We start from the raw sequence: 455,005 nt of genomic DNA, 5'->3' as shown, positions 1-455,005 counted from the left end.
ACGCGATCCGGTTCGAGGTGCTGCGGCTGCGCGCGACCGGGAAGCCGGTGATCGCGTCGATGGGCAGCGTGGCCGCGTCCGGCGGGTACTTCGTGGCGATGCCGGCCGAGGTGATCGTCGCCCAGCCCGGGACGATCACCGGCTCGATCGGCGTCCTGTCCGGCAAGGGCGTCGTACGGGACGCGCTCGGCCGGATCGGGATCACCCAGCAGGCCGTGTCGGAGGGCGAGAACGCGCGGATGTACTCCGCGCAGGAGGAGTTCTCCCCGGCCCAGTGGGAGCGGCTCGAGGAGACCCTCGACCGGATCTACACCGACTTCGTCGCCAAGGCAGCCGACGACCGCGGCCTCGCCGTCGACGCGTTGGAGGCCCTGGCCCGCGGTCGGGTCTGGACCGGTGCCGACGCCCACGAGCGCGGCCTCGTCGACGAGCTCGGCGGCTTCGAGCAGGCTCTCCAGATCGCCTGCTCACGAGCCGGCCTGGACCGCGATGAGATCGCGCTCGCGACCGTGCCCAGCCGATCGTTCCTCGACCGCCTCCGCCCGCCGACCTCCACCGACGACCTGGCAGTCACCACCCAGCCTCTGTCGGTCGACGGCGTGACCACCTCTGTTTTGACGGCCTTGGGGCTGCCGCCGGCCGGCGTACTGTCGATGCCTTTGACCTGGAAAATCGGTTGACCGACAGTACGACGACCAAGGCATTGCGCCGGCGGGAGCCGCTCTTCCACCGGCGCGATCTGGTCAGCTCAGCGGCTGACGCCGACCGGGAGATGGCGGTCGGCTACTGGGAGATCGGCGCCTCGGGACGACGCTACTCGCGCGAGTTCGTCCTGGCTACGTTGACAGAACGCTTCACTCAAGGGGCTGACGCGTACGACGCCGAGGACTGGGTCGTCACCGACTTCGTCGTACGGGAGATCGCGGAGCGGACGTATCTGGTCACGTACGTGCTGAACGAGCAGCCCCGGCTCACGGCGCGGGTCACTCTCTGGCAAGGCTCCGAGGCGGACGGCTGGAAGGTGCTCTACCACCAGGGCACGGTGATCAGGCCGGCGTGATCGGGAACGCCTCGTGGTCGAGCTTGGCGCCGGGTTTGAGGTGCAGCGGGTCGGTGACGGGGTGCGGCGCGCCGGTGTAGATGGTGTCGGCGTCCATGTAGATGTTGACGTGGGCGAAGCGGGCCTGGTCGGTGGTGTTCGGCAGGGCCATGTGGCCGGTGAAGCCGCTGTGGAACGTGCAGTCGCCGGCTTTGAGGGGGAGAGTGACGCGCGGGGCCCAGCGGAGTTCGGGGTCGCGGGTGAAGAGGTCCTCCTCGTTGCTGAGGTCCTGCGGCTCCAGGCCGGTGACGGTCTGGGTGCCGGGCAGGAAGGTCATGCAGCCGCGCTCGGGCGGTACGTCGACGAGCGCGATCCAGGCGGACAGCGGGAGCCGGTCGTTGACGTGCGGCCAGTAGGGGCGGTCCTGGTGGAAGTGGGTGGCGGCGTTGCTGTTGGGCTCCTTCACCAGCATCTGGTCGTGCCAGATCCTGAGCGGGAATCCGGCGAGCTGTTCGGCGGTGGCGGCGATCTTCGGATGGAGGGTGAGCTCCTTCAGCACGTCGTCGTGGCGCCAGACGTTGACGAGCTGGCTGAAGATCGCGTCCTGCTGGAGACGGTCGGCACGATGCTCCTCCAGATAGGCGGCCGCTCGGGTGCGGTAGCGCTCGACCTCGTCGGGGGTCAGCACCTGCGGCACTCGGACAAATCCGTTCGTACGGTATTCCGCGGTTAGGTCTGTCATACCACTAAGGTCCTTCAAGCAGCCTGCTGCAGGCCAGGCCGATCCCGACCACTCGTCGTACGATCCTGACATGCCGGAAACCCTGCACGAGGCGAACCTCTTCCAAGGTGGTCCCGTCTGGGGTGGCGTCCACCGCCTGACGTCGGGCGTCGACGCCCACGCGCACGACTTCCTCGAGATCGCCGTCATCGGTCCCGGTGCCGGCCGCCACCGCACAAGTCAGGGCGACCAGCCCGTACGCCGGGGGCAGGTGCTGGTCCTGCGGCCTGGCGCGTGGCACGCTTTCACCCACTGCCGGGACCTGGTCGTCGCCAACTGCTGCGTCTCGGCCCGAGGCCTGCGCGCCGAACTCTCAGCCCTGCAACAGATTCCGCTCCTCCGCGACCTCCTGTGGACCACCCCGTCCACCACTCTGTACGGCGTCGCCACCACGCAGGTCGACCCGGCGGCCGCGGACGCCGCGATCGCCCAGATCACCCACCTGACCGAGGATCTGGCGGCTGCGCCTACCGCCGGAATCCCAGGTCGCCTCCTGGGACACCTGGTCACCGTCCTGGGCCTCCTCGCCGATGGGCTGCCCTCAACTCCCGCGGCACCCGCCGTACATCCAGCCGTGGCCGCGGCCATCACCCGCCTCGAAACAGACCTTGCCGCCGAGTGGCGCCTGGAAGACCTGGCCGGCGCGGCCAACCTCGACCCGGCGTACCTCGGCCGCCTCTTCAAACATGACACCGGTCTCAGCCCGCTGGCCTACCTGGCCCGCCTCCGAGCCGAGCAGGCAGCCCTCCTCCTCACCGACTCCACCCTCCCCGCTTCCCGAGTAGGCGCCGCCGTAGGTTGGCCCGACCCGACCTACTTCGCCCGCCGCTTCCGCACGCTGGTGGGCCTCACCCCGACCGAGTACCGGGCCAGCCAGGCAAGCACCGGGTGAACTGAAGAGGAACCACGCAAGATGTGCTGTTGTCACCCCGCCAAACGTGCTCGGAATTGCAGCTTTTGACATTTCCTAGCCATACGCGGAGATGACTTCAGCCCACAGACTTGCAGGACAGCCGTCCGTTTCGTGTGGGGGATCACATGTCGTTCGTCCGTCGTTCCGTCCTGCTGTTCATCGGGATCAGCCTGCTCTTGTCCGGCCTGGCGGTCCCGGCGGTGGGCGTCGGTAGTGATCAGCCGATTCCGACTCCGAACCCGAGTTCGCGCCCTTCGACCCCGCAGTCATCGAGCAAGGTCCCTGAAGCCGTCCCGACCGGCAAGGGGACGAGTGACGACTACCGCTTCGCGGGCGTCGCGGGGGTTCGGCAGGCGGCGGTCCAGATCACCGCCGCCATTCCGGAGCGGGGCGTCTCCCGAGGTGAGGTGATCCTCGACAAGACGCTGACGATCAACCAGAACGCGTCGGAGACTCTGGCGATCTCTCGGGCCGCAACGGGCTACGGCGCCGTTCGGGTCGACGACGTCCTGACGGTAGAGGTGACCCACGCCGACGGATCCACGGTCAGCAAGACCCTCGACTTCAGCGACGGCTGCATCGGCTTCGTGACTCCTGCCGGCCCGTTGCACCTTTCCGGCGTACTAGAGCCCGGTGACAACACTGTCCGCTTCATCCTGCGCGACGGCTGTGGTGCCTACGCGAGCGCCGACCCGATGTACGTCGTACCGGTCACCACGAAGGTCTCCGACCTGGCGACGTTGGGCTCTGGCTGCGACCTGTGCTCGAAGAACCCGACCGTGTCGCGCGGTTACCCCGTCAACACGGCGACCGGGAACGAGACGAAGTCGATCACCGATCTGCAGCTGGCAGGGCAGGGGACAGCGTTCGTCCTGCTCCGCAGCTACAACTCGGCCAGCGATCACGTCGGCACGTTCGGGAAAGGGTGGAATCACGCCTACGAAGGGCGTCTCGAAATCGCTGGCAGTGGGGCCTCGGTCGTCTACATCGGCATCGACGGACAACAGGCGGGATACACCAGAGCAACTGACGGTACCTACACAAAGGGGACCGGTGTCGAGGCCGACCTGGTCAAGCTGGCTGACGGACGGTTCGAGATCCGGCAGCCGAATCACAGCGTCGCACGCTTCTCCTCGTCGGGACAGCTGGAAGCGTTGCTCGACAGATCCGGTGTCGGCCTGCAACTGACCCACTCCAGCGGAGTGCTGTCAACGGTGACTGATTCAGCCGGCCGCGTCGTCCGTTTCACGCACGACGCCGAGGGACGGCTGCAGAAGGTCGAGCTTCCTGATGGGCGCTTTGTCCAGTACGCCTACACGGCGGGTCTGCTGACCGGCGTCCGCGATGTGCGGGGTGGAAACACCACCTATGCGTACGACACGGCTGGGCGTCTCAATCGGGTGACCGACCCGCTCGGGCACAGCGTACTCAACGAGTACGACTCGACTGGGCGGGTCGTCAAACAAACCGACCCCCGCGGCAAGATCACCCAGTACGTGTACGATCCGCTGCTCGGCACGACCACGATCAGGCCCGACGGTGGCAAGTGGACTGATCACTACCTCGGCAACGTCCTGGTGGGCACGTCCGACGCACAGGGCGGTCACACGTCGTACGGGTACGACGCCAAGCTCAACATGACCTCGACGACGGATCCGCGCGGCAACACCACGACGATGACGTACGACGCCCGCGGCAACCTGCTGACGCGGACTGCTCCGGCGCCGGTCTCGACGGTGGAGAAGTGGACGTACGACTCGGCCGACAACGTGCTCACCTCCACGGACGGCCGCGGCAAGATCACGACGAACACGTACGACACCGCCAACCGGCTGACGAAACTGGTCGCACCTGACCAGGGGACGAAGAACTTCACCTACACGGCAACCGGTCAGCTGAAGACCAGGAGCACCGGACGTGGGTACATCTGGACGAACGCATACGACACTGACGGCAACCTGACCTCCGAGGCGTCGCCGGCCGGCCTCACCACCACGATGACGTACGACGGCAGCGGGCGGCTTCTGACGAGAACGGACCCGCGGGGGAGCGCCGGTGGCGCCCAGGCCGAACCGTTCACCACGAGGTTCACCTACGAACCAGGTGACAAGGTCGCGACCACCACGGCACCTGACGGAACGGTTGCGAGCAACACGTACGACGCGGTCGGCAACCTCACCACACTGCAGGTTGCCAACGCAGGCGGGACGGTCCTGAAGAACGAGACCTACACGTACGACGCAGAGAACCGCCCGCTGCAGACGAAGAACCGCGATCGGATCGTCGAGACCCTCACCTACGACGCGGCCGGCAACAAGGAGTCGTCCACCGACGCGACCGGCGCCAAGACCACCTTCAAGTACGACCGGGTCGGGCGGTTGACGGCGACGACGACTCCTCGCGGCAACGTCGCGGGTGCGACCGAGTCGTTGTACAAGTGGGAGTACCGCTACGACGCCAACGGCAACCGGGAGTACGAGTACCAGCCCGCGCCGAACGGCGGGTACACACAGTTCACCTACGACGTGCTCAACCGCGTCACCCGCAAGAGGACACCGCTCGGCAACACGACCGACTCCACGTACGACGGTAATGGAAACACTGTGACCTCGGTCGACGATGCGGGCAAGGTCACGACCTACACCCACGACGGCGCGAATCGTGTGCTCACCGAAGCGCTGCCGGGACTTCAGGCGACGCGGCACACCTATGACCCCGACGGCGCGCGACTCAGCACCACATCGCCGAGCGGCGGCTCCGTGACCCGCTGGACGTACGACGGCGACGGGCGACAGCTCACCCAGGTCAATCCGCGAGGCAATGTGTCCGGCGGCACGCCGACCGACCACACCACCACCTTCGGGTACGACGCGGCCGGTAACCAGACGACCGTGAAGGACCAGCTCGGCCGGATCACCACCAGCACCTTCGACGGCCGGAACAACCGGTTGAGCGAGCGCAACCCTCGGGGGTTCACGACGTCGTACGGGTACGACGGGCTGCAGCGACTGACGACCGTGACGTCGGCGGCGAGCGCGGCGACGGCGTACACCTACGACGCGTACGGCGATCTGGTGGAGCGCAAGAACGCCAAGGACGCGGTGACGAAGTACGGGTACAACGCCCGAGGTGACCTGGTGTCGACGATCGACCCGCTCGACAGGAAACAGACCTACGGCTACGACGAAGACGGGAACGTCTCCGAGATCATCAAGGCTCGGGGGTATGCGACGGGTGACCTTGCGGCGTGGACCATCAAGCAGTCGTACAACGGTCGCGGGCTGCGCACCGCGGTCACGACAGCGTCCGCTGCGTCCAGTTCGACCTTCACCTACGACAACGACGACCGCCTGACGTCGTACAAAGACGCAACCGGAACGACGACCCAAGCCTGGAACGGTCTGAACCAGCTGACCGGCGTCACTCAGCCGCAAGGCAACTACGTCTACACCTACACGGATTTCGGCGCCGTGAAGTCGCGGCTGTACCCGGGTGGAGGCCAGGCCGACTATGCGTTCGACGCTGACGGCCGGGTCTCGTCGATGACCGCCTTGGCGCAGACCACCAACTTCGCGTACGACGCGGACGACAACCTGACCAAGGTCACCTACCCGACCGCGAGCGGATACTCCGAAACCCGGAGCTACGACCGGAGCGGTGACATCTCGGCGGTGATCAATCAGAAGGCGGGCGTCTCGACGCCGCTGAGCCGGTACGACTACGTTCGCGATGCGGCGCGCAACCCGGCCGTCATCAAGCGGACGCGCGGAACGACGGTCTACAACGAGGCCTTGCAGTACGACCAGGTGAACAGACTCGCCAACTACTGCCTCGAGGCCACGACGTGCGCCGCCGCCACGAAGAAGATCGTGTACGCCTACGACGAGGTCGGCAACCGGCTGTCAGAGACCCGAACCGGCACTTCCGGCCCTGGCACGATCACCAGCACGTACGACGCGGCCGACCAGATGGTCACTCGAACGAACCAGTCGGGTGCCGTCGCCAATCTCACGTACAACGCGGACGGCCTGCTGCAGCTCGCCCGTGAGTGGGACGTCCTCGGTCGCCTGACCAAGATCAGCGGCACCACGTTCACCTACGATGCGCTCGACCTTCGGCGTACGGCGACCAGTGCGGCCGGCACCAAGCGGATGTCGTGGGACGTCAACAACGAGTTGCCGATGCTCAACATCATCACCCAGCCCGACAACAGCTACTGGCGTTACCGCTACACACCGGACGGCATGCCGATGTCGGTCGAGCACCCCGGCCAGTCCTACGCGAGCTCGATCATGATGCACGACGCGATGGGCTCGGTCGTCGACGTCACCGACGGCACCGGCGGCGCCCGCTGGCGCTATGCCTACGAGCCCTTCGGCGTCCGCACGGCGGCCGAGAAGCTCCAAACCGTCGCAGAGGTCCCCGAGTTCGCCTACACCGGCGCTCACCTCGAGTCCACCACGGGCGAGTACCACCTGCGAGCCCGCGACTACAACCTCTGGGGCATGTTCACAGCGCCGGATCCGATGCAGCCAGCAATCACGGATCCATACGTCTCGTCGTACGTGTATGCCGACCAGCGCCCGACGTTCTACACCGACCCGAGTGGGCTGTCGCCGAAGTTCCTGGACGACTTCATCAACTCCCTGGGCAAGGGCGAAACCTACAAGAACTTCGGGGTCGGCATCGTGGGCGGTGGCGTTCAGATACTGGAACAAATCCCGGTCAATCAGCAGGTCAACCTTCTGTACTCCCAGATCGGCTTGGACGCATCAACCTTGTTCTACGGAGGAACAGACCGCGCATTCGGTGTCGACGGTACCGAAACAAGCACCCGGGTTGGCGAGTTCTTCACACCTGTTCCCGGTGGCGTCGGCGTCGTGGCCTGCAAGATCGGTGGGAAAGCGATTCTGACCTTCCCGAAAGTCTTTGGTAGGGCTGGAAGTCAGCTGGGTGGTCACAGCATTGACGACCTTCTCACTGCTGCGACGAAACCGGATCGCAATGGGTTGACGAAGGCGGGGCGAGCACTGCAGAAGCATGGCGATCGGGAGAATCCGAAGCTTCCGAAGTCGACAGGCAAGGCAGCTGCCCGAAATGAGCAGGGGATCGGTGTGGTCGAGGAAATCCTGCGTAGTCCCGCTCAAGTGCAAGTCATTAATGGTAAACTGCGAATCTGGGATTCTTCCGGCCGGGGCGTGAGCTACGACATGAAAGGTAACTTCATTGGGTTCGTCGAACGATAGTCATGAAGGATATTCGATTGTCTTGGCAAGCGATGTAGCTGAAGGTCGGGACGGTCTAGGGGTAGAGTTGTACGACCGAGTTGAAAACCTGCTGGCCGTGATTTACCGAGACGACATTTCTCGTCACACGACGTTCATGTCGCAACGATCTTTCGATATCCCGATCGCTGTTCTGCGGGGGTTTTTAGCCAGAGCTGACGAGGTCTTGTGAGGGGAATGATCCCGGCGGGGTGCTGTGAATCGCCTACTGGCCTTCGCGGTCTCCGCCTGGGACCCAGAGGACATCCCCGCCGGACGACAGGTTGGCGACCCGGCCGAGGATGAAGAGGAGGTCGGAGAGGCGGTTCAGGTAGGTGATGGCGAGGAGGTTGACCGACGGGCCGTGGGCTTCTACGGCGACCCAGCCGGCTCGTTCGGCGCGGCGGACGACCGTGCGGGCGACGTTCAGGTACGCCGCGCCCGGAGTTCCCCCGGGGAGGATGAAGCTGCGGAGTTTGGTGAGGCGGGCGTTGTAGTCGTCGCACCAGGATTCGAGGCGGTCGATGTAGTCCTGGGTGATGCGCAGCGGCGGGTACTCGGGGTCGGGCTGGATCGGGTTGCACAGGTCGGCGCCGACGTCGAACAGGTCGTTCTGGATCCTGGTCAGCAGGACGACGATCGCCGAGTTCAGGTGGCCCGCGGCGATCGCGACCCCGATCGTCGAGTTCGCCTCGTCCACTTCGCCGTACGCCGCCAGCCGCGGGTCGGTCTTGGTCGTCGTACTCATGTCGCCCAGGCGGGTCTCGCCGGCGTCCCCGGTCCTGGTGTAGATCCGCGTCAAGTTCACAGCCATGTCACGGCACTCTACGCAAGCCCGGAACGCCGGGGCGCTACAGTCGGCGGGTGGAACGGTTTCGGATCTCGGGTGAGGCAAGGCTCGACGGCTCGGTCGAGGTGGCAGGCGCGAAGAACAGCGTGCTGAAGTTGATGGCGGCGGCGTTGCTGGCCGAGGGGACGACGACGCTGCGGCAGGTGCCGGGCATTCTCGACGTCACCTTCATGGCCCAGCTGCTGGACACGCTCGGCTGCGAGGTGAAGGTCGACGGCGACGCCGGTACGGCGACGATCGCGGTCCCCGCCGAGATCGGCCACCAGTGCGACTACGAGCTGGTCCGCAAGCTGCGCGCCTCGATCTCGGTGCTCGGCCCGCTGCTCGGCCGGTGCGGCCAGGCCGAGGTCGCGTTGCCGGGTGGGGACAACATCGGTTCGCGCGGGCTGAACATGCACGTGGCCGGGCTGGAGTCGATGGGCGCGAAGGTGCACATCGAGCACGGGTTCGTGATCGCCGAGGCGCCGCAGGGGCTGCACGGTGCGGAGGTCTGGCTGGACTTCCCGAGCGTCGGCGCGACCGAGACGATCATGATGGCCGCAGTCCTGGCCAAGGGCACGACCGTGATCGAGAACGCGGCCCGCGAGCCGGAGATCCAGGACATCGCCGAGCTGCTGGTCCAGATGGGCGCGCGGATCGAGGGCGCCGGGTCGCCCCGGATCGAGATCACCGGGGTGGACGGGCTGCTGCAGCCGGTCGACCACGTCGTCGTACCGGACCGGATCGTCACCGGGAGCTGGGCGTTCGCGGCCGCCATCACCAAGGGCGACGTGACGATCACGAACGGGCACGCCGAGCACCTCGAGCTGGTGCTCGACAAGCTGCACAAGGCCGGCGCGGAGATCAACGTGCTCGAGCAGGGCTTCCGCGTCCGGATGGCGGACCAGCCGAAGTCGGTCGACGTCGTCACGCTGCCGTACCCCGGCTTCCCGACCGACCTGCAGGCGTTCTGCATCGCGATGAACGCGGTCAGCTCGGGGTCCGCGATGGTGACCGAGAACCTGTTCGAGGGGCGCTTCACGTTCGCCCAGGAGCTGACCCGGCTCGGTGCGCAGGTGCAGACCGACGGGCACCACGCGGTGATTCGCGGCGTACCGCGGTTGTCCGGTGCGCCGGTCGTCGCGAGCGACATCCGCGCGGGCGCGGCGCTGGTGATCGCGGGGCTGGCGGCCGAGGGTGAGACGTTGGTCTCGGCGGCGCACCACGTGCACCGCGGCTACACGGACTTCGCGGGGAACCTCCGCCGGTTGGGTGCCGACGTCACCGTGGAGCCCGACGACGCAGAGCTGTACTGGAACTGAGTGGAGTCCACGCCCCCGAAGCGGCTCCGGCGGTGACCGGCGGGTAGCTGCTGGGGCAGGTTAGGGTCATCCGCATGACTGAGCGTGTGATCAAGCCTGTCGGCCGTGGGTTCCTGTTTCTCGACTCGCATCCCGCGGGGTGTGAGCAGGTGGTGCGCGACCTGGCTGCGCAGGTCGAGGCCCGTACGCCGGACAAGCGCCCGGTCGCGCTCGTGATCGGCGCCAGCTCCGGCTACGGCCTGGCCGCGACGATCGCCGGCCTGGTCCGGTACGGGATCGACGGTGTCGGCGTCTCGTTCGAGAAAGCGCCGGCTCGGCGTACTGCCACTGCCGGCTGGTACCGGACCGCAGCCACCGCCGCGTATGCCGAGCAGGCCGGTCGCAAGTTCCACTTCGTCAACGCCGACGCCTTCGCCGACACCACCAAGGACGAGGTGCTCGACCTGGTCGCCAAGGAGTTCGGCCCGGTCGACTACCTGATCTACAGCGTTGCCGCCCCGCGCCGCGTCGACCCGCGCACCGGTACGACGTACCAGTCGGCGCTGAAGACGATCGGCGCGCCGTACACGACCAAGAGCATCGCCTTCGAGGACGGCGCACCACTGCTGACCGAGGCGAGCCTCGACGTCGCGACCGACGAGGAGATCGCCGAGACCGTCCAGGTGATGGGCGGCGAGGACTGGACCCGCTGGGTCGACGCGCTGGCTGAGCGCAAGCTGCTGAACGACGGCTTCAGCACCGTCGCGCTGACCTACATCGGCAGCGAATTGACCGGCCCGATCTACCGCCAGGGCTCGATCGGCGCGGCCAAGGCGCATCTGGAGGAGACGGCCAGGACGCTGTCCGAGCGCGACGGCGTCCGCGCCCTCACCTCGGTCAACGGTGCCGCCGTCACGCAGGCCAGCTCGGCCATCCCCGGCATCGGCCTGTACGTGAGCCTGCTGCACAAGGTGCTCGGCGAGCAGATGCAGACGCCGATCCAGCAGTCGATCGCGCTGTGGGACCAGTTGACCGGCGAGAAGGCCCCTGACCTGGACGAGGACGGCCGCCTGCGCCTCGACCGCTGGGAGCTCGACCCGGCCGTCCAGGCCGCGGTGAAGGAGCAGTGGGACGCCGTCACCCAGGAGAACATCGCGACCGTGGCCGACGCGGCCTGGTTCTTCGCCGAGGTACGCCGCCTGTACGGCTTCGACGTCGACGGCGTGGACTACGAGGCCGAGACCGAGGTCGACGTGGAGTGGCCCAAGGCGTAGGCCGCGCGGATCAGCAGCCGCGGCTCTCCGCGGCCTTCTTGAGGTCGGCCAGCCAGGCCTCGAGCCCGTAGCCGAGGAACTGCGTCGAGGTCGGGACGTCGGCCTCGACCTGAGCGCCGGTCCAGGTCTCCTCGGTGCGGACGAGGACGCCGCCGCGGACCTGGGTGAAGTTCCAGACGTGGGTGCCGTTGTCGATCCGCAGTCCTTCGCCGACGGCAGGGCCGGACCAGCGCAGGCAGGACCGGTGTCCGACCTGGTGGACGGTCGAGGTGATGCTCAGCGTCGTCGCGGGCGTGGTCGCGGTCTCCGGGACAGGCGTCGTCCAGCGGAACTGCGACTTCCTGCGCAGCGGTCCGTGGTCGAGCCGCTTGCTGCTGGTGACGGCCGGCTGCCACGCGGGCCAGCGCTCGACGTCGGTCTGCAGCTTCCAGATCGTGCTCAGTGGTGCGTTGATCACGGCCTCGGTCCGGTACCGGATCTTGGCGGCGGCATCGACACCCTGTCCCTTGCAGGTAAGCGGAGCAGGCGCTGCTGCCTGCGCCGGTACGGCGGTGGCGCCGAGCAGTCCGGCGACGGCGAGCGGGAGGGCGAGCAGGGCGGTGCGGATCATCGGATTCTCCTCGGTGAGTTAGAGCATGTCGTTGTGGTTAGAACCTATAACCACAGCGCCGTGAAGGTCAATAGGTTTCGTGATAGGTTCTAACCACAGCGAAGGAGGACGATGCCGGAGACCAGCAGCCCGCGCGAGCGCTACCGCACGCAGGTCCGCGAGGAGATCAAGGACCGCGCCTGGGAGCAGATCGCCACCGCCGGCCCGTCCGCGCTGTCGCTCAACGCGATCGCCAAGCTGATGGGGATGAGCGGTCCGGCGCTCTACCGGTACTACGCCGGCCGCGACGACCTGATCACCGATCTGATCCGCGACGCGTACCGAAGCCTCGCCGACACCCTCAGCGCGGCCTCACGCCAGGGTGCGGACCTGGCCGACCTCGCGCTCGTCGTCCGGGAGTGGGCACTGGCCTACCCCCAGCGGTACTTCCTCATCTACGGCACCCCGGTGCCCGGCTACCACGCGCCGGACGACGTCACGGGCATCGCGGACGAGATCATGACGACCCTGCTCGCCGCCGCCCGCGCGCTCCCCAGCAGCGGCCCGGAGACGCCGTTCGACCGTCATCTCGACGACCACCGCGACTGGGTCGGCGACCGCTCCGCCCCCACCCCGGCCGTGCACCGCGCCCTGTCCTTCTGGACCCGCCTGCACGGCGTACTGTCCCTCGAGCTCGCCGGCCACTTCACCGGCATGGCCCTCGACCCGGCCCTGCTCTTCGCCGCCGAGGTCGACGACCTGCTCAAGCCCTAGAGCGGCTTGAAGGAGACCAGTTCCAGGACGAGTTCGCCGGCTTCGTCGGAGGCGCCGAGGTCGACTGTCGCGGTGACGCGCCAGTCGTGGTTGCCTTCGGGGTCGTCGATGATCTGCTGGACCTCCCAGTAGCCCGGGTGCTCCTCGACCATGAACAACGCGGGACCGCGCGCGGCCGGGCCGGTGCCCAGCGACGAGTGCTCGGCGTAGTACGTCGTACCGGCCTCCGCCCAGCGGCCCGCGTCCCAGCCCGACTCGTTGTCGAGCTGGCCCAGCTCGGCCCACCGGTGCAGGGCGACCAGCTCGACGCGGCGGAACATCGCGTTGCGGACCAGGACCCGGAAAGCCCTGGTGTTCAAGGTGATCCGGCGCGGACCGAGCGGGACCGGCGCGGCCACCACCTCCGACGTGGTCGGGTTGGTCAGCTCTTCCCACTCGTCGAGCAGGCTGGAGTCGGTCTGCCGGACGACCTCGCCGAGCCACTCGATGAGGTCGGTGAGGTCCTCGTTCACCTTGTCCGGCGGCACGGTCTGGCGCAGCGCCTTGTACGCGTCGCTGAGGTAGCGCAGCATGATGCCCTCGGAGCGCGCCAGCCCGTAGTACTGGACGAACTCGCCGAACGTCATCGCCCGCTCGAACATGTCCCGGACCACCGACTTCGGCGACAGCCCGGCCTCGGCGATCCACGGGTGGGTCTGCCGGTAGATCTCCAAAGTTGCCTGCAGCAACTCTTCGAGCGGCTTCGGCCAGCTCAGCTCGTCGAGCAGCTCCATCCGCTCCTCGTACTCGATGCCGTCGGCCTTCATCGACTGGACGGCCTCGCCCTTGGCGTGGTGCAGCTGCGCCATCAGGACGGCGCGCGGGTCCTCCAGGGTCGCCTCGACCACCGACACCACATCGAGCGCGTACAAGGGATCCTCAGGGTCGAGCAGGTCCAGCGCCGCGAGCGCGAACGTCGAGAGTGGCTGGTTCAGCGAGAAGTCCTTCTGCAGGTCGACGGTCAGCCGCAGCGTCCGCCCGAACTCGTCGGGCTCGTCCAGCCGCTCGACGACGCCGGCGGTGAGCAGCGTACGGTAGATCTGGATCGCGCGCCGGATCAGCCGGACCTGCGACTTGGCGTCCTCGTGGTTGTCCTGCAGCAGGTGCCGCATGCTCGCGAAGGCATCGCCGTCGCGGGCGATCACGTTCAGCAGCATCGCGTGGCTGACCCGCATCTTCGACAGCAACGGCTCGGGCTCGGCCGCGACCAGCCGGTCGAAGGTGTCCTCGCCCCAGGTGACGAACCCCTCCGGCGGCTTCTTGCGCTGCACCCGGCGCTGCTTCTTCGGGTCGTCGCCGGCCTTCGCCATCGCCTTGACGTTCTCGACGACGTGGTCCGGAGCCTGGACGACGACGGTGCCGGAGGTGTCGTACCCGGCCCGGCCCGCGCGGCCGGCGATCTGGTGGAACTCGCGCGCCTTGAGGATGCGCTGCCGACGGCCGTCGTACTTGCTCAGAGCGGTCAGTACGACGGTGCGGATCGGGACGTTGATCCCGACGCCGAGCGTGTCGGTGCCGCAGATCACCTTGAGCAGCCCGGCCTGGGCCAGCTGCTCGACCAGCCGCCGGTACTTCGGCAGCATGCCCGCGTGGTGCACGCCGATGCCGTGCATGACGAGCCGCTGCAGCGTCCGGCCGAACCCGGAGCTGAACCGGAAGTGCCCGATCAGCTCCTTGATCTTGTCCTTCTCCTCCTTCGTGCAGACGTTGATGCTGGTCAGCGCCTGCGCGCGCTCCAGCGCCGACGCCTGGGTGAAGTGCACGACGTACACCGGCGACTGGTGCGTGACGAGCAGCTCCTGGAGTGTCTCGTGCAGGGGAGTGGTGACGTACTTGTAGACCAGCGGGACCGGGCGCTCGGCCGACGAGACGATCGCGGTCGGCCGGTTCGTCCGGCGGCTCAGGTCGAGCTTGAACCGCTCGACGTCGCCGAGCGTCGCCGACATCAGGACGAACTGCGCGTTCGGCAGCTCGAGCAGCGGGACCTGCCAGGCCCAGCCGCGGTCGGGCTCGGCGTAGAAGTGGAACTCGTCCATCACGACCTGGCCGACGTCGGCCGCGGAGCCTTCGCGCAGGGCGACGTTGGCCAGCACCTCGGCGGTGCAGCAGATGATCGGGGCGCCGGCGTTGACCGAGGCGTCGCCGGTCAGCATGCCGACCTTGTCGGCGCCGAACACGTCGCACAGGGCGAAGAACTTCTCCGAGACCAGGGCCTTGATCGGCGCGGTGTAGAAAGTGCGCCTCCCGTTCGCGAGGGCGGCGAAGTGCGAGCCGGTGGCGACCAGGCTCTTGCCGGAGCCGGTCGGGGTGGACAGGATCACGTTCGACCCGGTCATCACCTCGATCAGGGCTTCCTCCTGCGCCGGGTACAAGGAGATGCCCTGCGTGCCCACCCAGGTGGCGAAGGCGTCGTACAGGGCGTCAGGTTCGGTGGAGTCCGGCAGCTTCTCGGTCAGCGTCATCGTTTCCATTGTCCCGCATCGATCCGGTCGCCGGGTCGAGGATGCCGGCCTCGAGGTCGGCCAGCTTGGTGACGAAGTCCGCGATCGTCTCCAGCTCGGCCGCCGTGTAGGTCTCCATCAGGGCCGCGAGCGCCCGCAGACGCGGGTTGTTCTCCTGGTCGAGCCACGCGGTGTTGAGCGAGATGGTGACCCGGCGCCGGTCCTCGACACAGCGTTCCCGGACGACGTACCCGGCCCGCTCCAGCCGGTCGATCACGCCGGTGATGGTGCCGGACGAGCTGAGCCCGGTCAGCTTGCCGAGCTCGCCCGGGCTGAGCGGACCGTGCAGCCGCAGCAGGTTGACGAAGCTCGACTCGTACGTGCTGAGCGGTAGCCCGGCCTGTACGCCGACCTCGTGGTCGAACCGCGCGGCCGCCGCGGCGTGGCGGACGGTCGCGGCCAGGAGCGTGCGGCACAGCGGAGACGGCTCGCTTGTCATCGGCGGATCCCTTCACTAGTCTGTCGCCCGAACGAGTGTGTCGTTCCAGCGACATACTCGGCACGGCGACCTTGTCGCTCACCTGTCAGTTTACGGCGCGACCCCCGGGAGTACGGCAGTGACCGCAGAGACCTCAGTCCCACCCGCCACCGGCCAGGCGCCGTACCCCCGTCGCTGGATCGCGATGGCCGTGCTGATCCTGGCCTTCATGCTCGACCTGGTGAACGTCACGATCGTGAACGTCGGCCTGCCGGCGATCCAGCGTGATCTCGGGGCGACCCCGGCCCAGCTGGAGTGGATCTCGGCCGCGTACCTGCTCGCGTTCGCGGCGGCGCTGATCACCTTCGCCCGGCTCGGTGACCTGGCCGGCCGCAAGCGGGTCTTCCTGGCCGGGATCGCGGTGTTCGCGGTCACCGGGGTGTGGTCCGGTCTGGCCGGGAGCGTGGAGGTGCTGATCGTGGCCCGGGCCGCGCAGGGACTGGCCGCCGCCGCGCTCGCCCCGCAGGTGCTGAGCATTCTCTACACGCTGTTCCAGGGCCGGGAGCGGGCCGCCGTCTTCGGTGTCTTCGGCATCATGGGCGGTCTGGCCCAGGCCGTCGGCCTGCTGCTCGGCGGTGTGGTCGTCACCGCGGACATCGCCGGGCTGGGGTGGCGGGCCATTTTCCTCGTCACCGTGCCGATGGCCGTCGTACTGCTGGCGGCGGGAGCGTGGCTGGTGCCCGAGAGCAGGCTCGTCGGCGGGCTCCGGCCGAAGTGGCTCGCTACCGCCGTCCTGACGGTGGGGCTGGTGGCGATCGTCTTCCCGCTCCTGGACGGCCGGACCTACGGCTGGCCGGTGTGGATCTGGTTCTGCCTGGTCGCCGGCATCGTGGCGCTCGCCGGCCTGGCTCTTGTCGAGCACCGGAAGAACCCAGCCGGTGCGCTGCTTCCGCTCGACCTGTTCAGGGTTCCTGTGGTCTCCCGCGGGCTGACCGTCCTGCTGCTGATCTTCGCGAGCTTCTCCGGGTTCCTGCTGATCCTCACCCTGTGGCTGCAAGGGAGTCAGGAGTACTCGCCGTTGGACGCCGGTCTCCTGATGGCTGCCTTCGCGGCAGGTGGCGTGGCCATGTCGCCGTTCACCGGGCGCCTTCTGGTCCGCTTCGGCCGGACGCTCATCCTGCTCGGGAGCTCGCTGGCGGGTGTGGGTGCGCTGGTCGTCCTGCTGGCGGCCCGGGCGGCGGACGGGCCGGTCGGCGCGTGGACGTTGGTGCCTGGGCTGTTCGTGATGGGCCTCAGCATGAACCTCGTCGTACCGACTCTGGCGACCTTGTTCCTGGCCGGAGTTCCCGTCGAGTTGGCTGGGGCCGGCTCGGGCATCTTCAACACCGGCCAGCAGTTCGGTGGGGCGCTCGGCGTGGCGGGGATCGGCGCGATCTACTTCGCCGCGCTGGACTCCGGTGGTCCTCGGGCGGCCGTCACCGCGGGCACGGTGGCGGTCGCGGTGGGCCTCGTCGTCAGCGGCGTCGTCGCGCTGACGATCCCGAGGATCTCCTTGAGCGAGAGCTAAACCCGTTGCAGGAGGCATCCGGGGCTCCGTACGGTGCGGCGCATGCTGACCGACCCGTACGGCGACGAACAACTGGTGGAGCTGTACGACGGCGACAACGAGCCGCGCGACGACCACGCGTACTACCGGGCGCTGGCGGACCGGGTCGCCGCCGCGACGGCCGCCGACCGGGGTGGGGCGACGACGATCGTCGACCTCGGCTGCGGCACCGGCCTGCTGACCCGGGCGCTGGCCGCCGTGCCCGGGCGCCGGGTGATCGGGGTCGATCCGAGCCCGACGATGCTCGGGTTCGCCCGCCGGCAGCCGGGCGCCGACGCCGTGACCTGGATCGACGGTGACGCGAGCGCGCTGGCCGCTGACGGTCAAGCGGATCTCGTGATCAGCAGCGGGAACGCGATGATGCACGTCGAGGACCTGCCGGCGACGCTGACCAGGCTTGCCGCGGCCCTGCGTCCGGGTGGGGTGATCAGCTTCGAGAGCCGCAATCCCGCCGTACGGGCGTGGGAGCAGTGGACCACCGGGGTGACCGAACGGGAGACGCCGTTCGGGCCGCTGCGCGAGTGGATGGAGGTCACCGCGGTCGATCAGGGCCGGGTGACGTTCGACGCGTACAACGTGTTCGAGGACGGGCGCCAGGAGGTCTACACCAGCGTCCTGTTCTTCAGGGATGCGGAGCAGCTTGCAGGGGCTTTGGAGGCGAGCGGATTCGGGGAGATCGAGCTGCTGGGCGGTTGGCACGACGAGCCGCTCACGGCGGAGTCGCGCCTGATCGTGGTCAGGGCGAGAACAGAGCCGCGATGAGCTCGGCAGGGTCCTGACCAGCCGGCCAGTCGCTGACCTGACCGTCGCCCAGCTCGACGACTCGCCAGGTGCCTGCAGCGGTCCGCGTGAGGTCGACCGTGACGAAGGGGAGGGCCAGCTCGGCGACGAGCGGTTCGACCTCGATCAGGTCGAGCCCGGTGGGTAGGTCGTCCGGGGTGTCCGGGTGCGGAGTCGTGAGGACGCAGCGGCCGCCGACCCACCAGGTGCGGGCCTCCGAGCCGGTGAAGTGCTCGAACCGCCGTACGACGAACCCGCCGGTGAACGCGTCCTCGCGCAGCTCCAGGAAGCGCGCGCCGATCCGCTCGACCGCCGCCTCGTCGGTGAGGTCGGGCAGGTAGCAGGCCTCGGTCCAGTAGTGCTTCATCGACTTCACGTAGTCCCGCAGGACACCGGCGCCGTCGCCCAGGGCGCGGGTCGCCTTCAACAGCGCGGTGAGGTCGCTGCCCTCGGTCCAGACGGACTCCGGGGTGACGGTGCGAAGGCCCTCGTACCAGCCGGGGAGTTCGTGGGCGGTCCGGTACTCGTCGGGGGAGGTCCGCAGCTGCACGTTGCGAGCCTCCAGCGCCTGGGCCAGAGCTGCGTACTGCGTCGAGGAGAGCATCCAGCCGCGATAGACGGCGTCGTCATCGGCCGGTACGCCGGTCACCGCCGCCGCGGACTCCTCGGCCGTCGCGGCACGCGCCAGAGCGTCATGGTCGATCCGGGCGACCCTGACCCCCAGGGCGCGCGCGGCTGCTGCTTGCGCGGCGAAGTGTGGATCGTCGCGCCGCGGATTGAGAGGGTCCCCCGGTACCAGCAGCATGCACTGCATTCTCCCTAACCCGGCGGGACTTCGCCTCTTCTTTCCGCGCGTTGCCCTGGGTCAGCGCAAGGCGTACGCGCGGACCACGCTCTGGTCCACCTTGTTGCCTGCGGCATCGGCCGCGACGGTCCTCAGGCTGCCGAAGCCCGGGCGGGAGGGCTTCGCGGACGGCGCGCGGATGGCCGGCGTACTGGATCAGGAGCGGGAGCGTGGGGCTCGCGGCGTCGTCGAGGCCGAGGTCGGCGAGCAGCGCGGCATCGAAGAGGCGTGGGCCGACGATGCCGGCGGCGATCAGCGGGACGGCGTCGACCGGGGCGACGTTCTGCTGGTTGCCGAGGGCCAATTTATGGAACAGGATGCCGGCCCGGCCGGTCCCGGGCGGACCTCGGTGCCGAGCGCGCCGTCCTGGGTCGTCCGGGTGATCACCTGGTCGCCGGTGATGAGCGTGACGGTGACGGGCTTCGGGCCGCTCGGTGTTGGAGTGGTGGGTTGGTCGCCGGCTGCGGGGACGACCCAGGCGGCGACGAGTACGACGGCGAGGGCCGGGGCCAGCAGCCGGGGGCGGAAGCGGGACAAGGTTCATCTCTCGGATGGGCGGTTGGAGGGCAGGGCGAAGCGTAGTTCCGACCGGATCGGTGGGAACTACTGAGAAGTGAAGTCAGCGAATGGCTTTGGAGGGCGGAGAAGGTTTCTCGTCGGTCCAGCCGGACTCGAGGACGACGCTGGCGCCGGTCTTCGGGCCGATGGACTCCGAGCTGAGCAGGCGGCCGGTGGTGGTGTCGACGACGTACCGGGTGCGGCCGTCGTTGAGCATCGTGGGCTCGGCGCCGGGCTTTGTGCCGGGCTTGGCGCCGAGGCGGTTCCAGTCGTAGCTGAACGCCGTACCGGTCCGGCCGATCGGGTCCTTCACGTTCACCTCGAGCTCCGTCCCGGGCAGCATCGACAGCACCCGCAGGGCGGCGCCGCGCAGCTTCGGCGGCGACGGCATCTCGAACAGCAGCCGCCCGGCCGCGCTGAACACCTGGTAGTCGATCTCGCTGTCGGTCGCTCCCGGCTGGGCGTCGGCGGCGAGCACCGCGCGCAGCTTCTCCGGATCGGTCGGCAGGGCCTGGATCTGCTGCGCGGTGACCGGCTTGATCCCGCTGAGGTAGTACCCCGGCGGTACGTCGTCGAAGGTCATCTCGTTCACGACCGGCTCACCCGGCGCCATCGTCACCGGGTCGACCTCGTACGACAGCTGCCACGACTTCGGGGACCCCTGCGCCTTCCACTGGGCGGTGTCCGCCGGAGTGGCCGGCCGAGCGCCCAGGTCGACCCAGCCGAACCAGGACTCGACGTCCTGCTTCATCGGCATCCAGCTCTCGGTGATGTTGCGCCGCTCGAGCTTGTACGCCGGTTTGCCGACCGTCGTCGTTCCACGCAGCTGCAGGCTCCGGACCCGGAAGTACTTGCCGGAGACCTTCTCGTTCAGCTCCTGCTTCACCGCGAGGTCCAGCAGCACCTGGCTGGCCGTCCGCAGCTGCGGCACCGACGTCGTACCGGGCACTGGTGCAGCGTCCGGGCCAGAGCCGGGGGAGAGCAGCACAGGCGTCGCCAGCGCAGCCAGGGCCACCGTGGCCGCAGTAGCGGTCAGCACGATGCCAACCCGCCCGGAGCGCGCCGCGGCGTACCAGCGGGTGGCCCTGCTCGGCGGAGTCGCCTCGGCCCTGACCAGCGCCTCCAGCTCACGCCGGGCCTTCGCCGTCGCCTCAGGCGTCGGACCGGGCGGCTCGGGGAAGGCCGAGCGGAGCTTGTCGAGGTCGTCCATCTCAGTCCTCCTCCAGCTTGGTCGGGTCGGTATCGCCGAGATGCTCCCGTACGACGCGTCGGGCGCGCGACAGTCGCGAGCAGACCGTGCCGTAGGCGATCCCCAGGGCGGCAGCGACCTCGTCGTAGCTCAGCCCGCCGAGGGCGACCAGCATCAGCACCTCACGATCCTTGCTGGACACCTTCGCGAGCCCAGCGGCCAGCTGGCGGCCGGCCTGCTCCGCAGTGACCTGCGCGGCCACCCGCTCCTCGTGCCCGCCGGTCGGTAGAGGCGGCGGCAGCTTGGCCGTCGCCCGCCAGGCCCGGACCTCGTCACGCCGGTGCCGGCGGATCAGGTTGGTGGCTATGCCGTACAGCCAGGCCCGGACAACGCCGCTGCGGCTGTCGAACCGGTCCCGCTGCCGGAACGCGATCAGGAAGGTCTCCGAGGACAGGTCGTCGGCCAGGTCCGGACCGAGCCGGCGGGCGACGTACGCGTGCACCTGGGGGAAGTACTTGTCGAAGATCAGCGTGAACCGATCGGGGCTGCGCACGGTCGACTCCAGGAGCCGTGCGTCCTCGTCGGGGACCACTGGGGCCCGGACGGCCGCCGGACGGCCTGGCAACGCGACGGTCGCCAGCGCGAGGTCGGGGGTCATCGAGCTCCTCACTCGACCGGCCTCGACACCCCCGGAGCGGGACGACGGGCACGGTCCACCCTGTTCTTGCCCGATGTCGTCAGCACCCTTCTCAGAAGACTTCTGCTAGTTGTTGAGGAAGCCTCGGGCGGGCCCCTCGTCCTTCGGCCAGACGTAGACCGTCCACCCGTCGTTGGTCCGGGCGGCGGTGGCCTTGATGCCGAGATCTCTCAGGGTGGAGACCGCGACTCTGGCCTCGTTGTACGAACCGGTGGTCTTCACGTCGACGAGAAGACCGAACTTGTCCTTTTCGGTCGCGGAGTAATCAGTACGGCGCACCAACGAGCCCCCTTTGGGCCGAGAGAAGGCCCAGCGGCACAACAGCACCATCACCCCGGTCAGCGCGATGGCCACCACCGGGAACAGGAAGTACTTGTCGGCGAACACGGACACCATTGTCGCGCGAATGAAAAGGTCCTGAGGTCTTGGCAACCTTCCGGGTCCCCGGGGAGTCTTTACCAACACACGCTGCAGTGCGGCCTCGGGGGCTGCCGGAAGAGCGGAGGGCACGGACATGCTCGCACCGACCCCAATCGCAGGTTCCGTCAACGACAACAACGTGGTCCGCCTCGCCGGGCTGCTCGACGTCCGCTCGGTGGGCGACGTCCGCCAGCTGCTCAACGACCTGATAGACCGCACCGACGGCGACGTGGTGGTCGACCTGGAGGCGGTCGAAGCGCTCGACGCCACCGGGCTCGGGCTGCTGGTCGCCACCCACCGCCGGACCCAGCTGCTCGGGCGGCGCCTCGTCCTGCGGCACCCGGTTCCCTCGGTGGTCCGGATCCTCGCGGTCACCCGGCTGCACCGGATCCTCGCGGTCGAGAGGACGCCACTCCCGATCTCCGCGTAGGCGGACGACCGGCGGTCCCGCGCGGAGATCACCCCAAGTCTTCCCCGCGTCGCGCAGCCCTGCCCAGAGCTCGTGCCTGTGATCTAAGCCCCTGGTGACACCCGTCACGAGCTGCGGACTCACAAGGGCACACAGTCCTACTCTCGGGTACATGACCGCGAAGGACCGACCCTGGGTGATGCGCACGTACGCCGGCCACTCGTCGGCGGCCGAGTCCAACGCGCTGTTCCGGCGCAACCTGGCCAAGGGCCAGACCGGGCTCTCGGTCGCCTTCGACCTGCCCACGCAGACCGGCTACGACCCGGACCACGTGCTGGCCAAGGGCGAGGTCGGCAAGGTCGGCGTACCGGTCGCGCACCTGGGCGACGTCCGGGCGCTGTTCGACGCGATCCCGCTCGCGCAGATGAACACCTCGATGACGATCAACGCGACCGCGATGTGGCTGCTCGCGCTCTACCAGGTCGCCGCGCAGGAGCAGGGCGCGACGCCGGACGAGCTGACCGGGACGACGCAGAACGACATCGTGAAGGAGTACCTGTCCCGCGGGACCTACGCGTTCCCGCCGGACGCGTCGCTGCGGCTGACCACGGACCTGATCGCGTACACGGTCACCAACGTCCCGCAGTGGAACCCGATCAACATCTGCAGCTACCACCTCCAGGAGGCCGGCGCGACGCCGGTGCAGGAGCTGGCGTTCGCGCTGTCGACGGCGGTCGCCGTACTGGATCGTGTCCGCGACGGCGGTCAGGTGCCGGCGGAGCGGTTCGGCGACGTGGTGCAGCGGATCTCGTTCTTCGTCAACGCCGGCGTCCGGTTCATCGAGGAGACCTGCAAGATGCGGGCCTTCGTGCGGCTGTGGGACGAGATCTGCCGGAACCGGTACGGCGTGACCGACGCCAAGGCCCGTCGGCTGCGGTACGGCGTTCAGGTGAACTCGCTCGGCCTGACCGAGGCGCAGCCGGAGAACAACGTGCAGCGGATCGTGCTGGAGATGCTCGGCGTGACGCTGTCGAAGAACGCGCGCGCCCGTGCGGTCCAGCTGCCGGCCTGGAACGAGGCGCTCGGCCTGCCGCGGCCGTGGGACCAGCAGTGGTCGCTGCGGATGCAGCAGGTGCTGGCGTACGAGTCGGACCTGCTGGAGTACGAGGACATCTTCGACGGCTCGCACGTGATCGAGGCGAAGGTCGCCGAGCTGGTCGAGGGCGCCCGCGAGGAGATCGACCGGATCCAGGCGATGGGCGGAGCGATCGCGGCGGTCGAGACCGGGTACCTGAAGCAGGCGCTGGTCGCGTCGCACGCCGAACGGCGGCAGCGGATCGAGTCCGGTGAGCACGTGGTGGTCGGGGTCAACAAGTTCGAGAACACCGAGCCGTCGCCGCTGACCGCCGACCTGGACACCGCGATCCAGACCGCGGACCCCGGCGCCGAGGCGGCCGCGCTGAAGTCGCTGGAGCAGTGGCGTTCTCTGCGCGACCCTTCGGCGGTCGAGGAGGCGTTGGCCTCGCTGCGGGAGGCGGCCAAGGGGACGGACAACCTGATGCCGGCGACGCTGACCTGTGTGCGGGCCGGGGTGACGACGGGCGAGTGGTCCGGCGTACTGCGGGAGATGTTCGGCGAGTACCGGGCGCCGACCGGAGTGTCGGGCTCGGTCGGGGTCTCCGGTGCGGGCGCCGAGATCGCCGCCGTACGGACCAAGGTCGCGGCGACCGCTGATGAGCTGGGCGGGCGGCTGCGGTTCCTGGTCGGCAAGCCCGGTCTGGACGGCCACTCGAACGGCGCCGAGCAGGTCGCCGTACGGGCTCGTGACGTCGGGTTCGAGGTGATCTACCAGGGGATCCGGCTGACGCCCGAGCAGATCGTCGCCGCCGCGGTCGCCGAGGACGTGCACTGCGTCGGCCTGTCGATCCTGTCCGGCTCCCACATGGAACTGGTCCCGCAGGTCGTCGCCGGCCTGCGCGACGCCGGACTGTCCGACGTACCGGTCGTGGTCGGCGGCATCGTGCCCGACGGCGACGCCCGCGCGCTGAAATCAGCAGGCGTCGCCGCCGTCTACACCCCGAAGGACTACGACCTGACCGGCATGATGTCCGACGTGGTCGACGTCATCCGCCGCGCGCACGGTCTCTAGCCCTGCTTGGCCCTGATCAGGTCCTCGACGTCCTTGGGGAGCGTGGTCTCGAAGTCGAGCAGTTTGACCCAGGTCGGGGTGATCGTGATCCGGGTCATCTCGTCGTACAGGTCCTTCACGCCCTGGGTCCAGCCGGCGTGCTGCTCGTCGGTCATCACCTTCTTGCCCGAGATGATGTACTCCTCGGGGACGCCCTGCTCGAGCTTCAGCTCGGTGGTGCCGCGGATCAGCAGGACCTTCGGCGGGAAGCCGTTGGTGTCCAGCGTCAGCGCGACCTTCGGGTTCTTGGCCAGCGCCTTGACCTTGGCGGACTTCGGGATGGTGAAGGTCTGCAGCTTCTCGCCGTCGAAGTGGAAGCCGATCGGGATCACCCGCGGCTCGCCGTTCAGGGCGACGTAGGAGAAGCGGGCGGGCTGGGCCGCGAACAGCAGGTCCTGCGCGTACGGCTTGGCCAGGATCTCGGCGATCTCGTGCTGGTTCATGGTGGTGAGTCCTTGTCCGTCGTTGAGTGCTTACATCAGGGGGACGAAGCCGCCCGACGGCTCTCGACATCGCTAGGTTGGGAAAATGCCGGAAACTTTCGCGGTCGGGGCCGGGCAGGTCGACGTGGGCGACGACGGGGCGGTCTCGGCCGTGCAGCACCCGGTGCGCGGGCACTCGATGCTGCTCTCGGACGGCGCCTGGCACGACCCGACGCACCACTGGGGCAAGGGGTTCGTGATCACATCGCGGGGGAGCTATCGGTTCGACGCTCCTGCTTTTACTCGCTGGCGGTCGAGTGGGATCGACCTGCTGTACCGCTTCGGGCCGTTGGAGCTGCGCGTGGGCAGGCGGTTCGGGGAGCGGTGGACGGAGACGTACGAGCTGCGCAACACCAGCGGGTCTTCGGTGGACGTCGGCTCGCTCGCGGTCAGTACGCCGTGGCGCGACCTCTACAGCTCCAGCCGCGAGAGCCTGCGCGGCGCCGTCCACGCGCACGTGTGGACCGGTGGCGCGGACTCCTGGGTCTGGGCGCAGCCGATGGACGGCAGCGGGCCCGGTCTGGGGCTGCGGCTGATCGAGGGCGAGCTGTGGGCGTACTCGGTCGAGTCGCGGGACACGGAGACCAGCAGCAACAGCCGTGGGCACCTCTACCTGCACGTCACGGACCATGCTCGGGCGCCGCACGCTCAGGGTGGTCAGGAGCCTGTGGTGCTGGCTCCTGGCGAGTCGTACCGGTGGACCTGGCAGCTGGAGTGGTTCGACTCGCTGGCCGACTTCCGGGGTAGCTGGCAGCCGCAGGTCTCTGCGCCTGTGCTGGCTGGGCTGGTCGGGTCGTCGCTGTCGCTGTCGCTTGCTGACGGGGTGACCGGGCCTTCAACGGTCACGTCTGCTGAGCCGGGCGTCCACTATGTCGAGGTCACCGACGGCAAGGTCCGATCGCGCGTGGGCCTGCTCTTCCACGAGCCGCTGCGCGACATCGTCGAGCGCCGCATCTCCTTTGCTTTGGAGCACCAGCGCCCGGTCGAGCTGAGCGACAGCCGGCGCTTCTCCTTCGTCCCGTACGACGCCCGCACAGGGCTGCGGCTGCTGTCCGGCGGCTGGCGGGACTGGTCCGACGCGCGGGAGCGGATCGGCACCGCGCTGCTCCTGCAGGAGGCGCGCGACCGCGGCTGGGGCTCTCGTGCTGAGCTCGACGAGGCCCTGGCCGGCTATCAGCAGTTCGTCATGGAGCACCTGGTCGCGGCGGACGGCACGGTCGCCGACGACAGCCTGCACGAGAGCCGGACCCGGCTCTACAACTTCCCGTGGTTCGCCCGCTTCCTGCTCGGCCAGGGCGACGTCGACGGCGCCGTACGCATCCTCGACCGGTACTACGCGCTGGGCGGCGATCAGTTCCTCGCCTTCGACCTAGGCCCGCTGCTGCGTGCGCTGGCTGCCGTGACCTCTGCGGAGACCGCCGCGCGGATGCGGGAACACCTGCGCCGGCACGCGGCCGCCTTCATCGAGTACGGCGACGACCTGCCGCCACACGAGGTCAACTACGAGCAGTCGATGGTCGCCCCGCTCCTGGAATTGCTACTGGCGGCGTACGAGGAGGGCATGGTGCCGCTGGAGGAGCTGACCCGTCGTCTGCCCTGGCTGACCGCGTTCGCCGCCGACCAGCCCGACGTGCGCCTGCGGCACGTCCCCATCCGCCACTGGGACGGCTACTGGTTCGGCCTGCTCCGACTGTGGGGCGACGTCTTCCCGCACTACTGGTCCGTGCTCAGCGCAGCGGTCTACCTGACCTGGCCGACCGACGAGCTACGCCCAGCAGGCGAGGCCATCCTCCGCGCCAACCTGGCCAACTTCCACCCGGACGGCTCGGCCACCTGCGCATTCGTCTACCCCAGCGCGGTCAACAACCTCCCCGCCCACATCGCCGACCCCCTGGCCAACGACCAGGACTGGGCCCTGGTCTACGCCCTGCGCCTAGGCCTCACCTGACGGCACCTTCGCGAAGGCCCGCACCGGAAAGGTGGCCAGCCCAGCGATCCGCGGGGGAGTGGCGGTGAAGGTCGCACCGGTCGGCGGCAGCTGCTCCAGACCGGTGAGGTGCTCGACGATCGGCATCCCGGCGCCCAGCAGCAGCGTGTGCGCCGGGCGGGTGCCATCGGTCATGTCGTCGATGTTCGCCGCGTCGATCCCGACCAGCACGGCGCCCGCGCCGATCAGGTGCTCGGCGCCGTCGCGCGTCAGGAAGTGCGCGTCCTCGACGTACTGCGGCGTGCCGAAGCGGGCGTCGTCGCCGGTGTGCAGCAGCACCGCCTTGCCCGCGACGTCGTACGCCGCGAGCATGGCCGCGTCGACACCGAACCGGCCGGCGTCCACCCGCACCAGGACCGCGGGCAGGTCGACGAGCCGGTCGAGCGGAAAGCCGGTGAGGTCATGCCCGTCGGGATAGCGGTGGTACGGGCTGTCCAGGTATGTCCCGGTGTTCGCGACCAGCGAGACGCGGCCGATCTCGAACTCGGTGCCCTGGGAGTACACCGCCCGGGATGCCTCCCGGGTCAGGTGCAGGCCGAGCTCGGGGCCGGGCAGGTTCGGCAGCGTGACCATGCCCTCGTGGATCACGTGGTTCAGTTCGACGTACATGGGTCCCATCCTCACCCATCCCTGCTGGTCGCGGTGCCGAAGCACTTCTCATGATCAGCAGACGACGCGTGCTCGTGGGTGGCTCCGCCTTGCTGGCCGGGCTGAGCGGGTGCTCGAATCCGTCCGCGCCTGCCGAGGGCGCGCAGCAGATTCGGTACGGCGACGACGAGTCGCAGGTTGCTGACCTCTTCCTCCCGCCGGGGTCTGAGAAGGTCCCGGCGGTCGTGGTGATCCACGGCGGGTTCTGGATGAGTGGGTACGGCAAGGAGTTGGCTACGCCGCTGGCCGAGGACCTGGCGAAGAACGGGGTCGCGGGGTACGCGATCGAGTACCGGCGCGTTGGCAACGGCGGTGGCTGGCCGGCGACGTTCGACGACGTCGGCGCGGCCATCGACGCGCTGGCCGATCAGCCGCGGATCGCTGTCGATCGGGTGGTCGCCGTAGGACACTCGGCCGGCGGCCATCTCGCCGTCTGGGCCGCCGCTCGGTCAGGCCGCGTGATGTTGAAGGGCGCGGTGTCCCAGGCCGGCGTGCTCGACCTCATCAACGCGTACGACGCGCAGGTCGGCGGTGACGCGGTCGTGCAGCTGATGGGGGCCACGCCGACCGAGGACAAGAAGCGGTACGCCGCCTCCTCGCCGTACGAGCAGCTGCCGTTGAAGGTCCCGGTCGCCCTGGTCCACGGCACTCGCGACGGCCAGGTGCCGCTCGACCAGAGCCAGCGCTACCTGGCCGCCGCGCAGAAGGCCGGCGGCGTGGTGACCCTGACCGAGCTGCCCGGCGTCGGGCACTTCGAGCTGATCGACCCGAAGCACGACGCCTGGGCCACCTGCCGCAAGGAGACCCTGCGACTGCTCAGCTGAGCTCGGGCAGCAGCTTCCGGAAGCTGTCCATCAGGTGGGTGTGCAAGCTGGTGCCGTACGAGATCCGGGTCGCGCCGGCTGCGACCAGCTGTGCGGCCGTCGGGCCGTTCGGTGCCGCGTGCGCATTGAGCGGCCCACCGACGCTGTCCTTGAGTTCGGCGAGCGACTCCACCGGCGCGAAGATCGGGTACACGCAGTCCGCACCGGCCCTCCGGTACGCCCGGCCGCGAGCGATCGCGTCGGCGACCGTCCCGCCGTGCAGGAACGAGTCGATCCGGGCGTTGACGACCAGGTCGGCCCCCGCGACCTCCCGTACGCCGGCCAAGTACTCCGCGTGCCGCTCCTGCTCAGTCAACCCGCTCCCGGTCGAGTCCTCCAGGTTGCACCCCGCGGCACCGGTCTCCAGCAGCCGCTCCGCGAACTCCCGCGGGCTCAGCCCGTACCCGGCCTCCATGTCCGCGGTCACCGGTACGTCGACCGCCCGGACCATCCGAGCGACCACAGCGAACATCTCGCCCGGCGGAGTGAGCTGGCCGTCGTCGTACCCGATCACCCGGGCGGCCGCGCCGCTGCTGGTCGCCACCGCCGGGTAGCCGGCTTCGGCGACGATCCGCGCGCTGACCGGGTCCCAGGCGTTCGGCAGCAGCAGTGGGATGTCGGCGTGGTGCAATGACCGCAGTGTTTCCGCTTGGCTCATCGCTGCCTCAGCTCGGGGAGTAGTGGCCGGGCTCGAGGCGGTTGGTGACGCCGATCCGGTTCCAGGCGTTGATGCAGACGATCAGGCTGATCAGCTGCGCCAGCTCCTTGTCGTCGAACTGCTCGGCGGCCAGGTCGTACACGGCGTCCGGCACGTGGTCGACGCTGATCAGCGTGATCGACTCGGTCAGCGCCAGCGCGGCCTGCTCCTTCGCGGTGAAGAACTTACCGGCCTCGCGCCACGCGGCGAGCAGGTGCAGCCGCTGCTCGGTCTCGCCCTCGTGCCGGGCGTCCAGGGTGTGCATGTCCAGGCAGTAGGCGCAGCCGTTCAGCTGCGAGGCACGGATCCGGACCAGGTGCGCCAGCAGAGGGTCCAGACCGGTCGCGGACTGCGCGTCCAGCGCGATCATCGCCTGGTAGAACTCGGGGGCCAGCGAGGCCACCTTGACCCGTCGCTTCGTCGTTGTGCTCATACCGCCACGCTAGCCGCGAACCGGCCCAGGAGTATGGTCCACTTCCATGACCGATGGAAGGGCCAATCCCGAGGCGGGTGCCGATCTGCACCTCGACCTGACGGGCAGCCGTGGCCGGGCCGATCTGGTCTCGGCCCTGCACACCTCGATCCGCAGCGGCCGGCTGGTCCCCGGCACCCGGCTGCCGTCGTCCCGGACGCTCGCCAAGGACCTGGGCATCGCCCGGAACACCGTCGCGGACGCCTACGGCCAGCTGGTCGCCGAGGGCTGGCTGACCGCGCGCCAAGGCTCCGGCACAGTGGTGGCAGGCCGTCCCGGCGTGACCCCGCCGCCTGCCCCGAGCGAGCCGACTCCCACGCGCCGGTTCCGCTACAACCTGCAGCCGGGCTCGCCCGACGTGTCCACCTTCCCGCGGACCGAGTGGCTCGCTGCCGCCCGTAAGGCGCTGTCGGCCGCCCCGAACGAGGCCTTCGGGTACGGCGACCCGCGCGGCCGCCCCGAGCTGCGCCGGATGCTCGCCGACTACCTGGCCCGGGCCCGCGGCGTCCACGCCGACCCGGAGCGCATCCTGATCTGCTCCGGCTACGTCCAGGCGCTCAACCTGCTCAGCGAGACGCTCCGCAACCAGGGGGCGACGACGATCGGCGTGGAGGAGTTCGGCTACAGCCTGCACTGGGACGTGATCCGCACCCGTGGCCTGACCGCGGCACCGGTCCCGGTCGACGAGTACGGCGTACTGCCGGACCAGCTGACCGGCCAGGCTGTGCTGCTCACGCCGGCGCACCAGATGCCGACCGGCGTACCGATGGTGGCCGAGCGACGTACGGCCGCCTTGGAGTGGGCCCGCAGAACCGGCGCGGTCCTGATCGAGGACGACTACGACGGCGAGTTTCGCTACGACCGGCAGACCGTAGGCGCGCTGCAGACGCTGGACCCGGAGCGAGTCGTCTACACCGGTACGGCGAGCAAGAGCCTCGCGCCCGGGCTGCGGCTGGCCTGGATGGTCGTGCCGCAGCAGCTGATGGAGCCGCTGCTCGCGGCGAAGCGTACGGCGGACCTGCAGACGGCCACGCTCGACCAGCTGATCCTGGCCGAGTACATCGAGTCGGGCCACTACGACCGGCACGTACGACGCTCCCGGCTGCACTACCGCCGTCGCCGCGACCGCCTGGTCGAGCTGCTCGGCGTACGGGCGCCCGGCGTACAGCTGGCTGGTATCTCGGCCGGGCTGCACGTGCTGCTCGACGTACCGGGTGATGCTCAGGACATGGTCGACCGGGCGGCCCGCCAGGGCCTCGGCATCGCCAATCTGAACGCGTACCACTTCCACGGCAACTCGACCCGCCAGGCGCTCGTCGTCGGGTACGGCACGCCGCCGGACCACTCGTACTCCGGAGCGCTGGACCTGCTCTGCCAGGTGTTAGGCGTTCTTGACTAGCGCCAGCACCTCGTCGGCGCAGCCCCACGACAGGGTGACGCCGGAGCCGCCGTGGCCGTAGCAGTGCACGACGGTCTGGTCGCCGACGCGCACGCTCTCGCAGCGGACCGCCGGACGAGCTGGGCGCAGACCGACGCGGTGCTTGATGATCTTGGCCTGCTTGAGCTGCGGGATGTGCACGGCTGCCCGGTCGAGGATCGCCTCGGCGGTGTCGGGCCGGACAGCCAGGTCCCAGCTGTCGGGCTGGCTGGTGCCACCGATGACGATGTCCTTGGACCGCGGTACGACGTACGTGAGGTCGGTCGGGCTCTCGTCGGCCAGCAGCCACTCGGTCAGGCCGAACTGCTCAACGGTCAGCACCTGCCCGCGGACGGGCGTGACGGTCGGGTCTCCAGCGGTGAGCCGGGAGCCGAGGCCCGCGCAGTTCACGACGACGTCAGCCGTGTTCGGCAGAGCTGAGAGCGCGGCACGGGTCAGCGACCCGCCGGCGGCCTCCAGCCGCTTGACCAGGTACTGCAGGTAGAGCGGCATCTCGACCACCGGAGTGGTGAACGACCAGCCGTCCTTGAACCCCTTCGGCGGCACTCCGACCCGCTCGAAGTCGGTGAGCACGTCCGCCCAGCCGGGGACCGGCGTCGACTGGGTCAGGTACTCCTGGCCGCGCCGCAGCTGCACCGACGGCTCGTTCCGGGCCAGTTCCACCAGCTCGCCGTACGTCGTCCGGGCCCACCCGGCGACCCGCTCCGCCGGAGCCGACAGGAACGGGTACCAGATCGCGGCCGCGACCGCCGATGTCGTCTCCAGCGGCAGGTCCCGCGCGAACACCCCGACGTCGTACCCGGCCTCAGCCAGCCGGACCGCCGAGCTCAGCCCGATCACGCCGGCACCCACCACGATCACGCGCATCCACAGATTGTCACCCGTTCACCACTGTCCCCGCCAGTCACAGGACTCAGTGCAGGTCGACGGCCAGCGAGTACAGCCGGGTGATCTGGGTCGCGCCGTCGTTGTCGTCCGACAGCAGGAAGAGCTGGCGGCGGCCCCCGGGCAGGTACCCGCCGAGCGCGAGGGCCTCGACGTTGTCCAGCAGCGGGTTCGGCTGCGGCTGCTTGGCGACCGCGCCGGACGGCGGGCAGTCGACCAGGTCGAACAGCAGCTTCTTCTGGACGAAGTCCTTGGCGGGCGCGGTCGCGATCGACTCGCGCTTGCTGACGTCCGGGGCGCGCTTGGTGGAGACGGAGAAGACCCGGATGGTGTTGCCGACGCCCGCGACGAACGTGCGCTCCATCGACACGAGTTGGTTGCGGCCGACCACAGCCAGCTCGACCAGGCTCAGGCCCGGGTCGGTCTTGTACGCGAGCTGGGCGACCGGCTTGTAGCCGTGGCCCGGCCAGCCGGCGTACCGGATGATGCGGTTGTTGTTGCGGCCGGCGGCGTCCGCGCCGTCGGGGCTGAGCGGGCCCTCCATCCCGGCGTACAGGGAGAAGCCGTCGGGGCTGACGGCGAGCGACTCGAGGGTCGCGTTGCCGGTCGCCTGACCGGCCGGCGCGACCTGGAAGCGCGCGGGGACCGGCAGCGACGCGGTCTCCTGGCCGTCCGACAGCCGGAAGCGCCGGATCGTGGGCTCGCGCTCCGACGTGGCCAGGATGGTCCGCGCGCCGCGCTCGACGACCAGGCCCTCGCCGTCGAAGTCGGCGCCCGTGTACGGCGTACCGTCGGGCCGCTTGAGGATCGTCATCCCGTCCACGGAGACGGTCGGCCTGCCACTGATCCGCAGGTCGAAGACCCGGGCCGGGCTGGTCTGCACGTTGTCCACCAGCGCGACCGCGTGGCCGGGGCGGGTCACGTTGAGCGCGGACAGGCCGGAGACCTTCTGCCCGGCGTACGTGGTCTTGTCGAGGCTGTCGGTGAACCCGAGGAAGCGCGCGTCCCGCGAGCAGTTGCCGCCGTGGCCCGGATGCCCGGTCGCCGTGGCGGCCGCGGTCAGCGGAGTGGCCAGGGACGCGAGTACGACGGCCGTGGACAGCGTGGACTTCCAGCGCATCAGGAACCTCCGGACCATGGACAGGGCTGCCGAAGAACCTACTCCAGGCAGGTTGATCACCCCGTAACGCGGGGGATCCGCACCGGAAACACCGGCCGGACAGGCTCTGGCCATGGACAACCTGTTTCGGTCGCTCGACACCGACCGCGCCAACGTGGTCTGGAAGTGGAAGCTGCTCGAGGAGCTGCGGCAGTCGGGACTGCGCGGCGACGACCCGCGGGTCGAGCGCGCGCTCGGGAACGCGCTGGCCGCGGGCGGCGCGTTCGAGCCCGGGCAGCCGGAGTGGCTCGACCGCGAGCAGTTCGCCGAGGTGACCCGGGAGCCGGTGGTCCGGCGGGCGCTGCAGGGCGACCTCGTGGTGCCGCGGACGGAGTTCCAGGAGTTCAGCCGCGCGGTCGAGGAGATCTACGCCGACCTGCTGCCGGACCGGTCGGGCGAAGTCGCGCAGTACATCCCCACGCTGAAGAACGCGCCGCCGGACCGGTTCGGGATCGCGGTCTGTACGGCGGACGGTCAGACCTTCCAGATCGGCGACGCAGGCGCCGGGTTCAGCATCCAGTCGACCTCCAAGCCGTTCAGCTACGCGATGGCGCTGGAGCAGTTCGGCGCGGGTGAGGTGCACACCTGGGTCGGCCAGGAGCAGAGCGGCGGGACCTTCAACGACCCGACGCTGTCCCTGGACGCGGCGGGCAAGCCGCAGAACCCGATGATCAACGCGGGAGCAATCGCGACGCTGGCCCTGGTCGAGCCGGACGTCGAGGTGTCCGAACGGTTCGCCCGGGTCGAGCAGACCTGGGCGCGGCTGATGGGCCGCCCGCCAGGCTTCGATCACCGCACCTTCCTGGCCGAACGCGACACCGGCCACGGGAACCGGGGCCTGGCCAACTTGATGGCGGCGCGGGACATGCTGAGGATGGACCCGAAGGACCGGGACGCCCCGCAGAAGGCCGCCGAGTTCTACTTCGCGGTCTGCTCGATGCAGGTGGACGCGGCCGGGCTGGCGGCGGCGGGCGCGACCTTGGCGAACGGCGGCGTCGCGCCGTACAGCGGTGAGCGGGTGTTCTCGCAGGAGACCGCCGGCCGGGTGCTGTCGGTGATGGGACACAGCGGGATGTACAACGACTCCGGCAAGTTCTCCGACCAGGTCGGGCTGCCGGCCAAGAGCGGCGTCTCGGGCAACGTGATGATGGTGTTGCCGGACAAGCGGATGGCGGTCGTGACGTTCTCACCGCGGCTGGACGAGGCCGGGAACTCCGTGCGCGGCGTGGAGGTCTGCCGGCAACTGGTCGAGAAGTTCGGACTGCATCCGTACAAGAGCCTCGGCGCCGGGCGTGAGCTCAGTAGCGCCGCTGAGGCTTCCCGGCGCGCTCTCGGGGGAATGCCGGCGGCCTCCTCGCGGAGCGCCGGCGTCGCGAGCTCGGCGCGGCCGCAGGTGCCGGCGGCCGCTGGTCCGCACCGCCCGGCCGGTCGGGAGCGCTGACTACTCGTCCATGTGGAAGACGTCGCGGGTGTACACCTTGTCCGCGACGTCCGACAGCTCCCCGGTCAGCCGATTGGCCACGATCACGTCCGTGCTGCGCTTGAACTCGTCCAGGTCGTTGATCACCCGCAGGTCCTCGAAAGTGTCGGCGTCGAGGGCGGGTTCGTGGATGACGATCTCGGCGCCGGCCTGCTTCAGCCTGCTGACGATGCCGAGGATGCTCGAGGACCGGAAGTTGTCCGAGCCCTCCTTCATCACCAGGCGGTAGATGCCGATCCGCTCGGGCTGCCCGGCGAGGATCTGGCCGGCGACGAAGTCCTTGCGGGTCGAGTTCGACTCGACGATCGCCTTCATCAGCCGCTGCGGGATGTTGTCGTAGCTGGCCAGCATCTGCCGGGTGTCCTTGGGCAGGCAGTAGCCGCCGTACCCGAAGGACGGGTTGTTGTAGCCGGCGCCGATCCGCGGCTCCAGGCTGACGCCGTCGATGATCGCCCGGGTGCTGAGGCCGTGCTGCGCGGCGAACGTGTCCAGCTCGTTGAAGTACGCGACCCGCATCGCCAGGTACGTGTTGGAGAACAGCTTGACCGCCTCGGCCTCCGTCGAGCGGATCGCGAGGACCGGGGTCTCCGGCTGGGCCGAGCCCGCCAGCAGCAGCTCCGCGAACTGCCGGGCCGCGGGAGTGTCGTCGCCGACGATGATCCGGCCGGGGTGGAGGTTGTCGTGCAGCGCGTGCCCCTCGCGGAGGAACTCCGGCGAGAACACCACCTGGCGGCCGTACTCGGCCGACATCCGCTCGCTGAACCCGACCGGGACCGTCGACTTGATCACCGGTACGGCGGTCGGCGAGAGCGCGACGACCTTGCGGATCACCGACTCCACCGACGAGGTGTCGAAGGTGAGCGTCGTCGGGTCGTAGTCGGTCGGGGTGGCGACGACGACGTAGTCGGCCGTGGCGTAGACCTCGTCGGCGTCGGTGGTGGCCCGCAGGTCCAGCGGCGCGGTGGCCAGGAACTTCGACAGGTCCTCGTCGACGAACGGACTCTCCTGGCGGTTGACCAGGTCCACGCGCTCCTGGGCGATGTCGACGGCGACGACCTCGTTGTGCTGCGCCAGGATGGCAGCGTTCGAGAGTCCGACGTACCCCAGGCCTGCGACGGCGATCTTCATGGGCAAGGAGGTTACCCGGCGACGGGCGGCTCCCGGGGAGCCGCCCGCCTGCGCGGCTACTCGACCGTGACCGACTTGGCCAGGTTGCGCGGCTTGTCGACGTCGTGGCCGAGTGCGACCGACGCGTGGTAGGCCAGCAGCTGCAGCGGGATGGTGAGCAGGATCGGGTCGAGCTCCGGCTCGTTCTTCGGGACCCGGATGACCGCGGCCGCACCGTCCGGTACGACGACGTCGGGGTGCGTCACGACGTACAGGGGACCGGAGCGGGCGGCGATCTCGTGCAGGGCGCCGATGTTGCGGTCCAGCAGCTCGTCGTCCGGCACGATCGCGACGGTCGGTACGTCGGGCGAGATCAGCGCCAGCGGGCCGTGCTTGAGCTCGGAGGTCTGGTACGCCTCGGCGTGCCGGTAGGAGATCTCCTTGAGCTTCTGCGCGCCTTCGCGGGCGACCGGGTAGCCACGGGTCCGGCCGACGAAGAACAGGCTCTCGTGCCTGGCCAGCCGGCCGGCGATCTCGGCCAGCTCGGTCTCGGTGTCGACGATCGCCTGGATCTGCTCCGGGATCTTCTTCAGGCCGTCGATCAGCCGGCGGCCGTCGGCGGGGGAGACGTCGCGGATCCGGCCCAGGTGGATGCCGAGCATCGCGAACCCGACCGCCATGTTGGTCAGCGCCTTGGTCGAGGCGACCGACACCTCCGGACCGGCGTGCAGGTACACACCGCCGTTGACCTCACGGGCGATGCTGGAGCCGACCGCGTTCACCAGGCCGATCACGCGGCCGCCCTTGCGCTTCAGCTCCTGGACGGCGACCAGCGTGTCCAGCGTCTCGCCGGACTGGCTGACCGCGACGTACAGGGTGTCCCGCTCGACCACCGGGTTGCGGTAGCGGAACTCCGAGGCCGGCTCGGCGTCGGCGGGGATCCGGGCGACCTCCTCGATGAACTGCGCCCCGAGCTGACCGGCGTAGTACGCCGAACCGCAGCCGAGGATCTTGACCCGCTTGATCTCGCGGGCCTCCCGGGCGTCCATGTTCAGGCCGCCCAGGTGGACGGCGTGGAAGCGCTCGTCGAGCCGGCCGCGGATCACCCGCTGGACCGCCTCGGGCTGCTCGTGGATCTCCTTGACCATGAAGTGCTCGTGCGCGCCGCGCTCGAACTCCTCGGCGTCCCACTCGACCGTCTTCTCGGTCTTGGTGGTGGTCCGCGAGTCCTGCGTGAAGGTGCGGTAGCCGTCGGCGCGGACGGTGGCCAGCTCGCCGTCGTCCAGGTAGACGACCTGGCGGGTGTAGCGGATCAGCGCGGCCGCGTCGGAGGCGACGTGCATCTCGCCGTCGCCGACGCCGAGGATCAGCGGGCTGCCGTTGCGGGCGACCACGATCCGGTCGGGGAAGTCCAGGTCGACCACGGCGATGCCGTAGGTGCCCTCGATCCGGCGCAGGGCGGCCAGCACCTTGTCCTCGAGGGTGTCGCCCTCGGCCTGCTCGATCAAGTGCGCGAGCACCTCGGTGTCGGTGTCGGAACGCAGCTTGACGCCGGCGTCCTCCAGCTGGGCGCGCAGTACGCCGGCGTTGTCGAAGATGCCGTTGTGCACGACCGCGATCCGCTCGTTGCCGCTGGCGTGCGGGTGGGCGTTGTCCTTGCTCGGGCCGCCGTGGGTGGCCCAGCGGGTGTGGCCGATGCCGATCTTGCCGCCGAAGCGCTTGGGCAGCGAGGCCTCCAGCTCACGGACCCGGCCGGCGTCCTTGTGCACCTTCAGCTCGCTGGAGCCGACCACCGCGACACCCGCCGAGTCGTACCCGCGGTACTCCAGCCGGGCCAGGCCGTCCACCAGGATGGGCGCGGCCGGCTTGGTGCCGACGTACCCGACGATTCCGCACATGGAAGGGGTTCCTTTCGTTGCTGGTCAGCCGTAGACGATCCGTCGTAGCTGCCGGGCAGACAGTTCGGGGGAGCGGACCGGCCAGTGCCGCAGCTCGTCGCCGAGCCGGGCGAAGATCTCGTCGTTGCGCGCGCCGTAGGTCTGCAGCTCGCGGTGACGGCGCCGGACGTACTCCTCGGTGGTCTCGGTGAAGTACGCGAGCACGTCGGCGACCACGCGCCGGGCGTCCTCGGTGGTCAGACCGGTGGTCCGGCTGACCTGATCGACCAGCTCGTCGCTGGGCTGCGTCACCTCACTCATCACCCGACAACTGTGCTGGTTGGACGCGTCGATACCAAGGATCTGCCCGAAATCGGGCAAATCCGGCTGTTTTCTCAGATTCTGACTGGACTAGAACAGTCGCAGGACGTCGGATTCCATGCCGCGGAGGGCGTCGTAGTCGACCGTCACGCAGTCCAGGCCACGGTCCGTGGCCAGGAACTGGGCCTGCGGCTTGATCAGCTGGGCGGCGAAGACGCCGCGGACCGGCGCGAGCAGGGGATCGCGGTTCAGCAGCTCGACGTACCGGGTGAGCTGCTCGACGCCGTCGATCTCGCCGCGGCGCTTGATCTCGACCGCGACGTGCCGGCCGTCGGCGTCGCGGCAGAGCAGGTCGACCGGCCCGATCGCGGTCGGGTACTCCCGGCGGACCAGGGTCCAGCCTTCGCCGAAGGTGGTCACGTGCTCGGCGAGCAGTTCCTGCAGGTGCGCCTCGACGCCGTCCTTGATCAGCCCGGGATCCAGGCCCAGCTCGTACGCCGTGTCGCTGAGCACCTCCTCGAAGGTGATCCGCAGTTCCTCGCCGGCCTTGTTGGTGACGCTCCAGACGCCGTCTTCCTCGGTCAGCTTGCACGGGGGAGACATCCAGTTCAGCGGCTTGTACGACCCGCCGTCGGCGTGGATCAGGACAGAGCCGTCCGCCTTCACCATCAGCAACCGCGGCGCCATCGGGAGATGGGCGGTCAGCCGGCCGGAGTAGTCCACGGAGCACTTTGCAATCACCAGGCGCACGAGGAGACACCGTAGTCCAAAGGGCCGGAAGAGTGCATGAAGAGTGCCGGTCGAGTTCCTGGTGCCGTCCGCCCCCAACTGCGAATCTGGACGCACGACGACTTCCTGGGGGACCAACCGATGAACCTGATGTGCCCTACCCGAATCCTGCTCCCACTGCCTGGCTCACCTCCGGCGATCTTCGAGAGCGAACGCATCACGGCGGTGTTCGCCGTCGCACCCACTCCCGGCGAGGAGTTGGCCGCCGCGCTCGGCGTGCCGTTCAGCACCGTCGACGACCCGCTCGACCGGCTGCAGGAGATCGCCGACCTCCACCGAGGTGAGACCGTCGTCCTCCTTGGCGCGGACCTTGGCGTCCGCCTGCCCGCGGTCGTCGAGCACACCGGGGACGGCTGGACGGCCGTCGTCGCCGACGGGTTGTTGCAGGCCGCGAACGCCGTCACCGTGCAGACCTACGAGCAACGCGCCGACAGTTTCCGTACGTCGATTCCCCGCGACCCGAACGACAACCTGATCCGGCTGGTCGACAAAGCGCTTCCCTCCGGCGGGATGGTGCTGGAGCTCGGCAGCGGCACCGGCCGCGACGCCGCGGAGTTGGAACGGCGAGGCCATCAGGTCCGGCGTACCGATGCCACGCTCGCGTTCGTCGAGATGATGCGCGCCGACGGCTTCAAGGCCGATCTGCTGGACGCACTGACCGATGACTACGGCGGTCCCTACGATCTCGTCTTCGCCGATGCGGTCTTCCTCCACTTCACCGCCGACCAGCTGGCCCACGTCCTCACCCGATCGGCCGTGGCCGCCCCACGGCTCGCCTTCACCACCCGAGAGGGCGAAGGCGTCGAATGGTCGAACCGCTACCTCGACCTTCCCCGCCAGTTCACCCTCTGGCAGGAAACCCCACTCCGCGCTCTCCTGACCTCGACCGGCTGGCGCATCCAGCACCTCGACCGTGGTGAGACCCGCGCGGGCAGCTGGTTCCACATCCTCGCCGACCGGGCCGCCGGATGATTCGCGCCGGCATCATCCTGCTCACCGACGACGGCGTCGCCGCCATCGAACGCGTCCGGTCCGGCCGCCGCTACCACACCCTCCCCGGCGGCGGCGTGGAACCAGGCGAGACCTCCGCCGAAGCCGCCGTCCGCGAATCACACGAAGAACTCGGCCTGATCGTCAAGCTGCACGGCCTCGCCGCCGTCGTGAACTTCCGGCTCACCACCCAGCACTACTACGTCGCAACCGCGCTCAGCGGCACCTTCGGCACGGGCACCGGCGCCGAGCTGACCTCCCCACCGACGTCCGACTCCGGCAGCTACCGCGCGGTCTGGCTCCCACCGACCGATCTCACCCACCAGAGCCTCCGCCCGACACCCATCGCCACCGCTCTCCAGCACGCCGCGAGTCCCCACCACCTACTGGAGACCTGGCTAGCCGAGCCCCCGACCTTCGACGAGGAGCCCACGTGACCGAGCGTGTGAGGTTGACCTCCCAGGTGACTCATCTCATGGGCAGACCAGCGGGCGACTGGCACACTGCGGCCATGGCGCGTGAACTGCAGACAGTCGGTGTGGTCGGGCTCGGCACGATGGGAGCCGGGATCGCGGAAGTGTTCGCCCGGCACGGCTTGACCGTGGTCGGGGTGGAGCGGGACGAGCAGGCGGTCGAGCGCGGCCGCGGGCACATCCAGCACTCCACCGACCGGGCGGTCAAGCGCGGCAAGCTGTCGGTCGAGGACCAGCAGGCGCTGTTCGACCGGGTGACGTTCGCCACCGAGATCGAGGCGCTGGCCGACTGCGACCTGGTGATCGAGGCGGTGATCGAGCGGCTCGAGCTGAAGCGCGAGATCTTCTCCGCGCTCGACAAGGTGGTCCGCGAGGACGCGATCCTGGCCACCAACACCTCGTCCCTGTCGGTCACCGAGATCTCCGTGGCCACCGAGCGCCCGCGCCGGGTCGTCGGCATGCACTTCTTCAACCCCGCCCCCGTGCAGGAGTTCGTCGAGGTGATCAAGACCGTCGTCACCGAGCCGGACGTCGTCGAGGACGTGCTCGCGCTGGCCCGCAGGCTCGACAAGGTCCCGGTCGTCGCGGCGGACCGGGCCGGCTTCATCGCCAACGCGCTCCTGTTCGGGTACCTGAACCACGCCGTCTCGATGGTCGAGTCGCGCTACGCCACCCGCGAGGACGTCGACGCGGCGATGCGGCTCGGCTGCGGGTACCCGATGGGCCCGCTCGCGCTGCTCGACCTGATCGGCCTCGACACGGCGTACGAGATCCTCGACACGATGTACAAGCAGGGCCGCAACCGGCTGCACGCGCCGGCGCCGATCCTCAAGCAGATGGTCACGGCGGGCCTGCTCGGCCGCAAGACCGGCCGCGGCTTCTACACGTACGAGTCGCCGGACTCGCCCGTCGCGGTGGACGACGACCTGACGCCGCGGGTCAACGGTGACGAGACCACGGTCCGCCCGATCAAGCAGGTCGGCGTGGTCGGCTCCGGCACGATGGCCGTCGGCATCATCGAGGTCCTCGCCAAGGCCGGGTACGACGTGCTGTACGTCGCCCGCGGCACCGAGAAGGTCGACCGGGTCCGCGCCGGCCTGGAACGCTCGCTGGAGAAGGGCGTTCAGCGCGGCAAGCTGTCGTCGGAGGAGCGCGACGCGGCGCTCACCCGCATCGTCGGGACGGCCAAGCTCGACGACCTCGCCACCGCCGACCTGGTGATCGAGGCGGTCGTCGAGGAGCTCAGCGTCAAGCAGGCGCTGTTCGAGACCTTCGACGAGATCTGCAAGCCCGGCGCCGTTCTCGCCACCACCACGTCGAGCCTTCCGGTCATCGACCTCGCCATGGCCACCAAGCGCCCGGCCGACGTGGTCGGCGTGCACTTCTTCAACCCGGCCCCGGTGATGAAGCTCGTCGAGGTCGTCAGCACCGTCAGCACCTCGCCCGAGGTCGCCGACACCGTCGCCGCCGTAGCCGTTGCCGCAGGCAAGCACCCCGTGCGCTGCGGGGACCGCGCCGGCTTCATCGTCAACGCGCTGCTCTTCCCGTACCTGAACGACGCCGTCCGCATGCTCGAAGCCCACTACGCCGGCGTCGACGACATCGACGCCGCCATGAAGCTCGGCTGCCGCCTCCCGATGGGCCCGTTCGAACTGCTGGACGTGGTCGGCCTGGACGTGTCGCTCGCAATCCAGCGCACGCTGTACCTCGAGTTCCGCGAGCCCGGCTTCGCTCCCGCGCCGCTGCTGGAACACCTGGTCACCGCTGGCTACCTGGGCCGCAAAACAGGCCGAGGCTTCCGCGACTACGCCAACTGAGCGCTGCGTCGTCGGCCCCGTCGCGGGCCCGGCGGCTCGTGGCCGTCAGCCCGCCTGCTCTTGGGCGTCGCCCGGCTGCTCGTCGCCGCCGGTCGGGCTGCGTGTGGTCGTCGGCCTGCTTCCCGTCGCGCCCGGCTGCTCTTTGCCGTGGGCCTGGCTGCCGTCAGCCCGGCTGCCCGCGGACGTCGGCTCGACCGCGTGAGTCCTAATCCAGATGCGGCCGTGCTGACGGGCGTCCTACTCTCCTGAGATGGAAGCCCGTCAGCCGCCGAAGCCCCGGTCGTTGCAGAAGGACGCCGAGGGTCAGTGGGTCCGCCGGTGGACCGGAGCGGACTGGTTCGCGCCCGCCGACGCGTGGGTGCGCGAGCAACTGGCCGCCGCCGGGATCGCTGTCACCGGTGAGCCGGTCCCGTACAAGATCCGCTTCTGGGCAGCCGTCTGGTGCTACCCGACCGACCGCGGTCTCTACTGGTTCAAGGAGAACAACCCCGGCCAGTCCTTCGAGGCCGCCCTCGTCGACGCGATGGCCCGAGAGCTCCCACAGCACGTGATCGCCCCACTCGCGATCGAACCCACCCACGGCTGGCTCCTCACAGCCGACCAAGGCGCGACCCTCGACGAACAACTCACCCAGGTCGACCCGCTACTCCTGTGGCGCCGCCTGGTCATCGAGTACGCCGGACTGCAACGCGACACCATCCCCGCCGAACAAGCCCTGCTCGCCACCGGCCTGACCCGCCTAGCCCCGGACCAACTCGCCGAAACCGTCCACGAAATCGCCGACTGGTTCGCCAACCTCAGCCCCACCCACCCCCTCGCCCTCCGCTCCGAGCCCGCCCCCTTCGCGCCCGCCGCTGCACCCGATGCCTTCGTGCCTGGCGCTACGCCCGATGCCCTCGCACCCGATACCCCCGCGCCGGGGGCTTTCGTGCGCGGCTCCGGGCCCGATGTCGTCGTGCCTGGTGCTGCGCCCGACGCTCTCGCACCCGGCGCCCCCGCCCCCGGCGCCACGGCCAGCCTGCGTTCGGCCGGTGCTGCGCCCGTTCACCGCTTCCGCGCCCCCGGTCCCCAGCTCGACCAGCTCCATCGGGCGGCTGACAACCTCGCTGGCTGGGGTGCGAAGTTCTCCGGTGCGATCCCCTTGGCGCTCGACCAGAACGATCTGCACGCCCACAACGTGTTCGCCGCGAGTCCCACCGCGCCGTTTCGGTTCTTCGACTTCGGTGACGCGCTCTGGGCCCACCCGTTCGTCACGCTCGCCTGCGTTCACGCCGCGCTGGTCGACCCCGATGACCCCAACAGCTGGGCCGAGGACGATCCACGCCTCGCCGAGATCACCGACGCCTACCTCCACCAGTGGACCGACCTCGCACCCCTCGACGTACTCCACGCCGAGCTCGAGGCAGCCCTGCCCCTCCACGTGGTACACCGCCTCGTCTCGTGGCACCGCCTGCTGGTTCACGCAGACGAGACCGAGGCAGCGGCCTGGGCGTTCTCGCCGGAGCACTGGATCGCCGAGGTCATCCGACTCTTCGGCCAGGACTGACAATCACCGCGCACCGACCCTTCACCTGCAAGACTCCGAGGCGTGACCACCCAGCCGTCCAGCCCCTCGCTGCGGTCCGAGGCGAGCGAGGTCGTGCAGACGATCGCCTTCCCGCTCATCCTCGTCATCACCGGGCTCGGCCTGATCCTCATGCCGAACGTCGTCGGAGCGGACTGGCCCGGCTGGTCCTCGACGATGGTCCTGGTCGTCCTGCTCGTCGTACCGGCTGCGTTCGTCCTCACCATGGTCGCCGGCGCCACGGGCCGAGTCGTCCGCTGGATCGCGGTGATCGCTGTTCTCGCCTGCGGAGCACGCGTCGTCTGGAGCCTGTACGACGCCCGCGACCGAGCAGCCTTCACCGCGATCGCCCTCGCGCCGTTCCTGCTCCTCCTCATCGCAGCCGTCCTGCTGATCGCCTACTCGTGGCCCCGAGCAACCACCCGCGCGCTGGTGGACACGGCCCGAGCCAACGGCTGGCACGCAAGCCGCGAACTACCCCAGGCCACCCGACAGCCCGCCCACCCGAGCACCAAGCAGCCGGCAGACCTCCCCGCCCACCCGAGCACCAAGCGTCCGGCAGACCTCCCCGCCCACCCGAGCACCAAGCGTCCGGCAGACCTCCCCGCCGCGCCGCTCCCGCTCCCGATCGGCCGGTTCCGCGTCGTCCGCAACGTCGTACAGGCTGAACACGCCCTGGCCTTTGAGGTCCGCTGGCTCGAAGGGCACGGAATCCTCTTCCGCCGTCGGCGGCTGTCGGTCTTCGTCGGCCGGCAGTTGCAGCAGGAGCTCCCCGCACTTGAAGTCCGCCCAGGCAGCGGCCTGACCCGTTCCGACCTGTCTTTGGAAAGCGCGGAGTTCAACCGCTCGTACGACGTGATCGGCGAGCAACCGCCGTACCTCATGGCAGTGCTGCACCCGCGAGTGATGCAAACCCTCTTGGACAACCGTCCGCTCGGCTTGGTGGTCGACCGCGACGTCCTGCTGACCTACCAAGAGACCGGCTTGAACAGCGACTCCCTGCAAAAAGGCATGGCAACCATCCACCGCCTGAACGAGCTGATGCCCCAGCACGTCTACGACCAGTGGGGCATCCGCCGTCCAGCACCTTCCAGCTCGAGCCTGCGATTCGCCGGGCGCGCCCACCAGATCTCCCTCGGCAAGCTCTACCTGCGCTGGCTGGCTCTCTCGACCGGTCTGCTCGGCGTGACGCTCGCGACCTGCCTGGCCGGTGCAGCAGCCGAGGCCCACGCCAACCAGACGGCCTTCACCCCCGCCAGATCCCTGACCTCATTGCTGATCGCGGCCGTCGTACTCGGTCTGGCTGCGACCATCAGCGGCCTGGCCTCCAGGCCGCGGCTGGCTCACGGCTCCGCGTCGGCGTAGTCGCCGCACGGCCCGCCGCCGATGGCCGCCGGGATGGAGACCGTACGCCGGTCCGGCCGCACCAGCGGGTCGTAGAACGTGGCGATCTCGGTGCTTGCTTCCGGCACGTAGTGGAAGATCAGCGAACGCCGGAAGCGATCGGTGCTGGAGTTCGGCCGCGACCCGTGCACGACGCTGCCGTGGAAGAACAGCACGTCCCCGGCCGCCATCTTGGTCTGCACCTTGCGCAGCCCGTCCGGCACCGGTACCTCGGCGTTGGTGAACGACTCGGCCAGATCCGCCGGCTCGGGACACACCAGCTCGGTGCGGTGCGAACCCGGTACGACGGCCAGCCCGCCGTTCTCCGCGTCCACGTCGTCGATCGCGATCCACGCGGCCAGGCAGGTCTCCGGGTCGGCCCGCAGGAACGTGTTGTCCTGGTGCAGCGCCTGCCCCCGCGCTCCCGGCGGCTTGAAGTAGAACATCGACTGGGCCCCCAGCGAGGGCCCGATCAGCGCGGTCACCACATCGAGGATTCGGCTGTCGAGCATCAGCTCCAGTGACAGCCGCCCGGCCTCGACATCGGTCCGGCGATGCGGGTGCACGAACCGTGGGTACCGCGCCAGCGGGTCGTCCGCCGGTACGCCGTCGTCGATCGCCAGCGAGTGGTCCGCCGCGACCTGGTCCATGAAAACAGTCCTGATCCGCTCGACCTCGGCGGGGCTGACCAGGCCGGGGACCTGGACCACACCTTCCCGCGCGTAGACGTCGGCGACGGTCTCGGACGCTGTGCTCGTCATACTCCGAGTCTGCGCGCCGCCGTCGCCGGAGTGGATAACCTATTGAGCTGTGAACCTTCGAGATCCTGCTAGACCCGACTCGTTCACGCCGACCGTACGGCGTCTGATGGCCGGTGAGTTCGACGAGGGACCCGATTACACGACGTACCGGCGTCGCGGCACCACCGACTGGCTGCTCTTTCACACCCTCAACGGCCGGGGACGCCTGGGCACGGCGTACTCCGACGTGGTGGCGGCCCCGGAGAGCCTCACGCTGGTGAAACCCGGGACCCTGCACGACTACGGGGTTGAGCCCACGCTGCGGCACTGGCATTTCCTCTACGCGCACTTCCACCCGAAGCCCGACTGGACGCCGCTGCTCGACTGGCCCGAGGTCGCGCCGGGCATCCTGCAGCTGCACCCGAGCGAGCAAGCCGCCGCCCGGATCGCCGGCCATCTTGCCGCCGTCGTCCGCCACCAGTCCAGCGTGCTGGCCCAGGGCGAGCTGCTCGCCGTCAACGCGCTGGAGGCGGCGCTGATCTGGGCCGACACCCAGAACCCGAGGGCAACCCCGATCGACGACCGGCTGCTCCGCGCGATCGAGCTGATCGACCGCGACCTCAAGGCCGATCTCGGCGTACCCCGGCTCGCGCGCGCCGCCAACCTGTCGCCGTCCCGGTTCGCGCACCTGTTCCGCGCCCAGCTCGGCATCGCGCCCCAGCAGTTCGTCGAACGCCGCCGGATCGAGGCCGCGCGCCGGCTGCTCGAGCTGACTGCTCGCCCGGTCTCCTCGGTCGCCGCGGAGGTCGGCTTCACCAACCCGCTGTACTTCTCGACCCGCTTCCGCCAGCACACCGGGGCCACGCCCACGGCGTACCGGAAGGGCTGAAAGCGTTCAGCCCTTCGGCGGGTTCACCCAGAGCCGACGCGGGCCGGTGCCGGTCGCGCCGAGCTTGTCGTCGCGGTTGCGCAACAGGCAGCGCTCCAGCGAGAGACAGCCGCAGCCGATGCAGTCGGTGAGCTTGTCGCGGAGCCGGACGAGCTGTTTGATCCGCAGATCGAGGTCGGCCTGCCAGGTTGTCGAGAGCTGCTCCCAGTCCTCCTGGGTCGGCGCCTGATCCGTCGGCAGCTCGCTCAGTGCCTCGCCGATCTCCCGCAGCGGGATGCCGACGCGCTGGGCCACCCGGACGAACGCGATCCTGCGCAGGGCGTGCCGCGGGAACCTGCGCTGGTTGCCGGCGGTCCGCCGGCTCTGGATCAGGCCGCGTTCCTCGTAGAAGTGCAGTGTTGTCACGGTGACGCCGGCGCGCTTGGCCAGCTGACCGATCGTGAGCTCGGCGTTCGGGTCCACCACGCGCACCAGCCTAGCTTGACCTCGGGTTAACCTGAGGTTTGAGGATGGCGTCATGACCACTGACACCACCGGATCCCGGCTGGCCGGACGGCGGGAGTGGGTCGGCCTGGCCGTCCTGGTCATCCCCGCCCTGCTGGCCTCGCTCGAGCTGACCATCACCCATCTGGCCCTGCCGGCGATCGGGCGCGACCTGGGTGCGTCCAGTACGCAGATGCTGTGGATCGTCGACGGGTACGCGTTCCTGCTGGCCGGCACGCTCGTGGTGATGGGGGCGCTGGGCGACCGGATCGGGCGGCGCCGCCTCCTGATCGGTGGCGCGATCAGCTTCAGCGTGCTGTCGGTGATCGCCGCCTACGCGCCGAATCCCGAGGTTCTCGTCGCGGTCCGGGCCCTGCTCGGCATCGCGGGAGCGACGCTCATGCCGTCGGTTCTCGCGCTCACCGTCGTACTGTTCACCGAGCCGCGCCAGCGGACCCAAGCGGTCGGCATCGTCGTCGCCGCGATCTCCGCCGGTACGGCGATCGGCCCGCTCCTCGGGGGCTGGCTGCTCGATCATTTCTGGTGGGGTTCGGCGTTCCTGCTGCCCATTCCGCTCATGCTGGCCCTCGTGGTCGTCGGGCCGCTGACACTGCCCGAGCACAAGGCGCCGGACGCGCGCAGCCTCGACCTCCGCAGCGCGGCTCTCTCGATCGCCGCCGTGCTCGTGATCGTCTACGGGCTCAAGCAGTTAGCCGCGGCCGGTCTGGAGCTGACGGCCTTCGCAGCGATCGCGGCCGGGCTGGCGTGCGCGACGGCGTTCGTCCGCCGTCAGCGCCGGCTGGCCGATCCGATGATCGATCTGCGGCTCTTCGCCGACCGCGCCTTCAGTACGGCGACGCTCACGCTGGTGTTCGGGATCTTCGTGCTCTGGGGGACGAACTACGCCGTCGCCCAGTACCTGCAGCTGGTGGCCGGGCTGGATCCGTTGACCGCCGGCCTGTGGACCGCGCCGCCCGCGCTCGGTGTGATCGCCGGCTCGCTCGGCGCGACCCGGCTGGCGCGGAAGGTGCCCGCCGGGCGGATCATCGGCAGCGGGCTGCTGCTGTCCAGCGCGGGGTTCGTGACGCTCGGCGGGATCGATCCGGGGACGCCGTTGGTCGTGCTCGTCGCGGCGATGACCGTCGTCTCAGCCGGTCTGGGACCGATGATGGCGCTCGCGACGGACATCGTGATCGGCAGCGCTCCCGCCGGCCGGGCCGGTGCGGCGTCGGCGATCGCCTCCACCGCACCGCAGCTGGGCGGCGGCCTGGGAATGGCGATCCTGGGCAGCGTCATCACGGTCGCCTACCGCGCGGACATGCACGACACCACAGGCCCGGCCGGCGAGAACCTGACCGCGGCGGTCGCTGCCGCGGCTCACCTTCCACCCGCCGAATCCGAGACGCTCCTGGCCTCCGCCCGCTCGGCCTTCACCAGCGGCTTCGGGATCAGCGCACTGGTGTCGGCCGCTCTCACGGTCATGGTCGCCGCGACCGTCCTGGTGGTCCTCGGTCGACGGCGACCGCCGGAACCGAACCGGCCCTCGCAGCGAACTGAACCGGCATTCTTCCTGCTGTTTCGGGCGAAAGCGTGGAATCGGGCGACCGGGGTCGGCGGTGGGCTCTAGTCTGCTGCCATGAATCTTCGGTCTGCCGTGGCGGTGCTGGCCACCCTCGTCGTTGTCGCAGTGTCCGCGTGCGCTCCGGAGGACGAGTCGTCCGGTACGCCGAGCCCGAGCGGGGCCGATGCCTGCAGCAAGGACAAGCTCGCACTGAAGACCGCGGGCGCGTTCACCGTCGGCACTGACAAGCCGGCGTACGCGCCGTGGTTCACCGACGACGACCCGGCCAACGGCAAGGGGTACGAGTCGGCGGTGACCTACGCGGTCGCGAAGAGCCTCGGGTTCGCGGAGACCGAGGTGAAGTGGCAGACCGTGCAGTTCAACGCGGCGTTCGCGCCGGGGCCGAAGAAGTTCGACCTGGACGTCAACCAGATCTCGATCTCCGAGGACCGGCGCAAGGCGGTCGACTTCTCGTCGGGGTACTACGACGTCCGGCAGACCGTGATCACCACGGCCGGCAGCAAGATCGCCGACGTCAAGTCGGTGGCCGAGCTGGCCGACGCCAAGCTCGGCGCCCAGGTCGGCACGACCAGCTACACGTCGCTGCGGGACGTGATCAAGCCCAAGCAGACCCCCGCGGTGTACGACACCAACGACCTGGCCGTGCAAGCCCTGAAGAACAAGCAGATCGACGGCATCGTGGTCGATCTGCCGACCGGCTTCTACATGACCGCGGCGCAGCTCGACAACGGCAAGATCGTCGGCCAGCTCCCGGCCGGTGGTCAGGCCGAGCAGTTCGGGTTCGTGCTGGAGAAGGGCTCGGCGCTGACCGCCTGCGTCTCCAAGGCCGTCGACGGGCTGAAGGCCGACGGCACGCTGGCCAAACTCCAGCAGCAGTACCTGACCGCGGAAGGCGCGCCGGAGCTCTCGTGATGACCTCACACGGCGTCAGCCGGGCGGCTCGGCGGGCGGTGCGCCTCGCCGGGCGAAGGTTCGGCCCGATCGTCCGGGGAGCGCTGTGAGCGACTGGCAACCGTCGGCGCTGCAGCTCGAGCGGCTGGCGTACCGGCGGCGACGGACCGTGCGGTCGGGCGTGATCGCGGCCGTCAGCACCGTCGTCCTGGTGGCGCTGCTCGCGGTCGGGATCGGTTCGACGCCGGGCTGGCCGCGGGTGCGGGAGACCTTCTTCAACGTCGAGCGCGGTTGGGAGGCGCTGCCGGTCGTTGCCCAGGGCCTCTGGTTGAACGTGCGGGTGATGCTGGTCTGCGCCGTGCTGATCGTCGTTCTCGGGCTGACGCTCGCGATCATGCGGACACTGCGCGGCCCGATCTTCTTTCCGCTGCGGATCTTCGCGGCGGCGTACACGGACGTGTTCCGTGGTCTGCCGTTGCTGCTGGTGATCTTCCTGCTCGGCTTCGGTGTTCCCGCGCTGCAGTTGCGTGGGCTGCCGAACGAAGCGGTGATCTGGGGTGGTGCCGCGCTGGTGCTGACCTACTCGTCGTACGTCGCCGAGGTCTTCCGCGCCGGGATCGAGTCGATCCACCCGTCCCAGCGCGCGGCCGCGCGATCGCTCGGGCTGTCCCACCGGCAGACGCTGCGCTTCGTCGTCCTCCCGCAGGCCGTTCGCCGGGTCATGCCGCCGCTGCTCAACGACTTCGTCTCGCTGCAGAAGGACTCCGGCCTGATCGCGGTCCTCGGCGTCATCGACGCGATCCGCGCCGCACAGCTCGAGACCGCGGAGGACTTCAACTTCACGCCGTACGTCGTGGCCGGGATCCTGTTCGTCGCGTTGACCATTCCGCTCACGCGGCTGACCGACTGGGTCGCCCGCCGGCAAGGCTGGTACGGCGGGGGAGGTGGTCCGGTATGACCCTGCTGTCGCTGCGCGGTGTCCGCAAGACCTACGGGACCAACGTGGTCCTCGACGACTTCGACCTCGACGTCGACGCCGGCCAGTGCGTCGTCCTGATCGGCGCGTCCGGCTCCGGCAAGTCGACGCTGCTGCGCTGCGTCAACCTCCTGGAGACCGTCGACGACGGCGTCATCGAGCTCGACGGCGAGGACATCACCGACCCCCGCGCCGACGCCGACCGGATCCGCTCCGGCATCGGCATCGTCTTCCAGTCCTACAACCTGTTCCCGCACCTGTCCGTCCTGGACAACGTCACCCTCGCTCCGATCCGGGTCCACGGCGTCGCCAAGCCCGCAGCGCGCGCCCGGGCGATGGAGATGCTCGACCGGGTAGGCCTGGCCGACAAGGCCACCGCCCGCCCGGACAACCTCTCCGGCGGCCAGCAGCAACGCGCCGCCATCGCGCGCGCCCTGGTCAACAACCCCAAGCTGATGCTCCTGGACGAGGTCACCTCAGCCCTCGACCCCGAGCTCGTCGGCGAGGTCCTCGACCTCCTCAAGGACCTCAAGTCCGACGGCATCACCATGCTGATCTGCACCCACGAAATGACCTTCGCCCGCGAGGTCGCCGACCAGATCTGCTTCCTCGACCAAGGCCGCCTCCTGGAATCGGGTCCACCCAGCCAGGTGCTGGGCACCCCGCGAGAGCCCCGCACCCAGGAGTTCCTCCGCCGCATCACCAACGCCGGGCGGCTGTAGAACCTCAGGCGGACGTCCCCTCCGCCGAGCGTCCACCGCGGGCGCTCTAGCACCGATCCGGTGCGGGCCCGGCGAATTCGGCTGTGGCCGAAGTAGGGCGAACAGTGCCGCGACCCGTTCTAGTTTCGAAGTCAGCGCCGCGCGCCGGCTCGATCGACGGGAGAACCGCGGTGACGTCCCAGCCCGGCACCACCGGCTTCAGTGAGTTCGTCGCGGCCCGGTACGACGGCCTGCTGCGGACGGCGTACTTCCTGGTCCCGGACCGAGGCCTGGCCGAGGACCTCGTGCAGACGACGCTCCTGAAGTGCTGGCTGGTGTGGGACACGATTCGGGCCGACGACCCCAGCGGCTACGTGCGCCAGGTCCTGGTGAACACCTGCCGCGCGTTGTGGCGGGTGAAGAAGGGCAAGCAGGAGTTCCCGACCGACCAGCTGCCGGTGGTCGCCACGCCGGCCGAAAGCGCTGAGCAGCTCGAACGGGACTTCGTTCTGGTGGCAGCAGTGGCCCGGCTGCCGCGATCGATGCGCCGGGCCGTCGTACTGCGTTTCCTGATGGACCTGACCGAGGTGCAGACCGCCGAGCTGGCGGGCTGCTCCGTCGGGACGATCAAGAGCCAGACCAGCCGGGCCCTGTCGCGGCTCCGGCTGGATCCGTCCCTGCACGACCTCCGGCGTACGGCGTAGCCGCGCCCTTCAGCCGAGCGGGTTGAGCTCCTGGTAGTCGGCCTCCTGCATGACCCGCCGTACGCCGATCGGCTGCTGCGTCGGCACCCCGCCGGGGCCAGGAACCTGCGAGACCAGCGCGGCGATCTCGATGGCCCGCTCCTCGGACTCGACGTCGATGACCTGGAAGCCGGCCAGCAGCTCCTTCGCCTCCAGGTACGGCCCGTCGGTGATCACCGGCGCCGACACCCCGTCCGACGTCACGGACTTCGCCAGCTCCGGCCCGGTCAGCGCCTCGCCACCGATCAGCTCGCCCGAGGCCAGCAGCTCGGCGTTGAGCTTCTCGTAGTAGTCCATGTGCGCCTTCACGTCCTCCGGCGCCCACTCGGTCATCGGCGTGTCGATCGCCCCACCGTTGTAGTCCACGATCAGCAGGAACTTCGTCATCCCGGTCTCCTCTGTTCAGCACCCCAGCGGCGCTCTCACCCAGGGGACGAACCCGACGCCAAGTCCTCGACATCCCCGTCAAAGAAAAAATCTAACGCGACGACAGGTACGTCAGAACCGCCATCACGCGGCGGTTGTCGTCTTCGGACGGGGGGAGGTCGAGCTTGGCGAAGATGTTGTTGGTGTGTTTGCTGACCGCCTTCTCGGTGACGAAGAGGGCGGCGGCGATGGCGGCGTTGGAGCGGCCTTCGGCCATCAGGCCGAGGACCTCGGACTCGCGGGGGGTCAGGCGGGTGACGGGGGAGTCGCGGGTGCTGCGGGCGAGGAGCTGGCCGATGACGTCGGGGTCCATCGCGGTGCCGCCGGCGGCGACGCGGCGGACCGAGTCGAGGAACTCGGCGACGTTGGAGACGCGGTCCTTGAGCAGGTAGCCGACCGCGCCGCCTCCGCCGGTGAGGAGCTCGCGGGCGTAGAGCTGCTCGACGTACTGCGACAGCACCAGGATCGGCAGGCCGGGGACCTGGCGGCGGGCCTCGATGGCGGCCTTGAGGCCCTCGTCGGTGAAGGTCGGGGGAAGCCGGACGTCGACGACGGCCACGTCCGGCCGGTGCTCGACGAGCGCCGGGACCAGCCGGGGGCCGTTGTCGACGGCTTCGACGACGGTGAAGTCGTGGGCTTCCAGCAGCCGGATCAGGCCGTCCCGGAGGAGGGCGTGATCTTCAGCGATGAGGACTCGCAAGGCAACTCCATGATCACGGTGGTCGGCCCGCCGGTCGGGCTGACCACCGTCAACGTACCGTCGAAGGCGGCCAGTCGCCGCTGGATTCCGTAGAGTCCACCGCCCACTGTGACCGTCGCCCCACCGACGCCGTCGTCGCCGACGATGATGTGCAGCCGCTCGTCCTCGTGGGTGATCTGGACCCAGGCGTTCGTCGCGGCGGAGTACTTGACCGCGTTGGCCAGTGCCTCGGCGACCGCGAAGTACGCGGCGGACTCGACGGGGGCCGGCGGACGACCCGGTACGTCGTACGTGACGTCGACCTTGAACGGGCAGGTCAGCGCCAGCGCGTTGACCGCGCCGTCCAGTCCCCGGTCGGCGAGTACCGGCGGATGGATGCCGCGGACCAGGTCGCGTAGCTCCGACAGCGCCGTACTGGCCGACTCGCGGGCCTCGGTGAGCAGCGCCGCGGCCTGCTCCGGGTCGCGGGCCACCATCTCCTCGGCCATCCCGAGGTTCATGCTCAGCGCGGCCAGCCGGGCCTGGGCCCCGTCGTGCAGGTCCCGCTCGATCCGGCGCAGCTCGGCGGCCTGGGTGTCGACGGTCTCGGCGCGGGACTCGGCCAGCTCCCGGACCCGGATCGCCAGCTGGGCGTTCTCGGTCGGGCCGAGCAGCGACTTGGCCAGGAACGCGTTGGCCCGCAGCAGCCGCTCACCGGCCGCCGACCAGATCAGGAACGCGACGAGCCCGAGCGGCACCATCATGAAGGCGGTCAGCGGGGTCAGCGTGGGCAGGATCGCCCCACCGAACGGCTCGTCGAACACGCCGGCCGGCGTCACCCAGACCAGGAACGGGTAGATCAGGTAGAACACCGACGCCACGAACAGGACGAAGGACAGCAGGTTCAGTGTGAAGCCGATCACGGCGTTGACCAGCAGCCAGGCGATGTCGCGCCAGGTGGCCGGGTCGGAGAGCGTCGTCCGCAGCCACATCAGCATGCCGGGCATCGGCGGCTTGCGGTAAGGACGCTGGATCCGTACGCCGAGGAAGCCCGACATGATCGTGCGGTGACAGTTGGCGAACCAGCGCACGCAGGGCACGAAGACCAGCAGCATCGGGATCCCGACCCAGACCGCGATCAGCGGCACCGAGACCACGTTGAGCACGAAGAACGCGATCCCGATCTCGGCCAGAACGGCCAGCCCGAGCGCGACGAAGGGCTGCGCCAGCCGCGGGAACCGCAGTGGCGGCGCCGAGGTGGCGTTCTGGAGGGTGGTCATCGTGTCTCCCGTGGTGAGGTCGAGCGAACTGCCTCCATCATGACCGAGTCCCGGGTCCGGCTCAGGGGTGCTAGACCCACCCTGACCAGGTGCTTAACCCCCAGATCGCCCGGGTGGTAGCACGCGTGTGCCGAGCGTGAATGGGCACCAGGCTGGATCACGTACCCTGGTCGTGGCTGTACGCCAAGGCCTCCACCGCTCAGAAACGAGGCACCAGATGGCACAGCCACTTGCGCTTGCCCATACCCCCGCACGGACGAAACAGGCGAAGGGCAGCGATTTCTCCCCCTTGCTGCGCGAGGTCCGCGAGGCCGGCCTGCTGGAACGCCGTACGGCGTCGTACGTGATCGCGATCGGGCTGAACATGGCGCTGATCGCGGCGACCTGGGCCGGCGTGGTCCTGCTGGGCAACTCGTGGCTGCAGCTGCTGCTGACGATCCCGCTCGCGATCTTCACCACCCGGGCCGCGTTCTTCGGGCACGACGCCGGGCACCAGCAGATCGGCAGCTCCCGCAAGGTGCACGACCTGATCGGGCAGCTGCACGGCAACCTGCTCTGCGGGATGAGCTACGGCTGGTGGAACGACAAGCACAACCGCCACCACGCCAACCCGAACCACACCGACAAGGACCCGGACGTCGGCGAGGGCGTGCTGGTCTGGACGCTCGAACAGGCCGAGGGCAGGACCGGTCTGCACGGCTGGCTGAGCCGGCACCAGGCGAAGATCTTCTTCCCGCTGCTCACCCTCGAGGGCCTCAACCTCAAGGTGTCGAGCGTGCTGTTCCTGGTCGGCCGACGCAAGCGTCACGAGGCCCGCGTCGAGCTGATGCTGATGGCCGCGCACCTGACGCTGTACTTCACCGCCCTGTTCCTGGTGATGTCGCCGGGCAAGGCGATCGCGTTCGCCGCGCTGCACCACGCGCTGTTCGGCCTGCACCTGGGCAGCGTCTTCGCGCCGAACCACAAGGGCATGGAGATGCCGGACGACGACAGCAACTGGGGCCACCTGGAGAAGCAGGTCCTCACTTCGCGCAACGTCGACGGCGACCTGGTCACCGACTGGATGATGGGCGGCCTGAACTACCAGATCGAGCACCACCTGTTCCCGAGCATGCCGCGGGCCAACCTGCGGTTCGCGCAACCGATCGTCCGTGCGTACTGCGAGAAGATCGGGATGCCGTACCTGAGTACGGGCCTGATCGAGTCGTACAGGATGGGTCTGGGACACATGCACGAGGTGGGCAGCGAGCTGCGCGCACAGCATTCGAAGTGAGCAACTCTCCGCGAGGTACGGCGCCCGGGGCCGGAATCGGTTAGGTTCCTGGTCTCGGGGCCGACCTTGTACGAGGGAGACCTGCATGACCGACACGTCCGGTTTGAGTCGTCGCGGCTTGCTCGGAGCCGTCGCCGGCGCGACCGCCGCCACCGCCCTGTCCACGCCTGCCTGGGCAGCGGACGACCAGCGACCGGGGGCGGTTCGCCCACCGGCGCTGGACAAGTACGACCGGCAGATCGTCAACGGGATCTCCTCGGACCGCGCGCTGCAGCACCTGAAGGTGCTGTCCGAGCAGATCGGCCCCCGGATCGGGGGCACGGTCAGCGAGAAGCGGGCCGCGGACTACCTGGCCGGCCAGCTGAACAGGTTCGGCTACCGGACCCGCCTCGAACCGTTCCCGGTCGCGGACAAGTTCACCGCCCAGATCGGTGACCTGCGCAACCTGTTGCCGGACGACATCTGCTGGCAGGCGGGCGCGGCACCGGGCGGCAAGCTCAACGTGACCGTCCAGGGTCCGGCGCGCGACGTCGGGCCCGCGACCGCGCCGGTCTGGCCGGCGGACGTCGCCGGCGCCGTCGTACTGGCCGATGACACCGCCGCGGCGCGGCCCGGGTTCGTCGCCGAGGCGGCCTCGCGGGGTGCGGTCGCGGTGATCCTGCTGCCGGCCGACCAGGTGTTTCCCCGCCGGGCCTCCGCGTTCTCGCCGAGCGGGCTGACCGACGCGCCGATCCCGGTGATCGGCGTGGCGCAGGTCCAGAAGCGGTTGCTGCGGGAGGCACTCGCCGTGGTGACCTCGTTGCCGCTGTCGATCGGTACGACGGCCCACCGCAGCCTGATCTCGAACAACGTGATCGGCGAACGCCGCGGCAAGGGCAGCAACGCGCCGATCGTGATGGTCTCCGGCCACTACGACACGGTGATCGGCGCGCCGGGCGCGAACGACGACGGCTCCGGCACGGTCCTCACGCTCGAGCTCGCGCGCGTCCTGGCGAAGCTGCCGACCGAGGCGACGCTGCGGTTCGCGCTGTGGGGCTCCGAGGAGCAGGGCCTGATCGGCTCGCGCTACCACGTGGCGCAGCTCGCGCAGGACCAGCGTGACCGCTACCGCGCCGTGTTCCAGAACGACATGGTCGCGACCAGCTGGGACCCGGCGATCGTCTACTGGCTGCTTTCCTTCGACGGACTCGCCAACACCGCGACGAACGCCGTACGGGCTTCCGGCCAGCGTCTCGGGTACGACGCGCAGCTGGTCGGCCCGGTCACCCGCGGAGCCAGCGACCACCAGTCCTTCCAGGAGGTCGGCATCGCGGCGGCGAACTTCTCCTGGCGCGGCGAGTCCTCCCCGGCGCTGCTCGAACCGCCGTACCACTCGCCCGAGGACACCATCGCCAAGAACGTCAGCCTGGAACGCCTCAAGGTCTCGATGGAACTGATCGGCACCGCCGCGTACGCCGTCGCCCGGCGCCGCTGAGCCAGTCCGTGCGTGGAGCCCGTGCGCGGAGGGCCTGCCGTCGGCGGATAGCCTTGAGGCGACATGTCACCTCGTCGGCGCAAGCCCTCCAAGCACACACGGCCGGTCAGTGACCGGCCGTTGCTCGGTGGTACCCAGGAACGCCAGAGCCGCGGCGACGGGGACTGGATCGTGCGGCGGGTCAGCGGTACGGCGTCGACCAAGGCGTACCGCTGCCCGGGCTGCGACCAGACGATCCTGCCGAACACGCCGCACGTGGTGGTCTGGCCGGAGAACCCGAGCCTGCTCGCGGCGATCGGCGGCGCCCAGTCCCTGGACGAGCGCCGCCACTGGCACACCACCTGCTGGCAACGCCGTCGCTAGAAAGGCCTCGTATGAAGCTTCCAGTCACGTCGTACGGCGAGAGCGGTACGCCGGTCGTGGTGATGCACGGACTGTTCGGCTCCGGCCGGAACTGGATGACCGCCGCCCGCCGGCTGGCCGCGTCGCACCGGGTCTTCGCCTTCGACCTGCGCAACCACGGCACCTCCGAGCACGTCCCGACGATGACGTACCCGGAGATGGCCGAGGACGTCCGCGAGACGATCGAGGCGCTCGGCGTCGGCCCGGTCGCGCTGGTCGGGCACTCGATGGGCGGCAAGACCGCGATGCTCACCGCGCTGACCCACCCCGAGGTGGTCGAGCGGCTGGTCGTCGTCGACGCGGCGCCGGTGGCGTACCCGCCGCAGTTCGAGCAGTACTCCCAGGCGATGCGTGGTGCGGACCTGTCGAACATCCAGCGCCGCGCGGAGGTCGACGCCCAGCTGCAGGACGCCGTGCCGACGCCTGGGACGCGGGCGTTCCTGCTGCAGAACCTGATCCTCGACGACCAGGGCGCTCGCTGGCGGCCGAACCTGGAGGTCATCGAGGCGTCCCTGTCGCAGATCTCGGGCTGGCCCGACGGCGTCACCGGCGCGTACGACGGCCCGACGCTCTTCGTCTACGGCGGCAAGTCCGACTACGTGCGGCAGGATCACCGGGCCGCGATCGAGGCGCTGTTCCCGCAGGTCCGGTACGAGGTGATCACCGAGGCCGGGCACTGGGTGCACGCCGAGCGGCTGGACGACTTCCTGGCGGTGCTGACGCCGTTCCTGGTGTGAATTGTTGCCCGTTCGCGTAGCATCTAGGTAACTTTCTACCACCACGCGAGCGGGAGGTGCCGGTGAACCGATCAGTGCTGGCCGTCGGCGGTCACATCGGGGACATGGACCTGTCGGCCGGGCCGACGCTGGCCAAGCTCGTGCTCGAGGGCGCGAACGCGACGATCGTGGCGCTGACGCCGGGGGAGCGCGGTCATCCCCGGCTCTCGCCGGCCGAGTACCGGCAGCAGAAGGTCGCCGAGGGCGAGGCGTTCGCGACCGCGATCGGCGCCGACTTCATCGTGCTCGGGTACAGCGAGGGCTTCCTGCCCGACACCGACGACGTCGCGCTGGAGCTGGCGACGATCATTCGCGACCAGCAGCCCGACACGGTGATCACGCACTGGCGGCACAGCTCGCAGCGCGATCACGAGCACACCGCGCGGATCACCGAGCGGGCGATCTACCTGGCCGACCTGCCGATGGACCACGAGCTGCCGCGGCACGCCGTACGGACGTTGCTGCACACCGAGCACGCCGAGGACCTGCGCGACTTCGCGCCGACGGCGTACGTGCCGATCCCGGACGACGCGTTCTACCGCTGGGTGAGCGCGATCCGGCACCAGGCCTTCGCGCGGGGGGAGACCGACGGGTTCCGGCACATCGACTACTACACGGCGCTGATGACGATGCGAGGGTGCCAGGCCGGCTACCCGCGGGCGTGCGCCGTGCTGGACCCTCGGGGTCCCGAGGTCAGCAAGCTGTCGGCCTAGAGCGGCAGCTGGAACCAGCCGCCGACGTCGATCCGGCCCGAGGACTTCGCGGCCTCGAGGGCGGATCGATTGTCGGCGTGGATGACGCCGAGCAGGATCGGCTTGTCGTCCGGGAGCGCTTGGGCGAGCAGGGCCGGGAGGTGGCGGCCGTACCCGCGGCCGCGGTACGCCGGGTCGAGGATGAACTCCTGGACCACGTACGCCGGCAGGCCGAGCGTCTCGTCGTTGACGTGGGCACCGACGTATCCGGCCCACTCGCCGTCGACCAGTACGTAGTACAGCAGCCCGGCCTCGATCGACTCGGCCAGGTCCTCGGCCGTCTCGATGCGTGCCTGGTCGGGGTGGTTCGGGTGTGCTTGGTCGATCGCTTCGTACGCCGCGACCGCCCGCGGATAGTTGCCGAGGTGGGTCGCCTGGGCGAAGGTCAACTCCGCCGGAACCTTCAAGTGGTCGCGGAGATCCCTGACCAAACCCGCTAGGAACCGCCGATCGACACGCGTCCCTTCGAACTGCCCAACCGCCGCAGCACTCCACAGCCGCAGGTACTTCGGCCTGAAGACCCCGTACGCCTGCCGCGCCGCTGCCGCCAACGGTTGCAGGTCCTCCGCCCGGATCGCCCGCGACAGGGGAGTGGCATCCACGAACGGCTTGGACGCGTCACCACCCTCGTACCGCATGCTCAGCATCGCGTGCAGCTCGCCGGCCGGCGTCCAGCGGTTGAGCAGCAGCTCCGGCGGATGCCCGGGCGCGAACCGCTCGGCCCGCTGGGTCGCGATCCCGAGATCGGTCGCCAGGACGACGTCCATCGCGTGCTGCTCGGCGAGCAACGCGAGACGGACGTCGTCGGCGACCCACGTGCGGGTGACCGGGTGCTGCGCGGTCAGGCTGTACGCCGCCAGTTCCGTTGCCGTGGGCACCTTCAGGACGCGTCGGCCTTCCGGACCCAGACCTCGCGGATGATCAGCAGCACCGCGGCCGCGGTCGGGATCGCCAGCAGCGCGCCGACGACACCGAGCAGCGCGCCACCGAGCAGCGCCGCGATCACCGTGACGGCGCCGGGGATGTCGACCGCGCGGCGCATGATCCGCGGCGCGACGACGTAGTTCTCGATCTGCTGGTAGATGATCCCGTACGCCAGGCAGGCGACGCCGACCCACAGGCCGTCGGTGAATCCGATCGCGGCGACCAGGACGACACCGATCAGCCCACCGACCATCGGGATGAACGCGGTGAACATCACCACGATCGCGAGCGCCACGGCGTACTGGTTGAGGCCGACGATCTCCAGGAACACGAACATGAAGAACCCGGCGCACAGCGCGACCAGGAACTGTCCGCTGACGTAGCCGCCGACCCGGCCGAGCACCTCGTCGCCGAGGATCGAGACCCGCTTGCGGCGGGTGGCCGGGACCAGGCTGTACGCCGCGCGCTTGACCGTGGGCAGCGACGCGAGGAAGTACAGGGTCAGGATCAGGACGGTGAAGGCGGAGAACAGGGCGTTCGCCACGACCTTGCCGACCCCGAGCACGCCGCCGAAGGCGCGCTGGGCGAGGGCGGGATCCTGGATGTAGTCCTTGGCCTTGTCGATGAACTGGTACCGCTTGTCCAGCTCGTCCAGGGTCTTGGAGTTGTTGAGCAGGTCGAGCCAGTCCGGGGCGTTCTTGATCAGGCCGTTGATCTGGTCGGTGACCACCGGCACGATCGCGAAGCCGACGCCGGAGACCGCGAGGATCATCAGCAGGAAGACCACGCCGACCGACAGTCCGCGCTTCAGGCCGCGGCGCATGAACCACTCGACCAGCGGGTTCAGGCCGACCGCGATGAACATCGAGACGACCAGCAGGATCAGGACGGACTTGGCCTGACCGAGTGCGTTCCACAGCCCCCAGGCGACCAAGACGCCGAGGGCCGCGAAGAAGCCGAACACGAACGGGTTGGAGCGCCTGAGCGGCGGCCCGGGCCGGCCCATGCCGTCGTCGGGGTGCCGCTCGTCCATCAGCAGCTGCCCGGCGATGTCGTCGTCGGACTCGGCGGCCCGCCGCGCGATACTGGCCGACTCCCGCGCCGCACCGGCCGCCACCTCGGCCTCGTCGGCGGACTCGTCGGCTTCGTCCGCCGACACATCAGCCTTCTGCGCCGCCCCGGTCGCGAGCTCCGCCGAGTCCTCGGCGGTGTCCGCGGATTTGTCCGCGTCCTTGGCCGCCCGCTCGGCCTCCGCGGCGGCCACCTTCGCCTCGCGCGCAGCCGCCTCCGCGGCGGCCACGCGCTCGTCGCCGGTCTGCTCCGGCGCCGCGCCCGGGCCCGCATCGGGCGAGCTTGCGCCGCCCGAGCCCGCCGCTCCGGCGCCCGCCGGGTCGGCGTCAGCGCCGGGCGAGCCCGTACCCGCCGAGGCCGCACCCGGGTCCGCGCCCGCCGGGTCCGGGGTGTTGCTGTCTTCTGTGGAGTTGTCGTCGCCGGCTGGCGTCACTTCTCATCCTTGTCGGCGGCGTCGTTCTTCTTGTCCTTCGGCGCGAACGGGCTGTCGCCGGTGATCCGCGTCTCCTCGGCCGTCAGGTCGTCGAGCCGGAACTCGTCGATCTTGGTCGAGTCCTTCGGCTCGTCGTCGGCCGGCTTGCCGCCCTTCGCGTCGTCGAGCAGCGCCGGGTCGACCCGCAGGGCGGTGTCGATCCGCGTCTCGTCGACCCGCGCCGTACCGGCGTCCGGCCCGGCGAACGGACTGCGCCCGGTGAACGAGGTCTCCGGCGCGTCGTCCTTCGCGTCCACCGGGTACGAGTTGTCCCCCGGGGCCTTGTACGACGACTCGACCGGATACGTGGCATCCCCGGCCGGCACCGCGAACGGGTTGCTCTTCGCGTCCGCGGCGAACGGGTTCGCCGCGAACGGGCTCCCCGCCTTGTCCGCCCCGAACTGGCTCGCCGAAGCGCCGCCCGAGGTGCCGGGCGCGAACGAGCCGCCCGAGGAGTCCGGCTTCTCGCCCGCGAACGGACTCGCCGGGGACTCCGCCTTGTCCGCCGCGAACGGCCGCGCCTGGGCGTCGGACTCGCCGCCGGTCGCGAACGGCCGCGCCGACGCGGTGTTGCCCGCAGCGTCGTTCGAGTTCGCCGAGGCGTCGTACGAGTTGGACGACGCGTCACCGCTCGCCTCCGCCGCGAACGGGCTGGCGGCCGGCGCGTCGTACGAGCTGTTCCCCGCCGAGCCGGCCGTCGAGGCGTCGTACGAGTTGCTCGACGCATCGCCACTCGGACCGTCGTACGAGCCGCCGCTCGAAGCGTTGTATGAATTGCCGGCCGCATCACCACTCGGGCCGTCGTACGAGCCGCTGGCCGCGTCACCACTCGGGCCGTCGTACGAGCCGCTGGCCGCGTCGCCGCTCGGGGCGTCGTACGTGGTCGCCGGCGGTGTGTACGAACTCGGCGTGGCGAACGACGCGCTCGCCGGGGGAGCGGAGAACGGGTTGTACGCCGTCGGCGCGGCCGTCTCCGAGTCGAGCTCGGCGGCCTGGCGGGCGATGTTGCTCGCGATGTCGTTGAGCCCGGCGATCTGCGCGAGGATCCCGTCGCGCCGCTTCGCGAGCCGCTCGGTCTCCCGGGCGACGATCGTGCGCGACCGCTCGGCCTCGTCGGCGGCGCTCGCCAGCTCGGCCTCGGCCCGTGTCCGCGCCGCGGTCAGCACCTGCTCGGCCTCGCGCCGGGCGCGGGTCAGTGTGCGCTCCGCCGACTCCTCCGCCTCGGCCCGCACCTTGCGCGCCTGCTCGGTCGCCTCCGCGACCCGGCGCTCGGAGGCCTCGGCGGCCTCCTTCATCTGGTCGGTCAGGTTCTCGGTGTCGGCCGCGATCTGCTGGTGCTTGTCGGCCAGCTCCTTGGCCTGCTGCTCCCGCTCGTCGGCCAGCCGCGCCCGCAGCGCCGCCGACTCCCGCTGGATCGCGGTCCGGATCTTCTCCGCCTCGTGCAGCGCGCCGTTCTTCAGCGTGCTCGACTGCGACTCGGCCGTCAGCTGCAGCTGCTCCGCCTTGCGGCGCGCGGCCTGCAGCACCTCCGACCCCTCGGTCTCGGCGGTCCGGCGAATCTCGGCCGCGTCGCCCTCGGCGGTCCGGCGCATGCTGTCGGCCTCGTTCAGCGCGACGGTCCGGATGTCCTGCGCCTCGCGCTCACCGGTCGCCCGGGAGGCCAAGGCCTCCTTGTTCGCCGTCGACCGCAGCTCCTCGGCCTCGCGCCGAGCCTCCTCGAGGGCCTCCGACGCCTGGTCCTGCGCCAGCCGCAGAATCTGCGCGGCCCGGTCACCGAGCCCGGCGTACGACGGGTTGGCGCTGGCCTCGAGCTGCCGCTTGGCCTCGTCGAGCTGCTTCTGCAAGGGCGCGGACCCGGCCTGCAGCTCCTCCGCCTTGCCCCGCGCTTCGCCCAGCTGCGCCTCGAGCGCGCGGACGTAGTCGTCCACCGCGTGTTTGTCGTACCCACGGCGTGCGACGGGGAATCCCCCGGCCGCGGTCGCCGTACGGTCGAAGAACGGCAGGCTCGACTCGTCGCCCATCCCTGAGTGTCCCTTCTGGCGGAGCGGATGAATCCCCCAGCGTAAGCCTGTCAGACCCCAGGCCCACAAACCTAACCGGCCGCCGGGACACCCCGGCCGGTAGCTCCCCCACGGCCGGCGGGTGCAGGGTGGCTGGCCCGGTTGGTAGCGCCCCCATGGCCGACCCGCTCAGCCTTGTCGAGCCCACCCGCCCCTTGAGTGGTGAGGTGGTGCCCGCGTCGTCGGGCCGAGGGGCTGGTGGGCGCTGCGGGCAGGTCACCTGGTGCTGGCGGCGGCTGGCCCGGCTGGCAGCGCCCCTCACGGCCGATCCGTGTGCTCCTTGTCGAGCCCACCCGCCCCCTGCGTGGAGGGGTGGTGCTCGCGGTGTCGGTCCGTGGGTGGCTGGCCCGGTCGGTAGCGCCCCCACGGCCGACCCCGGTCAGCCTTGTCGAGCCCACCCGCCCCCTGCGTGGTGAGGTGGTGCTCGCGGCGTCGGTCCGGGGATGTTGGTGGGAACCGCGGTCAGGTCGCAGGCGTGCCAGCGGCGGCTCACCCGGGTGGCAGCGCCCGGACGGTCGATCTGTGTGCTCCTTGTCGCGACCCGCGCGCCCCTGCGTGGAGCGTGGTGCACGCGGTGTCAGGCCCGTTGACGGCCGCTGCGCCGGCGCACGGCCGGTGACTACCTGGTCGACCGCGCTCCGACGGCCGGTGCCGCCCGGTGCCGCATCCGAGGTCGAGCACCGATTCAACGAGAGAGCCTGCCGTCAGGCGTCCGACAACTGGAGACAGTTCATCGGTGTCCCCGGCCAAACAGTCGTAGAGATCAGGGTGCCAGTACATCAGATTCGAGCTGCGGAGACGAGCTGCCAGAGTCATCAGGCCGAGCCTTCCGCACGAGTGGCAACTCCGGGGTCCACACGCGGGCTCGCGCTCGGCCAATCAGGCCAACAACCAGCACCTCTCGGCCGCCACTGGCATTCTGCTGGTACGGCGTGCCGCCTGCGGATTACAGAACTCGCTTCTCCTCCGGCCAGGCCTTCCACTCAATCGAGTCGGGCCGCTCGCCCCCGTCCTTCAGGAACCTCTTGACGGACTCGCGCACCTGATCCAAGGAGATCTCGGAATCGAGCGGGAAGTCCTCGGGATGACCGGAGTACTCGTACACGACATTCGTTGCCTGAGACGCCTCGCCGACGGCGTACCAGACGCCCTTGACCCCGTTGAAGGTACCGGCGAACTTCAGGCCTCCGACCTTCCGCTCGGGGTTGACGCCCACTCGGAAGTCATGATCCGGATAGCCCTGTTCTGTGGCTGGACGGTTGGTGACGTAGAGCGCTGCCAAGGTGTGATCGAACGACTCGGCCAGGAGCGCGTCGACCAGTCGATCGACGTCGTCGTCGGCTCGTAGGACGACCGGTTCGTCGTCATGCTCGTGCCGGTAATAGGCCTCGATGCTGTAGGTCATCCAACGGTTCCTTACTGGGGATAGGTTCGTTTGAAGTTGTCGGGGCCGTACACCGTCAGGCGTGCTCCGTCAGGAAGGAACTTCCAGAGGTTCCGGTGACAACCGTACGGTCCAGGGCACGGCCTGTTGTTGATGACGATTGTCTCGTCGGTGAGTCCTTCTCTGCGCATACGCATGGCGAACTTGACCTCGACGTGCGAGCCAAGGGTGTCGGCACCTGGCGCAATTCTGATCTGCAGGTCCTCCATCAGACGATCGACGTCGGAGGTGTATTCGTCGACTCCGCTGAGCAGATCGTGCTCATTGCCGGATGCATCGATCCAGATCCCCGACGTCTTGTCACCACGCTTCCGCAGCGGCAGTCGCTCGAGAACCTCTCGTGTGCTGGGGTCGAAAGGTTCAGCCTCGCCCAGCGGCGAGCGCTCGAGGACTGCAGGCGGTCGCCCCTCGTCGCCGGGACCGGTCGAGTCGTCCGCCGTGCTCGTTCCCGGAGTTCCTTGCGAACCTCGCCGGTCGCCTTCGGCCGGTGCACCCCTGGATTTCGGGGGTCCTCCCGTAGCACCCTCCGGTGTTCCAGTGCCGGAGACCATCTGCTCGGCCCAACCGCGGGCTCTCGGCGATGTCCGAGAGAGATGATGGGCGGCTTCTTCACAGCGACTGGAAGCCTCGTCCAGTTGCAGGGCTGCGCGTTGGGCTGCCGGGTTGTTAGACATACCGCCGACGTACGCCGCGTTGTTTCTGCAGCGACGTGCCATGTCCTGCAGAAAGCCGACCACTCGTGGCACATCGTCGAGTGCGGAGATCAGTCCGTGGGCGACTCGCTGAAGTTCGGAGGCCATGCGGCGGAGCGCTAGATCTGATCGGCGTAGCTGCGGCAGCCCTGCGCTGCGATCTGCAGCGAGTCCATTGCCTGTTGGAGAGACCGTGCAGCAGCGTCCAGCAGTTCCGAGATGTCCCGATCGGCGCCAGTGGCCGAACCGGCGATGAGCGCTTGGACGTGCGCGCTCGTCTGCCCGAACTTCTGCTTGAACCCGCCCAGACTACCGGCGCCTTGCTGGGCATCAGCCATCAATTGGTACAGCTCGACTTTCAAGCGCTGGACATCAGACACGACTACCTCACTTTCCGATCAAGTGGTCGCGACGTACGGGGTGTTGCGCGGCCGCGATGCTGGACCGGCCGGTGCGGAGTGACCTCGCATCACGCCGCACCGGCCGTGGATCAACCTTGGATGGCGGACCTCGGTACGGTGCGCAGCGGGAGAGCTGCGTACTTTTGTGCGCAGTGCGGGTGGCTCGGTGAGCTTGACTAGTAGCATCGAGGCCGCGAAGGGCAGGTCAGATGCACATCGGCGAACGAATCGGAGCGCACCGAAAGCGGCGCGGCATGTCCCAGGATGCGTTGGCCGGCCTCATCGGAATGTCACGATCCTGGCTGTCGCAGGTCGAGCGCGGGCTCCGGGGCGTTGACCGACTGTCGACCCTGAACGACCTAGCCACCGTTCTGCGTATCGACGTCGCCGACCTCATCGGTCGTGACTGGATCCTCGCACCGGATGCCTCGGAGCAGGTCAGGGCAGTGGATGCCGTCCGTAGCCAACTCGCCGGCTACCACCACCTGCTGGGGGACCAGACGACTCCTTGGCCGCTCCCGCAGCTCCGCAACGGTGCGGTACAGGTGAACCAGGCCTATCAGGCGGCGAGGTACCAGTCTGCGACGGCGATGCTCCCCGAGCTCATCCAGGCGGCCGATGCGTACGACTGCTACCAAGGCCGCGATGGCCGTGAGACCCACCTCGCGCGCTGCTCCGTCTACTCCGCAGCGGCGAAGCTTCTGACCAAGGTGGGGGAGCATCAGCTTGGCTGGCTCGCTGCGGACCGAGCGACTCACGCTGCCATGGCAGCCGAGTCGAAGACCGCGCAAGGGATGGCGGCCTACCAGGTCGTTTGCGCCCTCCTTCGCAGCCAGCGGACCGACGACGCCGAACGGATCGCGGTCCGATCGGCCGAGGGGCTCATGTCGATGACCGGTTCCGACGCGCCGGACGCGGTCTCGCTGGCTGGGTCGCTGTGGCTGATCTCGTCAGTCATCGCCGCCCGCCGCTCGGACCGAGCGACCTCAACTGAGCGTATGTCGACAGCCGACCAGCTCGCCGGCCTCCTCGCTCACGACGGCAACCACTGGTGGACCGCCTTCGGCCCGACCAACGTCATGATCCACCGAGCGTCCGTCGCTTCCGAGTTCGGTGACCCGTCGGGGGTCCTGCGCGTCGCGGCCGAGATCGACACCGATTCGCTCCCGGCAGGTCTGCAGGGCCGCCGATCGCGCCTCCATATCGATCTCGCCTGGGCGCAAGCGCAAGCCAAGAACGACATGGAAGCGATCCTGCACCTCAAGCAGGCCGAACGAGTCGCCCCTGAATCGATCCGCTATCACACCATCGCGCGCGAGCTGGTCCGGGAACTTCTGAAGCGTTCGCGTAGACCCACCCCAGCCCTGACCGCCGTCGCAACCCGCGCAGGAGTCCTCACGTGACCCATCGCACCCTGTACCTGGTCACCTGCGGGGCACCGCTGGCAAGTCGCATCGGAGACGGCGTGCGCGCTGCTCGCGAACAGGGGTGGGACCCCTATGTCATCCCGACCGATGCCGCCCTCCCATGGCTTGATGGACAAGATGTGGATGAGGTTCCGGTCCTTACCGGCAACCGTAAACCGGGCGATCCGAAGCGGACTCCCAAAGCTGACGCCGTTGCCGTTGTTCCGGCCACGTTCAACACCCTCAACGCTTGGGCGAACGGGAACGCGAACACCTACCCACTGACAACCTTGTGCTCCGCTTTGGGATCTCGGATTCCTGCCGTTGCTGTCCCTTTTGCCAAGCACGACCTAGCTGGACACCCAGCGTGGCTGGCATCCCTGGCCGTGCTCCGGTATGGCGGCGTCACAATCATTGATCCGCACACCGGATCAAATTCTTCGCTCAGCCCCGTGGAGTCCGGCACAGGGGAAGAAGTCTCTGCTGCGTTTCAGTGGGACTGGGTTATCCGCAATCTGGACAGTTGACCTACTTGTCCCGGAACCGGTTGATCGCCTCCAGGTGCTGCGCGCGCAGATCCTCGTCCCGCACACCCAGCCCCTCCGAAGGCGCCAGCGTCAGCACTCCGACCTTGCCCTGGTGCAGGTTCCGATGCACGTCGTACGCCGCCTGCGCGGTCTCCTCCAGCGCATACACCCGGCTCAGCGTCGGATGGACCATCCCCTTCGCGATCAGCCGGTTCGCCTCCCAGGCCTCGCGGTAGTTGGCGAAGTGGGAGCCGATGATGCGCTTCAGGTTCATCCACAGGTACCGGTTGTCGTACTCGTGCATGTAGCCCGAGGTCGACGCGCAGGTGACGATCGTGCCGCCGCGGCGGGCGACGTACGTCGACGCACCGAAGGTCTCGCGGCCGGGGTGCTCGAAGACGATGTCGGGATCGTCGCCGCCGGTCAGTTCCCGGATCCGGGCGCCGAACCGCTTCCACTCCTTCGGGTCCTGCGTCGTCGGGTCCGACCAGAAGCGGTACCCCTCGGCGTTGCGGTCGATGATCAGCTCCGCGCCCATCGCCCGGCAGATCTCCGCCTTCTCGGGCGACGACACCACGCACACCGGGATCGCCCCGCCATTCAGGGCGAACTGCGTGGCATAGGACCCGAGGCCACCCGAAGCACCCCAGACCAGGACGACGTCGCCCTGCTTCATGTTCGCGCCGTTGGCCGAGACGAGCTGCCGGTACGCCGTACTGTTCACCAGCCCCGGCGACGCAGCTTCTTCCCAGGTCAGGTGGGCGGGCTTCGGCATCAGCTGGTTCGACTTGACCAGCGCGATCTCCGCCAGCCCGCCGAAGTTCGTCTCGAAGCCCCAGATGCGTTGTTCCGAGTCGAGCATCGTGTCGTTGTGGCCGTCGGGGGACTCCAGCTCGACCGACAGGCAGTGCGCGACGACCTCGTCGCCGGGCTTCCAGGCGTTGACGCCGGGACCGGTGCGCAGGACGACGCCGGCCAGGTCGGAGCCGACCACGTGGTACGGCAGGTCGTGCCGCGCGGTCAGCGGCGAGAGCTTGCCGTACCGCTTGAGGAACGAGAACGTCGAGACCGGCTCGAAGATCGACGTCCAAACCGTGTTGTAGTTGATCGCGCTCGCCATCACCGCGACCAGCGCCTCACCGGGGCCGAGCTCCGGAGTCGGTACGTCGTCCAGGTGCAGGCTCTTGCGCGGGTCCTTCTCCTTCGTCTCCAGGCCCTCGAAGATGCCGGTCTCGTCGGCGTGCACGGTGATGCCCCGGTAGTGGTCCGGAACGTCCAGCCCACCAACGGCAGCACTGTCGCCGGCAAGGATCGCGTCGAGGATCTGCTTCACGTCATACCTCCTGGAGCGGCGGTCGGGTGAGCGGAACTTACCGTCGAGTATGCCCGGGTCGCTGTGCTGCGTGACACAGTTCGCGCCCGGTGAGACCACCATCACTTTTCCAGTCCACCGGTCGCAGTGGTCTTATCGACGCGCTGTCCTTCGATGTCAGGCCTTCGATGTCAAAGCCCGGTACGGCGTCAGTGGGCCCGCGTGTGCAGCCGGACCTGCGTGCCCGTCGCGCCCGACCGGACCTGGACCAGGTCGCACAGCTGGTTCGCCAGCCAGACCCCGCGCCCGCCGAGCCCGTCGACCGGCGGCAGCACCCTGCCGATCAGCAGGTCGTCGATCCGGCCGCCGTCGGCGACGTCGCAGACCAGATGACCGTCGGCGGTCCACCACGACAGCGTGCCGCGGCCGCCGCCGAAGCGGACGCTGTTCGTACAGATCTCGTGCAGCGCCAGTTCGAGATCGTCGATCCGGTCGTCGCTCAGCCCCAGCGACCGGGCCGCGGCGTTCACGCGACGCCGTACGGCGTTGAGGTCGCCCATGCCGAACTCCTGCCGCTCGGCATCCACCGGTACGGCGGGCAGCGGGCGCCGGAAGGTCGCGTCGGCATCGTCCTCCGGCTGGTCGGGGTGCAGGCCGGTGGGATCGACTCCGAGCTCGGCCGAGTACGGGCAGCGCAGCTGGAACCGGCCGGCGAACCCGGTGAAGGCCACGCCCAGCAGGTACTCGTGCAGCGCGGTCTCCTCCAGCTCGGCCCGTGACCGTCCGACGTACGCCGGTTCGCCGAGAGCGCGCAGCGGGAGGCCGGGCGCCTGGTCGAGCAGCCGGCGCCAGAGCGGGATGATCCGCGCCGGGTTACGGCCGACCTGGCGCATGTCGAGGAAGGTCACCTGGTCGGCGACGCCGTCCAACGCCTTGCGCAGCAGGCTGTTGCGGTCCTCCGGGAGTACGGCGACCACGGTCTCGCCGACGTGCAGTCCGTCGTCCACGAACGCGACGGTCTGCCGGACGAAGTCCTCCTCATCGGTGTAGACGAAGGCGTCGTGCCGGAACCCCGATGCGACGGGGTGATGACGATCCGGAGCGCTGTCCCTCAGCACGTCATCCAGATTAGCCCCGTACTCACGGGTTGTGACCGCGAGCCGCGCGTCTTGGACAGAACTTCACCCACAGTCAACAAACAGAAACGTTTGAGTCAGCGAACACGCAGCACTCAGTAAGCCACTGCGCGGGCAGGCGCTCCCGCGTGGAGGTCCGCCGTTCCGGCCCGCGGGGCGAGGTTGGTGAGTGATGGGCGTCCGCACCACTGATCAAGCCGCGCCGCGGGCAGGCGCTCTCGCCGGCAGGCTGCCGTTCCGGGCCGGGCGCGGCGGGTTGATCAGTGGTGCGCGTCGACAGGCTCGACCAGTTCGACGAGGATGCCGCCGGCGGACTTCGGGTGGATGAAGTTGACCCGGGAACCGGCGGTGCCGCGGCGGGGTTCGTCGTACAGGAGCTGGGCGCCGCGCTCGCGAAGGATCGCCGAGACCTCGTCCAGGTTGCCGACGCGGTAGGCCAGTTGCTGGATGCCAGGCCCGTTGCGGTCCAGGAACTTCGCGATCGGCGAGCTGTCCGACAGCGGTGCGAGCAACTGGATCGACGAACCGGAGTCGCCGACCGAGAGCATCGCCTCGCGCACGCCCTGCTCCTCGTTGATCTCCTCGTGCGCGACCGTCATGCCGAAGGTCTCGGCGTAGAACCGGACGGCCTCGTCGAAGTCGGCGACGGCGACGCCCACGTGGTCGATCGCGTCGAACAGAGTCTTGGTCACGGGCTCCATCTGACCAAGATGGCCTGCCGTGGCGCCGGATGCCAATGTCTGTGGCGGATGCGACACTGGACGACTCGATGAGTGTGACGCACGACATCTACCGGCTGGTGCTCGGCCCGTCCTGGTCCCGGGCCGCACCAGCTCGGCTCGAAGCCGCCGTCGACGGCCGCGTCGTGCTCGTCACCGGAGCCTCGTCAGGCATCGGAGCCCGTACGGCGGAACTGCTGGCCCGCGCCGGCGCGCACGTCCTGCTCACGGCCAGGCGCCTGGATCGCCTGCAGGAGTTGGCGGATCGGATCACCGCGACGGGCGGCCGCGCGACGCCGTACGGCGTGGACCTGACGGATCCCGACGCGGTCGACCGCCTGGTCGCGGAGGTGCTCGCCGATCACGGGCGGGTGGATGCGGTGATCAGCAACGCGGGCAAGTCGATCCGGCGCTCGCTGACCGCGACCGAGGGGCGCTTCCACGACGTGACGCGGACCGACGGGGTCAACTACCTCGGCCCAGCGCGCCTCCTGTCCGGCCTGCTGCCCGGGATGCGAGCGCGCGGAACCGGCCACATCGTCAACGTGAGCAGCCTGAACGTCGACCTGCCGGTCGCCCACTGGGCCGCGTACAGCGCGTCGAAGGCCGCTTTCGAAACCTGGCTGCGCTGCGTCGCGCCGGAGATCCGGCGGGACGGGGTGGTGGTCACGTCGATCCATTTCCCGTTGGTGCACACGCCGATGAGCGCGCCGACGTACAGCCCTCGCCTGCCCGGTCTCACCGCCGAGGCCGCCGCGGAGGTGATCGCCCGGGCGCTCGTCCATCGACCGCGCCTGCTCGTCCCCTGGTGGGTGCGCCCCGCCGCTGTCCTGACAACCCTTGCCCAAGGCCCCTATGAGGCCGTCCAATCCCAGGTGCTCCGATGGTCACGCTGAAAGGCCTGCTCCGCCTTCTGCGAGCCGTCCCATTCTGGCGCCCTCGGGTCCTCCGGACACTCTTCTCCGAGGGCCTCACTTTGAGCGCGCTGATCAGCATCGCCGCCCTCAAGAACCCTGATGGGACAGCCCTGATCGACGACGACGGCCCGCTCACGTACGCCGACCTGAACCACTTGATCGACGAAGCTACCGCCGACCTGCAGACCACTCGAGTAGACGTGCAGGAGCCCAACCACCGAAGCTTCGTAGTCGCCGTCGCCGCAGCTCTCCGCCAGAGCGCAGACGTAGTCCTCCACGAACCCTCCAAGTCCCCACCCCCGCAGAGCAGTCAACACTCGACGCCGAGCCGCCGACGAGGCCAGATCATCCTCCTGACCTCCGGCAGCACCGGCACCCCCAAAGAAGTCGAACGCGGCGGCGTCCGCATCACCCAAGCCCTCCCCATCGCGACTCTCCTCGGCGCACTGCCGATCCACGGCCCGATAGTCCTGACCGTCCCGATGTTCCACGGCTTCGGCCTGGGCTTCCTCGCCCTGGGCCTGGCCTTCGGCGTCCCGGTCGTTCTGTGGCGAAAGCTCAACCCACCAACAGTCGCCGAGTTCATCACCGACAACCCTGGCTGTCTCCTTGTCGGAGTCCCGCCCGTCCTGGCCCGGGTCGCCCGGGTACAAACCAGAGCCCACCCCGCGGCAGTGGTCAGCGGCGCAGGCCAACTCCACCCGTCCGTCGCCGATCGCCTCCGCACGACGTACGGCGACGTCGTTTTCAACCTCTACGGCTCCAGCGAAGAAGGCTGGTCCACCATCGCCGACCCAGCCGACCTCCGCGCGGCCCCAGGGACCATCGGCCGTCCCGCAGCAGGCGTCAAGGTCGCCGTCCTCGACGCCGACGGACGCCCGGTCGACGACGGCGAGATCGGCCATCTCTGCATCTCCGGCCGCCTCGAGTTCCAGCAGTACGGCGGGGGAGGGCGTCGCGCCCGCCTCGGCGGCATGAGCGACTCCGGCGACCTCGGCCACCGCGACCCGCAGGGCCGGTTCTTCGTCGACGGCCGCGCCGACGACATGGTCGTCACCGGCGGCGAGAACGTCTTCCCCGCCGAGGTCGAGAACGTCCTCCTGCAGCACCCGGCCGTCGCCGAGGCCCGCGTCGACGGCGTACCGGACGAGGAGTACGGCGCCCGCCTCGAGGCGACCGTCGTACGCCGAACTCCTTCGCACCCTGACGACGTACTCACGGAAGCCGAACTGATCGCCTGGGCCCGCACGCGACTCACCGGCGCGAAAGTCCCACGGACACTGCGATTCGCCGCCGTACTGCCGACGACGGCGAGCGGCAAGTACCGGCGTCGTGTGACCTGATCGACACAGGCGTACCAGTGCCGTCGCAGGTATCGTGACAAACATGTCTGACACCACCAGCTCGCAGAACGAAACCGTCATCGTCGCCGGAGCCCGGACCCCGATCGGGCGGCTGCTGGGCGGCCTCAAGGGCTTCACCGGAGCGGAGCTCGGTGGGTTCGCGATCAAGGGCGCGCTGGACAAGGCCGGCATCACCGGCGACCAGGTCGAGTACGTGATCATGGGCCAGGTGCTGCAGGCCGGCGCCGGCCAGATCGCCGCGCGCCAGGCCGCGGTCAAGGGCGGCATCCCGATGGACGTCCCCGCGATCACCATCAACAAGGTCTGTCTGTCCGGCCTGAACGCGATCGCCCTGGCCTCGCAACTGATCAAGGCCGGCGAGTACGACGTGGTGGTGGCCGGCGGGATGGAGTCGATGACGAACGCGCCGCACCTGCTGCCGAAGTCGCGCGAGGGCTTCAAGTACGGCGACACCACGCTGGTCGACTCGATGGCGTACGACGGACTGTGGGACGCGTTCACCGACCAGGCGATGGGTGCGCTGACCGACCAGGCCAACGACGAGGGCCTGAAGCTGACCCGCGAGGAGCAGGACCAGTTCAGCGCCCGGTCGCACCAGCTGGCCGCGGAGAGCTGGAAGAACGGCGTGTTCGCCGACGAGGTCGTCCCGGTCGAGGTCCCGCAGCGCAAGGGCGACCCGCTGGTCGTCGACACCGACGAAGGCATCCGCGGCGACACCACGGTCGACACGCTGGCCCGGCTGCGCCCGGCGTTCGGCAAGAACGGCACGATCACCGCCGGTTCGGCCTCGCAGATCTCCGACGGCGGCTGCGCGGTCGTCGTGATGAGCAAGAAGAAGGCCAAGGAGCTCGGCCTGACCTGGATCGCCGAGATCGGCGCCCACGGCTCGGTGGCCGGCCCGGACTCGTCGCTGCAGAGCCAGCCCGCCAACGCGATCGCCAAGGCCTGCACGAAGCAGGGCATCGACCCCGCAACGCTGGACCTGGTCGAGATCAACGAGGCGTTCGCCGCGGTCGGCATCGCCAGCGCCCGTGAGCTGAACGTCGACGTCGACAAGGTCAACGTCAACGGCGGCGCCATCGCCCTCGGCCACCCGATCGGCATGTCCGGCGCCCGCCTCGTCCTCCACCTGGCCCTGGAACTCCAGCGCCGCGGCGGCGGCACCGGCGCCGCCGCCCTCTGCGGCGGCGGCGGCCAGGGCGACGCCCTCATCCTCCGAGTCCCGGCAAAGAGCTGACCCGAGCCTGATGCCGACGCCGGCCCAGCCCCCACCCAGGCCGCTGCCCCCGGCGTCGGCTCGACGTTCGGCCTGCACACCAAGCCGAGCCGAGACTCCTTCGCTTGCCTGCACATCGGCTCCTGTGCCTACGCAGTTGACCTGGTCGCCGGTCATGGCGCCGACTCGACGTTCGGCCTGGGCACCCGTCCCGGCACTAGCAGCGGGTCCGACCCAGGCGCGGTTCGCCGTACCGGCTCGGGCCTCAACCTGCGCACCGGCACCGACCCAGGTCCCGTTCCCCGTACGAGCTCCGGCCTCGACGCAGGCACCGACTCACCCTCCGACGCGGGCGCGGATCCCCGTGCCGGCTCCGGCCTCGGCCTGGGCACCGGAACCGACCCAGGCGCGGATCCCCGCAATGGCTCCGGCCTCGGCCCGGGCGCCGATCCCCGCAATGGCTCCGGCCTCGGCCCGGGCGCCGATCCCGGCGTCGGCTTCGACCCGGATGCCGAGCCCGGTCCCGACTCAGCCGATACTGATCTGATGCCACGACGTACGCCGCCGGTCGCCGAACTGGTCGAACGTGCCCGCGCCGGTGAGTCCCGCGCGGTCGCGCGCCTCATCTCGCTGGTCGAGGACGAGTCGCCGTTGCTGCGCGAGGTGATGGCCGCGCTCGCGCCGCACGCGGGGCAGGCGCACATCGTCGGCATCACCGGGTCGCCCGGGGTCGGCAAGTCGACGTCCACCTCGGCGCTCGTTTCCGCGTACCGGGCGACCGGCAAAAGGGTCGGCGTACTGGCCGTCGACCCCTCATCGCCCTTCTCCGGCGGGGCTTTGCTCGGCGACCGGGTCCGCATGCAGGACCACGCGACGGACTCCGGCGTGTTCATCCGCTCGATGGCGTCGCGCGGGCACCTCGGCGGGCTGGCCTGGTCGACGCCGCAGGCCCTGCGCGTGCTCGACGCGGCCGGCTTCGACGTCGTGCTGGTCGAGACCGTCGGCGTGGGCCAGTCCGAGGTCGAGATCGCCGGCATGGCCGACACCACGCTGATCCTGCTCGCGCCCGGGATGGGCGACGGGATCCAGGCGGCGAAGGCCGGCATCCTCGAGGTCGGCGACATCTACGTCGTCAACAAGGCCGACCGCGACGGCGTACAGAACGTGACCCGCGACCTGCGCGCGATGCTCGCCCTGGCCGAGCGCGACGCCGACGCGTGGACACCGCCGATCCTGAAGACCGTCGCGAGCCGCAACGAGGGCGTCGACGAGGTGGTCGCGGCGATCGAGGACCGGCTGGTGTGGATGCGGGCGTCCGGCGTACTGGCGGAACGGCGGCGCAGCCGGGCCCGGGACGAGATCGAGGCGATCGCGATGACCGCGCTGCGCTCACGATTCGCGCACCTGCACGGCGACGCCCGGCTCGACGTCCTCGCCGCCAAGGTCGCGACCGGCGCGACCGACCCGTACACAGCAGCCGACGAACTGATCTCCGCCCTCTGACAAGCGCGAGCGCCGTACGCCGCTAGTCCCCGGGCCCGTACGCCGCCAGCCCCGCCCTCCTACGGCGGCCGACCTGTGGGCCTTATGTACGTCGCTGTCCGCGCCCTGCTCGGCGGTCGGCGAACTGACGCTCGGTAAGTGACTGCCCCCGCCCCTGGCACGCCGGGCCCGCTGACGCCCTGTTCGTCGCTGCCCCGGCTCGGCAGTCGACGAGTTGACATCCGCCCTCTGACCGCCGCCAGCGCCCACCCCCTGCTCCTTCCGTGTTGAGGGTACAAGCGGGCCCCCCGCAGCAGCCGAAGTTCTCCACAGGCAACCACCCCTGCGACAGTTGATGACGCTGTGTCACAGTGTCGGTGCCATGTGGTTGGATAGATCCGAATACGGGCAGGTAACCCGGTGCTTCCGTGCAGTGAGCGATCTGCGTCTCACGGCGGCGCGCCGGTGGCTGCCATGCCCCCCGATCCGTAACACAATGGGACTTGTTGCTGGTGAGCAGGATGCTGTGGGCTGTGTTCAGTCAGTGACAGATGGTGACTATCCGTGATAGAAACACAGTCGACCGAATTGGTTGCGAACGAGGAGTGGTGACATGCCGAAGAAGCTGCTGATCTGGCTGGTCATCGCCTTTGCGGCGTTCTACCTGTTCACCCAGCCAGAGGGTGCTGCGGACGCCGTAGGAGGTGCGTTCTCGGCCGTCGGTGATGCGTTCGGGAGCGTGATCACGTTCCTGTCCGCGCTGTTCAACTGATCCATCGCAGCCAAGTGTCCCGTCACGACCGATCGTGCGGGACACTTGGATGTAGGGATCGTGGCCGAACGGCCGACAGCGGGGTGGACAGGGGAGTGAGTGGATGGCCGGAATAGGCCTGTTCCGGATCTTCGACCCGAAGGTCCGGCGCCATCTCATCTCGGACGAGGGCGAAGTCGTCATCGACGAGGTGCGGCACCACTGGGTCGTGTTCGCGGTGCCGATGCTGGAGATCGCGCTCGCGACGGTGCTGCTGGTCGTCCTGCTGTGGAAAACGCCGGGCAACGCGTCGATCGCCTTGCTGGCGATCGTGCTGATCCTGCTCGCGCACGCCTTCTGGCGGTTCCTCACCGAGCACCGGGACCGGTTCGTGGTCACCAACATGCGCGTCATGCGGATCCGGGGCGTGTTCTCGCAGACCGTCGCGACCACCCCGATCGCCCGGATCCTCGACATCACCCTGCAGAAACCGATCGTCGGACGGTTCCTCGGCTACGGCCACTTCGTCTTCGAGTCGGCCGCGCAGGACCAGGGCTTCCGCGAGATCAGGTTCGTCAGCCGTCCCGACGACCGTGACCTCACCATCCAGCGCGTCATCCAGCGCACCGGCCTGCGCGCCTCCGCGAGCGTCGACGTCGTCCAGTCCGACGACGACGACACCGACGACGACGGCACCGGCCCGATCGGCATGGACTCCGCGCAGGAGGTCACCACCACCATCCCGCGCCAGGCGCCGGCTGCTTCCTCGTCCACCCGGGTGGCCAGCAGCAGCTCCAAGTCGATCTTCAACAGCGAGCAAGCCAACTGGACCGACCAGGAGCGCGAGGACTAGCCCGTACGGCGTACCGCTGCCGCTCCCGCAGGTCAAGATCCGTCGATCGGCTCCGACCTGATGGTGACGAACCCGAGTCCCATCACAGGAGGAACACGTGGCGCAGCTGCTGAAGGTCCAGAACTTCAACGTCTCGAGCGACGGTATCGCCGCCGGTCCCGACGAGCACCAGACCCTGGACAACCCGTTCGGCCTGCCCGGAGCGGAACGGCTGTTCAGCTGGGCCGGCGCGACCGCGAGCTGGCCCAACCGCACCGACCCCGGCGGCAGCCGGGGCCTCGACGACTACCTCACCCGCGACTTCACCCACAACATCGGCGCCGAGATCATGGGCCGCAACAAGTTCGGCCACCAACGCGGACCTTGGCTCGATCACCAGTGGCGCGGCTGGTGGGGCGACGAGCCGCCGTTCCGTACGCCGGTGTTCGTGATGACGCACCACCTGCGGCCGTCGTACAGCCTCGCCGACACCACGTTCCACTTCGTCGACGGCGATCCCGCCACGGTCCTCGCGCAGGCGCGCGAGGCCGCGCAGGGCAAGGACGTCCGGCTCGGCGGCGGCGTCAGCACCATCCGGCAGTTCCTCGACGCCGATCTCATCGACACGCTCCACGTCGCGGTCGCCCCGGTCGAGTTCGGCGCCGGCCGCAGTCTCTGGAAGTCCCCGGACGAGTTGCTCGACCGCTACCACCTGGACGTCGTACCGAGCCCCAGCGGCATCACCCACCACCTCTTCTGGCGCAGGTAGTCAGCTCTGGTGAGCCCCGGGGGCGGGGCTCACCAGGACAGGACCGTGGCGGCCCTTGCTCCTAGAGTCGTTCCCGTGGACACCATCGACGCGCAGATCACCGAGTACCTCACCCGGTACGCCGAGACGCTGACGGCTTTCGACGCCCGCGCCGCCGCCCAGCTGTGGGCGACGCCGGGCATGATCCTCGACGACCGGTACGCCGGCGTACTCGACTCCCGCGAGGCCATGGTCGAAGGACTCGAGCAGTCCTACCCGCTGTACCGGAAGCTCGGCCTGGCCTCCGTCGGCTACGAACTCCTGAACCAGGAGCAGCTGTCCGGCGCCATCACCATGGTCCGCGTTCGCTGGCTCTTCTACGATGCCGACGGCAACCAGTTGACCGACAGCAACGCCCACTACATCCTCCGGCAAGGCGACGACGGGCTGCAGGCGTGCGTCTGCGTCCAGACCGACGACCTCGAAAAGCTCCAGGCCTGGCGACCGAGCGCGGTATCGACCTGTCGGACCCGGCCTGATCAACGAGACCATTCGGCCGAAGCGTCGGGACCGCCCCGGCCGCGTGGGCTTTATCGGCTCGGTCGACGCCAAGCAATCGTCGGGTGGGCGGGATCCTCGTTGTCCACGACGACCTGCGCGCGCGACCGCGGCCGGATCTGGTCGACGTACAGGCGCTCGCCGGGGATGTACTTCGTGCGATAACGCTCCTCAGCGGCAGCAGCCGAGCTCATCCACGCCTGGTCGCGGGCGGCCCCGCGCCGAAGGACCTCGTCGAAGCTGACGTGCAGATAGATCAACAGATCCCAGTGCTCAACCAACGCCGACACCTGCAGAAACGCACCATCAGCAATCAGTACGGCGTCCGGCCGAGCCGTATGGACCGTCGCCTCAGCCAGCGGCTGCCCGTTCGGCTCCCGAATCGCAGTCGTGTACCGCCGGTCGCCGACCGGCCCGAGAGGCACCAGCAGGCGCCCACGGATCGCGTCGTGATCCCAGGAGTCGAGGTAGTAGCTCTCCGGCGACTCGACCGGGTACGCCGTCCGCAACTCCGGAGCCCGCTTGAAGTAGTCGATACCGGCCCGAACGACCTCCCGCCCGGTCCGCGCCCGCAGTACGTCGCCCAGCTCGTCCGCGAACGTCGTTTTCCCCGCCGCGGAACACCCGTCGATTCCCACCCGCACCGGATGCACCCGCTCAACAGCCAAGACCGCATCGGCCAACTCACCCAGTACGTCGCTACGCCGGCTCAATAGGTCTCCTTCGAAGAATTCCCGGCCAGAGCCTCACTGGCCAGGAAGTTGGCGATGGGCTGATTCAACCCGCCTGTTCCGGCTTTGGCGGGCGGCAGGATTGACCCGTTCGGGCGTTGGTCGACGCGGCGGTGATGATCTGGTCGAGTTTGTCGCGGGTGGTGAGGAGGTTGGCGGCCTGTTCGGTGATGCGGTCGCGTTCGGTCGACAGGCGGGTGAGGAGGGCGGGGGTGGCTCGGCCGTCGACTACGCAGGGGAGCAGGTCGAGGATCGACTTGCTGGACAGGCCGGCGGCGTACAGCTGCTGGATGAGTTGGACCCGGTCGACCGCGCTCTCGGGGTAGAGGCGCTGGCCGCTGGGGCTGCGGGTGGCGTCGAGGAGGTTGTGCTCCTCGTAGTACCGCAGGGCGCGGACGCTGACTCCTGCCCGGGTGGCGAGTTCGCCGATGCGCATGGTGACCTCCGTAACAGCTCTTGCCTCTGACGTCAGCGTCAGGTTTTAACGTGGTTCCATGATGACATCGAACGCCGGAACGACACCGGCAAGCCCCGTTGTTTCGGTCAAACCGGTCGAGCTGCGGCCGCCCGACCGCGGTACGGATCTGCTGGTGAAAGTCAGCGCGCCGGTGGGCGGACGAGACCTGCCGCTGATCGTCTTGTCGCACGGCTACGGGTCGTCGATGGACGGGTACGGGCCGCTCGCGGATTTCTGGGCCGCTCGTGGGTTCGTGGTGATTCAGCCGACGCATCTCGATTCGAGGACCGTCGGGCTGGCGCCGGAGGATCCCCGTACGGCGCGGTTGTGGCGGTACCGGGTCGACGACCTGAAGCGCGTCCTTGACCAACTGGATCTGATCGAGGACGCCGTGCCGGGGCTTGCCGGGCGGATCGACCGCGACCGGGTGGCCGTGGCTGGGCATTCGTTCGGCGGTCAGTCGGCGGGGGTGCTGCTGGGGTTGCGGGTTCTCGACCCGCGGGTCGGCGAGGACCTCTCCGACCCGCGGGTGAAGGCCGGCGTACTGATCGCCACCGCAGGCAAGGGCGGAGCCGATCTGACGCCGTACGCGGCCGAGCACTTCCCGTTCATGAACCCGGACTTCACCCACTTGACCGCGCCGGCCCTGGTCGTTGCCGGGGACAAGGATGACCTGCCGCTGTCGCATCGCGGGCCGGACTGGACGATGGATCCGTACCACCTCAGCCCTGGCGACAAGAGTCTGCTGACGGTGTTCGGGGGCGAGCACTCGCTGGGCGGGATCGCCGGGTACGAGGTCCGGGAGACGACGGACGAGGACCCGGATCGCGTGTCCCTGATTCAGCAGGCGACCTGGGCTTATCTCCGGCATGCGCTCGGGATCGAGAGCGCGAGCTGGGCCGCGGTACAAAAGGGGCTGTCGGCAACCAGCCGCGCTATCGGGAAGATCGAGTCCAAGCAGGTCTAGGGATGCCCCGCCTTCTGCGCGGCACAGGCCTAGGCGTGTCCCGTCAACTGCGGTGCCCGGCTCCGGCTCCGGCTCCGGCTCCCGGCTCCGGCCCAGGCCCAGGCCCAGGCCCAGGCCCAGGCCTGTCCCGCCTGCTGCGTGGCATTCGGGGCGGCGAGATCTGAGCGGCAGGCCCTAGCTGCGGGCCGTCCGGTCGAGGAAGAACGCGCGGACGTCCTCGGCGAGCAGGTCGGGGACCTCCATCGCGGCGAAGTGGCCGCCGCGAGGGAGCTCCGACCAGTGGACGATCTGGTAGCGCCGCTCGGCCAGGGGGCGTATCGACTGCGTGATGTCGTGCGGGAGGACCGCGACGCCGACCGGTACGAGGCACGGCTCGATGCGGCGTGGGGCGTCGTGGTGGAGACGGGCCGAGGACGCCGCCGTGGCGGTCAGCCAGTACAGGGAGATGTCGGTCAGCATCCGGTCGTCGTCGATCGGTGTGGCCGGATCCGTCCACTGGGCGAAGCGCTCGGCGATCCAGGCCAGCTGGCCAACCGGTGAATCGGTGAGTGCGTAGCCGATGGTCTGCGGGGCGGAGGCCAGAAGAGCCTGGTACGGAGGGCGATTGGCCATCAGGTGCTTGATCTTGGCGAGCCGGGCCTCGTCGGTCGCAGACAGCTCGGGAGTTACGTCGGGGTCCGGGCGAGTGGGGAGGTAGTTGACGTGTACGCCGACGACGCGGTCAGGGGCTACCGCGCCCAGGGCAAGGGAGATGCCTGCGCCGAAGTCGCCGCCGTGGGCGCCGTACTGGTGGTAGCCGAGGCGGTTCATCAGTTCGTCCCAGGCGGTGGCGATGCGGACCGTGTCCCAGCCGCGTTCGTGGGTCGGGCCGGAGAAGCCGTAGCCGGGAATGGAGGGGATGACCAGGTGGAAGTCCTGCGACAGCGGCTCGATCATGTCGAGGAACTCGAGGAACGAGCCGGGCCAGCCGTGGGTCAGGATCAGCGGGAGAGCATCCGGCTTGGGGGAGCGGAGGTGCAGGAAGTGGACGGTCTGGTGGTCGATCTCGGTGGTGAAGTGGGGGAGTTCGTTGAGCTCGGCCTCGTGTTTGCGCCAGTCGTACGTCGTGCGCCAGTGGTCGGCGAGTTCTTTGAGGCGGGCCAGGGGGAATCCGTAGTCCCAGCCGGCGTCGACGACCTCGTTCGGCCAACGCGTGCGGGCGAGGCGGTCGCTCAGGTCGTCAAGGTCGGCCTGAGGGATGGCGATGTAAAAGGGCTTGATCATGGGTCACCGGCTCTTGTTGATCGTTGGTTTGACTAACGTTAGAGTGACTAACGTTTAGAGTCCGAACGATAGCATGATCGTTAGGGAGACTAACGATTCGCTAGAGTGGAGAGATGGAGAACTCGTCCGAGAAGACGTCCCCCGCGTGGATGAAGCTGCCCAGCTGGCTGTTGTCGCAGACCGCGGCCCATTCGCAGCGGTTGCTGGCGGAGGGCTTCGCGTCGGTCGGCGCGCGCGGGTATCACTACCGGCTGATGGCGACGCTGGAGGAGTTCGGGCCGGCGAGCCAGGCCGAACTGGGACGACGGAGCGGGATCCATCTCAGCGACATGGTGGCAACGCTCAACGAGCTGGCCGAGGACTCTTTCGTCGAGCGATCCCCGGATCCGGGCGACCGGCGGCGCAACGTGATCTCTCTGACCACAGCGGGCGAGCGGCGATTGCGGGTCCTCGAGAAGCAATTGGCCAAGTGCCAGGATGAGCTACTGGCACCACTGTCCCCAGCAGACCGACGAAAGCTGAACGGGCTACTGACCAGGTTGGTCGCCCACCACGACCAGGGCGCAGGTACGCCCGAGGCACCTTGGCGCTGAGTGCTGACTGCCGTGTGCCGAGCGCCGAGTCGTCGCGAGGAACCACGACCGCGTCCATCGGGCGCCCAGTGCACCGGAGCTGGCCCGACCTCCGGATCACGTTCACCGAGTCGAGCGCCGAGCGCCAAGGACTCAGCGCCGAGTGCACCGGAGCCGACCCGACCTCCGGTTCATCTTCACCGGGTGGTGCACCGACGGCTGAGCGCCGAGCACACCGGAGCCGACCGACCTCCGGATCACGTTCACTGGGGCAAGCACCGAGCGCCGAGGACTCAGCACCGAGTGCACCGGAGCTGGCCCGACCTCCGGATCCCGTTCGCCGAGTCCAGCACCGAGCACCGAGCGCCGAGGGTCGAGCGTCGAGGACCCAACGCCGAGTGCTGGGCGCCGGGTGCTGGGCTGCTAGCCGCTGCTGACTTGGCCGATGCGCTGGCGCAGTGCACCTTGAGCGCAGAGTCGATCATCCGGAGGGAGAGCGATGAGTCAGACGCATCAGGTGGAGATCTTCGGTGAGGTTGTGACCAAGACGTACGTGGACTGGAGCCGGGACGAGCATCTGCGGGAGTGGGCTGCGCTGCAGGTGATCTCTGCTGCGAGGCCTGACCTGGTACCGGTGCCGATCGGCCTCGAGGAGCCGGAGCCGGAGCGGGAGCCGGAGCTGGAGGGGAAGCGCAGGCCCGGGCTGGAGGGGGAACTGGGGGCGGGGTCGGAGCGGGAGCTGGGCCGGGGACTGGGGTCAGGCCCAGAGCCGGGAGTCGCGTCGGGGCTGGGCCCGAGGCCGGAGCCGGGGCCGGAGTGGGAGCGGGCGGGTTCGGAGTCGGGACTGGAGTCGCAGCGGGAGCCGGGGGCGGCGGGGTTGGAGCGGGGGCGGGAGTTGAGGCAGCGGCCGGAGTCCGGGGTGGAGTTGGGGGCGAGGGCGTTGGGGAAGGTGAGGGCAGGGGCGGGGCGGCCGGTGGTGGTGATGAGTCGGCTTGCCGGCGTACCGATGGGTGGGTGTTTGTCGGCGGCGCAGCTGGATGGGCTTCGGGTGGCGCTTGATGCGTTGTGGTCGGTTCCTTCGGAGGGCGTCGAGTCGATTGATTGTGGGCGGTTTGTTGCTCGGGTCAGGCGGTCGGTCGTGTCCTGGGATGGGGGAGGGGTCATTGCCGAGGCGCATGAGGTGGCGCGGGAGTGGCTGGCGGGGGCGGACGCTGACGAACTGGTGGAGCCGCGGGTGCCTGTGATCGGGCACGGAGATCCGAATCTGGCGAACTATCTCTGGGACGGTGAGCGCGTACGGATCATCGACTTCGAGGACTCCGGGCGGAGCGACCTTGCTGTCGAGTTGGCCAACCTTGTTGAGCACCTCGCCTCTCGCGGCACCGACTGGCGGCCCTTTCTCAGCCGGTATGACGTGGATGCTGAGCGCCTCCGGGCCGCGCGGCGGTTGTTTGCGGCGTTCTGGCTCACGCTCATCCGCCCGGGCGGTCCATCGGCGCATCGCAACCCGCCGGGAACCGCCGAAGCACAGGCCGAACGGCTCCTCGGTCTGCTCCGGTAGGCGGCGCGGCGTACCACCGCGACCACGCGAGCCGGACGGCTCCTCAGTCTGTTCGGTAGGCGGCGCGGCGTACCACTGCCACCACGCGAGCCGAGCGGCTCCTCAGTCTGCTCCGGTAGGCGGCGCGGCGGTGTACCACTGCCACCACGCGAGCCCTCGTCTCCGCGCGCCACGGCTCAGCCCGGCCAGGGCGATCAGCGTCACCGCGAGCCCGCCGGTCATCATCCACTTCCCGCGACGCGCCGTGTGCTGGTCCGCGACCCACTCGCCGGCGTCGACCAAGGCCAGCGCCACCGACGGGTCCGACGGCCGGTAGACGATCGTCAAGGGCGCCGCGTATCGGGTCCCAGGTCGCGGCGTCTGCTGTCCGTCCGCCATGCCCTCGTCGCCGTTCACGTGGGCGTCGGCCAGTGCGGTCCTGATCTCCCGGCCGTCAGTAGTCCGAAAGACGACCTCCGGATTGCTGATGCCGCCGCGCCTCACGTCCACTTGCACCGACGATGCGACGGTCTCCGTCCCGTTGGTCAGCAGGTCCCGGCTGAACCCCTGCCGATGCGAAATCTCCGCCAGCCCCAACCCACCGACCACCGCCACCACCAGCGCGGGCACACCGAGCCATGTCGGCCCCCGGCCGGGCCAGTCCACGTCCTTTCCCACCTCAGCCTCCTTGGCCAGTCGACGCGATGAGCTTGGCCAACCGCGGGATACGCCGGCGTGGACGACCCGACGAGGCTGGTACCGCGGCCGAACGAGCCGGCCAGCGGCACCAGCAGCGCCGTACTCCGAGCCAGTCCACGTTCTCTCCCACTTCAGCCCTCTCGACCAGTCGACGCGATGAGCTTGGCCAACCCGTTGGACGGACTACCGATGAGGCGGACGTCGCCGCTTCGGTGCCGGCTTCGTGCAGGATCTGAGCAGCGCCGTCGAACAAGCCGTCCACCTCGACCACCCCCAGGCGAGCGAAGCCTGCGCGCTCCACGCCCGCCGGATCGGATCCCAGCGAACCCAGACCCGCCAACCGCACCATCGCCTCGGGGTGCGTTCGGCGTCGGTGCTTGCAAACCGTAGCGGCGCTGGTTGTGAGCGGCCAAGGCTGGTCGCGGAAAAATGTCCGAGGCGTGCGCCAGACTGCCGGTATGGCTGAGTTCTTGCGAAGTGAACAGTTTCGGGGTGGGCGGATTCATCTGTCGGACCTTGCCGGGCTCGAGATTCGTGACTGTGAGGTCGACGGGCTGAAGATCGTCGACTGCTACGGGAGTGACGTCTACGTCGGTGGGGCTTTCGAGCGGCTCGTGGTGAACGACGTCGACGTGACGGCGTACGTCGAGGGCGAGCTCGATCGGCAGCATCCGGCGCGGGTGGCGGCGCGGGAAGCGCGCAGCGTCGAGGACTACCGGGCGGTCTGGGACGTCGTCGAGGGGTTGTGGGCCGCGACGATCGAGCGCGCAAGGAAGTTGCCTGAAGCAACGCTTCAGGAGCGGGTCGACGGGGAGTGGTCGTTCGTCGAGACCCATCGGCACTTGCTGTTCGCGAGTGATGCCTGGCTCGGCAACGCGGTGCTCGAGGAAGCCGCCCCGTACAACTCACTGGGGTACCCGGCCGGTGGGACGCCGGACGAGGAGGCGGCCAACCTCGGGCTCAGCCTGGACGCCACGCCGACGCTCGACGAGGTGCTCGACGCCCGGCGCGCGCGGATGGCCGTGATGCGGCAGACCGTCGACGCACTGACCGACGCCGAGCTCGATCGGGTTTGCGGACGCAAGCCGGCCGACCCGTATCCGGACCAGGAGTACGTCGTACGGCGGTGCCTGAAGGTGATCCTGAAGGAGGAGGCCGAGCACCACCGGTACGCCGTACGGGATCTTGCGGTGCTGGAGGCTGTCAGATCCGGGCCGGTGCGTTCGTAGAGGGGGTGAACGCACCGTAGACAAGGAGCCTTTCATGACCGCGATCTACACCTTCGACGTCTTCTCCACTCTCGACGGGTTCGCCTCGTACGACGACGGCGACTGGGGTGGCTACTGGGGCAAGCAGGGGCCCGAGTTCCTCGAGCGCCGCCTCGCGCTGTACGGCGAGGAGCAGCGGATGGTGCTCGGCGCCAACACCTACCGGCAGATGGCGGAGATCCTCGGCTCGATCGAGCTCGACCCGGTGAATGCCCGGATGTACAACCTGCCGACGACGGTCGTGTCGGCGACGCTCGAGGGGCCGCTCAACTGGCCGGACGCGACGCTCGAGTATGGCGATGCCGTCGACGTCGTGGGCCGGTTGAAGGAGGAGTCGCCGGTTCCGTTGCGGTCGAACGGGAGCTTGCTGCTCAACCGATCGCTGTTGGACGCCGGGCTGGTCGATCGGGTGCTGCTGACCATCTTCCCGGTGATCACCGGTCAGACCGGGGCGGAGCCGATCTTCCTGGGGACCAAGGATTTCGACCTGGAGCTGCTCGAGAGCCGGACACTTGACGGCAGCATTCAGGAGCTCATCTATCGGCCGACGCTCCATGGTTGAGGGTCGGCTGGTAAGCGTCGTACCGCCGGAGCCAGTCGGCGTGGACCTCTGGTGGATGGGCGTTCTGGACGCAGAACTCGTTGCCCTCCGGATCGGCCATCACGACCCACGGGCGGTCGTCGCCCTGGCCGATGTCGACGCGGGTGGCGCCCAGTGCTTCCAGCCGGGCGACCTCCGCTGCCTGGTCCTCCGGGCGGAGGTCGAGATGTAGGCGGTTCTTGCCTGAGCGTGGTTCGGGCACTTTGATGAACAGCAGGTCGGCCACGACACAGTCCTCGCGGCTTCCCTCGGGCGGCTCGACGACCCACTCGGGATCGACGTCCCGGCTGATCACCCAGTCCAGCGCCTCCGCCCAGAACCTGGCGAGCCGCCCGGGGTCGGTGGAGTCGACGATCAGTGCACCGATACGCAGGCCCATGCGGCCACCGTACGGAGGGTGAGCGCGGGGCGTCGATAGGATTTCGGCGCAGGTGGTTGATGGCGTCGGCAGGGGGCGGCGCGAGTGCGCTGTGCTCGTCGCGTTGGCGTGCAGGCGGTCCGCTATCCCATCGGGCGTTCCGACCGGTACGCCGGGGCGGTCGCGCTCGGTCGCATCGGATTCGCCGTCGTGTTGGTCGCGATCCTGTGGGGGCGTTCGGGAGTCGGGGCATCTGGGCGTTCCGACCGGTGGGTCGGTTGGCTGCCGTCGGTCGCTTCGGACTTGCGGTCGTGGTGGCGTGACACCCCCACTGATCAACCTCCGGTGAGAGTCGGTCTTCTGCCTGGGCTGAGCGTGGGAACCTGTGCAACGCGGCGCTTGATCAGTGGTGGACGTCGGTGTGTTGCGATCCTGTGGCGCGTTCTGACCGGTTGGCTGCGGTCGGTCGATTCGGACTCGTCGTCGTGGCGGTCGCGACGGCCCGGACCTGCGGTAACCACAAGCCAAGGCCACTACCTCGCCGCCCACGCCTGATCACGCGGCTCGCGATGGCGGCGGTGGACTTGGCCGTCTAGGGGGTGGTTCGGTGGTTGGGCCGGCTTGATTGCCTTGAGTGGGTAGCCGGCCTTGATGGCGACTCGGCAGGAGGCGGGGTTGTCGAGCTGGTGCAGGAGATCGACGGCTTGTACGCCGTATGAGAGGGCCCAGGTCGTGAGGGCGTCCAGGGGCGCTGGGAGGGATGCCTCGGACGCGGGGCGGGGCCGTTGTCCAGTAGCCGGGCTCGGGGGAGTCGAGGTTCTTGAGGACGGCGTCGCTCAGGAGTGTGGCTGAGTCCAGGACGGCGAAGGACATGCATTCACCGGTGGATCAGGTTGTTCCTGAGTGGCGATCCACTCATGGGGTGCTAGGCCTCGATGAGTGTGGTGGTGGTTGGGCGTCAGGTTGTGCACTCGGCGACTCGGGCTCGGAAGGCTTGGACTGCTTCGGGGGAGCCGGCTGTTTGGACCGCGTCGGTGTCGGCGCGGCCCCAGAGCCACAGGAGGATGGTGGTGGGGTCGCCGTAGATCTCGGCGGCGACGTCGGCGTCGGTGTCGCGGGTGACGGTGGCGCTGGTGGCGTCGGCCTTGGTGGTCCACGAGTTGCCTTCGGCGGTGACGCGGACGGTGGCGTCGACGGGCGACGTGGTGTCGCCTTCGGCCCACCACGGGCCGCCGAGCATCAGCGAGAGGACCTCGTCGATGCCGTCCAGCGCCAGGTCGCGGTCGATCGGGGTCGCGACGGCGTGGGCGAGCTCGGCGTCGACGCGGTGGACGGCGGTTTCGAGGGTCATCCGGCGGTACCAGAAGCCCGACGTCTTGTCCGTCGGCGAGAAGGTCCAGGTCTCCAGCGAGGTGCCGGCCTGCTCCAGGGCACTCAGGATCGCCGAGCGGGCTTCGTCGTACAGGCTCAGTGGTTCGCGGGCGTCGAGGTCCGGCGGCCACGGGTCGGGCAGGCGGCCGAGGCGGAGGATCTCGATCTTGTGCAGGTAGACGGTCGCCGTGTGCCGGACGACCGACTCGACGGTCCAGCCAGGGCAGGGCGGGACGTCGGCGGTCAGGCCGAGGCGCGCGACCTCCGCGAGGCGCGCCGAATCCGCCCGCAGGCAGTCGAGATAGAAAGCAGCAGACAACGACATCCGCAGATCATGGCAGGTCCCACGGACAGTTTCCGACGCAGCATCCGCACCGTCAGGCGTCCGCACCGTCAGGGCCTCCGCAACATCAGGCGTTCCGCTCCCGCACGGCCGACGCCCACCCGGCCGTCTCCGCGTTGCTGAGCTCGACGACCCTCTCGGCCAGCAACTGAGCAGCATTCTCGGCCTCGGCGTACCGCCCCGCGCGCCCGGCGTACAACCAGGCCTCGTTGCGCAGCTCTTCCGCCGTACGCCGGTACGTCGGGTACGTGTCGCGCAGCCCGAACAGCGTCCGCGCCCCCTCGGCGAGCGCGATGAGCCCGCCCAGCGACGGCGCGAACCACAGCGGGGCGTCGAGAGCGACCGACACGGCGATCAGCAGCGCCGCCGCGAGCTGGACGACGCCGAGCCAGAGGTAGGCCAGCCGATGCCGCCGGGCCTGCTGGGCGTACCAGCGAAAGCGGATACCGATCAGCTCTTCCGCGGGCGACTCGGCGCCCAGGGCGGGGAAGTCGGGGTCCATGGTCAGCACAGTACGGTCAGGGCATGTCTGGTGGTGCCCCGCCTACTGCGCGGCACCCGGCACGGCACCTCGGCACACGGGAGCCAAGCTCACGATGCTTCGCATCGCTCGTCTCCCGCACGCCGAGCTACCGCACCGGGCACCTGCTCGCTACGGCGGAGCACCACCAGACATGCCCTAGTGTTTCGTGCATGGCGAGGAAGAAACCGTTGCCGTTCGACCCGATCGACGAGGCTTCGCGACAGTGGGGGCGGCGCTGGGGAGCGGTGGAGCAGATGCGGGCGGTGACCTCGCTGATGCGGGCCCAGCAGATCGTGATCGGTGAGCTGGACGAGATCCTGCGCAAGCACAACCTGAGTTTCGCCCGGTTCGAGGCGCTGGTGCTGCTGACGTTCTCGCGGCGTGGTTCGCTGCCGCTGGGCAAGATGGGCGAGCGCCTGCAGGTCCATCCGACCTCGGTGACCTCGATCGTCCGGCGGCTGGAAGCGGCCGGTCTGGTGACCCGCACGCCGCACCCGGACGACGGCCGCGCGGTGCTCTGCGAGATCACCGCCGAGGGGCGCGAGCTGGTCGAGAAAGCGACGGACGACCTGGTCAAAGCCGACTTCGCGCTGCGTGGACTGACCGACGAGCAGCTCAAGGTCCTGTGGTCCGTGCTCGAGCCGTTGCGGCACAACGCCGGCGACTTCTGAGGCCCCGAACACCGCTGACACCTCCCCGCACTGGGAAATAGTTGGACGTCCTAGTATTTTGGGACCATGGACGCTGAGCAGATCGGTGCCGGCCGGAGCCGGTGGCAGGCGCGGTACGACGCTTCCCGGCGGCGGGAGGCGGACTTCACGACCCTGTCCGGCAGTGAGGTCGAGCCGGTCTACGGCCCGCCGGAGGGGTACGACGACCCGCGGATGGAGCGGATCGGCTGGCCGGGCGAGTTCCCGTTCACCCGCGGCCTCTACGCGACCGGGTACCGCGGCCGGACCTGGACGATCCGGCAGTTCGCCGGGTTCGGCAACGCCGAGGACACCAACGCGCGGTACAAGATGATCCTGAACGGCGGTGGCGGCGGCCTGAGCGTCGCGTTCGACATGCCGACGCTGATGGGCCGCGACTCCGACGACCCCAAGTCGCTCGGCGAGGTCGGCCACTGCGGCGTCGCGATCGACTCCGCGACCGACATGGACCGGTTGTTCAAGGACATCCCGCTGCAGGACGTCACCACCTCGATGACGATCTCCGGGCCGGCCGTCCCGGCGTTCGTGATGTACCTGGTCGCCGCCGAGCGCCAGGGCGCCGACATCACCAAGCTCAACGGTACGCTGCAGACCGACATCTTCAAGGAGTACATCGCCCAGAAGGAGTGGCTGTTCCCGCCGGAGCCGCACCTGCGTCTGATCGGTGACCTGATGGAGTACTGCGCCGCCAACATCCCGGCGTACAAGCCGCTCAGCGTCTCCGGCTACCACATCCGCGAGGCCGGTTCGACGGCCGCGCAGGAGCTGGCGTACACGCTGGCCGACGGGTTCGCGTACGTCGAGCTGGGGCTGTCCAGAGGCTTGGACGTCGACGTGTTCGCGCCCGGGCTGTCGTTCTTCTTCGACAGCCACCTGGACTTCTTCGAGGAGATCGCCAAGTTCCGCGCGAGCCGCCGGATCTGGGCCCGCTGGCTGCGCGACGAGTACGGCGCGAAGACCGACAAGGCGCAGTGGCTGCGGTTCCACACCCAGACCGCGGGGGTCTCGCTGACCGCCCAGCAGCCGACGCTCAACGTCGTCCGGACCGCGGTCGAGGCGCTCGCCGCGGTGCTCGGCGGCACGAACTCGCTGCACACCAACGCGCTCGACGAGACGCTCGCCCTGCCGACCGACCAGTCGGCCGAGATCGCGCTGCGGACCCAGTCGGTGCTGATGGAGGAGATCGGGGTCACCAACGTCGCCGACCCGCTCGGCGGTTCCTGGTACGTCGAGGAGCTGACCGACCAGATCGAGGCCGAGGCCGAGGCGATCTTCGCGCGGATCAAGGAGATGAGCCCGGACGGCTCGATGACGGCCGGGATCCTGCACGGGATCGAGGAGGGCTGGTTCATGGCCGAGATCGCCGACGCCGCCTTCGAGTACCAGCAGAAGCTGGAGAAGGGCGAGAAGAAGATCGTCGGCGTGAACACGCTGACCGACACCGTCTCGGGCGAGCTGGAGATCCTCCGGGTCAGTCACGAGGTCGAGGTCGAGCAGTGCCGGGTGCTCGCGGCGCGCAAGGCGCAACGCGACGAGGACCAGGTGCGTCGTACTCTAACGGCGCTGGTCGCAGCGGCAAGGGGGACCGGCAGCCTGATCGAACCCATGCTGGAGGCGGCGCGTGCGGAGGCCACGATGGGGGAAATCTGTGACGTTCTTCGGATCGAGTGGGGCGAGTACCGAGAGCCCGCCCGCTTCTGAGGACGCCGTCCCGGAGGTCCCGCCGTCCACAGGGCGCCGGCGGGGCCGTGCCTCCACCCAGGCCGACAAGCAGGCCCAGACCCCGGACAGCAGGGGCGTGGTGGTCTGCGGGTCCGACCGCACGATGCTGCGCGTCGTCACCGAGCTGGTCAGCTCCGGCGAGCAGGTCACCGCGATCGTCAACCCGGCGTCGCGGCACATCGAGCGGATCGGTGAGCTCGGCGCGCAGGTGATGGGTGTCCGGGTGGTCCGCGAGTCCGTACTGCGGCGCGCCGGGATCGACTCCGACGGGACCAAGCCGTCGGCCGCGCGGGCCCTGGTGCTGCTCGACGCGGACGACGTCCACAACGTGCACACCGCGCTGACCGCGCGCGACATGGACGAGAACCTGCGGATCGTCGTCCAGATGGTCAACCCGCGGATCGGTGCCCAGCTGCACCAGCTGCTCGGCGACTGCGTGGTGATCTCCGGCCCGTCGCTGGCCGCGCCCGCGTTCGTCGCGGACGCGCTCGAGGACGACGAGCTGACCTGGCTCGAGCTCGGCGGCCGCCGGATGGTGGCCGGTCCGGCGGCGCTGATCCGCGAGAAGGTCACGGTGCTGGCCGACACGACCTCGTCGGCGACACCCGACCTGCTGCCGCAGTCCAGCGACGACCCGGCCGGGGACATCGTGCTCGGCACCGGCGTCCATCACCTGCGGCGCAAGCGCGACGTACGGCGTACGGGCTGGGTGATGGCGACGCGGGACGTGCTGGATCGGCGGGTCCGGGTGATCGCGGCGGTGATGGCTTCGCTGGTGGTGATCGGTACGGCGCTGACGCACTGGATCACCGGCGTCGAGTGGCTGCGGGCGCTGTACCTGGTGATGGGCGCGGTGACGTCGGCCGGGATCGAGGACGACGTGTTCGCCGACGCTCCGCCGTACGCGAAGGTCGCGGCGGTGGTGGTGCAGCTGACCGGGATCGTGCTGGTCGCGCTGCTGACCGCGGTGATCGTCGACTCGCTGATCGGGGCCCGGTTGTCGCGGGTGATCGGCGGGGTCCGGGGGAGACCGAAGAACCACGTGATCGTCTGCGGGCTCGGGACGGTCGGGGCGCGCGTGCTGGAGATCCTGTCCGAGCGCGGCGTCGCGGTGGTCGGCGTCGAGCAGGACGAGGAGGCGCCCGGCGTACAGACCGCTCATCGGCTGCGGATCCCACTGGTGATGGGCGACAGCAGCCAGGAGGAGACGCTGCGGCTGGCCGGGGCGCCGCAGGCCCAGGCCGTGCTGGCGCTGACCGACGGAGACATCACCAACCTGGAGACCGCGATGGTGGTCCGGGACCTGAACGACGACGTCCGGATCACGATGCGGATGTTCGACCACGACCTGGCCCACAAGGTCGAGCGGATGCTCGGGCTCGGGCACAGCCGGTCGGTGTCGATGCTGGTCGCGCCGGCCATCGCGGCCGCGGTCGCGAACCGGCGTACCCAGGCGACCGTCCCGGCCGGACGCCGGGTGCTGCTGCTGACCGAGGTGACCGTCGAGCGGGACTCGGTCGCGGTCGGACGGCGGCTCGGCGAGCTGGACGAGCCGGGCGGTCTGCGGGTGCTGGCCCGGGCCGACGGAGTCGACTGGGACTGGTCGCCGACCTTCGAACGGACCCTGCGCGCAGGCACCCGGCTGGCCGTCGCGGGGACCCGGAGCGGGCTGGCCAGGCTGCTGCTGGTGACCCGCGCGCCACACCGACCGGGCCGGTCGGGGAGGATAGGACCATGAACCGAGACGTAGTGACCGGAGGGCAGCGGTGAGCCAGCCGAACTTCTCCCGACCTGGAGCGATCGACCTGTCGTCCCTGCGGCAGCCGCCCGCGCGTCCCGCGGGCCCCGGCGGCCCTGGCCCTGGTGGCCCTGGCCCGGGCGGCCCCGGTCCTGGTGGCCCGGCCGGACCCGGCGGCGTGACCGGCCCGTACGTGCTGAACGTGTCCGAGCCGACCTTCCAGACGGACGTGATCGAGCGGTCCGTCCAGCACCCCGTGGTGGTCGAGTTCTGGTCGCCGCGGTCCGAGGCGTCGGTGGCGCTGAGCCCGGTGCTGGCCCGGCTGTCGACCGAGTACGACGGCAAGTTCGTGCTCGCCCGCGTCGACGTCGACGCGAACCCGCAGCTGGCCCAGGCGGTCGGCGTCCAGAGCATCCCGCTGGTGATCGCGGTGCTGCGCGGCCAGGTCGTGCCGCTGTTCCAGGGCGCGCTGGGCGAGCCCGAGGCGCGGCAGTACCTGGACCAGCTGTTCACGGTCGCGGTGGCGAACGGCATCACCGGTCGCGCCGAGCCGGTCGGCCCGGCCGCGCCTGGTGACGAGGCCGCGGAGCCCGAGGTGGACCCGCGGTACGAGGCGGCCGAGGACGCTGTCGCCGCCGGTGACCTGGACGGCGCGATCGCGGCGTACGAGGCACTGATCAGGGAGACGCCGGCCGACGCCGAGGCGAAGGCCGGGCTCGCGCGGGTCCAGCTGGTGAAGCGGACGCGCGACGTACCGGCCGAGGTGCGGACGCGGGCGACCGAGCACCCTGAGGACATCGAGGCGCAGTTGCTGGTCGCCGACGTGGATCTGATGGGCGGCCATGTCGAGGACGCGTTCGCCCGGCTGATCCGGACGATTCAGGCCACGGCCGGCGACGAGCGCAACACGGTGCGCCTGCACCTGCTGGAGCTGTTCGAGGTGGTCGGCGGTGACGACGAGCGGGTGATCCGGGCGCGCAAGCAGTTGATGACCGCGCTGTTCTGAGTGCATGGGTGGCACCCCGGTGGGTGCCACCCATTTCCTTGTCTCTGGGTGTGAACTATTGACAGTTGCCGGGCTGGCTTCTGAGAATCATTCACATGTCTCTGGAAGCGCGGATCCACGGTCTGCTGCCGGCGCTGAGCCCGGCACAGTCGCTGGTCGCGCACGAGGTCCTGCGCGACCCGGCCGCCGTGGCGTCCTCGACGATCGGTGAACTGGCCGCACGCTGCGGTACGTCGCTGCCGAGCGTGACGCGGTTCTGTCTCGCGCTCGGGCTGGGCGGCTACGCCGAACTCCGGTTGGCGCTGGCGGCCGAGGGTGGTCGCGGCAGCACGAGCTGGGAGCGGGGGACCGGCACCGAGGTCAGCCCTGACGACACGCTGGACGACCTGCTCCGGACGTTGCTGCGCGCCGACACCAAGGCGCTTGAGGACACGGTCGCCCAGCTCGACGTCACGACGCTCGGGCAGGCCGTCTCGGCTCTCGTCGATGCCCGACGCATTGACCTGTACGCCGTGGGCGGGTCGGCGTCCGTCGCCGACGACCTGCGGCTGCGACTGCACCGGATCGGGCACGTCGCCTGCGGGTGGAGCGACGTGCACAACGCGCTGACCAGCGCGGCCCTGCTCGGCGCCGGAGATGTTGCCCTCGGCATCTCTCATACCGGGGAGACCAACGAGGTGCTGGAACCGTTGCGCAGGGCCCGGGCCCTGGGGGCGACCACCGTTGCCGTCACCAACTACCCGCGGTCCCGGCTGGCACGCGAGGCCGATCTCGTCCTGGTCACCGCCGCGCGCGACATCACCTTCCGGACCGGTGGAATGGCCGGCCGGCACGCGCAGATGATCGTGCTCGACGCGCTCTACCTGGGAGTCGCCCAGCGCGACTACCAGCGCTCCGTCCAAGCCTTCGACCGCACCGCAGAAGCGGTCGCCGACCATCGCACACCCCACCGCTGAGCTCCACCGCCCTGGAGGAACCATGCAAAGCCCTCACCAGAAGCTAGGACCGAGCCGCCGTACGCTGCTCCTGGGCGCCGGCGCCGCGGCTGCCGCAGCAGCGACTGCAGCGCCCGCCGCAGCAGCACCCGCCGCCCAAGCCCCGCCCGTCTCCGGCCCCACCGAAGCATCCCAAGTAGTTGCCCCTGACAACTTATCTGTCCCCTCACCGGACGACCTGCCCCTCACCGGCGGCCCCGACTTCCCCATCGGCCTCTTCTGGCCACCCCACCCCTACGAGAGCACCGCCAAGCGCTTCACCGAGATCGCCGACGCCGGCTTCGACTTCGTCATCTCCGGCAACTACGCCGGCGACGGCAACATCTTCCAGTACCAGCTCGACCTGGCCCGGACCGCCGGCCTGCAGATGCTGATCTCCGACGACATCCAGATCCGCAACATGTCCCGCTGGTTCTCGATCTCCGACCAGCCGACGGACTTCCTCACGATCACCCCGGCCGAGGCGCGCGAGTTCTACACCCGCGCCCGCGACGCGTACGGCCCGTACTCCTCGCTGGCCGGCTTCAACTTCTACGACGAGCCCGGCGCCGGCTGGTACCCGACCTTGGCGAAGGCGCTCGCCGTCTCGCGCGAGCTCGCCCCGCACCTGCTGCCGTACATCAATCTGCTCCCGTCCGACGACCCGGCGTACTACAACTCCTTCGTCGACGTGGTGAAACCCTCGCTGGTCTCCTTCGACCGCTACCCGCTGCTCTCGGACGGCCGCGAGGACGGCAACTACTTCCACAACTGGGCGATCGTCCGCGACGCCGCCCTGCGCGGCAACGTGCCGGCGTGGGTCTTCATCCAGACCCTCGCCTACAACGGCCACCGCGAACCGACGGCCGCCGAGCTGCTCTGGCAGATCAACATCAGCCTCGCGTACGGCGCCAAGGGCATCCAGTACTTCACCTACTGGACGCCGGAAGCCGCCCGCGGCGAAGGCTTCGGCCCGGCGCTGATCACGGTCGACGGCAAGCGCACACCCCGGTACGCCGCCGCGAAGAACATCAACAACTCCTGGCTGCACCCGGTCGGACGCCAGCTGAAGCCACTGGTCTCGGAGTCTGTCGTCCACGCGAACGAGACCCCGCTGCCGAACGGGACCGTCGGCTTCACGCCCACGGATCTCGTCACCGGGGTCACCGGCTCGCCGACGGTGATCGGCACGTTCCGCTCCCGGGATGCCGCGTCGACCGACCGCTGGTTGCTGGTCGCCAACCGCTCCCACTCGGCGGCCTCCCGGACGACGCTCACGTTCAACCCGGCGAAGGTGACCGGCGTCGACGTGTTCCACCCGGTCTCGGCGAAGTTCGGCGCGAACCGGGGGAGCGGCCTGCCGGTCAACCTCCCGGCGGGCGGCGCGCAGTTGCTCCACCTGCACACCCGCTGATCCCGGGCTCGCCGGGTCTGCGACCGCTGAGCCCGCCGCGACGGCTGCTCCTTCGGGTGGAGCAGCCGGCGGGCGGGCGTACGGCGTACGGGTGGACCTGCACAGAACCTTCACGAGTCGTCCCCGGTTCCTGACCAGTCCGGCTCCTAGGCTCGCAGCATGCCAGTCAACGCAGCGGGCGCGAGGATCCTCGTCGTCGAGGACGAGCCGGTCATCAACCAGGCGGTCGCCGACCGGCTGCGAGGATCCGGGTACGACGTCGTCCAGGCCTGGGACGGACCAGGCGCGGTGACGCAGTACGAGTCGGCCCAGCCCGATCTCGTGGTGCTGGACGTGATGCTGCCTGGGTTCGACGGCCACGAGGTGTGCCGCCGGATCCAGGCAGCGCGCCCGGTGCCGGTCCTGATGCTGACCGCTCGCGACGACGAGGCCGACATCCTGATCGGCCTGGGGGTCGGCGCCGACGACTACCTGACCAAGCCGTTCCGTATGCGCGAACTGGTCGCGCGGGTCGGAGCCCTGCTCCGCCGCGTCGAGCGGGCCGCCGAGCTGGCGAACCGCGTGGACACCCCCGACCTCGGTGACCTCCGCGTCGACGCCGCCGCTCGCCGGGTGTGGGTCGGCGACGCGGAGATCCACCTGACGCCGACGGAGTTCGACCTGCTGCTGTGCCTGGCGCGCACTCCTGGCGACGTACTGACCCGCGAGAACCTGTACGCCGAGGTGTGGGGCTGGCCGGGTGCGTCCGGCACCCGCACGGTCGACAGCCACGTGAAGGCGCTGCGCGCCAAGATCGGCCCCGACCGCATCCGCACCGTCCACGGCATCGGCTACGCCCTGGAACCAGGCGGCAGCGCATGAACAACCCCAGCGAGCCCTCGCCTTCCTTCACCCCCGTCGACCGAGCCCCGCGGTCCGCACCTCTCGATCAGGTGCGCTCCGTCAAGGCCAAGCTCGGCCTGCTCGTGGCGGTCAGCACCACCCTGGCCTCCGTACTGGCCGCGGTCGGCGCCGTCGGCAGCGTGCCAGTCTGGCTCAGCATCCCCGTCACTGTCGCGCTGGCACTCGCGGTGACCCAGTTGCTCGCCGTCGGCATGACCTCCCCGCTGCGCGAGATGACGGCCGCAGCCCGCGGCATGGCGCGCGGTGACTACTCGGTCCGCGTCACCGCCTCCTCCAGCGACGAGGTCGGCGAACTCGGCCGGGCCTTCAACCGCATGGCCGAAGACCTCGCCGCCGTCGACCGCCAGCGCCGCGAACTCGTCGCCAACGTCAGCCACGAACTCCGCACCCCCCTCGCCGCCCTCTGCGCCGTACTGGAGAACCTCGTCGACGGCGTCGCCGAGCCCGACCCCGTCGCTCTCCGCACAGCGCTTGACCAGGCCGAACGCCTGTCAGCGCTGGCCTCCGACCTGCTCGACCTGGCCCGCGTCGACGCAGGCAAAGCCAAACTGACCACCACCCAGGTCGTCGTACAGGACCTGCTGGACCGCGCCGTCGCCGAGGCGCGGGTGACCGGCCGCCAAGTCCGGTACGACGTACGCGTGACCCCGGTGGCCCTGACCGTCCCGGCCGACCCCGCGCGACTGCAGCAGCTGATCGCCAACCTGCTCGACAACGCGTCCCGCCACAGCCCGGCCGGCGGGGAGGTTCGCATCAGCGCCCAGCGGTCGCCCGACGGCTGGCGCCTGGAGGTCGCCGACGACGGCCCCGGCATCCCCGCCGCCGACCGCGATCGCGTGTTCGAACGCTTCGGCACCCTCGCCGAAACCGACGGTGGCGGCGGTACCGGCCTCGGCCTGGCGATCGCCCGCTGGGTCACCGACCTGCACGGCGGCACCATCCACTTCGTCGACCCCGAGCCGCGTCGCAGCGGCGCCCGGGTTCGCGTCGACCTGCCGAACCGCCCCCGCCCGTTCGCCCCAGCACGAAGAGAGGCACAGAAACCGACCATGACGAAACCTGGTGACAGCCCAGAGCGGCCCACTGCGGGCTCCGACGCCGCCTCCAACGCTCCATCCGATGCCACACCGGCCGCCAGCAAGCCGCTGACGTTGCCGAGTGCTGGGTCCGGTACGGCGACCATCGCTCCGCCCGGCACCGCATCCGCTGCTGTGCCCCGTGCACCCGAGTCCGGGATGGACCTGATGTTCGGCAAGTTCTGGCCCGACGCGCGGGTGCCGGGCAGCTTGCGGGCCGTGCTCTGGTGCCTGGGCGTCGGCCTGCTGGCCGGGATCGTGCTGCCGTTCCGCGATCTCGGGCTGGGCACGTTCGTCGTCCTGGTGGCGGCTGGGGGAGTGATCCTCGGGTTCAGGGTCAACCGGCGGTCGCGGTTCACCCTGACCTGCGCGGCGCTGTGCTTGTTGCTGGCAGCAACAGTCGTCGTACGGGACGCCGAGTGGATCGCCGTCCTCTGCCTGTTCGCCGGTGGCGCGTTGTGCATGACCGCGCTGGTCAACGGCCGCAGCGTGCCGTCCTTCGTCCTCGCCGGCTTCGCTTGGCCGCTCGCTGCTCTCCGTGGCCTGCCCTGGCTGGGCCGTTCGGCCCGGGCCGTCGGTGGTCTGCGGGCCAACGCGGCGATGGTGCGCACCGTCGTCCTCTGCGTCCTGGGAGTGCTCGTCTTCGGCCTCCTGTTCTCCTCGGCCGACGCCGTGTTCGGCGAGTGGGTGGGCGCGATCGTCCCCGACCTCGAACTCGACTCCTTCGTCCTCCGCGCCTTCATCACCGTCGCCGTCGGCGGCGTCGTCCTCGCGGCGACGTACCTCGGACTCAACCCGCCGGACGTCGAGGTCGACTCCGGTACGGCGCGCCCGGTCGCCCGCCGGTACGAGTGGCTCGCCCCGGTCCTGCTCGTCGACGGCGTGTTCCTCGTCTTCCTCGCCGCCCAGGCCACGGTGATCTTCGGCGGCCACGACTACCTCGAGCGCATCACCGGCCTGACGTACGCCGAGTACGTGCATCAGGGCTTCGGGCAACTAACCGTCGCGACCGCCCTCACCTTGCTCGTCGTCTGGGCCGCCGCCCGCAAAACACCCCGTACGACGTCCGCCGACGTCCTCTGGCTGCGTGTCTCACTCGGACTGCTCTGCGCCCTGACGCTCGTGGTCGTTGCCTCGGCGCTCTATCGCATGCACGTCTACCAGCAGGCGTACGGGTTTACCGAACTGCGCTTGCTCGTGGATGTATTCGAGGGCTGGCTCGGGCTGCTCGTCATCGGCGTGATGGTTGCCGGCATCACCTTGAAGGCCGGTTGGTTGCCTCGTGCCGCGCTGCTCAGCGGTGCGAGTCTCTTGTTGATGCTCGCGGCAATCAACCCTGATGCGTGGATCGCCGAGCACAACGTCGACCGGTACACCGCCACCGGCAAGGTCGACTGGTGGTACCTGCAGAGCCTGTCCGACGACGCCGTACCGGTCCTCGCCACGCTGCCCGACGAGGTCGAGCACTGCGCCCTGTCCGGCTACGAACGCAGCACCGACGACTGGCTCGAGTGGAACCTCGGGCGTCATCGGGCCCAGGACTTGATCAGCCCGAACTCGACGGGCCGCATCTCCCCGGATCCCAACTGCCCGACGGGCTGACCGATCGCGCGGCCTCCGGGTGGTTGCTCGGATGCGTGCCGGCTTGCCTTCCACAGCGCTCGCGCGATCCGCGGGTGGTTGCTCGGGGGTGCGCCGGCTTGCCTTCCACACTGCTCGCGCGAGCCCCGGGTGGTTGCTCGGGCGTGTGCCGGCTTGCCTCCGACAGCGCTGGCCGGTGCCCGCTCGGGGGGTCGCCGTGCTTGAACTCGGTCGGCCGAGTCTTCACGGCATCGCGTGGCACGGATCGACGCGCGCCGGACGGCGGTGGCACGCTCGACCTCGACCGTCAGTCGGTCGACGTCTCCGGACCCGTGTAGACCCCCAGCGTCCGGAACCGCAGCGGCGGTGCGGCGTACTCCTCCAGCGCGTGCGCGGTCCAACCGATCATCCGGGCTATCGCGAACAGCGCCTCACCGGCCTCACCCGGCAGATCGTGCGCGTGCAGTACGGCGGCCAAGGCCAGGTCCGAGTTGGGGAAACTCGGCACGCGAGCCGTCAGCTCCTCGACGGTCGCGACGACGGGATGATCCCCGAGCATCCCGAGCAGCACCTCCGCGCGCGGATCGCGCTCCTGGTAGATCGTGTGCCCGAACCCGGGAACTGGTTCCCCCGACCGGAGTTGGTCGGACAACGCCTTGGTCGGATCGTCGAGCGCGCGCCCGAGGAAGTCGTAGGCCAGCGTCGGAGCGGCTCCGTGCAGATGCCCGTCGAGCGCACCGAGCCCGGCCGAGATGACGGCGTACAGGTTGGCGCGGCTGCTGGCGGCGACGCGCGCCGCGATCGTCGACACGGCGAGCCCGTGGTCGGCGAGCAGGATGACAGCGGCATCCAGCAGCTCCGGCAGAGGCGCGGCACCCGGCGCCAACTTCGGTGCAGCATTTGGGGCGAGCTTCAGCCGGAGGCGGCTGCCGAAGGTCTGCGAGGAGTCAGTATCAGGCCCCGAAAGTGCAGTGACGAGGACGCCGAGCAGACGGCGAGCGGTGAGTACGACAGCCTGAGGTGAGAGGTCGTACCGGAGCGGATCCCCCGCGCCCAGTACGGCGACCGCGATCCGCAGCTTGTCCGTCAACCGAGCGGCCGCCGGAGCCGCCCCCATCGCCCGCCGCGCCAATCCGACTTCGTCAACCGGCGCCGGAAACCCCACCGGCCCTGCCCCGACCCCGGCCCCGGCCCCCGCACCGACCCCGGCCCCGGCCCCCGCACCGACCCCGGTCGCCGCCCCGGCTCCGGGGGGCGCCGAAGGGGGAGTCGGCGTGGGCAGGGTGCCGGTCCAGAGGAGGGTGGCTACTGATTCGACGGTGTGGGTGGTGGTCAGGTCTCTGACTCGGTGGCCTCGGTAGTAGAGGTCGTCCTCGGTGATGAGGGTCAGTTGGGACTCGATGCGTTCGATGGCGCCGGGGTGGTCGACGGTGCGGCCGGCCAGGCGGGCGACTTCGGCGGCTACGAACAGGCTGCCGCGGCGGCCTCGGGCTCGGGTGCTGGTGAGCAGGCCTCGGCTGACGTACGCGTAGACGGTCTCGGGTTTCACCTTCAGGCGTGCGGCGACCTCGGCGGTGGTGAGGTAATGCTCGTCACTCGGATCGGGCACGCCAGGCTCCAGGAACGTTGATGTTGACTTGATCAACATTGACAATAGTGGATTCAGCGATCAATTTGAATCCATGTCAATCAATGTGGATCAACTCTTCGAGGTCCCGCCCGGGCTGCGGAACGTCGTCGTGACGGAGACCGAGCTGGGCGACGTACGCGGTGACGAAGGCTTCTACCACTACCGCCAGTACTCGGCGATCGAGCTGGCGAAGACGAAGACGGTCGAGGACGTCTGGTTCCTGATGCTCGAGGGTCGGCTGCCGACCGCGGGGGAGCGGGAGCAGTTCCTGGCCGAGGTCGCTCCGCTGCGGGTGCTGCCGGACGAAGTGCGGGAGATCCTGCCCGCTGTTGCCGCGGCAGGCGCGGCGGCCGGCGTACGGGAGAAGCCGCTGGCCGGACTGCGGACGGCCTTGTCGGTCCTGGCGGCCGCGCGCGACCTGCCGCCGTTGTGGGACGTCGACCGGGCGCGGCGCAAGGCCGACGCCATGCTGGTGTGCGCGGTGACGCCAACGATCCTCGCGGCCCTGCACCGGCTGCGGCGGGGCGATCAGCCGCTCGAACCGCGCGACGACCTCAGCGCGGCGGCGAACTGGCTCTACCTCGTCAACGGCGAAGAGCCGTCCGCGCAGCAGGTCGCGGCGATCGAGAGCTACCTGATCGCGACGATCGACCACGGGTTCAACGCGTCGACGTTCACCGCGCGCGTGATCGCGTCGACCGGGGCGGACGTGGTGTCGGCCGTCGCCGGAGCGCTCGGTGCGTTCTCGGGTCCGTTGCACGGTGGCGCGCCGGATCGAGCGCTGGCCAGCCTGGACGAGATCGGTACGCCGGACCGCGCGGACGCGTGGGTCCGGGCGAAGGTCGCGAGCGGCGACCGGATCATGGGCTTCGGCCACGCCGTCTACCGCACCGACGACCCGCGCTCGCTGATGCTCCGGGACATCGCGCAGGGTTTCGGCGGGGACCTCGTCGACTTCGCGGTCACGGTCGAGCGCACGGTGGTCGACGTACTGGCCGAGCTGAAGCCCGGGCGGAACCTGTACGCCAACGTCGAGTTCTACGCCGGTGTGGTGATGGAGCTGTGCGGGCTGCCGCGCTCGATGTTCACGCCGACGTTCGCCACCAGCCGGGTGATCGGCTGGACCGCCAACATTCTGGAGCAGGCGGACGAGGGCAAGGTGATTCGCCCGGCCGCCCGGTACGTCGGCCCGCCCCCACCCGCGCCGATCAGCTGACGGGGCGGCTCAAGCACTTCCGCGGCCTCGGAGTTGCCCCATGACCCCAGGCAGGACCTCACTGGCGATCAACTCAAGGCTCTCCATCGCCCGGACGTGCGAGAGTCCCGGCAGCCGAGCCCAGTGCGCGAAATGCTCGAACCGTACGTCGTGGTGAAGCGCGACGAGCCGCTCCGACACCTCCTCAGGCGTCCCCACCAAGTAGTCGTCCCGCCGGGGCTCCGGCAGGTCGCCGCGTCCGCCGTACGTGGCGATCTGCCCTTCCAGGTAAGCGATCCCCGGCGCCGCCTCGGCCCACGCCTGGTCGGCGTCGTCCGCGACGTGCAGGACCTCAGCTGAAGTGGAGATCCGGGTTGGTCAGCTTGCCGAAGCGGAGGGCCACCAGATCTCGCGGGTAGTTCTGCCGGAGGCGCCATGGGCCCGTGGTGCCCTGGCGGGGGAGTAGCGCGGCGGCGCGCTGGATGTAGCCGGAGGTGAGGTCGACGACCGGGCGGGCGGGTTTCGTGTACTCCTCGGCGGCGATCTCGGGGAGGCAGACCTCTGTCCCCGTGCGCGCCATGTGGTTGAGCAGCCGGCACACGTACTGCGACGTGAGGTCGGAGCGCAGGGTCCAGGAGTTGTTCGTGTAGCCGATGCACCAGGCGAGGTTGGGCACGCCGCTGAGCATCATGCCGCGGTAGACGAAGGTGTCGCCGACGGAAACGGCGCGGCCGTCGACGGTCAACGCGATCTTGCCGAGGGCAACCATCTTCAGGCCGGTGGCGGTGACGACGACGTCGGCGGGGAGGTGTTCGCCGGACCGCAGGAGGATGCCGTCGGGAGTGAAGGTGTCGATCTCGTCGGTCTGAATCGACGCGCTGCCCTTGCGGAAGGCCCGGAACAGGTCGGAGTCCGGGACCAGGCACAGCCGCTGGTCCCACGGTTTGTAGCGCGGGACGAAGTGCGGATCGGCGGGGATCGACGACGGGAGCTGGCGGGCCGCCGCCTTGTTGAGGAAGGCCGCGGCGTGAGCGGGAAAACGGCGGAAGGCGCCGTACGCAAGGGAGCTGAAGGCCACGTTCTTCCCACGGATCACGCGGTGGGCGAGCCCTTCCGGCAGGACAGCGCGCAGCCGGTCGGAGACCGCGTCAACGGCCGGCCGGGAGGCGATGTACGACGGCGAACGCTGCAGCATCGTCACGTGCTCGGCCCGCCCGGCCATCGCGGGCACCAGCGTGACCGCCGTCGCGCCGCTCCCGATCACGACGACGCGCTTGCCGGTGTAGTCGAGATCGTCCGGCCAGTGCTGCGGGTGCACCACCCGCCCCTCGTACGACGACAGGCCCGGGAAGTCGACGACGTACCCGCTGTCGTAGTCGTAGTAGCCGCTGCACACGTACAGGAAGTTGCACGTGTACGACTCCGCCGGCGTCTCCACCGTCCACCGCGCGTCGGCCGTCGACCAGGACGCCGACACGACCCGGCGCCCGAAGCGGATCTTCGACGTGATCCCGTACGTCGACGCGGTCTCGCGCAGGTACTGCAGGATCGACGGCCCGTCCGCGATCGCCTTGGCCGCCGTCCACGGGTGGAACGGGAAGCCGAGCGTGAACATGTCCGAGTCCGACCGGATCCCCGGGTAGCGGAACAGGTCCCAGGTCCCGCCGAGGTCCTCGCGCCCCTCCAGTACGGCGTACGAGCGCTCGGGGCTCTGCGTCTGCAGGCGGTACGCCGCACCGATGCCGGACAGGCCGGCGCCGACGATCAGGACGTCCAGGTGCTCCACGCGTGCCTCCCTGCCGCGGCCGGGGGCCGCTTGTTGAGTGCTTCGTCAACAATACGCCACGCCCGGGCACCCCGGGTCACGTGACCCACACGCAAAGTTGCCGAACGGCTTTGTCGATTCCGCCCGGGCGCGATCGTCAGCAAGATGTCAGTAGAACCCCACAACGAGGGAGCCCGTGATGGCGCAGTACATGTTCATGCTCTTCGACAGCGAGGAGTGGTACGACCAGGTGACCGCCGAGGAGTGGCAGCAGCAGATGAAGCTGCACACCGAGTTCATGGCGGCTGTGGAAGCGGCGGGGGCACGGGTCGTCGGCGGCGAGGCGCTGCTGCCGTCGTCGACCGCGAGCACGATCAAGAAGGGCGAGGGTGAGCCGCTGGTCACCGACGGCCCGTTCATCGAGACCAAGGAAGCGCTCGGCGGGTTCTACATCGTGGAGGCCAAGGACCTGGACCAGGCGCTGGCCCTGGCCAAGCTCGTCCCGTCGGGCAACATCGAGGTCCGTCCGGTGATGGACACCTCGGAAGGCGCCGCGCCGCCGGCGTAGGTGCTTGTCGGTGGGGTCCCCGCCGGGGACCCCACCACGAGAGGAGCTGCAGGGTGGGAGCAAGTGCTCGGGTGGTGGCCGAGCGGGTCGAGGCGGCGCACCGGGAGTGCTGGTCGGTGGTGCTGGCCTCGACCGTGCGGGTGACGCGCGACCTCGATCTCGCCGAGGACTGTGCGCAGGAGGCCTTCGTCCGTGCCCTGCGGACCTGGCCCGAGCAGATCCCGGACAACCCGGCCGGCTGGCTGACGACCGTCGCCAAGCGGCTCGCGCTGGACAAGCTCCGCCGCGAGACGACGCTGCGGCGCAAGCTCCCGCTGCTCGTCGAGGAGGTCGGCAGTACGGCGTACGGCGGTCAGGCAGACGACCAGCCGACCGACCCGCTCCGGCTGGTGTTCACCTGCTGCCACCCGGCGCTGGCGCGGGACGCCCAGGTGGCGTTGACGTTGCGCCTGATCTGCGGCCTGACGACGCGCGAGGTCGCGGCGGGCCTGCTGATCAGCGAGGCGACGGCGGCGGCGCGGATCACCCGGGCGAAGAAGAAGATCGCCGCGGCCGGGATCCCGTACCGGATTCCGGCCGACGACGAGCTTGCGAGCCGGCTGGACGTCGTACTGACGGTGGTGCAGCTTGTTTACACCGCCGGGCACGTCGCGGCCGGGCCGGAGCTGACGCGGGCGGACCTGACCGGGCGAGCGATCGAGCTGGCACAACTGCTGGTGCGGCTGATGCCTGACGAGCCCGAGCCGCAGTCCCTGCTGGCGTTGCTGTTGATGACGCAGGCGCGAGGCGACGCGCGGGTGAGCGAGGACGGCGAACTGGTGCTGCTCGCCGACCAGGACCGCTCGCGGTGGGACATCAAGATGCTCGCCGAAGGCGTCAGCCGCGCGACGGCGGCACTGCGGCAGGGGGAGCGGAGCGCCAGAGCAACCGGCGGTCAGTCGCCGGGGCCCGGCCGATTCGCCTTGCAGGCGGCCATTGCCGGGCTGCACGTGACCGCGCCGAGCTGGGAGCGGACCGACTGGGTGCAGGTCGTCCGGATGTACGACGCGATGCTGGTCGGCTGGCCGTCGCCGATCGTCGCGCTCAACCGGGCGGCGGCGCAGAGCCTGGTCCCGGGCGCGGACCTGGCCGAGGTCCTCGGCGAGTTGGATGCCCTGGGCAAGGAGTCGGCACTGAAGGCGTACGCCTACCTGCCGGCCGCGCGCGCCGACGTCCTGGCCCGGCTGGGCCGGCCGGACGAGGCCGCACGCGAGTACGACGCGGCGATCGCACTGACCGCGAACGGCGCCGAGCAACGTTTCCTGAGTCGTCGGCGGGCATCGTTGCCGACCACGCACGGCGATGCTGTTCCGGACTAGTACGGCGACCCGTCGCGCAGGTTGTGGAGTACAGAGGGGTCGGCCAGCAGGACCGGCAGCCGGCGCGCGTTGAGGGGCGAGACCAGCCCGGCCAGGTCCTCCGGCGCGTACCAGTCCAGGCCGAGGATCTCGAAGCCGTCCGGTCGCAGCGTCGAGAGCAGCGACGCGTCGTGCACCCCGCCGTCGTACAGGATCTCGATCGCGTCGCCCCAGCCCTCCCAGCGCGGCAGCCAGTCGATCGCGAGCACGCCGTGCACCGGCAGGGCCGTCCCGAGCTCTTCCTCCATCTCGCGCCGGGCGCCGGTCAGTGGGTCCTCGTCCGGCTCGACCACGCCACCGGGCAGCTCGAGGTCCTTCTTGTAGCTCACCTTGCACAGCAGCACACGCCCGGCCGGATCCCGTACGACGACGTGGGCGATCACGCGCTTCTTCGGCAGCACCGAGTCCATCAGCGCGGTCCAGCCGGACAACGTGTCGGCCCGCGGATCGTCGCGCCGCAGCCCGTACACCGCGACGTCCCGCCGCTCACCCTGCAGGACGGCGCCGCCGCGCAGCAGCCCCTCGCGCCGGAAACCGGAGCGGATCGCGACCCGCGCCGCGGCCCGGTTGTCCGGGTCGACGTGGACCTGCAGCCGGTCGAGCCCGAGCTCGCCGAACGCGTAGACCACCAGCACCCGGACCGCGCGCCGCGCGATCTGGCGGCCGCGATAGGGCTTGTACGTCGTCCAGGTGACCGCGCCGACGCCCGGTGAGATCCGCCGGACCTCGACCGTCCCGACCGGGCCGGTCTCGCCGGCCAGCTCGACGACGAAGTTCACCACCGACCGCTCCTCGGCGTACGCGCGCCGCGACCGCTCGACCGCGTCGGCCAGCTCGGACCGCGGCGGCGTACCGGCCAGGCCGAACCAGCGGACCATCTGGTCGTCGGCGAGTCCGTGCGCGATGTCGAGGTCCTCGTCGCGCCAGGGGCGCAGCGTGAGGTCTCCGTCGGTCAGCGTCGGTTGCGGCGGCACACCAGTCACGTCCGGAACGGTACCCGACGCAACTTCATCGGCCTCCGATGCATCGAGCAGGTGTGAACAGGACCCTTCCCACCCTGGCCGCCGCCGGCGTACTGCTGGCGGCCCCCTGGGTGCTCCCCACGACGGCTTCGGCCGCGGCACCGATCAGCGACGTGAAGATCAGCTGGTCCGACGCCACCCACACCAAGATCAAGGTCACCTGGACCGAGGCGGCCCCGGTCGCCAACACGGTCGAGATCCCCGGCGAGGAACCGGTCACGGTCGCTGCCGGCGCACCGAACCAGGCCCTGCTGCCCACGGCAACCGTCGGCCGGACCTCCGCCGACGGAAAGCATCAGATCGCGGTCCGCGGACCGAACGGTGCCGAGGCGCGTTCGGTCGAGTTCGACAGCTACGTCTACGCGCCACCGTCGATCCAGGTGAGCTTCCCGGCGTACGACCAGCTGCGCTGGACCGTGCCCGTGGACACCGCCGTCGACGGTACGCCGAACGACCCGCTGGACCTCCCCGGCCCGACGAAGTACGAGGTCACCTGGGGCAACGGGACCGGCGACCCGGACCCGCTGCACGGGCCGTTCCCGAACTCCTGCGGCGGGGCGTCCACCGCGACCACGTCGCCGACCGGCACGATCGCGAAGCCGGACGGCCCGTACGAGCTGATCGTCGGCGGGGTGAACGAGTGGGGCTCGGCCGCGGTGAAGGCCGTGCCGGTGGACACGATCGACGACGTGTCGGTCGTCGAGCCGGGCCGGACCTCGTACGGCGCGACGACCACGCTCACCGGGCACGTCGGGGGTTCGGTCCTCGACATCGAGGAGTACCGCGGAGTGTGCTGGAAGTACTCGGGCGCGCGGACGGACACGACGGTCGTCGTGCACCAGCGGACCGGCAACAACGAGCCCTGGACGGTCGTCGGCACCACCAAGACCGATGTCCGGGGCAACTACTCCGCGACCTTCAGGAACCCCGGCCACCGTCAGTACCGGGTCGTCGTCGCGAACAGCCTGCCCCGCGCCGACGACTACCGGGGTGCGATCCGGTTCGGCGCCGACAGCCGGACCGTCGCCGTCCGCTCGCAGACCCGGATCGTCTCGGCCAAGTTCATCAACCCGGTGGTTGCCCTCGGCACCCAGCCGCAGGCCTACCTCTGGGCCGACCCGGCCGGCTCGCAGAGGGCGGCGCTGCAGTTCAAGAACGCGAGCGGCGCCTGGCAGGGCCTGAGCTACAAGACCCTGTCCGCCGGCCGCGGGCTCCTCACCTTCCCGTGGAACAAGCGGGGCGTGACCCAGTTCCGCTGGTGGGTCCCGGGCTCTCCGACCGTCGACGAGATCTACGGCGCGGCGTTCACGCTGACCGTGCGCTGAACCTTTCGGCCGTGTCCCGCATCGAGCTTGGTAAGACCACTCTGGGGGACACATGCTGAAACGAACGCTCGGCCTCGCGCTGCTGCTGACCACACCGGTCGCCGTCCCCGTCCCGGCGCACGCCGCCGGGACGGGGATCGGCCCGGTGACGATCGCGTGGTCCGACGCGACGCACACCACCGTCAAGATCACCTGGACCGAGTCCACTCCGTCCGCGAACACCCTCACGCTGACCAACGGCAGCGGCGGGAACGGCTTCGGGACCACCACGGCCGCGCAGCCGAACGAGTACCTGGTCAGGTCGGACAGTGTCTTCAACAGCACCGACCCGGCCGAGAAGGTCTGGATCGAGGTCGCGGACGCCTCCGGCGCGAAGGGCCGGTCGGTGGACTTCGACCGCTTCAACTACGGCGGGGGATCGGTGAAGCTGGCGTTCACCGCCGATCGCAAACTGCAGTGGACGATGCAGGCCGACACCTCGGTCGACGGGACGCCGGACGACCCGCTCGACCTGCCGAAGGCCTACACCTACGTGCCGCGGCAGCGGGTCGACAACGATCCGGTCGGCACCTACGACTGCGAGGACACCGAGCTGCCGAGGACCAGCGTCCCGACCGGCACCGCGCCGAACCCGGGCAAGCCGTACAACCTCTCCCTCGACGTCGTCAACGAGTGGGGCACGGCGGCGTACACCTCCGTCCCGGTCACGTTCACCAAGAGCATCACGCTCGCCGGCCCGGCAGCGACGCCGTACGGCGGGACCACCACGCTGACCGGGGTGCTGACCGGGTCGTACCTGTACGAGTCGGGCCATCCGCCGGCCTGCGAGCAGGTCACCGAGCCGGTCCTGAACCAGCCGGTGGTGATCCAGCAGCGCACGTCTCCCACCGCGCCGTGGACGACGGTCGGCACCACCAAGACCGACAACAGCGGCAAGTACACCGCGGTGATCAAGAACCCCGGCCACCGCGAGTACCGAGTGATCCGGCTCGAGACGATCCAGCTCGACACAGCGGCGTACGGGGGAGTGGGCGGCAGCAAGTCGGTCCGCGCGACCACCCGCGTGGTGTCGGCCAAGTTCATCCAGCCGACAGTGAACCTGGGCACGCAGCCGCAGGCCTACCTGTGGGTCGACCCGGCGGGCACGCAGAAGGCGGCGCTGCAGTTCAAGAACGCGTCGGGTGCCTGGCAGGGCGTCGCGTACAAGACCCTGTACGCCGGTCGCGGCCTGCTCGCGTTCCCGTGGAACAAGCGCGGCACGACCCAGTTCCGCTGGTGGGTCCCGGCCACGGCCGCCGCCGATGCGACGTACAGCAACGCCTTCACGCTGACCGTCCGGTGATGCCGCAACTTTCCGCGGACCGGGTGCATCGTGGTTGGTACGGACGAAGGGGACGAGGATGCTGAAGAGATCGATCGCGCTCGCGGGGGCGGCGGCGCTGGTGAGCGTGCTGGGCGCGCAGAGCGCGTCGGCCGGTCCGGCGCGGGCCGCGAGCGTGACGAACGTCCAGGTCGAGTGGGTCAACAGCGACCACACCAACATCCGGATCACCTGGGCCGAGTCCCAGCCGGCGGCGAACACCCTGGTCCTGCGCAGTGAAGCCGGCGAGGGCGGGAACGAGTTCGGCCACACCACGGCCGGGCAGGCCAACGAGTACATCTACGACTCGGCGAGCCTGGGCACCAGCGGCGACCCGGCCGACAAGGTGTGGATCGAGGTCAGTGACGGCTCCGCCACGCCGGGCCGGACCGACGACTTCGACCGGTTCAACTACGGCGGCTATCCGACCACGGTGGCGTTCGAGGCCAACGGCTCGCTGCGCTGGACGGTCGCGCCGGACACCACGACCGACGGTACGCCGGACGATCCGCTCGACCTGCCGAAGACCTACACCTACGCACCGCAGCAACGGGTCCGCACCGACGATCCGAGCATCCCCGGGTGCGACGCGATCAACCTGCCGCAGACCACGACCCCGACCGGCACGGTGCCGAACCCGGGCCACGTCTACAACCTGTCGATGGTCGTCGACAACGAGTGGGGCGGCGCCCAGGGGCCGATCATCGGCGTCGGGAGGACCAAGAGCCTCACGATGACCGGTCCGGCCGCGACGAAGCTCGGCGAGAAGACCACACTGACCGGGGTGCTGACCGGCGCTTCGCTGTTCGAGTCGGGCCGTCCGCCGAGCTGCAACGAGCTGACCGAGCCGGTGCCGAACCAGCCGGTGGTCATCCAGCAGCGGACCTCGGCGACCGCGGCGTGGACCACCGCCGGCACTACCAAGACCGATGCCCAGGGCAAGTACACCGCCGTGCTGACGAACCCGGGTCACCGTGAGTACCGCGTGATCCGGGTGAACACGGTCTCCGGCGGCACCGCGTCGTACGGGCTGACCGGCGCGAGCAAGTCGGTCCGCGCGACCACCCGCGTGGTGTCGGCGAAGTTCATCAACCCGGTGGTCAACCTCGGCACCCAGCCGCAGGGGTACCTCTGGGTCGACCCGGCGGGCAGTCAGAAGGCCGCACTCCAGTTCAAGAACGCGTCGGGCGCTTGGCAGGGCGTCGCGTACAAGACCCTGTACGCCGGCCGCGGCCTGCTCGCCTTCCCGTGGAACAAACGCGGCGCCACCCAGTTCCGCTGGTGGGTCCCCGCCTCCTCGAACGCCGACGCCACCTACAGCGGAGTCTTCACCCTGACCGTCCGCTGACCCGAGATCGTTGCAGGCGGTGCCCTCAATCCCCCGGCCCCGCCTGCAACTTCGTTCCGCACGCAACTTTGCGGGCGCCCGGCGGCATCTTTGTTCTCGCAGACGTCTAGTGAGGAGCAGGGATGGCACAGAGGGGAATCGCCCTGGCGGCGGCCGCGGTCGCGGTCCTGTCCGGGTTGAGTACGCCGGCGCACGCGGCGGGGGAGATCGGCGCGGTGACGCTGGGCTGGCAAGCCGGCAAGGTCAAGGTCACCTGGACCGAGGCCGCGCCCGTCGCCAACACGATCACGCTGAGCACCGGCCAGGAGCTCGGCACGACCACGGCCGACGGCGCGAACGAGCTGCTCGTCGACCGCGCGCTGATCGGCACGAGCGCCGACGCGGCGGACTCGGTGACGATCGTGGTCTCGGACGGCGCCGTCGCGTCGGCCGCGTCGCCGGCGTTCGACCGGTACCTGCCGCAGCCCGCCAAGGTGACGACGACCCTGGTCGACCCGGACGAGTCCGTCCGCTGGAGCGTCCCGGCAGCCGGCGCCGACCAGACGCCGGACGACCCGCTGGACGTCGCGGCCGGTCCGTCGTACGCCGCGAAGGGCTACGGGACGGGAGGTGGCGGCTGCGCCGCGACCGCGCTGCCGAACTCGACGCCGACGAGCGGGGAGATCGCCCGCCGGACCAACCCTTACGTGATCAAGGTGGCGGCGTCGAACGAGTGGGGCACGGTGCCGTCCGCGAAGGAGGCGCGCGGGTCGGTCGCGGTGAGCGAGGTCGCGGTCAGCGCCAGCTCGGGGACCGGCTTCGGGTACGGGCAGACCGACCTCCTGTCGGTCGGCTACGGCGTCGGGACCATCAGTGGTGACCCGGACACTTGCCTGCGGTTCACCCAGTGGAGCGACGGCGTCGGTCCGATGACGCTCGAAGCCCGCAACAACCCGACCGCCGCGTGGACCTTCGTGAAGGTCCTGCAGCCGAACAGCGTGGGCGCCTACCGCCTCAGCGTGCCGAACGTGGGCGCTCGGGAGTACCGAGCCATCCGCGCGACAATCGTCCGCCCGGACGGCTTGATCGTGTACGGCGCCACCTCGCCGGCGAAGCCGGTCCGCTCGATCACCCGCGTCGTGGACGCGAAGTTCATCACGCCGGTCATCCCGCTCGGCACGCAGCCGCAGGCCTACCTGCGCGTCGACCCCGAGGGCTCACAGCAGGCCGCGCTCCAGTGGAAGAACCCGAGCGGTGTCTGGCAGGGCATCTCGTACAAGACGCTCGCCTCGGGCCGCGGCCTCCTGTCCTTCCCCTTCAACCGCCGAGGCACCGCCGAGTTTCGCTGGTGGACGCCGGGGATGACACTCCCGTCGGGCCTGACCGTCGAGGCGACGTACAGCCCCGTCTTCAAACTGACGGTGCAGTGACCCCGAACATCTGCCGCGCGTTCTGCAGGGACTCGGTGACGATCGGCTGACTGTTCTCGATCATGGCGTGCTCGTACGCCGCGAGCGCGTCGTGGAGACCGGCGGACCCGGTGAGCGCGCGGGTCAGCTCGGCGGCGTCCCACAGCGCGGTGTTGGCCCCAGCGCCCGCAGCCGGGGTCATCGGGTGGATGGCGTCGCCGAGCAGCGTGACGCGGCCGGTCGTCCAGGGCTCGATGTGCAGGCTCGAGCGCAACGTGATCGGGAAGGCCGCCGACTGGTCCGCGGCGGCGATCAGCCTTCGTACGGTCGGGTGCCAGTCGGCGGTCTTCGCCGTGACGGTCTCCCACAGCTGCTCCGGCCGCATGCTGAACAGCTGCTCGTCGGAGTGGCCGAGTGCCTCGGGCGATCCGGTCAGGACGGCCATCAGGTAGTCGCCGTACTCCTCGGGCGGGGTCCGGAACAGCACCGGCGCGAACGCCGCGCCGACCCCGCCGGGGCCGTCGCTGACGAAGCTGAAGCCGCGCAGGAAGGCCGGCGGGACCAGGCCGCGCAGCTCGTCGGTGAGCGGGATCTTGCCGTAGACGCAGCGGATCCCGATGTCGATCACCTCGTACGACGGCAGCAGCTGGCCCCGGATCCGGGAGCCGACGCCGTCGGCGCCGACGAGCAGGTCGGCGGTTTCCGTCGTACCGTCGGCGAAGCGCAGCTCGACGCCGTCGTCCAGCGCGCGGTAGCTCTCGAACGGCCGGCCGAACTCGAGTCGCGCGTCGAGCCCGGTCATCAGCGCCCGGCGGAACGCGTACCGGTCGACCGCGCTCACGGTCTCCGGCCCACCGCCCGGGAAAGTCTGCTCGAACGTCGGCCGCAGCTGCCGGTCGAACCCGGAGACGAGATCGCCCGGGTGCGTCGCCGTCTCGATCACGCGTCGCCGTACGGCGGACGGCAGCACCGCGGCCAGCGCCTCCTCGCCGACCGGGCTGATGTGGATCCGGTACCCCTGCCGACGATGCCGCGGCGACGGATCCCGCTCGTACACCCGGACGTCGAGGCCCGCGCCGCTCAGTCCGTGCGCGAGCGCGAGCCCGCCGATCCCCGCGCCGACAATGGCCACCCTCATCTGCCGCTCCTCTTCATCCGTTCAGCTGGCACTATCATCCATATGGTTGACTAATTCCGCAAGAAGGATGGTTAGGCTTCGGGACATGACGGTCAGGCGAGCCCCGGCACCCGACGCTCGGCAGCGCGACGCCGAGCGCAGCAAGCAGGCGCTGCTCGACGCGGCCGTGGCCGAGTTCGGCGCGCACGGTTTCGGCGGCGCCCGGGTGACCGAGATCGCCGCCCGCGCCGGCGTGAACAAGCAGCTCATCTCGTACTACTTCGGCGGCAAACAAGGCCTGTACGACGCCGTCACCGACCGCTGGCGCGACAACGAGCCCGCCGTCACCCAGGACGCCACCACCCTCGGCGAGGTCGTCGCCGCCTACGCCCGCGAGACCCTCGCAGCGCCCGACCTGGCCCGCCTCCTGGTCCGCCAGGGAATCGATCAGGACGAACCCGACGACCCTGCCCGCGACACCCGCTTCCAGGCAGTCCTGGCCGACTTCCGGCACCGCCAGGAGACCGGCGAGCTGGCCGCGGACCTCGACCCGGCCCACGTCGCCCTGGCCCTGTTCGCCCTCTCCGCCGCGCCGGTGACCTTCCCCCAGATCGCCCGCTCCCTGGGCCTGGACCCGGACGCCCCCACCTTCGCCGACCAGTACGCCGAGCAGCTGATCCGCCTCGTCGCCCGCCTGGCGGAGTAGCAACATTCCGCGCGCACGTGCATCGGGTGTGTTCTCGCTGAAGGTCTCTTAACCGTCGTACCGGAACCAGACGGCGGCCAGCGGCGGCACCGAGATCTCGGCGCTGCTGGCCATGCCGTGCCACGACGTGCCGTTGGCGTCGACGCCGCCGAAGTTGCCGACGCCGGAGCCGCCGTACGTGGCGGCGTCGGTGTTGAGGATCTCGTGCCAGTGTCCCTCGAACGGCAGGCCGAGGCGGTAGCCGTGGTGGGGGACCGCCGAGAAGTTGACCACGCAGGCGATCGTCGCCTCACCCTCGCCGCCGAAGCGGACGAAGGAGAAGGTGTTGTTGCCGGCGTCGTTGGCGTCGATCCAGGTGAAGCGCTCGGGCACGTGGTCGTTGCCCCACAACGCCTTCAGGTCCTTGTACGACGTGTTGAGGTCCTTGACCAGCTGCCTGAGCCCTTGGTGGTCGGCGTGGTCCAGCAGCCACCAGTCGAGCTCACCCTTCTCCGACCACTCCGACTCCTGACCGAACTCGCCGCCCATGAACAGCAGCTGCTTGCCCGGGTGCGCCCACATCATCGCCAGGTAGGCGCGCAGGTTCGCCAGCTGCTGCCAGCGGTCGCCGGGCATCTTGCGCAGCAGCGAGCCCTTGCCGTGCACGACCTCGTCGTGCGACAGCGGGAGCACGAAGTTCTCCGAGTAGGCGTACATCATCGAGAACGTCAGCTCGTGGTGGTGGAACTGGCGGTGCACCGGCTCGTGCTCGAGGTAGCGCAGCGAGTCGTTCATCCAGCCCATGTTCCACTTGAACCCGAAGCCGAGCCCGCCCAGGTGCGTCGCGCGGGTGACACCCGGCCACGACGTCGACTCCTCGGCGACCGTGATCACGCCGGGCACCCGCTTGTAGAGCGTCGCGTTCATCTCCTGCAGGAACGAGACGGCCTCCAGGTTCTCGCGGCCGCCGTACTGGTTCGGGACCCACTGGCCCTCCTGGCGCGAGTAGTCCAGGTAGAGCATCGAGGCGACCGCGTCGACCCGCAGGCCGTCGATGTGGAACTCCTCGGCCCAGTACAGCGCGTTCGCGACCAGGAAGTTGCGCACCTGCGGCCGGCCGAAGTCGAACACCAGCGTGCCCCAGTCGGGCTGCTCGCCGCGGCGCGGGTCCGGGTGCTCGTACAGCGGCGTCCCGTCGAAGCGGGCCAGCGCCCAGGCGTCCTTCGGGAAATGCGCCGGCACCCAGTCGACCAGGACGCCGATACCGGCCTGGTGCAGCGCGTCGACCAGGAAGCGGAAGTCGTCGGGGTCGCCGAAGCGCGAGGTCGGCGCGAAGTACGACGTGACCTGGTACCCCCACGAGCCGCCGAACGGGTGCTCCATCACCGGCATCAGCTCGACGTGGGTGAAGCCCATCTCGTTGACGTAGGCAACGAGTTCGTCGGCCAGCTCGCGGTAGCTCCTGCCCTTGCGCCACGAGCCTAGGTGCACCTCGTACACGCTCATCGGCTCGGCGTACGCCTGCGCGGCCGCGCGGCGCTCGAGCCACTCGGCGTCCTGCCACGTGTACGTCGTCTCGTGCACGACCGAGGCGTTCGCCGGCGGCACCTCGGCCAGGTTCGCCATCGGGTCGGCCTTCTGCCGCCAGACGCCGTCGCGCCCGCAGATGTCGAACTTGTACCGCGTGCCGGGGCCGACGCCGGGAACGAACAGCTCCCAGACGCCGCTCGATCCCATCGTGCGCATCGGGTGCGCGCGGCCGTCCCAGAAGTTGAAGTCGGCGGTCAGCCGGATGCCCTGCGCGTTCGGCGCCCAGACCGCGAACGACGTGCCGGTCACGGTGCCGCCCGGGCCGTCGTACCGGCGGACGTGCGCGCCGAGCACGGACCACAGCTGCTCGTGCCGGCCCTCACCGATCAGGTGCAGGTCCATCTCACCGAGCGACGGGAGGTACCGGTACGGGTCGTCGACCTCGAGCGCCGGGCCGTCGGTGTAGGTCACCTCGAGCCGGTAGTCGGGCACCTTCTCGACGTCCAGCACGCCGACCCAGATGCCCTCGAACTCGTGCTCCAGCTCGACCCGCTCGTCGTCGAACAGCACGGTCACCGTCGCCGCGAACGGCCGCAGCACCCGCAACGTCACCGACCCGTCGCCCAGGTGCGGACCGAGGACCTGGTGCGGATCGTGGTACGTCCCCGACACCACCCGCTCGAGCACCGATCGATCGACCTCGACCCGCTGCACCCCGGCCGCCGCGGCGGCCGGCACGACCTGCCCGGTCGTGGTCGGAACCGCCTGCTCAGCAGGCGTCCTGACCGGTTCGGTCATCGCCTCCGACAGCGGCGTCCGCGCCTCGGTGTCGTGCTCGTCGCGCTCGTTCGATCCCATGCACCCAATCCTGCCCGATGGACTCTTCGATTCCCGCATCCCGTACCCGTCCGTCGGGGACGTACACAAGACCGACTCACCGCTGCAGGGCGTCACGCACCGCGAGCAAGCGGTCGGTGTACCGCGGCCAGGCGAACGACGACGTCTCGTACGCCGTCAGCGTCTCGCTCAGCAGCTGTGCCGTCAACGGAACGTCCTGCTGGGCGTGGGCCAACGCCGTCGCGATCGCCCGGGCCGCCAGCCAGGTTGTGCTGTTCACCGGCGACCCGGCGAAGACGGCGTCCAGCAAGGAGGCCGCCTCGATCAGTTCGCCCTGCCGGATCAGTACGTCGGCCAGGTCGAGGTGGGCCATCGTGATGCCGGCGCCGTGATCGACCGCGGCGCGCAGATGCTTCTCCGCGTCGGCGTACTCGCCGCGGGCCGCCGCGACCGCGCCGCGGATCCCGTCGTTCACCGAGAGGAGCTGCCGGTCGTCGAACTGCCGCGCGCAGTGGTCGGACTCGGCCACGGCCTCCAGCGCTTCGTCGAGCCGGCCGAGCGCGACCAGGGCCCCGGCGAGATTGCCGAGCCCGCGCGACAGGCCTTGCTCGTCGCCGGCCACGCGATCCGCGGCGACGCAGGACTCGTACGCCGTCCGCGCCTGCTCCGCCTGGCCCGTGTGGAGGTAGAGAGTCGCGAGCGTCTCGACCTCGCCGGTCTCGGCGAACTTGCCGAGCGCGTAGTCCCGGACGGTCTCCAGCATCCTGAACCGCCGCCCGCCCACGGCCTCCACGGTGAGCAGACTGCGATCCGCGAGCTCGGTCAACGCAGGCGCCACGTCCCGCGGATCGACCGCGACCTGCTCCGCCGCCTCCAGCGTGAACCCGTCGGCGAACACCGCGACCCGCCGCAGCACGGCACGCTCCGCCTCACCGAGAAGCTGATGCGACCAGTCCAGCGCGGCGATCAGGCTCGGGTGCGGATCTCGCGATCCGGCGACCAGGTTGGTGTGCGGGTCGGTCGACGCGGCGATCATGCTCAGGTGCGGATCGCGCGGTCCGGCGATCAGGTGCGGATCTTTCGATCCGGCGACCAGCGGGCGCATGCGGTCGGCGAGCTGGGGGACGGTCAGTGTGCGCGTGAGGCCGGCGGCCAGCTCGATCCCGAGTGGCAGCCGGTCGACCGCCGTACAGATCGCTGCGACCAGTTGGGGATCGGCGCCCTGCGCATCGGCCGCGCACCGCTCGGTGAACAACTGCGCGGCTGCGACTCCGTCGAGCGGATCCATCGGCCGCAGCTCTTCCTCGCCGAGCTGCAGGGGACGCTGTGAGGTGACCAGAATCGTCAGCCCAGGCTTTCGCCGCAACAACCCGGCGACAACCTCGGCCACCGACTCGACCACGTGCTCGGCGTTGTCGAGCACCACCAGCGCGCCGCCGAGCGCGGCCGTCACCGCATCGAGATCCCCATCAACCAAGTGGTTGCTGTCGGCATCTTCTCCTGCGAGCGCGGCCAGGACCGCGTCCACCCGGTCCAGCGGGGCGAGCTGCACCAACCGCACCGCGCGCCCCGAGGCCGCCGCGGCTTCCAGAGCAAGCCGCGACTTCCCGCTCCCAGGTCCACCAGTGAGCGTGATCAGCCCAGGTGACCCCAACCGCCGGACCAGATCACCCAGCTCGGCCTGCCGTCCCACAAATGTTGTCATCGGCAAGGGCAATGTGGAGGCCGCCGAGGGCTGCGCGACGACCAACTCTTCAGAGCCGACCTGGGGCAGCAGCAGCGCCGGATCCTGCCGCAGCAGACGCAGCTCCATCTCCGCAGTCTCCGGCGCCGGATCCACCCCGAGGTCGTCCGCCAGCCGCGACCGCAGTCGCGCCAGCCGGTTGAGCGCATCCGCCTGCCGCCCGGTCCGGTAGAGAGCCAGCGCGAGCAAGCACGACAGCCGCTCGTGCAACGGATGCTCAGCGGCCAGCCCCTCCAACTCCCGCCCGGCCTCGGTCGCACCGCCGAGCGCGAGCTCCGCGTCCAGCCGCTCCACCTGCAGATCCAGCCGCCAGGTGTCCAGCTGCTCGGCCTCGGTCGCGGCGTACGGAACCGCCCGCAGATCAGCCAGCGACGCACCCCGCCACAGCGCCAGGGCCTCGCGCCCGAGTGCGCTCACCGTCGCGTGATCACCAGCCCGCGCCGCGGCGTACAGACCCTTGGCCAGCGACCGAGCGCCGACCAGATCGGTCATCTGCGCCGAAAGCGCGTACCCGTTGGAGGCTCGCGTCAGGACGTCGGGAGTCCCCAGCGCGGCCCGCAGCCGGGAGGCGAGCACCCGCAGGCGCTCGGTCGGTCGCGCGAGATCGACGTCGCCCCACAGATCGACAGCGAGTCGCTGATCAGGAACCGGCAGGCCGTTCGCGAGTGCGAGTCGCACCAGCAGTGCGCGCTCCAGCGGCCGGTCGACTGCGATCGCCACGCCGTTGAGCCGCACGGCGAGAGGTCCCAGAACCAGGACCTCCAGCTGCGGCTCGGATGGCATAGGGAGAAGTATGGCAGCGCCACAGCTCCCCGGGCCCGGCCAACCGTCGGCCGTGGACGACGGCCCGGGCGCGGGAACACCCGCGATCGCGGGCGCCGACGCGACCCGGCGCAGCGGTCAGTCGTCGTCGGTGGACGACTCCGTGGTGCTCAGCTGAGCGGCCGCGGCCAGCGGGATCGGCAGCCAGCTCGGCCGGTTGCGCGCCTCGTACATCGTCTCGTAGATGACCTTGTCGGCCAGGAACGCGCTGAGCAGCACTCCCTGGTCGCGGGGGTCCGTGCCGGCGACCTCGGCGTACCCGTCGCAGAAGGCGCGACGGTTCCGGTTGGCCCACTCGGCCGCGCGGTAAGCGATCTGCTGGTCGCCCAGGTGATCGGCGAGCAGCGAGCGGGCCGCGTAGTCGAACGAGCGCAGCATGCCGGCGATGTCCTTGATCGGGGTGTCCAGCGCGCGCCGCTCGATCAGCGACTTGGCCGGCTCGCCCTCGAAGTCGATCAGCTTCCAGCCGTTGATCGTGCGCAGCACCTGGCCCAGGTGGAAGTCACCGTGGATCCGCTGCACCGGCACCGCCTCGCCGTACTCCGCGAGCGAGGTGAAGGCCCGGCTGAGACCTTCGGCGTACGGCTGCAGCTCCGGGATCGCCGCGGCGGCCCGGTCCAGCCGGCGCTGCATCGCGGCGGCGTGCTGGATCATCAGGTCCGGCGCCCAGACATCGGAGCCGAGCGCCTTGGCCAGCTCCGAGTGCACCTCGGCCGTCGCCGCGCCGAGCCGGTGCGACTCCCCGGCGAAGTCGCCGCCGACCTCTTCGGCGTGCAGGTCGGCCTCGGCGTACAGGTCGCGGACCGACGTCGTCGCGTACGACCAGCCGTCGGTCGAGTTCTTCTCGAACGCCGTCATCATCGCCAGGTCGCCGGAGTCGGTGCCGCCGCCGGCGCGCGGCCAGGAACCACGCGCCGACCCGAGCACCTCGGGCACCAGCTCGGAGCCGGCCTCGGTGAGCGCCGACTCGATCTCGACCCCGGGATTGCTCCCGGGCTCGAGCCGGCGGAACACCTTCAGCAAGGCGGTGTCGCCGAAGACCAGCGACGTGTTGCTCTGCTCGACCGTCAGCACCAGCGACTGGGCGTCGTCCGGTACGACGAGCGTGCGGTCCGGTGCGTGCACCGGGTGGAACTCCAAGCTTGCTAACCGGCGCCCGTGGGTAAGTGCGTCCAGCCAGTACGGCGTGGCTTCCTTGTCGTGCAGGGCGTCGTACACCCAGACCCGGGTGTCACCCAGGTCGGGCTCGGACCAGTCGCCGATCAGCGCGTGGCCGAGGTTGTCGACCGGCGCGGTGTGGTAGCTGAGCGGCAACTGGTAGACGCGGATGGCGTTCTCCGCGCCGGGAGGGCCCGAGCAGTAGACGAACCCGATCCGGACCGCGGGCCAGACGCCCTCGTCCGACAGCCACACCGAGGTGGCCATCGCTTCGACGTCGACGTCATGTCCTTTCTCACCGAACCATCGCTGGTGGATGCAGAAGGACTGGACCAGGTCCAGATGGGAAGTCACGAAGAGCTCTCCTCACGATCGGCCGACTTGTTCACCGGCAGCCGGAACCAGTAGAAGCCGTGCGCACCCAGGGTGAGCAGGTACGGCAGCTCACCGATGGTCGGGAAGTGCACGCCGCCGAGCAGCTCCACCGGCTCGACGCCTTGGTACTGCCGCAGGTCCAGCTCGATCGGCTGGGGGAACCGCGACAGGTTGTTCACGCACAGCACCACGTCGTCGCCGAACTCCCGGATGTACGAGAGCACGCTCGGGTTGGACCCGCCCAGATCAGTGAAGGTACCCATGCCGAAACACGGGTGCTGCTTCCGGGTCTGGATCATCCGTCGCGTCCAGTGCAGCAGCGACGAGGCGTTCTCCATCTCGGCCTCGACGTTGACCGCCTGGTAGCCGTAGACCGGGTCCATGATCACCGGCAGACCGAGCTTGCCGGGGGTCGCGGTCGAGAACGACGCGTTGCGGTCCGGCGACCACTGCATCGGGGTCCGGACCCCGTCGCGGTCACCGAGCCAGATGTTGTCGCCCATGCCGATCTCGTCGCCGTAGTACAGGATCGGCGACCCGGGCAGGGACAGCAGCATCGAGGTGAACAGCTCCATCCGGTTCACGTCGTTGTCGAGCAACGGCGCGAGCCGGCGGCGGATGCCGATGTTGGCCTTCATCCGCGGGTCCTGGGCGTACTCGCCCCACATGTAGTCGCGCTCCTCGTCGCTGACCATCTCGAGCGTGAGCTCGTCGTGGTTGCGCAGGAAGATGCCCCACTGACAGGTGTCGGGGATCTGCGGGGTCTGGGCCAGGATCTCCGAGATCGGGAAGCGCGACTCACGCCGTACGCCCATGAAGATCCTCGGCATCACCGGGAAGTGGAAGGCCATCTGGCACTCGTCGCCGCCGGAGTCGCGGTCGCCGAAGTAGTCGACCACGTCGGCCGGCCACTGGTTGGCCTCGCACAGCAGGACGCGGTCGGTGTAGTTCGCGTCCACCTCCTTGCGGACCCGCTTGAGGAACTCGTGCGTCCTCGGCAGGTTCTCGCAGTTGGTGCCCTCCTCCTCGAACAGGTACGGCACCGCGTCGAGCCGGAAACCGTCGATGCCGAGGTCGAGCCAGAACTTCAGCGCCTCGATCATCGCGTCCCCGACGGCCGGGTTCTCGAAGTTGAGGTCGGGCTGGCTGGAGTAGAACCGGTGCCAGAAGTACTGCTGGCGGACCGGGTCCCAGGTCCAGTTCGAGGTCTCGGAGTCGACGAAGATGATCCGCGCGTCCGAGTAGGCCTCGTCGTTGTCGGACCAGACGTAGAAATCGCCGTACGGGCCGTCGGGATCGGTGCGCGACGCCTGGAACCAGGGGTGCTGGTCCGAGGTGTGGTTCATCACGAAGTCGACGATGACGCGCATGCCACGGGTGTGGCAGGCGTCCATGAACGCGGCGAAGTCGGCGATCGTGCCGACCTCGGGCATCACGTTGGTGTAGTCGGAGATGTCGTAGCCGCCGTCACGCAGAGGTGAGGGGTAGAACGGCGGTAACCACAGACAGTCCACGCCGAGCCACTCGAGATAGTCGAGTTTCTCGGTCAGGCCTTGCAGGTCGCCGATTCCGTCGGCGTTCGAGTCCTTGAATGACCGCACGAGGACCTCGTAGAAGACGGCCCGCTTGAACCACAGCGGGTCACTCTTCGTCAGTCCGTGGTGCTGCTCCGGCAGCATGTCGGTCACGCTCACCTCCATCGGGTGTATTCCCCTCGGTCCAAACCTAGCGGTACTTGCGGCTGCCACCACCGGACGATTCCGGCGACGCGCGGGTGGACACCGGGGGCGGGCTCCGGTTCCCGTACCCGGACTGCGGGCATCTCAAAAGGAACCAGGGTCCGGGGTGTCCGGGGGTGGTGTGGATTGACGCCGTGGGACTCGGTCCGGCCCGGCGTTGGAGTCAGTGTGACGCCGCTTTGCCAGTACAAGCAAATAGGGGCCACATCACCCTATTCCAGGACCGATTCGTTACCTCACCCGCGTTGCTTCCCAGCCCCTCGCGCGTTAGTTCTGGTCGGTCCGCGGCGACCGTCCGACAAGACCAGGACGTCCGCCGGCCATCAGTCGGCCTCGATGGTCACGACCAGCTGGTCCGGTGCGCCGACCTCCTCGGCGAGCAGGGCGAGAGCTTCCTTGAGGTCCTCGATCGCCGCCTCGCGCGTCGGTCCCTGGCCGTGGGCGAAGGCGTCCGGGGTCAGCGCCGCGGTGGCCGCCCAGACTCCGTCCTCGTCCTGCTCGGCCTTGAACGGGACGTGAATCTCGCGCTGCATCGATCCTCCTGCTGTCGGCTCGTCGCGCCGATGCTAACGGCGAGCAGGTGTCAGGCACCGGGGGACTTGCGGGGCTTGCGGACGTACTTGGTGAAGCCGGCCTGTTCGGCGTCGGTCTCGGTGCGGAACCAGACCTCGGGCTTGGTGCGGCCGTAGTACGGCGAGTCCGGGGTGTGGAAGAGCATCGACTGGGCGTTGCCCTTGATCGTGAACCCGTCGGGCGGGCCCTGGTGCTCCACGGCGTCGGCCGATCCCGGTCCGTACCTCCCCGGTACGACGGCCCGCCCGGACCCGTCGAACAGCGTCGGCTGCGACGACTCCACGAGATCCATGCGCTGGGAGAAGGCGGGTTGCTCCTCGGCGGGGCTTGCCTTCGGCTTCGGGGCTGCTCGGCTCACCGGCGCCTGGTGCTCCTCGCTCCGCTCAAGCGGAGCACCGGCTGTGACCAGGACTTTCTCTTCGTCTACTGCTTCTTCTTCAGGTACTTCGGCTGCGACCGGTTCGCGGCGGTTCAGGAGGATCCACGTGATGACCGCTCCCAGCAGGAACGCCACGAGCTCCCACGGCCAGTTGTTGCGGGCCAGGGTGCTCATCGCTGGGTGCTCCGGTGGATCACGTAGGCGGCGGCGCTGCCCAGGACGAAGGCGGCCAGCAGAAGCACCCACAGCTGTGCGTACAGCGAACTCATCGACACGACCCCTACGGAACTCGGATCTCCACCCGGCGGTTCGCGATCCGCCCGGCGGAGGTGTGGTTGGACGCGACCGGCTCGGACTCGCCGTACCCGCGGCTGATGATCCGCCCGGCCGGTACGCCGAGCCGGACCAGCTCGCTCTTCACCGCGTCCGCGCGCTTCTGCGACAGCGGCAGGCTGGTCGACGGATCGCCGAGGTTGTCGGTGTGACCGCCGACCTCGACCCGGGCGGTGGCGCAGCTCTTCAGCAGCGCGGCGACCCGCGCGACCGATCCCCGCGACCGCTCGTTCACGATCGCCGTACCGGACAGGAACACGATCCGGTGCTGGCCGGTCACCTGCGTCAGCCGGCCCTCGAACGTCCGGCAGGCCTCGCTGACCGTCGGCTTCGTGGCGGTCGGCACGCGCAGCTCGTTCGCCACGATGGCCCCCGGCACGGCCTTCGCCGCCGCCCGCGCCGCCGTCGCCTTGGTCGCCTGGTCCGCGACATCGCCGCTCAGCGTGATCGTCGCCCCGTCGTACCGCACCGCGACCTCACCGGTCGCCGATCGCAGCGCCTGCAGTACGCCGACCAGGGCGCTCGGACTCGCCAGGCCGCTCGCGGCGTCGACCGTCAGCCTGTCGCCGAAGGTCTCGCCCTCGTCGAGCAGCCCCTGGATCTCGCCGACGACCTTGTCCTTCGCGGCCTCGTCCCGCAGTACGGCGGTGACCTGCAGGCCGTCCTCCTCGGTCCACGCGACGGAGAACGGCGCGGCCTCGGTCTCCGGCGGTACGACGCTCGCCGAGGCGCTGGGCGCTGGGGGAGTGGCGGGCGCTTCCGCCGTACCGGCTTCGTCGGCGGTCGCGTTGCTCAGCCCGTCGCCCTTGAAGGCGACCAGAACAGCGGTGAGAAGCAGCGGCACGACCAGGAGGGCAAGCAGCCAGATCCGAGCGGGTCGCCGCGGTGATCCAGGCACGTGTTCCTCCGTCGATACGGTCATTGACCGTGCGCGAGGAGATTACTCCGTGAAGCGGTTCTGATGCACGCCGGACCAGCCTCTGATCACACCTGTTTCCCAGGGTCGTCCGCCGGGGCTGGGAGGCAGGACACCCAACGGTTCGGTGATCACGTGAACATTTTTATTTGGGTTTCTTCTTTTCTTAACCCGGTGTGCTGAGTAGGGTGCGGACAGTGCCTCTCCCGCCCCCCTGGAGGAACACCATGAGGATCCGTACCCTGCCCACCCTGGTCGCCGCGCTCGCACTGCTCGGTACCGGAGTGGTCCCCGCCGCGGTCGCGGCCACCCCGTCCGACAACGGCCGGTCCCTGCCGACGCAGGTGGTCGCGCAGCAGGACAACGCGGTTGCCGCGGGCAAGCGCGTCGTCGGCTACTTCACCGAGTGGGGTGTCTACGACCGCAACTACCACGTGAAGAACATCAAGACGAGCGGGTCGGCCGCCAAGCTGACCAACATCGTCTACGCCTTCGGCAACACCACCGGCGGCCGTTGCACGATGGGCGACTCGTACGCGGCGTACGACAAGGCGTACGACGCGGCCGGCTCGGTCGACGGCGTCGCGGACACCTGGGACACCGGCGCGCTGCGCGGCAACTTCAATCAGCTGCGCAAGCTGAAGAAGGAGTTCCCGAACATCAAGGTGGTCTGGTCGTTCGGCGGCTGGACCTGGTCCGGCGGCTTCACCGAGGCCGCCAAGAACCCGGCCGCCTTCGCCGAGTCCTGCCACGCGCTGGTCGAGGACCCGCGCTGGGCCGACGTGTTCGACGGCATCGACATCGACTGGGAGTACCCGAACGCCTGCGGCCTGAGCTGTGACACGTCCGGGCCGAACGCGTTCAACAACGTGATCAGCGCGCTGCGTACCAAGTTCGGGTCGTCCGCGCTGGTGACCGCCGCGATCACCGCCGACGGCACCGACGGCGGCAAGATCGACGCCACCGACTACGCGACGGCGGCCGGCAAGCTCGACTGGATCATGCCGATGACGTACGACTACTTCGGCGCCTTCGCGGCCCAGGGCCCGACGGCTCCGCACTCGCCGCTCACGTCGTACGACGGGATCCCGACCGCCGGCTTCCACAGCGACGCGGCGATCCAGAAGCTCAAGTCCAAGGGCATCCCGGCGTCCAAGCTGCTGCTCGGCATCGGCTTCTACGGCCGCGGCTGGACCGGCGTCACGCAGGCCGCCCCGGGCGGTACCGCGACGGGTGCGGCACCGGGCAAGTACGAGGCCGGCATCGAGGACTACAAGCTGATCTCCACCCGCTGCCCGTCCACCGGGACCGTCGGCGGTACGGCGTACGCGTTCTGCAACGGGCAGTGGTGGGGCTACGACACCCCCGCGACGATCCGCAGCAAGATGGGCTACGCGAACCAGCAGGGTCTCGGCGGCGCCTTCTTCTGGGAGTTGTCCGGCGACACCACCGACGGCGCCCTGATCACCGCCGTCAAGACCATCGGCTGATCCGGCAGCCCTTCCCGCGTCCGGTCCTTCTGCCCCGTCCGGCAGAGGGTCCGGGCGCCTCCACGTCCGCTGTTGCCGGCGTGCCGCGGGCCTGGCCGGTCGCCGCCCACCACAGGTGGCGGGCTGCTCGGTTCCCCCGTCTCCCGGCTCCGCGTCTGGCGGCGCGGCCGGGCGTACGCCGTACTGCGGGCGTTCGCAGTACGGCGTACCGGCCTGTCCGGAGGCCGCTACTACGGCGGCTCCGGGAGTGGCCGGTCTCGGCCAGGTCGCATTTGTGCCACCCGGTCGCGCAGGGTTTCCCTTGACTTAGCCTTCGCGGTTGAGCGTACTGGTCCCTGCGCCTGACCCGGCAAACGTTTGAGCGGAGGGGCCTCCATGGAGACTGTGCCGGACTCGTCGTTGATCATCGGCGTCGCCACGACCAGTGCCGAACGCGTCCAACTGGCACGCCTGCTGAGCGGTGCCGAGGCCTTGCTCCTGGTCTCCAGCGCCGACCAGGCCCGAGCCTTCCTGGACCTCACCACCGGCACCGGCTCCCAGCCCGTCGTACTGACCCCCGGAGTCCTCCCGCCGGACCCGCCGGTTGAAGCTCCTGCCCAGATCGAGGCACCCCTGCCCAGAACCGGCAACGTGGTCGCCCTCCCCGCCGCCCTCCGCCTCGACGAGGACCGCCGAGTCGTCCGCTGGAAGGACCGCGAGGTCCCCCTGACCCGCCTGGAACACGACTTCCTCCACTGCCTGGTCCAAAAACCGGGCCAGGTCTGGACCTACCAACACCTCCACCACGCCGTCTGGGGCAACGAACACCTCGGCCACGGCTCCCACATCCACTCGGTAGTAAAACGCCTCCGCCAAAAACTCGCCCACCTCGGCGCGACAGTAACCATCCACGCAGTCCGAGGCGTCGGCTTCCACTTGCTCCCAGCCGCCTGACAAGAGATAGACACAAAGGCAAAGAACAAAAGGCAAGAGACAAGAACAAGAACAAAGAGAATAGAGTGAGGCCGCTGGCCCATCCGCAGTGCCCAAAGCACAGACACGCTGTGGCTGAGGGAGAGAGTGCTGCTGCGCCGGGCTATCTGGAAAGCATCGGTGCTACGGGATCTCAGGCACGACGTAGCAGTGCGCCGTGATCGTCTGGCCCTCGCCGAACGTGTGGGTTGCGGTCCCGATCTTCTGAAGCCCGAGTCGTTCGTACAGCCGGATGGCGTCCTGGTCCTTGTCCATCACGTCGAGGACCAGGCGCTTGCCGCGGACCAGGGGGTCGGTCACGACAGCGCGAGCCAGTTTCTCTCCGATCGCCTTGCGGCGGGCCGCCTTGGTGACGAACAAGCGCCCGACCACCGCCACCTTGTCGACTGTGTCGTCGGACTGCTCCAGCCAGAGCCGGACCGCGTCGTCACCGGGTTGCGGTTCGCTGATCGCCACATGCCCGACGATCTGACCGTCCAGTTCGGCGATCCAGGAACTGATCAGCCCATCGGGCTCGAGCCAGGCGACTGGATCCGCGACGCCCTCGACCGGGTAACCGTCTGTGCTGTGGACGTCGACCAGGGCGGCGCCCGCCGGCTCGAGGTCGTCGTCCTGGCGCGGGCGAATGATGGGATCTGGCACAGGTCAGTCCTCCACAGGCATTCGATAGTCCAGGCCGTTGTAGTCGGCACGCATGGTGAAGATCGTGACTTCGAACGGTGCCCCGTTCTGATCGATGCCGGTATGCGTGACTTCGAGGACCGGTACGGCGTCCGGAATCCGCAAACCTTTGGCTTCGTCCGGCGTTGGCATTCGCGCGGTGACTTCCTCGCGGATGGTCGTGATGGCGTGACCGCGCTCCTCGAACCGCGCGTACAGGCTGCCCTTGCCCATCTGTGCGGAGTCGGCCACCGGCGTACCCTCCACGATCGACCAGGGGGCAAAGGTGACGCCGACCTGCATCGGCTCGTTGTCGGCGTAGTACCAGTTCTCCCGCCGTACGACGGTCTCGGTCTCCGGATCGATCTGCAATCGCTCGGCGATCTCGGCCGGCGGGCTGATGCGGGTGATCGACCTGCAGTCGACGCTCGCTTCGCGCCCCTGCCGGGACACCTCGGCACGGAACGGAGACAGTCCGGTCTCCTGACGCAGTGTGCGGGCGTAGCGCTCGGATCCGAAGCGCAGCAGGCGCGTTTTACCGCGCACCGTGACGCCGCTGCCGTGACGGATGGTGACCAGTCCCTGTTCGGCCAGGAGGCGGATCGCTTCGCGGGCCGTGTTGCGAGCTACGCCGTACTGCTCGGCCAGGTTCCGTTCGGAGGGCAGTCTGTCGCCGACGGCCAAGTCGCCGTCCTCGATCCTGCGCCGCAGGTCGCGCTCGATCGTCCGGCTCGCAGGTTCCTTGTCGGGGTTCGTCGCAACCTCCCTCATCACGCACTCCTCGCCAGGTGCTGCCTTGTTTCGTCGGTCCATCGTAGGCGCTGGCTTGAGCCAGTGCTTGACACTGCACGGAGGGTTTGGTCACACTGGCTTAAGCCAGTCACTAATTGTCATAGTGAGGGCACACTTCCGGAAGGGGCGTCGATGTCCGACCAGATTGACGGTTCGGCAGGTGGCCCCTGATGCGCCGCTTCGAGCTGTACCGATATCGCGATCCGTCCGGCGTCAGCGGTACGGGTGTCGTGGCCATCGGTCTGGAGTTTCCACCTGATCACGAGGGTCACCAGTGGGTCGCCCTCAAGTGGCTCGGCCGACATCCCGCGCTGACGCTCTGGGCGAGCCTGTACGACCTCCTCGAGATCCACGGCCACCTTGGCGCATCAGACATTCGCTGGCTCGATCCGGACCCGTTCGAAGACCCCGAGGACACCCCGCCGTGCCGGTCCGCTGCGCCGGCCGCTTTGCGTCACGCCCACCAAGGAGAATGAAATGAGCAACGATCTGATTGCTGTGCCGTTCGGTGTCCGTCACCTGGCTTCCGGCCCGGAGACTGCGCCGATGAAGCTGCCGATGTCGTACAGCGCGAATCTGCAGCTGAACGTGTCGGCGACCGGCAACCCGTACCACGCCATTGCGGCGGCGCTGCCGGAGACGAACACCGAGACGCCGATCCCCGACGGTCAGCGTCCGGGGTCGGACAACTCGACCGACAACTACTGACGATGGCCACCGTCCTGGTGCTGACCGGCCGCGACGACCTGACGGCGGACGCGGTTGTCGATGAACTGACCCTCCGTGGGACCTCGGTCGTTCGGTACGACACTGCCGATTTTCCGCTGTCGTCGAGGTTGGCCGTCACGTTGGGTCCAGACGGCTGGGACGGAGGGCTGACGGGGGAGCGGGTCGTCGACCTCGACGCGATCAGTTCCGTGTGGTGGCGTCGTCCGGCCGAGTTCAGTGTGCCGAGCGAATGGCCGGACGAGGCTCGCGCCTTCGCGCTGTCGGAGGCGCGGGTCGGGGTACTGGGCGTACTGGGCTCGCTGCCGGTTCGATGGATCAACCACCCGGCCAAGGACTCGGCCGCCAACTACAAGCCGGTCCAGCTCGCTGTCGCGGCTCGTGCCGGCCTTGAGGTTCCCCGTACGACGATCACCTCCGATGCGGATTACGCCCGGGAGTTCGTCGGACCGGACGAAGTGATCTACAAAGGCCTCAGTGGCGGCGTCCTCACCGCCAATCGGCGGCATCGTTATCTGCCGACAACGTTGCTGCGTAGGGACCAGATCGACGAGGGGCTGGCAGGTACGGCGCATCTCTTCCAGGAGCGGGTTTCGAAGGCGTACGAGGTTCGGCTCACCGTCATCGGCGAGCAGATGTTCGCGGTGGCGATCCACGCCGGGAGCGAAGCTGCCAAGCTCGACTGGCGAACCGACTATGCGTCTCTGACGTACGAGCCGGTCGAGCTGCCGGTGGACGTGGAGAAAGGCGTCCGACTGCTGATGAATGAGCTGGGTCTGTTCTTCGGCGCCCTGGACTTTGCCGTGACTCCGGATGGGCGCTGGGTGTTCTTCGAGGTGAACCCGAACGGTCAGTGGCACTGGTTGGCGGTCAAGGCCGGGGTGCCGATGGTGGAGGCGATGGCTGATGCCCTGCAAGGAAAGGACGGCTAGTGGCTGACTGGACCGAGGCCGCCCGGAAGCTCGCGGCTGAGATCACGGGTGCGGCCCCGGAGTGGCATGACGCGGTGCGTGCAACACCGCGGCATCTGCTGGTGCCGCGGTGGTGGGAGCCGGTGCCGGACAGCTATCCGTTTGTTTGGGGGCTTCGTGCGCCTGATCCTGAGCAGCCTTGGGAGCGGGTGCACGGCAACGAGACGCTCGTGACTCGGGTCGGGGAGCACCATGCTGACCACGCCGAGGTGGGAGCGAGGCAGGGCGGTCTGCCGACCTCTTCGTCGACGCTGCCCGGGCTGATCGTGGACATGCTGCACCTGCTTGATCCGCAGCCGGCGGATCGAGTGCTCGACGTTGGCACTGGATCGGGCTACTCCGCCGCGTTGCTGGCTCACCGGCTCGGCGACGACCCGGTGACCAGCATCGACATCGACCGCTACCTGGTCGAGGCGGCGGGGGAGCGGCTGGCCGGCTTCGGGCGGACGCCTCGGATCGAGGTGGCGGATGCGACGGGCTCGCTGCCTGAGGGCGAGTACGACCGGATCGTCGCGACGGTGTCGGTCCGGCCGATCCCATCGAGTTGGCTTGAGGCTCTGCGTCCCGGCGGGCGGATCGTGACGACCATCGTCGGTACGTCGTTGCTCATCAGCGCCGACATGGGCACGGACGGCGTCGCCCGCGGGCGGGTTCAGCCAGGGCCGGCGAGCTTCATGCGCACCCGCCAAGCTCCCGACTACCCAGCACGTCTGGACGAGGTCTACACCGCAGCACGAGACCAAGACGGCGAAGAGGTGCGCAGCCTGACCGGCCCGATGCCAGACCTGTGGTCCGACTGGGAGCTTCGCTGCCTGTTCGAACTCACCACCCCGGACATCGAGAACCGATCCGCCACCTGCGACGACGGCACCGGGATCCTGTGGCTGCTCGCGTCGGACGGGTCCTGGGCAAGAGCCGAAGGCGCGAGCGGCACCGTGCACCAGTCCGGCCCGCGCCGCCTCTGGGACGAGCTCGACGATGTCCAACGCACGTGGGAAGCGGCCGACCGCTTCCCACTCCACGAGCTGAGCGTCGAGCTACACCCAGATCGAGGCAGCCTGGCCAGCCCCGATGGGCAGTGGATGGTCGACCTCTGACCAGGTGCGCGGCGGCGGGACCTCAGCCGCAGTGAACCTGCACCTTGGGCACCTGGGATGGACCTACGGCCTAACTCTGTTCTCTTGTTCTCTTTCTTTCTGCCCTTGCATCCCTTGGGTTCAGGCGACGTGAGCGGCAGATGGTTCGGTGAGGGTGAAGAGGCGGTCGAAGACTTGGGCTCGGTCGAACTGGAGGGCGTGGGTTCGGGCGTAGTGTTCGGCTTCGGATCGTTGGGTGGGGGTCCAGTCGCAGATGACCTCGTCGAGGACGGTTCGTAGGGTGGTTGGGTCGTGCTGGGGGACCAGCAGGGCTGTGTCGCCTACTGCTTCGGGGACGCCGCCGGTGGCGCAGGTGATGATGGGGCCGCCGCCGGCCAGCGCCTTTTCGACCAGGGCGATGCCGAAGGTTTCCACGAACTCGGGCTGCTCGCGCGTGGGGAGGACGAAGGCCGCGCTGCCGGCCATCAGGGCGGGTTTTTCTGCGTCGTCCACGTCGGTGAGGATCCGGACGCGGTCGCCGAGGCCTGCTGCTGCCACCCGCGCGACCACCTCGTCCTCCTGTGGTCCGCGACCGGCCAGGACCAGTTGCACGCGCTCGGCCGATCGCGATCCGGCGTACGCGTCGATCAGGTCGTCGATGCCCTTCGCCGACGCGATCCGGGACAGGAACAGCACGTACCCGTCCCGCGAAAGCCCTCGCCGGGCCAGGGTTTCGGCGATCCTGTCCTCGGTGAGTGACAGGTACGACCAGGAGTCGACCGCCGGGTAGGAGATCGCGATCCGTTCACGGCACCGCTGCGCGAACGTCGTACCGTGCATGGCGTCCAGCGTCGCCGCCGAGGCGACGATCAACTCCCTCGTGTACTCCGACACCGCCACACAGTGGTCGGCCTCCAGATAGACCGACAGGATGTGCGCAGCCGCTCCGAACCGCCCGGTCGCCACGCACTCGCGCACCACGTTGGTGATGTCGGAGCCCACTGCCTCAGCGACAGTGACGACCCGGGCGGGCCCGATCCGGCGCGCCACCTGCGCGGCCTCCTGTACGGCGATCGCATGCGGGCTCAGGTACAGCGACATCGCCACCGTCGGTACGCCGTCGCTGAACAACTCGACCAGCCGCCCGATGAGCCCGGACAGGTAGCGCCCGTCCGGAACCCGGTAGTCGCCCACGGGACCGGGCCGCTCGACGGTGATGCCAGGGCTGTACGGCAGTACGCCGTCCAGCGGCTTCATCGGCAGCCCGGCCGCCTCCAGCGCATCCAGCGGCCAGGTCACGATCCGTACGTCGTCGAACCCGCGGGTGAGCGCCACCTCCGCGAGGCACCGCGCCTCGCCGGAGTGCCCGCAGATCACCGGGTCGGCACGGACAACGATGACCAGGCGGCGGTTGGGTCCGGACGGGACGAGCGTGTCGTCGGCGATGCTCATGCCTCACCTCCCAGGGTGTCGGATGTTGACGGTGGCCTGACGCGGCTGCCCCAGCCGGAGGGCCGCGGGCCGAGCTCGAGGTGCAGGTTGCGGATGTGCCGCAGCTCCCGGCCGGAGATCCACGGGCGTTCGAGGGTCTTGCCGTCCACCGCGAGGGACTGGACGTAGGAGACCGGTCCGCCGGCCTCGACCGGCTCGAACCCCGTCGTGGTGATCGACAGGTCGCCCTCCGGCAGCTGAAGCGTGGACTCCGCCACGGCCGGCGCGCTCACCAGGAACAGGCTCTGCCCGGCGACCGGGAACAGCCCGAGCGTCGCCCACACGTACCAGGCGGACAACCCGCCGGAGTCGTCGTTGCCCGGCAGCCCACCGCGGCCGGTGCCGAACTGGTTGGCGATCGCGGCGTGCACCACCTCGGCGGTCCGGTCCGGGCGCCCGGCGTAGTGGTAGGCCCACGGCGCCTCGTAGTCCGGTTCGTTGTTCAGCCCCTCGAACCGGGACAGGCCGTAGCCGGCGTTCATCTCGGCCACGCTCGGCGCCACACCCGGTTGGACGACCGACAGCGCGTCGTACCCGAAGAACCGATCGAGCAGCCTGACGAACGCCTCGTCACCGCCGGCCAGCGCGATCCGGGCACGCATGTCGTGCAGCAGCCGGAAGGAGTAGTTCCATCGGCCGCCCTCGTAGAAGGTCGAGTCGCGTAGCAACCCGGTGCCCGGGTCGTACGCCGCTTGCCAGCCTTCGGCGAGCTCGCGCATCTGCTGGGCCAGCGGCCGGTCGCGCACCCTGTGGGCGATCGCCGCGGTGCAGTGGTAGGCGTACGCCAGGTCGAGGGTGTGGCTGATCGGGTGCGCCACACCGTGCACCAGGTAGTCCTCGCCGTACGTCCGGCGCAGGTCCAGCTCCAGGTGCACCATGGCCCAGTCCCAGTCGATCCCCGGCAGATCCAGTTGGCACAGGTCGGCGAAGAAGGTGTGCGCGAGAGCGCTGCCCTGCCGGGAGAACCGATCGGCGCCCTTGGCCATCCGGTAGCCGATCGGCAGGTTGCCCTCCTGCTCGGCGATCGACAGCATCGCGCCGGCCAGCGCGACCGAACGCTCCGGGAACAACGTGGTCATCAGTGGCAGTTGCGTGCGGTAGATGTCCCACAGGGTGCAGATGTCGAACGCGTACGGGCCCTCGGTCGTCCACGACGGGCTCTCGTCCGGGGCGAAGCTCGGCTTGACCAGCGAGTGGTAGAGCGCCGTACCGAACACCGTTGCCTGGTCGTCGGACCCGGCGTCGATCTCGACCTTGCCGAGGTGGTCGCGCCAGGTGGCCGCTGTCCGGTCGCGCCGCCCGGCGAAGGCCGCCTGGGTTCGGCCGACGTCCGCGTGCAGGTTGTCGCGGGCCTTCGCGCACCCCCGCAGCGAGAACCCCAGCCGTACCTCGACGGTCTGCTCGGCCCGCGAGGGTCCCATGAACATCAGCCCGAACGGCCGCAAGGTGGTCGGCCGGATGTAGTCGAAGTCGAGGCGGGTACCGCCGGGCATCAGGCGCCGGTCGTACCAGAGCAACTGCCGCCAGCCCGGGGCGTCGACCTCCAGGTGCACGGCCAGCGGCACACCCTCGACGTGGATCTCGCCCTGAGCCACCCCCGGCTCCAGCATCGCCAGGTGTGCCTTGAGCGGCACCGTCCGGCTGTGCGGGATGGCCAGCCCGCCGGTCGAGGCGTCGATGACGATCCGGGCGGCGTCGTACGCCGGGAAGGTGTACCGATGGACGGCCGACTTGGGGCCGACCGTCACCTCGCAACGCACCCCCGAGCTCAGCGTCGCCGCGTAGTAGCCGGGCTCGGCCACCTCGTCCCGCAGGTCCCAGTTGGTGCCCAGGTCGTCGAGCGGCCCGAGCATCGGCGTCACCCGGAAGTAGTTGTAGTACTTACGGATCGCACCGGTGCCGGACTGCTGGAAGTGGGTGAATCCGGAGGCGACCGGCCGGTCGTGCAGCAGGCCGGGCACGCCCTCGGTGTTGAAGTCGTACAACCCGTACCCGGTCGGATAGGCCCCCGAGTACGCACAGGCCGACACCATCCCGAACGGATGCATCGCCCCCGGATGAGTGTTCCCCACCTGCGGCTTCGGCCACCACCAAGTTGCTGCCAGCCCCTTCGGCGCAGGCAGGTCAGTGGCCCCGGTCCCGATGAACGGGTCAACCTGCTCGAACATGGGCTCACCGCCTCAAGCGCCCGACATGGGCTCTCAAGGTAAGAAGCCCATGTTTCACCCACGTGGACCACAAGAGACGCCCGGATTACGTTCGGGCCGAGCAGTCAATGCACCCGGCCCCCGCCCAGACGTTCCTGGGCGAGGGCCGGGCTGTTGCTCCGTGATGACTACTTGATGGACTTCAGCGCGAAGTCCTCCACGACCGGCTCGCCTGCTACCAGGCGGGTGGATCGGGTCTGGGGCTTGTAGCCGTCCTTGGCGGCGATGAGGGTGAGCGGGTTGTTGCGGCGGTCCAGCCAGTAGGCGTAGTTGCCGCTGGTGTCCGTGGTGAACGTGTACGACGAGGCCCACGAGTCGACCTGGACGATGGCGCCGGGCAGCGGGGCACTGGTGCCGCTGGTGGCGACCCCGGTGACCGTGCCGGACAGCTTGCTCCACGTGGTCGGCGGGGTGACGTTCATCGTCACGGCGACGTTGTCCACGCTGTACGGCGTGTTCTCGGCGATGGTGACCGCCCCGGTGTACTTACCGGGCTGGTCGACGCTCGCGGTGAGCGTGACCTTGACCGTCGTGCTGGCGCCCGGGGCCAGGGTGGCCTCGGTCTTGTCGATGCTCAGCCAGCTGACGTCGGCCGACGACTCGGCGCAGTCCTCGAGACCCGGCAGGGCCTCGCTGTCGACGGTCGCGGTGAAGCCGCCGGACGAGCCGCCGACCTTGTAGAAGCCGCACGCCGCGCCACCGCGGTACCGCGGCTGGTTGGCGTTCGGCAGCGACGCCCAGGTGCCGGCGGCGGCGTCGAACGCGAAGCCCGCGTTCGTGACCGCGCCGGTCTGGACACCGCCGACGACCAGCAGCTTGCCACCGGCGACGGCGAACGACGCCGCCCAGTGGTCGGCCGGGGAGTCGGCGATCGGCGACCAGGCGTCGGTGGCCGGGTCGTAGACGTAGCCGCTCTTCTGCGCGGCGACGCCGTCGTTACCGCCGGAGCAGTAGATCTTGCCGTCGATCGCGCCGCAGGAGGCGAACGCCACCGACTTCGGGTAGTTCGCGATCGGCGCCCAGGTGTTGGCTCCCGCGTCGTACACCACCGCGGTGTTCGACATCGGGGTGCAACCGGCCGTGGTGCAGCCACCGATCGCGTACAGCTTGCCGTCCAGGACGGCCTGGCCGGCGGCCGCACGCGGCGCCGGGTTGTTGGCGACGGCGGACCAGGCGTTCGCGGCCGGGTCGTAGGACCAGGTCGCGGCGTCCGGGCCGGCGGTACCCCAGCCGGAGCTGGCGACGATCTTGCCGCCGACGGCGCCGACGGTGATCGCGTTGCGGGCGCCCGGGAGCGGGGCGATCGCGGTCCAGGCCAGGGAGGCCGGGTCGTACACGTAGCTGTTCGCGCTGGACGCGGTGCCGTTGCCGCCGGCGATCGAGTAGATCTTGCCGTCGAGGTTGACCACGCGGTTGTCCATCACGACCGCCGGGTAGTCGGCGATGTCGGCCCACGGAGCCGCGAGCGGCTTCGGTACGGCGGGAGCGACCGGCATCTTGCCGGACATCTTGCTGCCGAACGAGGTCGGCACCGACAGCCGCTGCAGCGGCGCGCCCTGGCCGGTGAGGACCTGGGACTTGGTGGTCTTCGAGCCGTTCGCGTTCGCGATCTCGAAGCCACCGTCGCGCTCACCGAACTTCACGTCGACCGGCGCTCCGCCGGTATTCTTGACCGTGAAGGACTTGGTGACCTTGCCGGTGGGCAGCTTGAGGTTGCCCTCGATCGCCCCCGGGGTGACGGTCAGCTTGCCGGCGGCCAGCGTGAAGTCGGCCGGGGTGACCCAGTCGGCTTCCACGTCGACGTTCTGGGCGGAGCTGACGTAGCCGCCGGCCTTGGCGGTGTAGCTGTGCGCGCCGGAGTCGGCGGAGTACAGCCAGTAGAAGCCGTCGTTCAGACCGGTGTCCTCCGGCGTCGCGACGGTGGTGGCGGTCTCCGTGGCCTTGTCGTCACGGGTGACGACGGCGCCGTTGACGAAGCTGCCGGTGTTGGCGTCCTTGACGTTGCCGACGACGATGCCGCCGCCGGTCGGCTCACAGGTGATCTGGCTGCCGATCAGCACGCTGTCGACCTGCCACCACCATTCGTACGCGGCGTCGTAGTAGTGGAAGCGAACCTGGACGGCGGACTTGCCGGCCGCCTGCGGGATCGCGATCTCCTTGACGCCCCGGACGTCCGCGCCCTGGGTGAGCACGTTGGCCCAGGTGGTCCCGCCGTCGATCGACAGGTCGACGTCGGCCTTCTCGCCGCCCAGCCAGTTGAAGTCCTGGTTGAAGCGGATCACCGGCGCCGCGACGTCGGTCAGGTCCACCGACGGGCTGACCAGCGAGGTGTCCTGCGACTGGCCGGAGCCGAACTCGTCGCTGTCGGCGATGGCGAAGCCGCCGCCGCCACCGGTCAGGTTGCCCCGGTTGCCCGGGTCGTCGAAGGCCCAGACCTGGCCGTTGCCCTTGTTGTCCACGACGGTCCAGCCGCTCGGAGCGGCCGCGGCGTCGAAGGTCTCGTAGAGGCCGTCCGAGCCGTTGCGGTAGCCCGGCGCCGTGGCGCAGGCGTCCGAACGAACCGGTACGGCGATGTTCTTGGTGACGTTGCCCGCGCCGACCGTGACCGGCTGGCTGACGGTCTCGTAGCCCGGGTACTGCGACTCGACCTTCAGCGTGTAGGCGTTGCCGGACGGCACCTTGAAGCTGTACCGGCCGTTGGTCGGGGTGGTGTAGTCGAACACGCCACCCGGCCCCTCGACGCTGACCTTCGCGTACAGCGGCCAGCCGTGGCCGGAGCCGTCGGTGACCGTGCCGCCGATGTTGACGGCCGGCGCGGACTCCAGCGCGAAGTCCTTGGTGGTTGTCGCGTTGGTGGTCACCGTGGCGGTCGCCGTCTGGCTCTTGTAGCCGAACGACGCGGCGGTCAGCGAGTAGTCGCCGGCCGGCAGCACGGAGGAGTAGCGGCCGTCGGCACCGGTGGACAGCACGCGGTCGGCCTGACCCTCGGCCGTCACCGTCACCGAGGCGCCGGCGAGCGCGGCACCGGCGGCGGTGACCTTGCCGGTCAGCGTGCCGGTGTCACCGATCGGGGCGGCGTTCAGCAGCGCGAGCGCGTCCAGCCGTCCTTCGCCGAAGACGTTGTTGTCGTCGGTGGTGCCACCGCACTGGGCGTCGGCCTTGTCGACCGAGGAGTTGTCGAGCAGCGCGCGGGTGGCCGCGATGTCGCCCTTCAGCGCTGGTGCGGCCGACCACAGCAGCGCGATGGTGCCCGCGAGGTGCGGTGCGGCCATCGAGGTGCCGTTGAAGCTGGCGTAGGCGTTGCCCGGGACGCTCGAGCGCACGTTCACACCCGGAGCCGCGAGGTTCGGCTTGATCTCGCCGTTCTGGCCCACACCGCGCGCGGAGAAGCTGGCGATGTTGTTGTTGATGTCGTAGGCGCCGGCCGAGTAGTTGCTGACCAGACTGCCCGGTGAGCCGCTGGTCTGGCAGGCCGAGCCGCTGTTGCCGTTCGACCAGGTGCCGAAGATGCCGGAGGCGGTCCAGGCGTTGGTGACGTCCTCCATGAACGGGTCGTTGGAGGGCAGCGTGGTTCCCCACGAGTTGTTGATGATGTTGGGCCGCTTGCTCGCGTCGGGGTTCTGCCCGGCGAGGTTGGTCGGCTCGAGCATCCACTGGCCGGAGGTGATCAGGGCCGCGTCGCTCGGGCAGCACCCGTTCGCCGCGATCCACTTCACCGCCGGGGCGACGCCGATCTGGTTGCCCGCGCCGTCGTCACCGGCCATCGTGCCCATCGTGTGGGTGCCGTGACCGTTGCCGTCGGCGGGCTTGGTCGGCGACGTACCGGCCGCGTCGAACCAGTTGTAGTTGTGGTCGAACTGCCCGCCGCCCAGGTTGCCACGGTAGGAGTTCACCAGCGCCGGGTGGTCGAACTGGACGCCGGTGTCGATGTTGGCGATGACGATGCCCTGGCCCTTGTCGCCGTACTGCGACCAGACGTCGTCGGCGTTGATGTTGGCCAGGCCCCACTCGATGGCATTGATCTGCCGCTCGTTGACGCCCTGGGTGATCTTCGGCACCTCGATCGCGGTCGGGTTGTACAGCCCCTCGACCTCGGCGTGCTGGGCCAGGTTCTGCGCCAGCGCCAGCGAGCCGCCGTTGATCCGGATCGCGTTGGTGCCCCAGAAGGTCTGGTACTTGACGTGCTGCGCGTCGAGCTCGGCCTTGACGGTGGCCTGGCTCTCGGTCGCGGTCTTGCGCAGCGCCGCGGCGACCGCCGTACCGCGGGCGTTCCAGTCCGCGATCGCGGACGCCTTGGTCAGGTCGGCCTTGGCGGCGAACCGGACCCAGTAGTCGGTGGCTTCCTTGGCGTCCTTGCCCTGGAGCTTGCTGAGCAGCTCCGGCTTGATCTTGGACGCCGGGTCGGCGGCCGGCTTCGTAGGCGGTGCGGCCTGGGCGGCGCCGGTGGCGGCCAGCCCGGTCGCGACGACGGCTACTGCCGCCAGGGCACTCACCAGTGATCTGGCCAGGCCCCTTCGTCTCACGTGTGACATTCTCTGCAGCCCCTCACTTGGACGACCCCGAGTCGACTCCCCCGAGTCATGGTGCAGAGGTGCCGGTGGCCGCGCCGGTCGTGATGAACCGGTTCTGCGACGCCCCGTGCCCCCCAGGTCGCAAGCTGTGACGCTGCGAGCCTGACGTGGACCTTATGTGTCAGACATCGGCGCGAACAAGCACACTTCGTGAGCAAGTTGTCACCAGGGGTGGGGCGGTTCTGGGCAAGTTCCGCCAGATTTTGTCAGTCCGTTGACGATAAGAGGCAGAGGTTGACATCGTGATCGGATGGTCACCGCCCGTGTCCCCGCCCCAGGTGATGACGGAACCATCGATCAGCAGGAGTTCCCGCTGCTGATCGCCGTCGCCGCATCCGTCGAAGAGCGCGTCCGGCTTGCCGAGCTGGTTGACGACGTCGCTCCGCTGCTGCTCGTGTCCAGCCTGGACGAGCTGCGCAGACTGCTCACGCCCGCCCAGGACCCGCCACCGGCTCCGGCCGCGCCGGCCGAACCACCCCGTACGCCGGACGCCCGCCGTACCGGGGACGCCTTGACGATCGACTCGCGCCGGTCGGTCGCGCAGTGGCGGGGGAGAGAGGCGCCGCTGACCGACCTCGAGCACGACCTGCTCACCAAGCTGATGACCGAGCCGGTCAAGGTGTGGACCTACGAGGAGCTGCACCAGGCGGTCTGGCGTAACCGGCACCTGCGCGGTACGGCGGACGTGCACTCGCTGGTCAAGCGGCTGCGGCGCAAGCTCGACGAGCTCGGGACGACGGTCACCATCGACGCCGTACGAGGTACGGGGTTCCGGTTGGCCGATCACCAGCGCCCGGCGATCACCGGATTGCGGGCAGGCTGACGGAGTACCCTGCGACCTCGTGCGCTTCTCTGCTCTGACCCAGCTGGAATGTCCTCAGTGCGGCCTCCGCCACGACCCGGACCAGGTGATCGGGCTGTGCTCGTGCGGGTCGCCGCTGCTGGTCCGCTACGACCTGGACGAGATCCGGGCGGGGCTGACCAAGGAGGACGTCGCGGCCCGGCCGCCGGATCTGTGGCGGTACCACGAGCTGCTGCCGGTCCGCGATCCGGCGAACATCGTCACGCTGGGGGAAGGGATGACGCCGCTGCTCCGGCTGCCGGCGTACGGCGCTGAGCTCGGCGTCGAGAACCTGCTGATGAAGGACGAGGGCCTGATCCCGACCGGCACCTTCAAGGCGCGCGGCGCGGCCGTCGGTGTCTCGCGGGCCAAGGAGGTCGGCGTCCGGAAGATCGCGATGCCGACGAACGGCAACGCCGGGTCCGCGTGGGCGGCGTACGGCGTCCGGGCCGGGATGGAGGCGCTGATCGCGATGCCGGAGGCGGCGCCGGAGATCTGCCGGCGCGAGGTCACCGTCGTCGGGGCGGAGCTGAAGCTGATCGACGGGCTGATCAGCGACGCGGGCGTGTGGATCCGTGAGCAGCTCGCGGTCCGCGAGGGCTACCAGGACGTGTCGACGCTGAAGGAGCCCTACCGGATCGAGGGCAAGAAGACGATGGGCCTGGAGATCGCCGAGCAACTCGGGTGGACGCTGCCGGACGTGATCCTCTACCCGACCGGCGGCGGCGTCGGGCTGATCGGGATCTGGAAGGCGCTGAACGAGCTGCTCGAGCTCGGCTGGGTCGAGGGCCCGCTGCCGCGGCTGGTCGCCGTACAGGCCACCGGGTGTGCGCCGATCGTGCAGGCGTGGGAGCAGGGTAAGCCGGAGAGCGAGCCGTGGCCGGACGCGAAAACAGTTGCCTTCGGCATCACCGTGCCGAAGGCGCTCGGTGATTTCCTCGTCCTGCAGGCGATCCGCGATACCAACGGCTGCGCCGTCGCCGTCACCGACGAGGAGATCCTCGCCGCCGTCCGCCGCTGCGCCGAGCTGGAGGGCTCCTTCGTCTGCCCCGAAGGAGCCGCCAACTTCGCCGCCGTCAAGCACCTACGAGAAGCCGGCTGGATCAAGCCCGGCGAGACAGTCGTTGCCCTGAACACCGGCACGGGCCTCAAGTACCCGGAAACGGCCGAGCTCTAGGCCTGCCCGCGCCGTACGGCGAGGATGTGGCACGGGTCGCCGTTGGGGTCGAGCTTCACGTAGTTGCTCTGGCCCCAGCGCCACGTGGCGCCGGTGATTTCGTCGTAGACCGTGAAGGTGTCGTCGGCGCGCATTCCGAGGGCGGGCATGTCCAGGTGGACCATCGTCTCGCGGACCGCGTGCGGGTCGGTGTTGACCACGACGATGACCGTGTCGGTGTGGCCGTCCGGGCCGGTGGTGCGCTTGGAGAAGCACAGGATCGCTTCGTCCTCGACAGTGTGCAGGCTCAGGTTGCGCAGCTGCTGCAGCGCCGGATGGCGGCGCCGTACGGCGTTCAGCAGTGTCAGGTACGGCGCGAGCGTGCGTCCCTCGGCCTCCGCGGCCGCCCAGTCGCGCGGGCGGAGCTGGAACTTCTCGGTGTCCAGGTACTCCTCCGAGCCCGGCCGCAGCGCGACGTGCTCGAACAGCTCGTACCCGGCGTACACGCCCCAGGCCGGCGACGACGTCGCGGCGATCGCGGCGCGGATCTTGAACGCGCCCGGCCCGCCGTACTGCAGGTACGCCGTCAGGATGTCCGGGGTGTTGACGAAGAAGTTCGGCCGCAGGAAGTGGCCGGTCTCCGACGTCAGCTCGGTCAGGTACTCCTCGAGCTCCCACTTCTCGTTGCGCCAGGTGAAGTAGGTGTACGACTGGTGGAAGCCGACCTTGGCCAGCTCCTGCATCATCGGGCGGCGGGTGAACGCCTCGGACAGGAAGACCACGTCCGGGTCGGTCTGCCGGACCTCGCCGAGCAGCCACTGCCAGAAGTTGACCGGCTTGGTGTGCGGGTTGTCGACGCGGAACACCGTCACGCCGTGGTCGATCCACAGCTTCACCACCCGCAGCACCTCGGCGTAGATGCCCTCGGGGTCGTTGTCGAAGTTGATCGGGTAGATGTCCTGGTACTTCTTCGGCGGGTTCTCCGCGTAGGCGATCGAGCCGTCGGCGCGGACCGAGAACCACTTCGGGTGCTCCTTGACCCACGGGTGGTCCGGCGAGGCCTGCAGCGCGAGGTCGATCGCGACCTCGAGCCCGAGCTCACGGGCCCGGCCGACGAAGAAGTCGAAGTCCTCGAAGGTGCCGAGCTCGGGGTGGATCGCGTCGTGGCCGCCGTCCTCGGAGCCGATCGCCCACGGCGAGCCCGGGTCGCCCGGCTTCGGGTCGAGGGTGTTGTTCGGGCCCTTGCGGTACGACTGGCCGATCGGGTGCACCGGCGGGACGTACAGCACGTCGAAGCCCATCGCGGCGACCGCGTCGAGGCGCTCGGCGGCCGTCCGGAAGGTGCCGGACTTCCACTCGCCGGCTGCCTCGTCGTACACGGCGCCCTCGGAGCGCGGGAAGAACTCGTACCAGCTGCCGTACAGCGCGAGCTGGCGGTCGACCCAGACCGGGTAGGTCTCCGAGGAGGTGATCAGCTCGCGGACCGGGTACCGGCCGAGCGCCGAGCGGACCTGCGGGGAGATGCCGGCGGCGAGCCGGGCCTCCGGCGGCAGCGCGCCGTTGGCCAGCGCCTGCGCGGCGTCGCCCAGCGTGCTGCGGTCCAGCCGGACGGCAGGCGGTACGCCGGCGGCCGCGCGGTCGAAGAACGCGGCGCCCTCGGCGAACATCAGGTCGACGTCGATCCCGGCCGGCACCTTGATCTCGGCGTTGTGCCGCCAGGTGCCGTACGGGTCGCTCCAGCCTTCGACGGCGAACGTCCACGCGCCCTGCTCCTGCAGCGTGACGTCGACGGTCCACTGGTCCGACCCCTGACCGACCGGGGTCATCAGCATCCGTCTGGTCTGGCCCGACGGCGACGTCAGGACGACGTTCGCGTTCACCGCGTCGTGGCCCTCACGGAACACGTTGGCCGCGATGGTGAACGTCTCGCCCACCGAGGCCTTGGCCGGATACGCTCCGGCGTCGACGGTCGGGGTGACGTCGGTGATCGGGATGCGCCCAGTCATGGTGGTCGATGAACCTTCGCTTTCGGCGTCGCTGGAACCGGTCATGAAGAGTTGGCAGGTATGACGTTATCGGTTCCCGAAGCGACCGCGTGACATGCAAGCGGCGTGGTTCGTCCACACTGCGGACCATCCTGCACGAATTCCGTGCGGTCTCCCGCCTGAGGGCTCTGCAAGTTCTTGCTCGTGTTGCAAAATCGATGCATACCGAAGGTGCCGCGGCCCGGCCAGGGCGCTACGGTGTCCCGGTGCGAGCGATACGACGATTCTCCGTCCGCCCTGTCCTGCCCGAGCCGCTGACCGGCCTCGGCACCCTGGTGAACAACCTGCGCTGGGCCTGGCACCCCGAGACGCAGGACGTGTTCGAGGCTGTCGACCCGCAACTGTGGCGCAGCACCGGCGGCGACCCGGTCCGGCTGCTCGGCGAGGTCCCCGCGGCCCGCCTGGACGAGCTGGCCGCCGACCACGCCTTCCTGCGCCGGCTCGAGCTGGCCGTGAACGACCTGAACGGGTACGTCACCGACGACCGCTGGTTCCAGGCCGACGCCGGTTCGCCGGTCAGCTCGGTGGCCTACTTCTCCCCGGAGTTCGGCATCACCCACGTGCTGCCGCAGTACTCCGGCGGTCTCGGCATCCTGGCCGGCGACCACCTGAAGGCCGCCAGCGACCTCGGCGTACCGCTGATCGGTGTCGGGCTGCTCTACCGCCACGGCTACTTCGGCCAGTCGCTGAACCGCGAGGGCTGGCAGCAGGAGCGCTACCCGTTGGTCGACCCGGACGGGCTGCCGATCAGCCTGCTCCGCGACGGTGACGCACCCGCGACCGTCACCGTGACCCTGCCCGGTGGCCGTGAGCTGCGGGCGCAGATCTGGGTCGCCCAGGTCGGCCGCGTGCCGCTGCTGATGCTCGACTCCGACATGGAGGAGAACGAGCCGGCCGAGCGCGAGGTGACCGACCGCCTGTACGGCGGGACGACCGAGCACCGTCTGCTCCAGGAGCTGCTGCTCGGTGTCGGTGGTGTCCGCGCGGTCCGCGCCTTCTGCCGGATCACCGGCCACGCGGCCCCGGAGGCCTTCCACACCAACGAGGGCCACGCCGGTTTCCTCGGCGTCGAGCGGATCCGCGAGCTGGCCACCGACCAGGGCCTCGACTTCGACACCGCGCTCGAGGTCGCCCGCGGCGGCACCGTGTTCACCACCCACACCCCGGTCCCGGCCGGGATCGACCGGTTCCCGGTCGAGCTGATCCAGCAGCACTTCTCGCCGGACGTGTTCGGCGACGGCGTCCCGATCGACCGGATCCTGGCGCTCGGCGCCGAGGACTTCGAGAACGGCGACCCGAGCGTCTTCAACATGGCGATCATGGGCCTTCGCCTCGCTCAGAGGGCGAACGGCGTCTCCAAGCTGCACGGTGTGGTCAGCCGCGGGATGTTCGCCGGCCTGTGGCCGAGCTTCGACCCGTCCGACGTCCCGATCAGCTCGATCACCAACGGCGTGCACGCGCCGACCTGGGTGGCGCGCGAGATCTCGGCGCTCACCTACGCGAACGCCGACCAGGGTGACTCCGAGGGCATGTTCGAGGGTCTGGACAAGACCACGGACGCGGCCCTGTGGGAAACCAAGCGGATGCTCCGCCAGCGCTTCATCGACGACACCCGGGCCCGCGTCCGCGCGTCGTGGGTGAACCGCGGGGCCAGCGAGGCCGAGCTGGGCTGGGTCGACTCGATCCTCGACCCGGACGTGCTGACGGTGGGCTTCGCCCGCCGCGTTCCGTCGTACAAGCGGCTGACGCTGATGCTGCGTGACCCGGAGCGGCTGAAGGCGCTGCTGCTGCACCCGACCCGGCCGATCCAGATCGTGATCGCCGGCAAGGCGCACCCGGCCGACGAGGGCGGCAAGAAGCTGATCCAGGAGATGGTCCGGTTCGCCGACGACCCGGAGGTCCGGCACCGGATCGTCTTCGTGCCCGACTACGACATCGCGCTGGCGCAGCCGATGTACCCGGGCTGCGACGTCTGGCTGAACAACCCGCTGCGTCCGTACGAGGCGTGTGGCACGTCCGGCATGAAGGCGGCGCTGAACGGCGCGCTCAACCTGTCCATCCGTGACGGCTGGTGGGACGAGTGGTACGACGACGAGTTCGGCTGGGCGATCCCGTCGGCCGAGGGCATCGAGGACACCGACCGCCGCGACGACCTCGAGGCGCACGCGCTGTACGACCTGATCGAGAAGCAGGTCGCGCCGCGGTTCTACGACGGTGAGGTCCCGGGCCGCTGGATCGAGATGCTGCGGCACACGATCAAGGAGCTCGGCCCGAAGGTGCTCGCCACCCGGATGGTCCGCGACTACGTCGAGCGGCTCTACGTCCCGGCGGCGCACTCGTCGCGGCAGCTCAACTCGACGTACGACGGCGCCCGGCAGCTGGCCGCGTGGAAGAAGCAGGTCCGGGCGGCCTGGCCGCAGATCCGCGTCGACCACGTCGAGCTGCAGGGCCTGGGCGACGTCCCGCAACTGGGGACTACGGTCGGGATCCGCGCGTTCGTGACGCTCGGCGAGCTGACCCCGGACGACATCGACGTCGAGGCACTGCACGGCCGGGTGGACTCGGCCGACGAGATCACCGACGCCGTGCGGGTCTCGCTGAAGCTGGCGGAGACCTACGAGGGCAACCGGCACCGCTTCGAGGGTGAGCTGAAGCTCGACCGCACCGGCCCGTTCGGTTACACCGTGCGCGTCCTGCCGAAGCACCCGATGCTCGCCAGCCCGGCCGAGCTCGGCCTGGCCGCGGGCCCGTCGGACCCCGAGGACCCGGACACCCCGGACCTGCCGGCCGGCTCGGAGTTCTGAGCTAGCCGGGAAGGGCCGGGCACCTAGCAGGGTGCCCGGCCCTTCTTCAGTTCTTGCGGCGCAAGCGTCCCCACGGTTTGAACACCGACAGGACGACCGCGACCATCAGCAGGGTCGGGGACACGATCGGCGGGAAGACCAGGTCGACGGCGTTGCCCTCGGCACCCTTCTCCGCCAGGTCGACGACGCCCGGCCTGAGCGCGATCAGGATGAGGGTGCTGAGCAACAGGTTGAGCCCGAGCTTCACCACCACCCACCAGTACTTCACCAGCCCGTACTTGCTGCCGTAGGCAAGCAACACCCCGGTGACCAGGCAGGTCAGCCCGGAGATCGTCATCGGCCAGATGGTCACCAGCTCGAGTGCGCGGAAGCACAACGCCTTGGTCTCCACGTCGCCGGTCCCGAGCGCGGTGAAGACCAGCACGGCCATCGCCACGTCGAGCCCCAGCCACGACCCGACCGACGCGATGTGCACCACCAGCGTCAGCTTGCGCGTCCGTCCTGAGAGTCGCCACGAAGTACTCATGCCGGAATCGTCCTGCAGCAAGGGCCTTCGGGGCGTCGGCCCGGAGGAGGCTCTCGGGCTACTTCCCTTGCGGTACCTTCTGCCGCGTGCCGAGGTCGACAGAGTACGGCGGGCCGCCGGTGGGCGTGTGGACCATGATCTTCTCGCCGGGATGCAGGTCGGGATCCGCGTGGTACCAGTCACGGACCTTCGCCTCGGCGGCCTTGTCGCCGGCGTCGGCGGCCACGAGCAGCGCGGCGAGCTCGTCGGTGGGGGTGAGATCCATCTCCAGGTCGTCGGCCATCGCGCCCCAGCCGTCCCACAGCAGCAGCTCGTCGGCGTTGAGATGGGCGACCTGCAGGAACACGTAGTCGCGGATGAACCAGCCGCCGCGCAGCGGCAGCGTCGGGTCCACGCCGCAGGTCTCGCCGTCGATCTCGCCGGAGCGGAACCCGCGCCACGTCTCCGCCGCCGACCGGAACCGCCCGGCCGGCAGGTCCTGGACGTCGAAGCCCCAGTGCTCACCCGGTTCGAGCTGCGCGTCGACCTGCACCCAGCGGTCGCCGTTCCAGTACTCCGCGATCACGTGGTCGGCGTTCCAGCCGGGCTGGAAGTACGTCGCGAAGCCGATCCGGCTGCGCGCCGGGATCCCCTGGTGGCGCAGGGCGGAGACGAACAGCAGCGCGTAGTCCCGGCAGCACCCGGCCACGCGGTCCTCGGGCGCGCGGGGCGCCGTCAGCGGCGTACCGTTGCGCCGCTGGTCGGTCGCCAGGATCTCCTCGACCCAGCGGTTGTTCACCTCTTCGAGATGCTCACCGGTGAACTCGATCCCGCCACCGCGGTAGTGGATCAGCAGGTTCTGGACCGCCGCGGCCAGGCCGGGGACGTCGGTCGGCAGGGCGTCCAGCAGTTCGGCGTACCGGCCGGGATCGCTGTACGGCGTCTGGTGCGCGTAGTTCATGACAGTCCTTCGATCGGTTGGGCGATGTCCACCGCCGGGTCGGAGCCGGTCCGCTCGCGGAACCCGGGGTGGTAGATCTCACGGATCGGTCCGGTCGTCGGACGGCCCGACGTACGGACCCAGTCCTCGACCAGGTCGTAGGCGAGCATGATCCGCGGGTAGACGCACTCGTCGCGGCTGATCGTGCAGTACGCCGCGGTGTGGGCGGGCTCGATCCGGATCCCGATCGGCCCGGCCGGGTCGACCGTCCCACCGAACGGCACGCAGATCTCGACCGTCGCCTCGCTCTCCGGCGTGACCGCGCCGTGGTAGATCACCCACGACCCGCCGGGCAGCGACGCCCCGGCCGCGGTCAGGTGCGCGCGGATCTCCAGCGTCGAGGCAACGATCACGCCCATCAGCGACTGCTGGTCGACGTCCACCCGGATCGACGCGAGCTTGGTCTCCGGGACGTCGCGTTGCAGCACCGGCCGCGGACTCAGCCCGGGTGAACCGGCCCGCAGCAGCCGGTCGCGCAGATACTCGACCGTCGCCTGCCGGGCCTCGTTGGTCGCCTGCTGCGCGGCCCACCAGCGGTCCAGCCGGATCAGCGCCTCCTCGTCGGTGCCGGCCAGCACCTCGGAGATGGTGGCCAGCGGCATCTCGACCTGCCGGAGCACGCTGATCCGCCGGGCGCGTTCGAGCTGCTCCTCGTCGTACCGGCGGTAGCCGCTGATCGGGTCGACCGCGGCGGGAGCGAGCAGGCCGGACACGTCGTACAGCCGCAGGGCTTTGTGCGAGAGCCCGGCGCGCCGCCCGAACTCGCTGATCGTCAGCATGGCAGTACTCAACACCTTGCCCTTGGGGCAGAGTAAATACCTGGCCAGATCCCCGCCCCCGGTCGATCATGGGGTGATGTCCGTGGAGCCGGTCTGGTCAGGACTCGTCGAGATCGCCTGCGACGAGTCCGGCTTCTCGGGGAGCAACCTGCTCGACCCGGACACCCGGGTGTTCACCCACGCGAGCCTGCAGCTCGGGCCGGGGGAGGCCCGCCGCGCGGTCGAGGAGCTCAGGGACCGGTCGCGGTACGTCGCGGGGGAGTACAAGTCGGCCCGGCTGTTCAAGCAGCGCCCGGCCCTGACCTGGCTGCTCGGACCGGAGGGCCCGCTGCTCGGCCGGGCCGCCGTACAGCTGACGGACAAGTACTTCCTGCTCGCCGGGCGCCTGACCGCGCTCTTCGCGGGCGGACTCGACTACCGCACCGGTACCAGCCTGGATCTGCACAGTCCCGAGGCCGCACGTGCCTTGCACCTCAACGGTCCCCGGCACGGGGACATCTGGTGGACGCTCCTGCAGAGCTTCATCGACCTGCTCCGCTCCAAGAACCGGACCATGTACGACAAACGCGTGGAGGAGTTCCTGGCGGTCGCTGGCCGCTTCACACCGTTGGAGCCGGGCCTGCACATCACCCGCCCGCCGCTGGACGCCCTGCGGGACAGGCTGTTCGACGACCGTACCCTGCTGCCCCCGCTCGAGGTGCTGATCCCCGCACTCGTCGAGACCACCCTGCACTGGTACGCCGACGGCAACGCGGTCGCCATCGTCCACGACGAGCAGAGCGCCCTGACCGTGCACCGGATCGCCCAGGTCAACCTGTTGATGGACGACTCACCACTGGAGCTACGGCAGACCGACTCGCGCACCGACCCGCGCGTCCAACTGGCAGACCTGCTGGCCGGCTCAGCCCGGCAGATCGCCACCGCGGAGCTCAATGGCGAGGGCGATCCCGCGCTGACCGCTCTGCTAGCCCCCTACCTCACGCCGCACCCCATCTGGGCGGACGACGCGAGCTGGGGTCGGTTGACGAGGGCCGGGCGCCCCGGCAACGCTCAGCTTGGCGGAGATCCCGCGCTGTAGGAGGACCGCCGGCAACGCGGCGCGCAGGGCGTCGGCGTGCTGGCGGTAGCCGAAGTTGTTGGGGTGGAAGTTGTCGGCGGCCAGGAGCCCACGCCACGGCGGCCGGGCGTACCGGGAGACCTCCGCGACCGGCAGCCCGCGCTCCAAGGCGGTGGAGCCGATCAGCTGGTTCACGCTGGTCACGTACGGGCTGATGGCCCCGCCGACGCGCCAGAAGCGGTCCGGCACGGTCAGGTCCATCACCACCGAGGAGGAGGGCAGCCGGTCGATCACCTGGCGCAGGTGGTCGCGGAACCGCTTCGGCGGCGTACCGAGGATGTCGTTGGTGCCGATGCCGCAGGTGACGAGCGCGGGCTGTAGCCCGTCCATCAGGGGCAGTTGGTCGTCCAGCACGTGCCTGGTCTGGGCGCCGGAGCGGGAGAGGTTCAGCACTCGCCACGGCGTACCGGTCGAGCGGAGGGCCCGCAGCACCTGGCCGACGTACCCGTGGAGAGGGGAGGACGCGCCGAGGCCCTGTGCGGTCGAGTCGCCGAGCACCACCCACAGCGGTCCGTCCGCGGTCAGGGCCTGCTCGTTCTGCCGGTTCCAGAAGTCGGCGTACGTGCGGGCCTGGACGTCGACGTACGCCACTCCGTCGCACCACCGGCGGAAAGCGACGCGCGAACTGGAGCGCTCCGCCTCGCCCCAGCGGGTGACCGCGCGGTGCAGTGCGCCGATGGGCGTGGTTCGCTCGCGGGCCTCTCGGCGCAGCAAAAACATTGGTCCCCCCTCAGGTGAACAACAGGTGACCAATGAAGATACTTGCCGAAGGTTAACAACCCATCAGAGTGCGCGGAGCAGCACCACGCAGCGCGGCGCAAGCGGCACCCGCGCCCCCGCCTCGACCTCCGTGACCCCCGACCCCGACGTGTCGACGACCACCTCGTACCCCGGCGCCCAGGACGCGTCCGGTACGACGACCTCCCGCTCCTCGGCGGTCGCGTTCAGCACCAGCAGGAACGAGTTGTCGGTCAAGATGTTGCCCTCGGCATCGGTCCCGCGCAGCGCGTCGCCGGCCAGGAACATGCCGATCGTCCGTAGATTGCCGTCGTGCCAGTCGTTCTCGGTCATCTCGCCGCCGTGCGGCGCGATCCAGGACAGGTCCTTGCGCCCGCCCGCGACCACCGGCTGGCCGGAGAAGTAGTGCCACTGGCGCAGCGCGGGGTGCGCCGCCCGCAGCGCGAGCAGCTGCTTGGTCAGCCCGAGATGGTCCGACCACGTCGAGGGCAGCGTCCAGTCGAACCAGGAGATCTCGCTGTCCTGGCAGTAGGCGTTGTTGTTCCCGTACTGCGTCCGGCCGCACTCGTCCCCGGCCGTGATCATCGGTACGCCGGTCGACAGCACCAGCGTCGTCATCAGGTTCGCCATCTGCCGCTTCCGCAGCGCGACCACGCCTCCGTCGTCGGTCTCGCCCTCGACGCCGCAGTTCCAGGACCGGTTGTCGTCGGTGCCGTCGCGGTTGTCCTCGCGGTTCGCGTCGTTGTGCTTGTGGTCGTAGGAGACCAGATCGCGCAGGGTGAACCCGTCGTGCGCGGTGACGAAGTTGATCGAGGCGTACGGGTAGCGCCCGTCGTCGCCGTACAGGTCGCTGGAGCCGGACAGCCGGTACGCCAGGTCCTGTACGCCGTACGACGACGTGCGCCACACGTCGCGGACCGAGTCGCGGAACTTGCCGTTCCACTCCGACCACGGCGTCCCGAAGTTGCCGACCTGGTACCCGAACGGGCCGACGTCCCAGGGCTCGGAGATCAGCTTGACCCGGCCGAGCACCGGGTCGGCGGCCACCTCGGCCAGAAAGGGATGGTCGACGGTGTCGACCTCGTGCCGCTCGTTGCGGATCAGCGTCACCGCCAGGTCGAAGCGGAACCCGTCGACGCCCATCTCCTCGACCCAGTAGCGCAGCGAGTCCATCACCAGCCGGCGGACCTGCGGGTGCGAGGTGTCGACCGAGTTGCCGGTGCCGGTCACGTCGTAGGTGACGCCGCCGTGGGTGAGCCGGTAGTAGGCGCGGTTGTCGATCCCGCGGAAGCTCAGCGTCGGCCCGTCGAACCCGCCCTCGGCGGTGTGGTTGTAGACGACGTCGAGGATCACCTCGATTCCCGCCGCATGGAACGCCGCGACCATCGCCTTGAACTCGGCCACCTGCTCACCGGCCGAGCCGGCCGACGAGAACGGGCCGTGCGGGGCGAAGTAGTTCAGCGTGTTGTAGCCCCAGTAGTTCGGCAGGCCGCGGGCGGCGATCGCCGGCTCGGTGAGGAAGTGGTGGATCGGCAGCAGCTCGACCGAGGTGACGCCGAGCTCGGTCAGATAGTTGATCACCGACGGGTGCGCCAGGCCGGCGTACGTCCCACGCTGGTGCTCCGGTACGTCGGGGTGCAGCTTGGTGAAGCCCTTGGTGTGCAGCTCGTAGATGACCGTCTCGCTCCACGGGACCGGCCGGCTGATCGGCGGCGGCGGTGCGCCGTCCGCGACCACCACGCCGACCGGGACGTGCCCGGCCGAGTCGCCGTCGGAGGAGTCGTAGATCAGCGGGCTGGTGAAGTCGAGCGAGCCGTCGACGGCCCGGGCGTACGGGTCGAGCAGCAGCTTGGACGGGTGGAAGCGCAGCCCGTGCGACGGGTCGAACGGGCCGTGCACGCGGTAGCCGTAGCGCTGGCCGTGGCCGATGCCGGCGACGAAGCCGGTCCAGTACTCACCGGTGTGGGTCAGGTCGAGGTTGCGCTGGGCACCGTCCGGGCCGAGCAGCGCGAGCTCCACCCGCTCGGCGGCCGGGGCCCAGAGCGTGAAGGTGGTGCCGTCGGTGTGCACCTGCGCGCCGAGCCGGACGTCCGGGTCGGGGGCAGGGCCGAGCTCGTTCGGGGCGGCGGTGGCTTCGGTCACCGGCACATTCTGCCCATGACGTGTCAAACCACCGCACAACGGGCAAGAGTTGTCCCTAGCGATCTTGGTAGTGTTCATGAAAGGCTGTTTTGAACAAACATGCGCACCAATGGTAAAATTTTACCACTCGAGCCTGGAGCCGAGGAGAAAAATCATGCGAATTTCCGCTCTGCTGGCCGGTGTTGTCCTGGCCGCCACCGCACTGACGGCCTGTGGCGGCAACTCCGGCAACGACGCCGGTGACGCCAAGGTCCCCGACGATCCCGCCCAGGTGAAGGGCGACCTCACCTACGCGATCTGGGACGTCAACCAGCAGCCCGCGATGCAGGAGCTGGTCAAGGCGTTCAACGCCAAGTACCCGAACGTCAAGGTGTCGATCTCGCTGGCCACCTTCGACCAGTACTTCACCAAGCTGAAGACCCAGGGCACCTCGGACAACCTGCCCGACGTGTTCTGGATGAACGGCCCGAACCTGCAGCTGTTCGCGGCCAACAAGCAGCTGGCCACGCTGGACGGCCTGATCGAGGGCAAGCAGGTCGACCCGGCCAACTACCCGCAGGCCCTGGACGACCTCTACTCCTGGGACGGCAAGCAGTACGGCGTCCCGAAGGACTTCGACACGATCGCGTTCTGGTACAACAAGAAGCTCTTCGCCGAGGCCAAGGTGGCCGAGCCGACCGCGGACTGGACCTGGGACGACTACAAGGCCGCCGCCGCGAAGCTGAAGGCCGCACTCGGCCCGAAGGGCATCTGGGCCAGCGGCGACGAACTGGGGAACCAGGGCAACTACTACCCGGCGATCATGAGCAACGGCGGGTACGTCATCAAGGACGGCAAGTCCGGGTACGGCGACCCGAAGTCGGTCGAGGGCCTGCAGTTCTGGTCCGACATGGTCAAGGCCGGTTACACCCCGACCGCGGCGCAGAACGCCGAGACGCCCGGCCGCGAGCGGTTCTTCAGCGGCAAGGCCGCGATGATGTGGAACGGCAACTGGCTGGTCTCGATGGCACTGAAGTCGCCGGTGAAGAACGACCTGGCCATCCTGCCGATCCCGAAGGCCCCGAACGGTGAGCGCAAGACGCCGATCCACGGGCTGGCCAACGTGATGAGCGCCAAGACCAAGAACCCGCAGGCCGCGGCCGCGTTCCTGGCCTTCCTCGGCAGCAAGGACGCCGCGCTGATCCAGGCCAAGGCCGGCGCCGCCAACCCGGCGTTCAACGGGACGCAGGGCGACTTCGTGAGCTCCGCGCCGTACGCGCTGAAGACGTTCATCGACGCGGCCGCGCAGTACTCCGAGCCGTACCCGGTGAGCAAGGACACCTCGGTGTGGAACAAGCTGGAGACCGACCAGATCGCTCCCGCGTTCGGCGGTGACAAGCCGATGTCCGAGGTCGGACCGGACGTCGCGGGCAAGATGGACGAGGCGCTGGGCAAGGAGAAGTGAAGGCACGGCGGGCCGACGGCGGGTGGCCCTGGCTGTTCGTCCTGCCGACCTTTCTCGGGGTCGGGGTCTTCTACCTGTGGCCGTTGCTGAAGACGCTGTACGACAGCTTCACCGAGACCGGGCCGTTCGGCGGCAGCGCGTGGGTCGGGGCCGAGAACTACACCACGCTCGTCGCCGACGCCGAGGTCTACCGGGCGATCCTCAACACGGTCGTCTACACCGCGATCGTGCTGCTCGGCATCCCGCTGGCGGTGCTGTTCGCGAGTCTGCTGAACCGGCCCGGCCTGCGCGGCGCGATGGTCTACCGGACCCTGTTCTTCCTGCCGTACGTCGCGCTGCCGACCGCGATCTCACTGGTCTGGCGGATCATCTACAACGGCGAGTACGGCGTCCTGAACCAGGCCCTGAAGGTGATCGGTGTCGACGGCCCTTCGTGGATCACGCAACCGTGGTTCGCGCTGGTCGCGGTCGCGCTGCTCGGCCTGTGGATGTCGATCGGCTTCAACATGATCGTGCTGTCGGCCGGGCTGAAGGGCATCCCCGGCGAGCTGTACGAGGCGGCGTCGCTGGACGGCGCCTCGCGGGTGCAGCAGTTCCGCGCGATCACCGTGCCGCTGCTGACGCCGTCGATCTTCTTCCTGTCCGTCGTCACCACGATCGCCGGGTTCCAGCTGTTCGACCAGCTGTTCGCGCTGCTCGGGCCGACCAACCCGGTGATGCCGAAGACGCAGTCGCTGGTCTTCCTGTTCTACGACGCGGCCTTCGTCGGCAACGACCGCGGGTACGCCGCGGCGGTCGCCGTCCTGATCCTGGCCGTGGTCGGGCTGCTGACGGTGTTCCAGTTCCGCTTCCAGCGCAGGTGGGTGAGCTATGACTAGCCGCAACTCGCAACGACTGGGCAGCAACCGGCTCGCGCACGTCGTCCTGGTGCTCGGCAGCCTGGTGATGATGTTCCCGTTCCTGTGGCAGCTGAAGATGGCCTTCTCCAGCCAGGCCGAGATCCAGTCGGTGCCGCCGGACGTGTTCCCGTCGAAGCTGCAGTGGAGCAACTTCTCCGAGGTGTTCCAGCGGCTGCCGTTCCTGGACCAGTTCTGGGTCTCGGTGGCGGTCACCGCGGGCCGGACGATCGGCCAGCTGGTGCTCTGCTCGATGGCCGGCTACGCCTTCGCCCGGATGTCGTTCCGGTTCAAGGGGCTGATGCTGGCGCTGGTCCTGTCGATCCTGATGGTGCCCAGCCAGGTGTACCTGATCCCGCAGTACCAGATCATCCAGTCGCTCGGCTGGCTCGACTCGATCCAGGGGATCATCGCCCCCGGCATCTTCAGCGCGTTCGGCACGTTCCTGATGATGCAGTTCTTCAAGACCATCCCGGCCGAGCTGGAGGAGGCCGCCCGCCTCGACGGCTGCAACCCGTGGCAGACGTTCTGGAAGGTCGTGCTGCCGGTCGCCCGGCCCGGACTGATCTCGCTGGCGATCATCACCGTGCTCGCCTCGTGGGCCGACCTGCTCTGGCCGCTCGTGGTCACGTCGTCGCCGGAGAAGATGCCGCTCTCGGTCGGGCTGGCGACACTGGCCGGTTACCAGGGCACGATCTCGCCCGGCGTCCTGATGGCCGCCGCGCTGATGGCGATGGCTCCCGTCCTGATTCTCTTCGTCGTACTGCAGCGTCGCGTCGTCGAAGGTATTGCCTTTTCCGGACTCAAATAGGTTAGGAATCCCATGACAGACCTCACCGGCCTCACGGTCGGACTGGTGGGCGCGGGCAACATCGCACACGTCCATGTCGCGGCCTGGAAGGCGCTCGGCGCGCGGGTCCTGGTCCATTCCGTCGACGGCGCCGACGAGCTCGCGGCGCAGTACGGGCTGGAGGTCGCGAACTCGCTCGACGAGCTGCTGGCGGCCGTCGAGTTCGTCGACATCGTGACCCCGTCGGCCACCCACCACGACGTCACGCTGGCCGCGATCAAGGCCGGCCGTGACGTCATCTGCGAGAAGCCGCTGACGCTGACCGCCGCGGCGTCGCACGAGCTGTCCACGGCCGCGGCGGCTGCCGGGGTCAAGCTCTTCCCGGCGCACGTGGTGCGCTTCTTCCCGGCGTACAAGGCGGCGTACGACGCGGTGCGGGCGGGCCGGATCGGGCAGGTCGCGGTCGCGCGGTTCTCCCGTCAGGCCAGCTCACCGGCCGGCAAGGGCTGGTACCGCGACGTCGCCCGCTCCGGCGGCGTGATCATGGACCTGATGGTGCACGACCTCGACCAGGCCCGCTGGCTGTGCGGCGAGGTCGAGAGCGTGTACGCCGTGCAGAGCCCGCCGTCGGTGGACGGGATCTCTCCGGTCAACGTCGCGGCGCACGTGACGCTGACCCACGCCGGTGGCGCGATCAGCCACCTCCGCGCGACCTGGGGCGCGACCGGTACGCCGTTCAAGACCACCTTCGCGATCGCCGGCTCGAGCGGCCAGCTGCAGTTCTCGTCGGCCGACAACACCGGGTACGCCGAGGAGCTGCAGGACGGCGGTTCGGGCGGCGACCTGCTGATCCCCTCGAACACGCTCGGCGAGAGCCCGTACCTGACCCAGCTGCGGGAGTTCGCCCTCGCGCTGCGCGGTGGGCCCGAGCCGCGGGTCGACGCCGCGGACGGCGCGGCCGCGGTCTACCTGGCCGAGGCCGCCCGCGCCTCGATGGAGACCGGGCGCACGATCGACATGAAGAGCTTCGACCCGGCAGGAGTGGCCCGATGAGCCTCAAGGTTGCGATCGCTTCGTTCGCGCACACGCACGCCTCCTCCTACGCCTCCCTGCTGTCGATGCTGCCGGGGATCGAGGTCCTGTCCTCCGACCCGGACGGCGCCGCCGCTCCGGATGCCGGACCGCGCGGTGCTTCCTTCGCCGCCGACCACGGCATCGCGTACGTCGACTCGTACGACGAGCTGTTCGCCTGGGGCCCGGACGCCGTCGTGGTGACGGCCGAGAACGCCCTGCACCGGCCGCTGGTCGAGCGGGCCGCCGCGGTCGGCGCGCACGTGCTCTGCGAGAAGCCGCTGGCCACCGAGGTCGCCGACGGCGAGGCGATGCTGGCCGCGTGCGCGGCGGCCGGGACGATCCTGATGGTTGCCTACCCGGTGCGCTTCGCGCCGTCGTACGGGCGGTTGAAGGCGTCGGTGGAGGCCGGCCGGCTCGGCGACGTGTTCGCGGTCCTGGGGACCAACAACGGCAAGATCCCGTACGCCGCACGGCAGTGGTTCACCGACGCGAAGCTGGCCGGTGGGGGAGCGCTCGTCGACCACACCGTCCACTGCGCCGACCTGATCGACGGCCTGACCGGCGGAGCCGAGGCGACGCGGGTCCACGCCGCTGCCAACCACGTGCTGCACCAGGACAAGGACGTGGCCGTCGAGACCGGCGGTCTGGTCACCATCACGTACGACAACGGGCTGCTGGCCACCATCGACTGCTCCTGGAGCATGCCGGACAACGGGCCGACCTGGGGTGGTGTGACGCTGCAGGTGACCGGTACCAACGGCTCGGTGGAGATCGCGCCGTTCCAGGAGCACGTCGGCGGCACCGACGCGTCGGGCGAGGTCTACCTGGGCGTCGGCGGTGACCTGGACGGCGCGATGCTCGGTGAGTTCCTCTCGGCGGTCAGGGCCTCCGGTCCGGCCGTCGCAGGGCAGCCGCCGGCCGTCGTACCGCAGCCGGACGGTGCTGTCGGCCTCCGCACCCTCCGAATCGTCGACGCGGCCCGCCGCTCCGTGGCGGCAGGCCAGCCCGTCGACCTCTGACCACCTCGGGGCGGAGGTGGACGCGGGGTGGGAGCACTGCTCCCACCCCGCTCAACCGGCCTCCTGAGGTGATACCACCGGTCGTCCGGTACGGTGCCGGGGATGTGACCGGCGGGTAGTACCACGACTGGAGGAGCGAGACGATGGGCGAGTTCGTCAACCTGACGGTGGCCGACGGGGTCGGCACGATCCGGCTGGACCGGCCGAAGATGAACGCGCTGAACGTCCAGGTCCAGGACGAGATCCGGGCCGCCGCGCTCGAGGCCACGGCCTCCGACGAGGTCCGCGCGGTGGTCGTCTACGGCGGCGAGAAGGTGTTCGCGGCCGGCGCGGACATCAAGGAGATGGCCGACATGTCGTACGCCGACATGGTCCGCCGCTCCGGCCCGCTGCAGGCCTCGCTGTCCGCGGTCGCGGCCATCCCGAAGCCGACCGTGGCGGCGATCACCGGGTACGCGCTCGGCGGTGGCTGCGAGCTCGCGCTGTGCGCCGACTACCGGATCGCGGCCGACGACGCCAAGCTCGGCCAGCCGGAGATCCTGCTCGGCATCATCCCGGGCGCCGGCGGCACCCAGCGGCTGTCCCGGCTGATCGGGCCGTCGAAGGCCAAGGACCTGATCTACACCGGCCGCTTCGTCGACGCCGAGGAGTCGCTGCGGATCGGGCTGGTGGACCAGGTCGTTCCTTCGGCTGAGGTGTACTCGGCGGCCGTGGCGTGGGCTGCGCAGTTCTCGCGGGGCGCGGCGCTGGCGCTGCGCGCCGCGAAGGAGTCGATCGACGCCGGGCTCGGCGTCGACCTGCACACCGGGCTGGAGATCGAGCGGCAGCAGTTCGCCGCGCTGTTCGCCACCGAGGACCGCGCGATCGGGATGAAGTCCTTCGTCGAGAACGGCCCGGGCAAGGCCGAGTTCAAGGGAATCTGATGACCACTTCCGCCGAGAAGCCCGCCGCCACCGCCGAAGAGGTCGAGGCGGCCTGGAACGACAACAAGCTGGCCCAGGTGCTCTACCACGACTGGGAAGCGTCGACGTACGACGAGAAGTGGTCGATCTCGTACGACGAGCGCTGCGTCACCTACGCCCGCGACCGGTTCACCGCGATCGCCGGCGACGACGGCTGGCCGTACGGCAAGTCGCTCGAGATCGGCGCCGGGACCGGTTTCTTCACGCTCAACCTGAAGCTGGCCGGCGTCCTGGCCGAGGCGCACGTGACCGACCTGTCGCCGGGCATGGTCGAGGCGGCCCAGAAGAACGCGGCCACGCTCGGCTTCGCCGTCGAGGGCAAGGTCGCCGACGCGGAGAAGCTCCCGTACGACGACAACACCTTCGACCTGGTGATCGGCCACGCGGTGATCCACCACATCCCCGACGTCGAGCTGGCGTTCCGCGAGATGCTGCGCGTCCTCAAGCCCGGCGGCCGGTTCGTGATCTGCGGCGAACCGACCCGGTACGGCGACTTCGTGGCGCGGCGGCTGTCGCGGTTCACCTGGTGGGCGACCACGAACCTGACCAGGATCCCGGCGCTGACCGACTGGCGGCGGCCGCAGTCGGAGCTGGACGAGTCGTCCCGCGCGGCGGCGCTGGAGGCCGTGGTCGACCTGCACACGTTCGACCCGGACACGCTGTCGCGGATGGCCTCGCGGGCGGGTGCGGTCGAGGTGAAGACGGTGACCGAGGAGCTGCTGGCGGCGTGGGTCGGCTGGCCGATCCGGACGTTCGAGGCCGCCGTACCGGAGCAGAAGCTCGGGTTCGGGTGGCGGATGTTCGCGTACAAGTCGTGGCTGCAGCTGTCGAAGGTCGACAAGGTGCTCGCTTCAGTGGTTCCGGACGAGTTGTACTACAACGTGTCCATCACCGGGGTCGCGGAGTAGATACTGGCCTGATGCGGTTGCTGTCGGTCTCGAACCTGCGCTGGGTGGTCCGCCACCGGGCGTGGACGCCGTACTACCTGAAGCGCTACTGGCGGTTCGCCTGGTTCAAGCTGCGGCATCCCCAGGTGATCACCGAGGGGTTCGTCTTCCTCGGCAAGAAGCTGGAGATCGTCGCCCGCCCCGGGCACGGCCGGATCGTGCTCGGCCAGTGGGTGCACCTGGGCGACGAGACCCGCCTGCGCGCGCACGAGGGCACGCTGCGGATCGGCGACAAGGTGGTCTTCGCCCGCGACGTCACGGTGAACTGCTACCTCGATGTGGAGATCGGCGCGTCCACGCTGATTGCCGACTGGACCTACATCTGCGACTTCGACCACAAGACCGACGACCTCGACCTGCCGATCAAGGACCAGGGCCTGGTCAAGTCGCCGGTCCGGATCGGCCCGGACTGCTGGCTGGCCACGAAGGTGACCGTCACCCGCGGCACCGACATCGGCCGCGGCGCGGTGATCGGCGCCAACAGTGTTGCCCGCGGCAACATTCCGGCGTACGCCGTCGCGGTCGGTGTCCCGGCGGTCGTCGTCCGGGATCGCGTCACCCGGTACGCCGACGACGCCGAACGGCGCGAGTACCTGGCCGGCCTGGCCCGCGACAACGAGGCGACGGCGGCCCGGCTGCGGGCCGGTCTGGACCCGACGGGTGGGGCTGAAGTGACCAGTGCTGCGGAAATCCCGCCACGGCGCGGCGTGGCGGGTGGTGTGGACAGCACTCCGGTGGGTAACCGTACTTCTACGACTGGTGACGCGCCGCCGAGCGCCGAGGGGTTCTCAAGTTACTCACCAGTCGGGCAGTATGTCCCGGAAGTCGTCGGAGAGGAGTCCCCGCGTGGTTGACCAGACAGGCGCCGCACGCCTGTCCGCCCTGGACTCCGCCGTACCGGCCGTCGAGGACGCGGCCGGCAGCCGTTCGCCGCTCGACCAGGCGGCGGCCGACGACTCGATCACGCAGGCACGGTACCGGGCGGTCGATCCGGTGCCGATCGTGACGGAAGGTCCCGGCGTCGCTACGTTGGACAGTGTGGACAACCGCCCGCTGGGTGTCCGGCGACGGTTGTCGCCGCGCCCGGTCCCGGGCAACCGGCGCAAGAAGGCGCCGGCGCAGGTGGCGGACGAGGAACCGACCCCGGCTGAGGAGATGGACGACGTGAGTACACAGGACGACAAGGCGGCGAAGGCCACCGAGTCCGACCAGGCACCGAAGCCGGCGGACGACGCCGGCGCGACGCCGGACTCGAGTCGGGGTGTGACGGCCACGAAGACCAAACCCCAGACCGCGGCCGAGATCGTCGCCGCGCAGAAGGCCCGCGAGGCGGAGGCCGCGAAGCCGGCCGCTGCTGGGCCCGAGGACACCGCGGTGACGAAGCCGGTCACCCGGCAGCCGGCCGCGACCGGTGCCTCGGGCAACAAAACCGGTGAGAACCCGCTGGCCGCGGCCCGGGCGGCGCGCGAGAAGACGGCGCCGTCCACCTCCGGGAAGGGCCGGGCCGCGATGTCGACGGTCGGCTCCGGGGTGAAGCGCGTCCGGAACCTCGTGGCCTCGCTGATCTGGCTGATCGCGGTGCTGGCGGCCGCCGTACTGGCGTTGGGGGCGTTGTTCACCGCGCTCGACCAGGCCAACCAGAGCAACGAGATCGTCCGCTGGGTGCTGGAGCGCGGGCACGACCTGGTCGGCCCGTTCAAGGACCTGTTCCGGCTCGAGACCGCGAAGAACACCCTGCTGGTGAACTGGGGGATCGCGGCGCTGGTCTACCTGATCGTCGGCAAGGTCATCGAACGCTTCGTCCGTCCCTAGGGGTTGCCCGGGCGACCACCACCAGGTCGAGGCTTTCGTCCATCGCGTCGCCGCGCAGCTCGAAGTCGTCGTACGTCGTACTGGTCACCAGGGCGACCAGCTCCTCGTCCCACGCACCGTGGTCGGTCGCGAGCTGCCGGTCCACACACGATCCGTGCCGCGCCTCCCACGCGCGCAGACGCTCCCCGTGGTGCAGTCCGAGAACGTGGGTGATCTCCAGCGGCTCCGGCTCGAGCAGCTCGACGAACTCCTCCGCCGTGAGTTCGCGGGTGTGGTACCAGTTGCCGCTCGGGAAGGTCAGCCGGTTCGGGGTCGTGAGGACCAGCGTGCCTCGCGGCGCGAGGATCCGCGCGCACTCGGCGACGAACCGCGGCTGCTCCCAGAGGTGCTCGATCGTCTGCAGACTCGTGACGAGGTCGAAGCTGCCGTCGGCGAACCCGGTCTGGACGAGATTGCCCTGGACCAGATTGACCTGTGGATAAGCCTTCGCGGCATGGCGAAGCGTCGTACCTTCATAGTCGAGACCGAACACCTGCATCGCACCCGCGGTGCGCAGCAGTTCCGCGCCGTACCCCTCGCCGCAGCCGGCGTCGAGGACCCGGCCGTCCGGTCCCACACTGTCCACGATCCAGCGGTAGGCAGCCTCGTGGCGCGCGAACCAGTAGTTCTCGTGCCAGATCCCCGGGGCGGTCCGCTCGCCGGTAAGAGGTAACGTCTCGGTCACCCGGTCAGCGTAACTGTGATGGGACTCGCACACGTCATATGTTTCTCGTGAGTAACATCCGTGGCAGGCTGGGAGAGACCGTTAACCAGAAGGGGTCCCACACGCTATGAAGATCGTCGTCTGCGCGAAGTTCGTGCCGGATGCCACCGCGGACCGCCGCTTCCGCTCCGAGGACAACACGGTGGACCGCGCCGGTGTCGACGGGCTGCTGTCCGAACTGGACGAGTACGCCGTCGAGACCGCGCTCACCGTCAAGGAGAACGGCGACGCCGAGGTGACCGTGCTCACGGTCGGGCCGGAGCAGGCCGCCGACGCCGTGAAGAAGGGCCTGCAGATGGGTGCCGACGCCGGCGTCCACGTGATCGACGACGCGATCCACGGCTCCGACGCCGTGGCGACCTCGCTGATCCTGGCCAAGGCGCTGGGCAAGCTCGAGGCCGACCTGGTCGTGTTCGGGATGGGTTCCACCGACGGTGGTATGGGTGTCGTGCCGGCGATGGTGGCCGAGCGGCTCGGCCTGCCGGCCGTCACGCTGGGCTCGGAGGTGACCGTCGACGGGAGCACCGTGAAGATCCGCCGCGACGGCGACACCGCCAGCGACACCGTGGAGGGCACGCTGCCGCTCGTGCTGAGCGTGAGCGACCAGGCCAACGAGCCGCGGTATCCGTCGTTCAAGGGGATCATGGCCGCGAAGAAGAAGCCGGTCGAGACCTGGTCGCTGGCCGACCTGGAGCTGTCCGGCGAGCAGGTGGGCCAGGCCGGCGCCTGGACCGAGGTCACCGAGGTGACCGCCCGTCCGGCGCGCACCGCCGGCACGATCGTCGCCGACGAGGACGGCAGCGGCGCTGCCCAGCTCGTCGAGTTCCTGTCCACCAACAAGTTCCTCTGAGGAGCGACCCGAATATGTCGAACGTTCTCGTTCTCGTCGACCACACCGGCGGCACGGTCCGCAAGACCACCGCGGAGCTCCTCACCATCGCCCGTCGCCTCGGCGAGCCGGTCGCGGTCTACATCGGCGAGGGTGTCCAGGACGCCTTGCCGGCGCTCGGTCAGTACGGCGCCACCAAGGTGATCGCGCTGACCGACCCGGAGCTGACCCAGTACCTGGTCGCTCCGAAGGCCGAGGCGCTGCAGCAGGTCGCGGCCAAGCTCGAGCCGGCCGCGATCCTGATCTCGTCCAGCGCCGAGGGCAAGGAGATCGCGGCCCGGCTGGCGGTCAAGCTGGACTCCGGCCTGATCACCGACGCCGTCGACGTGCAGGAGGGCCCGGTCACCACCCAGTCGGTGTTCGCGGGCAACTACACGGTCCAGGCCAAGGTCACCCACGGCACGCCGATCATCACGGTCAAGCCGAACGCGGCCACCCCCGAGGCGGCCGAGACGTCGCCGGAGGTGGAGGAGTTCGACGTGACGATCTCCGACGCCGCGAAGACCGCGCGCATCACCGACTCCAAGCCGCGTGAGGCGACCGGTCGTCCCGAGCTCACGGAGGCGGCGATCATCGTCTCCGGTGGCCGCGGCACCGGTGGTGACTTCGGCCCGGTCGAAGCCTTCGCCGACTCCCTGGGCGCAGCTGTAGGCGCTTCCAGGGCCGCTGTGGACTCCGGCTGGTACCCGCACGCCTACCAGGTGGGCCAGACGGGCAAGACCGTCTCTCCCCAGCTGTACGTGGCCGCGGGCATCTCCGGCGCCATCCAGCACCGGGCCGGCATGCAGACCTCGAAGACCATCGTCGCCATCAACAAGGACGAGGAAGCTCCGATCTTCGAGCTGGTCGACTTCGGCGTCGTGGGGGACCTCCACAAGGTCCTGCCGACCGCGACCGAAGAGGTCACCAAGCGCAAGTCCTGAGGCTGCCGGGGCCCGTCGGTACCCCGTGCCGGCGGGCCCCAACCCTCGATTTGCATCTTCACCGTGAATGTCAGTAATGTTCTTCTTGTTGGAGCGAGTGCGGGACGCGGAAGCGGCCGGTTGCTTCAACAAAATCCTTGAAGGTTCTTCGGACCGGAACACGCCTTGAGCGGGCTTCGGTCGCTGAGTCACGCAGGGATGCTGGTTCGAAAGTGGCCGATTTGACCGGGCCTGGACGGATCAGTAAGGTTTGTCGAGTTGCCCCGGAGTCCTGGCTGCGAAGTCATGGACGCGGTGTGTGCCCGATTCTTGAGAACTCAACAGCGTGCCGAAAGTCAATGCCGAAATTTAGCATTAACCCCATTCGCGGGTCATCTTTCGGATGATTCGTGATGGATTCCTTTGAATGTAATTTCTGGATTCAAGTCAGTTTGATTGTCTCTGATTCAAAGGATCACTCAAAGTAGTCTGTTTTCTGTGGTTCGCCGCAGTTAAACATATAGATTTCAACGGAGAGTTTGATCCTGGCTCAGGACGAACGCTGGCGGCGTGCTTAACACATGCAAGTCGAGCGGTAAGGCCCCTTCGGGGGTACACGAGCGGCGAACGGGTGAGTAACACGTGAGCAACCTACCCTCAACTTCGGGATAAGCCTCGGAAACGGGGTCTAATACCGGATATCACTCCATTCTTCATGGTTTGGGGTTGAAAGTTCTGGCGGTTGGGGATGGGCTCGCGGCCTATCAGCTTGTTGGTGGGGTAATGGCCTACCAAGGCGTCGACGGGTAGCCGGCCTGAGAGGGCGACCGGCCACACTGGGACTGAGACACGGCCCAGACTCCTACGGGAGGCAGCAGTGGGGAATATTGCGCAATGGGCGAAAGCCTGACGCAGCAACGCCGCGTGAGGGATGACGGCCTTCGGGTTGTAAACCTCTTTCAGCAGGGACGAAGCGAGAGTGACGGTACCTGCAGAAGAAGGACCGGCCAACTACGTGCCAGCAGCCGCGGTAATACGTAGGGTCCGAGCGTTGTCCGGAATTATTGGGCGTAAAGGGCTCGTAGGCGGTTCGTCACGTCGGGAGTGAAAACTCGGAGCTTAACTCCGAGCCTGCTTCCGATACGGGCAGACTAGAGGTAGGCAGGGGAGAGCGGAACTCCTGGTGTAGCGGTGGAATGCGCAGATATCAGGAAGAACACCGGTGGCGAAGGCGGCTCTCTGGGCCTTACCTGACGCTGAGGAGCGAAAGCGTGGGTAGCGAACAGGATTAGATACCCTGGTAGTCCACGCCGTAAACGTTGGGCGCTAGGTGTGGGGGACATTCCACGTCCTCCGTGCCGCAGCTAACGCATTAAGCGCCCCGCCTGGGGAGTACGGCCGCAAGGCTAAAACTCAAAGGAATTGACGGGGGCCCGCACAAGCGGCGGAGCATGCGGATTAATTCGATGCAACGCGAAGAACCTTACCTGGGTTTGACATATAGGGAAATCCTCCAGAGATGGGGGGTCCGTAAGGGTCCTATACAGGTGGTGCATGGCTGTCGTCAGCTCGTGTCGTGAGATGTTGGGTTAAGTCCCGCAACGAGCGCAACCCTCGTCCTATGTTGCCAGCACGTTATGGTGGGGACTCATAGGAGACTGCCGGGGTCAACTCGGAGGAAGGTGGGGATGACGTCAAGTCATCATGCCCCTTATGTCCAGGGCTTCACGCATGCTACAATGGCCGGTACAAAGGGCTGCGAAACCGCAAGGTGGAGCGAATCCCAAAAAGCCGGTCTCAGTTCGGATTGGGGTCTGCAACTCGACCCCATGAAGTCGGAGTCGCTAGTAATCGCAGATCAGCAACGCTGCGGTGAATACGTTCCCGGGCCTTGTACACACCGCCCGTCACGTCATGAAAGTCGGCAACACCCGAAGCCGGTGGCCTAACCCTTGTGGAGGGAGCCGTCGAAGGTGGGGCTGGCGATTAGGACGAAGTCGTAACAAGGTAGCCGTACCGGAAGGTGCGGCTGGATCACCTCCTTTCTAAGGAGCATTCGGCAGTCACCCCAGTGGGGTGACTGCCCATTCATCGTTTCTCAGACATCCGTTCTGAGGCGATGGTGCTTCGGAATGTGGAACATTGACCATTAGGCCCAGAACTTGAGTGGACGAGCTAGTACTGCTGATTCTCTTCGGAGGTGAGGCGTGGAACGCGAGATCATGACTAGGGATGGGCCGAGGCGCGCTGTTGGGTCCTGAGGGATCGGGCCGAATCCTTGCGGATTCTGGTTCGTTTTCTTCAGGCCGCTTCCATACCGAGTAGTCGGTGTGGTGTGTGGCTGGGGCCGGCTCTCACCAAACTCCTGGTGTTGAGGTTCTGAGGGGTGTTTTCTCCCCTGATGAGTTTCTTCCGAGGGTAGTGGTGGTTATGTGCCGGTTATCCTGCCCGTATTTTGAGAACTGTATAGTGGACGCGAGCATCTTTTGTAGCAATGTATTGTTCCTTATGTATGTGTGACAAGCTACTAAGGGCAATCGGTGGATGTCTAGGCACCAAGAGCCGATGAAGGACGTTGGAGCCTGCGATAAGCCCCGGGGAGTTGGCAACCAAGCTGTGATCCGGGGGTGTCCGAATGGGGAAACCCAGCTGGCATTCTAAAGCCAGTTACCAGTTCCTGAACACATAGGGTTCTGGAGGGAACGCGGGGAAGTGAAACATCTCAGTACCCGCAGGAAGAGAAAACAATAGTGATTCCGTGAGTAGTGGCGAGCGAAAGCGGATGAGGCTAAACCATGTGCGTGTGATAGCCGGCGTGCGTTGCGTATGTGGGGTTGTGGGAGCATTCAGACACTAATGCCGTGGTGTCGGGGAGTTATAAATCGTTGTTGAAGCCGAACCGGTTGGAATGCCGGGCCGTAGTGGGTAATGGCCCCGTAGGCGTAAGACAGTGACTTCCGAGTGTTTTCCCGAGTAGCACGGAACTCTTGAAATTCCGTGTGAATCTGGCGGGACCACCCGCTAAGCCTAAATACTTCTTGGTGACCGATAGCGGACTAGTACCGTGAGGGAAAGATGAAAAGTACCCCGGGAGGGGAGTGAAATAGTACCTGAAACCGGTTGCCTACAATCCGTCGGAGCGCTCACCTTGTGTGGGTGTGACGGCGTGCCTTTTGAAGAATGAGCCTGCGAGTTAGTGGTGTGTGGCGAGGTTAACCCGTGTGGGGTAGCCGTAGCGAAAGCGAGTCTGAATAGGGCGTTTTAGTCGCATGCTCTAGACCCGAAGCGGAGTGATCTATCCATGGGCAGGTTGAAGCGCGGGTAAGACCGCGTGGAGGACCGAACCCACCAGGGTTGAAAACCTGGGGGATGACCTGTGGATAGGGGTGAAAGGCCAATCAAACTCCGTGATAGCTGGTTCTCCCCGAAATGCATATAGGTGCAGCGTCGCGTGTTTCTTACCGGAGGTAGAGCACTGGATGGTCTAGGGGGCTTACCGGCTTACCGAAATCAGCCAAACTCCGAATGCCGGTAAGTGAGAGCGCGGCAGTGAGACTGCGGGGGATAAGCTCCGTAGTCGAGAGGGAAACAGCCCAGATCACCAGCTAAGGCCCCTAAGCGATTGCTAAGTGGAAAAGGATGTGGAGTTGCCCAGACAACCAGGAGGTTGGCTTAGAAGCAGCCACCCTTGAAAGAGTGCGTAATAGCTCACTGGTCAAGTGATTCCGCGCCGACAATGTAGCGGGGCTCAAGCAATCCGCCGAAGCTGTGGCATTCATATTAGTACTCGGCCAGAACTTGTTCTGGTCCAGGTGTGTGGATGGGTAGGGGAGCGTCGTGCAGCGTGTGAAGCAGCAGAGTGATCTAGTTGTGGATGCTGCACGAGTGAGAATGCAGGCATGAGTAGCGAATGACGGGTGAGAAACCCGTCCGCCGAATGATCAAGGGTTCCAGGGTCAAGCTAATCTGCCCTGGGTAAGTCGGGACCTAAGGCGAGGCCGACAGGCGTAGTCGATGGACAACGGGTTGATATTCCCGTACCGGCATTAACACGACCCGACCGAGGTCACTGATGCTAAGAACGAGAAACCATGATGTCTTCGGACGGATTGGCGGATCTTTCGACCCGAGGTGGTATTAGGTGCACTAAGGAGTGACGCAGGAGGGCAGTCCATCCGCGGCGATGGTAGGCGCAAGCTGATCCGCGGGCAAGGTGGTAGGGCGAGGCATAGGCAAATCCGTGTCTCATTGAGCCTGAGAACCGAGGCGGACCCGTTCAGGGGAAGTGGATGATCCCATGCTGCCAAGAAAAACTTCGTAGTGAGTGTTAGAGCCGCCCGTACCCCAAACCGACACAGGTGATCAGGTAGAGAATACCAAGGCGATCGAGTGAACCATGGTTAAGGAACTCGGCAAAATGCCCCCGTAACTTCGGGAGAAGGGGGGCCGGATGCGTTACACCACTTGCTGGTGGAAGCGTTGATGGCCGCAGAGACCAGGCCCAAGCGACTGTTTACTAAAAACACAGGTCCGTGCGAAGAAGTAATTCGATGTATACGGACTGACGCCTGCCCGGTGCTGGAACGTTAAGGGGACAGGTTAGCTGGTTTAGGCCGGCGAAGCTTTGAACTTAAGCGCCAGTAAACGGCGGTGGTAACTATAACCATCCTAAGGTAGCGAAATTCCTTGTCGGGTAAGTTCCGACCTGCACGAATGGCGTAACGACTTGGGCGCTGTCTCAACCATGGACTCGGCGAAATTGCATTACGAGTAAAGATGCTCGTTACGCGCAGCAGGACGGAAAGACCCCGGGACCTTTACTACAACTTGGTATTGGTGGTCGGTACAACTTGTGTAGGATAGGTGGGAGACTGTGAAATCCGGACGCCAGTTCGGGTGGAGTCATCGTTGAAATACCACTCTGGTTGTTCTGGCTGTCTAACTTCGGTCCATTATCTGGATCAGGGACAGTGCCTGGTGGGTAGTTTGACTGGGGCGGTCGCCTCCTAAAAGGTAACGGAGGCGCTCAAAGGTTCCCTCAGCCTGGTTGGCAATCAGGTGTCGAGTGTAAGTGCACAAGGGAGCTTGACTGTGAGACAGACATGTCGAGCAGGGACGAAAGTCGGAACTAGTGATCCGGCGGTGGCATGTGGGAGCACCGTCGCTCAACGGATAAAAGGTACCCCGGGGATAACAGGCTGATCTTCCCCAAGAGTCCATATCGACGGGATGGTTTGGCACCTCGATGTCGGCTCGTCGCATCCTGGGGCTGGAGTAGGTCCCAAGGGTTGGGCTGTTCGCCCATTAAAGCGGCACGCGAGCTGGGTTTAGAACGTCGTGAGACAGTTCGGTCCCTATCCGCTGCGCGCGCAGGAGACTTGAGAAGGGCTGCCCCTAGTACGAGAGGACCGGGGTGGACGAACCTCTGGTGTGCCAGTTGTTCCGCCAGGAGCACGGCTGGTTGGCTACGTTCGGGAGTGATAACCGCTGAAAGCATCTAAGCGGGAAGCACGCTTCAAGATGAGGTCTCCCACCGAGTTAATCGGGTAAGGCCCCCAGTAGACCACTGGGTTGATAGGCCAGAGGTGGAAGCACCGTAAGGTGTGGAGCTGACTGGTACTAATAGGCCGAGGGCTTGTCTCAACACCACACTTGTGGTCATACACGAGACGATATGCTGCGTAAGTAATGTTCGCGTTCACTGTACGGTTCCCGGAATACGGTCAACCCCAGCCAGATGTTATGTGGCTAGTGTGTGGTTGGTTGATATTTCTATAGAGTTACGGTGACCATAGCGTCGGGGAAACACCCAGTCTCCATTCCGAACCTGGAAGTTAAGCCCTTCAGCGCCGATGGTACTGCGACCGGGAGGTCGTGGGAGAGTAGGACGTCGCCGGACATTCACACTGTTAAGGGCCACCCCACACCGGGGTGGCCCTTAACAATTCCCCCAACACCACCACCACGACCCCCAAGCGGCCGGGCCTATCAAGCCGGCCTCTTTCACGCGTTCCGACGCCGTTCACCCACCCCTGTCACCGCGCTCGCCACACTTGCCGAGGCGCATATCCGGTCCTCCGCAACCAATGCTCCGTATAGACGATCTTCTCCGCCGCGATTGCCACCAATGGCCCCACTGGCGGCTCGTCCAGCGACCGCCCCCGCTCGACATGATCCGACTGCCACCGGTACGCCTCCCAGTACCGCGCGAACTCGTCGTCCCCAGGCGTCAACACCTCAGCCCTCCCGAACACCTGCGCTCCACGACTACTCGCCTGCCCAACCAACGGCGCAAAGATCCCGACCGAAACTCGAGGGTCTGCCCCTAGGTTCCGCATCTTCGGCGACCCCGCCGCCGCGGTGAACAGCAGCGTGAAGTCCAAGTGGTAGTACCGCACTGGCGTCGCCAGCGGCCCATCCTCGCCGCTAGTTGCCAGCACACACATGTTCTGGCTGCTCAACAGATTCAGAATCCGCTCCGCCAACTCCTCATGCCCAAGCCGTTTCGTCGGAGCCGCCCCAGCCAACCAAGGGTTCGTCAAAGTCATGCCGAATCATCGCAAACCCCGAGCTGCAAGGATCGGCGCCTGCAGCAAAGCACCTCCTAGACGTCGACGTCACGACGTTCAGAAGCTCCGCCGGCAGGCACTGGCACCCCTGGCTCACCCGAATCTCGGCCAGCTGAACGGCCCTACGACGACCGCCCGGGGCGAGGCGGAGTGACAACTCTGAGCTGAAGCATCGCCGCAAACCGCGTCTCGGGGTCGGCCAGGTCCAGGTCAGCGACCTCCGCCAGCCGCCGAAGCCGATACCGAAAGGTGTTCGGGTGCACGTACACGGCAGCAGCCGCAGTCATGACATCACCAAAAGCATCCAGCCAAGCCCGCAACGTCTCGACCAAGTTGGTGTTGTGGTCCCGGTCGTACGCCACCAGCCGCGCAATCGGCCCCGTCGGCTGATCCCCACGAGCCTCGATCAGATCCCGCAACTCGAGCAACAGCGTCTCGACATGAACGTCGGCCAGCCGCGCCACCCGCTGCGACCCCGTACGAAGCACCCGAAGCGCCCGATCAGCTCCTGCCCGAGCATGGGGAAGCCGAGCCGTCTCCCGCACCACAGGCCCAACCCCCACGGTCGCGGTCACCCGATCGCCGATCCGATCCAGGAAGTCCTTGGCGATCCGAACCGCCCGCTCCTCCCCATCACCCCGATCAGCGCGTACCGGCAACAACCCATACGCGACATCCCCGACCAACGCCGCCGCCGACCGCGGATGCACCGCTCCCAGATGCATCGCAAACGCATCCGCCAACCGCTGCCGCTCCGTTGCCAACCCCGCCTCACCCACCAGGGATTCCTGAGCCGGCTCCGCCGAACCGTTTCGAGCAGACCCCACCCGACTCTGATCGCCCGGAGGAACCGTGCGGCCGCCGGTCTGAAGGCCAGGCGAGTGCCGCTCACGGCCGCCGCGATCCTCCGCCGTACGACGTACTCGGACGGCAAGAGCCAGTACGACAACCGGTTGGTCAGCAAGCCCTAGACGGTCGAGCGCGTCCCGCGCCCCTGCGCCGCCTTCCAAGGCGGTACTCACCAGGTCAGCACGGAGCCGCCGTTCGACATCGGCCCCGGCTCGAATGCGCAGCATGTGGAGAGCAACAAGCTTGGCCGCGTCGCAGAGCGCCTGAGTGCGTTCAGCCGTGAGGGGATCCCGGACAGCCGCCCAGATCGAGCCGAGGATCTCGTCGCCGGCCCGCACCGCAACAGCGACCCGAGGAATGGTGAACTCGTTCTCGGTGATCGGCAGCGGCGGTACGTGCACCGGCAGATCAGTGCGATGAAGCTCGCGAAAGATCCCGAGCTCAGCGAGCAGCCGCGAGTACCGCTGAGGCACCTGCCGGCCCAGCACCGTTTCAACCCGCGCGATATCGGCCTCGTCCTGCCGGCCGGAGAACGCGAGCACCCGAGAGTTCCGATCCTCGATCGTCACCGGAGCATCAAGCAACGCAGCCGTCGCGTTGGCCAGCGCAAACAAGTCCCCGGACGGCATCCCACCCAAGGTCTCCGGCTCGGCAACCCCAACGTCCCCATCAGCCAGCAAGGACCGCAGCAACACCGCAAGCTGATCCCACGAAGCCCCCCGAGTAAGCCCAAGCAAGGCGACCCCGGACTCAGCCACCGCCTCAGCAATACTCGCGTCCCGCAGTACTGGAGCCCGCACCACAAGCCCAGCCGCCTGCTGCCGCCCAAGATCCCGCAACGCCCAAGCAATCAGACTCGGCTCCTGCAGCCCAACCCCCAGCACCAACGCATTCGAAGGCAACACCGGCTCGTCAACAGGATCATGAATCACCACCCCACCGATCTCCACCGGCCGGTCAGCATCCCCATCCACCAACTCGAGCAACGTGGCGCCCAAATCATCCAGCACCCGCCCAAGACTCGCCCGAGGCCGATTAGTCACGGAACGCATCACCTCCCAGACCCTAGAGCCCGAACCACCACCATAGTTCGTCCCACCCCACAGATTCAGCCCCCACTTTGGTAGCTCCGAACAACCCCATCTCCTCCACCAACACGATGCCCAACCCCACCGATCAACTCAGCCAGACCTCCCGCGCCGCCGAGCCACCAGCACCCCGGCTCAAGACAGCCCCAGCCCACGACGTGCCTGTGGTCAACCACCACACAAGCAACACCCAGCACCCCACCATCGGTCGGCGCGCACCCCCACGAAGCACCGGCGGCAACGAGCACGACCGGCGGGCACACAAGCTGCACCCGCCTGCCACCGAGGACAACTAACCCCGAGACAACACCGGCCAACACAAGGCCGCCCGAACCCTCGCCTGCCCCAAGTCGGCAGAACTTCCCAAACGCCTGAACCTCCCGCAACAGCCAACAAGCCCGCAACAGCTGCCCCAGCCCAGCCCAGCCATCTGCCGCCTGCGACCTGAGCATGCCCCGGCCGCCTGCGACCTGAGCCTGCCCCGGCCGTCTGCGACGGCAGGCCGACCTGATGATCCGAGGCGATCGCCGGGATGGAGTGGGCCGTCTGAGCGTGCCCCGGCCGTCTGCCGCCTGCGACCTGAGCCTGCGCGCAGCCGTCCGCGGCCTGTCGCCCGCGACGTGAGCCTGCCCCAACTGTCCGCTGCCTGTCGCCCGCGACCTGAGCGCCACAGCTGGTACCAGCACCTGCTCCTGTACGCCCTCGGCTGCGGCGTGATGATCTGTCTCGGCCTGCTGCCTCGCCAGGGCACGACGCACCGCTGGCCCCGGCCTGGCCGTGGACCATCGTGCCTGCCTCAGCCATCTGCCGCCTGTCGCCCGTGACCTGAGCCTGCGAGTGCCGCCTGCCGACCGCTACTGCCGCCTGCCGACCGCTACTGCCGCCTGCCGCCCGCGACCTGCTGCCTGCCGCCCGCGACCTGCTGCCTGCCGCCCGCGACCTGCTGCCTGCGACCTGCTGCCTGCGACCTGCGCGCGCCGCCTCCCGTCGGCGCCTGCCGTCTGTCGCCCGAGACCTGAGCCTGCCGCCTGCTGTCCGCCACCTGTGCCGCCTGCCGACTACTACTGCCGCTGTCCGCCTGCCACCCGCGGCGTGCGCCTGCCACCCGCGGCGTGCGCCTGCCACCCGCGACCTGCGACGTGCGCCTGCCACCCGCGACGTGCGCCTGCCACCCGCGACCTGCGACGTGCGCCTGCCACCCGCGACGTGCGCCTGCCACCCGCGACCTGCGGCGTGCGCCTGCCACCCGCGACCTGCGGCGTGCGCCTGCCACCCGCGACCTGCGGCGTGCGCCTGCCACCCGCGACCTGCGACGTGCGCCTGTCGCGCGAGACCTGCGATCTGCGCCTGCTGTCCGCGACCTGCGCGCGCCGCCTGCGGCTGCGCTTGTGGGCTTGGGGATTGGTGTCGAGCGCTGGGCGGGGCCGAGTGGTCGGCCGGGCTTGGGTGGCTGAGGTTGGAGCAGACACTGCTGTGGGCAAGCTCCTCCAAGGGGCTTGCCCAGTCGGTCGGTGGCGGCGACGCCGGCGGCCGGGGGGAGCGGCGACGGCGACCAACCGAATGCGCCACCGGCACCGGCAGCACCCACATCCAGCACGCACGCCGCTGCCAATACCTGTTGCTACCGGCAACAGCAGCATCTACGTCGCCGCCGGCACCGTATGCCTTTGCTGAGCTGGTCGGGTGGATCGCGTCGGTGTCAGGTCAGTAGTTGTTCCGGGATCTGGGTGGGCCGTCTAGGTGGTGGTCGTGGCTTGGTGGTGTCCAGCCTTCGTCTAGGAGGCGGAAGCCTGTTGTGATGGCTGACTCTGGGGCGGTGTCTCGGGCGGCGACGAGTTGGATCTGCAGGGCGAACCGGACGTAGAAGCGGATTTCATCGCTCGGTTCCTCGAGGCCGAACTCCTGGGTGATTGCGCCGACCAGCGCATCCTCGTGGCGTAGCCACATCCGCTCTGCGTAGTCGACCAGGGCGGGGGTCTGTTCCATCAAGGTCAGGAGTTGGCGTTGGGGTTCGGTGGCGAGTGCAGCTAGCTCGGAGAGGTAGTGCGCTTTCAAGGCGTCGGAGATCGACGTGCCTTGTGGGCGTCCGGTGACCGCGGCAACTAGCTGTTCGTGGCGCTCGTCCTCGTCGCCGAAGGCGAGTGACTCCTTCTGCGGGAAGTGCGCGAACACGGTGGTCGGCGAAACGTCGGCGCGGTCTGCGATCTCACGCACGCTTACCGCGTCGAAGCCGCGCTCTAGGAACAACTCCTGCCCCGCGGTCATGATCGCGGTCCGGGTCGCGGCCTTCTTCCGCTCCCGCCGCCCCTGCTGCGCTTCACTCATGCAGTCCAGCGTACTGGATCGAGCCCAGAGTTGGATTGACATCGAAACTGGTATCGGTACAGTTATGGACTGATACCGGAAATCGCAGAAAGATCGTCACGACAAGTAGGGGACTGGTCATGACCGAAAATCTCAGCTCCATCCGAAGTTGCCGGCCAGGCGGACTTCTGGACGACGCGCAGCCTGAAGAGGCGTTCTCTGCCCAGGTCCAGCAGGTCAGGGCGCGACGTGCTGCCGGCGCCGTGCTCGTGGTCGGCGCACTGATCTATTTCCTGGCCGAGTTCATCGCGGCCGCGGCGTGGACGGATCCGCCCTACAGCTACACGTACCACTTCATCAGCGACCTCGGCGTTCACGGACCCTCGGTGCTGTTCGGGCAGTACATGTACTCACCGCTCGCCTGGGTGATGAACACCGGCTTCTTTCTCTTCGGACTCACGCTCTTCACCGGTATCGCGCTGCTCGGGCGCTCGCTGGGCCGACGACGCTGGCTGGTGCTGGTGACCGGCGCGATGCTTGCCGTCGGCGGCGTTCTGCTGGCCCTGTTCCCCGGCTCCGGCGAAGCGATGAACGACGGCACCGGCGACTACCACAGCTTGGGCGCGCTGGCGGGGTTCATCGGCGGCAACTTGCTCGCCATCCTGCTCGGACGACGTCACCGTGAACTCCAGGTTTCCTCGACGCTCGGGAAAGTGCTCGTCGCAGCCGGTATCACCGGCCTGGTGTCCATGGTCGGGTACTTCGCCGACATCGTCTCCGGTGCCAACGTCCTCGTCGGCTTGGTCGAACGCGGCGCCGTCTATCCCTTCCTCATCGGACTCATCTGCTTAGGAGCATCGATCTGGAGTCGCCGGACCTCCACAAGACAGTCAGAGCTTTAGCCATTCGGTGTGGGTTGTGACGGCGGCTAGTTCGGGTTCCAGGGGGTCTACGCCGATGCCGGGGGTGGTGGGGACGGAAAGGTGGCCGGCGTCGAGGGTGAAGGGTGGGGTGATGTCGGTTTGGTAGTAGCGGGAGGAGGCTGAGGTGTCGCCGGGGAGGGTGAAGCCGGGCAGGGCGGCTAGGGCTAGGTTGGCGGCTCGGCCCAGGCCGGTTTCCAGCATGCCGCCGCACCAGACGGGGATGCCGTGTGCCTGGCAGACGTCGTGGATTCGGCGGGACTCGAGGTAGCCACCTACTCGGCCGGGTTTGACGTTGATGATCGAGCAGGCGCCGAGGGAAATGGCTGCTGCGGCGGCTCGGGCTGAGGTGATGGACTCGTCCAGGCAGATGGGGGTCTTGAGGTGGCGGGCCAGTTCGGCGTGGCCGAGGATGTCTTCTTCGTCGAGGGGTTGCTCGATGAGGAGGAGGTTGTACGGGTCCAGTTGGGCCAGGTGGCGGGCGTCGGAGACTGCGTACGCGGTGTTGGCGTCGACCTGGAGCAGGACATCGCCGAAGCGGTCGCGGACGGCGGCTACCGGCTCGATGTCCCAGCCTGGCTGGATTTTCAGCTTGATGCGGAGGTAGCCCTCGTCGACGTAGTTGCCTACGGCGTCGAGCAGTTCGTCGACCGAGGACATGATGCCGACGGAGACTCCGCAGGGGACCCGGTCGTGGACGGCGCCGAGTTCGCGGGCGAGGGGACGGCCTTCGGCGCGGAGTTCGGCGTCGAGGACGGCGGTCTCCAGCGCGGCCTTCGCCATTCGGTGGCCGTGGAACTTCTCCAGAGCGGGTGCGACGCCGACCGCGGTGAGTTGGTCGACTGCTGCCAGGGCGGGGACGAAGAAGCGGCGGAGAACGTCGGCTGCGGCCCCGCTGTACTCCGAGGAGTACAGCGGGCCGGCCATGGCGACGCACTCGCCCCAGCCTTCTGCCTCGGTGGTGACGACTCGGACGAGGAGGGCGTCGCGGGTTGTCTCGGTGCCGAACGACGTGCGGAACGGGGAGACCAACGGCAGGGAGATGCGCCGTAGCTCGACTCCGGTCAGCTTCATCAGATGAGTCCTCTCGCGGGAAGTTCGAGTACGTACCAGCCGGCGCGGTCGAAGCCGACCACCCGTGCGCCATCGGCCAGCAAGCCGCCGAGCACCTCACGGAGAGCAGCCCGCCAGGCCTTCGCCGCGGTGGGGTCGGTCTGGCGCAGTCCTTCGATGTCGGACGGTACGGCGACCAGCACCAGCGCACTGGTTGGCTTGGACGAGTTGAGGATCGGGCGTCCGTCCGGTGAGCGGTCCAAGGCGATGGTTGCTTCGGGCATGGATTGGATGGTGAGGCCGGTGGGGTGTGTCGTGGCTGCTGTGGTGACGGCTGGGGTGTCCAGGTCCCAGCGGACCAGGAGGCGGTCGGTGTCGTCGCCGTTGTTGATGCTGTCGTGCATGCCGCCGTAGAAGTTGGTCAGGTACTCGGCCGGGTGGGCGGCGAGTTTCACCAGGTTGAAGTAGGCGTTGCGGCGGATCAGAGGGTCGAAGGTCCAGGAGATCGCGGTGACGCCGCGTTGCAGAGCCCACGCGCGTTGGTGGAGTTTGAGGGCGAAGCCGACGTTGCGGCCGCGGGCCGCGGTGGAGACGCCGGCGACATGGCTGTGCATGGCCACCTCGGCGGGGGCGGAGAAGAAGCCGACGCAGGCTCCCACCAGTTCGTCGCCGTCGTACGCGCCGGAGACGTAGTTGCCGGCCTTGGTGAGGGCGCGGAGGAGCTCTGTCGTGACTGGAGGGTTCTTCGGATCCGGGCGCCAAATGGAGTCGTACAGGTGGTAGACGCCGTCCAGCTCCGGCAGCTCGGTGAGCATTCGCACCTGGACGCCCGCTGAAGCCGCGGCGGTTTCGGAGGCTTGGTCGGCCGCGCTTGTCGACGAGCTGACAGCAGTGGTTGGCGTACTCATGGTCTGTCCAGCAGGTCGGCGATCAGCGCCGTCAGCAGGGAAGTCCGGGGGAGGATCTCGGCGACCACGACGTGTTCGTCGTCTGCATGGGCGCCGCCGCCGACAGCACCCAGGCCGTCCAGGGTCGGGGTGCCGACTCCGGCGGTGAAGTTCCCGTCGGAGCCGCCGCCGACGGACGTTTCGCGAAGCGGAGGCAAGCCGAGTGAGGAGGCCAGCTCGCCGGCTCGTTGGTACAGCGCCTCGGACATCTTGCGCTCGAGCGGCGGACGGTTCGGGCCGCCGATGATCTCGAGCGTTGCCTCGGGGAGGACCGGTTGCAGGGCATGCAGGGCGGCATCGACGCGGAGTTGCTCCTCCACCGTGCGGGCGCGGACGTCGACCAGGAAGTTTCCCGATGCCGGGACCGTGTTGCGGGTGGTCCCGGAAGTGAGCGCCGTGGGAGTGACGGTTGTCCCGAGCAATAGGTCACCCAGCGCGGCGATCGCGAGGATCTGGTGGGCGGCCTCGATGCTCGCGTTCACACCGAGCTCCGGTTCGAGACCGGCGTGCGCGGCGCGTCCGACGATGCGGATCTCGTAGTTGGAGACCCCCTTGCGCTCCAGCTTCAGGGCACCTTCGTCGGCGGAGGCCTCCAGCACCAAAGCCGCGTCGCACCCGGCGGCCTCCGCCTCGATCAAGGAGCGTGACGACGGTGACCCGAGCTCCTCGTCGCCGGTCACGAGCAAGGTGACGCCGTCCAAGGACGGCAGCGCGGACAGGGCATGGAAGGCCATCACCAGACCGGTCTTCATGTCGAAGCACCCCGGCCCACGCATCACCCCGTCAGCGACCACGAACGGATGAGTCGCCAGCGAACCGAGCGGCCAGACCGTGTCGTGGTGTCCGAGCACGAGCACCCGTGACGGCCCGTCGCCGAACTTCCAGCGCAGGTGTGTCCGCCCGTCCACCACCTCGTACGACGGTTTGCTGCCGAGTCGCTCGGCCCCGAGCCGGGCGACGACGTCGGCGCTGTTGGCCACCGCCGCGAGATCCGACGACGGCGACTCGCAGGTCACCAAGGTCTCCAGATCCGCCAGCATCAAGGGCAACGAGGGCGTCATCAGCCCACCTTCGGTGTGGCGCGGACGCCGAAGTGCATGTACTTCTCACCGGTCGGCAACGCGTAGAAGGTGATCGCCGACCAGGTCAGCGACCCCGGCTGCCGTACGACGAACAGGTCGCCGGTCGGGTCCGCCGCCCTCATCTCGAACTCCTGTGCCGGCTCGGGCATCAGCTCGGCCAGCGGTCCGGTCAGCGTGACCCGGACCATCGGCTTGCCGTCCTCCACGTAGACCTCCTGCAGCGTGCTGGCCCGCTCGTACCGTCCGACGTGCCGGTGCAGATCAAGCTCCGGAGTTTCCGACAAGGGGGCCAGCGGGAGAGGCATCGCGACGCCGGCCAGCTCCCGGAAGATCTCCCGGTACAGGTCCTCGTACAGGTCGTGGGTGTTGCCGCCGTTCGTCAGCAGCGAGACGGCCAGTCCCTGCTCGGGAAGGACCCGCAGGAACGCGGCCTGGCCGATCGTGTTGCCGTCGTGACCGATCAACCGGTGGCCATCCCAGTCGAACCGGATCCAGCCGAGTCCCCACGAGTCGCCGAGCGTGTGCTTGTCGGGCAGCTCGGCCTGCTTGTCGGCCATCGCTGTCACGGTCTCGGAGCTGAGCACTCGCGTGCCGTCCGCAGCGACCCCGTCGTTCAGGTGCATGCGGGCGAAGGCCAGGGCCTCGGCCGCGGTCGAGGTGATCAGGCCGGCCGGGCCCAGCGCGCGGGGGAGACCCCACACCGGTGCCACCGCGAGTTCTTCCTCACCGACGTGTCCGACGGCCGCGCGATGCAGCAGGGCCTCCTCCGGCAGCGTCACCGTACGACGCAAGGCCAGCGGTGTGAAGATCCGTTCGCGCAGGACGGCGTCCCAGGTCTTGCCGGTGAGCTTCTCGATCACCCGGCCGGCCAGCGAGAAGCCGGAGTTGCAGTACGACCAGGTCGCGCCGAGCGGGTGGTTCTGGCCGACCTCGGCCAGCCCGTCGACGTACTTCTCCAGGCAGTCGTCGCCGCGGCCGGTATCAGTGAACACGTCGCCGTCGATCCCGCTCGTGTGCGTCAGCAGCTGGCGCATCGTCACCTGCTTGGCGACGTCGGGATCACCGAGCTGCAGCTCGGGCAGCACCTGGATCAGCGGCGCGTCCAGGTCGAGCAGGCCCTCGTCGACGAGCTGCAGCGCGAGCGTCGCCGTCCAGACCTTCGACATCGAGCCGATCTGGAAGATCGAGTCGGTCGTCACCGGGACGCCGGTCTCCTTATGCAGTACGCCGGTCGCGGCCTCTACCAGCTCGTCCTCCTGGCCGGCCTTGAAGCGCAGGATCCCCAGCGAGGCCCCGACCACCTTGTGCTTGGCGGCAAGTGTCGTCAGCCGGCGCTGCCAGTGCGCGGCGTCGATCCGGGGCCGCTGCGGACCACGCGCGTCACCGGCGTACTGCTCGATCCAGTTGACGATGCGGTGGCCGAAGTCGAGCCGGTGCGACGGACGGCCCTCGACGATGAACAGGTGGCTGGCCTCCGGGTAGAGCACCAGCTGAGTCGGTACGCCCTGCTCGCGGAGCGCGGTGTGCCACTGCTGGGCCTGTCCGACCGGGCAGCGGACGTCCGCGTCGCCGTGCAGGATCAGCGTCGGCGTCTTCACCTGGTCGACCTTGCTCAGCGGAGACATCGCGCTGAGGTCACCCGGACCGTTCAGCTCGTAGACGTTCAGGAAGTGCGAGGCGTCCGACGTGCCGCTCATGCTGGTCAGGTCGCTGACCACCCCACCGGCGACGGCCGCGGCGAACCGGTTGTCGCGGCTGGTCAGGTAGCAGGTCGTGAAGCCGCCGTAGCTGTAGCCGGCGATCGCGAGGCGCTGTGCGTCAACGATGCCGTCGGCAACGAGCTGGTCGATCGGTTCGAGGAAGTCGTTGGCGTCCGACGTGCCCCAGCCGCCGAGCACCGCGTTGTAGAAGTCCTCGCCGTACCCGTCGCTTCCGCGCGGGTTGAGCAGCAGGACGGTCCAGCCGCGCGCCGCGAGCTCCTGGTGGTAGAGGTGCACCTCGTCGGCGGCGGCGTTCCACGCGTTGTGCGGACCGCCGTGCACGTCGAGCAGCAGCGGCTGAGCGCCGGTCGCGGAGGGATCGCGGACGAGCCACCCGTTCACCACCGTCCCGTCCGAGATCGTGAACTCGCGCTCTTCCCGCACGAAGGTCTCCACGTCCTCGAGCCCGTACGTCGTCCGCTGCGTCACCGAACCGTCGGCCAGATCGACCGTGACGATCTCCCCGTACGACGTCGGCGTGGTCAGCGCGGCCGCCGCGATCCCACCGGCGACCGACAGACCGGACACGTTCTGCCCCGCCTCGCCCAGCACCCGTCGAGGCGTGCCACCAGCCACCGGTACGGCGTACAAGTGGCTGCAGCCGCGATCGCGGACGCAGAACAGCACGGTCTGGCCGTCCTCGATCAAGGTGGGAAGGGCTCCCGGGTACGCCGGTCCGCCGGGCATCACGTTGCGGTCGAGCGAGGCGGCCAGGTTCTCCACGTCGCCACTGCCCAGTGAGAGGCGGAGCAGACCAGCGTGTCCCACCGGGCCGGTGGTGCTGCCGACGATCAGCAGGGACTCGCCGTCGGCGGTCCACCGCACAGGGCCTGTCAGCCCTTCAGCCAGGCCGACCTGCTGCGGCTCGGCCTTCTCGTCCGTCGCGTCGAGCACGTACGCCGGTGCGGTCGGGACGAGGTCGGCGTCGGGAGCGGTGCCCGCACCGAAGGCGACCTTGGTCCCGTCCGGTGACCAGTCCGGGTCGCCCGCGTGCCAGTCGCCCTCGGTCGCCTGCCGGCACTTCTTCGCCGCGACGTCGAGCAGGTGAACGTGCTTGCGGTATGTGCGCAACCAGCCCGCGCCGTCCGCCTGGTAGTCCAGTCGCTCGGTGACGATCGGCGCGTGGCCACGGGCTTCGCGCGCTTCGTCTCCCTCACCGGCAAGAGCCGCGATGTCGACCGGGGCGCTGAAGGCGATGCGGGTTCCGTCGGGACTCCACCGCGGAGCACCGGCGCCGAGGGGAAGCGTCGTGAGCTGCTCGGGCTCGCCACCACCGGCCGGCAGGACCCAGAGCTGAGCAGGCCCGTCCTTGCCGCGCAGGAAGGCCAGCTGGGTCCCGTCCGGCGACCAGGTCGGTGAGCTGTCTTCGTCGCCTCGGGTCAGCTGCTGCGGCTCGCCTCCTGACACCGGCACCCGCCAAAGGTTCCGCAAGGTGCGGTCCGCGGCGAGGTCGGTGGTCCGCAGGACGTACGCGAGCTGGGCACCGTCCGGCGACAGCGCGGGCTGCTCCGGCACGGACAGGTCGGTCAGGTCGTCGATGCGCAGGCGTCGGGTCACAGGGAGTCCTCCTTGGCTACGGAACCGGCGGTGACCGGCTGAAGAGCGCCGGCCACGTGGTGGCAGGCGGCGCGATGACGTCGGCGGTCGGCGTCGGTGGTCGGATCAATCGTCAGGCAGTGCTCGCGGTCGGCGAGCACGAACGGCCCGATCGGGCAGCGCGGGTGGAACCGGCAACCGCCGGGCGGGTGGTGCGGATCGGCCGGCTCGGCGTCGGCGACCACCTGGGCGGCGCGCTCGGCCACCGCCTGCGCCGCGGGGTCGGCGAGCAACTGGGCCACGGGGTCGAGCAGCGTGGTCGATCCGCGCCGGGGTGCGGCGGCGAGCAGTTCCTTGGTGTACGGGTGTTGTGGATCGGCGAGCACGTCAGCGGCGGGACCGAACTCGACGATGCGGCCCAGGTACATGACGGCGATGAAGTCGCTGACGTAGCGCACGACCGCCAGGTTGTGGGAGATGAAGAGCATCGACAGGTGCAGCTCACGTTGCAGCGAGCGCACCAGGTTGAGCACGGTGCCCTGGATCGACACGTCCAGCGCCGAGGTGATCTCGTCCGCGATGATGACGTCGGGTTGCCCGGCGAGTGCCCGCGCGATGGCAACTCGTTGCCTCTGGCCACCAGAGAGCGCTCCTGGGTAGGCCGGCGCGCGATCCGCCTCGAGCCCGACCAGTTCGAGCAGGCGGCTCACCTCCTGCCGACGTGGAGCACCCGAGCGTGGCACCGCCTCGGCGATCGAGTCGCCGATGGTCATCCGTGGGTCCAGGGACGAGTAAGGGTCCTGGAAGACCATCTGCAGTGGACGACGTCCGCCGGGGCGCCGGCGTAGTGGTTCGCCGTCGAGCAGGATCTGGCCGGACGAGACCCCGGCCAGTCCGACCGCGGCCCTGGCCAGCGTCGACTTGCCCGACCCCGATTCACCGACCAGCCCGACGACCTGGCCGGACGGGACGACCAGGTCGACGCCGTCGACGGCGGTCAGCGCACGGCTGCCCGCGCCGTACCGGACCGTCACCTGGTCGAACCTCAGTTCACTCATCGTTGCCCCGTCCGGATCGGTTCGATGCTCAGCAACGGGTGGCCCTGAGGATTCCAGCAGGCCACTCGATGGCTTTCGCCTACCAGTTCAGGATCCTTCGACGCACAGGCCCCGACAAGGAACTCACAACGCACTTTGTAGGCACATCCCGCGCCGACAGCTGACGGCTCAACAGGTCGCCCGGGGATCACTGCCAGCGGTTCGTCGAGCGGCGTGTCCAGATCCGGTACGGCGGCCAACAGGGCCCGCGTGTAGGGATGCCGGGCGCCGGACAAGAGCTCCGAAGCGGCCAGGTCCTCGACAATCCGTCCGGCGTACATCACCAGCACGCGGTCGCAAACCTGCGCGACCACAGTGATGTCGTGGCTGATCAGCAGTACGGCGACCTCGTCGGTCTCCCGGATCGTCTCCAGCAGCCGCAGCACTTGGCGCTGCACGGTCACGTCCAAGGCAGTCGTCGGCTCGTCGGCGACGATCAACGCCGGCGCTCCCATCAGCCCCATCCCGATCATCGCGCGCTGCCGCATCCCACCGGAGAACTCGTGCGGGTACTGCCGCGCCCGCCGTTCCGCCGCCGGCACGCGCACCGCGCGCAACCGGTCGACGGCGCGAGCCATTGCCTGCCGCCGGCTCAGTCCTTGATGCTCCCGAGCCCCCTCAGCAAGCTGTACGCCGATCCGCTTCGTCGGGTTGAACGAGGTCATCGGGTCCTGGAACACCATCGCGAACGACGTCCCCAGCAGCCGTCGCCGCGTGGCCGCGGTCGCGCGGTCCGCCAGCCGGCCGAGTAACGGCGCTCCGAGAAAGGACAGCTCGGAAGCCGACACCTGCCCCGGCGACTCGATCAACCCGGCCACGGCGAGCGCTGTGAGGCTCTTGCCCGAGCCGGACTCACCGACCACCCCGACGATCTCGCCCTTGTGGATCGTGAAGCTGACGCCGCGCACGGGTGTGACCGGCCCCGGGAAACTGACCCGAAGATCCTTCACCACCAGCACGGCCTCGTCGTCCACCGGCGCCGCCGGAACCGTCTCCGGGACAGGCACTCGCAGCCGTGGCCCAAGCACCGCCGGCACGCCAAGCCCCTTCGCGACAGCCTCGCCGAAGAGGTTGAACGCCAACCCGGCGATGACGACGGCGACACCCGGCGCGAGCGCGGCCGCGGGATGGACGTAGATCCCGTTCAGCGACTCACCCATCAGCCGGCCCCAGTCGTACGCCGGGGGTTGCACGCCGAGACCGAGGAACGACAGCCCGGCAAAGGCCAGCAGTACGCCGCCCGCACCGATCGTCGCGTTCACCACCAGCGGCTCGGCGATGTTGGGCAGGATGTGCCGCAGCAGGATCCGGAACCGGCCGACCCCCGCGATCCGTGCCGCCGCCACGAAATCCCGCTCGGCGATTCCCGCGACCAGTGTCTGGGTCAGCCGTGCGAACGCCGGCGCTCCGGCCAGGCCGATCGCGAGCACCGCGCCCTTCGCGCCGACCCCGAAGATCACCGCGAAGAAGAGCGCGAGCAGCAGCCCCGGGAAGGCGACGGCGATGTTCACGATCGCCGTCGTCAAGCGTCCGAACCGCCGACCCAGCAGGACGGGCGCGGTGCCGAGCAGCAGACCGATGAAGACGCCGAGAGCGGTGGCGAGCAACGCGAGCATGATCGACGTCCGCGAAGCCACGAGCACGCGGTAGAAGATGTCTCGCCCGAGGCTGTCGGTGCCCAGCCAGTGCTGGGACGACATGCCTTCGAGCAGGTGCTCGGTGTCGATCGCGCTCGCTTGGTCGGACCAGAGGAGGGGCGCAACCAGGGCGAGCAGCAGGACTGCGAGCAGAAGCACGCCCGCGCCGGCGCCGACCGGCGTACGGAGAACGGCGATCCAGCGGGTTCGTCGCGCCATCAGCTCTCCCGGATCGTCGAACGCGGATCGAGCAGGGCGAGGGCGACGTCCACGGCGAGATTCACCAGCAGGACGCCGACGCCGTACACGAGGACGACGCCCTGCACGAGCGGGTAGTCCTTGGCGAGGATCGACGACACGATCGTGCTGCCGAGCCCTGGCCAGCCGAAGACGTTCTCGACCAGCACGGTCCCGGCGACCATCCCGCCGAGCAGCAGGCCGCCGAGGGTGATCGTGGCCGTGACCGCGTTGGGCAGTGCGTGGCGGAGATAGATCACGATCGCCGGCAACCGCTTCGCTCGGGCCGTCCGCAGGTAGTCGGTCTGCAGGACCGCGAGCAGCTCGACCCGGCAGATCCGGGCGAGCACGGCGGCGGGTCCGACGGCCAGGGAGAGAACAGGCAGCACGTACGACGAGACGTTGCCCCGGCCGGCGACCGGGAACCACTGCAGCTGCACCGCGAACACATAGACCAGCCCGACCGCGAGCAGGAACTCGGGAATCGCGGCGAGCACCACCGAGGTCGACGTGAAGGTCAGCTCGGCCTTCGGACGGCGGCCGGCGCGGGTGAGCACGCCCATCGCCAGGCCGAGCGGCAGCGCGATCAGGACCGCGACGACGAAGGCGGCGACAGCCAGTACGACGGTCGCGGGCAGACGGTCGCTGATTACGTCGGAGACCGGAAGGCCGGTCGTGATCGACGTGCCGAGGTTGCCCGTGAAGAGGTGCTGGAGGAAGTGCAGGTACTGCAGCCAGAGTGGGTCGTTGAGGCCAAGGGACTCGCGTTGGGCGTCGACGAGACTTTGCGCGGCGACCGGGCCGAGCGCTGCGCGGACCGGGTCGCCTGGGATCAGGTGGATCATCAGGAAGGCCGCGCTGAGTAGAGCCAGGACCGAGACGACCAACCGGGTGAAACGGCGGATCGCGAAGCGCAGCCACGGATTCAGTTCAGTACGAGATGCTGTGACAGGGACCGTTGTCACCGGCTCACCCCAGCATCCGGACGGAGCTCGGGACGACGCTGCCCTGGGCCAGGTCGAAGGTCGCGTTCTTGCCGAAGATCGGTACGGTCGTGTTCACGAACGGCACCAGGTTGACCTGCTCGAACAGCGCCCGCTCGCCGGCCGCCCAGTCCTCGCAGCCGTCGGTCCCGGCGGTCTTGGACGCCTTCGCGATCGCGGCGTCGTACCCGGGGTTCTTGATCGAGGAGAAGTTGCTCCCGTTCGGCGGCGTCGTGCCGGACAGGAAGCTGACCAGTTGGCTCGGCAGGGAGACGGTCAGCGGGATGAGTCCCGCGTGCCAGGTGCCCTGACCGGCCAGCATCACGGTGCTGATCTCGGCGGTCGAGACGGCCTTCAAAGAGACGTCGACACCGAGCTCGGTCCAGGACTTCTGCAGCAGCTCGGCGGCCGACTGGAGCGTCGGGCCGAGCGTGGTCGGGTAGTAGAAGACCAAGGACAGCTTGTTCCCACCCTTCTCCCGGACTCCGCCGGCGCCCGGCTTCCAGCCCGCCGCGTCGAGTGCGGCCTTGGCAGCATTGAGGTCGTGGCCGGGCAGGTTGCCGGTCACCGTGTCCACCTTGCAAGGACCCATGCCAGGGGCAACCAAATCGGTCGGCGCGACGCCGGCGCCGCTGGTGACCACCTTGCCCAGCTGGGTCAGGTCGAGGCCCTGCGTGAGCGCCCGCCTTACGGCGAGATCCGCGGTCGGCAGGCCTGCCTTCTGGTTGAACCAGAGCTGGCCCAGCGGCGCACCGACCTCGCGCTTGAACAGTTGCTGGGCGGCCAGTCGCTGCTTGTCCGGCCCGGCGATCGAGACGATGTTCACCTGACCGGAGGTCAGCAGGTTCGCCGAGGTCGTCTCGTTGGCGACGACCTTGATCGTCACCTTCTCCGGTACGCCGGTCTGGTCGGCCTTGAAATCGCCGGGGCCCCACGTGTAGTCCTTGCGCCGGGTCAGCGTGTAGTGGTCACCGGGCACGGCCTCGCTGACCGTGTACAGACCGGTCCCGTCCGAACCCTGCTTGAGGATGCTGCGGTCCTTCATCCCCTTGGCGCAGACGATGTGCAGGCCGCCGACGTTGCGCCAGAGGAAGGCGTCCGGAGCCGCCGCGGTCACCGTGACCGTGCCGGCCGCGTCGTCCGCGACCGCCTTGGCCCCGGCCGGCACGAAGACACCGATCCGGGTGGACTTGTTGGCGGGATCACCGACGAAGTTGATGTTCTGCGCGACCGTGGTCGCGGTCAGCGGCGTGCCGTCGGAGCAGGTGATCCCCTTGCGCAGCGTGTACTTCGCGCTGGTCGTCGTGCCTTCCCACTTCTCTGCCAGTCCTGCCACCGGCTTGCCGCTGGAGTCGATGTTCAGCAGCGCGTCGTACAGGAACCAGTCGACCTGCATGGTGACCGACAGCGAGGTGAACTGTGGGTCGAGGTTGCCTGGGTCACCGCCGACGGCCATCGTCAGCGTCTTGCCTGCGACCGGTTGACCGCCGCCGGCCGTCGTCGTCTCTCCACCCGAGCTGCAGGCCGAGAGAGCGAGTACACCGGCCACCAGGACTGTGAGTGCGGATCTCATGATGCCTCCTAGGCTGTGGCGCGGCGCAGAGCGCGGCCGCTGTGCAGGTAGAGGGCGCGACCGGTGCCGTCGTCGCCGAGGAAGACGTGTGGGGTGTGCAGGCCGTTCTCCGCCTTGACCGCGATCAGGCTCTGTTCGTCGCGAGCCACCAACTCGACCGGCTCGGGCTTCGGACCGAGCTCGGCGAAGATGCCCTTCGGGACCTGGTCGAGCCAGAGCTTGCCGTCGTCGTCCTGGCGGACGGTGAGGTCGAGCGCGTCGCAGGTGTAGGTGCCGAGGAATCGATCAGCGTCAACCGAGACAGCCGACGCCGGGGGAGTGGGCATCGCGGGCAGGTCGAGTCCGGCGAGCTCCTTGGCCACGTGGCTGACGACAGCGCGGTAGACCTCGATCATGTCGCCACCGTTGGTCAGCAGCGCGATGGCCAGCCCGTGCTCCGGTACGACGCGCAGGAACGCCCCTTGGCCGATCGTGCCGCCGTCGTGGCCGATCACCGTCGTCCCCGCCCAGTCGAACAGCTCCCAGCCAAGCCCCCACGAGTCGCCCATCATCCCGAGCGCCGGCAGCTTCACCTGCGGCTCCTGCATCGCCGCAACGCTCGCAGCACTCAGTACGGCGGTCCCGTCGGCCGTCGTACCGCCGCTCAGGTGCAACTCCGCGAAGGTGAGCAGATCGCGCGGACTCATCGCCAGCATCGCGCCGGCCGACGCCATCGACCGCGTCAGCGCCCAGACCGGAGCCGGGACCGGCGCCTCGCCCGGTTCCGGTCGCAGGTGCCCGACCGCGGCCCGGTGCAGGATCGCCTCGTACGGGTCGCCTGCCGCGTGCGTCAGGCCGAGCGGCGTGAACAGCTGCTCCCGCAGTACGGCGTTGTACTGCTCGCCGCGGAGCACCTCGACCAGCCGGCCCAGCACCGCGAACGCGGCGTTGTTGTAGGAGAACATCTCGCCCGGCCCGAACAGTTGGCTGACCTCGGCCAGCGTGGCCAGGTACTTCTCCACCGCGTCGTCGCCCTTGCCGGTGTCGTTGAAGATGTCGCCCTCGAACCCGGCGGTGTGGCTCAGCAGCTGCCGCGTGGTGATCTTCGTGGCCGCGCCGTCGTCGCCCAGCACGAACTCGGGCAGGTAGTCCCTAACCGGGACGTCCAGATCGATCTTGCCCTCGTCGACGAGCTGCATCACCAACGTGGTCGTCCACACCTTGGTGATCGAGCCGATCTGGAAGACCGAGTCGGCCGTCGCCTCCACGCCGGTCGCCTTGCTGAGCAGTCCGGCGGCGAGGTCGACCACCTCACCGCCGTACAGGACGCCGACAGCGGCGCCGGGGACCTCGTGCTCGGCCAGCAACGCCGGCAACTGGTCGTGCAGCCACGTCTCGATCTCGCTCAGGGTCGCCATGGGCCGACGCTAGGACGGTCAGGACCGCGCGTATTCGTCGTGGGCGACAACGGCCCGGGGCGATTTCGTCCGCCGGAACGAAGCACCGGGCGGGGACGCCTGACGGGAATCTCGGCGGAGGACTTACTCTTGAGGGTGTTATGACCTCTTCCGGCCGTCGTACGGTCTACCTCGATCACGCTGCGACGACTCCGATGCTGCCCGCGGCGATCGAGGCGATGGCCTCTCACCTCGGGCGCACCGGCAACGCCTCGTCGCTGCACGGGTCGGGGCGGGCGGCCAGGCGGACCGTGGAGGAGTCCCGGGAGGCGATCGCGGAGGCGCTCGGAGCGCTGCCGAGCGAGGTCGTGTTCACCTCCGGCGGGACCGAGGCCGACAATCTCGCGCTCAAGGGCCTGTGGTGGGCCCGCCTGAAGGAAGACCCGCGCCGGCGGCGGATCCTGCTCAGCGGGGTCGAGCACCACGCCGTACTGGACCCGGCCGTCTGGCTGGCGCAGCACGAGGGCGCTCAGCTCGAGTGGCTGCCCGTCGACGCGCTCGGCCGGGTGCGGCCCGCCGAGGTGCGCGCGGCGATCGAGGAGGACCCGGCGTCGGTGTCCTTCGTCACGCTGATGATGGCCAACAACGAGGTCGGCACGCTGCAGCCGATCCAGGAGGTCGCGGCGATCGCGGCCGAGCACGGCATCCCGGTGCACACCGACGCCGTCCAGGCGGTCGGGGAGATCCCGGTGGACTTCGCCGCGCTCGGAGTCGACGCGATGACCGTGTCGGCGCACAAGATCGGCGGTCCGTACGGGATCGGCGCGCTGGTGGTCCACAAGGAGACCCAGCTGGTGCCGATCGTGCACGGCGGCGGCCAGGAGCGCGACGTCCGGTCCGGGACGCTGGACACTCCGGCGACGGCGGGGTTCGCGGTCGCGGCGGCGCACGCCGTCAAGCACCAGGCCGACGAGGGCCAGCGGCTGATCGCGCTGCGGGACCGGCTGATCAACGGCATCACGAGCACGGTCCCGGGCGCGCTGCTGTCGGGCGACCCGATCGACCGCTTGCCCGGTAACGCACACTTGTCGTTCAGGGATTGCGAGGGCGACTCGCTGCTGCTCCTGCTGGACGCGCGCGGTATCGAGGTGTCGACCGGCTCGGCCTGCAACGCCGGAGTCGCGGAGCCGAGTCACGTGCTGCTCGCGATGGGGTACGACGACCAGCGGGCCCGCGGCTCGCTGCGGTTCACCCTCGGACACACCAGTACGGGCGCGGACATCGACGCCGTACTGGACAACATCGGGCCAGTGGTGGAGCGGGCGATGTCCGCCGGACTGCAGAACGTGGGAAGGAACAACTGATGCGGGTACTCGCAGCCATGTCGGGCGGAGTCGACTCCGCCGTCGCGGCGGCGCGGATGGCCGAGGCCGGGCACGACGTGGTCGGTGTGCACCTGGCGCTCAGCCGCAACCCGCAGTCGTACCGCAGCGGCGCACGCGGCTGCTGCACGATCGAGGACTCCCGCGACGCCCGCCGGGCCGCGGACGTGATCGGCATTCCGTTCTACGTCTGGGACCTGGCCGAGCGCTTCCACGCGGACGTGGTCGAGGACTTCGTCGCGGAGTACGCGGCCGGCCGGACGCCGAACCCGTGCCTGCGCTGCAACGAGAAGGTCAAGTTCAGCGCGGTCCTGGAGCGGGCGCTCGCGTTGGACTTCGACGCGGTCGCGACCGGCCACTACGCGCAGATCGTGGAGACCGGCTCCGGGCGCGAGCTGCACCGCGCGGTGGACCACGCCAAGGACCAGTCGTACGTGCTCGGCGTGCTCACGCAAGCGCAGCTGAAGCACGCGTTCTTCCCGCTCGGTGACACGGTGAAGACCGAGATCCGGGCCGAGGCGGAGCGCCGCGGACTGTCGGTGGCGGCCAAGCCGGACAGCCACGACATCTGCTTCATTGCCGACGGCAACACCCCGGGCTTCCTGGCCGAGAAGCTCGGAGCGGCGCCGGGCGACATCGTGGACAGCAGCGGCGCCAAGCTGGGCGAACACAGCGGCACGCACGGGTTCACCGTCGGGCAGCGCAAGGGCCTGCGGATCGGTACGCCGGCGGCCGATGGCAAGCCGCGCTTCGTGCTCGACATCAGCCCGGTGGACCGGACGGTCACGGTGGGCTCCCGTGAGGAGCTCGCCGTGGAGAGTCTGGTCGCGTCCAAGCCGCGCTGGTGCGGTCCGGAGCCGACCGAGACGCTGCAGGTCAAGGCCCAGCTCCGCGCGCACGGCGACGAGGTGGCCGTCACCGCGCGCGTCGAGGGCAACCAGGTCTTCGTGGACTTCGACGAGCCGACTGCTGCAGTCGCGCCCGGCCAGGCTGTCGTGCTGTACGACGGGACGCGCGTGATCGGCTCGGCGACCATCGACTCGGTCCGCCGCGCACCGGCCAACGTATGACGACCACTGGCCTCGGGTCGCTGCCGGGTGACGACATCCGTGAGTGGACGAAGGTCGTGCTCGGCGCGGTCGACATCCCGTTCCTCCCGGAGCTTCCGGCTCGGCCGTACGGGGACATGCTCAGCCGGGCGGTCGCCGTACTGGCTGAGCTGTCGGCGGATCTCCAGCCTGCTGGGTGGCGGCTGACTGGTGGGTCGGACTCGCGGTCCAGCATGGACCAGCGACGGGCACGGGCCTTGCTGGAGGAGGACCTGGACGTCCTCGAGGAGTTCGCCGACGGGTACACCGGGCCGCTGAAGCTTCAGTTCACCGGGCCGTGGACGCTGGCGGCGACGGTGGAGCTGCCGCGCGGGGACAAGGTGCTGGCGGACCACGGAGCCCGGCGGGACCTGGCTGACGCGCTGGCACACGGGTTGAACGCGCAGGTGGCCGAGGTACGACGCCGGGTGCCCGGTGTGGACCTGCTGGTGCAGCTGGACGAGCCCGCACTGCCCGCCGTACTGGCTGGAGCTGTTCCGACGGCCAGTGGGTGGAGCAAGCACCGCTCGGTCGACGGTCCGGGTGCTGTGGAGTTGCTGGCCCGCGTGATCGAGGCTGCCGAACCAGCCACGACTCTGGTGCACTGCTGTGCGGCTCGGCCGCCTATCGAGGTGTTCACCAAGGCCGGAGCCGGGGGAGTGGCGGTCGACGTGTCGCTGCTCACCGAGCCTGCCTGGGAGCAGATCGCGATCGCAGTCGAGGCCAAGACCACCCTGTACGCCGGACTGGTCGCCACGACCGGCCCTCTGCTCAACCCTGAGCAGGCTGCTGCACCGCTGGTCAGGACCTGGCGCAACCTCGGGCTGGATCCGGAGCTGATGAAGCAGGTCGTCGTCACCCCAGCGTGCGGACTCGCTGCCTCTGCGTCGCCGGCCGATGCGCGGGCCCGGCTGGAGCTGCTGCGCGGCATCGTCGACGCCCTCGGAGAAGCCGCCGAGGCATAGGCTTCGATAGCCCGAAAACGTCGGTGGCGGGCGGTAGGTTCTGCACATGAGCACGGAGATCCCCGAGACGAACGCCGCCGATCAGCCTGCCGCGCCGCCCGCGGTGCGGGAGCGGCACGCCGCGCTGAGCCGCGAGATCGAGGAGCACCGGTTCCGCTACTACATGGCGACCTCGACGATCTCCGACGCCGACTTCGACGCGCTGATGCACGAGCTGCAGGGCATCGAGGAGGAGTTCCCCGAGCTGCGGACGCCGGACTCGCCGACGCAGAAGGTCGGCGTACCGATCTCCACGCTGTTCGCGCCGGTCACCCACCCACAGCGGATGGAGAGCCTCGGCAACGCGTTCTCCGCCGAGCAGATGGAGGCCTGGGCCAAGCGGCTCGAGCGCGAGGTCACGGTCCAGCAGATCCACGACAGCGGGTTCCTCTGCGAGCTCAAGGTCGACGGGCTGGCGCTGGACCTGGTCTACAAGCAGGGTCGCCTCGACACCGGCGCGACCCGTGGCGACGGCTCGACCGGTGAGGACGTCACGCTCAACGTGCGGACGATCGCCGGCATCCCCGAGGTCCTGGACACCGACGACCCGCCGGAGTTCCTCGAGGTGCGCGGCGAGGTCTACTTCCGGGTCGAGGACTTCCAGCAGCTGAACGCGCAACTCGTCGAAGCCGGCAAGGACCCGTTCTCCAACCCGCGCAACGGCGCCGCCGGATCGCTGCGGCAGAAGGACCCGCGGGTCTCCGCGCAGCGCCCGCTGCGGTTCGTCGTCCACGGGCTCGGCCGCGTGGACGGGCATCACATCGCCCGGCTGTCGACGGCGTACGAGCAGTTGAAGGCGTGGGGGTTGCCGGTCAGCGACCGGGCGCGCAGGGTCGAGACGCTGGCCGAGGTCAACGAGTTCATCGCGTACTACGGGGAGAACCGGCACTCCGTCGACCACGAGATCGACGGCGTCGTGGTGAAGGTCGACGAGGTCGACCTGCAGCGCGCGCTGGGCTCGACGTCGAGCGCGCCGCGCTGGGCGATCGCGTACAAGTACCCGCCGGAAGAGGTCACCACCAAGCTGCTCGACATCAAGGTGAACGTCGGCCGCACCGGCCGCGTCACGCCGTACGGGGTGATGGAGCCGGTGCGGGTGGCCGGCTCGACGGTCGAGTTCGCGACGCTGCACAACGGCCAGGAGGTCGAGCGCAAGGGCGTGTGGATCGGCGACACCGTCGTGCTGCGCAAGGCCGGTGACGTGATCCCGGAGATCCTCGGCCCGGTGATCGACCTGCGGCCGAAGGAGGCGTACCCGTTCCGGATGCCGACCGAGTGCCCGTCCTGCGGTACGACGCTGCGGCCGATGAAGGAGGCCGACATCGACATCCGGTGCCCGAACTCGCAGTCCTGCCCGGCCCAGCTGCGGGAGCGGCTCTTCCACCTGGCCGGGCGGTCGGCGTTCGACATCGAGGTGCTCGGGTTCAAGGCCGCTGACGCGCTGATCGGCGGCGAACTGATCGCGGACGAGGGCGACCTGTTCTCGCTGACCGAGGAAGCGCTGGCCAGCACCTCTTTCTTCACCACCAAGGCCGGCGCGCTGTCGGCGAACGCGCAGAAGCTGCTGGCCAACCTCGAGGCGGCCAAGACCCAGCAGCTGTCGCGTGGACTGGTCGCTTTGTCGATCCGGCACGTCGGCCCGACCGCGGCGGCCGCGCTGGCAGCGGCGTACGACGACATCGACGCCGTCGAGGCTGCGAGCGAGGAGGAGCTGTCCGAGATCGAAGGTGTCGGGCCGACCATCGCGCACGCGGTGATCGAGTGGTTCCAGGTCGACTGGCACCAGCAGATCGTCCAGAAATGGAAGGCCGCCGGGGTCCAGCTGCGGCAGGAGCGGACCGGGCCGACCGTCGAGCAGACGCTGACCGGGCTCTCGGTCGTCGTGACCGGTACGGTCGAGGGGTTCAGCCGCGACGAGGCGACCGAGGCGATCGTGTCGCGCGGTGGCAAGGTGGCCGGTTCGGTGTCGAAGAAGACCTCGTTCGTGGTGGTCGGTGACTCTCCGGGGTCGAAGTACGACAAGGCCGTGCAGCTCGGCGTACCGGTCCTGGACGCGGCCGGGTTCCAGGTCCTGATCGACTCCGGCGCGGACGCGGCGGCCGAGGTGGCCACCACACCGGAGCCCGGTGAGGCGTAGATCGTCCTGTGCGCCGGTAGATCTGGCCTAGGTCGGTACGCCGATTCCGCCTTGGCACAAAGCATTTCCCGTTGGACGGATCCGTTGTCGGGCCTGGCCCGTCGGACTGTTAACTTTGCACGTCGACACGTGGGTCACTAAGGAGCGCATATGACTACGCCGCCACAAGGACCGTGGGGTCCTGGGCAGCCGGGGGGCCAGCCGGGCGGGCAGCAAGGGGGAAACCAGGGGCAAGGTGGCTGGGGACAACCCCAGCCGCCCCAGGGCGGTGGTGGCTGGGGACAGCGCCCGCCGCAACAGGGCCAGCCGCCTCAGCAGGGCCAGCCCCCTCAGGGTCAGCCTCCTCAGCAGGGTCAGCCGCCGCAGCAAGGCGGCTGGGGCCAGCAGCCTGGGCAGCAGCCGGGCCAGGCGCCGCAGCAGGGTCAGCCCGGTTGGGGTCAGCAGCAGGGTGGCGGCGGGTACCAGCAGCAGCCGTGGCAGCAGCAGAAGCCGCAGCAGACCGGCTGGCACCAGCAGCAGGGCGGCCAGCAGCCTTGGCAGCCCAACGGCCCGGGTGGCTCCGGTGGCAAGGACAAGATGCCGCTCTACATCGGTGGCGGCATCGTCGGCATCCTGGTGATCGGCCTGCTGGTCTTCGTCGGGATCAAGGCGCTCGGCGGCGACGACGACGAGCCGACCTCGCAGCCGACGAGCTCGCAGCCGGCGGACCCGGAGACACCGGGCGGTGACCCGACCGGTGCGCCGCCGGCCGGAGCGCTGGGTGAGGCGACCGGTCAGGCGAAGGCCGCGACCGACAAGCTCCAGTCCGACGGGTACCAGTGCAGCGACCTGTTCAACGGGCCGCAGGGCGCACACCGCGGCTGCTTCAAGCTCGACGGCGCGACCGAGGCCGAGACGGTGTTCCAGTTCCAGTCCGACGGCTCGATCATCGCGGTGCTGATCAAGTCGACGAACGACGACAACGTCAACAACGCGGGCGTCACCTTCGACGCCGCGCTGCAGGCCCTCGGCAACGACACCTTCGGCGGTTCGGAGGTGGCCAAGGTGCAGCAGGCGGTCAAGAACGGGCAGAAGACGCAGAAGGTCGGCAGCACCTGGGGCGAGTTCTCGCTGCGCAACAACGGCGACACCATCCAGGTCGGTGGCAAGAAGTCCGGCGCGGACGAGCTCGACCTGCCGCGCAAGGAGTTCCAGACCACCCAGGCGACGATGGTCGCCGGGCTGAAGGCGAAGAAGTACGACTGCAAGACCGGTCTGACCTGCCGCAAGACGCTCGGCAAGTACGGGTCGCTGTCGGTGCTCGGCTTCGGTTCGCAGGGCGGCGGGCTGCGCTCGTTCCAGATGCGCGCCTCCGGCGACGCCGCGGAGGTGAAGTCCGGTGGTGCGGCGGTGTTCGCCGACGGGCTGGCGGTGCTGAAGGGGCCGGACGTCGAGGCGCTGAAGGCGTTCGTCGACGCTCGCAACGACGGCAAGTCGTACACTGCGTACGTGTCCGGCTGGCGCGTGGAGATCGTCTCCGACGCCGACGACTCCTACGGGTCGCGGTCGGTCGAGTTCTCGTACGAGTCGTTCTACGTCTGAGGGATCCAGGTGAAGTTCGAACCGGCCAAGCGTGAGTCGCGGGCGGTGGCCAAGCCGCCGCCCGAGGCGCTGCAACGCGTCGACGGCGGCGGCGCCTGGGGCCCGACGCAGTTCGAGCTCCCGGCGGGCGACGGCAAGAACCTCACCGCGATCCTGATCACCGCGCTGGCCGGCGGGCTCGTCCTGCTGGCCATCGTCGGGCTCGGAGCACTGGCGTACTTCGAACTGCGGTAGTAGTTCCACACGCGAAGGCCCCCTCACACCTGGGCAGATTCTCGGGGTCCTCGCAACACCTGATGGTTTTATGTGGTTGTCAGTAGATCACGCAGGCGCTCGGCTGGGGTTTTCCAGTCGAGCGTTTTGCGTGGTCGGCCGTTGAGTTTCTGGGCGACGTGTTCGAGGTCTTCGGGACTGTGGGCGGACAGGTCGGTGCCCTTGGGGAAGTACTGGCGTAGCAGGCCGTTGGTGTTTTCGTTCGATCCCCTTTGCCAGGGCGAGTGCGGGTCGCAGAAGTAGACCGGAACGCCGGTTGCCACGGTGAACTGCTTGTGGGCGGCCATCTCGCAACCCTGGTCCCAGGTCAGCGAGCCACGTAAATGTGCGGGCAGGGTCTGGATCAAGACCACCAGCACGTCGCGGACCTCTTCGGCGGTGTGCCCGCCGGGCAGGTGCCCGAGCATGACGTAGCGGGTCGAGCGTTCGACCAGGGTCACGATCGCGGACTCGTTGCGGGTGCCGACGATCAGATCGCCTTCCCAGTGGCCAGGAACCGCCCGGTCCTCGACGTCTGCAGGGCGTTCGGAGATCATCACCATCTCGTCGACGAACCGGGGCGTGCGCTGCTCGGGCCTGCGGCGGGGTTTGCGGCGGGTGCGCCCGGTGCGCAGCGCGACCGTGACCTCGCGGCGCAGCCCACCACGGGCCTGGACATAGATCGCCTGGTAGATCGTCTCCGGGCTCACCCGCATGCCCTCGTCGTCGGGGAACTCCATGACCAGAGCCTGACAGATCTGCTCAGGTGACCACTGCTCCCGCAGCTTGCCCGCGACGTAGCCGCGCAGCCGGCCCTCCTGGGCCAGCATCGATTCCTTGGGCCGTGCACGACTGGCTGCCCAGGCCCGCTGCGCCCGGTGCGGCCGGTAGACGCCCTCGACCGAACGGGCGTCGATCTCGCGTTTGACCGTGGACGCCGACCGGCCCAGCGCCCGCCCGATCGCCCGCAGCGAATCGCCCCGGCGACGCAGATCAGCGATCAACTCCCGCTCGGTCACCGTGAGGAACCGAGCATGCAGCTCGGCCTCGACGGCCGCAAGACACGGCCCTGCCGCAACAGCAATGGTGGTCACACCGGTCTTGTAGTCGATCCGGCGACCATCAGTGTGCAGGCGCGCGTCACCGATCTTGCGGACCCCCCGGTCCCAGTCCTGCGCAGTACGCTCATGCACCCCGACCTGCCGTGCCGCATCGCGGCGCCGCACCCCGCCCGCACGCAACCGGTCGTACTCCGACCGCCCCGGATGCCCGGCCGTGCCCGTCTTCCCACGACCACGCACACCAGCCCGCCGAGCCCACCCGTACGCCGTCGCACGACTCACCCCAACCACCCGAGCAGCACCCGAAATACTGCCGCCCTCACGATCCAGCACCTCGAAGAACCTCGCCCTCAACTCCCCAGAAACCACGATCCCCACAACTCCCTGAAAATCCAGGGTGTTGCGGGGATCGTTAGAACCTGCCCCTGGTGTGAGGGGGCCTTTCGCTTCTGGCTATGCGGTCGCGTGGATGGTGACGGCGAGGTTGGCCAGGTAGCTGAGCCGGGCGACCTCGGAGCCGAGGAACTCCGGTCCGCCGCGACGGCCGATCACGAGCACCCGGCGGTCGGACTCCAGCGGAGCGGCCACCAGCACCGACTCGACCAGGCCCTTGTGGTCCGGCGCGGCCAGCGTCGTCGCCTTCTCCAGCGGCAGCCACTGCTCGACCAGGCTGCCGAACTCCGGCGTCGCGCTGGTCTCCAGGGCGACCTTCACCTCGCCGCCGGTGCCGTCCAGCAGTGCGGCCCAGTCGGCGTGCAGCACCGAGGGCGCCTGCTCGACCAGGATGTCGATCGCCTCGGCCGGTGCCGACGTCATCTGCTCGACGGCCTCGAGGTCCATGTGCAGGCCACCGCCCGCGCCGTACCGGGAGAACCAGATCACCTCGACGTCGGCGACGCTGTTGCAGGCCGAGACCAGCCGGTCCGGCAGGACGCCGGGCGGCAGGTCGACCACGATGTCGTCGACGGCGGTGCCGTTCTCGCGCCGGTGCTCGACGATCTCGATGGCGTGGATGTCGGCGTTCACCTCGCCGAGGGCCGTTGCGACGGTGCCCAGCGAACCGGGACGGTCCGGGATGATCAATCGCAGCAGGAACACCGAACGATCATCTCCCAGCCCAAAAACACGCAAGTTACGCCCTGTCGCGGCCAATGTTACAGAGCGGAGCAAGGTGACACGCCAGCGGTGCTCGACTGATGAACCTGATCGGGTTGTCCACAGCATCGGGCAGCAGGCAACACGGCCGTCACAGCGGACCTCTAGGATGGCTCAGGTGCCACTCGAAACCTCCGGGTGCCGCCTTGTTTTAGCAACTGCAGACATTGGATGCCCTTCATGCCATCGATTACCCGCGAAGAGGTCGCGCACCTTGCGCGACTGGCGCGGATCGAGCTCTCCGACGACGAGCTCGACCACCTCGCACCTCAGCTCGACCAGATCATCACGCTGGTCGGGCAGGTCAGCGAAGTGGCCGCGGACGACATCCCGCCGACCTCGCACGCCCTGCCGCTCACGAACGTGATGCGGGACGACGTGAACGTGCCGTGCCTGACGCCGGAGCAGGCCCTGTCCGGCGCGCCGGCCGCGGAGGAGCAGCGATTCCGGGTGCCGCGGATCCTGGAGGAGGACTGATGGGTGACCTGATCCGCAAGACAGCCGTCGAGCTGTCGGAGCTGATGACGTCCGGTGAGGCCAGTGCGGTGGAGATCACGCAGGCGCACCTGGACCGGATCGGTGCCGTCGACGGCGCCGTGCACGCGTTCCTGCACGTCGACACCGAGGGTGCGCTGGCGCAGGCCGCGGCCGTCGACAAGAAGCGTGCGGCCGGCGAGAAGCTCGGCCCGCTGGCCGGCGTACCGCTGGCGCTGAAGGACGTGCTGACCCAGGACGGCATCCCGACGACCGCCGGGTCGAAGATGCTCGAGGGCTGGAAGCCGCCGTACGACGCGACCGTGGTGCAGCGGCTGAAGGCAGCCGGTGTGGTGATTCTCGGCAAGACCAACATGGACGAGTTCGCGATGGGGTCCTCGACCGAGAACTCGGCGTACGGCACCACCCACAACCCGTGGGACCTGAACCGGATCCCCGGTGGTTCCGGTGGCGGTTCGTCGGCGGCCATCTCGGCGTACGAGGCACCGCTGGCGATCGGTACCGACACCGGTGGCTCCATCCGTCAGCCCGGTGCGTTCACCGGCACGGTCGGCGTCAAGCCGACGTACGGCGGCACCTCGCGGTACGGGCTGATCGCGCTGGCCTCCAGCCTCGACACGCCCGGTCCGTGCGCGCGGACGACGCTCGACGCGGCGCTGCTGCACGAGGTGATCGCCGGGTACGACAAGCGGGACTCCACCTCGATCAACCAGCCGGTCCCCGCGGTCGTCGACGCGGCGCGTCGCGCCGATGTGGCCGGCCTGCGGATCGGCGTCGTCAAGGAGCTCGGCGGCGAGGGGTACCAGCCGGGCGTCGAGGCACGCTTCCACGAGGCGGTCGAGCTGCTCACCAAGCTCGGCGCCGAGGTGGTCGAGGTCTCCTGCCCGCACTTCCAGTACGCGCTGCCGGCGTACTACCTGATCCTGCCGAGCGAGGCCTCGTCCAACCTGGCCAAGTTCGACGCGATGCGGTACGGCCTGCGGGTCGGCGACGACGGCGAGAACAGTGCGGAGCGGGTGATGAACCTGACCCGTGAGGCCGGCTTCGGCGCCGAGGTCAAGCGCCGGATCATGCTCGGCACCCACGCGCTGTCGAGCGGGTACTACGACGCGTACTACGGCCAGGCGCAGAAGGTGCGCACGCTGATCGCGCGCGACTTCGAGAAGGCCTACGAGCAGGTCGACGTACTGGTCTCGCCGGCCACGCCGACGACCGCGTTCGCGATCGGCGACCGGGTCAACGACCCGATCGCGATGTACAAGAACGACCTGTGCACGATCCCGTCCAACCTGGCCGGCAACGCGGCCGCGTCGTTCCCGTGCGGCCTGGCCGACGAGGACGGTATGCCGGTCGGCTTCCACGTGATGGCGCCGGTGATGCGTGACGAGCTGCTCTACCAGGTCGGTGGCGCGCTCGAGGCCGCCCTGGCCGAGCAATGGGGCGGCGTCCTGATGTCCAAGGCTCCGGAGCTGGAGGTGACCCGATGACCGCCGCGGCTGTTTTCGCGATCGAGGACGCGCTCGCGCAGTACGACCCGGTGCTGGGCCTCGAGGTCCACGTCGAGCTGAACACCAACTCGAAGATGTTCTGCGGCTGCCCGACCGAGTTCGGTGCCCCGCCGAACACGCAGACCTGCCCGGTCTGCCTCGGCCTGCCCGGCGCGCTGCCGGTGGTCAACGCCAAGGCCGTCGAGGCGGCGATCAAGATCGGCCTCGCGCTGAACTGCGAGATCGCCGAGTGGTGCCGGTTCGCCCGGAAGAACTACTTCTACCCGGACATGCCGAAGAACTTCCAGACCTCGCAGTACGACGAGCCGATCGCGTTCGACGGCTGGACCGAGGTCGTCGTCGACGGCGAGACGTACCGGATCGAGATCGAGCGCGCGCACATGGAGGAGGACACCGGCAAGTCCACCCACGTGGGTGGCGCGACCGGCCGGATCCACGGCGCCTCGCACTCGCTGGTCGACTACAACCGGGCCGGCATCCCGCTGATCGAGATCGTCACCCGGACGATCGAGGTCGCGCCGGAGAAGGCCGCGGCGGTCGCCCGCGCGTACGTCAGCATGCTGCGCGACCTGCTGCTCGCGCTCGACGTGTCCGACGTCCGGATGGACCAGGGCTCGCTGCGCTGCGACGCGAACGTCTCGCTGAAGCCGCACGGCTCGACGGTGCTGGGCACGCGGACCGAGACCAAGAACGTGAACTCGTTCCGCTCGGTCGAGCGCGCCGTGACCTACGAGATCACCCGGCAGGCCGCCGTACTGGCGTCGGGGGAGAAGGTCCTGCAGGAGACGCGGCACTGGCACGAGGACACCGGCGTCACCACGTCGGGCCGGGAGAAGTCGGACGCCGACGACTACCGGTACTTCCCCGAGCCGGACCTGGTCCCGGTCGCGCCGTCGCGTGAGTGGGTCGAGGAGCTGCGCGGGACGCTGCCCGAGGCGCCGTCGACGCGACGCGTCCGGCTGCAGGAGGAGTGGGGCTTCACCGACCTCGAGATGCGCGACGTCATCAACGGCAACGCGCTGGAGCTGGTGGTCGGCACGGTCGAGCTCGGGGTCAGCGCGGCCGCCGCGAAGAAGTGGTGGCTGGGTGAGCTGGCGCGTGCCGCCAACGAGTCGGGTCTCGAGCTCGGTTCGCTGGGTGTTGGTGCGGCCGAGGTCGCCGAGGTACAGAAGCTGGTCGACGACGGCGCGCTGAACGACAAGCTCGCGCGTCAGGTCTTCGACGGCCTGGTCAAGGGCGAGGGCACGCCGGCGCAGATCATCGAGGCCCGCGGGCTCGCGCTGGTCTCCGACGACTCCGCGCTGATCGAGGCCATCGACCGTGCGATCGCGGCGAACCCGGACGTGGTGGAGAAGGTCAACTCCGGCAAGCCCGCCGCCGCGGGTGCGCTGATCGGCGCCGTGATGAAGGACCTGCGCGGCCAGGGCGACGCGGCGAAGGTCCGCGAGCTGCTGGACGCCAAGCTCGGGATCTAGTACCTACTGATGGACCCCAGGGATTCGTCCCTGGGGTCCATCGGTCTGTCAGGCCGCTTCTTGGTGGTGCAGGTCCGGGGGAGTGCTGAGCAGCTTCTTCGCCACGGCGACGTCCGCCGGCGCGCAGCGCACCTCGTACGCCGTCGGACGCACCTCGCTGGCCTGCGCGTCCGGCCGGTTCCGCACCAGGGCCTTGAAGAAGCCGACCAGGGCGCCCAGGATCGCGCCGTACACGAGACCCCAGAACACGACGACCAGGCCGGTCATGCTCGTATCCGCGACCAGCGTCACGAACACACCGAGCGCCAGTCCCAGCGCCGCACCGGACAGCGCGCTGAGCCCGCTGGCCTGTGCGATCTTGCCGTTGCGTTTGTCCACCATGCGCAGCCCGGCGCCGGTGATCTCCAGCTGTCTCATCCCGTAGGACCGCAGCTGGTCGACGGTACGCAGTGCGTCCTCGTACTGCTCCGTCGACGTGATCACGCTGGATTCCAGTGGCGCCTGATGAGGCACAGCGTCCCCTCCCTGAAGTGTGTGTGCCTCCACTAGTACCAGGCGAGAGAAAATTCCATGCATCGTCAGCGAGTGATGGTCACCCGAAGGATCCGGTCGTCGCCGTCCTGGACGTCGCCGCGCCCGTCGGTGTTGGACGTGGTCACCCACAACGAGCCGTCCGGTGCGGCCTCGACGGTCCGCAAACGCCCGTACTGGTTGGTGAAGAACGCCACCGGCTCGCCGGTCCGCTTGCCGTCGGCAACAGGAATCGCCCACAGCCGCTCACCTCTGAGGCCGGCCATGAACACGTGCCCCTGCGCCGCGCCGATCCCCGACGGCGACGCCTGGTCGGTGTTCCACTGCGCGATCGGATCGACCATCCCGTCGAGCCTCGACACGCCCTCGGCGCCGGGCCAGCCGTAGTTGGCGCCGGAGGTGATCGCGTTCAGCTCGTCCCAGGTGTTCTGCCCGAACTCGGCGGCGTACAACTGCTTCCCGTCGAACGCGAGTCCCTGCACGTTGCGGTGCCCCTTGGAGTACCAGGGCCGGCCGCCCGGATTGCCGGGCGCCGCTTTGCCGTCGGTGGTGATCCTGAGGATCTTCCCGCCCAGCGAGTCGTCGTCCTGCGAGTTGGGCCGATCGCCGCCGTCACCCGTACCGGCGTACAGGAATCCGTCGGGCCCGAACCGCAACCGGCCGCCGTTGTGCACCGCGGCCATCGGGATCCCTTCCAGAATGGTCTGCTGCGCCGACAACCTGTTGCCCTGGTAGGTCATCCGGGCGATCCGGTTGTCCTCCCCGGTCGAGTAGTAGACATAGACATAAGGCCTGGCCGGGTACTGCGGATCCACCGCGATCCCCAGCAGCCCACCCTCGGACGACGCGTCCACCCCCTCAACGCTCCCGACCTCACTCGCCTGCCCACCGGCAACCCGCTTCACCTTCCCCGAGTCCCGCTCGGTCACCAAAGCCGTCTTGTCCGGCAGGAACGCCAGCCCCCACGGCACCTCGATCCCCGTAGCCACCGTCCCCGCCACCTGCAACTTCACCGGCCCCTGAGGCGCAGCGCTGCTACTAGGCGCAGACGGCACCGGCGTACTGGCCGGCGTACTGCTGCTGACAGACGCCGAAGGCGAGGGAGCCCCCGCGCCTTCGTCCGGGTCCGAGCATCCAGCAGCCACCAACCCGACCGCCACCACCAGTGCCGCAGTACGCACGCCATCTCCTCCGAGTCGACAACCCACCACCCTCACTATCCCCAACCACCCCCGAAAACCCCGCGAAAGCCGCGCCCACCGCGGCCCGCACTTCACCGGCGGAGGCGCCGCAGACGTGGCCGCCCGGGCTGACTGACGATTTCGCAGCAGTCAGGTGACAGGCCGGTGCTCAGCTTCCCCACGTAGGGCGGAGGGGGAAGTGGGCGTCGGCGTCGTTGTCGAGTTTTACGGCGAGGATTTGGTGGAGTTGGGTGTTGTTGCGTTCGAAACCTACTCGGCAGGCGGCTAGGTAGAGGCCCCAGACTTTGGCTGTGGGGTAGCCGACTTCGGCTACCGCCTCGTCCCAGTGGGATTCGAGGTTGGCTGACCAGCCGGCCAGGGTGAGGGCGTAGTGCTCTCGGAGGTTTTCTTCGTGGCGGACTTCGAAGCCGGCGTCCTGGGCTTCGGCGATGATGCGGCCGGAGCCGATGAGTTCGCCGTCGGGGAAGATGTAGCGGTCGATGAAGGCGCCGGTGGAGCGGAAGCGGTTGTCGGGGCGGGTGATGGTGTGGTTCAGCAGCCGGCCGCCGGGCTTCAAGCGATCCAGGAGGAAAGCGAAGTACGAGGGGTAGTTGCGGACGCCGATGTGTTCGGTGAGGCCGATGGAGCTGATGGCGTCGAAATCCCGTTCGCTGACGTCTCGGTAGTCGAGGAAGCGGACTTCGGCCAGGTCCTCCAGGCCTTCTCGTTTGATGGCTTCGGTGGCCCATTCCGCCTGGGCTGAGGACAGAGTGACGCCTAGGGCGCGTACGCCGTACTCGCGGGCGGCGTGGCGGACCATGCCGCCCCAGCCGCAGCCGACGTCCAGCAACCTTTGGCCGGGGCGGAGGTCCAGCTTGCGGGCTACCAGGTCGTACTTCTCGTGCTGGGCTTCCTCCAAAGAGGCATCCGCCGTGGGGTAGACGGCGCAGGTGTACGTCATCGACGGGCCGAGGACGTACTCGTAGAAGGTGTTCGAGACGTCGTAGTGGTGGTGGATGGCGGCCTTGTCGCGGGTGCGGGAGTGGCGGAGGCCCTCGAAGGTTCGGCGCCACTTGGGGAGGTGTTCCTGTGGGGGCGGCGGCGGGGGTTTCAGATGACTCCAGCCCAGGCCCCGGACGATGCGCAGGGCCTCCGAGGGCGTGGGGCGTTCGAAGTGGAGTTGGTTGAGCATCATGCGCATCAGCGCGTACGGGTTTCCGGGGTGGACGCCGGTGATCTCCAGGTCGCCCTGGACGTAGGCGCGGACGAGGCCGAGGTCGCCGGGAGCGGTCAGCACGTACGAGAGGCCGCGTTCGGTGGCCAGGTGCATGTGGACGGGGGAGTCCTCGGGGCCGGCCGCACTGCCGTCGTAGGCGGTGAAGCGGAACGGGAGGCCTTCGGGGGCCACGGCCGTCAGGGCCTGTGCGATCGAGATCTGCGTCGCGACTGTCGTCATCGGCGAGTCACCGCCTTTTCGTAGAGCCCGGTGAGGCGGGCGTTGGGGTCGTAGACGTTCTTCACTGCGGTCAGGGCCGGGACGTTGTAGAGGCGGTCGAAGGTTTCCCGGTCGTAGTAGGCGTCGGAGTACAAGGACTTGTGGCCGCCGAAGTCGGCGACCGCGGCCTCGATCCGGCGGTTGACGTCGCCGTCGGCGGCACCGGGTGCGATCGCGACGGTGCCCCAGAAGCCGACATTGACGTACGTCGTCCCGGCTGCCAGCGGATAGAGCGGCCAGGTGTCGCTGCCGCGCAGCCGCAGGGGGCAGAGCCAGACCGGACGCATACCGACCTCGGCGTCGAACCAGCGCAGGAAGCCGGCCAGTTGGTCGACCGGAATCTCCACGTCCTGTACGACGCGCTCGCGGTCGGCGTGGCCGCGGCGGCGGTTGATGCGGGCGGCGACCTGGTGGCGGTTCTCGAGTCCGATCAGCCGGTGGTAGACGTCGCTGCGGCGAAGCCGGGACGGCCACAGCCGGCGGACCCAGCGGTTCTGCGCGCCGAACGCGGCCGAGCACCAGAACCAGTCGGTGTCCCAGCGCCACAGGTAGTCGTGGGCGGTGAGGAAGTCGCTGGGGCGCTGCTGGATCGAGCGGTAGTAGATCTGCTGGCCGGTGTAGTCGCTGGTCCGGACGGCGGCGTCGCTGTTGCGGCCGAGCGTCAGGTACGCCTCGGTGGGGCTGAAGGCGACGCCGTCGACGAAGTGCACCGGCTCGCCGTCGTACGTGCCCTCGGCAACGATCCCGTCGATCGCGGGACCCAGCGAGTCCAGCCCCAGCCGGACGTGCCGCAGCGCGACGTACGGCGAGATGCGGTCGAGCTCGATCCGCAGGCGGGTGGCGTAGCCGAGCGTGCCGTACGAGTTCGGGAAGGTGCGGAACAGCGAGGCGTGCTCGCCGGTCGGTCGGGCGGTGACGACGTCGCCGGCGCCGGTCAGGATGTCGAGCTCGAGTACGGACTCGTGCGGCAGGCCGGCCCGGAACGACGACGACTCGATGCCGAGGCCGGTGACGGCGCCGCCGAGGGTGATCGTCTTGAGCTGCGGCACGACCATGGGGACCAGGCCGTACGGCAGCGTCGCGGCGACCAGGTCCTCGTACGTGCACATGCCCTGGACGTCGGCCGTCCGGGCCTCGGCGTCGACCGAGATGACGCCGGTCAGGCCGGAGACGTCCAGGCCGGGGGTGTCGACCGCCGTTCGAGGGCGGAAGAGGTTGGAGCTGCGCTTGGCCAGGCGGACCGGCTCCCCGGGGGGAATGCGCTGGTAGGACGCTCGGAGACGTCCGACCGCCTGATCGTGTTCCACAGTCGAGGTCGAACCCGATGTCGAAGGCACTCATTCAGAGTACGACGGCAGTCGAACAACGGGCAGAAGAATTTTTTGCAACCGGATGTCGAGACGCCGCTACCGGGTCCGACGTCGCCTGCGAGACGAGGAGGAGCAGATGATCGATCTGAGGCCGGCCGGGCGCGCGCTGACCGCGGTGGTGGCGGGGATCACGCAGGAGGATCTGAGTCGACCGACGCCGTGTGACAAGTACACGGTGACGGACCTGCTCGCACACGTGGACGAGGGCGCGCGGGGGTTCGCGGCGGCGGAGGAGGAGCGGCCGGCCGTCGAAGAGCCGCTGGTGGTGGGCGAGCCGGGGTGGCAGGAGACGCTTGCCGCGAGGGTCGACCGACTGGGAGAAGCGTGGGCGGATCCGAAGGCGTGGGAAGGTACGTCGGACCTGGCCGGACTCGGGCTCACCAAGGCCGAGTGGGGACGGATCGCGCTGACCGAGCTGGTCGTGCACGGGTGGGACCTGGCTCGGGCGACCGGGCAGGAGGTCGACCTGCCCGACGAGACCGTACGGGCGTGCTTCGAGCATGTCGCCGGGTTCCTGCAGGAGCCGCCGGTGCCCGAGTTGTGGGGTACGCCGGTGAGCGTGGCCGACGATGCGCCTTTGCTGGAACGGTTGGTCGGCATCACCGGGCGGTCGCCTGGTGTCGGTGGAGGCGAGTAGGTTCGGCGTATGGCTGATTCGGTGAACACATGGCTGCCGTGGGAGGACCCGCGGGCCTTTTTGGGCGGGCTGCCGGAGCGCGTCGAGGCGACGTACTACGGCGGTGGCGAGCTGCCCGCGGAGGCGGACCAGGTCGAGTTCTACGTGCCCAGTTACATGGGCAGCTCGCAGGTGGTCGAGGCCATTCGGGAGATGCCGAACCTGAAGGTCGTGCAGACGCAGACCGCCGGGTTCGAGAACGTGCTGCCCCACCTGCCCGACGGCGTGACGCTGTGCAACGCGCGTGGCGTGCACGACGCGTCGACGGCCGAGCTGGCGGTTGGGCTGATCCTGGCGTCGTACCGGCGGATCCCGACGGCCGTCACGAACCAGCAGCAGGGGATCTGGCCGGCCGAGGCCGGGATCGACGACTCGCTCGCCGACCGGACCGTGCTGATCCTCGGGTACGGGTCGATCGGGGAGGCGCTGGAGCGGCGGCTGGCCGGGTTCGAGTGCGAGATCATCCGGGTTGCCCGCCGCCCGAGAGACGGTGTGCACCCGATTGCCGAGCTGCCGGAGCTGCTGCCGCGGGCCGACGTCGTCGTACTGCTGACGCCGGCGACCGCTGAGACGAAGGGCCTGGTGGACGCGGAGTTCCTGGGCCGGATGAAGGACGGCGCTCTGCTGGTCAACGTGGCCCGCGGCGTTGTGGTGAACACGGACGACCTGGTCGCCGCGCTGAACACGCAGCGGATTCGCGCCGCGCTCGACGTGACCGATCCCGAGCCGTTGCCGGAAGGGCACCCGCTGTGGTCGGCGCCGAACGTGCTGATCATCCCGCACCGTGGCGGTGCCTCGACGGCGTTCCCGCCGCGGGTGGCGCGACTCGTCAAAGCCCAGCTCGACCGGTACGTGAACAACGAACCCTTGATCAACGTGGTGGCGGGGCCGCCGCGATAACTACAGGTGCCGGGGCCCCGCGCTGACCAGGCGGAGCAACGGCGCCGACAACTGGCGGCGAAGGCGCCGCGGGGAGAACTGGAGGACGACGATGTCCGAGGCCGTACTGCTGATCGGGACCAAGAAGGGACTCTGGATCGGGCGCAGCGACGCCGAGCGTCACCTGTGGACGCTCGACGGGCCGCACTTCGAGATGCAGGGGATCTACTCCGTCGGCGTCGACACCCGCGGTGACCGGCCACGCATGTTCGCCGGTGGGACCAGCGAGCACTGGGGCCCGGCCGTCTTCCACTCCGACGACCTCGGGCAGACCTGGGCCGAGCCGCCGGAGGGCTCGATCGGCTTCCCGAAGGACGCCGGCGCCTCGGTCGAGCGCGTCTGGCAGATCCAGCCGGCGCCGAGCGACCAACCGAAGGTCGTGTACGCCGGCGCGCAGCCCTCGTCGTTGTGGAAGTCTACCGACGGCGGCGTCACCTTCGAGCTGGTCCGCGGCCTCTGGGACCACCCGCACCGCAAGGACTGGGGCGCCGGCTTCGGCGGGCAGGCGATCCACACCGTGCTGCCGCACCCGACCGACCCCGACCGGGTGAGCGTCGCGATGTCGACCGGCGGCGTCTACCAGACCGACGACGGCGGGCAGAGCTGGTCGCCGGCCAACCACGGGATCAAGGCCTACTTCATGCCCGACCCGGACCCGGAGTTCGGCCAGTGCGTGCACAAGCTGGCCGGCCACCCGGCGATGCCGGACCGGCTGTTCGCGCAGAACCACCACGGCGTCTACCGCTCCGACGACGGCGGCGCGATCTGGAAGTCGATCGCCGACGGCCTGCCCTCGGACTTCGGCTTCCCGATCGCCGTCCATCCGCACGAGCCGGAGACCGTGTACGTCTTCCCGTTGGTGGCCGACGGCAACAGGATTCCGACCGACGCCAAGTGCCGGGTCTATCGGTCCAAAGACGCCGGCGCGACCTGGGAGGCGCTGACCAAGGGGCTGCCCGACGTCCCGTCGTACGCGCCGGTGCTGCGGGACGCGCTCTGCACCGACGCCGGTACGCTGGCCGGTGTGTACGTCGGGACGCGCGACGGCTGCGTCTACGCGAGCGCCGACGCGGGCGACAGCTGGACCGAGGTCGCCCGGCACCTGCCCGACGTCCTCACGGTTCGCGCGGCCGTGCTGTGACGGTCCGGGTGAAGCTGCCGACGGTGCTGCAGCCGTTCGCCGGTGGCAGCGAGAAGGTCGCGATCGAGGAGGCGTCGACGGTCGGTGAGGCGTTCGCACAGCTGGAGCGCCAGCACCCCGCGCTCCGGCGCAGGCTGACCGACGAGCAGGGCGCGCTGCGCCGGCACGTCAACGTCTACCTCGGCAACGACAACGTCCGCGATCTCGACGGCCTGGACACCAAGCTGCCGGACGGCGCCGAGCTGCTGGTCCTGCCGAGCGTCGCGGGCGGCTGATCGCACAAGGTCGCGGGCGGCTGAAAGGACTGTTGCTCAGGGGAACCAACCGCTAGCGTCCCAGCATGACTGGGGAAGTGATCCTGCTGACCGGCTCGCCCGGGTCGGGCAAGACGACCGTGGCCGCGCTGGTCGCGACCGATGCCGCCGGGCCGGCCGTGCACCTGACGACCGACCTGTACTACCGCGCGATCAAGACCGGCTTCGTCCCGCCGTACATGCCGGGCGCGCAGAAGCAGAACGAGGTCGTCGTCGACGCGATCGTCGCGACCGCCACGACCTACGCGCGCGGGGGCTACCTCATCGTCGTCGACGGGATCATCGGCCCGTGGTTCCTCAAGCCGTTCCGCGTCGCCGCGGAGCGCGAGCAACTGCCGATCTCGTACGTCGTCCTGCGCCCCGACCTCGAGACGACGCTGGCCCGTGCCCAGCAACGACCGGACACGGAGCTGAAGGACGTCGAGGCGATCACCGGCCTGTACGACGCGTTCAAGGAACTCGGCGAGCTCGAGCGGCATGTGATCGACACCAGCGCAATGGACGCGGAGCAGACCGCGGCCGAGGTCCGCCAGGCGGTCGCGTCGAAGCAGTTCCGGCTGGCCTGAAACCCCAACGCGTCAACGGGTTTGCAGCAAGCTGCAGAACGGGCCGGCGAAGCAGAACCTCCGCCCTAGGATCCTGCGATGGGAATCTTCACGCGGAAGAAGCGCCTGTCGCCGACCGACGGCCTGATCCTCGGCCGGACCTGGGTCGACCGTGAGCTGGACGCCGCCGTGGCGGCCGTTGAAGCGGGCGGCTTCGACACCGCTCTGGCCGGGCTGAAAGAGCAAAACGGCGACCGGCGTGGAATCTGGAACGCCGGCCTGGCCGAAGCGGCCAAGGGGCGGTCGGAGCAGCTCGAGGCCAGGCTCGAGGACGTCGGTGGCCGGGATCCCGACCTGCTGGTCTGGTTGGCGCAGACGCTGGTGCTCGAGGGCTGGGAGGTACGCACCGGGTACGTCGCGTCCATGGTGTCCGACCAGCAGTTCCGGACCTTCCACGACATCCTGCGCACCGCACGCGAGGTGGTCGAGGCAGCGATCGAGGTGGCTCCCGACGACCCGACGCCCTGGACGGTCTACCAGTGGGTGGCGATCGGGCTCGGTGCCGACCTGGACAGGCACGAGGAGCTGTTCCAGGAGGCGATCGCCCGGCACCCCACGAGCTACGCCGCGCACGGCAACAAGGTGCACGCGATCGCGCCGAAGTGGTACGGGACCACCATCGAGGAGATGCTTGCCTTCGGCGCCGAGACGGCGGACCAGGCGGCGCCGGGCAGCGTGCTGGTCGGAGTACTGGGCAAAGCGGTCGCCGAGGCCCGGCTGCACGTGTTCGGCTTCACCGACGCGAGCGCGATGAAGAAGGTCGCCGCGGCGACGAAGCTGGCCAACACCTGGACGGATCCGCTGATCGCGGCACGGGAGAAATGGCTGCAGCCGGGGCGTGCGCCCGAGGCTCCCGACCTGGACGCCCACAACTACTTCGCCTACCTGCTGAAGAAGCACCGGGACGAGGGGAGAGCGTCGGCGGACGCCATGTTCAACCGGGTCGGCACCCTGCCGTGGGCCTACGGCGGCGATCCGCTCGAAGCGTTCGCGGAGGAGTACCGGCGCTGACGACAGGCATACAGTCGGACCATGACTGACATCAAGCCGCGCAGCCGGACGGTGACCGACGGACTGGAAGCGACCGCCTCGCGGGGGATGTTGCGGGCCGTCGGGATGGGGGACGACGACTGGGCCAAGCCGCAGATCGGCGTCGCGTCCAGCTGGAACGAGATCACCCCGTGCAACCTGTCCCTGGACCGGCTCGCGAAGGCGGTCAAGGACGGCGTGCACGCGGCCAGTGGCTACCCGCTGGAGTTCGGCACGATCAGCGTCTCCGACGGCATCTCGATGGGCCACGTCGGGATGCACTACTCGCTCGTCAGCCGCGAGATCATCGCCGACTCCGTCGAGACCGTGATGGAGGCCGAGCGGCTGGACGGCTCGGTGCTGCTGGCGGGCTGCGACAAGTCGCTGCCCGGAATGCTGATGGCCGCCGCGCGCCTCGACCTGGCCAGCGTCTTCCTGTACGCCGGGTCGATCATGCCCGGGCGGCTCGGTGACAAGGACGTGACGATCATCGACGCGTTCGAGGCCGTCGGCGCCTGCGCGCGCGGCCTGATCACCCGCGAGGAGGTCGACGCCGTCGAGCGCGCGATCTGCCCGGGCGAGGGCGCCTGCGGCGGCATGTACACCGCGAACACGATGGCCTCCGCGGCTGAGGCGCTCGGCATGTCGCTGCCCGGGTCGGCGGCGCCGCCCGCGGTGGACCGCCGGCGCGACGGGTTCGCCCGCAAGTCCGGCGAGGCCGTGGTCGGGCTCCTCCAGCAGGGCATCACCGCGCGGCAGATCCTCACCAAGGAGGCGTTCGAGAACGCGATCGCCGTGGTGATGGCGCTCGGCGGCTCGACGAACGCCGTACTGCACCTGCTCGCGATCGCGCGCGAGGCCGAGGTCGCGCTCACCCTCGACGACTTCAACCGGGTCGGCGACAAGGTCCCGCACCTGGGCGACCTGAAGCCATTCGGTCGGTACGTGATGACGGACGTCGACCGGGTCGGCGGTATCCCAGTCGTCCTGCGGGCGTTGCTGGACGCCGGCCTGCTGCATGGCGACTGCCTCACCGTGACCGGCAAGACGATGGCCGAGAACCTCGCGGACATCGCCCCGCCGGACGTCGACGGCACGATCATCCGGGCGCTCGACCAGCCGATCCACGGCACCGGCGGGATCACCATCCTGCGCGGCTCGCTGGCGCCGGAGGGCGCGGTCGTGAAGAGCGCGGGCTTCGACTCCGACGTGTTCGAGGGCACCGCGCGCGTCTTCGACGGCGAGCGCGGCGCGATGGACGCGGTCGCGGACGGTTCGCTCAAGGCCGGGGATGTCGTGGTCATCCGGTACGAGGGGCCGAAGGGCGGGCCCGGGATGCGCGAGATGCTCGCGGTCACCGGCGCGATCAAGGGCGCCGGGCTCGGCAAGGACGTTCTGCTGCTCACCGACGGCCGTTTCTCCGGCGGTACGACGGGACTCTGCGTCGGCCATGTCGCGCCCGAAGCCGTCGACGGCGGCCCGATCGCGTTCGTCCGCGACGGCGACCGGATCACGCTCGACGTGCGTAACCGGACCCTGGAGTTGCACGTTGACGCTGACGAGCTGGAACGCCGCAGCCAGGGCTGGGCACCGAAGCAGCCGGCGATCACCAAGGGCGTGCTGGGCAAGTACGTGAAGCTGGTCGGCTCCGCCTCGGAAGGCGCTGTCTGTATCTAAAGACGGTCATCTCAGAAAATGAGACAACTCGGCAGGGAACTTGACCAGATCGGCACCGGTCGGCGACTGTTACCTGCATGCGAACGATTCTCCTCGTACTTGTGCGGCGCGCCGACTGACGCGACCTCCGAGTCGAGCGCGCCCCTTCAGCCAACCGGCAGAAGGGGCGTTTTTGTTGCCAGGGCGACTATCTGGGACCCAGACGTCACCTGACAACGACCACGAGCGAGGATGGATCGGTCGCGGCAAGCCAACATCGTGACTGGACAAGGGAAGGCACTCATGAGTGAGCAGCTGACCGGGGCACAGGCTCTGATCCGCGCACTGGAACACGCCGGAGTGGACACCGTCTTCGGCATTCCGGGCGGCGCGATCCTCCCGGCGTACGACCCGATGCTCGACTCGACCCAGATCCGCCACATCCTGGTACGTCACGAGCAGGGCGCCGGGCACGCGGCCCAGGGCTACGCCTCGACCACCGGCAAGGTCGGCGTCTGCATGGCGACCTCGGGTCCGGGCGCGACCAACCTGGTCACCCCGATCGCCGACGCCTACATGGACTCGGTCCCGATGGTGGCGATCACCGGGCAGGTCGCCAGCGCGGCGATCGGGACGGACGCCTTCCAGGAGGCCGACATCCGCGGCATCACGATGCCGATCACCAAGCACAACTTCCTGGTCAAGGACCCGAACGAGATCGCCTCGACGATCGCCGAGGCGTTCCACATCGCCGCCACCGGCCGGCCCGGCCCGGTTCTGGTCGACGTGACCCGCGACGCGATGCAGGCGATGGTCGACTTCCAGTGGCCGACCGAGCTCTCGCTGCCCGGGTACCGGCCGGTGACCCGCCCGCACCCCAAGCAGGTGCGCGAGGCGGCCCGGCTGATCGCGGCCGCCGAGCGGCCGGTCCTGTACGTCGGCGGTGGCGTGATCCGCGCCAAGGCGTCTGCCGAGCTCAAGGAGCTCGCCGAGCTGCTCGGCCTCCCCGTGGTCACCACGCTGATGGCCCGCGGCGCGCTGCCCGACAGCCACGCGCTGCACTTCGGCATGCCGGGGATGCACGGTGCGGTCTCGGCCGTCGGCGCGCTGCAAAGGTCTGATCTGCTGATCTGTCTCGGCGCGCGCTTCGACGACCGGGTGACCGGCAAGCTGGCGTCGTTCGCGCCGGAGGCCAAGGTCATCCACGCCGACATCGACCCGGCCGAGATCGGCAAGAACCGGCACGCCGACGTCCCGATCGTGGGTGACTGCAAGGAGGTCATCGGCGATCTGATCGGCGCGCTGAAGGCCGAGATCGCGAGCAACGGCAAGACCCCGGACTACTCCACCTGGCGCGGTCTGCTCGACTCCGTCAAGGCGAAGTACCCGGTCGGGTACGACGAGCCCGAGGACGGCAGCCTCTCCCCGCAGTACGTGATCCAGCGGATCGGCCAGATCGCCGGGCCGGACGCGATCTACACCAGCGGCGTCGGCCAGCACCAGATGTGGGCCGCGCACTACCTGCCGTTCGAGAAGCCGCTGAACTGGCTGAACTCCGGCGGCCTCGGCACCATGGGCTACTCGGTGCCGGCCGCGATGGGCGCCAAGGTGGCCCGGCCGGACGCGACCGTGTGGGCGATCGACGGCGACGGCTGCTTCCAGATGACCAACCAGGAGCTCGTCACCTGCGCGCTGGAGGGCATCCCGATCAAGGTTGCCGTGATCAACAACCAGTCGCTGGGCATGGTCCGGCAGTGGCAGACGCTGTTCTACGACAAGCGCTACTCCAACACCGACCTGCACTCGGCCCGGATCCCGGACTTCGCCAAGCTGGCCGAGGCGATGGGCGGGGTCGGCCTGCGCTGCTCCGACCGGGAATCGGTCGACGCCACGATCGAGAAGGCGATGGCGGTCACCGACGCGCCGGTGGTGGTCGACTTCGTCGTGCACCGCGACGCGATGGTCTGGCCGATGGTTGCCGCCGGCACCAGCAACGACGACATCCAGATCGCCCGCGACATGGCCCCGAACTGGGACTCGGAGGAGCTGTAAATGTCCAAGCACACACTGAGCATCCTGGTCGAGAACAAGCACGGTGTTCTGGCCCGCGTCGCAGCTTTGATCTCCCGCCGGGGCTTCAACATCGACTCCCTCGCCGTCGGCCCGACCGAGCACCCGGAGATCTCCCGGATGACGATCGCGGTCAGCGTCGACGAGCAGCCGCTGGAGCAGATCACCAAGCAGCTGAACAAGCTGGTGAACGTGATCAAGATCGTCGAGCTCGAGCCGACCCAGACCGTCCAGCGCGAGCTGATCCTGGTCAAGGTCAAGGCCGACACCCTGACCCGCGGGCAGGTACTGGAGACCGTTCAGCTGTTCCGTGCGAAGGTGGTGGACGTGGCTCCGGACGCGATCACCATCGAGGCGACCGGCAACCCCGACAAGCTCGAGGCGATGATGCGGGTGCTGGAACCGTTCGGCGTCCGCGAGCTGGTGCAGTCCGGCATGGTCGCGATCGGCCGCGGGGGCCGGTCCATCTCGGACCGCTCGCTGCGTCCGGTCCCGGTCCCGCCGCCGTACGTGGCCTCCGGCAGTCCCGCCCTGCAGGCCCGTCCCGCCGGTCAGCCGGCGGCCGCCGCCAGTCCGGCGCCCCACCCGAACCACCCGGTGCCGGCGCCGCCGCCGGGTCACCGCCCCGCCGCGCCGGCCAGGCACGCCTGAGCGGTCCACCCCTGAACCCGGCCGGCACCCGCCGACCCCTCACCCCAGAAGAATCAAGGAGACGAGCTCCCCGTGGCAGCTGAAATGTTCTACGACGACAACGCCGACCTGTCGGTGATCCAGGGCAAGAACGTGGCCGTCCTCGGCTACGGCTCCCAGGGCCACGCCCACGCGCTCTCGCTGCGCGACTCCGGTGTCGACGTCCGCGTCGGCCTGCCGGAAGGTTCCAAGAGCCGCGCCAAGGCCGAGGCCCAGGGCCTGCGGGTCGTCACGCCGGCCGAGGCCTGCGAGGAGGCCGACGTGATCGTCGTGCTGGCGCCGGACCCGGCCCAGCGGGCGCTCTACAAGGAGGCCATCGAGCCGAACCTGGTCGACGGCGACGCGCTCGTCTTCGGTCACGGCTTCAACATCCGGTTCGGCTACATCAAGCCCCCGGCCGGTGTCGACGTGTTCATGGTCGCGCCGAAGGGCCCGGGGCACCTGGTCCGTCGCGAGTACTCCGAGGGCCGGGGCGTCCCGGTCCTGGTCGCGGTCGAGCAGGACGCGACCGGCAAGGCGTGGGACCTCGCGCTGGCCTACGCCAAGGGCATCGGCGGCCTGCGCGCCGGCGGGATCAAGACCACCTTCACCGAGGAGACCGAGACCGACCTGTTCGGTGAGCAGGCCGTGCTCTGCGGTGGTGTCTCCGCGCTGGTCCAGGCCGGGTTCGAGACGCTGACCGAGGCCGGCTACCAGCCGGAGGTCGCGTACTTCGAGTGCCTGCACGAGCTCAAGCTGATCGTCGACCTGATGTACGAGGGCGGCATCGCCAAGCAGCGCTGGTCGGTCTCCGACACCGCCGAGTACGGCGACTACGTCTCCGGCCCGCGGATCATCGACGCGTCGGTGAAGGCCCGGATGAAGGACGTCCTCAACGACATCACCGACGGCACCTTCGCGGCCCGCTTCATCGCCGACCAGGACGCCGGCGCGCCGGAGTTCGCCGAGTTCCGCAAGGCCAGCGAGTCGCACCCGATCGAGGCCGTCGGCAAGGACCTGCGCGCGCTGATGGCGTGGGTCAAGTCGCACGACGCCGACGACTACGTCGAGGGCACCGCCGCGCGCTGAGCCACCGCGGTACGCCGTACCGACGACGCCCAGGTCACCGCGTGTGGCCTGGGCGTCGCTCCGTTGTCTGACAGAATCGGGACCGGACCGGACTGGGGGAGGCAGGGATGGCTGAGCAGGGCCGCGGCGACCTGCCACGCCCGCCGCGCCGGATCCCGAGTTGGGCGAGCGAGAACGACGAGACGCGCCTGCCGAGCGGTCCGGGGACGACGATCGAGCCACGCCGGCGGACGGTGGACGGGGGAGCAGGCAGCGAGCCGCCGTTGCCGCCGAGGTTCCGGCCGCGGTTCGTGCTGCCGCTGGTGGTGTTCGTGCTCGTGCTCGGAGCCGCAGCGGGGTGGTTGGTGCGGGCGGACAGCCTGAGCCTGGACCCCGGCGACGTGCTGGACTCCGCCGGGCCCGTCGTGGTGCGGGTGCTGGCGACGACCTGCGAGGGCACGGGCCAGGCGTCCGGTGTGATGCTGCCCGGTGGAACCGTGCTGACGGCGACGTCGGCGATCCGGTTTCCGGTCTCGGTCGCCGTACTGACCCAGGACGGCAAGGTCCGGCGGGTCACCGTACGAGGCGTCACCGCCGACGGGGTCGCCGTTCTGACGATGGCCGGCCGGGCGGACAAGCCGACGGCCGTCGTCGCGCCGAAACTCCCCGACCCGAAGGCGGACCGGGCACTGGTCGGGTACGACCTGACCGGACGGCAAGTCGTCTCGCAGGTCGGCACGGCCGAGCAGCCGATCCCGCTCACGGGCCTCGTCGACGCAGGCGCCCTCGGTGCGCCGATGGTCGACCGCAAAGGCCGCCTGATCGGTCTGCTCACCGGTGAGACCGTTGCTTCCGGCAAGATCATCGATCGCGACCGGTTGCCCCTGAGCCCGGACGCGGAGGGCGTCACCGCGGCGCCGACCAAGACCTGTCAGTCGCGCGGGCCGCAGAGCCCGGTCGAGCCCGATCTCGCGGTGGCGAACACCCCGCTGGCCGGCGAGGTCAACACCGCCCTGGCCGCCTACCTGAACACGCTCAACCTGCACGACTTCGACGCCATGCAGCTCACCTACTCGCAGCGGCTGCGCGCGCTGAGCTCGGCGAAGATCGACGAGAGCAAGCACGGTACGTCGTACGCGTTCGGCGCGGTGATCGAGAAGGTCAGCGCCGCCGGAGCGGCCGCGAACGCCGAGATGACCTTCACGGTGCTGTTCTCGCCGACCAGCGCGCAGGCCAAGGGACAGACGTGCGCGCAGCTGCGGATCCAGTACCACCTGGTCCGTGAGCAGCAGAAGCTGCGGATCGACGGGGCGGGAACGTTGAAGAACGAAGCGGGCTGTGAGACCGACTGAGCGTGACTCGGAGCAACTGGTAACATCGCAGTCAGCGGGCACAGCGCGGTGCTCTGTTTTGAGCCACCTACCGCTTCCCAGCAGGAGTTGTCTGTCATGACTGACGTCACCCGACCCGTCGTCCTGATCGCCGAAGAGCTGTCTCCCGCCACCGTCGAGGCCCTCGGGCCGGACTTCGAGATCCGGCACGCCAACGGTGCCGACCGCGCCGAGCTGATTCCCGCGATCGCCGACGTGGACGCGATCCTGATCCGCAGCGCCACCAAGGTCGACGCCGAGGCGCTGGCCGCGGCGAAGAAGCTCAAGGTCGTCGCCCGCGCGGGCGTCGGTCTCGACAACGTCGACGTCAAGGCCGCCACCCAGGCCGGCGTGATGGTCGTGAACGCCCCGACCTCGAACATCGTCAGCGCCGCCGAGCTCGCGGTCGCGCTGCTGCTGGCCGCGGCCCGCCGCGTCCCGGCCGCCGACCAGTCGCTGAAGAACGGCGAGTGGAAGCGCAGCAAGTACTCCGGTGTCGAGCTGTTCGAGAAGACCGTCGGCATCGTCGGCCTCGGCAAGATCGGTGTCCTGGTCGCGCAGCGGCTGGCCGCCTTCGGGATGAACGTGATCGCCTACGACCCGTACGTGCAGGCCGGTCGCGCCGCGCAGATGGGGGTCCGGCTCGCGTCCCTGGACGAGCTGCTGGCCGCGTCCGACTTCATCTCCGTGCACCTGCCGAAGACGCCGGAGACGATCGGCCTGATCGGTGACGAGCAGCTGCACAAGGTCAAGCCCGAGGTCATCATCGTCAACGCCGCCCGCGGTGGCATCGTCGACGAGCAGGCGCTGTACTCCGCGCTGAAGGAGGGCCGCGTCGCGGCCGCCGGGCTGGACGTGTTCGCCAAGGAGCCGTGCACCGACTCCCCGCTGTTCGAGTTCGAGAACGTCGTGGCCACCCCGCACCTGGGCGCGTCCACCGACGAGGCGCAGGAGAAGGCCGGGATCGCGGTCGCCAAGTCCGTGCGCCTCGCGCTGTCCGGCGAGCTGGTCCCGGACGCGGTCAACGTCCAGGGCGGCGTGATCGCCGAGGAGGTCCGCCCGGGCATCGCGCTGACCGAGAAGCTGGGCCGGATCTTCACCGCGCTGGCCGGTGGCGTCGCGCAGCAGCTCGACGTCGAGGTCCGCGGCGAGATCACGCAGTACGACGTGAAGGTGCTCGAGCTGGCCGCGCTGAAGGGTGTCTTCGCGGACGTCGTCGAGGACAACGTCTCCTACGTGAACGCGCCGCTGCTGGCCGCCGAGCGGGGCCTCGAGGTCCGGCTCGTCACCGACCACGACAGCCCGGAGCACCGCAACCTGATCACCCTGCGCGGCACGCTGGCCGACGGCGGCCAGGTGTCGGTGTCCGGCACGCTGGTCGGTGTCAAGCAGTCCGAGCGGCTGGTCGAGATCGACGGGTTCGACCTGGAGATCGAGCTGTCGGCACACCTGGCGTTCCTCAGCTACGAGGACCGTCCGGGCATCGTCGGCGCGGTCGGCCGGATCCTGGGCGAGTCCGACATCAACATCGCGGGCATGCAGGTCAGCCGGGACCGCAAGGGCGGCAAGGCGCTGGTCGCGCTGAGCGTCGACTCGAGCATCCCGCCGGCCAAGCTGGACGACATCGCGTCCGCCGTACAGGCCGACACCGCGCGGACCGTCGACCTGGAGGCCTAGGCGTGACTGTGACACTCCTGGGGCAGCACTGACCCCAGGAGACCGTCACACTTGAAGTGCAGGACCGGCCTGCCGCCCGCAGGCGCATGGCGGCCGGCCAGGGCCCGAGCCCCTCCCACCCGGGAGGCGTGGCTCGGGCCCACCTGTGTTTCTAGCGCCGAGTGGCGAGCAGTACGGCGGCGTCGGGGGCGACCATCACCTCGACGGTGGTGAAGCGCTTGTCCTGCAGCCACTCCTGGCGCAGGGTGTCGACGCGGCCCTCGTACATCGGGGGCCAGACCGCGGACGGCGTGAAGTCGTCGAGGACGACGAACCCGCCGGGCTCGACCACCTCGGCGACCACGTCGCGGGCGGACAGCTTCGCCTCGCGCGCGTCGACGAACAGCAGTGAGAACGGGCCGCGCTCGATCAGCGCGGTCCAGTCCGCCTCGACGACCTCGATCCGCTCGTCGGCGGCGAACAGCTCGGCCACCGCCTTGGCGAGCTCGGGATCACTCTCGGCGGTGACGATCTTCGTCCCTTCGGCCACGCCGCTGCGCAGCCAGGCCGAGCCGACCCCGCAGCCCGTGCCGAGTTCGCCGACCGTACCGGTCCGCGACGCCGCAAGGGTCGCGAGCAGCCGGCCGGTCTCGTTACGGGTCGAGCTGACGAATCCGCGCCGGCCGGACAGGCTGAGGGCCGCCGACACCAGCGGCGGCAGTTCTGGGGGAGCGCTCACCGGTTGAGAGTTGCACAGCTTCGGTCCAGCGCTGTCACTGGTATCTCACATAGTGGGACGTAGTGCCCGCATTGTGGTGAAATAGTCGGACGTCAGAGTAATTTTGGAGCCACCCTGCCGCCCGCGAGACCCTGATCGGGAGGAGCAGCATGTACGACATGTACCCAGCCAACTGGCCCGCGATCGATGCTTCCGAGCGCAAGACGGCCCGGCGTCGCCGGCCCGCTCGCGCGGCGAGCGAGACCGCGTCCGAGGCCCGGGCCGTCCAAGAGGCCATGAACCGCCGCGACAACGGGGGAGAACCCAAGAAGTGAGCACACAGAAGACCTTCACGCTGGCCGTCGTCGGTGGCGACGGGATCGGGCCCGAGGTGACGGCCGAGGCACTCAAGGTGCTCGACGCGGTCAGCGCGGTCCACGGCGTGACGTTCGACCGGACCGAGTACGACCTGGGCGCGAAGCGCTGGCACGCGACCGGCGAGACGCTGCCGGACGCCGAGCTCGCGGAGATTCGCCAGCACGACGCGATCCTGCTCGGCGCCGTCGGCGACCCGACCGTGCCGTCCGGCGTTCTCGAGCGTGGTCTGCTGCTCAAGCTGCGGTTCGCCCTGGACCACTACGTGAACCTGCGGCCGTCGAAGATCTACCCGTCGGTGGGTTCCCCGCTGGCCGCCCCGGGCGAGGTCGACTTCGTCGTCGTCCGCGAGGGCACCGAGGGCCCGTACGTCGGCAACGGCGGCGCCCTGCGCGTCGGCACGCCGGCCGAGATCGCCACCGAGGTGTCGGTCAACACGGCGTACGGCGTGGAGCGGGTCGTCCGGGACGCGTTCGCGCGGGCCCAGGCCCGGCCGCGCAAGAAGCTCACGCTCGTGCACAAGAACAACGTGCTCGTGCACGCCGGGCACCTGTGGAAGCGGACCGTCGACGCGGTCGCGACCGAGTTCCCCGACATCGCGGTCGACTACCTGCACGTGGACGCGGCGACCATCTTCCTGGTCACCGACCCGGCGCGGTTCGACGTGATCGTCACCGACAACCTGTTCGGCGACATCCTCACCGACCTCGCCGCGGCGATCAGCGGTGGGATCGGGCTGGCCGCGAGCGGCAACATCAACCCGGACAAGACCGCGCCGAGCATGTTCGAGCCGGTGCACGGCTCCGCGCCGGACATCGCCGGTCAGCAGAAGGCGGACCCGACCGCGGCGATCCTGTCGGCGGCGCTGCTGTGCGACCACCTCGGCCTGACCGAGGCCGCGGCCGCGATCGAGGCCGCGGTGACCGCGGACATCGAGGAGCGCACCGCCGGTGGCGCCCGGACCACGTCGGAGATCGGTGACGCGATCGCCAAGCGCGCGGCCGGGTGATGAGATGGCTTCGCTCGACTGCCGGACACCAGCGTCAGGCGGCCGTTTCGGCGCTCGCCTGACCAGTTGTTCGAGAGGTACGGTGCGCACATGAGCGCCGATCTGCAGTTCACCGTTGAGCCCAACACCCAACCGGCCAGCGACGACCAGCGCGCCACGATCCTGGCGAACCCAGGGTTCGGGCAGTACTTCACCGACCACATGGCGATCGCCACGTGGAACGCGGAGTTCGGCTGGCACGACGCGAGGATCACCGCCTTCGGACCGCTGGAGCTGTCTCCGGCGACCTCGGTGTTCCACTACGCCCAGACCATCTTCGAGGGGATGAAGGCCTACCGGCACCCCGACGACTCGATCCACACCTTCCGGCCCGACGCCAACGCGGCCCGGTTCAACCGGTCGGCGCACCGACTCGCGCTGCCGGAGCTGCCGGAGACGGCCTTTCTCGACTCGCTGACCAAGCTGGTCGAGCTGGACAAGGCGTGGGTGCCCAGTGGCGGCGAGACCTCGCTGTACCTGCGGCCGTTCATGTTCGGCTCGGACCCGTTCCTCGGTGTCCGCCCGTCGGCCCAGGTCACGTACTGCGTGATCGCGTCGCCGGCCGGCTCGTACTTCGCCAAGGGCGTCAAGCCGGTCCGGATCTGGCTCAGCGAGGAGTACACCCGCGCCGCGCCCGGTGGGACCGGCGCGGCCAAGACCGGTGGCAACTACGCCTCGTCGCTGCTGGCCCAGGCCGAGGCGATCGAGCAGGGCTGCGACCAGGTCGCGTTCCTGGACGCGGTCGAGAAGAAGTGGGTCGAAGAGCTCGGCGGGATGAACCTGTACTTCGTGCTCGACGACGGCTCCGTGGTCACCCCCGAGCTGTCCGGCACGATCCTCGAGGGCGTCACCCGGGACTCGATCCTGAAACTCGTCACCGACCTCGGCCACACCGTCACCGAGCGCAAGATCTCGATCGACGAGTGGCGCGACGGCGCGGCGTCCGGCCGGATCCGCGAGGTGTTCGCCTGCGGTACGGCGGCCGTCATCACGCCGGTCGCGTCCCTGAAGTGGAACGGCGGCGAGGTCCAGGTCGCCGACGGCAACGGCGGCCCGGTCACCGCGGCGGTCCGCAGTGCGCTGCTCGACCTCCAGTACGGCCGGACCCCGGACACCCACGGCTGGATGAGCAGGATCTGCTGACCTCGTTTTCAAAGTATTTCTTCAGGTGCGTTCGGTAGGGTCGCCGCCATGAGCGACTTTCCGGACGACGTCGACCGGTACTACGCGGAGCTCGCCCGGGTGCGGGAGTGGGACGAAGGCACCCGGGCAGCCTTTCGCGCCTCGGTCGAGCTGATCCGCGACCTGGATCGCGGGACCGCCGCGCGGACCTTCGGGGCGCGGGCCGACGAGGACGGCACGGATCGGCTGTTCGAGGCGGTGTGGCACGAGCGGGAGTGGGTCGTCGTCCGGGAGCTGCACGTCGGCGAGGACGGCGCGATCACCCGGTACTGGTGGCAGCGGATCGAGGACGAGCGTGGCGGGCTGACCGACCAGGCGCTCGACCGCGACGAGTGGGGCCTGCGGGCCCTGGACCGGGACGACTTCTACACGGCCTGGGACACCCCGGAATGGTCGCTCACCGCCTGAGCACGAGACTGCGGCGCACGCCGCAGTACTGATCGGCGTACTGGATGTTCGCGTTGCGAGACATTTCGTTCCGTCGGCCACGGGCTGTGGCAGACTGAAAAATGTCATGAAGAACTTCCGGGTCATTATTGGCTAGGCGCGCTCAGCAGCAGGACCTGAGCGCGCAGACCTCTCGCACCGTGCGGGAGGTTTTTTGTTTGCCTGATGCCCCCATCCACCGGAAGGTGACCCCGTGAGCGGATCCGACGATTTCCACGTCTACGACACCACTCTGCGCGACGGCGCGCAGCAGGAGGGTCTGGCGCTGTCCGTGGCCGACAAGATCGCCATTGCGCAGCACCTGGACGACTTGGGCGTCGGGTTCATCGAGGGTGGCTGGCCGGGTGCGGTCCCGAAGGACACCGAGTTCTTCGCCCGGGCGCGGACCGAGCTGCACCTGCGGCACGCGACGTTCGCCGCGTTCGGCGCGACCTGCAAGCCGGGAGCGGTCGCGGCCGACGACCCGCAGGTCGCCGCGCTGCGGGACTCCGGCGCGGACGTCGTCACGCTGGTTGCCAAGAGCCACGACGCGCACGTCGAGCGGGCGCTGCGGACGACGCTCGACGAGAACCTGCGGATGGTCGCGGACACCGTGAAGCACCTGCGCGAGCACGGCCAGCGGGTGTTCCTCGACACCGAGCACTTCTTCGACGGGTACCGGGCCAACCAGGCGTACGCGCTCGAGGTGGTCCGGGTCGCGGCCGAGGCCGGCGCCGACGTGGTCGCGCTGTGCGACACCAACGGCGGCTCGCTGCCGCGCGAGCTGCAGGACGTCGTACGGGAAGTACTGGAGGCGACCGGGGCGCGGCTCGGCATCCACGCCCACAACGACGGCGGCTGCGCGGTGGCGAACTCGATCGCGGCCGTGGAGGCCGGGGCGACGCACGTGCAGGGCACGATCAACGGGTACGGCGAACGGACCGGCAACGCGGACCTCCTGGCCGTCGTGGCCAACCTCGAGCTCAAGCGCGGGATGGAGCTGCTCCCGCCGGGCAAGCTGGCCGAGTCGTTCCGGATCGCGCACGCGATCGCCGAGGTGACCAACGTCCCGTCGTCCGCGCGGCAGCCGTACGTCGGGCTGTCGGCGTTCGCCCACAAGGCCGGGCTGCACGCCAGCGCGATCAAGGTCGACCCGGATCTCTACCAGCACACGGATCCGGCGCTGGTCGGCAACGACATGCGAATGCTGGTCTCCGAGATGGCCGGGCGGGCGAGTGTCGAGCTGAAGGGCCGCGAGCTCGGGTTCGACCTCGGCAACGACAAGGACCTGGTCGGGCGGGTGACCGAGCGGGTCAAGGAGATGGAGGCCCGCGGGTACACCTTCGAGTCGGCCGACGCGTCGTTCGAGCTGCTGCTGACCGAGGAGGTCACCGGCGAGCGGGCGAGCTTCTTCGACGTCGAGTCGTGGCGGGTGATCACCGAGTCGCGCGCCGAGGGCGAGGCGGTCTCCGAGGCGACGGTGAAGTTGGTAGCCGGCGGCGAGCGCGAGGTGGTCACCGGTGAGGGCAACGGTCCGGTCAACGCGTTGGACCACGCGCTGCGCGCCGCGATCGAGCGGGCCTACCCGGTGGTGAACAAGTTCGACCTGGTCGACTACAAGGTGCGGATCCTCGACCAGGGGCATGGGACGGACGCGGTCATCAGAGTCCTCATCCAGACCGGTGACGGAGAGGGATCGTGGGTGACCGTCGGGGTCGGCCACAACATCGTCGAAGCGTCCTGGGAGGCGCTCGTCGATGGCGTCACGTTCGGTCTGCTGCGTCACAAGGAGGTCGTGCGATGACTGCCGTGGTCGAGTACGCCGAGCCCGAGCTGCTGACTCGTCCGCAGACTGTCTTCACGGCGCAGATCGTGGAGACGCGCGGCCTGCTCGCGCGGATCGCCGTGCTGCTCAACCCGTACGACGTCCGCACGATCAGCCTGTGCCTGGAGCGGTGCGAGCTGCGCATCGTTGTCGAGGGCAACGGGTTCGACGCCGGGCGGGTGGCCGCCCGGCTCGACAAGGTGATCGGCGTGCTGGACGTCACCTACAGCTGAGCAAGTCCAAGGTGACTGCGGCGGTCCAGCTGAAGATCTGGGCGCCGCGCGGCGAGCCGTCGTACGGGTCGACGTACTCGGCGAAGTCGGTGCTGTCGGCAAGCTTCAGCAGGTCGTCCCGCAGCTGGTCGGCCTGGTCCTGCTCGTTGAGGGTCGTCAGGCCCCGGTGGATCAGCCAGGCGGTGTTGAACCAGCTCGGGCCGCGCCAGTAGCGCTCGCGCTCGAAGGCGGGACCGGTGAGGTCGTAGCTCGGGACGAGGTGGACCTGCCCGAGCCCGAAGCGCTCGCCGCGGGCGGTGGCCAGGAGGTCGGCGGCTTGTGGGAGACCGGGGACGATCAGTGGGATCAGGCCGGAGATGGTGCCGGCCGGCACGAGCACGCCCGGAGCGCCCGCCTCCGCGCTCCCCGCACTTCCGCTCGCGACCTCCGCGCTTGCGCGGAGGTCGCGAGCGTGGAAGAGGCCGTTGGTGAAGAGCTCGCCCAGCGCCTTCGTCAGTTCTTCGGCGGCCTTCAAGTGGTGGGTGGGATCCAGGCCGAGGGCTTCCGCGATGTCTGCCAGTGCGTGCTCGGAGGCGATCAGCAGCGCGTTGAACGCCGGATCATCGAGGGCGAACTCGAAGGGCGTGGCGGCGTCGTCGTACTGGTGGTCCCGGTAGGTCGCCGCGAGTTGGACGTAGCGGCCGTAGTCGAGATCGGTGGGGCGGTCAGCCGGGCTGGCGTGGTCGGTGTCCCGGCGGGTGAACGAGTCGAGCGGTGCGGGGGTGACTCGCGCCAGCGCGTCGTCCCAGGCCGGGCTGTTGTCCATGCCGGACTCCCAGGGGTGGACGATCGCGACCAACCCGCGGCCGCCGAGGTCGCGGCGGGTGCGGAGATAGGTGTGCCAGGCAACGAGCTTGGGGTAGACGCGGGGGAGGAAGCCCCGGCGTACGGATTCGGCCTCGTCGGCTTGGTGGGTGAGCCAGGCGGCCAGCGCGTGCACCGGGGGCTGGATGATGCCCGAGGTTTCGACGCCGCCGGTCGTCGTGGCCTGCCAGAAGTCGGGGCCGGGGAAGTAGGCGTCGCGGGCGACGGCGGGGGAGAAGCTGATGTGCGGGATCCGGCCGTCGGACCACTGGGAGCCGAACAACGATTCCAGCTCGACCTGGGCGCGACGGGGTGAGAGGTGGCGCAGGCCGATGGCGATGAACGCCGAGTCCCAGCTCCACTGGTGTGGATAGAGCGAGCGGGACGGGACCGTGGAATGGCCGGTCCAGTTGCCGAGAAGGACCTGCTTCGCCGCTGATCGCAGGCTCATACGTACCGCCTGACGACGGCCGGGATCGAGCGGACCGCCTCGATCGGGTCGCCGGTGAGACGGCACTCGACGGCCAGGTAGCGGTCGTAGCCGATGGCATCGAGTGCGCCGAGGAACGCGGCCCAGTCGAGGTGGCCGGCGCCGGGCTGAAAGCGGTTGGAGTCGCTGAGCTGCACGTGCCCGACGTACGGCGCCTGGGCAACGATCGAGGCCGACGGGTCGGTCTCCTCGATGTTCATGTGGTAGCTGTCGATGCCGATCCGGACCGCGTCGAGGCCGACCGCCTGGATCAGCTCGGCGGCTTGGTCGAGGCGGTTGACCATGTGGTCCTCGTACCGGTTCAGCGGTTCGAGGAACAGCTCGACGCCCTCGCGTGCCGCGTGCTCGCCGAGCTCACGGAGTCCGTCGAGCAGGACCTCGCGGTCCCCGGCCTCGTCGCGCGGCGGCTCGAACGGTGGGAGCCGGCGGGAGAACATCCCGTACGACGCCGGCGTCTGCGCGCCGAGTCCGCCGAGCTCGGCGATCACCGACAGCTCGACCTTCATCTGGACGATCGCGTCGGCGCGCTGGTCGGGGTCGAAGGCGCCGAAGAAGTGCAGCATGTCGACACAGACGGTCGGCATCACGACGCCGTCCGCCTTGGCCTTGTGGAGCTCGGGCAGACGGTCGCGGAAGCTCAGTTCGCCCTTGCCGCGCAGCTCGATGCCGTCGTACCCGGCGGCGGTGGCGAACTCCCACTTCTCCTGCAACGTCGCACCCGGCAACAGTTGCTCCTGGCATGCGATCTTCATCAGAACTCCAGTACTACTTGCAGGGCGTCCCCGGGACGCGTGTCGAGCAGGACGTAGGCGTCGGCGGCGTCTTCGACGGGGACGCGATGGGTGATCAGAGGTTCCGGATCGACGGCGCCGCGGCCGACCAGCTCGAGGAAGCCGCGCTGCAGGCGGTCGACGGACCAGCGGTTGGCCAGCTCGGGAGGAACGCCGCCGATCTGCGAGCTGATCAGCTCGACGCGGTTGTGGTGGAACTCCTCACCGAGGCGGAGGCCGGTGCCGTCGCCTTGGTAGAAACCAGAGGCAACCACCCGCCCGCCGACACCCACGGAACGGGTGGCCTCGTGGAGAGCGGGGTAGACACCGGAGAGTTCGATCGCAGTGTCCACCGGATGGATCTGCTCCACGGCTGTGCCGGGGGCGAAGGAAGCAGCAGCGCCGTACTTCAGAGACTCCTCGCGGCGGGACTCGACTGCGTCGACGGTGACTACTTGTGCGCCCGAGAGTGTGGCCAGGCGGGTGGCCAGCAGGCCGATGACGCCCTGGCCGTAGATGGCGACGACGTCGCCGAGGGTGATGCGGGCCGAGAGGATCGCGTTGTAGGCGATCGCGCCGACGCGGGTGAAGGAGGCGGCAGCGAGGGAGACGCCGGTGGGGAGTTGGTGGCCGGCGAGTTTGTCCGCGGGGAGGACTGCTTCGCTGCGGTGGCCCCAGATGCCCCAGACCTGGTCGCCGACCGACAGGCCGTCGACGTCGGGAGCGACCTCGGTGATCTCGCCGGACTCGGAGTAGCCCCAGCCGACGACCGGGAACGAGACGCCGGCTTCGGCGTCGCGGAAGATGCGGGCGTCGGGGTCCCAGGTGCGGGTCAGGTACGGGTTCGTCCCCCGGTACGCCGTCAGTTCGGTGCCGGCCGAGATACCCGAATACGCCGTACGCACCCGGACGTGCCCGTCCGGCAGCGGCGGCGGGTCGAAGTCGACCACCTCGGCCACACGGGGAGCGGAGAACTGCACGACGCGAGCCACGGAAACCTCCAGTGCGACGGACTTAGGTCTTGTCAAAATACAATAGTCCTGATGTTATGCGTAAGTCAGCATCCCCAGGAGGATAGATGTCACGCTTCTTCAGGGCACTCTCCGTCGCGACGGTGCTCCTGCTGCTCAGTTCCTGCGGCAACGATTCCAGCGCCGGGGACGAGCGCAGCATCACCGTCTGGTCGCTCGAGAACGTGTCCGGGCGGCTGGAGACCACCCGGGCGATCTTCGAGAAGTTCACCGCCGAGACCGGCATCCAGGTGAAGCTCGTCGGGGTCGACGAGCCGCAGCTGAGCCAGTTGGTGATGTCCGCGGCGGCGGCCGGCAAGCTCCCCGACGTGATCGGCGCGGTCCCGCTGGCCGCGATCCAGCAGCTGTCCAGCAACGGCCTGCTCAACCCGGACGCCGCGGGCAAGGTCGTCGATGCGCTCGGCCCGAAGACCTTCGACCAGCGGGCGCTCGACCTGACCCGCGCCGGTGACCAGCAACTCGCCGTACCGTCGGACAGTTGGACCCAGCTGCTCTACTACCGCAAGGACCTGTTCGCCGCGGCCGGCCTGCCCGCGCCCACGTCGTACGACGCGATCGAGAAGGCCGCGCAGACGCTGAACAAGGGCGGCACCGAAGGTATCTCGATCGCCACCGACCCAGCCGACCCGTTCACCCAGCAGAGCTTCGAGTACTTCGGCCTGGCGAACAACTGCCAACTGGTCGACGCCGGCGGCAAGGTCACGCTCGACAGCCCGCCGTGCAAGGAGGCGTTCCGCTTCTACGGTGACCTGGCCACGAAGTACTCCGCGGCCGGGACGCAGACCGTCGACTCCACGCGGGCGGCGTACTTCGCGGGCAAGTCGGCGATGGTGGTCTGGTCGTCGTTCCTGCTCGACGAACTCGCCGGGCTGCGGGAGGACGCGCTGCCGAGCTGCGAGCCGTGCGCGAAGGACAAGAACTGGCTGGCCGGTAACACCGGTGTGGTGACCGCGGTCCAGGGCCCGGACGGCGCCGAACCCGCGCAGTTCGGCGAGGTGACCGGCTGGACGGTGACGAAGACGGCGAAGGCCGACGCCTCCCAGCAGCTGGTGCAGTACATGCTCGACCAGGGCTACGAGGACTGGTTCGGGATGGCTGCCGAGGGCAAGTTCCCGGTCCGGCACGGGACGACGACCGACCCGGACAAGTTCGACCAGGCCTGGGACAAGGCCGACATCGGCGTCGACACCCGCAAGCCGCTGGCCGCGATCTACCCGGCCCCGGTGATCGCCGAGCTGCGTGGCGGGATCGGCAAGATGCAGCGCTGGGGCATCACCGAGGGACAGGGCGCGCTGGTCGGCGCCACGCTCGGCGAGCTTCCGGTGCCGAAGGCCATTAGTGCGCTGGCCAGTGGGCAGGTCGATGCCGACGAAGCCGCGCGGCAGGCGACGGCCGACGTCGCCGCGATCCAGGACTCGCTCGGGTGAGGCAGAGATGACAACCGTGACCGACAAGCCCGCGGCCGTTCAGCCGCCCGCACCGCGCCGCCGCAAGCAGCAGAATGCCCGCCGCCGTGAGGAGAACCGGGCCGGCCTGACGCTGGTCTCGCCGACGCTCGTGATCGTGCTGGTCGTCGTCGTGCTGCCGATCCTGTGGACGCTGCTGCTCGCGTTCCAGAACGTCCGGCTGGTCGACATCCAGAGCCAGGGCCTGTGGGGTCACTGGACCCTGCGCAACCTCGAACGCGTCTTCAGCTCGCCCGGCTTCTGGTCGTCGCTGTGGACCACCGTCGTCTACACGGTCGGCTCGACGCTCGGCTCGATCGTGGTCGGCCTGATCGCCGCGCTCGCGCTGCGCAAGCCGTTCCGCGGCCGGGCGCTGATCCGCGGCGCGATGCTGCTGCCGTACGTCGCTCCGGTGGTGGCGGTCGCGTTCGTCTGGCAGGTGCTGCTCAGCCCCGACCTCGGGGTCGTGAACCACTTCGGCGTCGAGTGGCTCGGCTGGGACCGGCCGATCGCCTTCCTGACCCAGCGCTCCTACGACGTACTCGGAGTCCCGGTCCCGATGGCGCTGTTCACGGTGATCGCGTTCGAGACCTGGCGGTACTTCCCGTTCGCGTTCCTGTTCCTGATCGCCCGGATGCAGGCCGTGCCGGCGGTGCTCGAGGAAGCGGCAGTGGTCGACGGGACCACGCCGTGGCAGCGGTTCCGGTTCATCCTGCTGCCGCAGCTGATGCCGGTGATCGCGCTGCTGTCGGTGCTGCGGTTCATCTTCACGTTCAACAAGTTCGACGACGTCTACCTGCTCACCGGGGGCGGCGCGGGCACGGACGTGGTCGCGGTCCGGGTGTACCGGTTCCTGACCGCGCGGTTCGACGTCGGGCTCGCATCGGCGCAGGCGGTCGTGCTGGCCGTCGTACTGATCGTGCTGCTCGGGCTGTACTTCCGCTTCTTCGGTCGTCGCGTGCAGGAGGACCAGGCATGACCAGGGACGCTTTCCAGATCCGCTTCTTCGGGATCATGCGGTGGGTGGTGATCGCCGTGCTGGTGATCGCGACGCTGTTCCCCTTCTACTACATGGTGTTGCTGTCGGTGAAGCCGATCGACGAGCTGCTGCTCGACCCCGGCCGGATCTGGGTGTCGGCCAAAGAGTTCAGCCTCGACTCGTACCGGTCGGTGCTGACCTCGGTCGAGAACGGCGGCCAGGGCTTCCCGCTGATGCTGCGCAACTCCGCGATCGTCTCGATCGGCGCGATGCTGCTCACGCTGCTGGTCGCGATCCCGGGCGCGTACGCCGTCAGCCGGCTGCGCTTCACCGGGCACCGCAAGGTGAGCGCGCTGTTCCTCGGCGTTTACCTGTTCCCGGCGACGCTGCTGGCCGTGCCGCTGTTCGTGATGTTCGCGAAGGTCGGTCTGCAGGGCAGCCTGATCGGGCTGATCGTCGTCTACATCGCGCAGACCGTGCCGGTCGCGATCTACATGCTGCGCAGCTACTTCAGCACCGTGCCGGTCAGCATCGAGGAGGCGGCCGCGATCGACGGGCTGTCCCGGTTCCAGATCCTGCGCAAGGTGGTGCTGCCGCTGGCGGCGCCGTCGGTGATGGCGACATCCCTGTACGTTTTCATGATCGCGTGGAACGAGTTCCTGTTCGCGTTGCTGTTCCTGGCGGCCGAGCCGGACCACTGGACGGTGTCGCTCGGGCTGCAGCAGTTGGCGAACGGGGTGGAGGTGCCGAAGACCGTGCTGATGGCAGGATCCGTCGTACTGACGCTGCCGGTGGTACTCATGTTCTACGGCGCCGAACGGTTGCTGACGGAAGGGCTGACGAGTGGGGCAGACAAGGGCTGACGCGACGACGTCCGCGGGACGGCTGCTGCACCTCGTCCGGACCGGCCAGGCCGGGACCCGCGGGGAGCTGCAGGAGCTGTCCGGGCTGTCGCGCTCGACGCTCGGCCAGCGGATCGAGCCGCTGCTCGGCAACGGCTGGCTGGTCGAGGCGGGATCGACCGTCTCGACCGGCGGCCGGCCGCCGGTGGTGCTGCGGTTCGACGTACAGCATGCCGTCGTACTGGCGGCTGATCTCGACACCCGGCACGCGCGGGCCGCGGTGATGGACCTGGCGGGCGGCGTACTGGCCGAGCACTCGGGGGAGCTGGTCATTGCCGACGGCCCGGATGTCGTGCTGGACACGTTGTCCGACTGGTTCGACAGGCTGCTCGCCGAGGCCGGGCGTTCAGCTGACGAACTGGCCGGGATCGGGGTGTCGGTGCCCGGGCCGGTCGAGTTCGACACCGGGCTGGTGATCCGGCCGCCGATCATGCCGGGCTGGGACGAGTACCCGATCCGCGAGCACCTGCGCCGCCGGTACGACGTACCGGTGCTGGTCGACAACGACGCGAACGCGATGGCGCTGGGCGAGCAGTCGGCGGGCTATCCGGACTCACCGGCGTTCGTGCTGGTGAAGGTGTCGACCGGAATCGGCGCGGGCGTGGTGATCGGGGACACGGTGTTCCGCGGGATCGACGGCGGTGCCGGGGACATCGGGCACATCCGCGTCCGGGACGCGGGCGACGCGAAGTGCCAGTGCGGGTCGATCGGGTGCCTGGCCGCGGTGGCCAGTGGTGGTGCGCTCGCGTCGGCGCTGACCGAGCTCGGGGTCACGGCGCGGTCCGGCGCCGACGTACGGGCGTTGCTGCAATCGGGTCAGCCGGACGCGTTGCGGCTTGCGCGGGAGGCCGGCCGGCGGGTGGGTGAGGTGCTGGCGACGGTGGTGAGCGTGATCAATCCCGGGGTGCTGATGATCGCGGGGGATCTGGCGCACACGGACTTCGTGGCCGGGGTGCATGAGGTGCTCTATCAGTCGACGTTGCCGCGGGCGACCCGGCATCTGACGGTGGCGACCGGGCAGCTGGCGGACCATGCCGCGTTGGACGGGATGGCGCGGCTGGTGGTGAACGAGGTGTACTCGCCGGCGGCTGTTGACGCGCGGCTGGCGGGGGCGGGTTAGGCGCTGCCTGGACCGGAATGGACAGGCTGGACTGATCAGTTTGGACTGAAGGTCTAGGGTGGAGGGGTGGAGATCTCGGAATCGGCCGTGCAGGCGGCCGGCGATGTACGGGTAGTGCTCGGGCGGGTGCGCCGGCGGCTGCGGGAGTTGGCCGCGGCCGAGGACCTGACGCCGTCGCAGTCGTCGGTGCTGAGCCGGCTGGACAAGGACGGACCGGCGACGGCGAGCGCGCTGGCGACGGCGGAGCGGGTCCGGCCGCAGTCGATGGCGGCGACGGTCGGCGTACTGCTGGAGCTGGGGTTCGTTGCCCGGAGCCCTGATCCGCTGGACAAGCGGCGGCAGGTGTTGTCGTTGTCCGCGGCGGGGGTTGAGCACTTGCAGGGTGGGCGTCAGGTGCGGCAGGAATGGCTGGCTTCGGTTTTGCAGGAGCGGTTGAGCGAGGGGCAGCGGCGGGATTTGATCAGGGCGCTGGCGTTGCTGGACGAGGTGACTCAGGGGTGAGTTCTGGTGGGTCGGGGCGGGTGGGGTCGGCTGAGGTCGGTGCTTCGGTTGGTGCGGGTGCGTCGGCCGACGGCGATGCCTCGCGTGACGCCGATGCCTTGGCTGAGGCCGGCGGCTTGCCTGACGCGGGTGGGCGGTTCGATCGGCGGTTGATCGCGCCGATGATGCTCGGGTCGATTCTCAACCCGATCAACTCGTCGATGCTGGCGGTCGCGCTGATCCCGATCGGCGCGGCTTTCGGGGCCGGGCCGGCCGACACGGCTTGGCTGGTGACCGGGTTGTACCTGGCGACCGCCGTTGGGCAGCCGGTGATGGGCCGGCTGGTCGACCGCTACGGACCACGCCCCCTGTACTTGATCGGTACGGCGCTCGTCGGCGTCGCCGGTCTGCTCGGCGCGCTGGCGCCGTCGCTCGGCGTACTGATCGCCTCGCGAGTGCTGCTCGGGTTCGGGACCTCGGCGGCGTACCCGGCGTCGATGTCGCTGATCCGCAGCGAGGCCGACCGGACCGGGATGGCCAGCCCGACGGGAGTGCTGAGCGCGTTGTCGATCGCCAACCAGGTGATCGCGGTGATCGGGCCGACGCTGGGCGGGCTGCTGATTGGGCTCGGCGGGTGGCATCTGATCTTCACCGTGAACGTGCCGCTGTCGCTGGCGTGTGTCGTGCTCGGCTTCGTGTGGTTGCCCCGGGCAAGGGCCTCGGCCGGCGAAGGACGGCTGGACGTGGCGGGGATCCTGTTGTTCGCGGCGATGCTGGTCAGCTTCATGTTCTTCCTGATGAAGCCGAGCTGGTCCACGGTAGTGCTGGTCGGGGTGGCGGTGGCGTTCGGCGTCGCGTTCACCTGGCGGGAGCTGCGCGCGGCCGATCCTTTCATCGACCTGCGAGTGCTCGGAGGGAACGGGCCGCTGCTGGCGACGTACGGACGGCAGATCTGCACCTTCGTGGTCTCGTACTCGTTCCTCTACGGCTTCACCCAGTGGCTGGAGGAAGGGCGGTCGCTCAGCGCGCCGACGGCGGGGCTGGTGCTGCTGCCGATGTCGCTGGCCGCGGTGACGATCACGGCGATCACCGGGCGGAGTGCCGCGGTCCGGGGGAAGTTGGTGGCCGGGAGCATCATTCTGCTCGTTGCCTGTGGCGCGCTTCAGATTGCTGGCGCGGGGAGTGCGTTGTGGGTGCTGGTTGGGCTCGGCGTACTGGCCGGGTTCCCGCAAGGGCTGAACGGGCTGGCCAACCAGAACGCGCTGTACCACCAAGCGGATCCGGCGCGGATGGGGTCGTCCGCGGGTCTGCTCCGTACGTGTACCTACCTCGGCGCGCTGACTGCCGCCGCGGCCAATGCCTCGTTCTTCTCCGACGGTGCGACCACTTCCGGTCTGCACGAACTGTCCTGGTTCCTGCTCGGTGTCGGCGTCCTGCTGTTCGTCCTCACCGTGCTGGACCGATCCCTCACCCGAATCAAGTGAAAGGCCTTCCTCCCGTGGCTGTCACCACTCTCGACGAACGCACCGCGCTGGTCGTCATCGACCTCCAGAACGCCGTCGCCGCCCTCCCCGTCGCGCCGTACTCCGCCGCCGACGTCATCACCCGCACCGCCGAACTGGCCACCGCCTTCCGTGCCCGTTCCTTGCCGGTCGTCCTGGTCCGAGTCCGTGCCACTCCAGCCGACTCGGTCCCCGGCCGTACGGAGTACCAACGCCCGAGCGGCGGCACGCCCGTACCCGACGGCTCCGACATCGTCCCCGCCCTGGCTGGTCATCCCGAAGACATCATCGTCACCAAACGCAACTGGGGCGGCTTCTACGGCACGGACCTCGACCTCCACCTGCGCCGCCGAGGCATCACCCAGATCGTCCTCACCGGCATCGCCACAAGCATCGGCGTCGACACCACCGCCCGCGAGGCCTACGCCCACGGCTACCACGTCACCCTCGCCACCGACGCAATGTCAGACCTGTCGGCCGAGGGCCACGCCTTCACCCTCCAAACAATCTTCCCCCGCCTGGGCGAATCAGGCACAACAACCGAAATCCTCGAACTACTAGAAAAGCCCCGCCCATAGGAGGCTCCCGCCGGGTGCCGGGTGCCGGGTGCCGGGTGCCGGGTGCCGGGTGCCGCGTGCCGCGTGCCTGCTGTCGGAGGCTGCCTGCTGCTCGGCGCCCGGCGTCCACCGCCCTGCGCGTGCCGCCGGCGCTGAGCGTGGTCGATTAGCCTGCCGCCTGCGCCGCAGCGCAGGCGGCTACCGCACCGAGCCGGCTACCGCACCGAGCCGGCTACCGCACCGAGCCGGCTACCGCACCGAGCCGGCTACCGCACCGAGCCGGCTACCGCACCGAGCCGGCTACCGCACCGAGCCGGCTACCGCACCGAGCCGGCTACCGCACCGAGCCGGCTACCGCACCGAGCCGGCTACCGCACCGAGCCGGCTGCTGCCCGGCACCCGCCGGCTGCCGACCCGGCCCACCGCCTAGGCCGCGGCGTCAGCAGGCTGGGCGTGGTGACCACCGCACCGAGCCCGTCCGCCGCCTGCAGCCAACGCGGCGGCGTCGTACAGCAGGAGGTCGAGTGTGTGGTGACCACCGCACCGAGCTGCCGCCCGCCCGTCCGCCGCTCGGCGCCTGCCGCCTACGCCGCGGCGTCGTACGGCAGAACGCTGAGTGTGGTGGCCACTGCACCGGGCCTCGTGCCGCTCGCCGCTTGCGGACCTCGCCTGCCGCGTACGTCGAGGCGCCGTACGGCAGGACGCTGAGTGTGGAGGCCGCGGCGCCGAGCCGCCGTCCGTGGCTTGCCGGCCTCGTCTGCGCTCGCCAACTGCGCGCGGCGCGGTACAGCAGCAGGCTGAGTGTGGTCGCCACTGCGCCGAGTTGCCCGACGTCCGTAGCGGCTGGTGAGCCGCCGGCCCCCTGCAGCTTGCCGACCCCACCCGTCGCCGCTTGTTCTCGGTGGCGTTCGCCCCCGCTCGTGGTGCGGGTGGGGGCGAACGGGGATGCGAGGTGACTCTGTGCGCGAGGGGTTTGCTGGGTTAGTCCCAGGTGAGGCCTGAGGCTGACTGGTACTCGATGACTCGGGTTTCGAAGAAGTTCTTTTCCTTCTTGAGGTCCATCACCTCGGACATCCAGCCGAAGGGGTTGCGGGTTTCGTTGAAGATCGGCTGGATGCCGATTTGTTCGGCGCGGCGGTCGGTGACGAAGTGCATGTACTGCTCGCACAGGTCTGCCGTGAGGCCGAGCATGCCGTTGGGCATGGTGGCGCGGCCGTAGGCGACCTCCAGTTCGCAGGCTTCGGTGAGCATCTGGCGGACCTCGGCCTGGAACTCGGGCGTCCACAGCTGCGGGTTCTCCAGCTTGATCTGGTTGATGCAGTCGATGCCGAAGTTCAGGTGGATCGACTCGTCGCGCAGGATGTACTGGTACTGCTCGGCGATGCCGACCATCTTGTTGCGCCGGCCGAGCGACAGGATCTGGGCGAAGCCGGTGTAGAACCACATGCCCTCGAAGACCACGTAGAACGCGATCAGGTCGCGCAGGAAGTCGGTGTCGGCCTCCGGCGTGCCGGTCCGGAAGTTGCCGTCCTCCAGGTGCCGGGTGTACTTCAGCGCCCAGGCGTCCTTGTCGGCGATCGACGGGACCTCGCGGTACATGTTGAACAGCTCGCCCTCGTCCAGCCCGAGCGAGGTGCAGATGTACTGGAAGGTGTGCGTGTGCACGGCCTCCTCGAACGCCTGGCGCAGCAGGTACTGCCGGCACTCGGGGTTGGTCAGCTGGCGGTAGACCGCGAGCACGATGTTGTTCGCGACCAGGGACTCCGCGGTGGCGAAGAAGCCGAGGTTGCGCTTCAGCATGAGGCGCTCGTCCTCGGTCAGGCCGTCCTTGCTCTTCCACAGCGAGATGTCGGCCTGCATCGAGACCTCGGTCGGCATCCAGTGGTTGTTGCAGGCGGCAAGGTACTTGTCCCAGGCCCACTGGTACTTCAGCGGGAGCAGCTGGTTGACGTCGGCGCGCGCGTTGATCATCGCCTTGTCGGCGACCTCGACCCGGCCCGCGCCGACGGTGATCTCACCGAGTCCGGTGGAGGTGGTGGTCACTGGCAGGCCTCGCAGTCAGGGTCGTCGATCTTGCACAGGGCAGGGGCCGGGAGCAACGTGTCGTCCATCGGGACGACCGGCACCGCCGGCGGGGGAGTGGCCGGCACCGCGGCGACCGGAGCGGGCACCGGGGCCGGAGCTGCTGCCGGAGCTGCAGCCGGGGCAACCGGTACGGCGTTGAGCCGGCCGTCGGTCCCCTTCAGCGTCGACTTCTCCACGTGGGTGGCCGACTGGGAGCGCAGGTAGTACGTCGTCTTCAGCCCGTACCGCCAGGCCGACCGGTACAGCTCGTCGAGCGCCTTGCCGGACGGGGCCGACATGTAGAGGTTGAGCGACTGCGCCTGGTCGATCCACTTCTGCCGCCGCGACGCCGCCTTGATCAGCCAGAGCGGCTCGATCTCGAACGCGGTCGCGTACAGCTCGCGCAGGTCGGCCGGGATCCGCTCGATCCGGGCCAGTACGCCGTCGTGGTACTTCAGATCGGAGACCATCACCTGGTCCCACAGCCCGCGCGCCTTCAGGTCGGCGACCAGGTACGGGTTGGCGACGGTGAACTCACCGGACATGTTCGACTTCACGAACAGGTTGCTGTACGTCGGCTCGATCGACTGGCTGACCCCGCAGATGTTGGAGATCGTCGCGGTCGGCGCGATCGCCAGCACGTTGGAGTTGCGCATGCCGTCCTTCAGCACCTTCGCGCGCAGCGCCTCCCAGTCGAGCGTCCGGCCGGTGTCGAGCTGGACGTCGCCGTTGCGCGCCGTCCGCAGCAGCTCGAGCGAGTCGATCGGCAGGACGCCCTGGCTCCACAGCGAACCGTCGTACGTCTGGTAGGTCCCGCGCTCGGCGGCGAGATCGGTCGAGGCCTCGATCGCGTGGTAGCTGATCGCCTCCATCGAGACGTCGGCGAACTCGACGGCCGCGTCGGAGGAGTACGGGATGCGCAGCGCGAACAGCGCGTCGGCGAAGCCCATCAGGCCGAGGCCGACCGGGCGGTGCCGCTGGTTCGCGCGCTCCGACTCCGGCGTGGTGTAGAAGTTCACATCGATCACGTTGTCGAGCATCCGGACCGCGGTCTTCACCGTGTCGCGCAGGAGCTCCGCGTCCAGGCCGGTCTCCGTCAGATGGGCGACCAGGTTGACCGAGCCGAGGTTGCAGACGGCGGTCTCGTCGACGGTGGTGTTCAGCGTGATCTCGGTGCACAGGTTGGAGGAGTGCACCACGCCGTCGTGCTGCTGCGGCGACCGCAGGTTGCAGGCGTCCTTGAAGGTGATCCACGGATGACCGGTCTCGAACAGCACGGTCAGCATCCGGCGCCACAGGTCGACGGCCTTGACCCGGCGGAACACCCGGATCTCGCCGCGGTCCGCGGCGGCCTCGTAGTTCTCGTACGCCGTCGCGAAGGCCGCGCCGTACAGGTCGTGCAGGTCCGGGACCTCGTCGGGGGAGAACAGCGTCCAGTCGCCGCCGGCCTCGACCCGCTGCAGGAACAGGTCGGGCACCCAGTTCGCCGTGTTCATGTCGTGGGTGCGGCGGCGCTCGTCACCGGTGTTCTTGCGCAGGTCGAGGAACTCCTCGATGTCCATGTGCCAGGTCTCGAGGTACGCACAGACCGCGCCCTTGCGCTTGCCACCCTGGTTGACCGCGACGGCGGTGTCGTTGGCGATCTTCAGGAACGGGACGACGCCCTGGGACTCGCCGTTGGTGCCGCGGATCTTGGCGCCGATGCCGCGGACCGGGGTCCAGTCGTTGCCCAGGCCGCCGGAGTACTTGGCCAGGAGGGCGTTGTTGCGGATGCCGGCGAAGATGCCGGACAGGTCGTCGTCGACCGTGGTCAGGAAGCACGACGACAGCTGCGGCCGCGTCGTACCGGAGTTGAACAGGGTCGGCGTCGACGACATGAAGCGGAACGAGCTGAGCAGCTCGTAGAACTCCAGCGCCCGGGTCTCGCGGTCGTCCTCCTTGAGCGCCATGCCCATCGCGACCCGCAGATAGAACGCCTGCGGCAGCTCGAAGCGGATCTTGTCGATGTGCAGCAGGTACCGGTCGTACAGGGTCTGCAGGCCGAGGAACGCGAAGTCCAGGTCGCGCTCGGGCCTGATCGCCGCGGCCAGCCGGCCGAGGTCGAAGGTGGCCAGCTCGGGGTCGAGCAGCCCGGCCTCGATCCCGGTGCTGATGTAGCGCGGGAAGTACTCGGCGTACGCCGTGCTCATGTCGGCCTGGGTCGCCTGCCGGGGCTCGCCGTGGACCCGGCCGAGCGTCTCGCGGCGGATCTGGTCGAGCAGCAGACGCGCGGCGGCCTGGCTGTACTGCGGCTCGGTCTCGACGTACGACCGGGCGGCCATCACCAGGGCGAGCTCGACCTCGTGCTGGGCGATGCCGTCGTAGCAGGAGCCGAGGGTCTCGTCGAGGATCTGCTCGGGGTCGACGGCGTCCAGACCGGCGGCCGCCTCGGCGATGACGAGGCGGAGACGGGCGACGTCCAGTGGCGCTGTGCTTCCGTCGGCAGCACGGACAGTGACGACCGGCGCCTTGGTGACCCCGGCCGCGTCAACCGGTGTCCGGGCCTTGGTGCGTTCTTCGCGGTACAGGACGTAGGCACGGGCGACCTGATGCTCTCCCGCGCGCATCAGAGCCAGCTCGACCTGGTCCTGGATGTCCTCGACCTGGACGCTCCGGCGCGAGTCACCGCGGCTGGTCAGAGCCGTGACGACTCGGGCGGTCAGATCGGTGACGAGGTCACGGACGCGGTGGCTGGTGCCGGCCTCGGCACCCTCGACGGCCAGGAAGGCCTTGCTCACGGCGACCGCGATCTTGGTCGGGTCGAACGCGGTGCTGGCGCCGTCGCGGCGGACGACGGTCAGCTGGGACGCGGACGCGTCGGGCAGCGCGCCCGATGCGGTCGGCGACGAAGACGAAACGATGGTCACAGGCGCTCTCTCCACGCGAGTTCCGGGGGACCACGACCTGTGGACGAGCGCGCGACGCAAGACAGTACGGCGAGTACGACTGCCTTGACGCCCACCGACCCACCCACGAGGTCTCGGACCGACGCGTACCGGCGGTACGCGCACCGGTGGCAGGTACTCGGACTCGCGGACGACCTGTCCGCTCACCGTTGCGGGGCAGCTCCGGACTCACACCGGATTCCCCTGTTGCCTCTGCCCGGCCGCGCTTGGTCGCGTCACCCGGGCAGAACCACCAGCACGCAGAACACTAGCGGTAGACCCCGACATGTAGTGCATTGACGCGCCGCGTGTCGCACATCTAGTGGTTTCAGGCAGCCAGTGCATGCAGATCCTGGAGTGTCATGATCTCGGATCCGTGATGGATCAGCTCCCGGTTGAGCCGCAGGACGACATGGCCGAACGGCTCCGCGGCGTCCAGCTCGGTGGCCTGACTGAGGCCGACCGTCGTCACCTGCTCCTCGTCCAGCGCGGCGATCGAGTCCTGCCAGGCGTCGACCCAGTGGGCCAGCCAGGCGACCGCGTCGCGGGCGTTTCCGTGCAGGGTGATGTCGGTGCGGCCCTGGATCCGCTCGCCGAAGGTCCACTCCCAGCGCTCGAAGAACGTCTCGGTCAGGTGCGCGATCAGCCAGGCGATCGTCCGCGGCCCACGATGGTCGGGCTCGTCCGGCCACTGCGCCACCCACTCACCCGATCCGAGGGACCGGAAGCGGCCGGCATGCCGGCGCCGTACGACGGTCAGCGCCTCGGCGCTCGGTCGCCAGAAGTACTCGTCGTCGGTCAGTGCCGCCAGTCGCCCGGCCAGCACCATCCAGCTGAAACCGAGCTGGCCCCGCACCATCGCCATCGCCGACGGTCGCTCCAGAATGTCCCAGTCGAACGGTTCCGGCATCACAGATCCTCACGCTCCCCGATTCCCCGCGGTTTGTCCTTGCATCGAACATGTGTTCGAATTGTGGTCGAGCGAACGCCGGAAAGTCAATCAGCGCAGCGTGTCGGTGCTGGCGCTTCCGGTGGTCGACTGCTATAGCAAGCGCGATCGGGGAGCTGGTGCCGAGTGAGACCCAAACGTGATTACTCAGCGTGGCCGACGGGAGTAGAGTCACGCTGGGTGAGCAGAGCTGGGGGAACGCTCTCGGGACGGTCCGGGGGCGCGGCGACTGTTCACGGGACTGCTTCCGAGGGGGAAACTCGTGACGCCGGGTGAGCGGAGATGAGCCTGAGTGGGGATGCCTGGACCTGGGCCTGGAGAGACTGGGAGGACGAGGACCGGATCAGGCGACAGAAGGAGAAGCCGGTGGCGTTGGAGGCGGACGAGCTGGCGCGGGTGGCCGCGAACGAGGCGGACTGGGACGCGCGGGCTCCACTGCATGCGGCGAGCGCGTTCTACGAGCGGCCGGCGGAGTTCTGGTTCGCCGACTACGAGTGGGACGACCTGGGGGAGCTCGGTGGGCGGGATCTTGTCCACCTGCAGTGTCACCTGGGGACCGAGACGATCGCCTTTGCGCGGAGGGGCGCGAAGACGTTCGGGCTGGATCTGTCGGGGCGCTCGCTCGACGAGGCGCGGCGGTTTGCCGACAAGGCCGGCGTCGGGGTCGAGTACGTGCGGGCCAACGTGTACGACGCGGGGGAGGCGCTCGGGGGACGGCAGTTCGACGTGGTCTACACCGGGAAGGGCGCGCTGTGTTACCTGCCTGACTTGGCGAAGTGGGCCGAGGTGGTCACGAGGTTGCTCAAGCCGGGTGGGTTCGTCTACATCGTGGAGTTCCACCCGTTGCTGAATTCGTTGCGGCCGGTCGGGTTGCCGGGAGAGTCGGACGAGTTGGTGCTGAGGCACGACTACCTGGAAGGGCGCGGGGCGATCGCGCACGAGTCGACCGTGACGTACACGGGCGACGAGGTGCCGGGCCGCAACACGAGCTACGAGTGGATGCACGGCCTGGGAGAGCTGGTCACCACGCTGTCGGCCGCGGGGCTGCGGATCGACAGCCTGCGCGAGTCCGAGGTGCTCCAGTGGCCCCGCTGGCCGTCGATGGTCCAGACGCCAGAGGGCTGGTGGCGCTTACCGGACGAGGCGCCAAGGATTCCGTTGCTGTTCGCGCTGAAGGCGACGAAGGTCAGCTGAGCCGGTCCTGCTCCCGGGCGAGGAGCAGCGTGGTGGCTGCGGCTTCGGGAGCCACCATCTGGTCGACTGTCGAGGTGCCGTAGCGCGCGTACTTCGTGCGGTACGCCGTGTCGACGTCGGCCCGCAGCCGCTCTGATCCGGTGCCGACGTGCTCGACGGAGACGTCGGTCTGCAGACCGGGGACGCGGACGCAGGCCCGGTGGGAGTCGAGCACGTGAGCGAACCAGCCGGTGTTTCGGCGGTACCAGGTGCGGACGTAGACCTGCTCGTCGACGCACACGACCCAGATCGGCACCCAGCGTCGCAAGGTTCCGTCGGTGCGCCTGGGGGCGATCTGCAGTTCGTCGGCGGACGCGATGCGCTGGAGGTCGTCCGGAGTCCAGAGCTCGGTCATGGTTCGAGGCTAGTGCGTGGTGCTGAGCAGCTCGTCGCAGAGGGCGATGAGTTGTTCGCGGAGTGGCTTGGCTCGGGTGGCGAAGGTGCGTTGGGCGGCGGCGTACTCGGCTTTGCCGGTGGGGGTTTCGATGGGGATGGGGGAGTAGCCGAGCGGGGCCAGGTCGTACGGGGAGGCCTGCATGTCCAGGGTGCGGATGTCCTTGGCGAGTTCGAAGCAGGACAGGAGGAGGGGGCTGGGGGTGAAGGGGGCGAGTTTGGTGGCCCACTTGTAGAGGTCCATGTTGGCGTGCAGGCAGCCGCCTTGTTCCAGGTCGGGCTGGAGGTCACGGGTGGGGTGCAGGACGTTGAGCGGGCGCGCCGGTTCGGTGAAGAAGCGGAAGGCGTCGAAGTGGGAGCAGGCGATCTTGTGCGACTCGACGACCTGGTCGGTGCCCTCGGCCCCTAGTCTGAGCGGCCACTTCTCGTGCCGGACCTCGCCGGGCTGCAAGCGGTAGACCATCGCCCACTCGTGCAGGCCGAAGCAGCCGAACTGGGGCTGGCGGTCGAGCGTCGCCGCGAGGAGGCGGCGGATCCAGGTGATGGAGTCCGTACGACGCTCGATCTCCGCGGGGTCCAGTTGCGCGGCGCCGTCGGCGTACAGGTAGCCCTTGCGGCCTTCGTACGCCGTGGCGCCGGCGAGGCTGACTCCCGGGCCGGGGTGCCAGACGCGGAGCTGGTTCGGGCGGGTGGAGTAGTAGGTGAAGAGGAAGTCCTCGACCGGGTGGGCTTCACGGCGCTGACGGCGTGCGAGATGACCGGCGACGAGCTCGTCCACCCGCGCCGCGTGCGCTGCGGCGAGTGGTTCCCATTCGCTGGGGGAGAGAACGAGAGTCACAGTGCCAGGGAGTAGGCGTACAGGTGGACGCCGGGGCGGGGGGACCAGTCGCGGGAAGGGACGCGGGTGAAGCCGAGGCGTTCGTAGATGCGGTGGGCGGGCTTCATGTAGTCGGCGCTCGACAGGACGAGGTGGGTGAAGCCCAGCTCGCGGGAGCGGGTGATGCAGTGCTTGGTCAGCGCGGTGCCGACGCCGAGGCCGCGGGCCTTGGCCGAGACGCCGAGCATTCGGAACTCGCCCTCGTGGGGCTGACCGATCTCACCGTAGAAGGAGCCGGGTACGCAGTACGTGACCGTGCCGAGCAGGTCCGTGCCGTCGGTGGCGACCCAGAGCTCGGCGCGTTCGGCGCGGTCCGCGGCGGCGCGCAGAGTGTCGCCGTAGTCGGAGTTGGCCGGGATGAAGCCGTCGTTGGCGTAGGCCTCGGCGGTCAGTTCGCCGACGGCGGCGTACTCCGCGGGCTCGGCCAGGCGGATCGTGAACGGGGTCGGATTGGTCGTCACGGGACCACTGTCTCATTCGGGACGAGTGACAGGAAAAGAAGAAGAACGACAGAAGGAGAAGAGAGGTCGCGGTGGGCTTCGGCGCCGGGCGGCTGGAGGGGGGACCAGGTCACCGGATCGAGTGGTCGACTGGGTCCGGCGGTAGGCTCGGGCCGTTCATTCCCTCGACTGAAGGCCAGCCGTGCGTATCGCCAGATTCTCCGTCGACGACGAACCGAAGTACGGGCTTGTCGAGACCGACGACCCCGAAGGTCTTGTCGGCACCGTCGCCGTCCTCGACTCGGACCCGCTGTACCGGCCGGTCCAGCTCACCGGCGAGGTGCTGCAGCTGGCCGACGTCCGGCTGCTGGCCCCGGTGATCCCGCGCAGCAAGGTGGTCTGCGTCGGGCGCAACTACGCCGACCACGCCGCCGAGCTGGGCAACGACGTACCGGCCGAGCCGATGATCTTCCTCAAGCCGAACACGTCGGTGATCGGCCCGCGCGACGGCATCGTCTACCCCGAGCAGACCAACAACCTGCACTTCGAGGGCGAGCTGGCGATCGTGATCGGCCGGATCTGCCGCGACCTGCCCCGCGAGCGGGCCGAAGAGGTGATCTTCGGCTACACGATCGCCAACGACGTGACCGCGCGCGACCTGCAGAAGAGCGACGGCCAGTGGGCCCGGGCCAAGGGGTACGACACCTTCTGCCCGCTCGGTCCCTGGATCCAGACCGACCTGGACGTCTCCGACGTCCGGGTCAGCACGGAGCTGAACGGCGAGCCGAAGCAGGACGGCCGGACCTCGCAGTTCATCTTCGACATCCCGGAGGTGCTGGCCTACATCACCTCCTTCACCACGCTGCTGCCCGGCGACGTGGTGCTCACCGGGACCCCCGCGGGTGTCGGTCCGATGCTGCCCGGCGACGAGGTCGCGATCAGTGTCGAAGGAATCGGAACTCTGACGAACAAGGTGATCGTGCGTGACTGACAGGCCTGCCCCGACCGACGACGACGTACTCGGCGGCCTTGAGCCAGCGCAGGTCCGCCTGCGGTTCGCGCCCTCCCCGACCGGTCTGCTGACCGTCGGCAACATCCGCACCGCCCTGTTCGCCTGGGCCTTCGCCCGCCACTACGGCGGCAAGCTGGTCCTGCGGATCGAGGACACCGACGCGGCCCGCAACACCCCCGAGGCGCTGCAGTACACGCTCGACTCGCTGCGCTGGCTCGATATCGGCTGGGACGAGGGTCCCGAGGTCGGCGGCGACTTCGGCCCGTACAAGCAGACCGAGCGGATGGACATCTACGCCGACGTCGTGGCCAAGCTGCTGCAGGCCGGCAAGGCGTACCACTGCTACTGCTCGCAGGAGGAGCTCGACCAGCGGCGCGAGGCGGCGCGTCAGGCCGGCCAGCACAGCGGGTACGACGGCCACTGCCGCACGCTGACCGACGAGCAGGTCAAGGCGTACGTCGACGAGGGCCGGCGCCCGGTCGTCCGGCTGCGGATGCCGGACCGCCCGATCACCTTCACCGACCTGGTCCGCGGCGAGATCACCTTCCTGCCCGAGAACCTGGGCGACTACGTCCTGGTCCGGGCCAACGGGTTCCCGCTGTACCCGCTGGTGAACCCGGTCGACGACGCGCTGATGGAGATCACCCACGTGCTGCGCGGCGAGGACCTGCTGCCGTCGACGCCGCGGCAGATCGCGCTGTACGAGGCGCTGGCCGAGATCGGCATCGGCTCCGGCCGGACGCCGCGGTTCGGGCACCTGCCGTTCGTGATGGGTGAGGGCAACAAGAAGCTGTCCAAGCGCGACCCGGGCGCGGGTCTGGGCGAGTACATGGAGCGCGGCTTCCTGCCCGAGGGCCTGCTGAACTACCTGGCCCTGCTCGGCTGGTCGATCGCCGAGGACCGGGACGTGTTCACGATGACCGAGATGGTCGAGGCCTTCGACATCCGCAAGGTGAACTCGAACGCCGCCCGGTTCGACCCGAAGAAGTGCGAGGCGATCAACGCCTCCCACATGCGGCTGCTGGAGCCGGCCGAGTTCGGCCGCCGGGTGGTGCCGTTCCTGGCCAAGGCGGGCGTGCTGCCGGCCGAGCCGACCGACGAGCAGCAGCAGTTGCTGACCGCCGCCGTACCGCTGGTGCAGGAGCGGATGAACTCGCTGTCCGAGGCGGTCGACATGCTCGGCTTCCTGTTCGTCCCCGACGAGGCGTTCAAGGTCGACGCCGATGCCGCGGGCAAGGTGCTGACCGGTGACGCCGGTGCCGTCCTCGAGGCGTCGGTGAAGGCGCTGTCGAACCTGTCCGACTGGACCACCGAGGCGATCGAGGCCGCGCTGCGCGCCTCGCTGATCGAGGGACTGGGGCTCAAGCCGAAGAACGCGTTCGGCCCGGTCCGGGTCGCGATCTCGGGCCGCCGGATCTCGCCGCCGCTGTTCGAGTCGCTCGAGCTGCTCGGCCGGGACCGGTCGCTGCACCGGCTCGAGCACGCCCGCACGCTGCTTCCGGCGGAGTGAGCTGATGCCGTACGACGCGACGCCGCGCCCCGGGTCCACCGTGGATCCCCGGGACGCGGGCGCGCAGCCGTACCACCGGCTGCTGCGCAACCCGGTCACGGCCGGGTGGACCGTGGTGCTCGGCGCGTTCGCCGTACTGGCCGGGTGGATGTTCCTCAGCCTGGTGATCCAGGTGATCGCGTTCGGCATCCGCAAGGATCCCGAGGGGACGATCTCGTGGTTCGGGCTGCTGACCACGAACCTGACGCTGATCGTGCTGATCCCGTTGGCGATGGTCGTCGCGACCCGGCTGAACCACCAGACGCCGGGACTGCTGTCGTCGGTGGTCGGCCGGATCCGGTGGCGGCCGATGCTGTGGTTCGGGCTGGCCGCCGTCGTGGTCGAGCTGGTGATGCTCGGCGTGATCAAGGTCGGCGGGATCGAGCTGCTCGGCGACGGCGGCAAGGGTGCGGCCGCGGACGCGGCCGGCGTGATCGCGGTCGTGCTGCTCACCTCGTCGCTGCAGGCGGCGGGAGAGGAGTACTTCTTCCGCGGCTACCTGCTGCAGGCGGTCGGTGCGTTCGTGCGCAGCTCGGTGGTCGCGGTGGTGGTCACGACGGTGCTGTTCACGATGGCGCACGGGGTGTGGCCGTGGGAGAGCCCGGCGCTGTTCCTGGACCGCTTCGCGTTCGGGCTGGTGGCCGGCTTCCTCGCCGTACGGACCGGTGGGCTGGAGGCGTCGATCGCGGCGCACGCGGCGAACAACGTGGTGACGTTCATCTACGCCGCGCTGACCAACAGCGTGAGTGCCAGCCTGAACGCTTCGGACGCGGGCTGGGGTCTGGTGGCGGTGGACGTGTCGAAGTTCGTGCTGTTCGGCGCGGTGGCCGTGCTGCTGGCGCGCAAGCTGCACCTGGGGACGACGTGCGACCTGCCGCTGGTGCACGCGCCGGTGGTCGGTGGACCGGGCAGGAGACTGGTGTGACACGAGTGACATCTGGTTCAGCGGGGACTCGTTTTGGTGTCTGGGCCCGGACTTCGGTATGCTCTCTGAGCCAGGTCGTGAGGGCGGAAACAACCTCCCGAACTCGGTGAAATGCCTTTGGGGTATGGGGTAATTGGCAGCCCGTCTGATTCTGGTTCAGTTAGTCTAGGTTCGAGTCCTAGTACCCCAGCGAGTGATTGGACCCGGCCGATGAAAATCGGTAGAGTCCTTCCTCGTTGCCGGTCCGCAAGGACCATGCAACAACGCTCTGGCCCCGTTGTGTAGCGGCCTAGCACGCCGCCCTCTCAAGGCGGTAGCGCGGGTTCGAATCCCGTCGGGGCTACCAGAGAAAACAGCGCCTCTCACCTCCGGGTGAGAGGCGCTTCTGGTTGCTCCGGCGACTTGTGGGTTCTTGGGTGATGAGCCCGGCGACGGTAGGGCTCAGGGTTGAGGTGCGGCACCTGGCGGGATCACGGTGGTGTGACCGGTGAGCTCCCGGCGTACGGCGAGACCGCCCAGGACGAAGACGCCTCCCCAGGCCAGGGCCGCGATGCCCAGCCAGGTCGCGATGGTGACCGCGCCCGCGCCGGGATTGGCCGCGAAGAGGATCCCGATCAGGATCGACAGCGCGGCGCTGAGCAGCAGCAGCCAGCGCGGGGTCGCCAAGTTGCTGCCGAAGGCGCCGATCGCCTCGAACACTCCGCGGACGATCAGCCAGATGCCGAGGATCCAGGTCAGGGTCACCGCGGTCGTCGCCGGACTGAAGATCGCGAAGAACGCCGCGACCAGGGCGATCACTCCCATCACCACCAGCCAGAGCCGGCTGCCTTCCGCCTCCGGCTGGAACGCCTGCACCAGCGAACCGATGCCGTCCATCAAGGCCCAGAAGCCCCAGAGCAGCGCGAGTGCGATCGCCGTCGAGAGCGGCCAGGCAATGGCCAGGATCCCGAACACGATGCCGACCGCGCCGCGCACGACGAGCATCTTCCATCCCACCGACAGCCAGTCGCCAACGGCTGTTGATCCAGGCATCCGCCGACCTCCACGGGCCGGCCCGGACGGGCCGCAACCCGACTTCATCGTGATCCCGTGCGCCGGACCGGGACAAGAGGGCGCGGGGGAGTTGTGGTCGAGCCGCAAGATAGCCGAGGAGACAGCAGAAGCTCCGGCGAGGGCGGGCCGCAACAGCCGGGGCAAAAGAAGAAGGCCTGACCGCGGGGGTGTGCGGTCAGGCCTTCTGTCGTACGGAGTTACTCGGACGCGCGCCGCAAAGCCTCGGAGAGTCGCTCGGCGGCGGCCATCACGGCCGGCGCGTGCATCCGGCCGGGCTGGCGGGACAGGCGCTCGATCGGGCCGGAGACCGACACGGCCGCGATCACCTTGCCGGAGGGGGAGCGGACCGGGGCCGACACGGAGGCGACGCCCTGCTCGCGTTCGCCGACCGAGTGCGCCCACCCACGACGCCGTACGCCGGCCAGGGCCGCGGCGTTGAAGGTGGCGTTGTGGAGTCCACGGTGCATGCGCTCCGGGTCCTCCCAGGCCAGCAGTATTTGAGCGGCGGATCCAGCGGCCATCGTCAGCTGGCTGCCGACCGGGACGGTGTCGCGCAGACCGGACGGACGCTCGGCGGCCGCGACACACACTCTGTACTCACCCTGGCGGCGGAACAGCTGCGCCGACTCACCGGTGATGTCGCGCAGACGGGCCAGGACCGGACCGGCGGTCGCCAGCAGGCGGTCCTCACCGGCAGCGGAGGCGAGCTCGCTCAGGCGCGGCCCGAGCACGAAGCGGCCCTGCATGTCGCGCCCCACCAGCCGGTGGTGCTCGAGCGCGACGGCGAGCCGGTGTGCCGTCGGGCGGGCCAGCCCCGTCGCCGCCACGAGTCCGGCCAGGGTCGCCGGCCCGGACTCGAGTGCGGACAGAACGAGAGCTGCTTTGTCGAGAACGCCGACTCCGCTAGAGTTGTCCATGAGACGATATTGCCGTCTCGAATCGTGGAACGCAAGTCGCTTGTACGCCCCTCTTCGGCGCACTGTGAGCGAAAGCGCACCTCAGTACACCACCCGAAGGAGAAGTCTGATGGGCAGGACGTTGTCGGAAAAGGTCTGGGACGCACATGTCGTGCGTCACGCCGACGGGGAACCCGACCTCCTCTACATCGACCTCCACCTCGTCCACGAGGTGACCAGCCCGCAGGCCTTCGACGGTCTCCGGCTGGCCGACCGGGCGGTCCGCCGCCCGGACCTGACGATCGCGACCGAGGACCACAACGTCCCGACGTACGACGTCGACAAGCCGATCGCCGACCCGGTCTCGCGCACGCAGGTCGACACGCTGCGCAAGAACGCCGAGGAGTTCGGCATCCGGATCCACACCCTCGGCGACCCCGACCAGGGCGTCGTGCACGTGATCGGCCCGCAGCTCGGGCTGACCCAGCCGGGCATGACCGTCGTCTGCGGTGACAGCCACACCTCGACGCACGGCGCGTTCGGCGCGATCGCGTTCGGGATCGGCACCAGCGAGGTCGAGCACGTGCTCGCGACCCAGACGCTGATGCAGGCCCGGCCGAAGACGATGGCGGTCACCGTCGACGGCGTACTGCCGGACGGTGTTTCGGCCAAGGACCTGGTGCTGTCGCTGATCGCGCAGGTCGGCACCGGCGGCGGCCAGGGCTACATCGTCGAGTACCGCGGCGAGGCGATCCGCGCGCTGTCGATGGAAGCGCGGATGACGATCTGCAACATGTCGATCGAGTGGGGCGCGAAGGCCGGCATGATCGCGCCGGACGAGACGACGTACGCGTACCTGAAGGACAAGCCGCACGCGCCGCAGGGCGTCGACTGGGAAGCCGCGGTCGAGTACTGGAACAGCCTGGCCACCGACGCGGACGCGTCGTTCGACCGCGAGGTCGTCCTGCGGGCCGAGGAGGTCGCGCCGTTCGTCACCTGGGGCACCAATCCGGGTCAGGGCCTGCCGCTGTCGGCCGACGTGCCGTCGCCGGCGGACTTCGAGACCGAGAACGACCGGGTCGCGGCCGAGCGGGCGCTGGAGTACATGGGCCTGACCGCCGGTACGCCGCTGCGGGAGATCCAGGTCGACACGGTGTTCCTCGGCTCCTGCACGAACGGGCGGATCGAGGACCTGCGTGCGGCGGCCGGCGTACTGGCCGGGCGGAAGGTTGCCGACGGCACCCGGATGCTCGTCGTACCGGGATCCGGCCGGGTGCGGCTGCAGGCCGAGTCCGAGGGACTGGACGTCATCTTCAAGGACGCCGGGGCCGAGTGGCGTGGCGCGGGGTGCTCGATGTGTCTGGGGATGAACCCGGACCAGCTGGCGCCGGGCGAGCGCAGCGCGTCGACGTCGAACCGCAACTTCGAAGGCCGGCAGGGCAAGGGCGGGCGCACGCACCTGGTGTCGCCGCTCGTCGCCGCTGCCACCGCCGTCACCGGGACCCTGGCCGCGCCGGCAGACCTGCCGCCGCTCGAGGTCGCCGTACCCGAGAACGTCTGAGGACAAAGGAATCATGGACGCCTTCACCCAGCACATCGGCACCGCGGCCCCGCTGCGGCGCGGCAACGTCGACACCGACCAGATCATCCCCGCCGTCTACCTGAAGCGGGTCACCCGGACCGGCTTCGAGGACGGGCTGTTCGCTGCCTGGCGCAACGATCCGGCCTTCGTCCTCAACCAGCCCGAGTACGAGGGGGTCTCGGTGCTGGTCGCCGGCCCCGACTTCGGCACCGGCTCGTCGCGCGAGCACGCGGTCTGGGCGCTGATGGACTACGGCTTCCGGGTCGTCGTGTCGGCGCGCTTCGGCGACATCTTCCGCGGCAACTCGGGCAAGGCCGGCCTGCTGGCCGCGCTCGTCACCGAGGACGTCGTCGAGGAACTGTGGACGACGATCGAGAAAGACCCCGGCACGAAGGTCACGGTCGACCTCGAGGCGAAGACGATCTCCGCCGGCGCGCTGTCCGCGCCGTTCGAGATCGACGACTACACGCGGTACCGGCTGCTCAACGGTCTGGACGACGTCGGCATCACGCTGTCGCACGCGGACGAGATCGAGACGTACGAGGCCACCCGCCCGTCGTTCAAGCCGGCGACGCTGCCTGCGAAGGCTTAGGGACGGCGACGCGTCGGACTGCGTGAAGAGGGGGCCGTGGACAGGTTCGGTCTTGTCCGCGGCCCTCTGTCGGTGGTCGAGGCCACGTGGCCTTGACCGCCAGTAGCTTTGTCCGATGGAGAGCGAGCCGACAGACGGGTCCAGTGCCGGTTCGTGTCTCTCCATCGGATGCTTCGCCACGATCGGCGCCGCGATCGTGGGGCTGGTGACCTGGCTGATCGTCGACCACTACACGCCCTGCTACTGCGAAGGTGACTCCGATGCGGCCTGGTTCGAATCCATGGATTCGACCCCGTACGGCCTCCTCGCCTTCGTCGCCACATTGGCGCTGGTCGCCTTCGTCGTGATCCGCCGACGCCGTTAGAACGGGAGTGTGCTGCCGGGACCTCGATAGCGTGGGCGCATGGCGGCGGATGATGTACATGAAGCGACCAGACGATCCACGGTGAGCGGGTCGTCGATACTTTGCGGCGGCTGACGCTGAGTGTTGCCTCGGTCGAGCTGCCTGACGGGGTCACGTTCGAGCAGTACGTCCTGCGGATTCCCAAGGCCGCCATCGTTGCGGTGCTGAACGGTCGCGGCAGCGTTCTGATGATGCGCCGGCATCGATTCATCATCGATCGGTGGGTATGGGAGTTGCCGGGCGGTTATGTCGACCCTGACGAAGACCCCGCCGTCACCGCGGCGCGTGAGGTCGAGGAAGAGACTGGGTGGCGGCCGCTGGATGTGCAGTACTTGATGTCGGCTCAGCCGAACGTTGGTCTGGCCGACGCGGAGAACCTGATCTACGTCGCCCGCGGAGCCGACTAAGTCGGCGAACCGTCCGATATCAACGAAGCCCAGGAAGTCGCGTGGATTCCGTTGACGTCCGTACTCGAGCGGATAGCGAGTGGGGAGATCATCGGAGCGTCTTCTCAGTTGGCGTTGCTTCGGCTTCTGGTCGATTGAGTTCTCCGTCGGCGGCGGTCGCTGGACCTGGCCGTCAGCAGGCTGGTGTAGCGGGACGCGGTTGCGGCTGTACGCAGCGGGTACCAGGTGCTGGAACGCCGGGGAGGGACCAGATGCGTGAGTTGGGGAATGAAGGACCGTCGAGTTGGACCGCGGAGTGGGAGTCGCGTGGCGAGGTGGTGCTCCCGCAACGCAGACGACCGTTGTGGTGGAGGGCGGGCTTGTTCGGGTTGCTGACGCTCAGTTCGGTCGGGCAGTTGGTTGACAACCTTCGGGACGAGGGCGAGTCGACGTTCATCACCGTTGTCTCGGCCGTCGTACCGCCGTTGTGGTGCTGGCTGTTCGGCTACGCCGTCTGGCAGCTTGTCACTCGTCGTCCCGTCATTCGCGTCGATGGTTTCGGCATCCACTACGGGAGCAGCAAACGGGCTCGGCTGTCCTGGGGCAACATCGCGAGCATCGGCGATCCTGTCGGGCGGTGGCTTTTCGCCTTTCTCAACGTTCGGCCGGTCGACGGCAAGCCGCGTCGGCTGCCGATCTCGTACCTGCACGTCGACGATCTGCAATCGTTCGCTGGGTGGCTTCGATGCCGGCTGGAAGAGCAACGCGCTCTCGCCGCTGCCGCCGATCGAGGCGAGCCGAGCGCCAGACCTCCGGCCTGAGGAGGCAAGGATGCGCGCATACCTGCACACCGCTCCGCGATGGGTCCTGTGCCTGGTGTACGGCGTACCGTTCGGTGCGGTCATGTCCGTCGGCATCCTGTCCGACAACGGTCCGCTGGAGATGATCGTGTTCGGGCTTGTTGGCGGGCTCCTGTACGGCGTCCTGGCATCGGCGGCCGCCGCGAAGCCGCGGCGCGAAGTACAGGATCTCCTCGGTGAGATCTCGCGCGATCAGTACCCCACCGTGTTCCGTGCCGCGCGGCGCGGACCTGTGCCGACAGATCCCGCAACACGAACGGCCGCCCGGAAACTGGCCGGTCACGACTTGGTCCAGGCGCGGATCGGCACGTTCATCGCGCTTCCGTTCGCCGCGCTGATGATCGCAGCCACGGTCGTCGGCCGTGACCCAGAATCTCCGTGGTTCGCCGTTCTCTCGGCTCTGACCGCGGCAGTCACCGCCTACCAGGTTTACCTCTGGCGAACATTCAAGCGACGCATCGAGTCACTGGCGCTGACCGATGACTTTGTTTAGGCCTCTGCGGAATCCACAGGGCTCGGAGCTCCTGTTCGAGACTTCCCGGAGGAGGATGTGTCTGCGGACCGTGGGCGACGTCACGAGCGCTGGATCCATCTTGAGTTCGAGGACGCCTACGATGCCGATCGCTCGGCGCGAGTTTGTGCGCTTGTGCTGTTCGCCGCGGTTGCTGAGGACAACGATCAGCGGGGGCGCGCGTTCTCGAAGTCGCGCGATAGCGCGCAGATGAAGCGCGGCAGCGCGCACGAGAACCGCGCGCCAGCGCGCACAAGAAGCGGGCGCAGCACGCGCACCGCGTGCGCTAGCACGCAAACTGAACCAAGGGTGGGTGGGAGCAGGCACCGTAGTGAGCGCCAGCGAACGGAGGAGCCCGCGTGGGTGAACCACAGGCACCCGCGTGGGATATCAAGTACATAACTCGGGTGTTACCCTGGCGGAGTTGTCGTTGGCAGGTATTCGAGATCGAGGAGGTGAGGCGCTGATGACCAGTGACCCCTCCAGACATACCGATCTCGCTCGGCCTCGAGGCAACTAACTCCTCTTCCAGGTCAGCCGCTCCTGTGCAGTGAAGCCGGGAGTGTGTTGTGGTGCGCGGCTTTGGGCCGCGGGGGTCGGGCAGACGTCGTCTCCCCGTCTGCAACAACCCCTGGAGGACTCATGTCCGACCTGCGTCTGCGCACCCTTCGTGCTTTCGGCCGTACGCCGTCGTTGCGGGCCGCTGCTCGCCGGTACGCCGGAGGGCTGGCCGCGCCTGCTCCTGAAGCGATCGAGCCGGCCGCCGAGCACCCGGTGCACAGCAAGCCCAAGGGCCACAGTGTGGTCGACAGCGCGATCTACTGCGACGGACGCCGGGTCGCGTCGCCGGAGTCGTTGGCCGATACCTACCAGGTGCTGCACGAAGCGCCGCGGAGCTTGGCGTGGATCGGGTTGTACCGGCCGGACCGGCGCGAGCTGATGTCGCTGGCGCAGGAGTTCGACCTGCACGAGCTGGCGATCGAGGACGCGATCCAGGCCCACCAGCGGCCGAAGCTCGAGCGGTACGGCGACACGTTGTTCGTCGTCCTGAAGGCCGCGCGGTACCGGGACGCGACCGAGGAGGTCGAGTTCGGCGAGGTGCACGTGTTCGTGGGGCCGGACTTCGTGGTGACGGTCCGGCACGCCGAAGCGCCGAACCTGGCCGCCGTACGGCGTCGCGTGGAGCGCGATCCGGAGCTGCTGCGGCAAGGGACCGAGGCGGTGCTCTACGCGATCATGGACAAGGTCGTCGACGGGTACGCGCCGGTGGTCGCGGGGCTGGAGAACGACATCGACGAGATCGAGACCGAGGTGTTCCGCGGCGACCCGAAGGTGTCGCGGCGCATCTACGAGCTGTCCCGTGAGGTGATCGAGTTCCAGCGCGCGACCCGGCCGTTGATCGGGATGCTGGACTCGTTGCGCGCCGGGTTCGACAAGTACGGCGTCGACCAGGAACTGCAGCGCTCCCTGCGCGACGTCGCCGACCACGTCACCCAGGTGGTCGAGCGGGTGGACGGTTTCCGCGAACTGCTGCGCGACATCCTGACCGTCAACGCGACCCTGGTGGCCCAGCAGCAGAACGAGGAGATGAAGTCCCTCACCGTCGCCAGCAACGCGCAGAACGAAGAGGTGAAGCGGATCTCCGCGTGGGCGGCGATCCTGTTCGCGCCGACGCTGATCGGGACCGTGTACGGGATGAACTTCGACGTGATGCCGGAGCTGCACTGGCAGTGGGGCTACCCGTTCGCGGTCGGCCTGATGGCGTTGGTCTGCGGCAGCCTGCACCAGGTCTTCAAGCGCCGCGGCTGGCTCTGAAACATCCCGGCGAAATCTGTCGCGGGCACCTAGGGGGTGTCTCCCGATTCCTGCCTACTGCGCGGCACTCGGCACGGCACCTCGGCGCACTGGCGCAAAGACCACGATGGAAAAACATCGAGGCCTTCACGCCAGCACACCGAGCTACCGCGCCGAGCACCTGCTCGCTACGGCAGGAATCGGGAGACACCCCCTAGTCTTCGAGACACCTGAGACCTTGGAGGCAAAGATGTGGCTGTTCCTGCGCCGGCGGCTGATCATGTGGGCCGTGCTGGCGATCGCCGTACCGCTGGTGGAGTGGTTGCTGGGCAAGATCAGCCAGACCCTGCGCCGGCGCAAGGGCGACAGCGCGGTCACCCGCGGGCTCGACACCGCCCAGTCGGGCCTGCGATCACTGCGCGGAAAGCGCCGCTGAGCACCCTCGAAGGGGTCGTGGCCGGGGTCACCGTTGGTCGCCGGATCGTTGCTCAGAAGGGAATCCCAGGGCCCGATCGGGGTGTTTGGGGGCCAAATCGGGGCCAAATCGCCCAAAACAAGGCCGAATTGCCGCGTTGGTGTTTGTGAACGGCCTGTTGAGTCCATAACGTTCACGTGAGATCGAGCGCTGTGCTCGACGCCATCGTTCACGGAGGGAAGACAGTGAACAAGAGCCAGTTGGTCGAAGCGCTCGCAGTGCACTTCGACGGAAATCGCCGTTCGGCCCAGCACGCCCTGGAGTCGGTCATCGACACCGTCCAGCGCGAGCTGACCAAGAAGGGCGGCAAGGTCGCCATCACCGGGTTCGGTGCCTTCGAGGCCATCGAGCGCGGTGCCCGCATGGTTCGCAACCCGCGGACCGGCGAGACCAAGCGTGCCAAGAAGACCGTGGTTCCGAAGTTCCGCGCGGGTGCGGAGCTGAAGGCCGTTGTCTCCGGTGCGAAGAAGCTGCCGAAGCTGGTGGCCCCGAAGCCGGCCGCGACCGCCACCAAGGCAGCCGCTCCGGCCAAGAAGGCCGCTCCGGCCAAGACCGCGGCCAAGAAGGCTCCGGCCAAGGCTGCCGCGACCAAGACCGCCGCCAAGAAGGCGCCGGCCAAGGCCGCTGCCACCAAGACGGTCGCCAAGAAGGCTCCGGCGAAGAAGGCCCCGGCCAAGACCGTTGCCAAGAAGGCCCCGGTCAAGAAGGCCACCGTTGCCAAGAAGGCGCCGGCCAAGAAGGCCCCCGCCAAGAAGGCTCCGGCCAAGCGCGCCTCGGCTCGCTGACCTTCAGCACTGCAGCACCGAAACACCAGCGAAGGCCGGTCTCCTCACTCCAGGGGCGACCGGCCTTCGCCGTGTCCGGAGGTGAAAGAGCTGTGGCCGGAATGATGTCGTCGGCAACCTCCCGGGTACTTCTCCCGGGACCTGAGGTCGCTTGCGATGCGGCCGGAGAGGTCAGCGTGGGCTGAGGCCGCTCCGGCCGGTTGTTGGTTTGGCGTGAGGCCACGTACGGCGGCAGTGGGTCGGTGTCCAGTTCGTGATGGCCGTGGCCGAGGACGACGTATCCGGATCGGAGTGGAGGTGGGGACGGCGCGGGATCGTGCCGGATGGCCTAGCGTGGGGGCATGCAGGCGACCGTGAGCCGTTACGACGACGCGTCCAAGTCCGGGGCGGTCTTGACCGACACCGGGGTCGAGCTGCCGTTCAGTGCCGACGAGCTGGCCGGTACGCCGGTGCGCTTCCTCCGCGTCGGTCAGCGGGTCCGCGTCGAGACCAGTGGATCAGGCCACGGGATCGCGATCACCGCGGTGCACTTCATCACCCTGCACTAACAGGCGAGACCTTCGGAGCCGATCACGGCGCCGAGGACGATCGACATCACCTCGGCTGTGCGCGGGCCGACGCCGAGTTGTACGGCGTCCGCGAGGTCGGCGGCGGTGTCGACGTCGCGGCGTACGGAAGGGATCGCGAGGTCGAGCGGTACGGCGCCCGAGGCCTGGTGGGCCAACGCGGATCCGACGCCGAAGCGGGGATCGAGGGGGACGCCGGGGGCGGCCGCGAGCATCGTCGTACCGGTGCCTGGTTGGTCGATGACGAAGCTGCGGTCGGCGACGCAGGCGGCGAGAGCAGCAGTCAGTTCGTCAGGACGCAGGGTGGGGAGATCGGCGGAGAGCGCCGCGATGCCGGCTTCGGGGAACTCGGCAGCCGCGGCGGCAGCACCATGCTCGAGGGCTTCGTTCAAACCGATGGCAGGCAGGTCCGGTACGACGCGGGCGCCGGCCGCGGTCACGTCGGTGGCGACCTGTGGGTCGTCGGTGACGACCAGGACGGTCCGCACCAGCGGCGACGCCAGCGCGGCCTCGACGGTGTCGGCCGCGAAGGCGCGCGCGAGCTCCGGACGGTGCTGGGGGTAGGCCGCAGCGAGCCGGCTCTTCGCGATCGCCGTACGCTTCACCGGGACCACCAGGATCCAGGGAGCGACCTGTACGTCTTCCATCAGGCAAGATTCTTCCATGACGTACGGGGACGACGCACAGGAGGCAGCAGTGACGAGCCCGGGACACGATCCACGCCCGCCGCGCGGGTTCTGGTTCGGGCTGGTGGTGGCGCTGGTCAAGCCGTTCATGCTGGTCTTCACCAAGCCCGATTTCCAGGGCCGGGAGAACATGCCGCGGACCGGTGGGGTGGTGTTCGTGACGAACCACATCTCGCACTTCGACCCGTTCGTGCTCGGCTTCTACATCTGGGAGTGCCGGCGGATCCCGCGGCTGCTCGGCAAGGCGTCGCTGTTCAAGCTGCCGATCGCGGGGCGGATCATCACCGCGGCCGGGCAGATCCCGGTCTACCGCGAGTCCGCGCAGGCCTCCGACGCGTTCCGCGACGCGGTCGCCGCCGTGGAGCGGGGTGAGTGCGTGGGCGTCTACCCCGAGGGCACGATCACGCGGGACCCGGAGCTGTGGCCGATGACCGGCAAGACCGGCGCGGCCCGGATCGCGCTGATGACCGGCTGCCCGGTGATCCCGATCGCGAACTGGGGTGCCCAGGAGGTCTTCCACTCGTACGGCAAGAAGCTCCGGATCGGGCTGCTGCCGCGCAAGAGGATGTTGGTGAAGGCCGGTCCGCCGGTCGACCTGGACGCGTTCCGCGGGCAGCCGATCACCAACGAGCTGTTGCACGAGGCAACCGAGGCGATCATGAAGACGGTCGCCGCCGGGCTCGGCGAGCTGCGCGGGCAGACCCCGCCGAAGGAACTGTTCGACCTGCGCAAGGCCAAGGCCGAGGAGGAGAACGAATGACCAAAGTAGCGGTGTTCGGGGCAGGTTCCTGGGGTACGGCGTTCGCGACCGTGCTGGCTCACGCGGGGAACCAGGTGTCGGTGTGGGGGCGCCGGGAGTCGTTGTGCGCGGCGATCAACAGCCGGCACGAGAACCCGGACTACCTGCCGGGGCTGGTGCTGCCCGAGGCGATCACCGCTACCCACGACCCGGCCGCCGCGGCCGACGGCGCCGAGGCGATCGTGCTCGCCGTACCGAGCCAGTCGTTGCGGGACAACCTGCGCGACTGGGCCGGCGTGCTGCCGCCCGCGGTGCCGCTGGTCAGCCTGATGAAGGGCGTCGAGGTCGGTACGACGAAACGCATGTCCGAGGTGATCGCCGAGCTGACCGGCGCCGGGCCGGAGCGGATCGCGGTCGTCTCCGGTCCGAACCTGGCCCGCGAGATCGCCGAGGGACAACCGGCCGCGGCGGTCGTCGCGTGTGCCGACGAGGGGACGGCGACGCGGCTGCAGAAGCTGTGCCACTCGCCGGTGTTCCGCCCGTACACGAACAACGACGTCGTCGGGTGTGAGCTCGGCGGCGCGACGAAGAACGTGATCGCGCTGGCGGTCGGGATGGCGGTCGGGCTCGGCTTCGGTGACAACGCGCGGGCGTCGGTGATCACGCGGGGGCTGGCCGAGACCGCGCGCCTCGGGGCGGTGCTCGGTGCTGACGAGCACACGTTCTCGGGCTTGGCGGGTCTTGGCGATCTGGTCGCGACCTGCTCGTCGCCGCTGTCGCGGAACCGGACGTTCGGCGAGAAGCTGGGGCAGGGGATGACGGTCGCCGAGATCGCCGGTGCCACGCGGCAGGTCGCGGAGGGCGTGAAGTCCTGCTCGTCGATCAGCGAGCTGGCGCATCACCACGACGTGGAGATGCCGATCGCCGAGCACGTCACCAAGGTGGTCGCGGGGGAGATGACGCCGAAGGACATGCTGTTCAGCCTGGTCTCGCGCTCGGCGAAGTCCGAACGCTGGGGATGATCCCGTCAGGTCGTGAGGGTGTGCTGCAGTACCAGGGCGGCGGCGCCGTGGAGGGCGCCCTGGGTACCGGTCCGGGAGGGGACGACCCGGAGCTCGGTGGTGGCCAGGGGCAACGATCTGGCGTAGATGGTCTCGCGGATGCCGGCCAGGAGGCTGTCGCCGGCGAGCGAGAGTGAACCGCCGACCACGATGACCGACGGGTTGAGCAGGCTGACCGCGGTCGCGAGGACCGAACCGATCTCACGGCCGGCCTGACGGACCAGTTGAGTAGCCGTGGGATTGCCGGAGCGGACCAGGTCGACGACGTCGCGGCTCGAACTGGCCGGAATGTTGGACGAGGACAATTCAGCAGCGATGGCGGTGCCGGAGGCTACGGCTTCCAGGCAGCCGGTGTTGCCGCAGCGGCAGCGGTTGGTGCGGCCGGGGGTTTGTACGTGGCCGATGTCGCCGGCCGCGCCTTGCGCGCCGCGGTGCAGGCGGCCGCCGCTGATGACGCCGGCGCCGATACCGGTGGCGACCTTCACGAAGAGCAGGTGCTCGACCTCCGGGTACGCCGTACTGTGCTCGCCGAGCGCCATGATGTTCACGTCGTTGTCGACCAGCACCGGGCCGGGGAGGTCGGCGCTGAGACGCGCGACGACGTCGTACGAGTCCCAGCCGGGCATGATCGGCGGGTGGTTCGGGCGGCCGGTGCGGTGCTCGACCGGGCCGGGCAGGCCGACGCCGGTGCCGGCCAGGTCGGCGGGGGAGCGGCCGGCAGCAGCCAGCAACGAACGGCCGGCGCGGACGATCGCGCCGAGGACGGTCTCGGGTCCCTCGGCGATGTTGAGCGGGAGCGTCTGGCTGCCGATCATCGCGCCGGTCAGATCGGTGAGGGCGACCGAGAGATGGGTCGCGCCGACGTCCGCGGCCAGGACGAGTCGCGCCGACGGGTTAAAGCGGAAGCGGGCCGGCGGGCGGCCGCCGGTCGACGCCGCTTCACCGGACGGTACGACGAGTCCGGTGGCCAGCAGCGCCTCGATCCGACCGGTCACCGTCGACCGGGCCAGACCGCTGAGGTCGATCAGCTCGGCGCGGGTCCGCGGTTGCCCGTCGAGCAGCAACCGCAGCAGCGGATCCGGCGGCGCCGCGTCGGCCGCGCCCGCGGACGCGGCAGCGGTGCTGCTGCTGGGGTCGGTCATCGGTGCACTTTCGTCGGTTGGTCGGCGGACTTTTGCTTGACAGGGTTCAAAAGTGTCACATAGCGTCCCGAGCGTGTCCACAGACAAGCTCAGGGTCGGAATCATCGGTGGCGGCTTCATGGGCCGGGTGCACGGCCGATCAGCGCTCGTCGGTGGCGCGCGGATCGTCGGCGCGGTCAGCTCGAGCCCGGAGCGCGCGAAGGCCGCGGCCGAGGCGACCGGAGCCGAGGAGGGCTTCGAGACTCTCGACGACCTGCTGGCCGCGGACCTCGATCTCGTCCACGTCTGTACGCCGAACAGCACGCACCTCCCGGTGACCCTGAAGGCGCTCGAGGCCGGCAAGCACGTCATCTGCGAGAAGCCCTTGGCTACGAGCGCGCAGGACGCCGCCGGACTCGTCGCGGCCGCGCAGGAGGCCGGGCTGGTCGCCACCGTGCCGTTCGTCTACCGCTACCACCCGATGGTCCGCGAGCTGCGGACCCGGATCGCGGCCGGCGACGCCGGGATGGTCACCAGCCTGCACGGCAGCTACCTGCAGGACTGGCTGGCCGGTGCGGACGACGACAACTGGCGCGTCGACGACGCGGCCGGTGGGCCGTCGCGGACCTTCGCCGACATCGGTTCGCACTGGTGCGACCTGACCGAGTTCGTCACCGGCGACCGGATCGCCGCGGTCAGCGCGCAGACCCGGACCGTTCGGTCGCAGCGCGGCGGCGTGGACGTCAAGACCGAGGACCTGGCGACGGCACAGTTCCGCACCGAGGCCGGAGTGGTCGGCACGGTCGTGGTCAGCCAGGTCGCGGCCGGTCGCAAGAACCGCCTGTACCTGGAGGTCTCCGGCACCGAGTCGAGCTACGGCTTCGACCAGGAGGACCCGGACCGCCTCTGGGTCGGCCACCGGGCCGCCAGCCAGTTGCTCACCCGCGACCCCGACACGTTGAGCCCGCCGGCGGCCCGCGTGAACCGGCTGCCCGCCGGTCACGCCCAGGGCTACCAGGACGCGTTCGACTCGTTCGTCGCGGACACCTACGCGGCCGTGCGCGGTGGCGACCGTCCGGACGGACTTCCGGACTTCGCCGCCGGCGCACGGTCTGCCCGCTTGGTCGACGCCGTCCTCCGGTCGGCTGCGGCCGGCTCCGCGTGGGTGGACGTCGAGGCCTAAGTACGCCGTACAAGATCCCTTCACCCTGAGGAGCACCGCGGATGCCACGCCCGATCACCCTGTTCACCGGCCAGTGGGCCGACCTGCCGTTCGAAGAGGTCTGCGAGTTCGCCTCGTCGGCGGGCTACGACGGCGTCGAGATCGCCTGCTCCGGTGACCACTTCGACGTCCAGCAGGCGATCGACGACCCGAACTACGTCCAGACCCGCAAGGACATCCTGGACAAGTACAACCTCAAGGTCTGGGCGATCTCGAACCACCTGGTCGGCCAGGCGGTCTGCGACGACCCGATCGACTTCCGGCACCAGGCGATCGTGCCCGGCCGGGTCTGGGGCGACGGTGACGCCGAGGGGGTCCGGCAGCGGGCGGCCGACGACCTGAAGAACACCGCGCGGGCCGCGGCGAAGCTCGGCGTCGACACGGTGATCGGCTTCACCGGCTCGTCGATCTGGCAGTACGTCGCGATGTTCCCGCCGGTCCCGGCCGAGCGGATCGACGCCGGGTACCAGGACTTCGCCGACCGGTGGAACCCGATCCTCGACGTGTTCGACGCCGAGGGCGTGCGGTTCGCGCACGAGGTGCACCCGTCGGAGATCGCGTACGACTACTGGACGACGACGCTCGCGCTGGAGGCGATCGGGCACCGCGAGGCGTTCGGGCTGAACTGGGACCCGTCGCACATGGTGTGGCAGGACATCGACCCGGTCGCGTTCCTGTGGGACTTCAAGGACCGGATCTACCACGTGGACTGCAAGGACACCCGGATGCGGACCGGCGGCGGGCGCAACGGCCGGCTCGGTTCGCACCTGCCGTGGGGTGACCCGCGGCGCGGCTGGGACTTCTACTCCACCGGTCACGGGGACGTGAACTGGGAGGACTGCTTCCGCGTGCTCAACTCGATCGGGTACGCCGGGCCGATCTCGGTCGAGTGGGAGGACGCGGGGATGGAGCGCAAGGTCGGAGCCGCGGAGGCTGTGAACGTGATTCGCAACCTGGCGTTCGACAAGCCGGAAGCCGCCTTCGACGCGGCGTTCGCGACGGACAAGTAGTCAGTCGGCGGCGACTACTTGTCGGTGGGAGCAGCGACGGACAAGTAGCTGCGACGGGCGAACTACTTGTAGGTGGGAGCAGCGACGGACAAGTAGCTGCGACGGGCGAACTACTTGTAGGTGAAGGCCTACAAGTAGTTGGCGCCGACTGGTGCTCGGTGCCGTGTGCGAGCGCGGGCGACGAGGTTGTCAGCGGTAGTCGCGGCCGGCGGCGACGCCCAGGGCCAGCTGGATCGCCGCCAGGGCGGCGAAGACGATCAGGGCGGCGTCCCAGCCGCCGGTGTGTTCGGTGATCAGGCCGGCGGCGACTGGGCCGCCGGCTGCCAGCAGGTAGCCGACGGCTTGGGCCATGCCGGACAGCTGGGTCGTCTCGTGGTGACTGCGGCCGCGGATGCTGATCAGCGAGAGTGCTGCGACCAGGGCGGCGCCTTGGCCGAGCCCTGCGAGTACCACCCAGAGCAGCGCGAGCTGGGGGAGCAGCAGGAGGCCGAGCAGGGCGATCAGGATCGGCAAGCTTGCGGTGATCGTGCCTGGGCGCTGGTTGGTCGGGTGCTTCATCAGCCACGGGATGCTGAGGCCGCCGATCAGGCCGAAGACCTGGAACAGGAAGATGTGCACGCCGGCGGTCCGCTCGGAGACGCCGGTCGAGATCTCGATGGTCGGCAGCCAGTTCACGAGCAGGTAGAAGCTCGTCGACTGCAGGCCCATGTAGAACGTGACCAGCCACGCCATCGGCTGCCGCCAGACGCTGACCGGCGGTGCCTCGTCTGTCGTCGGCGCTGGTGGGACAGGCGCAGGCGAGATCGTGCGCGGGAGCCAAACGAGAGCGACCAGTACGGCGAGACCGCCCCAGATCGCGAGTGCGAGCCGCCAGCCTGCGGCGTTGGCGATCGGTACGGCGACGAGCGAGGCGATCGCGGCGCCGCCGGTGATGAACGCGGTGTAGACGCCGGTCGCGCGGGACACGTTGGCGGCGTAGTCGCGCTTGAGGATCACCGGGACCAGCACGTTGCCGACGGCAATCGCGGCGCCGACCACGACCGTGCCGATCCACAGGCCGGCCAGGCCGGTGTACGGGCGGGCCGCCGTACCGACGGCGAGGACGAGCAGGGAGACGAAGACCGTCCGCTCCATCCCGAAGCGGCGGGAGAGCAGATGGACGAGCGGCGACGCGAAGGCGAAGGCCAGCAGCGGGAGCGTGCCGAGCAGGCCGAGCATGCCTTCGCCGAGTTGCAGGTCGACGCCGATCCGCGGGAGGACCGGGCCGACGGCCGTCAACGCCGGCCGAAGGCTGAGGGCGACGACGAAGGCGGTCGCGATGACGAGCGGTGAGGCCTGTCGAGCCGCAACGACTTGGGGGGATCCGGCGGGCGAGGGCACGGTGGCTTCTTTCCTTCGGTCTGTAGATGTCCTACATTTACAGTATGTCATTGGTACGGCAGGTGCCGTTGGTGGTCCAGGTCTCGGAGCAGTTCCGGGGGTTGATCGAGTCCGGGGAGTGGCCTCGGGGGGAGCGGATCCCGGGGGAGAACCAGCTCGCGACGGAGCTCGGGGTCAGTCGCGGGACTGTTCGGGAGGCGCTGCGGTCGTTGAGTCTGACCGGGCTGCTGGAGCCGCGGGTGGGGGACGGCACCTATGTGCTGGCGACCGACGAGATCAGCGGCGTACTGCTGCGGGACGAGCTGTCCGAGCTCGACTACGTCTTCGATGCTCGCGCGGGGATCGAGGCGGCGGCTGCCCGGCTGGCCGCGGGACGTCCGAGTGCCGGCCGGATCAAGGGGCTGATCGCTGCCCTCGAGGCCCGCGACGCCGCCCATGACGCGAGCGATCTGGACGCCTTCGTCGTCGCCGACACCGCGTTCCACCGCGGTGTCGTCGAGGCGTCCGGGAACCCTCTCCTGCTCCGCCTGTACGACGCGATCGGCGATCTCCTGGTCGAGTCGATCGAGCAGTCCGCGAGCTTCCCCGAGCACCCGCAGCTACGTGCGGCCCACCTCGACGTCTTCGAGGCGATCGCCGCCGCCGATCCGGACGCGGCCGCGCGCGCGTCGTACGCGCTGATCGAGACGGTCAAACAGAGTCAGTGACCGTACGCCGAGGTGCGAGCACCGGCGCGAACAGCGCCAGCCCGGTCGCTAGGACGGTGACGACGATGAACGACAGCGTCAGGCTGCTGGCCTGCGCGATGCCGCCGATGATCGACGGCGCGACCAGGCCGGACGCGTACGTGACCGTGGCGACGCCGGCGATGGCCTGGCTGGGATTCGGACCGGCCTTGCCTGCCGCGGCGAAGGCCAGCGGCACGACCACGGCGATGCCCAGACCGAGCAGCCCGAAGCCGGCCATCGCGGCGGCCGGATGCGGAGCCAGTACGACGAGTACGCCGCCCAGCGTCGCGATCACCCCGCTGACGCGGACCGTCCGGACTGCGCCGAACCGGTCGACCACGGCGTCGCCCACCAACCGGGCAACGGCCATCGTCAGCGCGAACCCGGTCGTCGCACCGGCGGCGACGCCGGCCGAGGTGGTCAGCACGTCCTGCAGGTACACGGCCGACCAGTCCAGGCTCGCGCCCTCGGCGAAGACCGCGCAGAAACCGACGGCACCGATCAGCAGCGCGGACTTCGGCGGCAGCGCGAAGCGAGGTGGCGCTTCCTCGTCCTCGGCCGGGTGGAGGTTGAGGACGTACTGGCAGACGACCGCGCCGATCGCGGTCAGGACGACGGCCATCACCAGGTGGTGCAGCTGCGCGCTGATCTCGAGGTGCGCGGCGACCGTCCCGATCCCGGAGCCGATCAGGGCGCCGACGCTCCACATCCCGTGCAGGCCGGACATGATCGACTTCCCCATCCGGTGCTCGACCTCGACGCCGATCGCGTTCATCACGACGTCGGCCATGCCCGCGGTCGCGCCGTACACGAACAGCGCGCCGCACAGGGTGGCCAGGTTCGGCGCGAGCGACGGCAGGATCAGCGCGAGCGTCCAGAGCGCGAGCAGCCCGCGCAACGCCGTACGGGATCCGAAGCGGTGACTGACGCGCGCGGCCAGCGGCATCGCGATCGCGGCCCCGAGTGCGGGGAACGCGAGGGCCAGGCCGAGCTGACCCGGGCTCACGCCGGCGTGGTCCTGGATCCACGGCACGCGGGTCGCGAACGACCCGGTCACCGCGCCGTGCACGCAGAACACGACAGCCACCGCGAAGCGGGCGCGCCGAACCTCGTCGATCATCAAGGGGAGTCCATATCAACAGGCGGAATGTTTGAACGCACAGAAAGAAATGTTAGATTCAATGCCGTGAAGAGTGCCGAGCGTCAGCGTGTCATCGTAGAACGGCTCCAGGGCGCGCCGCGGATCGCGGTCGCCGAACTGGTCGAACTGACCGGCGCCTCGGACATGACGGTGCGCCGCGATCTCGACTACCTGGCCGCGCAGGGCGTGCTGAAGCGCGTCCACGGCGGCGCGGTCTCGTCGATGCCGGCCGGCGTCGAGCCGCCGTTCGCCGCGCGCTCGACGGCTGCCATCGCGGCCAAGCAGGCGATCGCCGCGGCGGCCGTCGACCAGTTGCGCGACGGCGACTCGATCATTCTCGACAGCGGTACGACGGCGCTCGAGGTGGCGCGACAGCTGCGCGGCCGGACGATGACGGTGATGCCGTTGTCGTTGCAGATCGCGCACGAGCTCGTCGACAACCCGGGGATCCGGCTGCTCCTGCCCGGCGGCGAGCCGCGCAAGGGCGAGCAGGCGCTGGTCGGGCCGCTGACGCTGGCCTCGCTGCGCGCGCTGCGCTTCGACGTCGCCGTACTGAGTCCGTGCGCGTTCAGCCTGGAGAGCGGGCTGACCGCCTTCGACCTGGGCGACGCCGAGGTGAAGCTGCAGGCGCTCGCCGTCGCCACTCGCTCGATCGCGCTGGTCGACGGCGCGAAGTGGGACCGGGCAGCACTGGCCTACGTCTGCCCGGCCGACCGACCTGACCTGATCATCACCGACCCGTCGGCCCCGATGGACGAGCGAGCCGCGCTGGCCGAGCGCGGCGTACTCGTCCAGGTGGCCGGAGAGGACCAGAACTCTTGAGCACGCTCGTCGCCGCCCCACCGCGGGCGGCCCGGATCGCGACCTGGGTGTACTTCGGCGTCAACGGCTTCGCCATCGGCCTGTGGGTCGTGCACATCCCGAACATCGAGCACGCGACGGGGATCACCCACAGCACGCTCGGGCTGCTGCTGCTCGTCCTCGGTGGCGCTGCGTTTCTCGGCATGCAGGTGGCCGGGCCGTTGGCCGACCGCGTGGGACAACGTCGGCTGGTCCCGGCGTCGGGGGTGCTGCTCGGGTTGTCGCTGTTCGGGCCTGGTCTGACGGATTCGTGGTGGACGCTGGGGCTGACGTTGATGGTGCTCGGGTTCGCCAACGGGTCGCTGGACGTCGGGATGAACGCGCACGCGGTGGTGGTCGAGCGGGCGTATCCGCGGCCGATCATGGCGGCGTTCCATGCGATGTGGTCGATCGGCGGGGCGATCGCTGCGTTGATCGGGGCGATGACGTTGCGGGCCGACGTACCGACCGAGGTGACACTCGGCGCTTGTGGGGCGTTGCTCGTCGTGGTCTCGCTGATGACTGGGCGGTTCCTGATCGAGGCGGAGGTGCCGGAGGAGCATGACGAGGATGACGTGCCGTCGAGCAAGCCGCCGGCGAAGTTGGTGTGGGCCCTTGGTGGGTTGGCTTTCGGGCTGATGCTCGCGGAGGGTGTCGCGAACGACTGGGCGGCGCTGCAGTTCCGTGACGTGCTGGGGACCTCGACCAGTACGGCGGCCTATGCGTACGGCGCGTTCGCTGTCGCGATGACGATCGGGCGGTTTGCCACGGATCGGGTTGCGGCCGTGATCGGGGCGATGGCGATCGTCCGGTACGGCGCTGCGCTGGCCGCGGTCGGGTTGACGATCGTGATCGTCAGCCCGTGGGTCGCGGTCGCGCTGGTCGGGTGGGCGTTGTTCGGGCTCGGGCTGGCCGGGGGTGTGCCGCAGTTGTTCACGGCGGCGGGGAACTTGGATCCGCGGGCGTCGGGGGCGTTGATGGCTCGGGTCGTGGGGCTTGGGTACGTCGGGTTGCTGGCCGGGCCGGCGCTGATCGGTGGGCTGGCGCATTGGATGCCGTTGAACGTGGCGTTCATCTTGCCGGTGGTGCTGTGCGTGCTGACGGTGATCGGCGCGCCGGTGCTGCGGAAGCCGAAGGACTAGGGCGGCGTACGGGTTAGGCCTTGAGGGCTTGGTCGAGGTCGGCCCAGAGGTCGGCGGGATGCTCGATGCCGACGGACAGGCGGATCAGGTCGGCGGGAATCGTGGGGACCTCGGCGGGCCAGCGGCGGCGGCGTTCGAGCATGGACTCGACGCCGCCGAGGCTGGTCGCGTGGACCCAGAGCTTGGTGGATTCGCAGACGCGCTGGGCGCCGTCGGCGTCGCCGCCGAGTTCGATGGCGAGGATGGCGCCGAAGCCGGACATCTGGGCCTTGGCGCGTGCGTGGCCGGGGTCGTCGGGGAGACCGGGGTAGCGGACGCGGGTGACGCGCGGGTGCTCCAGCAGGCGGTCGGCGAGGAAGGCGGCGTTCGACTGGGCGCGGTCGAGGCGGAGGGCGAGCGTGCGGAGGCCGCGCAGGCCGAGCCAGGCCTCCATCGGGCCGGGGATGGCGCCGAGGTTGCGGCGCTTGGACTCCAGGGTCGTCCAGAGGTCGTCGTTCGCGGTGATGATCGCGCCGAGGACGACGTCGGAGTGGCCGGCGATGAACTTGGTCGCCGAGTGCATCACCAGGTCGGCGCCGAAGGTCAGCGGGCGCTGGAGCAGGGGAGTGGCGAAGGTGTTGTCGACGACGACCAGCGCACCGGCCGCGCGGCCCGCGGCGCAGAGCGCGGGGAGGTCGGCGACCTCCATCGCGGGGTTGGTCGGCGACTCGATCCAGAGGAGGTCGGCGCTCTCGACTGCCGCCGAGACCTCGTCGGTGTCGGCGATGTCGACCCGCTGCAGGTTCAACCGGCCGGTCGCTGCCTGCTGGTCGAGCAGACCCAGTACGCCGCTGTAAGCGTGCTGCGGCGCAACCACCAGACCGCCGACAGGTACGAGGTCCATCACCGCCGCCGCGGCGGCCATGCCGGAGGCGAAGGTCAGACCACGACCACCTTCGAGCTCGCCCAGGGTCTTCTCGAGCGCGGCCCACGCGTCGTTGTCGAACCGCCCGTAACCGCGGTCACCGCCGGCGATGTACGTCGAGCTGAACACAGGCGACCCACCGAGCGGCGCGTTCGGCACCCGCTCAGGACGCCCGGCATGCACGACAACAGTGGACGGATCCAGGTCAGAGGTCATGCCTGGATTGTGTCAACTGTCAGCGCGGGGCTCTGGGGAGGGGGATCGCGTTGTCGCGGAAGAGGTGGAGGGTTTCTTGGGCGAGTTGGTTGACTGTGGGGCCCTCGGGGTGGTCGACCCAGGTTTCTACGACGATCTCGATGATGTTCATCGTGATGCCGGCGGCGAGCTTGGCGGTCAAGGGGGTGCCGTCGCCGGCTCCTCGGCGTACCAGTTCGACGGTCAGTTCCTTGCGCCAGCGCCAGATCGCGTCGGTCAGGTGGGCGCTCAGGGACGGCGTCTGGCCGGCTAGTTCGTAGACCGCGCGGACGCGCTCGGGGTTGCTCTCCATCTGGTCGAGGACCCGGGCGATGACGTGTTCCAGTGCGTCCGGCACCTCGAGGTCGGTGGGCTGTTCGCGGAACCAGTCGAGCGCGCCGAACAGGCTGTTCTCGACGAACTCGAGAACGAGCGTCTCCTTGGTCGGGAAGTACCGGTAGAGCGTGCTCGGCCCGACCTCCGCCGCGGCGGCGATCTGCTCCACCGTGGTCCGGCCGAAGCCGTGGTCGGTGAACAGCTCGAAAGCCTTGTCCGAGATCAGCCGGCGGGTGCGTTCCCGCTTCAGCTCACGAAGCCCCATCGTCCCAACGTACTGCCTTTTGAAAAGCAGTACTGACAGTCATATGGTAGTCACTGTCATATTATGGAGGTTCGATGACTGCCTTTCCACACATCCGGCCGAGCGAGTGCCCGTTCGACCCCGCCACCGGGTACGCCGACCTGCTGGCCGATGACCAGCCCACCAAGGTGTCCACTCCGCTCGGCATCGACGCCTGGGTCGTCAGCCGGTACGACGAGGTCCGCGAGGTGCTCAGCAATCCGAACCTGAGCTCCCGCTCGGCTCCCTCGGCCCACATGTCCCCGCACGCGGACCTGGAGCGCGAGGTCGACTCCGGCTCGATCCTGCAGAACGACGGCGAGCGCCACGCCCACCTGCGCCGCCTGCTGACCGCCGAGTTCACCGTGAAGCGCGTGCAGGCGCTCCGGCCGCGGATCGTCGACCTGATCGAGCAGCACCTCGACCAGATGCTCGCCGCCGGCGGACCGGTCGACCTGGTCGAGCAGTTCGCGCTGCCGATCCCGTCGCTGGTCATCTGCGAGCTGCTCGGCGTCCCGTACGACGACCGCGAGCAGTTCCAGCACTGGTCGGCGCTGCTGCTCTCGGTGAAGCGCACCCAGGAGGAGCAGCTGGAGACCAGTGAGGAGCTCCAGCAGTACATGGCCGAGCTGGTCAGGTCGAAGCAGGAGGATCGCTCCGCCGACGACCTGCTGAGCCGGCTGATCACCCGGGCCGAGGACCAGGGCACACCGCTGACCGTGCCCGAGCTGGTGTCGATCGGCATCACCCTCTTGATCGCCGGCCACGAGACGACGGCCAACATGATCGGCCTGAGCACGCTGGCCCTGCTGCGCGACCCGGAGCAGCTGGAGCACCTGCGCGAGCACCCGGAGATCGCACCGGCGGCGGTCGAGGAGATGCTGCGCTACCTGACCGTCGTGCAGTTCGGCCTGTTCCGGCACGTGCTCGACGACATCCCGATCGGCGACGAGACGGTCAAGGTGGGCGAGTACCTGATCGCCGCGATCACCGCCGGGAACCGCGACACCAGCGTCTTCCCGGACCCGGACCGGATCGACCTGACCCGCAAGGCGTCCGCGCACCTGGCCTTCGGGTTCGGCCCGCATCAGTGCCTCGGGCAACAACTGGCCCGGGTCGAGCTGATCGAGGTCTACACCCGGCTGTTCCGGCGGATCCCGACGCTGCGGCTGGCGGTGCCGTTCGAGGACATCCGCTTCAAGCACGACGCGCTGGTGTACGGGCTGGCCGAGCTGCCGGTGACCTGGGAGGCCGGCCGATGAACGTCGAGATCGACCAGGAAGGCTGCGTCGCGGCTGGGCAGTGCGTGCTGGCGGCGCCGGACGTCTTCGACCAGCGCGACGAGGACGGCGTCGCCGTACTGCTGCGTGAGCCACTGGCCGACGAGTACGACGCGACCCGCGAGGCCGCCCTGCTCTGTCCGGCCCGGGCCATCGCGCTGAGCGAGTGATGGAACGTGTAGTCGTCGTCGGAGCCTCGGCCGCGGGCTCCACGACCGCGCAGACGCTGCGCAGGGAGGGCTTCGCCGGAGCCATCACGGTGATCGGCGACGAGCCGCATCTCCCGTACGACCGCCCGCCGCTGTCCAAACAGGTCCTGCTCGGCAGCTGGCCGGTCGAGCGCACCAGCTTCGGCCCCAGTACGACGTACGCCGAGCAGGGCATCGACCTGCGACTCGGGTCGCGTGCGGCCGGCCTGGACCTCTCGCGACGAGTCGTCGAGCTGGCGACAGGGGAGGAGGTCGGCTGGGACCACCTGGTCGTGGCTACCGGGGTCCAGCCGCTGCAGCTTCGGGAGGGGCATCACCTGGCCGGCGTCCACCTGCTGCGGACGCTGGACGACGCGGTGGCGCTGCGGAAGTCGCTGGTCGACGCCTCGGCGGTAGTAGTCGTCGGTGCCGGTTTCCTGGGGTCGGAGACGGCCGCTGCGGCTCGGCAGCTCGGCTGCGAGGTGACGCTGGTCGACCTGGCTCCCGCGCCGATGGCTGTGCAGCTGGGGGCTGAGGTGGGCTGGATGATCGCCGAGCTGCACGCGGCGAACGGCGTACGGGTGCTTGGTGGGTCTGGTGTGACCCGGCTGCTCGGGGAGTCAGCGGTGGAGGGCGTCGAGCTGGCGGACGGGTCGGTGGTGAAGGCGGATGCCGTCTTGGTTGCGGTGGGCACCCGCCCATTAACCGACTGGTTGGTTACATCAGAGTTGCCTTGTGGGGATGGTGTGCTCTGTGAGGACACGCCGGCCGGAGTGCATGCGGCGGGAGACGTGGCTCGGTGGAACAGCGCGCGGTTCGGGGTGTCGCTGCGGCTGGAGCACCGGTTCAACGCGACCGAGCAGGCGGTCTGCGCGGCGCGCCGGATCCTCGGGCAGGACATCGGGTTCGATCCGGTCCCGTACTTCTGGACCGACCAGTATGACGCCCGGATCCAGGTCTACGGCGTCGTTCCCCCGGATGCGCGACTGGTCGTCGTACAAGGCGATCCGGGCGCGCGGAAGTTCCTGGCGCACTACGTTTCCGGCGGTCGCGTGAGCGCCGTCCTGGGCTGGAACATGCCCCGCGAACTGCGGTCCGAACGGGCGCTACTGACAGCAATCTGAAGGGATCTTTACCGAACCCCGGTCAGGATCGGTCGGCGGTGACGCTATCGTCGAGCCGGTGAGTGAGTTCTCGAAGGACGAAAAAAGCAAGCCCCGCGTCGCCGTCGTTTTCGGTGGCCGGTCGAGCGAGCACGCCATTTCCTGCGTCACCGCGGCCAACGTGCTGCAGGCGATCGACCGGGACAAGTACGACGTGGTGCCGGTCGGGATCACGACGTCCGGACACTGGGTGCTGGAGAGCGGCGACCCGGACCGGCTGTCGATCACCGACGGCAAGCTCCCGGAGGTGGACGTGACGGCGGCGCCGGTGCTGTTCGGCGCCGACCGTGAACTGGTCGTCTCCGAGCCGGACCAGGTGCCGAGCACGCTCGGCGAGGTCGACGTGGTCTTCCCGCTGCTGCACGGACCCTGGGGTGAGGACGGCACGCTGCAGGGCCTGCTGGAGATGTCGGACATCCGGTACGTCGGGTCCGGCGTACTGTCCAGCGCGGTCGGGATGGACAAGCACTACATGAAGGTCGTCTTCGCGGCGGCCGGGCTCGAGGTCGGTCCGTACGTCGTGATCCGCGACCGCGACTGGCTGCGCGACCCCGCGGCCTGCCGGTCGGCCGTCGAGGCGCTGGGCTTCCCGGTGTTCGTGAAGCCGGCCCGCGGTGGGTCGAGCCTGGGGATCAGCAAGGTGTCGTCCGCCGGTGAGCTGGACGCGGCGATCGCCGAGGCGCGCGCGCACGACCCGAAGGTGATCGTCGAGGCGTCGGTGAAGAACCCGCGCGAGATCGAGGTCGGCGTACTCGGTGGGCTGAACGGCGGGCTGCCCGAGGCGAGTGTCTGTGGTGAGATCGCGATCTCCGGTGGTGGACACGACTTCTACGACTTCGAGACCAAGTACCTGCCGGAGGGCGAGGAGTACACGGCGCTGTCGGTGCCGGCCGAGCTGCCGGACGAGGTGGTGGCCGAGATCCGCGCGAAGGCGCTGACCGCGTTCGACGCGATCGAGGCCGAAGGGCTGGCGCGGGTCGACTTCTTCCTGGACGGCGACGGCCGCGTGGTGATCAACGAGATCAACACGATGCCCGGGTTCACGCCGACCAGCATGTTCCCGCGGCTGTGGGCGGCGTCCGGGCTGGACTACCCGGCCTTGGTCGACCGGCTGCTGACGCTCGCGCAGACACGGCCGACCGGGCTGCGCTGAGCTGCCGTCGGGGCTGCCTCATCCGTTGATCGTTTCGTCCGCCGCTGCCGTCGCGCGGGGAAGGTCGCGGACCGAGCGTGACGCCAGCGGGATCAGCGCGATGACGACGTACGCGAAACCGGCGACGATCATCACCGGCTGGATGCCGACGGCCAGGCCCAGCGGGCCGAACGCCAGCTGGCCGATGGGGATCGCCACGAACGAGCCGAGCATGTCGTACGAGTAGGTCCGCGACAGCATCTCCTCCGGGACGTGCTCCTGCATGGCCAGATCCCAGCCCAGGTTGAAGATCTGGCTGCCGATCCCGGCCACGAACGTCGCCAGCATCGCCGTCACGAGCAGCGGCTCGAACCCGAGCACGAGCAGCGGTACGCCCGACAGGGCCACCGCGAGCATGCCCCAGCGCAGCGGCCGGCGGAACGCGAGCCGGATCAGGATCAGCGAGCACACCAGGTACCCGACCGCCTGGGCCGAGCGGATCAGTCCCCAGCCGGCCTCGCCGATGCCGGTCTGCGTGGCGAGGACCGGACCGAGGGTGTCGAACGCGCCGCTGGTGATCGCGTTGAGCAGGGAGAACGAGGCGACCACCGCCCACAGCCAGGTCGTCGTCCGGAAGTAGGTCCAGCCTTCGCGCAGATCGGCGACCAGGCCTTTGCTCACCTTGCCCTCGGCCGGGCGCGGGATGCGGACGCGGGTCAGGATCAGTGCGGCCAGCAGGTACGTCGCACCGTCGACCGCGAGCGCCCAGCCCGGCCCGACCACGACGACCAGGACGCCGCTGAGGGCCGGGCCGAGCACCATCAGGGCGTTCTCGGGGACGGCGACGACGAGGTTCGCCGCCTTGAACTGGTCGCGCGGGACGAGCTGGGGGAGGATGCCGGCCAGCGCCGGCATCCGGGCCGCGGTGGCCGTTCCGTTGATCGCGGTGAGCACGACGAGGTACCAGATCTCGGCGGTGCCGGTGATCACCAGACCGGCGATCGCGAGCTGGCTGAGACCGGAGATGACGTTCGTCGCCTGGATCACCAGCGTCCGGCCGAACCGGTCGGCGATCACGCCGCCGGCCAGCAGGAACACGACCATCGGGATGCTGTGGGCGGCCAGCACCGTGCCGAGGGCGCCGGGGGAGTCGCTGACGTGGAGCACCGCGAACGCGAGCGCGACGCCGGCCATCGTCGTACCGGCCCGGTCGATCAGGCGGGCCATCCAGTAGGAGCGGAAGTTCGCCTCGCGAAGCGGGGCGAGGGCCTCGTTCACGATCGCGCCCTGCGGGTCATCTCGAAGATCCAGGAGGAGGCGCTGACGTGCACCGTGCCCGGCGTACGGGGTGGTCGGTTGTTGTCGTGCAGCAGCAACGAAGCCTCCATCAGCAGGGCGCGGACGCGGTCGTGGACCTCGGGCGGCACCCACGCCTCGAGGTCGCTGTAGTGGTTGCGCCCGGTTCGCTTGCGCTGCCGCAGGCGCCGCTCGAGCTCGCGGGCGAGGGCGCGCAGCTCGGGGATCCTGCTCTTGGTGACCGTCTGACGACGCTGTCCACGGTCCTCGTGCGGGTAGCGGTAGCGCTTGGCGACGCCGCCGCGGATGCGTTCCTCGCCGGCCTCGACGATCGAGTTGGACTCGTGCAGCAGTCGCAGGTGGTACGACGCGTTCGCGTGGGTGAGGTCGAGCTCGCGGGCCACCTCGGCGGCGCTCATCGCCGTACCGGTGAGCAGGGACATGATCCGCAGCCGGACCGGGTGGGCCACCGCGCGCAGTTCCTTGATCTCGTCGTCGGCCATCGCGTTCTCACTCCCCAACAAGTCTTGGGGGGAACGATGCCTCTCGGGGTGCTCGACTGTCAAACAGTTATTGGGGAGTGGTCAGAGGCCGGCGAGCTTCTTGTTGAGGTAGCGCTGCTGGGGGAGGCTCGTGGCCAGTTCGGCGGCGCGTTGGTACGCCGCCCGGGCGTCGGTGGGGTTGCCGGACATCTCCAGCAGGTGCCCGCGGACGGCGTACAGGCGGTGGTCGCTGGTCAGCCGGGGATCGGTGTCGATGGTGGCGAGCAGGTCGAGACCGGCGGCCGGGGACTGGGCCATCGCGACGGCGACGACGTGGTTCAGCGCGGTCATCGGGTTGTCGGTGAGCTGCAGCAGTACGCCGTACAGGGCGGCGATCTGCGGCCAGTCCGTCTCGGCGGCGGTGGGCGCCTCGTCGTGGACGGCGGCGATGGCGGCCTGGAGCTGGTACGGGCCGAGCGGGCCGCGGGGGAGTGCGGCGGTGATCAGGGCGATGCCTTCGTCGATCGCTGGACGGATCCAAAGGGAGCGGTCCTGCTCGTCCATCGGGATCAGTTCGCCGGACGGACCGGTGCGCGCCGGGCGGCGGGCGTCGGTGAGGAGCATCAGCGCGAGCAGGCCGATCACCTCGGGGTCGTCGGGGAGCAGGCCGTGCAGCATGCGGGCGAGGCGGATCGCCTCGGCGGTGAGTTCGACGCGGTGGAGCTGCGGGCCCGTCGTACTGGCGTACCCCTCGGTGAAGACGAGGTAGACGACCTTCAGTACGGCGTTGAGGCGGTCGGCGTGGTCGGGCGGCAGCGAGAACCGCGCGCCGCTGGCCTTGACCGTCTGCTTCGCGCGGGTGATCCGGCGCGTCATCGTCGCCTCGGTGGTCAGGAACGCGCGGGCGATCTCGGTGGTGGTGAGACCGCCGACCGCGCGCAGGGTCAGCGCGATCTGCGACGACGGCGACAGCGACGGGTGGCAGCAGAGGAACAGCAGGATGAGCGTGTCGTCGGAATCGGTGACCGGCTCCTGGGGTACCGGCGTCCACAGTTGCTCCCGGCGTTGCCGAGCCTGCTCCGCGCGGAGGAGATCGGTGAGCCGCCGCGCCGCGACGGTGATCAGCCAGGCCCGCGGGTTGTCGGGCTGCCCTTCCTGCGGCCACTGCTTCGCTGCCGCGAGCAGGGCTTCCTGTACGGCGTCCTCGGCGGTGTCGAAGTGCCCGTACCGGCGTACGAGTGCACCGAGGACCCGCGGCGCCAGCTCGCGCAGCAGGTCCTCGATGGGCTCGGCGGTGGGGTGGTCCATCAGCCGATCAGGTCGTCGCGTCCCTCGACGACCGGGCGGATGTCGGCGTACGCGGTGGTGCGGACGGACTCCGGCGCCGGCGTGTCACCCAGCCGCGACGCGATCTCGACCGCGCGGTCGAACGAGTCGCACTCGACGATCCAGTACCCGGCGAGGACCTCCTGCGTCTCGGCGTACGGGCCGTCGGTGACGACCGACTCGCCGTCCTTCGACCCGATCCGCCGGGTCAGCACCGGCGCCGCCAGCCCGCGGGTCTCGACCAGTTCGCCGGACTCGGCCAGGTCGGCGTTGAACTTCTCCATGAACGCCCCCATCGCCGCGAAGTCCGCCTCGGTCCAGGCCGCCTTCCCGGTGTCCTTGCCCGCCATCCCGTCGTAGTCCTGCTGCGACGCGTAGCTCAGGATCATGTACTTCATGTTCGTCTCCTCGGTCGGCGAGTGACACCACTGTGGCGCCTCTCACCCCGTAGGTCGACGCTCCCACGCAGAACCGGACACGCCGCCGCGAGAAGTTTCAGCCGAGGGATCAGGGTCGGCGACGGCCGGTCCAGCCGCCCGCCGCGAGCAGTACGCCGATGCTCAGCAGGACGATCGTTCCGAAGTCGAAGCCGCCCAGCAGCCCGATCAGCACGGCCCACAGGACCATGCCCCCACCCAGCCAGCCGGGAACGCGTTGGCCGCGCCGGGTCAGCCAGGTCACCAGCGAGCCGAGCAGGAGGATCGGTACGCCGAAGCTGCCTGGGCTGAACCAGAAGGCCTCCGCCACGGCCATCCGGTCGGGCGACGGATCGAGCGTGACGGTCTTGAAGAACCCTTCGTCGATGATCTGCGCCCAGACGTCGCGGCGCATCACCACGGCGGCTGCGGTGTGGAAGACGCCGGCGCTGATCGCGAGCACGCCGCCGCAGGCGGTGAGGTCGCGCCACCAGCGGCGGCGGGACGTGGCCGGTTCGGGTTTCGTGTCGATGAGTGGCATGGCACCAGGCTGCGCGTCGTACCGGTGGAAAGCGTCCGCCGTGGGGCGTGACCCGCTCACCCGAAATGATGAGATCGAGCTAGCCCGGACGGACGAGCCCGTTGTCGTAGGCGAAGATCACCGCCTGGACCCGGTCACGGATCTCGAGCTTGGCCAGCAGATGGGCGACGTGGGTCTTCACGGTCGCCTCGGACAGGAAGAGCCGCTGCGCGGTCTCGGCGTTGGAGTGGCCCTGAGCGATCTCCAGCAGGACGTCGCGCTCGCGCGCGGTCAGCCTCTGCAGCAGCGGGGAAGTCACCCGCCCGGCCCCCGCGGTCGCGAGCTGGTCCAGCAGACGGCGGGTCGTGGACGAAGCGATTACGGCGTCGCCGGCGTGGACGGCACGGATCGCGTGCAGCACCTCGGCGGCCGACGCGTCCTTGAGCAGGAACCCACTCGCACCGGCGCGCAGCCCGGCGACGGCGTACTCGTCGAGGTCGAACGTCGTCAGCACGATCACCTTGGGCGCGTTCGCGCGGGCGGTCACCAGCCGGGTCGCGTCGACGCCGTTCAGGTTCGGCATCTGGACGTCCATCAGGACGACGTCCACCTGCGTCTCGGCGAGCCGCGCGACCGCCTCCACTCCGTCGGCGGCCTGCAGGACGATCTGGATGTCGTCGGTGGCGTCGACCACCATGGCCAGGCCGACCCGGACCAGCTCCTGGTCGTCGACCAGCGCGACTCTGATCGTCATCTCATCCCTTCCTGTCGCGGACGCGGAACTCCGCACGCACCCTGAAGCCGCCGTCGGCCGGACCGGCCTCGAACGTACCGCCCGCGGCGTGCACGCGCTCCTGGGCGCCCCGCAGACCAGCGCCGGCTCCTGGCACCGTCGGTCGGTCGCCGGAGTTCCCGCCGTCGTCCTCGACGGTGATGACCGATGCCTGGGGTGAATGCGCGACCGTGACGGCGATCGCGGGGTCCGAGCCCGCGTGCTTGACGCTGTTGGTCAGTGCCTCCTGGACCAGGCGGTACGCCGCTGTCGCCGCGCTCGGCGTCATGGCTTCAGGCGTGCCCTGCTCGACCAGGCGGACGTCGACACCTGTCGCGCGGAGCCGCTCCACCAAGGCCGGTATCGCGGCAAGGGAGGGCTGCACGGCCTCCTGCGGAGTCGCTTCCCGCAGGACGTGCAGAGTGCCCCGCATGTCGGTGAGCGCTTCCCGTGCGGTGCCGGCGATGACGGACAGCGCCTGGGCCGCGCGTTCCGGCGACTTGGCGGCGATCGCCGCGCCGCCTTCGGCCTGGCGCGCGATGACCGCCAGCGAGTGGGCCACGATGTCGTGCATGTCGCGGGCGATGCGCTGACGTTCACCGGTCACGGCCCGCTCGGCGGCGTCAGTAGCCTCCTCGACCAGCCGCTGCCGCCGCTCGAAGTGGGAACGGCCCATCGACCAGGTGCCGGCCACGGCGGCCAGCAGGGCGAGCAGCGCCAGCAGCAGCGTGAGCCAGCCCGCGGGAAGTGCGCCGTACGCCGTGGCGGTCCGTGCGGTGCACAGCACTGCTCCGGTCACGCTGATCCCGAGGGCGATCAGGCTCTTGAACGGAGCACACTGCGCGGCGACGGCGTACAGGAGGATCAGGTAGACCGCGGACGTCGGGAGAAAGAACAGCGGGATCTCCATCTCGTCACCCGCTCCAGCCAGCCCCAGCCCCGCCGGCCGAATCGTCGTGTTCGGCAGGGCCACCGTCACCGCCATCGCCAGACCGGCCACGACGAACGCCGCTTCGGTGGCGATCCGCCGCAATGCGACCGTACCCAGCAGCACGACCCCGCAGAGCCCGGCCGTCCACAACGCCCAACCAGGCGACGTGGCGGCCCGGAGGATCTCCACCGACGGCGGCCCGACCACCGCCCCGACCGCAAGCGCAAGCAGACTGTCCGGCACGACCGGGTGCGCCCGCACCCACCGATCCGCGCGGCCGCTCGAAGTCATGGCACGATCGTAGGGCCCGGCACGAGCGGAGTGCTCGAGGCTGGAACTGCTTCCTCGTGGCGGCCGTTGAACAGGGACGACCTGCTCATCGCCTGCGCCGGGCTGGAGGAACAGTTGCACACGCCGACTCCGCACGAGATCGCGGCGGCGTTCGATCTGGGGGTCCCTACCGGCGAACTCATCCATGTCAGGCGCGGGGATACCGACGCCTGGCGGCTCGACACAACAACAGGACGCTACTTCGTCAAGGGGTACTTTCCGACGACGGGCGGTCAGTTCCACGGCGAGCACCTGACCGATCAGTTGGCGGTCGCGATGCATTTCGAGCGCCAGGCGCTTGCGGCAGGTGTGGACATGCCAGAGCCGATGACGCGGGCCGATCCTGTGCTGGGGTGGGTGACCCGCATCGCAGAGCGGCTCTTTCGCGTTCACCGGTGGACAGAACACCGACCGTTCGAGCCCGATCGAGACATCTCGGCGTGGCTCGGCCGGACGATGGCGCAGGTCCATCAACTGCAGCCAATCGGCCGGGGCGGCTTGCCTCAGTGGTGGCACCAAGCGGTCCAGCCGCCGGCGACCTGGGAGGGCTGGTTTGCCAGGGCCCGCCATCGTGACGCCTCGTGGACGAGCTTGTACGGCGACAACCTCCCGCGCATTCTTGCGGCCACCGAACGGATCGCGCAGCGGTGCGACGTCGTACCGGACCTCGTCACGACCCATGGCGATTTCAAGACCCACAACATCGTGATGTCCGCTTCGGGGCCTGTCCTTGTGGACTGGGACAGCGTCCGGACCGACAGCGCAGCCCTCGAGGCAGGACGGGGCGCGTACATCTTCGGGGACGGTGAGCCCGTGCGGGTGAGGAGAATCCTCACCGCCTACGTCGAGGCGGGCGGCGAACTGGGCTGGGCCGGACCCGATCTCTACCTGAGCGTGACCAGAAATCAGGTCCAGGTTCTCGGCGAGCTGATCCGGGTGTCACTTGGGGAGGCCGCCGCGGCGCGATGGATGGGAGACCCCGTGACGGTTGACGCCGCCATCGCCAACACGCTGCGAGGCTTTGAGGACAAGATCGAGCACTTGCGACACCTCGCGACGGTGACTGACGATCTCCGCTCGGGGTAGCCAAGGACGGTCAGTAGGCGGCGACCTCCGGGGTCCCCTGCCTTTCAGTTCTTCTGTTCGCGGACGTCCTGGCCCTGTTCGGCGTAGTTCTTGAAGTCTTGCAGGTGTTGTTGTGACTGTTTGTGGAAGACGCTGGGCATGACCAAGCCCATCAGTCGCATCAGCAGGCTGCTGAACTGGTACTCGCTGTCGCTCTCCCAGAGGGTTGTCTCCGGGGCGGTTTCGGTCAGTCGGTCACGGACGACGCTTGACATGCCGGCGCCGACGATCTCGCGGTCGAAGTGGACGGTGGTTCCCTGGGGGATCTCGTGCAGGTCGTCCGGGTCTCGCCGGGTGATCGTTTCGGTCAGCTCGATCGTGCGCTTGCCGGACTGCATCACGACGCGCGACTTGGTGCCGAGGCGCCCGTGGATCCCGCTCTGCGGCTCGTGCAGCACCAATCCTCGCAGCCACTTCGGCATCTCGGCCGGGTCGGCGAGCAGCTGGGCCACCCGTTCCTGCGGGAGGGCGATCTCGATCGAGTTGGTGTACTTCATGTTCCCTCTAGCTCTGTGGCTCAGGGGCGTAGAACTTGGTGGTGGCCTCAACCGCGGACGCGACGTGCTCCGGGTCGCCGCCGGCGGCCAGGTGGGCCTGTCCCCAGGCCGCGGCGCTGCGCCGGACGAACTCGCGCCCTTCAGGTGACTTCTCGATGTGATCGGTGGTCTCGCCATCGGCCAGCAGCCGGGCCAGAGCGAGGAGAGCCAGGTCCCAGCCAACGCCGCCGGCACCGGGCCCGTACGTCGGGAAGAGCGGCTCCTCGAGGACCGCCGCGTGGATCAGCTCGAACTCGGTGTCGCCGGTCGGACCCGGGGCCAGGCGTACTTCCACCTCGCTCGTACCGGGCCAAGCGTCGGCGTCCGGCCCGTAGAGCCAGGACACCTTCAGCAGCCGCGGCGCCTCGCACTGGAGGATCTCGCCGTGCTCGCCACCGTCCAGCTCGAACTTCCCACCGAGCCGCAGATCCCCGCTGACCGGCCTCAACCAGCGCCGCAGCCGCTCCGGGCTGGTCAGCGCATCCCAGAGATCGTCGATCTGCGCGTCGTACCGCCGCCGCACCTCGATGGTGTACGCCTCACCGGCGGGCAGGCTGCCCTTGCCCATCGCCCGCTGCGCAGCCGCCAGCTCGTCCAGCACGTCCTTCATGTCACGGTCCCTTCGCTGACGGACCGCCCCTCAGCCCGCACGACGGGAAACTGTATTGGCCCCGGCTTATATAAGTCAATGCTGGCTACTTGGGGCCGGCCCGAGGGTATCGGTGGTGGCTGTGTCGCCCGACCGGGGAAGAGGTGGCTGAGCTGGTGTCAAGCACGTCAGAGCAGACTCAGGTTCCCCGAAAAGTAGTCGCGCAGGCGGAGCTCCTGAGTTGGATGCAGTGAGAGGCTCTCGATCTCGGTGGGGGAGAAGTACTCGACCGAGGTGGATTCGGAGTCGCCCACCATTGCCTGGCCGGTGGTTCGACGTGCGATGAGGCAGACGTTGAACTGCTGCCGAACCTCGCCATCGGAGTACTGGATGACGTGGTTGGGGTCGCTGTAAATGCCGACAATGCCGGTGACTTCTACGGTGAGTCCGGTTTCCTCCAGGACCTCCCGGCTAGCGCAGACCGCCAGCGATTCGCCTAGCTCCATCTGTCCGCCGGGGAGCGCCCAGTTCCCCGAGTCCGAGCGGCGGACCATGAGGACTTTGCCTGACTCTTCGATGACCGCGGATGCGGCCACGACGAGGGAGTTCGGTGTCGGGGCGTCCGGGTCGTTGTAGAAGTCTTTCCTCATTCGGTACCCACCGCCTTCGCGGTTCCCCACACGGTGTCGAACGACTCTTGGTAGCTGGCGATCAGAGTGCCGGTCGCCGCCTTCCGGTAGTGCCAGAGCGGCGCGGAGAACGCGTTGACGCCGAAGATGTGGGCGTTCACGAACATCTCGTCGTCGGCCCGGTAGATGGAGTTGTAAAGGGTCGTGCCATGGGTGCGGACCTCGATGTTCTTCGTCCCGATGACGGGCCGGTAGTGAATGAGGGCGAGCTCGCATCGCGTCTCGATGCCGTGACCGAACCTCTCTTCGAGGCCGCGTGCTCGGACGTTCGCTGAGTGCGCGTCGCCCAGCGCAATCCGAATCTGGCAACCAGCCTTGGCCTTGCTGATGAGGAGATCGTTGAAGCCCATGACCTGCTCATGAAGGAAGACGGCTGCGTAGACCAGGATGTCGATGTGATTGTTGCCTGATTCGAAGAAGCTCTTCCACTGGGCGGGAGAGATCTGAGAGCGCTGCTCGTGAACAGCGACAACCTCTGACGAGAGAGCACGCGCGGAGCGCCCACGATGAAGCGTCGGCCAGAGATACACGGGGTCTTCCTCCAACACGCCGGCAGCAGCGACGGCAGCCCGCACGTACGGCACCCGTCCGGTACTGATCCAGCGCTCGACGGTCTTGGCGTCGACGCCCGCCTTCTCGGCCAGAGCCTGGGACGTCATGCCTCGGGACGTCATCGTGGCGCGTAGTCGCTCGTTACGCATACTCACTCCTATGGGACGTCTTCTCAGTATAAGACGTCCCATGCGCGTCCCTTGACGCAGTGTCGTCGTCCGCCTACTCGCGGGAATCTCGATGCATGACCAACTGGGGTGGCGAGCACGAGAGCGCTTGGTCGGGCGACGCGGACGAGCAGCCGTCAGCCGAAGGCGACGCGCAAACATGGCCGGTACTGCGGCCCGCGGACGGCACTCAACCGTGCGAAGGCGCGAATCCGGCAACCGGCCGCGCCTGCGTCATCGGCTCTCACAAGGGCTACCACCGCGATGTCGTAGGAGCGAAGTGGCTTGACGAGTAGGGCCGCACCCACCCCCCGAGGACCGGCGGGGCGTACGCGCTGACTCATGCGCGTCTGCGTACGTCACCGTCCAGGTGAACGAGTGACCCCGGCTTCGCCTGTAGGCCGGGCACTCACCCAACCAAAGCTTCAGCAGTGAGGAGCGGGGAATGTCGGTAGTAGAACAACTGCGCGGGCAGCTGCACGCAGTCGCCCAAGACGCCAACCAGGGGGCTGCCAGCCTCGGTGGCTTCCAGAACAAGTTCAGCCAGGCCAGCCAGCAGGTACTCGCGCTGATTCAAGGCTCGGCAACCGGCGCCGATCGCGATATCGCCGAGGTGCTGGACGCTGCATCGAAGTCGCTCGCCTCAGCAGTCGACTCCCTGCAGATCGCGTCCCACAAGTGCGGGCAGTACGCCCAGCAGATCTAGCTGCCGATGCCGTCGGAGTTGCAGCGAGTCGCCGGAGACCTGGTGGCATGCCTGGACATGATGCCCCGGGTGGTCGCAGCCCTGCGCGAGCGAGCCCGCCGGAGTCGTGAGGTGGCCGGGTACGTCGGTGGCCTGTCGAGCAGAAGCCCGGTACTACAGGCAGCGGCACTGCAGCTCGACACCGCTGCGAAGGACTGCGAGCACGCGGCCCACCTCTGCGACGTCGCATGGCGGCGCGCTAGGGACTGGGCAGCGCAGATGGTGGGCAACGCGAGCGGTGGGTCGACGGAAGGGAAAGACGGAGAAGTCGGGCGCCCGGAACGCCCGACGCTGCCGGGGCGTGGGCCGGCTGGCCAGTCGCGTCCCTCAAAGGATGCGGACCCCGTGCAAGGTCCGTCAGTGCGTCGTCCACCAGAAGACGGCGGCGAACCGGAGGCACAAGAGGTCATCCGTCGCTTACCGGTCCGCGAGAACGACTCCGGCAAGACCCGAGGGTTCTGGAAGGCGCCTGACGGAGCAGAGAAACCACTGTCCAGCGGTCGCGGCCGCTACCAAGAACTGGCGGACGAGCACGCGCGGCGGCTCGGCCTGAGGCCAATGAGCAACACCTCGCACGTCGAGATCAAGTTTGCCCTCTTCATGCGAGAGCGAGGACTACGCGATGAGAGCATCTACATCAACAATCGCCCGTGCGAGGGCGAAGCGAGCTGCCCGGCGTGGATCGAGAGCTTCCTGCCCAAGGGTGCAAAGCTCACCGTTCACTGGCCAGGTGGCGGACCATGGACCTTCACGGGAAAGGGATGAGGCATGAGCTTCACGGCAAGGGCGTACTACCACCACGGACACGACGAAAACCCCGTCGTGATCACCGCCGCCGAGGATGCCCAAGCACTCGTCGACGCCATGGTGCGACAGCCCGCTGAGAGTTCGACAGCCGCGCTCTACATCGCCGAGCGGCCCCGCCACGAGATCGGCGTACCGGACCACGAATTGCGCTTCGGTGTCCTGGCGGACCGCAAGCTCGGCGGTATCCGCTACGTCAACGGCCTAGACGCCTGGTACGCCGTCGGTACGCAAGACGGACCGGACCCAGTCGGCTACCAGTACATGGGGCACGAGGAACTGTTCCCGGCTGATTCGCTGGTTGAGCTAGACGTCGTCGTCGCGGTGGTCAACGACTTCCTGGCAACCGGAGCCGAGCGCCGCCCCGCTGGAGCAAGCTGGGCTCCCTGGCCTGAAGAGACTTTGGGCCAGGAAGAAGACGACGGCTTCGTCGACCTCTAGCAGAGCTGGTCGACCGGTGCAGCCCGCACAGGCGGGGCCGGAAGCGCAGCCAGATAGGTGCGGATGTGCTCGGTCGTGTCGGCGAACGAGGTCGCGTGCAACCGGGAACGGCCGGCCGGGGGCGGCCCGACTGGAAGGCGGATGCGGTTCAGACGGAGGGTGTACCCGGGAAGCTGGTGGGCGGCTGGGAGCGGTAGCTCCGCTTTGGACGCAGGGTGTGCACGGAAGCTGGTGGGCGGCTGGGAGCGGTAGCTCCGCTTTTGGACGCAGGGTGTGCACGGAGGTTGGTGGGCGGATGGATGCGGAAGCTCCGTTTTGCTAGGTGCAGGGGGTGATGAGGGTGTTGTGGGCCTTGACCGCGTCGGAGACGTCGGTCAGGGCGTTCGCCTCGGGGGTGTATTTCTTGGGGATGGCCAGTTCCAGGTAGAGCGTGCGGCCGATGGTGGTGAAGATGACGCCGTTGGCGGCTTCTTTGGCGTACCAGCCGACGCCGTTGACTTCGAAGCACTGGGACTGCGCCTCGGCCATGCCGGCGGGTGGGGAGACGCCGCAGGTGACCTCGATGGGTGGGTCGCCGTAGGCGGCGGTCAGAGGGCTCACCGGGTCGGTGTCGCGGCGTTCGGCGTCCAGGACCTTTGGGGGGAACGCCTTGATGAGTGTGGTGCAGGCGTCGACCACCTCGGGGGCCGGTTCCGGTACGGCGACCGGCACGGGGTCGGATCCGCAGGCGGTGAGGGCGGCCAGGAGCGTGCACCCAGCAGCGAGCGCGCGCCCACGACGGACGCGCGCTGCGGGATGAGCCGAGCGGGCGCGCGCCGCCGGGACGACCGCGCGCGCCGGGACTGACCGGTCGATGGTCAGATGTGGACGACGGGGCAGGTCAGCGTGCGGGTGATGCCGGGGACGTTCTGCACCCGGGCGACGACCAGTTTGCCGAGCTCGTCGACGTTGCGGGCCTCGGCGCGGACGATCACGTCGTACGGGCCGGTGACGTCCTCGGCCAGGGTGACGCCCTGGACCTCGGCGATCTGTGCTGCGACGTCGGCGGCCTTGCCGACCTCGGTCTGGATCAGGATGTAGGCCTGGACCACCACGTCGTTCTCCACTCAGTCGTCCTCAGCGGGCACCGGCCACAGTACTGCAGAGCGGCCGGGCGTACTCGTCGTTGCCTGGTCACCGTACCGCCTAGACTCGCTGCGGCGATATGGGAGGTCAACTGACGTGACGGAGACGTTGGGCACTACCGGGGAGTTCGGGCTGATCGCGGCCGTCACCCGGGGGTTGTCCAGGAGTGAGGACGTCCTGGTCGGGCCGGGGGACGACGCGGCCGTGGTGGCGGTGCCGGACGGGCGGGTGGTGATCACCACCGACCTGCTCGTCGAGGGCCGGCACTTCCGGCAGGACTGGTCGTCGGCGTACGACGTGGGCCGCAAGGCCGCTGCTCAGAACCTGGCCGACGTGGTCGCGATGGGCGCCCGCCCGACGGCGCTCGTGGTCGGGTTCGGTGGGCCGGCGGATCTGCCGACGGCGTGGGCGGTGGAGCTGAACCAGGGGCTGGCCGACGAGGCCGAGCTGGTCGGCGCGAGCATCGTCGGCGGCGACACCGTGCAGTCCGACAAGATCATCGTGTCGGTGACTGCGTTCGGTTCGCTCGACGGGCGTCGGCCCGTACTACGGTCCGGCGCCCGCCCCGGAGACGAGCTCGCGTTCGCGGGCCGGCTCGGCTGGGCCGAGGCCGGGTACGCCGTACTGACGCGCGGCTTCCGCTCGCCGCGTACGGTCGTCGACGCGCATCGCCGTCCACAACCCCCGTACGCCGACGGCCCGCGCGCCGCGATCGCCGGGGCGTCGTCGATGTGCGACGTGAGCGACGGGCTGATCGCCGACCTGCGCCACATCGCCGAGGCGAGCCAGGTGGTGATCGACGTCCGGACCCCGGCGCTGGCCGTCGCCGAGCCGCTGCAGGCGGTCGCCGCCGCGACCGGGCTCGACGCGATGACGTTCGTGCTGACCGGGGGCGAGGACCACGCGCTGGTCGGCACCTTCGAGCCGGCCGACGTCCCGGACGGCTGGACCGTCATCGGAACGGTTGCTGAGGGCAATGAAAACCGCCCGGCCGGGACGGTCACCGTGGACGGCGAGCTGTTCGCGTCGCCGGCCGGTCACGCCCACTTCACGAGCTGACGGGGCGGCCCGCGATGAACGAACCGCTGACGCGGCGCGCCCGTGACGAACGCAACGAGCTAGGAGCCGAAGAGAGATGACGTCCGCCCCGCCCAGAGTGCTCACCGTCGCCGGGTCCGACTCCGGGGGTGGCGCCGGGATCCAGGCCGACCTGAAGGCGATGCTGGCCAACGGCGTGCACGGGATGAGCGTGCTCACGGCGATTACTGCGCAGAACAGCCTGGGGGTCCAGGGCGCCTGGGAGCTGCCGGCCGAGCAGGTGGAGGCCCAGTTCCGCAGTGTGGTCGACGACATCGGCGTGGACGCGGTGAAGACCGGCATGCTCGCTTCGGCGGACATGGTCCGAGTCGTCGCGGCCCTGCTGCGCACACTGCCGCCGGAGGTGCCCGTAGTGGTCGACCCGGTCGCGGTGTCGAAGCACGGCGACGCGCTGCTCGGTGCCGAGGCCATGGAGGCAGTCCGCTCCGAGGTGGTCCCGCTGGCGACGGTGCTGACGCCCAACCTCACCGAGCTCGGCCCGGTCGCCGGTGTGGAGCTGCGGACGGTGCAGGATCGGGAGCTGGCCGCCAAGATCCTGCTGGACGCCGGTGCGTCGTGGGTGCTGGTGAAGGGCGGTCATGACGGCGGCGACACCGCTGTCGACGTACTGCACGGGCCTGGCACCCGGCAGGAGTTCAGTGCGCCGCGGGCGGACAACCGGCACACCCACGGGACCGGCTGCACGCTGGCCAGCACCATCGCGTCGTACCTGGCCCGCGGGTACGACGTACCGTCGGCGGTAGGCGCCGCGAAGCAGTACATCAGCGGCGCGATCGCCAACGGGTTCGCCCTCGGGGGCGGGATCGGGCCGGTGGATCACGCATGGCAGTTCAGAGGGAGTGGTCAGTGAGCAAGCAGCAGCCGCCGGTCGACGGGCTGTGTGAGCAGTGCGGGTTCAACTACGGCACGGGTGACCTGCAGGGCACGGTGACGTTGCTGGTCCGGCAGGCGGCCGAGTCGGCGATGGCGCTGACCAAGGCGGCGGCCGGGCCGGACCCGGACGTCGTCCGGCTGCGGCCGGAGCCGGAGGTGTGGTCCGCGATCGAGTACGCGTGCCACGTCCGCGACGTGCTCGAGGTGCAGCGGCTGCGGATCGCGCAGTGCCTGGCCGAGGACCGGCCGGTGTACGCGCCGATGGACCGGACCGGCCGGGTCAAGCAGGACAAGTACGAGTTCCAGAACCCGGTCGAGGTCGGGGCCTCGGTGATGAAGTTCGCGCGCGAGTTCGGTGCGGCCGCGCGGGTGCTGACGCCGCCGGAGCTCGCGCGGCTCGGGCTCTACAACTACCCGGTTCGCGCGCCGCGCTCGCTGAGCTGGATCGTCCGCCACACCGCGCACGAGATCCAGCACCACCGGCACGACATCATCGAGATCCTCGCCAAGGTCGAACCGCCGATCGTTCCGGCCCCGAAGCCCGTCGTGGAGGAGACCACGGAGGAGGCCGGCGACCTGACCGCTGTAGTTGCCGAGGACAACGAAAGCTAACCGCGCGCGGCTTCCCAGGCGGTCAGTGCGGGCTCGCTCGTCAGGTGGTCGATGCCCAGGGCGCCCGCACCACGCAGTACGCCGTCGGTGGGGTGGGCGGCTTCGAGGACCGGCGGGGGAGCGGAGCGGCGGAACGTCATCAGGTTGTCCTCGTACGCCGAAGCAAAAGCGGCCGGAGCCGCCGCGCGCAGGGGGACGGCCAGCCCGCCGAGCGTGATGACGGCGGGGTCGTGGGCGTTGACGAGCCCGGCCAGACCGGCGCCGAGTGCTTCGGCGACCTTCGCGATGGCAGCCTCGGCGTGGGCAGGGTGCCGGCGGAGCAGGTCGTCGGCGTAGCTGTACGGATCCTCCGGCACCGGCTCACCCAAGTGCCGGGCGAGCGCGCGTCCGTCGATCTCCAGGTCCCAGCAGCCCCGCGCACCGCAGGGGCAGCGCACACTGCGATCGCCGTACGGCGTGTGCCCGTACTCGCCGGCCGTACCACTCGCCCCACCAACCGGTACGCCGTCCAGCAGCAGCGTCCCACCGATACCGACCTCGACGATCAAGTGCAGCGCCGTACCGGCTCCAGCAGCCGCACCGGTCCGAGCCTCGGCCACTCCGGCGAGCGTGGCGTCGTTGCCCGCGACCAGGAACAGCCCGGTGCCCTCGACGACCGGCGAGAGGTCCACGTCGTTCCAGGACAACGTCGACGCCTGCAGCAGCTCCAGCCCACGCACAGTGCCCGGTACGGCGAGCGCGACGGCCTGCAGGCGGTCGCCGTACTCCGCAGCTGCTCCAACGACCACCTCACGGAGCGCAGCCAGTACGGAAGCCGGACGATGACCCCGGTGCCGGTGGCCGGGCAGCTGCTCGAGTGAGCCGTCCAGCGACACCACACCGCTGCGCCAACCGCCCTGCCGGAGTTCCAGCGCCAGCACGACCGGCCCGAGCGGATGCGCCGCAAGCACTGTGGTGGGCCGGCCGCGGCCCTGGATCGGGGCCGGGGACTCGCTGAGTAGCTGAAGGTCCCGCAGCCGAGCGGTGACCTCGGTGGCCGAACCGGTGCTGAGCTGCAGCGCCCGCGCCACAGCTGCCCGAGTGATGCCCGGCTGGCGGCTCAGCAGGCCCAGCACCTCGGCAGCGGTCTGCCAGCGTCCTCTTCTGTTCACCATCAGCTCCAGGTTATCCTCGGACAACGAGCTTAATGGAGGCGGTTGTGAATCCACGGGACATCCACGCGGTGCTGTTCGACATGGACGGCACTCTGGTCGACTCCGACGCCGCCGTCGAGCGCGCCTGGACGACCTGGTCGGCCGAGTACGGCGTCGACGCGCAGCGGGTGCTCGCCGTCGCGCACGGCAGTCCGGCCGAGTCCGTGGTCGAGCTGGTGCTGCCCGGTCTCGAACCGACGGTCCGGGCGGCCGCCGCCGCCCGCCAGCACGAGCTGCAGTACGACGACCTGTCGGACGTCGTACCGACTCCCGGCGCGCACGAACTGCTCGACCTGCTGGCGAAGCGCGGCCTGCCCTGGGCCGTCGTCACCAGTGCGGACCAACGACTCGCCGACGCCAGGCTGGGCGCGGCCGGGATCGAGCCGAAGGTGCTGGTGACCATCGAGGACATCGCGCAGGGCAAGCCGCACCCCGAGGGATACCTGCGTGGCGCCGAGCTGCTCGGCGTACCGGCGACCGCCTGTCTGGTGGTGGAGGACGCCGAGGTCGGCCTGCAAGCCGGAAAGGCGGCCGGTGCCTATACGGCCGCGCTCAAGGGACTCGACGGGGACCTGAAGCTCACCGATCTGCACCAGCTCGCAGCACTGCTATGAGCCGGGTCGACCTGCGCATCGGCCTGGCCCTCTCGGCTCTGGGCTTCCTGCTGGCCGGTCTCGGTGCCTCGATCGCGGTGCTGGCCAGGGACCTCGACAAGTCGACCGACGAGCTGGCCATCCTCTCGTCCGCGTTCGCTGTCGGTCTGCTGATCGTCGCGGTCACCGGCCCGCTGATGCTCCGCACACACCACATCGGGACAGTCCTCCGCGCGGGCTCCCTCATCTGTGCGGTGGGTGCGGCGGCCCTCGCGCTCGCCCAGGGCTTCGCTCTGGCGGTAGCCGGTGGCCTGCTGATCGGAGTGGGTGGCGCACTGCTCGTCCTCGTCGCGCCGCTGCTGCTGCACGGACCGACCGCGGCCGCTCGCCTCACGCGAGTCAACGCCGTCTCCAGCGCCACGGGCATCCTTGCCCCGCTGGCGATCGGTGGCGTCGACGCACTCGGTACCACCGGTCGGATCGCCCTGCTGGCCGCGGTGCCACCACTGGTCGTGCTGGCTGCACTGGCAGGCCCTGGTGAGGCGCCGAGCCTAAAAGAAGCTCAGGGCGCTCCGAAGATTCAGGTACTCAAAGGCTGGCTGCGCGTCGTACTGGCTGTCGCCGTGGAGTTCTGCTTCGTCGTCTGGGCCGTGGCACGGCTCGCGGCGACCGGCGTACCGATGTCGACCGCAGCGCTGCTCGGCAGCGCCTTCCCAATCGGTATGGCCGCCGGACGAGCGGTCGGCCCGCTGCACTGGCGCGGCTTGTCCCCACTGATCCCGGCCGCGCTGCTGGCGACCGCAGGCACCCTGCTGGTCTGCCTCTTCAACCAGCCGGCCGCTGTCACCGCCGGCTTGGCCCTGGCAGGCCTGGGTGTCGCACCGCTCTACCCGCTCACCATCGCCACACTGGTCGCCATTCCCGGCATCAACCCGGCCCGGCTGGCAGCACTCGGCGCACTGGCCTCCGGTACGGCGATCCTGCTGGCCCCGACCTTCCTGGCCGCGCTGGCCGGCTGGCTGGACCTGCGGACCGCCTTCCTGATCCCGCTACCCCTGCTGGCGCTGCTCTGGGTCGTCAGTCGCGACCGGCAGCCCGTACCCGTGCAGGAGCCCGCGTAGCACCGGTACGCCGCTGGACAGGTCGAACTGCTCGGCGTACAGCCCGGCCTCCCGCGCGCCGTCGATGTTGGGCGCGGTGTCGTCGACGAACAGCACCGACGACGGCGGCAGGTCGATCGCGGTCACGATCGCCTTGAAGTACGCCGGATCCGGTTTCGCGACGCCCAGGTCGCACGAGTAGAACGACCGGTCGAACCACTGCCCGTAGTTGCGGCGGTCGTTCATGATCTCGCGCCGGTACGCCTGCTGGTTGGTGGCCAGGTGACAGGGGATCCCGGCCGCTCGCAGCTCCTGGACGACGTCGATCGCCTCCGGTACGGCGGCGAACTGCTCCCACAGCGCCAGGACCTCCGCCACCGGCGTGCTGACCTCCCAGCGTCGCAGCACCTCGGCCGTCGCCTCGCGGAAGTCTCCCTTGCCGGTCAGTGACGGACGTTCCGACGTCATCAGGTCGAGCACGAACTCCTCGGCGGACTGGTCCGGGCGGAGGAAGGTCCGCAGAGTGGCACGCCAGTCGACGGTCGGGACCTGGATCACGCCGTCGGCGTCGAACAGCACGGCTCGGATACGCATGGAACCATCCAACCAGGGATCAGGCGTCACCCCTTGACCGGTTCAGTTGGTATGCGCTTACCTTGAGGCCATCTGAACACTTGCCAACAACTTCTGGCGGAATCGAACACAGAGAGTTCGGTGAGGCATATGTCTCTGACCAGACGAAATTTCCTCGCCTTGACGGCGGGCGGAGCGGCGGCCGCGACGGGCCTGACCGGCTGCGGCTCCCAGACCTCGCTCGGCGCCGCCGACGAACTGAGCCTGTGGGCCTGGACCGGCTCGGTGAACGACGATCTGATCGCCCAGGCCGCGAAGGGGATCCCCGGGGCGACCGGGAAGAAGATCGCCCTGACCCGGATCGGCGGCGACTACCAGACGAAGCTGCTGACCTCGCTCGCCGGGAAGTCCATGGTGCCCGACATCGTCGGGATGAACGACGACGTGGCCACCTACTTCCCGAACGCCGACCAGTTCTACGACCTGCACGAACTGGGAGCGGACAAGTTCAAGGACAAGTTCCTGGAGTGGAAGTGGAAGCTGGGCATCACGCCGGAGAACCGGATGATGGCCTTTCCGATGGACACCGGCCCCACCGCGTTGTTCTACCGCCGAGACATCTTCGACAAGGCCGGTCTGCCGACCGAGCCCGCCGAGGTCGCAGCCGCCGCCTCCGAGTGGGCCAGCTACATCGAGCTCGGCAAGAAGCTCAAGCAGGCGGTGCCCGGCGCGGCGATCACCGACAACATCACCTCGGTCTTCCGCTATCGCCTGGCTCAGCTGCCGAAGCGCTACATGACGCCGGAAGGGCAGTACATCGGCGCCGAGGACGACATCAGGCAGGCCTGGGACCTGGCCGTCCAAGTGGTCAAGGAGGGCCTGTCGGCCGGGGCCCAGGACGGCAGCACCGATGCCAACGCCATCATCACCAACGGCCGGCTGGCCGCTTTCGTCGGCGCGGTCTGGTGGGCGCAGCTCGGCCCGAAGAACGCCGCGCCCAAGAGCAAGGGCAACTGGCGCGTGACCCCGGCACCTGGTGGGCCGGGCAACCGCGGCGGTTCGTTCCTCGCGATCACGAAGTACTGCAAGGACCCCGAGGCCGCGTTCGCGTTCATCACCTGGCTGGAGTCGGCCCAGAACCAGGCCCAGTCGTTCCTCGACCCGGTGCTGTTCCCCTCCACCCCGGCCAGCTACACCGACCCCAAGATGTCCGCACCGGACGAGTTCTTCGGCGGCCAGAAGATCGTCGACGTGTTCGCGGAGTCGGCGAAGAAGTACCCGGGCGCCTACTTCAGCCCGTACGACACGACCATCAACACCCCGCTGTGCGACGAGCTGGTCAACGTCGAGATCGGGAGCAAGACGTCCGACCAGGCCTGGCGCGACGCCCAGCGGCAGATCGACCGCGAGCTGACCAGGGCCGGGGTGATCTGATGGCCGTCAGCGACGCGTTACGCAGCCCGGCGGTGGTCTCCACCCAGGAGCCCGCTCCGAGCAAGCCGCCGAACAAGTTCAAGCAGGCTTTCCCGCAGTACGTCGCGGTCTCGCCGTTCTTCGTGCTGTTCGCGGTCTTCGGCGCGTTCCCGGTGTTCTTCTCGATCTGGCTGTCGTTCCACTCCTGGGACGGCATCGGCCAGATGACGTGGGTCGGGCTGGAGCAGTACAGCTACCTGCTCACCGACCCGACGTTCTGGAAGTCGATCACCAACACGCTCATCATCTGGGTGCTCTCGACCGTCCCGATGCTGCTGCTGGCCCTGGTGATCGCGAACTCGCTGCACAACGCGACCCGCTTCCGCAGCTTCTACCGGATCGCGTACTTCATCCCCAACATCACCTCGGTGGTCGCGGTCACGATGGTGTTCGGCTCGGTGTTCAGCAACAACTTCGGGCTGCTGAACGCGTTCCTGACCTCGATCGGGCTGGACAAGATCGAGTGGCTCAGCCAGCCGTGGGGGATCAAGATCGCGATCGCCACCATCGTGGCCTGGCGCTGGACCGGCTACAACGCGATCATCTTCCTGGCCGGCCTGCAGGCGATCTCGTCGGACATCTACGAGGCCGCCAAGGTCGACGGCGCGTCGTCGCGGCAGCAGTTCTGGCAGATCACCGTGCCGCTGCTGCGCCCGGTGATCCTGTTCACCGCGGTCACCTCGACGATCGGCGGGCTGCAGATCTTCACCGAGTCGCAGGTGCTGTTCGGCGCCAGCGGCTCGATCGGCGGGCCGGGCGACGGCGGTCTGACCATCGTGTCCTACCTGTACGACAACGCCTTCGGCTCCAACCAGTTCGGGTACGGCGCGGCGATCGGCTGGGCGCTGTTCATCCTGATCGTGCTGTTCTCGATCATCAACTGGCGCCTGATCGGCGGTCGCGACGACGAACGGATCACCAAGCGGGTCGCCCGCCGGGCGCAGCGCAAGATCGCCGCCGAGCGGGCCGGGACGGAGTACACCGATGCGCACTGAAAAAGTTCGTGAGGTGACCAGCCACGTCGTCCTGATGTTCGGGGTCCTGGTCTCGCTCTTCCCGTTCTACTGGATGCTGGTGATGGCCTCGAACACCACACCGGACATCTTCGCCTACCCGCCGAAGCTGCTGGTCGGTTCGCACCTGCTGGAGAACATGCGCAACGTGCTGGACAACATCGACTTCTTCGGCGCGATGCTGCTCACGCTGTTCGCGTCGCTCGGCGTCACCGTGCTGGTGCTGTTCTTCGACTCACTCGCGGCGTTCGCCTTCGCCAAGTACGAGTTCCCCGGCCGGAACCTGCTGTTCGGGATCCTGCTGGTCACCTTCATGATCCCGTCCCAGCTCGCGCTGGTGCCGCAGTTCGTCACACTGGCGGAGTTCGGCTGGATCGGGTCGCTGAAGGCGCTGATCATCCCGGGCGCGGCGAACGCGTTCGGCATCTTCTGGATGCGCCAGTACGCCAAGGGCGCGATCCCCGACGAACTGATCTCGGCCGCCAAGGTCGACGGCGCCGGCTTCTTCCGGCAGTACCTCACCGTCGGCCTGCCGGTGCTGCGGCCCGGTCTGGCCTTTCTCGGCATCTTCACCTTCATCAACGTCTGGAACGACTACCTCTGGCCGCTGATCGTGATGACCGATCCCAACCGGCTCACCCTCCAGGTCGCCCTTCAGCAGCTGAACGGTGTGTACGGCACCGACTACAGCATGGTGATGGCGGGCGCCCTGATGAGCGTGATCCCCTTGATCGGGGTCTTCATCATCGGCGGCCGCCACTTCATCGCCGACATCGCCGCCGGCGCCATGAAATTCTGATCGACCACTTCCCAAGGGGCATACGTGCAACTCGACAAGATTCGCTGGGGAATCCTGGGGACCGGCAACATCGCCTCCCGCTTCGCCAGTCAGCTCCCGTCCTCGTCCACCGGTGTGCTGGCCGCGGTCGGCAGCCGCAGCCAGGACTCGGCCGACGCGTTCGGGGACAAGTACTCGATCCCGAACCGGCACGCGTCGTACGAGGAACTGCTCGCCGACGACACCGTCGACGCCGTCTACATCGCCACGCCGCACCCGCTGCACCCGGAGTGGGCGATCAAGACGGCGGAGGCGGGCAAGCACGTGCTGTGCGAGAAGCCGCTCGCGATCAACCGGTCCTGGGCCGCGGCGATGATCGAGGCCGCGGTCCGCAACGACGTCCTCCTGATGGAGGCGTACATGTACCGCTGCCTGCCGCAGACCAAGCTGGTCGCCCAGCTGGTCCGCGACGGCGAGATCGGGACCGTGCACCAGATCCAGGCGTCGTTCGCGTTCCAGGCGCAGTTCCGGGCCGAGAGCCGGATCTTCGCCGACGAGCTGGCCGGCGGCGGCATCCTGGACGTCGGCGGCTACCCGGTCTCGTACGCCCGGCTGATCGCGGGAGCCGCGATCGGTCAGCCGTTCGCCGACCCGGCCGCGGTCACCGCGGCCGGCAAGGTCGGTGAGACCGGCGCCGACGAGTGGGCGGTCGCGACGCTGTTCTTCGACAGCGGGCTGACCGCGCAGGTGCAGACCGGTGTCCGGCTGAAGGACGAGCCGCTGGTCAAGATCCTCGGCAGCGACGGGTTCCTCGTGGTCGAGGACCCGTGGTTCGGGGGCGACGGCAAGCCGACGCACGTCACCGTGCACAAGATCGGCCAGGAGCCGCGGGACGTCTCCGCGGAGCCGGCCTTCATCTACGCCGCCGAGGCCGACGCGGTCGCCGCCGCGATCGAGCAGCGGCAGGCGCCCGAGATGTCCTGGGCCGACACGCTCGGCAACCTGGAGGTCCAGGACGAGTGGCGCAAGCTGATCGGGCAGCAGTACGCCAGTGAGCGCGACGACGCGGCGGTGCCGACCGCGACCGGGCGCCCGCTGGCCCGGCGCGACGACGCCCCGATGACGTACGGCAGCGTGCCCGGCGTGGACAAGCAGGTGTCCCGGCTGGTGATGGGCGTCGACAACCAGAACACGTTGCCGCACGCCGCGACGATCTTCGACGACTTCGTCGAGCGCGGCGGGACGACGTTCGACACGGCGTACATCTACGGCGGTGGGCGCGGTGAGCGGCTGCTCGGGCAGTGGATGAAATCCCGGGGCAACCGCGACGACGTGGTGGTCATCGGCAAGGGCGCGCACACGCCGCACTGCGACCCGGCGTCGATCGCCCGGCAGCTGGAGGAGAGCCTGCAGCGGCTGCAGACCGACCACGTCGACCTGTACCTGATGCACCGCGACAACGAGGAGATCCCGGTCGGGGAGTTCGTCGACGCGATGGACGAGCAGTTCCGGGCGGGCCGGTTCAAGGCGTTCGGCGGGTCGAACTGGAGCACCGCGCGCTTCGACGAGGCCAACGCGTACGCCGTGGCCAACGGCAAGCAGCCGCTGACCTTGCTGAGCAACCACCTCAGCCTGGCCCGCGCGTACGACGTACCGTGGAAGGGCTGCCGGCACGTCAGCGACGACGAGTCGCAGGCGTGGCTGCGGGAGCGGCAGGTCGCGCTGTTCCCGTGGTCGAGCCAGGCCCGCGGGTTCTTCACCGGGCGGGCCAAGCCGGAGGACACCTCCGACGAGGAGCTCGTGCGCTGCTTCTACTCCGACGAGAACTTCCAGCGCCTCGACCGCGCTCGGGAGCTGGCGTCGGCGAAGGGCGTGGAGCCGACCGCGATCGCGCTGGCCTGGCTGCTGCACCAGCCGTACCCGGTCTTCCCGCTGATCGGGCCCCGCCAGATCTCCGAGACCCGCACGTCGCTGCCGGGGCTCTCGGTCACCCTGACCGACGACGAGGTCGCCTACCTGACCGCGAACTGACGACTGGGCCGGCCTGCTCTCCGCGGGCCGGCCCAGTTCTGCTAGCTACCGGAGACGGTGACCTTCGTGAACAGCGGGCGGCCGCTCGGCGGCATCACGAAGTTCTGGACGCGGTCGCGGTGCGCGCTGTTGCTCGCGAGATCGGCCGGGAAGATGCCGACGGCATCCTTCCAGATCGTCTGCCCGGCCTCGGTGTACAGCTTGGCCCGCGCGCCCTGGTCGATCGACGTCCGGGCGTCGAGCAGCAGCTTGTCCAGCGCGGGGTTGCAGTACCCGTTGCGCTTGGCCGAGCAGATGTAGAGCCGAGCGAGCGTGTAGTCGGCGTCACCGGTGCCGCTGACGTTGGTCTGCAGGTTCATGTCCCAGTTCAGCTTGCCGAAGTCCTCGAGCCACTGGGCCCGCTCCTTCTCCAGCGGCTGCACCTTGACCCCGATCTTGGCCCAGTCCGAGATCATCGCCTGCGCCAGCGCGCGGATGTTCGGCCCACCTTCCAGCGGCCACTGCATCGACGTACTGAAGCCGTTCGGCAAGCCCGCCTGGGCGAGCAACTGCTTCGCCTTCGCCGGGTCGTACGCGTACGGCGCGAGCTTGGGCGCACCGATCACGCCCTGCGCGAGCGGTGCCTGCGCGACCGTCGCGAGGTCGCCGAACAGGTCGTTGACCGTGCCCTCGAGGTTCAGCGCGTGCCACATCGCCTGCCGGACCCGCGGGTCGTCGAACGGCTTGCGGTTGTGGTTGAACCAGTCGAAGTAGTACGTCCAGCTCGGCGTCGTCGCATAGCTGATGCCCTGGCTGTCCTTCACCGACGCGACCTGGTCCGGCGGGATCTGCGTGAGTACGTCGACCTCGCCGTTCTCCAGCCCGGTGATCCGCCCGGCCACCTCGGGGATGTTGACGAACTCGAGCTTCGACAGCTGCGGCGCACCGTCCCAATACGACGGATTGGCGGCGAGCTCGAGCTTCTCGTCGGGCTGGAACTGGCTGACCGTGAACGGACCGGTCCCGATCGGCTTGGTGAAGAAACCGTCGGCGTCGACCTTGCCGCCCGGGCCGATGAACAGCAGCGTCAGCGAGCTGAGCAGCGTGCCGAGCGGCTTGCCCGTCTTCACCGTGACCGTCGCGTCGTCGGTCGCCGCGAACGACGTCACGCTCGCGTAGAGCGGGACCAGCGGGCCGTCCAGCTTCTGGTGCCGCTGGTACGACGCGACGACGTCCTTGGCGGTGAACGGCGTACCGTCGCTGAACTTCACGCCCTCGCGCAGCTTGAACACCCACGTGTTCGGGTCCGGGTTCTGCCAGGACACGGCCAGCACCGGGACGATCTTGCCGTCGTCGACGCGGACCAGCGGTTCCATGATCTGCTGGATCGCGGTCTGGACCGCCTCCTCACCGGCGTACTTGTGGGTGTCCAGGGAGACCGGGAACATCGCCGGCGCGTAGCGCAGCACCTGGTCGCCGGCACCCGGTTCGCTGGCCGGGGAACAAGCGCTCAGGGCGGTCACGGCGACCAGTGCGGCCACCACCAGTTTTCGCTTCATCAGTTCTCCTCGTGGCGGGTGAAGGTGTAGGTGGCGGCGACCGGGTAGTGGTCGGACGGCGCGCGGCCGGCCCGGAAGTAGTCGACGACCTCGCTGGTGCGGACCGCGAGCGGGCCGCGGGAGAAGATCCAGTCGATCGCCTTGGGCGGGGAGGCGAGCGGCGAGAGCTTCGTACCGATCGGGCCGGGCGCGACGGTCGGGATGACCGGGTGCGTGGCGGGGGAGTGGCGGCCGAGCGCGGTGAAGCTGTCGAGAAAGCCGGCGTTGCCGAGTTCCCACTGGGGTGGGCCGATGTCGTTGATGTCGACGGTGAACAGGCACGCACCGGTGCCGGCCAGACGTTCGAGCTCCTCGGCGATCCGGCGGGCCTGGGCGACGCGGCGGTTGACGTGGTCGGCGCGTTCGTCGGGGTGGCCGGGCCAGGTCAGGTGCGCCGTACTGAAGAGCAGGTCGGGGCCGTCGTGCGGTCGGAGGCGGACCCAGAAGAGCTTGGCGTCGGGGGAGAGGATGCCGACGTCCTCGGCGCCGTACTCGAGCGGTGTGAAGAGGTCGCGGCGCCACCAGAGGTTGCTCTGCGTCTCCCAGCCTCCTGCTTCGTGGACCCGGTCGTGGGTGGTGAGGGTCTTGTCGAGCAGGTCTCTGGTGACACCTCTGAGCTCCTGTACGGCGAGGAGGTCGGGTGGGCGGGTCTCGAAGAGGCCGGTGATCGCGTCGCGGCGTTGGTCCAGGTGGAAGTCGGCCCACAGGTTGTAGGTCATCGCGACGAAGGTGAACGTGCTGAGGCTCATGCCGGCTGCTCCTCGGAGGAGGTGGTGAGGACGGACGTCGGCGTGTTGTAGGCCGCGAGGCTGCTCGCGGTGAGCCGCTCGTCCACCCGCAGGATGGTGAGCGAGCAGTTGCCCGGGGGATCGAGGAGGACCTGGTCACCGGCTGGGAGCCGGAGCGCGGACGCGGCGGCGACGCGGATCGGGCCGCCGTGGGTGCCGACCAGGACTCGGCGGGCGCCGCTGGCGGCAATCTCTTGCACTGCTTCCCAGACGCGGGTGCGGAGTTGGGCAAAGGTCTCTCCGCCGCCGCGGGCGACGTCTTCGCCGCGGGCGAAGGCGGCGACGACCTCGGGCTCTTCGGCCAGGACTTCGGTGAAGGTGCGGCCGCCCCAGGTGCCGACGTCGATCTCCCGCCAGCGCGGATCGATGCGCACAAGTGGGACCCGGCCGGTACTTGTGGTGCCCGTGCCGGGTGGTGGGCTGGTGGCGTCCAGGTACGGGCGGAGGGTTTCGGTGACGCGTTGGAGGTCGCTCGCGACGATCGCGTCGAACGGCGTACTGCTCAAGTAGTCGGCGGCAAACTTGGCCTGCTCGTGGCCGAGTGGGCTGAGGCCGGTGCCTTGCTGGCCCTGGTAGCGGTCTTCGGCGTTCCAGAGGGACTCGCCGTGGCGGAGGAGGACGAGTTCTACGGTCATGTGGGGGCTCCGGCGAAGTGGCAGGCGGCGGGGTGCTGGGCGAGGCGGATCTCCAGCGCGGGGTCGGTAGTGGCGCAGGTGTCCTCGGCCTTCCAGCACCGCGTCCGGAAGCGGCAGCCGGACGGCGGGTCCGCGGGGGACGGGACGTCGCCGCCGATGATGATCTGCTCGCGCGGCGGGCGGGTCCACGGCTTCGGATCCGGTACGGCGGACAGCAGCGCCTGCGTGTACGGGTGGATCGGGCCCGAGAACAGCTCGTCCTGCGGCGCGGTCTCGACGATCCGGCCGAGGTACATCACGGCGACCTGGTCGGAGATGTGCCGTACGACGGAGAGGTCGTGGGCGATGAACAGGTAGGCGAGGCCGAGGTCGCTGCGGAGGTCGGCCAACAGGTTGAGGACCTGGGCCTGCACCGACACGTCGAGCGCGGAGACCGCCTCGTCGCAGATCACCAGCTTGGGGCGGAGCGCGAGGGCGCGGGCGATGCCGATCCGCTGGCGCTGGCCGCCGGAGAACTGGTGGGGGTACCGGCGGGCGTGATCGGGGTTGAGGCCGACGCGTTCGAGCAGGTCTCGGGCTTCGGTGTGGTGCTTGGCGCGCGGTACGACGTCGGGGTGGATCTCCCAGGCTTCCGTGATGATCTGCTCGACCGTCGCGCGGGGGTTCAGGGAGGCGTACGGGTCCTGGAAGATCATCTGGAGCTGGCGGCGAACGCGGCGCATCGATGCCTTGGGCAATGAAGTCAGCTCTTCGCCCTCGAAGAGGATGCTGCCGGAGGTGGCCTTCTCGAGGCCGACGATCGTGCGGGCGACCGTCGACTTGCCGGACCCGGATTCGCCGACCAGGCCGAGGGTGCCGCCGGGCAGGACGTCGAAGGAGACCCCGGCGACGGCTTGGATCTGGCCGACGGTCCGGCGAAGGACCGAAGAGCGCAGGGGGAAGGAGGTATGGAGGTCACGCACCGAGAGCAAGGGAGTTTCAGACATGCAGAACTCCCTGGTTCAAGGGGTGGTGGCAGGCCGATTGATGACTTCTTCCGGTAAGTACTGGTTCCTGCTCAGTGCACTGGTGATCGGCGTACTGGCAGCGGGGTCTGAAGGAACAGCCGGAAGGAAGCGCCAGGAGGTCCGGTGGGGAGCCCTGGATGGGGGTGAGGCGTTGGCGAGGGCCGTCGATCACCGGGACGGACGCCATCAGGCCGGCGGTGTAAGGATGTGCGCTGTGGTCGTAGACCTCGCGGATCGGGCCGGTCTCGACCACGCGGCCGGCGTACATCATCACGACGCGGTCGGCGACGTCGGCGACGACGCCGAGGTCGTGGGTGATCAGGACCAGCGACATGCCCTCCTCGGCCTGCAGGCGGGCGAGCAGTTGCATGATCTGGGCCTGGACGGTGACGTCGAGGGCGGTCGTCGGTTCGTCGGCGATCAGCAGCTTCGGCGACAGCGCGAGCGCCATCGCGATCATCACCCGCTGCCGCATCCCCCCGGAGAACTGGTGCGGGTAGTCGTCCAGCCGCTTCTCGGCCGCGGGGATGCCGACGCGACGCATCAGGTCGAGCGCCTCGGCGCGGGCCTGCTTGCGGGAAGCGCCGCGGTGCTTGCGGAACATCTCGCCGATCTGCGCGCCGACCCGGAAGACCGGGTTGAGCGAGCTGAGCGGGTCCTGGAAGACCATCGCGATCTCCCGGCCGCGCAGGCTGCCCGCTGTCCCGGGGGCGAGCAGGTCGCGGCCGTCGTACGAGATGGTGCCGCCGGTGACCTTGCCCGCGGGCTTGGGGACGATGCCGAGCACGGCCTGCGCGGTGACGCTCTTGCCGCTGCCGGACTCGCCGAGCAGTGCGACGGTCTCACCGGGCCGGACGTCGAACGACGCGCCGTCGACCGCCTTCACCGTGCCGGCGGACGTGGAGAACTCGACGCGGAGATCCTTGACTTGGAGCAGCGTCATCACAGGCTCCTCAGCCGCGGGTCGTAGCGGTCGCGCAAGGCATCACCCAGTACGCCGAGGGAGATCACCAGGAAGGCCAGCGCGATCCCGGGCACGGTCGAGATCCACCAGGCGTCGGCGAGGTAGTTGCGGCCGTTGGCGATCGTGACGCCCCAGCTCGGCGTACTGGCCGGGGTACCGAGACCGAGGAAGCTGAGCGACGCCTCGGCGAGGATGACGTGACCGATCTCGACCGTCGCGACGACCAGGACGGGCGCGACCGAGGCGGGGAGCACGCACCGGCGGATCAGGCGCCAGGTGCCGGCGCCGAGCGTCCTCGACGCGTCGACGAACTCGCGGCGCCGGGTGGCCAGGGCTTGGCCGCGGGCGACCCGGGCGAACGTGACCCAGTTGGAGACCGCGAGCACGATCACCACGTTGACCACACTCGGGCCGAGCAGGGCCGCGATGAAGATCGCCAGCAGGATCGAGGGGAACGCCAGTTGGATGTCGGCCAGGCGCATCAGTACGCCGTCCAGCCAGCCGCCGAAGTAGCCGGCCGCGATCCCGACGGTGACGCCGATCGTCCCGGCCAGCAGCAGCGTGGCCAGGCCGACGGCGATCGAGATCCTTGCCCCCTGCAACATCTGGGCGAGCAGGTCCTGGCCGACCTGGTCGGTGCCGAAGATCGCCAGCGAGCCGTCGGACAGCCGGCTGCCGGGTGGTTTCAGGCGGTCCGCGGTACGGGTCGCGACGGAGTCGAAGCCGATCAGGAAGGGACCGGCGACGGCGGCCACGACGTAGACCGCGATCACGATCAGGCCGAACCGGATACGGGCGTTGCCGGCCCTGGTCTTCCGGGCGGTTCGGACGGTGGGGAGGGCGAGTTCAGCGGACGTCATCGGTCACCAGCCAGGCGGACGCGGGGGTCCAGGAAGCCGTAGAGCAGGTCCACGAGCAGGTTGATCAGGACGAAGATGGTGGCCACCAGGAGGATGGCGGCCTGGACGACGCCGTAGTCGCGCTTGCCGATCGAGTCGATCAGCAGCCGGCCGACGCCCGGCCAGGCGAAGACGGTCTCGACGATCACGGTCCCGCCGAGCAGCGCGCCGAACTGGAGACCGACGACGGTGACGATCGGGATCAGGGCGTTGCGCAGGGCGTGGACGAGGATCACGCCGCCCTCGGCCAGGCCTTTCGCGCGGGCGGTCTGCACGTAGCCCTCGTGCACGACCTCGAGCAGGCCGCTGCGGGTGAGGCGGACCAGGATCGCGAGGAACGGCAGCGCGAGGGTGACGGTCGGGAGGACGAGATGGGCCCAGCTGCCGGAGCCGGAGCTCGGGAGGACCTGGAGGTTGCGGGAGAAGACCAGGATCATCACGATGCCGAGCCAGAACGACGGGGTGGACTGGCCGAGCAGGGAGAACACGGAGATCGTCCGGTCGAGCCAGGTGTTGGCCCTGAGCGCGGCGACCACGCCGAGCGGCAGCCCGATCAGGAGCGACAGCAGGAGCGCCGTACTGGCCAGCTGGATCGTGGCGGGGACTCGTTGCATCACCAGGGTCATCGAGTCGGTGCTGAGCCGGAACGACTGGCCGAAGTCGAGGTGCACGACGTTGGTCAGGTACGTCGCGTACTGCTGCGCCAGCGAGTGGTCGAGGCCGAGCTGGGCCCGGAGCGCGTCGACCTGGGCCTGGTCGGCGTCGGGGCCGAGCATGATGTACGCCGGGTCGCCGGGGACCAGGCGGAGTACGACGAAGATGATCGTCACCGCGCCCCAGAGCACGAAGATCGAGAAGAAGAGGCGCCGGACGACGTACGCCCCCATCAGGCGCCTCTCCGCAGGAGTGCTTCGGTGAGAGTGGGTCCGAGCTGAACTGCTGCCCGGTGCAGGACCGGGAGCGAGCGCCGGATGTCGGCCAGTGATGCCGGGTGAGGTAGTTCGGCACCGAGTGCGCCGACGCAGTGGCCGATGCCGTCGGGTACTGGTACGGCCACCATCCGAGGCAGGCCGGCGACCGGCCGGGCGTTGTGGGCGAAGCCGACTTCTCGTACTCGTTGCAGGGCTTTCTGTAGGTCGGGCCCGGCTTCTACTTGTTCTGCAGGGAGGGCTGCCAGGTACGCACGGCCCAATGCGCTTCCACGCAAGGGAACCGCGTCACCTGAGGTGACTGTGCCTGTCAGTCCGGCAACAGCACTCACTTCCAGCACTGTGCCGGCTGTGCGGGGGAGGGGCCTCGCCAGCACCACCAGGCAGTTGAGGCGGTGGGCTGCCTCGGTGAGGAGATCGGGCTGGGGCGTGGTGGTGCGGCGGAGGGTGGCCAGGCCGTCGACCGCGCAGTAGAGGTGGTCGTCGACCCGGCGGGCCAGGCCGTGGGCGCAGAAGGTCGCGAGGATGCGGTGGACCGTGCTCTTGTGCAGGCCGATCGTGACGGCCAGCTCGGTCACGCCGTACGGGCGGTCCTGGCGGTTCAGCTCGGCGAGCACGGTGAGAGCTCGGCTCAGCGACTGCATGGCGACCTCGATTCAGGCAGAGGAGAGTCGCTACATGAACGTTAACGGTAGCGTTAATGCACCGTAGAAGCGTGGTATTTGAGTGTCAAGAGACCAGCGTTCCGGAGGATGCAACGGTCGATTGACGGCAAATTCCCGTGAACGTTAACTTCAGGAGCCCTTCACCCCCGACCTCCTGAGGAGGCCCCGCGTGACACTGTCCGATGCAGGGTCCGACATCCGGTCCGCCTTGCTGGCCGCCGACCCTCGGCTCTCGAAGTTCAAGCCGCTGCCCCGGATCCTGGCCTTCGACGAGTTCGACAGCGGTACGCACGGCTGGTGCGAGCTGCTCGGCAACTACAACGGCCGCGGCGACCTGAGCACGGTCGACGCCCACATGCGCGACTTCCGGCCGCCGCAGCTGTCGGCCTGCAACTTCTTCGACATCGGCACCCACGGCGCGATGAGCGGCACGTACGCGCTCAAGCTCGCCACCCGGCCGCACAAGGGTCACACCGCGGTCGCGATCCGCCGGCTCACGATGAGCGGCCGTGGCCTGGTCCAGCTGGAGACGTACTTCGCCTTCAAGTCCGAGGCGACGCTCGGCGGTGGCGACGAGCTCGACACCTTCGGCGACGTCCAGTGGGACGGCAACACGCACCCGTCCGAGGCGCAGTTCGGCGCGTTCACCGTCGCGACCGATCTGTGCGGTGACGGCGGTCTGCGCTACCACACCGTCGCGCGCTACCAGAACACCGATCTGGACAACCACTTCACCCGGCGCTGGATGGCCCCGACCGTGCCCGAGCCGACACCGCGCGAGCACTTCGAGGGCAAGGTGAAGCTCGAGTACGCCGCCGACTTCACCGCGCCGAACCCGGAGGACTGGCAGGCCTTCGGCGACCCGCAGGAGCTCTGCTACAACGAGGTCCCGACCAAGGTGAACTGGCACTACCTGCGCTGGCTGGTCGACACCGACGCCCGCAAGAACGTCGAGCTGCAGGTCAACGACCGGGTGATGGACATGCGCGACGTGCCCGTTCCGCCGTACGAGGAACGGTACGAGACGCTCGAGAACCTGCTGAACTTCTACTTCTCGGTGCGCACCCACTCGGACGTGCGCAACTTCCTGTTCCTCGACTCCGTGCTCATCTCGGTGGATTGGTAGGTGACGGCCATGCGGCAGTCCATGACGGCGGTCCTCGAACGCGACACCGAGTTCGCGAAAGACTTCGGCACCGAGCCGTACGAGGTGGCCTGGGCCGGTGAGGCCCGTTGGTTCGTCCAGCACGTCGACGGCGACGGCACGGCGCGCTACGTCACGCAGGTCTCGCCGGACGGCATCACCTGGTGCGACCTGGACGGCACCGAGCACGCGGTCGAGCCGGGCGCGCTGGTGTCCTGGCCGGCGGCCGGGTTCGGCCACTGGCTGCGGTTGCGCGCGGTCGTCGACGGCACGGTGCGCGTGCGCATCCACCTGGCGATCAAGGCTTAGTGTTCTCAGCCTGAAGGTGGGGGACGGGGAGGTGCGATGACGGAGGCTCGGCGGGCGACGCTGCGCGACATCGCCGGTGCGCTGGGGCTGTCGGTCAACACGGTGTCCCGCGCGCTGGCCGACAAGGACAGTGTCAGCGCGGCCACGCGCGCCGCCGTACGGGCCGAGGCGGCGCGAATCGGTTACGTGCCGAACTCGCTGGCCCGGTCGCTCGTGCTCGGCTCGGCGATGACGCTCGGACTGGTCATCACCAACCCGTCCAACCCGTTCTACGCGCAGCTGATCAGCAGCATCGAGCTCGGCGCCCGCGCGCAGGGGTACTCGTTGCTGCTGCTGGTCACCGACGAGAGCGCCGAGAACGAGCAGCGCGCCACGGACGCGCTGCTGCGGTCGGCGGTCGACGGCGCGATCGTCGTCCCGGTGCAGGACGAGTGGGACCACTGGCGGCGGGTCCGCGACTCCGGGATCCCGATGGTGTTCGTGAACCGCGACGTGCCCGAGGTCGACTGCGACATGGTCGGGGTCGACAACGAGCGCGGCGGGTACGAGGCGACCGCGCACCTGATCGCCGGGGGCGCCCGGCGGTTGCTGGTGCTGGAGGAGGACCTGCCGATCACGACGACGGCCGATCGCGTCGCCGGGTTCCGGCGGGCGATGGGCGACACCGGGCTGGAGGTGTCGGACGGCAGCGTGCGCGCCGTACCGACGAAGCGGTACGACTCGTTGGCGTTGCCGTGGCAGCCGGAGGAGGCCTACCGGGTCGCGTCGGCCGTGCTGGCCTCGGGTGAGCGGCCGGACGGGATCGTCACCGGGAACGACTACTTCGCGCTCGGACTGCTGCGGGCGCTGGCGGAGGCCGGGCTCGGCGTACCGGGTGAGGTGGCGGTCACCGGGTACGGCGACCACCCGTACGCCGGGTACCTGCAGACCCCGTTGACGACGGTCCGGCTGCCGGCCGCGGAGGTCGGCACGACGGCCGTCGAACTGCTGTTGCGGAGGATCCGTGAGCGGAGCTCGGACCGACCGCGTAAGATCCTCATCAGGCCCGAGCTCGTGGTACGAGCTTCGACGGCGAACTGACCCCCTGTGGCCTGGATCACGGCCCAGGACCGAATTGGTCGGGCCTGCAGACGCTGTGTAACATGGTCTGTCGGCGTACGACCCTGAACACCCTTGACCACGGAGAATCATGTCTAAGAAGTGCGATGTTTGCGGCAAGCAGCCGACGTTCGGCAACAGTGTTGCCCGGCTGGGTAAGGGCGCGATGATCCGCCGGGTCAAGGCGCGTACGCCGCGGCGGTTCAACCCCAACATTCAGCCGTTCCTGGCGGTCATCAAGGGCACCCCGACCAAGCTGAAGGTCTGCACCTCCTGCATCAAGGCGGGCAAGGTTCAGCGCGTCGTCGGCTAGTACTCTTCCGGCTCCCCGATGAGCCGGTCTCCGTGCAGGGCCTCGTAGGCGCCCGGGATCTCCCGGGCGCCTGCTGCTGTTGTACGACGGCCCTCAGCGGGCGCGCGCGACGACGGTGATCTCGCGGCGGTTGTGGTGCAGCTGGCGGGCGTGCAGGACGTCGTACTCCTTGCCCAGGACATCCATTCCGCGGCGGGCGGCGTCGAGCGGGTTGCGGCCGCCGCCCTTCAGGGTCACCACGGCCAGCGCGCCACGGCGCAGGTGCGGTACGGCGTCGAGCATGACCCGGGCGCTCATCACCTGGTCCATCCGCATGTCGTTGACGACCACGTCGAAGCGCAGGTCGTTGCGGCGGAAGAACTCGCCGGCCGTGGTGGCGACGTGGTGGATCCGCCGGTCGCCGTCGAGGCGCGGGTCGAGCGCACCGGGGTCGACGGACCAGACCTCCTGGTCGTACTGCCGCAGGATGCGCGTCCAGCCACCCGGGCTGGCGCCGAGGTCGAGTCCCTTGCCACCCGGCTTCAGACCGAGGTGGAAGGTCCGGATCGCTTCCTCGAGCTTGAACTCCGAGCGCGAGACGCGCTCGTCGGACCGCGCCAGGCGCATCCGGCCACCGGGCCAGTCCGCGAGGCTGTCCTCGAGCTGGTTGAGGCCGATGAGGACGGCTCGGTCGGAGACGAAGCAGGACACGACGACGTCCTGCTCCGACCGCGTGACCTCGATGCCGCGCGCGCCGAGCGCTTCGTCGAGCAGGTGGTAGTAGGTACCGCCCGTGCCCGCGCCGTCGGTCCAGGTCTGGACGGCGAGCGCCTGCGGGTGCTTGGGGAGCTCGGCCAGGACCAGCTCGGCGAGCTCGTGCGGAGGCGGTACGTCGGCCGGCGGGAAGCTCGCGATCTCGACGGTCAGGTGGCGGACGAAGATGATCCGGCCGTCGTCGCAGGCTCTGGCCAGCTCGGCGATCGGCGGCGCGTTGTCGACGATTCGACCGAGGTCGCCGCTGACCCGCTCGACCGCGACCTGCCGGCCGAACTCCTCCCGGAGCTCCCGCACCGCCAGGTCGTAACTGTCGGGGGACACGGAGAACAGGATCGGAGCAGCTGAGGCAGGCACAACACATCGTAAGTGCTGGGGCACCGGATAACCTTCCCGGCGTGGAAGAGCTGACGGTCGGGGTGCTGCGGAGCTGGGCCCGTACGGCGCTCGTCGAGCTGGGGCGGGCACGGACCGAGATCGACGATCTCAACGTGTACCCGGTCCCGGACGGCGACACGGGCACCAACCTGTACCTGACCTGGGAGGCCGCGTGCGACGCGCTGCCCGAGGGGGAGCTGACGTTCGCGGAGGCCGTGCAGGCGTTCGGGCGCGGGGCCTTGCTGGGGGCGCGGGGGAACTCCGGGGTGATCACCTCGCAGCTCGTACGGGCTTGTGGGCTGAGGCTGGTGGAGAACTTGCCGCGGCTTGACGCTGCGCACGGGGACTCGGTCGGGGGTTCCGACTTGGAGGTGAGCGCCGGGCGGGGTGGGAGCGCGGGGGCGAGCGGGAGCGCCGGGCGGCTTGCTGATCCGCGGATGAGCGAGCCCGTGGCGTTCGCCGACGCGCTGGTGTTTGCCGCCGATGCGGCGTACGGCGCTGTCGCTCGGCCGGTCGAGGGGACGATGCTCACCGTCGCCCGGGCTGCTGCGGATGCGGCGCTCGCGGCGGCCAACGAGGGGAAGAACCTGGCTGAGGTCTGTCTGGTCGCCGTGGCGGCGGCGCGGGTGGCGCTGACGAAGACGACCGAGCAGTTGGATGTACTCAAGCGTGCGGGGGTGGTCGACGCCGGGGGAGCGGGGCTGGTGGTGATCCTGGGCGCGATGGAGCAAGTGCTCTCGGGGCGTGGTCCCGCGCAGAGCACCGGGGTGCCGCACCGCGTCGTACCGGAGGAGGCCGCTGACGAGCTCGGGCCCGACGGGCCGGCGTACGAGGTGATGTACCTGCTCGACGCGGGGGACGACTCGATCGGGGAGCTTCGGCGGGAGCTGACGGGGTTGGGCGACTCCGTGGTGGTCGTGGGCGGCGACGGGCTCTGGAACGTGCACGTGCACACCGACGACGTCGGTGCGGCGATCGAGCTGGGGATCGGCGTCGGGCGTCCGCACCGGATCCGGGTCACGCACTTCGCGGATCTCCAGCCGCATCAGCCGGTCCCAGGTCGCGCGGTGATCGCAGTGGCGGCGGGCGACGGGCTCGCCGAGCTGTTCGGTGAAGCCGGAGCGATCGTCGTACGGGGTGGGCCTGGGCGGCGGTGCTCGACCGGGGAGCTGCTCCGGGCGATCGAGCAGTCGAAGGCACCCGAGATCGTGCTGCTGCCGAACGACAAGGACTCGATCGCGGTCGCCGAGGCCGCGGCGACGGCGGCGCGGCAGGACGGCGTACGGGTCGCTGTGATCCCGACCCGCGCGCAGGTCCAAGGACTCGCGGCGATCGCCGTGCACGACCCCGAGCGCAGCTTCGACGACGACGTCGTCCACCTCTCGGCCGCGGCCGGTCAGACCCGCCACGGCGCGGTCACGATCGCGGTCAAGGACGCCTGGACGATGGCCGGGACCTGCCGGATCGGCGACGCGCTGGGCGTGGTCGACGGCGACTTCACGCTGATCACCGAGGATCTGGTGACGGCCGCGACCGGCGTCGTGGACCGCCTGCTCGGCGGCGGTGGCGAGCTGATGACGGTGGTCAGCGGCCGCGACACGGACCCCGCGCTGGTCGAGGCGGTGGTGCGGCACGTGCGCCGGCACCGCAAAGATGTCGATGTGATGGTGTACGACGGTGGGCAGGAGCGGTACCCGTTGCTGATCGGGGTGGAATGAAGACAGACATCGACCGGAAGCTGCGCGACTTCCTCGGCGCCCGGACGGCGAAGACGTTCTCCGAGGTGCTCGGCCTCGAGACCGTCGGCGAGCTGCTGCGGCACTACCCGCGGCGCTACCTGAAGAAGGGCGAGCTGACGCCGTTCGACGAGCTGGAGGTCGGCGACCAGGCGACCGTCAACGGCAAGGTGAAGAAGGTCACCGTGCGCTCGCTGGACTCCAAGCAGGAGATCCGGCCGGACGAGGTGAACAAATTCCGCCGGCACAAGACGATCACCAAGGTCGTGGTCACCGACGGGCGCAACGACCTGGAGCTGGCGTTCTTCAACCAGCCCTGGCTGGCCAACAAGCTGACGCCCGGGACGGCGGCGCTGTTCTGGGGCGAGGTGACGAAGTTCCGCGACATCCTGCAGCTGAAGGGCCCCGGCACCGAGATCCTCGACGAGGACGACCTCAGCGAGGCCGAGATCGAGCGCCGGGCCAAGCCGTTCCGGCCGCTCTACCCGGCCACCGCGAAGTTGCCCACGGCCACCATCGAGCGCAGCCTGAAGATCGTCCTGGACAACCTCGAGGAGCTCGAGGACCCGATCCCGGAGCTGATCCTGGGCAACGAGAAGCTGCTCGGACTGCGCGACGCCCTGCAGAAGATCCATCTGCCGGAGACACTGCAGGACATCGAGGCCGCGCAGAAGCGGTTCCGGTTCGAGGAAGCGCTGGTGATGCAGACGATCCTGGCCCAGCGCCGGGCCGTCACCGACGCGCTGAAGGCGATCCCGCGGGAGCGGACGGCCGGCGGGCTGCTGGACGACTTCGACGCGCGGCTGCCGTTCGCGCTGACCGCGGGCCAGGCGGAGGTGGGCGACGAGATCTTCGCCGACATCGCGCGGCCGCACCCGATGCACCGGCTGCTGCAGGGCGAGGTCGGTTCGGGCAAGACCGTGGTCGCGCTGCGGGCGATGCTGTCGGTCGTCGACGCGGGCGGCCAGGCCGTCCTGCTCGCGCCGACCGAGGTGCTCGCGACGCAGCACCACAAGACGCTGACCAAGATGCTCGGTGAGCTGGCCGAGCAGGGCATGCTCGGCGGCGCCGACCGCGCGACGCGGGTCGGCCTGCTGACCGGTTCGCTGAACGCGGCCTCCCGCCGTACGGCGATGCTGGACGCGGCGAGCGGCGCCGCGGGGATCGTCGTCGGCACGCACGCGCTGCTGGAGGACAAGGTCCAGTTCGCCGACCTCGGTCTCGTGGTGGTCGACGAGCAGCACCGGTTCGGCGTCGAGCAGCGGGCCGCGCTGAGCACGAAGTCGGGGGAGAACACCCCGCACGTGCTGGTGATGACCGCGACGCCGATCCCGCGCACGGTCGCGATGACCGTGTTCGGCGACCTGTCGGTGTCGACGCTGACCGAGCTGCCGGCCGGGCGGTCGCCGATCAAGTCGTCGGTGGTCCCGGCGCGCGAGAAGCCGGCCTGGTTGGAGCGCGCGTGGGAGCGGGTCCGCGAGGAGGTCCAGAAGGGGCATCAGGCGTACGTCGTGTGCCCGCGGATCGGCGACGACGTGAAGAACGCGACCGACGAGGAAGGCGAGTTCGCGTCCGGTGCCGAGGACGAGGACGCCGGGGCCAAGGGCAAGCCGCGGCCGGCGATCTCCGTGCTGCAGGTGGCCGAGGTGCTGGCCGAGGTGCTGCCGGACCTGCGGCAGGCGGTGCTGCACGGGCGGCTCCCGGCCGACGAGAAGGACGCGGTGATGTCGAAGTTCGCCGCGGGGGAGACCGACGTGCTGATCGCGACCACCGTGATCGAGGTCGGCGTCGACGTTCCGAACGCCTCGACGATGGTGGTGATGGACGCCGACCGGTTCGGCATCTCGCAGCTGCACCAGCTGCGCGGCCGGGTCGGGCGGGGCAAGGTGCCGGGCCTGTGCCTGCTGGTCACCGACGGCTGGCCGGGGTCGACGTCGCGCGAGCGGCTGGACGCGGTCGCCTCGACGACGGACGGGTTCGAGCTGTCCCGGATCGACCTGGAGAACCGGCGGGAGGGCGACGTGCTCGGGGTGGCGCAGTCGGGGCGTCGTACGAGCTTGAAGTTGCTCAGTGTGCTGCGCGACGAGGACGTCATCTACGCCGCTCGGCACGTGGCGAACTCGATCGTCTCGGTGGACGCTTCGCTTGCGGAGTACCCGGCTCTGAAAGCCTTTGTGGCCGAGACTTTGGAGTCCGAAGCGGCCGAGTACCTGGAGAAGACGTGAGCGTGCATTTGGCGTCGACTTCGTCGCCGCGGGTTTTGGGGCTTGATCTCCCGCTCTTCCCTCGTCGGTCGGTCGCTGCGCTCCCTCCCTCCTCAGTCCAGAGCGGGAGGCCCCAAAACCTTCGGGGACTCGACTCAGGTCGGGAGGGAAGGTGACTCGGATTATTGCCGGGGTCGCCGGTGGGCGGCGGATCTCGGTGCCTGCCGGGACGGGGACCAGGCCGACCGGGGACCGGGTGCGGGAGGCGATGTTCGCGTCCGTGGAGACCGAGTTCGGCGGGATGCAGGACCTGTCCGTGATCGACCTGTACGCCGGGTCCGGCGCGATCGGGCTGGAGGCGCTGTCGCGCGGCGCGGCGCGCGTCGTACTGGTGGAGCAGGACCGCAAGGCCGCCGAGGTGATCGCGGCGAACATCCGCGCGGTCGGGCTGCCCGGCGCGACGCTGCTCACCCGGCCGGTGGAGAAGGTTGCCCAGGGCGACAACTCCGGCGAGGCGTTCGACCTGGTGTTCGCCGACCCGCCGTACAAGCTGGAGACCGGGGCGCTGCAGGACGTGCTGCTCGCGCTGGCCGAGCACGGCTGGCTGGCCGAGGACGCCGTCGTCGTGGTCGAGCGCGGCAAGCGGGAGCCGTGGGAGTGGCCGGCCGGGTTCGCCGCGCTGCGGGACCGCAAGTACGGCGAGGCCCGGCTTTGGTACGGTCACCGCCATGAGTAGAGCGGTCTTCCCGGGGACGTTCGACCCACCCACCAACGGGCACCTGGACGTGATCGCGAGGGCGTCGGCGGCGTTCACCGAGGTGGTCGTCGCCGCCGGGGTGAACCCCGCCAAGCAGCGGATGTTCGAGGCCGGCGAGCGGGTCGCGATGCTGACCGAGCTCGCGGCGCCGTACGGGAACGTGACGGTGGCGACCTTCGACGGGCTGCTGGTCGACTTCTGCCGGACGGTCGACGCTCAGGTGATCATCAAGGGTCTGCGCTCGGGCAGCGACTACGACTACGAGCTGCGGATGGCCCAGATGAACCGGCGGCTGACCGGGGTCGACACGCTGTTCCTGCCGACCGCGCCCGAGCACGGGTACGTCTCGTCCAGCCTGGTCAAGGAGATCGCCAAGCTGGGCGGCCCGGTCGACGCGTTCCTGCCCCCGGCCGTCCACACCAAGCTGCTCGCGAAGCTGTAGGGGAACACACCCGTCGGTACCCCCGATTGGGCTCCTGAGCGCGGAGTTGGTAATGTTGTCCATCGGTCTCGTTGAGACTGAGATTCTGCCTGCCCCACGCCTGAAAGGGATGTCCTGAGCGTCTTGGACCCGCGGTCCCCACTCGTGATCGATACCCACGAGCTGTCGCGCCGCGCCGGGTCCCAGCGCGAAGTCTCCTTCACGGTTCCGGCACCGGCCGATCTCGGGATCGACGTGATCGGCGTTCCCGACGGCGATCCGATCCAGTTCGACTTGCGGCTGGAATCGGTGGTCGAAGGGGTGCTCGTGACCGGGACGGCCCAGGGCCGGCTGGTCGGGGAGTGTGCGCGGTGCCTGGTCGACATCGAGGACGAGTTCCTCGCTGACGTCCAGGAGCTGTACGTCTACCCCGAGAGCGACGCCGAACCCGACGAGGCCAGCCGGATGGAGGGCGATCTGATCGACCTCGAGCCGGCGCTGAGGGACCAGGTGGTGCTCGCGCTGCCGTTCACGCCCGTGTGCAACGACGACTGTGCCGGCCTGTGCCCCGAGTGTGGGGTGCGGCTGGACGACGAGCCGGAGCACAAGCACGAGGACGCGGTCGATCCCCGCTGGTCGGCGCTCAGCGGGCTGGCCCCGCGGGACGACCGATCGCAGGAGCAGTAACCTCAGACCTCCCGTACCGCGGTACGGGCGCAGTACAACTTCAGAGCAACCGCACACCAAGCCGGCCGGGTTCTCGAGCCTCCGGCCGAACCGAGGAGTCATAACCGTGGCCGTTCCGAAGCGGAAGATGTCGCGCAGCAACACCCGCAACCGCCGGGCCCAGTGGAAGACCACTGCCCCGTCGCTGGTGACCTGCGTGAACCCCGCCTGCCGCGCGAAGCACCTGCAGCACACCGTTTGCCCGACCTGCGGCCAGTACGGCGCGAAGGGCGAGCGTCGCCAGGTCGTCGAGAGCTAAACGGCACCTACCCAGTGAATTCGGTCAACGAGACGGGGCTCTACGCCGAGCTGAACCAGCGGCTCGGCGTATCGCTGGCTGACGAACTACTGGAGCACGCCTTCACCCACCGCTCGTTCGCGTACGAGAACGGTGGGTTGCCGACCAACGAGCGGCTGGAGTTCCTCGGGGACTCCGTGCTCGGCGTCATCGTCACGGAGTCGCTGTTCCGCAACCATCCGGACCTCTCCGAGGGCCGGCTGGCCAAGTTGCGCGCCGCGGTGGTCAACATGCGCGCGCTCGCCGGGGTCGCTCGCGACCTCAAGCTCGGCAAGTACCTGCGGCTCGGGCGCGGCGAGGAGGCCACCGGCGGACGGGACAAGTCGTCGATCCTGGCCGACTGCGTCGAGGCGCTGATCGGCGCCGTCTACCTGGACCGTGGGTTCGAGGTGGCCGGCGGAGTCGTGCACACGCTGTTCGACGAGCTGATGGAGTCGTCGGCGCGGCTGGGGGCCGGCCTGGACTGGAAGACGTCGCTGCAGGAGCTGGTCGCCCAGCTCGGTGTCGGCGTCCCGGAGTACGTGATCGCCGAGTCCGGTCCCGACCACGCCAAGACGTTCGAGGCGCGGGTCCGGATCGGTGCCGACACCTACGGGCACGGCATCGGCCGGAGCAAGAAGGAAGCCGAGCAGCAGGCGGCCGAGACGGCCTGGAAGGCCTTGCGCGCGGCGCATCCCGACAGCATCGATCCCTCGCAGCAACCCTGAGGTGCCTGAGCTCCCAGAGGTAGAGGTCGTTCGCCGCGGACTCGCGGATTTCACCACCGGGCGGACGATCGACGCCATCGACGTACTGCATCCTCGTCCGGTCCGGCGGCACCTCGCCGGGCCGGACGATTTCGTCGCCACCCTGAAGGGCCAGACCTTCGGTACGCCGGCGCGGCGCGGCAAGTACCTGTGGCTCCCGCTGGAGTCGGGCGACGCCGTCCTGGCCCACCTCGGGATGAGCGGCCAGTTCCGGGTCCAGCCGGTCGGTACGCCGGACGAGAAGCATCTGCGGATCCGCTTCCGGTTCGCCGACAGCGGGGGAGAGGTCCGGTTTCTGGACCAGCGGATGTTCGGTGGTCTGTCGTACGCCGAAGGCGGCGCCGAACTGCCCGCCGAGATCGCCCACATCGCCCGCGACCCGTTCGATCCCCTGTTCGACCTGGACGCGGCGGCCGCCGGACTGCGCCGCCGCAAGACCGGCCTGAAGCGGGCGCTGCTCAACCAGACGGTGGTCAGCGGCATCGGCAACATCTACGCCGACGAAGCGTTGTGGCGGGCCAAGCTGCACTACGCCAAGGCCACCGAAACGCTGAAACCCCAACAGGCCCAGGAGATTCTCGGTCACGCCAAGGCGGTGATGGCCGAGGCACTGGACGTCGGCGGGACCAGCTTCGACGCCCTGTACGTCAACGTGAACGGGGAATCCGGCTACTTCGAGCGGGGCCTGGCGGTCTACGGCCAGGAGGGCTCGCCGTGCCCGCGCGACGGCCGCCCGATCCGGCGCGAACCGTTCATGAACCGTTCCTCGTTCCGCTGCCCGAAGTGTCAGCCGGCGCCACGACACGCCCGGTGGTGAGCGGTAGGCGATGATTTGACGTACGCCAGGTTGACCCTTGGCGTAGCGGGTGTCACCCTGAAAGACGGCACATCTTTTGAGAGGCGCTCCTCGGACCGGGGGCGCTACCAGCCAGAAAAACCCTTCCGGAGGACAGCACAATGGCCAAGGCTCTTCTAGGGCATCTTGGAGGCACTGACCCGCGTCTGCTCGAGCAGGTTCGCCTGCTCAACCGGCGCGTCGCGGACCTGGAGGCGCACGTGATGCGGCTGCAGGCAGAGAACGACCATCTGGTCGCAGCCGTTCACGACGGCCGGTTGCTCACCGTGGACGAGGCACTGAACACGCCTGCCCACGTCTGACCGGCGCGACAGACCAGTCAGTACCAGCTCGCCCGGGACCGTCGGTCCCGGGGAGCACCCCGCACCGTCCGCACCACTCACGGCGGCGGCCCCCGTCCGGGCCTCCGCCGCTCTTTTTGCGGTTTCCGGTGCCGGATCGACGCAGCCTCCGCCGAGCGGGCGGCTGTCCGACGTAGACTCGGGCCTGGAACACCTTCCCCCGGGTAGCCGCAGCGTCACCGGCAGTTACGACGGTTCCATCGGATACCGTCTGTCCTTTCACGGGTTGGGAGCAAGGCTTTGTACCTGAAGAGCATGACGCTCCGGGGTTTCAAGTCGTTCGCCTCGGCGACGACGATGAACTTCGAACCAGGGATCACCTGCATCGTCGGCCCGAACGGCTCCGGCAAGTCCAACGTCGTGGACGCCCTGGCCTGGGTGATGGGCGAGCAGGGCGCGAAGTCGCTGCGCGGCGGCAAGATGGAGGACGTCATCTTCGCCGGCACCTCCGGCCGCAGCCCGCTGGGCCGCGCCGAGGTGGTGCTCACCATCGACAACACCGACGGCGCGCTGCCGATCGAGTTCGCCGAGGTGACGATCTCCCGGACGATGTTCCGCAACGGCGGCTCCGACTACCAGATCAACGGCCAGAACTGCCGGCTGCTCGACGTCCAGGAACTGCTCAGCGACTCCGGCATCGGCCGCGAGATGCACGTCATCGTCGGCCAGGGCCAGCTCGACTCGATCCTGCGCGCCACTCCCGAAGGCCGCCGCGGCTTCGTCGAGGAGGCGGCCGGCGTACTCAAGCACCGCAAGCGCAAGGAGAAGGCGCTGCGGAAGCTGGAGTCGACCGAGGGCAACGTGCACCGCCTCGGCGACCTGATCGCCGAGATCCGCCGCCAGCTCAAGCCGCTCGGCCGCCAGGCCGAGGTCGCCCGCCGGGCCGTCACCATCCAGGCCGAGGTCCGCGACGGCCGGTCCCGGCTGCTCGCCGACGACATCGTCCAGGCCCAGTCCGCGCTCGAGGCCGAGCTCAAGGACGAGGCCGCGATGACCCAGCGCCGGGCCGAGCTCGAGGCCGCGTTGCGCGAGGCCCGGGAGACCGAGGCGGACCTCGAGGAGGCGCTGCGCGAGGACGCGCCGGCCCTGCAGGCGGCCCAGGACACCTGGTACTCGCTGTCCGGCTTCGGTGAGCGGATCAAGGGCACCGCCCGGATCGCCGCCGACCGGATCCGGTCGCTGAACGACGAGGCCGACGAGCCGCGCGCCGGGCGCGACCCCGAGGAGCTGGAGCTGGAGGCGGCCCGGGTCCGCGAGACCGAGGCGCAGATCGAGGCCGAGGTCGAGGCCCACTCCGAGCTGCTCGCCGAAGCGATCGAACGCCGCCAGCAGCTCGAGGCCGAGCACGCCGAGGAGGAGCGCCGGATCGCCGCGCTGATCCGGGCGTCCGCCGACCGCCGCGAGGGCCTGGCCCGGCTGACCGGCCAGGTGAACGCGCTGAAGAGCCGCGCGTCCGCCGCGGAGTCCGAGATCGGCCGGCTCGCCGCCAACCAGCGCGAGGCCGAGCAGCGCGCCGCCAAGGCGCAGCACGACTTCACCGCCCTGGAGACCCAGGTGGCCGGGCTCGACGCCGGCGAGAAGGGGCTCGACGACCAGTTCGAGGCCGCGCAGAGCGTCCTGGACGAGATGGACGAGCGGCTCACCAAGGTGCGCGCCGAGGAGCGCGACGCCGAGCGCGAGCGGGCCGGTCTGACCGCCCGCAAGGACGCCCTGGAGATGGGTCTGAACCGCAAGGACGGCGCCGGCGCTCTGCTGGCCGCCTCCGAGCAGGTGACCGGGCTGATGGGGTCCGTCGCCGCGCTGCTGAGTGTCCGCGCCGGGTACGAGACGGCCATCGCGGCCGCACTCGGCGAGGCGGCCGACGCGGTCGCCGTGACCCACACGGCCGCAGCCGTCGAGGCCGTCGGGCATCTGAAGCAGCACGACCTCGGCCGGGCCGGGATGCTGCTGGGCGACGCTCCGGCCGAGGACTCCGCGTCCTGGCCGCAGCTGCCGTACGGCGCGACGTACGCGGTGGAGGTCGTGGACTGCCCCGAGCAGCTGCGCCCGGCCCTGCGCCGGCTGCTGCGCAAGGTCGCCGTGGTGGACGACGTGGCCGCGGCGAGGTCGCTGGTCCAGCACTTGCCGGACGTGACCGCGACGACCCGGCAGGGCGACGTACTGGGTGCGCACTTCGCGTACGGCGGATCGGATGCCGCGCCGAGCCTGATCGAGGTGCAGTCGGCGGTCGACGAGGCCGCGGAGAAGCTGACCGAGGCGACGGCGCGCAGCGAGCGGCTGCGGTTCGAGCTGGCGGCGCTGGAGCAGGAGCGGACCCAGCAGAAGGAGTCCGTCGAGATCACGCTGGCCCGGCTGCACGAGTCGGACGCGGCGATGGCGGCCGTGGCCGAGCAGCTGGCCCAGTTCGGGTCGCTGGCCAAGGCGTCGCGCGGTGAGGCGCAGCGGATGGCCGAGGCGATCGCGGCGGCCGAGGAGGAGCGCGACCGGAACCTGTCCGGTCTGGCCGACCTCGAGCAGCGGCTGAACGACGCGGAGATGTTCGACGAGGACGGCGGCGACGAGCCGGACCCGACCGAGCGCGACCGGCTCGCCGAGGCGGCCAAGGCCGGCCGGGCGTCCGAGATGGAGGCGCGGCTGGCGCTGCGGACCACCGAGGAGCGGGCCCGGGCACTGTCCGGCCGGGCCGACTCGCTGGAGCGCGCGGCCCGGCAGGAGCGCGAGGCGCGGGCTCGGGCGATCGCGCGGGCGTCGCGGCGGGCTCGTCAGTCCGAGGCCGCGCAGGCCGTGCACCTGGCCGCCGGGCATGTGCTGGCTCGCCTGGAGCACTCGCTGCAGCTGGCGGCCACCGAGCGCTCGGCCATCCAGGCGCAGCGTGCGGACCGGGAGAAGGGGCTCGCCCAGGCCCGGTCGTCCACGCGCAACCTGAGCTCCGACCTGGAGCAGCTGACCAACACCGTGCACCGCGACCAGCTCGCGCGGGCCCAGCAGAAGATGAAGCTCGAGCAGCTGTACGAGAAGGCGCTCGGCGAGCTGGGCACCGAGGTCGAGCCGCTGATCGCGGAGTACGGGCCGGACCAGCTGGTCCCGCCGCTGCCTAAGGAGGGGGACGACCCCGACGTCGAGCAGCCGGGCGAGCCGTTCAACCGGACCAAGGTGGAGAAGCGGCTGAAGTCGGCCGAGCGCGCGCTCGGCCAGCTCGGCCGGATCAACCCGCTCGCGCTCGAGGAGTTCGAGGCGATGGAGGAGCGGCACCGGTTCCTGGCCGAGCAGCTGGACGACCTGAAGAAGTCCCGCCGCGACCTGATGGACATCGTCAAGGAGGTCGACGACCGCGTCGAGCAGGTCTTCACCGAGGCCTACCGCGACGTCGAGGTCGCCTTCGAGCACGTCTTCAGCCGGCTGTTCCCCGGCGGTGAGGGCCGGCTCGTGCTGACCGACCCGAGCGACATGCTGGCCACCGGCATCGACGTCGAGGCCCGTCCGCCCGGCAAGAAGGTCAAGCGCCTGTCACTGCTGTCCGGTGGCGAGCGCTCGCTGGTCGCGGTCGCCTTCCTGGTCGCCCTGTTCAAGGCCCGCCCGTCGCCGTTCTACATCCTCGACGAGGTCGAGGCCGCGCTGGACGACACCAACCTCGGCCGGCTGCTGGAGATCTACGAGGAGCTCCGCGAGAACAGCCAGCTCCTGGTGATCACCCACCAGAAGCGCACGATGGAGGTCGCCGACGCCCTGTACGGCGTCACCATGCGCGGCGACGGCGTCTCCGCGGTGATCTCCCAGCGCATCCGCGAACCCGAACCGGCCTAGAGCGGGGATGTAGCGCGGTGTGTCTCATCGCGCTACGCTTGGGGTATGAAGGTCATCACGCAGCGCGAGTTCCGGAACCAGTCTGCCGCGGTGATGGATGCGGTCGAGGCAGGTGAGACCTACCACATCACCCGCAATGGCACGGAGGTCGCCGAACTGCGCCCGCTGTCCAAGCGGCGTCAGCCGACGACCGAGGAATTGATGGCCCAGGCTCGCCTCCTGCCGCGGATCGACGCGGCGGCGATGCGACAGGAAGCTGACGAGTTCTTTGGTACCGAGGACCGGATCGTGGGCGACGACGATCCGTTCGAGCGCGCATGAGCGAGCGGCCACTGGTGGGCGTGCTGGACACCTGCACCTATATCGACCTGGTGGATCTGGACGCCGCGGAGCTTCCGGAGCGCTGGGAGTTGACGGCGGTTTCGCTCGCAGAGCTGCATCAGGGTGTCGCCATGGCGAAGGATCCGTTCACCCGTGCTGCTCGGTCCGAGGTGCTGAGTTCGGCGGTGAGGATGTTCGATCCGCTGCCCTTCGACGGCAATGCAGTGACGCGGTACGGGAGCTTGGTTGCGCTGACGGTCGCCACAGGCCGGGATCCTCGGCCGCGGCGGATGGACCTGATGATTGCCGCGATCACGTCCGCCCGCGGGCTGCCGCTGTACACGCGGAACCCGGGCGACTTCAAAGGCCTCGACGGGCTGTTGAGCGTGTACGCCGTCTGACGGCGTACTGGTCAGGCTGTGATCGTCATCGAGGCGAGTTGGTCGTCCTGGACGTCGAAGGTGAAGTGGGACGGGCCGTTGAAGCCGTCGCCGCCGACCTGGGTGTGCAGGGTGATCGGGTTGCCGGGGGTGGCGACCGTCGTGCCGGCGAAGGTGACGGACTTGCCGATGAACTCGGCGTCGCTCCAGGAGCGGATCCGGTCCGGGCCCTGGAACTTGCGGCCCCAGTCGTCGACGTAGCCGTCCGCGGTGAAGGCGGCGGCGAAGGCGTCGGCGTCGAGCTGGTCGATGGCGTCCAGGGCGCGCTGGACGGCGGTCGGGATGTCGTTGCTCATGACGTGACGATAACCCCGGTGAACCGGCGCCGGGCTGGGTCCGTGTGAAGGGTGTCAGCTCACCCCCGGCGGGAGGGATCGCCTATCGTACGATCGACCGAGAGCGTCGAGGCCGGGAGGACTGCGGTGGGCGAGGCGGACCGCGGTGCCGAGGAGCTGATCCGTTCCCTGTACGCCGAGCACGGGCGCAGCCTGCTCGCGTATGCGACCCGGCTCACCGGTGACAGGGCTGCCGCCGAGGACGTTGTGCAGGAGACTCTGCTGCGGGCCTGGAAGCACTCGGACGACCTGATCGAGGGCAAGGGGTCGGTCCGCGGCTGGCTGCTGACCGTGGCGCGCAACATCGTCACCGACCGGGCCCGGGCCCGCGCCGTACGGCCTGCTGAGGTCGCTGAGGTGGAGGACCGGCCGCCGGTCGAGCGGGATCACTCCGAGTCGGTGGTGAACAGCATGGTCGTGCTGGGCGCGCTGGACCAGGTCACGCCGGAGCACCGCGAGGTCCTGGTCGAGCTGTACTACCGGGGCCGGACGGTGGCCGAGGCCGCCAAGGAGCTGGGCGTCCCGCCCGGTACCGTGAAGTCGAGATCGTATTACGCCCTCCGAGCGCTGCGGAGCGCTCTGGGCGGAGCCGGAGCGGAGGTGGCCCGATGAGTACGAATGATGGCGGGCACGACCGTTCCCAGCTCGGTGCGTACGCACTGGGCGCGCTGGAGTCCGACGAGGCCCGTGAGGTCGAGCAGCACCTGGCCGGCTGTGCGGAGTGCCGTGCCGAGCTGGCCGAGTTCGAGGAGATGAAGGAGTTCCTCGGCGAGGTCCCGCCGGAGGCGTTCCTGGACGGACCGCCGGTTGACGGCGACCTGTTGCTGCAGCGGACGCTGCGGGCCGCGCGTGAGACTGCCCCGGCTTCCGTCGAGACCGCTGCGGTTCCCGTCGAGAGGGCCGCGGCTTCCGGCGTACGGAGGAGCAGGTCGAGGCGGCCCTGGCTGCTGGCGGCTGCAGCGGTAGTGGTCGTTGCCGGAGCGCTGGGCGGCGGTGTGGCGATCGGGCGGCAGTCGGTTGACCAGGTGGTCGCCGAGGGCACGCCGGCCGGGTCCAAGCAGGTCAGCGCGACCGATGCGGCGACCGGTACGACGATGGCGACGACGGTCGAGCCACGGACCGGCTGGAGCTGGATCGTGGTCAACCTGACCGGCCTGAAGGCCGGAGCCGAGTGCGAGATGCTCGTCACCGACAAGTCCGGCCGGACGTGGACGGCCGGCAGCTGGATCGTGTCGGACAAGGCCGCTCGCGAGGGCAGCGAGTTCAGCGGCGGGGTGCTGGTGCCGCTGGACCAGGTGCGTTCGGTGGAGATCCGGACGGTCCAGGGGGAGCACGTCGTCACCACCCAGGTGTGAAAACCCGATTGCCGGAAGGGAGAGGATGGAGGCGTGGCTGACTCCTCCGAAGACCTGAAGGTACGCCGTAAGGCCGCTGCTGCCGAGTCCACTCGCTGGCTGACCGGTCGACGGCCGTCCGCGGCGGACACCCTGCGCAAACTGGCCGACGTGGCCACCGACGAACAGCGCGACGCGTACGGCGCCGGTGGCGAGGTCGCGCTGCTGGAGGCGGAGACGGCCGAGCTCCTGGGCAAGCCGGCCGCGGTGTTCATGACGACGGGGATCGCCGCGCAGCAGAGCGTGCTCCGGGTCTTCGCCGATCGGGCCGGTATTCAGAGGGTCGCCGCCCACGGGCTGTCCCACCTCGTGACGCGTGAGCTGAACGCGCTGGAGGAGGTCCACAACCTCCGCATCGAGCAGTTCACCACTGACCTGCGGCAGCCGCGTCCGGACGAGTTGGCGGCGATCCCGGGCCCGCTGGCGGCGGTGACGCTGGAGCTGCCGTTGCGCGACGCCGGGTACGTGCTGCCCACCTGGGACGAGCTGGTGCTCTTCGCGGAGGCGTGCGCGGCTCGCGGCGTACCGCTGCATCTGGACGGCGCCCGGCTCTGGGAGAGCGCGCCGTACCTCGGGCAGAGCGTGACCGAGATCGCCGAGCTGGCCACGACGGTCTACGTGTCGTTCTACAAGGGCTTGGGTGGGCTGAGCGGAGCCGCGATCGCCGGACCGGTCGATGTGATCGCCGAGGTCCGCCGCTGGCAACGCCGGCTCGGCGCCAACCCGTCCACGCTCTTCCCGTACGCCGTGTCGGCGCGCGAAGGGCTGCGCTCGGTGCTGCCGCTGATGGGTGACCTGCACGACCGGGCGGTCGAGCTGGCGGTCGCGTTGCAGGCCACCGGGTTCCGGGTCTTCCCGGAGCCGCCGCACACGAACTCGTTCCGCGTCTACGCGCCGCGCCCGGCCGACAAGATGGAGCGGGCCGCCGTCCGCCGGATGGAGGCGACGCGCGAGGCGCTGACCTGGATCTGGCAGCCGGCCGACGTCCCGGGGTGGTCGTGGGTCGAGCTGGTGGTGACTCCGGACACTCTTGCGTGGCCGGTCGACGAGGTGGCGAAGGCTTTCGGGGAACTTCTGGAAGACTAGGCGCGTATCACCTGTGAGGTTGTTCGTATCAAGGCGGGGAGAGTTGTAGGTCTGTGCTGACGTTCGTTTTCACCATGATTGTTCTGCTGGTTCTTTCGGGGCTCGTGCTGCTGGCGGTGGCACGAGGTGAGGGTAAGCACTTCGGGTAGGTAGTTGTCTCAGGCAACAAAAGGCGTCAGTGGACGGCTTCGGCCAGCGCCTTCAGCACGGGAGCGGCGACGGTGACGGTGGGCAGCACGAGCAGTGCGACCGCCGTCGCGTAGGTGGCCGCCGACAGCAGGGGGAAGCGCGGTTCGGGGTCGGCCAGGCGCTGGACTCTCAGCACCGTCGCGGACTTGGCCGTGCTTGTTATGGCCATGCCCGCGGCGGGTGCCGGAGAGCCGGCGAGCGCGACCAGGGCACGGGCCAGCGGGAGCGGGCCGTTGCGGCGGCGTGCGTCGTCGTCGGCGAGCAGTTCGACGAGCGTGCGGGCCTGCTCCAGCGCGACGTCGCTGCGGACCCAGCGCGGGAACGCCATGTGCAGTGCCGTGAACGCCTCCAGGACCAGGTCGTGCCTGGCGCGGAGGTGCGCTTGCTCATGCGCCAGGACGGCGCGCAGCTCGCTGTCGTCGAGCCGGTCGAGCGCGCCCACCGACACGACGACCCGGGCGCCGCGCAACGCCGGCAGGCAGTAGGCGAGTGGAGTCTCCTCGGCCAGCACCCGCAGCCCGGGGATCAGGCCGTCCGGAGTCGCCAGTACGTCGACCAGGTCGCGGTGGCGCTTGCGACGGGCTCTGGTGCCGACGGCGACGCGGCCGGCGGCGTACGCGAGTCTGATGGCGACCAGTGCGGTCAGTGCGAGCACCGCTGCCGCGGCCAGGTCTCTCGGGGACGACGGGTCGAAGCGTGGCTCGCCGGGCTCGCCTGCTGTCGAGTAGGACAGGGAGATGCCGGCGCCGAGCGCGGCCAGCACGGCTGCGAGCGACAGGGCCTGCCAGAGAGCTACTGCTGCGCGCGGGATGCGGTAGGGCCAGCTGGAACGAGCCAGCAAGGCTGGAGCCGGCCCGGTCAGCACCAGAGCCAGTGCCGCGAGCAGGATCGGGGTGATCACCCCTCTCGCGCCTCGAGCCTGCTCAGCGCCTCGCGCAGCAGCGCGGCCTCCTCGTCGGAGACCTGGCCGACGAACCGGACCAGCGCCTCCCGGCGGTCACCGGCCTGGTCGAGTGCGTCGCGCATCAGGTCGACGGCCAGGTCGGCGCGCGGTGCTGACGCCTTGTACCGCCAGGCCTTGCCGTCGCGCTCGCGCTCGGTCAGCTTCTTCTTGGCCAGCCGGTCCAGCACGGTCATGACGGTGGTGTAGGCCAGGTCGCGGGTGAGCGAGAGCCGCTCGTGGACCTCGCGCACGGTGAGCGCGGTGTCGGCCGCCCAGAGCTGCTCCATCACCAGCCGCTCGAGCTCGCCGAGCGGTCGCGGAGCCTTCGGGTCGGTGGTCACGTGACCAGTATAACTACAGGTTGTAGTAGATCGCTGCCGGGATCTACTACATCGCGTCGTAGATCTGCGCTAGCATCTACTACGTAACGTCGTAGATCGCTCGGGAGGACCCCCGATGGACACGCTCGACCTGGCGCGCTGGCAGTTCGCGATCACCACCGTCTACCACTTCTTCTTCGTGCCGGTGACGATCTCGCTGGTCGCGATCACGGCCGGCCTGCAGACCGCCTGGTACCGGACCGGCAAGGACAAGTACCTGCGGCTGACCAAGTTCTACGGCAAGCTCTTCCTGATCAACATCGCGATGGGCGTCGTCACCGGCCTGGTCCAGGAGTTCCAGTTCGGGATGAACTGGAGCGACTACTCGCGCTTCGTCGGCGACGTGTTCGGCGCCCCGCTGGCGCTGGAGGGGCTGCTCGCGTTCTTCGTCGAGTCGACCTTCATCGGGCTGTGGATCTTCGGCTGGGACCGGTTGCCGAAGAAGGTGCACCTGGCCTGCATCTGGATGGTGGTGCTCGGTACGCAACTGTCGGCGTACTTCATCCTGGCGGCCAACTCGTGGATGCAGAACCCGGTGGGCTTCCGCTACAACGCCGAGCGCGGCCGGGCCGAGCTGACCGACCTCTGGGCGGTGCTGACCAACAAGGTCGTGCTGGTCACCTTCCCGCACACGATCTTCGCCGCGTTCATGGTCGGCGGCGCGTTCGTCGCGGCCGTCGCGATCTGGCACCTGGTCCGCCGGCCGGGCGTCGACACCGGCGCGTTCCGGACGGCGATGCGGCTGGGCGCGGTGATCGTGATCGCCGCCGGGGCCGGTGTGGCGCTGAGCGGCGACCAGCAGGGCAAGGTGATGACCGAGGTGCAGCCGATGAAGATGGCGGCGGCCGAGGCGCTGTACCAGTCGGAGAAGCCGGCCTCGTTCTCGGTCTTCACGATCGGCACGCTGGACGGGTCGCAGGAGATCTTCTCGGTCAAGGTGCCGTACCTGCTGTCCTTCCTGGCCACCGGGACCTTCGACGGCCAGGTGGAAGGCATCAACAACCTGCAGCAGGCCTACGAGAAGCTCTACGGGCCAGGCTCGTACAACCCGAACGTCCCGCTGACGTACTGGACCTTCCGGCTGATGATCGGGGTCGGGATGACGGCGGTGGCGCTGGCGGTCCTGCTGCTGTGGATGACCAGGAAGGGCCGCGAGCCGCATCGGCTGCTGATCTGGATGGCGCTGCCGCTCCCGTTGCTCCCGCTGTTCGCGAACGTCTTCGGGTGGGTGTTCACCGAGACCGGCCGGCAGCCGTGGCTGGTGTTCGGCCTGATGCCGACGTCGGCCGGGGTGTCACCGGGCACGACCAGCACGGAGATCCTGATCAGCCTGCTCGGCTTCACGGTGCTGTACGGCGTACTGGCGGTGGTCGAGGCGAAGCTGATGCTCAAGTCGATCCGGGCGGGGCTGGCCGGGACCTCACCGCCGGCGGATCCTTCGGGGCCCGACGACGACTCCGACGACGACGGCTCGGCCGAGGCCAAGCCCCTGTCCTTCGCGTACTGAGGGGACTGACGATGGAACTCACGACGGTCTGGTTCGCGGTGATCGCGTTCCTGTGGATCGGCTACTTCGTGCTCGAGGGGTTCGACTTCGGGGTCGGCATCCTGCTGCGGGTGCTCGGCCGCGACGAGCCCGAGCGGCGGGCGGTGGTGACGACGATCGGGCCGGTCTGGGACGGCAACGAGGTCTGGCTGATCACGGCCGGTGCGATGACGTTCGCGGCCTTCCCGGAGTGGTACGCGACGCTGTTCAGCGCGTTCTACCTGCCGCTGTTCGCGATCCTGGTCGCGCTGATCCTGCGCGGGGTCGCGCTGGAGTACCGGGGCAAGCGCGACGACCTGCCGTGGCGGTCCCGGATGGACACGCTGATCGTGATCGGGTCGCTGGCCCCGTCGCTGCTGTGGGGCATCGCGTTCGCCAACCTGGTGCGCGGGATCCCGCTGGACGCGTCGTACGAGTTCGTGGGTGGGCTGGGCGACCTGCTGAGTCCGTTCGCGTTGCTGGGCGGGGTGACCTTCACCGCGGTCTTCGTGGCCCACGGCGCGATCTTCCTGGCGCTGCGGACGACGGACGAGCTGCGGGAGCGGGCCAACCGCTTGGCCGGGTGGACCGGGCTGGTGGCGGCTGGGCTGGCCGTGGGGTTCCTGGCCTGGGCGCAGCAGCTCCGGGGTGATCGGTGGTCGGTGCTGATCGCCGTCGCTGCCGCGCTCGCGCTCGTCGGTGGACTGGTGGCGAACAGGGTGCGCCGGGAGGGCTGGGCGTTCGCCGGTACGGCGGTAGCGGTCGCGCTGGCGGTGACGTCTCTCTTTGTCGCCATGTTCCCCGCGGTGATGCCGTCGACGCTGGACCCGGGCTCGACGCTGACCACGGCGGCGGCCGCCTCCACGCCGTACACGTTGAAGATCCTGACGGTGATCGCGGCGATCTTCACGCCACTGGTGATGCTCTACCAGGGCTGGACGTACTGGGTGTTCCGCAAGCGCGTGATCGTCGGCGTCTGATGAAGCCGATCGATCCGCGGTTGCTGCGCCAGGCCAAGGCGGCCCGGCTGTTCATGGCCGGGTCGGTGGCCATCGGTGTCGCCACTGGCCTGCTGGTCATCCTGCAGGCGGTACTGCTCGCCCGGGGGATCTCCGGCGTTGTGCTGCACGGCACCGGCGTTGCAGAGGTGGCCTGGTTGCTGGCGGCGGTTGTAGCGGGCCGGGCGGCGCTGACCTGGTTGCAGGAGGTCGTGGCGCAGCGGGCGGCGGCTGCGGTGAAGTCGACACTGCGGCGACGGGTCCTGGAGCACTCGCTGAAGCTGGGGCCTTCGTGGCTCAGTGGTGAGCGCAGCAGCCAGCTGACCACGCTGCTGACCAAGGGGCTGGACGATCTCGACCCGTACTTCGCCCGGTACCTGCCGCAGCTCGTCCTGGCGGCCACCGTCCCGGCCGGGGTCGTCGGGTGGATGGCGACTGGTGACCTGATCGCGGCGGCGACCGTGGTGGTGACGCTGCCGCTGATCCCGTTGTTCATGGCCCTGGTCGGCTGGGCCACGCAGGCCTACAGCCGGCGGCGGCAGCGGGCGCTCGGCGTACTGGCTCATCACTTCTCGGATGTGGTGTCCGGGCTGGCCACGCTGAAGCTGTTCGGCCGGGCCAAGGGCCAGGCGGAGTCCGTACGACGGGTGACCGAGGAGCACCGGGTCGCGTCGATGGCCAGTCTGCGGCTGGCATTCCTGTCGTCGTTCGTGCTGGAGCTGCTGGCGAGCATCTCGGTCGCACTGGTCGCGGTCGGCGTCGGGCTGCGGCTGGTGGAGGGCAAGCTCGGGCTGGAGACCGCCTTGCTGGTGCTGATCCTGGCGCCGGAGGCCTATCTGCCGTTGCGGCAGGTCGGTGCGCAGTTCCACGCGAGTGCGGACGGGGTCGCTGCGAGCGAAGAGGTGTTCCGGGTGCTGGAGACGCCGCTGCCGTTGGTGGGTGACCGAACCGATGTGCCGGACCTGCGGGTGGTCGGGCTGCACCTGCACGACGTGACTGTGCGGTACCCGGATCGGGAGCAGGCGGCCTTGCAGGGCTTCGATCTGGACCTGTGGCCGGGAGAGGTGGTCGCGCTGACCGGGCCCAGCGGGGCTGGGAAGTCGACGGTGCTGGCGGCGATCCTCGGGTTCGTGGTGCCTGCCGGCGGTGTCGTGGTCGCTGGTGGGAGTGCGATGGATGAGTTCGACGCCGGGCTGTGGCGGCAGCAGTTCGGATGGGTACCGCAGCGGCCCGGTCTGCGGGTCGGGAGCATCGCGGACAACGTGCGGCTCGGGAGGCCTTCGGCGACTGACGCCGAGGTGCGTGAGGCGCTGGACACGGCAGGGGCTGCTTCGTTGGAGCTGGAGACGCCGGTGGGGGAGCAGGGGCAGTTGCTGTCGGGCGGACAGCGGCGGCGGGTCGCGCTGGCTCGGGCGTTGGTGACCGATGCGCCGGTGCTGTTGCTGGACGAGCCGACGGCCGGGCTGGACCCCGCGGCCGAGGCTGCGGTCGTTGCTGGGCTGCGGGCGACTGGGCGGACGGTGCTGTTGGTTGCGCATCGGCCGGCGTTGATGGACGCGGCTGATCGAGTGGTGTCGGTTTCGAGGGAGCTGGTGACGGTATGAGCGTTCTCGGATTGGCCATGCCTGCTCGGCGGGTGCGGCCGCGGCTGCTGCTCGCCGTACTGGCCGGCGTGCTCGCGTCGGGGATGGCGGTCGGCCTGCTGGCGACCTCCGCGTGGCTGATCACCAAGGCGTCGGCTGAGCCGCCGGTGCTCACGCTGCTGGTGGCGATTGTGGCGGTGCGGGCCTTCGGGGTCGGCCGCGGCGTCTTCCGGTACGTCGAACGCCTGGCCGGCCACGACGCGGCGTACCGGGTACTGGGCGACACCCGGGCCCGGATCACCGAGCGGCTGGAGCCGCTGGCGCCGGTCGGGCTGGCGTCGTCCCGGAGTGGAGACCTGCTGGCTCGGCTGGTGCTGGACATCGATGCGGTGCTGGACCTGTGGCTGCGGGTGTTGTTGCCGGTGCTGGTGGCGGTGGTGACCGCTACGGCGACTGTTGGGTTGCTGGTGCTGCTCCTGCCGGTGGCGGGTGCTGCCGTGGCTGTCGCGGTGCTGGTTGCGTGCACGGTGGCGCCTTGGCTGACGGCGGCCAGTGCCTCCAGGGCCGAGCGGATGATGGCGGGGGTTCGAGGGGATGTCGCCGCGGCCGCGACGGAGAACCTGCAGACGGCGGCCGACGTACTGGCGTTCAACGCGGTGGACGACGTACTGGCGGGGTTTGAGGCGGCGGACCGGCGGTTGGCTTTGGCTCAGCGGCGGTCTGCTTGGAGTACTGGGCTCGGTGGGGCGCTGCTGGTGATCTGCGTGGGGGCGGCGAGCATCGCTGGGCTGGTGCTGGGGACTGGGGAGTCTGGGCCGGTCTACGCGGTGCTGGTGCTGACGCCGCTGGCGCTGGCTGACGTGCTGGGTGGGATCCCGGTCGCGGCGCAGCTTGCGATCAGGGTGCGTGCTTCCTTGCAGCGGGTGGAGGACCTGCTGGGTACGCCGGTGCCGGTCGCGGAGCCGGAGGCAGCCCTGCCGCTGCCGATCGGTAGTGGGTTGCAGGTGCGCGGCCTGCGGGTCGGCTACGGACCGGACGACGTACTGCGCGACCTGGACCTGGATCTGCCCGCTGGGAGCCGCGTGGTGATCACCGGTCCGAGTGGGTCGGGCAAGAGCACGCTGGCCCTGGTGCTGCTGCGTTTCCTGGAGCCGCGCGCCGGCGAGGTGCTGCTGGACAGTTCCGACGTACGGCGGCTCGAAGGCGACGCCGTGCGGTCGCGGGTCGGGCTGCTGACGCAGGAGAGCTACGTGTTCGACACGAGCATCCGCGAGAACCTGCTGCTCGCCAAGCCCGGCTCGAGCGACCTGCAGCTGTGGAACGCGCTCTACCGGGCTCGGCTCGGCGAGTTCGTGCACGGCCTGCCGAAGGGGCTCGACACGATGGTGGGGGAGCACGGCGCCCGGCTGTCCGGTGGTGAGCGGCAGCGGCTCGCGTTCGCCCGGCTGCTGCTGGCCGACCACGACGTGCTCGTCCTGGACGAGCCGACCGAGCACCTGGACGAGGAGACCGCCCGGAGTCTGCTGAGCGACCTGTTCCGCGCGGCAGGCGGCCGTACCGTCGTACTGCTCACCCACCGGCCGGAACTGGCGCCTCACCCAACGCGACCGATCGTGGATCTGGCATGAGTGTCTGCCAAGATGGGGAACCGTGTTGACTCCTCAGCTTGTCCCTCAGCTCGCCGACGCCGCCCTGATCGCGATCATCGTGGCGGTCGTCGTTCTGCTCGGCGCGGGAACCACCGGACTGATCGTTGCCCGGCGCCGGACTCGTGAGCTGCCCGCCGCGACCCCGCCCGCGCCGCTCGACACGGCCGAGCCGGCCGTCGGCGAGGACGCCGAGGAGCCGCGGGACACCCCGACGCGCACGCTCGAGGACACCGAGCTGCCGGAGCTGGAGAAGCCGGAGTCCGCGCAGGGCCGCCTGGTCCGGCTACGGGCCCGGCTGGCACGGTCGCAGGGCTCGCTCGGCAAGGGCCTGCTCGCGCTGCTGTCCCGCGACAAGCTGGACGACGAGACGTGGGAGGACATCGAGACCACGCTGATCACGGCGGACGTCGGTGTCACCCCGACCCAGGAGCTGGTCGAGCGGTTGCGCACCCGCGTCCGGGTCGAGGGCGTCGGCGGTGACGAGGCGCGCTCGATCCTGCGCGAGGAACTGATCGCGCTGGTCGACCCGTCGATGGACCGGTCGCTGAAGGTCGAGCACGAGGGCAACCAGCCCGCCGTCGTCCTGGTCGTCGGGGTGAACGGCACCGGCAAGACCACCACGGTCGGCAAGCTGGCCCGGGTCCTGGTGGCCGAGGACAAGCACGTCGTCCTGGGTGCGGCCGACACGTTCCGGGCGGCTGCGGCCGACCAGCTGCAGACCTGGGGCGAGCGGGTCGGCGTACGGACCGTGCGGGGGCCTGAGGGCGGTGACCCGGCGAGCATCGCCTTCGACGCGGTCAAGCAGGGCATCGAGGAGCAGGCCGACGTCGTCCTGGTCGACACGGCCGGCCGGCTGCACACCAAGACCGGGCTGATGGACGAGCTGGGCAAGGTCAAGCGGGTGATCGAGAAGGCGGCCGAGGTCGATGAGGTGCTGCTCGTCATCGACGCCACCACCGGGCAGAACGGGCTGACCCAGGCCCGGGTGTTCGCCGAGGTGATCAACGTGACCGGTCTGGTGCTGACCAAGCTGGACGGGACCGCCAAGGGCGGCATCGTGATCGCGGTGCAGCGGGAGCTCGGCGTACCAGTGAAGCTGGTCGGCCTCGGCGAGGGCGCCGACGACCTGGCGCCGTTCGATCCCGAGCAGTTCGTCGACGCGCTGCTGGACTGACTTACGGTTCGGGCCTGCCCGGGATCTGGTATCAAGAGGCATGAGCCGACCGAGGATCGTCATCGTCGGAGCCGGGTTCGCCGGGTTCCACGCGGCCAAGACGCTGTCCTGGGTGAGCCGGGGCCGCGCCGACATCGTGCTGGTCAACCCGACCGACTACTTCCTCTACGTGCCGTTGCTGCCCGAGGTGGCGACCGGCATCCTGGAGCCGCGCCGGCTGACGGTGGCGCTGGCGGACGCGCTGCCCGAGGTCCAGCTGGTGCTCGGTGAGGTCGACGGGCTCGACCTGGACGAGCGCAGCGTCTCGTACGAGGACCCGGCGGGCCACGCGGGTTCGGTGAGCTACGACCGGCTGGTGATCGCCGCCGGCAGCGTGAACAAGCTGCTGCCGATCCCTGGGGTGGCCGAGCACGCGCACGGCTTCCGCGGCATCCCGGAGGCGGTGTTCCTGCGGGACCACCTGATCCAGCAGATCGAGCTGGCCGACGCTACCGACGACCAGGACGCGCGGGACGCGCTCTGCACCTTCGTCGTGGTCGGAGCCGGCTACACCGGGACCGAGGTCGCAGCACACGGTGTGCTGTTCACCGAGCTGCTCAAGAAGCGCCGGCCGCGGCTGCGTGACCAGCAGATGCGCTGGATGCTGCTGGACATCGCCGACCGGGTGCTGCCCGAGCTGGACCAGCGCCTGTCCCGTACGGCGGACAAGGTGCTCCGCAAGCGCGGTGTCGAGGTGCGGATGGGGCTGTCGGTCGAGGAGGCCAAGCGCGGCAGCGTCCGGCTGACCAACCAGACCGAAGTACCGACCAACTCGCTGATCTGGTGCGTGGGCGTCCGGCCGGACCCGGTGGTCGAGGGGCTCGGCCTGAAGACCGAGAAGGGCCGCCTGGTCGTCGACGAGTACCTGAACGTACCGGGCCACCCGGACGTGTTCGCCTGCGGCGACGCTGCCGCCGTACCGGACCTGACCCGGCCTGGTGAGGTGACGCCGATGACAGCGCAGCACGCCGAGCGGCAGGGCCGGCGGGCCGCGCACAACGTCGCGGCGTCGTTCGGCACCGGTGAGCGCAAGCCCTACGTGCACAAGGATCTGGGCTTCGTGGTGGACCTCGGCGGCGTCGACGCGGCGGCCAACCCGCTGCAGGTCCCGCTCGGTGGGCTGCCGGCGAAGGCGGTGACCCGTGGCTACCACCTGCTCTCGATGCCGGGCAACAGGATCCGTACGGCGACCGAGTGGCTGTTCGACGCGATGCTGTCCCGGCAGAGCACGCACCTCGGTCTGATCCCGGCTGTCGACGTACCGCTGGAGACGGCGAGTCCTGAGCGGGTCCGGCGCCACCTATAGGGCGTGTCTCCCTAGGCGGTAGGTTCCCGGCATGGAGCTGGAGAGCCTGTTACGCGACCTGACGCCCAGGGTCGTCGGTGCCGTCGTACGGCGGACCGGGGACTTCGCCGCGGCCGAGGACGCGGTGCAGGAGGCGTTGCTGGCGGCTGCGCGCACCTGGCCGCGCGACGGCGTACCGGACAACCCGCGGGCCTGGCTGATCCAGACCGCGCACCGGAAGGTGATCGACGAGATCCGGCAGGAGCAGGCCCGGCGGCGCCGGGAGGAACTGGCCGCGCAGCGCGACGTACCGGCCGCCGAGGTCGAGGAGACCGACGACACGCTGCGGCTGCTGTTCATGTGCTGCCACCCGGACCTCACACCCGCCTCGGCGATCGCTCTCACCCTGCGCGCGGTCGGCGGTCTGACCACCACGGAGATCGCGCAGGCCTATCTGGTGCCCGAGTCGACGATGGCGCAGAGGATCAGCCGGGCGAAGCAGAAGATCAAGGGTGCCTCGTTCGAGCTGGAGCCGGACGACGAGCGGGTGCGCAACGTGCTTCACGTGCTCTACCTGATCTTCAACGAGGGCTACACCTCCAGCAGTGGTCCCGACCTGCACCGCAGCGACCTGGCGGTGGAGGCGATCCGGCTGACCCGGATGGTGCACGCGCTGCTGCCGGAGAACGGCCAGGTGACCGGCCTGCTCGCCCTGATGCTGCTGACCGACGCACGCCGGGATGCGCGGGCCGGATCGTCGGGCGAGCTGATCCCGTTGGCCGAGCAGGACCGCTCCTTGTGGGACAGGGACCTGATCACCGAGGGGGTCGCGCTGGCGGTCGACGCGTTCGGCCGGCCGCCGCTGGGGGAGTACCAGCTGCAGGCGGCGATCGCGGCCCTGCACGACGAGGTGGACAAGCCCGAGGACACGGACTGGCCGCAGGTGCTCGCGCTGTACGGCCTGCTGGAGCAGCTGTCCGGCAACCCCATGGTCACGCTCAACCGGGCCATCGCAGCGGCCATGGTCGACGGGCCGGAGGCCGGCCTGGCGATGCTGGAGCCGCTGGACGAACCGCTGGGTGGCCACTACCGGCTGGACGCCGTACGGGGTCATCTGCGGGAGATGCGGGGTGACACGGAAGCCGCCGCCGAGCACTTCCGCGCAGCGGCCCGCCGTACGACGAGCTTGCCGGAGCGGGACTACCTGACGCTGAAGGCCGCCGCGGTCAGTGGTGCTGCGCGAAAGCCGCAGTGATCTCGTCCAGGCCCTCACCTGTTGCCAGCAGCAACCTCAGCAGCACCCGCGCCTTGTAGGGGTCGAGGAAGCCGCCGTCGATGAGGCCCCGGCCGAGCAGGTCGGACTCGGAGCCGACGGCCTTGTATGTGCTGCGCAGCACTGAGCCGCCACCGGTCCGCGACGTCAGTACGACGGGCATGCGCTCAGCCAGTGCGCCCAGCACCGGCGCGAGCGCCGACGGGACGTGGCCGACGCCGTAGCCCGCGACGACGAGCCCCTGGTGAGTGTCGGCGAGTCCTTGGAGCAGCAGCCCGTCGTCGTCCAGGGTGACGGTGTAGAGCGCTACGCGAGCGGCGTCCAGGTCAGCGGCTTCAGGACGCCCCGGTACGCCGTCCTGGCGGGCGGGCTTCGTGAGGATGCGGACCTGGTCCTCGACCACGTGGCCGATCGGGCCGGCGTTGGGCGACGCGAAGGTCGCCGTACTGGTGCTGTGCGTCTTGCGGACCCAGCGGGCGGCGTGGATCTGGTCGTTGAACACGACTAGTGCACCGAGGTCCCGGGCAGCAGGGGAACAGGCGACGCGTGCCGCGGCCAGCAGGTTGGCCGGGCCGTCCGGACCAGCCAGGGTGGGGTTGCGCATGGCACCGGTCAGCACGAACGGGTGTGGGTGCGGCCAGACCTGGTCGACCACGAACGCGGTCTCCTCCAGCGTGTCCGTGCCCTGCGTGACCACGACACCTGACGCACCGGCGCTGACGGCCTTCGACGCGGCGTCGACGACGTCCAGCATCGTGGCCAGCGTGAGGTTCCCGCTGGGGACGGACTCGACGTCCTGCACCTCCAGCACCGACCCGAGGTCGGCCAGGCCCGGCACCGCGGCGGTCAGCTCGGCCCCGGTCAACCGGTTCGAACCGCCAGCCACGGAGATGGTGCCGCCGAGGGTGAAGAGCGCGACGCTCACAGGTCAGGTCCTTTCGTTCGAGTTTCGCGGCCGCAGCCTACTGTGACTTGGCGCGTACGTGCAGTCGCTCTCCCTGCGGGCCGAACAGGCCGAGCATCTCGACCGGCTCCGGGCCCGGGTTGCCGAACCAGTGCGGGACGCGGGTGTCGAACTCGGCGACCTCACCCTCCTTGAGGATGAAGTCCTTGTCGTCCAGGACCAGGCGCAACTGGCCGGACAGCACGTAGACCCAGTCGTAGCCCTCATGGGTCTGCTGCTTGACCTCACCGCCCGGCCAGCCCGGGGGCGCGATCTGCTTGAAGGCCTGCAGCCCACCGGGCCGCCGGCTCAGTGGGATCACGATCGCGCCGTGGTGCCGCTTGATCGGCTTGGGGTGGATGCGCGGGTCACCGGTCGGTGGAGCGTCCACCAGCTCGTCCAGCTGGACCTGGTGCGCGCGGGCCAGCGGCAGCAGCAGCTCCAGCGTCGGGCGGCGCTGACCGGACTCCAGCCGGGACAGGGTGCTGATCGAGATCCCGGTGGAGGTCGCGAGGTCGGTCAGCGTGGTCCCGCGCTCCTGGCGCAGCCTGCGCAGCCGGGGGCCGACCGCCTCGAGCACGTCGTCGAATTCGCTCATGTTGCCATCTTGGCAAAGATCTTTGTCATTTTCGAGAACTCTGCGGATGCTGTGACCAGACCTAGAAGAGGAGACGAACATGTACGACGTGATCGTGGTCGGCGGCGGAGTGGCCGGGCTGAGCGGGGCGCTGCCGCTGGTCCGGTCCCGCCGGTCGGTGCTGGTGATCGACCAGGGTGACCCGCGCAACGCTCCCGCCGACGGGGTGCACAACTACCTGACCCGCGACGGCATCCCGCCGCTGGAGCTGACCGCGCTCGGCCGCCAGGAGGTGACCGGGTACGGCGGGGAGGTGCTCACCGGGACGGTCACGTCGGCCCGGGCCTTGTCTGAGGGCTTCGCGGTCGAGACCGCGGACGGCCAGAGGTTCGAGTCGCGGCGCCTGCTGGTGACCACCGGTCTGACCGACCAGCTGCCCGACGTACCGGGGCTGGCCGAGCGGTTCGGGCGGGACGTGCTGCACTGCCCGTTCTGCCACGGCTGGGAGGTGCGGGACCAGGCCATCGGCGTACTGGCGACCGGGCCGATGGCTGTGCACCAGACGATGATGTTCCGCCAGCTGAGCGACGACGTGACGCTGTTCCTGCACACCGGCCCGGAGCCGACCGAGCAGGAGTGGGAAGAGCTGGCCGCACGCGGCATCTCTGTGGTGCAAGGCGTTGTGGAGCAGGTGGAGGTCACCGACGACCGGCTGACCGGCGTACGGCTGCAGGGCGGCAGGGTGATCCCGCGGCAGGCTCTGGCCGTGCAGACCTCGCTGCGGGCGCGTGCGGACTTCCTGGACGAGCTGGGGCTCAAGGCGGTCGACCGGGAGGTCCGCGGGTTCGTCATCGGGACCGCTGTCGAGGCCGGACCGGGTGGGACGACCAGCGTCCCGGGCGTGTGGGTCGCGGGCAACGTGACCGACCCGATGGGCCAGGTGGTCACCTCCGCGGCGGCCGGATTCTCCGCGGGAGCCGCGATCAACGGCGAGCTGGTCGGAGAAGACACCCGATTGGCTGTGGCCGCGCGCAGTAGTTGAGGAGTTGAATAGGGGCGGGAGGGTGGATGCGCGACTCGATCGACCCCGATTTCGCCTCGTACGTCGATGCGCGGCAGGGCAGGTGGCTCCGAACCGCCGCCCTCGTCTACGGCGACCAGGCGCGGGCTGAAGAACTGCTGCTGCACGCCTTCAGCCGCCTGGCGCTGGTGTGGGGCCGGCCGGACGACCCGGACGTGTTCGTCCAGCGCCTGCTCTACCAGCCGGCGCTGTCGCGCTGGCGCCGTCTGAAGGTCGCGCCGCCCGGCGACGACACCACACTGGTGGCGCTGGCCGAGCTGACCCCCGTCCAGCGGACTGTGTTCGTCTTGCTGCACTACGAGGAGCTGACCGAGTTCGAGATCGGCGATCTGCTCAACCTGTCGCACACCGCCGTGCACGGGCACGGCCAGACGGCGCTCAGCCGGTTCCGTACCGGGCTGGGCCTGGGCGACTGGCGGAACCCGGCGGAGCGGCGATGAGGCGCGAAGACGTCGGACCCCTGCTGGAGCAGGCGATCGGCGGCGTACCCGAGCCGGACCTGGCCGACGCGGCCTGGGCCGGCGGCCTGTCGATCCGGCGCAAGAGGCGTCGTAGCCAGGTGATCGTCGCCGTCATCGTCGTACTGGTGATGGCTGTCGCCGGTGCCCTGGTGGCGGCCAACGGGTCGTCGTTCGGTCTGAAGCCGCCGGACGACGTACCGACCCATCCGCCGGGGTACGTGCCACCGGCCGGTCAGATCGCCGGCATGGACTTCTGGGTCGCGCCGCAGGCCGGTAGCGAGGCGTGGCTCAACCGGGTGATCACGCCGATGGGTGGTGAGCTGGAGTACCCGGACAACCCGTCGCCGCTCGCCGAGCGGCCGGTCGACGAGATCGCCGCTGTGGTGCTCTCACGCAACGGCGACACCTTCCGGCCGCTGCTGCTGGCGAGTACGGCGAGCTGGTCCGAGGCGGACGTCGATCTGGCCCCGATAGCCACAGGCGCACCTCTCAGTACCGGTGCGGTCGCTCCCAGTGGCCGGCTGGTGGCCTTCCCCCAGCGGGGTGCTGTGGTGGTCCTCGACTCGACCCGTGCGACCGTCCGGCGGATCCCGCTGCCGAACCAGGACATCCGCAGCGTGTCCTGGCTCGGGGACAGCGAGCGCCTCCTGGCGAGCGGCCCGCGGAGCACCTACCGGGTGTCGACCAACGGTCAGGAGATCGTCACGGTCCAGGCGAGCGTCGACCCGGACGCCGGCACCGCGCCGTACCGGCTGGACGGAGTGACGACGCAGGTGGGGCTGATGCGGTACATGCGGCGGGGCTGGGCGGTCGACAGCACGGTGCAGCTTCCGGTGCAGAGCTGGGCGGGGCAGACCTTCACCAGCGGCAACGTGGCGGCCCGGGTGTTCGTGGCGGCCGAGCTGCCGCAGGTACGGACGGTTGCCTCGCGCCCGCAAGTGGTTGCCGCCATCTCCGCGGTGGACAGTCAGCCGAGCCGGCTGATGGTGCTGGGGGAGACCCCGCCGGCCACGCCGCCACCGACCGGGCCGCCGACGCCTGACGCGGTACGGGAGCGCGACTGCTGCGCCGTACTCGGCTGGTACGACAGTGAGACCGTGCTGTTCCGGGTGACCAACTGGATGCTGGCCTGGAACCTGGAGACCGGCCAGGTCCGGCGAGTGGCCGAGCTGAAGGTGTCTGCCGTTGCCGTCGGCCCCGGACTGCACAGCTGACCCGCCGCCCTGCCCTGCAAGGGGGAACGGCGGGCCGGCGTACGGGCTACTCCAGGATGCAGCGCAGCGTCATCTGCACCAGGTGGTCGGTGTCCTCGACGCGAGGCATCGGCTCCCTGGTCATCGCGCGGAGAATCAGTACTCCGGCGAGCCACTGCACCATCAGCACCGGATCGGCGTCCTCCCGGACGCGCTCGCCGCGGGCCCGGGCCCGTTTGAGCGCCGCCTCGGTCTGGTCGACGCGGCGTTCGAGGAAGGCCCGGTAGAACACCGCGAACGGCTCGCCGCGGTTCAGTTCGGTGACAGCGAGCCGGACCAGGGCCACTCCGTCGGCGCTGTTCACGAAGGCCAGTGCGTCGCGGTAGACCTGGCGCAGGTCGCCCGCGATCGAACCGGTGTCCGCGTCCGGGATCTCGATGTCGAACAGGTCGGCCAGCGCGTCGTTGGCCAGCTGTTCCTTGCTGGCCCAGCGCCGGTAGATGGTCGCTTTGCCGACCCCGGCCGCCTCGGCGACGTCGTCGACGGTCATGCCGTCGAAGCCGCGCTCCAGCAGCAGCTGGACGGCGTACCGCCGAATCCTCGGTTCGGCGTCCGGGTCCCGTGGCCGGCCCCGGCGTGGTTTTTCCCCGCTGTTGGTTCCCATCGGTTGTGTCCCCAGCTAAGACGGGCGCAGTGGCGCGGCTGCGACCCGTGTGATGAGGCCAGAGTGCCACACATGACTCGATGTCACCTGGATGTCACCTGACCGACCGCTTTGTCACATGCCTGAAACATCCGGACCGATCGGCTGAAACGGCGCGCCGACACCGTTTGCGGTGTGGCCACGCGTGGGCTTCCCGGCGTTGTGGAGAACTCCTCGATGAGGACGCGGGCCACCCCCAGATCGATGGAAGGGATGACGTTGATGGAGATCAACGCCGGCGATACCGCCTGGGTCTTGGTCAGTGCCGCCCTGGTGTTCTTGATGACACCGGGCCTGGCTTTCTTCTACGGCGGCATGGTGCGCGTCAAGAGCGTGCTGAACATGATGATGATGAGTGCCATCACCATCGGGGTCGTCACCGTGCTGTGGGTGGTCGTCGGCTACTCGCTCACGTTCGGTGGTGACAACGGTGGGGTGATCGGCAACTTCTCGGTCGCCGGCCTGAAGGGACTGATCGCGCCCGACGCGGTCAGCGGCACCATCCCGACGCTCGCCTACGTCGGCTTCCAGCTGATGTTCGCGATCATCACCCCCGCGCTGATCTCGGGCGCGATCGCCGACCGGGCCTCGTTCCGGGGCTGGATTGTGTTCGTGGCGCTGTGGACCTCGCTGGTCTACTTCCCGGTCGCGCACTCGGTCTGGTACCTCGACGGCGAGGGCGGCGGAGGCTTCATCGGTACCGGCATCAAGGCGATCGACTTCGCCGGCGGTACGGCGGTGCACGTGAACGCCGGTGCGGCCGCGCTCGCCCTGGCGATCGTGCTGGGCAAGCGGGTCGGCTGGCGCAAGGACCCGATGCGGCCGCACAGCCTGCCGCTGGTCGTGCTCGGCGCCGGTCTGCTGTGGTTCGGCTGGTTCGGCTTCAACGCCGGCTCCGCCCTGACCGCCGGTACGACGGCCGCCGTCACCTTCGTGAACACCCAGTGCGCCACCGCCGCCGCGGTGATCGGCTGGCTGATCGTGGAGCGGATCCGGCACGGCAAGGCCACCACGCTGGGCATGGCGTCCGGTGCGGTCGCCGGTCTGGTCGCGATCACCCCGGCCTGTGGCGCGCTCACCCCGGTCGGCTCGCTGATCCTCGGTGTCGTTGCCGGTGGCATCTGTGCCTTCGCGGTCTCGCTCAAGTACAAGCTGGGCTTCGACGACTCGCTCGACGTCGTCGGCGTACACCTGGTCGGCGGTCTGGTCGGCTCGCTGGCGATCGGCTTCCTCGGCACGGCCGCCGCGCCGTCCGCGGTGGACGGCCTGTTCTACGGTGGTGGTGCGGGGCAGCTGGGCCGGCAGGCGCTGGCGAACGTGATCGTCGGGGTCTACTCCTTCGTGGTCGCGTTCATCCTGGCCAAGCTGATCGACCTGACCATCGGCTTCCGGATCAAGGAGGACGACGAGGTCACCGGGATCGACCAGCTCGAGCACGCCGAGTCGGCGTACGACTTCCTGGCCGCGGGCTCCGGCCTGCGCGGCCCGGCGACGGTGGTCCGGACCCCGGCCCCGGCGGCTCCGGTCGACGACGCTCCCGAGAAGGACGCTTCTGAGAAGGAAGGTGCGAACGCATGAAGCTGATCACCGCGGTGGTCAAGCCGCACAAGCTGGAGGACGTCCGGACCGCGCTGGAGACCTTCGGGGTGACCGGCATGACGGTGACCGAGGCCAGCGGCTACGGCCGGCAGAAGGGCCACACCGAGGTCTACCGCGGCGCCGAGTACGAGGTGGACCTGGTCCCGAAGGTCCGGCTCGAGGTCGTGATCGAGGACGGTGACGCCTCCGACGTGCTGGACGTGATCGTCAAGGCCGCGCAGACCGGCAAGATCGGCGACGGCAAGGTCTGGGTGACTCCGGTCGAGACGATCGTCCGGGTCCGGACCGGCGAGGTCGACGGAGACGCGCTGTAGATGGTGGACCGGGCAGCTCAGCGGCGCGCGCGGGCCGAGGAGGCCGACGCGCTGCTGTACCTGCTCCTCTCGAAAGCCTGTGACGCCCTCGGTGTGCCCACCGAGGGCGTCGCGCTGGTCGCCGTCGGCGGCTACGGCCGGGAGGAGCTGTCGCCGTACAGCGATCTCGACGTGATGCTCGTGCACGTCGAGGGGTACCCACGGGTGGACGAGCTCGCCGCACAGATCTGGTACCCGCTGTGGGACTCGCGGACCAGGCTGGACCACAGCGTGCGCACGCTGGACGAGGCGCGGAAGGCAGCGGCTGACGACGTACGGGTTGCGCTGGGGCTGCTGGACGCGCGGCACGTTGCTGGGGACTCGCACCTCACCCTGCAGCTGCGGTCGGTGCTGATGGCGGACTGGCGTCGTACGGCGCGAGATCGCTTGCCTGCTTTGGCTCAGGCGTGCCGGGACCGGGCCGGGACGGTCGGGGAGCTCGCGCACCTGGCTGAGCCGGACTTGAAGGAGGCGTACGGCGGGCTGCGGGACGCGGTGGTGCTGCGTGCGCTGGTGGCGTCCTGGCTGGTCGACGTACCGCACCCGGTGGTCGAGCGGGCTCGCCTGGACCTGCTGGACGTGCGAGACGAGCTGCATGCTGTTGCGGGTCGCGCAACTGACCGGTTGGTTGCTGACGTGACTGGTGAAGTTGCTGCAGGGCTTGGGCTTTCCGGGCGCGACGCGTTGCTGCGGCACGTCTACTCGACCGGGCGGACGCTGGCGCACGTGTGCGACGTGTCCTGGCGGCGGATCGAGAGCCTGGTGACCAGACCGCCTCGCTCGCGGCGTCGTCGTACTGGTGGGCCGTTGCTGCTCGCACTGGACGAGGGGGTCGGGCAGCACGAGGGTGAGGTCGTGCTGATGCCGGATGCCCGGCCGGAGCGGGACCCTGCACTCGGACTGCGGGCTGCTGCCGTTGCTGCCGACAGGGAGCTGGTGCTGTCGCCTTCTGTCGCTGCACGGCTGACGGCGACTGCTGCTGAGCTGCCAGATCCCTGGCCGGGAGAGGCCCGGCGGCTGTTCTGCGCGCTGCTGGGTGCCGGGCAGGGGCTGCTCGAGGTCTGGGAGACGATGGACCAGACCGGCTACATCTCGCGGCTGTTGCCGGAGTGGGACAGCGTGCGCTTCCGGCCGCCGCAGTCGGCCATCCACCGCTACACGGTCGACCGGCACCTGCTGGAGACCTGTGTCGAGGCGTCGTCGATGGTGCGCGACGTACGGCGTCCGGACCTGCTGCTGGTCGCCGCGCTGATCCATGACCTGGGCAAGGCGGTCGAGGGCGACCACAGCGTGACCGGTGCCGCTATTGCCGCGGTCGTGGCGCGCCGGCTGGGCTTCAGCGAGGCCGACTCCGACACGATCACGCTGCTGGTCCGGCAGCACCTGATGCTCGCGCAGGTCGCGACGCGGCGGGATCTGGACGACCCGATGACAGTGGACCTCGTCGCGGGGATCGTCGGCGACACGGAGACGCTGGATCTGCTGGAGGCGCTCACGTACGCCGACGCCCGGGCTGCTGGGCCTGCAGCGTCGTCGCCTTGGCGGCTGCGGCTGGTGGGGGAGCTGGCCCGGCGGGTGCGTGGTGAGCTGTCCGGTGGTGGGTCAGGTTTGTGGAACGAGGCGCCGCCGTTGCCGACGCCGGAGCTGCATCAGGTGGTCGGTGTGGGCCGGCTGGGCGTGACGGTGTCGGAGTACCACGGGGACCTGCGGGTCAACGTGGCCGTGCCGGACCAGGTGGGGACGTTGTCGACGGTTGCCGCCGTACTGGCTGTGGAGCGGCTTGCTGTGCGGTCTGCCGTGATCACCTCGGTAGAGGGCCTTGGCATCTCGTCGTGGACGGTGGCTGGGTCGGCGCCGGATCCGGTGCGGCTGCGGGACCGGCTGGCTGTGGCTCTGCGTGACAAGAGCGACCTCGTACGGCGGTTGGCGGCGCGGGACTCCTCTGCGCGGAAGGGCCCGGCCGCCCGCGTCGACTTGTTGCCGGGGGCCTCTGAGACGGCGACTGTGCTGCAGGTGCGGGCGCACGACCGGCCCGGGTTGCTCTACGACGTGACCGCGGCGATCGCTGCGACCGGTGCGGACATCCGGTCCGCCCATGTCGGGACGCTGGGCGCGGAGTGCGTCGACGTGTTCTACCTGACCGATTCGCACGGCTCGCCGCTGGAGGACGAGGACGCGCGGGTGACCGCCAAGACGGTCTTGGATCGCCTGACCTCTTAGTGTCGTCGGTGTGGATGTCGTAGAAGCCTTTCAGCTGCAGGCGATCGCATGTGAAGAACTGGGCTCGCCGCTGTACGCCGACCTGCTCCGCCGGCTCGTGGACGACTACGAGCTCGGCGGAGTCACCACCCGAGTGCTTGCCGGGCACGAGCAGGACCCAGGCCCGTCGGCACTCGCACTGCGCCTGCTGGGCTCGGTGCACCGGCTGGTGCTCGCCGGGGAGGCGCCGGAACTCGCGGTGTTCTACCCAAGCACCGGTGGTGAGTGGGACCCGGTGCTCGGGTGGGAGGCGTTCGAGCAGGTGCTGCAGTCGCGTGGCGCCGAGCTGCAGAACCTGCTGGGCCAGGCCCCGCAGACGAACGAGGTCGGCCGAGCCACTGCGCTGTACGGCGGTCTGCTGCGGCTGCACGAGGTGGTGCCGCTACCGGTCCGGCTGTTCGAGATCGGGGCCAGCGGCGGGCTGAACCTGCGCGCGGACTGCTTCCGCTACGAGGCTGCCGTGGACGCCTCCCAAGTCGGCACCACCGCCTCGGGGGCCGACCCGGCGGCCTCTCCGGCCACCCCGGGTGCCGGCCTGACCACCTCCCAAGTCGGCACCACCGCCTCGGGTGCCGACCCGAGGACCTCACTGGCCGCCCCCACCGCCTCGGGTGCCGACCTCACCACCTCCCAAGTCAGCACCACCCCAAACACTCCGTCGGACGAGTCGGTCCCTGCCCAAACCCTCGTCTTCGGCGCTCCCAACAGCCCAGTCGTCTTCACCGACGCCTGGTCCGGCCGCCCGATGATCCCCGCACCCGACCTCCGCATCGCCGAGCGCGTCGGCAGCGACATCAGCCCGGTGAACCCGCTGACCCCCGACGGCGCCCTGACACTCACGTCGTACGTCTGGCCGGACATGACCGACCGCCTCAACCGCCTGCGCGGCGCACTCGAGATCGCCCGCGCAGTACCGGCCGACGTACACCGCGAGGACGCCGTCTCCTTCCTCCGCAACCTCGAACTGTCCGAGGGACACGTCACAGTCGTCTGGCACTCGGTGATGTGGCAGTACCTGACCCCAGCCGACCAGACCGCCGCCGACGCGGCGATCGCGGCGCTGGGGGAGCGGGCGACGGCATCGACTCCGCTGGCGCGCCTGTGCCTCGAGCCGATGCGCCGTACGCCCGGCGCGCCGTACGAGTTCCTGATCGTCCTGCGGACCTGGCCGGGCGGCGTACGGCGTGTTCTCGGTCACGCGGCGCCGCACGGGCTGCCCGCGGTCTGGGAATGAGGCTGGCTTTCGAGGTTAGGTAACTCTTAGTCTGAGCGCGCTACTTAGGTAAACCTAACCTAAGTTCAGACGAGAGGATGCCGCCCGATGATCCGTCGTACCGTCCTGACTGTCGCCGCCGCCACCGCGCTGGCCGCCGGTCTGGTCACTCCCGCCCACGCCGCCCCCGGCAGCGCGAGCAACCTCGGCAAGACCCTGAACGCGTCGAACGCGACCAGCCTGGCCGCGGCCGGCGAGACGATCACCGTCACCGGCAGCGGGTACAGCGCGAGCCAGGGGTACTACGTCGCCCTGTGCGCGGTGCCGTCCGACTACAGCTACGGCACCAAGCCGAGCCCATGCGCCGGCGGCGACGGCCAGGGCGGCACGACCGTCGGCCCGTCCGCCTGGGTCACCAACAGCCCACTCGGCGGCAGCGCGTCGTACCCGATCGCCACCAACGGCACCTTCACCGCCCAGATCCGGATCGCCGAGATCAACAGCGGCCTCGACTGCAGCGACCCCGACCTCACCTGCGCGATCGTCTCCCGCCGCGACCACTTCGCGCCAAACGACCGCACCGCCGACGTCTACATCCCAGTCTCCTTCAGCTGATCGACGACCCCGGCGACGTCTACGTCCGGCGTCCTTCAGTTGATCAACGACGGCGACGTCTACGTCCCTGTCCTCCGGCCGCTGCAAGCTCAGCCACAGCTGACCTCAACGGCCGCATCTCCAGCCTCAGAACCCCGGTGGCGACGACGGTCTCCGGGCAGAACGAGTGCTGAAGATCCCGAACCCTGGTCCGGCTGACCTCGGTCAGCTGACCGGTCCTCGACCGGCGGCAGCTGTCAGGTGGCTGCAGCCCCCGGTCGAGCAGTAGCGAGTTCTCGGCTCGCCACTGTCGGCCCCACCCGCGCATGGCGGCCCGGGTGGGGCCTTCTTCTCTCAAGTGCACCTCAGGTCAGCGCAGCCACCAGCGTGTCCGTCAGCTCGGCGGCGTACTTCCCGTCCGGGTCCAGATCCGGGTCGAAGATTCCGATGTCGATCCCCACGCACTTCTCCGACGCGAGCAGCGGCCGCAGCAGCTCCCGCAGCTGATCGTGCTGAATCCCGCCCGGATCCGGACTGTCCACCGCCGGCATCACCGCCGCGTCGAGGATGTCCACATCCAGATGCACCCAGAACCCGTCGAGCGCCTCCATCCGCTCCAGCACCTTCCCCGGCGCCGCCGCATCGATCTCCGCCGCCCGCCAGGTGGCAATCCCCACCTCCCGCAGTTCCGCGATGTCCGTGTCGTCCTCCCGAATCCCCAGCAGCGCCGCATCCTCGTCCCGCACGTACGGCGACAGCCCGTCGAGATCGGTCAGATCGCTCTGCCCCCGCCCAGTCACCAACGCCAACGCCTCCCCGCCCGCAGCCCCGACGTACGGCGAGTTCTCCACCGTCCGGAAGTCCGAGTGCCCATCGAGATAAACCACCCCGAACCGCCCCCGCCGCCGCAACGCCACCGCGGGCCCGAGCAGGTTGCTGCACTCCCCACCCAGCAGCACCACAAAGTTGCCCTCATCAACCAACCGCCCCACCCGCTCAGCCACCCGCAAGCTGTACTCCGCCATCGCGACCGCGTTGAAAACCCCGTCCCCAGGCTTCCAGTCCCGCCGGTCGTACCGAGGCGGCGTCACACACCCACCGTCCCCCGCCCCGATCCGCCCCACAAACCCCAGATCCCGCAACGCCCCCGCCAACTTGTAACACCCCGGCACAGTCCCGTCCTTAGGCGGCCGCAACCCCAAGTTAGAAGGCCCATCCACCACAACCCGCCGCCGCTCGACCACCCCAACACCCCTAACCACTAGTTAAACCAAGAGTGGTTAATCCTGGGTGCGGCTCCGCTGGTTGTCAACGATCCGACCGGATCCCCGGGCAGCAGGATCAGTGTCGGCAGCGTCCGGCACCGAAGCCGCGCAACAGCGGATGACTCGGCGCTGTGGGGCCGAGCGGTGGTGTGCGTGGCGGAACAGGTGCTGTCAACGGGTCGACAGTGCTCGATGCCCCTCTTGTCCAAAGGCGTCCGTCCAACTGTTCCTGGAGCGTCGGGTGATACTGCCGGGCGCTCTCCTCGCTCCAGGGGTAGCCGCCTTCGCGCAGATCGCGCTCTCGCTCGTAAAGCCCGCCGAGCAGCCGGCGAACGGCTTTCTGGTCGTCCCCTTCTACGGTGGCGGCGAGCACACGCAGCCGCTGACTGCTCTCGGCCAGAGCGGCGTACTTCTCCTCCATGCTGCGTGCTCCGTCGAGCGCACGGATCACGATCTGTTCGGCGAGCCGGACGTACCTGCTCTGATCGGCCCAGTCGAAGTCGAGAACATCGACCGTTTCGTCCAGCCTCCGTGTCGCCGCCGGGCGATCCTCGTCGGGTAGTTCGCCGATCAGTTCTTCGATGTCCTTCTCCGCCGCGACCAAGGCGGCGCTCACCTGCTGCAGGAGCAACCATCGACGAGAGCTGACGTACCCGTGGAAGGTGCTGAGATTCATCACTACTCGCTTTCGTGGTCATCGCTGGATTGACGCCTCACGGTAGTGGCCTCGACAGACCGGCCGCGGAAGTTATCCACAGGCCAGGTCTTCGGTCGACTAGTCCCATCGGCCTTCGGCTCGACGCTGGGGCGTCGGTGTCGCCGACCCACCTTGGGGCCGGGCTCCCTGACCCAAGGACGGGCGACGTCTCGCGGCGCCCGCGGCCGGTGCTAGTCCGTCCAGGAATCGCAGCTGCGACGACGCGCCAGCTCCGGCCGACGGAAGCCGGGTGCCGCGGACGGGCTCTTCCCGATCGACCGCTTCGGCAGCCGACAGCGCCGCAGATCTGTTGCTCTCAGCAATCTGTAGGGCGTCGGGGTTGGGGACATCCGCCGGAAACACCCGGGTGGAGTGGGACCGGTAGTGGTGACGGATCTCGTCGATTTTCTGGTTCAGGTGCTGGCGGATCTCGTTGGCGACCATCGTTCCTGCTTCGGGCGGCCGGTCTCCCAGCAAAGTCGGCCAGAGCGGATGGGCCATCGTCTCGATCAGAGCGGCGCGGACCCGCAACTGGTCCTCGGCGCGCGGTGGGACCACTTCGGCGAGGCGATTCTGTACCGCGGCGTTCGCCAGTTGGTCGAAATGCATCGCGCCGGGACCGCGAACCGCGTCGGCGATGAGCGCCTGCCGGTCGAGCGCCGGTCCCGTCACCTGATTCACCAGATGGTCCATCGCCGCGAAGGCTCCGGCGTACTGCGGACGTCCGATCACCAGTCCGGGGTAGCCCGCCACGGCGGCGTACACCTCGAAGTCGGCGATGGTCCGAACCTCCGCCAGGCCTTCCATCGCGGCGGTCGAGACTCTGGACCGTACGGCGTTGGGTTCGTGCGGGGCGTCGGTCTCCATCCCGGCATGGGTGGCTTCGTGCAGGACTGTCGCCAGTGCTTCGGCGCGTTCGTACCGGGTCGTCGTCGTGGAGGCGGGGTCGAGATGACGCAGAACCGAGTCGCCGGCGAGCCGGATCCTTCCTGTGATCGGACTGAAGCCGCCCAGATGGCCAACCGGGCTGACCAGCAGCTCGCCGTTCCAGCGATCGACGCTGGTGCGTCGCAGTCCGCGGGCCAGCTGGTAGAGCCGGACGAACTCCCGGTAGACGGGCTCGTCTCGCGCTAAGAGCCTGCCGTCCGGGTCCATCGGCGGGCTGTCAGGCGGGCCAGGTCGGGTTGCGCAGCTCCTCTTCGAGGTGCTCGAGAACCCGGGTCATCGCGCGAATGTGAGGTGCTTCGTCCTCGCCGGCGCGGTCGGCGATCTGCCAGATCTTGCGGCGAGCGGCCTCGAGCGCGGCGATCTGCTCGGCGACGGTCCCCTGGACCGGGTAGGCGCTCTCGTGGATCCGGCCGGCCTCGTGGTACAGCTCGCTCCACTCCTTGGCCGGGGGAGAGGGAACGGCGAGAGAGTCGATCAGCTCTCCGGTCCAACGCCTCTCATCCGCGGACGCATCGCTCGGCACGAGAGCACGCAGCCGCGCCTGCTCGGCCGCGACGTCGGCGTCGGCCACGCCCCTGACCCGATCCCGCGCGCGGTTGAACGCCAGGGTGAATTCCTCGATGTCTACTGGCACTGGCGCTCCTTCGGTGGATGGCTTCGTAAGAGAAGTTATCGGGATCAGCTGGAACGGCGCGGGAGTTATCCACAGCTCAGGGCTGGCGGTCGTCTACTCCCACCGTCGTTCAGCTGGGCGTTGGACCTTCGGTGCGGTTGGGCTGCCTGCCCCGCGGGCTCCTTGGCCCAAGTCCGGCCGGAAGGACGTTGCACGGGCGGCAGGGGCTTGGCCGTCGAGGAAGCGCATCTCGACACCAGACGCCGGCGGGCCTTGCTTCGACTGGGTTGTCCGAGCGTTGGCCGGCGAGAGCTGGATCGCTGCTGGGTTTGGTGCTTCGGCTGGGTACGGCGTTCGGGGGTTGCTTTGGTAGTGGTGGCGGATCTCGTCGACGGTGGAGTTCACGCGGATCTGGATGTCTTGGGCGACGCCCTCGCCGATGGTGCTGCCCAGTTTGGTGATCCGGCTCCACGCGGGATGCAGCATCGGCTGGATCAGCGCGGCGCGGATGGCCAGGCGGTCGCGTAGGGGTACGACGTCAGCGAGGCGGTTCTGCAGTACGCCGTCGGCCAGGCAGTCCAGGTGCAGTACTCCGGGCCCGCGAGACAGGTCGTCGAGCAGAGCACCGTCACCCTTCCGAGGACCGGAGGCCAGGGTGATGAGTCCCTCGATCGCGGCGTGCGGAGCCGGGTACTGAGGTGTGGGGACCGGCAGGTCGCCGTACCCGGACAAGAGTGCGAGTGCCTGGACGTCGGCCATCGCACGCAACTCGGCGACGCCCTCCATGACGTTCCAGATGAGGTTCATCCGGACCGCGTTGGGTGCTGTGGGTGCATCGATCTCCATCCCCGCATGGGTGCTCTCGTGGAGGACCGTGGCCAACGCTTGAGCCTGCTCGTAGACAGTGCTCTGGGTGCCCGAACCGCGGAGATGGCGCAGGACGTGCTGGGCGGACAGGGTGATCGCGCCGGAGTCCTTGTCGACGCTGCCCCAGCTCTCGCCGCTACCGGCTAGGAGGTCACCGTTCCAACGGTCCGTGCTGGTTGGGCGCAAGGTGCGGGCCAGGCAGTACAGCCGCTCGAACTCCCGGTGGACGGCGGCACCGCGTGGCACCAGGGTCGCGCCGCCGCCCACCGATCAGCTGTCCTGGCCGGACTGGCCTTCAGCCGGCCACAGCGGATCACGGAGCCCGCTCTCCACGTGTTCCATCGAGCGGGTCATCGCTCTGATGTCCGGAGCCTCCTCCGGAGCCGCGCGGTCCGCGATCTCCCAGATCCGCCGCCGCGCCGTCGAGAGCGCCTCGACCTGCTCCTCGACGGTGCCGTCGATCGCATACGCGGCTGCCTGGATCTGCGCCGCCTCGTGGTATAGCTCGCTGTACTCCCGTGGCGGAGCCGCGGGCTCGGCCAGAGACGCGATCAAGGCGTTGGCCCACTCGAGGTGCTCGGCCGAGGCGTCCTCCGGGACGAGGTCGCGCAAGCGCGTCTGTTCCTCCTCCACTTCCGACCCTTCCCGCCGCACGCGGCCCCGGGCATCGGAGTACGCCGAGTTGAACTTTGCGATGTCGAGGGGCACTGGCGCTCCTTGGATGGGGGTCGTCAGGAAGAAGTTAGCGGGATCGGCCAGAGCGGCGTGGGAGTTATCCACAGGCCGGGGCTGTCGGTCGAAAATCCACGGTCGTTCTAGTCCCAGCGTCGCTCGGTGGGGCGTTGGGCCTTCGGTGTGGTTGGGCTGCCTGCGCCGCGGGCTCCTTGGGCCAAGGTTGGTCGGAAGGAGGTTGCGCGAGACGCGGGGGCTTGGGCGTCGAGGAAGCGCATCGCGACACCAGATGGAGACGGAGCTTGCTCCGGCTGGGTTGTCCGCGCGTCGGCCGGCCGGAGCTGGATCGCTGCTGGGTTTGGTGGGTCGGCCGGGTACGGCGTCCGGGAGGTGCTTCGGTAGTGGTGGCGGATCTTGTCGACCTCCGCGTCGAGATGCTGGCGGATCTCGTTGGCGACCATCAGTCCGGACTCCGCCGGGCGGCTTCGAAGTGATGGCCACAGTCGGTGGGTCATCGCCGGGATCAGGGCCGCTCTGGCGGCGCGCTGGTCGTTCTCTGTGGTGGGTACGTCGTGGGTCAACCGGTTCTTGACGACACTGTCGGCGAGCTGGTCGAAATGCAGTGCACCAGGACCCTGGATCGCCTCGTTCAGGAAGGCCGCACGGTCCTTGACCGGGCCGGAAACCTGTCGCACCAGGTCGTCCATGGCGGTGTACCACCCCGGGTACTGCGGGGTGGTGAGATAGGCCTCCGGGTATCCGGCGGCGGCCGCGAACGTCTCGAACTGCTGGACAGCGCGATACTCGGCGAACGCCTCGATCAGTGCGAGGGACTCGGCGGTGCGGACGGCGTTCGGCTCGTCCGGCGCGTCGGTCTCCATCCCGGCGTGGGTCGCCTCATGGAGGACGGTGGCGAGCGCTTGCCCTTGCGCCGGACCGGCGACACGCGACCCGGGACCGGTCAGGTACGGCAGGACGAGCTCGGCCGACAAGCTGATGTCTCCCGACGCCGGGTCGAACGCACCCCACCTCTGTTGCTCGCCCGGCGGCGTGTACGCGGCACGAAGTACGCCGCTCCAGCGATCGACCGACGGACGGGCGATCCGGCGCGCGACGGCGTACAACCGGGCGAACTCTCGATGGACGGCGGACTCAGGCGAGACGATCGGGTCGCCGCCGCCCATCGCTCAGCTGCCTTGTCCGCGCGGTCCCTCGACCGGCCACGGAGGATCACGCAGTTCGTTCTCCCAGTGCTCGAGCGGTCTGGTCATCGCCCGGATGTCGGCGGCGTCGTCCTCGTCCGCTTGCGCGGCGATCGCGAAAATGCGCCGACGAGCGTCGCGCGCGGCCGCGATCTGCTCGTCCCGGCTGCCGTTCGCCGCGAACGCGCTCGCGTGGATCTCAGCTGCCTGGTCGTAGAGCGGACCCCGCTGTCGTGGGGGAGGCTGTGGTTCGGCCAGACGATCGATCAAGACGCCTGTCCACCGCTTGTCCTCGTCCGAGGAGTCGGCTGGAACCAGGGCCCGCAAGCGATCCTGCTCGGCGGTGACATCACCGGACGGGTCGTCTCCCAGCCGTTCCCTCGCGCGTGAGAACGCCGTGGCGAATTCCTGGGCGTCGAGTGGCATGCGGGCGAACCTCCTTCCTGACCGTGCTCCTGACTTGCGGGCAACGGTATCCGGGGTGGGTGCTTGGGGGTGGGAGTTATCCACAGGTTCGGGTGGGTGGGGGTGGCCGGTAGACTCGTCGAGTTGTCTGGGTTGGACTGAAGAAACGGACTTTGCTGTGTTCGACACGCTTTCCGATCGGCTTTCTGGTGCGTTCAAGAACTTGCGGGGCAAGGGCAAGCTGACCGACGCCGACATCGACGCGACCGCCCGGGAGATCCGGATCGCGTTGCTGGAGGCCGATGTCGCCCTGCCGGTGGTGAAGGAGTTCATCGCCGCGGTCAAGGAGCGGGCCGGCGGGGCCGAGGTGCGCGGTGGGCTGAACCCGGCGCAGCAGGTGATCAAGATCGTCAACGAGGAACTGGTCAAGATCCTCGGTGGCGAGACGCGTGAGCTGCGGATGGCGAAGCGGCCGCCGACGGTGATCATGCTGGCGGGTCTGCAGGGTGCCGGTAAGACCACCCTGGCGGGCAAGCTCGCCAAGTGGCTCAAGGAGGTCAAGCACCAGACGCCGATGCTGGTCGCGGCCGACCTGCAGCGCCCGAACGCGGTGACCCAGCTGCAGGTGGTCGGCGATCGCGCCGGCGTACCGGTGTTCGCCCCGGAGCCGGGCAACGGCGTCGGTGACCCGGTCCAGGTCGCCAAGCAGGCGATGGACGAGGCGCGCACCAAGCAGTACAGCGTCGTGATCGTCGACACGGCCGGCCGGCTGGGTGTCGACGCGGAGCTGATGCAGCAGGCCGCCGACATCCGCGACGCGGTCACGCCGGACGAGATCCTGTTCGTCGTCGACGCGATGATCGGTCAGGACGCGGTCGTCACCGCGCAGGCCTTCCTGGACGGCGTCGGCTTCGACGGCGTCGTACTGTCCAAGCTGGACGGCGACGCCCGCGGTGGTGCCGCGCTGTCGATCGCGCAGGTCACCGGCCGCCAGGTGATGTTCGCCAGCAACGGCGAGAAGCTCGAGGACTTCGACGTCTTCCACCCCGACCGGATGGCCTCGCGCATCCTCGGGATGGGCGACGTGATGAGCCTGATCGAGCAGGCCGAGCGGACCTTCGACGCCGACGAGGCCGCCAAGACCGCGGCCAAGCTGCAGAAGAAGGGTGGCAAGGAGTTCACCCTGGACGACTTCCTCGCCCAGATGCAGTCGGTGCGCAAGATGGGCCCGCTGACCAAGATCTTCGGGATGCTGCCGGGTGCGGCGCAGTTCAAGGACCAGCTGGAGAACTTCGACGAGCGCGAGATCGACCGGATCGAGGCGGTCATCCACTCGATGACTCCGGCCGAGCGCTCCGACCCGCACATCATCAACGGCTCCCGCCGGGCCCGGATCGCGAAGGGTTCGGGCACCGAGGTGGCCACCGTCAGCGGCCTGGTCGAGCGATTCTTCGAGGCCCGCAAGATGATGTCCGCGATGGCCAGCGGCAAGGGCATGCCGGGAATGCCCGGGATGCCGGGCATGCCGGGAATGGGCGGCGGCAAGAAGGGCAAGCAGCAGGCGAAGAAGGCCAAGCCCAAGCGCGGCTCGGGCAACCCGGCCAAGCGCGCCAAGGGCCCGGCCCAGCCCGCCGAGGCGGCGCCGGGTGAGCTGCCGGCCGCGTTCGGCGGTCAGCTCGGGAACAGCAACTTCGAGCTCCCGGACGCCTTCAAGAACCTGATCGACGGCGACGAGAAGAAGAAGTAGCCGGTCCCTCCAGCTGGAGGATGCCGCCCCGCCCGGTGGTGACGTACGGTGAAAGTGCGGGGCCCAGGCCCCGTGGGGGAGCAGTACGACGTACGCCGTGCAGGCGCTCGGAACTGGTTGTCCCTGACGGGCGACTCACCGTGACCGGTTGTCCCTGACCGGTCACCGGTTAAGATCGTGCCTGCGCCCGGAGCACGGGCGTACTGCGGAATACGTCGAGGAGACGGGTTCGGATGAGGCGGCAGTTCAAGGATCTCGACACGTGGCGGGGCAAGTTGACCGCGACGTGGATCTGCCTGGCCCCGCCCGCCGCGATGGTCGCCGTGTTCGTCGCCGGCGGCGTCCCGTCGAACACCTTCGTGGTCGACGCGCACGCGCTCAGCCAGCCGCGCCAGGACTCGGTCTTCGACGACCTGCTCGACGACGTACCGAGCCAGCCCGGCGCGGACGGCAGCATCCCGTCGGAGAAGCGCTCGACGATCGAGGTCCCGGTGACCGGGGCGACCGACAGCAAGCAGCAGCCGGTGATCGGCCCGAGCGGAGCCGTCACGGGCATCCCGGGGACCGTGCTGGCGGCGTACCAGAAGGCCGCGAACGACCTCGCCGCCGCGAAGCCGGGCTGCCACATCACCTGGCCGCTACTGGCCGGCATCGGCAAGGTCGAGTCGGCGCACGCGAGCGGTGGACGGGTCGACGCGAGCGGCAACACCCGGGGCCAGATTCTCGGACCGGTGCTCGACGGCGGGCCGGGGATGGCCGCGATCGCGGACACCGACGGTGGTCAGTACGACGGGAACGCGCAGTGGGACCGGGCCGTCGGTCCGATGCAGTTCATCCCGGGGACCTGGAAGGGCTTCGGCGCCGACGGCAACGGTGACGGCGTGAAGAACCCGCACAACGTCTTCGACGCCTCGCGTGCCGCGGCCGACTACCTGTGCTCGGCGAACGCCGACCTGAGCAGCCCGCCGGGCCTGGTCGAGGCCGTCCTGCGGTACAACCACTCGATGGACTACGTGTCCACGGTGCTGCGCTGGATGAAGTCGTACAGCAACTCGACCATCACCACCCCGAACGACGACGGCGTGATCGACCCGCCGGGCGACGACGGCAACGTGGAGAAGGACGACGACCCGACCGACGTCCCGGGCGACGACGACACCACGCCGAAGCCGACGGCCACGGCCAGTACGACGCAGCCGGCGACGACCCGGCCGACGCAGCCGACCAAGTCGCCGACGCTGACGCCGAGCCCGACGAAGCCGCCGAGCTCGTTGCCGACCAAGCCGCCGACCTCGCTGCCGCCGGCGACGAACACGCCGAAGCCGCCGACGAAGCCGACGCCGCCAACGCTGACGCCGACGAGCCCGTCGAACACACCGACGGAGAACAGCCCGTCGCCGTCGCCGTCGCCGTCGCCGACGCCGACTCCCACGCCGTCGCCGAGCGAGACGCCGACGACGACGCCCACCGGCGAGCCGACCTGTACGCCGACGGACAAGCCGACGACGACTCCCACGGAGACGCCGACGAGCACGCCGACCGATGCGCCGACCTGTGAGCCGACGGGTGCGCCGACGGACGGTTCGGCGAACAACTCGACCTCCGACGACGCTCCGAAGCCTCCGGCCAACTGATTCGGGGCCCTTGGCCCCCGCAAGCCCGGGGTTGCTGCGGCTGAAGTCGGGGCCTTGGGCCCGAATTGCTCGGGCCCGGTGATCACGGGCCGTGGGCAACCCGGTACGGTACGCGGAACAACGATCGAACCAGCCGCCTGAGCGGGCCTACACCGTGTGCCGAGCGCCCTGTTTCGCGACGGGCCGCCGGCTACGTTAACTTTCCGTCAGATCTCGATAACTTTCTGGCGCATCGATCGTTGATGGGTCTATGCGCCTAACCCGTAGTGGAAACCGTCGGGTCAAAATCATCATCGCTTCACTGTGCACGGCCCCCCTCCTGGTGGGGGCCATCGTGACAGTCGCCTCGGGCGGCGCCGGTGCCTCCGGCCAGCTCGCGGCGGACAGCCCGGTCGCCCCATCGCCTGGAGCCGGACTGAACAGCGGTGAATTCGACGAACTGACGATGATCGTTCCGCAGCGTCCCGGAGTGGACGGCCGGATCGGATCGGACAAGCCCGCCCGTGCCGACGTCCCCGTGCAAGGGGCCACCGACGGCCGTTCGGTCGTCCGTCCCGGCCGGCCGAACGCCGTCAACGGCATCCCCCGCGGGGTCTTCCCCGCCTACCGCCGCGCCACCGCGAATCTCGCCGTGGTCCGGCCGAACTGCGGCCTCACCTGGCCCCTGCTGGCCGGTATCGGCAAGGTCGAGTCGAACCACGCCTCCGGCGGCCGGGTCGACGTGGCCGGCACCACCCGCGGCAAACTGCTCGGCCCGGTGCTGAACGGTCGCGCCGGCCTGGGCAAGATCCCCGACACCGACCGCGGCCGGTACGACGCCGACCGGGTCTGGGACCGCGCGGTCGGCCCGATGCAGATCGTTCCGGGTGTCTGGAGCGAGTTCGGCGCCGACGGCAACGGTGACAGCTTCCGCAACCCCAACAACGTGTACGACGCGGTCACCACCGTCGCGGTCTACCTGTGCTCCGAGGGCGACGACCTGAAGCGCCCGCGGGACCTGGTCACCGCCCTGCTGCGGTACCAGCACTCGAAGGACTTCGTCGCGACGGTGCTGCGGTGGATGCGTGTCTACAGCAAGAGCGCCGTACTGATCCCGAACGCGAAGGGCAACCTGTCGGCCGCCAAGCCGCTCGGCAACGCCGAACGCAAGGTCGACCCGCGCGACGTACCGGACGTGCCGGACGACACCAAGACGACGCCGACCCCGAAGCCGACGACGCCGATCGAGACGACGATCCCGCGGCCTGTCGATCCGACGCCGCCGGCCACGGACAAGCCGACCCGGCCGACCAAGCCTCCGACGGTCCGGCCGACGCCGACCCCGACCGAGGACACGCCGACGCCTACTCCGACCCCGACGCCAACTCCGACGCCCACCCCGACTCCGACTCCGACGCCTACACCGACCCCGACGGACACGCCGACCGGATCGCCGTGCGCGACCGAAGGCAACCCGACGCCTTGTACGCAGGGCAGCGGGTCTCACGGGTAAGCAACTCCTGTCGCGGTTTGCCGCGGCGAAGGCTTTCAGGTCCGCGCGACTCTTCGGGGTCGCGCGGACTTGGTGGTTTTCGGGGGATCTTTAGTGCGGAACTACTGGTTGGTGACCATGCGGCCGAGAGCGTCGTCGGTGGCTGGTGTTGCACCGGCCGGGAACAAGCCAGGGGGTGCCCAGGATCTGGAAGTACTTCGGGGCGAAGGTGGCGGCGTGCCGGTGGTGGGGCGTCCGGCGGGGGCGGTGTGGCACTACAGGCTGGTGACCATGCGGCCGAGAGCGTCGTCGGTGGCTGGTGCTGTACCGGCCGGGAACAAGCTAGGGGGTTCGGGCAGGTCTGGTTTGGAAGTACGTCGTGGTTCTGGGGTGATGTTGGTGGCGTGCCGGCGCTGTTTGTCGGGTGTTTGGCGGGGTCGGGTGCGGCGCTACAGGCCGGTGACCATGCGGCCGAGGACGTCGTCGGTGGTTGGTGTTGCACCGGCCGGAGACAAGCCAGGGGGTTGCCCAGGATCTGGAAGTACGTCGGGACCTGGGGTGGTGCCGGTGCCGGTGCTGGTGCTGGTGCTGTTTGTCGGGTGTTTGGCGGGGTCGGGTGCGGCGCTACAGGCCGGTGACCATGCGGCCGAGAACGTCGTCGGTGGCCGGTGCTGTACCGGCCGGGAACAAGGTAGGGGTTCGGGCAGGTCTGGTTTGGAAGCACCTCGTGGTTCTGGGGTGATGTTGGTGGCGTGCCGGCGGGTGGTGGTCGGGTGAGGGTGTGTCGCCGTGAGGTGGCGGATGTTGCGGCCGGGCAGGTGATGACGGCTGGGCTGGCCGAGGTAGCGGCTGGTGGTCGGGCGGGCGGTGGATGTTGCGGCCGGGTGGGTGGTGACGGTTGAGGCAGCGGCTGGGGGAGTTGGTGTTCAAGTCGGCCGGGGGTGTGGTGCAGGGTGAGCCTGTCCCAGTTACGGTCGGTGGTATGACGACGACCGGACTCGGGACGCTCAGGCTCGTTGGCGTGGTGTTGCCGGGGGGTGAGCGGCGGGAGCTTCATCTCAGGGGTGGGGTGGTTGTCGAGCGGCCTGCCGGTGGGGAGGTCAGCACGGTGAGCAGTGGTGGGTGGATTGTGCCGGGGCTGGTCGATGCGCACTGCCATATCGGGCTTGATCAGCGGGGGGCGGTCGACGAGGAGACTCAGCTGGAGCAGGCGATTGCTGATCGGGATGCGGGGGCGCTGCTTGTTCGGGATGCCGGTTCGGCGGCTGATACTCGCTGGATCGACGAGCGTGAGGACCTGCCGAAGATCATCCGGGCCGGTCGGCACATTGCTCGCTCGAAGCGCTACATCCGCAACTACGGCTGGGAGATCGAGCCCGGCGAGCTGGTCGCGTACGTCGAGCAGGAGGCCCTCCGCGGCGACGGCTGGGTCAAGCTGGTCGGTGACTGGATCGATCGCGACGCCGGTGATCTGACCCCGTGCTGGCCGGCCGACGCGCTCGATGCGGCGATCGCGCGGGCCCATGAGCTCGGCGCGCGGGTCACCGCGCACGTCTTCGGTGAGCACGCGCTGCCGGATCTGCTGGCCGCCGGCATCGATTGCCTCGAGCACGCGACGGGACTGCGGCCCGAGTTGCTCGACGACATGGCCGCGCGCGGCGTCGCCGTCGTACCGACGATCATCCAGCTGGAGAACTTCCCCCTGTACGCCGACCAGGCCGAGGCGAAGTTCCCCCAGTACGCCGCCCACATGCGCGACCTGTACGAACGCCGCCACGCGACGCTGCGCAACGCGGTCGAGGCCGGCGTCCCGGTGTACGCCGGGACCGACGCGGGCGGCGTCCTCGGGCACGGCCTGGTCGCCGACGAGATCCGGGCGCTGACCGAGATCGGGATGAGCGGCGAGCAGGCGCTCGCCGCCGGGTCGTGGGCGGCGCGCGAGTGGCTCGGCGTACCGGGGGAGCTGACGCCGGGCGCACCGGCCGACCTGGTCGTGTACGACGAGGACCCGCGGCTGGATCCGCGCGTGCTCGACGCGCCGCGGCTGATCGTCCTGCGAGGGCAAATCGTCAAAGGCTGAACTATCCTCCCAGTGACCGAACCAATTCACCGAGTGACGGGAAAAAGTTCACTCAACTACTGGTCCGGCCGGAAGATATTGCCCTACCGTGAGGGAAACCTCCGCCGCCCCTCGGAAGGATTCCCGCCCATGAGTCATCGAGCCCCCCGGCTGGTCGCCGTGTTCGCCGCCGGCGCCCTCGCGTTCGGCGCCCTGCCCAGCAACGCCGCCACCCCGGTCGACACCGGCACCAGCTCGACCTTGTCCGATGCCTTCAAGACCGCCGCCGCCCAGTACGACGTACCGCGTGAACTCCTGGTCGGCATCGGCTACGCCGAGTCGCACCTCGACGGCCACGACGGTCAGCCCAGCCAGGCCAACGGGTACGGCGTGATGCACCTGGCCAGCAACCCGAGCAACCCGACGATGTCCGAGGCCGCGAAGCTCACCGGCCTCCCGGTCGAGAAGCTGGCCAAAGCCGCGGACGCCAACGTGCTCGGCGCGGCCGCGGTCCTCGACGCGTACGCCGACCAGGCCGGCCTGCAAGGCCAGGCCCGCCAGAACATCGGCCAGTGGTACGAGGTCGTCGCGCAGTACTCGCACTCCGCCGACGGCCCGACCGCTCGCCTCTACACCGACGAGGTCTACCGGATCGTCGGCCTCGGAGTCGGCGCCGAAGGCGTCTCCACCCAGCCGGTCAAGGTGACGCCGGACCGCGGCAAGTACGCGAACGTCGCCCCGCTCGGCACCCGGACGCCGGCCTCGATCCAGGCCGCCGACTACCCGGGCGCGATCTGGAACGCGGCCAACTCCGCCAACTACCGGGTCGGCCGGACCGCCGCGATCAGCACGATCGTCGTCCACGTGACCCAGGGCTCGTACGCCGGCACGATCAGCTGGTTCAAGAACGCGTCGTCGCAGGTCAGCGCCCACTACGTGGTCCGCTCCAGCGACGGCCAGATCACCCAGATGGTGGCCGAGAAGGACACCGCGTACCACGTCCGCAGCGCCAACCCGTACACGATCGGCATCGAGCACGAGGGCTTCGTCGACCAGCCGTCGTGGTTCACCGACGCGATGTACCGGGCGTCGGCGGCGCTGACCAAGAACATCGCCGAACGCCGAGGCATCCCGAAGACCCGGGCGTACATCAAGGGCCACAACGAGATCCCCGGCAACGACCACACCGACCCGGGTCCGAACTGGAACTGGACCTACTACATGCAGCTGGTGAACGGCGGCAACCCGAACCCGCCGACGTACAACTTCACCACGTACGGCAGCGGCGTCCGGGTCCGCTCGGACGCGAAGCTGACCGCGTCCGTCGTCACCACCCTGCCCGGCCCGACGCAGGTCTTCGTCACCTGCCAGAAGCAGGGCGACACGGTCAACGCCGAGGGCACCAGCAACAAGTGGTGGTCCAAGCTCCGCGACCAGGGCGGCTACATGTCGAACATCTACATCGACCACCCGGCCGCTCAGCTGCCAGGCGTCCCGGTCTGCTGACACGCACCACCGAAGCCCCCTGTCGTGGAAACACGGCAGGGGGCTTTGCCATGATCTAGTGAGTACCCGGGCGAAGAGTAGAGCCTGCTGTACCGACGATAAGGGGCCCGGCGGCGGAGGATCGGTGCTGACGACGATGGAGGCACGACGATGCTCACGAAGATCCTGACCCGCGGCTGGCCCGCCTGCGTTTACCTGTTCGCCCGCTACCTGGTGGGCATGGTCACCGTGGCGGCGACTCCGATCGGCCTGCTGCTCAGCTGGGCGATCCCCGGCATCACCGCCGGGCTGGTCCAGGCGGCGAACTCCGAGCGGCGCACCGCGACCGAGTACCTCGGTCTGCCGGAGGAGCCGCCGTTGCCGGAGGCAGCCGACCGGAAGCCAGGTGACGTGGTCACGCTGGTGAAGGACCGGTCGTTCCGGCGGAGCCTGCGGATCATTCCGCTGTCGCTGCTGACCATTCCGGGGCTGCTCGTCGCCGTGACCGCGGTCTTCGCCGTGCCGAGCGCACTGCTGGGGATGTTCCTGTGGAAGGCGGCGCCGGGGGAGTTCACCCTGATGGGGTTCCCGGTCGACAGCTGGCTCGACGCACTGACCCTTGGACCGGCCCAGGCGCTGATCGGTGTGGGCGTGATGGGCTGGGGCGCACCGGCTGCAGCGAGGGGCTACGCCCGCGGCCTGCGCCGGCTGCTTGCGCCGAGTCCTGCTGAGCTGGAGACCGCCCAGCTGGCCCAGCGGGTCGAGGAGCTCACCAGGAGCCGGGCCGGCGCGGTCGACTCGCACGGTGCTGAGCTGCGGCGGATCGAGCGGGACCTGCACGACGGCACTCAGGCCCAGCTGGTCTCGCTGGCCATGCGGATCGGTGTGGCCAAGCAGCTGATGGCTGACGACCCGGAGAAGGCGGCCAAGCTGCTGGACGACGCCAGGGACGGGGCTGAGCAGGCGATGACCGAGCTGCGCGGCGTACTGCGGACCATGTACCCGCCGATCCTGCAGGACCGCGGCTTGACCGGTGCCGTTGCGGCCCTGACTGCGAGATGCCCGATCCCGGTCGACCTGCGGATGGGCGCGCTGGGCGACGTACCGGCTGCGGTCGAGGCCGCCGCGTACTTCGTCGTCGCCGAGTCGCTGACCAACATCGCCAAGCACTCCGCCGCCGGCCGGGCCGAGGTCCAGCTCGAACGCCGCGGTGCCGAGCTCTACCTGGCGATCACCGACGACGGCATCGGCGGCGCCCGCGTGGGCGATCAACCGGACCTGCTCGGCCGAGGGAGTGGGCTGCGCGGCATGATGCACCGGGTGGAAGCGATCGACGGACATCTGGAACTGACCAGCCCGATCGGCGGGCCGACGACGGTCGAGGTGGTCCTGCCGTGCGGGTCGTGATTCTCGAGGACAACCCGATCCTCGCCGAGGGCCTCGGCCTGCTGCTCGGCAACTCGGGCTTCGAGGTGATCGGCGTGGCCGGGGACGCGACGGAGTTCGCGACGCTGATCGACGCGGACCCGCCGGAGATCGCGGTCGTCGACGTCCGGCTGCCGCCGACGTTCACCGACGAGGGCCTGCGCGCGGCCATCGAGGCGCGGCGCCTCAGGCCGGGGCTTCCCGTGCTCGTCTTCTCCCAGTACGTCGAGGAGGTGTACGCCGCGGAGCTGCTCGCCTCCGGCAGCGAGGGCATCGGCTACCTGCTCAAGGACCGGGTCTCACGCGTCGACGAGTTCCTCGAGGCCGTACGACGGGTAGCGGCCGGCGGGACCGTGCTCGACCCCGAAGTGGTCAGCCAGCTGATGGTCAAGCGCAACGACCCGCTCGACCGGCTCACCCCGCGCGAACGCGAGGTGCTCGCGCTGATGGCCGAGGGCCTCGGCAACCTCGCGATCGCCGAGAAGCTGGTGATCAGCGAGGGGGCCGTGCACAAGCATGTCGGCAACGTGTTCCTCAAGCTCGACCTGCCGCCGACCGATTCCGGCCACCGTCGGGTGCTCGCCGTACTGGCTCATCTCGGGCTGTAAGCGCTTGCCCTGACAACGTAGGTCTTCCACCTCTTGACGGCTCGTGCGCGATCCAGCACGCTGAGTCGCGAGAGCGCTCTCACCGCACCCCAACCGCCCCGAGGTGAGGAGAGTCCCGCAATGAAGATCCTTGTGACCACAGCCCTGGTCGCCACGGTGCTGGCCGTGCCGACCCAAGCCGCAGCGCAAACGCTGGCCGTGCCAGGCCAAGCGGCGGCGATGCAGAAGGACTTCGGCCTGACCGAGCAGCAGGTCCGCGACCGGCTGCAGGCCGAGTCCGTCGCCAGCAAGCTCGTACCGGCCGCGCAGAAAGCAGCCGGCGCAGCGTTCGGTGGTGTCTGGTACGACGCCGCGAGGGAGAAGCTCGTCATCGGCGTGACGACACCCGAAGCAGCCGACGCCGTACGGGCCCAAGGTGCCGAAGCCGCTCAGGTCAAGGCCACCGCGGCCCAGCTCGACCAGCGCATGGCAGCCGTCGACAAGCTCGCCGGAAAGAACGTACCGGCGGCCGTGAGCGGCTGGTCGACCGACGCCAAGTCCGGCACGATCGTCGTCAACGTCCAAGCAGGCAAGCGATCCGCGGCCACCGATGCCTTCGTCAACAAGCTCGCGAAGGCCGGCGCGATCACGGTGAAGGAGGTCGCGGCCCAGGCTCCGCAGACCTTCGCGGCCGGGACCGTCGGGGGAGACCCGTACTACACCGGCAACGTCCGCTGCTCGATCGGCTTCTCCGTGCACGGCGGGTATGTCACCGCCGGCCACTGCTCGGGCGCCGGAGCCAGGACGCGTGGTTGGGACGGCTCGGCCCAAGGCGTGTTCCGCGGATCGTCCTTCCCCGGCAACGACTACGCCTGGGTCCAGGTCGACAGCGGCTGGTGGACCGTGCCGGTCGTGCTCGGCTGGGGTCAGGTCAGCGACGCGCTGGTCCGCGGTTCCTGGGAAGCCCCGGTCGGTACGTCGGTCTGCCGCAGCGGGTCGACCACGCACTGGCACTGCGGCACGATCCTGGCCAAGAACGAGACCGTGAACTACGGCAACGGCCAGCTCTTCTACGGCGCGACCAAGACCAGCGTCTGTGCTGAGGGCGGTGACTCCGGCGGCTCGTTCATCACCGGAGACCAGGCCCAGGGCGTGACATCCGGTGGCTGGGGCAACTGCTCCAGCGGCGGCGAGACCTGGTTCCAGCCGGTCAACGAGATCCTCGGCGCGTACGGGCTGACCCTGCACACCGCGTGAGGAAGTCCCGGATCCGCCTTGCGGGCAAGGCGGATCCGGGACCCGTTCAGCAGATCGGTACGCCGGGCAGCTGCGCTGCGGGATGGTTGATGTAGATGTTGGTGATGAAGCCGTTCTGGTCGCGCAGCTTCGACCACCAGTTGTTGGTGTAGCCCTCGGCCGTGACCGTGTCGCCCTGCTTCTGGCAGAGCACGAAGACCTGTGTCGGGCCGGGCAGCGTGGCGACCACCGGAGCGGCCAGCCGGGCGTCGGAGCGGACCCGGATGCCGGAGCCCCAGGTCATGAACGGCGTACCGCCGCCGCCTCCGCAGCCGTTGTCGCTGGTCAGGAAGTACTGGTTGTACGAGCCCGGGTAGGCCAGGCCCTGGCCGTTGATGACGATGTTCTGGCCGACGCCGTTGAGCAGTTGCTCGTAGTGGATGTGCGGACCGGAGGAGTTGCCGGTGCTGCCGGTGAGCCCGATCTGCTGGCCCTGCGCGACCTGCGCGCCGCTGGGCACGGAGTACGCGTTCAGGTGGAAGTAGTAGGTCTTCCAGCCGCCACCGTGGTCGATGGCGATGTAGTTGCCGGCGCCGGACGGCTGGGAGTAGCGGGTGGCGACACCGGCCGCCGAGGCCAGGACGGGCGTGTTGTTGGTGGTGCCGCCGTCGGCGCGGACGAAGTCGAGCGCACGGCGGACCTCGGCCGAGTGGTGGCTGTAGGTCCAGCGCTGACCACACGGGAACGGGGCCTTGAAGTTGGGTGCGGCCTGGGCCTCGGTCGGTACCGCCACCAGCGTGGCGGCACCGACCAGGAGCGAGGCGAGCACAGCGAGAGTTCGTCTGAGCACGATGATCAGTCCCTCAAGCGACCGGTCACGGGCGGTGATGTCCGTGACGCCTGGAGTGATGGCCTCAAGGTAGCGCAGCACTTGTCAGTTAGGAACGGATGTTGCTCAGATGACGTTACTGATTAACCCACGGTCGAAAGGCTAGGCCGTTTCGTCCTTCACCGGTTCCAGGGAAGGGGTTTCCGGGTCCGGCTTGGTGCTCAGGGAGTCGATCAGCTGCTTGGCCAGCGCGAAGCCGGAACCACCCATCGTGATCGTCTTGACCAGGGTGTCCTCGATGCCCTGGGCACCGTTCAGGACGACCATGTTGCCGACCTTCTCGAACGAGCCCGCGGCGGCGCGGACGATCTCCGGGTAGGCCTCGGCCAGCTGCTGCGCGACGACCGCGTCGGTGTTCGTGGCCAGCGCCTCGGCGCGCGCCTTGATACCGGCGGCCTCGGCCATCGCCTTGGCCTGGACGGCGAGCGCCTCGGCCTTACCGTTCAGCTCGGTCGCCTTGGCCTGCGCCTCACCGCGCAGGGTGACCTCGCGGGCGTTCGCCTCGGCGGAGGCGATCTGCGCGTCGCGGGCCGCGTTGGCCAGCGTGCGCTGCTTGTACGCCTCGGCGTCGGCCGGCTTCAGCACGCTGGACTCCAGCTGCTTCTCGGCCAGTGACGCGTTCAGCTTAGCCGTCTCGGTCTCGGCCACGACCACCTGCTGGCGGGCCAGCGCCTCGGCCAGCGGGCCGGACTGCGACGCCTTCGAGTTCGCCTGGTCGACCTCGGCCTGATACCCGGCCTGCGCGATCGAGCTCTGCCGTACGGCGGCCGCCTTCGCGGCTCCGGCCACCTGCTCGCGCTCGGTGGCCTCCCGGTCGCGTTCGGCCCAAGCGATCCGCGCCGCGGCCTCGACCGCGGCGGCCTGCGGGCGGCCCAGGTTCTTGATGTAGCCGGACTCGTCGTCGATCTCCTGGATCTGCAGCGAGTCGACCACCAGGCCGAGCTTCTCCATGTCGCCGGCCAGCGAGCCGCGGATGTTCGTGGTCAGCGTCTCCCGGTCGTGCAGCATCTCCTCGACCGTGGTCGAACCGACGATCGCGCGCAGGTGTCCCGCGAACAGCTCGTGGATGGTGCCCATCACCTGCTCGTCGCTCTGCTCCAGGAAGCGCCGGGCCGCGTTCGCGATCGAGCCGTAGTCGTCACCGACCTTGTACGCCGTGACGCCCTTGATGTGCAGCGGGATGCCCTGGCTGGACACGCAGGTGACGGTCAGCGGGGTCGCGCGGATGTCGAGCGGCAACCGCCGTACGGTCTGAAAACCGGGGAGCACCGCGGTGCCACGGCCGACGACGATCTTGAAGCCGAGCGTCTCGTTGACCTGCTCGACGCTGGAGTGCGCGCCGAGGCCGGAGATGATCAGCGCCTCGTTGGGCTCGGCCACCCGCCAGACCATCCGGAACAGGATCAGCAGCACGACCAGCGCAACCGCGCCACCGATCAGGTAAGTCCAGAACATTTCCCCTCCAGGGAACGTGATTTCAGAAGGCGCGAGCGACGTACACGGTGCGCGGCGGATCGAAGTCGACCACGACCACCGGCGTACCGACCTCGATCACCTCGTCGGTCGCGGGGTAAGCGTAGAAGGCCTCGGTGGCACCACGGACCGGCAACATCACCTCGCCGACGATCCCCGGACCCACCCGCCCGATCACGCGTCCCCGCTTCCCCACCATGACGTACCTTCCGACGCACTCCGGCCTGCTCCAGTTCCGCGCAGCCTACCGCCTGGCGCAGCTCTTCCGGCCGCCCCTCGACGGGTGCCAGACTGCCGGTCATGAGCGAGCTCAGTGACCTGATCCGGACCGAGCGGCTCGCGTTCGCGGATCTGCTCGCGACACTGAGCCCCGACGAGCTGGCCACGCCTTCGTTGTGCGGCGCGTGGACGGTGCAGGAGGTCGGCGCCCACCTCGCGTCGGCGTCCGGGCTCGAGGTGCGTGCGCTGCTGGGGCAGCTGGTCCGGTCGGGCTTCCGGCTGAACCACGCCAGCGCCGAGCTGGCGAAGCAGTGGTCCCGGCGCGGACCCGAGGAGATCGTCCGGCAACTCCGCGAGAACGCCGAGACCGGCGCCAGGCCCGCCGGCGTGCCGGAGGTTGCCGCGCTGGTCGACGCGGTGGTGCACGCGATCGACGTACGGCGTCCGCTCGGTAAGCCGCGGGATGTCCCGCCGGAGGTGTTCACGCTGGTCGCGGACTTCTCCGCCGGGCTGCGCTGGCCGATGAACGTGTCGGTCGGTGGCAACGCCCGCAAACGGCTGGCCGGCGTGCGGTTGGTTGCCGAGGGCTACGACTGGGCGTACGGGGAAGGTCCTGAGGTGCGCAGTACGGGTGAGGCCGCACTGCGCATGCTCAACGGACGGCCGGTCGAGCGCGCGGAACTCTCAGGACCGGGCGCCGACCTGCTTGCTTCTCGTCTGCACTAGCCGCGGATGGCGCCTTCGGTGGCGCCCTTGATGAACTGGCGGGCGAAGACGACGAAGACGATGATCAGCGGGATCATCGCCAGCAGGGCGCCGGTCATCACCATGCTGTAGTCGACGCCGTGGGAGCGGTTGAGCGACGACAGTGCCACCTGGAGGGTGAGGTGGTCGGGGTTGGTGAGCACGATCAGCGGCCAGAAGTAGTCGTTCCAGGAGCCGACGAAGGTGAAGATGCCGAGGAACGCCAGCGCGGGGCGGGCCGACGGCAGCGCGACGTGGCGGTAGACGCCGAAGAAGCCGCAGCCGTCGAGCGTGGCGGCCTCGATCAGTTCGTCGTGGATCGAGTTCTGGAAGTACTGCCGCAGCCAGAAGATGCCGAACGCGTTCGCGGCGGCCGGGATCACCAGCGCCTTCAGCGACCCGACCCAGCCGAACGCGATCATCGTCTGGAACTGCGGTACGACGGACAGCTGCGCCGGCAGCAGCATCGTCGCCAGCAGGATCACGAACAACGCCTGGCGCCCGGGGAACCGGAACTTGGCGAACGTGAACGCGGCCAGCGAGTCGAAGAAGAGCACCAGCACCGTCGTACTGATCGCGACGACGGCCGTGTTGGCCATCGACGAGAAGAACGCGACGTTCTCCAGCACGTGCCGGATGTTGTCGTCGAACTGCGACCCGAAGGTGAACTTCGGCGGGTACCGGTAGATGTCGGCCGTGGTGTTGGTCGCCATCACCAGCGTCCAGAAGAACGGGAAGAGACACAGCAGCCCGGCCACCGTCAGCGCGACGTGCAGCAGGATCCCGCGACCGCGGTTCATTCGGAGCTCCTTCCGCGCAGCAGCCGCCAGTTGATCGCCGTGAACAGCAGCACCAGCAGGAAGATGCTGATCGCGATCGCCCCGGCGTAGCCGTAGTCGTTGGCCCGGAAGGCGGTGTTGTAGAAGTACAGGACCGTGGTCAGCCCGCTCTGGTCGGCACCACCGGTCTCACCGACCATCACCTGCGGCTCGGTGAACGTCTGCAGCCCACCGATCGTCGACATGATCACGGTGAACAGCACCACCGGCCGCAGCTGCGGCAGCGTGATCGAGAAGAACGTCCGCAACGGCCCGGCGCCGTCGACCTTGGCCGCCTCGTACTGCTCGGTCGGGATCGCCTGCAGCCCGGCCAGGTAGATGATCGTGTTGTACCCGGTCCACTGCCACACGATCATCGCCGAGACCGCGATCTTGATTCCCCACGGCTGCCCGAGCCAGTCCTCGGTGGGCAGCCCGAGCGCGCGCAGCCCGGAGTTGATCAGGCCGAAGTTGGTGCTGAAGATCGCCGCGAAGAAGATCGCCGCGGCCACCAGCGAGGTGATGTTCGGGATGAAGTACGCGATCCGGTAGATGCCCTTGAACCGGATCGCCGAGTTCAGCATCACGGCCAGCGTCAGCGCGATCGCCAGCGTCGGCACGGTCGACATCACGAACAGCACCAGCGTGTTCCACAACGACAGCCAGAACGTGCTGTCCTCGAGCAGGAAGCTGAAGTTCTGCAGCCCGACGAACTGCCGCGGCCCGAGGCCGTCCCACTTCTGGAACGCCAGCAGGATGGTGGAACCCAGCGGGTACAGGCCGAACACCGCGAACAGGATGTAGAACGGCGACAGCGCGAGGTAGAACCGCCAGTACGACCAGATGCTCTTGCGCCGGCGCCCCGGTTCCGCCGTACCGGCGGACCGGGGTGGGGCGGTCGCTGTCAGCGTCACTGCACGCCCTGACGCTTGCCGATCTGCTTCGCCTGCGAGACCGCCTGCTGCCAGGCCGCCTCCGACGACTTGCTGCCGGCTTGGACCGACTTCAGCGCGGCCGTGTACGGGGCGGCGAGTGCGGAATCGAACGGCGACTCGTAGGCGATCGGGACGTCGGCCGCCGCCGGGCCGAGTACGTCGATCGGCACCTGGCCGCCGAAGAACGGGTCGGCCGCCTTGAGCTGCGGCTTCTCGTACGCCGCCGGCGTGGCCGGGAAGATCTGCGCGTCGGCGAACGCCTTGGCCTGGTTGTCCGGGCTGAGCAGGTACTTGATCACCTCGAAGGCGGCCGCCGGGTCCGGGGCGTTCTTGGTGATGGCCAGGAACGAGCCGCCGAAGTTCGCCGGGCCGCTCGGGGTCGGCGCGACCCGCCACTTGCCGACGCCGGTCTTGCTGGCCGCCTTGATGTCGAGCGCCACCCAGGCGGCGCCGACCACGGTCGGGACAGTGCCCTGGTCGAGGCCGGCGTTCCAGTCCGGCGTACCGCCTGGTGTCCGGCCGTCGACCTTGGTGGTGATCGCCTTCACCGACAGGTCCCAGGCCCGGCGGATGTGGTCCTGGTCGCCGATGAACTTGTTGTCCTTGTCGATGTAGCGGTCGGTGCCCTGGTTGATGATCGTGCCGTACATGTCGGTCGCGTCGGCGACGATCGGCGCCTTCGGGTTGGCCTTGCGCAGCTCCAGCCCGGCGGCGAGCAGGTCTTCCCAGGTCTTCAACTGCTCGGCGACCTTGGCCGGATCACTCGGCAGGCCGGCCTTGGCGAAGACGTCCTCGCGGTAGAACAGTGCGGTCGGGCCGATGTCGATCGGCAGGCCGATCACCTTGCCGTCCAGCGTCGTGGCCTGCTTGACCTTCCACTCGACGTACTCGCCGAGCACGGAGTCCGCGCCGACCGTCTTCAGGTCGACGAACCGGTCGGCCTGCGGCAGCAGCGAGGCGATGTCCTCGCCCTTGAGCCCGGTGATGTCGGGGATCGCGGTGCCGCCGTTGAGCGTGGTGACCAGCTTCTGCTTGAAGTCGCCGCCGATCTCGGAGTACTTGATGTGCTGGTCGGGGAAGTGCGCGATGGTGTCGTCCAGTACGGACTTGCCGAGGCCGCCGCCCCAGCACCACAGTGCGAGGTTGCCGGTCGCGTTCTTCTTCTGGCCCGAGCCGGCGTCCATGCTCGACGAGCAGCCGGTGGCCGCGGCGACGACCGCGGCGAAGCTCCCAGCGAGCAGCGTGCGACGGGAGAGCTCCATGGTTCTACCTTCCTGACTGGTCGCGCGACGTCGCGCTTCCGATGGGTGCGCCCTGGTGCGGTGTACGGGTTCGCAGGAGCGCGGCAAGGGATCGGTCTTCTGGGTGGTGCTGGTGCCAGGCGGCGAGGTCGGCCCAGGTCGGGGCCGCGTCAGCACCGCCGTACCGGGTCACGGAGAGGGCGGCGGTCAGCGCGCCGAACCGGACCCGTTCGGCCAGGGGAAGTCCCCACAGCGTGGCCGCGATGAATCCGGCGGCGAACACGTCACCCGCCCCGGTGGTGTCCACCGCCGGAACTTGCAGGGCCGGTACGGCGATCCGCTCGCCGGTCCCGGCGTCGAGTGCGAGCGCACCCTGGTCCCCGTTCGACACGACCACCAGCGGGACCTTCTCGGCGAGCTTGGTGAGCGCCTGGTCGGGGGTGTCGGTCCGGGTGTAGTTCATCGCCTCGCCGGCGTTGGGCAGGAACACGTCGCAGTGCTGGAGCTGGTCGAGCACCCCGGTGTCCCAGCGCTCCGACGGGTCCCAGCCCACGTCGGCGAACACCACGCTGCCGGCCGCCTTCGACTTGGCCAGCCACTCGTTCGGCCAGGGGCCGAGGTGGGCGGCGACCGCGCGGGCAGCCGGCGGCGTGGTGATCAGCTCGTCGGCCGACAGTGGGGGAGGGGTACCCCGGGTGACCAGTGCCCGGTCGTTGTCGTAGGCAAGAGCCACCGTGAGAGGGGTCTGCCAGCCGTCGAGCCTGCGGGAGAGCGTCAGGTCGACGCTCTCTTGATGGGTGAGCCGGTCGCGGAGACGGTCGCCGAGATCGTCGGCGCCGAAGACCGCGGCCAGGCCGGTGCGGAGTCCGAGGCGGGCCAGCGCGACCGCGAAGTTCGCGATCCCGCCGGGGCTCTCGGCCGAGTCGGTGGCCCAGACCTCGGTGCCGGGGCGGGGCACTGTGGGCAGACCGAGCACGAGGTCGTGGAACACCAGGCCGGAGACCACGACGTCCAGATCGCTCATGTTCGGCACACTCCTGCACGGTCGCTCAAACTCGTGCAGACAGTGTGCTGCTTTCGAGCAAACCGCGCAATACCCGTGCAGATATCTGCGTGAGTATGACGGAGTTTGCGTGATACGGTCTCTCCGTGTTGCCGAAGCAGCGTCAGGACCAGATCGTGCGCGCGCTCCGGGCCGACGGGGCCGGGGGCGTCAAAGTGCTGGCCGTGCAGCTGGGGGTCAGCGAGGCGACCATTCGCCGCGACCTCGAGCAGCTGCACGAGCAGGGCCGGCTGACCAGGGTGTACGGCGGTGCGCTGGCCGTCGACGGCGGCGACGAGCCGTTCGCCGAGGTGAGCGCGGTGCACGCCGACGAGAAGAACCGGATCGCCCGCGCGGCCGCCGAGCTGATCTCCGACGGCGAGTCCGTGCTGCTGGACATCGGGACGACTTCTCTCCGGCTGGCTCAGCAGTTGCACGGCCGGTCGCTGACCGTTGTCACCAGCAACCTCGCCGTACTGGAGGAGCTGCAGAACGACGAGCAGATCGAGCTGATCGTGCTCGGCGGGTTCCTGCGCAGGAGCTACCGCTCCCTGGTCGGGTACCTGACCGAGGAGAGCCTGCGGCAGATCCACGTCGACACGCTGTTCCTCGGCACCAGCGGCGTCCGCCCGGACGGCCGGGTGATGGACAGCACGATGATCGAGGTCCCGGTCAAGCGCGCGATGATTCAGGCCGCGGACCGGGTGGTCTTGCTTGCCGACGGCACCAAGTTCCCCGGCCACGGTGTCGCCAAGGTCTGCGACCCGGCCGAGCTGGCCGTCGTGGTGACCGACCCCGGGGCGGACGAGAAGACCCGGGTCCAACTGACCGAAGCAGGAGTACAGGTGGTACTGGCGTGAAACTCACCATCCTCGGCGGCGGCGGCTTCCGCGTCCCCCTCGTCTACCAGGCCCTGCTGTCGGACCAGGGCGAGGGCCGCATCACGTCGGTGACCTTGTACGACACCGACCGGCAGCGCCTCAACGCCATCACCGCGGTACTGAAACAACAGGCACTTTCTTTTGCTGATGCACCTGTGGTGACTCCGACTACAGATCTCGACGAAGCACTTCGTGGTGCTGACTTCGTCTTCTCCGCCATCCGTGTGGGCGGGCTCGAAGGCCGCACCATCGACGAGCGGGTCGCGCTCGACCTCGGCGTTCTCGGTCAGGAGACCGTCGGTGCCGGTGGGATCGCCTACGGCCTGCGGACGTTGCCCGTGGCAACTGCCATCGCGCAGCGGGTTGCCGTACTGGCTCCGGACGCGTGGGTCATCAACTTCACCAACCCGGCCGGCATGGTCACCGAGTCGATGCTCCCGTACCTCGGTGACCGCGTCATCGGCATCTGCGACTCACCCTCCGGCCTCGGCCGCCGCGCCGCGCTCGCGCTCGGCCTCGACGCTTCGCAGACCTTCTACGACTACGCCGGTCTGAACCACCTCGGCTGGCTCCGCAAGCTGGAGTACGGCGGCGTCGACCACTTGCCCTCCTTGCTCGCCGACTCGAGCGCCCTCGGTCAGTTCGAGGAAGGCCGGCTGTTCGGCGTCGAGTGGCTCCGCTCGCTCGGCTCGATCCCGAACGAGTACCTGCACTACTACTACTTCGCCCGTGAGACCCTCGCCGCCGTCCAATCGGTCGAGAAGACCCGCGGCAAGTTCCTGCTCGAGCAGCAGTCCGACTTCTACGCCGAGACCGCCCGTCACCCCGGCGACGCGCTCGAGCTGTGGCAGAAGACCCGGGCCGAGCGCGAGTCGACGTACATGGTGGAGAGCCGCGAGGTCGCCGACGCCGGCGAGCGCGACGAGCGCGACATGTCGGCCGGCGGCTACGAACAGGTCGCGCTGTCGCTGATGCGGGCGATCGCCCACAACGAGCGCGCCTCGCTGATCCTCAACGTCCGCAACCGCGGCACGCTCGAGCACCTGGACGACGACGCGGTGGTCGAGATCCCGTGCACGGTCGACGCCAACGGCGCCCGGCCGATCACCGTCTCGCAGCTCACCGATCACCAGGCCGGCCTGGTCAGTTCGGTGAAGGCCGTCGAGCGCTCGACGATCGAGGCGGCGGCGTCGGGCTCCCGCGCGACCGCCCTGCGCGCCTTCGCCTGGCACCCGCTGATCGACTCGGTCAACACCGCCGGGAAGCTGCTCGACGGGTACGTCGACCACCTGCCGGAGCTGAGCGCCTTCCGCGCCTGAGGCCCGGGATTGGGTTGCACGCCCCGGATCTGGCAGAATGTCAGGCTGAGTCCGTCCGGATGTCGTGCAGCCCTCTAACTCCACGCCCCGGCCGGCCCATCCGAGTGGTCATCCGTTGTCCCCACGACGGCGTGCAGCTCACCCACCTGTATTTCCCGAGGGAGACCACACAAACGTGGCAGTCAAGATCCGTTTGAAGCGCATCGGCAAGAAGCGTGCGCCGCACTACCGCATCGTCGTGATGGACGCCCGCGCCAAGCGTGACGGCCGCGCCATCGAGGAGATCGGCAAGTACAACCCGAAGGCCGAGCCGTCGTTCATCCACGTCGAGTCCGACCGGGCGCAGTACTGGCTGGGCGTCGGCGCGCAGCCGACCGAGGCCGTTCAGGCGATCTTCCGGGCCAGCGGTGACTGGCAGAAGTTCAAGGGTCTCGAGGCCCCGGCGCCGCTGCGCGTCAAGGAGCCCAAGCGCGACAAGCTGGAGATCTTCAACGAGGCGCTGGCCGAGGCCCACGGCACGCTGAAGACCGAGGCCGTCACCAAGAAGGCCGCGGCGAAGAAGGCCGACAAGAAGGACGACGCCGTCAAGGACGAGGCGAAGGCCGACAGCAAGACCGAGGCCAAGGCTGAGGCCAAGACCGAGGAGCCGAAGGCCGCCGAGGCCCCGGCCGCCGAGGCCGCGCCGGCCGACGACGCCAAGGCCTGACCGTGATGGAGACCGAGGCGCTGGAGCACCTGGTCCGTGGCATCGTGGACAACCCTGACGACGTCAACGTCCGGTCGCGCAACCTGCGCCGCGGACGCACGCTCGAGGTGCACGTGCACCCCGACGACATCGGCAAGGTGATCGGCCGCAACGGCCGGACGGCGACCGCGATCCGCACGGTGGTCGGGGCGCTCAGCTCCGAGCAGTCGGTCCGGATCGACTTCGTCGACGAGCAGAACCGGCGCCCGCGCCGCTGACTCGCAGCAGTCTCTGGAGGGCCGCACCCCACGGGTGCGGCCCTTCGCCTTTATCTTCGGGAGTACGCCGGTCCGCCGCGGGCCGGTGCGAGCAGAGAGGGACACACGGGTGTTGGTGACCGTCGGCCGGATCGGCCGGGCACACGGGATCAAGGGTGAGGTCGGGATGATCGTCCGGACCGACGAGCCGGACCGCCGGTTCGCCGACGGCGCCGTCCTGATGACGGAGAACCAGCCGGCCCGGGCCCTGACCGTCGAGTCCAGTCGCTGGCACTCCGGCCGCCTGCTGGTGAAGTTCGTCGAGGCCCCCGACCGGACCGCCGCCGAGAACCTGCGCAACCTGGCCGTGCAGGCCGAGATCGGCGAGGAAGAGCGCCCGGAGGACCCGGAGGAGTACTACGACCGCGAGCTGATCGGCCTGGCCGTCCGCACCACCGACGGCGAGCAGGCCGGTGAGGTGATCGACGTGGTCCACCTCCCCTCGCAGGACCTGCTGGAGATCCGCCGGCCGGGCGGCAACGCCGTACTGGTGCCGCTGGTCGAGGAGCTGGTCCCGGAGATCAGCCTGGACAAGGGCTACGTGCTGGTGGCCGACCGGCCTGGCCTGCTGGACCCAGAGGGTGCCGAAGAGGTTCCGAACGAGCCTGGCGCCAGCTGATGAGGCTGGACGTCTTCTCGATCTTCCCGGAGTACCTGGCCGCGCTGGACCTCAGTCTGGTCGGCAAGGCGGCGAAGAGCGGTCTGCTGGACGTCCGCGTGCACGACCTGCGCGACTGGACCCACGACCGGCACCGCACGGTCGACGACACCCCGTCCGGCGGCGGCGCCGGCATGGTGATGAAGCCGGAGCCGTGGGGTGAGGCGCTGGACACCGTCCTCCCTGTGGACGGCCCAACCCAGCCCCGGCTGATCGTGCCGACGCCGGCGGGCCGGCCCTTCAGCCAGGAGCTGGCCTACGAGCTGGCCGCCGAGCCGTGGCTCGCCTTCGCCTGTGGCCGGTACGAGGGGATCGACGCCCGCGTCGCGGAGTACGCCGGCGAGCGGATGCGCGTCGACGAGGTCTCGATCGGCGACTACGTGCTGAACGGCGGCGAGGTCGCCGTACTGGTCATGGTCGAGGCGGTCGCCCGCCTCCTGCCCGGCGTGATCGGCAACCCGGAGTCCCTGGCCGAGGAGTCCCACTCGGGTGACGGCCTGCTGGAGTACCCGGTGTACACCAAGCCGACCTCCTGGCGCGGCCACGACGTACCGGACGTTCTGCTGTCCGGGAACCATGCCCTGATCGCCCAGTGGCGCCACGACCAGGCCGTACGGCGTACTGCCGAGCGCCGCCCGGACCTGCTGGCCGCCTGGGGTGGTGTCGTCGCGGGCAAGGACGACGCGGCTGCGCTGGTCGACGTACTGCCGGCTGTCGAGGGTGACGCGGGGGAGCTGCTCACGCTGCAGCGGGCCGCGTACCTGTCCGAGGCGCTGGCGTACGACGACTTCACCATTCCGCCGCTGCTGGAGCCGGTGGAGGGCGTCGCCGAGCGGATCCGCCAGGGGACGGTCTGGAAGGCTGTGGCGGGTACCCGGATCGTCGGGTCGGTCCACCTGGCCGTGGACGGCTCGGTCGGCCGGGTCGGGCGGCTGATGGTCACACCGGACTGGCAGGGGCGCGGGGTCGGGACCAGGCTGCTGAAGGTGGCCGAGCAGACCGCGCCGCCCGAGGTCACGGCGTACGAGCTGTTCACGGGTACGGAGAGTGAGCGGAATCTCGGGCTCTACCGCAAGGCCGGCTACCGGGAGGTCCAGCGGGAGCCGCACACCGACAAGATCGAGTTCGTGCTGCTGGCCAAGCGGCGGCGCCGGCGCTGATTTCGTTGCGACCGGGCCGTGTGGCAAACTTGGTCGCTGTTGCCAGTGCGATGCTCCTGCCACAGGGGGTGACCATCGCACAGCGACATCCTTCAGCTTCTCACCACCTATTTCGTGGGTGACCTGTGGCACGCGCGAGAAAGCGAACACCTGATGACCAACGTCCTGAACGAGCTCGACAACGCGAGCAAGCGTGACGACATCCCCTCCTTCCGCCCCGGCGACACGGTCAACGTGCACGTCAAGGTCGTCGAAGGAAGCCGCTCCCGCGTCCAGGTGTTCAAGGGCGTCGTGATCCGTCGCCAGGGTGGTGGCCTGCAGGAGACCTTCACGGTCCGCAAGGTCAGCTTCGGCGTCGGCGTCGAGCGCACCTTCCCGCTGCACACCCCGATCGTCGAGAAGGTCGAGGTCGTCACCCGCGGTGACGTGCGTCGCGCCAAGCTGTACTACCTGCGTGAGCTGCGCGGCAAGGCGGCCAAGATCAAGGAGAAGCGGGACGCCTGAGTCCCTAGCGACGACGGTCAGGTATGGCGCCGAGCACTGCGACTCGCGCTCGCCCGGTAGCCAAGAGGGCACGTCGCAGCAAAGGACGACATCGCAGGCTCAAGCAGCGCAACCCGCTGCTGAGCCTGCTGATCGAGATGACCACGGTGACGGTGCTCGCCCTGGTCATCACGGTCGTTCTGCGGCTTTTCGTCGCCGAGGCGTTCTACGTGCCCTCGGAGTCGATGTACGACACGCTCACGACGAACGACCGCATCCTGGCCGAGAAGGTCAGCTACCTGCACCGTGACGTCGACCGGGGCGACATCGTCGTCTTCAAGGACCCCGCGAACTGGCTGAACGAGGAGCAGACGACCCCCGGTCCGCTGCGCCGGGTCGGCGAGTTCGTCGGCATCCTGCCGCGCAGCGGTGAGGGTCACCTGGTCAAGCGGGTGATCGGGCTGCCCGGCGACCGGGTGTTCTGCTGCGACCGGTCGGGCCGGATCCTGGTCAACAAGATCCCGCTCGACGAGCAGGAGTACCTGCTGAAGGACGCCAAGCCGTCGCTGCAGCCGTTCGACGTCGTCGTACCGCCTGGTCACCTGTGGGTGATGGGGGACAACCGCGCCGAGTCGGCCGACTCCCGCGCCCACATGGGTGGTCCCGGTGGCGGGTTCGTGCCGATCGAGAACGTGGTTGGCCGGGCCTGTTGCGTAATCTGGCCGTCTGACCGGATGACGATGCTGCGTCCTCCGGAAACCTTCAAGAAGCCGGGGCTGAAGAAGTGACCGATACATCGACCGAGGCGACGCCCGACAAACCCACCCACCGCTCGGGGCTGGCCGCCGCCGCTCGCGAGTTCGCGCTGATCGTGGTCGGAGCGCTGATCGTCTCGTCGATCCTGCGGGCGTTCGTCGGGCAGATGTTCATCATCCCGAGCGAGTCGATGCAGAACACCCTGCTGGTCGGTGACCGGGTGGTGGTCGAGAAGCTGACCGACGTCGAGCGCGGTGACGTCGTCGTCTTCGAGGACCCGGGCGGCTGGCTGGGCACCGAGGAGAGCGGCCAGAAGCGCGGTTCGGTCGGCCGGTTCTTCGAGGTCGTCGGCCTGCTGCCGGACTCCAGCCACGGTCACCTGATCAAGCGCCTGATCGGCATGCCCGGCGACAAGGTCGCCTGCTGCGACGAGAAGGGCCGGCTGATGGTCAACGGCCAGCCGCTGGAGGAGTCCCAGTACCTGTACCCCGGTGACGCGCCGTCGGCGATGGAGTTCCAGGTCACCGTCCCCGCGGGCAAGATCTTCGTGATGGGCGACCACCGCTCGGAGTCCGGCGACTCCCGCGTCCACCTCAGCGACACCGGCCCCGACGGCGGCACCCCCGGCGACGCCGCCTTCGTCCCCCTGGACAAGGTCACCGGCCGCGCGATCCTGGTCGTCTGGCCCGCCAGCAACTTCTCCAAGCTCGGCGTCCCCGACACCTTCAAGTCGATCCCGGCCCCGGCCGGCCCCCCACCGGCCAAGCCGTCGATCTCCCTGACACCACCCCCCAAGTAAGCGGAGCCCCCGTGCCCCCCACCGCACACCCGCCCCCCGCCCCCGCACGCCGTACGACGCCCAGCTCCACGCTCCCCGCTGAGGCACGCCGTACGGCGGTCGCTTGGCCTGGGTCCTCCGCCCCGGGCGGGACGGCGCCTGCTTGCTCGTGTGCGCCCGCACGCCGTACGACGTCCGCCACGCGCGACGCCGTCGCCAGGGCCAGGGCAGACGCTCCCGCCTGCTCGCTCGCCGTGGTCTCCGCACGCCGTGGCCCGGCCGTGCCTTCCCGGCCCAGCACTCCCCGCCCCTCGGCGCGGACCGTGCACCCGACCGCATCCCGCCCCCCGGCGCCGGGCACGTACGTGGCCGCGCTCACCCGGCGGCTGCGGCCTAGCGCCGCGCGCGACTCCGTCGCTGCCAGCACGGCCACGGCCGACGCGCTCGCCGTGGTCTCCGCAAGCGGCGGCCCGGCAAGGCTTTCCCTGCCCGGCAGTTCCCGACGCTCGGCACCGGCCGCTCTCACCCGGCGGCCGCGGCCTGAGACCGCCCCCGACTCGGTCGCTGCCCGCATGGCCAAGGCGGACGTGCCCGCCCGCGCGTTCGCCGTGGCCTCTGCAAGCGGCGGCCCGGCGGGGCTTTCCCGGCCGACTACCCCCCGCCACCCGGCGTCGGCCAACCCGGCCGCCAGGCTGACCGAGCAGGCACCGTCGCCGCGGCGCCCGGCCATGAGGCTGACCGTGCGGCGCCTGTCCCCGCAGCCCCTGGCCGCGGGGACGACCGCGACGGCTCCGTCGCAGCGGGCCACGGCCAAGAGCCTGACCACGCCAGCCCTGCCGCCGCCGCCCCAGGCTGCTAGGCAGACTGCGACCGCCCTGTCGCCGCTGCCCCGGTGCGCGAGGCTGACCGGGCTGGACCTGTCGTCGCGGACGTCCGCCGCGGGCCGGTGGGCGGTGGGCTGGGTGGCTCAAGTCCCGGCGCTCGATACCTCCGCGGACCGCCTGGCGGTCGGCCTGGGGCGTCGTGCCGGGTCCTGTGGCGGTGTTCGCCTGTGCCGTGTGGGGAGACTCGGATGAGCGCTCTCCCGCGCGGTAGCACGATCCGCCGCGACGCGGGGCTGTACGGGTACGAGCGCGCGCTGCGGCGCGTCGGTCTCGATCCGATCGCCGGCGTCGACGAGGCCGGGCGGGGACCGTGTGCCGGGCCGTTGGTTGCCGCGGCAGTGATTCTGCCTGACGGCAAGCGCGGTCAGATCCCGGAGCTCGCCGATTCCAAGCTGCTCACCGCCAAGGCGCGCGACCGCTGCTACGAGCAGATCCGCGCCCGTGCGCTGGCCTGGTCGGTCGTCTCGATCGAGGCCGACGAGTGCGACCGCCTCGGCATGCACGTCGCGAACGTCCAAGCGCTGCGCCGGGCCCTGTTCCGCCTCGACGTACGGCCGTCGTACGTGCTGACGGACGGGTTCGGCGTCGACGGCCTCGGCGTACCGGGCCTGGCGATCTGGAAGGGCGATCGGGTCGCCGCCTGCATCGCTGCCGCGTCGGTGATCGCCAAGGTGACCCGCGACCGGATCATGCAGCACTGGGACACGGTGTACCCCGAGTACGATTTCGCGGTCCACAAGGGGTACTGCACGCCCGAACACCAGGCGGCACTGGACAAATACGGCCCGTGTCCACAACATCGACGCCGATTCGAGAATGTCCGCCGCAGTCTGCGGCCCGATATGGGACAGAATGTGACCAGTCCCACCGGAGTGGAGAGCCGATGAGCGCTGACGACCTCGAGAAGTACGAGACCGATATGGAGCTGCAGCTCTATCGGGAGTACAAGGACGTCGTCGGGATCTTCAAATACGTCGTGGAGACCGAACGGCGCTTCTACCTGTGCAACGCCGTGGACCTCAAGGTCCGCACCGAAGGTGGTGACGTCTACTTCGAAGTGACGATGGCCGACGCGTGGGTGTGGGACGTCTACCGTTCGGCGCGCTTCGTGAAGAACGCCAAGGTCGTCACCTTCCGCGACGTCAACATCGAAGAACTCGCCAAGTCCGACCTGGAAGTCCCCAAGGACTCCGACTTCGGCCGCTGACCCCAGCCTGAGCGGGCCTCTCCCCAGGGGGATGCTCGCTCAGGGCTTCTGCCTGCCCTCTTCCGGCCTGTACGCCGTACGCCCTCAGCCCAGCCCGTCTGCGTCCGTCCGTACGCCTTCAGCCCAGCCTGTCTGCGTCCGTCCGTACGTCGTACGTCGTCACCTCAGCGCACGCTCGAGCTGCTCCGTCTGCGTCTCCAGCCACCGCAGCTCCGTCGCGAAGAACTCCATCGACACCGCCGAGTCCCGCGCCCCGAGGCCCCACCCCTCGACCCGCCCGGCTTCCCGCAGCTTCACCCGCACCAACGCCGGCACCACCCCGCTGCGATCCCCGATCCCGTACGCATCGACGAAAACCCGCAGCCGCGCCCCAAGATCGGGCACCACCTCGAACCCAGCCTCCAGCAGCTGCCGATCAGACTCCAACGGCACGAACGCCCAAGCAGCCGCCGCGACATCCAGCAACGGCGTCGTCGGCCGGCAGGCATCCCAGTCGATGAATGCCACCGGCCGCCCATCCCGGTACACGGTGTTCCAAGGCCCCAGATCCCCGTGCGACACGATCTCGCCGTCCTTCAGCCCACCCCCAGGCGGCACGAACCCCGCACTCGCCGCGTGCAGCCGCCGCAACAACCCGGCAACCTCCATCAGCGCACCCTCCGACCGCATCTCCACCGTCAGCGGATTCCCCTTCCCCGGCACCCACCCGGGATCCGCCGCCACCTCTCCGGGCACGTAGCTGAGCACCTCGACCCCACCCTCCACACCCAACACCCGCGGCGCACCGTCGAACCCCACAGCCTCAAGATGCCGCAGGTACGCATGCACAAGCGGCGCCGCCTCCCCAACCTGCCGCCGTACGGTGTCCCCACGCCGAACCACGCCAGGATTGTTCCGCCCACCAGCCAGCACCTCATCGGTCATCCCCTCAGCATGCCTCCATACAGAGCACTGGGCTCGAACCTCCAGCGCCAAAGCGCCGGCGATGAAGTGCGAGCACACCCGAAGCCAGTCAAACCAGCCGAGCAGGCCCGCCGCCGGCATGCGGTCCGCGTGGGCGGTAGCGCCAGCACACTGCGCAGTGCAACGACCGACAGCCTGGCGGCTGGCTAGCCTCACGTCGCGCGAGCTGCACGCCGCGAGCCCGACGTCGCGGGAGTCCGCCAGCCTGATGGCGTGAGGTCGGCAGGGGCCGAGTCGAACAGTCCGTGAGCGCGGTAGCTTGCATGCCCACAGGCGGGTACCCGGGACCCGGTGACGGGGCCCGAGGCTCGTGAGCCTGACTCGCGTCAGCCTGATGTTCGGATGGACTGAGGTCTGCGTTGCGCGAGTCCGACGGTCGGCGAGCCCGGCAGCTCGCATGCCCCACAGGCGATTGCCAGTAGGACGGTCCGGGTCCGGGGCAGGCGCCAGTGCCGGGGGCACGGAGCCCCGAGGCCCGAGCCCGGTGAGCCCGACGTCGCGCGGGCCACGTCGCGGAAGCCTGACATCGCGCCAGCGCGTCGGCCCCATGGCCTGGGGTCGGCAGAGCGCGAGTCTGGCGGTTGGTGAGCCCGACAGCTGCGTTGCCCCGCAGGCGACTGCCAGTAGGACGCCTCAGGTCCCGGTGACGGCGCACGGAGCCCCGAGCCCGAGGTTCCTGAGCCCGACGTCCCGGGAGCCCGTCAGCCCGATGGTGAGGTCGGCGGGACGCGAGTCGAGTGGTCGGTGAGCCCGACAGCTTGCATGCCTCACAGGCGACTGCCAGTAGACGCTGCCCGGTGCCGGTGCCGGTGCCGGTGCCGGTGCCGATGCACGGAGCCCCTGGGGCCGAGGCCCGTCAGTCCGTCAGCCCGTGGCCTGGTCGGGAGGGCACGAGTCGAGCGGTCCGTGAGCGCGGTTGTTGCGTGCCCCGCAGGCGGCTGCAAGTAGAACAAGCGCGGTGCCCGGTGTGCCCGACGTCCCGGCGGCCAGAGAGGCGCGATCCCGGCCTCGATCACCAGAATCAGGTCGGCCTCCCCGGATCATCCACAACAGGTGTGCGATCAAGGAGGCCGGGAGCTGGCGGGTCAGTGCGGGAGGTCTGTGGGTGGCGGGTCAGTGAGTTGGTGTGTGACGGCTCGCTCGGCAGTGGAGGGGCGCGGGACTCGGGGAGTGGGCAGGGATTCGCGTCGGAGTACGGCGTGTTCTCGGCCAAGTTGCCGACAGGGATCAGGTCGCTGACGGGGGAACAGGTCGGGCAGTCGGGAGGGGAGGAGGGGGCCGGGCGAGCGGCGCCCGGGCGAGCGGCGAGCGGCGACCGGTGCGCGGTGGCGCGGTGGTGGCGGGAGGTCTGGGGAGGGTCGGGGTGCTGTGGTTGGAAGGGTGGGGTGGGTGTTAGTAGCAGGGCCAGGCGGTGATTGCTGGGGAGGTGGCTAGGAGGACTGGGGTCTCGTGGGGGATGTGGTCGGGGGCTAGGGCCATGGCGGTTAGGCGGGCGTGGCCTTCTAGGACTACGAGGGGGTCGGTGGTGGTGGTGGCGCGGACGCAGATCAGGGGTGGCCAGGTGGCGCCGTTGCGGAGATTGGTGGCCAGGTTCAGGAAGTTGTCGGTCGGTAGGCGGTCGAAGACCAGGCCTCCGCGGCGGATGAAGGGGACGGCGTCTGTGGGGCGTCGGGTGCCGTTGGTGAGGGCGGTCCAGTAGCTGTAGTTGATGTAGAGAACGTCTAGTAGCTCCGACGGGGTCAGCATGACCAGTTGCCAGCTGAGGCTGTCGGGGAAGTCGGTGAAGAGTTCTCGGTTCTGGCGGTAGCCCCTGTAGTCGCCCAGGAGTTGGAGGCGGAGTTCGTTCTGGGTGGGGTTGGCGAGGTCTGGGGTCGTGAGAAGGGCTTCTGAGTGACCGTGCTTTCTCAGGGTTTCGGTGAGGGATGCTTTGAAGCGTGGTGAGGTCAACTCGGCGTTCAGGAAGGTTGCGACCATCTCGTTCTCGGAGGATGGGCGAAGGGCGCGCATGGGTTCATCGTGCCGTCAGGGGGCGCGTCTTTGGGTGGGGGAGAGGCGCCAGCCAGAGTCTTCGTAGGTGATGAGGTTGGCTTGGGCGAGGGTTTCGAGGCATTCCTGGACGGTGTCGTGGTCCAGGCCGGCGACGTTGGCTATGCGGGTGGAGGGGGACGGGCGGAGGACGGGGACGGCGTCGAGGGTTCGGCGGAGGTCGTGGTCGAGGGCGTCTTCGGGAGTTGCGGGGGTGTGAGGGTACGAGGTCAGGTGCTCGCCCAGGGGTGAGATGGCTTCGAGGATGTCGGCTACTGAGGTGGCCACGGTGGCGTTGCGTTCTCGGATGAGGAGGTGGGTGCCTTCGGACATTCGGGAGGTGATCGGGCCGGGGACTGCTAGGACCGGGCGGCCGCACTGTTCGGACCAGTTGGCGGTGTTGAGGGCTCCGCTGCGGATGGCGGCTTCTACGACGACGGTGCCTTGGGTGGTGGCGGCGATGAGTCGGTTGCGGGCGAGGAAGCGGAGCTTGGTGGGGGAGCAGCCGGGTGGGAGTTCGCTGACGAGGAGGCCTTCGCCGACGATTCGGTGGAAGAGGGACTCGTTGCTTCTCGGGTAGGGAATGTCGACGCCGCAGGCGAGGACGGCGATGGTGGTGCCGGTGCTGGCCAGGGCGCCGCGATGGGCGGCGGCGTCGATGCCGTAGGCGCCGCCAGAGACGATCGTCGTGCCGTGGTCGCCCAGACCGCCGGCCAGTTCCGCGGCGGCGTTTTCGCCGTACGACGAACAGGCTCGGGCGCCAACGATGGCGACTGAGGACTTGAGCAGGGTGCGGAGGTTGGGCGTGCCTCTGACCCAGAGGCCGTACGGCGTGCCGCCGCGGCGGGCCTGCTGGCCGGCCTCGGTGAGGACTTCGATCTGGTCGGGCCATTCGTCGTCGCCGGGGATGACGAAGCGGGCGCCGGCCGAGTGGGCTCGAGCGAGGTCGCCCTCGGGGGAGACCTTGGCCAGGCGGGACGACCAGCGTTCCAAGCCGGGGGCCTTGGTGCGGAGGAGCTCCCAGATCTCGAGCGGTTCGAGGTCGGCGAAGGTCTTCAGGGTCGCGGGGTCGCCTGGTTCGATGACTCGGGACAACGCCGCTCTCGCCAGCCGGTCCTCGTCGGAGGGAACCGGACGGTCGAGAGCTGTGGAGGGGGCGTTGCTAGAGGCAACTACCAGGTCGGTTTGCTGGTCGGAGTTGGTCATGTGGGGATGGGCTCTCTGAGGGGGCGGGCGTCTTCTAGGGGCGTCAGGGGCGCGCCGGTGCGGAGTTGGAAGGCTTCGTGGGTGAGGTCAGGGGTCGGGGTCGGTTGGGCGACCAGATCGGTGAGGGTCCAGGCAAGGCGAACGACCCGGTCGAGGCCCCGGGCGGTGAGGCGGCCTTCGGCGTAGTGGGCTTCGAGGAGGTCCTGGCTGGCAGTGTCGAGCGGGAACTCGCGACGCAGCACCGGGCCGGGGACCTCGCTGTTGAGCTGCCAGGGCGTGCCCCGGTACCGATGGGCTTGCCGATCGCGGGCGGCGCGGACTCGCGCCGCGACGTTGGCGGTGGACTCGGGCTGGTCGCCGGTGCCGAGGCCTCGGGCGGCGGGGAGGATCTGGCGCTGGATGTCCATCCGGTCCTTGATCGGACCGCTGATGCGTTGGCGGTACCGGTTGAGGATCTGAGGTGTGCAGTTGCAGATGCCGGTCGGAGTCCCGGATTGGCCGCAGGGACAGGGATTCGCGGCCAGCACCAGGAGGAACCGTGCCGGGAACTTGGCGACAGCGGCCGCACGGTGGACCTCGACGAAACCGGACTCCAGCGGCTGGCGCAAGGTGTCCAAGGTCAGCGGGTGCATCTCGGGTGCTTCGTCGATGAAGAGGATGCCGCGGTGCGCGCAGCTGATCGCGCCGGGGCGCGGAACGCCGGAGCCTCCGCCGACCAGGCTGACCAAAGACGCCGTGTGGTGCGGGGCGATGAACGGTGGGCGGGTGACGAGCTCCGCGTCGTTGGTGAGAAGACCGGCGAGCGAGTGGACGGCGGAGACCTCCAGGGACTCGTCGATCCCCAGGTCGGGCATCAGACCGGCCAGGCGCTCGGCGAGCATGGTCTTGCCGGAACCCGGTGGACCGTACAGATACAGGTGATGGCCGCCCGCGGCGGCGGCTTCGATGGCTCGTCGGCCTTCGCGCTGACCCAGGACGTCGTCCAGGTCAACCTCGGGGACCCTAGTGAGGGACTCCGACATCAGGCGCGGCTCGGCGCGGGGCGGCTCCTCGTCGGGGATCTCCTCGCCCCGGATCATCGCGAGCACCTGCCGCAGCGAACGCACGCCGTACACGCTGATGTCGGGGACGAGGCGGGCCTCGTTCGCGTTGAGTTCCGGGACGATGATGCGGGTGAAACCGGCGCGGGCGGCGGCGAGCGTCATCGCGAGAGCGCCGCGGACTTCGCGGATGCGGCCGTCGAGACCGAGCTCTCCGATGATGGCGCAGTGCCGCAGCTCGCCGATCGGCAGGACGCCGCTGGCCGCGAGCAGGGCGCACGCGATCGTCACGTCGTAGTGCGAACCGGTCTTGGGCAGGGTCGCCGGAGACAGGCCGATGGTGACCTTGCGGTCAGGGAACCGTTCGCCGCTGTTGACGACGGCCGCGCGGACGCGGTCCCTTGCCTCGGACAACGAGGTGTCGGGAAGGCCGATGAGCGTGGTCTTGGGGAGGCCTTGGGCGATGTCGGCCTCGACCTCGACGAGGTGGCCTTCCAGACCGACGAGAGCGACGGACCAGGCCTGGGCAAGGGACATCAGCCCACGCCCCTCAGGTGTTCGATGGTGGGTTTGGCGCCGCCGGGTGGGACCAGGACGGCGATCACGTCGATCCGGATCTCCGGTGGATGGAGCTCGTGCTCTTGCAGCCAGCGGCCGACCAGGCGGCGCAGGGTGCTGAGTTTGCGATAGGTGATTGATTCCAGGGGGCTCCCGTACCCGAGGCCGCGTCGGGTCTTCACCTCGCAGACGACCAGGGCCCGGCCCTCGCGGGCGACGATGTCGATCTCGCCCTGCTCGCAGCGCCAGTTGCGCGCGAGGATCGCGAAGCCCTGCTGGCTCAGATGTTCCGCGGCGAGTTGTTCGCCGTACTGCCCGACTGCGTCTTTGGTCCGCATCGATGACCACCTCCGACTAGAAGATGCCGGGATTCAAAGTGGATCCGAGGGTGACTTCGCGGCTGTGGACAACGAAAAACGCCGGCCGGGCCCAAGGGCCGGCCGGCGTTCGTGGTGCGGTGGATCAGTTACGCATGTGCTTGCCGCGGTTGGACTTCGGCGGTGTGCGGTCGACGCGGAGCTCGGTGGGCTCGTGGCGGATGACCTGCAGGCCGCCGGTGCCCGGGTCGGTGTCGCCGACCTCGAAGTCCCAGCTCTCCTCGTTGGCCAGGCGGCTGTGCCAGCGGCCGTACAGACCGTAGATGGCCAGGCCGATCAGCATCCAGATGCCGAACTTGGTCCAGGTGCCGGTCTTCAGGTTGAGCATCAGCCACAGGGTCGCGGCCAGCGACAGCAGCGGGATCAGCGGGACCAGCGGGACGCGGAAACCGCGCTCCAGGTTCGGCTCCGTACGGCGCAGGCGGAGGACTCCGACGGCACAGAACGCGAAGCAGAACAGGGCTCCGATGACCAGCAGCTCCTCGAGCTCGACCACCTTCGGGTAGAGCGTGAGGGCCAGGGCGGCCAGACCGGCCGCCGTCGCCGCGCGGGCCGGCGACGAGTAGACCCGGCTGACTCGGCCGAGGCTCTTCGGTAGGAGTCCGTCACGGCCCATGTTGAACAGCACGCGGCTCTGGGCGATCAGAACCACCATGATCACGGTCATCAACGCCAGCAAGGCCCCGAGATTGACCACGTCCGCGGCCCAGCCTTCACCGACCGCTTCCATCGCCTCCGAGACCGGTGCGGCACCGCCGAGCTGCCCGTACGGGCGCAGGCCGACCATGACGATGGCGACCGCGACGTACAGGACCGTGACGACCACGACGCCGAGCAGCATGCCCTGCGGGACCGTCTTGCGCGGGTTGCGGGCGTCCTCGGACGCGGTTGCGATCAGGTCGAAACCGATGAACGCGAACACGATCGCGCTGGCCGCGGTGAAGATGCCCATCAGGCCGAACGAGCCGAACGACGAGTCCAGCATCCAGCCCAGCAAGGTCGGGTTCGCCGTCGCCGGGGCGGGGCGCTCCATCGGGACGAAGGGCTTGAAGTTCTCCATCTTGATGTGCGTCGCGCCGACCACCACGATCAGCAGGATCACCGCCACCTTGGCCGCCACGACGACGGTCAGCACGCGGGACGACAGCTTGGTGCCGGTGACGATCATCGCGGTCAGCAGCAGGATCAGCAGCGGCGCGACGAGGTTCACCTTGGCCTCGGGGCCGAAGAACTGGGCCAGCCCGTCGGGCAGCACGACGCCGAATCCGTTCAGGGTGGCCAGGAAGTACGCGGACCAGACACGGGCGACGATCGCGGCGGCGGTGACGAGCTCGAGCACCAGCGCCCAGCCGACCAGCCACGCCCACATCTCACCGAAGGTGACGTAGCTGAACGTGTACGCGCTGCCGGACACGGGGATGGTCGACGAGAGCTCGGCGTAGCACGCGGCTGCCAGCAGGCAGACGAGCGCGGCGACCACGAACGACAGGATGACGGCAGGGCCGGCCACGTTCGCGGCCTGCTTGCCGCTCAGGCTGAAGATGCCGGAACCGATCATCACACCGAGGCCGAGCACGACAAGGTCGCGTCGGCCGAACAGACGCGGTAGTCGGTGCCGAGCCTCCTCGACTCGAGTGAACGCCGACTCGACCGGCAGGCGCCGGCCTACGGTCTGTCCGTTCGCTGAGGGGGCCATGGTCAGGGGTGCCTCCGTTGCTACTAGGGCAATCGGGCCGAACAGTAGTCGACCGGGGGACTACGGGCCAGACCCTCCTTCGTGTCGCTGCCGCGCGGCTGCTTGCGATGCCGGGGCCGCTCCCGCATGGTCGAGCCATGGCACCGGACGACGTCAGCCCAGGGCCCTCCGTACTGGAGGAATTCGCTGCGTTACTGGCTGACTACGAACGGCATCTCACGGCGGAAAGAGGCCTCAGCGAACATTCGGTCCGAGCGTACATGGGTGACGTCGCCGATTTGATCGATCATTTGAATCGGCTTGGTCACGATGAGCTGGACAAGCTCGACATCCGCGGTCTGCGGTCCTGGCTGGCCAAGCAGCAGAGCCTGGGCAAGGCCCGCAGCACGATGGCGCGGCGGGCCACCGCTGCGCGGGTCTTCACCGCGTGGGCCCAACGGACCGGGCGGATCGCGACCGATCCGGGCGCGCTGCTGGCCAGTCCGAAGGCGCACAAGACGCTTCCAGGCGTGCTGGGGCAGGCGGATACGCGCACTGTGCTGGATGCGGCGGCTGTCGCGGCGGACGACGGGAGTCCGGTCGGGCTGCGGGATCTGGCGATCATGGAACTGCTGTACGCGACCGGGATCCGGGTCGGTGAGTTGTGCGCGCTGGATCTCGACGAGGTGGATCGGAACCGGCGCGTGGTTCGCGTGTTCGGTAAGGGGCGTAAAGAAAGGTCGGTCCCGTACGGCGTACCGGCGGGTGCGGCGCTGGAGTCGTGGATGGCAGTGCGTGTGCAGTTGGTCCGGGACGGGAGTGGGGCGGCGCTGTTCCTCGGGGCGCGTGGTGGGCGGATCGATCAGCGGACCGTACGGCGGGTTGTGCACGCGCGGATCGATGCCGTGGATGCGCCGGACCTGTCGCCGCACGGGTTGCGGCACACGGCGGCGACGCATCTGCTCGAGGGCGGGGCGGATCTGCGGAGCGTGCAGGAGTTGCTCGGGCACGCGTCGCTGGCGACGACGCAGGTCTACACCCATGTTTCGAGCGAGCGGTTGCGGGCGGCGTACCAGCAGGCACATCCGCGGGCTTGATCGCACGGTCGTGCTCGGGGTTGGTACGGCGGGGGTGATGGGCGGTGGGTGGGGAAATGGGGCAGACTGCGGGCCATGCGGGTTTCGGCTAAATCTGACTATGCGTTGCGGGCGCTGATCGAGATCACTCAGCGCTGGGTGGGCAACGATCCCTCGGTGGTGTCGGCGGAGGAGCTCAGCCGGCAGCAGGGCATTCCGCACGGGTTCCTGCAGGGGATCCTCGCCGATCTGCGCCGGGCGGGCGTGCTGACCAGTCAGCGCGGGCAGTCCGGCGGGTGGAAGCTCGCGGTGGATCCGAACGAGATCTCGGTCGCGGACGTCATGCGTGCTGTCGACGGGCCGATCGTGAGCATCTCGGGGGTCCGGCCGGAGAGCGTCGACTACAACGAGCGAGCCGTAGTGCTGCAGCGGGTCTGGATCGCGGCGCGGGCGAGCCTGCGGGACGTGCTCGAGCACACCACGCTGACGGACCTTGCCAAGGGCAAGCTTCCGGCGGGGGTCGAGCGGCGGTCGAAGGACGAGGACGCTTGGCAGGCGCGGGTTCCTGGGAGTTGATCGCACTGGTCAGTGGTTTCTGACCAGGAGGGTGGCGCCGAGGGTGGCCAGGGCGCTGAGGGTGACGACCACGGTTGGTAGTGGGCTTGGGGTCTGGTGGCGTGCTGTGGGGGAAGCGACGCGGGTGGATGGCTGAGGTTGCGGGGATGCCGGCGGTGAGGTCGGCTGTGGCTGAGGTCGCGGCGCCGGGAGGGAAGGTGAAGGGGCCGTTGATGGTGGGGCGGTGGGTGCCGGCGCGCTGAAGGGGGTTGGCGCGTGCGGGGCGTTTGTGGGGAGTAGGCGGACTGGCTGGGTGGGGAGCAGGTCCAGGGGGTTGAGATAGGTCCTGCCTTCCAGGAGGCCCCAGTGGAGGCAGGTTGTGGGGGCGCAGTGGGAGGCTGCGGCGGACAGGTGGCCTAGGGGTTGGGCGGTCTGGACGGAGGTGCCGGTGGGGAGAGTTGGGATGACTGGCTCGTAGGTTGTGCGGAGTTGGCCGTGGGTTACCACTACGACGCTGCGGCCGGCTACTGGGCCGGCGTACGTGATGGTTCCTGAGGTGGCGGAGAGGACTGGTTGGCCGGGGGTGCCGGCCAGGTCTATGCCTCGGTGGCCGGGGAGCCAGGGTTTGGCGGGTGGGGCGTAGGGGTGGACGATCCGGGGGCGCGGATCGAGCGGCCAGGAGGCGTCCGCGGGTGGGCTGGTGAGGGGGAGCGGGACTGGCGGGGTGATGGGCGCGAGGAGTGGCAGTGCGAAGGGGGCCAGCAGGAGTGGGGTCATGCTGGAAAGGTGCAGGTGAGATCGCGAAATCGGCGGGGTGAATCGGGGCCTGTGGACAGGCTGGGGGCCGGTTCGACCAGGGGTGGGCCTCTCGCGTAGACTTCTGCTGGCGTCCCACCTCGGTGGGGCGACTTCGCACGCCTGCACACATCCGAATCCCCTTGGTCCCGGTGCGCCGGGAAGGGATTCGCGCGGGCGTCAGGCGCGACGGACCAACCCCGGTCCGCCGCGGGACAACCGAGACAGCGTCACCGAGACGGGTAACCCGTGCGGGGCGCGACAGGAGATCACCACGTCATGGCCGTCGTCACCATGAAGCAGCTGCTCGAGAGCGGCGTGCACTTCGGGCACCAGACCCGTCGCTGGAACCCGAAGATGAAGCGCTACATCCTCACCGAGCGCAACGGCATCTACATCATCGACCTGCAGCAGTCGCTGTCGTACATCGACCGCGCCTACGAGTTCGTCCGGAGCACCGTCGCCTCCGGCGGCGCGATCCTGTTCGTCGGCACCAAGAAGCAGGCCCAGGAAGCGATCGCCGAGCAGGCGACCCGCGTCGGCATGCCCTACGTGAACCAGCGCTGGCTGGGCGGCATGCTCACCAACTTCCAGACCGTCAACAAGCGGCTCCAGCGCCTCAAGGAGCTCGAGCTGCTCGACTTCGACGACGTCGCCGCCTCCGGTGTGACGAAGAAGGAGCTGCTGCAGAAGCGTCGCGAGCACGACAAGCTGCTCAAGACCCTCGGCGGTATCCGCGACATGGGCCGCGTCCCGTCCGCGGTCTGGATCGTCGACACCAAGAAGGAGCACCTCGCGGTCGACGAGGCGCGCAAGCTCAAGCTGCCGATCATCGGCATCCTGGACACCAACTGCGACCCGGACGAGGTCGACTTCCCGATCCCGGGCAACGACGACGCGATTCGCTCGGTCGGCCTGCTGACCCGCGTGGTCGCCGACGCCGTCGCCGACGGTCTGATGTCGCGTGGTGGCCAGGGCGCCGCGGCGGCCGGCGAGGAGCTGGGTGCCGAGGAGCCGATGGCTGCCTGGGAGCGCGAGCTGCTGGAGAGCCAGAACGCCGCCGCGGCCGCGCCGGCCAAGGCCGACGAGGCTCCGGCCGCGCCGACCGAGGCTCCGGCTGCTGCCGAGACCCCGGCTGCCGAGACCCCCGCTGCTGAGGCTCCGGCCACCGAGGCCCCGGCTGCCGAGGCCGCCGCGACCGAGGCGCCTGCCACCGAGGCTCCGGCCACCGAGGCTCCGGCCGAGGCCGCTGCCGACGAGGCGCCGAAGACCGAGGCCTGATCCCGTTCCGGGCTGCCGCCCCTGGGACCCGCGAGGGTCTGACAGGAAGCGGTGGCCCGGACCAGGAAAGACCGGAGGAGACTGGACCGGAAACGGCCCGGACCCCAAGGTCTGGCACGAGAACCCGGACCACCGAACGACCTGGACCGCAGACCCTGACCAGGGCCGAAGGCCCAGTACGACGGACCATCGGGCGAGAGCCCAGGGACCGGCACAACGGCTCCACCGGGCGAACCCCCCGGCCCGGCGAAAGCCCGGGCCTCAGGGTAAGACCGGAGGCCGCCGGTCCGGAGACTCGAAGGCTTCACAGGATCGACAAGGCTCCGGACACCTGGCCCCGTACGGGACCAGGTCCCGGAACCCCGATCGCCCGGCACCGCTTCGGCATCCGGGCGGCGACCCACCCAGCTGATCGCACCGACTAGATCGAGAGAACGAGGAATGGCGAACTACACCGCCGCTGACGTGAAGAAGCTCCGCGACGCCACCGGCGCGGGCATGATGGACGCGAAGAAGGCGCTCGAGAGCACCGACGGCGACTTCGAGCAGGCGATCGAGGAGCTGCGCATCCACGGCGCCGCGAAGGCCGCCAAGCGTGGCGCCGAGCGGTCGGCCACCAACGGCCTGGTCGCCGCCGCCGAGAACGCGCTGGTCCAGCTGAACTGCGAGACCGACTTCGTCGCCAAGAACGAGCAGTTCCAGCAGCTCGCCGCCGACATCGTCGCGCACGCGTCGGCCAGCAAGGTCGGCGACGTCGAGGGCCTGCTCACCGAGAAGCTGTCCGACGGCAAGAGCGTCGCCGAGAACATCGAGGCGCTCGCCTCGGTCATCGGCGAGAAGCTCGAGCTGGGCAAGGTCGCCGTGTTCGACGGCAAGGTCACCGCCTACATGCACAAGCGTGCGGCCGACCTGCCGGCCCAGGTCGGCGTCCTGGTCGAGTTCGAGGGCGACGACGTCGAGGTCGCTCGTGGCGCCGCCATGCAGGCCGCCGCGATGCGTCCGCTCTACACCAACCGCGACGAGGTCCCGGCCGAGACGGTCGAGAACGAGCGCCGGATCGCCGAGGCGACCGCTCGCGAGGAGGGCAAGCCCGAAGGCGCCCTGCCGAAGATCGTCGAGGGCCGGGTGAACGGCTTCTTCAAGGAGGTCGTGCTGACCGAGCAGTCGTCGGTCCAGGACAGCAAGAAGACCGTCAAGGCCGTGCTCGACGCGGCCGGCGTGACCGTGAAGCGGTTCGCCCGCTTCGAGGTCGGCGCCTGACCGTCGCCCCAGCGGCGAGGACGACACAGCACAGCATCATCGACGAGGAGGCCGGAATCGTGACGGAAACCCTGGGTACCGAGACGAGTCCGGCCTCTTCGCCGTTCGATCCGGCCTATCACCGGGTGCTGCTCAAGCTGTCGGGTGAGGTGTTCGGCGGCGGCAAGCTCGGCGTCGACCCCGACGTGGTGAACTCGATCGCCAAGCAGATCGCCGAGGTGGTCCGGGCCGGTGTCCAGGTCGCCGTGGTGGTCGGTGGCGGCAACTTCTTCCGCGGCGCCGAGCTGCAGCAGCGCGGGATGGAACGCAACCGCGCCGACTACATGGGCATGCTCGGCACCGTGATGAACTGCCTGGCGCTGCAGGACTTCCTGGAGAAGCTGGGCGTGGAGACCCGGGTCCAGACCGCCATCACGATGGGCCAGGTCGCCGAGCCGTACATCCCGCGCAAGGCCGACCGGCACCTGGCCAAGGGCCGGGTCGTGATCTTCGGCGCCGGTTCCGGTATGCCGTACTTCTCCACCGACACCGTTGCCGCCCAGCGCGCGCTGGAGATCGGCGCCGAGGCGCTGCTGATGGGCAAGCAGGGAGTGGACGGGGTCTACGACTCCGACCCCAAGACGAACCCGGACGCGGTGAAGTTCGACCAGCTCTCGTACGACGACTTCCTGTCCCGCGGTCTGCGGGTCGCCGACGCCACCGCGATCAGCCTGTCCCGCGACAACGCGCTGCCGATCGTGATCTTCGGCCTCGAGGAGGGCAACATCGCCCGGGTCGTGCGCGGCGAGAAGATCGGGACGGTCGTCTCCCCGGGTCAGTGAGCCGGGTACTAGGATCACCGACACGCGGACCCACGTCCGCGCGCAGGTGAGATTGCGTTCGTAGGGTTTGAGCGGCCGCACCGACGCGGCCCCGAGGAAGCGAGGAATGTCGTGATCGACGAAGCACTCCGCGAAGCCGAGCAGAAGATGGCGAAGGCCGTGGAGGTCGCCAAGGACGACTTCGCCGCGATCCGTACCGGCCGGGCGCACCCGTCGATGTTCTCGAACATCGTGGCCGACTACTACGGTTCGCCGACGCCGCTGCAGCAGCTGGCCGGCTTCCAGGTCCCCGATCCCCGGACCGTTCTCATCTCGCCGTACGACAAGGGCGCGATGGCGGCGATCGAGAAGGCGATCCGCGACTCCGACCTGGGGGTGAACCCCGGCAACGACGGCGCGGTCATCCGGGTCACGATGCCGCAGCTCACCGAGGACCGGCGCAAGGAGTACATCAAGGTCGCCAAGACCAAGGGCGAGGACGCGAAGATCTCGGTCCGCTCCGTCCGCCGGCACGCCAAGGACCAGATCGACAAGTCGGTCAAGGACGGCGAAGCGGGCGAGGACGAAGGCAAGAGTGCTGAGAAGCGGCTGGACGGGATGACGAAGAAGTACGTCGACTCGATCGACCAGCTGCTCAAGCACAAGGAAGCCGAACTGCTCGAGGTGTGATGGGCCTCGACCAGAGCCCGCCTGTGCCGAGCCGCGCCGGGCGGAACCTGCCCGCCGCGATCGGCGTCGGCGTCGGCCTCGGCGCGGTGATCATCGGGTCGCTGTTCTGGCAGAAGTCGCTGTTCGTCCTCGTGGTGCTCGCCGCGGTGCTGGTCGCCGTCGACGAGATGATCCGCGCGCTGAAGACCAGCGGCGCGGCGATCCCGCGGATCCCGGTGCTCGTCGGGACGACGGCGATGCTGGTGGCGGCGTACTTCGGTGGGCCGATGGCGCTGCTGGTCGGCCTCGCGCTGACCGTGCTGGCGACGATCTTCTGGCGGATGCCGAGCGGCTCGATCGGTTTCGTCCGCGACGTCACCGCCGGGGTGTTCCTGCTCGCCTACATTCCGCTGCTCGCCGGGTTCGCCGTCCTGCTGGTCCAGCCGGACGCCGACGGGCCGCAGCGGGTCGTGACGTTCTTCCTGGTCGTGGTCGCCAGCGACGTCGGCGGCTACGTGGCCGGCGTGCTGTTCGGCAAGCACCCGATGGCGCCGACGATCAGCCCGAAGAAGTCCTGGGAGGGCTTCGCCGGTTCGGCGCTGGCCTGCATCGGCGCCGGGATCGGCTCGGTCGTCTGGCTGCTCGACGGCAACTGGTGGGCCGGCGCGATCGTGGGGGCCGTGGCGGTGCTGACGGCAACGGTCGGCGACCTCGGCGAGTCGATGATCAAGCGCGACCTCGGCATCAAGGACATGTCCAACCTGCTGCCGGGCCACGGCGGTGTGATGGACCGCCTGGACTCCCTGCTGGCCACGGCTCCGGCCGTCTGGCTGCTGCTCCACCTTTTGGTTTGACCGGCCGCCGTTGCGGAGGTTGGCTGGTGCCATGACCATCGCTCCGGACGGCCGCCCACTGGTCGGCGACCTCGTACGCCTCGACCGTTTCGTTGCCTCTGACATCGATCAGCTGTACGCCGCGATCGACGACGACCGCGTGTACGCCGCCGGCTTCGGCGGCGGGCCGGCGGGCCGCCCGGCCGACGCCGAGCAGATGCTCGAGCGGTGGACCAAACTGAGGACGGCGTACGTCGTACGGCTGGCCAAGGACTCCGAACTGGGGGCCGAAGGCACCGTCGTCGGGACGACGAGCCTCGGCGACGTCGACCTGGCCAACGAGCGCGTCCACCTCGGCTGGACCGGCTACGCGCCGGCCGTCTGGGGTACGGCGGTCAACCCGTCGTGCAAGCTCCTGATGCTCCAGCACGCGTTCGAGGACTGTGGCTTCAACCGTGTGAAGATCCAGACCAGCCTGGTGAACACCCGGTCGCAGGCGGCGATCGCGAAGCTCGGCGCGACCCGCGAAGGCGTGCTGCGCCGGCACATCAAGCAGCCGGACGGCAGTTGGCGCGACACGGTCGTGTTCTCGATCCTGTCCGACGAGTGGCCCGACGTACGGAAGAGTCTGCTCGCGCGGATCAGTGACTGACACGGAGACCGGCGAGCTCGGCCAATAAGCGGTAGTTCTCCAGCAGGTCGGCCCGGTCGTAGGTGTTCGTCGTGATCAACAGCTCGTCGGCGCCGGTGCGCTCGACCAAGCCTCCCAACGCCAGATCCACTTCGTCCGGTGTGCCGTAGATCTGGCCCTGCAGCGACTGCTCGAAGAAGCCGCGTTCCTTGGCGCTCATCTCTCGCTGCAGATCCAGAGGCTCCAGCGGCGGGAAGACCCCACGCGTCCGGGAGTAGGCGCTGGACCATGCCTCAGGCAACAGCAGCTGCCGAGCCGCCTCACGCGTCGAGGCAACCGCCGCAGTAGCCGCCAGTACGACGTACGGCCGCTCCGCCCAGGCTGACGGCGTGAAGTCCGAGCGGTAGCGAGACACCGAATCGAGCAGGGCCGACTCGCCGCGGGCACCCGCGATGACCAGCGGCAGGCCAAGCGAGGCGGCAAGCTGGGCGCCCTCGCCGATCGCCAGCACGTACGCCGGTACGCGCAGTCCCTCGCCTGGTCGGGCATGCACCTGCGGGTGGTTCCGCTGGGTGCCGGTGAAGTAGCCGAGCAGTTCGCGGACCTGGTCGGTGAAGTCCTCGGCCGCGTCCTTCTCCACGCCGAGCGCGCGGCGGATCCCGTTGGTGAAGCCGACCGACCGGCCGAGGCCCATGTCGATGCGGCCGGGATACAGCGACTCCAGTACGCCGAACTGCTCCGCCACGACCAGCGGCTGGTGATTGGGCAGCATCACGCCGCCGGTACCGACCCGGATCCGCTCGGTGGAGGCTGCGACCGCCGCGGCCAGGACGGTCGGCGCTGAGCCGACCACGCCGGGCACGCTGTGGTGCTCGGAGACCCAGAAACGGTGGTAGCCGAGCTCCTCGACCTGCTGCGCGAGCCGGACCGTGCCGCGCAGGGTCTCCGCCTCGGTCTCGCCCGCGCGGGTCCGCGAGCGGTCGAGGATCGACAGGGGGACACCGCGCAGCGAGGAAGTCATGATGCAGAGTCCAACGGCACGGTCAAGGCTTGCCATTCCTTGTCGAAAGAAGCACCGCCGTCCTCGAAAAGAAGCAACGCTGGAAACTTGATGTCAGTTAGTCCTTTACATCGCCGCCGAATGCGACTGCACTGGGTGCTTGGGTGGCCACGCCCGGTCATCGGGGGCGACTGTGAGGAGCTGAGATGAGCAAGAAAGTGCAAGCCGTGCTCAGCGGTCTGGTGCTGACCGGTGCGTTGCTGATGCCGGCGGCCGGACCGGCGGTGGCTGTCGAGCCGGTCGCCGCGAAGGCGATTCCCAGCGGCGCTACGAAGACGCTGACCGCGAAGACCCTGCAGGTGGACTTCCAGTACCAGGAGACCGGCTACTGGTGTGGTCCGGCCGCGACACGGATCGCCCTGTCGGCGCGGATCGCCGCGCCGAGTCAGCAGCAGCTGGCCAACGAGCTCCCGACCACCACGAACGGCACCGACTGGATCGGCCAGGTGACGCGAGTACTCAACAACCACCTCGGCACCGGCTGGTACGAGACGAAGGAGATGCCGAACGACCCGCCCACGCAGGGTCAGCGCGACCTGCTGTGGAACGACATTGTGCTCGACATCGACAACAACTACCCGATCGTGGCCAACATCGTCGCGCCGGCCAGCAACCACCCGCCGGGGTACCCGAACTACACGATCTACCACTACTTCACGGTGATCGGGTACGACTCCGCCGACATGACCGTGCTGATCGCCGACCCGGCCGGCTTCGCTCCGACGGCGACGTACTGGCTGACCTTCAACCAGCTCGCCACGCTGATCCCGCCGAAGGGCTACTCGGCCTGACCGTCGATACTGGCCGGGTGACGAGGCAGCCGCGGTTGGAGATCGAGTACTGCACCCAGTGCCGGTGGTTGATGCGGGCGGCGTGGACGGCGCAGGAGTTGCTGACCACGTTCCCGCAGGAGCTGGGGGAGGTCGCGCTGATGCCGGCGACCGGCGGGGTGTTCGACATTCGGCTCGACGGGGAGACGCTCTGGTCGCGGAAGGCCGAGGGTGGATTCGCCGAGATCCCGCTGCTGAAGCAGCTGGTGCGGGACCGGATCGCGCCCGGCCGGAAGCTCGGGCACTCGGACCGGAAAGATCCAGCACCGGAGCAGCCCACCGACTAGTCGCCCGCCCGCTCCGCGGGCGGGCGCCAGGTGTCGCCTGCGCCGAACTCGCCGTCCTGGCCGCGGGTGAATTTGTGAAAGCGGTCGGCGGCGAGGGACAATCGAGGGCGATGACTACCTCCCTCCCGCTCGTTTTCGATGAACCGCGCCGTGCCAAGAAGCCGCCGCGGCACCTGGCCGACCTCAGCGGGGAGGAGCGCAAGGCCGCCGTGGTGGCGCTGGGGGAGCCCGCGTTCCGGGCCAAGCAGCTGTCGAACCACTACTTCTCCCGGCTGGTGTCCGACCCGGCCGAGATGACCGATCTGCCGGCCGCGACTCGCGACAAGCTGGCGGCCGACCTGCTGCCGCCGCTGCTCACCAAGGTCCGCGACCTGGAGTGCGACAACGGCCAGACCCGCAAGTCGCTGTGGAAGCTGCTCGACGGCTCGCTGGTCGAGTCCGTGCTGATGCGCTACACCGACCGGACCACGATGTGCGTCTCGTCCCAGGCGGGCTGTGGCATGGCCTGCCCGTTCTGCGCGACCGGCCAGGCCGGCCTGACGCGGAACATGTCCACCGCCGAGATCGTCGAGCAGGTCGTCGACGGTGCCCGCGCGCTGTCCCGCGGTGAGATCGAGGGTGGCCCGGGCCGGGTCAACAACATCGTGTTCATGGGCATGGGTGAGCCGATGGCCAACTACAAGGCCGTGATCGGTGCGGTCCGCCGCTTCACCGCCCCGTCGCCGGAGGGCCTGGGCATCTCGGCCCGTGGCGTCACCGTGTCGACCGTCGGGCTGGTGCCGCGGATCAACCAGCTGGCCGACGAGGGCATCCCGGTCACCCTGGCGTTGTCACTGCACGCGCCGGACGACGAGCTGCGCGACGAACTGGTCCCGATCAACAACCGGTGGAAGGTCGACGAGGTGCTCGACGCCGCCTGGGCGTACGCCGAGAAGACCAAGCGCCGGGTCTCGATCGAGTACGCGATGATCCGCGACATCAACGACCACGCCTGGCGCGCGGACCTGCTGGCCGAGAAGCTGGCCGCCCGCGGCGACTGGGGCTGGGTGCACGTCAACCTGATCCCGCTGAACCCGACGCCGGGCTCGAAGTGGACCGCCTCGGACCCGGCCGACGAGCGCGAGTTCGTCCGCCGCCTGCAGGCCGGTGGCATCCCCACCACCGTTCGCGACACCCGCGGCCAGGAGATCGACGGCGCCTGCGGCCAGCTCGCCGCGGCCAACAGCTGATGGACACCCCGCTGTTCCGGCGAGTCAAGTGGCAGCAGGCGTACGACGTGGCCGAGGTCGACGCCTTCGTCGCCCGTCTCGAGGCGACGGTCGACGGCCGCGCGGGCGGCGAGCCGGTCACCGCCGACGAGATCCGCGAGGTCCAGTTCCGCAGCAGTGGTTTGTTCCGCGAGGGCTACGACGTGCAGGAGGTCGACCTGTTCCTCGACCACGCCGAGAGGCTGCTCAGCTCACGCTGATGAGGAGCTCGGCCAGCTCGGCGGGTTGGGAGAACATCGGCCAGTGGCCGGTGTCCAGCTCGGCGAGGGTCCACGACGGTGACTCGAGGTGCTGCAGGACCGGCGTACTCGGAGTCGGGCCGTCCATCAGGCACTTCACGTACGTCGTGGGCAGCTCGGTGATCGGCCGGGGGAGCGCGGCCGGCTCGGTGATCGCGCGGCCCGGGTGCGGCGTGGAGCGCTCGACGATCGTGGCGATCTGCTCGTCGGTGAGGTCCTGGCCGGCGTAGTCCTCGGCGGTCAGCGGTGGCCAGAAGCCGCCTGACTCGGCCAGCTGGCCCGCCAGCCAGGCGCGGCGCTCCGGTGACCATCCGTCGGCGAAGGACTGGCCGTCCACGGGGATGTTGGAGTCCAGGTACACAACCCGGCGCAACCGGTCTCCGAGAGCAGCCGCCGCCTGCCCGGCGGGGATGCCGGAGTAGCTGTGGCCGACGATCACCACGTCGGACAGCTTGTCGGCGACGCCCACGATGTCGGCCACGTGCTGCGCCTGAGGAGTCTGCGCCGAGTCTGCCCGATGCAGCTCGGCCAGCCCGGTCAGCGTCACCGGGTGCACGTCATGCCCCGCGGCCTCGAGCAGGTCGGCGACCTCGTCCCACGCCCACGCACCCAGCCACGCCCCCGGAACCAGCACGAAATCCGCCATACCGAGGAACCTAGAGCAGCGCACCGACAAGTCGAGAGACCGAGGGCGGGGCAGGGAGAGGCACCACGTCCCACTCGAGTTCCGGGATGGCATGATCGAGCGGTGAAGATCCTGTCGATCCAGTCCGCCGTCGCCTTCGGGCACGTGGGCAACTCCGCCGCCGTGTTCCCGCTTCAGCGCATCGGGGTGGAGGTGCTGCCGGTCTACACGGTGAACTTCTCGAACCACACCGGGTACGGCGCGTGGCGCGGGCCGATGATCAGCCCGGACGACGTCCGCGAGGTCCTGCTGGGGATCGAGGACCGCGGTGTGCTGCCGCAGATCGACGTGGTGCTCTCGGGGTACCAGGGCGGCGAGGGGATCGCCGACGTGATCCTCGAGACCGTGGCGCGGGTGAAGGCGGCGAACCCCGCGGCGGTGTACTCCTGCGACCCGGTGATGGGCAACGCGAAGTCCGGGTGCTTCGTCGCGCCGGCGATCCCGGTGCTGCTGCGCGACCGGGTGGTTCCGGCCGCGGACATCATCACGCCCAACCAATTCGAGCTGGGCTTCCTGACCGGCACCGAGCCGGACACGCTGGAGTCCACGCTGGCGTCGGTGGAGTTGGTGCGCGCGACCGGCCCGCGGACGGTGCTCGTCACGAGCGTCGAGCGTCCCGACCGCGAGGACGGCACGATCGAGATGCTGGCCGTCGACGACAGCGGCGCGTGGCTCGTGCAGACGCCGTACATCCCGATGAAGGCGAACGGCTCGGGCGATGTGACGGCCGCGCTCTTCACGGCGCACTACCGCCGGACGGCGGATCTCTCGGAGGCGCTGGCGCGGACCACGTCGAGCGTCTTCGACCTGCTCACCCGCACCCACGAGTCGGGGGAGCGCGAGCTGCAGCTCGTCGAGTCGCAGGAGGCGTACGCCGACCCGCGGATGCAGTTCACGCCTCAGCGCGTGGTCTGAACCAGCACCGGTCGCCCAAAGTTTCAGCTGGTGAGCGGGTGGTGACGATCCTGGTGCGTGTTCCCCGGTGCGGCACGGGGGTGTCGTCCGGCGGGCACCCCGCGGACACCTCCCGTCGTTAGCGTCGCGGGCAATCACCACTGACTGAGAGAGGTTCTCGTGACTGACGCATCGCTTCGACCGAGCCGCCGGGCGTTGCTGCAGGCCGCCGCGCTGACGCCCGCCGCCGCGGCGGTCGGCGCCGCCGTACCGGCGAGTGCGGCCGCGACGCCCGAGGAGCAGGCCCGGACCGCCGCGAGCTTCGATGCCGTCGATCCCCGCTTCACCCTGGCCGTCGTACCGGACACCCAGTACCTTTTCGATGCCGTCAGCATCGATCCCGAACCGCTGACCGCCACCTTCCGGTACTTGGTCCGCGAGCGCCGCGAGCGCAACGTCGCCTTCGTCGCCCATCTCGGTGACGTGGTCGAGCACGGCGGCGCCGACGAGATCGAGCCCGCCGCCCGGGTCTTCCGCTCGCTCGGTGCGCTGCCGCACAGCGTGATCGCCGGCAACCACGACATCAACGGCTCGACCGACGACCAGCGCGGCGACACGCCGTACCTGCGCGCCTTCGGGCCGTCGTACCAGCGGCGGATGAAGACGTACCGCAGCTCGTCACCCGGCGGGTACAACACCGCGCACGTCTTCAGCGGCGGTGGACGCGAGTGGCTGCAGCTCGCGCTCGACTGGCGGATGTCCGACCTGGGGCTGAGCTGGGCGCAGGGCGTGCTGGACGCGCACCCGAAGCTGCCCGCGATCGTGACCATCCACGAGTTCGCCGCCCCGGACGGTGACGGTGGCGCCGCGCCGTCGGGGTACGGACAGACGATCTGGGACCGGCTGATCCGGCGCAACGACCAGATCTTCCTGGTGCTCAGCGGTCACTTCTGGCCGAGTGGCACCACCGTGCTGACGAACGACGCCGGGCACGACGTTCACGCCCACATCCTCAACTACCAGGACCGGTACTACGGTGGCGCCGGCATGGTCCGGACGTACGCGTTCGACCTGGTCCGGGGCGCGATCGACGTCGAGACGTTCTCGCCGTGGCTGATCGAGCAGCGGGCCGACCGGCGCAGTCAGCTCGGGGCGGAGCACGTCGAAATGAGCGGACCGGCGGACCGGTTCAGCCTGGAGATCGACTTCGACGAGCGCTTCGCCGGGTTCGCACCGGTGCCGGTTCCGGCACCGCGGCCCGCGCGGGCGGTGATGCCGACCGGCACGGTCGCGTACTGGCGGTTCGACGGCGAAGGGATCGGGACACCGGGGCCGGACGGAACCACCGTCGGCTCCGGGACCGTCGCGCGTGACCTCACCGGCAACGGCAACGACCTGGCCGTCGTACCGATCCAGAACAGCCCGGCCGAGGTGCTGAAGTTCTCCACCGAGCACCACCCGGTCCAGCCGGCGCACGCCAGCCTGCGGTTCGACGGTGGGCAGCCGGCCCGTGGCGCGACGCTGCGGACGGGGGACCGGGCGCCGATCAACAGCCTGAAGTTCGAGCGCGGGTACACCATCGAGACGTTCCTCAAGCTGCCCGAGCCGTTCGTCGGCAATCACGGCTTCATGGGCGTGTTCAGCTGGGAGGGCCGGGCCGCCGACGCGGGCAAGACCGGCGGCTACTCACCGGACGAGTGCACCTGCAGCCTCAACGTCTCCGGCGAGCGCTTCCTCCAGTACGTCGTGTACCCGGTGCGCACCGATGACGACCCGACCGCGTGGAGCCACGCGATCCCGACTGGCCGCTGGACCCACGTCGCGATCGTCAACGACGGCCGGCGGAGCAGCATGTACGTCGACGGCTCCCTGATCGTGCGCAACCCGGATCTGCCGTCGACCGGGATCGCCACCCTCGGGCGGCCGTTCGTGCTCGGGGCGACGTCGTCGGGCCTGCGCTACGGGCAGGGCTTCTACGGCTGGCTCGGCGACACCCGGATCGTCGGCCGGGCCCTGCGTCCCGAAGAGTTCCTGGCCCCGGCCCGCCGCCGCTGACCCGTCCCCGGCCTGATCGCTGGTCCGACCCGCGATCAGGCCGTGACGAGTTTGGTGGCCTCCTCGACCGAGTCGACCAGGTAGACGGACGACTCCATCGGGCGGCCGCCCGCGAGGGACTGCAGCAGCGGCCAGACCGGCAGCCTGACCGTCCAGTGCTCGACGCCGACCAGGACCATCGGGATCTGGGTGGCCGGGTCGCCGTAGTAGTTGGGCGTGACGGCCTGGAAGATCTCCTGGACGGTGCCGGCCGCGCCGGGCAGGTAGACGATGCCGCCGCGGGCCCGGCTGAGCAGGACGTCCTCGCGCTGGGCGTTGGAGAAGTACTTCGCGATCGACGAGGCGAACACGTTCGGCGGCTCGTGGCCGTAGAACCAGGTCGGGATGGAGACGCCGCCGTCGCCCGGATACGCCTGTCGGACCGCCAGGCCGGCCGCGGCCCACGCGGCGATGGACGGGCGGAACGACGGTACGGCGGCCAGCGCCTCCAGCGCCGAGTCGACCGCGGCGACGTCGTACGACGCCAGCATCGCGCCCAGATTGGCCGCCTCCATCGCGCCCGGGCCGCCGCCGGTCGCGACGGTCAGACCGGCCAGGGTCAGCACGCGGCCGAGCTCGACCGCCGACCGGTACATCGGGTCGCCGCGCTTGATCCCGTGGCCGCCCATCACGCCGATCCAGGGCTTGCCGTCGGGGAGCTCGTGCAGGGCGTCGGCAATCGAGTGGTCGTGCAGCGCCGCCGCGAGGGTCCGGCTGGTGTCGCCCTTCTCGTCGTGCTGGCGCGACCAGGCGTAGATCTGCGCGTCCGGGGTCGCCTCGTAGCCGGCGTCGAGCCCGGCGTACAGCTGGTCGGCGTCGTACAGGACACCGCGGTACGGGTCGAACGGCAGCTCCGGGATGGCCGGGAAGAGCAGCCCGCCGCCGTCCCGGATCCACGCGGCCGCCGGCTCCTCGAGCGCGCAGCCGAGGAACAGCGAGCCCATCGGCGTCAGGCGCAGCAGTTCCGTCGTACGGGCCGTCAGGTCGACCGCCTGGACCCGCCAGCCGTTCATCGAGGTCGCTCCCGCGGCCAGGATCTCGTCGAAGTGGGCCAGGGACTCGATGTCCACGTGCGGGATGCTGGGCTGGGTCACCGCAGCACCTTAGGGCACTGTCGGTCAACCCCGAGATGAGGTATTGCTAAGACATGACACATGCGGAGCTGTGGGAGCGTCACCAGGCCGTCATGCCGGACTGGCTCGCCTTGTACTACGAGGAGCCGATCGAGATCGTCCAGGGGTCCGGCCGCCGGGTCACTGACGGGGAAGGCCAGGAGTATCTCGACTTCTTCGCCGGCATCCTGACCAACGCGATCGGCTACGACATCGCCGAGATCTCCGACGCGGTCCGCGAGCAGCTGAGCAGCGGCGTCGCGCACACCTCCACCGTGTACCTGATCCGCCGGCAGATCGAGCTGGCCGAGAAGATCGCCGAGCTGTCCGGGATCGCGGACGCGAAGGTGTTCTTCACCAACTCCGGCACCGAGGCGAACGAGGCCGCGCTGCTGTTCGCGACCCAGAAGCGCCGGTCGAACCAGGTGCTCGCGATGCGCAACTCGTACCACGGCCGCGGCTTCGGCACGGTCGCGATCACCGGTAACCGCGGCTGGTCGGCGAGCAGTCTGTCGCCGGTCAACGTCCAGTACCTGCAGGGCGCGTACCGGTACCGCAGCCCGTTCCGCGATCTGCCCGACGCCGACTACGTGAAGGCGTGCGTCGACGATCTGCGCGAGGTGATCGCGACCACGACCGCCGGCGACGTCGCGTGCCTGATCGTGGAGCCGATCCAGGGCGTCGGCGGGTTCTCGTCGCCGCCGGACGGTCTGTACGCCGCGTTCAAGGAGGTCCTCGACGAGTACGGGATCCTGCTGATCTCCGACGAGGTGCAGACCGGGTGGGGCCGCACCGGCGAGCACTTCTGGGGCATTCAGGCGCACGGCGTCGTACCGGACGCGATGACGTTCGCGAAGGGGCTCGGCAACGGGTTCGCGATCGGCGGCGTGGTGGCGACGCCCGCGCTGATGGACAGCCTGAGCGCGAACTCGCTGTCCACCTTCGGTGGCAACCCGATCTCGACCAGTGCGGCGAAGGCGACCATCGACTACCTGCTCGACCACGACCTGCAGGCCAACGCCGCCAAGCGCGGCGCGCAGCTGGCCGACGGGCTGCGGGGGATCGCCGACGAGTTCCCCGAGCTCGGCGACGTCCGCGGCAAGGGCCTGATGCTGGCGGCCGAGATCGTCAAGCCCGGCGACAACGCGCCGGACGCGGCGACCACGGCCAAGCTCCAGCAGGAGGCGAAGAACCGCGGCCTGCTCGTCGGCAAGGGCGGCCTCTACGGCAACGTGCTCCGGATGGCCCCGCCGATGACGCTGACGGAGCCGGAGACCACGGAAGCGATCGAGATCCTCCGGGACTCCTTCAACACTCTTCGTTAGAGGGAGAGCTGGTGGTCGGCGAGCACCTCGTCGATCACCAGCCGGTTGATCTCCTCGTCGCGGCCGTCGGCGAGCACGATCAGCGCCTTCCACAGCGCCCAGCCGCGAGCCCGCGCCCACGTGCCGGAATCAGCAGCCACCGTACGGCGAAACGCCTCGCGGCTGGAGCCGGAGAACATCGTCCACGCGATCACCAGGTCGCAGGCCGGGTCCCCGACCCCCGACGTCCCGAAGTCGATCACCGCCGACAGCGCCCCGTCCCGCACCAGAAGGTTGCCGGAGGCAATGTCTCCGTGGAACCACACCGGCGGCCCGTCGAAACTGCTCGCCAGCGCGGCTTCCCAGACCTCGGCAGCGGCCTCCACCTCGACCCGGCCCTCCAGGGCGACCAGCGCCGCACGGGTCTCGGAGTCGTAGTACGCCGGCGGCCCACCCCGGTGGAAGTTGTGCCCACCCGGCACCGGCCCACCCGTCGCGTCGCACGCCTGCAGCGCCAGCAGGAACTCCCCGACAGCACCAGCGAACGCCGTCAGGTCTGAGATCCGCTCGAGCGACGAGGTCTCCCCGTCGAGCCACCGCCGTACCGACCAGTGGAATTCGTACCCTTCACCCGGTACGCCGTTGCCGAGCACCTCCGGCACGGGCACCGGCAAGTACGGCGCGAGCCGCGGAATCCATTCGTTCTCCTTGCCCACGGCACCCGCGTACGCCGCGGCCGAAGGCAGCCGGACCGTCATCGTCGAGCCGAGCCGATACGTCCGGTTGTCCCACCCGTCGACCTTCACCGGCTCCACCGGCAGCTCGGCCCACTGCGGGAACTGCGCCTTCACCAGCCGCCGGACCAGCCCAGCGTCGATCCCACCGCGTCCATCAGTAGCCATCCGGAAAGTCTCCCGGCGACCCCGGACCGGCGCAACGCAGTTTCAGATCGTCAGCACGATCCCGTAGTCGCGGATCTTGCGGTAGATGGTCGCCCGTGACATGCCGAGATCGCTCGCGGCCTTGTCCTTGTTGCCGCGATGGATGACCAGCGCCTTGACCACGGCGTCCCGCTCCAGCGACTCCAACTGCGTCAGCCGGCGACGGGTCGTCGCGCGGCACTCGCCCGGCAGATCGTCGAGCTGGATCGTCCCGGACCGCCGGTGCTGAGCCACCCGCAGCAGGACCCGCCGTAGCTGCTCCACGTTGCCCAGCCAGGGCAGGCGCATCAGCTGGGCCAGTGCGGACGACGAGATGGTCAGGTGGTTGCCCCGGTTGAGTCGGCCGAGCAGATGGGGGACCAGCTTGTGCATGTCCTCCAGGTGGTGCCGCAGCGCCGGCACCTCGATGGTGTGCGCGAAGTGCGGCAGCAGTTGCGCGTCGACGGCAGGGTTGCGCGGCTCGCTCCGCATGGTCAGCGCAACCCAGACCCCAGGCCGCTGGTCGGCGTGCTCGAGCAGCAGGTTGGACAGCCCGCTCACCGTCTCCGCGTCGAGCAGATGCGCCCGCCGTACGACGAGAGACCCCGCTCCGGCCTCCAGCTCGTCGGAGATCGTGTCCAGCCAGGCTGGACCGGCCTCCGCCGCGTCCATCACCCGGAAGAGCCCGGAACCGTTGCGCAGCTGGTTCACCGAGCGCAGCAAGGCGATCTTGCCGACGCCGGCCTCACCCTCCAGCACCACCCACGAGCCGCTCTGCCGGGACCTGTCCACCGCATGGCAGACCCGCTGCCAGGTCGCACTGGTCCCAGCCAGCCCGGGCATGACCGGGACGGTCATCGGCGCCGCGCCCGTCGAGGAGTCCAGGCCTGATTGCACCTGAATCCGCAGTACGCCGCCCGCCAGCTCGGCACCGCTGAACGCCGGCCTGTAGTCCATCCGGGCGACCAACCCGCTCGGCAGGTCGGTCACCAACGTCACCGGAGCAGACTGCCCAGCAGCGTCGGCCGAGCGGGCCAGCAGCGCGGCCTGGTCGGCTGGGTCGAACCGCTGCTGTGCCTGGGCGTTCATCATCACCAGGTCCTTGCTCAGCGCGAGCACACCACTGCCCGGATGCTGACAGGCCGCCAGGTAGTCGCGGAACAGCGCCAGCTCCCGCGCCCCGGCCCGGGCCAGCACCTGCTGCTCGATCTTCTGCGCGGTCGACCGGGCGCAGTACATCAGCAGAGCGTTCGAATGAGCCACCGACGACGTCAGGTCCAGTACGCCGAGCAGCGCGCCCGTGATCGGGTGGTGGATCGGCGCCCCCGCGCAGGCGAAGCCGCCGAGCCGGCCGGTGAAGTGTTCGCTGCCGGTCACCATCGTCGGGACGCCGGCCTCCAGCGCCGTACCGATCCCGTTGGTGCCGACCTGCTCCTCGGCGTAGCTGAAGCCGGGGGACAGGTACGCGCGATCCAGCTCCCGGATCAGCGACTGGTCGGAGCAGGCGCGCTGCAGGACCAGCCCGTGCGCGTCGGTGAGAATGATGCTCACCGATTCGTTGGCCAGCTCGTCGGCCAGCGCGGACAGCACCGGCGCCGCGCTGAGCGCCAGCGGGGACGGCTCGTCGATCGGCCCCAGGTAGGTCGGGTCCAGGCGGTCGGTGTCCACCCGCAGCCGCGACGACCGGGCCCAGGACGCCTGGATCGGCTCCCGGACCAGGGGGTCGAAGTCACCCGAGGACAGGAAGAGGTCCCGCGCCTGCCGCAGGACCAGGCTGTCCCCGCGCGAGCTGGCGGTACGACGGTCGTCCACAGGCGGCGCCTCTCGTCATCGGGGATGCAAGCTACGGGCGGCTGCCTCCACAGTCCGTCCCAGATCGAGACGAGCGCAAGGGCTCGGACAGTGTCCGATCGGTACCGCGGCGTTCTCCGCCGGACAGAGCACGGCCCGGACCGCACGTGAGTGCGATCCGGGCCGTGGTGGTCGGTCGGTCAGAGCTTGGTGGTGTCGCCGGTGTCCAGCGGGGCCGCGATCGGTGCGGGGCCGCCGGTGACCTTGGCGCGGCGGCGGCCGCGGCCTTCGAGGTAGCGGGCCAGCAGGGAGAGCAGGGAGCACAGGCCGATGTAGATGACCGCGACGACGAAGTACGTCGGGATGTACGGGAAGCCGAACTCGAGGCGCCCGCCCATCTGCTTGGCGACGTACAGGAGCTCGTTGTAGGTGATGATGAAGCCGAGCGCGGTGTCCTTCAGCAGCACGACCAGCTGGCTGACGATCGCGGGCAGCATCGCGGTGATCGCCTGCGGGAGCAGGATCAGCCGGACCACCTGGTTCTTGCGCAGGCCGGTCGCGTACGCCGCTTCGCGCTGGCCCTTCGGGACGGCGGCGATCCCGGCGCGGAAGATCTCCGCCAGGACCGAGCCGTTGTACAGCGTCAGGCCGAGCACGACCGCCCAGAACGGCGAGAGGCCGAGCTTGAACTGCAGGCTGCCGTAGTAGAAGAAGAACATCAGGATCAGCAGCGGGATGGCCCGGAACAGCTCGACGACGAACGTCGCCGGCACCCGCAGGATCGCGTGGTCGCTGATCCGCGCCGCCGCGAAGACCGCACCGAACAGCACCGCCAGGACGGCGGCCAGGCCGGCCGCGCGCAGCGTGTTCAGCAGGCCCTCGAGCAGCTCGTTCTGGATCGCGGTGTACTGGAACTGCGCCCAGCGGCGGCTGTCGAACTGGCCGTTGACCGCCAGCCGGTGGATCAGCCAGGCGACCACCCCCAGGACGGCCAGCATCACGATGATGTTCAGGATCCGGTTCCGGGCCTTCGCCCGCGGACCGGGAACGTCGTACAGGACCGAAGTCATCAGGCCACCGCCGTCCGGCGCTCGGCCCAGCGCTGCAGCAGCACCAGGGGAGTGATCAGGATCAGGAAGCCGATGGTGATCCAGACCAGCGTGAGCATCTGGTTCTCACCGCGCTCGGCCATCGCGGCCGGGATCGAGCCGGCCTCCAGCACCGAGAACCCGGCGGCGATCGTGGTGTTCTTCAGCAGCGCGATCAGCACGCTGGCCAGCGGCGGGACGATCGCCCGGTAGGCCTGCGGCAGGACGACGATCGTCAGGACCTGCAGGAACGTCATGCCGACCGCGCGGGCGGCTTCGGACTGCCCGGGGGAGACGGTGTTGATCCCGGACCGGACGACCTCGCAGACGAACGCCGAGGTGTAGATCGTCAGCGCGGCCACGCCGGCCCAGAAGAACGTCGGCAGGCTGAGCTGCATCTTCGCGGCGCCGAAGAACAGGAAGGCGAACACCAGGGTCAGCGGCGTGTTCCGCAGCGTGTTGACGTAGCCGGTGCCGATCCCGCGCAGGGCCGGGACCGGGGAGACCCGGAACGCGGCCAGCACGGTCCCGAGGACCAGGCTCAGCAGAGCGGCGACCACGAACAGCCGGAGGGTGAGCCAGAACCCGTCCCGGAACAGTTCCCAGTTGTCGGTGAGGACCGAGAGCATCGCGACCTTCCAGAAGATGAGGGAAACGCAACCCGGCCACGGTGCCGGTGGAGCCGGACACCGTGGCCGGGCGGTGGATCAGTACTTCTCGAGCGGCGGCGGGGTACCGGCGGAGCCGGACTTGCCGAGCGTCTCGTCGTAGACCTTCTGCCAGGTGCCGTCGCCGAAGGAGGCCTCCAGGCCGGCGTTCACCTTGTCGCGCAGCGGCTTGTCGGCCAGCGGCAGGCCGATGCCGTACTTCTCGGTGCTGAACGGCTTGCCGACCACCCGCAGCTCGTCGGGCGCGTTGGCCGCGTAGCCCTTGAGGATCGCGTCGTCGGTGGTGACCGCGTCGGTCTGGTTGTCGAGCAGCTGGGAGACGCACTCGGAGTAGGTCTTGAACTCCGAGATGTTGCTCGCCTCGGTCAGGTTCTCGTCCTTGACCTTCTGGATCGGCGTGGAGCCGGTCGCCGAGCAGACCTTCTTGCCCTTCAGGCCGTCCTTGCCGGCGTCCATCGAGGTGTCGTCCTTGCGGACCAGCAGGTCCTGACCGGCGACGAAGTACGGGCCGGCGAACGAGACCAGCTTCTTGCGCTTGTCGGTGATCGAGTAGGAGCCGACGTAGTAGTCGATCTCACCGCCGGCGATCGCCGTCTCGCGGTTGGCCGACGGGATCTCCTTGTACTCGATCTTGTCCGGGTCGAGGCCGAGCTGGGCCGACACCATCCGGGCGATCTCGATGTCGAAGCCGCAGCGCTTGCCGTTGGCGTCCTTGTAGCCCAGGTTCGGCTGGTCGGCCTTGACCCCGACGATCGCGTTGCCGCGGGCCTTGATCTTGGTGAACGTCGCGCTGCCGGCGACATCGGCCGCGGTGGCCACGTCGAACTTGTGCAGGTCGCCGCACTCACCGGTGGTGCTGCCGCCACCGCCGCTGGCCGCCGGTGTCCCGTCCTTGCCGCAGGCACCGACGGTGAGCGCGAGGGCCGCGACGCCGACCGTGGCGACGAGGTTGCGCATTCTCATTGGGAATCCCCTTCGTGTTGTGGAGCGTTGCGACCGGCTGGTACGCCGGCGGGGCGTCTAGTGCTTGAGGATCTTCCCGAGGAAGTCCTGCGCGCGCCGGGAGGTCGGGCTGGTGAAGAACGTCTCCGGGTCGGCCTCTTCGACGATCTCTCCGTCGGCCATGAAGACCACCCGGTTGGCCGCACTGCGCGCGAAGCCCATCTCGTGCGTCACCACGACCATCGTCATGTCTTGGCGAGCCAGGTCGACCATGACCTCGAGGACCTCCTGGATCATCTCCGGGTCCAGTGCCGAGGTCGGCTCGTCGAACAGGATCACCTTGGGGTCCATCGCCAGCGCGCGGGCGATCGCCACCCGTTGCTGCTGGCCGCCGGACAGCTGGGCCGGGAACTTCTGGGCCTGGTTGGCCACGCCGACCCGCTCGAGCAGCTCCATCGCGCGCTGCTCGGCCTGCTTCGCGCCGAGCTTGCGGACCTTGAGCGGGCCGAGCGTGACGTTCTGCAGGATCGTCTTGTGGGCGAACAGGTTGAACGACTGGAACACCATGCCGACGTCGGCACGCAGCTTGGCCAGCGCCTTGCCCTCGCTGGGCAGCGGCTGGCCGTCGAGGGTGATGGTGCCGGTGTCGATCGGCTCCAGCCGGTTGATCGCGCGGCACAGCGTGGACTTGCCGGACCCCGACGGCCCGATCACCACGACGACCTCACCCTTGCTGATGGACAAGTTGATGTCCTTCAGCACGTGCAGATCGCCGAAGTGCTTGTTGACGCCCGTCAGGGCGACCAGGCCGGTGCTGACCGGAACGGTGTGCGTCGAGGTGACGGAATCGCTCATGGCGTGAACCTAGCCGAGGCAAGGGTTGCCTCGCACGGCCCTCCGATTCCGCGGAGGTAACGATCTGCGACCGCCGGCGCGGACTGTGACCGAGCCATCACAGTCCGCGTCCTTGTCTGTCGATGTCAGTGCCCTCCGCAGCACCCACCGGCCGCGAGGGCCGGACCGGCCGGCGGAGCCTGTACGGCGGCCTCGACGCCGGCGAGCATCCGCCGTCGGGCCTCCGGCGAGATCACCCGGCCGCGGGTGACGACGGTGTGGATCTTCCGGGTGTTGCGGATGTCGGTCAGCGGGTCGGCGTCCAGCACGACCAGGTCGGCGATCTTGCGCGGGGCAACGGATCCCAGGTCGTCGCTCATCCCGAGGAACCGGGCCGGCTCGATCGTCGCGGCGTGCAGGGCCTGGCGCGGAGTGACGCCGGCGCCGACCAGCAGCTCGAGCTCCTGGTGCAGGGCGAACCCGGGCACCATCCACGGCGTACCGGTGTCCGTGCCGGCCAGGATCGGTACGTCGTGGGCGAACAGCTCGCGGACGAATCGCTGGCGGTACTCCCACATCTGCTGCTGCCGGGCGACCTCCTCCGGCGGGCGGTTGGCGGAGTACAGGTTCTCCAGGACGTACTGGTACGTGCCGATCGAGTCCGGGCTCAGGTACTTCGCGGTGGCCGGGTCGAGGCCGGTGTAGTCGGGGCGGTCGAGCACGTTGTGCATGGTCAGCGTCGGGGTGACCCGGGTCCGGTTGCGGCGCAGCAGGCCGAACACGTCCGCGGCGCGGGAGCGGCTGAACGAGTTCGCGGCGATCCACTCGATCGGGTGCACCTGGCGGAACCAGCCGTTGTAGTCACCGGTCTTGATCGTGATCGCGCGCTGCATCCGGCGTACTTCCGCCTCCCGGCTCGACACCGACAGCGCGAGCGCGTGGATGTGCTCGATGCTGCGCTGGCCGCCGTTGCTGACCTGCTGGATCGACACCTGGTCGGGCCCGTGGCCGTGCACGGTCAGCCCGTTGCGGCGCGCCTCGTCGAGGATCGCCCGGTACGCCGTGGGGCCGAGCCGCGAGTACACCTTGACGAAGTCCGCGCCCTCGGCCTTCACCTGCCGTACGGCGGCGCGCGCGCCGGCTTCGTCGTTCACCACGAGGACGTGCAGCAGGTTCGGGTCCCACAGCGTCGGGTCCCCGTCGATGATCTGGCCGGCCACGACCATCCGCGGCCCGAGCAGCGTCCCGGCGTCGATCCGGTCGCGCCAGTCGTACACGACCGGGTCGGGCGCGGCCATCTCGCGGACGGTGGTCAGGCCGTTGGCCAGGTAGAGCGGCGGCGAGACGTGCTCGTCGCCGAGGCTGTGCACGTGCATGTCGGCCAGGCCGGGGATGACGAACTTCCCGGTCAGGTCGAGCTCGGTGGCACCGCGCGGGACCGGGAGGTGGCGGCCGACGGCGATGATCCGGTCGCCGCTGATCAGCACGGTCTGGTGCTTGGCGCGGTGGCCGGTGGCGACGTCGATCACGGTGACACCGGTGAGCGCGGTGATCCGCGTGGTCCCGACAGTGGCCAGCGCGGCGGTGGGAGAGGAGGCCGCCAAGGTGCCACCGGCCACGACGGCGGCGCCTGCGACGGCGGAACGGGCGAGGAACTGACGGCGAGAACTGTTCATGGGTCCAACTGTTCACGCTGACGCCGCCGGGGTCAGGGGGTGCAGGCAGCCAACCCAGGTAGGGGAAAGTCCACCCCTCGACGTAGGCTTGGTGGCTGTTATGCGTACTTACGAGGTCCGCACCTACGGGTGCCAGATGAACGTCCACGACTCCGAGCGCCTGCGCGGCCTGCTGGAGGACGCGGGCTACGTCCGTGCGCCCGAAGGCGACCAGGCCGACGTGGTCGTCTTCAACACCTGCGCGGTCCGCGAGAACGCCGACAACAAGCTGTACGGCAACCTCGGCCACCTGGCGCCGGTGAAGGCCAAGAAGCCTGGCATGCAGATCGCCGTCGGCGGCTGCCTGGCCCAGAAGGACAAGGCGACGATCACCAAGAAGGCGCCCTGGGTGGACGTCGTCTTCGGGACCCACAACATCGGCGCGTTGCCGGTGCTGCTGGAGCGGGCCCGGATCGCCGAGGAGTCGCAGGTCGAGATCCTGGAGTCGCTCGACGTCTTCCCGTCGACGCTGCCGACCCGGCGCGAGTCGCCGTACTCGGCCTGGGTCTCGGTCAGCGTGGGCTGCAACAACACCTGCACGTTCTGCATCGTGCCGGCGCTGCGCGGGCGCGAGAAGGACCGCCGCCCGGGCGACGTCCTGGCCGAGGTCGAGGCGCTGGTCGCCGAGGGCGTGCTCGAGGTGACGCTGCTCGGCCAGAACGTCAACTCGTACGGCGTCGAGTTCGGCGACCGGTACGCGTTCTCGAAGCTGCTGCGGGCCTGCGGCTCGATCGACGGGCTGGAGCGGGTCCGCTTCACCTCGCCGCACCCGCGCGACTTCACCGCGGACGTGATCGAGGCGATGGCCGAGACGCCGAACGTGATGCACTCGCTGCACATGCCGCTGCAGTCGGGGTCGGACCAGATCCTGAAGACGATGCGGCGCTCGTACCGGCGTGACCGGTACCTGAAGATCATCGAGGACGTGCGCGCGGCGATGCCGGACGCGGCGATCACCACCGACATCATCGTGGGCTTCCCCGGCGAGACCGAGGAGGACTTCCAGGGCACGCTGGACGTCGTCCGGCAGGCGCGGTTCGCGGGTGCGTTCACGTTCCAGTACTCCAAGCGCCCCGGGACCCCGGCGGAGTCGATGGAGGACCAGGTCCCGCGCGCGGTCGTCCAGGAGCGGTACGAGCGGCTGGTCGCGCTGCAGGACGAGATGGCCTGGTCGGAGAACAAGGCGCTTGTCGGCAAGTCGCTGGAGGTCCTGGTCGCGGAGGGCGAGGGCCGCAAGGACGCCGCGACCCACCGGCTGTCCGGGCGTGCTCGCGACAACCGTCTCGTCCACTTCGCCCTGCCCGAAGGCGTCGAGGCGCCCCGACCGGGTGACATGGCGACGGTCGAGGTCACCTACGGCGCCCCGCACCACCTGGTCGCCGACGTCTTCGGATCAGTACGCCGTACGCGCGCCGGCGACGCGTGGGAGAAGCTGCAAGACGCCCCCGCCCAGCCAAATCCGGGCGTGATGCTCGGCCTCCCCACCATCGGCAAACCCGCACCCCTGGAGCCGGCGGTCGGCGGCTGCCAGGTCAACTGATGCTGCCGCCCCGAGCGTGCGTGAGGCGGCCCGACGGCCTCGCCGCGGTCGCCGGCGCGCGGCGCGGGCGAGGCGATCGCGCCCGCCCGCGCGCCGGCGGGCTTGCCCGCTCGGCTCCGGGGCGACGCTGCTCCTCCCCCCACCCCCATGGACGGAGGGGTGATGCTTCCGCCCGACGCTGAGCCGTTCGCCTCCGGGCGTGATGCGGATGTCTACTCCCTCGACGATCAGTGGGTGTTGCGGCGGTATCGCGACGGGCATCCGGTGCGGGACGAAGCCGACTTCATGCGGTGGGTGGGGAAGCACGGCTTCCCCGTCCCGGTGGTCGAGCGGGTCGACGGTGCCGACATGGTGATCGAGCGGCTGGACGGGCCGACGCTGGCCGACGCCGCGATCGCCGGTGACGTCGGGCCGGTCGAGGTGGGGGAGTTGCACGCCGACCTGCACCGACGGCTGCATGCGATTCCCCCTCCGAGTGGCACCCCGGGGCTGGTGGTGATGCACGGCGATCTCCACCCGTACAACGTCATCCTCACCGGCGACGGTCCCTCGGTGATCGACTGGCGCGACGCCACGGAAGGTCCGGCCGAGTTCGACGTCGCGATGACGGCGATCATCTTCGCCCAGGTCGCGCTCGATCCCGCGTTCGCCGAGCTCTCCCCACTCCTGCAGGAAGCACTCCGCACCTACCTGGCGCACTCGATCGACCCCACGCCGCAGCTGCCGAGCGCGCTGGCCAAGCGCGGCCGCAATCCCACGCTCACCAAGGAAGAGCTGGCCCTGCTGCCCGCGCAAGACCAGCTCATCCGCTCGTTGCTCTGACCCACCTCGGCGGCAGTCGGCTCAGGCGTTCAGGAAGCTCCGCACCGGCAGCGCCCGGTCGACGATCCGCAGCTCACCGATGTGCCCGGCGAACGCCTGCTCGATCGTGTTGTCGTAGTGGTTCGCCCCCAGCAACCACGGCAGGTTCGCGGTGGCCAGCCCGTTCGAGCGCGTCGACGGATTCCGCAGCAGCGGCGAGGAATCGACGTACAGCGTGGTGAAGCGCCCGTCGTTCACCACCGCGAGATGGAACCACTCACCGGCGGCCTGCTCGTGCCCCCAGTTGGTGAACGTGTCGTTGCGGTCGAGCGGGTAGACCGCCCACTGCACCTGCCGCCCACCGGAGAACCCGAGGTTGACCACCGGCTCCGACGGATCGCTGCCCGTCTTGCCGGCGTCAGCGCCCGTCCCCATCCGGCTGAGCAGCCCCATCCACGAGTGATCCGCGCCGTCGTCGAGCAGCTTCACGAAGGCCTCGATCGTGTACCCACCGCGGAAGGTCAGCCGGTTCAACGGCGCGTCCGCGGCCGTCGTCAGGTACCCACCCCGCGCCGGTTTCTTGCCTCCGGCAAACATCCAGCTCGCGTGCCCGGGCTGCTCGGGATGGAACTCGTCCGACGCTTTCAAGGCCGGCGAGCCCGGCAGGTACGTCGTCGTCAGGTGATTCCCACGCCCCGAGTGATCGACCACCCGAGAAGCCACCGGCCCGTCGAACCGCCAGTACGCGACCGTCCCCGGGACCACCAGCTTCGCCGCCGGCCGTGCGGGCCGCACCGGCACCGGCGCGAACCCGGCGAACCGTTCGGCGAAGTCGATCGGCACGCTGAAGCGGTTGGTGTCGTCGGTCAGCTCGATCTCGCCCTCGGCCAGCTCGCTGCGCCGGGCCGGGTCCTGGCCGAGGATCCACGGCGAGATGGTTTCGACGTCGATCACGTTGCGGGCCAGGTCGAAGTGGTACAGCCGGATCATGCCGCTGCCGCCGTAGTACCGGTCCTGGTAGTTGGTGATGTGCAGGTGGACGTCGTGGCCGGCCGCGTTCTGCTTGACCACTCGGCCGGACGGCCAGTAGTGGCCGTTGAGGGTCAGGAAGATCTGGTCGTTGCCGTCGACCAACTGGTCCCAGACGCGGTTGCCGTGATCGGACAGGTGCGCGACCGGGTCGCCCGCGTCGGCGTACACGAGGTCGTGAGTGGTCAGGATGACTGGTAGCCGCGGGTGCGCCGCGATGACCCGACGAGCCCACGCGAACCCGGCGTCGGACGGCCGCCAGTCCATCGCGAGCAGCAGCCACTGCCGGCCGCCGGCGCGGAAGACGTGGTACGAGTTATAGCCGTCCGGCGTCGAGCCGCCGTACGTGCTCATCCGGCGGAAGCGCTTCGGCCCGAAGACGTGCAGGTACGGCGAATCGCCGCGCTGGTCGTCCTTCGAGGCGTCGATGTCGTGGTTCCCGGCCAGCACGCTGTACGGCAGCCGCGCGCGGTCGAGCACCCCGAAGACCGGATCGGCCTGGGCGAACTCCGACGCCTGCGCGTTCTCGACCACGTCCCCGAGGTGGGCGGTGAAGGCGAGGTTCTCGCGGTGCTCGATCAGGTACTTGAAGCTCGCGGTCAGCGGAGCACCGTCACCCCGGTCGAGATCGAACAGGTACTGCGTGTCCGGTACGACGGCGAGCGTGAACCGCAGCTCCTCGGCATCGGGACCGGGCCGCCCGGACTGCCCGGAGACGGCCGGAGCAGCTGAGGCCACCCCCGGGATCATCGCCGCACCGGCGCCGAGGGCGCCCGCCTGCAGGAGCCGTCGGCGGCTGGTTCCGTCGTGCTGCTGGTCCATCGGTCCTCCAGAGGTTCACTGACAACGCAGGAACTGTAGAGGTGGCTCGGTGAACAGCAGGGGTCAGTCGGTGAAGCCCTGGGCGATCACCGGAGGGAGATTGCCCGTGCGCACGCCCTCCAGCACCCACGCCTCGTGCGGCACGACCGGGTCGGGCAGCTGGTCCAACGGGTACCAGGCGAGCCCGTCGGCCTTGTCGGCCTCCATCGACCGAGGCTCACCGGTCCATCGCGTGGTGGTGAAGAAGAAGTCGACCCGCTCGTCGATCCACTCGCCGTTGCCGCCGGTGCGGTGCATCGCGGTGAGCGGGACCAGGTCGGCCGGGTCGATCTCGACGCCGACCTCCTCGAGCACCTCACGCCGGGCCGCCGCCAGGACGGACTCGCCCTGCTCGACGTGCCCGGCCGGGACGGCCCAGTAGCCGTCCATGTAGCCGGTGTTGGCCCGCAGCAACATCAGCACCTCGTTGCCCCGTCGCAGGACGACGTACGCGGCCGGCACCACTTGAAATCTCTCCACGCCCGGAACCCTAGACCGCCCCGCCGACAGGTGTTTGCCCTCGGCACCCGGGCCCGGACAGACCGAAGGGCCGCAGGGTGATCCCTGCGGCCCTTCGCCGTACTGGTGGAGATCAGGCCGGCTTCGGCTTGTTCTCGATGTCGTCGTCCTGGCCGTCCAGACCGTCGAGACGGTCCTTGGCGACGTCGACGCCCTGGTCGATCTTGTCGCCGTACTTGCCACCGGTCTTCTGGTCGGCGAAGTCGCCGGCCTTGTCCAGGCCGTCGCCGACCTTGTCGCCGTGCTGGTCGACCAGATCGCCGGCCTTGTCCTTGAGGTCCTCGGCCTTGCCCTTGAACTTGTCGAAGATGCCCATCTTGGGGTTCCCGTTCTTGCGTAGTGAACTGCTTACAGACAGCTAGCGGGATCTTCCCACCTGTACGGCCCCAGATGTGGGAGGTCGTTCAGTTTCCCCCGCCGCTTTCGACATCGCCGCCACTTTCCACGTCACCGCCACTCTCGACGTCGCCGCCGCTTTCCACGTCACCCCCGGACTCGCCCTTCCCGCCGCTCGCCTTCAGTTCCACGTCGCCACCGCTTTGCTGCGGGCCCTTGTCGAGCGCGTCCTTGGCCGCCGCGGTCTCTTCCTCGAACTGGTTCGTCACTACGGGTTCCCTCCCGGGGTCGTGGTCCGGCTTCACCCTGTTCCTACCCCCACGGCGGGCTCTCCACAAGCCCCACCTCGTCACTCTTGTCCCAGAGTTCACGCCTTGCGTCACGCCGGGCGCTCGCACTGTCACACTGGACCGATGGCCGCACCACTCGTCGTCGCCGTCGTCGGTCCCACCGCGGCCGGCAAGTCCGACCTGTCCGTTGCTCTGTGCAAGCACCTCGGCGGCGAGGTGGTCAGCGCCGACGCGTACCAGGTCTACCGCGGCATGGACATCGGTACGGCGAAGATCACCGCGGCCGAGCGGGCCGGCGTACCGCACCACCTGCTGGACATCCTCGACGTCACGCGGACGGCGACCGTCGCGGAGTTCCAGCAGCTCGCGCGGGCCGCGATCGACGACTGTCTGCGCCGTCAGGTGGTGCCGGTCCTGGCCGGCGGATCGGCGCTGTACGTCCGCGCGATCCTCGACGAGTTCGAGTTCCCCGGCACCGATCCGGCGATCCGCGAGCGGCTCGAGCAGGAGCTCGCCGACCACGGTTCCGGCGTTCTGCACCAGCGTTTGGCCGAGATCGACCCGCCGGCCGCCGAGCAGATCCTGCCGAGCAACGGCCGCCGGATCGTCCGCGCGCTGGAGGTCATCGAGCTCACCGGAGCGCCGTACGCCGCGACGCTGCCCGGGCACACCTCCATCTACCCGGGCGCCGTGCAGCTCGGGCTCGACGTCCCGCGGCCGGTGCTCGACGAACGGATCGGCCGCCGGGTGGACCGGATGTTCGAGCAGGGCTTCGTCGACGAGGTCCGCGGCCTGCTCGACCACGGACTGCTCGACGGCCGTACGGCGAACCGCGCGCTCGGCTACCCCCAGGTGGTCGCGCTGCTGCGCGGTGAGATCTCCGAGACCGAGGCTCGCGAGCAGACCGCGCAGCAGACCCGGCGCTTCGCGCGGCGGCAGGATTCCTGGTTCCGCAAGGACCCGCGGATCACGTGGTTGCCCTACGACGCATCTGACCTGATCGGGCAGGCGATTCAGGTCCTAAGAGGCAACCAAACGACCGCCGCCGACGTAGACGGGGTGGAAGAGGGCCTGGGGGCTGTCGATGCGAGGGGGTGACCGTGAGGCCGAGTTCCGCGAGTACGTGCTCGCGGACCGTACCCGACTGCTGAGAACGGCGATGCTGCTCACCGCCGGGGACGTGCACACCGCCGAGGACCTGGTCCAGACCGCCTGCACTCGGGTCTACGTGCACTGGCACCGGATCCGGCACGAAGGGGCCGGGCCGTACGCGCACCGGATCCTGGTGAACGCGTTCCTGGACGAACGGCGCCGGGCCGGCCGTCACCCCGAGGTGATGACCGCGGACCCGCTCGAACCGCGCGAGCCCGACGTCACCGACCACGCCGACCTGATGGCGGTCCGGAGCGCCCTGCTGGACCTGGCACCACGGCAACGCGCGGTCCTCGTGCTGCGCTACTTCCAGGATCTCGACGTGGCCACCTGCGCGCGGATCCTGGAGTGCACCGAAGGCACCGTGAAGAGCCAGACCGCGAAAGCACTGAAGAGACTGAAGGACCTGATGGCCGACGACCAGGCCTCGGGCCCTGCGACCGGGAGTAGTTGACGTGGACGACGTGAAGAGGCTGCTGGAGCAGTTCGCCGACCGAGCGGTCGACGGCCTGCCACCGGCGGACGTGGACGCGGACGTGACCCGCGGGCGCCGGGCGTTGCGCCGGATCAAGGCGCGCCGCCGGGTCACCGGTGTCCTGTGCGTGGCGGCGGCGACCACCGCCGTACTGGTGGTCGGTGACCAGAGCAAGTGGTGGGGTGGAGGTGGCGAGGCGGAGGTCGCCACCGACGCCGCGACCACGCAGACCCAGCCGCAGCCGGACGCGGCGACAGCCGGCTCGGCCACCCCGTCGGGAGCGGAGGAAGAGACGTTCTCGACGTACTCGGCGACCGTCGTCCAGCTCGTCAGCAACGCCAAGCCCTGGAACGCGATCGGCTGCACGCTCACCCCGCTGGGCTGGACGGCGGCCCCGCAGAGCGCGGCCAGGCGCGTCGTCCTGACTCCGCCGAGTGCGCGGACGGCCGACACGTCGGCGCAGCTGGAGTTGTTCACGGCCGCGGAGCCGCAGCCGCTGAGCGGGATCCGCGCGGTCGAGACCGGTGGCAAGGTCTTCCACGTCGGCAGCACCGGCGGTCGCGAGGTCGGTCAGGTCCAGCTCGGCGAGACCTGGCTGGTCGCCAAGCTGCCGATCGAGCACCAGGACTGGAACGACGACCTGGTCCGCCGCTTCCTGGCCTCCTGCACGGTGTCCTGACGCGCGGGGACTGGCGTAGACCCCTGCGTTCCGGTAGGCAGGTGGTTCCCAGTACGCCGAACCCCTGCGGAGGACCCCGGTGACACCGAAGAAGCTGGCCGCATCCCTGACCGTGGGTGCGCTCGTCCTGACCGGCCTGACCGCCGGCGGCGGGCCCGCCCAGGCGACGGCCGAGAGCCACGCGCCCAAGCCACCGGCGAAGAACGCCACCGCGATCGGCTTCGGCGGCGCCGTCGCCTCGGTCGACCCCGAGGCGACCAACGTCGGCATCGGCGTCCTGCGCCGGGGCGGCAACGCCGTCGACGCGGCCGTCGCGACCGCCGCCGCGCTCGGCGTCACCGAGCCGTACTCGGCCGGGATCGGTGGCGGCGGCTACTTCGTCTACTACAGCGCGAAGCACGGCAAGGTGTACACGATCGACGGCCGCGAGACCGCACCCGCGGCGATGCCCGCCGACGCGTTCATCAACCCGGCGACCGGTACGCCGTACACCTTCTTCCCCGACCTGGTCACGTCCGGTGTCTCGGTCGGCGTCCCGGGCACGCTCGCGACCTGGGACTCCGCGCTGAAGTCGTGGGGCTCGCTGCCGCTGAAGAAGGCGATCAAGCCGGCCGCCGAGCTGGCCGACCGCGGCTTCGTGGTGGACGAGACGTTCCGCAGCCAGACCCTGGACAACAAGGCCCGCTTCTCGGCGATCGTGCCGACCGCGAAGCTGTTCCTGCCCGGAGGCGACGCTCCGAAGGTCGGGTCGTTGTTCAAGAACAAGGAGCTCGCCCGGACGTACGACCTGATCGGCCAGCAGGGCCCGTCCGCGTTCTACCGCGGGCCGCTCGCGGGGGAGATGGCGAAGGTCGTGAAGACCCCGCCGAAGACGCCCGGTACGACGCTGCCGGTGATGCCCGGTCACCTGACCACGGCCGATCTGGCCAAGTACAAGGTGCTCAAGCAGGACCCGACCAAGATCAAGTACGACGGCCTGGACGTCTACGGCATGGCGCCGTCCTCGTCCGGTGGGACGACGGTCGGCGAGGCGCTCAACATCCTGACGCCGAAGAAGCTCTCGAAGCTGAGCACACCGGATGCCCTGCACAACTACCTCGAGGCGTCCGCGCTGTCGTTCGCCGACCGCGGCGCGTACGTCGGGGACCCGAAGTTCGTCGACGTCCCGACCAAGCAACTGCTGTCGAAGGGCTTCGGCGCCGAGCGCTCCTGCCAGATCGACCCGAAGAAGGCCGCGGCCAAGCCGGTCAAGCCGGGCGCGCCCGACGGCTCGTACGACGCCTGCGCGCCGGGCGTGAACAAGACCGAGCACCCGGACACCGAGGGCCTGTCGACGACGCACCTGGTCGCGTCCGACCGGTGGGGCAACGTCGTGTCGTACACGCTGACGATCGAGCAGACCGGCGGCTCCGGCATCACCGTCCCGGGGCGCGGCTTCCTGCTGAACAACGAGCTGACCGACTTCAGCGCCGTCCCGGACCCGGCCGACCCGAACCGGATCGAGCCGAACAAGCGGCCGCGCTCGTCGATGTCGCCGACCATCGTGCTGAAGCACGGCAAGCCGTTCCTCGCGCTCGGCTCGCCGGGTGGTTCGACGATCATCACCACGGTCCTGCAGACGCTGACCAACCGGCTCGACCGGGGGATGACGCTGCCGGAGGCGGTGGCCGCGCCGCGCGCCTCGCAGCGCAACACCGCGAGCGTGACGGCCGAACCGGCGTTCATCGACGCGTACGAGGACCAGCTCACGCCGTACGGGCACAAGCTCGTGCTCGCCGGTGACGCGCTCACATCGGCGGCGGAGATCGGTGCGGTCGCCGCGCTGGAGTTCCTGCCCGGCGGTGGGTACCTGGCGGCGGCCGAGCCCAAGCGGCGCGGCGGTGGCTCGGCGGCCACCGTGCACCAGCTCTGGCCGCGCTAGCCCTTCTTCAACCGCTTGGGTGCCGTAGGCAACGGCGGTGGCGCTGGGGCCGGCTCGTCAGCAGCCGGCTCCAGCCAGCCGTCGAACTCGTCGACCACGGCGAGCTCGGCGCCCTCGGGCAGCGCGACGACCCACGGGTGGTCCTCGTCGTCGTCCTCCCCGTGGAACCGCCCGCGGCTCAGCTCGCCACCGAGGCGCTCGGCCACCGCCTCGGCGTCGTCCCGCTCCCAGAAGTACGCGATCTGCACGCACCCAATCTACTGATCCGGAGGGGACGCATGGCCAAGCTGATCTACTCGATGATCACGTCGCTCGACGGCTACGCCGAGGCGGCCGAGGGCGACCTCGGCCGCGGGGCCGGGGACGAGGAGGTGCACACCTTCATCGGCGACGTCTTCCGGCCCGTGAAGACGTTCCTGTACGGGCGGCGGATGTACGAGACGATGGTCTTCTGGGAGACCGCGCACGCCGAGCCCGACGTACCGCCGTACATCGTGCAGTACGCCCGGGACTGGCAGGCCGCGGACAAGATCGTGTACTCGACGACGCTGGAGTCGGTCTCCAGCGAGCGGACCAGGATCGAGCGGAGCTTCGATCCGGACGCCGTCCGCCGGCTCAAGGAGGAGTCCGAGCACGACCTCAGCGTCGACGGCCCGAACCTCGCGGCCCAGGCGATCGCGGCCGGGCTGGTGGACGAGTACCACCTGTTCGTCACCACGAGCGTGGTCGGCGGCGGCAAGCGGTTCTTCCCGGACGGCGTCCGCCTCGATCTCGACCTGGTCGACCAGCGGTCCTTCCCGAGCGGCCTGATCTACGCGCACTACCGGACCCGCTGAGCCGCGGGTTGTCGCCGGGCGGGCCTAACATGGGGCCCATGAGCACTTTTCCCTGGCTGAAGGGGCACGGTACGGAGAACGACTTCGTGCTGCTGCCCGATCCCGACGGCTCGGTGCACGGGGACCTCGCGCCCGAGCTGGTGCGGTTCCTGTGCGACCGGCACGCCGGGATCGGGGCCGACGGGGTGCTGCGGGTCATCGACGGGGCGAAGCAGCCGTACGTCGAGGACGGCGGCGAGTGGTTCATGGACTACCGCAACGCCGACGGCTCGACCGCGGAGATGTGCGGCAACGGGATCCGGGTCTTCGTCCGGTACCTGGTCGACGAGGGACTGACGACCGGTAAGCCCGTCCGGATCGGGACCCGCGCCGGTGTCAAGGAGGTCGTGGTCCACGACGACGGCACGATCACGGCCGACCTGGGCGAGCCTCGGGTCGGTCCGGCCGGCGTCGTCGTCGGCGCCAACGGCCACCAGTGGCCCGCCGTGGCCGTCGACATGGGCAACCCGCACGCGGTCGCGTTCGTCGACGACCTGCGCGAGCCCGGGCACCTGGTCGACCAGCCCGCGTGGTCCCCGGAAGAGGCTTTCCCGAGCGGCGTGAACGTCGAGTTCGTGGTCCGCAGAGGCCCGTACGACGTCCAGATGCGCGTGCACGAGCGCGGCGCGGGGGAGACCCGCTCCTGCGGCACGGGGACATGTGCGGTCACCGTCGCGTCGACGCTGGCGGCCCGGCAGGAGCGCCCGGTCACGTACCGGGTCGGCGTACTGGGTGGTGAGGTGGCGGTGACGTGGCGCGCCGACAACCACCTGGAGCTGCGCGGGCCGGCCGTCGTGCACGCCCGCGGGGAGTTCGACCGGGGCTGGCTTCCCGCCTGAGCGGGAATTCACCGGGTGACCGGGTCGTTGACAGTAGTAATCGGGTCGCCCGTACGGGTGATGCGTGCCACGATGGAAGGTATATGACGACCCATTCGAACGCATACGAAGAGATCAACGACGTCGACCTCGACCTGACGCAGGACGACGCGCTCGACGACGAGGACACTTCGTCGGGTTACGGCAACGAGACCGAGGGACCGGGCGTCGAAGGCCTGGAGCTCGAGGAACGCCAGGCGCTGCGGCGCGTGGTGGGGATGTCGACCGAGCTGACCGACATCAGCGAGGTCGAGTACCGCAAGCTCCTGCTGGAGCGCGTGCTGCTGGTCGGGGTGTGGACCGAAGGCAGCGCCGAGGACGCCGAGAACTCGCTGGCCGAGCTGAAGCTGCTCGCCGAGACCGCGGGGTCCGAGGTCCTGGACGGCGTGATCCAGCGCCGCAAGAAGCCCGACGCCGCGACCTTCATCGGGTCCGGCAAGGTGGCCGACCTGCGCAACCTGGTCGCCGCCCTGGGCGCCGACACGGTGATCGCCGACGGCGAGCTGGCCCCCGCGCAGCTACGCAACCTGGAGGACAAGCTCAAGGTCAAGGTGGTCGACCGGACCGCGCTGATCCTGGACATCTTCGCCCAGCACGCGAAGAGCAAGGAAGGCAAGGCCCAGGTCGAGCTGGCCCAGCTGCAGTACATGAAGCAGCGCCTGCGTGGTTGGGGTGGCAACCTGTCCCGTCAGGCCGGTGGCCGCGTCGGTGCGGCCGGTGGCGGTATCGGTGGTCGTGGTCCCGGTGAGACCAAGATCGAGACCGACCGGCGCCGGATCAACACCAAGATCTCCAAGCTGCGCCGCGAGCTCAAGGAGATGAAGACCACCCGCTCGACGATGCGCCAGGAGCGCCGCCGGCACTCGGTGCCGTCGGTGGCGATCGCCGGCTACACCAACGCCGGCAAGTCCTCGCTGCTGAACGCGATCACCGGCGCGGGCGTCCTGGTCGAGAACGCGCTGTTCGCGACCCTGGACCCGACCACCCGGCGGACCACCACGTCCGACGGCCGGGTCTACACCTTCACCGACACCGTCGGGTTCGTCCGGCACCTGCCGCACGACATCGTCGAGGCGTTCCGCTCGACGCTGGAGGAGGTCGCCGACGCCGACCTGCTGCTGCACGTGGTCGACGGGTCCCATCCGGACCCGATGGCCCAGATCCACGCCGTCCGCGAGGTGCTCACCGAGATCGGGGCGGTCGACGTCCCCGAGATCATCGTGATCAACAAGGGCGACCTGGCCGACCAGCTGGCGCTGGCCCCGATCCTGCACCGTGAGACCGGTGCGGTCGTGGTCTCGGCCCGGACCGGCGAGGGCATCGACAAGCTGAAGGCGCTGGTCGAGGCGTCGCTGCCGCAGCCGCACATCACGGTCGACGCGCTGCTGCCCTACGACCGGGGCGACCTGGTCTCGCGGGTGCACTCCGAGGGTGCTGTCGACACCCTGGAGCACACCGGCGACGGGACCCGGCTGACGGCGCGGGTGCACCCGCAGCTCGCGGGCGAGCTGGCGCCGTACCAGGTGGCCGCGATCTAACCAGCACAAGCAAAAGGCCCCCGGAAGAATCCGGGGGCCTTTCGCGTTGTCAGCGCATCAGTTGCGCGCCGACACCTTGACCTTCATGGTCGTGCCCGTGCGCGACACCACGGTGATGTTCACCTTGTTGTTCGGCACCTTCACGCTGTTCTGCGGCTGCTCGGCGCTCCAGTACGACTTGCTGTCGTTGAACGTCTTGACGCCGTTCTGACCGCGGATGTAACTGGGGTTGCCGTTCACGTGCAGCGTGAACGAGTCCGCCTTCTCCAGCCCGAACGGAGCGTCGTACCCGGCGACCCGCGGACGCCAGATCTGGCCGTCCAGACGGTTGATCGGGTCCGGGTGCGAGTCGATCGGCAGGATCAGGCCCTCACCCGGGTGCTGGTTGACGTTGTTGTCGCCCTGCGAGCTGTCCCAGTACGAGATCAGCAGGCCGTCCTGGTACGGGAAGTGCTCGACCTTGTCGGGCAGGGCGGGACCGAAGCCGAAGTTGTACGGACCGGTCTTCAGGTTCGCGTCGTACGACGTGTAGTTGAGGTGCGACGCGAGGTAGTAGTTGTCGTACAGGGTGGTGATCGTCGAACCGACCGCGCTGAAGCCGTTCAGCGTCCAGCCCTCCGGCGACGCCTCGGCGCCCGAGTCGACGACGGTGGTCGCCCCGCTGGTCACCTTGACCTCGTCGGCGAAGAAGCCGTAGCCGCCGGTGTTGGCGTCGGTGCTGTAACGGAACTGCAGGCCGATCGTCTTGCCGGCGTAGGCCGACAGGTCGAAGGTGGCCGGAACCCAGCCGCCGCTCTCGCCGTCGATACCGTTGCCCTCGGCCGCCTTGGTGATGTTGCCGGCGATCGGCTTGTAGCCGGTGCCGTCGTTGACCTCGACGTAGGCGTAGTCGCACGCCGTGGTGTCGCAGTCCTCGATCTGCCAGTTCGCCTTGAAGGTGAGCGACGCCGCGCCCGCCGGCAGGGTGACCTGACGGCTCATGGTGCGGTTGAAGTCGCCACCCTTGCCGCTCCACCACGACTTGGTCCCCGCCGTCGGCGGCTGCAGCGGTGTGGTGACCGACTTCTTCGGCAGCGACACGACCAGGCCCTGGGCCTTGGCCGAGTTGTACTCGTGCGGGCCGAGGTCGACGGTCTTGTTCTGACCGGCCTTCACGATCTCGTAGTCCAGCCAGCCCAGCTGCAGCTTCTCCCAGGCGCCGAAGTCGGCCGCCTGCTCGCCGATGCCGCCGTCACTGGGCTTGCTGACCCGGCTCTGCGCCATGATCGACCACCAGTTGACGCCGTTCTCGATCGCCGGGCCGGAGGTGTCGTAGAGGTCCGGCAGACCGAGGTCGTGGCCGTACTCGTGGGCGAAGACGCTGATCCCGCCGTTCTCCGGCTGGATCGTGTAGTCGCCGACGTAGAAGCCGGTGTCACCCAGCTGCGCGCCGCCGGCCGGGTTGTTGGCCGGGCCGCCGGCCTGGCCGACGTACCAGCGGTGCGACCAGATCGCGTCCTCGGCCTGGTACGGATCGCCGTCGGCCTGGTCGCCGCCGGCGTGCACGACCTGGAAGTGGTCGATGTAGCCGTCGGGCTCGTTGAAGTTGCCGTCACCGTCGAAGTCGTAACGGTCCCACTGGTCGAACGTCTTCAGCTCGGCCTTGATCTGCGCCGTGGTGCGGCCGGCCGCCTTCTGGTCGGTGACCCACTGGTTCACCGAGTCCTGGACCAGTGCCCAGGTGTTGTTGCAGACGTTGCCGGTGCACGGGTAACCGTTGGACCGGCCGTAGCGGGCCTCGTTGTACTTGACCTTCACCCAGTCGGTGACGGTACCGGCGACCGAGTAGCGGCCCGAGGACTGCTTCTCGTAGTACTTCTTCACCGAGTTGCCGGAACCGAAGTACAGGTCCTGGAAGTGCTTGCGGTTGTAGTCCGGCTGCCAGACGGTCGAGTTGTCGACCGCGCGGTCCGGTTCCGGGATCTCGTTGCGCAGCGGTCCGTTGAAGCGCTGCGGCCCAGGGGTGTTGGGGTCGGTGTCCTGGTCCGGGTAGTTCGGGTGCCGCTCGTTGCCGAACTCGGCGAGCACGACGAAGATCCGGTCGGTCTTCTCCCGGCCCAGCTCGACGTACTGGTCGACCTTGGCCTTGGAGCCCTTGGCCCGCTGACCCTCGATACCCTTGGCGGCCGCGGTCTTCTGGCCCAGCTTGACGACGGTGCTGGCGCCGCGCTTCTCGGCCTTGGCCGAACCGTTGAGTACCTTGGTGAGCGCTTCCTGGCGCAGCTCGCGGCGCTTGTCCTCGAGCGGGCTGGGCAGTTCGTCGGACGTCGACTGCTCGTTGGCAGCGACGGGCGGGCCCTCCTGGGGCGATGCGGCGGTCCCGGACTGGGCGAAGCTCAGTCCGATCGTCGCCGCCAGGGCCAGGCTGAACAGCCCGGCAGATACTTTGCGCACGATACCCCTCCTGCGTGTGAAAGGTCCGCTACGCGACGTTTGTGACTTGACGCAGCGTGACCACGTGCTCCCCCGAGCGTGGAACTTCTGCGCGAGAGTACGGGGAAAAGTCGCGATGCTGAAGTGGTTCTGATCAAATTTCCGGATTCCTGCGGGGAATCCTGCGCGGGCGCAAGGGGTAATACCACTCAACGCACTGGAGTACGACGACGCAGCGTCGCGGCCTCGGTCGTTGGCAGACTGTGCGGATGGACTCCGACCGGGCCGACCTGCTGCTGCCGTTGTGGCGCGCCCTGGTCGTGTTCCGGGTGATCACCTTCGGGTTCGCCTGCTTCGGCGTCTGGGTGCGCTGGGACGGCATCGTCCGCCCGTACGGCGCGGTGCTGCAGCTGGCGATCATGGGCGTCTGGACGATCGTTGCCTCGATCGGCTACAGCCGGCACTGGGGCCGCCGCAACACCCGCTTCGCGTTCGTGGACCTGGTCGTGACGGTGGCCTGCATGTACGCGACGCTGCTCGCCCAGCCGCTGCTCGACATCCGCGCCGGCGCGTCCGTACTGACGTCGGTCTGGGTCGCCGGGCCGGTGATCGCACTGGCGATCTCCCGCGGCCGCGACGGGGGACTGGCCGGCGCGGTCACGGTGAGTCTCGCGCTGCTTTCGCTGCGTGGCCTGGAGAACGTGTCCAAGATCCTCGCCAACGTGCAGCTGCTGCTGGTCGCCGGCCTGGTCGTCGGGTACGCCGCCACCACGATGCGCCGCGCCACCGTGAGGTTGCGCGAGGCCATCGCCGCCGAGAGCGCGGCCGCGGAACGGTTGCGGCTCAGCCGGTCGATCCACGACGGCGTACTGCAGGTGCTCGCGCAGGTTCAGCGTCGCGGTACGGCGATCGGTGGCGAGGCGGTCGAGCTGGCGTCGCTGGCGGCCGAGCAGGAGGTCGCGTTGCGCTCGCTGATGGCGTCCCGGCCGGTGCGGGAGCGGCAGGGCCAGATCGACCTGTGCAGCGCGTTGTTGCCGCTGGCCACGACCCGGGTCGACGTCGTCGTACCGGCGGTGCCGGTCGTGCTGCCGGTCGGCGTGGTCAACGAACTCGTTGCCGCGGTCAAGGAAGCCCTGAGCAACGTGCTGAAGCACGCCGGGCCGGATGCCCGGTCGTGGGTCGTGGTCGAGGACCTCGGTGCCGACGTCCTGGTGTCGGTCCGCGACGATGGAGCCGGGACGACCCAGGACCGGCTCGACGCGGCGCGCTCCGACGGGCACCTGGGGGTCAGCCAGTCGATCCGGGGCCGGATCACGGACCTGGGCGGCAGCGTCACGGTCCGGACGGCACCTGGCGAAGGAACCGAGTGGGAGATGACGGTGACGAGATGACCCGAGTGATGATCGTTGACGACCACCCGATGTGGCGCGAGGGGGTCGCGCGCGACCTGGGCAGCCGCGGGTACGACGTGTGCGCGACGGCGTCCGACGTACCGTCGGCGGTGAAGATCGCGCTGGCGACCCGGCCCGACGTGGTGGTGATGGACCTGCAGCTCGGCGACGGTTCGGGGGTGGACGCGACCCGGGAGATCACCAGCGCGCTGCCGGACACCCGGGTTCTGGTGCTGTCGGCGAGCGCCGAGCAGACCGACGTCCTGGCCGCGGTGAAGAACGGCGCCTCGGGCTACCTGGTGAAGTCGGCGTCCCTGGACGAGTTCGACGACGCCGTACGGCGTACTGCCGAAGGCGACGCGGTCTTCACGGCCGGACTGGCCGGGTTGCTGCTGGGGGAGTACCGGCGGCTCGGGGCGGGGCCGGAGGTTCCGCACCTGACCGATCGGGAGACCGAGGTGCTGCGGCTGGTGGCCCGCGGGCTGACCGCCAAGCAGATCGCGCTGCGGCTGGTGCTCTCGCACCGGACCGTCGAGAACCACGTACAGAACACCCTGCGCAAGCTGCAGCTGCACAACCGGGCCGAGCTGGTCCGGTACGCGATCGAGCACGGCATCGACATCCAGGAGTGAAGCGCCGCCGTACCGGCTGTGGTGGCAGCACGGTACGGCGGCTGACTCAGTTGCTCAGAGCCCGTTGGTGAAGAGCAGGCGGTTCACGGTGCCGCCGGTGGTGCCGCCGCTGATCACGTTCGGGGTCGCGTTGGCCTCGATGTAGGACTTGACCGTCGCCGGCGTGGCCGACGGGCTGGTCTGCAGGTAGAGCGCCGCGACGCCCGCGACGTGCGGGGTCGCCATCGAGGTGCCGTTGTAGGAGCCGGTGGTGTTGCCCGGCAGCGTGGACACGATCGCCGAGCCCGGCGCGTACACGTCGACGCAGGAACCGGTGCTCGAGTACGACGCGCGCGCGTCGGTGATCGTGCTGGCCGCGGTGACCAGGGCGGTCTCGATCTTGCGCGGCAGCAGGTTGCAGGAGTTCCCGCCGGTGTTGCCGGCCGAGGTGGCCAGGAAGACGCCGGAACTGATCATCCGGCGCAGCGAGTTCTCCAGCGTGGTGTTGGCGCTGAAGTTCCACGAGGTGTTGGCGACGGCCGGCTTGACCGCGTTACGGGTGACCCAGTCGACCGCGGCGATCGCGGCGGACGCCGTACCGCCACCGCTGCAGTTCAGCCACTTCACGCCGTGCAGCCGGACGTTCTTGGCCACGCCGTACGAGGTGGAGCCGATGGTGCCGGCGACGTGGGTGCCGTGGCCGTTGCAGTCGGTGTTGTTGCTGTCCAGGCCGTTGAAGTCGAAGCTGGCCCGGCCGCCGAAGTTCGGGTGGCTCGGGTCGACCCCGGAGTCGATGATGTAGGCGTGCACGCCGGTGCCGGTCCGGGTGTAGGTGTAGGAGTTCGACAGCGGCAGGTTGCGCTGGTCGATCCGGTCGATGCCCCACGAGGGCGGGTTGGTCTGGGTGGCGTCGAGGGCGTTCTCGACGTACACGTCCTCGGAGATGGCGACCACCTCCGGGCTCTTCTGCAGCGTCGCCAGCTGGGCGGGCGTGAGCTTGGCGGTGAAGCCGTTGACCGCGCTGGAGTAGGTGCGCTGCGGCGCGATGCCGAGCGAGCTCTTCAGCTTGACGCCCTGCTTCAGCTCGACGATGTAGGTGTCCTTCACCGCGCTGGTGCCGGGCTCGGCCGGTGCGCGCTGGACGAGGATGATCCGGCCACCGGGGTCCGGGGCGGGAGCGGCGCCGGCGGTGCCGGCGGTGGTCAGGGCGATGGCCGGGACGACGACGGCGGCCAGGGCAAGGCGGATACGACGCACGGTTCCTCCTCGGGGAACTCGGTCACCCACCGGGGCGGAGGGGTGATCACACTCGGTCCTGGAGCGGTTACGGAGCGAGTGGTGAGAGGAGAAGTTAGGACGCGCTCACCTGACGCGTCAATCAGTTCTGGTGCCCGCTGATGCCATGGCACTGGGTGGCCGTTTTCCGTTGTCTGCAACGTTGAATCGGCCACGAATGCTTTCTGGCCGTCGACTTGGTCGTCTCCGTACACTGTGCGTTCCACGTTCCGTGGTCTGCTCTGCGTCACGACACCCGTACCAGGGTGCCCATCTCCCGGAGGCTCGTAGTGAACCGGTCGTCCCTGGTCCGCGCGTTGTTCGCGTTCCTTGTCCTCGCAGGCTCGACGTACACCGTCCTGACCGCGAAGCCGGAGCTCGGCCTGGACCTGCGGGGTGGCACCCAGATCGTCCTGCAGACCAGCGACTCCCCGACGGCCAAGGCCAACGCGGAGAACACCGACAAGGCGCTGGAGGTGCTGCGCCGGCGGATCGACGCGCTGGGCGTCGCCGAACCGAGCGTCACCCGGCAGGGTGAGAACCGGATCATCGTCGAGCTTCCCGGCGTACAGGATCCGCGCGAGGCCGCGAAGGTGATCGGCAAGACCGCGCAGCTGAGCTTCCACGAGGTGCTCGACCAGGTCGCGGCGAAGCCGGCCAAGCCGGCCGCCGGTGATCTCTACCTGCCGAACGAGGGTGGCGGCGGTGTCCTGAAGCTGGGCAAGCCCGCGATGACCGGTGACAAGGTCAGCGGCGCGGAGGCCGTGCTCGACGCCCAGCAGGTGGCGGCCGGCTGGATCGTGCAGCTGAACTTCAAGGACGGCGGCGGGAAGATCTGGTCGCAGATCACCGGCAAGGCCGCCTGCCAGCCGGCCGGTGCGCCGGGCCGGCTGATCGCGATCGTGCTCGACAACGAGGTGCTGACCGCGCCGCAGGTCGATCCCAACGGCGGCACCCAGCTGTGCAACATCGGCCTGCCCGAGAGCAACAGCACCATCACCGGCAACTTCGGCGAGACCGAGGCCAAGGACCTGTCCGCGCTGATCTCCGGCGGCGCGCTGCCACTACCGGTGGAGCCGATCGATCAGCGGGTCGTCGGCCCGTCGCTGGGCAAGGACGCGATCCAGGCCAGCGCGATGGCCGGCATCATCGGCGTCGCATTGACCGCGATCTTCATCGTGTTCGTCTACCGGCTGGTCGGCCTGATGGCCGTGATCGGCCTGGTCACGTACGCCGGCATGTCGTACGCCGCCCTGACGGTGATCGGCGCGACCCTGACCTTGCCCGGTCTGGCGGGCTTCGTGCTCGCGATCGGTATGGCGGTGGACGCGAACGTCCTGGTCTTCGAACGTGCCAGAGAAGACTTCATCGGCGGGCGGACCGACGGACTGCGGCGCTCGCTGCGCAGCGGTTTCCAGAACGCGCTGTCCGCGATCGCCGACTCCAACATCACGACACTGCTGGCGGCCGGCCTGTTGTTCTTCCTGGCCGCGGGGCCGGTGCGAGGCTTCGGTGTCACGCTGTCGATCGGTGTGATCGCGTCGATGCTGTCCGCCCTCGTCGTCACCCGGGTGTTCGCCGAGTTCGTGGTGTCGCGCAAGTTCGTGCTCGACCGGCCCGCGCTGAGCGGGATCGCCGGGCACGGCCGGGTCCGGACGTGGCTCGAGGAGAAGCGCCCGGCGCTGATGAACCACACCCGCCGCTGGCTGCTGATCACCGTCGTCGCGATCGTGATCAGCGTCGCGGGAGTCGCTCTGCGAGGGCTCAACCTGGGCATCGAGTTCACCGGTGGCCGCCTGCTGGAAGTCAGCACCGCTCAGCAGATCACGCCCGACCAGGCCCGCGCCGCGGTCGCCGAGGCCGGCTACCCGAACGCCGTCGTCCAGTCCTCGGGGACCGACGACATCACCGTCCGGACCGCCACGATCACCGACGACGAGGCGGAGAAGATCCGCGAATCGATCTCCCGCGTCGGCGGCGGCACCGAGCTCATCCGCAACGAGAGCATCGGCCCGTCGCTGGGCACCGAGCTCCGCAACAAGGCGCTGATCGCCCTCGGCGTCGCGCTGCTCGCCCAGCTGGCCTACCTGGCCATCCGCTTCCGCTGGACCTTCGGCGCCGGCGCCGTACTGGCCCTGCTCCAGAACGTGGCGGTGGTGGTCGGAGTCTTCGCCTGGACAGGCAAACCGGTCGACGGCATCTTCCTGGCCGCCATGCTCACCATCATCGGCTACACGGTGAACGACTCCGTCGTCGTCTTCGACCGCATCCGGGAAACCCGCAACGCCCGCTCCACCGAGTCCCTGGGCCCGGTCGTGGACACCGCGATCATCAACGTCCTCCCCAGAACCATCAACACAGGTATCTCCACGCTCTTCATCCTGGCGGCATTGCTGTTCCTGGGCGGAGACTCCCTCGGCGACTTCGCCCTCGCCCTCCTCCTGGGCATCCTGGTCGGCACCTACTCGTCCAACCTGACGGCAGCCCCCCTCCTGGTCGAGCTGGAAAAGCGCTACCCAGCCCCGCCGCCCCGCCCCAAACGCACCCAACGAGACCGAGACAGCGAACCCGACCGCGGCGCGGTCGTCTAGCCACCCGCCCGGCCCACCCGTCCCGGCCCACCTGTCCCGGCCCACCCGCCGGGCCCACCCGTCCCGGCCCACGCGCGGGGCCCACCCGTCCCGGCCCACCCGCCGGGCCCACCGCCCCGGCCTACGCGCCGGGCCCACCGCCCCGGCCTACGCGCCAGGCCCACCCGCCGGGGTACTCGTCGCCTGAGACGTCTTTCAAGTACCGGCCACCGACCCGGGGGCCGGTACTTGAAGGTTGTTGGCCTGTAACAGGGAGTGCGCCGGGCTACTGAGTCGTTCAATCCGCCCCCGGCCCATCGCCGGGGCCCATGCCCGCCCCTGGCACGAGGCGCGCCCCCACCATCACCCCTGGCTCGAGGCGCGCCCCGACCCCCACCCACCCCAACCACAACCACTCGGCCTACCCCGCTCCATCTCTTTCCCGGCCGCAGCGGCCCCAGCCCCCGCCGGACCTCCCCGGCCGCATCGCCGCCGACCTCCAGTGCCACGACCTCTCGATCGTCCACAGGGACAACCAGAGGATGAAGAAACTTGTCCGCCCACCCGGCTAGGGTGATCTGGTGGGTGTTGATGTGCACGAGTTGCTGGAGGCCGCGGTCTCCGGGGTGAACGGTCAGACCAGACCAGGCCAGGTCGCGATGGTCGAGGCGGTGGACGGAGCCATGCACGACGGCTCCCACCTCCTGATCCAAGCGGGGACAGGCACCGGAAAGTCGCTCGGCTACCTGGTCCCCGCCCTGGTCCACGCCGTCGAGAACAGACGAGTCGTCGTCTCGACAGCAACCCTCGCCCTCCAGTCCCAGCTCGTCGACCGCGACGTACCAGCCCTGCTCGACGCGACCGAGAAGCTCCTCCCGCGCCGCCCGTCGTACGCGATCCAGAAGGGCCGGAGCAACTACGCCTGCCTGCACCGCGTCCGCGAGGGCGCCCCGGACGACGACGGCATGCTCGTCGACGTCCCGCCGTCCGGCGCGATCGGCCAGCAGGTGGTCGAGCTGCGCGAATGGGCCGAGCAGCAGCTGCTCGACGACGAGGCCGGCGACCGCGACCACGCGCCCTCCCACCAGTACCAAGCCTGGCAGCAGGTGGCGATCGCCGCCCGCGAGTGCCTCGGCGCGCAGAAGTGCCCGTACGGCGAGGAGTGCTTCGCCGAGAAGGCCAAGGAGCAGGCCCGCAAGGCCGACATCGTCATCACCAACCACGCCCTGCTCTCGATCGACGCCTTCGAGAACCGCACCGTCCTCCCCGAGCACGACGTCGTGATCGTCGACGAGGCCCACGAGCTCCCCGCCCGCGTGACGGGCGCCGCCGGTGACGAGCTGTCCCCGCAGATGGTCGAGCGTGCCGCCAAGCGGGCGAGACGATTCGTCGACGACGACCACGCCGACGACCTGATCGACGCGTCCGACGCCCTGCGCGCCGCCCTCGACCAGTCCCGCGAGGGCCGGATCGAGGCGGCCAACACGGCCGTGCTCGAGGCGGCGGCGATGGTCCGCGACACCGCCCGTGCGGTCTACTCCGACCTCGGCAAGAAGTCCGACGACAAGGACGACCCCGACGGCGCGAAGCGGCAGTCGAAGGGCGCGGTGAAGGAGATCTTCGACGTCGCCGAACGCGTCGCCGCGCTGAACGCCCTGGACGTCGTCTGGCTGATCGACCGTGACCGATTCGGCAAGGAGCTGCGGATCGCGCCGCTCACCGTCGCCGGCCTGCTGCGCGAGCTGGTGCTGAAGGACCGCACCGCCGTGCTGACCTCCGCGACCCTCACCCTCGGCGGCGACTTCGACGCGATCGCCCGTCAGGTCGGCCTGCGTCCGGCCGACAAGCTGGCCGACGACGACGAGATGCCCGAGCTCGACGACGAGTCCGAGACCGGCCCGCTGCCGTGGCGCGGGCTCGACGTCGGTTCCCCCTTCGAGTACGAGAAACAAGCGATCCTGTACGTCGCCAAGCACCTGCCACCGCCGCACCGCGACGGTCTCGGCACGACGCAGTTCGAGGAGATCGTCGACCTGGTCACCGCCGCCGGCGGACGCACCCTCGGCCTGTTCTCGTCCCGCCGCGCCGCGGAGGCCGCCACGGCCGCGGTCCGCGAGGCGACCGACCTGAAGATCCTCTGCCAGGGCGACGCCCACCTCAACGAACTCTCCCGAGAGTTCATCGAGGATCCCGAAACCTCCCTCTTCGGCACTCTGTCCCTCTGGCAAGGCCTCGACGTCCCCGGCTCCACCTGCAACCTGGTCATCATCGACAGAATCCCGTTCCCCCGCCCCGACGAGCCACTGATGGCGGCCCGCCAGCGCGCCGTGGACGAGGCCGGAGGCAACGGCTTCATGTCCGTCGCCGCCACCCACGCCGCCCTGTTACTTGCCCAGGGCACCGGCCGCCTGATCCGCCGCACCACCGACCGCGGCATCGTCGCCGTACTGGACCCCCGCATCGTCACCGCTCGCTACGGCTCCTTCCTCCGCGCCTCCTTGCCCCCGATGTGGCCGACCGCCGATCGTGAGAAAGTCCTCGGCGCCCTGAAACGACTCCAGGACGACTGATGCCCCCCGCGCCCGGTCACCCCACGCTGCCGCATTCCCCACCCGCCCAGCCCCCCGACCACGCGCGTCGTCTCGCTCCCCACCCGCACACCATCCCCACACCACAATTGCCCCCACCTACCCAGCCCGCCGACCAGGCGCGTCCGGCTCTCCACCCGCGCATCACCCCCACGCGACAGTTGCTCGTGCCTGTCCGGCCCGTCGCCCAGGCGCGTCCCGCTCTCGGCCCGGGCACCGTCTCCACGCGGCAGTTGCTCGTGGCTGTACTGCGCGTGGATCAGACGCGTCTCGTTCTCCGCCCGCGCAACATCTTGACGTCGCAGTTGCTCGCGCCTGCCCGGCCCGGCAGCCAGGTGCGTCCTGTTCTCCGCCTACGCGGCATCTCCCCGCGGCACTTGCCCGCGGCTGTCCGACCCGTCGACCACGCGTCTCCCGCAGCCCGCCTGCGCAACATCCCTCCGCGACAGTTGCCCGCGCCGGTCCGGCGCGTTGACCGCGCGCGTCTCGCTCTCCGTCCCCGCAGCATTTCCACGCCGCAGTTGCCCGCTCCTGTCCGGCTCATCGCCCGGGCGCGTCCCGCAGCCCGCCTGCGCAGCATCTCCAGGCCGCAGCTGCCCCCAGCGGTCCGGCCCGCTGACGCACCCGCGACGCCTATGCCTGTGCCGGCCCGGTACGCCGCCGCTCCCCGGCGCCGGCTCCGTGGCCCTTGGCTCCGCACGCCGGGCTTCAGATGTCCTGCATCGGACGGCCGGGCTGAGCGCCTCGTGCGGTTGGCGGCTTGTAGCTGGGGTGATGTGGAGTTGAACCTCACCGGGTTGTCGCCGCGGACCGGAGGTGACGTCCGATGAGCCCTTCGGCGGCTCCTCCTGTGCTCCCGATGATGGCGTCCCTGGGCACGATGCCGACCGGAGCCGACTGGGCGTACGAGCTGAAATGGGACGGCATCCGCGTGATCGCGGAGGTGGACGCGAACGGCTGCCGGCTCTGGTCGCGGAACAGCCGGGACGTTTCCGGGGGTTACCCCGAGCTGCTCGGACTGACCGAGGCCTCGGGCCTGCAGTTGCCCGCCGTACTGGACGGTGAGATCGTCACGCTCGACGAGAACGGCGCGCCGTCGTTCGGGTTGTTGCAGCGACGGATGCACGTGCGCGACCCGCGGCAGCTGAAACAGCTGATCCTGCAGGTACCCGTGTCGGTGCGCGTCTTCGACGTACTGCGGCTCGACGGAAAATCATTGCTGGAGGCAACATACGACGACCGCCGGGCGCTGCTGGAGTCGCTCGAGCTCGACGACCCGTTCTGGGAGGTGCCGGCGGCGTACCACGACGGCGAGGAGGCACTCGGCCTGTCGGCCGCGAACGGGCTGGAAGGCGTGGTCGCCAAGCGCCGCAGGTCGCGGTACCTGGCAGGCAGGCGCAGTTCGGACTGGATCAAAGTGAAACCGGCGCAGACACGCGACGTCGTGCTCTGCGGCTGGCACCCGGGGGAGGGGAACCGGGAAGGCCGGATCGGCTCGCTGTACTGCGGCGCGTACGACGACAGCGGCCGCCTGGTGCTGATCGGCAAGGTCGGCTCCGGCCTCGACTTCGCAATGCTCGACCTCCTCGGCGCGGAACTGGCCGGCCTGGAGATCGACAAGCCACCCTTCGACGCCTCCACCATCCCCGCCGGCGACCGCCGCGCCGCCCACTGGCTGGACCCCCTGCTCGTCGCCGAAGTCACCTACTCCGGCTGGGCCGCCGACGGCCGCCTACGCCACCCCGTCTGGCGAGGCCTCCGCCTCGACATCAACCCCGAATCCGTAACCCACTAAACCCACAGAAGCGCCACAGTTGGCCGCGAACCCGCCGCACCACGCAAGCGCCGCGACCTCTCCGCACCACAGCAACTCCCGCGCTCACCCGCACGCGGCAGTTCACACGCTCACCCGCACCACACCAAGTGCCAGCCCGGACCCCGGCCCACCGAGCAGTTCCACCGGCTCGCCCGTACGCTCGCGGCCCCGACCTCGCCACAGCGAGCGTCGCGACCTGGCCCGCACCACAGCCGACCCGCGCGCTCGCCAGCACCACAGCAAGTACCAACCCGGGCTCCGGGCCGTCGGCCAATCTCACCGGCCCGCTCAGACGCTTGTGCCCCGGGCCTCGCCGCACTACAGCGAGCGTCGCGACCTCGCCCGCACCACGGCGGTTTCCTGCGCTCGCAGGCACGACAGCAAGTACCAGCCCGGTTCCCAGTCGACCAACCAGTCTCACCGGCCAGCCCAGACGTTTGCGGACCCCGACCTCGCCACCTGACAGCGACGCGACCTCGCAACACGACGCGACCTCGCCACACGACAGCGGGCGACGCGACCTCGCCCCCCACAGCAGTTCGCCCGCGCCGTACCAAGTACCAGCCCGGATCTCGGCAGACCAATCAATCCCATCCGCCAGCCAAACACCCGCAAACCCCTGCGACACTGAAGCATTCTTTGTCGAAGGGAATCGAATCCACCGAGTTCCAGATTCCCGCCGAACAAACGCCTGATCAGTCCCCGGACTCCTGCTGGCGACTGGGCGCCGGCATCGCAAGTGCCGCTTCGACCTTGTCTGCCAGCTTTTCCGGTGTCGCGGTCGGTGCGTAGCGGGCGATCACCACCCCGTCGCGGCCGATCAGGAACTTGGTGAAGTTCCATTTGATCCGCCCCCCGAGCAGCCCGCCGGCCTCGCGCTTGAGCCAGTTGTACAGCGGCAGGGTCTTGGACCCGTTCACGTCGATCTTGGCGAACATCGGGAACGTCACGTGATAGATCGTCGAGCAGAAGTTCGCGATCTCGTTCTCGTCGCCCGGCTCCTGGTGGCCGAACTGGTCGCAGGGGAAGCCCAGCACCGAAAAGCCTTGTTTCCGGTATCCCTTGTAGAGCTTCTGCAGACCCGTGTACTGCGGGGTCTGGCTGCACTGCGATGCCGTGTTCACCACCAGGAGCACCTGGTCACGGAAGTCGGCAAGAGACTGTTCATTGCCTTCGATCCGTTTGGCGCTGAAGTCATAGACAGTCGTCATAGCTCAATGCTGACACGACACGCCCGACTTCGCTCGCCGTCTGAGATGTCAGACACGCCGCAGAACTGTTACGACCTTTCCGAGAATGGTCGCGTCGTGGCCGTCGATCGGCTCGAACGCCGGGTTGTGCGGCAGCAGCCAGATCTCGTTCGCGGTCTTCTTGAACGTCTTCACCGTCGCCTCGCCGTCGATCATGGCGGCGACGATGTCACCGTTCTCCGCGGTCTGCTCCTGGCGCACGACCACCCAGTCGCCGTCGCAGATCGCCGCCTCGATCATCGACTCACCCTTGACCTTCAGCATGAACAGCGTGCCCTCGCCGACCATTGCCTTGGGCAACGGGAAGACCTCCTCGATGTCCTGCTCGGCCAGGATCGGGTTTCCGGCGGCGATCTGGCCGACCACCGGCACGTACACCGCGGCCGGGTGCGCGTCGCCGGCGCCGGTCTCGTCGTACGACGTCTGCCGGACCGAGCCCAGCGAACCGCGACGCGCCGCGTCGGCGACTTCGCCCGGATAGCGGACCTCGATGGCGCGTGGCCGGTTCGGGTCGCGGCGCAGCAGGCCCTTCTGCTCCAGCACGCGCAGCTGATGGGAGACCGAGGAGGAACTGGTCAGGCCGACCTTCTCGCCGATCTCGCGCATCGAGGGCGGGTACCCCCGGCTGTCGACGGAGTCACGGATGACGTCCAGCACCCGGCGCTGGCGCGGAGTCAGGCCGGTCGCGTCGGCCGGGCCGTCGGGCAGCTCGGAAACGGTCGGCTCGGTGGCGCCGCGGGCGGTGCCGCTGTCCTTGCTCGAACCGCTGCCCTTGCTGGAACCGCTCGTCCTGGCCATCGGTGGTAACTCCTCGGGTCGGGGGTCGCGCCTGAGGAGTCACTCGGGCCCGGCCTTGCGTGGTCGACTGAGCACGACGTTAGACCGAATCCTGAGATTCTTCAAACATCTGTTCGAAGGCGTGTCGGTTCGCACGTTTGTTCGTGTGTCGGGTTATAGAGCGGGAATTTCCTCGGCGTGTCCTGGTTGGAACAGTTGCGGATCGGGCGGTCGGCGGTTAATCATTCGTACAGACGTTCGATCGAACAGGTGTTCGGGTCGGTCCGGCTTCAGAAACTGTCGGAGGGTCCGGGTAGACAGAGATCGACAGCAGGGATCGACAGGTATGGCACGGTCTGGACGAGGGTCTGGAGGATCCGATGAGCACAACGGCTCTGGAAACAACAAGTGCGCCGGAAGTGGGCGTTCCTCCCGTCGTGCCCGTGGTCCCGCGCCGTCACCGCATCGACGGGACGACGACCGACCGGCTGACGGTGCGCGCCTGCTCCGGCCCTGACCTCGAGCCGCGGCCGCAGCTCCGCGTCCACCGCCCGGCGGGCCGGCAGCAGGTCGCCGAGATCGAGCCGTCGGCCCTGCAACTCACCCGCCGTGGGCGCGCGGTGCTCACCACCCTGTCGGTGCTGATCTTCGGCGCGGCCATCGCCGTACTGGGCCTGCGTGTCGCCGGAGCACTCGAACCGGAGCCGCAGTTCACCAGGACCGTCCAGGTGCAGGTCGGCGCGGGCGACACCCTGTGGTCGATCGCCCAGACCACCAACCCCTCGGACAACCCCGCCGCCGTCGTCGAGCAGATCGCCGACCTCAACAACCTCCGCACCGCCGCCGACGTCGTCCCCGGCCAACTGATCGACGTCCCCGTCCGCTAGTACGACGTCCCCGCCCGCGTAGTCCGCTGGGCGCCGCTTGCGCAGTACGCCGGATGCAAAGACGGACCCCGCCGGTGCTGGTCTCGCGGCCCCAACGACAACGCGCCCAGCGCCCCGCGCAGATCACGAGGGACGCCGCCCCCGCTGGTCCGAGATCGTGATGCTCACCGTGCTGACCCATCCGACGTGGTCGAGCGGTTGGTCGTCGTCGACGTGGCGCCGGTCCCGCGACAGCGGTGGCCCCGGGCCGACGCCACGACCGCGGCGCCCCCGCGCAGAGCCAACCACGGCGACGCCCCACGCTGGGTCCGATGACCGTGACGATCCCGCACCGGACTCGCAGTCGCAGCGACCGTGCTGCGCCCCGAGCCGACACCATGGACGCCGCCCCGGGCTGGTCCCGGGATCGCGATGCTCACTGCGCTGACCCATCCCGAGGTGGTCGAGCGGTTGGTCGTCGGCGAGGCCGCGCCGGCAAAGCCGTTACGACGAACCGCGGCCCGCCGGTCCCGCGACCGCGAATGCCCCGCGCCTGTCCCGCGACTGCGACGGCCCCACCACGGCGACGCTCCCGCGATCGAGCCGATCCACGACCGCGACCGCCACCGCGCCGATCCCGCCAGCCACAACTACCTCGACCGTTGTCCCGCGTTGCAGACGAACTGGTAGAACCACGCGCGGAACCCCGGATCCAGGAGCAACTCCCGGTAGCGAGCCATGTCGGCCGGGGTCGCGCCGAGCTCCAGCAGGAGCGGCTCGGCCTGTTGGTTGAGATTGAGATGCAACAGCGAACCCGCGCTACCACCCCGAGCAGTCTCGGAGTACTCGATCCCGTGGACGTTCAGCAGTCCGGCCTCCTCCATCCGGCCCTGGACCGTGTGGGCCCAGCTGAGATCGATCCCGCGGGCTGCGCCCAGTAGGTCGTGGGACACGTGCATCATCCGCTCCCACACCGCCCGGTCCTCCGGCGTCGGCGCTGCGACGACGGACAGTGGCCGCTCGCTGCAGTCGCCCAGCACCAGCCAGCCGCCTGGCGCGAGCGCGTTGACCAGCAGGTCGAACACCTGCTCTCGCTGCGGCAGGTGCAGCAGCACTAGCCGGGCGTGGATCAGATCGAACGGACCCTCCACCGGCAGGCCGGTCGTGATGTCGTGCTGATAGACCTCGACGCCCGGCCCTTCGACCAGGTGGTCCGTCGCGATGTCGACCGCGACGACCTGGCCGGTCGGCCCGGTCCGGTCGGCCAGCCAGCGGGTGATCGAGCCGCCGCCCGCGCCCAGATCGAGGCAGCGCTGACCAGGTTGTACGCCGAGCGCGTCGAGAAAGCGAGTCGTGGGCCCGTCCAGCACCGTGGCCAGATAGTCCATGTGGTCGAGGCCGAGGTCCGAACTGGTGTCGAAGAGATATTCCTTGTCCATCCCGTCAGCGTGGTCGACCAGCGCCCCCGCGGTCATCGGTAATCACCCGGATCTTCGCAGCGCCCAGGCCATCAGCTGGTAGCGGCTGGTCAGGTCGAGCTTCTGCCGGATGTGTTCGAGGTGCGACTCCACCGTCCGCCGCGAGATGCACAGCGAGGCCGCGATCTCCTCGTTGGTGAGGCCCTCGCCGGTCAGCCCGGCGACCTCGCGTTCCCGGTCGGTGAGCGGGCGATCGGCCGGCGTGGGAAGAGCAAGCGCGTGCGCCATCAGCCGACGGGACGGCAGTGCGGCTCCTTCGGCCATCAGCCGAGTGGCCGTGTCGGCCCCCACTTCCGCACGCAGGCGATCCACGACAGCCCGGCAATGCGCCGTCATCGTGGCGGGCATCCGACCACCTCGCCGGCCGAACCGTTCGGCCGCCCCGGCGAGCCGCAGCGCACTCAGCACCCGGTCCTCGGCCGCGGCCAGTGAAGTGGCCGCCCAGAGCCAGTCCGGATCCTCGACCAGCCCGTCGCCCGCGCGGAGATCGTCGATCACCGACCCCAGTTGCCGCCGGTGCTCCGCGACATCACCCGTCACAGCGGCAGCGAACGCCGTACCGAGTCTGGCAGTGACGCCGAGCGCGACGGCTCCCGTGGACTGGCTGGCGATCAGTGCTCGCCGGTAGCAGTGCCGCCCACCTTGCCAGTCGCCGTCCTCGTACTTCGCGAGGCCGAGCACGGTGAGGGCCCAGCCCTTGCCCTGCTCGTCGTCGTGCTCGCCGAACAGCGCGATGCTCTGGGTGCAGAGCTCCTCGGCCCGAGCCGTGTTACCCGTCGTGCTCTCGACCAGGGCGAGGTTGCGGAGCCCGCGTGCGGTGTCCAGCTCGTCACCGAACCTGCGAGCCAGCGACAAACTCTCCTGGTACGCCGTACGCGCGGCCGGGTAGTCCCGCTGGCGCCAGGCGAGCCGGCCGACCCGGGCCAGCGCGGCCGAGCGGAGCCGCGGATCGCCGCCGCCACGGTCGAGCAACGCCTCGAGCCGGCCGCGGGCGCCGTTGATCCGTCCGCGGTGCTCCCAGAAGTACGCCAGGACCGTGCTCAGCTGGAGCGCCAGGTCGCTGGGCTGCGATCGGGCCCAGTCGGCGGCGGCCAGCAGGTTGCCCGTTTCGCGTTGCAGCTCGATCAGGCCGGCCGAACGGTCGGCGCCCCGCAGACGGGCGTCGCAGCGGCGGGCCACGGACAGGAAGTACTCGGCGTGTCGCTGCCGGACGAGGTCCGCCTCGCCGCGTGCCGCGAGCGTCGTTTCGCCGTACCGGCGGAGGGGTTCGAGCATTCGGTACCTAGTCGGGCCGGCGGCTACCGGCTCGGCCAGGACGAGCGAATGGTCGACGAGGACCGTGAGGGAAGCGAGCAGCTCCGGGCCCAGCTGGGCAACAGCTTCGGCGGCCCGCAGGTCGAAGCCGCCGATGAAGACCGACAGCCGATCGAAGAGGAGACGTGCGTCGGCGGGGAGCAGACGGCGGCTCCACTCGGCCGTCGCCGCCATCGTCCGCTGCCGGTCGCAGCTGCCGACGCCCTGCGACTGCGGCAGCAACGCGTCCAGCCGGTCGAGAATCTCTGGCGGCGACAGGACGCGGTTCCAGGTGGCGACCAGCTCGATGGCGAGGGGGAGTCCGTCCAACCGACGGCAGATCTGCCGCGCGGGTTCGCCTGCGTCAGTGTGGCCGGCGACCAGCCCGGCGCGATCGGCGAACAGCTCGACGGCCGCCTCGTCGTCCAGCCCGGGCAGCCGGTACAGCTGTTCCCCGGGAATCCCCAACGGCACCCGGCTGGTCGCGAGGAACCGTACGGACGGACAGTCGAGCAGAATCCGGCGGACCAGTCGCGTCGTCGCGCCGACGACGTGCTCGCAGTTGTCGAGAACGACCACTGCTGTGCGATCGGACAGCGCGGTCAGCAAGGCCTCGGTTGTGGACTCGCCAGGTTGCTCCGGTACGCCGAGGGCCAACGCCATCGCGCCCACGACCGCACGCTCGTCCGGCACCAAGGCCAGCTCGACCAGCCAGACGCACTCGAACCCGGCGGCGAGCTCCACGGCCAGGCGCGTCTTCCCGCTGCCCGGCGGACCGGCCACGGTGACCAGCCGAGTGTCGGCGACCAGTGCACGCAGCCGCGCCAACTCGTCCGCTCGCCCGAAGAACCGCGTCAGTCCACCGGGCTCAGAGCCCAACGGAGCAACGGTTTCGCGTTCAGGACCGACCACCGGCAGCACCCCCAGGCAGCTGACGTTCGCCCTTTGAGCGTAACCGCGCTCAGGTCCACCGGCGCCGGATCAGCGGACGGTCGCCAGCCACAGGTCGGCGTACCGGCGCCCGTCCACCGCGGTGGCGACCTTGACGACGGCCGGTGTCGAGCCGTGCGGGTCCGAGCTGAGGTCGCCGGTCCAGCCTCGGGTGTCGACGATCGTCCGGCCGCGCGACCAGCTTCCCGACAGCTCGACCCGCAGCGGGAACTCCCGCGTCGTCAGTCCGTCCGGGTCGATCACCGCGCACACCGCGCCGCCGTCGCCGATGGTCGCCGCCTCCGCCCGGTACAGCTCGCTGCGCCGCTCGATCAACTGGCGCGCAAGGTCCGCCGACGTCGACCCGCCGAGCGCGCCGGCCTCGGCGAGCGTGATCGGCACGTTGTAGAACACGTCGAGCCCGTACATCGTCACCGGCACCCCGAGCTCCCCGCACGCCGCGAGGACCACCGCGGCCGCCTCCGGGTCGGTCCAGATGTTGAACTCCGCCGACGCGGTCGCGTTCCCGATCCCGGCCGCGCCGCCCATGAACACGATCTCGCGCAGACCGCGCGCGGCCTGCGGGTACGTCCGCAGCAGCAACGCGATGTTCGTCATCGGCGCGAGCGGGATCAGCGTGATCAGCTCGCCCGAGTCGGCCGCCTCCAGCAGTACGTCGCGGAGCAGCTCGACGGCGTGCCGCGGATCCGGCGTCCGCGAAGACTTCGGCCAGTCCAGGTCTCCGAGCCCGTCCTTGCCGTGCACGTGCGGCGCCGCGCGAACCGGCTGCAGCAGGGGGAGTGCCGCGCCCCGAGCCACCGGTACGTCGCCGCGCCCGGCCGCGTCGAGCACGGTGAGCGTGTTGACCACGACCTCGTCCAGACCGACGTTGCCGCCGACACAGGTGACCGCTTTGAGGTCGAGCTCCGGATGGCGGGCGGCCAGCAGCAGCGCGCAGGCGTCGTCGAGCCCCGTGTCGACATCGAGAATGACCGGTTTCATCCCGCCATCCTCACCTATGGGGCGATCCATCGCGCGTTGGTGGGCAATTCATCACTGGCTCTGGTCCTGTTCGCGTGGCTTTCCTACGGTCGTTCCCTATGAAGCTCAGTTCACGCCGCCCTCGTGCAGTGCTGGCCGCGCTGGCCGCAAGTGCCACTGTCACGGCCGTCCTGACCACGCCGTACGCCGCCGCCGAACCCGTCGTCGAGCAGACCCCGACGCAGTCGGCCGCCCTCGACCCGACCGTCGACGAGACCTTCGACGGCTCCACACTCCCCGCCGGCTGGAACGTCGTCGACGGCACCTGGAAGGTCCAGAACGGCCGACTGACCGGTACGTCGACGACTGCCGGCCAGCTCAGCCGCATCACCTTCGGTACGCCGCTGACCGACTTCCGGATCGAGAGCCACCTGCGCTTCGAGTCCGCCGTGGACGCCGCCCGCTGGGTCGCGTTCGGCCTCGACCTCGCACCGGCCGGCGCTGTCCCGTGGTCGATCGCGACGCTGCGCAACGGCTCGACCGCCGCCAACGGCCTCGAGTTCGCGCAGCGCACGCCCGCGAACACCTGGAACGTCACCGACACCGCCGCCGCGCCGATCGCGGTCGGCGTCGGCCGGCAGGTCGCACTCGCCGTCGAGGTCCGCGGCTCCCGCGCCACCTGGTACGTCGAAGGCCGTGAGGCCCTGCGCACCACGATGGTCAACCGCAGCGCTTCCGGCGTACAGGCGCTGCTCGTCAACGGCTCGACCGTTTCGTTCGACGACCTGAAGGTGACGCCGCTCGCCAAGGAGTCGTTCATCCGCAAGCCCGGCGACCCGCTCCGGGTCTGGGCGCACCGCGGCGGATCGAGTGCCGCGCCGGAGAACACGGCCGCCTCGGACGAGGTCGCCCGCCGGGGTCGCGCGGAGTGGATCGAGAACGACGTCCAGCCGACCAAGGACGGCGTGCCGGTCATCCTGCACGACGACACCGTCGACCGGACCACGGACGGGACCGGCGCCGTCCGCAACCTGACCGCGGCGCAGGTCGCCGGGCTGGATGCCGGCTCGTGGTTCGCTCCGGCCTTCACCGGTCAGCGGGTGCCGACGCTCGGGCAGCAGCTCGACGGGCTGAAGACCCGCGGCGGCAACCTGTTGCTGGAGGTCAAGGGCGCGCACACGCGCGACTCGGTCGCCCGGATCGTCACCGAGATCCGCGACCGGTCGATGACGAGCCGGGTCTTCGTGCAGAGCTTCGAGCCGCAGCACCTGCGCTGGATGCACGAGCTGGCGCCTGAGCTTCCGCTCGGCCTGCTGCGCAGCACGCTGGACCCCGACCCAGTCGCGATCGCGAAGGACCTGGGCCTGTCGGCGTACAACCCGTCGGACGCCGCGTTCCGGACCCGGCCGGGCATCGTCGCCGAGTTGCACGCGCAGGGTGTCGCGGTGAACGTGTGGACGGTCGACGACGCGACGCGCTGGAACTCGCTGGAGAAGGCGGGCGTCGACGGCATCATCACGAACCGCCCGGCCGAGCTGTACGGCTGGAACTCCGCGTTCCTGCAGCGCGGCAAGCCGGCCGTGCTCAGCCCGGCGGCCGGGCAGAAGGCCGACCGCGCCCAGCAGGTCCGGATCGCGGTGACGTCGTCCGAGCCTGCCACCATCACCCTCGACGGCAAGCCGATCGAGAACGGCGCGGCGATCGACACGACCGGCCTGGCCGCCGGTGAGCACGTGATCAAGGCGCAGGTCGGTCAGCAGACCACCGAGTCCCGCTTCCAGATCGTCGCGACCCCGACCGGTCTGGCCGGTCTCGTCCTCACCTCCGGCGCGAAGCCGGCGGCGATCTCCACGATGACCACGCTGCTCGGCCAGCGCCAGTACCGCGTGCTCGCCCTGTACGCCGGTACGCCGGCCGCGAACATCCCGGCCGCACGCCGGGCGCAGATCATCGCCGAGGCCAAAGCACTCAGCTGATCCCCGAAGAGGCCGGACACCGAAGAGGTGTCCGGCCTTTTCAGTTCTCCGGCCTGGACTCGATCAGCCGCTGGTACGAGCCGATCAGGTGATCCTCGATCACCGTCGCGGCGGCCACCGGATCGCCGCCGACCAGGACGTCGCGGATCGCCTTGTGCTCGGCGTACGCGATCTCGTGGAAGTCCCGCCGGGCGACGTGCCGCGAGTGCAGGAACATCGCGACCTGGCTCCGGATCTGCTGCCACGCCTTGTCCAGCCGGGCATGCCCGGCGACGTCGTACAGCACGCCGTGGAAATGCAGGTCGAGATCCAGCGCGGTCTGCGGCGCGTAGTCCGGCCCGAGCTCGCGCATCTTCTCCAGCACCTCGTCCATCGCCTCCAGGTGCCCGGCGTCCAGCCGGGGGAGTGCCCGCTCGATCGCCAGCCGCTCCAGGCTGAGCCGGAGCGTGTAGATCTCCTCCACGTCCTCCGCGGTCAGCGTGATCACCTGGGCCCCGCGATGCCGGCGCAGGACGACCAGACCCTCGCGTTCGAGCTCGATCAACGCCTCGCGGATCGGGCCGCGACTCATCTGCAACGCCTTCGCCAGCTCACCTTCGGGCAGGTGCTCGCCAGGAGCGAGGGCGCCGGTGACGATCATCTGCCGGATCGCCGGCACGACCGTGGCCCACAGCGCGGGGCTGCGTTCGGTCTGCAGGGCGAGCTGGTCGAGGGGACCGGCCACAGCATTTCCTCCATCGGTGTAAATGGTCGATTGTTAACCATTGACTTTTGACAACGCCGAGATCAGGCTAACTCGTAGAACCCGCCACGGGGAGAGGCCACGGCCGGAGATCCCAGCCAGGTCCTCGCCGCCCGATCGATCGCACCGCCCCACACCGCGATCGCACCTGATTGCGCCCCGACCCGATCGCACGACCGGCCCACGGGAAGCCCGTCCGCCGGCACCCACCCTGGACACCGCTCCGTCAGAGGGGAGAGCTCCGTGCTGCCCACACTGTCCCGGCGCCGGTTGCTGGCGCTGGCCGCCTCAGGAGCCGCGAGCACCGCGCTCGCGAGCTGCTCCTCACCGTTCGACGACACGACCCGCGGGGGCGGTCGCGTGCTCGAGTTCACCACCTTCTACACCGGCGGCGACGGCGGTCTGATGCAGACCATCGTCGACCGGTACAACCGGACCCAGGACGCCGTGACGATCCGGTTCAGCTCACCGGCGTACGGCGGGGACTACCTGACCAAGATCCTGACCGCCTCGCTCGCGGGAGCACCACCGGCGATCGTCGCCCTGCACAGCTACGAGATCCCACCGCTCCAGCGCTTCCTGCACGCCATCGAACTCGGCGACCTCGGCCTGAGCACCGACGACTTCATCGACGGCACCTGGCAGCTCGGCCAGATCGACAACCAGCTGTACGGCGTGACGATGAGCACCGGTCCCCAGGCGCTCGGCTACAACCGGCAACTGTTCGCCAAGGCCGGACTGGACCCGGACAAGCCGCCGACCACCGCGGCCGAGTTCCTGGCGACGGCGCAGGCGCTGAAGAAGATCGGCCCGTGGGGATTCGTCCGCGAGAGCGGTGTCTGGATGCCGTGGCTCAGTCTCAACTGGCAGGCCGGCGGCGACCTGATCGACGACCGCAGCCGGGCGCTGTTCGCCAGTGACGCCGGCATCGAGGCCGCGCACTTCGAGCAGGACCTCGTGCACAAGTACAAGGTCGAGCCGCAGCAGCTGATCACCGGCGTCCAGGTCGGGCAGCTGTTCAGCGACCAGAAGGTGGGGATGACCTTCACCTTCCCGTGGGGTCTGGCCCAGCTGCTGAAGACCAATAAGGACCGCGGTACGGAGCTCGACGTCGCGCCGCTGCCGCAGTTCTTCGACGGTCCGCGCGCGGTCGTCGCGACCTCGCACATCTACTGCATCCCCAAGCAGCGCGACAACGACGACTGGATCCGGACCGAGGCGCAGAAGTTCATCGGCTGGCTGGTCCGCGAGGGCAGTGTCGACTGGGCGGGTGCGCAGGCGCCGGCGGCCAAGGCGGCGGTCGCGCCGGTTGCCGCGAGCAAGGATCCGCTGCTGCGGAAGATGTCGGTCTTCATCGACCAGGCCAGGCACGCCCGCTTCGCGCCGTACGCGTACCGCTGGAACCAGGCCTACCAGTACCTCAACGACGCCATGGACGACGTGGTCTACCAGGGCGCGAAGGTGGAGGACGAGCTGCGCCGGGCCGCCGCCCGGGCCACCGTGAC

418 protein-coding genes, 2 tRNA genes, 3 rRNA genes and 1 riboswitch (2 of these 424 only partly in view) are annotated in these 455,005 nt (G+C 69.4%); of the genes, 249 read left to right on the top strand and 174 right to left on the bottom strand.

The window, feature by feature from the left end:
* Together sppA and HDA39_RS17585 are read left to right on the top strand one after the other, a co-directional pair.
* On the top strand, nt 1-680 hold the final stretch of the coding sequence (gene sppA / locus HDA39_RS17590) for a signal peptide peptidase SppA (RefSeq protein WP_184796320.1). It extends 979 nt beyond the left edge of the window; the window shows 680 of its 1,659 coding nt (coding positions 980-1,659); its start codon lies beyond the left edge, outside the window; its stop codon occupies nt 678-680.
* A complete protein-coding gene (locus HDA39_RS17585) occupies nt 677-1,060 on the top strand; it encodes a nuclear transport factor 2 family protein (protein WP_238356080.1) in 384 nt (127 codons plus the stop codon). Before sppA ends, HDA39_RS17585 begins: the two co-directional genes overlap by 4 nt.
* Here the strand turns inward: HDA39_RS17585 and HDA39_RS17580 are convergent.
* The gene (locus HDA39_RS17580; protein ID WP_184796318.1) at nt 1,047-1,781 is read right to left on the bottom strand and encodes a phytanoyl-CoA dioxygenase family protein; all 735 of its coding nucleotides are present in this window, start codon (nt 1,779-1,781) and stop codon (nt 1,047-1,049) included. The two genes, HDA39_RS17585 and HDA39_RS17580, sit on opposite strands and share 14 nt — an antisense overlap.
* A gap of 70 nt (nt 1,782-1,851) precedes the next feature.
* On the opposite strand from HDA39_RS17580, the gene HDA39_RS17575 reads away from it, so the two are divergent.
* Both HDA39_RS17575 and HDA39_RS17570 read left to right on the top strand, forming a co-directional pair.
* A complete protein-coding gene (locus HDA39_RS17575; protein WP_184796316.1) occupies nt 1,852-2,712 on the top strand; it encodes a helix-turn-helix transcriptional regulator in 861 nt (286 codons plus the stop codon).
* 146 nt (nt 2,713-2,858) lie between these two features.
* Nucleotides 2,859-7,979, top strand: coding sequence for a DUF6531 domain-containing protein (locus HDA39_RS17570; RefSeq protein ID WP_184796314.1), 5,121 nt, complete (start codon nt 2,859-2,861; stop codon nt 7,977-7,979).
* Nucleotides 7,980-8,223: 244 nt separating this feature from the next.
* Here the strand turns inward: HDA39_RS17570 and HDA39_RS17565 are convergent, their stop codons facing one another.
* On the bottom strand, nt 8,224-8,811 hold the full coding sequence (locus tag HDA39_RS17565) for a cob(I)yrinic acid a,c-diamide adenosyltransferase (RefSeq protein ID WP_184796312.1): 588 nt from the start codon (nt 8,809-8,811) through the stop codon (nt 8,224-8,226).
* Between the two features lie 50 nt (nt 8,812-8,861).
* Here HDA39_RS17565 and murA point away from each other — a divergent pair, with 50 nt between their 5' ends.
* Together murA and HDA39_RS17555 are read left to right on the top strand one after the other, a co-directional pair.
* Nucleotides 8,862-10,148, top strand: coding sequence for a UDP-N-acetylglucosamine 1-carboxyvinyltransferase (gene murA, locus HDA39_RS17560; RefSeq protein ID WP_184796310.1), 1,287 nt, complete (start codon nt 8,862-8,864; stop codon nt 10,146-10,148).
* A 74-nt stretch (nt 10,149-10,222) separates the two neighbouring features.
* A complete protein-coding gene (locus HDA39_RS17555; RefSeq protein ID WP_184796308.1) occupies nt 10,223-11,401 on the top strand; it encodes a trans-2-enoyl-CoA reductase family protein in 1,179 nt (392 codons plus the stop codon).
* 10 nt (nt 11,402-11,411) lie between these two features.
* Here the strand turns inward: HDA39_RS17555 and HDA39_RS17550 are convergent, their stop codons facing one another.
* The gene (locus tag HDA39_RS17550) at nt 11,412-12,011 is read right to left on the bottom strand and encodes an SRPBCC family protein (protein WP_184796306.1); all 600 of its coding nucleotides are present in this window, start codon (nt 12,009-12,011) and stop codon (nt 11,412-11,414) included.
* Between the two features lie 111 nt (nt 12,012-12,122).
* On the opposite strand from HDA39_RS17550, the gene HDA39_RS17545 reads away from it, so the two are divergent.
* Nucleotides 12,123-12,764, top strand: coding sequence for a TetR/AcrR family transcriptional regulator (locus tag HDA39_RS17545; protein WP_184796304.1), 642 nt, complete (start codon nt 12,123-12,125; stop codon nt 12,762-12,764).
* On the opposite strand, the gene HDA39_RS17540 is transcribed toward HDA39_RS17545, so the two are convergent.
* Together HDA39_RS17540 and HDA39_RS17535 are read right to left on the bottom strand one after the other, a co-directional pair.
* Entirely contained in the window at nt 12,761-15,265 is a 2,505-nt protein-coding gene (locus HDA39_RS17540) for a DEAD/DEAH box helicase (RefSeq protein ID WP_184796302.1), read from the bottom strand. The two genes, HDA39_RS17545 and HDA39_RS17540, sit on opposite strands and share 4 nt — an antisense overlap.
* Nucleotides 15,225-15,743, bottom strand: coding sequence for a MarR family winged helix-turn-helix transcriptional regulator (locus tag HDA39_RS17535; protein WP_184796300.1), 519 nt, complete (start codon nt 15,741-15,743; stop codon nt 15,225-15,227). The genes HDA39_RS17540 and HDA39_RS17535 overlap by 41 nt, the downstream gene beginning before the upstream one ends.
* A gap of 118 nt (nt 15,744-15,861) precedes the next feature.
* Between HDA39_RS17535 and HDA39_RS17530 the strand changes: the two genes are divergently transcribed.
* Both HDA39_RS17530 and HDA39_RS17525 read left to right on the top strand, forming a co-directional pair.
* Nucleotides 15,862-17,289, top strand: coding sequence for an MFS transporter (locus HDA39_RS17530; RefSeq protein WP_184796298.1), 1,428 nt, complete (start codon nt 15,862-15,864; stop codon nt 17,287-17,289).
* Nucleotides 17,290-17,331: 42 nt separating this feature from the next.
* Nucleotides 17,332-18,090, top strand: a complete 759-nt coding sequence (locus HDA39_RS17525; protein WP_184796296.1) for a class I SAM-dependent methyltransferase — start codon at nt 17,332-17,334, stop codon at nt 18,088-18,090.
* On the opposite strand, the gene HDA39_RS17520 is transcribed toward HDA39_RS17525, so the two are convergent.
* Entirely contained in the window at nt 18,065-18,913 is an 849-nt protein-coding gene (locus HDA39_RS17520; RefSeq protein ID WP_184796294.1) for an ATP-grasp domain-containing protein, read from the bottom strand. The two genes, HDA39_RS17525 and HDA39_RS17520, sit on opposite strands and share 26 nt — an antisense overlap.
* Here HDA39_RS17520 and HDA39_RS17515 point away from each other — a divergent pair.
* Complete coding sequence (locus HDA39_RS17515) at nt 18,912-19,562, top strand: hypothetical protein (RefSeq protein WP_184796292.1); 651 nt, start codon at nt 18,912-18,914, stop codon at nt 19,560-19,562. The two genes, HDA39_RS17520 and HDA39_RS17515, sit on opposite strands and share 2 nt — an antisense overlap.
* Nucleotides 19,563-19,571: 9 nt before the next feature.
* On the opposite strand, the gene HDA39_RS17510 is transcribed toward HDA39_RS17515, so the two are convergent.
* From HDA39_RS17510 to HDA39_RS17500, 3 genes are all read right to left on the bottom strand, one after another.
* Nucleotides 19,572-20,720: a CU044_5270 family protein gene (locus tag HDA39_RS17510; protein ID WP_184796290.1), complete on the bottom strand. Its 1,149-nt coding sequence runs from the start codon at nt 20,718-20,720 to the stop codon at nt 19,572-19,574.
* Nucleotide 20,721: 1 nt separating this feature from the next.
* Nucleotides 20,722-21,357 (bottom strand): RNA polymerase sigma factor, encoded by a 636-nt coding sequence (locus tag HDA39_RS17505; RefSeq protein ID WP_184796288.1) that lies wholly within the window; start codon nt 21,355-21,357, stop codon nt 20,722-20,724.
* Between the two features lie 105 nt (nt 21,358-21,462).
* Nucleotides 21,463-21,792 carry a hypothetical protein gene (locus tag HDA39_RS17500; protein ID WP_184796286.1) on the bottom strand — a complete coding sequence of 110 codons (330 nt, stop codon included), beginning with the start codon at nt 21,790-21,792 and terminating at the stop codon, nt 21,463-21,465.
* A gap of 118 nt (nt 21,793-21,910) precedes the next feature.
* Between HDA39_RS17500 and HDA39_RS17495 the strand changes: the two genes are divergently transcribed.
* Together HDA39_RS17495 and HDA39_RS17490 are read left to right on the top strand one after the other, a co-directional pair.
* Nucleotides 21,911-22,246 carry an STAS domain-containing protein gene (locus HDA39_RS17495; protein WP_184796284.1) on the top strand — a complete coding sequence of 112 codons (336 nt, stop codon included), beginning with the start codon at nt 21,911-21,913 and terminating at the stop codon, nt 22,244-22,246.
* A gap of 151 nt (nt 22,247-22,397) precedes the next feature.
* Nucleotides 22,398-24,374, top strand: a complete 1,977-nt coding sequence (locus HDA39_RS17490) for a protein meaA (RefSeq protein ID WP_184796282.1) — start codon at nt 22,398-22,400, stop codon at nt 24,372-24,374.
* Here HDA39_RS17490 and HDA39_RS17485 read toward each other — a convergent pair.
* Nucleotides 24,371-24,856: a pyridoxamine 5'-phosphate oxidase family protein gene (locus tag HDA39_RS17485; RefSeq protein WP_184796280.1), complete on the bottom strand. Its 486-nt coding sequence runs from the start codon at nt 24,854-24,856 to the stop codon at nt 24,371-24,373. The genes HDA39_RS17490 and HDA39_RS17485 overlap by 4 nt on opposite strands.
* Before the next feature lie 85 nt (nt 24,857-24,941).
* Between HDA39_RS17485 and HDA39_RS17480 the strand changes: the two genes are divergently transcribed.
* Nucleotides 24,942-26,843, top strand: a complete 1,902-nt coding sequence (locus HDA39_RS17480) for a hypothetical protein (RefSeq protein ID WP_184796278.1) — start codon at nt 24,942-24,944, stop codon at nt 26,841-26,843.
* Here HDA39_RS17480 and HDA39_RS17475 read toward each other — a convergent pair.
* Complete coding sequence (locus tag HDA39_RS17475; RefSeq protein WP_184796275.1) at nt 26,829-27,491, bottom strand: cyclase family protein; 663 nt, start codon at nt 27,489-27,491, stop codon at nt 26,829-26,831. The two genes, HDA39_RS17480 and HDA39_RS17475, sit on opposite strands and share 15 nt — an antisense overlap.
* Nucleotides 27,492-27,541: 50 nt before the next feature.
* Here HDA39_RS17475 and HDA39_RS17470 point away from each other — a divergent pair, with 50 nt between their 5' ends.
* Complete coding sequence (locus HDA39_RS17470) at nt 27,542-28,354, top strand: alpha/beta hydrolase family protein (RefSeq protein WP_184796273.1); 813 nt, start codon at nt 27,542-27,544, stop codon at nt 28,352-28,354.
* Here HDA39_RS17470 and HDA39_RS17465 read toward each other — a convergent pair.
* Together HDA39_RS17465 and HDA39_RS17460 are read right to left on the bottom strand one after the other, a co-directional pair.
* Nucleotides 28,347-29,051, bottom strand: a complete 705-nt coding sequence (locus HDA39_RS17465) for an isocitrate lyase/PEP mutase family protein (protein WP_184796271.1) — start codon at nt 29,049-29,051, stop codon at nt 28,347-28,349. The genes HDA39_RS17470 and HDA39_RS17465 overlap by 8 nt on opposite strands.
* A gap of 7 nt (nt 29,052-29,058) precedes the next feature.
* Nucleotides 29,059-29,523 carry a carboxymuconolactone decarboxylase family protein gene (locus tag HDA39_RS17460; RefSeq protein WP_184796269.1) on the bottom strand — a complete coding sequence of 155 codons (465 nt, stop codon included), beginning with the start codon at nt 29,521-29,523 and terminating at the stop codon, nt 29,059-29,061.
* Between the two features lie 46 nt (nt 29,524-29,569).
* On the opposite strand from HDA39_RS17460, the gene pdxR reads away from it, so the two are divergent.
* The gene (pdxR, locus tag HDA39_RS17455) at nt 29,570-30,961 is read left to right on the top strand and encodes a MocR-like pyridoxine biosynthesis transcription factor PdxR (RefSeq protein ID WP_184796267.1); all 1,392 of its coding nucleotides are present in this window, start codon (nt 29,570-29,572) and stop codon (nt 30,959-30,961) included.
* Here the strand turns inward: pdxR and HDA39_RS17450 are convergent.
* Together HDA39_RS17450 and HDA39_RS17445 are read right to left on the bottom strand one after the other, a co-directional pair.
* A complete protein-coding gene (locus HDA39_RS17450) occupies nt 30,944-31,867 on the bottom strand; it encodes an FAD-dependent oxidoreductase (protein WP_184796265.1) in 924 nt (307 codons plus the stop codon). The genes pdxR and HDA39_RS17450 overlap by 18 nt on opposite strands.
* 46 nt (nt 31,868-31,913) lie before the next feature.
* Nucleotides 31,914-33,005 carry an esterase-like activity of phytase family protein gene (locus tag HDA39_RS17445; protein WP_184796263.1) on the bottom strand — a complete coding sequence of 364 codons (1,092 nt, stop codon included), beginning with the start codon at nt 33,003-33,005 and terminating at the stop codon, nt 31,914-31,916.
* A gap of 112 nt (nt 33,006-33,117) precedes the next feature.
* On the opposite strand from HDA39_RS17445, the gene glsA reads away from it, so the two are divergent.
* Nucleotides 33,118-34,485, top strand: a complete 1,368-nt coding sequence (glsA, locus tag HDA39_RS17440) for a glutaminase A (RefSeq protein WP_184796261.1) — start codon at nt 33,118-33,120, stop codon at nt 34,483-34,485.
* On the opposite strand, the gene HDA39_RS17435 is transcribed toward glsA, so the two are convergent.
* From HDA39_RS17435 to nucS, 4 genes are all read right to left on the bottom strand, one after another.
* Nucleotides 34,486-35,652: a nucleotide sugar dehydrogenase gene (locus HDA39_RS17435; protein ID WP_184796260.1), complete on the bottom strand. Its 1,167-nt coding sequence runs from the start codon at nt 35,650-35,652 to the stop codon at nt 34,486-34,488.
* Nucleotides 35,653-35,708: 56 nt separating this feature from the next.
* A complete protein-coding gene (gene glmS, locus HDA39_RS17430; RefSeq protein ID WP_184796258.1) occupies nt 35,709-37,529 on the bottom strand; it encodes a glutamine--fructose-6-phosphate transaminase (isomerizing) in 1,821 nt (606 codons plus the stop codon).
* A 24-nt stretch (nt 37,530-37,553) separates the two neighbouring features.
* Entirely contained in the window at nt 37,554-37,829 is a 276-nt protein-coding gene (locus tag HDA39_RS17425; RefSeq protein ID WP_184796256.1) for a hypothetical protein, read from the bottom strand.
* Nucleotides 37,830-37,919: 90 nt separating this feature from the next.
* On the bottom strand, nt 37,920-38,579 hold the full coding sequence (gene nucS / locus HDA39_RS17420) for an endonuclease NucS (protein ID WP_184796254.1): 660 nt from the start codon (nt 38,577-38,579) through the stop codon (nt 37,920-37,922).
* 36 nt (nt 38,580-38,615) lie between these two features.
* Between nucS and HDA39_RS17415 the strand changes: the two genes are divergently transcribed.
* From HDA39_RS17415 to HDA39_RS17395, 5 genes are all read left to right on the top strand, one after another.
* Nucleotides 38,616-39,590 (top strand): class I SAM-dependent methyltransferase, encoded by a 975-nt coding sequence (locus tag HDA39_RS17415; RefSeq protein WP_238356079.1) that lies wholly within the window; start codon nt 38,616-38,618, stop codon nt 39,588-39,590.
* Entirely contained in the window at nt 39,587-40,045 is a 459-nt protein-coding gene (locus tag HDA39_RS17410; RefSeq protein WP_184796253.1) for an NUDIX domain-containing protein, read from the top strand. The genes HDA39_RS17415 and HDA39_RS17410 overlap by 4 nt, the downstream gene beginning before the upstream one ends.
* Before the next feature lie 74 nt (nt 40,046-40,119).
* Nucleotides 40,120-41,898 (top strand): 3-hydroxyacyl-CoA dehydrogenase family protein, encoded by a 1,779-nt coding sequence (locus HDA39_RS17405; protein WP_184796252.1) that lies wholly within the window; start codon nt 40,120-40,122, stop codon nt 41,896-41,898.
* 250 nt (nt 41,899-42,148) lie between these two features.
* Nucleotides 42,149-43,444 carry a hypothetical protein gene (locus HDA39_RS17400; protein ID WP_184796251.1) on the top strand — a complete coding sequence of 432 codons (1,296 nt, stop codon included), beginning with the start codon at nt 42,149-42,151 and terminating at the stop codon, nt 43,442-43,444.
* A gap of 42 nt (nt 43,445-43,486) precedes the next feature.
* Entirely contained in the window at nt 43,487-44,827 is a 1,341-nt protein-coding gene (locus tag HDA39_RS17395; RefSeq protein WP_184796250.1) for a hypothetical protein, read from the top strand.
* Here the strand turns inward: HDA39_RS17395 and HDA39_RS17390 are convergent.
* Entirely contained in the window at nt 44,806-45,606 is an 801-nt protein-coding gene (locus tag HDA39_RS17390; protein WP_184796249.1) for a phytanoyl-CoA dioxygenase family protein, read from the bottom strand. The genes HDA39_RS17395 and HDA39_RS17390 overlap by 22 nt on opposite strands.
* A 49-nt stretch (nt 45,607-45,655) precedes the next feature.
* Here HDA39_RS17390 and HDA39_RS17385 point away from each other — a divergent pair, with 49 nt between their 5' ends.
* Nucleotides 45,656-46,474, top strand: coding sequence for a helix-turn-helix domain-containing protein (locus HDA39_RS17385; protein ID WP_337925778.1), 819 nt, complete (start codon nt 45,656-45,658; stop codon nt 46,472-46,474).
* A gap of 6 nt (nt 46,475-46,480) precedes the next feature.
* Here HDA39_RS17385 and soxR read toward each other — a convergent pair whose 3' ends face one another.
* On the bottom strand, nt 46,481-46,939 hold the full coding sequence (soxR, locus tag HDA39_RS17380) for a redox-sensitive transcriptional activator SoxR (RefSeq protein WP_420488723.1): 459 nt from the start codon (nt 46,937-46,939) through the stop codon (nt 46,481-46,483).
* A gap of 52 nt (nt 46,940-46,991) precedes the next feature.
* Here soxR and HDA39_RS17375 point away from each other — a divergent pair, with 52 nt between their 5' ends.
* From HDA39_RS17375 to HDA39_RS17355, 5 genes are all read left to right on the top strand, one after another.
* Nucleotides 46,992-48,584, top strand: a complete 1,593-nt coding sequence (locus tag HDA39_RS17375; RefSeq protein ID WP_184796248.1) for an MFS transporter — start codon at nt 46,992-46,994, stop codon at nt 48,582-48,584.
* Nucleotides 48,585-48,593: 9 nt separating this feature from the next.
* Complete coding sequence (locus HDA39_RS17370) at nt 48,594-49,451, top strand: ABC transporter substrate-binding protein (RefSeq protein WP_184796247.1); 858 nt, start codon at nt 48,594-48,596, stop codon at nt 49,449-49,451.
* Nucleotides 49,452-49,536: 85 nt separating this feature from the next.
* Entirely contained in the window at nt 49,537-50,388 is an 852-nt protein-coding gene (locus HDA39_RS17365; RefSeq protein WP_184796245.1) for an ABC transporter permease subunit, read from the top strand.
* Nucleotides 50,385-51,128 carry an amino acid ABC transporter ATP-binding protein gene (locus tag HDA39_RS17360; RefSeq protein WP_184796244.1) on the top strand — a complete coding sequence of 248 codons (744 nt, stop codon included), beginning with the start codon at nt 50,385-50,387 and terminating at the stop codon, nt 51,126-51,128. The genes HDA39_RS17365 and HDA39_RS17360 overlap by 4 nt, the downstream gene beginning before the upstream one ends.
* Before the next feature lie 170 nt (nt 51,129-51,298).
* Nucleotides 51,299-51,811: a SigE family RNA polymerase sigma factor gene (locus HDA39_RS17355; RefSeq protein ID WP_184796243.1), complete on the top strand. Its 513-nt coding sequence runs from the start codon at nt 51,299-51,301 to the stop codon at nt 51,809-51,811.
* Nucleotides 51,812-51,820: 9 nt separating this feature from the next.
* Here the strand turns inward: HDA39_RS17355 and HDA39_RS17350 are convergent, their stop codons facing one another.
* From HDA39_RS17350 to HDA39_RS17340, 3 genes are all read right to left on the bottom strand, one after another.
* Nucleotides 51,821-52,237: a YciI family protein gene (locus tag HDA39_RS17350; RefSeq protein WP_184796242.1), complete on the bottom strand. Its 417-nt coding sequence runs from the start codon at nt 52,235-52,237 to the stop codon at nt 51,821-51,823.
* Nucleotides 52,238-52,328: 91 nt separating this feature from the next.
* Complete coding sequence (locus tag HDA39_RS17345) at nt 52,329-52,976, bottom strand: response regulator (protein WP_184796241.1); 648 nt, start codon at nt 52,974-52,976, stop codon at nt 52,329-52,331.
* A complete protein-coding gene (locus HDA39_RS17340) occupies nt 52,928-54,235 on the bottom strand; it encodes a sensor histidine kinase (protein ID WP_184796240.1) in 1,308 nt (435 codons plus the stop codon). The genes HDA39_RS17345 and HDA39_RS17340 overlap by 49 nt, the downstream gene beginning before the upstream one ends.
* A gap of 217 nt (nt 54,236-54,452) precedes the next feature.
* On the opposite strand from HDA39_RS17340, the gene HDA39_RS17335 reads away from it, so the two are divergent.
* From HDA39_RS17335 to HDA39_RS17315, 5 genes are all read left to right on the top strand, one after another.
* Nucleotides 54,453-55,508 (top strand): fatty acid desaturase family protein, encoded by a 1,056-nt coding sequence (locus HDA39_RS17335; RefSeq protein ID WP_184796239.1) that lies wholly within the window; start codon nt 54,453-54,455, stop codon nt 55,506-55,508.
* 85 nt (nt 55,509-55,593) lie between these two features.
* Complete coding sequence (locus HDA39_RS17330; protein WP_184796238.1) at nt 55,594-56,982, top strand: M28 family peptidase; 1,389 nt, start codon at nt 55,594-55,596, stop codon at nt 56,980-56,982.
* A gap of 63 nt (nt 56,983-57,045) precedes the next feature.
* Nucleotides 57,046-57,345 (top strand): hypothetical protein, encoded by a 300-nt coding sequence (locus HDA39_RS17325; protein WP_184796237.1) that lies wholly within the window; start codon nt 57,046-57,048, stop codon nt 57,343-57,345.
* An 11-nt stretch (nt 57,346-57,356) separates the two neighbouring features.
* A complete protein-coding gene (locus tag HDA39_RS17320; RefSeq protein WP_184796236.1) occupies nt 57,357-58,121 on the top strand; it encodes an alpha/beta fold hydrolase in 765 nt (254 codons plus the stop codon).
* 62 nt (nt 58,122-58,183) lie between these two features.
* Nucleotides 58,184-58,873 (top strand): PIG-L family deacetylase, encoded by a 690-nt coding sequence (locus HDA39_RS17315; RefSeq protein WP_184796235.1) that lies wholly within the window; start codon nt 58,184-58,186, stop codon nt 58,871-58,873.
* Here HDA39_RS17315 and HDA39_RS17310 read toward each other — a convergent pair.
* The 6 genes from HDA39_RS17310 to HDA39_RS17285 all read right to left on the bottom strand — a co-directional run bounded on the left by HDA39_RS17310 (nt 58,870) and on the right by HDA39_RS17285 (nt 65,955).
* A complete protein-coding gene (locus HDA39_RS17310; protein ID WP_337925777.1) occupies nt 58,870-59,790 on the bottom strand; it encodes a GNAT family N-acetyltransferase in 921 nt (306 codons plus the stop codon). The genes HDA39_RS17315 and HDA39_RS17310 overlap by 4 nt on opposite strands.
* A 2-nt stretch (nt 59,791-59,792) precedes the next feature.
* Complete coding sequence (locus HDA39_RS17305) at nt 59,793-61,340, bottom strand: AI-2E family transporter (protein WP_184796234.1); 1,548 nt, start codon at nt 61,338-61,340, stop codon at nt 59,793-59,795.
* The gene (locus HDA39_RS42370) at nt 61,337-63,400 is read right to left on the bottom strand and encodes a transposase (protein WP_238356078.1); all 2,064 of its coding nucleotides are present in this window, start codon (nt 63,398-63,400) and stop codon (nt 61,337-61,339) included. Before HDA39_RS42370 ends, HDA39_RS17305 begins: the two co-directional genes overlap by 4 nt.
* A gap of 985 nt (nt 63,401-64,385) precedes the next feature.
* On the bottom strand, nt 64,386-64,844 hold the full coding sequence (locus HDA39_RS17295; protein WP_184796233.1) for an Imm1 family immunity protein: 459 nt from the start codon (nt 64,842-64,844) through the stop codon (nt 64,386-64,388).
* Between the two features lie 11 nt (nt 64,845-64,855).
* Nucleotides 64,856-65,683 carry a DddA-like double-stranded DNA deaminase toxin gene (locus tag HDA39_RS17290; protein ID WP_238356077.1) on the bottom strand — a complete coding sequence of 276 codons (828 nt, stop codon included), beginning with the start codon at nt 65,681-65,683 and terminating at the stop codon, nt 64,856-64,858.
* A gap of 11 nt (nt 65,684-65,694) precedes the next feature.
* On the bottom strand, nt 65,695-65,955 hold the full coding sequence (locus tag HDA39_RS17285) for a hypothetical protein (protein ID WP_184796232.1): 261 nt from the start codon (nt 65,953-65,955) through the stop codon (nt 65,695-65,697).
* 230 nt (nt 65,956-66,185) lie between these two features.
* Here HDA39_RS17285 and HDA39_RS17280 point away from each other — a divergent pair, with 230 nt between their 5' ends.
* Both HDA39_RS17280 and HDA39_RS17275 read left to right on the top strand, forming a co-directional pair.
* Nucleotides 66,186-67,379, top strand: coding sequence for a helix-turn-helix domain-containing protein (locus HDA39_RS17280; RefSeq protein WP_184796231.1), 1,194 nt, complete (start codon nt 66,186-66,188; stop codon nt 67,377-67,379).
* The gene (locus HDA39_RS17275) at nt 67,376-67,909 is read left to right on the top strand and encodes a flavoprotein (RefSeq protein ID WP_184796230.1); all 534 of its coding nucleotides are present in this window, start codon (nt 67,376-67,378) and stop codon (nt 67,907-67,909) included. Before HDA39_RS17280 ends, HDA39_RS17275 begins: the two co-directional genes overlap by 4 nt.
* A 1-nt stretch (nt 67,910) precedes the next feature.
* Here HDA39_RS17275 and ccrA read toward each other — a convergent pair whose 3' ends face one another.
* From ccrA to mce, 3 genes are all read right to left on the bottom strand, one after another.
* Complete coding sequence (gene ccrA / locus HDA39_RS17270) at nt 67,911-69,242, bottom strand: crotonyl-CoA carboxylase/reductase (RefSeq protein ID WP_184796229.1); 1,332 nt, start codon at nt 69,240-69,242, stop codon at nt 67,911-67,913.
* 188 nt (nt 69,243-69,430) lie between these two features.
* Nucleotides 69,431-70,339: an anti-sigma factor RsbA family regulatory protein gene (locus tag HDA39_RS17265; protein WP_184796228.1), complete on the bottom strand. Its 909-nt coding sequence runs from the start codon at nt 70,337-70,339 to the stop codon at nt 69,431-69,433.
* Nucleotides 70,340-70,617: 278 nt separating this feature from the next.
* Nucleotides 70,618-71,058, bottom strand: coding sequence for a methylmalonyl-CoA epimerase (gene mce / locus HDA39_RS17260; RefSeq protein ID WP_184796227.1), 441 nt, complete (start codon nt 71,056-71,058; stop codon nt 70,618-70,620).
* Between the two features lie 68 nt (nt 71,059-71,126).
* On the opposite strand from mce, the gene HDA39_RS17255 reads away from it, so the two are divergent.
* The 7 genes from HDA39_RS17255 to HDA39_RS17225 all read left to right on the top strand — a co-directional run bounded on the left by HDA39_RS17255 (nt 71,127) and on the right by HDA39_RS17225 (nt 78,407).
* Nucleotides 71,127-71,972 carry an SDR family NAD(P)-dependent oxidoreductase gene (locus HDA39_RS17255; protein WP_184796226.1) on the top strand — a complete coding sequence of 282 codons (846 nt, stop codon included), beginning with the start codon at nt 71,127-71,129 and terminating at the stop codon, nt 71,970-71,972.
* Nucleotides 71,960-73,336 (top strand): AMP-binding protein, encoded by a 1,377-nt coding sequence (locus tag HDA39_RS17250; protein ID WP_184796225.1) that lies wholly within the window; start codon nt 71,960-71,962, stop codon nt 73,334-73,336. Before HDA39_RS17255 ends, HDA39_RS17250 begins: the two co-directional genes overlap by 13 nt.
* A gap of 43 nt (nt 73,337-73,379) precedes the next feature.
* The gene (locus HDA39_RS17245; RefSeq protein ID WP_184796224.1) at nt 73,380-74,594 is read left to right on the top strand and encodes an acetyl-CoA C-acetyltransferase; all 1,215 of its coding nucleotides are present in this window, start codon (nt 73,380-73,382) and stop codon (nt 74,592-74,594) included.
* 525 nt (nt 74,595-75,119) lie between these two features.
* Complete coding sequence (gene meaB, locus HDA39_RS17240) at nt 75,120-76,076, top strand: methylmalonyl Co-A mutase-associated GTPase MeaB (protein ID WP_184796223.1); 957 nt, start codon at nt 75,120-75,122, stop codon at nt 76,074-76,076.
* 592 nt (nt 76,077-76,668) lie between these two features.
* Nucleotides 76,669-76,827 (top strand): hypothetical protein, encoded by a 159-nt coding sequence (locus HDA39_RS17235; RefSeq protein WP_184796222.1) that lies wholly within the window; start codon nt 76,669-76,671, stop codon nt 76,825-76,827.
* Nucleotides 76,828-76,930: 103 nt separating this feature from the next.
* Nucleotides 76,931-77,659 (top strand): PH domain-containing protein, encoded by a 729-nt coding sequence (locus HDA39_RS17230; RefSeq protein ID WP_184796221.1) that lies wholly within the window; start codon nt 76,931-76,933, stop codon nt 77,657-77,659.
* Nucleotides 77,660-77,756: 97 nt separating this feature from the next.
* Nucleotides 77,757-78,407 (top strand): dihydrofolate reductase family protein, encoded by a 651-nt coding sequence (locus HDA39_RS17225; RefSeq protein ID WP_184796220.1) that lies wholly within the window; start codon nt 77,757-77,759, stop codon nt 78,405-78,407.
* Nucleotides 78,408-78,976: 569 nt separating this feature from the next.
* Here the strand turns inward: HDA39_RS17225 and HDA39_RS17215 are convergent.
* A complete protein-coding gene (locus HDA39_RS17215) occupies nt 78,977-79,657 on the bottom strand; it encodes a nucleoside/nucleotide kinase family protein (protein ID WP_184796219.1) in 681 nt (226 codons plus the stop codon).
* A 64-nt stretch (nt 79,658-79,721) separates the two neighbouring features.
* Nucleotides 79,722-80,111, bottom strand: coding sequence for a MerR family transcriptional regulator (locus HDA39_RS17210; RefSeq protein ID WP_184796218.1), 390 nt, complete (start codon nt 80,109-80,111; stop codon nt 79,722-79,724).
* A 58-nt stretch (nt 80,112-80,169) separates the two neighbouring features.
* Between HDA39_RS17210 and HDA39_RS17205 the strand changes: the two genes are divergently transcribed.
* Nucleotides 80,170-81,099, top strand: coding sequence for an alpha/beta hydrolase family protein (locus HDA39_RS17205; RefSeq protein WP_184796217.1), 930 nt, complete (start codon nt 80,170-80,172; stop codon nt 81,097-81,099).
* Nucleotides 81,100-81,273: 174 nt separating this feature from the next.
* Here the strand turns inward: HDA39_RS17205 and HDA39_RS17200 are convergent, their stop codons facing one another.
* A complete protein-coding gene (locus HDA39_RS17200) occupies nt 81,274-82,362 on the bottom strand; it encodes an epoxide hydrolase family protein (protein ID WP_184796216.1) in 1,089 nt (362 codons plus the stop codon).
* A 113-nt stretch (nt 82,363-82,475) separates the two neighbouring features.
* Here HDA39_RS17200 and HDA39_RS17195 point away from each other — a divergent pair, with 113 nt between their 5' ends.
* The gene (locus HDA39_RS17195) at nt 82,476-82,955 is read left to right on the top strand and encodes a MarR family winged helix-turn-helix transcriptional regulator (RefSeq protein ID WP_184796215.1); all 480 of its coding nucleotides are present in this window, start codon (nt 82,476-82,478) and stop codon (nt 82,953-82,955) included.
* Between the two features lie 478 nt (nt 82,956-83,433).
* Nucleotides 83,434-84,495 carry a phosphotransferase family protein gene (locus HDA39_RS17190; protein WP_184796214.1) on the top strand — a complete coding sequence of 354 codons (1,062 nt, stop codon included), beginning with the start codon at nt 83,434-83,436 and terminating at the stop codon, nt 84,493-84,495.
* Nucleotides 84,496-84,597: 102 nt separating this feature from the next.
* On the opposite strand, the gene HDA39_RS17185 is transcribed toward HDA39_RS17190, so the two are convergent.
* Nucleotides 84,598-85,152: a DUF3592 domain-containing protein gene (locus tag HDA39_RS17185; protein ID WP_184796213.1), complete on the bottom strand. Its 555-nt coding sequence runs from the start codon at nt 85,150-85,152 to the stop codon at nt 84,598-84,600.
* 479 nt (nt 85,153-85,631) lie between these two features.
* Between HDA39_RS17185 and HDA39_RS17180 the strand changes: the two genes are divergently transcribed.
* The gene (locus tag HDA39_RS17180; protein WP_184796212.1) at nt 85,632-86,402 is read left to right on the top strand and encodes a DinB family protein; all 771 of its coding nucleotides are present in this window, start codon (nt 85,632-85,634) and stop codon (nt 86,400-86,402) included.
* Between the two features lie 34 nt (nt 86,403-86,436).
* On the top strand, nt 86,437-87,003 hold the full coding sequence (locus HDA39_RS17175; protein WP_184796211.1) for a dihydrofolate reductase family protein: 567 nt from the start codon (nt 86,437-86,439) through the stop codon (nt 87,001-87,003).
* Here HDA39_RS17175 and HDA39_RS17170 read toward each other — a convergent pair.
* From HDA39_RS17170 to HDA39_RS17160, 3 genes are all read right to left on the bottom strand, one after another.
* Nucleotides 86,975-87,421: a VOC family protein gene (locus tag HDA39_RS17170; RefSeq protein WP_184796210.1), complete on the bottom strand. Its 447-nt coding sequence runs from the start codon at nt 87,419-87,421 to the stop codon at nt 86,975-86,977. The genes HDA39_RS17175 and HDA39_RS17170 overlap by 29 nt on opposite strands.
* Before the next feature lie 937 nt (nt 87,422-88,358).
* The gene (locus HDA39_RS17165) at nt 88,359-89,096 is read right to left on the bottom strand and encodes a maleylpyruvate isomerase family mycothiol-dependent enzyme (protein WP_184796209.1); all 738 of its coding nucleotides are present in this window, start codon (nt 89,094-89,096) and stop codon (nt 88,359-88,361) included.
* An 85-nt stretch (nt 89,097-89,181) separates the two neighbouring features.
* The gene (locus tag HDA39_RS17160; protein WP_184796208.1) at nt 89,182-89,616 is read right to left on the bottom strand and encodes a DUF4231 domain-containing protein; all 435 of its coding nucleotides are present in this window, start codon (nt 89,614-89,616) and stop codon (nt 89,182-89,184) included.
* Between the two features lie 191 nt (nt 89,617-89,807).
* Between HDA39_RS17160 and HDA39_RS17155 the strand changes: the two genes are divergently transcribed.
* The 8 genes from HDA39_RS17155 to HDA39_RS17120 all read left to right on the top strand — a co-directional run bounded on the left by HDA39_RS17155 (nt 89,808) and on the right by HDA39_RS17120 (nt 100,782).
* Nucleotides 89,808-90,308, top strand: coding sequence for a MarR family winged helix-turn-helix transcriptional regulator (locus tag HDA39_RS17155; protein WP_184796207.1), 501 nt, complete (start codon nt 89,808-89,810; stop codon nt 90,306-90,308).
* Between the two features lie 66 nt (nt 90,309-90,374).
* The gene (locus HDA39_RS17150; RefSeq protein WP_184796206.1) at nt 90,375-92,048 is read left to right on the top strand and encodes a coenzyme B12-dependent isobutyryl-CoA mutase large subunit; all 1,674 of its coding nucleotides are present in this window, start codon (nt 90,375-90,377) and stop codon (nt 92,046-92,048) included.
* Entirely contained in the window at nt 91,996-93,807 is a 1,812-nt protein-coding gene (locus HDA39_RS43740) for an NAD-binding protein (RefSeq protein WP_184796205.1), read from the top strand. The genes HDA39_RS17150 and HDA39_RS43740 overlap by 53 nt, the downstream gene beginning before the upstream one ends.
* A 178-nt stretch (nt 93,808-93,985) precedes the next feature.
* The gene (locus tag HDA39_RS17140) at nt 93,986-94,813 is read left to right on the top strand and encodes a tetratricopeptide repeat protein (RefSeq protein WP_337925775.1); all 828 of its coding nucleotides are present in this window, start codon (nt 93,986-93,988) and stop codon (nt 94,811-94,813) included.
* A 95-nt stretch (nt 94,814-94,908) separates the two neighbouring features.
* Complete coding sequence (locus HDA39_RS17135; protein WP_184796203.1) at nt 94,909-95,769, top strand: MurR/RpiR family transcriptional regulator; 861 nt, start codon at nt 94,909-94,911, stop codon at nt 95,767-95,769.
* A gap of 22 nt (nt 95,770-95,791) precedes the next feature.
* A complete protein-coding gene (locus tag HDA39_RS17130) occupies nt 95,792-97,201 on the top strand; it encodes a hypothetical protein (protein ID WP_202893026.1) in 1,410 nt (469 codons plus the stop codon).
* Between the two features lie 159 nt (nt 97,202-97,360).
* The gene (locus tag HDA39_RS17125) at nt 97,361-98,062 is read left to right on the top strand and encodes a response regulator transcription factor (RefSeq protein ID WP_184796202.1); all 702 of its coding nucleotides are present in this window, start codon (nt 97,361-97,363) and stop codon (nt 98,060-98,062) included.
* The gene (locus HDA39_RS17120) at nt 98,059-100,782 is read left to right on the top strand and encodes a DUF4153 domain-containing protein (protein ID WP_202893025.1); all 2,724 of its coding nucleotides are present in this window, start codon (nt 98,059-98,061) and stop codon (nt 100,780-100,782) included. The genes HDA39_RS17125 and HDA39_RS17120 overlap by 4 nt, the downstream gene beginning before the upstream one ends.
* Nucleotides 100,783-101,068: 286 nt before the next feature.
* On the opposite strand, the gene HDA39_RS17115 is transcribed toward HDA39_RS17120, so the two are convergent.
* Nucleotides 101,069-102,370: a citrate synthase gene (locus HDA39_RS17115; protein ID WP_337925774.1), complete on the bottom strand. Its 1,302-nt coding sequence runs from the start codon at nt 102,368-102,370 to the stop codon at nt 101,069-101,071.
* A gap of 73 nt (nt 102,371-102,443) precedes the next feature.
* On the opposite strand from HDA39_RS17115, the gene HDA39_RS17110 reads away from it, so the two are divergent.
* Together HDA39_RS17110 and HDA39_RS17105 are read left to right on the top strand one after the other, a co-directional pair.
* Nucleotides 102,444-103,607, top strand: a complete 1,164-nt coding sequence (locus HDA39_RS17110; protein WP_184796200.1) for a citrate/2-methylcitrate synthase — start codon at nt 102,444-102,446, stop codon at nt 103,605-103,607.
* A 132-nt stretch (nt 103,608-103,739) separates the two neighbouring features.
* Nucleotides 103,740-103,946, top strand: coding sequence for a hypothetical protein (locus tag HDA39_RS17105; RefSeq protein WP_184796199.1), 207 nt, complete (start codon nt 103,740-103,742; stop codon nt 103,944-103,946).
* Here HDA39_RS17105 and HDA39_RS17100 read toward each other — a convergent pair.
* A complete protein-coding gene (locus tag HDA39_RS17100; protein WP_184796198.1) occupies nt 103,939-105,372 on the bottom strand; it encodes an NAD(P)-binding domain-containing protein in 1,434 nt (477 codons plus the stop codon). The two genes, HDA39_RS17105 and HDA39_RS17100, sit on opposite strands and share 8 nt — an antisense overlap.
* A 178-nt stretch (nt 105,373-105,550) precedes the next feature.
* Here HDA39_RS17100 and HDA39_RS17095 point away from each other — a divergent pair, with 178 nt between their 5' ends.
* Nucleotides 105,551-105,919 (top strand): YciI family protein, encoded by a 369-nt coding sequence (locus HDA39_RS17095; protein WP_184796197.1) that lies wholly within the window; start codon nt 105,551-105,553, stop codon nt 105,917-105,919.
* 53 nt (nt 105,920-105,972) lie between these two features.
* Complete coding sequence (locus HDA39_RS17090) at nt 105,973-107,277, top strand: sigma-70 family RNA polymerase sigma factor (RefSeq protein ID WP_184796196.1); 1,305 nt, start codon at nt 105,973-105,975, stop codon at nt 107,275-107,277.
* On the opposite strand, the gene HDA39_RS17085 is transcribed toward HDA39_RS17090, so the two are convergent.
* Complete coding sequence (locus HDA39_RS17085) at nt 107,274-108,299, bottom strand: NUDIX hydrolase (RefSeq protein ID WP_337925773.1); 1,026 nt, start codon at nt 108,297-108,299, stop codon at nt 107,274-107,276. The genes HDA39_RS17090 and HDA39_RS17085 overlap by 4 nt on opposite strands.
* Before the next feature lie 53 nt (nt 108,300-108,352).
* Here HDA39_RS17085 and HDA39_RS17080 point away from each other — a divergent pair, with 53 nt between their 5' ends.
* The 4 genes from HDA39_RS17080 (at nt 108,353) to HDA39_RS17065 (ending at nt 113,780) form a co-directional block, all read left to right on the top strand.
* A complete protein-coding gene (locus HDA39_RS17080; RefSeq protein ID WP_184796195.1) occupies nt 108,353-109,663 on the top strand; it encodes a hypothetical protein in 1,311 nt (436 codons plus the stop codon).
* Between the two features lie 52 nt (nt 109,664-109,715).
* Entirely contained in the window at nt 109,716-111,005 is a 1,290-nt protein-coding gene (locus HDA39_RS17075) for a hypothetical protein (RefSeq protein WP_184796194.1), read from the top strand.
* Between the two features lie 58 nt (nt 111,006-111,063).
* Nucleotides 111,064-112,371 (top strand): hypothetical protein, encoded by a 1,308-nt coding sequence (locus HDA39_RS17070; protein ID WP_184796193.1) that lies wholly within the window; start codon nt 111,064-111,066, stop codon nt 112,369-112,371.
* Between the two features lie 122 nt (nt 112,372-112,493).
* Nucleotides 112,494-113,780: a hypothetical protein gene (locus tag HDA39_RS17065; protein ID WP_184796192.1), complete on the top strand. Its 1,287-nt coding sequence runs from the start codon at nt 112,494-112,496 to the stop codon at nt 113,778-113,780.
* Here HDA39_RS17065 and HDA39_RS17060 read toward each other — a convergent pair.
* Nucleotides 113,761-114,897 (bottom strand): FAD-dependent oxidoreductase, encoded by a 1,137-nt coding sequence (locus HDA39_RS17060; RefSeq protein ID WP_184796191.1) that lies wholly within the window; start codon nt 114,895-114,897, stop codon nt 113,761-113,763. The two genes, HDA39_RS17065 and HDA39_RS17060, sit on opposite strands and share 20 nt — an antisense overlap.
* Nucleotides 114,898-114,982: 85 nt before the next feature.
* On the opposite strand from HDA39_RS17060, the gene HDA39_RS17055 reads away from it, so the two are divergent.
* Entirely contained in the window at nt 114,983-115,582 is a 600-nt protein-coding gene (locus tag HDA39_RS17055) for a TetR/AcrR family transcriptional regulator (protein WP_184796190.1), read from the top strand.
* A gap of 48 nt (nt 115,583-115,630) precedes the next feature.
* Here the strand turns inward: HDA39_RS17055 and glgB are convergent, their stop codons facing one another.
* The 7 genes from glgB to arfA form a co-directional block, all read right to left on the bottom strand.
* On the bottom strand, nt 115,631-117,949 hold the full coding sequence (gene glgB / locus HDA39_RS17050) for a 1,4-alpha-glucan branching protein GlgB (RefSeq protein ID WP_184796189.1): 2,319 nt from the start codon (nt 117,947-117,949) through the stop codon (nt 115,631-115,633).
* A 76-nt stretch (nt 117,950-118,025) separates the two neighbouring features.
* Nucleotides 118,026-120,455: an AfsR/SARP family transcriptional regulator gene (locus tag HDA39_RS17045; protein WP_184796188.1), complete on the bottom strand. Its 2,430-nt coding sequence runs from the start codon at nt 120,453-120,455 to the stop codon at nt 118,026-118,028.
* A gap of 117 nt (nt 120,456-120,572) precedes the next feature.
* A complete protein-coding gene (locus HDA39_RS17040) occupies nt 120,573-122,006 on the bottom strand; it encodes a maltokinase N-terminal cap-like domain-containing protein (RefSeq protein ID WP_184796187.1) in 1,434 nt (477 codons plus the stop codon).
* Nucleotides 122,003-123,727: a maltose alpha-D-glucosyltransferase gene (gene treS / locus HDA39_RS17035; protein WP_184796186.1), complete on the bottom strand. Its 1,725-nt coding sequence runs from the start codon at nt 123,725-123,727 to the stop codon at nt 122,003-122,005. Before treS ends, HDA39_RS17040 begins: the two co-directional genes overlap by 4 nt.
* Nucleotides 123,728-124,089: 362 nt before the next feature.
* Nucleotides 124,090-124,299: a hypothetical protein gene (locus HDA39_RS17030; RefSeq protein WP_184796185.1), complete on the bottom strand. Its 210-nt coding sequence runs from the start codon at nt 124,297-124,299 to the stop codon at nt 124,090-124,092.
* A gap of 50 nt (nt 124,300-124,349) precedes the next feature.
* Nucleotides 124,350-124,892 (bottom strand): sunset domain-containing protein, encoded by a 543-nt coding sequence (locus tag HDA39_RS44110; protein WP_184796184.1) that lies wholly within the window; start codon nt 124,890-124,892, stop codon nt 124,350-124,352.
* A gap of 106 nt (nt 124,893-124,998) precedes the next feature.
* Nucleotides 124,999-125,895, bottom strand: coding sequence for a channel-forming protein ArfA/OmpATb (gene arfA / locus HDA39_RS17020; RefSeq protein WP_337925772.1), 897 nt, complete (start codon nt 125,893-125,895; stop codon nt 124,999-125,001).
* 299 nt (nt 125,896-126,194) lie between these two features.
* Here arfA and HDA39_RS17015 point away from each other — a divergent pair, with 299 nt between their 5' ends.
* Nucleotides 126,195-127,457, top strand: a complete 1,263-nt coding sequence (locus HDA39_RS17015; protein WP_184796182.1) for a glycoside hydrolase family 18 protein — start codon at nt 126,195-126,197, stop codon at nt 127,455-127,457.
* A 375-nt stretch (nt 127,458-127,832) separates the two neighbouring features.
* A complete protein-coding gene (locus tag HDA39_RS17010) occupies nt 127,833-128,390 on the top strand; it encodes a winged helix-turn-helix domain-containing protein (protein ID WP_184796181.1) in 558 nt (185 codons plus the stop codon).
* Nucleotides 128,391-128,552: 162 nt separating this feature from the next.
* Here the strand turns inward: HDA39_RS17010 and HDA39_RS17005 are convergent, their stop codons facing one another.
* Nucleotides 128,553-129,071, bottom strand: coding sequence for a GNAT family N-acetyltransferase (locus tag HDA39_RS17005; RefSeq protein WP_184796180.1), 519 nt, complete (start codon nt 129,069-129,071; stop codon nt 128,553-128,555).
* Between the two features lie 3 nt (nt 129,072-129,074).
* Complete coding sequence (locus HDA39_RS17000; RefSeq protein ID WP_184796179.1) at nt 129,075-129,860, bottom strand: GntR family transcriptional regulator; 786 nt, start codon at nt 129,858-129,860, stop codon at nt 129,075-129,077.
* A 191-nt stretch (nt 129,861-130,051) separates the two neighbouring features.
* Between HDA39_RS17000 and HDA39_RS16995 the strand changes: the two genes are divergently transcribed.
* From HDA39_RS16995 to HDA39_RS16980, 4 genes are read left to right on the top strand one after another with little or no spacing between them, the layout of a single operon-like run.
* Nucleotides 130,052-130,357 carry a hypothetical protein gene (locus HDA39_RS16995; RefSeq protein ID WP_184796178.1) on the top strand — a complete coding sequence of 102 codons (306 nt, stop codon included), beginning with the start codon at nt 130,052-130,054 and terminating at the stop codon, nt 130,355-130,357.
* A 1-nt stretch (nt 130,358) separates the two neighbouring features.
* A complete protein-coding gene (gene tgmA, locus HDA39_RS16990; protein ID WP_184796177.1) occupies nt 130,359-130,589 on the top strand; it encodes a putative ATP-grasp-modified RiPP in 231 nt (76 codons plus the stop codon).
* A gap of 2 nt (nt 130,590-130,591) precedes the next feature.
* On the top strand, nt 130,592-131,539 hold the full coding sequence (tgmB, locus tag HDA39_RS16985; RefSeq protein ID WP_184796176.1) for an ATP-grasp ribosomal peptide maturase: 948 nt from the start codon (nt 130,592-130,594) through the stop codon (nt 131,537-131,539).
* Nucleotides 131,539-132,675 (top strand): methyltransferase domain-containing protein, encoded by a 1,137-nt coding sequence (locus tag HDA39_RS16980; RefSeq protein ID WP_184796175.1) that lies wholly within the window; start codon nt 131,539-131,541, stop codon nt 132,673-132,675. Before tgmB ends, HDA39_RS16980 begins: the two co-directional genes overlap by 1 nt.
* Before the next feature lie 120 nt (nt 132,676-132,795).
* On the opposite strand, the gene HDA39_RS16975 is transcribed toward HDA39_RS16980, so the two are convergent.
* From HDA39_RS16975 to HDA39_RS16965, 3 genes are all read right to left on the bottom strand, one after another.
* Entirely contained in the window at nt 132,796-134,106 is a 1,311-nt protein-coding gene (locus tag HDA39_RS16975) for a glycosyltransferase (RefSeq protein ID WP_184796174.1), read from the bottom strand.
* Nucleotides 134,103-136,313: a glycoside hydrolase domain-containing protein gene (locus HDA39_RS16970; RefSeq protein WP_184796173.1), complete on the bottom strand. Its 2,211-nt coding sequence runs from the start codon at nt 136,311-136,313 to the stop codon at nt 134,103-134,105. Before HDA39_RS16970 ends, HDA39_RS16975 begins: the two co-directional genes overlap by 4 nt.
* 167 nt (nt 136,314-136,480) lie before the next feature.
* Nucleotides 136,481-140,884, bottom strand: coding sequence for a S8 family serine peptidase (locus tag HDA39_RS16965; RefSeq protein ID WP_184796172.1), 4,404 nt, complete (start codon nt 140,882-140,884; stop codon nt 136,481-136,483).
* 289 nt (nt 140,885-141,173) lie between these two features.
* Between HDA39_RS16965 and HDA39_RS16960 the strand changes: the two genes are divergently transcribed.
* Nucleotides 141,174-141,746, top strand: a complete 573-nt coding sequence (locus tag HDA39_RS16960; RefSeq protein WP_184796171.1) for a winged helix-turn-helix domain-containing protein — start codon at nt 141,174-141,176, stop codon at nt 141,744-141,746.
* 19 nt (nt 141,747-141,765) lie between these two features.
* On the top strand, nt 141,766-142,941 hold the full coding sequence (locus HDA39_RS16955) for a threonine synthase (protein WP_184796170.1): 1,176 nt from the start codon (nt 141,766-141,768) through the stop codon (nt 142,939-142,941).
* Here the strand turns inward: HDA39_RS16955 and HDA39_RS16950 are convergent.
* Nucleotides 142,938-144,926, bottom strand: a complete 1,989-nt coding sequence (locus HDA39_RS16950; protein ID WP_184796169.1) for an alpha-1,4-glucan--maltose-1-phosphate maltosyltransferase — start codon at nt 144,924-144,926, stop codon at nt 142,938-142,940. The two genes, HDA39_RS16955 and HDA39_RS16950, sit on opposite strands and share 4 nt — an antisense overlap.
* Before the next feature lie 245 nt (nt 144,927-145,171).
* On the opposite strand from HDA39_RS16950, the gene glgP reads away from it, so the two are divergent.
* Nucleotides 145,172-147,769, top strand: a complete 2,598-nt coding sequence (gene glgP / locus HDA39_RS16945) for an alpha-glucan family phosphorylase (RefSeq protein ID WP_184796168.1) — start codon at nt 145,172-145,174, stop codon at nt 147,767-147,769.
* 46 nt (nt 147,770-147,815) lie between these two features.
* Here the strand turns inward: glgP and HDA39_RS16940 are convergent, their stop codons facing one another.
* From HDA39_RS16940 to HDA39_RS16930, 3 genes are read right to left on the bottom strand one after another with little or no spacing between them, the layout of a single operon-like run.
* Nucleotides 147,816-148,295: a hypothetical protein gene (locus tag HDA39_RS16940; RefSeq protein WP_184796167.1), complete on the bottom strand. Its 480-nt coding sequence runs from the start codon at nt 148,293-148,295 to the stop codon at nt 147,816-147,818.
* Between the two features lie 58 nt (nt 148,296-148,353).
* A complete protein-coding gene (locus HDA39_RS16935) occupies nt 148,354-149,235 on the bottom strand; it encodes a transglutaminase-like domain-containing protein (protein ID WP_184796166.1) in 882 nt (293 codons plus the stop codon).
* Nucleotides 149,232-150,053: a MerR family transcriptional regulator gene (locus tag HDA39_RS16930; protein WP_184796165.1), complete on the bottom strand. Its 822-nt coding sequence runs from the start codon at nt 150,051-150,053 to the stop codon at nt 149,232-149,234. The genes HDA39_RS16935 and HDA39_RS16930 overlap by 4 nt, the downstream gene beginning before the upstream one ends.
* A 76-nt stretch (nt 150,054-150,129) precedes the next feature.
* Between HDA39_RS16930 and HDA39_RS16925 the strand changes: the two genes are divergently transcribed.
* The gene (locus HDA39_RS16925; RefSeq protein WP_184796164.1) at nt 150,130-151,131 is read left to right on the top strand and encodes a DUF3800 domain-containing protein; all 1,002 of its coding nucleotides are present in this window, start codon (nt 150,130-150,132) and stop codon (nt 151,129-151,131) included.
* On the opposite strand, the gene HDA39_RS16920 is transcribed toward HDA39_RS16925, so the two are convergent.
* Both HDA39_RS16920 and glgX read right to left on the bottom strand, forming a co-directional pair.
* The gene (locus HDA39_RS16920; RefSeq protein ID WP_184796163.1) at nt 151,018-151,890 is read right to left on the bottom strand and encodes an SGNH/GDSL hydrolase family protein; all 873 of its coding nucleotides are present in this window, start codon (nt 151,888-151,890) and stop codon (nt 151,018-151,020) included. The genes HDA39_RS16925 and HDA39_RS16920 overlap by 114 nt on opposite strands.
* 63 nt (nt 151,891-151,953) lie before the next feature.
* On the bottom strand, nt 151,954-154,050 hold the full coding sequence (gene glgX, locus HDA39_RS16915) for a glycogen debranching protein GlgX (RefSeq protein ID WP_184796162.1): 2,097 nt from the start codon (nt 154,048-154,050) through the stop codon (nt 151,954-151,956).
* 154 nt (nt 154,051-154,204) lie between these two features.
* Between glgX and HDA39_RS16910 the strand changes: the two genes are divergently transcribed.
* The 9 genes from HDA39_RS16910 to HDA39_RS16870 all read left to right on the top strand — a co-directional run bounded on the left by HDA39_RS16910 (nt 154,205) and on the right by HDA39_RS16870 (nt 162,994).
* Nucleotides 154,205-155,494, top strand: coding sequence for an ABC transporter substrate-binding protein (locus HDA39_RS16910; protein ID WP_184796161.1), 1,290 nt, complete (start codon nt 154,205-154,207; stop codon nt 155,492-155,494).
* Nucleotides 155,491-156,372 carry an ABC transporter permease subunit gene (locus HDA39_RS16905; protein WP_184796160.1) on the top strand — a complete coding sequence of 294 codons (882 nt, stop codon included), beginning with the start codon at nt 155,491-155,493 and terminating at the stop codon, nt 156,370-156,372. Before HDA39_RS16910 ends, HDA39_RS16905 begins: the two co-directional genes overlap by 4 nt.
* On the top strand, nt 156,365-157,201 hold the full coding sequence (locus HDA39_RS16900) for a carbohydrate ABC transporter permease (protein WP_184796159.1): 837 nt from the start codon (nt 156,365-156,367) through the stop codon (nt 157,199-157,201). The genes HDA39_RS16905 and HDA39_RS16900 overlap by 8 nt, the downstream gene beginning before the upstream one ends.
* Nucleotides 157,202-157,213: 12 nt before the next feature.
* Complete coding sequence (locus tag HDA39_RS16895) at nt 157,214-158,233, top strand: Gfo/Idh/MocA family protein (protein WP_184796158.1); 1,020 nt, start codon at nt 157,214-157,216, stop codon at nt 158,231-158,233.
* Nucleotides 158,230-159,273, top strand: coding sequence for a Gfo/Idh/MocA family protein (locus HDA39_RS16890; RefSeq protein ID WP_184796157.1), 1,044 nt, complete (start codon nt 158,230-158,232; stop codon nt 159,271-159,273). The genes HDA39_RS16895 and HDA39_RS16890 overlap by 4 nt, the downstream gene beginning before the upstream one ends.
* 143 nt (nt 159,274-159,416) lie before the next feature.
* Complete coding sequence (locus HDA39_RS16885) at nt 159,417-160,196, top strand: enoyl-CoA hydratase/isomerase family protein (RefSeq protein ID WP_184796156.1); 780 nt, start codon at nt 159,417-159,419, stop codon at nt 160,194-160,196.
* A complete protein-coding gene (locus HDA39_RS16880) occupies nt 160,196-161,143 on the top strand; it encodes a class I SAM-dependent methyltransferase (RefSeq protein ID WP_184796155.1) in 948 nt (315 codons plus the stop codon). Before HDA39_RS16885 ends, HDA39_RS16880 begins: the two co-directional genes overlap by 1 nt.
* Before the next feature lie 11 nt (nt 161,144-161,154).
* Nucleotides 161,155-162,036 carry an acyltransferase gene (locus HDA39_RS16875; RefSeq protein ID WP_184796154.1) on the top strand — a complete coding sequence of 294 codons (882 nt, stop codon included), beginning with the start codon at nt 161,155-161,157 and terminating at the stop codon, nt 162,034-162,036.
* Nucleotides 162,029-162,994 (top strand): hypothetical protein, encoded by a 966-nt coding sequence (locus HDA39_RS16870; protein ID WP_184796153.1) that lies wholly within the window; start codon nt 162,029-162,031, stop codon nt 162,992-162,994. Before HDA39_RS16875 ends, HDA39_RS16870 begins: the two co-directional genes overlap by 8 nt.
* On the opposite strand, the gene HDA39_RS16865 is transcribed toward HDA39_RS16870, so the two are convergent.
* Nucleotides 162,969-163,718: a methyltransferase domain-containing protein gene (locus tag HDA39_RS16865; protein WP_184796152.1), complete on the bottom strand. Its 750-nt coding sequence runs from the start codon at nt 163,716-163,718 to the stop codon at nt 162,969-162,971. The genes HDA39_RS16870 and HDA39_RS16865 overlap by 26 nt on opposite strands.
* A 106-nt stretch (nt 163,719-163,824) precedes the next feature.
* On the opposite strand from HDA39_RS16865, the gene HDA39_RS16860 reads away from it, so the two are divergent.
* The 5 genes from HDA39_RS16860 (at nt 163,825) to rrf (ending at nt 171,447) form a co-directional block, all read left to right on the top strand.
* A complete protein-coding gene (locus tag HDA39_RS16860) occupies nt 163,825-164,607 on the top strand; it encodes an electron transfer flavoprotein subunit beta/FixA family protein (protein WP_184796151.1) in 783 nt (260 codons plus the stop codon).
* 14 nt (nt 164,608-164,621) lie between these two features.
* Nucleotides 164,622-165,569 carry an electron transfer flavoprotein subunit alpha/FixB family protein gene (locus HDA39_RS16855; protein WP_184796150.1) on the top strand — a complete coding sequence of 316 codons (948 nt, stop codon included), beginning with the start codon at nt 164,622-164,624 and terminating at the stop codon, nt 165,567-165,569.
* A gap of 506 nt (nt 165,570-166,075) precedes the next feature.
* A 16S ribosomal RNA gene (locus tag HDA39_RS16850) occupies nt 166,076-167,593 on the top strand.
* Nucleotides 167,594-168,065: 472 nt separating this feature from the next.
* Nucleotides 168,066-171,191, top strand: a 23S ribosomal RNA gene (locus HDA39_RS16845).
* A gap of 138 nt (nt 171,192-171,329) precedes the next feature.
* A 5S ribosomal RNA gene (gene rrf / locus HDA39_RS16840) occupies nt 171,330-171,447 on the top strand.
* The 16S, 23S and 5S rRNA genes sit together here, the layout of an rRNA operon.
* Before the next feature lie 136 nt (nt 171,448-171,583).
* Here rrf and HDA39_RS16835 read toward each other — a convergent pair.
* The 3 genes from HDA39_RS16835 to HDA39_RS16825 form a co-directional block, all read right to left on the bottom strand.
* Nucleotides 171,584-172,096, bottom strand: a complete 513-nt coding sequence (locus HDA39_RS16835) for a pyridoxamine 5'-phosphate oxidase family protein (RefSeq protein ID WP_184796149.1) — start codon at nt 172,094-172,096, stop codon at nt 171,584-171,586.
* A 143-nt stretch (nt 172,097-172,239) separates the two neighbouring features.
* The gene (locus tag HDA39_RS16830; RefSeq protein ID WP_238356076.1) at nt 172,240-173,595 is read right to left on the bottom strand and encodes a PucR family transcriptional regulator; all 1,356 of its coding nucleotides are present in this window, start codon (nt 173,593-173,595) and stop codon (nt 172,240-172,242) included.
* A gap of 2,163 nt (nt 173,596-175,758) precedes the next feature.
* Nucleotides 175,759-176,379 (bottom strand): TetR/AcrR family transcriptional regulator, encoded by a 621-nt coding sequence (locus tag HDA39_RS16825; RefSeq protein WP_184796148.1) that lies wholly within the window; start codon nt 176,377-176,379, stop codon nt 175,759-175,761.
* A 119-nt stretch (nt 176,380-176,498) separates the two neighbouring features.
* Between HDA39_RS16825 and HDA39_RS16820 the strand changes: the two genes are divergently transcribed.
* Nucleotides 176,499-177,260, top strand: a complete 762-nt coding sequence (locus tag HDA39_RS16820; RefSeq protein ID WP_184796147.1) for a DUF998 domain-containing protein — start codon at nt 176,499-176,501, stop codon at nt 177,258-177,260.
* On the opposite strand, the gene menC is transcribed toward HDA39_RS16820, so the two are convergent.
* The 9 genes from menC to HDA39_RS16775 are packed head-to-tail and all read right to left on the bottom strand — an operon-like array spanning nt 177,249 to nt 190,580.
* Nucleotides 177,249-178,352 (bottom strand): o-succinylbenzoate synthase, encoded by a 1,104-nt coding sequence (gene menC / locus HDA39_RS16815; RefSeq protein WP_184796146.1) that lies wholly within the window; start codon nt 178,350-178,352, stop codon nt 177,249-177,251. The genes HDA39_RS16820 and menC overlap by 12 nt on opposite strands.
* On the bottom strand, nt 178,352-179,239 hold the full coding sequence (locus HDA39_RS16810) for a GNAT family N-acetyltransferase (protein ID WP_184796145.1): 888 nt from the start codon (nt 179,237-179,239) through the stop codon (nt 178,352-178,354). Before HDA39_RS16810 ends, menC begins: the two co-directional genes overlap by 1 nt.
* Nucleotides 179,236-180,339 (bottom strand): M20 family metallopeptidase, encoded by a 1,104-nt coding sequence (locus HDA39_RS16805; RefSeq protein ID WP_184796144.1) that lies wholly within the window; start codon nt 180,337-180,339, stop codon nt 179,236-179,238. The genes HDA39_RS16810 and HDA39_RS16805 overlap by 4 nt, the downstream gene beginning before the upstream one ends.
* Complete coding sequence (locus tag HDA39_RS16800; RefSeq protein WP_184796143.1) at nt 180,339-183,677, bottom strand: LpqB family beta-propeller domain-containing protein; 3,339 nt, start codon at nt 183,675-183,677, stop codon at nt 180,339-180,341. Before HDA39_RS16800 ends, HDA39_RS16805 begins: the two co-directional genes overlap by 1 nt.
* Nucleotides 183,674-184,714 (bottom strand): ABC transporter ATP-binding protein, encoded by a 1,041-nt coding sequence (locus HDA39_RS16795; RefSeq protein WP_184796142.1) that lies wholly within the window; start codon nt 184,712-184,714, stop codon nt 183,674-183,676. Before HDA39_RS16795 ends, HDA39_RS16800 begins: the two co-directional genes overlap by 4 nt.
* Nucleotides 184,711-186,609, bottom strand: a complete 1,899-nt coding sequence (locus HDA39_RS16790) for a dipeptide/oligopeptide/nickel ABC transporter permease/ATP-binding protein (RefSeq protein ID WP_184796141.1) — start codon at nt 186,607-186,609, stop codon at nt 184,711-184,713. Before HDA39_RS16790 ends, HDA39_RS16795 begins: the two co-directional genes overlap by 4 nt.
* Nucleotides 186,609-187,592, bottom strand: a complete 984-nt coding sequence (locus HDA39_RS16785; RefSeq protein WP_184796140.1) for an ABC transporter permease subunit — start codon at nt 187,590-187,592, stop codon at nt 186,609-186,611. The genes HDA39_RS16790 and HDA39_RS16785 overlap by 1 nt, the downstream gene beginning before the upstream one ends.
* A gap of 4 nt (nt 187,593-187,596) precedes the next feature.
* Nucleotides 187,597-189,183 (bottom strand): ABC transporter substrate-binding protein, encoded by a 1,587-nt coding sequence (locus HDA39_RS16780; RefSeq protein ID WP_184796139.1) that lies wholly within the window; start codon nt 189,181-189,183, stop codon nt 187,597-187,599.
* An 8-nt stretch (nt 189,184-189,191) separates the two neighbouring features.
* A complete protein-coding gene (locus HDA39_RS16775; protein WP_184796138.1) occupies nt 189,192-190,580 on the bottom strand; it encodes a serine hydrolase domain-containing protein in 1,389 nt (462 codons plus the stop codon).
* A gap of 140 nt (nt 190,581-190,720) precedes the next feature.
* Between HDA39_RS16775 and HDA39_RS16770 the strand changes: the two genes are divergently transcribed.
* From HDA39_RS16770 to HDA39_RS16745, 6 genes are all read left to right on the top strand, one after another.
* Nucleotides 190,721-191,923 (top strand): cysteine desulfurase family protein, encoded by a 1,203-nt coding sequence (locus tag HDA39_RS16770; RefSeq protein ID WP_184796137.1) that lies wholly within the window; start codon nt 190,721-190,723, stop codon nt 191,921-191,923.
* Entirely contained in the window at nt 191,923-193,011 is a 1,089-nt protein-coding gene (gene mnmA, locus HDA39_RS16765; RefSeq protein ID WP_184796136.1) for a tRNA 2-thiouridine(34) synthase MnmA, read from the top strand. Before HDA39_RS16770 ends, mnmA begins: the two co-directional genes overlap by 1 nt.
* Nucleotides 193,008-193,994: a uroporphyrinogen decarboxylase/cobalamine-independent methonine synthase family protein gene (locus tag HDA39_RS16760; protein ID WP_184796135.1), complete on the top strand. Its 987-nt coding sequence runs from the start codon at nt 193,008-193,010 to the stop codon at nt 193,992-193,994. The genes mnmA and HDA39_RS16760 overlap by 4 nt, the downstream gene beginning before the upstream one ends.
* Before the next feature lie 46 nt (nt 193,995-194,040).
* Nucleotides 194,041-196,170: an NAD-dependent DNA ligase LigA gene (gene ligA, locus HDA39_RS16755; RefSeq protein ID WP_184796134.1), complete on the top strand. Its 2,130-nt coding sequence runs from the start codon at nt 194,041-194,043 to the stop codon at nt 196,168-196,170.
* 150 nt (nt 196,171-196,320) lie between these two features.
* On the top strand, nt 196,321-197,751 hold the full coding sequence (locus HDA39_RS16750; protein WP_184796133.1) for a hypothetical protein: 1,431 nt from the start codon (nt 196,321-196,323) through the stop codon (nt 197,749-197,751).
* A 9-nt stretch (nt 197,752-197,760) separates the two neighbouring features.
* Nucleotides 197,761-197,985: a hypothetical protein gene (locus HDA39_RS16745; RefSeq protein ID WP_184796132.1), complete on the top strand. Its 225-nt coding sequence runs from the start codon at nt 197,761-197,763 to the stop codon at nt 197,983-197,985.
* Between the two features lie 68 nt (nt 197,986-198,053).
* On the opposite strand, the gene HDA39_RS16740 is transcribed toward HDA39_RS16745, so the two are convergent.
* On the bottom strand, nt 198,054-199,229 hold the full coding sequence (locus tag HDA39_RS16740) for an IS30 family transposase (protein WP_184805761.1): 1,176 nt from the start codon (nt 199,227-199,229) through the stop codon (nt 198,054-198,056).
* Between the two features lie 288 nt (nt 199,230-199,517).
* Nucleotides 199,518-200,162 (bottom strand): ACT domain-containing protein, encoded by a 645-nt coding sequence (locus HDA39_RS16735; RefSeq protein ID WP_184796131.1) that lies wholly within the window; start codon nt 200,160-200,162, stop codon nt 199,518-199,520.
* Between the two features lie 237 nt (nt 200,163-200,399).
* Here HDA39_RS16735 and gatC point away from each other — a divergent pair, with 237 nt between their 5' ends.
* Genes gatC through gatB form a run of 3 tightly spaced genes read left to right on the top strand, consistent with a single transcriptional unit; the run spans nt 200,400 to nt 203,697 of the window.
* On the top strand, nt 200,400-200,696 hold the full coding sequence (gene gatC / locus HDA39_RS16730; RefSeq protein ID WP_184796130.1) for an Asp-tRNA(Asn)/Glu-tRNA(Gln) amidotransferase subunit GatC: 297 nt from the start codon (nt 200,400-200,402) through the stop codon (nt 200,694-200,696).
* Complete coding sequence (gene gatA, locus HDA39_RS16725; RefSeq protein WP_184796129.1) at nt 200,696-202,201, top strand: Asp-tRNA(Asn)/Glu-tRNA(Gln) amidotransferase subunit GatA; 1,506 nt, start codon at nt 200,696-200,698, stop codon at nt 202,199-202,201. Before gatC ends, gatA begins: the two co-directional genes overlap by 1 nt.
* Complete coding sequence (gene gatB, locus HDA39_RS16720; protein WP_184796128.1) at nt 202,198-203,697, top strand: Asp-tRNA(Asn)/Glu-tRNA(Gln) amidotransferase subunit GatB; 1,500 nt, start codon at nt 202,198-202,200, stop codon at nt 203,695-203,697. The genes gatA and gatB overlap by 4 nt, the downstream gene beginning before the upstream one ends.
* A gap of 48 nt (nt 203,698-203,745) precedes the next feature.
* Here gatB and HDA39_RS16715 read toward each other — a convergent pair whose 3' ends face one another.
* From HDA39_RS16715 to HDA39_RS16700, 4 genes are all read right to left on the bottom strand, one after another.
* Nucleotides 203,746-204,180 carry a hypothetical protein gene (locus HDA39_RS16715; protein WP_184796127.1) on the bottom strand — a complete coding sequence of 145 codons (435 nt, stop codon included), beginning with the start codon at nt 204,178-204,180 and terminating at the stop codon, nt 203,746-203,748.
* A gap of 95 nt (nt 204,181-204,275) precedes the next feature.
* Nucleotides 204,276-205,409, bottom strand: coding sequence for a PQQ-dependent sugar dehydrogenase (locus HDA39_RS16710; RefSeq protein WP_337925770.1), 1,134 nt, complete (start codon nt 205,407-205,409; stop codon nt 204,276-204,278).
* Nucleotides 205,410-205,578: 169 nt separating this feature from the next.
* Nucleotides 205,579-206,865: an SAM-dependent methyltransferase gene (locus HDA39_RS16705; protein ID WP_184796125.1), complete on the bottom strand. Its 1,287-nt coding sequence runs from the start codon at nt 206,863-206,865 to the stop codon at nt 205,579-205,581.
* The gene (locus tag HDA39_RS16700) at nt 206,862-208,241 is read right to left on the bottom strand and encodes an FAD-binding oxidoreductase (protein WP_337925769.1); all 1,380 of its coding nucleotides are present in this window, start codon (nt 208,239-208,241) and stop codon (nt 206,862-206,864) included. Before HDA39_RS16700 ends, HDA39_RS16705 begins: the two co-directional genes overlap by 4 nt.
* 109 nt (nt 208,242-208,350) lie before the next feature.
* Between HDA39_RS16700 and HDA39_RS16695 the strand changes: the two genes are divergently transcribed.
* From HDA39_RS16695 to serA, 12 genes are all read left to right on the top strand, one after another.
* Nucleotides 208,351-208,911, top strand: coding sequence for a TIGR03086 family metal-binding protein (locus HDA39_RS16695; protein ID WP_184796124.1), 561 nt, complete (start codon nt 208,351-208,353; stop codon nt 208,909-208,911).
* Between the two features lie 9 nt (nt 208,912-208,920).
* Complete coding sequence (locus tag HDA39_RS16690; protein ID WP_184796123.1) at nt 208,921-209,850, top strand: 2-hydroxyacid dehydrogenase; 930 nt, start codon at nt 208,921-208,923, stop codon at nt 209,848-209,850.
* 91 nt (nt 209,851-209,941) lie between these two features.
* On the top strand, nt 209,942-211,030 hold the full coding sequence (locus HDA39_RS16685; protein WP_184796122.1) for a WD40/YVTN/BNR-like repeat-containing protein: 1,089 nt from the start codon (nt 209,942-209,944) through the stop codon (nt 211,028-211,030).
* Entirely contained in the window at nt 211,027-211,305 is a 279-nt protein-coding gene (locus tag HDA39_RS16680) for a ubiquitin-like small modifier protein 1 (protein ID WP_184796121.1), read from the top strand. Before HDA39_RS16685 ends, HDA39_RS16680 begins: the two co-directional genes overlap by 4 nt.
* 65 nt (nt 211,306-211,370) lie before the next feature.
* Nucleotides 211,371-211,910 carry an AAA family ATPase gene (locus HDA39_RS16675; RefSeq protein ID WP_184796120.1) on the top strand — a complete coding sequence of 180 codons (540 nt, stop codon included), beginning with the start codon at nt 211,371-211,373 and terminating at the stop codon, nt 211,908-211,910.
* 78 nt (nt 211,911-211,988) lie between these two features.
* Nucleotides 211,989-212,960 (top strand): hypothetical protein, encoded by a 972-nt coding sequence (locus HDA39_RS16670; protein WP_184796119.1) that lies wholly within the window; start codon nt 211,989-211,991, stop codon nt 212,958-212,960.
* A 21-nt stretch (nt 212,961-212,981) separates the two neighbouring features.
* A complete protein-coding gene (ilvD, locus tag HDA39_RS16665; protein WP_184796118.1) occupies nt 212,982-214,655 on the top strand; it encodes a dihydroxy-acid dehydratase in 1,674 nt (557 codons plus the stop codon).
* A gap of 231 nt (nt 214,656-214,886) precedes the next feature.
* Nucleotides 214,887-216,686, top strand: coding sequence for an acetolactate synthase large subunit (locus tag HDA39_RS16660; protein WP_184796117.1), 1,800 nt, complete (start codon nt 214,887-214,889; stop codon nt 216,684-216,686).
* Nucleotides 216,687-217,355, top strand: coding sequence for an acetolactate synthase small subunit (ilvN, locus tag HDA39_RS16655; protein ID WP_184796116.1), 669 nt, complete (start codon nt 216,687-216,689; stop codon nt 217,353-217,355).
* A gap of 84 nt (nt 217,356-217,439) precedes the next feature.
* Complete coding sequence (gene ilvC, locus HDA39_RS16650; RefSeq protein WP_184806177.1) at nt 217,440-218,462, top strand: ketol-acid reductoisomerase; 1,023 nt, start codon at nt 217,440-217,442, stop codon at nt 218,460-218,462.
* A gap of 107 nt (nt 218,463-218,569) precedes the next feature.
* Entirely contained in the window at nt 218,570-219,793 is a 1,224-nt protein-coding gene (locus HDA39_RS16645) for a serine protease family protein (RefSeq protein ID WP_184796115.1), read from the top strand.
* Between the two features lie 96 nt (nt 219,794-219,889).
* A complete protein-coding gene (serA, locus tag HDA39_RS16640; RefSeq protein WP_184796114.1) occupies nt 219,890-221,488 on the top strand; it encodes a phosphoglycerate dehydrogenase in 1,599 nt (532 codons plus the stop codon).
* 151 nt (nt 221,489-221,639) lie between these two features.
* On the opposite strand, the gene HDA39_RS16635 is transcribed toward serA, so the two are convergent.
* Complete coding sequence (locus HDA39_RS16635; RefSeq protein ID WP_184796113.1) at nt 221,640-222,206, bottom strand: class I SAM-dependent methyltransferase; 567 nt, start codon at nt 222,204-222,206, stop codon at nt 221,640-221,642.
* A 149-nt stretch (nt 222,207-222,355) separates the two neighbouring features.
* Between HDA39_RS16635 and HDA39_RS16630 the strand changes: the two genes are divergently transcribed.
* The 6 genes from HDA39_RS16630 (at nt 222,356) to HDA39_RS16605 (ending at nt 227,274) form a co-directional block, all read left to right on the top strand.
* Nucleotides 222,356-222,520, top strand: a complete 165-nt coding sequence (locus tag HDA39_RS16630) for a hypothetical protein (protein WP_184796112.1) — start codon at nt 222,356-222,358, stop codon at nt 222,518-222,520.
* Nucleotides 222,517-223,569 carry a 3-isopropylmalate dehydrogenase gene (locus HDA39_RS16625; protein WP_184796111.1) on the top strand — a complete coding sequence of 351 codons (1,053 nt, stop codon included), beginning with the start codon at nt 222,517-222,519 and terminating at the stop codon, nt 223,567-223,569. The genes HDA39_RS16630 and HDA39_RS16625 overlap by 4 nt, the downstream gene beginning before the upstream one ends.
* Nucleotides 223,570-223,659: 90 nt before the next feature.
* A complete protein-coding gene (locus HDA39_RS16620) occupies nt 223,660-224,751 on the top strand; it encodes a branched-chain amino acid aminotransferase (protein ID WP_184796110.1) in 1,092 nt (363 codons plus the stop codon).
* 48 nt (nt 224,752-224,799) lie between these two features.
* The gene (locus tag HDA39_RS16615; RefSeq protein WP_184796109.1) at nt 224,800-225,198 is read left to right on the top strand and encodes a hypothetical protein; all 399 of its coding nucleotides are present in this window, start codon (nt 224,800-224,802) and stop codon (nt 225,196-225,198) included.
* 232 nt (nt 225,199-225,430) lie between these two features.
* Nucleotides 225,431-227,020 carry a citramalate synthase gene (gene cimA / locus HDA39_RS16610; RefSeq protein WP_184796108.1) on the top strand — a complete coding sequence of 530 codons (1,590 nt, stop codon included), beginning with the start codon at nt 225,431-225,433 and terminating at the stop codon, nt 227,018-227,020.
* Nucleotides 227,017-227,274 (top strand): hypothetical protein, encoded by a 258-nt coding sequence (locus tag HDA39_RS16605; RefSeq protein WP_184796107.1) that lies wholly within the window; start codon nt 227,017-227,019, stop codon nt 227,272-227,274. Before cimA ends, HDA39_RS16605 begins: the two co-directional genes overlap by 4 nt.
* Here the strand turns inward: HDA39_RS16605 and HDA39_RS16600 are convergent.
* The 3 genes from HDA39_RS16600 to HDA39_RS16590 are packed head-to-tail and all read right to left on the bottom strand — an operon-like array spanning nt 227,261 to nt 230,369.
* Nucleotides 227,261-228,568 carry an MGH1-like glycoside hydrolase domain-containing protein gene (locus tag HDA39_RS16600; RefSeq protein WP_184796106.1) on the bottom strand — a complete coding sequence of 436 codons (1,308 nt, stop codon included), beginning with the start codon at nt 228,566-228,568 and terminating at the stop codon, nt 227,261-227,263. The two genes, HDA39_RS16605 and HDA39_RS16600, sit on opposite strands and share 14 nt — an antisense overlap.
* Nucleotides 228,565-229,359 carry a sugar phosphate isomerase/epimerase family protein gene (locus HDA39_RS16595; protein ID WP_202893020.1) on the bottom strand — a complete coding sequence of 265 codons (795 nt, stop codon included), beginning with the start codon at nt 229,357-229,359 and terminating at the stop codon, nt 228,565-228,567. Before HDA39_RS16595 ends, HDA39_RS16600 begins: the two co-directional genes overlap by 4 nt.
* Nucleotides 229,359-230,369, bottom strand: a complete 1,011-nt coding sequence (locus HDA39_RS16590; RefSeq protein WP_184796105.1) for a zinc-binding dehydrogenase — start codon at nt 230,367-230,369, stop codon at nt 229,359-229,361. Before HDA39_RS16590 ends, HDA39_RS16595 begins: the two co-directional genes overlap by 1 nt.
* Nucleotides 230,370-230,455: 86 nt before the next feature.
* Here HDA39_RS16590 and HDA39_RS16585 point away from each other — a divergent pair, with 86 nt between their 5' ends.
* From HDA39_RS16585 to HDA39_RS16550, 8 genes are all read left to right on the top strand, one after another.
* The gene (locus HDA39_RS16585) at nt 230,456-231,835 is read left to right on the top strand and encodes an ABC transporter substrate-binding protein (RefSeq protein ID WP_184796104.1); all 1,380 of its coding nucleotides are present in this window, start codon (nt 230,456-230,458) and stop codon (nt 231,833-231,835) included.
* Nucleotides 231,836-231,842: 7 nt separating this feature from the next.
* Nucleotides 231,843-232,832 carry a carbohydrate ABC transporter permease gene (locus HDA39_RS16580; RefSeq protein ID WP_184796103.1) on the top strand — a complete coding sequence of 330 codons (990 nt, stop codon included), beginning with the start codon at nt 231,843-231,845 and terminating at the stop codon, nt 232,830-232,832.
* On the top strand, nt 232,829-233,695 hold the full coding sequence (locus HDA39_RS16575) for a carbohydrate ABC transporter permease (RefSeq protein WP_184796102.1): 867 nt from the start codon (nt 232,829-232,831) through the stop codon (nt 233,693-233,695). The genes HDA39_RS16580 and HDA39_RS16575 overlap by 4 nt, the downstream gene beginning before the upstream one ends.
* Nucleotides 233,676-234,854, top strand: coding sequence for an ROK family protein (locus tag HDA39_RS16570; RefSeq protein WP_184796101.1), 1,179 nt, complete (start codon nt 233,676-233,678; stop codon nt 234,852-234,854). Before HDA39_RS16575 ends, HDA39_RS16570 begins: the two co-directional genes overlap by 20 nt.
* Nucleotides 234,855-234,920: 66 nt before the next feature.
* Nucleotides 234,921-235,355 carry a MarR family transcriptional regulator gene (locus HDA39_RS16565; RefSeq protein WP_202893019.1) on the top strand — a complete coding sequence of 145 codons (435 nt, stop codon included), beginning with the start codon at nt 234,921-234,923 and terminating at the stop codon, nt 235,353-235,355.
* On the top strand, nt 235,352-236,818 hold the full coding sequence (locus HDA39_RS16560; protein ID WP_202893018.1) for an MFS transporter: 1,467 nt from the start codon (nt 235,352-235,354) through the stop codon (nt 236,816-236,818). Before HDA39_RS16565 ends, HDA39_RS16560 begins: the two co-directional genes overlap by 4 nt.
* Before the next feature lie 14 nt (nt 236,819-236,832).
* Nucleotides 236,833-237,414, top strand: a complete 582-nt coding sequence (locus HDA39_RS16555) for an isochorismatase family protein (protein ID WP_184796100.1) — start codon at nt 236,833-236,835, stop codon at nt 237,412-237,414.
* Nucleotides 237,415-237,849: 435 nt separating this feature from the next.
* A complete protein-coding gene (locus HDA39_RS16550) occupies nt 237,850-238,101 on the top strand; it encodes a hypothetical protein (protein ID WP_184796099.1) in 252 nt (83 codons plus the stop codon).
* 273 nt (nt 238,102-238,374) lie between these two features.
* On the opposite strand, the gene HDA39_RS16545 is transcribed toward HDA39_RS16550, so the two are convergent.
* The 3 genes from HDA39_RS16545 to HDA39_RS16535 form a co-directional block, all read right to left on the bottom strand.
* Nucleotides 238,375-239,436 carry a ribonucleotide-diphosphate reductase subunit beta gene (locus tag HDA39_RS16545; RefSeq protein WP_184796098.1) on the bottom strand — a complete coding sequence of 354 codons (1,062 nt, stop codon included), beginning with the start codon at nt 239,434-239,436 and terminating at the stop codon, nt 238,375-238,377.
* A complete protein-coding gene (locus HDA39_RS16540; RefSeq protein ID WP_184796097.1) occupies nt 239,433-242,363 on the bottom strand; it encodes a ribonucleoside-diphosphate reductase subunit alpha in 2,931 nt (976 codons plus the stop codon). The genes HDA39_RS16545 and HDA39_RS16540 overlap by 4 nt, the downstream gene beginning before the upstream one ends.
* Before the next feature lie 131 nt (nt 242,364-242,494).
* Nucleotides 242,495-242,651: riboswitch (cobalamin riboswitch) on the bottom strand.
* 58 nt (nt 242,652-242,709) lie between these two features.
* Nucleotides 242,710-243,291 carry a DinB family protein gene (locus tag HDA39_RS16535; protein WP_184796096.1) on the bottom strand — a complete coding sequence of 194 codons (582 nt, stop codon included), beginning with the start codon at nt 243,289-243,291 and terminating at the stop codon, nt 242,710-242,712.
* Nucleotides 243,292-243,612: 321 nt separating this feature from the next.
* Here HDA39_RS16535 and HDA39_RS16530 point away from each other — a divergent pair, with 321 nt between their 5' ends.
* Nucleotides 243,613-244,524 (top strand): class I SAM-dependent methyltransferase, encoded by a 912-nt coding sequence (locus tag HDA39_RS16530; protein ID WP_184796095.1) that lies wholly within the window; start codon nt 243,613-243,615, stop codon nt 244,522-244,524.
* Here the strand turns inward: HDA39_RS16530 and HDA39_RS16525 are convergent.
* Genes HDA39_RS16525 through HDA39_RS16515 form a run of 3 tightly spaced genes read right to left on the bottom strand, consistent with a single transcriptional unit; the run spans nt 244,517 to nt 246,294 of the window.
* Entirely contained in the window at nt 244,517-244,918 is a 402-nt protein-coding gene (locus HDA39_RS16525; protein WP_184796094.1) for a DUF2255 family protein, read from the bottom strand. The two genes, HDA39_RS16530 and HDA39_RS16525, sit on opposite strands and share 8 nt — an antisense overlap.
* A 9-nt stretch (nt 244,919-244,927) precedes the next feature.
* Complete coding sequence (locus HDA39_RS16520) at nt 244,928-245,794, bottom strand: 3-methyladenine DNA glycosylase (RefSeq protein WP_184796093.1); 867 nt, start codon at nt 245,792-245,794, stop codon at nt 244,928-244,930.
* A complete protein-coding gene (locus tag HDA39_RS16515; RefSeq protein WP_184796092.1) occupies nt 245,791-246,294 on the bottom strand; it encodes a GNAT family N-acetyltransferase in 504 nt (167 codons plus the stop codon). Before HDA39_RS16515 ends, HDA39_RS16520 begins: the two co-directional genes overlap by 4 nt.
* Nucleotides 246,295-246,475: 181 nt before the next feature.
* Here HDA39_RS16515 and HDA39_RS16510 point away from each other — a divergent pair, with 181 nt between their 5' ends.
* From HDA39_RS16510 to HDA39_RS16490, 5 genes are all read left to right on the top strand, one after another.
* Nucleotides 246,476-247,264, top strand: coding sequence for a fumarylacetoacetate hydrolase family protein (locus tag HDA39_RS16510; RefSeq protein WP_184796091.1), 789 nt, complete (start codon nt 246,476-246,478; stop codon nt 247,262-247,264).
* On the top strand, nt 247,257-248,795 hold the full coding sequence (gene gltX, locus HDA39_RS16505) for a glutamate--tRNA ligase (RefSeq protein WP_184796090.1): 1,539 nt from the start codon (nt 247,257-247,259) through the stop codon (nt 248,793-248,795). Before HDA39_RS16510 ends, gltX begins: the two co-directional genes overlap by 8 nt.
* Before the next feature lie 4 nt (nt 248,796-248,799).
* A complete protein-coding gene (locus HDA39_RS16500; RefSeq protein ID WP_184796089.1) occupies nt 248,800-249,759 on the top strand; it encodes a CPBP family intramembrane glutamic endopeptidase in 960 nt (319 codons plus the stop codon).
* A 118-nt stretch (nt 249,760-249,877) separates the two neighbouring features.
* Nucleotides 249,878-249,949 (top strand) — tRNA-Gln (locus tag HDA39_RS16495).
* Between the two features lie 80 nt (nt 249,950-250,029).
* A tRNA-Glu gene (locus tag HDA39_RS16490) sits at nt 250,030-250,105 on the top strand.
* A gap of 95 nt (nt 250,106-250,200) precedes the next feature.
* Here the strand turns inward: HDA39_RS16490 and HDA39_RS16485 are convergent.
* Together HDA39_RS16485 and HDA39_RS16480 are read right to left on the bottom strand one after the other, a co-directional pair.
* Entirely contained in the window at nt 250,201-250,791 is a 591-nt protein-coding gene (locus tag HDA39_RS16485; RefSeq protein WP_202893017.1) for an HdeD family acid-resistance protein, read from the bottom strand.
* A 218-nt stretch (nt 250,792-251,009) separates the two neighbouring features.
* Nucleotides 251,010-251,729 carry an IclR family transcriptional regulator gene (locus tag HDA39_RS16480; protein WP_012922430.1) on the bottom strand — a complete coding sequence of 240 codons (720 nt, stop codon included), beginning with the start codon at nt 251,727-251,729 and terminating at the stop codon, nt 251,010-251,012.
* A gap of 109 nt (nt 251,730-251,838) precedes the next feature.
* Between HDA39_RS16480 and leuC the strand changes: the two genes are divergently transcribed.
* The 10 genes from leuC to HDA39_RS16430 all read left to right on the top strand — a co-directional run bounded on the left by leuC (nt 251,839) and on the right by HDA39_RS16430 (nt 259,644).
* Complete coding sequence (gene leuC, locus HDA39_RS16475; protein WP_184796088.1) at nt 251,839-253,269, top strand: 3-isopropylmalate dehydratase large subunit; 1,431 nt, start codon at nt 251,839-251,841, stop codon at nt 253,267-253,269.
* Nucleotides 253,270-253,282: 13 nt separating this feature from the next.
* On the top strand, nt 253,283-253,882 hold the full coding sequence (gene leuD, locus HDA39_RS16470; RefSeq protein WP_184796087.1) for a 3-isopropylmalate dehydratase small subunit: 600 nt from the start codon (nt 253,283-253,285) through the stop codon (nt 253,880-253,882).
* A 115-nt stretch (nt 253,883-253,997) separates the two neighbouring features.
* Nucleotides 253,998-254,246 (top strand): hypothetical protein, encoded by a 249-nt coding sequence (locus HDA39_RS16465; protein WP_184796086.1) that lies wholly within the window; start codon nt 253,998-254,000, stop codon nt 254,244-254,246.
* Nucleotides 254,247-254,347: 101 nt separating this feature from the next.
* Nucleotides 254,348-254,692 (top strand): NUDIX hydrolase, encoded by a 345-nt coding sequence (locus HDA39_RS16460; protein ID WP_238356073.1) that lies wholly within the window; start codon nt 254,348-254,350, stop codon nt 254,690-254,692.
* A 359-nt stretch (nt 254,693-255,051) separates the two neighbouring features.
* Complete coding sequence (locus HDA39_RS16455) at nt 255,052-255,492, top strand: hypothetical protein (RefSeq protein WP_184796085.1); 441 nt, start codon at nt 255,052-255,054, stop codon at nt 255,490-255,492.
* 10 nt (nt 255,493-255,502) lie between these two features.
* Entirely contained in the window at nt 255,503-256,024 is a 522-nt protein-coding gene (locus HDA39_RS16450) for a hypothetical protein (protein WP_184796084.1), read from the top strand.
* 660 nt (nt 256,025-256,684) lie between these two features.
* Nucleotides 256,685-257,857, top strand: a complete 1,173-nt coding sequence (gene corA / locus HDA39_RS16445; RefSeq protein WP_184796083.1) for a magnesium/cobalt transporter CorA — start codon at nt 256,685-256,687, stop codon at nt 257,855-257,857.
* A 229-nt stretch (nt 257,858-258,086) separates the two neighbouring features.
* Nucleotides 258,087-258,272, top strand: coding sequence for a hypothetical protein (locus HDA39_RS16440; protein ID WP_184796082.1), 186 nt, complete (start codon nt 258,087-258,089; stop codon nt 258,270-258,272).
* Nucleotides 258,273-258,496: 224 nt separating this feature from the next.
* Nucleotides 258,497-259,096 (top strand): HU family DNA-binding protein, encoded by a 600-nt coding sequence (locus HDA39_RS16435; RefSeq protein ID WP_184796081.1) that lies wholly within the window; start codon nt 258,497-258,499, stop codon nt 259,094-259,096.
* A gap of 341 nt (nt 259,097-259,437) precedes the next feature.
* Nucleotides 259,438-259,644, top strand: coding sequence for a hypothetical protein (locus HDA39_RS16430; RefSeq protein WP_184796080.1), 207 nt, complete (start codon nt 259,438-259,440; stop codon nt 259,642-259,644).
* On the opposite strand, the gene cofC is transcribed toward HDA39_RS16430, so the two are convergent.
* Nucleotides 259,641-260,309 carry a 2-phospho-L-lactate guanylyltransferase gene (cofC, locus tag HDA39_RS16425; protein WP_184796079.1) on the bottom strand — a complete coding sequence of 223 codons (669 nt, stop codon included), beginning with the start codon at nt 260,307-260,309 and terminating at the stop codon, nt 259,641-259,643. The genes HDA39_RS16430 and cofC overlap by 4 nt on opposite strands.
* Before the next feature lie 16 nt (nt 260,310-260,325).
* Between cofC and HDA39_RS16420 the strand changes: the two genes are divergently transcribed.
* Nucleotides 260,326-261,108, top strand: a complete 783-nt coding sequence (locus tag HDA39_RS16420) for a lysophospholipid acyltransferase family protein (protein ID WP_184796078.1) — start codon at nt 260,326-260,328, stop codon at nt 261,106-261,108.
* Complete coding sequence (locus HDA39_RS16415) at nt 261,105-262,109, top strand: NAD(P)H-dependent glycerol-3-phosphate dehydrogenase (RefSeq protein ID WP_184796077.1); 1,005 nt, start codon at nt 261,105-261,107, stop codon at nt 262,107-262,109. Before HDA39_RS16420 ends, HDA39_RS16415 begins: the two co-directional genes overlap by 4 nt.
* 5 nt (nt 262,110-262,114) lie before the next feature.
* Here the strand turns inward: HDA39_RS16415 and HDA39_RS16410 are convergent, their stop codons facing one another.
* Complete coding sequence (locus HDA39_RS16410) at nt 262,115-263,290, bottom strand: ROK family protein (protein ID WP_184796076.1); 1,176 nt, start codon at nt 263,288-263,290, stop codon at nt 262,115-262,117.
* A gap of 73 nt (nt 263,291-263,363) precedes the next feature.
* Here HDA39_RS16410 and HDA39_RS43735 point away from each other — a divergent pair, with 73 nt between their 5' ends.
* Together HDA39_RS43735 and HDA39_RS16400 are read left to right on the top strand one after the other, a co-directional pair.
* The gene (locus HDA39_RS43735; protein ID WP_337925767.1) at nt 263,364-264,452 is read left to right on the top strand and encodes a Gfo/Idh/MocA family protein; all 1,089 of its coding nucleotides are present in this window, start codon (nt 263,364-263,366) and stop codon (nt 264,450-264,452) included.
* Between the two features lie 41 nt (nt 264,453-264,493).
* Nucleotides 264,494-265,501 (top strand): sugar phosphate isomerase/epimerase family protein, encoded by a 1,008-nt coding sequence (locus HDA39_RS16400; protein WP_184796074.1) that lies wholly within the window; start codon nt 264,494-264,496, stop codon nt 265,499-265,501.
* Nucleotides 265,502-265,690: 189 nt separating this feature from the next.
* Here HDA39_RS16400 and HDA39_RS16395 read toward each other — a convergent pair whose 3' ends face one another.
* A complete protein-coding gene (locus HDA39_RS16395; protein WP_202893016.1) occupies nt 265,691-266,881 on the bottom strand; it encodes an MFS transporter in 1,191 nt (396 codons plus the stop codon).
* Between the two features lie 44 nt (nt 266,882-266,925).
* Here HDA39_RS16395 and HDA39_RS16390 point away from each other — a divergent pair, with 44 nt between their 5' ends.
* Nucleotides 266,926-267,588, top strand: coding sequence for a FadR/GntR family transcriptional regulator (locus HDA39_RS16390; RefSeq protein WP_184796072.1), 663 nt, complete (start codon nt 266,926-266,928; stop codon nt 267,586-267,588).
* On the opposite strand, the gene HDA39_RS16385 is transcribed toward HDA39_RS16390, so the two are convergent.
* Nucleotides 267,572-268,729 (bottom strand): MFS transporter, encoded by a 1,158-nt coding sequence (locus tag HDA39_RS16385; protein WP_184796071.1) that lies wholly within the window; start codon nt 268,727-268,729, stop codon nt 267,572-267,574. The genes HDA39_RS16390 and HDA39_RS16385 overlap by 17 nt on opposite strands.
* Nucleotides 268,730-268,795: 66 nt before the next feature.
* Here HDA39_RS16385 and HDA39_RS16380 point away from each other — a divergent pair, with 66 nt between their 5' ends.
* Nucleotides 268,796-269,572, top strand: coding sequence for a DeoR family transcriptional regulator (locus HDA39_RS16380; RefSeq protein WP_184796070.1), 777 nt, complete (start codon nt 268,796-268,798; stop codon nt 269,570-269,572).
* A complete protein-coding gene (locus HDA39_RS16375; RefSeq protein ID WP_184796069.1) occupies nt 269,569-270,732 on the top strand; it encodes an MFS transporter in 1,164 nt (387 codons plus the stop codon). Before HDA39_RS16380 ends, HDA39_RS16375 begins: the two co-directional genes overlap by 4 nt.
* A 13-nt stretch (nt 270,733-270,745) precedes the next feature.
* Here HDA39_RS16375 and HDA39_RS16370 read toward each other — a convergent pair whose 3' ends face one another.
* The gene (locus HDA39_RS16370; RefSeq protein ID WP_184796068.1) at nt 270,746-271,852 is read right to left on the bottom strand and encodes a trans-sulfuration enzyme family protein; all 1,107 of its coding nucleotides are present in this window, start codon (nt 271,850-271,852) and stop codon (nt 270,746-270,748) included.
* Between the two features lie 19 nt (nt 271,853-271,871).
* Nucleotides 271,872-272,471 (bottom strand): TetR/AcrR family transcriptional regulator, encoded by a 600-nt coding sequence (locus HDA39_RS16365; protein WP_184796067.1) that lies wholly within the window; start codon nt 272,469-272,471, stop codon nt 271,872-271,874.
* 74 nt (nt 272,472-272,545) lie between these two features.
* On the opposite strand from HDA39_RS16365, the gene HDA39_RS16360 reads away from it, so the two are divergent.
* Genes HDA39_RS16360 through HDA39_RS16345 form a run of 4 tightly spaced genes read left to right on the top strand, consistent with a single transcriptional unit; the run spans nt 272,546 to nt 276,273 of the window.
* Complete coding sequence (locus tag HDA39_RS16360; protein WP_184796066.1) at nt 272,546-273,751, top strand: cytochrome P450; 1,206 nt, start codon at nt 272,546-272,548, stop codon at nt 273,749-273,751.
* A complete protein-coding gene (locus HDA39_RS16355) occupies nt 273,748-273,939 on the top strand; it encodes a ferredoxin (protein ID WP_184796065.1) in 192 nt (63 codons plus the stop codon). Before HDA39_RS16360 ends, HDA39_RS16355 begins: the two co-directional genes overlap by 4 nt.
* On the top strand, nt 273,939-275,081 hold the full coding sequence (locus HDA39_RS16350) for an NAD(P)/FAD-dependent oxidoreductase (protein ID WP_184796064.1): 1,143 nt from the start codon (nt 273,939-273,941) through the stop codon (nt 275,079-275,081). The genes HDA39_RS16355 and HDA39_RS16350 overlap by 1 nt, the downstream gene beginning before the upstream one ends.
* Nucleotides 275,082-275,139: 58 nt before the next feature.
* The gene (locus HDA39_RS16345) at nt 275,140-276,273 is read left to right on the top strand and encodes a D-alanine--D-alanine ligase (RefSeq protein WP_184796063.1); all 1,134 of its coding nucleotides are present in this window, start codon (nt 275,140-275,142) and stop codon (nt 276,271-276,273) included.
* An 18-nt stretch (nt 276,274-276,291) separates the two neighbouring features.
* Here HDA39_RS16345 and HDA39_RS16340 read toward each other — a convergent pair whose 3' ends face one another.
* The 7 genes from HDA39_RS16340 to HDA39_RS16310 all read right to left on the bottom strand — a co-directional run bounded on the left by HDA39_RS16340 (nt 276,292) and on the right by HDA39_RS16310 (nt 282,286).
* Nucleotides 276,292-277,530, bottom strand: coding sequence for an MFS transporter (locus tag HDA39_RS16340; protein WP_337925766.1), 1,239 nt, complete (start codon nt 277,528-277,530; stop codon nt 276,292-276,294).
* Entirely contained in the window at nt 277,527-278,051 is a 525-nt protein-coding gene (locus HDA39_RS16335; protein WP_184796062.1) for an ArsR/SmtB family transcription factor, read from the bottom strand. The genes HDA39_RS16340 and HDA39_RS16335 overlap by 4 nt, the downstream gene beginning before the upstream one ends.
* Nucleotides 278,052-278,132: 81 nt before the next feature.
* Complete coding sequence (locus tag HDA39_RS16330) at nt 278,133-279,338, bottom strand: RNA polymerase sigma factor (protein WP_184796061.1); 1,206 nt, start codon at nt 279,336-279,338, stop codon at nt 278,133-278,135.
* A complete protein-coding gene (locus HDA39_RS16325; protein ID WP_184796060.1) occupies nt 279,338-279,754 on the bottom strand; it encodes a YciI family protein in 417 nt (138 codons plus the stop codon). The genes HDA39_RS16330 and HDA39_RS16325 overlap by 1 nt, the downstream gene beginning before the upstream one ends.
* 109 nt (nt 279,755-279,863) lie before the next feature.
* Nucleotides 279,864-280,313, bottom strand: coding sequence for a DUF6463 family protein (locus HDA39_RS16320; protein ID WP_184796059.1), 450 nt, complete (start codon nt 280,311-280,313; stop codon nt 279,864-279,866).
* A 79-nt stretch (nt 280,314-280,392) separates the two neighbouring features.
* Nucleotides 280,393-281,046 (bottom strand): response regulator, encoded by a 654-nt coding sequence (locus HDA39_RS16315; RefSeq protein WP_184796058.1) that lies wholly within the window; start codon nt 281,044-281,046, stop codon nt 280,393-280,395.
* Nucleotide 281,047: 1 nt separating this feature from the next.
* A complete protein-coding gene (locus HDA39_RS16310) occupies nt 281,048-282,286 on the bottom strand; it encodes a sensor histidine kinase (RefSeq protein ID WP_184796057.1) in 1,239 nt (412 codons plus the stop codon).
* Nucleotides 282,287-282,352: 66 nt separating this feature from the next.
* On the opposite strand from HDA39_RS16310, the gene HDA39_RS16305 reads away from it, so the two are divergent.
* Nucleotides 282,353-283,411: an aminoglycoside phosphotransferase family protein gene (locus HDA39_RS16305; protein ID WP_184796056.1), complete on the top strand. Its 1,059-nt coding sequence runs from the start codon at nt 282,353-282,355 to the stop codon at nt 283,409-283,411.
* Nucleotides 283,412-283,455: 44 nt separating this feature from the next.
* Here the strand turns inward: HDA39_RS16305 and HDA39_RS16300 are convergent, their stop codons facing one another.
* The 4 genes from HDA39_RS16300 to HDA39_RS16285 all read right to left on the bottom strand — a co-directional run bounded on the left by HDA39_RS16300 (nt 283,456) and on the right by HDA39_RS16285 (nt 285,965).
* Nucleotides 283,456-283,947 (bottom strand): SRPBCC family protein, encoded by a 492-nt coding sequence (locus HDA39_RS16300; protein ID WP_184796055.1) that lies wholly within the window; start codon nt 283,945-283,947, stop codon nt 283,456-283,458.
* Between the two features lie 7 nt (nt 283,948-283,954).
* Nucleotides 283,955-284,596: an SRPBCC domain-containing protein gene (locus tag HDA39_RS16295; protein WP_202893014.1), complete on the bottom strand. Its 642-nt coding sequence runs from the start codon at nt 284,594-284,596 to the stop codon at nt 283,955-283,957.
* 167 nt (nt 284,597-284,763) lie between these two features.
* Complete coding sequence (locus HDA39_RS16290) at nt 284,764-285,225, bottom strand: NUDIX domain-containing protein (protein WP_184796054.1); 462 nt, start codon at nt 285,223-285,225, stop codon at nt 284,764-284,766.
* The gene (locus HDA39_RS16285) at nt 285,222-285,965 is read right to left on the bottom strand and encodes a helix-turn-helix domain-containing protein (protein WP_184796053.1); all 744 of its coding nucleotides are present in this window, start codon (nt 285,963-285,965) and stop codon (nt 285,222-285,224) included. The genes HDA39_RS16290 and HDA39_RS16285 overlap by 4 nt, the downstream gene beginning before the upstream one ends.
* Before the next feature lie 463 nt (nt 285,966-286,428).
* Between HDA39_RS16285 and HDA39_RS16280 the strand changes: the two genes are divergently transcribed.
* From HDA39_RS16280 to HDA39_RS16270, 3 genes are all read left to right on the top strand, one after another.
* Complete coding sequence (locus HDA39_RS16280) at nt 286,429-286,689, top strand: hypothetical protein (protein ID WP_184796052.1); 261 nt, start codon at nt 286,429-286,431, stop codon at nt 286,687-286,689.
* A 399-nt stretch (nt 286,690-287,088) separates the two neighbouring features.
* Nucleotides 287,089-287,493 carry a DddA-like double-stranded DNA deaminase toxin gene (locus tag HDA39_RS16275; RefSeq protein ID WP_337925765.1) on the top strand — a complete coding sequence of 135 codons (405 nt, stop codon included), beginning with the start codon at nt 287,089-287,091 and terminating at the stop codon, nt 287,491-287,493.
* Between the two features lie 3 nt (nt 287,494-287,496).
* Nucleotides 287,497-287,973 carry an Imm1 family immunity protein gene (locus HDA39_RS16270; protein WP_184796051.1) on the top strand — a complete coding sequence of 159 codons (477 nt, stop codon included), beginning with the start codon at nt 287,497-287,499 and terminating at the stop codon, nt 287,971-287,973.
* A gap of 318 nt (nt 287,974-288,291) precedes the next feature.
* Here HDA39_RS16270 and HDA39_RS16265 read toward each other — a convergent pair whose 3' ends face one another.
* Together HDA39_RS16265 and HDA39_RS16260 are read right to left on the bottom strand one after the other, a co-directional pair.
* The gene (locus HDA39_RS16265) at nt 288,292-288,828 is read right to left on the bottom strand and encodes a DUF3515 family protein (protein ID WP_184806152.1); all 537 of its coding nucleotides are present in this window, start codon (nt 288,826-288,828) and stop codon (nt 288,292-288,294) included.
* A gap of 2 nt (nt 288,829-288,830) precedes the next feature.
* Nucleotides 288,831-289,067: an Lrp/AsnC family transcriptional regulator gene (locus tag HDA39_RS16260; RefSeq protein WP_184806149.1), complete on the bottom strand. Its 237-nt coding sequence runs from the start codon at nt 289,065-289,067 to the stop codon at nt 288,831-288,833.
* A 127-nt stretch (nt 289,068-289,194) separates the two neighbouring features.
* Here HDA39_RS16260 and HDA39_RS16255 point away from each other — a divergent pair, with 127 nt between their 5' ends.
* The 3 genes from HDA39_RS16255 (at nt 289,195) to HDA39_RS16245 (ending at nt 291,681) form a co-directional block, all read left to right on the top strand.
* Nucleotides 289,195-290,157: a thiamine-phosphate kinase gene (locus tag HDA39_RS16255; RefSeq protein WP_184796050.1), complete on the top strand. Its 963-nt coding sequence runs from the start codon at nt 289,195-289,197 to the stop codon at nt 290,155-290,157.
* 76 nt (nt 290,158-290,233) lie between these two features.
* Nucleotides 290,234-291,046 carry a bifunctional hydroxymethylpyrimidine kinase/phosphomethylpyrimidine kinase gene (thiD, locus tag HDA39_RS16250; RefSeq protein ID WP_184796049.1) on the top strand — a complete coding sequence of 271 codons (813 nt, stop codon included), beginning with the start codon at nt 290,234-290,236 and terminating at the stop codon, nt 291,044-291,046.
* Nucleotides 291,043-291,681, top strand: a complete 639-nt coding sequence (locus HDA39_RS16245) for a DinB family protein (protein ID WP_184796048.1) — start codon at nt 291,043-291,045, stop codon at nt 291,679-291,681. Before thiD ends, HDA39_RS16245 begins: the two co-directional genes overlap by 4 nt.
* Here HDA39_RS16245 and HDA39_RS16240 read toward each other — a convergent pair.
* A complete protein-coding gene (locus HDA39_RS16240) occupies nt 291,678-292,859 on the bottom strand; it encodes an ROK family transcriptional regulator (protein WP_238356072.1) in 1,182 nt (393 codons plus the stop codon). The two genes, HDA39_RS16245 and HDA39_RS16240, sit on opposite strands and share 4 nt — an antisense overlap.
* Nucleotides 292,860-292,879: 20 nt before the next feature.
* On the opposite strand from HDA39_RS16240, the gene HDA39_RS16235 reads away from it, so the two are divergent.
* Entirely contained in the window at nt 292,880-293,488 is a 609-nt protein-coding gene (locus HDA39_RS16235) for an HAD-IA family hydrolase (protein ID WP_337925764.1), read from the top strand.
* Entirely contained in the window at nt 293,485-294,588 is a 1,104-nt protein-coding gene (locus HDA39_RS16230) for an MFS transporter (RefSeq protein WP_184796046.1), read from the top strand. The genes HDA39_RS16235 and HDA39_RS16230 overlap by 4 nt, the downstream gene beginning before the upstream one ends.
* On the opposite strand, the gene HDA39_RS16225 is transcribed toward HDA39_RS16230, so the two are convergent.
* Nucleotides 294,517-295,161 (bottom strand): HAD family hydrolase, encoded by a 645-nt coding sequence (locus tag HDA39_RS16225; protein WP_184796045.1) that lies wholly within the window; start codon nt 295,159-295,161, stop codon nt 294,517-294,519. The genes HDA39_RS16230 and HDA39_RS16225 overlap by 72 nt on opposite strands.
* A 129-nt stretch (nt 295,162-295,290) precedes the next feature.
* Between HDA39_RS16225 and HDA39_RS16220 the strand changes: the two genes are divergently transcribed.
* Genes HDA39_RS16220 through HDA39_RS43730 form a run of 4 tightly spaced genes read left to right on the top strand, consistent with a single transcriptional unit; the run spans nt 295,291 to nt 300,435 of the window.
* A complete protein-coding gene (locus HDA39_RS16220) occupies nt 295,291-296,574 on the top strand; it encodes an ABC transporter substrate-binding protein (protein ID WP_184796044.1) in 1,284 nt (427 codons plus the stop codon).
* Nucleotides 296,574-297,608, top strand: a complete 1,035-nt coding sequence (locus HDA39_RS16215) for a carbohydrate ABC transporter permease (RefSeq protein ID WP_184796043.1) — start codon at nt 296,574-296,576, stop codon at nt 297,606-297,608. The genes HDA39_RS16220 and HDA39_RS16215 overlap by 1 nt, the downstream gene beginning before the upstream one ends.
* Nucleotides 297,598-298,425, top strand: a complete 828-nt coding sequence (locus tag HDA39_RS16210) for a carbohydrate ABC transporter permease (protein WP_184796042.1) — start codon at nt 297,598-297,600, stop codon at nt 298,423-298,425. The genes HDA39_RS16215 and HDA39_RS16210 overlap by 11 nt, the downstream gene beginning before the upstream one ends.
* A 24-nt stretch (nt 298,426-298,449) precedes the next feature.
* Complete coding sequence (locus tag HDA39_RS43730; RefSeq protein ID WP_184796041.1) at nt 298,450-300,435, top strand: aldo/keto reductase; 1,986 nt, start codon at nt 298,450-298,452, stop codon at nt 300,433-300,435.
* Nucleotides 300,436-300,476: 41 nt separating this feature from the next.
* Here HDA39_RS43730 and HDA39_RS16200 read toward each other — a convergent pair whose 3' ends face one another.
* From HDA39_RS16200 to HDA39_RS16165, 8 genes are read right to left on the bottom strand one after another with little or no spacing between them, the layout of a single operon-like run.
* Nucleotides 300,477-301,973: an ABC transporter substrate-binding protein gene (locus HDA39_RS16200; protein ID WP_184796040.1), complete on the bottom strand. Its 1,497-nt coding sequence runs from the start codon at nt 301,971-301,973 to the stop codon at nt 300,477-300,479.
* Nucleotides 301,973-302,761, bottom strand: a complete 789-nt coding sequence (locus HDA39_RS16195) for an exonuclease/endonuclease/phosphatase family protein (protein WP_184796039.1) — start codon at nt 302,759-302,761, stop codon at nt 301,973-301,975. The genes HDA39_RS16200 and HDA39_RS16195 overlap by 1 nt, the downstream gene beginning before the upstream one ends.
* Entirely contained in the window at nt 302,758-303,435 is a 678-nt protein-coding gene (locus HDA39_RS16190) for a histidine phosphatase family protein (RefSeq protein ID WP_184796038.1), read from the bottom strand. Before HDA39_RS16190 ends, HDA39_RS16195 begins: the two co-directional genes overlap by 4 nt.
* Nucleotides 303,432-304,421 carry an ABC transporter ATP-binding protein gene (locus HDA39_RS16185; RefSeq protein ID WP_184796037.1) on the bottom strand — a complete coding sequence of 330 codons (990 nt, stop codon included), beginning with the start codon at nt 304,419-304,421 and terminating at the stop codon, nt 303,432-303,434. Before HDA39_RS16185 ends, HDA39_RS16190 begins: the two co-directional genes overlap by 4 nt.
* Nucleotides 304,414-305,385, bottom strand: coding sequence for an ABC transporter ATP-binding protein (locus tag HDA39_RS16180; RefSeq protein ID WP_184796036.1), 972 nt, complete (start codon nt 305,383-305,385; stop codon nt 304,414-304,416). Before HDA39_RS16180 ends, HDA39_RS16185 begins: the two co-directional genes overlap by 8 nt.
* Nucleotides 305,385-306,266, bottom strand: coding sequence for an ABC transporter permease (locus HDA39_RS16175; protein ID WP_184796035.1), 882 nt, complete (start codon nt 306,264-306,266; stop codon nt 305,385-305,387). The genes HDA39_RS16180 and HDA39_RS16175 overlap by 1 nt, the downstream gene beginning before the upstream one ends.
* A complete protein-coding gene (nikB, locus tag HDA39_RS16170) occupies nt 306,263-307,192 on the bottom strand; it encodes a nickel ABC transporter permease (protein WP_184796034.1) in 930 nt (309 codons plus the stop codon). Before nikB ends, HDA39_RS16175 begins: the two co-directional genes overlap by 4 nt.
* On the bottom strand, nt 307,192-307,878 hold the full coding sequence (locus HDA39_RS16165; RefSeq protein ID WP_184796033.1) for a helix-turn-helix domain-containing protein: 687 nt from the start codon (nt 307,876-307,878) through the stop codon (nt 307,192-307,194). The genes nikB and HDA39_RS16165 overlap by 1 nt, the downstream gene beginning before the upstream one ends.
* A 190-nt stretch (nt 307,879-308,068) precedes the next feature.
* On the opposite strand from HDA39_RS16165, the gene HDA39_RS16160 reads away from it, so the two are divergent.
* The 4 genes from HDA39_RS16160 to rpmB all read left to right on the top strand — a co-directional run bounded on the left by HDA39_RS16160 (nt 308,069) and on the right by rpmB (nt 310,763).
* Nucleotides 308,069-309,025: a DUF6772 family protein gene (locus HDA39_RS16160; RefSeq protein ID WP_184796032.1), complete on the top strand. Its 957-nt coding sequence runs from the start codon at nt 308,069-308,071 to the stop codon at nt 309,023-309,025.
* A 9-nt stretch (nt 309,026-309,034) separates the two neighbouring features.
* The gene (locus HDA39_RS16155; RefSeq protein WP_184796031.1) at nt 309,035-309,352 is read left to right on the top strand and encodes a hypothetical protein; all 318 of its coding nucleotides are present in this window, start codon (nt 309,035-309,037) and stop codon (nt 309,350-309,352) included.
* A 36-nt stretch (nt 309,353-309,388) separates the two neighbouring features.
* The gene (locus tag HDA39_RS16150; protein ID WP_184796030.1) at nt 309,389-310,432 is read left to right on the top strand and encodes a LacI family DNA-binding transcriptional regulator; all 1,044 of its coding nucleotides are present in this window, start codon (nt 309,389-309,391) and stop codon (nt 310,430-310,432) included.
* A 109-nt stretch (nt 310,433-310,541) separates the two neighbouring features.
* Nucleotides 310,542-310,763, top strand: a complete 222-nt coding sequence (rpmB, locus tag HDA39_RS16145) for a 50S ribosomal protein L28 (RefSeq protein ID WP_077012774.1) — start codon at nt 310,542-310,544, stop codon at nt 310,761-310,763.
* Between the two features lie 93 nt (nt 310,764-310,856).
* Here rpmB and HDA39_RS16140 read toward each other — a convergent pair whose 3' ends face one another.
* Entirely contained in the window at nt 310,857-311,840 is a 984-nt protein-coding gene (locus tag HDA39_RS16140; RefSeq protein WP_337925763.1) for an SAM-dependent methyltransferase, read from the bottom strand.
* A gap of 74 nt (nt 311,841-311,914) precedes the next feature.
* On the opposite strand from HDA39_RS16140, the gene HDA39_RS16135 reads away from it, so the two are divergent.
* From HDA39_RS16135 to HDA39_RS16080, 12 genes are all read left to right on the top strand, one after another.
* Nucleotides 311,915-313,612 carry a DAK2 domain-containing protein gene (locus HDA39_RS16135; protein ID WP_184796029.1) on the top strand — a complete coding sequence of 566 codons (1,698 nt, stop codon included), beginning with the start codon at nt 311,915-311,917 and terminating at the stop codon, nt 313,610-313,612.
* Entirely contained in the window at nt 313,609-315,855 is a 2,247-nt protein-coding gene (gene recG, locus HDA39_RS16130; RefSeq protein WP_184796028.1) for an ATP-dependent DNA helicase RecG, read from the top strand. Before HDA39_RS16135 ends, recG begins: the two co-directional genes overlap by 4 nt.
* 151 nt (nt 315,856-316,006) lie before the next feature.
* Complete coding sequence (gene rsmD, locus HDA39_RS16125; protein WP_184796027.1) at nt 316,007-316,570, top strand: 16S rRNA (guanine(966)-N(2))-methyltransferase RsmD; 564 nt, start codon at nt 316,007-316,009, stop codon at nt 316,568-316,570.
* Nucleotides 316,563-317,033 carry a pantetheine-phosphate adenylyltransferase gene (gene coaD / locus HDA39_RS16120; protein WP_184796026.1) on the top strand — a complete coding sequence of 157 codons (471 nt, stop codon included), beginning with the start codon at nt 316,563-316,565 and terminating at the stop codon, nt 317,031-317,033. The genes rsmD and coaD overlap by 8 nt, the downstream gene beginning before the upstream one ends.
* 144 nt (nt 317,034-317,177) lie before the next feature.
* Nucleotides 317,178-317,699, top strand: a complete 522-nt coding sequence (locus HDA39_RS16115) for a YceD family protein (protein WP_184796025.1) — start codon at nt 317,178-317,180, stop codon at nt 317,697-317,699.
* A 106-nt stretch (nt 317,700-317,805) separates the two neighbouring features.
* On the top strand, nt 317,806-317,997 hold the full coding sequence (gene rpmF / locus HDA39_RS16110) for a 50S ribosomal protein L32 (protein ID WP_131355175.1): 192 nt from the start codon (nt 317,806-317,808) through the stop codon (nt 317,995-317,997).
* A gap of 14 nt (nt 317,998-318,011) precedes the next feature.
* Nucleotides 318,012-318,743, top strand: coding sequence for a ribonuclease III (gene rnc / locus HDA39_RS16105; RefSeq protein ID WP_184796024.1), 732 nt, complete (start codon nt 318,012-318,014; stop codon nt 318,741-318,743).
* A gap of 1 nt (nt 318,744) precedes the next feature.
* Nucleotides 318,745-319,599: a bifunctional DNA-formamidopyrimidine glycosylase/DNA-(apurinic or apyrimidinic site) lyase gene (mutM, locus tag HDA39_RS16100; protein ID WP_184796023.1), complete on the top strand. Its 855-nt coding sequence runs from the start codon at nt 318,745-318,747 to the stop codon at nt 319,597-319,599.
* A 140-nt stretch (nt 319,600-319,739) separates the two neighbouring features.
* The gene (locus tag HDA39_RS16095) at nt 319,740-319,940 is read left to right on the top strand and encodes a hypothetical protein (RefSeq protein WP_184796022.1); all 201 of its coding nucleotides are present in this window, start codon (nt 319,740-319,742) and stop codon (nt 319,938-319,940) included.
* A gap of 294 nt (nt 319,941-320,234) precedes the next feature.
* Nucleotides 320,235-323,783: a chromosome segregation protein SMC gene (gene smc, locus HDA39_RS16090; protein ID WP_238356071.1), complete on the top strand. Its 3,549-nt coding sequence runs from the start codon at nt 320,235-320,237 to the stop codon at nt 323,781-323,783.
* Between the two features lie 45 nt (nt 323,784-323,828).
* Nucleotides 323,829-324,104, top strand: coding sequence for a type II toxin-antitoxin system Phd/YefM family antitoxin (locus tag HDA39_RS16085; RefSeq protein ID WP_184796020.1), 276 nt, complete (start codon nt 323,829-323,831; stop codon nt 324,102-324,104).
* Between the two features lie 14 nt (nt 324,105-324,118).
* Nucleotides 324,119-324,505, top strand: coding sequence for a type II toxin-antitoxin system VapC family toxin (locus tag HDA39_RS16080; RefSeq protein ID WP_202893011.1), 387 nt, complete (start codon nt 324,119-324,121; stop codon nt 324,503-324,505).
* 11 nt (nt 324,506-324,516) lie between these two features.
* Here the strand turns inward: HDA39_RS16080 and HDA39_RS16075 are convergent, their stop codons facing one another.
* Nucleotides 324,517-324,840: a nuclear transport factor 2 family protein gene (locus HDA39_RS16075; protein ID WP_184796018.1), complete on the bottom strand. Its 324-nt coding sequence runs from the start codon at nt 324,838-324,840 to the stop codon at nt 324,517-324,519.
* Between the two features lie 126 nt (nt 324,841-324,966).
* Here HDA39_RS16075 and HDA39_RS16070 point away from each other — a divergent pair, with 126 nt between their 5' ends.
* From HDA39_RS16070 to HDA39_RS16060, 3 genes are read left to right on the top strand one after another with little or no spacing between them, the layout of a single operon-like run.
* Nucleotides 324,967-325,491, top strand: a complete 525-nt coding sequence (locus HDA39_RS16070) for a sigma-70 family RNA polymerase sigma factor (RefSeq protein ID WP_184796017.1) — start codon at nt 324,967-324,969, stop codon at nt 325,489-325,491.
* On the top strand, nt 325,488-326,234 hold the full coding sequence (locus HDA39_RS16065) for an anti-sigma factor family protein (protein WP_184796016.1): 747 nt from the start codon (nt 325,488-325,490) through the stop codon (nt 326,232-326,234). Before HDA39_RS16070 ends, HDA39_RS16065 begins: the two co-directional genes overlap by 4 nt.
* Nucleotides 326,235-326,267: 33 nt before the next feature.
* A complete protein-coding gene (locus HDA39_RS16060; RefSeq protein WP_184796015.1) occupies nt 326,268-327,359 on the top strand; it encodes a beta-eliminating lyase-related protein in 1,092 nt (363 codons plus the stop codon).
* A gap of 175 nt (nt 327,360-327,534) precedes the next feature.
* Here the strand turns inward: HDA39_RS16060 and HDA39_RS16055 are convergent, their stop codons facing one another.
* Entirely contained in the window at nt 327,535-328,449 is a 915-nt protein-coding gene (locus tag HDA39_RS16055) for a M48 family metalloprotease (RefSeq protein WP_184796014.1), read from the bottom strand.
* Complete coding sequence (locus tag HDA39_RS16050; protein WP_184796013.1) at nt 328,446-328,832, bottom strand: BlaI/MecI/CopY family transcriptional regulator; 387 nt, start codon at nt 328,830-328,832, stop codon at nt 328,446-328,448. The genes HDA39_RS16055 and HDA39_RS16050 overlap by 4 nt, the downstream gene beginning before the upstream one ends.
* 115 nt (nt 328,833-328,947) lie before the next feature.
* Between HDA39_RS16050 and HDA39_RS16045 the strand changes: the two genes are divergently transcribed.
* Genes HDA39_RS16045 through HDA39_RS16015 form a run of 7 tightly spaced genes read left to right on the top strand, consistent with a single transcriptional unit; the run spans nt 328,948 to nt 338,379 of the window.
* Nucleotides 328,948-330,378: a cytochrome ubiquinol oxidase subunit I gene (locus HDA39_RS16045; RefSeq protein WP_184796012.1), complete on the top strand. Its 1,431-nt coding sequence runs from the start codon at nt 328,948-328,950 to the stop codon at nt 330,376-330,378.
* Nucleotides 330,379-330,389: 11 nt separating this feature from the next.
* Nucleotides 330,390-331,376 carry a cytochrome d ubiquinol oxidase subunit II gene (cydB, locus tag HDA39_RS16040; RefSeq protein WP_184796011.1) on the top strand — a complete coding sequence of 329 codons (987 nt, stop codon included), beginning with the start codon at nt 330,390-330,392 and terminating at the stop codon, nt 331,374-331,376.
* Nucleotides 331,376-332,998 (top strand): thiol reductant ABC exporter subunit CydD, encoded by a 1,623-nt coding sequence (cydD, locus tag HDA39_RS16035; protein ID WP_184796010.1) that lies wholly within the window; start codon nt 331,376-331,378, stop codon nt 332,996-332,998. The genes cydB and cydD overlap by 1 nt, the downstream gene beginning before the upstream one ends.
* Nucleotides 332,995-334,605, top strand: coding sequence for a thiol reductant ABC exporter subunit CydC (gene cydC / locus HDA39_RS16030; RefSeq protein ID WP_184796009.1), 1,611 nt, complete (start codon nt 332,995-332,997; stop codon nt 334,603-334,605). The genes cydD and cydC overlap by 4 nt, the downstream gene beginning before the upstream one ends.
* A gap of 22 nt (nt 334,606-334,627) precedes the next feature.
* A complete protein-coding gene (gene ftsY, locus HDA39_RS16025) occupies nt 334,628-335,800 on the top strand; it encodes a signal recognition particle-docking protein FtsY (RefSeq protein WP_184796008.1) in 1,173 nt (390 codons plus the stop codon).
* Nucleotides 335,801-335,840: 40 nt separating this feature from the next.
* Entirely contained in the window at nt 335,841-337,145 is a 1,305-nt protein-coding gene (locus tag HDA39_RS16020; protein ID WP_184796007.1) for an NAD(P)/FAD-dependent oxidoreductase, read from the top strand.
* Nucleotides 337,146-337,176: 31 nt separating this feature from the next.
* Nucleotides 337,177-338,379, top strand: coding sequence for an RNA polymerase sigma factor (locus HDA39_RS16015; protein ID WP_184796006.1), 1,203 nt, complete (start codon nt 337,177-337,179; stop codon nt 338,377-338,379).
* Here HDA39_RS16015 and HDA39_RS43725 read toward each other — a convergent pair.
* Both HDA39_RS43725 and HDA39_RS16005 read right to left on the bottom strand, forming a co-directional pair.
* On the bottom strand, nt 338,351-339,322 hold the full coding sequence (locus HDA39_RS43725) for an asparaginase domain-containing protein (protein WP_184796005.1): 972 nt from the start codon (nt 339,320-339,322) through the stop codon (nt 338,351-338,353). The genes HDA39_RS16015 and HDA39_RS43725 overlap by 29 nt on opposite strands.
* Before the next feature lie 37 nt (nt 339,323-339,359).
* Nucleotides 339,360-339,938, bottom strand: coding sequence for a helix-turn-helix transcriptional regulator (locus HDA39_RS16005; protein ID WP_184796004.1), 579 nt, complete (start codon nt 339,936-339,938; stop codon nt 339,360-339,362).
* Nucleotides 339,939-340,017: 79 nt separating this feature from the next.
* Between HDA39_RS16005 and HDA39_RS16000 the strand changes: the two genes are divergently transcribed.
* The 3 genes from HDA39_RS16000 to HDA39_RS15990 are packed head-to-tail and all read left to right on the top strand — an operon-like array spanning nt 340,018 to nt 342,673.
* Nucleotides 340,018-340,959, top strand: a complete 942-nt coding sequence (locus HDA39_RS16000) for an NAD(P)/FAD-dependent oxidoreductase (RefSeq protein WP_184796003.1) — start codon at nt 340,018-340,020, stop codon at nt 340,957-340,959.
* 26 nt (nt 340,960-340,985) lie between these two features.
* Nucleotides 340,986-341,438, top strand: coding sequence for a sigma factor-like helix-turn-helix DNA-binding protein (locus HDA39_RS15995; protein ID WP_184796002.1), 453 nt, complete (start codon nt 340,986-340,988; stop codon nt 341,436-341,438).
* Nucleotides 341,435-342,673: a hypothetical protein gene (locus tag HDA39_RS15990; protein WP_184796001.1), complete on the top strand. Its 1,239-nt coding sequence runs from the start codon at nt 341,435-341,437 to the stop codon at nt 342,671-342,673. The genes HDA39_RS15995 and HDA39_RS15990 overlap by 4 nt, the downstream gene beginning before the upstream one ends.
* Nucleotides 342,674-342,719: 46 nt before the next feature.
* On the opposite strand, the gene HDA39_RS15985 is transcribed toward HDA39_RS15990, so the two are convergent.
* Nucleotides 342,720-343,316 (bottom strand): TetR/AcrR family transcriptional regulator, encoded by a 597-nt coding sequence (locus tag HDA39_RS15985; RefSeq protein WP_184796000.1) that lies wholly within the window; start codon nt 343,314-343,316, stop codon nt 342,720-342,722.
* Nucleotides 343,317-343,568: 252 nt separating this feature from the next.
* Between HDA39_RS15985 and HDA39_RS15980 the strand changes: the two genes are divergently transcribed.
* The 5 genes from HDA39_RS15980 to HDA39_RS15955 all read left to right on the top strand — a co-directional run bounded on the left by HDA39_RS15980 (nt 343,569) and on the right by HDA39_RS15955 (nt 349,394).
* On the top strand, nt 343,569-344,933 hold the full coding sequence (locus tag HDA39_RS15980) for an ammonium transporter (RefSeq protein WP_238356727.1): 1,365 nt from the start codon (nt 343,569-343,571) through the stop codon (nt 344,931-344,933).
* Nucleotides 344,930-345,268 (top strand): P-II family nitrogen regulator, encoded by a 339-nt coding sequence (locus HDA39_RS15975; RefSeq protein WP_184795999.1) that lies wholly within the window; start codon nt 344,930-344,932, stop codon nt 345,266-345,268. Before HDA39_RS15980 ends, HDA39_RS15975 begins: the two co-directional genes overlap by 4 nt.
* On the top strand, nt 345,269-347,527 hold the full coding sequence (locus HDA39_RS15970; RefSeq protein WP_184795998.1) for a [protein-PII] uridylyltransferase: 2,259 nt from the start codon (nt 345,269-345,271) through the stop codon (nt 347,525-347,527).
* Between the two features lie 10 nt (nt 347,528-347,537).
* Nucleotides 347,538-348,800: a DUF2332 domain-containing protein gene (locus HDA39_RS43255; protein WP_337925761.1), complete on the top strand. Its 1,263-nt coding sequence runs from the start codon at nt 347,538-347,540 to the stop codon at nt 348,798-348,800.
* An 87-nt stretch (nt 348,801-348,887) separates the two neighbouring features.
* Nucleotides 348,888-349,394: a hypothetical protein gene (locus tag HDA39_RS15955; RefSeq protein WP_184795997.1), complete on the top strand. Its 507-nt coding sequence runs from the start codon at nt 348,888-348,890 to the stop codon at nt 349,392-349,394.
* A 344-nt stretch (nt 349,395-349,738) separates the two neighbouring features.
* Here the strand turns inward: HDA39_RS15955 and HDA39_RS15950 are convergent, their stop codons facing one another.
* From HDA39_RS15950 to HDA39_RS15915, 8 genes are all read right to left on the bottom strand, one after another.
* The gene (locus tag HDA39_RS15950) at nt 349,739-350,464 is read right to left on the bottom strand and encodes an arginase family protein (RefSeq protein WP_337925760.1); all 726 of its coding nucleotides are present in this window, start codon (nt 350,462-350,464) and stop codon (nt 349,739-349,741) included.
* 250 nt (nt 350,465-350,714) lie between these two features.
* A complete protein-coding gene (locus HDA39_RS15945) occupies nt 350,715-351,314 on the bottom strand; it encodes a hypothetical protein (RefSeq protein ID WP_184795996.1) in 600 nt (199 codons plus the stop codon).
* Nucleotides 351,315-351,413: 99 nt separating this feature from the next.
* Nucleotides 351,414-352,490 (bottom strand): hypothetical protein, encoded by a 1,077-nt coding sequence (locus HDA39_RS15940; RefSeq protein WP_184795995.1) that lies wholly within the window; start codon nt 352,488-352,490, stop codon nt 351,414-351,416.
* Between the two features lie 10 nt (nt 352,491-352,500).
* Complete coding sequence (locus tag HDA39_RS15935; RefSeq protein WP_184795994.1) at nt 352,501-352,917, bottom strand: hypothetical protein; 417 nt, start codon at nt 352,915-352,917, stop codon at nt 352,501-352,503.
* Between the two features lie 93 nt (nt 352,918-353,010).
* Complete coding sequence (locus HDA39_RS15930) at nt 353,011-354,030, bottom strand: hypothetical protein (RefSeq protein ID WP_184795993.1); 1,020 nt, start codon at nt 354,028-354,030, stop codon at nt 353,011-353,013.
* A gap of 3 nt (nt 354,031-354,033) precedes the next feature.
* Nucleotides 354,034-354,471, bottom strand: a complete 438-nt coding sequence (locus HDA39_RS15925) for a hypothetical protein (RefSeq protein WP_184795992.1) — start codon at nt 354,469-354,471, stop codon at nt 354,034-354,036.
* A gap of 107 nt (nt 354,472-354,578) precedes the next feature.
* Complete coding sequence (locus tag HDA39_RS15920) at nt 354,579-355,619, bottom strand: hypothetical protein (RefSeq protein WP_184795991.1); 1,041 nt, start codon at nt 355,617-355,619, stop codon at nt 354,579-354,581.
* A 3-nt stretch (nt 355,620-355,622) separates the two neighbouring features.
* Nucleotides 355,623-356,063 (bottom strand): hypothetical protein, encoded by a 441-nt coding sequence (locus HDA39_RS15915; protein WP_184795990.1) that lies wholly within the window; start codon nt 356,061-356,063, stop codon nt 355,623-355,625.
* Nucleotides 356,064-356,220: 157 nt separating this feature from the next.
* Between HDA39_RS15915 and ffh the strand changes: the two genes are divergently transcribed.
* The 8 genes from ffh to HDA39_RS15875 all read left to right on the top strand — a co-directional run bounded on the left by ffh (nt 356,221) and on the right by HDA39_RS15875 (nt 367,707).
* Nucleotides 356,221-357,789, top strand: coding sequence for a signal recognition particle protein (ffh, locus tag HDA39_RS15910; RefSeq protein WP_184795989.1), 1,569 nt, complete (start codon nt 356,221-356,223; stop codon nt 357,787-357,789).
* 233 nt (nt 357,790-358,022) lie between these two features.
* Complete coding sequence (locus HDA39_RS15905) at nt 358,023-359,423, top strand: lytic transglycosylase domain-containing protein (RefSeq protein WP_238356070.1); 1,401 nt, start codon at nt 358,023-358,025, stop codon at nt 359,421-359,423.
* Between the two features lie 334 nt (nt 359,424-359,757).
* Complete coding sequence (locus HDA39_RS15900; protein WP_337925759.1) at nt 359,758-360,915, top strand: lytic transglycosylase domain-containing protein; 1,158 nt, start codon at nt 359,758-359,760, stop codon at nt 360,913-360,915.
* Between the two features lie 961 nt (nt 360,916-361,876).
* Nucleotides 361,877-362,974, top strand: a complete 1,098-nt coding sequence (locus HDA39_RS15895; RefSeq protein WP_184795987.1) for an amidohydrolase family protein — start codon at nt 361,877-361,879, stop codon at nt 362,972-362,974.
* Nucleotides 362,975-363,103: 129 nt separating this feature from the next.
* Nucleotides 363,104-364,459 carry an N-acetylmuramoyl-L-alanine amidase gene (locus HDA39_RS15890; RefSeq protein ID WP_184795986.1) on the top strand — a complete coding sequence of 452 codons (1,356 nt, stop codon included), beginning with the start codon at nt 363,104-363,106 and terminating at the stop codon, nt 364,457-364,459.
* Nucleotides 364,460-364,609: 150 nt separating this feature from the next.
* On the top strand, nt 364,610-365,845 hold the full coding sequence (locus HDA39_RS15885) for a sensor histidine kinase (RefSeq protein WP_184795985.1): 1,236 nt from the start codon (nt 364,610-364,612) through the stop codon (nt 365,843-365,845).
* On the top strand, nt 365,833-366,471 hold the full coding sequence (locus tag HDA39_RS15880; RefSeq protein WP_184795984.1) for a LuxR C-terminal-related transcriptional regulator: 639 nt from the start codon (nt 365,833-365,835) through the stop codon (nt 366,469-366,471). The genes HDA39_RS15885 and HDA39_RS15880 overlap by 13 nt, the downstream gene beginning before the upstream one ends.
* A 120-nt stretch (nt 366,472-366,591) precedes the next feature.
* On the top strand, nt 366,592-367,707 hold the full coding sequence (locus HDA39_RS15875) for a S1 family peptidase (protein WP_184795983.1): 1,116 nt from the start codon (nt 366,592-366,594) through the stop codon (nt 367,705-367,707).
* A gap of 46 nt (nt 367,708-367,753) precedes the next feature.
* On the opposite strand, the gene HDA39_RS15870 is transcribed toward HDA39_RS15875, so the two are convergent.
* From HDA39_RS15870 to HDA39_RS15860, 3 genes are all read right to left on the bottom strand, one after another.
* The gene (locus tag HDA39_RS15870) at nt 367,754-368,536 is read right to left on the bottom strand and encodes a M23 family metallopeptidase (protein WP_337925758.1); all 783 of its coding nucleotides are present in this window, start codon (nt 368,534-368,536) and stop codon (nt 367,754-367,756) included.
* Between the two features lie 141 nt (nt 368,537-368,677).
* Nucleotides 368,678-370,030 carry a flotillin family protein gene (locus HDA39_RS15865; protein ID WP_184795982.1) on the bottom strand — a complete coding sequence of 451 codons (1,353 nt, stop codon included), beginning with the start codon at nt 370,028-370,030 and terminating at the stop codon, nt 368,678-368,680.
* Between the two features lie 22 nt (nt 370,031-370,052).
* A complete protein-coding gene (locus HDA39_RS15860; protein ID WP_077012722.1) occupies nt 370,053-370,247 on the bottom strand; it encodes a hypothetical protein in 195 nt (64 codons plus the stop codon).
* 101 nt (nt 370,248-370,348) lie between these two features.
* On the opposite strand from HDA39_RS15860, the gene HDA39_RS15855 reads away from it, so the two are divergent.
* Nucleotides 370,349-370,993: a maleylpyruvate isomerase family mycothiol-dependent enzyme gene (locus HDA39_RS15855; protein ID WP_184795981.1), complete on the top strand. Its 645-nt coding sequence runs from the start codon at nt 370,349-370,351 to the stop codon at nt 370,991-370,993.
* On the opposite strand, the gene HDA39_RS15850 is transcribed toward HDA39_RS15855, so the two are convergent.
* Genes HDA39_RS15850 through HDA39_RS15835 form a run of 4 tightly spaced genes read right to left on the bottom strand, consistent with a single transcriptional unit; the run spans nt 370,990 to nt 375,029 of the window.
* Entirely contained in the window at nt 370,990-371,811 is an 822-nt protein-coding gene (locus HDA39_RS15850) for a carbohydrate ABC transporter permease (RefSeq protein ID WP_184795980.1), read from the bottom strand. The genes HDA39_RS15855 and HDA39_RS15850 overlap by 4 nt on opposite strands.
* Nucleotides 371,808-372,743 (bottom strand): ABC transporter permease subunit, encoded by a 936-nt coding sequence (locus tag HDA39_RS15845; RefSeq protein ID WP_184795979.1) that lies wholly within the window; start codon nt 372,741-372,743, stop codon nt 371,808-371,810. Before HDA39_RS15845 ends, HDA39_RS15850 begins: the two co-directional genes overlap by 4 nt.
* Nucleotides 372,740-374,026, bottom strand: coding sequence for an ABC transporter substrate-binding protein (locus HDA39_RS15840; protein WP_184795978.1), 1,287 nt, complete (start codon nt 374,024-374,026; stop codon nt 372,740-372,742). The genes HDA39_RS15845 and HDA39_RS15840 overlap by 4 nt, the downstream gene beginning before the upstream one ends.
* A 4-nt stretch (nt 374,027-374,030) precedes the next feature.
* On the bottom strand, nt 374,031-375,029 hold the full coding sequence (locus HDA39_RS15835; protein WP_184795977.1) for a carbohydrate kinase family protein: 999 nt from the start codon (nt 375,027-375,029) through the stop codon (nt 374,031-374,033).
* A 125-nt stretch (nt 375,030-375,154) separates the two neighbouring features.
* Between HDA39_RS15835 and HDA39_RS15830 the strand changes: the two genes are divergently transcribed.
* The 11 genes from HDA39_RS15830 (at nt 375,155) to HDA39_RS15780 (ending at nt 384,175) form a co-directional block, all read left to right on the top strand.
* On the top strand, nt 375,155-375,907 hold the full coding sequence (locus HDA39_RS15830) for a DeoR family transcriptional regulator (RefSeq protein ID WP_184795976.1): 753 nt from the start codon (nt 375,155-375,157) through the stop codon (nt 375,905-375,907).
* Nucleotides 375,904-377,247: a family 4 glycosyl hydrolase gene (locus HDA39_RS15825; protein WP_184795975.1), complete on the top strand. Its 1,344-nt coding sequence runs from the start codon at nt 375,904-375,906 to the stop codon at nt 377,245-377,247. The genes HDA39_RS15830 and HDA39_RS15825 overlap by 4 nt, the downstream gene beginning before the upstream one ends.
* A 175-nt stretch (nt 377,248-377,422) precedes the next feature.
* Entirely contained in the window at nt 377,423-377,953 is a 531-nt protein-coding gene (gene rpsP / locus HDA39_RS15820; RefSeq protein ID WP_184795974.1) for a 30S ribosomal protein S16, read from the top strand.
* 5 nt (nt 377,954-377,958) lie between these two features.
* Nucleotides 377,959-378,210: an RNA-binding protein gene (locus tag HDA39_RS15815; protein ID WP_184806132.1), complete on the top strand. Its 252-nt coding sequence runs from the start codon at nt 377,959-377,961 to the stop codon at nt 378,208-378,210.
* A gap of 109 nt (nt 378,211-378,319) precedes the next feature.
* Nucleotides 378,320-378,868 carry a ribosome maturation factor RimM gene (gene rimM / locus HDA39_RS15810; RefSeq protein WP_184795973.1) on the top strand — a complete coding sequence of 183 codons (549 nt, stop codon included), beginning with the start codon at nt 378,320-378,322 and terminating at the stop codon, nt 378,866-378,868.
* Nucleotides 378,868-380,067: a tRNA (guanosine(37)-N1)-methyltransferase TrmD gene (gene trmD, locus HDA39_RS15805; protein WP_184795972.1), complete on the top strand. Its 1,200-nt coding sequence runs from the start codon at nt 378,868-378,870 to the stop codon at nt 380,065-380,067. The genes rimM and trmD overlap by 1 nt, the downstream gene beginning before the upstream one ends.
* 153 nt (nt 380,068-380,220) lie before the next feature.
* Nucleotides 380,221-380,571, top strand: a complete 351-nt coding sequence (rplS, locus tag HDA39_RS15800; RefSeq protein WP_184795971.1) for a 50S ribosomal protein L19 — start codon at nt 380,221-380,223, stop codon at nt 380,569-380,571.
* A gap of 137 nt (nt 380,572-380,708) precedes the next feature.
* Complete coding sequence (lepB, locus tag HDA39_RS15795; protein WP_238356069.1) at nt 380,709-381,338, top strand: signal peptidase I; 630 nt, start codon at nt 380,709-380,711, stop codon at nt 381,336-381,338.
* A complete protein-coding gene (lepB, locus tag HDA39_RS15790) occupies nt 381,335-382,105 on the top strand; it encodes a signal peptidase I (protein WP_184795969.1) in 771 nt (256 codons plus the stop codon). The genes lepB (HDA39_RS15795) and lepB (HDA39_RS15790) overlap by 4 nt, the downstream gene beginning before the upstream one ends.
* Before the next feature lie 1,051 nt (nt 382,106-383,156).
* Nucleotides 383,157-383,855, top strand: a complete 699-nt coding sequence (locus tag HDA39_RS15785) for a ribonuclease HII (protein ID WP_184795968.1) — start codon at nt 383,157-383,159, stop codon at nt 383,853-383,855.
* On the top strand, nt 383,852-384,175 hold the full coding sequence (locus HDA39_RS15780) for a DUF2469 domain-containing protein (RefSeq protein ID WP_012922325.1): 324 nt from the start codon (nt 383,852-383,854) through the stop codon (nt 384,173-384,175). Before HDA39_RS15785 ends, HDA39_RS15780 begins: the two co-directional genes overlap by 4 nt.
* A 159-nt stretch (nt 384,176-384,334) precedes the next feature.
* Here HDA39_RS15780 and HDA39_RS15775 read toward each other — a convergent pair whose 3' ends face one another.
* The 6 genes from HDA39_RS15775 to HDA39_RS15750 all read right to left on the bottom strand — a co-directional run bounded on the left by HDA39_RS15775 (nt 384,335) and on the right by HDA39_RS15750 (nt 392,040).
* Nucleotides 384,335-385,099, bottom strand: a complete 765-nt coding sequence (locus HDA39_RS15775) for a phosphotransferase (protein ID WP_184795967.1) — start codon at nt 385,097-385,099, stop codon at nt 384,335-384,337.
* Between the two features lie 1,431 nt (nt 385,100-386,530).
* On the bottom strand, nt 386,531-387,145 hold the full coding sequence (locus HDA39_RS15770) for a hypothetical protein (protein WP_184795966.1): 615 nt from the start codon (nt 387,143-387,145) through the stop codon (nt 386,531-386,533).
* A gap of 15 nt (nt 387,146-387,160) precedes the next feature.
* Nucleotides 387,161-388,369 (bottom strand): DNA-processing protein DprA, encoded by a 1,209-nt coding sequence (gene dprA / locus HDA39_RS15765; RefSeq protein WP_184795965.1) that lies wholly within the window; start codon nt 388,367-388,369, stop codon nt 387,161-387,163.
* Nucleotides 388,366-389,946: a YifB family Mg chelatase-like AAA ATPase gene (locus HDA39_RS15760; RefSeq protein WP_184795964.1), complete on the bottom strand. Its 1,581-nt coding sequence runs from the start codon at nt 389,944-389,946 to the stop codon at nt 388,366-388,368. Before HDA39_RS15760 ends, dprA begins: the two co-directional genes overlap by 4 nt.
* Nucleotides 389,946-390,305, bottom strand: a complete 360-nt coding sequence (locus HDA39_RS15755; protein WP_184795963.1) for a YraN family protein — start codon at nt 390,303-390,305, stop codon at nt 389,946-389,948. The genes HDA39_RS15760 and HDA39_RS15755 overlap by 1 nt, the downstream gene beginning before the upstream one ends.
* 124 nt (nt 390,306-390,429) lie before the next feature.
* On the bottom strand, nt 390,430-392,040 hold the full coding sequence (locus HDA39_RS15750; RefSeq protein WP_184795962.1) for an APC family permease: 1,611 nt from the start codon (nt 392,038-392,040) through the stop codon (nt 390,430-390,432).
* A gap of 137 nt (nt 392,041-392,177) precedes the next feature.
* On the opposite strand from HDA39_RS15750, the gene HDA39_RS15745 reads away from it, so the two are divergent.
* A complete protein-coding gene (locus HDA39_RS15745) occupies nt 392,178-393,116 on the top strand; it encodes a tyrosine recombinase XerC (RefSeq protein ID WP_184795961.1) in 939 nt (312 codons plus the stop codon).
* 75 nt (nt 393,117-393,191) lie between these two features.
* Nucleotides 393,192-393,671, top strand: coding sequence for an RrF2 family transcriptional regulator (locus tag HDA39_RS15740; RefSeq protein ID WP_184795960.1), 480 nt, complete (start codon nt 393,192-393,194; stop codon nt 393,669-393,671).
* Between the two features lie 9 nt (nt 393,672-393,680).
* Here HDA39_RS15740 and HDA39_RS44105 read toward each other — a convergent pair whose 3' ends face one another.
* Nucleotides 393,681-394,427 carry a M23 family metallopeptidase gene (locus HDA39_RS44105; protein ID WP_184795959.1) on the bottom strand — a complete coding sequence of 249 codons (747 nt, stop codon included), beginning with the start codon at nt 394,425-394,427 and terminating at the stop codon, nt 393,681-393,683.
* Nucleotides 394,428-394,724: 297 nt separating this feature from the next.
* On the opposite strand from HDA39_RS44105, the gene rpsB reads away from it, so the two are divergent.
* The 6 genes from rpsB to HDA39_RS15705 all read left to right on the top strand — a co-directional run bounded on the left by rpsB (nt 394,725) and on the right by HDA39_RS15705 (nt 399,940).
* On the top strand, nt 394,725-395,726 hold the full coding sequence (rpsB, locus tag HDA39_RS15730) for a 30S ribosomal protein S2 (RefSeq protein ID WP_184795958.1): 1,002 nt from the start codon (nt 394,725-394,727) through the stop codon (nt 395,724-395,726).
* 441 nt (nt 395,727-396,167) lie between these two features.
* Nucleotides 396,168-396,986, top strand: coding sequence for a translation elongation factor Ts (gene tsf, locus HDA39_RS15725; RefSeq protein ID WP_184795957.1), 819 nt, complete (start codon nt 396,168-396,170; stop codon nt 396,984-396,986).
* A 59-nt stretch (nt 396,987-397,045) separates the two neighbouring features.
* Complete coding sequence (gene pyrH, locus HDA39_RS15720) at nt 397,046-397,807, top strand: UMP kinase (protein WP_337925757.1); 762 nt, start codon at nt 397,046-397,048, stop codon at nt 397,805-397,807.
* A 114-nt stretch (nt 397,808-397,921) separates the two neighbouring features.
* Nucleotides 397,922-398,476 carry a ribosome recycling factor gene (frr, locus tag HDA39_RS15715; protein WP_460658561.1) on the top strand — a complete coding sequence of 185 codons (555 nt, stop codon included), beginning with the start codon at nt 397,922-397,924 and terminating at the stop codon, nt 398,474-398,476.
* A complete protein-coding gene (locus HDA39_RS15710; RefSeq protein WP_184795955.1) occupies nt 398,476-399,309 on the top strand; it encodes a phosphatidate cytidylyltransferase in 834 nt (277 codons plus the stop codon). Before frr ends, HDA39_RS15710 begins: the two co-directional genes overlap by 1 nt.
* A 31-nt stretch (nt 399,310-399,340) precedes the next feature.
* Nucleotides 399,341-399,940: a GNAT family N-acetyltransferase gene (locus tag HDA39_RS15705; RefSeq protein WP_184795954.1), complete on the top strand. Its 600-nt coding sequence runs from the start codon at nt 399,341-399,343 to the stop codon at nt 399,938-399,940.
* On the opposite strand, the gene HDA39_RS15700 is transcribed toward HDA39_RS15705, so the two are convergent.
* On the bottom strand, nt 399,930-400,940 hold the full coding sequence (locus HDA39_RS15700) for an LLM class flavin-dependent oxidoreductase (RefSeq protein WP_184795953.1): 1,011 nt from the start codon (nt 400,938-400,940) through the stop codon (nt 399,930-399,932). The genes HDA39_RS15705 and HDA39_RS15700 overlap by 11 nt on opposite strands.
* 185 nt (nt 400,941-401,125) lie before the next feature.
* Here HDA39_RS15700 and HDA39_RS15695 point away from each other — a divergent pair, with 185 nt between their 5' ends.
* The 4 genes from HDA39_RS15695 to HDA39_RS15680 all read left to right on the top strand — a co-directional run bounded on the left by HDA39_RS15695 (nt 401,126) and on the right by HDA39_RS15680 (nt 403,564).
* Nucleotides 401,126-401,770, top strand: coding sequence for a C39 family peptidase (locus HDA39_RS15695; protein ID WP_184795952.1), 645 nt, complete (start codon nt 401,126-401,128; stop codon nt 401,768-401,770).
* 17 nt (nt 401,771-401,787) lie between these two features.
* Nucleotides 401,788-402,096, top strand: a complete 309-nt coding sequence (locus HDA39_RS15690; protein WP_184795951.1) for a SelT/SelW/SelH family protein — start codon at nt 401,788-401,790, stop codon at nt 402,094-402,096.
* 110 nt (nt 402,097-402,206) lie between these two features.
* Complete coding sequence (gene rlmN / locus HDA39_RS15685) at nt 402,207-403,325, top strand: dual-specificity RNA methyltransferase RlmN (RefSeq protein WP_184795950.1); 1,119 nt, start codon at nt 402,207-402,209, stop codon at nt 403,323-403,325.
* Nucleotides 403,325-403,564 (top strand): DivIVA domain-containing protein, encoded by a 240-nt coding sequence (locus tag HDA39_RS15680; RefSeq protein WP_184795949.1) that lies wholly within the window; start codon nt 403,325-403,327, stop codon nt 403,562-403,564. Before rlmN ends, HDA39_RS15680 begins: the two co-directional genes overlap by 1 nt.
* Here HDA39_RS15680 and HDA39_RS15675 read toward each other — a convergent pair.
* The gene (locus HDA39_RS15675) at nt 403,551-404,249 is read right to left on the bottom strand and encodes an alpha/beta fold hydrolase (RefSeq protein ID WP_184795948.1); all 699 of its coding nucleotides are present in this window, start codon (nt 404,247-404,249) and stop codon (nt 403,551-403,553) included. The two genes, HDA39_RS15680 and HDA39_RS15675, sit on opposite strands and share 14 nt — an antisense overlap.
* 102 nt (nt 404,250-404,351) lie before the next feature.
* Here HDA39_RS15675 and pdxY point away from each other — a divergent pair, with 102 nt between their 5' ends.
* Together pdxY and HDA39_RS15665 are read left to right on the top strand one after the other, a co-directional pair.
* Nucleotides 404,352-405,203, top strand: a complete 852-nt coding sequence (gene pdxY / locus HDA39_RS15670; RefSeq protein WP_184795947.1) for a pyridoxal kinase PdxY — start codon at nt 404,352-404,354, stop codon at nt 405,201-405,203.
* Nucleotides 405,204-405,362: 159 nt separating this feature from the next.
* On the top strand, nt 405,363-407,237 hold the full coding sequence (locus HDA39_RS15665; protein WP_184795946.1) for a LamG-like jellyroll fold domain-containing protein: 1,875 nt from the start codon (nt 405,363-405,365) through the stop codon (nt 407,235-407,237).
* A 35-nt stretch (nt 407,238-407,272) separates the two neighbouring features.
* Here HDA39_RS15665 and HDA39_RS15660 read toward each other — a convergent pair whose 3' ends face one another.
* Nucleotides 407,273-408,370 (bottom strand): LOG family protein, encoded by a 1,098-nt coding sequence (locus HDA39_RS15660; RefSeq protein ID WP_184795945.1) that lies wholly within the window; start codon nt 408,368-408,370, stop codon nt 407,273-407,275.
* Nucleotides 408,371-408,423: 53 nt separating this feature from the next.
* On the opposite strand from HDA39_RS15660, the gene HDA39_RS15655 reads away from it, so the two are divergent.
* The gene (locus tag HDA39_RS15655; protein ID WP_184795944.1) at nt 408,424-409,713 is read left to right on the top strand and encodes an aspartate aminotransferase family protein; all 1,290 of its coding nucleotides are present in this window, start codon (nt 408,424-408,426) and stop codon (nt 409,711-409,713) included.
* On the opposite strand, the gene HDA39_RS15650 is transcribed toward HDA39_RS15655, so the two are convergent.
* From HDA39_RS15650 to HDA39_RS15620, 7 genes are all read right to left on the bottom strand, one after another.
* On the bottom strand, nt 409,710-410,594 hold the full coding sequence (locus tag HDA39_RS15650; protein WP_184795943.1) for an aminoglycoside phosphotransferase family protein: 885 nt from the start codon (nt 410,592-410,594) through the stop codon (nt 409,710-409,712). The two genes, HDA39_RS15655 and HDA39_RS15650, sit on opposite strands and share 4 nt — an antisense overlap.
* Nucleotides 410,595-410,636: 42 nt before the next feature.
* Nucleotides 410,637-412,424 carry an AAA-type ATPase lid domain-containing protein gene (locus HDA39_RS43720; protein ID WP_184795942.1) on the bottom strand — a complete coding sequence of 596 codons (1,788 nt, stop codon included), beginning with the start codon at nt 412,422-412,424 and terminating at the stop codon, nt 410,637-410,639.
* 179 nt (nt 412,425-412,603) lie between these two features.
* On the bottom strand, nt 412,604-413,473 hold the full coding sequence (locus HDA39_RS15640) for an amino acid ABC transporter permease (RefSeq protein WP_184795941.1): 870 nt from the start codon (nt 413,471-413,473) through the stop codon (nt 412,604-412,606).
* Nucleotides 413,473-414,120: an amino acid ABC transporter permease gene (locus tag HDA39_RS15635; protein WP_184795940.1), complete on the bottom strand. Its 648-nt coding sequence runs from the start codon at nt 414,118-414,120 to the stop codon at nt 413,473-413,475. Before HDA39_RS15635 ends, HDA39_RS15640 begins: the two co-directional genes overlap by 1 nt.
* A gap of 78 nt (nt 414,121-414,198) precedes the next feature.
* Nucleotides 414,199-415,122, bottom strand: coding sequence for a glutamate ABC transporter substrate-binding protein (locus tag HDA39_RS15630; protein ID WP_184795939.1), 924 nt, complete (start codon nt 415,120-415,122; stop codon nt 414,199-414,201).
* Nucleotides 415,123-415,179: 57 nt separating this feature from the next.
* Nucleotides 415,180-415,956, bottom strand: coding sequence for an amino acid ABC transporter ATP-binding protein (locus HDA39_RS15625; RefSeq protein WP_273481824.1), 777 nt, complete (start codon nt 415,954-415,956; stop codon nt 415,180-415,182).
* Nucleotides 415,957-416,081: 125 nt separating this feature from the next.
* Nucleotides 416,082-417,611 (bottom strand): amidohydrolase family protein, encoded by a 1,530-nt coding sequence (locus HDA39_RS15620; protein ID WP_184795938.1) that lies wholly within the window; start codon nt 417,609-417,611, stop codon nt 416,082-416,084.
* A 100-nt stretch (nt 417,612-417,711) separates the two neighbouring features.
* Here HDA39_RS15620 and miaB point away from each other — a divergent pair, with 100 nt between their 5' ends.
* Together miaB and HDA39_RS15610 are read left to right on the top strand one after the other, a co-directional pair.
* Nucleotides 417,712-419,190: a tRNA (N6-isopentenyl adenosine(37)-C2)-methylthiotransferase MiaB gene (gene miaB, locus HDA39_RS15615; RefSeq protein WP_184795937.1), complete on the top strand. Its 1,479-nt coding sequence runs from the start codon at nt 417,712-417,714 to the stop codon at nt 419,188-419,190.
* A gap of 162 nt (nt 419,191-419,352) precedes the next feature.
* Nucleotides 419,353-420,012, top strand: coding sequence for a phosphotransferase (locus tag HDA39_RS15610; RefSeq protein ID WP_184795936.1), 660 nt, complete (start codon nt 419,353-419,355; stop codon nt 420,010-420,012).
* Nucleotides 420,013-420,033: 21 nt separating this feature from the next.
* On the opposite strand, the gene HDA39_RS15605 is transcribed toward HDA39_RS15610, so the two are convergent.
* From HDA39_RS15605 to HDA39_RS15590, 4 genes are all read right to left on the bottom strand, one after another.
* Nucleotides 420,034-421,842 carry a LamG-like jellyroll fold domain-containing protein gene (locus HDA39_RS15605; RefSeq protein ID WP_184795935.1) on the bottom strand — a complete coding sequence of 603 codons (1,809 nt, stop codon included), beginning with the start codon at nt 421,840-421,842 and terminating at the stop codon, nt 420,034-420,036.
* Nucleotides 421,843-421,905: 63 nt separating this feature from the next.
* Nucleotides 421,906-422,361 (bottom strand): NUDIX domain-containing protein, encoded by a 456-nt coding sequence (locus tag HDA39_RS15600; protein WP_184795934.1) that lies wholly within the window; start codon nt 422,359-422,361, stop codon nt 421,906-421,908.
* Nucleotides 422,362-422,473: 112 nt separating this feature from the next.
* Nucleotides 422,474-422,716: an antitoxin gene (locus HDA39_RS15595; RefSeq protein WP_184795933.1), complete on the bottom strand. Its 243-nt coding sequence runs from the start codon at nt 422,714-422,716 to the stop codon at nt 422,474-422,476.
* Nucleotides 422,717-422,804: 88 nt separating this feature from the next.
* Nucleotides 422,805-423,005: a hypothetical protein gene (locus tag HDA39_RS15590; protein WP_184795932.1), complete on the bottom strand. Its 201-nt coding sequence runs from the start codon at nt 423,003-423,005 to the stop codon at nt 422,805-422,807.
* A 144-nt stretch (nt 423,006-423,149) separates the two neighbouring features.
* On the opposite strand from HDA39_RS15590, the gene miaA reads away from it, so the two are divergent.
* The 4 genes from miaA (at nt 423,150) to ggt (ending at nt 427,253) form a co-directional block, all read left to right on the top strand.
* Nucleotides 423,150-424,124: a tRNA (adenosine(37)-N6)-dimethylallyltransferase MiaA gene (gene miaA, locus HDA39_RS15585; protein WP_184795931.1), complete on the top strand. Its 975-nt coding sequence runs from the start codon at nt 423,150-423,152 to the stop codon at nt 424,122-424,124.
* Nucleotides 424,111-424,632: a SigE family RNA polymerase sigma factor gene (locus HDA39_RS15580; RefSeq protein WP_184795930.1), complete on the top strand. Its 522-nt coding sequence runs from the start codon at nt 424,111-424,113 to the stop codon at nt 424,630-424,632. The genes miaA and HDA39_RS15580 overlap by 14 nt, the downstream gene beginning before the upstream one ends.
* A gap of 1 nt (nt 424,633) precedes the next feature.
* On the top strand, nt 424,634-425,332 hold the full coding sequence (locus HDA39_RS15575) for a hypothetical protein (protein WP_184795929.1): 699 nt from the start codon (nt 424,634-424,636) through the stop codon (nt 425,330-425,332).
* 79 nt (nt 425,333-425,411) lie between these two features.
* Nucleotides 425,412-427,253: a gamma-glutamyltransferase gene (gene ggt, locus HDA39_RS15570; protein ID WP_184795928.1), complete on the top strand. Its 1,842-nt coding sequence runs from the start codon at nt 425,412-425,414 to the stop codon at nt 427,251-427,253.
* Here ggt and HDA39_RS15565 read toward each other — a convergent pair.
* Nucleotides 427,250-427,501 (bottom strand): hypothetical protein, encoded by a 252-nt coding sequence (locus HDA39_RS15565; RefSeq protein WP_184795927.1) that lies wholly within the window; start codon nt 427,499-427,501, stop codon nt 427,250-427,252. The two genes, ggt and HDA39_RS15565, sit on opposite strands and share 4 nt — an antisense overlap.
* Before the next feature lie 30 nt (nt 427,502-427,531).
* Here HDA39_RS15565 and HDA39_RS15560 point away from each other — a divergent pair, with 30 nt between their 5' ends.
* The 3 genes from HDA39_RS15560 (at nt 427,532) to hflX (ending at nt 430,544) form a co-directional block, all read left to right on the top strand.
* On the top strand, nt 427,532-428,089 hold the full coding sequence (locus HDA39_RS15560; protein ID WP_184795926.1) for a dihydrofolate reductase family protein: 558 nt from the start codon (nt 427,532-427,534) through the stop codon (nt 428,087-428,089).
* A gap of 38 nt (nt 428,090-428,127) precedes the next feature.
* Nucleotides 428,128-428,967: a diaminopimelate epimerase gene (dapF, locus tag HDA39_RS15555; RefSeq protein ID WP_184795925.1), complete on the top strand. Its 840-nt coding sequence runs from the start codon at nt 428,128-428,130 to the stop codon at nt 428,965-428,967.
* Between the two features lie 83 nt (nt 428,968-429,050).
* Nucleotides 429,051-430,544: a GTPase HflX gene (hflX, locus tag HDA39_RS15550; protein ID WP_184795924.1), complete on the top strand. Its 1,494-nt coding sequence runs from the start codon at nt 429,051-429,053 to the stop codon at nt 430,542-430,544.
* Nucleotides 430,545-430,601: 57 nt separating this feature from the next.
* Here hflX and HDA39_RS15545 read toward each other — a convergent pair whose 3' ends face one another.
* Nucleotides 430,602-432,977, bottom strand: a complete 2,376-nt coding sequence (locus HDA39_RS15545) for an immune inhibitor A domain-containing protein (RefSeq protein ID WP_184795923.1) — start codon at nt 432,975-432,977, stop codon at nt 430,602-430,604.
* A 248-nt stretch (nt 432,978-433,225) separates the two neighbouring features.
* On the opposite strand from HDA39_RS15545, the gene macS reads away from it, so the two are divergent.
* Both macS and HDA39_RS15535 read left to right on the top strand, forming a co-directional pair.
* Complete coding sequence (gene macS, locus HDA39_RS15540) at nt 433,226-434,347, top strand: MacS family sensor histidine kinase (RefSeq protein ID WP_184795922.1); 1,122 nt, start codon at nt 433,226-433,228, stop codon at nt 434,345-434,347.
* The gene (locus HDA39_RS15535; protein WP_184795921.1) at nt 434,344-434,979 is read left to right on the top strand and encodes a response regulator; all 636 of its coding nucleotides are present in this window, start codon (nt 434,344-434,346) and stop codon (nt 434,977-434,979) included. Before macS ends, HDA39_RS15535 begins: the two co-directional genes overlap by 4 nt.
* Before the next feature lie 54 nt (nt 434,980-435,033).
* Here HDA39_RS15535 and HDA39_RS15530 read toward each other — a convergent pair whose 3' ends face one another.
* Nucleotides 435,034-436,215, bottom strand: a complete 1,182-nt coding sequence (locus HDA39_RS15530; protein ID WP_184795920.1) for a S8 family serine peptidase — start codon at nt 436,213-436,215, stop codon at nt 435,034-435,036.
* Nucleotides 436,216-436,523: 308 nt separating this feature from the next.
* On the opposite strand from HDA39_RS15530, the gene secD reads away from it, so the two are divergent.
* From secD to ligD, 3 genes are all read left to right on the top strand, one after another.
* Complete coding sequence (gene secD, locus HDA39_RS15525; protein ID WP_184795919.1) at nt 436,524-438,824, top strand: protein translocase subunit SecD; 2,301 nt, start codon at nt 436,524-436,526, stop codon at nt 438,822-438,824.
* 638 nt (nt 438,825-439,462) lie between these two features.
* A complete protein-coding gene (locus tag HDA39_RS15520) occupies nt 439,463-441,373 on the top strand; it encodes an ATP-dependent DNA helicase (protein WP_238356716.1) in 1,911 nt (636 codons plus the stop codon).
* 844 nt (nt 441,374-442,217) lie between these two features.
* Nucleotides 442,218-443,186, top strand: a complete 969-nt coding sequence (gene ligD, locus HDA39_RS15515; protein WP_184795918.1) for a non-homologous end-joining DNA ligase — start codon at nt 442,218-442,220, stop codon at nt 443,184-443,186.
* A 716-nt stretch (nt 443,187-443,902) separates the two neighbouring features.
* Here the strand turns inward: ligD and HDA39_RS15510 are convergent.
* Together HDA39_RS15510 and lexA are read right to left on the bottom strand one after the other, a co-directional pair.
* Nucleotides 443,903-444,418, bottom strand: coding sequence for a glutathione peroxidase (locus tag HDA39_RS15510; RefSeq protein WP_184795917.1), 516 nt, complete (start codon nt 444,416-444,418; stop codon nt 443,903-443,905).
* A 48-nt stretch (nt 444,419-444,466) separates the two neighbouring features.
* Nucleotides 444,467-445,255 carry a transcriptional repressor LexA gene (lexA, locus tag HDA39_RS15505; protein ID WP_238356067.1) on the bottom strand — a complete coding sequence of 263 codons (789 nt, stop codon included), beginning with the start codon at nt 445,253-445,255 and terminating at the stop codon, nt 444,467-444,469.
* Between the two features lie 359 nt (nt 445,256-445,614).
* Here lexA and HDA39_RS15500 point away from each other — a divergent pair, with 359 nt between their 5' ends.
* The gene (locus HDA39_RS15500; RefSeq protein ID WP_184795916.1) at nt 445,615-446,121 is read left to right on the top strand and encodes a LysM peptidoglycan-binding domain-containing protein; all 507 of its coding nucleotides are present in this window, start codon (nt 445,615-445,617) and stop codon (nt 446,119-446,121) included.
* A gap of 629 nt (nt 446,122-446,750) precedes the next feature.
* Here HDA39_RS15500 and HDA39_RS15495 read toward each other — a convergent pair.
* The 3 genes from HDA39_RS15495 to HDA39_RS15485 all read right to left on the bottom strand — a co-directional run bounded on the left by HDA39_RS15495 (nt 446,751) and on the right by HDA39_RS15485 (nt 450,803).
* Nucleotides 446,751-447,575 (bottom strand): class I SAM-dependent methyltransferase, encoded by an 825-nt coding sequence (locus HDA39_RS15495; RefSeq protein WP_184795915.1) that lies wholly within the window; start codon nt 447,573-447,575, stop codon nt 446,751-446,753.
* A 6-nt stretch (nt 447,576-447,581) separates the two neighbouring features.
* Nucleotides 447,582-449,750 (bottom strand): ATP-binding protein, encoded by a 2,169-nt coding sequence (locus tag HDA39_RS15490; protein WP_184795914.1) that lies wholly within the window; start codon nt 449,748-449,750, stop codon nt 447,582-447,584.
* A gap of 102 nt (nt 449,751-449,852) precedes the next feature.
* A complete protein-coding gene (locus HDA39_RS15485; protein ID WP_184795913.1) occupies nt 449,853-450,803 on the bottom strand; it encodes a nucleoside hydrolase in 951 nt (316 codons plus the stop codon).
* 98 nt (nt 450,804-450,901) lie between these two features.
* Between HDA39_RS15485 and HDA39_RS15480 the strand changes: the two genes are divergently transcribed.
* Nucleotides 450,902-452,758 (top strand): glycerophosphodiester phosphodiesterase, encoded by a 1,857-nt coding sequence (locus tag HDA39_RS15480; protein ID WP_202893009.1) that lies wholly within the window; start codon nt 450,902-450,904, stop codon nt 452,756-452,758.
* A 40-nt stretch (nt 452,759-452,798) separates the two neighbouring features.
* On the opposite strand, the gene HDA39_RS15475 is transcribed toward HDA39_RS15480, so the two are convergent.
* A complete protein-coding gene (locus tag HDA39_RS15475) occupies nt 452,799-453,482 on the bottom strand; it encodes an FCD domain-containing protein (RefSeq protein WP_202893008.1) in 684 nt (227 codons plus the stop codon).
* A gap of 261 nt (nt 453,483-453,743) precedes the next feature.
* Here HDA39_RS15475 and HDA39_RS15470 point away from each other — a divergent pair, with 261 nt between their 5' ends.
* On the top strand, nt 453,744-455,005 hold the 5' portion of the coding sequence (locus tag HDA39_RS15470; RefSeq protein WP_184795912.1) for an extracellular solute-binding protein. 19 nt of this gene lie beyond the right edge of the window; only the first 1,262 of its 1,281 coding nucleotides appear in the window; the start codon lies at nt 453,744-453,746; its stop codon lies beyond the right edge, outside the window.

Origin of the sequence: Kribbella italica (assembly GCF_014205135.1) — a bacterium.
Taxonomy (GTDB): Bacteria; Actinomycetota; Actinomycetes; order Propionibacteriales; family Kribbellaceae; genus Kribbella; species Kribbella italica.
The sequence above is the reverse complement of the archived record's forward strand: the minus strand, read 5'-3'. Positions and strand labels throughout refer to the sequence as shown.

Excerpts from the sequence above, each read along its gene's own strand:
- HDA39_RS16760 (WP_184796135.1), top strand. The coding sequence starts at position 193,008 with ATGACGACCACTGGCCTCGGGTCGCTGCCGGGTGACGACATCCGTGAG.
- HDA39_RS17290 (WP_238356077.1), bottom strand. The coding sequence starts at position 65,683 with ATGGCCTCCGAACTTCAGCGAGTCGCCCACGGACTGATCTCCGCACTC.
- HDA39_RS16095 (WP_184796022.1), top strand. The coding sequence starts at position 319,740 with ATGGCCAAGGCTCTTCTAGGGCATCTTGGAGGCACTGACCCGCGTCTG.
- HDA39_RS16695 (WP_184796124.1), top strand. The coding sequence starts at position 208,351 with ATGATCGATCTGAGGCCGGCCGGGCGCGCGCTGACCGCGGTGGTGGCG.
- rplS (WP_184795971.1), top strand. The coding sequence starts at position 380,221 with ATGACCAACGTCCTGAACGAGCTCGACAACGCGAGCAAGCGTGACGAC.
- HDA39_RS17565 (WP_184796312.1), bottom strand. The coding sequence starts at position 8,811 with ATGGCTGTGAACTTGACGCGGATCTACACCAGGACCGGGGACGCCGGC.
- HDA39_RS16400 (WP_184796074.1), top strand. The coding sequence starts at position 264,494 with ATGCCACGCCCGATCACCCTGTTCACCGGCCAGTGGGCCGACCTGCCG.
- HDA39_RS15710 (WP_184795955.1), top strand. The coding sequence starts at position 398,476 with ATGGGCCTCGACCAGAGCCCGCCTGTGCCGAGCCGCGCCGGGCGGAAC.
- trmD (WP_184795972.1), top strand. The coding sequence starts at position 378,868 with ATGAGGCTGGACGTCTTCTCGATCTTCCCGGAGTACCTGGCCGCGCTG.
- HDA39_RS17165 (WP_184796209.1), bottom strand. The coding sequence starts at position 89,096 with ATGTCGTTGTCTGCTGCTTTCTATCTCGACTGCCTGCGGGCGGATTCG.
- HDA39_RS17155 (WP_184796207.1), top strand. The coding sequence starts at position 89,808 with ATGGCGAGGAAGAAACCGTTGCCGTTCGACCCGATCGACGAGGCTTCG.
- cydD (WP_184796010.1), top strand. The coding sequence starts at position 331,376 with ATGAAGCCGATCGATCCGCGGTTGCTGCGCCAGGCCAAGGCGGCCCGG.
- leuD (WP_184796087.1), top strand. The coding sequence starts at position 253,283 with ATGGACGCCTTCACCCAGCACATCGGCACCGCGGCCCCGCTGCGGCGC.
- HDA39_RS17205 (WP_184796217.1), top strand. The coding sequence starts at position 80,170 with ATGATGACATCGAACGCCGGAACGACACCGGCAAGCCCCGTTGTTTCG.
- HDA39_RS17425 (WP_184796256.1), bottom strand. The coding sequence starts at position 37,829 with ATGAGTGAGGTGACGCAGCCCAGCGACGAGCTGGTCGATCAGGTCAGC.
- meaB (WP_184796223.1), top strand. The coding sequence starts at position 75,120 with ATGCCACGACGTACGCCGCCGGTCGCCGAACTGGTCGAACGTGCCCGC.
- HDA39_RS17525 (WP_184796296.1), top strand. The coding sequence starts at position 17,332 with ATGCTGACCGACCCGTACGGCGACGAACAACTGGTGGAGCTGTACGAC.
- HDA39_RS16370 (WP_184796068.1), bottom strand. The coding sequence starts at position 271,852 with ATGACCTCTGACCTGGATCCGTCCACTGTTGTCGTGCATGCCGGGCGT.
- HDA39_RS16315 (WP_184796058.1), bottom strand. The coding sequence starts at position 281,046 with ATGACGATCAGAGTCGCGCTGGTCGACGACCAGGAGCTGGTCCGGGTC.
- HDA39_RS15620 (WP_184795938.1), bottom strand. The coding sequence starts at position 417,611 with ATGAACAGTTCTCGCCGTCAGTTCCTCGCCCGTTCCGCCGTCGCAGGC.
- HDA39_RS16195 (WP_184796039.1), bottom strand. The coding sequence starts at position 302,761 with ATGAGCCTCAGCACGTTCACCTTCGTCGCGATGACCTACAACCTGTGG.
- HDA39_RS17570 (WP_184796314.1), top strand. The coding sequence starts at position 2,859 with ATGTCGTTCGTCCGTCGTTCCGTCCTGCTGTTCATCGGGATCAGCCTG.
- HDA39_RS15970 (WP_184795998.1), top strand. The coding sequence starts at position 345,269 with ATGGTGGACCGGGCAGCTCAGCGGCGCGCGCGGGCCGAGGAGGCCGAC.
- HDA39_RS15650 (WP_184795943.1), bottom strand. The coding sequence starts at position 410,594 with ATGGCTACTGATGGACGCGGTGGGATCGACGCTGGGCTGGTCCGGCGG.
- serA (WP_184796114.1), top strand. The coding sequence starts at position 219,890 with ATGACTGACGTCACCCGACCCGTCGTCCTGATCGCCGAAGAGCTGTCT.
- HDA39_RS16365 (WP_184796067.1), bottom strand. The coding sequence starts at position 272,471 with ATGGGGCTTCGTGAGCTGAAGCGGGAACGCACCCGCCGGCTGATCTCG.
- HDA39_RS17375 (WP_184796248.1), top strand. The coding sequence starts at position 46,992 with ATGACCACTGACACCACCGGATCCCGGCTGGCCGGACGGCGGGAGTGG.
- HDA39_RS17255 (WP_184796226.1), top strand. The coding sequence starts at position 71,127 with ATGAGTGTGACGCACGACATCTACCGGCTGGTGCTCGGCCCGTCCTGG.
- HDA39_RS15495 (WP_184795915.1), bottom strand. The coding sequence starts at position 447,575 with ATGACCGCGGGGGCGCTGGTCGACCACGCTGACGGGATGGACAAGGAA.
- HDA39_RS17490 (WP_184796282.1), top strand. The coding sequence starts at position 22,398 with ATGACCGCGAAGGACCGACCCTGGGTGATGCGCACGTACGCCGGCCAC.
- HDA39_RS15595 (WP_184795933.1), bottom strand. The coding sequence starts at position 422,716 with ATGGGCATCTTCGACAAGTTCAAGGGCAAGGCCGAGGACCTCAAGGAC.
- HDA39_RS17400 (WP_184796251.1), top strand. The coding sequence starts at position 42,149 with ATGGAAGCCCGTCAGCCGCCGAAGCCCCGGTCGTTGCAGAAGGACGCC.
- HDA39_RS17480 (WP_184796278.1), top strand. The coding sequence starts at position 24,942 with ATGCCGGAAACTTTCGCGGTCGGGGCCGGGCAGGTCGACGTGGGCGAC.
- HDA39_RS17445 (WP_184796263.1), bottom strand. The coding sequence starts at position 33,005 with ATGCGCTGGAAGTCCACGCTGTCCACGGCCGTCGTACTCGCGTCCCTG.
- HDA39_RS16810 (WP_184796145.1), bottom strand. The coding sequence starts at position 179,239 with ATGAGTACGCCAACCACTGCTGTCAGCTCGTCGACAAGCGCGGCCGAC.
- HDA39_RS16895 (WP_184796158.1), top strand. The coding sequence starts at position 157,214 with ATGACAGACCTCACCGGCCTCACGGTCGGACTGGTGGGCGCGGGCAAC.
- HDA39_RS16790 (WP_184796141.1), bottom strand. The coding sequence starts at position 186,609 with ATGGCGCGACGAACCCGCTGGATCGCCGTTCTCCGTACGCCGGTCGGC.
- HDA39_RS16830 (WP_238356076.1), bottom strand. The coding sequence starts at position 173,595 with ATGCCGTCCGGGGACTTGTTTGCGCTGGCCAACGCGACGGCTGCGTTG.
- HDA39_RS17350 (WP_184796242.1), bottom strand. The coding sequence starts at position 52,237 with ATGACGAAGTTCCTGCTGATCGTGGACTACAACGGTGGGGCGATCGAC.
- HDA39_RS16075 (WP_184796018.1), bottom strand. The coding sequence starts at position 324,840 with ATGAGCAACGACATCCCGACCGCCGTCCAGCGCGCCCTGGACGCCATC.
- HDA39_RS16285 (WP_184796053.1), bottom strand. The coding sequence starts at position 285,965 with ATGCGTAACGAGCGACTACGCGCCACGATGACGTCCCGAGGCATGACG.
- HDA39_RS16200 (WP_184796040.1), bottom strand. The coding sequence starts at position 301,973 with ATGAAGCGAAAACTGGTGGTGGCCGCACTGGTCGCCGTGACCGCCCTG.
- HDA39_RS15885 (WP_184795985.1), top strand. The coding sequence starts at position 364,610 with ATGCTCACGAAGATCCTGACCCGCGGCTGGCCCGCCTGCGTTTACCTG.
- treS (WP_184796186.1), bottom strand. The coding sequence starts at position 123,727 with ATGGAGGTGAGCGTGACCGACATGCTGCCGGAGCAGCACCACGGACTG.
- gatC (WP_184796130.1), top strand. The coding sequence starts at position 200,400 with ATGCCATCGATTACCCGCGAAGAGGTCGCGCACCTTGCGCGACTGGCG.
- glsA (WP_184796261.1), top strand. The coding sequence starts at position 33,118 with ATGGACAACCTGTTTCGGTCGCTCGACACCGACCGCGCCAACGTGGTC.
- HDA39_RS17120 (WP_202893025.1), top strand. The coding sequence starts at position 98,059 with ATGAACAACCCCAGCGAGCCCTCGCCTTCCTTCACCCCCGTCGACCGA.
- HDA39_RS16485 (WP_202893017.1), bottom strand. The coding sequence starts at position 250,791 with ATGCCTGGATCAACAGCCGTTGGCGACTGGCTGTCGGTGGGATGGAAG.
- HDA39_RS16290 (WP_184796054.1), bottom strand. The coding sequence starts at position 285,225 with ATGAGGAAAGACTTCTACAACGACCCGGACGCCCCGACACCGAACTCC.
- ilvN (WP_184796116.1), top strand. The coding sequence starts at position 216,687 with ATGTCCAAGCACACACTGAGCATCCTGGTCGAGAACAAGCACGGTGTT.
- cydB (WP_184796011.1), top strand. The coding sequence starts at position 330,390 with ATGGAACTCACGACGGTCTGGTTCGCGGTGATCGCGTTCCTGTGGATC.
- HDA39_RS17410 (WP_184796253.1), top strand. The coding sequence starts at position 39,587 with ATGATTCGCGCCGGCATCATCCTGCTCACCGACGACGGCGTCGCCGCC.
- HDA39_RS15700 (WP_184795953.1), bottom strand. The coding sequence starts at position 400,940 with ATGACTTCCTCGCTGCGCGGTGTCCCCCTGTCGATCCTCGACCGCTCG.
- HDA39_RS17010 (WP_184796181.1), top strand. The coding sequence starts at position 127,833 with ATGGAGACTGTGCCGGACTCGTCGTTGATCATCGGCGTCGCCACGACC.
- corA (WP_184796083.1), top strand. The coding sequence starts at position 256,685 with ATGTCCGACCTGCGTCTGCGCACCCTTCGTGCTTTCGGCCGTACGCCG.
- HDA39_RS17580 (WP_184796318.1), bottom strand. The coding sequence starts at position 1,781 with ATGACAGACCTAACCGCGGAATACCGTACGAACGGATTTGTCCGAGTG.
- HDA39_RS17330 (WP_184796238.1), top strand. The coding sequence starts at position 55,594 with ATGACCGACACGTCCGGTTTGAGTCGTCGCGGCTTGCTCGGAGCCGTC.
- HDA39_RS16875 (WP_184796154.1), top strand. The coding sequence starts at position 161,155 with ATGCGGTTGCTGTCGGTCTCGAACCTGCGCTGGGTGGTCCGCCACCGG.
- HDA39_RS17160 (WP_184796208.1), bottom strand. The coding sequence starts at position 89,616 with ATGGACCCCGACTTCCCCGCCCTGGGCGCCGAGTCGCCCGCGGAAGAG.
- dprA (WP_184795965.1), bottom strand. The coding sequence starts at position 388,369 with ATGACCAACTCCGACCAGCAAACCGACCTGGTAGTTGCCTCTAGCAAC.
- ilvD (WP_184796118.1), top strand. The coding sequence starts at position 212,982 with ATGACTGACATCAAGCCGCGCAGCCGGACGGTGACCGACGGACTGGAA.
- HDA39_RS17465 (WP_184796271.1), bottom strand. The coding sequence starts at position 29,051 with ATGAGCCAAGCGGAAACACTGCGGTCATTGCACCACGCCGACATCCCA.
- HDA39_RS16350 (WP_184796064.1), top strand. The coding sequence starts at position 273,939 with ATGGAACGTGTAGTCGTCGTCGGAGCCTCGGCCGCGGGCTCCACGACC.
- HDA39_RS16600 (WP_184796106.1), bottom strand. The coding sequence starts at position 228,568 with ATGAGCCTGCGATCAGCGGCGAAGCAGGTCCTTCTCGGCAACTGGACC.
- HDA39_RS16180 (WP_184796036.1), bottom strand. The coding sequence starts at position 305,385 with ATGACGCTGCTCCAAGTCAAGGATCTCCGCGTCGAGTTCTCCACGTCC.
- HDA39_RS17360 (WP_184796244.1), top strand. The coding sequence starts at position 50,385 with ATGACCCTGCTGTCGCTGCGCGGTGTCCGCAAGACCTACGGGACCAAC.
- HDA39_RS16465 (WP_184796086.1), top strand. The coding sequence starts at position 253,998 with ATGGAGAGCGAGCCGACAGACGGGTCCAGTGCCGGTTCGTGTCTCTCC.
- HDA39_RS17520 (WP_184796294.1), bottom strand. The coding sequence starts at position 18,913 with ATGCTGCTGGTACCGGGGGACCCTCTCAATCCGCGGCGCGACGATCCA.
- HDA39_RS16975 (WP_184796174.1), bottom strand. The coding sequence starts at position 134,106 with ATGAGCATCGCCGACGACACGCTCGTCCCGTCCGGACCCAACCGCCGC.
- HDA39_RS16925 (WP_184796164.1), top strand. The coding sequence starts at position 150,130 with ATGTCCGTGGAGCCGGTCTGGTCAGGACTCGTCGAGATCGCCTGCGAC.
- HDA39_RS16670 (WP_184796119.1), top strand. The coding sequence starts at position 211,989 with ATGGGAATCTTCACGCGGAAGAAGCGCCTGTCGCCGACCGACGGCCTG.
- HDA39_RS16225 (WP_184796045.1), bottom strand. The coding sequence starts at position 295,161 with ATGCGTATCCGAGCCGTGCTGTTCGACGCCGACGGCGTGATCCAGGTC.
- HDA39_RS16575 (WP_184796102.1), top strand. The coding sequence starts at position 232,829 with ATGACCAGGGACGCTTTCCAGATCCGCTTCTTCGGGATCATGCGGTGG.
- HDA39_RS15890 (WP_184795986.1), top strand. The coding sequence starts at position 363,104 with ATGAGTCATCGAGCCCCCCGGCTGGTCGCCGTGTTCGCCGCCGGCGCC.
- HDA39_RS16065 (WP_184796016.1), top strand. The coding sequence starts at position 325,488 with ATGAGTACGAATGATGGCGGGCACGACCGTTCCCAGCTCGGTGCGTAC.
- HDA39_RS16390 (WP_184796072.1), top strand. The coding sequence starts at position 266,926 with ATGTCATTGGTACGGCAGGTGCCGTTGGTGGTCCAGGTCTCGGAGCAG.
- HDA39_RS15835 (WP_184795977.1), bottom strand. The coding sequence starts at position 375,029 with ATGAGCGATCTGGACGTCGTGGTCTCCGGCCTGGTGTTCCACGACCTC.
- gatB (WP_184796128.1), top strand. The coding sequence starts at position 202,198 with ATGACCGCCGCGGCTGTTTTCGCGATCGAGGACGCGCTCGCGCAGTAC.
- HDA39_RS17450 (WP_184796265.1), bottom strand. The coding sequence starts at position 31,867 with ATGCGCGTGATCGTGGTGGGTGCCGGCGTGATCGGGCTGAGCTCGGCG.
- HDA39_RS16705 (WP_184796125.1), bottom strand. The coding sequence starts at position 206,865 with ATGACGACAGTCGCGACGCAGATCTCGATCGCACAGGCCCTGACGGCC.
- HDA39_RS16420 (WP_184796078.1), top strand. The coding sequence starts at position 260,326 with ATGACGTACGGGGACGACGCACAGGAGGCAGCAGTGACGAGCCCGGGA.
- HDA39_RS16210 (WP_184796042.1), top strand. The coding sequence starts at position 297,598 with ATGCGCACTGAAAAAGTTCGTGAGGTGACCAGCCACGTCGTCCTGATG.
- HDA39_RS15775 (WP_184795967.1), bottom strand. The coding sequence starts at position 385,099 with ATGACCGATGAGGTGCTGGCTGGTGGGCGGAACAATCCTGGCGTGGTT.
- HDA39_RS16085 (WP_184796020.1), top strand. The coding sequence starts at position 323,829 with ATGAAGGTCATCACGCAGCGCGAGTTCCGGAACCAGTCTGCCGCGGTG.
- HDA39_RS16280 (WP_184796052.1), top strand. The coding sequence starts at position 286,429 with ATGTCGGTAGTAGAACAACTGCGCGGGCAGCTGCACGCAGTCGCCCAA.
- hflX (WP_184795924.1), top strand. The coding sequence starts at position 429,051 with ATGACGACCCATTCGAACGCATACGAAGAGATCAACGACGTCGACCTC.
- thiD (WP_184796049.1), top strand. The coding sequence starts at position 290,234 with ATGACGTCCGCCCCGCCCAGAGTGCTCACCGTCGCCGGGTCCGACTCC.
- HDA39_RS15770 (WP_184795966.1), bottom strand. The coding sequence starts at position 387,145 with ATGCGCGCCCTTCGCCCATCCTCCGAGAACGAGATGGTCGCAACCTTC.
- HDA39_RS17370 (WP_184796247.1), top strand. The coding sequence starts at position 48,594 with ATGAATCTTCGGTCTGCCGTGGCGGTGCTGGCCACCCTCGTCGTTGTC.
- HDA39_RS16890 (WP_184796157.1), top strand. The coding sequence starts at position 158,230 with ATGAGCCTCAAGGTTGCGATCGCTTCGTTCGCGCACACGCACGCCTCC.
- HDA39_RS17065 (WP_184796192.1), top strand. The coding sequence starts at position 112,494 with ATGGCACAGAGGGGAATCGCCCTGGCGGCGGCCGCGGTCGCGGTCCTG.
- HDA39_RS17055 (WP_184796190.1), top strand. The coding sequence starts at position 114,983 with ATGACGGTCAGGCGAGCCCCGGCACCCGACGCTCGGCAGCGCGACGCC.
- HDA39_RS17150 (WP_184796206.1), top strand. The coding sequence starts at position 90,375 with ATGGACGCTGAGCAGATCGGTGCCGGCCGGAGCCGGTGGCAGGCGCGG.
- ilvC (WP_184806177.1), top strand. The coding sequence starts at position 217,440 with ATGTTCTACGACGACAACGCCGACCTGTCGGTGATCCAGGGCAAGAAC.
- HDA39_RS16220 (WP_184796044.1), top strand. The coding sequence starts at position 295,291 with ATGTCTCTGACCAGACGAAATTTCCTCGCCTTGACGGCGGGCGGAGCG.
- HDA39_RS44110 (WP_184796184.1), bottom strand. The coding sequence starts at position 124,892 with ATGAGCACCCTGGCCCGCAACAACTGGCCGTGGGAGCTCGTGGCGTTC.
- HDA39_RS16330 (WP_184796061.1), bottom strand. The coding sequence starts at position 279,338 with ATGGACCACCCCACCGCCGAGCCCATCGAGGACCTGCTGCGCGAGCTG.
- HDA39_RS16230 (WP_184796046.1), top strand. The coding sequence starts at position 293,485 with ATGAGCCGGGTCGACCTGCGCATCGGCCTGGCCCTCTCGGCTCTGGGC.
- HDA39_RS15675 (WP_184795948.1), bottom strand. The coding sequence starts at position 404,249 with ATGGCGGATTTCGTGCTGGTTCCGGGGGCGTGGCTGGGTGCGTGGGCG.
- HDA39_RS16480 (WP_012922430.1), bottom strand. The coding sequence starts at position 251,729 with ATGGACAACTCTAGCGGAGTCGGCGTTCTCGACAAAGCAGCTCTCGTT.
- HDA39_RS17245 (WP_184796224.1), top strand. The coding sequence starts at position 73,380 with ATGTCTGACACCACCAGCTCGCAGAACGAAACCGTCATCGTCGCCGGA.
- HDA39_RS16820 (WP_184796147.1), top strand. The coding sequence starts at position 176,499 with ATGACCGAAAATCTCAGCTCCATCCGAAGTTGCCGGCCAGGCGGACTT.
- HDA39_RS17280 (WP_184796231.1), top strand. The coding sequence starts at position 66,186 with ATGCACATCGGCGAACGAATCGGAGCGCACCGAAAGCGGCGCGGCATG.
- ligA (WP_184796134.1), top strand. The coding sequence starts at position 194,041 with ATGAGCACGGAGATCCCCGAGACGAACGCCGCCGATCAGCCTGCCGCG.
- HDA39_RS16750 (WP_184796133.1), top strand. The coding sequence starts at position 196,321 with ATGACTACGCCGCCACAAGGACCGTGGGGTCCTGGGCAGCCGGGGGGC.
- HDA39_RS15860 (WP_077012722.1), bottom strand. The coding sequence starts at position 370,247 with ATGGTGGGGAAGCGGGGACGCGTGATCGGGCGGGTGGGTCCGGGGATC.
- leuC (WP_184796088.1), top strand. The coding sequence starts at position 251,839 with ATGGGCAGGACGTTGTCGGAAAAGGTCTGGGACGCACATGTCGTGCGT.
- HDA39_RS15990 (WP_184796001.1), top strand. The coding sequence starts at position 341,435 with ATGAGGCGCGAAGACGTCGGACCCCTGCTGGAGCAGGCGATCGGCGGC.
- HDA39_RS16780 (WP_184796139.1), bottom strand. The coding sequence starts at position 189,183 with ATGAGATCCGCACTCACAGTCCTGGTGGCCGGTGTACTCGCTCTCTCG.
- HDA39_RS17030 (WP_184796185.1), bottom strand. The coding sequence starts at position 124,299 with ATGCAGCGCGAGATTCACGTCCCGTTCAAGGCCGAGCAGGACGAGGAC.
- HDA39_RS16970 (WP_184796173.1), bottom strand. The coding sequence starts at position 136,313 with ATGTTCGAGCAGGTTGACCCGTTCATCGGGACCGGGGCCACTGACCTG.
- HDA39_RS15750 (WP_184795962.1), bottom strand. The coding sequence starts at position 392,040 with ATGGCCCCCTCAGCGAACGGACAGACCGTAGGCCGGCGCCTGCCGGTC.
- HDA39_RS17390 (WP_184796249.1), bottom strand. The coding sequence starts at position 45,606 with ATGACGAGCACAGCGTCCGAGACCGTCGCCGACGTCTACGCGCGGGAA.
- tgmA (WP_184796177.1), top strand. The coding sequence starts at position 130,359 with ATGAGCAACGATCTGATTGCTGTGCCGTTCGGTGTCCGTCACCTGGCT.
- HDA39_RS15745 (WP_184795961.1), top strand. The coding sequence starts at position 392,178 with ATGGCACCGGACGACGTCAGCCCAGGGCCCTCCGTACTGGAGGAATTC.
- miaB (WP_184795937.1), top strand. The coding sequence starts at position 417,712 with ATGCGTACTTACGAGGTCCGCACCTACGGGTGCCAGATGAACGTCCAC.
- HDA39_RS17405 (WP_184796252.1), top strand. The coding sequence starts at position 40,120 with ATGGCGCGTGAACTGCAGACAGTCGGTGTGGTCGGGCTCGGCACGATG.
- HDA39_RS16775 (WP_184796138.1), bottom strand. The coding sequence starts at position 190,580 with ATGGCGACCCTGAGCGAGATCGAGACGTGGCTGCACGACCAGTTGCCG.
- HDA39_RS17175 (WP_184796211.1), top strand. The coding sequence starts at position 86,437 with ATGACCGCGATCTACACCTTCGACGTCTTCTCCACTCTCGACGGGTTC.
- ligD (WP_184795918.1), top strand. The coding sequence starts at position 442,218 with ATGAGCCCTTCGGCGGCTCCTCCTGTGCTCCCGATGATGGCGTCCCTG.
- HDA39_RS16190 (WP_184796038.1), bottom strand. The coding sequence starts at position 303,435 with ATGACCGTAGAACTCGTCCTCCTCCGCCACGGCGAGTCCCTCTGGAAC.
- HDA39_RS17170 (WP_184796210.1), bottom strand. The coding sequence starts at position 87,421 with ATGGGCCTGCGTATCGGTGCACTGATCGTCGACTCCACCGACCCCGGG.
- HDA39_RS16645 (WP_184796115.1), top strand. The coding sequence starts at position 218,570 with ATGGCTGAGCAGGGCCGCGGCGACCTGCCACGCCCGCCGCGCCGGATC.
- HDA39_RS17505 (WP_184796288.1), bottom strand. The coding sequence starts at position 21,357 with ATGACCCCCGACCTCGCGCTGGCGACCGTCGCGTTGCCAGGCCGTCCG.
- HDA39_RS16950 (WP_184796169.1), bottom strand. The coding sequence starts at position 144,926 with ATGACTGGGCGCATCCCGATCACCGACGTCACCCCGACCGTCGACGCC.
- cofC (WP_184796079.1), bottom strand. The coding sequence starts at position 260,309 with ATGGAAGACGTACAGGTCGCTCCCTGGATCCTGGTGGTCCCGGTGAAG.
- HDA39_RS16685 (WP_184796122.1), top strand. The coding sequence starts at position 209,942 with ATGTCCGAGGCCGTACTGCTGATCGGGACCAAGAAGGGACTCTGGATC.
- HDA39_RS15510 (WP_184795917.1), bottom strand. The coding sequence starts at position 444,418 with ATGACGACTGTCTATGACTTCAGCGCCAAACGGATCGAAGGCAATGAA.
- HDA39_RS42370 (WP_238356078.1), bottom strand. The coding sequence starts at position 63,400 with ATGGGCGACGAGTCGAGCCTGCCGTTCTTCGACCGTACGGCGACCGCG.
- HDA39_RS16530 (WP_184796095.1), top strand. The coding sequence starts at position 243,613 with ATGAGCCTGAGTGGGGATGCCTGGACCTGGGCCTGGAGAGACTGGGAG.
- HDA39_RS15980 (WP_238356727.1), top strand. The coding sequence starts at position 343,569 with ATGACGTTGATGGAGATCAACGCCGGCGATACCGCCTGGGTCTTGGTC.
- HDA39_RS16320 (WP_184796059.1), bottom strand. The coding sequence starts at position 280,313 with ATGCCACTCATCGACACGAAACCCGAACCGGCCACGTCCCGCCGCCGC.
- rpmB (WP_077012774.1), top strand. The coding sequence starts at position 310,542 with ATGTCTAAGAAGTGCGATGTTTGCGGCAAGCAGCCGACGTTCGGCAAC.
- HDA39_RS16015 (WP_184796006.1), top strand. The coding sequence starts at position 337,177 with ATGGAGCTGGAGAGCCTGTTACGCGACCTGACGCCCAGGGTCGTCGGT.
- HDA39_RS17535 (WP_184796300.1), bottom strand. The coding sequence starts at position 15,743 with ATGACAAGCGAGCCGTCTCCGCTGTGCCGCACGCTCCTGGCCGCGACC.
- HDA39_RS17060 (WP_184796191.1), bottom strand. The coding sequence starts at position 114,897 with ATGAGGGTGGCCATTGTCGGCGCGGGGATCGGCGGGCTCGCGCTCGCG.
- HDA39_RS16300 (WP_184796055.1), bottom strand. The coding sequence starts at position 283,947 with ATGAAGTACACCAACTCGATCGAGATCGCCCTCCCGCAGGAACGGGTG.
- HDA39_RS15875 (WP_184795983.1), top strand. The coding sequence starts at position 366,592 with ATGAAGATCCTTGTGACCACAGCCCTGGTCGCCACGGTGCTGGCCGTG.
- HDA39_RS16155 (WP_184796031.1), top strand. The coding sequence starts at position 309,035 with ATGCGGCAGTCCATGACGGCGGTCCTCGAACGCGACACCGAGTTCGCG.
- HDA39_RS17325 (WP_184796237.1), top strand. The coding sequence starts at position 57,046 with ATGTCACCTCGTCGGCGCAAGCCCTCCAAGCACACACGGCCGGTCAGT.
- HDA39_RS15680 (WP_184795949.1), top strand. The coding sequence starts at position 403,325 with ATGGACACCCCGCTGTTCCGGCGAGTCAAGTGGCAGCAGGCGTACGAC.
- HDA39_RS15500 (WP_184795916.1), top strand. The coding sequence starts at position 445,615 with ATGAGCACAACGGCTCTGGAAACAACAAGTGCGCCGGAAGTGGGCGTT.
- smc (WP_238356071.1), top strand. The coding sequence starts at position 320,235 with ATGACGCTCCGGGGTTTCAAGTCGTTCGCCTCGGCGACGACGATGAAC.
- HDA39_RS16595 (WP_202893020.1), bottom strand. The coding sequence starts at position 229,359 with ATGAAGATCGCATGCCAGGAGCAACTGTTGCCGGGTGCGACGTTGCAG.
- coaD (WP_184796026.1), top strand. The coding sequence starts at position 316,563 with ATGAGTAGAGCGGTCTTCCCGGGGACGTTCGACCCACCCACCAACGGG.
- HDA39_RS17135 (WP_184796203.1), top strand. The coding sequence starts at position 94,909 with ATGTCTCTGGAAGCGCGGATCCACGGTCTGCTGCCGGCGCTGAGCCCG.
- HDA39_RS16150 (WP_184796030.1), top strand. The coding sequence starts at position 309,389 with ATGACGGAGGCTCGGCGGGCGACGCTGCGCGACATCGCCGGTGCGCTG.
- HDA39_RS16325 (WP_184796060.1), bottom strand. The coding sequence starts at position 279,754 with ATGAAGTACATGATCCTGAGCTACGCGTCGCAGCAGGACTACGACGGG.
- glmS (WP_184796258.1), bottom strand. The coding sequence starts at position 37,529 with ATGTGCGGAATCGTCGGGTACGTCGGCACCAAGCCGGCCGCGCCCATC.
- HDA39_RS15895 (WP_184795987.1), top strand. The coding sequence starts at position 361,877 with ATGACGACGACCGGACTCGGGACGCTCAGGCTCGTTGGCGTGGTGTTG.
- HDA39_RS15920 (WP_184795991.1), bottom strand. The coding sequence starts at position 355,619 with ATGGGCGGCGGCGACCCGATCGTCTCGCCTGAGTCCGCCGTCCATCGA.
- HDA39_RS16965 (WP_184796172.1), bottom strand. The coding sequence starts at position 140,884 with ATGTCACACGTGAGACGAAGGGGCCTGGCCAGATCACTGGTGAGTGCC.
- HDA39_RS17095 (WP_184796197.1), top strand. The coding sequence starts at position 105,551 with ATGGCGCAGTACATGTTCATGCTCTTCGACAGCGAGGAGTGGTACGAC.
- HDA39_RS15560 (WP_184795926.1), top strand. The coding sequence starts at position 427,532 with ATGGCCAAGCTGATCTACTCGATGATCACGTCGCTCGACGGCTACGCC.
- HDA39_RS16920 (WP_184796163.1), bottom strand. The coding sequence starts at position 151,890 with ATGTTTTTGCTGCGCCGAGAGGCCCGCGAGCGAACCACGCCCATCGGC.
- HDA39_RS15840 (WP_184795978.1), bottom strand. The coding sequence starts at position 374,026 with ATGGAGCTCTCCCGTCGCACGCTGCTCGCTGGGAGCTTCGCCGCGGTC.
- HDA39_RS16580 (WP_184796103.1), top strand. The coding sequence starts at position 231,843 with ATGACAACCGTGACCGACAAGCCCGCGGCCGTTCAGCCGCCCGCACCG.
- HDA39_RS16835 (WP_184796149.1), bottom strand. The coding sequence starts at position 172,096 with ATGACTTTGACGAACCCTTGGTTGGCTGGGGCGGCTCCGACGAAACGG.
- HDA39_RS15740 (WP_184795960.1), top strand. The coding sequence starts at position 393,192 with ATGCGGGTTTCGGCTAAATCTGACTATGCGTTGCGGGCGCTGATCGAG.
- HDA39_RS16525 (WP_184796094.1), bottom strand. The coding sequence starts at position 244,918 with ATGACCGAGCTCTGGACTCCGGACGACCTCCAGCGCATCGCGTCCGCC.
- HDA39_RS16630 (WP_184796112.1), top strand. The coding sequence starts at position 222,356 with ATGTACGACATGTACCCAGCCAACTGGCCCGCGATCGATGCTTCCGAG.
- cydC (WP_184796009.1), top strand. The coding sequence starts at position 332,995 with ATGAGCGTTCTCGGATTGGCCATGCCTGCTCGGCGGGTGCGGCCGCGG.
- HDA39_RS15975 (WP_184795999.1), top strand. The coding sequence starts at position 344,930 with ATGAAGCTGATCACCGCGGTGGTCAAGCCGCACAAGCTGGAGGACGTC.
- HDA39_RS15485 (WP_184795913.1), bottom strand. The coding sequence starts at position 450,803 with ATGAAACCGGTCATTCTCGATGTCGACACGGGGCTCGACGACGCCTGC.
- HDA39_RS16860 (WP_184796151.1), top strand. The coding sequence starts at position 163,825 with ATGAAGATCGTCGTCTGCGCGAAGTTCGTGCCGGATGCCACCGCGGAC.
- HDA39_RS16295 (WP_202893014.1), bottom strand. The coding sequence starts at position 284,596 with ATGAAGGACGTGCTGGACGAGCTGGCGGCTGCGCAGCGGGCGATGGGC.
- HDA39_RS16430 (WP_184796080.1), top strand. The coding sequence starts at position 259,438 with ATGCAGGCGACCGTGAGCCGTTACGACGACGCGTCCAAGTCCGGGGCG.
- HDA39_RS17545 (WP_184796304.1), top strand. The coding sequence starts at position 12,123 with ATGCCGGAGACCAGCAGCCCGCGCGAGCGCTACCGCACGCAGGTCCGC.
- HDA39_RS16335 (WP_184796062.1), bottom strand. The coding sequence starts at position 278,051 with ATGGCCGACGACGAGATCAAGGAACTGCGCGCGGTGGCCCACCCGGTC.
- HDA39_RS17195 (WP_184796215.1), top strand. The coding sequence starts at position 82,476 with ATGGAGAACTCGTCCGAGAAGACGTCCCCCGCGTGGATGAAGCTGCCC.
- HDA39_RS16930 (WP_184796165.1), bottom strand. The coding sequence starts at position 150,053 with ATGCTGACGATCAGCGAGTTCGGGCGGCGCGCCGGGCTCTCGCACAAA.
- HDA39_RS16620 (WP_184796110.1), top strand. The coding sequence starts at position 223,660 with ATGAGCGCCGATCTGCAGTTCACCGTTGAGCCCAACACCCAACCGGCC.
- HDA39_RS17540 (WP_184796302.1), bottom strand. The coding sequence starts at position 15,265 with ATGACGCTGACCGAGAAGCTGCCGGACTCCACCGAACCTGACGCCCTG.
- HDA39_RS16910 (WP_184796161.1), top strand. The coding sequence starts at position 154,205 with ATGCGAATTTCCGCTCTGCTGGCCGGTGTTGTCCTGGCCGCCACCGCA.
- HDA39_RS15535 (WP_184795921.1), top strand. The coding sequence starts at position 434,344 with ATGACCCGAGTGATGATCGTTGACGACCACCCGATGTGGCGCGAGGGG.
- HDA39_RS16310 (WP_184796057.1), bottom strand. The coding sequence starts at position 282,286 with ATGACTTCGAGCGGCCGCGCGGATCGGTGGGTGCGGGCGCACCCGGTC.
- HDA39_RS17295 (WP_184796233.1), bottom strand. The coding sequence starts at position 64,844 with ATGACCTACAGCATCGAGGCCTATTACCGGCACGAGCATGACGACGAA.
- HDA39_RS16855 (WP_184796150.1), top strand. The coding sequence starts at position 164,622 with ATGTCGAACGTTCTCGTTCTCGTCGACCACACCGGCGGCACGGTCCGC.
- nikB (WP_184796034.1), bottom strand. The coding sequence starts at position 307,192 with ATGGGGGCGTACGTCGTCCGGCGCCTCTTCTTCTCGATCTTCGTGCTC.
- HDA39_RS17510 (WP_184796290.1), bottom strand. The coding sequence starts at position 20,720 with ATGGACGACCTCGACAAGCTCCGCTCGGCCTTCCCCGAGCCGCCCGGT.
- HDA39_RS16410 (WP_184796076.1), bottom strand. The coding sequence starts at position 263,290 with ATGACCGACCCCAGCAGCAGCACCGCTGCCGCGTCCGCGGGCGCGGCC.
- HDA39_RS17320 (WP_184796236.1), top strand. The coding sequence starts at position 57,357 with ATGAAGCTTCCAGTCACGTCGTACGGCGAGAGCGGTACGCCGGTCGTG.
- HDA39_RS15985 (WP_184796000.1), bottom strand. The coding sequence starts at position 343,316 with ATGGGAACCAACAGCGGGGAAAAACCACGCCGGGGCCGGCCACGGGAC.
- HDA39_RS16175 (WP_184796035.1), bottom strand. The coding sequence starts at position 306,266 with ATGACGTCCGCTGAACTCGCCCTCCCCACCGTCCGAACCGCCCGGAAG.
- HDA39_RS16795 (WP_184796142.1), bottom strand. The coding sequence starts at position 184,714 with ATGAGTGAACTGAGGTTCGACCAGGTGACGGTCCGGTACGGCGCGGGC.
- HDA39_RS16450 (WP_184796084.1), top strand. The coding sequence starts at position 255,503 with ATGCGCGCATACCTGCACACCGCTCCGCGATGGGTCCTGTGCCTGGTG.
- HDA39_RS15520 (WP_238356716.1), top strand. The coding sequence starts at position 439,463 with ATGGTCGAGGCGGTGGACGGAGCCATGCACGACGGCTCCCACCTCCTG.
- HDA39_RS17575 (WP_184796316.1), top strand. The coding sequence starts at position 1,852 with ATGCCGGAAACCCTGCACGAGGCGAACCTCTTCCAAGGTGGTCCCGTC.
- HDA39_RS17475 (WP_184796275.1), bottom strand. The coding sequence starts at position 27,491 with ATGTACGTCGAACTGAACCACGTGATCCACGAGGGCATGGTCACGCTG.
- HDA39_RS15905 (WP_238356070.1), top strand. The coding sequence starts at position 358,023 with ATGAGGCGGCAGTTCAAGGATCTCGACACGTGGCGGGGCAAGTTGACC.
- HDA39_RS17335 (WP_184796239.1), top strand. The coding sequence starts at position 54,453 with ATGGCACAGCCACTTGCGCTTGCCCATACCCCCGCACGGACGAAACAG.
- HDA39_RS17125 (WP_184796202.1), top strand. The coding sequence starts at position 97,361 with ATGCCAGTCAACGCAGCGGGCGCGAGGATCCTCGTCGTCGAGGACGAG.
- HDA39_RS16385 (WP_184796071.1), bottom strand. The coding sequence starts at position 268,729 with ATGATCGACGAGGTTCGGCGCGCCCGCTTCGCGGTGGCTGTCGTGTTC.
- HDA39_RS17180 (WP_184796212.1), top strand. The coding sequence starts at position 85,632 with ATGGCTGAGTTCTTGCGAAGTGAACAGTTTCGGGGTGGGCGGATTCAT.
- HDA39_RS15760 (WP_184795964.1), bottom strand. The coding sequence starts at position 389,946 with ATGTCCCTTGCCCAGGCCTGGTCCGTCGCTCTCGTCGGTCTGGAAGGC.
- HDA39_RS15780 (WP_012922325.1), top strand. The coding sequence starts at position 383,852 with ATGAGCGCTGACGACCTCGAGAAGTACGAGACCGATATGGAGCTGCAG.
- HDA39_RS44105 (WP_184795959.1), bottom strand. The coding sequence starts at position 394,427 with ATGACCCCACTCCTGCTGGCCCCCTTCGCACTGCCACTCCTCGCGCCC.
- HDA39_RS17460 (WP_184796269.1), bottom strand. The coding sequence starts at position 29,523 with ATGAGCACAACGACGAAGCGACGGGTCAAGGTGGCCTCGCTGGCCCCC.
- HDA39_RS17000 (WP_184796179.1), bottom strand. The coding sequence starts at position 129,860 with ATGAGGGAGGTTGCGACGAACCCCGACAAGGAACCTGCGAGCCGGACG.
- HDA39_RS16185 (WP_184796037.1), bottom strand. The coding sequence starts at position 304,421 with ATGTCTGAAACTCCCTTGCTCTCGGTGCGTGACCTCCATACCTCCTTC.
- HDA39_RS17470 (WP_184796273.1), top strand. The coding sequence starts at position 27,542 with ATGATCAGCAGACGACGCGTGCTCGTGGGTGGCTCCGCCTTGCTGGCC.
- macS (WP_184795922.1), top strand. The coding sequence starts at position 433,226 with ATGGACTCCGACCGGGCCGACCTGCTGCTGCCGTTGTGGCGCGCCCTG.
- HDA39_RS15940 (WP_184795995.1), bottom strand. The coding sequence starts at position 352,490 with ATGGACCCGGACGGCAGGCTCTTAGCGCGAGACGAGCCCGTCTACCGG.
- glgB (WP_184796189.1), bottom strand. The coding sequence starts at position 117,949 with ATGGGATCGAACGAGCGCGACGAGCACGACACCGAGGCGCGGACGCCG.
- HDA39_RS15610 (WP_184795936.1), top strand. The coding sequence starts at position 419,353 with ATGCTTCCGCCCGACGCTGAGCCGTTCGCCTCCGGGCGTGATGCGGAT.
- rlmN (WP_184795950.1), top strand. The coding sequence starts at position 402,207 with ATGACTACCTCCCTCCCGCTCGTTTTCGATGAACCGCGCCGTGCCAAG.
- HDA39_RS16165 (WP_184796033.1), bottom strand. The coding sequence starts at position 307,878 with ATGCAGTCGCTGAGCCGAGCTCTCACCGTGCTCGCCGAGCTGAACCGC.
- HDA39_RS15955 (WP_184795997.1), top strand. The coding sequence starts at position 348,888 with ATGATCCGTCGTACCGTCCTGACTGTCGCCGCCGCCACCGCGCTGGCC.
- HDA39_RS16995 (WP_184796178.1), top strand. The coding sequence starts at position 130,052 with ATGCGCCGCTTCGAGCTGTACCGATATCGCGATCCGTCCGGCGTCAGC.
- HDA39_RS15815 (WP_184806132.1), top strand. The coding sequence starts at position 377,959 with ATGGAGACCGAGGCGCTGGAGCACCTGGTCCGTGGCATCGTGGACAAC.
- HDA39_RS16355 (WP_184796065.1), top strand. The coding sequence starts at position 273,748 with ATGAACGTCGAGATCGACCAGGAAGGCTGCGTCGCGGCTGGGCAGTGC.
- HDA39_RS15865 (WP_184795982.1), bottom strand. The coding sequence starts at position 370,030 with ATGTTCTGGACTTACCTGATCGGTGGCGCGGTTGCGCTGGTCGTGCTG.
- HDA39_RS17415 (WP_238356079.1), top strand. The coding sequence starts at position 38,616 with ATGAAGAGTGCCGGTCGAGTTCCTGGTGCCGTCCGCCCCCAACTGCGA.
- HDA39_RS15915 (WP_184795990.1), bottom strand. The coding sequence starts at position 356,063 with ATGCCACTCGACGCCCAGGAATTCGCCACGGCGTTCTCACGCGCGAGG.
- HDA39_RS16605 (WP_184796107.1), top strand. The coding sequence starts at position 227,017 with ATGACTGCCGTGGTCGAGTACGCCGAGCCCGAGCTGCTGACTCGTCCG.
- HDA39_RS17235 (WP_184796222.1), top strand. The coding sequence starts at position 76,669 with ATGCCGAAGAAGCTGCTGATCTGGCTGGTCATCGCCTTTGCGGCGTTC.
- HDA39_RS16770 (WP_184796137.1), top strand. The coding sequence starts at position 190,721 with ATGACCTCTTCCGGCCGTCGTACGGTCTACCTCGATCACGCTGCGACG.
- HDA39_RS17070 (WP_184796193.1), top strand. The coding sequence starts at position 111,064 with ATGCTGAAGAGATCGATCGCGCTCGCGGGGGCGGCGGCGCTGGTGAGC.
- recG (WP_184796028.1), top strand. The coding sequence starts at position 313,609 with ATGAAGACAGACATCGACCGGAAGCTGCGCGACTTCCTCGGCGCCCGG.
- HDA39_RS15640 (WP_184795941.1), bottom strand. The coding sequence starts at position 413,473 with ATGACTTCGGTCCTGTACGACGTTCCCGGTCCGCGGGCGAAGGCCCGG.
- HDA39_RS16045 (WP_184796012.1), top strand. The coding sequence starts at position 328,948 with ATGGACACGCTCGACCTGGCGCGCTGGCAGTTCGCGATCACCACCGTC.
- HDA39_RS15480 (WP_202893009.1), top strand. The coding sequence starts at position 450,902 with ATGAAGCTCAGTTCACGCCGCCCTCGTGCAGTGCTGGCCGCGCTGGCC.
- HDA39_RS16000 (WP_184796003.1), top strand. The coding sequence starts at position 340,018 with ATGTACGACGTGATCGTGGTCGGCGGCGGAGTGGCCGGGCTGAGCGGG.
- lexA (WP_238356067.1), bottom strand. The coding sequence starts at position 445,255 with ATGGCCAGGACGAGCGGTTCCAGCAAGGGCAGCGGTTCGAGCAAGGAC.
- HDA39_RS16885 (WP_184796156.1), top strand. The coding sequence starts at position 159,417 with ATGGGCGAGTTCGTCAACCTGACGGTGGCCGACGGGGTCGGCACGATC.
- HDA39_RS16960 (WP_184796171.1), top strand. The coding sequence starts at position 141,174 with ATGGTCACCGCCCGTGTCCCCGCCCCAGGTGATGACGGAACCATCGAT.
- menC (WP_184796146.1), bottom strand. The coding sequence starts at position 178,352 with ATGAAGCTGACCGGAGTCGAGCTACGGCGCATCTCCCTGCCGTTGGTC.
- HDA39_RS15625 (WP_273481824.1), bottom strand. The coding sequence starts at position 415,956 with ATGAGCGATTCCGTCACCTCGACGCACACCGTTCCGGTCAGCACCGGC.
- HDA39_RS15580 (WP_184795930.1), top strand. The coding sequence starts at position 424,111 with ATGCGAGGGGGTGACCGTGAGGCCGAGTTCCGCGAGTACGTGCTCGCG.
- tgmB (WP_184796176.1), top strand. The coding sequence starts at position 130,592 with ATGGCCACCGTCCTGGTGCTGACCGGCCGCGACGACCTGACGGCGGAC.
- HDA39_RS17075 (WP_184796194.1), top strand. The coding sequence starts at position 109,716 with ATGCTGAAACGAACGCTCGGCCTCGCGCTGCTGCTGACCACACCGGTC.
- HDA39_RS16675 (WP_184796120.1), top strand. The coding sequence starts at position 211,371 with ATGACTGGGGAAGTGATCCTGCTGACCGGCTCGCCCGGGTCGGGCAAG.
- HDA39_RS15705 (WP_184795954.1), top strand. The coding sequence starts at position 399,341 with ATGACCATCGCTCCGGACGGCCGCCCACTGGTCGGCGACCTCGTACGC.
- HDA39_RS16690 (WP_184796123.1), top strand. The coding sequence starts at position 208,921 with ATGGCTGATTCGGTGAACACATGGCTGCCGTGGGAGGACCCGCGGGCC.
- HDA39_RS17210 (WP_184796218.1), bottom strand. The coding sequence starts at position 80,111 with ATGCGCATCGGCGAACTCGCCACCCGGGCAGGAGTCAGCGTCCGCGCC.
- HDA39_RS16585 (WP_184796104.1), top strand. The coding sequence starts at position 230,456 with ATGTCACGCTTCTTCAGGGCACTCTCCGTCGCGACGGTGCTCCTGCTG.
- HDA39_RS17190 (WP_184796214.1), top strand. The coding sequence starts at position 83,434 with ATGAGTCAGACGCATCAGGTGGAGATCTTCGGTGAGGTTGTGACCAAG.
- HDA39_RS15655 (WP_184795944.1), top strand. The coding sequence starts at position 408,424 with ATGACACATGCGGAGCTGTGGGAGCGTCACCAGGCCGTCATGCCGGAC.
- HDA39_RS17230 (WP_184796221.1), top strand. The coding sequence starts at position 76,931 with ATGGCCGGAATAGGCCTGTTCCGGATCTTCGACCCGAAGGTCCGGCGC.
- HDA39_RS16215 (WP_184796043.1), top strand. The coding sequence starts at position 296,574 with ATGGCCGTCAGCGACGCGTTACGCAGCCCGGCGGTGGTCTCCACCCAG.
- miaA (WP_184795931.1), top strand. The coding sequence starts at position 423,150 with ATGGCCGCACCACTCGTCGTCGCCGTCGTCGGTCCCACCGCGGCCGGC.
- HDA39_RS15945 (WP_184795996.1), bottom strand. The coding sequence starts at position 351,314 with ATGAATCTCAGCACCTTCCACGGGTACGTCAGCTCTCGTCGATGGTTG.
- HDA39_RS16360 (WP_184796066.1), top strand. The coding sequence starts at position 272,546 with ATGACTGCCTTTCCACACATCCGGCCGAGCGAGTGCCCGTTCGACCCC.
- HDA39_RS16020 (WP_184796007.1), top strand. The coding sequence starts at position 335,841 with ATGAGCCGACCGAGGATCGTCATCGTCGGAGCCGGGTTCGCCGGGTTC.
- HDA39_RS16440 (WP_184796082.1), top strand. The coding sequence starts at position 258,087 with ATGTGGCTGTTCCTGCGCCGGCGGCTGATCATGTGGGCCGTGCTGGCG.
- mnmA (WP_184796136.1), top strand. The coding sequence starts at position 191,923 with ATGCGGGTACTCGCAGCCATGTCGGGCGGAGTCGACTCCGCCGTCGCG.
- HDA39_RS17250 (WP_184796225.1), top strand. The coding sequence starts at position 71,960 with ATGGTCACGCTGAAAGGCCTGCTCCGCCTTCTGCGAGCCGTCCCATTC.
- HDA39_RS15855 (WP_184795981.1), top strand. The coding sequence starts at position 370,349 with ATGAGCGAGCTCAGTGACCTGATCCGGACCGAGCGGCTCGCGTTCGCG.
- HDA39_RS16880 (WP_184796155.1), top strand. The coding sequence starts at position 160,196 with ATGACCACTTCCGCCGAGAAGCCCGCCGCCACCGCCGAAGAGGTCGAG.
- HDA39_RS17105 (WP_184796199.1), top strand. The coding sequence starts at position 103,740 with ATGCTCGAACCGTACGTCGTGGTGAAGCGCGACGAGCCGCTCCGACAC.
- HDA39_RS16615 (WP_184796109.1), top strand. The coding sequence starts at position 224,800 with ATGAGCGACTTTCCGGACGACGTCGACCGGTACTACGCGGAGCTCGCC.
- HDA39_RS16940 (WP_184796167.1), bottom strand. The coding sequence starts at position 148,295 with ATGAGTACTTCGTGGCGACTCTCAGGACGGACGCGCAAGCTGACGCTG.
- HDA39_RS17435 (WP_184796260.1), bottom strand. The coding sequence starts at position 35,652 with ATGAAGATCGCCGTCGCAGGCCTGGGGTACGTCGGACTCTCGAACGCT.
- HDA39_RS16900 (WP_184796159.1), top strand. The coding sequence starts at position 156,365 with ATGACTAGCCGCAACTCGCAACGACTGGGCAGCAACCGGCTCGCGCAC.
- lepB (WP_238356069.1), top strand. The coding sequence starts at position 380,709 with ATGACCACGGTGACGGTGCTCGCCCTGGTCATCACGGTCGTTCTGCGG.
- HDA39_RS17500 (WP_184796286.1), bottom strand. The coding sequence starts at position 21,792 with ATGGTGTCCGTGTTCGCCGACAAGTACTTCCTGTTCCCGGTGGTGGCC.
- HDA39_RS15755 (WP_184795963.1), bottom strand. The coding sequence starts at position 390,305 with ATGCGGACCAAAGACGCAGTCGGGCAGTACGGCGAACAACTCGCCGCG.
- mce (WP_184796227.1), bottom strand. The coding sequence starts at position 71,058 with ATGGAGCCCGTGACCAAGACTCTGTTCGACGCGATCGACCACGTGGGC.
- dapF (WP_184795925.1), top strand. The coding sequence starts at position 428,128 with ATGAGCACTTTTCCCTGGCTGAAGGGGCACGGTACGGAGAACGACTTC.
- gatA (WP_184796129.1), top strand. The coding sequence starts at position 200,696 with ATGGGTGACCTGATCCGCAAGACAGCCGTCGAGCTGTCGGAGCTGATG.
- HDA39_RS17515 (WP_184796292.1), top strand. The coding sequence starts at position 18,912 with ATGCACTGCATTCTCCCTAACCCGGCGGGACTTCGCCTCTTCTTTCCG.
- HDA39_RS15850 (WP_184795980.1), bottom strand. The coding sequence starts at position 371,811 with ATGAACCGCGGTCGCGGGATCCTGCTGCACGTCGCGCTGACGGTGGCC.
- HDA39_RS15605 (WP_184795935.1), bottom strand. The coding sequence starts at position 421,842 with ATGGACCAGCAGCACGACGGAACCAGCCGCCGACGGCTCCTGCAGGCG.
- HDA39_RS16825 (WP_184796148.1), bottom strand. The coding sequence starts at position 176,379 with ATGAGTGAAGCGCAGCAGGGGCGGCGGGAGCGGAAGAAGGCCGCGACC.
- tsf (WP_184795957.1), top strand. The coding sequence starts at position 396,168 with ATGGCGAACTACACCGCCGCTGACGTGAAGAAGCTCCGCGACGCCACC.
- HDA39_RS17495 (WP_184796284.1), top strand. The coding sequence starts at position 21,911 with ATGCTCGCACCGACCCCAATCGCAGGTTCCGTCAACGACAACAACGTG.
- HDA39_RS16935 (WP_184796166.1), bottom strand. The coding sequence starts at position 149,235 with ATGAACTACGCGCACCAGACGCCGTACAGCGATCCCGGCCGGTACGCC.
- pdxR (WP_184796267.1), top strand. The coding sequence starts at position 29,570 with ATGACCGATGGAAGGGCCAATCCCGAGGCGGGTGCCGATCTGCACCTC.
- HDA39_RS16805 (WP_184796144.1), bottom strand. The coding sequence starts at position 180,339 with ATGACGCCCTCGTTGCCCTTGATGCTGGCGGATCTGGAGACCTTGGTG.
- HDA39_RS15695 (WP_184795952.1), top strand. The coding sequence starts at position 401,126 with ATGAGCAAGAAAGTGCAAGCCGTGCTCAGCGGTCTGGTGCTGACCGGT.
- HDA39_RS17130 (WP_202893026.1), top strand. The coding sequence starts at position 95,792 with ATGCAAAGCCCTCACCAGAAGCTAGGACCGAGCCGCCGTACGCTGCTC.
- HDA39_RS16005 (WP_184796004.1), bottom strand. The coding sequence starts at position 339,938 with ATGAGCGAATTCGACGACGTGCTCGAGGCGGTCGGCCCCCGGCTGCGC.
- HDA39_RS17045 (WP_184796188.1), bottom strand. The coding sequence starts at position 120,455 with ATGCCATCCGAGCCGCAGCTGGAGGTCCTGGTTCTGGGACCTCTCGCC.
- HDA39_RS16500 (WP_184796089.1), top strand. The coding sequence starts at position 248,800 with ATGCCGTACGACGCGACGCCGCGCCCCGGGTCCACCGTGGATCCCCGG.
- HDA39_RS17015 (WP_184796182.1), top strand. The coding sequence starts at position 126,195 with ATGAGGATCCGTACCCTGCCCACCCTGGTCGCCGCGCTCGCACTGCTC.
- HDA39_RS16415 (WP_184796077.1), top strand. The coding sequence starts at position 261,105 with ATGACCAAAGTAGCGGTGTTCGGGGCAGGTTCCTGGGGTACGGCGTTC.
- HDA39_RS15635 (WP_184795940.1), bottom strand. The coding sequence starts at position 414,120 with ATGCTCTCGGTCCTCACCGACAACTGGGAACTGTTCCGGGACGGGTTC.
- HDA39_RS17485 (WP_184796280.1), bottom strand. The coding sequence starts at position 24,856 with ATGAACCAGCACGAGATCGCCGAGATCCTGGCCAAGCCGTACGCGCAG.
- HDA39_RS15785 (WP_184795968.1), top strand. The coding sequence starts at position 383,157 with ATGAGCGCTCTCCCGCGCGGTAGCACGATCCGCCGCGACGCGGGGCTG.
- rpsB (WP_184795958.1), top strand. The coding sequence starts at position 394,725 with ATGGCCGTCGTCACCATGAAGCAGCTGCTCGAGAGCGGCGTGCACTTC.
- HDA39_RS15995 (WP_184796002.1), top strand. The coding sequence starts at position 340,986 with ATGCGCGACTCGATCGACCCCGATTTCGCCTCGTACGTCGATGCGCGG.
- HDA39_RS16270 (WP_184796051.1), top strand. The coding sequence starts at position 287,497 with ATGAGCTTCACGGCAAGGGCGTACTACCACCACGGACACGACGAAAAC.
- HDA39_RS17340 (WP_184796240.1), bottom strand. The coding sequence starts at position 54,235 with ATGACCACCCTCCAGAACGCCACCTCGGCGCCGCCACTGCGGTTCCCG.
- HDA39_RS17550 (WP_184796306.1), bottom strand. The coding sequence starts at position 12,011 with ATGATCCGCACCGCCCTGCTCGCCCTCCCGCTCGCCGTCGCCGGACTG.
- HDA39_RS15630 (WP_184795939.1), bottom strand. The coding sequence starts at position 415,122 with ATGAGAATGCGCAACCTCGTCGCCACGGTCGGCGTCGCGGCCCTCGCG.
- HDA39_RS17555 (WP_184796308.1), top strand. The coding sequence starts at position 10,223 with ATGACTGAGCGTGTGATCAAGCCTGTCGGCCGTGGGTTCCTGTTTCTC.
- HDA39_RS16535 (WP_184796096.1), bottom strand. The coding sequence starts at position 243,291 with ATGCCGGAACCGTTCGACTGGGACATTCTGGAGCGACCGTCGGCGATG.
- HDA39_RS17200 (WP_184796216.1), bottom strand. The coding sequence starts at position 82,362 with ATGATCAAGCCCTTTTACATCGCCATCCCTCAGGCCGACCTTGACGAC.
- HDA39_RS16660 (WP_184796117.1), top strand. The coding sequence starts at position 214,887 with ATGGATCGGTCGCGGCAAGCCAACATCGTGACTGGACAAGGGAAGGCA.
- HDA39_RS17110 (WP_184796200.1), top strand. The coding sequence starts at position 102,444 with ATGTCAATCAATGTGGATCAACTCTTCGAGGTCCCGCCCGGGCTGCGG.